Below are 380,301 nucleotides of genomic sequence, written 5' to 3'. Positions count from 1 at the left end.
CGGCCATGCGCAAGCTGCTGTGCATTGCTTACGGAGTGCTTAAATCAGGTAATCCCTTCGACCCTAAATTGGCTGTTGCGAAGTGAGATTCAAGACGGTATCTACGTCATGAAGCCCACCAAATCGACCGTCCGCTTGCGCCACATTGCCGCCGATCTATAGGGATACGGGTTCCTGTTTGCCAAGTGCACAAAGATCGTGAACAGGCTCTAAGAGCCTGTTCAGCCTTTGCGGCGCGTCGGTCATTCAGTCTGAACGAAGCCAGCCATGCCGGTTCTGAAACGTCAACAGACCCTGGAACCGGCGGACGGCGCGGCCGTTCGCGATCCTTTCTCTCGAACCACTGGATCGCTATGGCAGATGAACAACAGATCAACTGGTTGGTCGAGCAGTCCATGCTGCATGCGGCCCGCCAGCGTACGCATCTCTATTCGGGGCAGGCGCGGCTGTGGCAGCAGCCTTATGCATTGGCCCGCCCACGCAGCGTTACTGCGGTCGCCTCGGTGTGGCTGGCGGTGTACCCGGCGGCGATCATCACTGCGCCAGGTGGCTCGGTGCTCCAAGCTCTGGGGGACGAACGTCTCTGGACAGCGCTTTCGGAGCTGGGTGTACAGGGTATCCACAACGGGCCGCTGCGGCGTGCGGGCGGTTTGCAGGGGCGCGAGTACACACCGACCGTCGATGGCAACTTCGACCGCATCAGCCTGGAGATCGACCCGCGTTTCGGTAGCGAGGAGCAGCTGGTTCATCTGAGCCGGGTGGCGGCTGCGCACAATGCGGTCACCATCGATGACTCCATCCCTTCACATACTGGCAAGGGCGCGGACTTTCGCCTGGCGGAAATGGCCTACGGCGATTACCCCGGGCTCTATCACATGGTGGAGATTGCCGAGGCGGACTGGGCATTGTTGCCGCCGCTGGCCGAGGGCCGTGATTCGGTGAACCTGTCACCGGCAGTGGTCGATGCCCTGCGTGACAAGCATTACATCGTCGGCCAGTTGCAGCGGGTGATCTTCTTCGAGCCGGGCGTCAAGGAAACCGACTGGAGCGCCACCGGCGAGATCACCGGTGTGGATGGCAAGGTGCGGCGCTGGGTGTACCTGCACTATTTCAAAGAGGGTCAGCCATCGCTGAACTGGCTGGATCCGAGCTTTGCCGCCCAGCAACTGGTCACCGGTGAGTCCCTGCATGCCATCGACGTGATTGGCTCACGGGTGTTGCGCCTGGACGCCAACGGCTTTCTCGGCGTCGAGCGACGTAGCCACGGCAATGCCTGGTCGGAGAGCCATCCGCTGTCGTTGACCGGTAACCAATTGCTCGCCGGCATGATCCGCAAGGCGGGGGCGTTCAGCTTCCAGGAGCTGAACCTGACCCTGGACGATATCGCTGCGATGTCCCAGGGCGGGGCGGATCTATCTTACGACTTCATCACCCGCCCGGCCTACCAGCACGCGCTGTTGACGGGGGAGGTGGAGTTCCTGCGCCTGATGATGCAGCAGATGCACGATTTCGGCATCGATCCCGCCTCGCTGATTCACGCGCTGCAGAACCACGATGAACTGACGCTGGAACTGGTGCATTTCTGGACGCTGCACGCCAACGATACCTACATGTTCCGTGGTCAGCACTTGCCTGGCAGCATCCTGCGCGAACATATTCGCGGCGAGATGTACGAGCGCCTGACCGGCGAGCATGCGCCCTACAACCTGAAATTCGTCACCAACGGCGTGGCTTGCACCACGGTGAGTATCATCACCGCGGCGCTGGGCATCCGTGATCTGGATACCATCGACGAAACCGACATCGAGCAGATTCGCCGCGTGCACCTGCTGTTGCTGATGTTCAATGCCATGCAACCCGGTGTGGTGGCGCTTTCCGGCTGGGATCTGGTCGGCGCACTGCCGCTCGATGCACAGCAGGTGGCAGAGCTGATCGCCGACGGCGACACGCGTTGGATCAACCGTGGCGGTTACGACCTGGTCGATCTCGATCCCGAGTCACTGCTCTCCGCCGAAGGCCTGCCGCGTGCACGTCAGTTGTACGGCAGCCTTGGCGAGCAGTTGCAGGATCCGCAGTCGTTCGCCTCCCAGGCACGGCGCATGTTCGCGGCACGGCGCTCCCATGGTGTGGCGTCCAGCCGGCAGATCGCGGTGCCGGTGACCCGTCACCCGGCGTTGCTGATCATGGTGCATGAGTTGCCGGCCGGACGTGGCATCCAGGTGACGGCGCTGAATTTCGCTGCAGAGGCGCTGAGTGAGGTGATCACCCTGGAGCATGTCGAGCCCGGGCCGGTCGTGGATATCATCCATGAGCGGCTGCTGGGGGATCTGTCTGCCAACGGCGAATTGCATATTCAGCTCGAGCCTTATGAGGGCCTGGCGCTGCGTATCGCGAGCATGGCGCCGGGGCTCGCGCCGCAGGATAACTGATCCATATGCCTTTTGAGACTAAGCAAATAATCATTGGATATTTGAGGGCGTGCGCGGGAGCGCCGTATCGTCCATGTCCATAGGGGCTGGCCATGGGTGCCGGTCGCAGCGTGAGTTGAGGTTTCAATGAACAGCGAGTTTGCCACCAGCAATGTTGGTGGCACCGAGGCAGAGGGTTCGTCCCATTCGATCAACTGGCAGTTGGAGCAGACCGTCGCCGGCTTGCGTGCGGCCCGCGCCGAGTGGCGTAACCGTTCTGGGCGCGATCCCGAGCTCGGCGGTCGTGAGCTGCCGTCGCGCCAGGCAGTGGCGACAATTCTCAGTGGGCTGTGTGGCGCACTGTTCCCGATGCGTTTGGGGCCGGCCGAGCTGCGTGAGGAAAGCGAGGACTACTACGTCGGCCACACACTGGATCGGGCACTGAACGGCCTGGTGGCGCAAGTGCGTCTGGAGCTGCGTTATGCGGCGCGGCAGCGCGGTGAGGGTTCTGATCAGGTGGATCAGCAGGCGGTTGCCGTCGTCCGTGACTTTGCTGCCGCATTACCGGCATTGCGTCGCCTGCTCGATCAGGACGTGGTGGCGGCTTACAACGGCGACCCGGCGGCGCGCAGTGTCGACGAAGTGCTGCTGTGCTACCCCGGCGTGCTGGCGGTGATTTACCACCGATTGGCTCATCATCTGTATCGCGCCGGCTTGCCGCTGCTGGCACGTATTGCTGCAGAAACTGCTCATGGTGCCACTGGTATCGATATCCATCCGGGCGCGCAGATCGGCCACAGCTTCTTTATCGACCATGGTACCGGCGTGGTGATCGGCGAGACCGCGATCATCGGCAACCATGTGCGCATCTATCAGGCCGTTACCCTGGGTGCCAAGCGCTTCACCAGTGACGAAAGCGGCCAGTTGCACAAGGGCCAGCCGCGTCACCCGATCGTCGAGGACGATGTGGTGATTTATGCCGGCGCCACCATTCTCGGCCGCATCACCATCGGCAAAGGCTCGGTAATCGGCGGTAACGTCTGGCTCACCCGCAGCGTCGAGCCTGGTAGTAACGTATCCCAGGCCAGTGCCCAGCAACGTGAATGCTGAACTGCGATGGCTTGATCTGTGTCACAGGATAGTCACCGAAATTTCTTAGACTCGGTGCGAGACCAAAGAGAAAAAAGGAGAAGAGAGATGGACGATTATCAGGAAGAACTGCTCGAGTCCCGCGCCCTGGAACAGGACGTGCCCGAGTTCGCTGAAGACGCAACCGAGCTGTAAATGCTCGCCTGAGGCCAGATGGGGACTTGAACGACAATCCGTACAGCCCATTTGCCAGAATCAAAAGAAAAGGCCCGATGCATGCGCATCGGGCCTTTTCGTTGCTAGTGCGTCAGGGCTTTTACCAGGCTGTCGACGTTGCCTTCCAGCTCGGCCAGCGGGTCATCGTTTTCGGTTTCCAGCACCAGCAGTGCAATGCCTGCGGCTTTGACCGCGTCCGCCACCGGCTGAGATGGCTTGCGATGATGCAGCACCAATGCCACGTCGTCTTCCTTCAGCGCGGTGGTCAGCGCGTTCAGGGACTCGGTATCCCAGTCGCGGTCGTCACGACTGTCGCTGCTGACCAGATCCAGGTTGAGGCCGCTGACCAGATAATCCAGACGGTTGCTGAGGCTGTAGACGGACAGGTTGTCGGCCTTGGCCAGTTCGGCTTCGCTGCGGGCATTGAGCTTGAGCAGACGCTGCTTGAGCGTGGCCAGGTTCTGCTCGACCTTGCCTTTGGCATCCGGCGCCAGGCGTACCAGGTCGGCGGCCATCACGTCGGCCATGCGGCCCATGTTATTGATCGCCAGCCATGGATAGCTGGCCAGGTCGTTTTCGCCTGCACTCTCGGCCTGGGTGGCGATGCCCGGCAGGGCGCCATCCACCGGCCGTGCGGCGTCGATTTCGACGATACGGATATTACTGCGTCGAGCCATGGGGTAGAGCGGGTCTTCCGGCCATAGCGAGCGCAGGGCGATGGCGGCGTCGGCGTCGGCCGCGACCTTGTGCAGCGCGCTAGCGCCACGGCCGGCGAAGTACGACACCTGGCGGCTGGCCGGCAGGTTGGCGGGGGCGGCACGCTCGATGCGCACCGGGGTGCCTTCCAGCAGATCACTGGCAAGGCCAAAGGTGATGGGTTGCGAGACCAGAACGCTGACGTCCTTGGCCAGGGCGAGGCCGGGCAGGCTGAGGAGCAGGGCGAGGCCCAGGTGGTGAAGTCTATGGGTCATCCCAGGTTCCCTTTCAGGCTTGGTACGACGCCGCGCGCGATGGCGGCGAGGGCGAAGGTGAAACCGGCGACCAGAATGATCGCGGCACCGGAGGGGATCGGCAGATCCAGCACGATGGGCATGAGAATGCCGAGCAGTGTGCTGACGGTGGCGATCAGCACCGACAGCCAGAAGAAGCCTTTCAGCGATTGGCTGAGCAGCCGCGCCGCTGCGGCCGGAATCACCAGCAGGGCGCCGACCAGAATGGCGCCGATGACCTTGACTGCGGCCACGGTGATCAGCGTCACCAGGATCACGAACAGATAATCCAGGCTCTTCACGGCCACGCCGCGCACGGCCGCCAGTTGCGGATTGAAACTGGCGAGCATGATGCGGTTGTACAGCGGCAGTGCCAGGCCCATCACCAGAGCGCCGACTACCAGCAAGACCAGCAGATCCGTGCCGTTGACCGTCAGCACCGAGCCGAACAGGACGTTCTCCAGGATGTGCACGTTGATGCGCCCAGCGAGAATCAGCAGCAGGCTGGCGCCCATGGCCAGGGACACCGAGAGGAACACACCGATCAGCGTATCCGGGGCCAGGCCGGTGCGGTTGCGCAGGTAGTTGAGCAGGATGCCGAACAGCAGGGCGTAGCCGAACAGGGCGCCGTAAGGACCGGTGTAGGGCTCGCCGAGCAGGATGCCGATGGCCACGCCGGTCAGCGCTGCGTGGCCGACCGCTTCGGAGAAGAAGGCGAAGCGCTTGACCACCACCAGGGTGCCGAGGCCGCCCAGTACCGGGCCGATCAGCAGGCCGGCGAGCAGTGCGTTGATGACGAAACCGTAGGCCAGCGCTTCAGGCAGATAGCCGGAGGACGCCCAGCCCTGAATCATCAGGCGGAACTGTTCGTAGTCGATCATGGCAGCGAGGTCTCCGCGGCGCGTGCGTGGGTGGAGAACAGGCTGAGCAGGCGCTCCGGGGTCAGGGCTTCGGCTGGCGGTGCGTCGAACAGCACGCGGCGGCTGAGGCCGGTGACACGATCGGCCAGACGCTTGACCGCCTCCAGATCGTGCTCGATCCACAGCACGCTGATGCCGGCGCGGCGCCAGTCGCCGAGCAGGCGTTCGAAGACCTGGATGCCGGCTTCGTCCAATGCAGACATCGGTTCGTCGAGTACCAGCAACTGCGGTGCGGGGATCAGTCCCTGGGCCAACAGTACGCGCTGACGCTCACCACCGGACAGCGCGCCCATGCGCCGCTTGCGCTTCTCCTGCATGCCGACGCGCATCAGGGCATCATCGATGGCCTCTGCGTAGTGCTTGGACAGGCCGAGAAAGGCCGGACGACGCTGGCACATGGCAGCCATGAAATCGTCCACGGTCATTGGCAGGCCGCGGTCGAATTCCAGAGCCTGGGGCACGTAGCCGATGGTGCCGACGGCACCGGGCCACTGCAGGCTGAGCTTGCCCTGATGGGGCATCTGGCCTAGCAGGGTCTTGATCAACGAGCTCTTGCCGCCGCCGTTGGGGCCGACCAGCGCATGCACGCTGCCCGGCTGCACCTGAAAGGTGACGTTTTCGAGGATCCGGGTGCGGCCCAGCACCAGGTTGACCTGCTGAAAATCGATGGTCGGGCCCACGGCGGTGACCGTATTCAGGTTTTCGGCTGCAGTCATTTGCCGGCTTCCTGGATGGCGCGCACCACGGTGTTCATGTTGTTGATCATTTCCTTCTCGTACTTGTCCGCGGTGTATTCGCCGTAGGAAATGTGCGACAGCGGGTAGAGCTTGACGCCCGACTCACGCTGGATGGTGTCGACATAGGTGGACGGGAAATCCAGCTCGGAGAAGATCACTTTCACGTCCAGTTCACGCAACTGGTCGATGGTCTTCTTCAACTGGCTGGGGCTTGGCTCGATGCCGTGGGCCGGTTCCACCACCGCGGTGACTTCCAGGCCGAATTCGCGCAGCAGGTAGTCGTAGGCCGCGTGTACGGTGGCCACACGCAGGTCGGCATTCGGTGCTTCGGTCAGTTGAGCGAGGGCGTCGGCGCGCAGTTTGCGCAGGCGTTTGCCGTAGGTGCGGGCATTCTGCGTGTAGGTCTTGGCGTTGGCCGGATCGAGCTTGCCCAGTTCCCGGGCGATGTTGTTGATCTGCGCGATGGAGGCGCTGATCGACAGGAAGGTGTGCGGGTTGACCACCTTGCCGGCGCCACGGGCGGCAATCCCGGTAGCGGCCAGCAGCGGTACGTTGGCGTTGGCTTCGATGACCTCGATATCCGGCTTTTCGCTGGCGGCGATCATGCGGTCGGCGAAATCGTCGTGACCGACGCCGTTGAGCACCACCACATCCAGCGAGCCAATGCGCTTGATGTCTTCCGAGCGCGGCTCGTAGGCGTGCGGGTTGAAGCCGGCCGGAATCAGCGGCACCACTTCGGCCTTGTCGCCGACGATGTTGCTCACGTAGCTGTAATAGGGGTGCAAGGTGATGCCGATACGCAGGCGCTTGGCGTCGGCGGCGCTGGCGGCGCCGATGAACAGCAGGGCGCACAGGCCGATGGCCAGGCGTGACAGCAGGGGACGTGCACGGAACGGGCGAGAAATGGGCATTGGCGAGCGGTCTTCTGTCGGGGGAGTCGGAGGCGATCAGTGGCGATGTTGCCGGGTCACACCTGCGTCGTACTGGGAGGCGATCTGCTGCCAGCCGGCAGCGATCAGGCTTTGCGCGTCCAGGCTGGAAGGCGCGCTGGCGCTGGTGCGGTTGAGCCAGACATCGGCCTGGGCATGTTCCGCGTCAGCCGCCAGCATGAGCAACGAGCCGGCAACCTCCAGCGCCTGGCTGGCACCGAAATAGGCAGGCTCATCACCAGGCAGCAACTGCCACTGGTGGCTACCACGACTGGTCGCGCTGGCATCGGCGGTGAAGGGCGGGAAGCCTTCTTCGGCCAGCTCTTCGGGGCCCAGCAGCGTCTGTTCTTCATCACGGCGGATCTGGATCTCGTCGAAGGCCACGCGCAGGTCGGCGTAGATGCCCTGTTCGGCGGCCGTGAGGTCACGACGGGCATCGATCTGATGGCTCTCGATACTGGTTTCGCTTTCCGTCACGCCATGCCAGGCCACGACCGAGCCGGCTGCCAGCAGAATGGCCAGGCACAGCAACAGCACGTAGAGGGTTTCATGACCGGCACCGGCGGGGCGTACGACCTGAACCGTCATGGGGCCTCGATTTCCGTGTGATCGATTTCCACCACGTGGCCGGGGCCGGCATCGAACAGCACGTAGAACTCGCCTTCAGGACGTTTGAAGGTCATGGTCGAGTCTTCGGCCAGCTTGCCGGGAACCAGGATGCTCTCGTCATAGCCGATCACGTCGAGAGTCACGCCGGCCGCACCGCTGCCATCGGAAAAACCACCGGTGCAGCGGATGTGCTCGGCGTCGATGTCTTCGCACTGGCACATCGGGTTGTGAGCCAGAGCCGCGCTGCTGAGCGCCAGCAGCGCGGTGCCAGCGGTCAGGCGCAGAGTGTGTTTGATCATGGTTTGCCTCCTTGTTGTTTCTTCAGCCAGGCGACGGTGGACGGGGATGCCTGCTCGAGGGGAACGGCGGCCTGGTGCATGGAACCATCCCAGCCCTCCATGGTGATCCACAGTTCGGCATCGGGTTTGGTGCGGGCTGGCAGCGGTACGGTGGCCCCCATGCGGTGAGCGCTACCGAAGAATATGCCACCGGCGGCGCGCAGGCTGCGTGGTTTGCCGATGCGCAGATAGGTGGCCTTGACCTGGTTGGCGCATTCGGCGCACAGCGCGCCATTGAAGGATTTCATGTAGCCCGCGGGGCCATCCAGCTCCGGTGGTGCGGCGCGAAACTCGGCCAGGCGGATCGACCAGGGGCCGACCGCCACCTCGCCGATCATCCGTTCGCCCAGGCCACTGGTGCCGCGGAACAGGGCGACATCGGCGAAATACTTGGGCATGAACGCCAGCGGAATGATCACCAGCAGGATGTTGATGTGGAAGCGCCACTTGTACCAGAGGCGGCTCAGGGTCGAGGCGGGTTGTGCTGCAACGGCCTTGCTCATGCCTTGGCCTCCGCGTTGTCGGTGACGGTTTCACGTACTCGTGCCGGGCGCTTGATTACCTTGGCGGTGGCCTGGGCGGTGCGTTTTGTCCAGATCAGCAGGCCGCTGAGCACCATCATGCTGAGCACCAGGCCGAAGAAGAACCAGATCATCTTGATCCACAGACCGCCGAAATCGCCGGTGTGCAGTGGTCGCATGGATTCGGTGACGAACTCCAGCTTGGAGCGATCCTCCAGCAGGCGCTGGTGCTCGAGTTCACCGGTATAGGGGTTGATCGAGGCGCTCTGGAACATCAGCGGATACCAGCCACGGCCACCGACCGAAATGTGGTCGTAGGCATTGCTCGGCAGGCTGGCGAAGCTCACGTCCAGGCTCGGCACCTTGTCGATGGCAATGCTGGCCGCCTTGTCCAGGCTGATCATCGGGATCGGCTCGCCCGGCTTGACGATTGGCACGTCTTCACGGGCCACCACGGCCGGCACACCGGCAGTGGAGATGGAAATCTGGTTGTCGAACAGGATCGCCTGGATCAGGAACCAGATGCCGGTGATCGAGACCACCGCGATGAACCAGATCGACCAGATGCCGCTCAGGCGGTGGAAGTCGCCCCAGAAAATCCGCGCACCCTGGTTGAAGCGCAGCCTGGGTTTGAAGAAGCCTTTCCAGAACTTCTTGTAGACCACCAGCCCGGTGATCAACGAGAGCAGCATGGGAATGCCCATGATCGACACCAGGTACCAGCCCCAACTGAAACCATTGGTGAACGGCACCAGCCACCAGCCATGCAGGGCACGGGTGAACTGGCGGAAATCGAACTGCGGGCTGACGCCCTGGATGTCCCCGGTATACGGGTTGACGTACAGCGTCGGCGTGCTGCCGTCCGGGTAGGCGACCCGGGCGGTGAGGGCGAAGTGGGATTCATCCGGGCGACTGATGGATTGCACGATGATCTGCGGTTCGGCCTTGTTGATCGCCTCCAGCACTTCGCCGAAGGTCAGCAGCTCGGCATCGCCCGAAGGTTTGCTGGCACGCACGTCCGGGTTGGCCAGCCAGACGATTTCCTGGCTGACCACTGCCAGGGTGCCTGTGACGCAGACGATCAGCACGAAGAACCAGATGGGCAGAGCGAGCCAACTGTGGACGAGAAACCAGATTTTGGAGCGCGACTTCTTGGACATTGAGTATCAGTCTTGTTGAGAGGCCTCGATCGCTGGGCGGCACAGCGAGAAGGGACTCTTTATTAACGAACGAAACCCCGCCTGCCTTGCGGCCTGCGAGGGTGGAAATCCACTGCCGAGCGTAAGTATCGCGCTCTTGTGTGTCGGTTACCTATTAAGACGGATGAGAAGCGTAAAACCCGCAGGCGCAAATGAAAATAATTATTTCAAAGATTCAGATGTATTGGCGGTCTGTTGCCGATAAGCGCGACGCAGCTCTCCCGGTGTCTGCTGCAACCAGCGTTTGAAGGCGCGCTGGAAGGCTTCCGCCGAGGCGAAACCGAGCAGGTAGGCGATCTCACCGAACGACAGTTCGGTGTCCCGTACATAGGCGATGGCCAGATCGCGGCGGGTTTCGTTGACGATGGTGCTGAAGCGTGTGCCTTCCTCGGCCAGGCGCCTGCGCAGCGTCCAGTTCGGTAGCTGCAGGTGTCGGGCGATGTCGTCCATGTCCGGCTCACGGCCATGCAGGCGCGGGCCGAGCAATTGGCTGACCCGCTCGCGCAAGCTGTAGGTGCGGGTCAGGCGCTGCAGCTCCTGCTCACAGAGTTGCAGCAGTTCCTGCCAGGTGCCGGGGCAGTGCTGCGGGTTGCGCAGGTTCAGCGTCTGCTGGCCGAGCCGCAAGCCGTTGAATGCCGCATCGAAGGTGGGTGGGCAGCCGAACTCGGGCTCATAGCGTTCTGCGTAGGTGGGGGCCGCAAACTCCATCTGGACTGCTTCGGCGGTCAGCATTTTGCTGGCGAGCGTAGCCAATTGCTGCAGCCAGCCCGCGAGCACCGAGTCGACCACGAAACGGTTGTAAGCGTTGTAGGGGCCGATCGAATGAAAGCGCAGCCAGGCGCCGCTGCTGTCTTCCAGCAGGCTCGAGCGGCCACGGTAATTGGACGCATACAGCAGTTCGAAGCGGATCAGCGTGCGCGCCGCTTCACGCACCGTTGGCGCCTGGGCGGCGGTAATGCCGGCCAGCCCCAATTGATGCAGGCGGCCGAAGCGACCCATCAGCAAGCCCAGTGCCGGCTCGCCGGTAAGCCGGATGGCGCTGTGGCCCAGGTGCATGTAACGCGGGATGGAGAGCCGGGCACGCGGCTCGGCCAGGCGCGCGGCATCGAAGCCGTAATGTTCCAGCAAGGGCTGCGGTGTGTGGCCCAGGTGATGCACGGCGTCGGCCAGGCTGTAGAGAAAACCTACCGAAAGATCACCCAGGCGAATGCGTGCGGGGTTCATGGGCTGGGTCGAAGCTCGTGGTCGGGCCTGCAGAATATCCCGGCCAGCGATGCCTCGCCAGCTGTCGTGTCATCCATGATCAGTAAGTTGTTATTTAAGGTCATTGAGCGAGGCGCCTGGCTTCACTATCGTCTGTCGCATATCGACCGCTGCCCACGAAGGCTGCGGCATTCCGTGATCAACGCCGATGGATGCATGACCATGACCGCTTACCCGCATTTGCTCGCTCCGCTGGATCTGGGTTTCGTCACCCTGAAAAATCGCACCCTGATGGGCTCCATGCACACAGGGCTGGAGGAGAAGCCCGGCGGTTTCGAGCGCATGGCGGCCTATTTCGCCGAGCGGGCTCGTGGGGGCGTCGGCCTGATGGTCACCGGCGGTATCGCGCCGAACGAGGAGGGTGGTGTATACGCTGGCGCGGCCAAGCTGAACACCCCTGAAGAGGCCGAGAAACATCGCATCGTCACGGCGGCGGTGCATGCGGCCGATGGCCGAATCTGCATGCAGATCCTGCACGCCGGCCGTTACGCCTATAGCCCCAAACAGGTCGCGCCGAGCGCCATTCAGGCGCCGATCAACCCGTTCAGGCCGCGGGAGCTGGATGAAGAGGGCATCGAGAAGCAGATAGCCGATTTCGTCAACTGCGCCGTGCTGGCGCGCCAGGCCGGTTACGACGGCGTGGAAATCATGGGTTCCGAAGGCTACTTCATCAATCAGTTCCTCGCCGCTCACACCAACCATCGCACCGATCGCTGGGGCGGCAGTTATGAAAATCGCATGCGCCTGCCGGTGGAGATCGTGCGCCGCGTGCGCGAGGCGGTTGGCAGCGACTTCATCATCATCTACCGGCTGTCGATGCTCGATCTGGTCGAGGGCGGCAGCGACTGGGACGAGATCGTGTTGCTGGCCAAGGCCATCGAGGCGGCGGGTGCGACCCTGATCAACACCGGCATCGGCTGGCATGAAGCACGCATCCCGACCATCGCCACAAAAGTGCCGCGGGCGGCATTCACCAAGGTCACCGCCAAGCTGCGCGGCGAGGTGAAGATTCCGCTGATCACCACCAACCGCATCAATACCCCGGAGGTGGCCGAGCGCGTGCTGGCCGAGGGCGATGCCAACATGGTGTCCATGGCCCGGCCCTTTCTCGCCGACCCGGAGTTCGTCAACAAGGCGGCAGCTGGCCGTGGCGATGAAATCAATACCTGCATCGGCTGCAACCAGGCGTGCCTCGACCACACCTTTGGCGGCAAGTTGACCAGTTGCCTGGTCAACCCGCGCGCCTGCCACGAAACCGAACTGAACTACACGCCGACCGCCACGGTGAAGTCGATTGCCGTGGTCGGTGCCGGCCCCGCCGGCCTGGCTGCTGCCACGGTGGCGGCCGAGCGCGGGCATCGCGTCACCCTGTTCGATGCTGCGGGAGAAATTGGCGGTCAGTTCAACGTCGCCAAGCGAGTGCCCGGCAAGGAGGAGTTCTTCGAAACGCTGCGTTATTTCAGGCGCAAGCTGGAAACCACTGGCGTCGACCTGCGCCTGAACACCCGGGTGAGTGCGGACGACCTGCTCGCAGCCGGTTTCGATGACGTCATCCTGGCTACCGGTATCGTGCCGCGTACCCCGGCGATTCCTGGGGTGGAGCATGCCAAGGTGATCAGCTACCTGGACGCCATCCTGCAGCGCCAGCCGGTTGGGCAGACGGTTGCGGTGATCGGTGCCGGCGGTATCGGTTTCGATGTCAGCGAATTCATCACCCATGCGGGCGCGGCCACCAGCCTGGATCGTCAGGCGTTCTGGAAGCAGTGGGGTATCGACCCGGCACTGGAGGCCCGTGGCGGGGTCGCCGGTATCCAGGCCGAGATCGAGCCTGCGGCACGTCGGGTATTTCTGCTGCAGCGCAAGAAGAGCAAGGTCGGCGATGGCCTGGGCAAGACCACCGGCTGGATCCATCGTGCCGGCCTGAAGAACAAGCAGGTACAGATGCTCAATAGCGTCGAGTACCTGAACATCGACGACGACGGCCTGCATATTCGGATTGCCGAAGGTGAGCCGCAGGTGTTGCCGGTGGATACGGTGATCCTCTGTGCGGGGCAGGATCCGCTGCGTGAGCTGCAGGACGATCTGCTGGCTGCCGGGCAGGCCGTGCACCTGATCGGAGGTGCCGATGTGGCCGCCGAGCTGGACGCCAAGCGTGCTATCGATCAGGGCTCCCGTCTGGCCGCGGTTCTCTAGGTACCCAGCGTTGCAGACGGCTCTAGCGAGCAGGTCACAGTTCGGCGTTGCCGTTCGTCCCGCGGCTGAATGACTGCCAACCGGGTCACACAGTCGGTGGCGCATTCTCGCCTAGACTTGTCGCGCTGCCGCCTTGTCGCTGCAGCCGACATGCAACCGAGAACCGTCATTCGTCTGGAGAACATCAATGAGCAAGCCGCAACTGGTCGAGGCCGTGATGTTTTTCGCCGAGGACGGCAGCATCGGTAAGCAGATGTTCTACACCGAATTCGAAACGCTGCTCGATGGTCTGGTGAAGATGCCGGTTTTCGCTGACCAGCAGGTTCGTGCCACCTACGTGATGATCAATGCACGCCTGCAGATTCGCTCTGCCGTGTTTTTCTACCTGGATTTCGACGAAAGCGGCGCGCCTGACAGCGGTTGGAACATTCCGCTGCAGCAGATGGCCGAGCGTGCTGGCCGTGGCCCTGATCTGGGTGGCGGGCCGATTCGCCTTGCCTGCCGCAGCCAGTGCCCGGTGTCCTGGCACCAGATGCACCTGTGGGATCCAAGCCTGGTTGCTGGCAAGAATGACCTGGCCCTGCTGCGCGACACCGTCAAGCACAACAGCCTGGGCATCCTGATTCGGGAAGAAGAGGCCAAGACCGTAGCGCCCGAGCGTTTGCAGGTGGCCTCCGAGGAACAGTGGTACGCCGCTGCTCCGTCCCGAGAACTGGCCGAGAAACTTGCCGATAGGTTGTCTCGCGATTACCGGCAGAAGGCCGCGCAGTTGGTCAAGCAGCAGCGTGAGCGTCTTGCCAGCCTGAACCAGGAACATCAGGCCGAACTCGCCCGTGTCGCTGCACACGGCGAAGCGCAAATTGCCGAGATGCAGGGGCAGATCCAGGCGCTGCGGCAGCAGGAAACGCTGAACCAGACCCTCAAGACGCAACTAACCGAGCAACTTGCCGTTCAGCAGCGCGAACATGACGAGATGGCCGTTCGCTTGCGCGAAACAGAGCGGCATGCGCGCACCGAGCGTGAAGCCCTCCGTGAACAGTTCGATGAAGAACTGCGTGCGCGGATCATCGCCACTCAGGCCGCAGCCGAAGAGCAGACTCGGCGTCGTGAAGCGGAGGCCTCGCAACGCGGCGCCTATCAGGTGCTCGAACGTCTGGCTGGGCAGGGCGTGGTGTTCGTGGTGTTCCATCCGGGCGCGGGTCATCTCACCGTGCCGCTGCAGGATGTCGATCGCTACCTGGCCAGCCCGCTGACCTATGCGGCGAGCAAGTGCTTCGTGCCCGAAACCCAATATCGCCAGTGGCTGGAGCACTACCAGCGTCCGCGTTGTGACGGCCTGCAGGCTGACGGCCAACGCTGCGACGTGGCCGTGGAGCGGATCGAAACACCGGGGCGCTTCGTGTTGGGCGACTCCAACTGCTGCATGGTGCACAAGGCGACGGCCCGCCTGCGCACCGTGGGCTGAACTCCGACGCTGCGGTACACTTGCGGGCCATTTCGCCAGGCCTGGTCATGGATTCACTTTCCCTCGCTGCCGTCAGTGACTGGCGCCCCCATGCGCCGTTGCAGCACCTGTCGTTCGATTGGCTGGCGGGCGTCGAGCTGGCGGTATTGCGGCTGGATCTGATCGATCCGCTGATCAGCGGCAACAAGTGGTTCAAGCTCGCGCCGCACCTGCGAATCGCCGCGCAACAGGGTGCTCCCGGCATCATCAGCCTGGGTGGCGCCCATTCCAATCACCTGCACGCATTGGCCGCCGCCGGCCAGCGTTTCTCGTTCGCCACCGTCGGCCTGCTGCGTGGTCAGCCTCAGCGCACGCCAACCGTAGTCGATCTGCAACGCTTCGGCATGGCTGGGCTATGGCGGCTATCGCGAGCGTCATCGGGCGGATTTCTGGGCGCCCTGGCATGAGCGCTATCCCGGGTTTTGCGCAGTGCCCGAGGGCGGTGGTGGTTTGCCGGGTGCCCGGGGCTGTGCGGATCTGCTCGCGCTGGTGGCTGAGCAACTGCCGGCGCTGGGCTGGACGGATTATCACGGTTGGTGGCTGGCAGCCGGTACTGGCACCACCCTGGCCGGGCTGGTGATCGGGGAGGGCGGGCAGCGGGTCGTTCATGGCGCGATGGCAGTGCCGCTCGATCATGGCGTACCGGAGCAGGTGCAGACGTTGCTGGCACAGGCGGGTCTCGCTGATGCGGGGTATCGGCTGTTCGACGCCTGTCGCGGCGGCTTCGCGCGGCAGGATGCCGAGCTACTGGATTTCATGACGCAGTGCGAGATCCAGAGCGGCGTGCCGCTTGAGCCGCTGTATACCGCCAAGGCGCTCATGGCCTTGCGTGAAGCCATTGCTGGTGGCGTGATCGAGGCCGGTACGCGGCTGATATTCGTGCATACCGGTGGATTGCAAGGGCGGCGCGCGGCAGGTTGCTAACGCTGGGCCGGCCAATCGTCGGCGACCAGAAACAGGCGCTGGCGCTCATGCAGATAGCCCGTGGCGTCGGGGCGCAGGTCGACCAGCAGCTGTGCTCCGGCGTGCTCGGGTAACTCGTCCAGCCAAGCCTGCAGGCGAGCGCTCGACCAGCCATCCTCTGGCGGCAGTCTTGCCAGAGCCAGCCATGCGTGGCGCGGCAACGGCTGCCAGCGTGCCTCTGCATTCTCTGCCCGGAACGCTGGCCAATCGCACCGATGCAGCCACTTGCCGCGCAGGTGTTGCGGGTGGGCGTCTTCTGGCAGTGGGCATGCCCGGGCATGGGGATAGTACAGGTAGCCACCGATCCACATGGCCGCCTGGATGGGCTCGCTCGTCAGCGCGTCCAAGGCCAGGCGCGCTTCAGGTTGAGCCGACAAAGGCAACTGGTGAGTGGCGAGATGGTCGAGCTTGATATCCAGGCGGTCATGGCTGCCTGGGCCGATCCATTGTGTCGGGGCGTCTCGGTCAGGCGACGGCTCGCCCAGGTAGAACTTGACGGCCAGTTCCAGGTGATGCACGCCGCCGGCATCACGCAGTAGCAGATCCAGCTCGCCAAGTGTATGACCGCCCTGGCGGATCGGCAGGTTGGCGGCCAGGATCTCGACCCCGGGCGCAGCCTGTAGGGCGAACTGCCAGAGGCGTTCATAGTAGAGCCCCAGGCGGCGTACCGAGCTGCGCGACAGCCAGGCTTGCAGGGACGCGGGCTCCTTGTCCTGGCGCAGCAGCCAGTCCGCCAGCAGACCCGGATCGGCAGCCCATGGGCTGTCTGACAGCGGATGACGCTGCTGCCAGGGCGTACGGGCGAGCAGGGGCGGCGACAGCAGCGTCCAGGCCAGATCCCGCACCGCTGGCTGGGTGAGGCGCTGAGGCAGATCGGCGAGGCTGTCAAAAGGGTTCATCGTTGCAGGATAGGGGCTTTTGTTCGATTGGCGCGAGGATTGCGCGAAGGTTTGCTGCTGCGGCGGGCTTTCACCCATAATCGGGCCATTAGAGCCAGAGCGTCGCGGGAGCCCCATGGAGCATTTTCGTAATATCGGCATCATCGGTCGCCTGGGCAGTACCCAGGTGCTCGACACCATCCGCCGGCTGAAGAAGTTTTTGCTCGAACGCCAGCTGCACGTGATTCTCGAGGACACCATCGCCGAAGTTCTACCCGGCCACGGCCTGCAGACGTCTGCCCGCAAGCACCTGGGCGAGTTCTGCGATCTGGTGATCGTGGTTGGCGGCGACGGCAGCATGCTTGGCGCCGGCCGCGCCCTGGCCCGGCACAAGGTGCCGGTGCTCGGTATCAACCGCGGCAACCTGGGCTTTCTCACCGATATTCGCCCGGACGAGCTGGAATCCAAGGTCGCCGAGGTACTGGAAGGCAACTACCTCACCGAGAACCGTTTTCTGCTCGAGACCGAAGTGCGCCGCCATTCCGAGGCGATCGGCCAGGGCGATGCGCTCAACGACGTGGTGCTGCACCCGGGCAAGTCCAACCGGATGATCGAGTTCGAGCTGTATATCGACGGCCAGTTCGTCTGTAGCCAGAAGGCCGATGGGCTGATCGTCGCCACGCCGACCGGCTCCACGGCTTATGCGCTGTCGGCGGGCGGGCCGATCATGCACCCCAAGCTGGATGCCATCGTCATCGTGCCGATGTACCCGCACACGCTGTCCAGCCGGCCCATCGTGGTGGACGGCAACAGTGAACTGAAGATCGTCGTATCCAAGGATCTGCAGCTCTATCCGCAGGTGTCGTGCGACGGCCAGAACCACTTCACCTGCGCCCCTGGCGACACCATCACGGTGCGCAAGAAATCGCAGAAGCTGTGCCTGATTCACCCACTGAATCACAACTACTACGAGATCTGCCGAACCAAGCTGGGATGGGGTAGCCGACTCGGCGGCGGGGGCGACTGATGCAGCTCGACCCGTCTCGCGGTTACGACCTGATCGGTGACATCCATGGCTGCGCCAATACCCTGGTGCATCTGCTCGAGCGCCTGGGGTATCGCCGTCAGAACGGAGTCTGGCGCCACCCGCAGCGTATGGCGATCTTCCTTGGCGACCTGATCGATCGCGGCCCGCGTATTCGCGAGTCGGTGCACCTGGTGCACGACATGGTGCGGGCTGGCGAAGCGCTGTGCATCATGGGCAATCACGAGTTCAACGCGCTCGGCTGGATGACCCCGGCGCCTCCGGGCTGCGGCCGCCAGCACGTGCGTGAGCACAGCCCGCGGCACGGGCGGCTGATCGGCGAAACCCTGAGGCAGTTCGAGCCGTACCCTGACGAGTGGCGCGACTTCCTGGCCTGGTTCTACGAGTTGCCGCTGTTTCTCGACGCTGGCCATTTCCGCGTGGTGCACGCCTGCTGGGACGAGGGGATGATCGCACCGCTGCGCCAGCAGTTCCCGGACGGCTGCATCGACGAGCACTTTCTGCAGGCTTCGGCAGTACCCGGCAGTTACGCCTGTACCGTGCTCGACCGCTTGCTGCGCGGCACCGATATGCGCTTGCCCGATGGCCTGACCATGACCAGTGGCGATGGCTTCACTCGGTCGTTCTTCCGCACCAAATTCTGGGAAGACAACCCGCAGACCTACGGCGACATACAGTTCCAGCCCGACCCCTTGCCCGCTCCGGTGGCGCAGATGCCACTCAATGAAATGCAGAAGACCGAATTGTTGAAGTACGGGCCGGAACAGCCGCTGTTGTTCGTGGGCCACTATTGGCGCAGAGGCATCCCGGCACCGATCCGTCCGAACCTGGCCTGCCTCGATTACAGCGCAGTGATGTACGGCAAGCTGGTGGCCTACCGCCTGGATCAGGAAACCCGCCTGGATCCTCGCAAGTTCGTCTGGGTCGACGTAGATAAACCAGAGGCTCCGCGATGAGCGCGGTGATCGCCTTGCGCGTGCCGCTCGATGAGGATCTGGCGCCTTTCATCGCGCTGCTGCGCAACCTGGGTGTCGCTCATCGTGTGGCGGAACAGGCCAACGAGCAGGTGCTCTGGGTGCCTGATGAACAGGTCGCTGGTCAGGTACGCGAACTGTATGTCCGCGTCCCCCAGGGTGATTCAAATTTACAGCCGATGCGCGTTCAAACAGCGCGCGAGCGCCCTGGTTTTCTCTCCCAGGCGAAACGCAGCCCGCTGACGCTGATCGTGCTGGCGCTGACCCTGCTGGTTGCGCTGCTGACCTGGGGCGGTGAAAACTACGATACGGTGCGCTGGCTGAGCTTCGTCGACTTCCATATCGATGGCCAGTACATCTATTTCGGCTCCTTCGCCCAGGTCGTCGACAGTGGTCAGTGGTGGCGTGTGCTCACCCCGATGCTGCTGCATTTCGGCTTGTTGCACCTGGCCATGAACAGCCTGTGGTACTGGGAGCTGGGGCGGCGCATCGAGGCGCGCCAGGGGGCTTTGATGTTGCTGCTCCTGACCCTGTGGTTCGGTCTGGCGGCCAACGTGGCTCAATATGTCTATGGCGGGCCGGCCTTGTTCGGCGGTTTGTCCGGCGTGCTCTACGGCTTGCTCGGGCATTGCTGGCTGTTCCAGTGGCTGGCGCCGAATACCGCTTACCGGCTGCCGCGCGGCGTACTGGTGAGCATGCTGATCTGGCTGTTGATCTGCATGACCGGTGTTTTCGAGCTGCTGCAGTTCGGCGCCATCGCCAATGCCGCCCATGTCGGCGGGCTGGTTGCGGGGTGCGTCACGGGAGCTATTGGCGGTCTGCTGGCGCGGCGTTTACAACACAGCTGATCCACCGCTGCCGCCTCGGCTTGGCGGTCGAGATAGGGTAGAATCAGGGCTTTCCCAGCCCTGGAGCCAGCCATGTCCTCCTTCGTCGAACTGATCCGCAACATCACCCCGGACGTGTATGAAAGCCTCAAGCTGGCCGTGGAGATCGGCAAGTGGCCGGACGGCCGCAAGCTGACCCAGGAACAGAAGGAGCTGAGCCTGCAGGCGATGATCGCCTGGGAGGTGCAGAACCTGCCCGAGGATCAGCGTACCGGCTACATGGGCGCCTCCGAGTGTGCCTCGAAATCCGAGCCGATCCCCAACATCCTCTACAAGTCTTCGGAAACCCTGCACTGATGCTTGAAGTAGCCCGTGGCGCCCTGAGCAAGATGGCCACCCAGCTCGATGCGCCAGTGCAGTATGCGTTTCGCCTGGGCGACGAGCAGGTCGCCGTCAACCCGATGATTGGCAAGACCGTGCGCCTGGAATACCTGGGCGCGATTCATTGCAGCCATTGCGGGCGCAAGACCAAGACCAGTTTCAGCCAGGGTTATTGCTACCCCTGCATGCAGAAGCTCGCCCAGTGCGACCTGTGCATCATGAGCCCGGAGCGCTGCCACTACGACGCCGGCACCTGCCGCGACCCTGCTTGGGGCGAGCAGTTCTGCATGACCGATCATGTGGTCTACCTGGCCAACTCCTCGGGTATCAAGGTGGGCATCACCCGCGCCACGCAGATACCCACGCGCTGGATCGACCAGGGCGCAACCCAGGCGCTGCCGATCATGCGTGTCGCGACTCGCCAGCAATCCGGTTTCGTCGAAGACCTGCTGCGTACCCAGGTGGCGGACAAGACCAACTGGCGCGCATTGCTCAAAGGCGACGCGACGCCGGTCGATCTGCTCAGCGTACGCGAACGGATTTTCGACGCCTGCGCCGAAGGCATGACGGCGTTGCAGCAGCGTTTCGGCCTGCAGGCCGTGCAGCCGCTGAATGACCAGCCGGTGGTTGAGATCCGTTACCCGATCGAGGGCTACCCGGCCAAGATCACCAGCTTCAACCTGGACAAGAATCCTGTCGCGGAAGGTACGCTGCTTGGCATCAAGGGGCAGTACCTGATGTTCGATACCGGCGTGATCAACATCCGCAAGTACACCGCTTACCAATTAGCCATAAGCTGCAAGCTTCAAGCTGCAAGCTGATGGAAACCCGACTTGCAGCTTGAAGCTTGAGGCTTGAGGCTGCCTCGAAGAGGCTCTCCCATGCGCACCGAGCAATCGAAGACCATCTACCTGAAGGACTATCAGGCTCCGGATTACCTGATCGACGAAACCCATCTGACCTTCGAACTGTTCGAGGATCACACCCTGGTGCACGCCCAGTTGGTGATGCGCCGTAATCCGGCGCTATCTGCGGATCTGCCAGCGCTGACCCTCGACGGTCAGCAACTGGAGCTGCTCGAACTAAAGCTGGATGATCGTGAGCTGACCGCTGCCGATTACACGCTCACCGACTGCCACCTGACCCTGCAGCCGACCCAGGCCAGCTTCGTCATCGACAGCAGCGTGCGTATCCACCCGGAAAGCAATACCGCGCTGGAAGGCCTGTACAAATCCAGCGGCATGTTCTGCACCCAGTGCGAGGCCGAGGGCTTTCGCAAGATCACCTACTACCTCGACCGCCCGGATGTGATGAGCAAGTTCACCACCACCCTGAGCGCCGAGCAGCACAGCTACCCGGTGCTGCTCTCCAACGGCAACCCGATTGCCAGCGGCAGCGAGGAGGGCGGCCGCCACTGGGCGACCTGGGAAGATCCGTTCATGAAGCCGGCCTACCTGTTCGCGCTGGTTGCAGGTGATCTGTGGTGCGTGGAAGACAAGTTCACCACCCTGAGCAGCCGCGACGTGACCCTGCGCATCTACGTCGAGCCGGAGAACATCGACAAGGTGCAGCACGCCATGGACAGCCTGAAGAAGTCCATGAAATGGGACGAGGAGGTCTATGGGCGTGAGTACGACCTGGACATCTTCATGATCGTCGCGGTCAACGATTTCAACATGGGCGCCATGGAGAACAAGGGCCTCAACATCTTCAATTCCAGCTGCGTGCTGGCCCGTGCCGAAACCGCTACCGATGCGGCGCACCAGCGCGTCGAGGCGGTGGTCGCCCACGAGTATTTCCACAACTGGTCCGGTAACCGGGTGACCTGCCGCGACTGGTTCCAGCTGTCGCTCAAGGAAGGCTTCACCGTGTTCCGCGATGCCGAGTTCAGCGCCGACATGAACTCGCGCACGGTCAAGCGCATCGAGGACGTGGCCTACCTGCGTACCCACCAGTTCGCCGAAGACGCCGGCCCCATGGCCCACCCGGTGCGCCCGGATGCGTACATGGAAATCTCCAACTTCTACACCCTGACCATCTACGAGAAGGGTTCCGAAGTGCTGCGCATGATCCACACCCTGCTCGGCAATGAAGCCTTCCGCAAGGGCTCGGATCTGTACTTCGAGCGCCACGACGGCCAGGCCGTGACCTGCGACGATTTCGTCAAGGCCATGGAAGACGCCAGCGGCATCGACCTGACCCAGTTCAAGCGCTGGTACACCCAGGCCGGCACGCCGCGCCTGGCGGTCAGCGAGGCCTTCGATGCCGTCGCCAAGACCTATACCCTGAACTTTACCCAGAGCTGCCCGGTGACGCCGGGGCAGAGCGACAAGCTGCCCTTCGTGATTCCGGTGGAGCTGGGGCTGCTGGATGCCCGGGGCAACGACCTGCCGTTGCGCCTGCAGGGCGAGGCCGCTGCCAGTGGTACCAGCCGCGTGCTGTCGGTGACCGAGGCGCAGCAGTCGTTCACCTTCGTCGATATCGCCGAGCAGCCGCTGCCGTCGCTGCTGCGTGGCTTCAGCGCGCCGGTCAAGCTGAGCTTTCCCTATGACCGCGACCAGTTGATGTTCCTCATGCAGCACGACAGCGACGGCTTCAACCGCTGGGAAGCGGGGCAGCAGTTGTCCGTGCAGGTGCTGCAGGAACTGATCGGCCAGCACCAGCGCGGTGAACAGTTGGTGCTCGATCAACGCCTGGTCACCGCGCTGCGTACCCTGCTGCAGGATGAATCGCTGGATCAGGCGATGGTCGCCGAGATGCTGTCGCTGCCGGGCGAGGCCTATCTCACCGAGATCAGCGAGGTGGCCGATGTCGACGCTATCCACAACGCCCGAGAATTTGCCCGCCAGCAACTGGCCGAGGCGCTGTTCGAGCCGCTGTGGCAGCGTTATCAGGCCAACCGCGAGCTGTCGCGCAACACTGCCTACGTCGCCGAGGCCGAGCATTTCGCGCGCCGTAGTCTGCAGAACATTGCGTTGTCCTACCTGATGCTGACCGGCAAACCGCAGGTACTGGCGGCGACCCTGGAGCAGTACGAGGCGTGCGACAACATGACCGAGCGCCTGACCGCCCTGGCGGTACTGGTCGGATCAAAGTTCGAGGTCGAGCGCGGCAAGGCCCTGGAAGCTTTCGCCGAGCACTTCAAGGATAACGCCCTGGTCATGGATCAGTGGTTCAGCGTGCAGGCGGCCAGCACCTTGCCGGGTGGCCTCGCACGTGTACGGGGGCTGATGGAGCACCCGGCGTTCACCCTGAAGAACCCGAACAAGGTGCGTGCACTGATCGGCGCATTCGCTGGGCAGAACCTGGTGAACTTCCACGCGGCCGATGGCAGCGGCTATCGCTTCCTGGCCGATCAGGTGATCGTGCTCAACGCCCTCAACCCGCAGATCGCCTCGCGCCTGCTGGCGCCGCTGACCCGCTGGCGCAAATACGGCAGCGAGCGTCAGGCACTGATGAAGGCGGAGCTGGAGCGGATTCTCGCTTCCGGAGAGCTGTCGGCCGATGTTTACGAGGTGGTGAGCAAGAGTCTGGCTTGAGCAATCGGGCAGCATCCCGGTAGGAGCGTCGCCCTCGGCGCGAAGCGATAGCGGCCTTGACGCGTTACTGCGTTGCCCGCGCGATTCGCCCCGGGGCGGGGCTCCTACAAGATCGATGTGTCCGCAGGATGCGATGTCTGGCTCCAGTCGGGTAGGAGCGTCGTCCCGGCGCGAAGCGATAGCGGCCTTGCCGCGCCTGCTCGAATCACCGCAGTGGCGGGATTCATCCGACTGCTGGCCCTCGATCCCTATGAATGTGGATTCTACGCAACCTGCGGAAACTTCCTCAAAGCTTGAAAAGTCCGCTCTAGAGCGGTTTGACTTGATTTCACCCGCATCATCGGGCCGAATGTTACCGTTCGTTCCCGCAGTAACGTTTTTTCGTTACCTGTTGGAATCAAAAGTTACTTCCTTATCAGTCGACACACTTAATATCGCGCGCTGCCGGTTGACGAGTGCGTGCGGCTGTGTGCGCTTTGCACCGTTCTCTGGGGAGGGAGCCGGTTTAATGGGCAGTAATCGACAACTATTGATCAGTGGACGATCAGTCATAAAAGGACGGTACGGAGCTGCTCTGGAAAAGCGCTTTCGGCTAATACGATCGTTTGAATTGGCACCAAGGTTGCACTGCAAAAGGTAGTGATGCCAGCCAGTTCAGCGTAATGACAGGGCACCCCGCAGGGGTGTCCGCCAGGCCCTCCGAAAAATGGGCCGGATAATAACGACTGTCTGTCAGCGGAGTAGAGATTCAATGCGTATCAAGTCCTTTGAGCCGGCCTTGCGCCTGATGCCGGCGAAGGCGGGCTATGCCCTGGCCAGTGTGTTACCGCTGCTGGTCGCCGTACCCGTGCAAGCGGTGGAGTTCAGCTTCGCCGACAACGAAATCAGTGGCTCGCTCGACACCACGCTGTCTTACGGGCAATTGTGGCGCGTGCAGGGGCAGAGCAAGAACAACGATGACGTCAACGTCAATGACGGCAATCGTAATTTCGACACCGGGCTGGTTTCCGAAGTATTGAAGATCACCTCTGATCTGGAAATGAATTACCAGAACTACGGCTTCTTCGTGCGTGGCACGGCGTTCTACGACACGCAGATCATGGACAGGCGCAACGACTTCAACAGCGGCGACAGGCCCGCTCAGCCGAGCCAGAACTTCCCCCGTGATGACAGCTTCACCCGCGACACTCGGCACTCGGCCGGGCGTAATGCGCAGATTCTCGACGCCTATGTGTACGGCAACTGGGATGTCGCCGAGCGACCGCTCAGCGCGCGCCTGGGGCGGCAGGTGTTCAACTGGGGCGAGGGGGTGTTCTACCGCGGTGGTGTGAACACCAGTAATCCGGTGGACGGCGCGCGCTTCCGTCTGCCAGGTTCGGAAATCAAGGAAGTGCTGATCCCCGTCGAGGCGGTCAGTTTCAATATCGGCCTGACCGACAACCTGTCGATGGAAGCCTTCTACCAGTTCAACTGGAAAGAAACCGCCATCGATCCGGTGGGCAGCTACTTCTCCGAGACCGATCTGTTCGCCGAAGGTGGGAGTACGGCTTACTCCAGGATGCCGGCTTTGGGGAGTCCCGCTTTTCGGGGTAATTACGCCGGGTTGAGTGCCCTGGGTGTTGGTGGATTACAGGGCAACAGTTATCTCGATAACAATGGTTATTTCAAGGTCGCCACTATCGGCTCCGACCTGAACGCCAAGGACGATGGCCAGTTTGGCGTAGCGTTCCGCTATATCGCCGAGCAACTGAACTCCACGGAGTTCGGCTTCTATTTCGTCAATTACCACGCCAAAGAGCCAACGGTTCATGCCGATCTGGAAGGGTTCACCGGACTGGATCTGGACGCCATTACGAATGTCGCCAGCAGTAGCGGCTTCGCCGATTACGCTTCTCTGGTAAATGCGGCAGGTTCTGGCAGCGTGGCCGCGCAGACACTCTTGGGACTCGTCAACGGCGTCGCGACCGTCGATACCGCCAACCGGGTCAATGCCCGCCGCGAGTACGTCGAAGATATCCGCATGTATGGCTTCAGCTTCAATACCACCCTGGGCAATGCCTCGGTATTCGGTGAGCTGTCGTATCGGCCGAACCTGCCGATCGGCATCGCCGCGACCAACGATCTGCTCGGCGATCTGCTGCGTCAGGCACCCCAGCTGGTGCAGGGGCAGCTGGTGAACATCGGTGGCAGCAACCTGCAGCTTGGCGATGAAATTCATAACTACGAGCGCGTCGAGGCCTACAACGCGTCGCTGGGGACGATCTACAACTTCGGCCCGTCGCTGGGCTTCGATGCCTTGACCGGCGTGGCCGAGCTGGCCTCCGAGCATTTGCGCGGCAGCGACCTGAAGTACACCGCTTACGACGGTTCGACCCGCTACTACGCCGGGCGTGGTGATTCGTCCTACGCCTTTGGCTATGGCCGCAGCTACCAGGTCAACAAGAATGCCTATGGATACACCCTGGTGTTGTCCGGCACCTGGAACGATGTGATTGCCGGAGTCAACCTGTCGCCCTTCGTCGTCTACAAGGACGACTTCGAGGGCAACTCCTATCAGACCGGCAATTTCATCGAAGGCCGCAAGGCGTACACCCTGGGCATGCGAGCCAGCTACATGAACAGCCTGGAAGCCGAACTGCAGTACACCGAGTTTTCCGGTGGCGGTAACAACAACGCCGTGCGCGACCGCGACAATATCGGCGCCAACGTCAAATACTCCTTCTGATCACGGAGAAACAGGATGCTGAACATCAAAGGCGTTGCAGTCGCGCTGGTTCTGCTGGCCGGCAACAGTCTGGCGGCGGTCTCGCCTCAGGAAGCGGCCAGGCTGGGTACCAGCCTGACACCGCTTGGCGGCGAAAAGGCCGGCAACGCAGCGGGCAGCATTCCGGCGTGGACAGGCGGCCTCACCCAGGCGCCGGCCGGTTACCAGGGCTCGGGCAAGCACCATGTCGATCCTTTCGCTGACGACAAGCCGCTGTTCACCATCACCAAGGCCAACCTGCAGCAGTACCGGGACAACCTGACCCCTGGGCAGATCGCGCTGTTCGAGGCCTACCCGGACAGCTACCAGATGCCGGTGTACGCCAGCCGCCGCACCGGTTCGGCGCCGCAGTGGGTCTACGACAACACCGCGAAGAACGCCGTCAGCGCCAAGCTGCTCGACGGAGGCAACGGTTTTGCCGATGCCTATGGCGGCATTCCGTTCCCGATCCCGCAGAGCGGGGTCGAGGCGTTGTGGAACCATATCGCCCGTTACCGCGGTACCTACATCGTGCGACGCGCCTCGGAAGTGGCGGTACAGCGCAACGGTTCCTACTCGTTGGTCACCTCGCAGCAGGAGGCGATGTTCAAGTTCTACGACCCCAAGGGCAGCTACGCCAACCTGAACAACATCCTGTTCTACTACCTGTCCTTCACCCGCAGCCCGGCACGCCTGGCCGGTGGCGCGGTGCTGGTTCACGAGACCCTGGATCAGGTCAAGGAGGCGCGTCAGGCCTGGGGTTACAACGCCGGCCAGCGTCGGGTGCGCCGTGCGCCGAACCTCGCCTACGACACGCCGATCTCCGCAGCCGATGGCCTGCGTACCGCCGACGACACCGACATGTTCAACGGCGCCCCGGATCGTTACGACTGGAAGCTGGTCGGCAAGAAGGAAATCTACATTCCCTACAACAACTACAAGGTCACCAGCCCGCAGGTCAAATACAGGGATCTGCTGCAGGTCGGTCACCTCAATCCCGCCTTCACCCGCAACGAGTTGCACCGGGTGTGGGTCGTGGAGGGCACGCTCAAACCCGGCGCCCGGCATATCTACTCCAAACGCACCCTGTACCTCGACGAGGACAGCTGGCAAGCCGCCGTGGTCGATCAGTACGATGGCCGCGGTGAATTGTGGCGCGTGTCTCTGGCGTATCTGAAGAACTACTACGAACTGCCGACTACCTGGTCTGCGCTGGACGTATTCCACGATCTCCAGGCCCGCCGTTACCACGTGCAGAATCTGGACAACGAGGAAGCCAATACCATCGACTTCAGCCAGCCGATCGCCGGCGACGGCTATTTCACGCCGGCTGCGCTGCGTCGCCGAGGGACTCGCTGAACCGATGGCGCACAAGCCGCGTGGCTGTCATTCGCGCGGTCGATAACACGGGCTTTTTCTTACAAAACAACGGATCGTGGTGGCTACCAAGATCCACAAAGGCCGATAGCATAAGTGGCGCTCTGCAGGCGCTGGCAATAACAAGAAGAAGGGGGAGTTTTGTATGAGTGAGCCCATTTTGCGGCGCACCAGGAGCGGGAAAACCGTGCGGCCCGTGCTGCAGGTGTTATCGCTATGCGCGCTGCTGGTGGCCGCCGCGCCGCTCGTGCAGGCGCAAGCCCCCGACGAGGCCGCCACCTATTCGGTGTCGTCGACAAAGGCCGTTTCCAGCCTCCTGCTCGATATCGCCCATGCCGGCAAGCGTCTGGTCGCTGTCGGTGAGCGCGGCCACATTCTCTACTCCGATAACGACGGTGCGAACTGGGAGCAGGCCAAGGTGCCGACCCGGCAAATGCTCACCGCGGTGTTCTTCGTCGATGACAAGCACGGCTGGGCGGTCGGTCATGACGCACTGGTGCTCGTTACCCGCGACGGTGGTACGACCTGGGTCAAGCAGTTCGAGGATCTGCAGCGCGAGGCGCCGCTGCTCGACCTGTGGTTCACGGATCTGCAGCACGGCTTCGCCATTGGCGCCTACGGTGCGCTGCTGGAAACTACCGACGGTGGTACCACCTGGGAAGACGTCAGCGACCGTCTCGACAACGAGGACGCCTATCACCTCAACGCCATCACCGAGGTGAAGGACACGGGCCTGTTCATCGTCGGCGAGATGGGCAGCCTGTTCCGTTCCGTCGATGGCGGCGAAACCTGGGAAACCCTGGAAGGCCCTTACCAGGGCTCGCTGTTCGGCGTGCTGGCCACTGGCGAGCCACAGAGCCTGCTGGTGTATGGCTTGCGCGGTCACCTGTTCCATTCCGCCGACGGCGGCGACGGCTGGCAGCAGATCCCACTCGCCACTGCCAGTGGCGGCACCCTGGAGTTCGGCCTGGCCAACGCAGCCTTGCTCGACGACGGCAGCATCGTGGTGGTCGGGCATGGCGGCAGCGTGCTCAAGAGCAGCGATCACGGCCACAGCTTCAGCGTATTCAATCGCCCGGATCGGGTGTCTCTGGCGGGCGTGACCGCAGGTGCCGATGGCAAGCTGATTCTGGTGGGGCAGGGCGGCGTACGCCTGACCTCGTCGACCGGTGCCAATCCAGGCCAACAATAACAAGCTGGGGTAGTGTTCGATGAGTAACCATCACCAAGACAAGGCTAGCCTGCTCGAGCGCCTGATCTTCAACAACCGGCCGGCGGTGATTCTGATCTGCCTGCTGGTCAGCATCTTTCTGTTCTTCCAGGCTACTCAGGTTCGGCCCTCCACCAGCTTCGAGAAGATGATTCCGCTGAGCCATCCGTTCATCCAGAACATGATGGAGCACCGCAACGACCTGGCCAACCTCGGCAATACCGTGCGCATTTCCGTGGAAGCCAAGAATGGCGACATCTTCAGCAAGGAGTATATGGAGACGCTGCGTCTGATCAACGACGAAGTCTTCTACATTCCGGGCGTCGACCGCTCGGGGCTGAAATCGCTGTGGAGCCCCAGCGTGCGCTGGACCGAAGTGACCGAGGAAGGCTTCGCCGGTGGCGAAGTGATTCCGCAGACCTACGACGGCAGCCCGCAGAGCCTGGAAGAGCTGCGCAGCAACGTGCTCAAGTCCGGGCAGATCGGCCGCCTGGTAGCGAACAACTTCCAGTCGAGCATCATCGACGTGCCGCTGCTCGAGTCCTATCCGGATCCCGAGGATCAGGGGCGCCTGGTCACCCTCGACTACCAGGCCTTTTCCCATCAGCTGGAAGAGAAGATCCGCAGCAAGTACCAGGCGCAGAATCCGGACGTGCAGGTGCACATCATCGGTTTCGCCAAGAAGGTCGGCGACCTGATCGATGGCCTGGTCATGGTGGCGCTGTTCTTCGGCGTGGCACTGCTGATCACCTTCGTGCTGCTGTACTGGTTCACCTGGTGCATCCGCAGCACCATCGCCGTGCTGATCACCACCCTGGTGGCGGTCGGCTGGCAACTGGGGCTGATGCATTCGGTCGGCTTCGGGCTCGACCCGTATTCGATGCTGGTGCCGTTCCTGATCTTCGCCATCGGCATCTCCCATGGCGTGCAGAAGATCAACGGCATCGCCCTGCAATCCGGTGGTTGCGACAACGCGCTGACCGCAGCGCGGCTGACCTTCCGGCAGCTGTTCCTGCCGGGGATGATCGCCATCCTCGCCGACGCCGTCGGCTTCATCACCCTGTTGTTGATCGATATCGGCGTGATCCGCGAACTGGCCATCGGCGCGTCCATCGGTGTCGCGGTCATCGTCTTCACCAACCTGATCCTGCTGCCGGTGGCGATCTCCTATATCGGTATCAGCAACAAAGCGGTGGAGCGCAGCAAGCGCGATGCGGTGAGCGAACACCCGTTCTGGCGCCTGTTGTCGAACTTCGCCAGCTCCAGGGTCGCGCCGGTTTCCGTGGCGCTGGCCTTGGTCGCCGGTATTGGCGGCTTCTGGTACCAGCAGCAGAACCTGCAGATCGGCGACCTCGACCAGGGCGCGCCGGAGTTGCGCCCGGATTCGCGCTACAACCTCGACAACGATTTCGTCATTCGCAACTACTCGACCAGTTCCGACGTGCTGGTGGTGATGGTCAAGACCGCGGCGGAAGGGTGCTCGACCTACGAAGCCATGGCGGCCATGGACGAGCTGATGTGGACGATGGACAACACGCCCGGCGTGCAGTCGGCGATTTCCATGGTCAGCGTGTCACGGCAACTGATCAAGGGCATGAACGAGGGCAACCTGAAATGGGAAACCCTGTCGCGTAACCAGGATGTACTCAACAACTCCATCGCCCGTGCCGACGGCCTGTACAACGCCGACTGCTCGGTCGCGCCGGTGCTGGTGTTCCTCGAAGATCACAAGGCCGAGACGCTGAAGCGCGCGGTGTCGGCGGTCGAGGGTTTCGTCGCCGAGCATGAATCGGAGAACGTGCACTTCCTGCTCGCTGCGGGCAACGCCGGCATCGAAGCGGCCACCAACGAGGTGATCAGTACGTCCGAACTGCTGATCCTGGTTCTGGTGTACCTGTGCGTGGGCGCCATGTGCATGATCACTTTCCGTTCCTTCGCCGCGACCATCTGTATCGTGCTGCCGCTGATCCTCACCTCGATCCTCGGCAATGCCCTGATGGCCTTCCTCGGTATCGGCGTGAAGGTCGCGACCCTGCCGGTAATCGCCCTGGGCGTGGGCATCGGCGTCGACTACGGCATCTATATCTACAGCCGCCTGGAAACCTTCCTGCGCGCTGGCCTGCCGCTGCAGGAGGCCTACTACCAGACCCTGCGCTCCACCGGTAAGGCGGTATTGTTCACCGGTCTGTGCCTGGCCATCGGCGTAGCGACCTGGATGTTCTCGGCGATCAAGTTTCAGGCCGACATGGGGTTGATGCTGACCTTCATGTTTATCGTCAACATGTTCGGTGCCCTGTGGCTGCTGCCGGCTCTGGCGCATTTCCTGATCAAGCCGGAGAAGCTGGCCGGCAAGAAAGGTGGTTCGCTGCTGGCTCATTGAGGCCGTCGATGGGGTGAAGAAACCGCGGCCAGGCCGCGGTTTTCTCATTTAAGGCTGTGCGTGTTTTCTTCAATACGCCTGGGTGGCTGCCGGGTAATTTGCCTCACTCCAATCAGTGTGGGGCGTGTGTGATGAGTCTGTTCCTGTCCATGGCGGCTTTTGCGCTGGCCGCTTCGATTTCTCCCGGGCCGGTCAATCTGGTTTCGTTGAGCGCCGGTGCGCGGCATGGCTTGCGGGTTGCGCTGCGACATGTCGCAGGCGCGACGCTGGGATTCACGCTGCTGCTGGTGCTGATCGGCATGGGGCTGCACGAACTGTTGTCGCTATTGCCCCGGCTGACCCTGGGGATCCAGTGGGCGGGGGTAGCGTTTCTGCTGTACCTGGCCTGGCGATTGACGGCCGACGATGGTTCGCTGTAGGCACGCGAGGGCGCGCCGGTGGCTTCGTTCATGCACGGTGCGCTCATGCAGTGGCTCAATCCCAAGGCCTGGCTGGCCGCGATCGCTGGCATGGGAGCCTTCGTCGCCGATGGCGACGTGTTGCTGGTCTGGCAGTTCGCGGCGATCTATTGCGTGGTGTGCTACCTGTCGTTGGCCTGCTGGGCGTATGTCGGCACATGTTTGCAGCCCTACCTGCAGGAGCCGCGCAGGGTAAGAATTTTCAACCGGATTCTGGCTGGCTTGCTGGTCGCTAGCGCGGTGTATCTGTTGCAGGCTTGAGATCGCATGCGTTGGTGGAAGAGAAAAGCGTCTTCCACCCTACGGGACGTTGTTATAACCGCGGTATTGGCCGGGGGTGGCGGCAAGAAACTGTTTGAAGGTGCGCTGGAAATGCGCCTGATCGGCGAAGCCGGCTTCCAGGGCGACTTCGGCGAGCGGAGCTCCGCTCTTCAGGCGCGAGTGGGCGAACTGGATGCGGCGGTTGAGCAGGTAGGCGTGGGGCGTCATGCCGTAGCGCTGCTTGAAACCACGGATCAGTTGTGAGGGTGACAGCTGTGCGGCTTCGCACAGGGTATCGAGCTTGACTGTTTCGCCGCAGTGCTGATGGATCAGGCGAGCGGCCTGTTCCAGCCGGGGGTTGATGCTGTCGTCACTGTCGCCCTCCAGCGTCAGCCGCTCCAGCGCAAGGCTGAAGAAGGCCGTCGCCTGGGCTGCCTTGTCGCTTGAACCAAGCGCGAAATCGAGCAGCGTTTCGCGAAGCTGCAGCAAACCCTGGTACAGCTCGGCATCTTCGCTGGCGATGCAGGCGAAACGCTGGAAAGCCGAAGTGTCGGCAAGCCCCTGATCGTGCTGCAGGCGGCCCAGCCACTGTGGGTCGATATACAGCATCAGGTACGACCAGGGTTGGCCGTCGATGGGATTGCAGGCGTGCACGTCGCCCGGGTTCATCAGCACCACGGTGCCCTGGCAGACGTGCCGATCCACATCGCGGTTGCTGTAGGTGCTCTGGCCGCGGGTGATCGCGCCGATGGAGAAAATCTCGTGGCTGTGCCTGCCGTAGCAGACCTGGCGACCATCCTCGATCGAACGCAGCTCTATAAAGGGCAGGGCGGCATCACGCCAGAAACTGGGAACCGGTGAGGTGGGTCGCTCGTCCATCAGTCTCTCCTGCTCAGCGCGGATACAGGGGCGGCAGCTGGGTGGTTTCCTGGCCGTTTTCCTGCGTTTTCTCGGCCGCCGGCAACTCGCCGATGGCTTGCCATAATTGGGCGCCCTGCCAGTGCTGGCCGCTTTCGCTGTAGAGCGCACCGTTGAGACCGTCGAGGGCTTCCGATAGCGGCGCGAAGCGGGCTGCCATATCGGCCAGGGTTTCCGGTTGCTGGCGTGCCCAGGCGTCGAGGGCCTGGCGGGTAGCCTGGGTGTCGTTGGCCAGGCAGGCGCGCTTGAGGTCGTCGAGCAGGGTGCGCGGGCTCGGACCGCTCTGTACCGCGCGCTGGATGGCTGGCTGGCGCCGGGCGTGCCACCACAGGCCGAAGCCGAGCACGCTGGTCAGGGCGAACAGCACGCTGCTCAGTTGCCAGGGCCACAACAGCACGTCCTCGGCAGCGGAGCTACGTGGGCGGGGTTCCACCGGTTGCTCCACGCTCATGGCCGGATCGGCCGCAACTTCCAGGCTGCGCCCAGGCAGGCTGGTACGCTCCAGGCGATCCTCATGGGTGTTCCACCACACCACCTCGACTGCCGGCAGCTCCAGCGTGCCGGCCTTGCTGGCGACCAGGGCTTCACGTTCTTCACGGCTGCCGAGCAGGCCGCGTTCGCTGCTTTCGTTGTTCAACTGCGGCTGATCCGGGTAGCGGCGCAGGCCATCCACCGTGGTCGCGGGTAGCGGCGGCAGTTGCGCGCTGGACAGACCATCGGCCTTGAGCATCATGCTGCGGGTCAGCGAGTCGCCGACCTTGACCTTGACCTTGACCTGGCCTGGCTCCGGGCTCCAGGCCTCGGCCAGGCTGAGGGCACGGGCTGGCAACCAGGGCACGTCAGCGGGGTAGTCGGCGGGCTTGGCCTTGACCGTCAGGGGGATTTCCGGTGATTCGACCCGCGTGACCTTGCCGGGGCGCGGCCCGAAGGGCAGGTAATCGTTGCGGCTGGAGCGGTCGACCAGGGTGGCGCTAAACGTCTGACCGGGAATGGTCAGCTGGCCACTCTTCTGCGGGAAGATGGCGTAGCGCAGTTCGATCACACCATGGCGAACTCCGCCGATGTCCTGCTCGTAGGTGCGCGGCTCGCCGAGGGACTCGACGCGGGCATCGGCGATTTCCAGCGGTGTCAGGCTGCTGTCGTCATACAGCGATACGGAGTGATAGATGCGCAGCGTCAGCACGCTCTGCGCCTGCACGTAGACGCTCTCGTGATCCAGACTGGCGTCGATGAATACCGGCGCCATTTGCTCATCCGTGCTCTGGGTGGCCGACTCCAGCACGTGCAGGCTGATCGGCTGGCTTTGCGAGTCGCCAAGACGAAGCGGTGGCACGATGACGTAGCCGTTGTGGCGTGGCCGCAGGGTGACGATCCAGCGGGCGGTGGCGCGGGTTTCGCCATTCTGGGTAGTGAGGCGATTGACCTGGCGGGTGCCGAGTACCTCGAACAGTTCGTTGAGCGGCGCCAGATCGGGTTTGCCGAACTGGGTCGGATCCGTGGACTCCAGGATCAGCTCGACGCTTTCGCCCAGGCTCAGTCGGCTGCGGTCGACGCTGGCGATAAAATCCTGCGCGCTGGCCTGAAACGCCAGCAGGCAAAAGAGCAGGGTGCAGAGCAGGCGGGTCATCGTGGCTGTTCCTGACGCTGTTGCTGTTCATACCAGAATTTGCGGCGCAGCAATTCGCCCGGATCATCGGGAATCTGCCGCAGCCATTGTTCCAGGGCCTGGCGGCGCTCGCTATCGAGCGGCGCATCGGCTTCGGAAGTGCCCGTATCGGGTGCTGGCGGCGCTGGCGATTCAGCGCTCTCGTCCGCCTCGGACGGCTGCTCCTGCGACGTTTGCGGGTCGCTCGGCGGCTGCTCATCCTGCGGGGTGCCGGGCTGGCCCTGGCTGTCCTTTCGTTCGTCCAGGGTGGGCGCCGAAGACTGGCCAGGTTGCTGCCTTTCGCCGTTTTCGTCGCGTTCGGGCTGCTCGTCTGGCTGGTCTTTCTGCTGTTGTTCCTGTTGCTGCTCACGCTGGCGCAGCAGTTCTTCCACCAGTGCCTTGTTCTTTTCCGCCTGGAGCAACTGCGGATCGATTTCCAGGGCTCGTTCATAGGCATCCACCGCGGCCTCCAGCTCGTTGCTGTGCGCCAGGGCATTGCCGCGGTTGTAGAAGGAGACCGCGCTGTCGCTCAGCGCGAATTGCTCGGCCGCGGCAGAATAATCACCCGCCTCGTAGAGTGCCAGACCGCGCCATTGCGGATCGTTGAAACGCTCGGCGGCTTCCTTGGGACGCTGTGCTTCGAGCAGGCGCTGACCCTGTTGATCCGCGCGCAGCCAGAGGTCGTCGAAGCTGAAGGCCATGCCCGTCTGTGGCGTACCGAGCAACAGCAGCGGCAGACACAGCAGCCAGCCGCGGCGCCCGGCGCAGGCAGCCAGCAACAACAAGGGTAGCAACAGCCAATAACCCTGATCGGCCCAACTGCGCAGTTGGGTCTTGTGGCCGTTGTCGCGCAACTGCTGCGGGCTATCGAGCAGGCCGAGGGTGCGCAGGTCGCGCTCGTCGAGGCTGATTGCCCGGTACTGACCAGCAAGCTCCCGGGCGAATTGGCTCAACCCTGCGGCGTCCAGGCGGGGCATGAGGATGGCGCCCAGGTCGTCCTTCATGAAGGTGCCGTCTTCCTGAATGATCGGTGCGCCCTCGCTGCTGCCGACGCCAAGGATGCGCAGGCGCTCGCCGCGGCTGCCGAGCAGGTTCCTGATGGCGCTGCGTTCGCTTTCGTCGAGGCTGCTGGTGATCAGCAGCAGGCGGCCCAGGCCCTGGGCGCCACCCTTGAGCAGTTCGAGGGCCTTGGCCACTGCGAGATCGGCGCGCTTGCCCGGTTCCGGCATGATCGATGGCTTGAGCGCTTCGAGGAGGTTGTGGCTGGTGCCCAGGTCATCCGATAGCGGTACGACGGTGTGAGCGCTGCCGGCATACACGACGATGGCGGTCTGCGCATCGCCGCGTGCCTGCAGCAGATCGAGCAGCTTGCGACGTGCCTGGGCCAGGCGGTTCGGCGAGGCGTCGCTGGCCAGCATCTGCGGGGTCAGTTCGAGCATGACCACCAGTGGGTCTGCCGGCTTCAGATCATTCTGTTCCACGCGCTGCCAGCTAGGGCCGAGCAGCGCCAGAGTAGCCAGCAGCCAGGCCAGACCGAGAGCGATCCATGGCAGGCGACTGCTGCGCCCCTGGCCACCGCGCAGCAGCACGGCATGGAAGGCTGGCGGCAGCAGCGTTTGCCAACGGCCGCTGCGTTTTTCCCGGTGCGCCAGCAGCCACAGCAGCCAGGCCATCAGCGGCAGCAGCAACAGCCAGAAGGGGCGTAGCCAATGGGGCCACAGGCCGGAGAATTCGATCATGGTGCCTTGCGCCTCACCCGCTGCATCAGGGTGAGCCACTGTTGGCGCAGTTGTGGCAACAGGTTACGCATCACCAGAGCCAGGCTGAGCAGCACAGCCGCTGCCAGGGGCCAGGCATAAAGCGCCAGGGCAGGGCGCGCCAGCGTGGGTTGCTGGGCCACGGGCTCAAGGTGATCGAGGGTCGTTTCGATGGCTTGCAACTCACTCTGATCGCGAGCCCGGAAGTATTCGCCACCGCTGAGTTCGGCGATGGCGCGCAAGGTCGGCTCGTCCAGATCCAGGCTCGGATTGAAACCGAACGCGGCGAAGTTGCCGCCTTGCTGCGGGTCGGCACCGATGCCGATGGGATAAATGGTCACGCCTTCTTCGGCAGCCAGGCGTGCAGCGGTCATCGGCTCGATTTCGCCGCCATTGTTGGCGCCGTCGGTGATCAGCACCAGTACGCGGCTGTGGGCGGGTCGCTGGCGCAGACGCTTGACGGCCAGGCCAATGGCATCGCCGATGGCGGTGTTATTACCGGCGATGCCGATTACCGCTTCGTCGAGCCAGGTACGCACGGTCTGACGATCGAAGGTCAGCGGCGCCTGCAGATAGGCCTGGCTGCCGAACAGGATCAGCCCGACCCGATCGCCGGTGCGGCCTTCGATGAAATCACCGATCAGGTGTTTGACCAGCGTCAGGCGGCTGACTTCCTCGTCCTCCCAGCGCATATCGGCGTAATCCATGGAGCCGGATACGTCCACCGCGATCAGCAGATCACGCCCGCTGGCGGGCAGCGGCAAGGGTTCGCCGACCCATTCAGGGCGTGCGGCGGCGCCGAGCAGCAACAGCCAGAGCAGGGCGAAATGCACCTGTTTCTTCCAGGGTGGCAAGCGCAGGCGGGCGCGGCGACCGGAGAGGTTTTCCAGCTCACCGAGAAAGCTCACCTGCAATGCCGCTTCGCCGCTGTCGGCTGGTGGCAACCACAGGCGCAGCAGCCAGGGCAGCGGCGCGAGCAGGAAGATCCACGGCCAGGCGAACTCAAACATGCTTGCGGATCCAGATGGCGACGGCCTGGTTGAGGTCTTCGATGGCCTTGTCATCCAGGTTGCACTGCGGTTTGTAGGCGCCTTCGACCAGAATCATCCAGCGTGTCAGGCCGGCCGCCGGGCAGCGGTTATCGAGAAACGCCAGCCAGGCACGGCTGCTCAGGGTATGGCTGTGGCTGTCCGGATAACGTTCGCGACACAGGCGTTTGAGTAGCCCGTTGATTTGTTGCAGCCAGGGCCCGGCAGGGGCGCCGTCGTAGGGTTTGCTGAGGTGTTGCAGCTCTTGCAGCGCGGCTTCACGCAGCGGATCCAGGGGCTGTTCGCTGGTTTGTTTGCGCCGCAGCTTGGGCAGCCGCTCGAGCAGGCGCCGGGCGCCCCACAGCAGAGCTGGTAGTAGCAAGGCGAGCAGCCACCAGCCGGGTGCGGGCGGCCACCAGCCGACGGCGGCTGGTGCGAGCAGCGGTTCGAGTTGATCCAGCGGATTCATGCCGATTTACCGGAGCGCAGGTTGTTCAGGTGCTCGCGCAACTGCTCGACCAGCTCAAAAGCGGTGGACAGCGACAGCAGCGGTACGCCGAGCTTCTGCGCCAGGCGCTGCCAGCGCGCCTGACGGGCCTGCGCCTGGGCGCGATAGCTGTGCTGCAGGTCGGTGTCTTCGGTGTCCACTTCCAGTTGTGCATCGCCATCGGCGAAACGCAGTAAACCGGAAATGGGCAGGGCGTGATCCAGAGGGTCGGACACTGGCAGCAGCAACAGATCGGTGTGCCGGGCGAGCAGAACCAACTGTTGCTCGCTGCTATCGCTCAGGGTGCGCTCGTCACACAGGATTACCACCAGGCTACCGGGGCGCAGCACCTCGCGAGCACGGCGCAGGGCCTGACCGAAGCTGTCCCGATAGACCGGTGCCTCGCCAGACAGCGCCTGGTTGGCGCGGGTCAGGCGGCTGAGCAGTTGCAGCAGGCTCTGCTTGCTGCGCCGCGGTTTGATTTCGTGATGATCCTGGCCACCGAATACCAGGCCGCCGATGCGGTCGTTATGACCCAGTGCGGCCCAGCCGATCAGGCTGGCAGCGCGGGCGGCGAGCACCGACTTGAACAGTAATCCGGAGCCGAAGAACAACTGGCGGCTCTGCTCCACGAGGATGTAGATTGGCCGCTCGCGCTCTTCGTGGAACAGCTTGGTATGCGGCTCCTGGGTGCGCGCGGTAACGCGCCAGTCGATGGTGCGCACGTCATCGCCGGGCTGATAGACCCGCACCTGGTCGAAATCCACACCGCGCCCGCGCAGTTTCGAATGGTGCAGGCCGATCAGCGGGCTGTGCTGACCGGGCGTGGAGAACAGATGAACTTCGCGCACGCGGTGACGCATGTCGATCAGTTGCTTGAGATCGGTACGGATGCCCGCCTGCAGTTCAGGGTTATCCGCGTGCGGTTGCATCAGGCCACCGCGACCACGTCGAGAATGCGCTGGATCACGCGATCCTGATCGATACCCGAGGCTTCCGCTTCGAACGACAGGATGATGCGGTGGCGCAGCACGTCGAACAGCACCGCCTGAATGTCTTCCGGGCTGACGAATTCTCGGCCAGCCAGCCAGGCGTGGGCGCGTGCGCAGCGATCCAGGGAAATGGAGCCGCGTGGGCTGGAACCGTGGGCGATCCACTCGGCCAGTTCGGCGTCGAACTTGCCCGGCGTACGTGAGGCCATCACCAGCTGCACCAGGTACTCTTCCACCGCGTCGGCCATGTACAGACCGAGGATTTCCTTGCGGGCAGCAAAGATCGCCTGCTGGCTCAGGCGGTGATCGGGTTTGGTTTCACCGTGCAGCGCCTCGCCACGCGCCTGGGCGAGGATCTTGCGCTCCACGCTGGCGTCGGGGAAGCCGATCTTCACATGCATCAGGAAACGGTCGAGCTGCGCCTCGGGAAGGGGATAGGTGCCTTCCTGTTCGATGGGGTTCTGGGTCGCCATGACCAGGAACAGCGGCGACAGGTCGTAGGTGCTGCGGCCTACCGATACCTGGCGTTCGGCCATGGCTTCGAGCAGTGCCGACTGCACCTTGGCCGGTGCGCGGTTGATCTCGTCGGCGAGCACCAGGTTGTGGAAAATCGGCCCCTGCTGGAACACGAAGCTGCCGGTTTCCGGGCGATAGATTTCCGTGCCGGTGATATCGGCGGGCAGCAGATCCGGAGTGAACTGGATGCGGTGGAACTCCGCCTCGATGCCTTCGGCCAGTTCCTTGATCGCTTTGGTCTTGGCCAGGCCGGGAGCGCCCTCGACCAGCATGTGACCGTCGGCCAGCAGGGCGATCAGCAGGCGATCGATGAGTTTTTCCTGACCGAGGATCTGGCTGGCGAGAAAGTGGCGAAGGGCGAGCAGCGCGTCTCTGTGTTCCATAGGTTTTCCAAGATGGAAATCGCGAGCGACGACCACCGCTCGTCAGGGCCGACCATGATAATCGAAGGAGAGGGGGTTAAGCCATCGACGCCCATGGCTTATGCCACGGGCGTCACGACTTCACTGCCACTGCGTCAACAGTTGGCGATGGCGCTGCTGGGCGCTGGTTTGCTGGCTGGGTACGAGTTGCAACGTTTCGCCGGGCAGGCACTGGGCCAGGCGGGCGACGGCCTGTGGGGTGAGGGCGCCGAGGCGCGGGTAGCCGCCGATGGTCTGGCGGTCGTTGAGCAGAATGATCGGCTGGCCATCGGCAGGCACCTGTACGGCACCGAGGGGGATACCTTCGGAGACCATCGCCGAATGCTGACACTGCAACTGCGGGCCGTTCAGGCGTACGCCCATGCGGTCGGCGCGGGCGTCGATGATCCAGGTCGTGTTGAAGGCATCGAACAGGCTCTGGCCGCTGAAGTCGCCGATCTGTGCGCCCAGTATCAGTTCCAGGCGCGGCGAGGGCGTGAAACGTGGGATTCGCCCGGTGGGGATCTGCCGTGGCGTGCCGGCCTGGCCCTGCCAGTCAAGCTGATCATCCTGCGCCAGTGCCTGGCCATCGCCATGCAGGCCGCCGAGGGCTTCGCGGGCCACCGTGGCACGGCTACCGAGCACCGGCTCGGCAAGAAAACCACCAGGCGCTGCCAGGTAGGCCCGCGCGCCATTCACCGGTTGGACGAAATCCAGGCGCTGGCCCTTGCTCACCCTGAAGCTGCGCCAGGGCGCCAGGGGCTGGCCGTCCAGGGTGGCGCCCAGGTCGGCACCGGCCAGGGCCAGCTCACCATCCCGTTCGCAGCACAGGCTGAGATTGCCCAGGGTGATTTCCACCACTGCCGCATTGAGATCGTTGCCCAGCAGCCAGTTGGCCCAGCGCAGGGAGATCCAGTCCAGGGCGCCACCCTGGGTCACGCCGAGGTGACGCACGCCGAAGCGGCCGGCGTCCTGCAGCAGGGCGAAGGGGTTGCTACGCAGTACACGCAGGCCGCCGCGATCATGTTGAGGGTTCATGGCGCGTGCTCCAGAGGGGTGTCGTCGCCGCCGAGGCGAATGAATTCGGCATGTTCGATGGCCACGAAGCGCACGCGATCACCTGGGCGCATCAGGCTGTAGCCGTCGATCCCCCGGTCGAACAGTGTTGCCGGGGTACGCCCCAGCAGGTTCCAGCCACCGGGCGAGACCACTGGGTAGACCGCGGTCTGGCGGTCGGCGATGCCGACGCTGCCCGGTGCGATGCGCTTGCGCGGGGTGCTCAGGCGTGGCGTGGCCAAGGCATCCTCCACCAAACCCATGAAGGCGAAGCCCGGCGCGAAGCCGAGGGCGAACACCTGGTACTCGCGCGCCGTGTGACGCTGGATCACTTCGGCCTCGCTGAGCCCGCTGCGTTTGGCCAGCAAGGGCAGTTCCGGGCCAACGCTGGCGTCGTACCAGGTGGCCAGGGTGTGGCAGCGCCCGGCGCCGGTAGTGGCTGGTTGCAGGTCACTGAAGGCTTCGGCGATCAGCGCTTTGGCCTGCATCGGATCGAGGGCTTCGAGGTCGTATTGCAGCAGCAGGGTGGTGTAGGAGGGCACCAGATCGATCAGCGCGTCGCCGAAGCACTGGCGCAGGCGTTCGCTGGCAGCCAGCAGCCAGGGCATGTTGCTTTCATCGATCTGCTCGAACAGTCGCAGGATCAGGGCATCGATCCCGGCGATCTCGATCTTCGGTGTCGGTACGCTCACTGTCATGCCCGCCCCAGGGCGTCGAAGGCCTCGCGAATACGCTGCACCGCGGCCACCGAACCGGCGTTGTCACCGTGCACGCAGAGCGTATGGGCCTGCAGGTTCAGCGCGCTGCCATCGCTGGCTACCAGGGCTTCGCCGCGCGCCAGGGTGGTGGCCTGGTTGACGATGGTCTCGGCGTCATGGTGCACGGCGCCGGGCAGGGCACGCGAAACCAGGAAGCCGGCGGGATCATAGGCGCGGTCGGCAAAGGCCTCGAACCACAGGGTGATGCCGAACTCGTCGCCGATGGCCTGGGCCTGGGTGTTGTCGCGGGTGGTCATGAGCATTACCGGCAGGCTGCTGTCATAGGCCGCCACGGCGCGCATCACCGCCCGCAGGATTTCAGGTTTGCGCATCATGTCCTGGTACAGGGCACCGTGGGGTTTGACGTAGCTGACACGGGTACCCTGGCTGCGGCAGATACCCTCCAGAGCGCCGACCTGATAGAGCAGCAGGTCTTCGACCTCCTTGGGCGAGCAGTCCATGGAACGGCGGCCGAAACCGACCAGATCCGGGTAGGCCGGATGGGCGCCGATCCGCACGTCATGGGCCACGGCCAGGGCGACGGTCTTGGCCATGGTGCTGGGGTCCGAGGCGTGGAAACCGCAGGCGATATTGGCGCAGTCGATGAAGGGCATGACCTCGGCATCCAGGCCCATTTTCCAGGCACCGAAGCTTTCACCGATATCGCAATTCAGGAGCAGGCTGTTCAAGGTGATGTCCTCTGTGCGTTCTACGTTCACATGTAGAGTCGGCGTAGGCGGATACGTCTTATGACCCTGATTGGCATTTTTCAGTGCCACGGGCGAGGCGTCCAACTAATTAAAGCGGCCGCTGGAGATAGGAAAAGTCGATGGAGGGGCTGCCGCGACGCGTCGGCTGACGGTCGCGGCGAGCAGGTGACGGGGTTCAGGCGATGCGGAACTGATTGGCGCTGGTGGTCAGCGCCTCGACCTGGTGCGACAGGCTCTGGGTGTGTTCGTCCAGGCTCAGGCGCAGGGTCTTGGTCTTGCCGGTGTGCAGGTTGATGTCCTCGACCTTGGCGGCGATCTCCTCGGTGGTGCTGGAGATCTGTTCGATGGCCACCACCACCTGGCTCATTTCCGCGCTCAGGTGCTCCATGGAACCGGTGATGCCATCGATGGCCCGAGCCACCTCGCCGGAGCTGCGTTCGCCTTCACTGGCCAGTCTCAGGCCGCTGACCATCAGGTCGTCCATACGCTGGGTCTGCTGGCGCAGGTCGTTGACGATCACCGCGATGTCGGTGGTCGCCGCCACGGTCTTCTGCGCCAGTGAGCGCACCTCATCGGCCACCACCGAGAAGCCCCGGCCGGCCTCGCCCGCGCGGGCGGCCTCGATGGCGGCATTGAGCGCCAGCAGGTTGGTCTGGTCGGCCAGGCCGTTGATCACGTCGATGATGCTGGTGACCTTGCCGCTCGACTGGGTCAGGGCACTGACCTGGGTGTGGGTGTCCTGGATCAACTGCGACAGGCGGCGCATGTTGTCGGCGCTGGCGACTATCACCGCGGCGCCGTTGCGCGCCGATTGATAGGCCGCCTGGGTGGCGTTGCCGACATCGTTGGTGCGCTGGGCCATTTCGTTGACCGTGGCGGATATCTGCTGCGAAGCGGACGCCGCCTGTTCGGTCTGCATCTCCACCTGGGTGCTGTTCTCCTCGAGACGGCGCATGGCGTCATTGAGGTAGTTGTGCAACTGGTTGAGCTGCTGATTGCCATCGACCACCTGGCGAATGACGCCGGCGATACCCACTGTCATCTGGTTGGAGGCGCTGCCCAGCAGGTTGAATTCATCCTTGGGGTTCTGGCCAACCTCGATGCGTGCGGTGAGATTGCCGGCGGCAACCTGGGACAGCAGACGGATCACCTTGTCCAACTGAGCCATCAGCAGACGCGAGGCCTGACTGAGGGTGATCAGCATGAACAGCGAGACCAGTACGAAGGTCAGGCCCATGGCCCAATTGGCGGTGCTGCGCGCCTGTTCGGCCTGTTGTGTGGTGCGCGCGAGCACGCCTTGCTGCAGACGAGTGTTTTGCTCGTCGATGGCCGCGTCGATCTGGCGGCCCTGATCGAGCAGCTGTTTCTCGGTGTCGCTGATACGCAGGATCAGTGCGTCCGCCGCGGCGAAGGCCTGGGTGAAGGCGTTGACCGACTGGCCGATCTGGGTGTCCTGCCAGTCCAGGTCGACTACCTTGGCCTGCAGTTCGCTCACGGCCGCATGCACGCGCTGGGCGTAGGTGGGGTTGAAGGTGGCCAGGTAGTCGCGCTGATTGTTCAGGGCCTCGACGACGAAGGGCTGGATCAGGCTGATGGTTATTTGCTCCAGCTCCTTGGCACTCTCGGCCAGGTGCGCGCGCTTGCCGTCGAAGGGCGTCAGGCCAAGATCGCGAGACAAGCCCAGCCAGGTTTCCTGGAGGCGTACATCGTCCTGCAGCAGTTGCTCGATCGACTGGGCCTCCTGGGTGATGCTCGGGTCGTCCAGACTGGTGGCGCGTTCGGCGTACTGGCGTGACATATCCGCGAGGGCGGTCAGGCTGGCCTGGAAGTCGGCTTCTCCTTCCGGGGTCAGGGCGCGCCGCTCGGCACCGAGCTTCAGCCACTGATTCATCAGCGTGGCAGAAGCCCCTGCATAGGCGGTGGCGTTCTCGCGGGCTTGCAGGGCGTGGTCGAGTCGCTGGCTGGCCCAGAACGAGGAGGCCGTCATCAATGCCAGACTGGAGAGGGTAATGAGGATGAGCAGACGGAACTTCTGCTTCCAGGAAAGGAAGAACGGCATGGTGATTCCCTTGTTGGCTTTATTGTTTTGCGTGGACTCTACCCTAGGTTGTCTGATGACTGTAGAACTTTAAAGCCGATCAATGATTTGTTCGTGGCGCGGGGGCCAATGGCTGAGCATTGGCCCCCGCGGCTACTCACCACAGAGGCATGCTGTAGCTCAGGATCAGGCGGTTTTCGTCCAGATCGTTGCCGAAGTTGGAACGAACCGTGGCGTTGCGCCATTTCAGGTTGAGGTTCTTCAGCGCACCGGACTGGATGGTGTAGGCGATATCCATGTTGCGTTCCCATTCCTTGCCATCGTTGCCAGCGGCTACGGCGACGTTGTCGCCGGAGATGTAGCGGGTCATGAAGGTCAGGCCGGGAATGCCGATGGCGGCGAAGTTGTAGTCGTAGCGTGCCTGCCAGGAACGCTCTTCGGCGTTGGCGAAGTCGCCGATCTGCACGAAGTTGACCAGGAACGGGTCGCTGCTGGCGATATAGGGAAACGGATCGTCGCCGCTCATGCGCTGGTAGCCGGCACCGATGGCGTGGCCGCCCAGGGTGTAGGTGAGCATGGCGCCGAAGGCCTTGTTGTCGATGTCGCGGAAGTTGCCGTCTTCACGGCTCTGCGAGTAGCGCAGGTCGGTTTTCAGCGACTGGCCTTCGCCCAGCGGCAGCACGTGCACCAGGGTGCCGTAGTACTGCTGGTAGACGTCTTCGAGGGTGCCGTAGTGCAGACCTGCGGTCAGTTCGGGGGTGATCTTGTAATCACCGCCGCCGAATACGAACGAGTCGCTGCTGCCACCGATGCGGTTGGCGGTCATCTCGGTGTAGTCGGTGGAGCTGTTGGCCTTGATGCGGTTGATCTTGCCGCCTTGCAGGGTCAGTTTGTCGATTTCCTGCACATTCAGCAGCGCGCCCTGGAAGGTTTGCGGCAGCAGGCGCGAGTCGTTGGCCGATACGATCGGGCTGCGGAAGTGCAGGGCGCCGACCTTGAGGGTGCTGTTGGAAATCTTCGCCTTGGCGGTGAGTGCCAGCTTGGAGTACTCGTCCTGCGAGCCGCCGGAGCCATCGGCCGGCAGCAGACCGCTGCCTGCGGTGCCGTCGCCGGAGTCGAGTTTCAGGCCGAGCATGCCCAGGGCATCGATGCCTACGCCAACGGTGCCCTCGGTATAACCGGACTCGGCACGCAGCAGGAAGCCCTGGGCCCATTCCTCGGCCTTTTCACGGGCGCCTTCCTGGCGGAAGTCACGGTTGAAGTAGAAATTGCGCAGCTCCAGGCTGCCCTTGCTGTCGCCGATGAAGTCGGCGTTGGCCAGGCCGGGTACGCTGCTGGCGAGCAGCAGGGCGGCCATGCGGGTGGACGGTGTCATGCGGAGTCTCTCCTGATGGTTGAGCGCGCAGCGGTATGTTCCGTCTGCTTGGCAGTGCGCGATTTATCGTTCTTGTTAGGGGGACGGTACGGCGCTGCATTCTTGGTAGCCGCGGCCGAGAGCGTCCAACGAGAAAAACCGGTGGCGGCCCATAAGAAAAGTCGATGCGCTAAAACAGGGCGATGGCGGGGTGGCTGGCATGCAAACTGCTTCCACTGCCGCCGTTGCAGGCTTCTTATCGCCCGCATTACTTTCATCGCCGGGGCTAGTCGCCATGAACCTGAGATTTCTCGAGACCTTCGTATGGGTCGCTCGCCTGAAGAGTTTTCGCCTGACCGCGGAGAAGCTGTTCAGCACCCAGGCGTCCATTTCCAGCCGCATCGCCGCGCTTGAAGACGAGTTGGGTACACGCCTGTTCCTGCGTGATTCCAAAGGTGTGTCGCTGACCCCCGAGGGGCAGAAGGTGCTCGAGTACGCCGAGCAGATGATCGACACCATGCAGGCCATGAAACAGTCGATCAACGATGCCAGCAGCATCCAGGGGCGCATCCGCGTGGGCGCGATGGATACCGTCATTCACACCTGGCTGAGTTCGTTCGTAGCAAAGATCATGGAGTGTTACCCGGCGGTGGAGATCGAGCTGACTGCCGACACCTCGCGCAACCTCTGCGAGCAACTGCAGAAAGGCTATCTGGACATCATCTTCCAGACCGATGTGATGCGCGGCGACAGCGTGCGCAACCTGGAGCTGGCGCGCTATCCGGTGCAATGGATCGTGCCCACCGGCTCGCTCTATCACCGGCCATTCACCTCCATGGACGAGCTCGCTCGCGAGCGCATCATCACCTTTTCGAAGAACTCGCGGCCGCACCAGGACATCCTCAACCTGCTGCATGCCGGCAACGTGGTTTCCCCACGCATCAGCTGCGTCAACTCGGTCGCGGCGATGACCCGGCTGATCCGCGATGGCTTCGGTATCGGTGCCTTGCCGGCCTCGCTGGTCAGCAAGGAGCTGGAGCTTGGCGTGCTGAGCATCCTCGCGGACGTGCCGCAGCCGCCACCGCTGGATATCGTCGCCACCTGGCGCAGCGGCGTGGGGCTGGAACTGATCGAGGATATCGTCGCCCTGACCCCGGAGGTGCTGGCGCAGTACAGCGAGGAAATGGGCGATGAGCGGGTGACGCTGGTCAGTCACTGCCTGGAACGCAAGACTGCCTGAAGGGTTCGTAACTGCGTCGGGAGCGCTTTCCTTTTAATAGGGGGATGCTCTCTGCCTGTGCGGGGGCGTCGTGAAGATGGATGTGTCGATTATTTGTTTTTTGCCCTTTAACGGGGCGCAGGGGCTCTGCTGCGCCTCGTTTTATCCCATAACGATTTCTGATCATGCACCCCCGTTTTTTCTAGTTGGACAGCCTTTGGCGATCTGACGAGACTCGAAAACGGCTTCCGATACGTCCCGCGCATCTCGAGGGTCTCTGACGCTGAACACCGGGCCAGCCCTTGCTGGGGTGGTGTCCGGGTCGCGCCATCGAGTGGTTGAAGGCCGTTCGCCACGTACCCCTTTCTGATCTGGAGAAACACATGAAGACAACTTCGTTTCGCTTCGGCCTGACGGTTCTTGCCTGCATCATGGGCACGATGAGCATCTCCGCCCAGGCCGCTGAGCGTTGGAACATGTCGGTCGAACAGCCGGATGGCAACTCCATTACCAAAGTCGCCAAGGACTTCGCCAAGGAGGTTTCCACTGCCACCGCGGGCGAGCTGGAAATCCGCGTGCACGCCAACTCCTCGCTGTTCAAGCGTCCCGAGGTCAAGCGGGCGGTGCAGACCGGCCAGGTTCAACTCGGTGATGTACTGATGTCGGTACTGGGCAACGAAGACGCGATCTACGAGATCGACAGCGTACCGTTCCTGGCGCGCAACTACACCGATGCGCAGAAGCTCTGGGAAGTCAGCAGGCCAGCCGTCGAGGCCCGCCTGGAGAAGCAAGGCATCAAGCTGTTGTACGCCATGCCCTGGTCGCCGCAGAGCATCTTCACCAAGACGCCGATCAGCAGTATGGCCGACTTCAAGGGCATGAAGTTCCGCGCCTACAACCCGGCCACCTCGCGCATGACCGAGCTGATGGGCGCGGTGCCGACCGTGATCAACACCGGTGAAGTGCCCCAGGCTTTCAGCACCGGCATGATCAACGGCATGCTCACCTCGCCGACCACTGGCGTCGACACCCAGGCCTGGGATTTCTCCAAGTACTACTACGACGTCAAGGCATTCATTCCGAAGAACTTCGTGATCGTCAACGCCCGTGCCTTCGCCCGCCTGCCGGAAGCCTCGCAGCAGGCTGTCCTGGCCGCGGCGGAGCGTGCCGAGCAGCAAGGCTGGGCAGCAGCCGAGGCGGAGACCGGCAAGCTGGTCGCGACCCTGGCCGAGAAGGGCATGCAGGTCAGCCAAAACGCTCCGGCCGAAGTAGAAACCGGTTTCGAAACCATCGGCGCGACCATGGCCACCGAGTGGCTGCAGCGCACCGGTGATGAGGGCAAGGCGATCATCGACGCCTATCGCAAGTGATGAAGCGGCAGCGGGCGTGGCACACGCTCGCTGCCATCATGGTGAAAGCCCACAGGCGTTTTCATCCCCCGAACCGCGCAAGGTGGCGACGCCTTGCCAATCGCTCCCTTCGCGTGCGAGGCGTTTGCGCCATGAGTTGGTTACGTAAGTTGTACACCCTGTCCGGCATGCTTGCCGGTGTGTTCCTGATGCTGATCTGCCTGCTGATCGTGGCGCAGATCCTGGCGCGTCAGTTCGGCAGCATGATTCCGTCGGCCGACGAATTCGCCGCCTATTGCATGGCCGCGTCGGGCTTCCTGGCGTTGCCCTATGCACTGATGCGTGGCGCCCACATCCGTGTCGAGTTGCTGTTTCGCATCCTGCCGCGCCGCTGCCTGTTCGCCGTCGAGGTGCTCGGCAATATCGTCGGGCTGGTGATCGCCGCTTACCTCGCCTGGTACTGCGCACTGTTCGTGCTCGAGTCCTACGAATTCAAGGAAGTGTCCTCCGGCTTGCTGCCGATCCCGATGTGGCTGCCGCAACTGCCGATGGTGCTGGGCACCGCGATCCTGGTGATCGCCATGACCGATCGTCTGGTGCTGGTGTGCATGGGCCGCCGTTTCGAAGACGAAACCCCTGGCGTGATGAGCGAGTAAGCAGCTCGCCTGACGAATAGACCCGGTGGCCAAGGCCGCCTGATAAAAGTGAGTTCGCCGTGGAATACACAATCATTGCAATCACCCTGCTGGTGGCGCTGTTCGCGCTGCTCGGCGGCGGGGTCTGGGTGGCCTTGTCGCTGCTCGGGGTCGGCATCATCGGCATGGAGTTGTTCGGTGGCGCACCTGCCGGCTCGATCCTCGCCTCCAGCAGCTGGACGGCCAGTGCCAGTTGGACGCTGACGGCGCTGCCGCTGTTCATCTGGATGGGCGAGATTCTCTATCGCACCAAGCTTTCGGAAGACATGTTCAAAGGGCTTTCGCCCTGGGTTCGCGGGCTGCCGGGCCGGCTGCTGCACGTCAACGTGCTGGGCTGCGGCATCTTCGCCGCGGTCAGCGGCTCGTCCGCCGCCACGGCGGCGACCATTGGTCGTATCTCCCTGCCCGAGCTCAAGTCGCGCGGCTACCCGCAAGGCATCTCCATGGGCTCGTTGGCGGGTGCTGGCACCCTGGGCCTGCTGATCCCGCCGTCGATCATGATGATCGTCTACGCGGTAGGCGCTCAGGTTTCGGTTTCGCGCTTGTTCATCGCCGGCATCCTGCCCGGCCTGCTGCTACTGGCGATCTTCTCCGGCTACCTGATGATCTGGTCGAAGATCAACGCCGACCAGTTGCCTGCGCAAGAGCCGGCCCTGCCGCTGCGGGAAAAACTGCGCCGCGCACGCCTGCTGATTCCCGTGGTGGTGCTGATCGTCTCGGTGATCGGCTCGATCTACAGCGGTATCGCCACCGCCACCGAGGCCGCCGCGCTGGGCGTGGTCGGCGCGTTGCTCATCGCCCTGTACTCGCGCTCGCTGACGCTGGATACCTTCATGTCGAGCCTGCTCGGCGCGGTCAGCACCTCGTGCATGATCTTCTTCATCCTGCTGGGCGCAGCCTACCTGACCGCGGCGATGAGTTTCACCGGGCTACCGACGGCGCTGGCCGACTGGATCATCGCCAAGCAGATGTCGCCTTATGTGTTGCTGCTGGCGCTGATGGTGTTCTTCGTCATCCTCGGCAGTTGCCTGGACGGGATTTCGATCATCCTGCTGGCCACCGCGGTGATTCTGCCGGCCGTTCAGGCGGCGGGTATCGATCTGCTGTGGTTCGGCATCTTCATCATCCTCACCGTGGAGATGGCGCAGATCACCCCGCCGGTGGGTTTCAACCTGTTCGTCATCCAGAACCTCACCGGCAAGGACATGTGGACGGTGGCCAAGGCCAGTTTCCCGTTCTTCCTGCTGCTGGTGTTCATGGCCATCATCATCACCCTCTTTCCTGAGATCGTCCTGGTGCTGCCGCAGGCCATGACCGCCGCTTGACGGGATAGCGCTGCCGTTCTCTCCATCAAGGCCCCACACAGCATGCTGTGTGGGGCCTTGTTACATTCACAGGGCCCTGGTGAACGAAAATGTCGCCGCGTCGCAAGCGCTGGCGCATGCACTGTCGTTAAGCTCAGGCGGCACTTATGACCAGCGAGTCATCGTTATGGCGTTTAGGTAAGCCCGGTCTAAGGTTGAACTAGGACATGGAACACGAATCGCACATACCAAGCCCATAGACGGAGCATAAACATGGCGTTCTTCACCGCGGCCAGCAAAGCCGACTTTCAGCATCAACTGCAAGCGGCCCTGGCGCAGCATGTCAGTGAGCAGGATCTGCCACGAGTGGCCCTGTTCGCTGAACAGTTCTTTGGCATCATCGCCCTCGAGGAACTGACCCAACGGCGTCTTTCCGATCTGGTCGGTTGCACCCTTTCTGCCTGGCGCCTGCTGGCCAATTTCGATCCCGCCCAGCCCCAGGTTCGTGTGTTCAACCCCGATTACGAAAAGCATGGCTGGCAAAGCACTCACACCGGCATTGAAGTGCTGCACCCGGACATTCCGTTTCTCGTCGATTCCGTACGCATCGAGCTCAAGCGCCGCGGTTACAGCATCCATACCCTGCAGAACAGCGTGCTCAGCGTGCGCCGCGATCCCCAGGGCGCATTGATCGATCTGCTGCCCAAGGGCAGCACCGGCGAAGATGTCAGCCGGGAATCGTTGATGTTCCTGGAAATCAACCGTTGTGCCAGCAACGCCGAGATCAAGTCGCTGCAGAAGACCCTGCTCGAAGTACTGGAAGAAGTCCGCCTGAGCGTTGCCGATTTCCAGCCGATGAAGGCCAAGGCCCAGGAACTGCTGAGCAAACTGGGAGAGGGCACCCTTGGCCGCGGTCAGACCGAAGCCGCCGAGCTGGACGAGATCAAGGTGTTTCTCGACTGGCTGCAGGACGACCACTTCACCTTCCTCGGTTACGAGGAGTTCACGGTTCACGACGATGCCACTGGCGGTTATCTGCAGTACGACGAAAGCTCGCTGCTGGGCCTTTCCAAACGCCTGCGCAGCGGCCTAAGCAAGGACGATCTGCACATCGAACCCTACGCGCTGGCCTACCTGCGTGAGCCGAGCCTGCTGTCGTTCGCCAAGGCGGCGCAACCAAGCCGCGTGCACCGCCCGGCCTACCCGGATTTCGTCTCCATCCGTGAAATCGACGGCGAAGGCAAGGTGGTCAAGGAGTACCGTTTCCTCGGCATCTACACGTCCACTGCCTACAGCGAAAGCGTGCGCGAAATTCCCTACATCCGGCGCAAGGTCGCCGAGGTGGAGAAACGCTCCGGCTTCATTTCCCAGGGCCACCTGAGCAAGGAGCTGGTCAAGGTTCTCGAGGTGCTGCCGCGCGACGATCTGTTCCAGACCCCGGTAGACGAACTGGCCAGCACGGCGCTGTCGATCGTGCAGATTCAGGAGCGCAACAAGGTGCGCCTGTTCCTGCGTTTCGACCCCTACGGCCGTTTCGTCTACGCCCTGGCGTACGTACCGCGCGACATCTATTCCACCGAGACTCGCCTGCGCATTCAGCAAGTGCTGGTCGATCGTCTGCAAGCCAGCGATTGCGAGTTCTGGACCTACTTCTCAGAGTCGGTGCTGGCCCGTGTGCAGTTCATCCTGCGCGTCGATCCGAAGACCAAGCTGGATATCGATCCGCAGCAACTCGAGCGCGAAGTCATCCAGGCCTGCCGCTCCTGGACGGACGATTACGCTGCCCTGATGGTGGAGAGTTTCGGCGAGGCCAAAGGCACTCGCGTGCTCACCGACTTCCCCAAGCATTTCCCGGCCGGTTACCGCGAGCGCTTCCCGGCGCACTCGGCCGTTGTCGACATGCAGCACCTGCGCAGCCTCTCCGAGGAGCGCCCGCTGGTCATGAGCTTCTACCAGCCGCTGGTACCGGGTGAGCGTCAACTGCACTGCAAGCTGTATCACGCCGATACGCCGCTGGCGCTGTCCGACGTGCTGCCGATCCTGGAAAACCTCGGCCTGCGTGTGCTCGGCGAATTCCCCTATCGCCTGCAGCACCAGAGTGGCCGCGAGTTCTGGATTCATGATTTCGCCTTCACTTACGGCGAAGGCCTCAAGCTCGATATCCAGCAGCTCAACGACACGCTGCAGGACGCCTTCGTGCACATCGTACGTGGCGATGCCGAGAACGATGCCTTCAACCGACTGGTGCTGACGGCCGGTCTGCCGTGGCGCGATGTCGCGCTACTGCGTGCCTATGCCCGTTACCTGAAGCAGATCCGCCTGGGCTTCGACCTTGGCTATATCGCCAACACGCTGCTCAACCACGCCGATATCGCTCGCGAGCTGGTGCGTCTGTTCAAGACGCGCTTCTATCTCGCCCGCAAACTCAGCGACGATGATCTGCACGACAAGCAGAACAAGTTGGAACAGGCCATCCTCGGGGCGTTGGACAACGTCGCGGTGCTCAACGAAGACCGCATCCTGCGTCGCTACCTGGATCTGATCAAGGCGACTCTGCGTACCAACTTCTATCAGCCGGACGCCCAGGGCGAGGCGAAGCACTACTTCAGTTTCAAGTTCAATCCGAGCGCGATTCCCGAGCTGCCACGACCAGTGCCGAAGTTCGAGATCTTCGTCTACTCGCCGCGGGTCGAGGGCGTGCATCTGCGCTTCGGCACCGTCGCCCGTGGTGGTCTGCGCTGGTCCGACCGTGAGGAGGATTTCCGCACCGAAGTGCTTGGCCTGGTCAAGGCGCAGCAGGTCAAGAACGCGGTGATCGTGCCGGTCGGTGCCAAGGGCGGTTTCGTGCCGCGTCGTCTGCCGGTGGGTGGCGGTCGCGACGAAATCCAGGCCGAGGCCATCGCCTGCTACCGCATCTTCATCAGCGGGCTGCTCGACATCACCGACAACCTCAAAGAAGGCGAGGTGGCGCCACCGGCCAACGTGGTACGCCACGATGCCGATGACCCCTATCTGGTCGTCGCTGCCGACAAGGGCACCGCGACCTTCTCCGACATCGCCAACGGCATTGCCGGCGAATACGGCTTCTGGCTGGGCGATGCATTCGCCTCCGGCGGTTCGGCCGGTTACGACCACAAGGGCATGGGCATCACCGCCAAGGGCGCCTGGGTTTCCGTGCAGCGGCATTTCCGCGAGCGCGGCATCGATGTACAGAAAGACCTGACTACAGTAATCGGTATCGGCGACATGGCCGGCGACGTATTCGGCAATGGCCTGCTGCTGTCCGAATCGCTGCAGATGGTCGCCGCGTTCAACCACCTGCATATCTTCATCGACCCCAACCCGGATGCGGCGCGCAGTTTCGTCGAGCGCAAGCGTCTGTTCGACCTGCCACGTTCGAGCTGGGCCGATTACGATACCTCGCTGATTTCCCAGGGCGGCGGCATCTTCCTGCGTAGCGCCAAGAGCATCGCCATCAGCCCGGAAATGAAGGCCCGCTTCGATATCCAGGCCGACAAGCTGGCGCCCACCGAGCTGCTCAACGCGCTGCTAAAGGCGCCGGTGGATCTGATCTGGAACGGCGGCATCGGTACCTACGTCAAGTCGAGTCGCGAGAGCCATGCCGACGTCGGCGACAAGGCCAACGACCTGCTGCGTGTCGACGGCCGCGAACTGCGCGCCAAGGTGGTGGGCGAGGGCGGTAACCTGGGCATGACGCAACTGGGTCGTGTCGAGTTCGGCCTCAATGGCGGTGCCAGCAACACCGACTTCATCGACAACGCCGCTGGCGTGGACTGCTCCGACCACGAGGTGAACATCAAGATCCTGCTCAACGAGATCGTCACCGCCGGCGACATGACCGGCAAGCAGCGCAACACGCTGCTCGCCGAGATGACCGAAGACGTGAGCAATCTGGTGCTGGGCAACAACTACAAGCAGACCCAGGCACTGTCGCTGGCCGAGCGCCGTGCGCGCGAACGTCAGGGTGAATACAAGCGTCTGATGGCGGCAATGGAGGCCTCCGGCAAGCTCGACCGCGCACTGGAGTTCCTGCCCACCGAAGAGGAGCTCAATGAGCGCGCCATCAAGGGCCAGGGCCTGACCCGCCCGGAGCTCTCGGTGCTGATTTCCTACAGCAAGATCGAGCTGCAGGAGTCGCTGATCAAGTCCGGTATCGCGGATGACGATTACCTGGCCCGCGAGATGGAAACCGCCTTCCCGCCACGGCTGGCTCAGCAGTACGGCGAGGCCATGCGTCGTCACCGCCTCAAGCGCGAGATCGTCAGCACGCAGATCGCCAACGATCTGGTCAACCACATGGGCATCACTTTCGTGCAGCGCCTCAAGGAGTCCACCGGGGTGGGTTCGGCCCAGGTGGCCGCTGCCTACGTAGTGGTGCGTGACGTGTTCCATCTGCCGTTCTGGTGGCGGCAGATCGAGGCCCTGGACAACCAGGTGCCTGCCGATCTGCAACTGACCATGATGGACGAGTTGATGCGCCTCGGTCGTCGTGCCACCCGCTGGTACCTGCGCAGCCGCCGCAATGACCTGGATGCTGCCCGCGACGTCGCCCACCTCGGCCCACGGGTCAAGGCCCTGGCCATGCGCCTGGACGAGTTGCTCGAAGGGCCGGCTCGCGATCAGTGGATGGCCCGCTACCAGACCTACGTCGAAGCCGGTGTGCCGGAGCTGCTGTCCCGGGTGGTCGCGGGAACCGGCCACCTGTACACGCTGCTGCCGATCATCGAATCGGCGGATCTCACCGGCCGCGAGCCGACCGAGGTGGCCTCGGCATACTTCGCCGTGGCCGATGCCCTGGATCTGTCGTGGTACCTGCAGCAGATCAGCAGCCTGAGCGTGGAAAGCAACTGGCAGGCCCTGGCCCGCGAGGCATTCCGCGATGACCTGGATGCCCAGCAACGGGCGATCACGGTATCCGTGCTGCAACTGGCAGGCGGGCCGGAGTCGATCGAGGAGCGGGTCGAGGCGTGGCTGGAGCAGAACCGCCGTCTGGTCGAGCGCTGGAAAGCCATGCTCGCCGAGCTGCGTGCAGCGTCGGGTAGCGATTACGCCATGTACGCCGTGGCCAATCGCGAGCTGAGCGATATGGCGCAGAGCCAGCTACCGGTATTGCCGGCTTGATCGGCTAGGTTGCAGTGAGAAAGGAAAACGCCCCGACTGGTTCGGGGCGTTTTTTTATCTCCGATTCCTAAGATCGCATCGCCCGCAAACAGGCTCCTACACGCGGGTGGAGGGTTCACATGATCCCGTAGGAGCCGGGGGCGCCTAGCCCTTGCCGGCGATTGGTGGCCACGCCTCGGATTCGGCCGAATACCTGCAATCGCATCGCCCCGAGGTCGGGGCTCCTGCTCTGGTCGGGGAGAGCCACAATCAGCGACGTTTCATGGCTTCAACTGCAGGCCTTCGAGCAGCGCCTTGTGGAAGCGCTCGGGTTCCTGAATCTGTGGCGAGTGGCCAAGATCCGGGAAGGTCACCAGTGTCGCGTCGGGGATACGTTTCGCTGTCGCCGGGCCCAGCGCCTTGTAGTCGCCCAGCCTGCTGCGCATCGCTTCGGGGGCTGCGTCCTTGCCGATGGCGGTATTGTCCTTCTCGCCGATCAGCAACAGCACGGGCATCTTCAGGTTGGCGAATTCATAGACCACCGGCTGGGTGTAGACCATGTCGTAGGTCAGGGCCGAATTCCAGGCGACGATTTCCTTGCCGTCGCCTTTGAACATGCCTGCCTGCATATCCACCCAGCGGTCGAACTCGGGGCGCCACTGGCCGGCGTAATAGGTGTTCTTCTGGTAGTTGCGGCTGGCTTCGGCGGTGGTCTTCAGCTCGCGCTGGTACCACTGATCCACGCTCAGGTAGGGCACGCCGAGGGTCTTCCAGTCTTCCAGGCCGATTGGGTTGACCATCGCCAACTGCTCGACCTGTTCGGGGTAGAGCAGGGCATAACGCGTGGCAAGCATGCCGCCCATGGAGTGGCCCATGACCGTCACGCGCTCGATACCCAGTTGCTCCAGTAGCGCATGGGTGTTGCCCGCCAATTGCTGGAAGCTGTACTGGTAATGATCGGGTTTGCTGGATTTGCAGAAACCGACCTGATCAGGCACCACGACGCGGTAACCGGCTTCGCTCAATGCCGCGATGCTGCCTTCCCAGGTCGCGCCGCAGAAATTCTTGCCGTGCATCAGCAGCATGGTTCGGCCGTTGGCTTTTTTCGGCTGCACGTCCATGTAGGCCATCTGCAGCGAGCTGCCTTGGGAGTCGAAGGTGAAGCGCTTGATCTCGTATGGGTAATCGAAGCCTTGCAGTTCCGGGCCGTAGCTGGGCGTTCCGGCAGCCAGGGCTGGCAGGCTGCCAGCGATCAATAACGTGGCGAGGGCTATGCGCACAGGGGATGCTCCAGACGATAGGGGGAATAAAGACTGACAGCAATGCGGCGGTGACATTGCTGGCAAGTCTTTACAAAAGCTGTCTGGTTGGCGCTTTTCAGTCTAATTCGCGGATATAACGCAGCATGTCCGGGGCGCCGGCCTGACACAACCCTTCCCCCAGGGCTGAGGCTTGCGGCGAATGCTTGGGCAGCAGCAGAAACTCGGGAGAGTCAGGCGTGCGCAGCAAGCTCAAGCGGGCGTAGGGAATATCGTGATCCATCAGCAACTGCATGAAGCCGGCGTCGCTCCAGGCCGCGCAGGGCATGGCCAGGGCGTGGTAGTGCTGCTCCAGCTCGCGCAGGCCGTTTGCACTGACGCGGTAGTGGGTAATGTCCGCCGGTAGGCTGATTTCCAGCCCGCGCAGTCGTGCATAAGCCACGGCGCTGGCGAATGCTTCAGGATGCTGCTCTCCAGCCCAGAACAGGCGCTCGCCACGCCACTGCGCCTGATAAAGCTCGAGGTGCTGGTCAGGGAAATCGGGCAACGCCTGACTCAGGACTTTCACGAAGTCTCTGTAGCTGATGATGCGGATCTGCCGGCAGGCTTCACTGGTGGCGTAATCCTCGAAGCTGGCGTGGCGGTCATCGCAATGAACCAGGCTGTCGACCTCGCGCAGGTCGAGCTTTTCCACTTGCCGGTGCTCGACCTCGATCAGGCCGGTCAGCGCCGCGTGAGCCTCGGCCTTGTCTTCCTGTACCGGGCCGGACAGGGCACTACGGGGCAGATCCTTGAGGCGTTGCAGCGGCGGGCCGTCGAGCCAGCAAAGGTTGTCGGCGAAAGTCGGGATGGCGGCGAAGGGCAGGCGCAATTGGCTGGCGCGTTCGAAGATCGGTTTGCAGCCACGGCCAAGCAGACCCACGCGCTGGGCCAGGGCGGTCAAGCGTGAGGTAAGTGGGCTGGGCTGTTCAGGCAGGCTCATGGTAACTCGCGGACGTCGGTATGCCCGCTGCAGTGTGGCAGAGCTGACAGCGTCTTGCACGGATCGTATCGAGGGAGCGTCGAGCCTGGTGCTGCAATGCCAAGTGGCAGTGCGCCTCTCTGGTGGCACTGTGGCAGAATCCGTTCATTCATTTGCAAGGGAGCCTCCATGGCCAGCCTGGTTCTGGATATCGCGTTATCGGCAGAGCGCCTGCGGGTGGTCTATTCGGGGCGGGCAAATCGCATTCAGGCACTCAGTCGCGATGGTCGGCGGGTAAGCATTCCGGCCCATCATTTTCGGCCGTTTCTGACTCATGAAGGTATCTATGGTTCCTTCGAGCTGCAATTCAACGGCGAAGGTGAGTTGCTCTCCCTGCGTCGCCTGCCTTAGGGTCTGTTGACGCGGCAACGCGGCTTGTGCTGAAACGTCAACAGACCCTAGGCCTCGCTAGGTGGACGTCTGGGCGGCTATAATTCGCGCCTTTCGATTTCGCCACTGACGAGCTGAGCCTGCCCATGTACAACCTGGCCCGCGAGCTGTTGTTCAAACTGTCCCCGGAAACCTCCCACGAGTTGTCCATCGACCTGATCGGCGCGGCCGGCCGGCTGGGCCTTGCCGGGTATCTGAGCAAGGCGCCGAACAGTCTGCCGGTGACGGTGATGGGCCTGCAATTCCCCAACCCGGTTGGTCTGGCCGCAGGCCTCGACAAGAACGGCGATGCCATCGACGGTTTCGCAGGGCTGGGTTTCGGTTTCGTCGAGATCGGCACGGTCACGCCGCGTCCGCAGCCAGGCAACCCCAAGCCACGTCTGTTCCGTCTGCCCGAAGCCGAGGCGATCATCAACCGCATGGGGTTCAACAACCATGGCGTCGATCATCTGCTGGCTCGGGTGCAGGCCGCCAGGTTTCGCGGTGTGCTGGGCATCAACATCGGCAAGAACTTCGATACGCCGGTCGAGCGGGCGGTAGACGATTACCTGATCTGCCTGGACAAGGTCTACGCCCACGCCAGCTACGTCACGGTCAACGTCAGTTCGCCGAATACGCCGGGGCTGCGCAGCCTGCAGTTCGGCGATTCGCTCAAACAGTTGCTCGATGCTCTGCACGAGCGTCAGAGCGCGTTGACCCTGAGCCATGGCCGCCGAGTGCCCCTGGCGATCAAGATCGCGCCGGACATGACCGACGAGGAAACCGTTCAGGTCGCGGCTGCGCTGCTGGAAAGCGGTATGGATGCGGTCATCGCCACCAATACCACCCTGAGCCGTGAGGGGGTCGAGAACCTGGCGTTCGCCAACGAGGCCGGTGGTCTGTCGGGGGCGCCGGTGCGTGACAAGAGCACCCATACGGTCAGTGTGCTGGCTGGCGAGCTGGGCGGGCGTCTGCCGATCATCGCCGCTGGCGGTATCACCGAAGGGCGCCATGCCGCGGACAAGATTGCCGCGGGTGCGAGCCTGGTGCAGATCTATTCCGGTTTCATCTACAAGGGGCCGGTGCTGATTCGCGAGGCAGTGGATGCGATTGCCGCGGCGCGGCGCTGAGAAGGGGAAATAAAAAGGGCTCCCTTAGGGAGCCCCTGGGCTTGCGCCCGCCGCTCGGATGGAGCGTGCTTGGTGAAGTCGGTAGGTCCCTGGTTTAGCCGACAGCTCGAAGTTCGTTGAGTCGATGGATACCGGCGGTGCCGGTCAAGCCGTCCCAGTTGTCACCGCGGCCTTCACGCCAGCCATTGAGCCAGGCCTGACGCACGGACGGAAGGGTGAAAGGACACAGCTCGCGGGATTTGCCACTAATACCGTACTGATAGCCGCGCAAAAAAGCTTTTTCTAACGGATCACGCTTAAGTCTTCTCATAGGGTGTTGCCCTCACTTGTTGACTGTTATGTCCCGTAGACCTCTGGGAGGTCAGGCAGAAGGTTCTGCCGCGGAGTCCGCTGCCGGCGTCGCGAGCCTCCTGTGCCATCGTCGTTGCGACGAAAGCCTGGGTAGATTTCTATCGAATGCATGAACCTGTGTGAATGATCGATTTGTCATAAGGACGTAACGCTTTTGCGGGTGAGGCCATAAGCTCGGTGTGATTTTTTATCGAGCTTGGGCAGAAGTCGCGCTAACAGGGGCTTTGCGCGTCGCTTGCTGGTGTTTCGCCATGTGAATGGCTATCGATTACACCCGCTATTTATTCCGACGAAGGGTCGCTTTGCGACTTTTTGTCACTTATTTTGGTTGTGCCTTCTGCTGCGGCCAACCCATTACTGCCTTTTGGCACTGGATCTCTGATGTCGGACGATAACGAACTCTTCCTCACTTGCCCCAAGGGGCTCGAAGGCCTGCTACTCGAGGAAGCCAAAGCGTTGGGCCTGCAACAGGCCCGTGAGCACACCTCGGCAATCCGCGGTGTGGCCAGCATGGAGACGGCTTATCGCCTGTGCCTGTGGTCGCGTCTGGCCAACCGGGTGCTGCTGGTGCTGGCGCGTTTTCCGGTGCGTGATGCGGAGACCCTGTATCAGGGCGTGCTCGACGTCGACTGGTTCGAGCATCTGCAGCCGAGCGGCAGCCTGGCCGTGGAGTTCAGCGGTAATGGTTCGGGCATCGACAACACCCATTTCGGTGCGCTGAAGGTCAAGGACGCCATCGTCGACAAGCTGCGCCAGGCCGACGGCACCCGCCCATCGGTGGACAAGATCAATCCGGATATGCGCGTGCATCTGCGCCTGGATCGCGGTGAGGCGATACTGTCGCTGGATCTGTCCGGCCACAGCCTGCATCAACGCGGTTATCGTCTGCAGCAGGGCGCCGCTCCACTGAAGGAGAACCTGGCCGCCGCGGTGCTGATCCGCGCCGGTTGGCCACGCATCGCCGCTGAAGGTGGCGCGCTGGCTGATCCCATGTGCGGTGTGGGTACCTTCCTGGTGGAGGCGGCGATGATCGCTGCCGACATCGCGCCGAACCTGACTCGCGAGCAGTGGGGCTTCAGCAACTGGCTCGGGCATGTGCCGGCCACCTGGAATCGTTTGCGCGCCGAGGCCGAGGAGCGTGCTGCTGCCGGTCTGGCCAAACCGCCGCTGTGGATCCGCGGTTACGAAGCCGACCCGCGGCTGATCCAGCCTGCCCGCAACAACATCGATCGGGCCGGGCTGAGCGACTGGATCAAGGTCTACCAGGGCGAAGTGGCGACCTTCGAGCCGCGGCCTGACCAGAACCAGAAAGGTCTGGTGATCAGCAACCCACCCTACGGCGAGCGCCTGGGCGATGAGGCGAGCCTGTTGTACCTCTACCAGAACCTTGGCGAACGCCTGCGTCAGGCCTGCATGGGCTGGGAAGCCGCGGTATTCACCGGTGCGCCCGACCTGGGCAAGCGCATGGGTATCCGCAGCCACAAACAGTACGCGTTCTGGAACGGCGCCTTGCCGTGCAAGCTGCTGTTGATCAAGGTGCAACCCGAGCAGTTCGTCACCGGTGAACGTCGCACGCCCGAGCAGCGTGAGCGGGAGCGCGAGCAGAACGAACTGCAGGCCGAAGAGCCGAAGCTCAACCGCAACGGCAATCCGATCAAGCCGGCAGCGGCTCCAATCGAGCAGGCACGTTTGAGCGAAGGCGGGCAGATGTTCGCCAACCGTCTGCAGAAGAACCTCAAGCTGCTGGGCAAGTGGGCGCGCCGCGAAGGCATTGACTGCTATCGCCTGTACGATGCCGATATGCCCGAGTACGCCCTGGCCGTCGATCTGTATCACGATTGGGTGCACGTGCAGGAATATGCTGCGCCGCGTTCGATCGACCCGGAAAAGGCCCAGGCTCGCCTGTTCGATGCGTTGGCAGCCATTCCCCAGGCGCTGGGCATCGACAAGAGCAAGGTGGTGATCAAGCGCCGCGAGCGGCAGAGCGGCACCAAGCAATATGAAAGGCAGGCCGCGCAAGGTCAGTTCATGGAAGTGAAGGAGGGCGGCATCAAGCTGCTGGTCAACCTGACCGACTATCTGGATACCGGGCTGTTTCTCGACCATCGTCCGTTGCGCCTGCGCATTCAGAAGGAAGCGGCGGGCAAGCGTTTCCTCAACCTGTTCTGCTACACCGCCACGGCCAGTGTGCATGCAGCCAAGGGCGGTGCGCGCAGCACCACCAGCGTCGACCTGTCGAAGACCTATCTGGACTGGGCGCGGCGCAACCTGTCGCTCAACGGGTTTTCCGACAAGAACCGCCTGGAACAGGGCGATGTGATGAGCTGGCTGGCTGATGATCGTGGCGAGTACGAGCTGATCTTCATCGACCCGCCGACCTTCTCGAACTCCAAGCGCATGGAAGGTGTGTTCGACGTCCAGCGTGACCACGTGCAACTGCTGGATCTGGCCATGGCGCGTCTGGCGCCGGGTGGCGTGTTGTACTTCTCCAACAACTTCCGCAAGTTCCTGCTCGACGAGCAGTTGCCGTCGCGTTACCAGGTGGAAGAGATCACGGCGGCGACCCTCGATCCGGACTTCGCACGCAACGCCAAGATCCATCGCGCCTGGAAGTTGATGGCCAAATAACCGGCAGCCGAGCCGTCGCGTCACCCATCTGCGGCATTAAGGCGGTAGCGGACGTAGGCTGGGCTTCAGCCCAGCAAATCAACTGTCCACTACCGCCTTTGACCAGCTCTACAGCCAGGTTCAGGGCTTGGCCGCGATCCTGGGCTGCTTGTATAGGTCGAGCAGCACCTGATCGAGGATCGCCGAGGCGCCCCAGGGTTTCGGGTCGTTGAGGATCGCCACCACGGCCCAGCTGTTGCCATTGCTGTCGCGGCTGAAGCCGGCGATGGCGCGCACGTTGTTCAGGGTGCCGGTCTTGATGTGCGCCTGGCCGGCCATCGGTGTGTTGCGCAGGCGTTTGCGCATGGTGCCGTCCAGCGCGACGATCGGCATGGAACTGATGAACTCGGCGGCGTAGGGACTCTTCCAGGCGGCTTCCAGGATGCGGCCCATTTCTCGAGCGCTCAGGCGTTCCGCACGGGACAGCCCGGAGCCGTTTTCCATCACCAGTTGCGGCGCGGTAATGCCCTTGCGTGCCAGCCAGGCGCGGATCACCCGCTGCGCGGCGTGCGCATCGTCGACATCCGCTTCGTTGCGGTTCTGCGCGCCGATGCTCAGGAATAGTTGCCGGGCCATGGTGTTGTTGCTGTACTTGTTGATGTCGCGGATGACTTCCACCAGATCGGGCGAAAAGGCACGCGCCAGCAGGCTTGCGCTCTTGGGCACATCGGCCTGGCGGTTCTTGCCCATGATGCTGCCGCCCAGCTCCTGGAAGATGGCGCGCACGGCACCTGCGGCATAACCGGGATGGTCGAGCAGCGACAGATAGGTCTGGGCACTGCAGCCATCCATCAACTGGCCGGTGACGATCACCCGCGTACCGTCGAACTCTTTCACGGGGTTGTAGCGTACGTCCGGCCAGGCCGGGCATTTACCGGCCTTGAGTACCTTGACCTGGTTGTCCATGGTCAGGCCGGTCAGGGGTGGTTCGGCGGCAACGGTGACCTTGCCGCTCTCGGCGCGGGCGATGAAGCGCAGGGCCTTGAGGTTGACCAGCAGCGAGTCGGGCGTGACCAGATAAGGCTTGTTGGCATCGCCGCCATCGTCGTCGAAGGCCGGCAGATCCGGTTGCACGAAATAGCTGCGATCGAGCACCAGGTCGCCGGTTATCTGGCGTACGCCGTTGGTTCGCAGGTCACGTAGCAGCAGCCAGAGTTTTTCCATGTTCAGCTTGGGATCACCGCCGCCCTTGAGGTACAGATTGCCGTTGAGCACACCGTCCTTGAGTTGGCCGTCGGTATAGAACTCGGTTTTCCACTGATAGGTCGGGCCAAGCAGCTCCAGCGCGGCGAAAGTGGTCAACAGCTTCATGGTCGAAGCCGGATTCACCGAGACGTCGGCATTGAATAAGGTGCCATTGCCCGGGCCGGTCAACGGCAGAGTGACCACCGACAATGACTGCTGGCCGATCTTGTTGGCGTTGAGACTCTTGACCACGCTTTCGGGGAGATTGGCGTTGATTGCCGCATGAGTGGGCAGGGCGGCGGGCAGTACGAGGCAGGCGAGGGCCAAAGGGCGGAGGATGCGTAGCCTCCGTACGGCGGGTACAACGGAAAATCGCATTACGAGCTCCCAGGGTGGTTTGGGACAATGCTGCGCATTATGCCCGATGGCCGAGCCGCCAGGGCCGCGATTGCGGGTTTTTGTGCCCCGCCATCCCTGGCGGGCACCCTGCGGGCCGTCGCAAGCGACGTCAAAAATCACTCCCGGCGATTTTTTGTGCCTCGCCATCCCTGCGGGTCGTCTTGGGCGACGCCAAACCTCGCTCCCGGCGATTTTTCGTCGGCTGACGGGCATCGCGGCCGCTAAGCTGGTAGAGTGCCGCGCGTTATCACTCTGCAAGGATTTTTACCCATGGCTACCAATCGTTCCCGTCGTCTGCGCAAGAAACTCTGTGTGGACGAATTCCAGGAGCTGGGTTTCGAGCTGAACCTGAACTTCAAGGAAGACCTGAGCGACGAAGCCGTCGACGCCTTCCTCGATGCATTCCTGAGCGACGCCATGACCGCCAATGGTCTGGGCTATGTCGGCGGTGACGACTACGGTCTGGTATGCCTGTCCAAGCGCGGTTCGGTCAGCGAAGAGCAGCGCGCCGCGGTCGAAGCCTGGCTCAAGGGCCGTTCGGAACTGGTCGATTTCAGCGTCAGCCCACTGCTCGACGTCTGGTATCCGGAAAACGAGATCAACTCGGCTTCCTGATTCCTGTAAGGGCCTCGTTCGAGGCCCTTTTCATTCTCGGGCTCTGTCCTGACGACTCTCCAGATGCCGCGCGGTAATCGCTGCCACGGCCTCGCTGAATGCCACGCACTGTTCGCTACGGATGCCTGAATGGCCGTCCAGCAGCTCTTCGCCCTGGAGCAACACGAACATGCCGAGCAATTCGCCTTGCCGATCACGCAGGGCAATGGCCACCAGGTTCACCCGGGGTGTACCGAGCGTGTTGAGCAGTGGCTGAAAATCGCCGGCCTTGTCGAAGCCCAATGACAGTACCGCGGTGTCTTGATCCAGCGCCTGGCGCAACCATGCCGTCGAGTCGCTGCCATCCAGCGGCTGGTCGTGCAGGTCGCTGGCGCGCAGTGTGCCGCCGATGCTTTCGAATTCCACCGTATGCGCTCGCAGGCGGTTGTCTTCGACCAGGTAGACGAGGCTGGCCTGGGCATGAACGACCTGCAGGGTTTGCCGCGTTATCCACTTCAGCAGCGCCTGAACGCTCGGTTGGTGCCCCAACTCGGCGATGATGTTCTGGTAGTGGGTCAGGGCCCGATTCATCCGTGCCATGGCCTGGGCCAGGCAATCCACTTCCAGCACCGAGGAACGTACGCCGCCCGCCGCGACGAAGTCGAAACGCGCCATCGCTTCGGTCTGTTCCTGCAGTGCAGAGAGCGGGCGGGTGATGCAGCGCGACACCAGCCAGCCGATGGGCAGGCACAGCAGCAAGGTGGTCAGGGCGAGCAGCGCGCCCTGCCAGCGAATGCGATAGGCGTCGGCGAGCAGTTCGTCTTCGGGCACCAGCAGCGCCAGGTACAGGCCATCGGGCCCGCCTTCGCTGACGTGGCTGCGCGAGACCACCCAGCGGCGCTTGTTCAGTGCTTCGATGCCCTGTTGATTGTGCCCGGGCGTCAGCTCGTGCAGCGCGCCGGCCAGCTCCGGCAGCAGTTCGGTCACCGGTTTCAGCCTGGGTTCGGGCGCATGGCTGAGCAGGCGTTGGCTGTCGGGGTAGGCCACGGCCAATCCTCTGGCATCGAATAGCACCACCTCGCTGCTGGGTGTGATCTTGTGCTTTATCAGCGTGGCGGAGAGGTCTTCCAGGGTGAGGTCTGCCGCTATCACCGCTTGCTCGCCGACTGCGTTGGCCAGTGTGGTGCCGATCACTCCGGAGGAAAAGAACACATAGGGCGTGGTGACTACGGTGCCATTCTGGCTGAGGGCACGGCTGTACCATTCGCGCATCCGCGGATCGTAATCCTGATTGCCTAGCGAGCGCTGTTCCAGCAGATTCAGAGTGTCGTCGAAGAACAGGTATTCACCTGTCCGGTAGGCGCCTCGCTGCTCGATCGACCAGATCTGCAAGGCGGCGCCTTCCGGGGCCTGAAACTGTCGCTGGATGGTTCGGTTGCGCAGGGCGCGCACCATGAAGAAGTCACCATCCCGATAGCCGAGAAACAACGAGGCCAGCTTGGGGTTATCGCGCAGGGCCTGGGCGAAGGGCGCAAGAAGCGCCAGACGCGCCTGCAGATCATCGCTGCGGGTGCCTTCGGCGAAGGCCAGCACACCGAGCAGATGATGAATGGGTTGGTAGGTGGCGCTGATGTCGCGCTGCACATCCTGCTGGATGTGGTCGAACAGGGTGGCACTGCTGGAGAAGATGATCGCCGTGGTCTGGCGATAGTTGAAGATGCCCAGCGCACCGCCGGCGAGTAGCAGCATCAGCATGAACAGCACACTGATATGAACGTGCAGGGGGAGCCTGCGTTCTCCGCGGCGAAAGCTGCTGGGCATCGCGCGTCGCTCCATGGTTGCGCTATTCACGGGCCAGCATAGTCAAGCGTTTACGGCTCTGTCGACTCTTATGAAGGCACTTTGTCATTATTGCTGGGTGGTCGCCGTTCTGCCGCCATGCGATTGTCCAGCCATTGTTGTAGACCGTGCATCAGCAGGGCGATGAACAGGGTCAGCAAAATGCCGAGGGTGACGTTGAACAGGCGTACCTGTGGTAAATGCCAGTCTCTGGCCAGGCTCTCTGCCAACAGCACGAAGCACACCGTGGTCTGCAGCACGAACAGGCCGTAGTTGTTGGCCTGCAGCGCGCGGCTGATGGTAATCAGCGGCAGCATGATGGCCACCATCAGTGGCGGACTCTGCAGGCTGTTGCCAAACAGGATCAGCAGCCCGGCGGCGCTCAGGCTGGCCATGCTCGCTTGCAGGGCGCGCACCAGGCTGCCCCTGAATTCCAGCTGAAGCGTGGTGACTACCGCAAGCGTCAGCCAGTAGCCACGTTGCAGATGCGCCAGGTTGACGATCAGGCCGGCGAGCGATACCGCCATGGTGCAACCCAGGGCGTACAGCCACCATTGCTGGCTTGACTGGCGACGAGCATGGCGGCGCAGTACCTTGAGCAGGCTCACCAGGCGTGGCATGTACGGCCACATGCGCAGGCCGTGAACGCCACGCAGGCCGAAGGCCAGGAGCATCACCCACAGCCCGCCGAGAATGAACAGCATGGCGATGGCGCAGGGATTGTTCAGGTTGCTGCTGCCGTATTGACCTTGCCCCAGACACAGGCACACGGTGAGGCCGATACCCAGCTTGCCTGCCTCGGTGCCGTAACGCTGCAACCAGGCCAGCAGCAGACCGAAGCATGCGAACAGCGACAGGCTGATGAGTGGGTGCGTCGCCGACCAGAAGCCCAGGCCGGCGCTGCAGGCGCCCAGCCCGGTGAGCAGCAGCATGCGCAACATGCCGAAGCGGTGCAGGGGGTTGGCCTGGGCGGCCTGAAAGGCGCCGACCGAGGCCCAGAGAAAGCCCGGATGCGCGCTGAACAACCCCAGCAGCAATGGCAGGGCACAACCCAGACCCGCCACTACGGCCGGGCCCCAGGCGGGTGGCCCGGCATGCCAACTGAACAACTGTCTGAAAACCTGGCGCATGGTCAGACCGGGCTCGAGCGACCGGTCATTTCGCGGGCCATTTCGGTGGCGTAGCTATCGGTCATGCCGGCGATGAAATCGATCATCCGCAGGAAGGAACGGTACAGCGGCCAGTTCGGGTCGGGCGCGTTGGGGCCAAGCAGGTCGAGAATACGGCGGTTCTTGAACGAAGGCGTGCGTCCGCCATGCTGTTCCAGCGCCGCACCGCAGAAAGCATTCAGCAGGATTTCCAGAGTGGTGTAGGCGCCGATCTCGTGGAGGGTCTTGCGCTTGTCCTGGAAGATCTTTTCCCGGGCCATCGCCTTGGCGGCCTGTACGCAGTCCTTGGCCGGGCCGTGCATGTGCTCGACCAGATCGCCTTCCAGGGTGCCCGCCAGCAGTGCGGACTGCTGCTCGACGAAGGCGTGAGCGGCGGAGTTGGTCAGGTGCTCGATGGCCTTGCCGCGCAGGATCGCCAGTTTGCGTCGGCGCGAATCGTTGGGGCCCAGTTGACGGTAGGTTTCCGGCAGATCATCGCCGACCAGATCGAGTAGCAGCGACTCCACTTCGGCGTAGTCGAGCAACTCCATTTCCAGGCCGTCTTCCAGATCGATCAGCCCGTAGCAGATGTCGTCTGCCGCCTCCATCAGGTAAACCAGCGGATGACGCGCCCAGCGCTGTTCTTCGAGTTGCGGCAGGCCGAGCTTGCTGGCGATCTGTTCGAGCAGTGGCAGCTCGCTCTGGTAGCAACCGAACTTGTGCTTCTTGTAGCCCAGGGCTTCCGCATGGCGGGAAGTCCAGGGGTACTTGAGGTAGGCGCCGAGGGTCGCGTAGGTCAGCCGCGTGCCGCCATCGAACTGGTGGTACTCCAGTTGGGTGAGCACACGAAAACCCTGGGCGTTGCCCTCGAAGCTGAGGAAGTCGCCGCGTTCGGCATCGCTCATGGCGTCCAGCCAACCACGCCCGGCCGCTTGCTGAAACCAGTGGCGAATGGCGTCTTCACCGGAATGGCCGAATGGCGGATTGCCAATGTCGTGAGCCAGGCAGGACGACTGCACCACCATGCCCAGGTCGCTCGGCTCGCACCAGGCCGGCAGTTCGCCGCGCAGCATCTCGCCGACGCGCATGCCCAGGGAGCGGCCGACGCAGCTGACTTCCAGCGAGTGGGTCAGGCGCGTGTGGATATGATCGTTGCTGGATACCGGGTGCACCTGGGTCTTGCGGCCCAGGCGGCGGAAGGCACCGGAGAAGATGATCCGGTCATGATCCTTGTGGAACGGGCTGCGGCCCAGCTCATCGGCGCTGGACGACGGTTTGCCGAGACGTTCACGGGTGAGCAGGGTTTGCCAGTCCAAGCGGGGTTCCTTTGCCGGCGACGGCGATGCGTCTCGTTGGGCGGGCCTGCGCGGGCGCTCATCGGCGACCGGCACGCGTTTCAATCGCTAGCTTCCCTGTTCGACGCGGCAACTGCAAGGCTGTTATTGCTGCAGATCCCGCAGGCGCTGCTGCAGGCGATTGAGATAGCCCATTTCGAAGGCCTGGCGGGCACCGTCAGGGTCGTACAGGGCTCTGGAGTAGGCCAACTGGCGCCATAGCTGGCGGGAATGGGGATCGTTGCACCAGTCGTCGGCATCGCGCATGCCCTCATCGACGATCGGCTGCAACGCCAGCGGGCAGTCCAGGACGATCGCCGATTGGCTACCGAACGATGGGATACTGGCCAGGCGGTTGTTCATGGGCGCTCCTTGCCTGCGAGTGATCTGAGTTTCTGCAGGTCGACGAGCACATGACCGGCGAGCCGTATCACTGGCAGCGTCCCGTCGTCTATCCAGGCCTGCACGCGCTCCGGGTATTCAGCCAGGCCGATCAGTTCGGCAAGGCGGCCGGGGGTGACGTAGCGAGGCGAGTCGAGCAGGGGAGAGAGGTCGAGTTCTTCCACTTTGATTCTGCTTCCTGCAACATGGACGGCTCCGTAGAATCATCCGCTGGACGATCAAGGCTGCGGGTAGTGTTAATCACTAAATATTAGTATGTCAATGCGTTTGAGCGCGTGACGCTTGATGAGAGTTGAGCCATGTCCAATAAGCGCTTTCTGTTCACGGCTGGCGAGCGCATGCGCGGGCTGCGTGAATTGATGGGGTTGAGTCGCAAGGCTTTCGCCGAAATCGTCGGTATGCCGCCCAAGCGTGTCGAAAATATCGAGAACGGCTGGCAGCGCATGCATGACGAGGACTTCCAGCGGGTCTGTAGTCAGTTCGAGGACTTCAGTCGCTGGATCTCATATGAAGGGCCGATCGACTCCGTCTCGCTGAAATTCAAGGTGGCGGATTCCGCGCAGAAGGCCGCTGTCTACCTCGTGCAGCACAATCCCGAACTCCTGGAAGGCAGTGGCATGGACTTGCAGCAATGGCAACAACGTCACCGTGATGTTCTGCTGGAGATCGACCGGCAGGCCAATGCGGCAGCCTCGGATCCCGACCCGCAGTGACTAGGCCGCATCCTGCTGGAGTGGCTGGTTACAGCCAGTGAGCGTCGATATCGACCAGTAGCAGGCGCGTGCCATTGTCGATGAATTGCCCGGCGGTCAGGCAGTACTGGTTACTGGTGGCGTCGCGGTAGGTGCTGGAAAGGATCAGGCGGCGCTCTTCCCAGCCTTCGGCCAGCAACTGATAGAAATACGGGCGCCATGACCAGTTATGACCGAGGTAACGGGGATCGGCCTGCCACGCGCCGTCACGCCATTCCAGATTGGGGGTGATCTGCGTGCCGTGTTGGTCGCACTGGTACAGGCGTAGCAACCAGGGGTAGGCAGTGGGTGCCGCAAGCGCTGCCAAGCCGCTTTCCAGGTTGTCTTTAAATTGTGCGAACAGCTCGGCGAGTTGTCGGCGCAAGCCCATCAGGCGGGCTCGCTCGGTCAGTTTCTGCTGCACATACTGGTCGCGCAGGCTGGCGAAGCGTTTGACGAAGGCATCGTTCTGGAAGAACTCGAGTTCCGGCTGCGCAAACAGGTAGCCTTGCACATAGCGGGCTCCGCACTCGAGGGCGAAATTCAGTTCGGCATTGGTTTCCACGCCCTCGGCGATGATCCAGCAGCCGGTCTTCTCAGCCATCATTGCCAGGGCCTTGACCACTTCACCGCTGGGGCCGCCACGGGCGGCTTCCTGGAACAGGCGCATATCCAGTTTGAGGATGTCGGGTTGCAGGGCCAGCACGCGATCGAGTTGTGAATAGCCGGCGCCGAAGTCATCGATGGCGATGCGTGCGCCAGCTTCCCGGTAGCGGGCTACCACGCCGGGCAGGCGCAGGCTTGCCCCGCCCAGTTCGGTGATCTCGAAAACCACCCGCCTGGGATCGATACCGCTACGCTCGAGTTGCCTGAGGCTTGGCAGCGCCTGCTCGGGGCGCAAGCGACTGATCCAGCGTGGCGAGATATTCAGGCTCAGGAACCATTGCGGTGGGGCGTCATGAAAACGCATCAGTGCCTGTTCGCGGACTTCCCGATCAAGTCGGCGCAGCGCAGTTGGCGGGGTTTTCGGATCAGCGAACAGCGGCCCTGCCGAGTGCAGGCGACCTTGCGCATCGCGCAGACGAGCCAGTGCCTCGACACCGGCGATCTGGCCGGTGGCCGTATCGATAAAAGGTTGGAAGACGGCGAGCGGTTGACCGTCGAGCACCGAACACATCCTTAGTAAGAGAACGGTAATGCCGGGGAGATATCCGGCTTGTAGTCGTTCCGTCTAGCAAGAATGTAGCCAGTATCAGGTCTCGCCTGGCTCGGATGATGGCGTTTCGCCTTTAGTGCGTGAGTTGCGTTTTCTGAGGATCGGAAAGGCGACCAATGCCATGCGCAGCCAGCGACGCCACTGGCCGCCGCGCATACCCAGCACCGTCAGCACGAAGGCACCGCCTGTGATCCAGATGGGTGCGTTGCTGTCTTTCAGTTCCTGGCGCCAGTGGCGGCCGAAATCCTTGGCTTTGTGCAGCGGCTGCAGCATGACCATGGTTTCGTGGCGAATTTCCTGGCGGTGCATTTCCAGGCGCAGGCGCAGCATGGTTTTACGCAATTCCTGCGTGGAGGTCTTCGAGGTGGGACGGCTCATGGCAGCAGTTGCTCCCGGTCGCGGGCCAGCTCTTCGAGGCTGGCGCTGAAAGGTGCGGGAGCGTTACGCATGCGCTGTATCAGGGTGGCAGCGCAGACCAGCAATCCCGCCCCGTAAACCAGGCAGAGCAGGGAGATGACCAGAAAGCGATGGTTGTCCCAGAAGGCGATCAACAGGGCGGCGGAGAGGCCGATGATCAGCAGCAGTCCGAACAATACACTCAAGCCAGTCAGGATCAGCAGGGTTATGGTGCGCGCCTGCTGTTCCCGAATCTCTTCACTGAACAACGCCACATGGCCATGAACCAGCCCGAGCAGGGCGCCGGCCAGGCGCCGCGGCGAAGGGCCGCGGCTGGGAGGTGGTGCTGTCTGGCTGTCATCCATGTGCTGTCCTGATCAACGTCGGCTAATGAGCATGCCGATCAGTATACCAATGCCGGCAGCGATGCCGATGGTCTGCCACGGGTGCGTCTGCACGTAGTCTTCGGTAGCGCCGACTGCAGCCTTGCCACGCAGAACAACGGACTCTTCGGTGTTCTTCAGGGTGGAGCGCGCGCGGCCGAGGCTGTCACGAATCTGTGCGCGCAACTCTTCGGCCTGGTCGCCGACCAGGCTGGCCGAATGCTGCAGCAGGGTTTCGGTATCGCGTACCAGGGCTTGGAACTCTTCAAGTAGCTCTTCTTTATTGGCGGGTGTAGCAGGACGCGAGGGAAGGGGGCGGGCCATGGATCGTTCTCCTGTAGATGGATGCGGTGTAAGGGTTCGAGTAGCAGCTGATTGGCCTGGTTCACTCTATCTGCGAATCGGTCGGAGCGGTGGCGTCGAGAGAGGCATAACGGTTGCGCTGGCGTGATAGGTTCGTACGGAAATGCGTGTTTATGATGCCTGTCGCGCAGGGGAGGAATTGTCTGGTGCGTTATTAACCTATTGATAATTAAAAATAAGTACTGATTAAGCGATATTTAAAAGCACCACTGTGGCGCCAGGGTCGGGATAAGGCCGAGTTGAAGTGGTTATTTATGCACCTTAATGGTTCATTTTGGTATGGTCATGTTCTTTTGTGGTGCCTTTTGCTGTGGGTCTCTGCTTCGATGCTAACCTTGACAGTGCCCGTGCAGGCGCCGATTCACGGCTCCAACCAACACGCTGTTCATCCTGATTACCGGCTTCGGCTTTCTCGAAATGGGCACGGTACGCCGGTTCGTTAGTGCTGCATGGCGACCCTAAACTTTTATCGGAAGCTGCCGTTAACTCTGGACATGCTCCGTTTCGGTGACTTGCCATGACTGTTTCCCATCCGCTGTCGACTTCGACGACAGGCCGCTCGCCACAAATCGCTGGCCAGACCACCATTCGCAATGCGGCCGACGCCCAGGTCGCGCTGTCCAACCGGCTCGCCGAGCGCCTGGGGCTGCCCGCTGGTTCGCTGACCGCCAAGCAGGATGACTTTTCTCCGGAGAAGGTGGCGGAGCGGGTACTCGGCTTTATCGAGCAGCGCCTGAAGCGCGAAGCGGCCTCCGGCGCCGATCCGGAAAAATTGCAGAACCTGCTGCAGCAGGCGCGTTCGGGTGTGGAGAAGGGCTTCGGCGAGGCCCGCAAGATTCTCGACGGCATGGGCCTGCTCAAGGACAAGGTCGCCAGTGACATAGACGACACCTTCCAGCGCATCCAGCAAGGCTTCGCTGGCCTCGACAAACAGTACGCCACCACGCCTGCCGCTGGCGGCAGCGCAGGTGCTGTCGCTACCTCGAGTGACCGTTTTGTGGCGGTAGCAGAAAGCTTCGAACTGGATATCACCACGCGTGACGGTGACCGCTTGCGCGTGTCGATCGCTCAGGCGTCGGCCGCCTGGTCGCGTACCGAAGGCTCGGGCAGCCAGTCCGGTAGCCTGTTGATCGCTGGCTGGCAGGTTGAAGTTCAGGGTGACCTGGACGATGCCGAGAAGGCCGCGCTGGAGAAGCTCTTCACCCAGGTGCAGGATCTCTCCAGTGCCTTCTACTCCGGGGACACGGCAGGTGCGTTCGATCGGGCCATGTCGCTCGAGATGGATGGCTCGCAACTGGCTTCCATGTCCTTGCGCCTCACCCAGACCAGTGTGCGCCAGGCCACTGACACCTATGGTTCGGTTGCCAGTCAGGGGGGGCAGCCGGCCAGCGCGGTCAATGGCGCGCTGACCGAGTACGCCCAGGGCCTGCTCGATGCCCTGCGCAATGCCAATGAATGGGTCAGCGACGGCAAGGGTCTGCTGCAGGATCTGCTCAAGGGCGGTTTCTCGCTGGACGAGCGTTTCGATAGCGCACGGCTGGACAAGGCCGAACAACTCAACGCTCGTCTGCTCGATGGCCTGCAGGGGCTGCTGGCTTCCACGCTTACCTCGAAAGCGGATGAGGGGGCGGCGAGCGCCTGAGTGCGTGGGCCGAGGTGCTAGACTGCTGCCTTTATCGACTGTGGAGGCTGACGCATGCTCCCTGAATGCCAACTGCTGGGAACCCTCGGCTGTCATCTGTGTGAATACGCCGAGGCGGTGTTGATGCCTTTCGTCGAGCACGGGCTGTTGGTGGAACTGGTGGATATCGCTGAACGTGAGGAGAGCCTGGAGCGTTATGCGCTGCTGATTCCCGTGTTATTGCGCACCGATACGGGGGCAGAGCTGCCATGGCCGTTCGATGCGCAGCAAGTCGCCACCTTTCTCGGCTGATCGATTGCCTGAACAACGATGAGCCCGGCGCCTTAGAGCCTGTTCACGATCTCTCGAGCAATGACAGCAGAAAAGCGGGAGCGGACGTAGGGTGGATGACGCTCTTTTCATCCACCATTGCGATCGTTAGGTTGGTGGACGGATGAAGCGTCGTCCACCCTACGAACGACCGCTTGCGCCACATTGCCGCCGATCTATAGGGGTACGGGTTCCTGTTTGCCAAGTGCACAAAGATCGTGAACAGGCTCTTAGAGCCGGGCCAGGTTTTACTTATTAAATTGCAGGGGAGTGATGTCCATGAGTGTGGTGCTGGGCGATGCGTTATCGCTGCTGTTGTTTCGTTTGCACAGTGGCCGTTTGCTGGGCATCAATCTGCTCAAGGTCAACGAGATCATTCCCTGCCCACCGCTGACCAAGATGCCCAGCCGACATCCCCATGTGCGCGGCGTGGCGACCTTGCGTGGCTCGGCGCTGACGGTCATCGACCTGGCTCGGGCGATTGGTGAGCGCGGCGGTGGTGATAGTCAGGACGGCTGCCTGATCGTTACCGAGCTCAGCCGTTCGCGCCAGGGGCTGCACGTACAAAACGTCGAGCGCATCGTGCAGTGCTCGACTCGCGATGTGCGTCCGCCGCCTGCAGGTGCTGGTGCGCGCGCGTTCATCACTGGAGTGACGCAGATCGACGGCACTATCGTGCAGATTCTCGATATCGAAAAAGTGCTGCATGAGATCGCGCCAGCTCCCGTCGAGGATGTGGACGAGCAGTTGCTCACCCCCGCCGAACGACAACTCTTGCAAGGGCGCCGAGTGCTGGTCGTCGACGATTCTCAGGTAGCCCTGCAGCAAACCCTGATCACCCTGCGCAAGCTCGACCTGGACTGCAAGGCGGTGCGCAGCGCGGCTAGCGCGTTGGCGTTGTTGCAGACTGCACAGCAGGAGGGGCAGCCAATCGAGGTGCTGGTCTCGGATATCGAGATGCCGGAAATGGATGGCTATACCCTGGTGCAACAGATTCGCAAGGATGCCGTGCTCGGAGAGACCTACGTGCTGCTGCACACCTCCCTGGACAGCACCATGAACACGGAAAAGGCCCGCGCAGTCGGTGCCAACGACGTACTCACCAAGTTCTCCACCGTGGATCTGAGCAAGGCCATGGTGCGGGCGTTTCAGCGTCTTGGTGAGTGAATGGGGCGTTACCTGGCAGGCGTTGAAGAGCAGAATCATGGTTCTGCTGCGGTCTTTTCGCTCGGTATCGCTTCGCTCCAATCTGCGCGGCCCGCCCCATCCTCATCTACGAGCGTCCGCTTCGCTTGAGTGTGTAAAAACACTCATCATGGAGCGGGCATCTAGATCGCTCAGCGGGATCTGCTTGTCCGGCGACTTGTTGAGCTGGACTGCGGTTGCTTGAAGCGATTTGCTCGAAACTCAGGTATTGGCGAAAGGTCGGTTGAGGTGAGCCGGCCCATGAGTCTATGGTTGACGTCCTGGCTGACACCAGGAAGGTGTCAGCCAGGACGCAGATCAAGTTACGACGGTCGGTTACCCTCCCAGGCATTTTGAAGTAGCTCTCGAATTGCCTTTTGCTCAATCGGACGAGGATTCCAGTAGGGGTTGGAAAGAGCGATATCTGTCGCCCGATCCAGATCCGCTTCGGTAAGCCCCAGCTCGCGCAGCGTCAGCGGTGCACCGAGGGACTTGGCCAGGTCGTAGAGGGCGCCACCTGCAGAGTCATGGCCGCCTCCGAGAGCTCGGATAATACGGGCTGCTGCGTCGGGCACCGCGCCGGCGTTGTATGCAATGGCGTGCGGCAAGACGACGGTATGTGTTTGGGCATGGGGCAAATTGAAGCTGCCGCCTAGGGTATGGCAAAGCTTGTGATGAAGCGCCATCCCGACGTTCCCCAATACGGTGCTGCAGAGCCAGGCGCCATAAAGACAGTCGGAACGAGCATCCAGGTCATCGGCTTTCTGAGTTACTCGGCCCAGACCTTCGGCCATCGCTCGGATCCCTTCTTCAGCGATCAAAGCCATGACAGGGTTGCCATCCTGGGCATAGAGACCTTCTGCCGCGTGTGCGATGGCATTCATGCCGCTGGTAACTGACATTCCAACGGGCAGGGTTTTGGAGAGCTCTGGATCGTAGATGACCGTTTTGGGCAGAACGCGGGGATCCTTGCCTGTTTTTTTCAGGCCATTCTCAGTCAGTCCATAAACGGGTGTCATTTCGGAGCCAGCATAGGTGGTAGGGATCGCCAGGATCGGCAGGCCCGAATCCAGTGCGATGGCCTTACCTAAGCCAGTCGTGGAGCCGCCACCAATCGCGACGGCGCAATCAGCCCCAAGCTTATTGGCTACTTCGCGCGCTTCACGCGCGGTTTCGATGGGTACGTGCATGACGGCTTTATCGAAGATGCCGGCCGCGCGCTCACCCAAAATCGAAGCGATCTGCTCTGCCTGATCCCGCTGCTCCGGCGTCGACAATACGAGTGCGCGGCGAGAGCCAAGTCGATCGATCTCGGCCTCCAGTTGCGAGAGGGAGCCTTTGCCGAAAATAACGCGCGAAGGGAGGCCGGTGTAGGTGAAGTTTGAAATAGTCACGGTGCATTCCTGTTGGTCTAGGTAGCCAGTGGCAACGGTTGCTAAGAGCTGGCGCCCGCTCGAAGGGGGCGCCGCTAAGGATTATTTGACGGGTGTGGGCTGGTAGGCGATCAGTCGCCATCCCCCGTTATGAAGGCACCAGACCGCCAGCGTGTTATTACGCAGTGTCTTGTGCACGCCACCCGAAGTGATCTCACCATTCATTTCGCCGAAGACCAGTGCCGTCTCTCCAAGAATCTGAACAGAGTGGATGGGGCTCTCAATGTGGTGATAGATGTAGTACCCCTCGCGGCATTTATTCAGGTAGCTGTCACGCGTATCGATCAAGCCGTTCGAGTGGGTATAGGTCAGCCCGGGATGGGCAAGTCTGAAAAATGTGTCGAAGTCGCCGAGCACCATAGAGGAGTAGCGTTGCTCCTCTAATGACCGAATCAGCGTCTCCGTTTCATTGATGCTATTCATCAGGCGCCTCTTGTTCTTATCGAAGGAGAGGCCTGAATGGGGGGGAGGCCACACTTGAATGGGTTAGGTGCACCTAACCCATGAAGCTGAGCCTATAGTTACGTTTGCGGATATAAAATATCGTTTCTGGAAAACTTTATTTCTATTGTGAAAAAATGCTTTGCCACCCAGGCAATTTCGCTACCTCTGCCACACCTACTGAGTGACAGCTACTGCGTCCAGAGTTTTTCGTAGTTGTTGTCACGGAAGCGCTTCACTAGCGCATCGATGAAGAGCCGAACCTTTGCCGGCATATGGCGCCGCGTTTGGAAGGCTATGTTCATGGTGAGGCGTGGCAGATCCCAATCATCTAGCACTGGCACCAGTTCTCCGCGAAGGATGCTGTCATGCACGATGTATTTGGGCTGTACAAGGATGCCCATGTCGTCGAGAGCCGACCTCACGAGAATCTGCCCATCATTCGTTGAAATGAGCGGGGGAACTCGGACGACGACAGATTCGTTTTTGCGAGTGAAGGGCAATTCGGTAGGGTTTACCGCGTAGTCGTAGATCAGCATCTTGTGCTTGGTGAGATCCATCGGTACCGAGGGTGTTCCGTACCGCTTCAAGTAGGAAGGGGATGCGGCCAGAACGCGGCGGGTCTCGGCCAGTCGGCGGATCGTCAGGCTGTTATCGGCTTCGAATTGCCGTGTGCGAATCGCCACATCGACATTGTTTTCCATCACGTCCAGGTATCTGTTGGCTGCGACGATGTCGAGGCTTATCTCCGGGTGTTGGCGGGTAAACTCAGGAAGCAGCGGTTCAATATGAAGTAGGCAGAATGACAGCGAGGCGGTGACTCGGAGTACGCCACTCGGTTTCACCACTGCGTCGCGAGCTACGTCCTCGGCTTCACGCATATCGGCAAGTACCGACTTACTGCGCCTGTAAAACTCAGCGCCGATTTCGGTCAACGACAGCTGCCTCGTTGTCCGCTGTACCAGCCGTACCCCGAGCCGCGTTTCCAGAGCTATCAGGTAGCGGCTTGCAGCTGATACCGACAGGCCCAACTGTTCGGCGGCTTTGCTGATGCTGCCGGAATCCGCAACCTGTACAAACAGCTCCATCTCCCGAAACGGATCCATTGTCATTTTCCTGAAAAATGGGAAGGTGTATCCCGAATATACGTGTTTTTTCGTGAAAGAAGAGAAACTAGACTCGGCTCACTCCACAAATAAAAACAAATGCGGAGGGAGTCATGACTCCTTGCTCAAAAGTTGAACAGTCCAACTCCCATGCTTCCCATGCGTGGCAATACGGCTTTTGCCTTCGTGGCTTCGCCCGAAACACGCTTGCGCTGTTTCAGAAGGCCGTACCGCAGTCATTCCCACCTTATCTGTACCAGACGCCCGTTTCTGCTGAAGGAGCAGGGCCTGCAGATCATCTAGTCCCGTCCCTTTTGCACGAAATTCTCCGCCACGAGCGCTGATCGAGCCTGGCTCATGGCTGTAAATCGTGCTCGTTGAGGCGCCGAATTTTCAAGCTGGACTACGTAAATCGCGGTTCGGCTACAAACAAAACCTGAAGTGAAATAGGAGATCGACATGGTTGGTATCGCGGTTCTCGGTGCAGGTCGCATCGGTAAAATCCATGCCACTAACGTAGCTGGTAACAAGCACGCGAAATTGATCGCGGTTGCTGATCCGTACGCATCTGCCGCTCAGAGCCTTGCAGGGGCGCTGGGCGCTGACGCCATGACCGATTGCGAAGCGGCGATCGACCGCAACGATGTTCAGGCTGTCGTTATCGGCACGCCTACCCACACGCATATCGGGCTGATGCTGCGCGCTGTTCGTCAGGGCAAAGCGGTTCTTTGTGAAAAGCCAATCGATCTCGATATGGCCAAGAGCCTGGCTGCCGTTGAAGAAGTGAAGCGCCTGAAAGGTCGCGTCATGCTGGCGTTCAACCGCCGCTTTGAAAGCACCTTCGCGGCAATGCGTGAGGCGATTGTTGCCGGAGAAATTGGTGACGTTCGCCAAGTCATCATCACTAGCCGTGATCCAGGGCTTGCTCCTGAAGACTACATAGAACACTCGGGCGGCATCTTTCGCGATATGACCATCCACGACCTGGATATCGGTCGCTGGTTGCTCGGCGAAGAGCCAGTGGAGCTGAGCGCTGTCGGCAGCCGCCTGGTCGATCCGAAGTTGATGGAAAAGTATGACGACTACGACACCGTCATGCTGCAGATGAAAACGGCGACCGGGAAGCAGTGCCACATCAATAACTGCCGGGCAACCGTCTACGGTTACGATCAGCGTGTCGAGGTTTTTGGTTCCAAAGGCATGCTCCTTCAGGACAACCTGCGCCCCACGACGATTCGTCGTTGGACTGAAGCCTCTACCGATGCACGCGAGCCGCTGCTGAATTTCTTTCTTGAGCGCTACCAGCAAGCGTACAAGTCCGAACTCGACGCATTCGTCGACGCGTTGGTCGAGAGCAAACCACTGCCGACAGGTGTTCAGGATGGCTTGAAGGCATTGCGCCTGGCCGAATGCGCTGTTGAGTCGGCCCGTACCGGCCGTGCGGTAATCGTCGAGTAATCTCTGCTCGCCTGAGATGACAAGAGAAGGAGATAAGCATGTCCCATCAAGTTACCGAGACCGTATTGGGTGTCGCTTGCCTAGGTATTACACACCCGCATACATCTGGGCGCGTGAAAGCCTTTCAGCGCATGGAGAATGTCCGTTTCCATGGCGCCTATGACGATAGCCCGTTGCTGCAGCCCTTTGTTAATGCGCTTGGTCTAGAGGCTCGTACGAAAGAAGAGATCCTTGCTGATCCGAACGTTCACATCGTTCTGGTACACCCGAAAAGCTATCTGATGGCTGACTGGGCGATCGAAGCCCTTGAGGCAGGGAAGGCGGTGCTTTGTGAAAAGCCGGCTGGCCGTGGCATCGCGGATACTCAGCGGATTGTTGAAGCGGTTGAGCGCACGGGTGGACTCTTCCAGGTTGGTTATTGCTGGCGATTCGCACCTTCTGTAGAGAAGATGCAGCAGGTGCTGCAGAGCGGTGAAATTGGCAAGGTGCTTCAGGTACGCGCCCATGCTGGATGCTCTCATGATGAGGCCGATACCAACCATATGAAGCAGCCTGGTGACCTGGGCGGGGCCTTCTATGTGATCGGCTGTCATACCATCGATCGCATTCTGCTGCATTTCGGTATACCCAATTCCGTCAACGCACGTATCAGCAAATTCGCAGGGCAGATGAGCGAGAGTGCTCGTGAAGATGCCGCCGCCGCAGTGCTCAATTACGACGACAAGATGGTCACCATCGATTTCATGTCGTGGGATCCCATGCCATGGACAGAGAGCTGGGACATCACCGCGTATGGCACCCACGGTGTAATGCATTCCACTCCGATGCCGGCCTCCTACAAGCTCTACCACGACGGTAAAAATGGTCACGCTCAAGGTTGGACGCACTGGAACGAAACCAGTTTTCCAGAAATTTGGGCAGTGAGGAAAACGGTTTATTCCCCAGAAATTGCCGAAATCGGGAACCCGATCTATTTCGATCGTGAGGCGTTCGCTTTCGTCAACGCGCTGCGTACTGGGGCGCCATCTCAAGTTCCAGCTACTCAAGCTCACAACATCAATATCCTGCTGAAGGCTCTGTTCGAGTCTGCCGGTAATGATGGTCAGGAAGTGAAGTTAGGCTAACTAAGCCTGGTAACCAAAGTGCGATGTACTGCCCCTTGAAATAGGGGGGTAGTGCATGCGCTCAACAAAAATAAGACACCTCCTAAAGGGTGAAAATAATGCGTAAATTGATAAGTGTTGCGGCGTCTCTGTTGTTTGCAGTTGCTGTTACCGGTTGCTCTGAAGAAACATCGGATTCCAAAGGCATTATTGGCATTTCTCTCCCCTCTAAAACGGAGGCTCGATGGGTGACCGACGGTGGCAGCATGGTCGCGGCCCTGAAAGAGCTCGGTTACGAAGCCGATGTGCAGTATGCCCAGTATGAAGTGCCTACCCAGTTGTCTCAGATCGAGAACTTGCTGGTGAAAGGGGTAAAAGGGCTCATCATTGCTCCCATCGACGGCACCACCATGTCTGATGTTCTGAAACAGGCGAAGTCTCAGGGTATCGAGGTCATCTCCTATGACCGTTTCATTCGCAACTCGAAGGACTTTAGCTATTACGTCACTTTCGACAACTACAAGGTTGGTCAACTCCAGGCGCAGTCGATTGTAGACACGTTGGAACTGGCCCAGGAGAAGGGGCCATTCAATCTTGAGATTTTCGCAGGCTCTACCGACGACAATAATGCCCATGTCTTCTACGCAGGCGGCATGTCTGTGCTGCAGCCCTACATCGACGCCGGAAAACTGGTTGTTCGAAGTGGCCAGGTTACTCTGGATAAAGTCGCTACGCCAAACTGGGAAGGTTCGCAAGCACAAGCTCGCATGGATAACCTGCTGAGCGCGTTCTATGGCAACAATCATCTGGATGCCGTGTTGACCGCCAACGATCAACTAGCGATCGGTGTCATCTCTTCTCTCCGCGGTGTGGGGTATGGCTCGGGCAACAGCAAAATGCCTATTGTCACTGGGCAGGATGCTGAAATTCCTGCGATCAAAGCGATTATTCGCGGCGACCAGAGTTCTACCGTATTTAAAGACACCCGCGCCCTCGCCAAAGCGGCAGCCGAGATGATGGATGCCACGTTGAATGGCACCCAGGTGAGCGTCAACGATACCCAGTCCTACGACAATGGCGTGATGGTCGTTCCGACGCAGCTGTTGCCTCCCATCCTGGTTAATCAGCAAAACTGGAAGCAAGTACTCATAGATCAAAGCAAGTATTACAGCGAAGACCAGCTGCGCTAGTTAATCCTGTTCCGAAGGGGTTCCAGCGACCGTTGGCTGCTGGAGCTAGCGTCCCGGTGCGATGAGAGAAACACAATGACAACTACGATTCTCGACATGCTGGGTATCCAGAAGTGCTTTGGGCCTGTCAAGGCGCTGAGTAATGTCAATTTGCAGGTTTCCCAAGGCGAAATTCACGCAATCTGCGGTGAAAACGGTGCCGGTAAGTCCACGCTGATGAAGATTCTCAGTGGGGTTTATCCGTATGGGAGCTACAGCGGAACGATTAACTATGATGGCCAGGATCGCCGGTTCAACGGCCTCCGGGATAGTGAAGCTGTAGGAATTTGCATCATTCATCAGGAACTCGCCTTGGTACCGATGCTCTCCATTACCGAAAATCTCTTTCTCGGCAATGAGATGTCGAGCTTCGGTGTCATCAATTGGGACGAGGCCCATCGCAGGGCGAAAGAGTTGATTGCGCGCGTGGGCCTCAACGCTGAGCCGCGCGCACTGGTGAACAGTCTGGGTATAGGTCAACAGCAACTAGTAGAGATTGCCAAGGCGCTGGCGAAGGATGTGAAGCTACTTATCCTGGATGAGCCAACTGCGAGCTTGAATGAAAAGGACAGCGACACACTGCTGGCGTTAATGCTTGAGCTGAAAGCCAAGGGCATCACTTCGATCATCATCTCGCACAAGCTGAACGAAATATCGCGGGTAGCTGATTCCATTACCGTGATTCGTGATGGCAATACGGTAGATGTCATGGACTGCCGGGGTGGAGCGGTCAGTGAAGACCGTGTCGTACACGCGATGGTTGGGCGGGAGCTTTCCGACCGCTATCCACCACGCGTACCGGATATTGGCGGGAAGATGTTCGAGGTCGAAGGGTGGTCTGTGGCTGACCCCGAACATCCTGAAGTCGACCGGCTGCAGAACATCGATTTCCATATCCGTCGCGGTGAGGTGGTAGGTATCGCCGGCCTGATGGGGGCGGGTAGAACCGAACTCGCAATGAGTTTATTTGGTCGCGCGTACGGCACCAAAATTCGAGGAAAGGCACGCCTTAATGGGCAGGAAATCGATGTCAGCACGGTAAAAAAAGCCATCGACCATGGCATCGCTTACGCGACTGAAGATCGGAAGGGATCTGGGCTGGTTCTGGGAGATGGAAGCGCCCGAAACATCAGCTTGGCCAATCTGCCAGCGGTCTCCAGTGCGGGAGTTATCGATGAGCATGAAGAGGCTTCGGTAGCTACCAGCTACCGACAGAAGCTTCGAATCCGTTGCGCTGATGTACAGCAATCGGTCGAGAGACTCTCTGGCGGCAATCAGCAGAAGGTGGTGCTGGGGAAGTGGCTGTTCTCCGACCCGCAAGTGCTGATCCTGGATGAGCCCACTCGTGGGATCGACGTAGGGGCCAAGTACGAAATCTACAGTGTGGTCAACGAGATCGTAGCCGAAGGCAAGTGCGTGCTGATGATCTCCTCCGAGATGCCTGAGCTGTTGGGTACTTGTGACCGAATTTACGTGATGAACGAGGGGCGTCTCGTCGGAGAGTTTCCGATTGAAGACGCATCCCAAGAGCGAATCATGCACGCCATTATGAAAAACGAGGTACTCCTGTGACTGACGTTATCGCACCCTCGGCAACAAAGAGTTCTCTATTGCCAACGCTCAAGCGCGGCGCTCGGGAGTATGGCCTTCTGGCCTCTTTGCTGGTCATTGTTGTGTTCTTTCAGGTGGCTACAAACGGGGCTTTGCTACAGCCTCTCAATCTGACGAATCTGGTTTTGCAGAACAGCTACATCGTCGTCATGGCACTTGGCATGCTCATGGTGATTGTCTGTGGTCATATTGATCTTTCCGTCGGCTCCATTGTCGGCGTCATCGGTGCCCTTGCTGCTGTCCTGATGGTGCATTACCAGATGGACTTCTGGATCGCCTCTGCACTGTGCATTCTTGCTGGAGCGGCGATTGGCGCTGCGCAAGGGTACTGGGTGGCGTTCTGGGGCATGCCGTCCTTCATCGTTACTCTGGCCGGTATGCTCGTGTTTCGGGGCGCGACGATCGCCATCACCGATGGGCAGTCCATCGGGCCGTTCCCAGAGACATTTGGCTTGATCAGCTCTGGCTTCATTCCGGACGTTTTCAATGGTCAGGGGTTGCGCATTACTTCGCTGGTCTTGGGGATCGCAGTCGCAGTTACCTTCTGTGTCATTGAGCTACGTAGCCGAAAGCGTGCTGCCAAGAGCGGAGCCGTGGTTGGGTCTTGGCTGGTATTTGCCTTGCGCAATGCAATCGTTGCGGGGTTGATCATATTCTTCTGCTACAAACTTGCAACCTACCGTGGTTTGCCAACGGTACTGGTGATCATGTGTGTACTGATCGGTATTTATACCTTCATCATGAACCGTACTGTTCTTGGCCGCTGGGTATATGCCGTTGGTGGCAACCTGAAGGCGGCAAAACTTTCTGGTATCAACACTACCCGTGTAACGTTCTTCGCCTTCGTAAATATGGGGGTACTGGCGGCAGTGGCAGGGTTGATCTTTGCGGCCCGACTTAACAGCGCAACGCCCCGTGCGGGGACGGGGTTTGAACTTGATGTGATCGCAGCCGTTTTTATCGGCGGTGCTTCCGCTTCCGGTGGTGTTGGAAAGGTAGTGGGTGTAGTGATTGGTGCTTTCATCATGGGCGTACTCAATAACGGTATGTCGATCATGGGCGTTGGTGTGGATTATCAACAGGTCATTAAAGGGGCGGTACTACTCGCCGCTGTATTCGTGGACGTGTACCAGAAAAACAAACATAGCTAACGCCCTGTGATATTTCTGATGTGTGTTGGATGTGCGACGTGAACTGAGGGTCTTCCTCAAAGTCCTGTTGAGTTAACACTTGCAGGGCTTTTTTTTGCCTGTTTTTCTTAGGTGTTGCTGCGGTGCTTTTGATTCTTTCGTGTGGAGAAAAGTGTTTTTTATTTTCTGACATATATTGTTTTCAGGGTGCCTGCTAGATTAAGTCCCGTCCTGTGATGCGTTCTGCTTAACAGTCTTGCGTTCAAGGCGTCTCGTCGATCATTTTATGAATTCTTCTTGCTGCTCTTGTGTGGGCAACTTTCGTGGATTTGAAATGATTGATCAATGCGTCGCTTGAAATTATGGATTGAAGAGAGGTTGGATCCAGGTAAGCCAATAACAACAAGAAGGTGGTTTAAATGAAGAAATTCAATCTGGGTTTGTCGGCCGCCACGGTGCTGGCGGTTTCGATATTGCCCATGACTGCAAATGCCTTGGAATTCACCGGCTACTTTAGGACTGGGGTAGGGGAGGCAAAGAACGGGCCTGGCCAATCGTGTTTTCAGCTGCCCGGGGCACCCTCTAAATACCGCCTTGGTAACGAGTGTGAGCAATACGGGGAACTGGATCTGCGTCAAGATGTTTTGAAGCTGGACGACGGATCGGTTGTCAGCCTCGAGGGCATGCTTTCCCTTTACAATGAATATGGGCATACGCCCAGGTTCACCGGCGAACATGGCGAGACGCGGCTGCCACAGATGTATGCCGAGTGGAGCAACATGCCGGCGCTCAATGGCGGTTCATTGTGGGCAGGTCGACGCTATTACAATCGTAATGATATTCATATTTCTGACTTTTTCTATTGGAACCAGAGTGCTACCGGATTTGGCTTGGATGAGGTCTTGATCGGTGGCCTCAAATACAGCTACGTGTTTTCGCGCAAGGATGGTTACACCCAGAAAGACTATATCAATCGACACGACTTTACGGTGGGAGGCTTTACCCCTAACCCAGGCGGTGAGTTGAAAGTGGGTGTCAGCTATATCGATAAACCTGATGCCAATGAGGCCCACAGCGGCTGGGCGGTGACTGCTCAGCACAAGCAAAAGGACTTCCTCGGTGGCGTTAACACTTTCGCACTTCAGTATGGAGAGGGCTCTGGCACGGGCCTTGGCTATACAGGTGACCCCACGCTCAGCAGTGGCAACAAGAGTTGGCGTGTGGTGGAGTTCGTAACATGGGATATGACGGCGAAGCTGAGTGGCCAGGTTCAGGCGGTGTATCAGAAAGATTCACGCACCGACGGTGCCGATCAGAACTGGATCTCGGTGGGGGCTCGCCCGGTATATGCATTCACTCATCAGTTCAAGCTCGCCGCGGAGATCGGTCGCGACCAGATTGAGGCTCCGGGAGGCACCCGCAAGCTTGATAAGTTTACAATTGCACCGATCTGGTCACCCTCTGGCCCCGGTTTCCGAGACCGCCCTGAATTCCGCCTTTACTACACCTATGCCCGCTGGAACGAAGCGGCACAAAGGGCGGCGAGTGAGCTGGCTGCAGGATCTGCATTGTCTGACACGGGGGCCTTCGGTAATGTGTTGCATGGCTCGAACATTGGCGTCCAACTGGAATATGGCTGGTAAGCAGCCGCCCTCTCATTAGCGGCAATGCTTTAATTCCTGAGGGCTTCTGATTGGTGTGGAGCGACCTGCTGCTGAGAGACAGGTCGCCTCCACATAATATGCACTGAAGTATTTTGAGGCGAGAATTCTTAAGTTTCATATCTGTTCAACCAGAAACTTCACTGTTTCATTTACTTGGAGTCAGCTGAGAAACGGGAAGCGTTGAAGGCCCATACGCAGGCAGCGCTTCCAAGAGATTGCAAGTAACTTGTAAAAAACATCGCAATATATAATTCAAGAAGAATATCCCTGGATCTATACAGCGTTATTGGCTTGGCGTAATGGCGGGTGTCGTTCTCGGACACCGATTTAGGGCGAGAATGCTCCCCGCAGTGAGCGTCTAATGACCAAGCAACGTCGTTCCTTTTCCACTGAGAAGCGCGAAGCTGCCAGCCTGGTGCTCGATCAGGGCTACAGCCATATCGAAGCAGCCCGTTCGCTTGGATTGGTTGAGTCGGCACTGCCTCGGTGGATCAACCCGCTTTAGGAAGAGCGAAACGGTGTCACTCCTACGAGCTGACATCCGAGCAGCAAAAGATCTAGGAGCTGGAAGCCCGATTCCGATCTGGTAATCAAGGCTTTGGACATGGCCTACGAGCAGCTTGGCCGGCCTCAGAACGTGCTGTTTCACTCAGACCAAGACAACCGAAGCTTCCGTCAGCGACTGTGGCGCTATCGTTTCAAGCAGAGCATGAGCCGCCGCGGAAACTGCCGTGACTAAAACGGTTGTTTCGCAGCCTAAAGATCGAGTGGATACCCGATTGTGGGTTACATGAACGCTGCGCTGGCACAGCAGAATATCGGTCGATTTCGGAGAAGAAGCGCAACGCAGTATCCGAGTTTAGTAGACCACCACAGGGCAGCTAGATACTGGGGTTTTGGCATGTCGCAGCCAGGTAATGATGCATGAAGCAAGCCGCACTCCGGGCTTGCTTCATCAAAGATTTTCTCAGGATTTAGGGAAGCGAATCTGCTCGAATTGAGCAATGGTCGTGTCAAAGGCACGCTTGGCTGCGACTTCCAACGGCAGTTTGCGTAGTTCAGCGGAAATCACTTCGACCCCCCATGGGCCTTGGTAGCCTGCGTCGACGACATTCTGAATGAAGCCTGTGACATCGAGATCGCCCTCTCCGCAGAGCTTGCGATAGTGAGTCGAGTCGTTGAACAGGGTGCCATTGACTTCCTTGGCCGCGTCATTGAGTTCGATAGACTTGATCAGGTCTGTCGGGATTTTTTGAATTTCGTCGTTGCTCATACCGCCACGTGCGACGTGCCAGGTGTCAATCAGAATGCCGCCATTCGGACGCACATCTTTAGTTAATGCCAGAGCACGGTCGATAGTATTGATGCTTGAGAAGGGCAAAAACTCGACGACAACATTCACTCCGAACGGCTTCGCCTTATCGCAGAGGACAGCGAAGTGCTCCCTCATCGCCTCGATGTCTGGTGCGTCTTCATCAAATAGACCACCAGCGACTTTGATGTTTCGCGCATTGAGTTCGCCGGCAGCTTCCAGCAGCTCCATGCAGATCCTGTCCGATGCCGTGCGACGCTCACCGCTCAAATGCCAGTCGATCAGGAATTCGACCTCAAGGTGTTTGATGCCATTGTCTTTGAAGATATTGCGGACGGTCGAAATGCCGTGCCTTTCTACAGTGTGAAGGATATCGGCATGAACGAGCCCCATGCCTCGCCAGCCCGCCTTGGATGCGGCCTCGGCACGCGCCTGCAATGAGTGAGGGCTGAACTCGGTTGCTGCACCAGGGTAGGTATCGCCGGCGATGGTCCAGTAGGCGGCCAGAAGCTCGATATTATTGATCGACATAGGGTGTGCTCTTATTTAACTACGGTTAAGTGTTTCAAACGTGCTGCTGGTCAAGGCAGCGCCGCTCAGCCAGTTGCCGCCAAATAATGGGCATGTCCATAACGGCTGGGAGTGAGGAGGGCCACGTCACTAACCCTCGCATTCTCCTCAACTGATTGCTTCGGACTTGTGCCATTCCCGACGGGGGCGGCTTAGGCGCTGCTCCATCAACTGCTCGATCTCCTCCAATGACAAGCCCTTCGTTTCTGGCAGGCACAGTGAGCAGAAAATGATGGAGCCTATGTTGATCACTGCGAACAGGAAGAACGTCATGCCACCGAAATACGTGAGGGCGACCGGAAAGACGAAGGCAACGATTGCATTGAAGATCCAGAACATCCCAACTGAAATGCCATTCATCAAACCGCGAGCGTGGGTTGGAAAAAGCTCCGACATCAGCAACCAGTAGACCGGACCGATGCACATCTGCATGAAGAACAGGAAAAGCAGGATTCCGGAGAGTGCCAGATAGCTCTGGGCAAGTGAATTCGGCATGAAGTTCATCACAATGCCCAGGAAAATCTGAGCGATGACAACGACGCTCAAGCCGAGCAGAAGCATCGGGCGCCGCCCCATCCGACCGATCAACCACATTCCGATCAGCGTCGCGATAACAGAGATCACACCATTGCCGATAGTCGCTACCAGGGCTCCATTAGTGTCCATGCCCGTGGATTTGAGGATGCTCGGGGTGTAGTACATGAACGCGTTCACGCCGGTGGCCTGAATCATGAACCCCAGACCGATCCCGATCAGCAGAAGTTTGACCAACCACGGCTCGCTCAGCTTGCTCATCATGCTTTGATGAGTACGGTCATGGTCACACTGTTCGGTAATCTCTTTTAGCTCGTGGTCTGCTTCTTCCCTGGTATCGCGAATGTCATGCAGGATCGCTTTAGCCTCGGCGACTCGTCCTTTGCTAACGAGCCAACGTGGTGACGTAGGGACGAAGTAGGTGCCTATAAACAGCAGGGCTGCCGGAACCATCGAGATCGACAGCATGTAGCGCCAAACAGAGGGACTCTCCAAGATGTGTGCGAATAGAGCACTGGAGATGTAAGCCAGACATTGTCCTGAAACGATCATGAGTTCGCTCTGACAAACCAGACGTCCCCGGTGTTTGGGCCCCGCGAGCTCGGCAATGAAGACGGGTACGGTAGCTGAGGCGCCACCTACTGCGATACCCAAGGCAAAGCGCGTGGCAACCATTACCCACATGTCTGGTGATAGAGCGCTACCGATTGCGCCCATGGCGAATAGCAAAGCCAGCATCTTGAGTACTTCAAGACGGCCGAATCGATCCGACATATGGCCTGCGAACAATGCTCCGAATGCGCCGCCGAAAATAAGAGAGGAGGCCACCAGTCCTTCGGTCAAGGGCGTCAGCCCCAGTCCTCCTTGCGATGCTTCGAGTGTCATGAAGGGGAGGGCACCCGAGATCACACCGGTGTCGTAACCGAATGCAAGCGACCCCATGGTAGCGATGGCTGCGATGCGCCAAAGAAGGCCAGTTTTGGAGGGGGCACCAGAGGTGGCGTAATCACTAGTACGCATGACTATCTACCTTTTATTGGATTTATTTGTATGTGTGATGGATCAAGGCTACAGATGATGAAAGCGAAAAAAAATCCGCAATAAGTAAATGTGTTTTCCTCTGCGTGAAAAACTGACAGGGCTTTGGTGCAGTAAATGAAAATCAGAATTTCGATTCTGTAGCTGACAAATGGGGCCGTGAAACCTACCGTCTGGCACCTCTTACGACGGAAAATGGTACGACCCAATGCCGAATGCAGCGAGTAGCTTGAGGCGAGACCTCACTTTCACAATGCCTTTTTCCAACGTTCTGCATCTAGGCTATGCAGACAAGATCAAGGCCACACGGCTCGCTGGTTACAGTGAGCTCACGCTGCAGCCTCAAGAGATCAAGCGTCTAGTTCAACAGGGCTTTTCGATCCAGGATATGCTTGCAATCGCAGCAGATAGCGGGGTTGCTATCAATCGACTTGATCCCTTGTGTACATGGAATCCCGCGTGGCAACCTAAAAACATGGATGAGGCATTTGTCGCCGATCACGCCATGAGTGCGGAGGCGTTCTTCGAAATCTGCAGCGCGCTTGGCTGTCGGTTCATGAGTCTGAACGCTACCTTTGCACACGACGCCTATTCAGTTCAGCAACAGGTCGATTACTACGCCGGTATCTGCCAGCGAGCAGCCGAACATGGATTGGTCTGCGACCTCGAACCTATTCCGATGTGGGGCGTTCGTACTCTGCAAAACGGTTGGGATATCGTGCGCCTGGCTAACCAGGCCAATGGCGGCCTGGTGTTTGACACGCTGCATTTCACTCGCAGCAATTCGACGCTGGAGACCTTGGCAAACATCCCGGGGGAGAGGATTCATTGCGTACAGATCTGTGACGGTGTCCTCGCGCTTCCTCAGGGCTTCACGCTTGAGGAAGACTGCTTTCAGCGTAGGTGGCCTGGGCAAGGCGACTTTGCCTTAAAACCGATCGTTGCTCTGCTGGACGAAATTGGAGGGCTTAATCAAGTCGGCCCTGAAGTTTTCTCAATTGCCAATGCTTCGATGTCTGCAGAGGACATCGCCGCCGCCTGCAGGACGTCACTCGAACACTTCGTCGAGCTTCACGAAACCCCCCAGATCCTGAGTCAGTGATGGTTTCAGCGTGTCCAGTAGCGCTCGTACTCGTTGCGCTTGAAATGCTCTAGGAGAAAATCGATGAACAGTCTTGTCTTCGCAGGCATGTAGCGTCGATCCTGGAAGGCCAGGTTGATGGTAAGTCGTGGTAGATCCCAGTCATCCAGGACGGGCAATAGCCTTCCTGAGATCAGGTCGTCGTGAATGATGTACTTGGGTTGCACCAGAATCCCTGCACCCGCTAACGCAGCAGCCCTCACTATTTGCCCATCGTTGGCTTCCAGAGAGGGCTGTACCTTCACTACCGCTTTCTCATCCCCGCGAGTGAACTCCATTGTGTTTGGATGGTTTGCGAGGCTATAGATGAGCATGTCGTGATCGGCGAGCGCCTCGACCGTGCGAGGAACACCACGCCGTTTGAGATAGCTCGGAGAGGCCGCCAGCACTCTACGGGTAATAGCCAGTTTCCTGACTGCAATGTTCGAGTCTGCTTCGAACTCTCTCGTGCGCACGGCCAAGTCAATCTCACTGTCCATGATGTCGTAATAACGATTGGCACCCAGGATCTTTACCTTGATTCTCGGATACAGCTTTTGAAATTCAGGAACCACAGGGGCTAGGTGCAGCATGGAAAATGAAACGGTTGCCGTAATGGTTAACGTGCCTGTGGGCTCAACCAAAGATGCATTTACGGAGGCTTCGGCTTCGCTCCACTCTGCAAGGAGGGTCTTGCAGCGTGCATAAAAGTCATGGCCGGCGTTAGTCAGGGCAAGTCTTCTGGTATTGCGCTCGATCAGGCGCACCTTCAGCCGGGCTTCAAGTGCGGCAAGGTGACGGCTCGCGGCTGCGTTGGAAATCTCCAGCTTCTCAGCAGCTTTGCTCAGTGTCCCTAGTTCGGCAGTGTGAACAAACAGTTCGAGTTCAGTGAAGCGATCCATTCCTACTCCTGCTAGCTATCGGTGGACTTTTTCATGAGAGAAATAAAGATTTTCATTTTTAGTATTTTATTCCGTCCATCGGCACTTTAGCGTACACGACAGAACTCTGAACAGTCCGGTGCATCGGTGTTTGAGCCGTAATTTCAGCCGACAGCTATCTGCTTGCCACAGCCACAATAACAACTCGATCCAAAGGCCCCTCCATGAGAAACCTAGATGAACAGACCATTACACAGGCAGTCCTGACCCGAAACTCAGGCACTGATGATCGGCGGTTGCATGAGATTCTGACTTCGCTGGTGCAGCACCTTCACGCTTTCGCGCGCGAGACGAAGCTGACGGAGGCTGAGTGGGAGAAAGGCATCGAGTTCCTGACTGCGGTTGGCCAGATCTGCTCGCCCACGAGACAAGAGTTTATTCTGCTATCTGACACCTTGGGCCTGTCGACGCTGGTGATCGCGCAGAATCACAAGAAGCCTGAAGGCTGCACCGAAGCCACCGTGTTCGGTCCTTTCCATGTACAGAATGCACCTCGCTATGACCTCGGTGAGGACATTACTGGTGGCCTTGCCGGGACGCCTTGGTTCGTTAACGGGCGGATTCGCAACATCGATGGTGAGCCGATTCCGCACGCGGAAATCGAAGTCTGGCAGGCCGATGATGCCGGTTTCTATGACGTTCAAAAAGAGGGGCTCGAGGCCTATCACGGGCGCGCAATTCTTCAGGGTGATAGCGAAGGGCGTTATTACTTCAAGACGATCGTTCCCGAGTGCTATCCCATTCCACATGACGGTCCGGTGGGCAAAATGCTGCATGCGCTCAACCGCCATCCCTGGCGCCCGGCGCACCTCCATTTCATGATTTCTGCGACTGGTTACGAGCGATTGGTAACCCATGTATTCCGCGAGGGTGGGGAGTACCTCGATTCAGATGCAGTCTTTGGCGTGCGTTCTTCATTGATTGCTGATTGGGTGCGCCATGATCCCGGGATTGCTCCGGATGGTAGCCAGCAGGAAAAGCCTTTCTACACGCTTGAGTTCGATTTCGTTCTTAATCGCTCCGCATTCTGACCCTATTACCTGGCAGTTATTGACGGTGCCGCGTGCACCTACACCCTGGAGCATCTATGCAACCCGTAAAACACATCGTCATGTGGAATCTGAGTGGCGATACAGAACAAGAACGCACAACAAATATTCAAAAATTGAAAAATGCTTTCGAGGAAATTCGCAGCGAGATTCCAGGCCTTCGCTTGCTCGAAATCGGTGTGGATTTCAGTAAGGTCGACTATGCATGTGATGTTGTTTTGTATTCGGAATTCGACTCAGTGGAAGCGCTGGAAGGTTACGCATCGCATCCGGCACATCTACGTGTCAGGGAAGAGCTGGGAACAGTACGGATCGCACGGCACCAAGTGGACTATCTGTACTGAAGCGCCTACTCCATCTGGCCAGTTGCTGCTGATGGGAGTGGCTTGCTTTCAGGAGTGAAAGAGTCGCCTCCAACTCATCTAACCCGTATGTGGCTGCAGTCCTGGCAGTCAATTTGGAAATGATTATGAGCAAAGACCGACCGAGTTCTTATACGGCCGTCGCAAAGTGGCTGCATTGGATAATGGCGATTTTATGGATCGTGGGCTGGCTGCTTGGGATGGTCGCTGTTTACCTGCGGGATCAAGTAAATAGCGATCATGGGATCACCATTCTGCACAAAGCTGTGGCCAGTAGTTTGTTGTTCTTCATTGTTATCCGCATCCTTTGGCGCCTGTTAAATCCGCCGCCAAAATTTCCGGATAGCATGAGCCCAGCCCTACAGCGAGCAGCTCACGTCGGGCACGTTCTTCTTTACACGGTGGCGCTGGTTGCATTACCCGTTTCTGGATGGTACTGGAGCTCAGTTGCGGATAAGCCTGTTCTGGTGCTGGGGCTGTTTTTGTTGCCTCCCTTGGTGGAGGCGAACCAGGATTTGTACAGCCTGGCCAAATGGATTCACACACTGTCCGCCTGGGGCTGTGGCGTTCTCGTCGGCGGGCATGTACTTATCGCTTTGAAGCATCATTTTGTAGATAAAGACGATGTCTTGAAGGGGATGCTTCTGGGCGGGCGTTCACGAGGGCGTCGGGAAGAGGTCGGTTGACTATTGGAGCTGACGGGTAGCAATGCTCGAACACTCTCGGCGCTTCGCTCGCCATCGGCTTGGGCACATAAGCGATGATACCGGCGTTGTGACAGGCCAGGTTTCTTCTGCGGTCAGCTACTGCTGCGAAGTTCTCGAAAATCAAAGGGATGAGGGCGCGTTTTTACACACGCACACTGACCTTTCAGAGATCCTGACTGCGCATTGCCGTAGTCCGCTTACGCGAGTCGCTGTTCACCGGTGAACTGCAAGGTGATCTTGCAGCGCCGGCAGAAGTAGCGGCGGCCCTTGGCGACCAGTGCGTGGCGTTGGGCGGAGAAGGGGAATTCGCCTTGCGGGCACTGACAGCGGTAGATGAAACGGCTGACCTGGCGTCGTTTCACGTCATAGCTGTGGCAACGATGCGGCGGCAGCTCGTAGACCCCACGCATGATCAGTTGCCATTCCTCACCATGTGGCTGGATGCGCGGGCCGAACAGTTGGTGGGCGATCAGATGAGCCACTTCGTGAGCGACCGTCTGCAGCAGGAAGTCTTCCTGGTTCTCGCGGTACAGCTGCGGGTTGAAGCGCAGTTTGTTTTCCGTGAGATGAGCCACCCCGGCCTTCTGGCCGCGCAGCTTGAAACTCACCTCGGGGCGTTTGAAGGATTGTTTGAAGAAGCTTTCCGCCTGCTGATAGCAGGCTTCGACGCGGGCGTGGATCTGGTCTGGCATGGCGGCATCGGAGGCAGGTGACTGTTGCCGATTATGCCGCAGATCAACTCTTCACGCAGTGATTGCGGGCTGAACGGTGTCTGCCTTCAGCGGTAATAACGCTGTAGCGTTTCCATGGCGTGGTTGATGCTCTGCAGCTGTTGCGTGCTACCGCCGCGATCGGGATGGTGGCGGCTGACCAGTTGTCGGTAGCGCTGCCTGATGATCGACAGGTCGAGCTCGCCGGTATGTGTGTCCAGCTCAAGTACGGCGAGGGCGGATTGTTTTTCCTCGCCGCCCTGCAAGCGTATCCAGAAGGCTTCAAGCAGTTTCCGTACATCCTCCGCACCCGTATCGCGCAGGTGATCGAGGTCGAGGTAATACTCGCGCAGCGGATCGTTCTCGCTCAAGGCGCTTTCACCCGCCTGGTAAGGCAAGAGGCGAATGCACAGTGGGCTGATCTGCAGCAGTGCCATCTGTTCGGCATGCAGCTGATCACGCAGCCTGTAGAGCGTGTGAAACAGCAGGAAGTGGGTGCGAAACAGTTCCAGCGTATCGCTGGGCAGGCGCTCTGCAGTGCCTTGCCTGCGGCTCAGTCGCAGCAGCAGCTGGTATTCCGAGAGGCCTTCGGGAGCTGCATGCAGTAATTCGAGCAGCTGCGCGGCGGGGGTGGTTTCTTCGTTCATCGGCTCACCTTAATCGAAGGTCGGCTGCCTTGCATGACGAAGCGCATGGACCACTCGGCGACGGTTAGCAGGCCGTTGAAAAACGTTGACGAGGCAGCCAGCGCAAGGCAGAAACAGGCGAAAAAGCGGAGTTTACGCATTGTAAATGAGCATGACTCGCTGCGCTCGCCCTTCGGGCCGCACTGAAGTGCGTTAGCCGCAAGCGGCTTGCTAAGCCTGTTTTTAACGCCGCGATGGCAACGCAGGTAGTTTTTCAACAGCCTGTTAGCCGTTTTGTGGCTGGGGTACGCATTATTTTCTGGGTAAAATGCGCGGCTTCAGTACTTCTAGCGGATTTTTGCGCGCCATGGGCACCCTCTCGGTCAATCAGAACAAGCTGCAGAAACGCCTGCGTCGGCAGGCCGGCGAAGCCATTGCCGACTTCAATATGATCGAGGAGGGCGACAAGGTCATGGTCTGCCTGTCCGGTGGCAAGGACAGCTACACCATGCTCGATATCCTGCTGTATCTGCAGAAGGTCGCGCCCATTCACTTCGAGATCGTCGCGGTGAACATGGATCAGAAGCAACCGGGCTTTCCCGAGCACGTGCTGCCGGCCTACCTGAAATCCATCGGCGTGGCGTACCACATCGTCGAGAAGGACACCTATTCGGTGGTCAAGGAGAAGATCCCGGAAGGCAAGACCACCTGCTCGCTGTGTTCGCGCCTGCGTCGCGGCACCCTGTACACCTTTGCCGACGAAATCGGTGCGACCAAGATGGCCCTCGGTCACCACCGTGACGATATCCTCGAGACCTTCTTCCTCAATATGTTCTACGGCGGCACCCTCAAGGCCATGCCGCCGAAGCTGCGCGCCGATGACGGGCGCAACGTGGTGATTCGCCCGTTGGCCTATTGCAACGAGGCCGATATCGAGGCCTACAGCAAGCTCAAGGAATTCCCCATCATTCCGTGCAACCTCTGTGGCTCCCAGGAAAACCTGCAGCGCCAGGTGGTCAAGGACATGCTCCAGGAGTGGGAGCGCAAGTCACCGGGGCGTACCGAAATCATGTTCCGTGCCTTGCAGAACGTGGTGCCGTCACAACTGGCTGACCGCAACCTGTTCGACTTCACCAACCTGAAGATCGATGACCAGGCCACGCCGCGCTTTCTGAATGTGATGAACCTGTAATTTCGAGGGCTGGCCGCAACGATGCACGATTACCGATGGCTGCACGAGTACTGCGTAAACCGCTTCGGTTCGGTCGAGGCGCTCGAAGCGCGCCTGCCGCAGCCGGCCTCTGACAAGAAGCTGCGGGCCCTGAGCGATGATCGCTATCTGTCGATCATGAGCCTGCGCATCTTTCGTGCCGGCCTCAAGCACAGCCTGGTGGACGCCAAGTGGCCGGCCTTCGAGGAAGTGTTCTTCGGCTTCGACCCGGAAAAGGTCGTGTTGATGGGCGGCGAGCGCCTCGAGCGGCTGATGCAGGACACACGCCTGATCCGTCACCTGGGCAAGCTCAAGAGCGTGCCGCGCAACGCGCAGTTCATTCTCGATGTGGAGCGTGGCGCACTGACCGGCCCGGCTGCTGCCGTGAAGACAACCAGCCCTGAGCCCGGTTTCGCCTTTGGCGCGCTGATCGCCGATTGGCCGGTGACCGATATCGTCGGACTCTGGCACTGGCTGGCGAAGCAGGGCAGCCAGCTTGGCGGCCTCTCGGCACCACGCTTTCTGCGCATGGTCGGCAAGGACACCTTCATTCCCAGCGACGACATGGTCGCTGCGCTCAAAGCACAGAAAATCATCGACAAGGCGCCGAACAGCCAGCGTGATCGTGCGGCGGTACAGGCTGCTTTCAATCAGTGGCACGAGCAGAGCGGTCGACCGCTGTGTCAGCTGTCGGTGATGTTGGCGCACACGGTCAATCACTGATGCACCCGCATCTGTCGCGCATCGCCTCGGCCATCGCCGCTGCGCAGCGGATCCTGATCATCACTGGCGCCGGTTTGTCGGCCGACTCCGGGCTGCCTACTTACCGCGGTCTAGGCGGGTTGTACAACGGCCATACCGAAGAGGGCTTGCCGATCGAGGTGGCGCTGTCGGGCGACATGCTGCGCCGCGACCCGGCGCTGTGCTGGAAATACCTGGCCCAGCTCGGCGCCGCCTGCCTGGCGGCTCGGCCGAACGCCGGGCATGTGACGATTGCCGACTTGCAGGCCTTGAAGCCCGAATGCTGGGTGCTCACCCAGAATATCGACGGCTATCACCGTTTGGCAGGCAGTCCGGCGGATCGCCTGATCGAAATCCATGGTGAGTTGGCGCCACTTCACTGCCAGCGGTGTGGCGGCGTGGATGAGCGGCTCGCCGAGCATCTGCAGCGACCGCTACCGCCTTTGTGCGCGCATTGCGGTGGAGTGCTGCGCCCGCCCGTGACGCTGTTTGGCGAGATGCTGCCGGAGGCGGCCGTCGAGCGTCTTTGTGCGCAGTTGGAGAAGGGCTTCGATCTGGTGATCAGCGTCGGCACCAGTGCCAGCTTTCCTTATATAGTCGAGCCGCTGCTGCGCGCATGCCAGTCTGGCGGAGTGACGGTGGAGGTCAATTTGTCGCAGAGCGAGGTCAGCGATCTGGTTGACTTCAGGATGGAAGAAAGGGCCTTAGATGTTTTCCCGGAACTACTGAGTCACATAAAGCATCATAGAATTTGCAAATGGCCCTGTTAGTAGGCATAGTCGCGGCTGTTAATTTTTCACGCCACGGTCGTGCCCATGCGCAAACGCTTCGCACCCCTCGTGCCTCTCGCACTTACGATGGTTCTCGCCGCCTGCGCTAACCATGCTCCACAACCCCAGATCGACGCCCCTGTCCAGGCTTCTCTGCCTGCCAGACCGGTGGTCGCAGCGCCTGTTCTGGACAGGAACGATGCTGTCGAAGACGACGCAGTCGCCGACTTTGCCGATCACGCGCCCTATGAGCTTCCGGTTCTGGCGGATAGTGTCCTCGAGAAAGGGCTTTCCCTGGTCGGTACCCGCTACCGCTTCGGTGGTAGCTCGGTGAAAACCGGTTTCGATTGCAGTGGCTTCATCGGTTATCTGTTCCGTGAGGAACTGGGCATGGAACTGCCGCGTTCGACTCGCGAAATGATCAAGATCGACGCACCGCTGGTCGAGCGCAAAGAGCTGGAGCCCGGTGATCTGGTGTTCTTCAGCACCAATGGGCGCGGTCGTGTCAGCCATGCCGGCATCTATCTGGGGGATGATCAGTTCATCCATTCTTCCAGCAGCCGCAGTGGTGGTGTGCGGGTCGATAGCCTGGATGATCGCTACTGGAAGCGCACCTTCATCGAAGCCAAGCGTGTCCTGGCTCTCGCGCCGACCGAGCATCTGGCCTCCCAGCATTGAGGTACTGCTGTCCGGTCTTGTAGAGATCGGGCAACATCTTGATGGTTTTCAACGAACTGCAGCGTAAAGCTAAAGCTTGCACTGCAGTTGTGAACGCGGCAGAGTAGGACGCATCCAGGCTCCAGGATCGTCCGTCCATGACTGCTACCGTCCGCATCGCCTTCCTGCTTCTCGTCGCACTGCTCAGTGCCTGCTCCAGTCGAGCGCCGGTACCCGTTCCGCAACCAGTCGTTGTAGCGCCCGTTCCTGGCGGTTATCAGGGCGGTGCCGACGATGTGCTGTTTCGTGCCCTGGGTCTTGTCGGCACGCCTTATCGCTACGGCGGCAATACGCCGGCCAGTGGCTTCGATTGCAGCGGCTTGATCGGTTATGTCTACCGCGATGCAGCCGGCATCCAGTTGCCTCGTTCGACGCGCGAGCTGATCAGCATGCGAGCGCCGACCATCGGGCGTGAAGCCCTGCGCAGCGGTGATCTGGTGTTCTTCGCCACCAATGGCGGCCGTCAGGTCAGCCACGCCGGCATCTATGTCGGTGAAGGTCGCTTCGTGCATGCGCCGTCCTCGGGCGGCACCGTGCGCCTCGACAGCCTCGGCAACAGCTACTGGCAGCGCACCTACATCGAAGCCAAGCGCGTCTTTCCGGTCGAGCTGGCCAGCCATCCCTGAGTCTTCGATTGACGCTGGCGCAGCCAATCCTTACCCTTCGTCGCTTGCTTCAGGTGTCCCCGCTTTCGACCGGGGGTGAAACTGGGAAGTCGGTGCGCCACTGCTCTATTAAGCAGGCAATGCCGACGCTGCCCCCGCAACGGTAAACGAGTCAAACCGCGTTTTTTGCCACTGTATCGCTGATACGGGAAGGCGGCGCTGGTGGCTGCGTCTGGATCAGACGCGGCGCTCGCAAGCCCGGAGACCGGCCTGTCGCTTTCCTGAGTTGCGCGGTGGGCGCGGCCGATGCGCGATCGATCCGGTCAGCGCCCGCCTTCCCTCTGTGTGAGCCTTTTATTGTTCGGCATGAGCCTGGTTCCTGCCCGACCGTTTCACCTGCGTGCGCCTGGCAGCCCGGCGCTGAGGAGATCCCATGAGCCCATCCCCAAGCCGCGAATCGACAGAGCGCGATGCGCGACACAACGCCCGCATGGCGCGCAAGAAAGCCCTGATGGACGAGAAGATCGCTCAAGCTCAGGACGAGTACGGGCTGTTGCTGGTACACAGCGGCAATGGCAAGGGCAAGAGCAGTTCTGCCTTCGGCATGGTCGCCCGCGCGCTGGGTCATGGGCTGAAAGTTGGCGTGGTGCAATTCATCAAGGGCGGCATGGCCACCGGCGAAGAGCATTTCTTCCGCCGTTTTCCCGATGAGGTCAGCTATCACGTGATGGGCGAGGGCTACACCTGGGACACCCAGGATCGCCAGCGCGACATCGAGAAAGCCCATCGGGCCTGGGAGGTCGCTCGGCAACTGCTGAGCGACCCGCAGATCGCCCTGGTGGTGCTGGACGAGCTGAACATCGCCCTCAAGCATGGTTATCTGGATGTGGATGTGGTGCTGCGTGATATCGAATCGCGCCCCGAGCTGCAGCATGTGGTGGTCACCGGCCGTGGCGCGCCACCAGCGATGATCGAGGCGGCGGATACCGTTACCGAGATGACGCTCGTGAAGCATGCCTTCAAGTCCGGCGTCAAAGCGCAGAAAGGCGTCGAATTCTGATGAGTATGGTTTCCAGTCCCGATGCTGGCGAACGCGCGCCGCGTCACTGCCCGGCACTGTTGATCGCGGCCCCGGCGTCGGGGCAGGGCAAAACGACCGTTACGGCTGCCTTGGCACGCCTGCACTCCCGCCAGGGCAAGCGCGTGCGGGTATTCAAATGCGGGCCGGACTTTCTCGACCCGATGATCCTGTCCCGCGCCAGTGGCAACCCGGTGTATCAGCTGGATCTGTGGATGGTCGGTGAGGCCGAGAGCCGCCGCCTGTTGTGGGAGGCCGCTGGCGAGGCTGACCTGATTCTCATCGAGGGGGTGATGGGCCTGTTCGACGGCTCGCCGTCCGCCGCCGACCTGGCTCGCCGCTTCGGTGTGCCGGTGTTGGGCGTGATCGATGGCTCGGCCATGGCCCAGACCTTCGGTGCGCTTGCCGTCGGCCTGGCCAGCTATCAGCCTGATCTGCCGTTCTCCGGCGTGCTCGGTAATCGCGTCAACCCCGGGCGGCACAATGACCTGATCCGTGACAGCCTGCCGGAATCCATTCGCTGGTACGGCTCACTGCCGCGCAGCGCCGCCATCGAATTGCCGAGCCGGCACCTGGGGCTGGTGCAGGCAGGTGAACTTGCCGACCTCGATGTACGTCTGGATACCGCTGCCGACGCTCTCGCGCAGACGGCGACCGTAACTCTGCCGCCGCCCGTGACTTTCGCGGCTCCGCCGATGTCGCCCGTACAGCCACTGCTGGATGGTGTGCGTATCGGCGTGGCCCGTGACTCATCCTTTGCTTTCACCTATCAGGCCAATCTCGATCTGCTGGAGCAGATGGGCGCGACCCTGGTGTTCTTCAGTCCGCTGGCCGATGAGCAGCTACCCGAGGTGGATAGCCTTTATCTGCCCGGCGGTTACCCCGAACTGCATCTGCAGGCGTTGGCGGCTAATCGCTCGATGATCGAGGCCATCTCGGCTCATCAGCATGCCGGCAAACCGATCCTCGCCGAGTGCGGTGGCATGCTCTACCTGCTCGATGCGCTGAGCGATGTGGCCGGTGAGCGAGCCGAACTGGCCGGGCTGGTGCCCGGCCACGCACAGATGCAGAAGCGCCTGGTCGCCCTGGCGCTGCAGGCGGTGACGCTGCCCGAAGGGTTGCTGCGTGGGCACAGCTATCACCATTCACGCCTCGAGTCCGATCTGCAGCCGCTGGCCCTCGGCGAGTGCCCCAACGACAAGCCGGTGAGCGAGGCGGTGTTCCGTCTCGGTCGACTTACCGCGTCCTATATTCACTTTTACTTGCCGTCCAATCCGGCCACTGCAGCGGCATTGTTGCGGCCATGAACGATCACGCCTTCAGCGCTGACGAGCGCGCCGCGGTCTATCGGGCCATCGCCGAGCGCCGCGATATGCGTCATTTCAGTGGCGGCGAGGTGGCGCCCGAGCTGCTGGCGAAGTTGCTCGAAGCGGCCCACCAGGCGCCCAGTGTGGGCCTGATGCAACCGTGGCGCTTCATCCGCATCACCCGGCCGGTGCTGCGTGAAGACATCTATCAGTTGGTCGAGGCCGAACGCCGGTTGACCGCCGAGGCTTTGGGCGAGCGTTCCGATGCGTTCATGCGGCTCAAGGTCGAGGGCGTTCGCGAGTGCGCCGAAGTGCTGGTTGCAGCGCTGATGGACGGGCGCGAGGCCCATGTATTCGGGCGACGCACCCTGCCGGAAATGGACATGGCGTCACTGTCCTGCGCCATTCAGAATCTCTGGCTGGCTGCTCGAGCCGAAGGGCTGGGCATGGGCTGGGTATCGCTGTTCGATCCTGCGGCGCTGGCCGAGTTGCTGGGCATGCCGCCTGGCAGCAAGCCCGTGGCGGTGTTGTGTCTCGGCCCGGTTGAAGCGTTCTATCCAGCGCCGATGCTGGCCCAGGAAGGTTGGGCCGAGGTGCAGCCATTGAGTGAATTGCTGTTTCAGGATCGCTGGGGAACCCATGAATAGCAGCGTGCGCTTATGAGCCTGATCCTCAGTGCGGTCGCTGGCGTTGCGCTGGACGCTGCTCTCGGTGAACCCAGACGCTGGCATCCATTGGTGGGCTTTGGCAAGTTGGCCAGTCGTCTGGAGCAGCGTTTCAACCCGTCCGGTGGTGGCTGGCGCAGCCATGGCGTCAGCGCCTGGTGCCTGGCGGTATTGCCGTGGACGCTGCTGACCATCCTGCTCGTGCAGTTACCCTGGATCGGCTGGCTGGTGCAGATCGTCGCCCTGTACGCGGCCCTTGGCCTGCGCAGCCTCGATCAGCACGCCCAGCCAGTGGCCCAGGCGCTACGCCTTGGCGATCTGCCGTTGGCCCGCCAGCGGGTCGGCTATATGGTCAGCCGCCGCACCGAGGATCTTGATGCCACCGGCGTCGCCCGTGCCGGTACCGAGTCGGTACTGGAGAATGGCAGCGACGCGGTATTCGCCGCGCTGTTCTGGTTTCTCGTCGCAGGCGCGCCAGGGGTGGTGCTGTATCGCCTGAGCAATACCCTGGACGCCATGTGGGGCTACCGCAACGAGCGCTTCGAGCGCTTTGGCTGGGCCGCCGCGAAGATCGACGATCTGCTCAACTACGTACCGGCGCGCCTGGTGGCGCTGACCTATGCGTTGCTCGGGCGAACCGCCACGGCGCTGCGTTGCTGGGAGCGGCAGGCGCCGCAGTGGGATAGCCCCAACGCCGGGCCGGTGATGGCCGCCGGTGCCGGTGCGCTGGGCGTCAGCCTCGGCGGTGCAGCCATCTATCATGGCGAGGTGCACCAGCGCCCCGAACTCGGCGAAGGCCCGAAGCCCCAGGCGCGGGATATCGAACGGGCGATGAACCTGGTCTGGGGCGGCGTGCTGTTGTGGCTGTCGCTGATGCTGATCGTGGGGGTGTGCGTTGCTTGAGCATGGCGGGCGATTGCGCCGGGCGGCCCTTCAATACGCTATCGAGCTGGCCGACTGGCTGGACGTTTCGACTGGCGTGGCGCCGTATGGTCTGCCGCTGCCTGCGATTCCAGAGCAGGCCTGGGTGCGTTTACCTGAGCTGGATGATGGCTTGGAAGCGGCTGCCTGCGCCTATTACGGCGTCGGGCGGTTATTGCCGGTGGCCGGTTCCCAGGCGGCCATCCAGTGCCTGCCGCGGCTGCGACGTGAGGCGCGGGTGGGCATCGTCTCGCCAGCTTACGCCGAACATGCGGCGGCCTGGCAGCGCGAAGGGCACCGGGTGCTGGAAATCAGCGAGGCGAGCGTCAACCGAGCATTGGAGCGGCTCGACGTGCTGTTGCTGGTCAACCCCAACAACCCCACCGGGCGACGTTTTTCCCCGCAGCAGTTGTATGCCTGGCATGCGCGTCTGGTCGCACGTGGTGGCTGGCTGATCGTCGACGAAGCCTTCATCGATTGCACGCCGGAGCAGAGCCTGGCCGCCCACAGCCATTTGCCGGGGCTGATCGTGTTGCGTTCGTTCGGCAAATTCTTCGGCATGGCTGGCGCGCGGCTGGGCTTCGTGCTGGCCGATACCAGGCTGCTCGCCGAGCTGGAAGAAATGCTCGGCCCCTGGACTGTCAGCGGGCCGACCCGCTGGATGGCGACCCATCTGCTGGAAGATCGCGCCAGCCAGCAGGCTCAGCGGCAGCGCCTTGTCAGGGACGGTCAACGCCTGGCCGACCTGTTGCGTGAGCATGACCTGCCACCCACCGGCGGTTGCGCGCTGTTCCAGTGGATTGCCTGCGAGCGTGCTGCCTTGCTACACGAGTTTCTTGCCTGTAATGGCATTCTCACCCGGCTGTTCGAGCGGCCGGCAAGCATTCGTTTCGGCCTGCCGCCGGACGAAGAAGGCTGGCAGCGCCTGGATCGGGCGCTGACCGTATTCGCCGAGGAGTCGCGATGAGCCTGCCTGAACCGGGCGCCACCCTGATGGTGCAGGGCACCACCTCGGATGCCGGTAAAAGTACCCTGGTGACCGCGCTGTGCCGCTGGCTGCGCCGCCAGGGTGTCAGCGTGGTGCCGTTCAAGCCACAGAACATGGCGCTCAACAGTGCGGTGACCGCCGACGGCGGCGAGATCGGTCGCGCCCAGGCGGTGCAGGCCCAGGCGTGCGGTCTGCCGCCCCATACCGACATGAACCCGGTGTTGCTCAAACCCAACAGCGACACCGGCGCTCAGGTGATCATCCACGGCCAGGCCATCGGCAACATGAATGCCGTGGCCTATCACGACTATAAACAGGTCGCCCGCGAGGCGGTGCTGGCTTCCCACCAGCGCCTGCAGGCAACACATCAGGTGGTGATGGTGGAAGGCGCAGGCTCTCCCGCGGAGATCAACCTGCGTGCCAACGATATTGCCAACATGGGCTTTGCCGAGGCGGTCGACTGCCCGGTGATTCTGATCGCCGATATCGACAAGGGCGGTGTGTTCGCCCATCTGGTCGGTACTCTGCAACTGTTGTCGCCCAGTGAGCAGGCGCGTCTCAAGGGTTTCGTGATCAATCGCTTTCGCGGTGATATCGCCTTGCTGCAACCGGGCCTGGACTGGCTCGAGCAGCGCACCGGCAAGCCGGTGCTTGGCGTGCTGCCCTACCTGATGGATTTCCATCTGGAGGCCGAGGACGCCATCGACCGTCGCCAGGTGGGCAAGGCCGAGCAGGTGCTCAAGGTGGTGGTGCCGGTGCTGCCGCGCATCAGCAACCACACCGATTTCGATCCGCTGCGCCTGCACCCTCAGGTCGAACTGACCTTCGTCGGCCCCGGCGAAGCGATTCCGCCCGCCGACCTGATCATCTTGCCTGGCTCCAAGAGCGTGCGTGCTGACCTGGCCTTCTTGCGCAGCCAGGGCTGGGCCGAAGCCATCGACCGGCACCTGCGCTACGGCGGCAAGCTGCTCGGTATCTGCGGCGGGCTGCAAATGCTCGGGCGCCGGGTCGAGGATCCAAGCGGGTTGGAGGGGCCCGTCGGCGGTAGCGATGGTTTCGCCTTGCTGCAGATCGACACGGTGCTGGAATCCCACAAGCAGTTGCGTAATGTCAGTGGGCGGCTGTGCCTGGAAGATGCGTTGATCTGCGGTTACGAGATTCATGCCGGGGTGACTTCGGGTGCCGATCTGCAACGCGCCGTGGTTCGGCTCGATGACGGCCGCGCGGATGGCGCGCTGAGTGCGGATGGCCAGGTCATGGGTACCTACCTGCACGGTCTGTTCGAATCCTCGGCAGCCTGTTCGGCGCTGCTGCGCTGGGCCGGTCTTCAGGATGTGCAGGTGGTGGATTACCACGCCTTGCGCGAGCGCGATATCGAGCGCCTGGCCGATCTGGTCGAGGCGCATCTGGATCAGGCGGCACTGCGAGCGCTCTGCGGCCTGGCTGTCCACACGGAGATCGAATAGATGCAGGAGTTGATTCTCGGCGGCGCACGCTCCGGCAAGAGCCGATTGGCCGAGCGGCTGGCCGATGAGTCGGGCCTGGAGGTGATCTATATCGCCACCAGCCAGGCGCTCGACGGCGAGATGAGCAGCCGTATCCGGCAGCATCGCGATCGCCGCCCGGCACACTGGGGCCTGGTCGAGGAACCGCTGGCGCTGGCCCGGGTACTCGGCGAGCAGGCATCCGCGCAGCGCTGCCTGCTGGTCGATTGCCTGACCCTGTGGCTGACCAACCTGCTATTGCTGGAGGACGACGCGCGCCTGGTGCGCGAGCGCGACGCGCTGCTGGCTTGTCTGCAGGCGTTGCCGGGCCGGCTGATTCTGGTCAGCAACGAAACCGGTCTCGGTGTGGTGCCGATGGGCGAGTTGACCCGTCGCTATGTCGATGAAGCCGGCTTGCTGCACCAGGCCATCGCCGAACGCTGCCAGCGCGTGGTGTTCACGGTGGCTGGCCTGCCCATGATTCTCAAGGGAGATGCGCTATGAATCTCGATTGGTGGCTAAATCCCTGTCAGCCCCTCGATCAGGTTGCGCGCGACAAGGCCGAGGCGCGGCAGCAGCAACTGACCAAACCAGCTGGCTCGCTCGGCGAACTGGAGCGCCTGGCGATTCACCTTGCTGCGCTGCAGGGGCGTGAGCGCCCAAGTATCGACAAGGTATGGATCGCCATTTTCGCGGGCGATCACGGTGTGGTCGCCGAAGGCGTATCGGCATACCCGCAGGCGGTGACGGGGCAGATGCTGCGCAATTTCGTCGGCGGTGGCGCGGCGATCAGTGTGCTGGCTCGGCAGTTGGGCGCGTCGCTGGAGGTGACCGATCTGGGAACGGCGCTGCCGCTCGAGCCGCTGCCAGGCGTGCGTCATCTGCATGTCGGCGCCGGTACCGCCAATTTCATGCGTGAGGCGGCGATGACCCCGGCCCAGGCCCTGATCGCCCTGCAGGCAGGGCGCAACAGTGTTGTCCGTGCCGCACAGGATGGTCGTGAGCTGTTCATCGGTGGTGAGATGGGCATTGGCAACACCACCTCGGCGACGGCGTTGGCTTGTCTGCTGCTGGATTGCCCGGTGGCTGATCTGGTGGGACCGGGCACCGGGCTTGCCGCTGCCGGCGTAGCTCACAAGACACAGGTTATCGAGACGGCGCTGGCGCTGCACCGTGGGGCCGCCAGCGAACCGATAGAAGCCTTGCGTTGCCTGGGCGGTTTCGAGATCGCGGCGCTGACCGGCGCCTACCTGGCCTGCGCACAGCAGGGGGTGGTGGCGCTGGTCGACGGTTTCATCTGCAGCGTCGCCGCCATGCTGGCGGTGCGCCTGAACCCGGCGTGCCGCGACTGGCTGCTGTTTTCCCATCAGAGCGCCGAGCCCGGCCATCAGCGCCTGCTCGCCGCCTTGCAGGCCACGCCGATAGTGAGTCTGGGCTTGCGCCTGGGCGAGGGCAGCGGTGCTGCACTGGTGGTTCCGATGCTGCGTCTGGCCTGTGCGCTGCACAATGAAATGGCCACCTTCGCCGAGGCGGCGGTGGCGGATCGCGCACCGTGATTCTGCACTTGCTGCGCCACGGTGAAACGGAGCAGGGCGGCGGTCTGCGTGGCAGCCTGGACGACGCGCTGACCGACGCTGGTTGGGCGCAACTACGGGCTGCGGTACAGGCGGATGAGCACTGGGATGCGCTGATCAGTTCGCCGCTGCAACGTTGTGCGCGCTTTGCCGAGGAGCTGGCCGGCGCCCGCGATCTGTCGCTGCAGTTCGAGGCCGGTTTGCAGGAGCTGCATTTCGGCGATTGGGAAGGACGCAGCGCTGCACAACTGATGGAAACCGATGCCGAGGATCTTGGCCGTTTCTGGGCCGATCCCTATGCTTTCACGCCACCTGGCGGTGAACCGTTGCTCGCCTTCGAGGCGCGGGTGCTGGAGGCGATACAGCGCCTGCAGGTCGAGTACCGCGGTCAGCAATTGCTGGTGGTCACCCATGGTGGGGTGATGCGCCTGTTGTTGGCGCGAGCGCGGGGCCTGCCCCGTGGGCAGTTGTTGCAGGTCAGTGTCGCCCATGGTCAACGGGTGCATCTGAAGCTCGATGCCCAGGGCCTGCGGGAAATTCCATGACACCTTTCTGGATCGCGCTGCAATTCCTCACCCGCCTGCCGGTGCGCCTGGTCGGCATGCCCACGCCGGAGCAGGTGGGGCGCTCGCTGCTTTGCTATCCCCTGGTTGGCGTGGTGATCGGCCTGCTTCTGCTGGCCGCCGGGTATCTGCTCGAAGCGGCGCCCGTTCCCCTGCAGGCGGCATTGCTGTTGAGCCTGTGGGTCGCACTGACTGGTGCTTTGCATCTGGACGGCCTGGCCGACAGCGCCGATGCCTGGATGGGTGGTTTCGGCGATCGCGATCGTACCCTGGCGATCATGAAGGATCCACGCAGTGGGCCGATCGCCGTGGTGGTGCTGGTGCTGTTGCTGCTCCTCAAGTTCGCCGCGTTGCTGGCCTTGCTCGAACAGGGCGATCACCTCGCGTTGCTGCTGGTTCCGGTGCTCGGGCGTGGCGCTCTGCTGGCCTTGTTTCTCTGTACGCCATACGTTCGCGCGGGCGGTCTGGGCGAGGCGCTGGCAGGTCACCTGCCACGCTCGGCCGCCATCGCCGTGCTGGTGGCGACATCGCTGGTCTGCCTGGTGTTCGGTGGCGTCTGGGTGATGCTGACGGCAGCGGGCATTTTCCTCTGCCTGCGGCGCATGATGCTGCAGCGCCTCGGCGGCACGACGGGCGACACCGCCGGGGCGCTGCTGGAAGTGCTGGAGTGCGTTGTGCTGCTGTTGATGGCGTTGCAAATCGCCAACTGATCAAGCCGCCAGCGCCTGGCATTCGTCCGCACAATGCTGGCAGGCTTGAGCGCATTGCTGGCAGTGATCGTGTCCGTGCTTGATGCATTCTTCCGCGCAAGCCTGGCAGGCAACGGCGCAGAGTCGGCAGAACTCATCGACCAAGGCACTATCACGCAGCATCAGCACTTCGGCCAACCGACACATATCCGCGCAATCGCGATCCAGTTGAATGCAGGTGCGCATCATCTGCAGGTCTTGCTCTTCAAGGCAGGCTGCCGCGCAGGTTTCGCAGGCAATGGCACAAGCGCTACACGCCTGGATGCATGAGGCATATCGTGTGGAAAGCATTCTCAGTTCTCCTAAGGGTCGTGTGTGGTTGACTGGAATCGCCTGGCAATGTTCGGGGTTTCTGACGTGAGTCGATTTTCAGGTTGCGCAAACAATAATGCGGGTATATACATGTATTCCATGTTGCCTACCGAATGCCTCTGCACTCGTTTGCGTCGTGCCAGCCGCGGCGTCAGCAAACTCTATGACGACGCCTTGAGCGATGTCGGGCTCAACGTTGCTCAGTATTCTCTGCTCAAGCATCTGCAGCACCTCGACAAACCGAGCATCACCGATCTGGCCGATGCCATGGGGCTCGAGCGCAGCACATTGGGCCGTAACCTTCGGGTGCTCGAAGGCAGGGGAGTGGTGGTGCTGCAGGAAGGTGCCGATCAGCGCAACCGACTGGTAGAGCTGACAGCGTCAGGGCAGCAGCTCCTCGCTGAGGCTCTGGGCGCCTGGCAGACCGTGCAGGTGCAATTGAAGCAACGCCTGCAACCGCGACACCTGGAAGCGCTCGACGAGCTGCTCGCCAGCCTGGATTGCCAGGGCTCGGATCACCTTCCCCCCACTTAGCGTTTCGACCTGACAACAGAAGGATATGCAATGAGTTCGGTATGGCGCACGAGTTTCTGGCTGATGCTGGGAGCCTCTCTGATCCTCGCCCTGTCTCTTGGCACCCGTCACGGCTTCGGTCTGTTCCTGTCGCCGATGAGCGACGACTTTGGCTGGGGGCGTGGTGTCTTCGCTTTCGCCATCGCCTTGCAGAATCTGATCTGGGGTATCGCTCAGCCATTTACCGGCGCCCTGGCGGATCGTTTCGGTGCGCAGCGGGCGATCATCGTTGGCGGCCTGTTGTACGCAGCTGGGCTGGTGTTGATGGGCCTGTCGGACTCGCCGCTATCGCTGTCGCTCAGTGCCGGCCTGCTGATCGGCATCGGTCTGTCGGGTACCTCGTTCTCGGTGATTCTCGGTGTCGTCGGCCGTGCGGTGCCGGTGGAGAAGCGCAGCATGGCCATGGGCATCGCCGCAGCAGCGGGATCTTTCGGTCAGTTCGCGATGCTGCCGGGCACGCTCGGGCTGATTGGCTGGCTGGGCTGGTCGGCAGCACTGGTCGCGCTGGGCATCATGGTGGCGCTGATCGTACCGCTCGCAGCCATGGTCAAGGATCGCCCGCAAGTCTCCCAGGGCCCACAGCAAACGCTTGGCGAAGCGCTACGCGAAGCGTGCAGCCATTCCGGTTTCTGGCTTTTGGCGCTGGGTTTCTTCGTGTGTGGTTTCCAGGTGGTATTCATCGGCGTTCACCTGCCGGCCTATCTGGTTGACCAGCACTTGCCGGCTATGGTTGGTACCACCGTGCTGGCCCTGGTCGGGCTGTTCAACGTATTCGGTACTTATATCGCCGGTTGGCTCGGCGGGCGGCGCTCCAAGCCACGGCTGCTCAGTGCCTTGTACCTGGCGCGTGGGGTGGTCATTGCGTTATTCATCACGGTGCCACTGAGCGTCTGGACGGCCTATGCGTTTGGCATCATCATGGGCCTGCTGTGGCTGTCCACGGTGCCGCTTACCAATGGCACCGTGGCGACCATGTTCGGCGTGCGCAACCTGTCCATGCTCGGTGGCATCGTCTTCCTGTTCCACCAGTTGGGGTCTTTCCTCGGCGGCTGGCTCGGCGGTTATCTCTACGACCACACGGGCAGCTATGATCTGGTATGGCAGATTTCCATCCTGCTCAGCGTACTGGCCGCTGCCTTGAACTGGCCGGTTCGCGAGCAGCCCGTCGCGCGCTTGCAAGGAGCCCAGGCATGACACTCAGACCCTGGCTTGCAACAGCTATCGGCGCAGTTGCGCTGTTGGCACTGGCAGCGGTCTTCTGGGGCTGGCATCAGGGTGGGCTGGCGATAATGCAGCTGGGGATGAGCCTCTGCTGAACGGAAGGAAAATACCTGATGCGCATGCGACTGTTTGCCCTGCCGCTGGTTTTGCTGGCGTTCAATGTCTCCGTACAGGCCGCCGAGTGCCCGGCGCTGTTGCAGGGTGAGCTGCCCAAGTTGCGCTCCAAGGAGACGATCGATCTGTGCGAGCAGTTCGCCGGCAAACCGCTGGTGGTGGTGAATACCGCCAGCTTCTGCGGCTTCACCTCCCAGTTCGAGGGGCTGGAGGCGCTCAATCAGCGCTATCGCGAGCAAGGCCTGGAAATCCTCGGCGTACCTTCCGATTCGTTCAAGCAGGAGTCCGACGACGCCGAGGAGACTGCCAGGGTCTGTTACGTGAATTACGGCGTGACCTTCACCATGAGCGAAACCCAGCCCGTCACCGGCGACAAGGCCATTCCACTGTTCAAGGAACTGGCCGCGCAAACTGCCGCGCCGCGCTGGAATTTCTTCAAGTATGTGGTCGACCGGAAGGGGCAGGTGATCGCGCGGTTTTCCAGCATGACCAAACCGGATGATGCGGATCTGATCGCAGCCGTGGAAAAGGCGATCGCTTCCACGCCATGAGCCCCGATGCTATTGAGGCTGGTGGGCTTGAATAAGAAAAATCGCGGCAAGCGCCGCGATTTTTTATGGGTACCGATTTGCACGGTCACCCTGACGGTGACCGTGCTCGGGGCCAGCTTAGAAACGATAGGTCATGGACGCACCCAGGCCGTGGGCGCTGTTCTTGTAGGTCGCCTGGTAAGTGTCCTGGTTGATGTGAACCTTTTCCTCCTTGAGGTAGGAGTAGGCCAGGTCGATGGTCATATCGTCGCTGGGGCTCCAGCCTGCACCGAAACTGAGGATGGTACGATCACCCGACGGAATGCGTGGCGAGCGATCGGTGTTGTTGACGGGTGACTGGTCGTAGGCAAGACCGGTACGCAGCACCCACTGCGGGTTGAGCTTGTAAGAGACGCCGACGGCATGGGCCCAGGTGTCGTGCCAGTTCTGTTCCTCGACGATGCTGGAAAGGGCTGGTTCCAGAGGCCCAGCGACGCCTTCATTGTCCACGCGAATTTCCTTGAGGCGGCTCCAGCGTGTCCAGGTGCTGCCTGCATACAACGTCCAGTTGTCGTCGATTTCGTGGGTGAAGGACATATCGACGGATTCAGGCGTCGTGAGATCCAGAGACGCATCGTATTTACCCGCCGCCGTTTCAAGGACAGGGCCTGCTCCCGAGACGCGAGTGTCTCCTTCCAGCTCGTACTTGACGCGTGAATGGTAGGTCAGGCCGACGCGGGTTTGCGGTGTGAACTCGTAGAGCACCCCGACATTGAAACCGACTGCTACGTCGTCACCCTTGATCTTCACCTTGCCGTCGCCGGCACCGGGAACAGGGTTGTTGATAGCTGAAGTCAGTTCACCATCAATGCGGTTGAAGGTCGGCCCGAAACCTACGGAGAGCTGATCATTGAAGCGATAGCTGAGCGTCGGTTGTATGGTGACGACACGAACGAAGCTCTTGTCTGCTTCGTAACGACCCATGAAGCCGCTTTCATAATCGGTGGCCAGACCGAAGGGCGCATAGACGCCGATACCAAACGCAACTTTCTCGTCCAGCGGCTTCACGTAGTAGCCCATGGGGACGCCAGTTGTCGGCACCATATCGCCGTCATTGCTGCCGCCTCCGATGCCGCTGGCATGGCTGATATCACTCTTGGCATGAATAGCGGCAGCACCAATATTGATCTGCTCACGCTTGATGCGAGCCATACCAGCCGGGTTGCCGAACACCGTGCTGGCATCTTCAGCGGAGGACGAGCGTCCAGCGAAGGACATGCCCATGCCCGCGACACTTTGCTCGTTGAGTGCAAAGCCGCTGGCCAGGCTATAGCTGGAGGTGGATGCGATGGCGATTGCCAGACCGGTTCTTAGGATTCTTGTATTCACGGGGTGCTCCATGGCAGGTTCGGGGAACTCTCGCTTTGCTGACTCAAAGCCAATCCGGAAAGTTCAGGGTTAAACACGATCCGTCGAAGTGAAGCTGTCCGTCGAGTCAGGATATAGAGCCTCGCAGCACTTGGCACCTATGACTCGGTAGTCAGTTTTTTCAGGCTGCAATTGCCCGCCCGAGGATGCAGCGCTGCCAGGCGGAAATGAATTCGTCCGGTTTACGATAGGGCGCGAATACCTGTTGCCAGATCAATGCCTGAGCGGCGAGATCATCGGCTGCCGGTAGCGCCAGGCGCTGATTCTCGATAAGCATCCAGGCAATCGCGGTTGCATAGCGCAGATTGACGGTCAGTTCGAGGTGCGGTGCGCCGAGAAACGCATGCTGGCTGGCCAGGCCACGTATACGGCTGGCCAGTTCGGGGTCGGCGGCGAGGTGATCGTCCCAGATATGCTGATGATGGGCGTCGGAAATTCGGTACAGACCGTGCCCGCTCTGGTTGTCCAGGGCTGCGCCAAGCGACGATTGGCAGGCGGCGATGCCCAGCAACAGCGCTTCGGCAGCGATGGACTGTCTATTCAGGTACAGCAGCGTCGGGCGGATCACGTGCTGGTTCAGATCACTGGCGGCGATTCCCATACGAACCTCGTCGGGGAGGTGACCGGTGGGGGAGGGCGTTGGCAGCATCGTCTTGAATGTGGTGTGGCGGTTGGAAGAAGCCCGCTACCACATAATCCCACCGGGAGCAGGGGTTAGCTGCTCAAGTTGAAGCTTAGTGGGATATTCATGCTGTAAAGGGCTGTTTTTAAATCGATTAAAGATGTAACTCAGTGTGCATATGCCGAATAGGAACTTGGAGCGGTCGCTTTAGCGTGATTCCATGAAACGACGTTGACAGCGCAGCGATGGTTTCGGCAGTATCGATGCATAGTCGTCTTGCCCGAGCATTCAATGTTCTCCATCTCCCAGCCCATGTTTTCTGTTCGTAGCCTTGCTGCTGCGCTGCAGTGCGTTTGCCTGGAAGTCGGTAAGTCGAAGAAACAGTCGCTCATTTGACCGGGGCGTGCTGTCCCGTCAGATGGGCTGACAGGACAGAGGCGCAAGGTCGAAGCATCCATTCGCCATACCCCCTTCCCGCACTCCATCGACGGTGACCAGACGGTCTACACCGAGGAGTTGCAAGCATGTCTACATTTTCTGGAGTCTGGGTCGCCCTGGTGACGCCATTTCGCGACGGGCAGGTGGATCTGCCTGGGTTACGCTCTCTGGCCGTACACCTGCTGGACAATGGTGCGGCCGGGCTGGTGGTCTGCGGCACCAGTGGAGAGGCGGCTGCGCTGGATGAAAGCGAGCAGTTGGCGGTGCTCGACAGCGTGCTCGAAGTGGTGCCCGCTTGCCGTGTCGTGATGGGGTTGAGTGGTAATAACCAGGCAGAGGTGCTGGCCCGATTGCAGCGCATCCAGAGCCGTCCTCTGGCAGGTATCCTGGTGCCCGCGCCCTATTACATCAGGCCGTCGCAGCAGGGGCTGTTGAGGTTCTTCGAGGCTATCGCCGATGCCTCGCAGTTGCCGATCGTTCTCTACGACATTCCCTACCGCAGCGCCGTCAGCCTGGACTTGGAGACGATCCGCCAGCTTGCCGGGCACCCACGGATTGTGGCGATCAAGGATTGTGGCGGCGACGCGCGCAAAACCCAGACGTTGATTCAGGATGGAGCGCTCGAGGTGCTCGCCGGTGAGGACGAGCAGATATTCGCCACGCTCTGTCTCGGCGGCAGCGGCGCCATCTCCGCCGCGGCACATATCCGTACCGCCGATTTCGTGCAGGTGGTGGCACATCTGCAACAGGGCGATCTGCAGGCCGGCCGTGTGCTGTTCCGCGAATTGCTGCCATTGATCCGTCTGGCCTTCGTCGAGCCCAATCCGGCGCCGGTAAAAAGCCTGTTGGCCATGCAGGGGCTGATCGCCGATGAGTTGCGCGAGCCCATGTTGCGCTGTTCCGACGGGTTGCGTGAGCGCATGCGCAGCGAACTGCTGTGAGCTTGCAACACGGCAGAGGCTCACGGGATATACTGCGCGGCAATCTTTACGGGAGAGCCGCGTGAGCATCGAAATTGTCTGGATTCGAGACAACGCCAGCCTGGCGGAGCACTGCTCTGCCTGGCGCAAACAGCCATTTCTGGCGCTGGACACCGAGTTCATGCGTGTCGACACCTTTTACCCGATTGCCGGGCTTTTGCAGGTCAGCGAGGGCGAGCGTGCCTACCTGATCGACCCGCTGCTGATCGACGACTGGTCGCCATTCGCTGCGCTGCTCGAGGATCAGCAGGTGATCAAGGTGGTGCACGCCTGCAGCGAAGATCTGGAAGTGCTTCTGCGCCTGACCGGCAGCCTGCCAGTGCCGCTGTTCGATTCGCAACTGGCGGCCGGTTACCTCAACCTCGGTTTTTCCATGGGCTATTCGCGGCTGGTGCAGGCGGTGCTGGACATCGAACTGCCCAAAGGCGAGACCCGCTCGGACTGGTTGCAACGCCCGCTGTCCGATACCCAGGTCAGTTATGCCGCCGAAGACGTGGTGCATCTGGCCGAGCTCTACCGGCGCCTGCAGGACAAGCTCTCGGCAGAAAAGAACGCCTGGATACTCGAGGATGGCGCCGAGCTGGTCGCCGGCCTCGGTCGCGAGATTCCTGCCGAAGAGGCTTATCGCGAGGCCAAGCTGGCGTGGAAGTTGTCCCGTGCCCAATTGGCGGTACTGCGTGAGCTGTGCATCTGGCGCGAGCGTCAGGCACGAGTGCGTAACCAGCCGCGCAACCGCATCCTGCGTGAGCACTCGCTGTGGCCGCTGGCCCGCCAGCAACCTGGCGATCTGGTCAGCCTGGGGCGCATCGAAGACATGCATCCGAAAACCGTACGCCAGGACGGTGCGACCATCCTGCAGATGATCCGCGATGCCGCCGCACTGCCGCCGAGCGAGTGGCCGCCCGCCATGCCGGAACCCTTGCCGCTGGAGTCCACGGCGCTGCTCAAGAAGCTGCGTGCCATTGGCCAGCGTGAAGGCGAGCGCCTGGATATCGCCCCCGAGTTGATGCTGCGCAAGAAGACCCTGGAAGCGCTGCTCAAGAGCGGTTACCCGAACGGGCCTTACCGCCTGCCTGATAGCCTGCGCGGCTGGCGGCGTGAGCTGATGGGGCAGGCGCTGCTCGATTGTCTGGCCGCTCAAGGAGAATCCGCTTGAAACGCATCTGCTCCATCTACAAAAGCCCGCGCAAGGATGGGATGTACCTCTACGTGCTGCGTGCCGATGCCCTCAAGCAGATACCCGAAAGCCTGCTGAGCGCCTTCGGCCCGCCTATTCATTCGTTCGACATGGTGCTTACGCCGGAGCGCGCCCTGGCGCGCGAAGACATCCATAAGGTGCTGGAGAACCTGGACAACCAGGGCTATCACCTGCAGATGCCGCCACCGGAAGAGGATTACATCGAGCATCTGCCGGAAGAACTGTTGCGTCGCAACGATCCAGTCTGAGGAGCGGCCATGCGTGTACTGATTGCCGAAAATGATTACGCCGTGTACCGCGAGTTGCTGCAGCGGGCCTTGCCGGAGCTCGAGCTGATCGCTGGTGATGGGCCCGAGCTGGCGCAGCAGGCGGCTAGTTGCCCGGTGTGGCTGGGCGAGCCTCATCTGTTCGCCGAGCTGATGCGTGCTGGCCACAAGCCGGCCTGGGTGCAATCGACCTGGGCCGGTATCACGCCGCTGCTGGCGGAGGATTTGCCACGGGATTATCAGCTGACTCGCGCGGTCGGGGTTTTCGGCCAGGTCATGGCCGAGTATGTGCTCTGCCATATGCTTGCCCACGAGCGCGAACTCTTCACCCGCCTGCAGGCGCAGCGCGAGCAGCGCTGGGACGGTCGCCTGCCGCACAGCCTGGCCGGGCGCAAGGTGCTGATCGTCGGTACCGGCGAGATCGGCCTGGCGGTTGCGCGCTTCCTGCAGCCGTTCAACGTCGAACTGACCGGCATTGCCAGTAGCGCGCGAACGCTGGCGCCATTCAGCGAAGTGGCTGCTCTAGAAGACCTGCCGCGCCTGGTGGCGCAGGCCGATTACGTGATCAATCTGCTGCCCAATACGCCGGCCACTCGCGATATCTACGATGCTGCGTTGTTGGCGCGCTTCAAGCCGTCAGCCGTATTGATCAATGCCGGGCGCGGTATGGCAGTAGTCGATGAGGATCTGGTCACGGCGCTGGCCAAGGGGCAATTGGCCGCTGCGGTTATCGATGTCTGCCGTGAAGAGCCGCTGCCTGCCGGGCATCCGTTCTGGACGGTCGACAATCTGCTGCTGACCGGCCACAGCGCGGCGCCGAGCCTGCCGCATCTGCTGGTCGAGTTGTTCGTCAGCAATCTGCAGTGTTATCAGGACGGTACCGCGCTGCAGGGGCTGGTGGATTTCTCTCGGGGTTATTGAGCCGCGCCGTCGGGCGTGGCTTGTACTGCGCGGCCGGCAGACCTAGACTGCCGGCCTTTTCACCTGTTACCTCCAGTTCTGATCATGGCCGCCCCCGTACAACCTTTCTGGAAACAAAAGACCCTCGACCAGCTCGACGCTCAGGAATGGGAATCGCTGTGCGATGGTTGCGGTCTATGCTGCCTGCAGAAGCTTGAAGACGAGGACGACGGAACGGTCTATTACACGCGCATCGCCTGCAAGCTGCTCGATCTGAATACGTGCCGCTGCACCGACTACCCGAATCGCAAGACCTTCGTGCCGGACTGCATTCAACTCACCCCTGCGCAGGCGGATCAGTTCCAGTGGCTACCGCCTACCTGCGGTTACCGGCTGGTCAGCGAGGGCAAGGATCTGCCGCTCTGGCATCACCTGGTGTCCGGCGACCCGGATGCGGTGCATCGCGAACGCATTTCCCAGGCGGGGCGTATGCTCAGTGAGAACAGCGTGGCCGAGGATGATTGGGAAGAACACCTGATCTTTCGCGCTGGCTGAGTGTCTGTGATATGCCGTTAAGGCTCGCTTAAGCGGGCTGGTGTCTTATGGCGCTATTGCGCCATGCGGTTGTTGTGCTGTGATCCCATGGAACGATCCGATTCGTCTGTTCTGGAGTTGCCTGTATGTCGATTCGCTGCCTGCTGCTTTCCGCTGTTCTGTTGAGTACCGGCACTCCCTTGTGGGCAGCCGGCAAGGTCGATCTGGACTACAAGGTAAAATTCCTTCCGCAAAGCGATCAGGCCGAAGTCAGCATCAGCCTGGAGAAGGGCGAGCGCGTGCGCAGCCTCAACTTCAATCTGGGCGATAACGGTTACTACAGCGATTTCAAGGCCGATGGCGAATGGAAACAGGACGATCCGCAACGCGGTCTGTGGGTGCCAGGCAAAGGCAAGGCCACCCTGACTTACAAGGTGCGTATCAGCCATCCGCGTGGCGAAGGCCGCTTCGACGCGCGGATGACCGAAGATTGGGCTCTGCTGCGCGGCGACGACCTGATCCCCAGTGCGCTGCTCAATCAGGTCGATGGCACGAATCTGGTGGCGCGCCTGGAGTTCGATCTGCCCAAAGGCTGGCGTAGCGTCGAGACCGGCTGGCCGCGAGTGGGCAAGAACAAATTCCGTATCGACAACCCGCAGCGCAAGTTCGATCGCCCGACCGGCTGGATAGTCGCCGGCAAGATCGGCACGCGTCGCGCCAAGCTCGGTGAAACCCAGGTGACCATCGCCGCGCCGGTGGGTGAGGGCATGCGCCGTATGGACGCCCTGACCCTGCTGACGTTCGTCTGGCCGGAGATGCAGGCGGTGTTCCCGCGTGACCCTGGCAAACTGCTGGTGGTCGGCGCCGGTGACCCGATGTGGCGCGGCGGCCTGTCGGCACCCAACTCCTATTTCATGCATGCCGACCGTCCGCTGGTCAGCGAAAACGGCACCAGCTCCCTGGTGCACGAACTGGTGCATGTGTTCAGCCGCATCAGCGACACCGACAAGAGTGACTGGATCAGCGAAGGGTTGGCCGAGTATTACGCCATCGAAGTGATGCGCCGCGCTGGCGGGCTGAGCGAGGATCGCTACCAGAAGGTACGCGAGCATCTGATCAAGTGGAGCAAGCCGGTCAAATCTCTGCGCACCGAGAACTCCACCGGGCCGATCACCGCCCGGGCGGTTCTGCTGCTGCAGGAGCTCGACCGGGAGATCCGCCAGGCCACCAAGGACGGTCAGCAGCGCTCGCTGGATGATGTGACTCGCGGCCTGATGCGCCTGGACAAGGCCAGCACCAAGGATTTCATCGAGATCACCGAAAACGTCATGGGCCGCAGTTCCAAGGTGCTGGATACCCGGCTGCTGCGCTGAGTGGGAGACTGCGATGATCTTGCGTGCAGGCTCGCGGCGATCCTAAGCTCTGGGAAATCGTCGAGAGCATTCCCATGTTTGGTATCGAGCATTTCGCGTTGTTCCTGGCTGCCACCCTGGCGCTCAAACTCACCCCAGGTCCGGACATGCTGTACATCGCCTCGCGTTCCAGCGCCCAGGGGACGACAGCGGGTCTGGTATCCAGCCTCGGTATCGGAGCTGGTTGTCTGGTGCACATCGTCGCCGCGGCGTTTGGCCTGTCCGCTCTGTTGATGATGTCGGCGGTAGCGTTCAGCGTGGTCAAGTGGGTAGGGGTCGTCTACCTGATCTGGCTCGGCATTCAGCTGATCCGCTCCGGCTGGCGCATCGAGCAACGGACGAGCCTGCAGGAAGCCGGGTTGCGACAAATCTTCTTGCAGGGTGTGTTGGTCAACGTTTTCAACCCGAAAGTGGCGCTGTTCTTCATCGCCTTTCTACCGCAGTTCGCTCATCCGGCGTCTCCTGCCTTCATCTGGGAAATCCTGTTCCTGGGGCTGCTGTTCACCTTCTGCGGCACGCTGATCAATGCCGGTGTGGCGGTGTTGGGCGGGTATTTCGGTAATCGAGTTGGGCAGAACCCCACTTGGCGGCGCTGGCAGCAAAGCGTAGCTGGCGCGGTAATCATGGCGATGGGCGTCGGCTTGGCCCTCAGCGAGCGGAAATCCTAGCCAACCTGGGTTTCAGCCCCCTGAGTTGGAATGCCATTTCTCTCGATCTGCCCACTTTTAATGCGATTACGCCCAATCCGGTGCAGGTGCCGGATTGGGCGTTTTGCTTTGGGGCCCCGTCATTGCTGACTTTGGTCGAGCTATCAATGAAGTCGATCTTTACTATTCCTGGGATCAAGTTTTTGATCAAATTTTCTTGAGTAACATGAGCTCCATACCCACTTACGTCCTCCCAAGGAGCTCAACATGAAAACTGAATTTATCGCCAGCCTGTTTATCGCCACCCTCGCCAGCTCTGCTTTCGCACTGCCGCAAGCGTCTGTCGATGCCACTACTTCGCACTCGATTGGTGCGCAGAAAGTCGCTGAAGATGGCTTCGACCGTACGCCTGCTGGCCAGACCGTTGCCGAAGATGGCTTCGACCGTACGCCTGCTGGCCGAACCGTTGCCGAAGATGGTTTCGACCGTACGCCTGCTGGCCAGACCGTTGCCGAAGATGGCTTCGACCGTACGCCTGCCGGCCGAACCGTTGCCGAAGATGGCTTCGACCGTACGCCTGCCGGTCAGACCGTTGCCGAAGATGGCTATGACCGCACACCCGCCGGTTTGATGGTTGCCGAAGACGGTTATGACAACACTCCGGCAGGAAAAAACCAGCATTCCTGAGTAGTCGTCTCAAGCATAAGCCTGGCATAGCCCAGGCTTTACTTTTTCTAGTACTTGGCGCCAGTCTTGGTGTTGTTGCCCTTGGCCAGGCGGTCATAGAGCACCACGTTGACCGTCGCTGCCAGGTTCATACAGCCCTGAGTCGGGATGTACACCACCTCTTCGCACCAATCGCGCACGGCTTTGTCCAGCGAGCCGTCTTCCGGGCCGAAGATATAGAAGGCGCGATCCGGATGGGTGTAGGTCGGCAATGGTCGGGCGCCGTCCACCAACTCCACGGCCACGGGGGTGCAGCCCAGCGGAATGACTTTCTGCAGATCATCGATGCCGATCAGGGGAATGTCCAGATGCACGCGCTTGGTATCGGTGACGAAGTCCCGGGCGCGCTCGTAGCGCTTGCCGGTATAGAACACCGAGGCTACGCCGTAGCAACCGGCGGCGCGCATCACGGCACCGACGTTTTCCGGTGACTTGGGATTGTAGAGACCGATGCAGCTGTATCGTTTGTTACCCACGGACGACAGGCCTTGCGCAAAAGGAGCGGCATTATACGGCCTGTTTGGTGCCTAGGATTTTTTCTGAAGCAGATCGGCCAGGTTGGCAAAGGCCTTGTGGGTCGTTTTCGGCCCCGTCTGGCTGCTGGTGGAGCCTTCGCTGAAATACTGCTGGTCGGTGTAGCGGGCGTGTTCGTTGTCGTGACAGAACAGGCAGAGCAGTTCCCAGTTGGAGCCGTCCTGGGGATTGTTGTCGTGATTATGGTCACGGTGGTGCACGGTCAGTTCGCTGAGGCGCTTGCCGGAGAACTCCCGGGCGCAACGGCCACAGACGTGCGGATACATGCGCAGGGCCTTGTCCCGATAGCCCTCTTCGCGGCTGCGCTGGGCATCGGCGAGGATGCGGTCGAGTTTGGACGTGGGCGTGTTCATGATTTATGTCTCATCGGCTGATGCACCAAGTCTAGGGCCGGAGATCGGTCGCTACAACTGTCGTGCACCGACCGTCGGCCTTGGATGATTTCACCCGCACTTACTCGCAAGCAGTCATACAAACGCAGTACATCCATCCTTTGGGAGAAAATGTAATGCGCCTATTCACTGTAACGCTGATGAGCCTGCTGCTGTTGAGTGCTGGAGTCCAGGCCCAGCAAACCGATCCTCAGCCTGCGGGCGAACCTGCAGGTACGCCAACCCAGCCAGCGCCACCCGTGACGCTTCCCCAGGCGCCGAACGTCGAACCGGACTCGCCACCGCTGATCCGTGACGGGCGCGAGAATCGCGATACGGATGAGCAACGCCGTGAGCACGATGAGCCACTGACCGATGAGCCGGCAGACTCTGATGGTGAGGAGTAGCCGGGCGTTTCAGGGTTGCCGTGGCCTTGCGACCAGCAGTTAACGCAAGCCGAGTACCTTGAAGAGGAACGCATATTCCAGGGCGACATCGCGTAGCGCCTGGTAGCGGCCACTCATGCCGCCGTGGCCGGCTTCCAGGTCGGTCTTGAGCAGCAGCAGATTGTCATCGGTCTTCAACTCACGCAGGCGTGCCACCCACTTGGCGGCTTCCCAGTACTGCACGCGGCTGTCGTTATAGCCGGCCACCGCGAGGATCGCTGGGTAACGCTGTGCGCGCACGTTCTCGTAAGGGGCGTAGCCCTTGATGCGCTCATGTACCTCGGGCTGGTTGGGGTCACCCCATTCGTCGTACTCGGTAACGGTCAGTGGCAGCTCCGGATTGAGCATGGTGTTGAGCACATCGACGAAGGGCACTTCGGCGATAGCCGCTGCGAACAGATCCGGCCGCTGGTTGAGCGTTGCGCCGATCAGCAGACCGCCCGCGCTGCCACCGCTGATGGCCAGCCGCGATGGGCTGGTGAAGCCCTGTGCGATCAGGTGCTCGGCACAGGCGATGAAGTCGCCGAAGCTGTTCTGCTTGTGCTCCAGCTTGCCGGCACGGTACCAGGCCTCACCCAGCTCGCCGCCACCGCGTACGTGGGCGATGGCGAATACCACGCCGCGGTCGAGCAGGCTCAGGCGGGCGTGGGAAAACCAGGGGTCGAGGCTTTCGCCATAGGCACCGTAGCCGTACAGATACAATGGCGCTGCCTGGCCCAGGGCATCGCGGCGGGCGACCAGGCTGATCGGCACCTGCGTGCCATCTGGGGCTGTCGCCCACAGGCGCTGGCTGAGATAGGCATCGGCATCGAACTCGCCGAGTACCGGGGTTTCCTTGAGGATCTGCTGGGCGCCGTCTGCCAGATTCAACTGACGAATCTGTGCGGGGCGATTGAGCGCTTCGTAGCGCAGGCGAATCACCGGGCTGGCGAATTCCAGGCTGTCCTGCACGTACAGACTATAGGCGGCATCCGGCAGGCTGACGCGATAACCGGCCAGCCCTTGAGGGCGCACGTCGATGATCGGCAGGCCACCTTCGCGCAGGCTGAGCACCAAGGCCGACTCGGCCAGGCTGACGCCTTCGAGCATGATCTGTTCGTCGTGCGCCACCAGTTCCTGCCAGTGGGCGCGTGTCGGCTTTTCTGGCGTAGCGCTGTACAGTGCGAAGTTGATGCCAGTCTGGTTGCTGCGAATCAGCCAGGCCCATTGGCCGTCGAGCTTGCCATGGTCGGCGTAGTACTCATGACCTTCTTCCCGCGGCGCCAGGCACTGGAAGGGTTGTCGCGGGGTATCCGCATCCAGCACCCAGCATTCGCTGGTGGTTTTGCTACCCAGCAGCAACACCAGTTGGCGCTCCGAACTGCTGCGGTAGCAGGTGAGGAAGAAACGACCGTCGGGTTCATGGAAGACCTGTGCGCTCTTCGCTTCGCCAAGCCGATAGCGATGCAGCGTGCTGGGGCGATGGGCTTCATCCAGCTCGCCATAGAACAGGGTCTGGCTGTCGTTGGCCCAGGTCATGCTGCCGTCGCAGTCGTCGAACGGCAGCTCTTCGATCACACCGCTGGCCAGCTCCTTGACGAACAGGCGGTAGATCTCGTCGCCACTGGTGTCCAGGCTGTAGGCCAGACGCTGTTGGTCGGGGCTGATACTGAAGGCGCCCAGTGACAGGAAACCGCCGGCCGCGATTTCGTTGGGGTCGAGGAGCAGTTGTTCGGCGCTCTCATCGAGGCTCAGGCCGCCATCGGCAGGACGAGGGCAGCGATAGTGACGCGGATACTCGTCGCCCGCCGTGGTGCGCTGGTAATAGAGATAGTCGCCCCAGGGCGTGGGCAGCGACAGATCGGTTTCACGGATACGTGCTTTTATTTCCTGAAACAGTTGTTCGCGCAATTCGCCCTGATCGCTCAGTTGGCTTTCCAGGTAGGCGTTCTCGGCACGCAGGTGAGCCAGCACCTCGTCGCTGTCGCGGGCTTCGAGCCAGTGGTAAGGATCGGCGCCAGTGTCCTTGCGGGCGATAGGGGCGGTGGTCATAAGGGTCTCCAGAGCGCGGGGCGACGCCAAAGGGCACCTCTAAAAACTACCTGCGTTTTTAGAGGTGCCCTAAAGGCGCCGAACCAGGGAAAAGCCGTTATCATAAGCGTCTTTGTCGTCAGGCAACCGCCGAAAAGTGCGGATTGGCCCGTTCGAGCCCTGTCAAGCAAGGGAACCTTCCCCCTCATGATCGAAAACGACTATCTCCTCGCCTGGGGCGCCTATGCCATTGCTGCACTGGGCTGCCTGCTGGTGTGGTTTCGCATGACCAGCTGGATGTGGCGCTACCTGCGTGAGCCCCTGCGCGTGCTGGCGGCGATTCTGCTGTTCTGCCCGACCATCGTCGATCCTGCCAAGGAGTTGTTTGCGCCTGCGGTAGCGATCGTTACCCTCGATCTGCTCTTCAAGATAGGCAGCAACGCCTGGCGCGCCGTGGCGGATCTGGCCATGTACGGGCTAATCGTGTTCGTCATCTACCTGGTGTTCGTGGCCATTCGCTGGCCGCTGGAGCGCAGCTGGAAGGCACGCAAGGCTGCACGCGAAGAGGAGCGGGGCGAAGACAGTGACCTGACCCTGCGCGAGCGCCTGCAGCGCAAGCCCGAACCCGAGCACTCGTCACATAGCCCCCGCAACGCTCGCGTCGAGCCGCGTTTGTAAGCCCGATCAATCGAGAACCAGATCATGTGTGAACTGCTCGGCATGAGCGCCAACGTCCCCACCGATATCGTGTTCAGCTTTACCGGGCTGATGCAGCGTGGCGGGCGTACGGGGCCACATCGCGATGGTTGGGGCATCGGTTTCTACGAAGGGCGCGGCCTGCGCCTGTTTCAGGATCCGCGGGCGAGCAGCGAGTCGGAAGTGGCGCAACTGGTGCAGCGCTACCCGATCAAGAGCGAGGTGGTGATCGGCCATATCCGTCAGGCCAATGTCGGGCGTGTGTGTCTGGCCAATACCCACCCGTTCGTGCGTGAGCTGTGGGGGCGCAACTGGTGCTTCGCTCACAACGGCCAACTGACCGATTTCCGCCCGGCCCTGAGCTTCTACAGGGCAGTTGGCGATACCGACAGCGAATCGGCCTTCTGCGATCTGCTCAACCGCATCAGAACGGCGTTTCCGGAAGCAGTGCCGATCGAGGTGTTGTTGCCTGAACTTGTCGCAGCCTGCGTGGCCTATCGACAGCACGGCGTGTTCAATTGTCTGCTCAGCGACGGTGACTGGTTGTTCAGTTTCTGTTCCAGCAAGCTGGCGCATATCACCCGACGTGCGCCCTTCGGCCCGGCGCACCTGCGCGATGCCGACATGAGCGTGGATTTTCATGCCGAGACCACGCCCAATGACGTGGTCTCGGTACTGGCCACCGAGCCGTTGACCGACAACGAGCAATGGTCGCTGTACCAGCCTGGCGAATGGCGCCTGTGGCGCGCGGGCGAATGCATCGCCCAAGGCCTGAGCAACTGACGAGCGTCCCGCGTGGCGGGGCCGCGGGGGAAGGATGGTAAGAAGTTATCTGCGTCTGGCGTTGTTCGCTCTGGGCCTGTTGATGGGCGTTCAGGTGCCGGGTTTCATCGACGACTACGCCAAACGCGTCGAAGCCCATCGCCTGGAGTCCGAGCAGAGTCTGAGCGGCTTTCGTGAAACGGCGCGACGCTTCTTCGAGGGCGATCTGCAGCGGCTGGTCGGCCATTATCGCGGCAGCAGCGACCCGGTGATGCAGAGCGACGCGCGCAGCGTGGGCCTGCTGGTCGAGCGTTCCGAACTGCTCCAGCGTGAGTCGCTTGCCATGCAAGGGCCCTGGTATAGCCAGGTCTGGCACCTGGCGACCGGCGCGGACGAGCAACTGCTGCAGGAAACCCACGCCGCCTACCGTTATCAGGTGCTACTGGCGCCCGAGGCAATCGCCTGGGGTATCGCCTGTGCGCTGTTCCTCGCCTGGGTAGTGGAAAGCATCGTGCTATTGCTGGCCTTGCCGTTCCGTCGCCGTAATCGTCGCGAAGTACCCGAGCGTCAGCAGCCGCGCATGCGTTAACGCGGATGTGGGTCGGGTGGATCGGGGCGCATAGCTGACGCTCTTTTCGTCCACCAGCGTCGGTGGCTACGCTTGTGAAGCCCTGACGAGGCGATCAGGGCCCGGCGGGACAACGGTCAATCCCTATTTGGCCAGAAAGCGCATCCCATCCTCCAACCCCTGCAGGGTCAGCGGAAACATCTGATCGTTGATCAGCTCGCGGATGATGCCGGTCGAGGCGGTGTAGTCCCAGGCCTGGCGTGGGTAGGGGTTGATCCAGATAAGCTTCTTGTAGGTTTCCATGAAGCGCCGTATCCACAGGTGGCCGGCTTCCTCGTTCCAGTGTTCGACGCTGCCGCCCGCCTGGGTGATCTCGTAGGGCGCCATGGCGGCGTCGCCGATGAATACGACTTTGTAGTCGGCACCGTACTTGTGCAGCAGGTCATGGGTGGAAAAGCGCTCGGCGTTGCGCCGCAGGTTGTTCTTCCACACCGATTCGTACACACAGTTATGGAAGTAGAAATATTCCATATGCTTGAACTCGGTGCGGCAGGCGGAGAACAGTTCCTCGCAAACTTTGACGTGGGCATCCATGGAGCCGCCGATATCGAACAGCAGGAGTAGCTTGACCGTATTGCGGCGCTCCGGGCGCATCTGGATGTTCAACAAGCCGCCGTCCCGGGCTGTATGGTCGATGGTGCCATCGAGATCCAGTTCGTCCTGTGCGCCCTGGCGGGCGAACTTGCGCAGGCGGCGCAGGGCCACCTTGATATTGCGGGTGCCCAGCTCGACAGAGTCGTCGAGGTTCTTGTACTCGCGCTGATCCCAGACCTTGACCGCTTTGCCCTGACGCTTGCCCGCGTCGCCAACGCGGATGCCCTCGGGGTTGTAGCCGCCTGAGCCGAACGGGCTGGTGCCGCCGGTGCCGATCCACTTGTTGCCGCCAGCGTGGCGTTCCTTCTGTTCCTCCAGGCGCTTCTTGAACTCTTCGATCAACTGGTCGAGGCCGCCGAGAGACTGGATCTGCGCACGTTCTTCGTCGCTCAGGGAACGCTCGAACTCCTTGCGCAGCCATTCTTCGGGAATCAGGGCCTCCAGATGCTGATCGAGATTCTGCAAACCGTCGAAATAGGCCGAGAAGGCACGGTCGAACTTGTCGAAGTGGCGCTCGTCCTTCACCAGGATTGCGCGCGACAGGTAGTAGAACGCGTCCATGTCGGCGAACACGACGTTGTGCTTGAGTGCGTCGATCAGGTCGAGTAGCTCGCGCAGGGAGACCGGAACCTTGGCGGCGCGCATCTCATTGAACAGGTTGAGCAGCATGGTTGCTATCTCCCGATTACCCGTAGGGTGGATAACGCTCTTTTTATCCACCGTGCCCTTAGGGTCTGTTGACGTTTCACGCACGGCCGTGCCGGAGCCCGTTTTACCGCGAGGCAAGGCACGAGCCGCGAAGTTTAGCTGGCTAAATGAGCCGGCGAGAAACGCAGCATCGCGGTAAAACGGGCCCGGCCCTTCGGGTTGCGCGGGAAATCTCGCCATGCGTTGTTGGAGGACTTGGCAAGGGAGCGACCATTACCGGCGTCCTCCGCCTAGCCTGGCGAGATTTCTCGCGGCAACGCGGCTCGCGCTGAAACGTCAACAGACCCTACGGCAGGGGTGACGGTGGAAAACGCTTCGCGGTTCTCCATGGGATGACTATCCACTCGTCTTCAGCGATTGCCGCGTCGCGCCATAAATGCCAGGCGCTCCAGCAACTGCACATCCTGCTCGTTCTTCACCAGGGCGCCGGCCAGTGGTGGGATGGCCTTGGTCGGGTCGCGTTCGCGCAGCACCGCTTCGCCGATGTTGTCGGCCATCAGCAGTTTGAGCCAGTCCACCAGTTCGCTGGTCGATGGTTTCTTCTTCAGGCCCGGTACCTTGCGCACATCGAAGAACACATCGAGGGCTTCGGCCACCAGGCTGTTGCTGATGTTGGGGTAGTGTACATCGACGATCTTCTGCAGGGTCTGGCGATCCGGGAAGGCGATGTAGTGGAAGAAGCAGCGGCGCAGGAAGGCGTCCGGCAGTTCCTTTTCATTGTTCGAGGTGATGATGATGATTGGCCGTTGTTTGGCCTTGATCGTCTCGTCGGTCTCGTAAACGTAGAACTCCATCTTGTCGAGTTCCTGCAACAGGTCGTTGGGAAACTCGATGTCGGCCTTGTCGATCTCGTCGATCAGCAGCACCACCCGCTCTTCGGCCTCGAAGGCCTCCCATAGCTTGCCTTTCTTGATGTAGTTGCGAACGTCGTGAACCTTCTCTGAGCTCAATTGTGAATCGCGCAGGCGGCTGACCGCATCGTATTCATACAGGCCCTGATGAGCCTTGGTGGTGGACTTGATGTGCCAGGTGATCAGCCGTGTGCCTAAGGATTCGGCTAGTTGCTCGGCGAGCAGGGTCTTGCCGGTGCCGGGTTCGCCCTTGACCAGCAGCGGCCGCTGTAGGGTGATGGCCGCATTGACCGCCAGTTTGAGGTCGTCGGTGGCGACATAGGACGGTGTGCCTTCGAACTTCATCGGGTAATCCTCGTGCAGCAAGGGGCAGGGCGGTTGCGAAAATGGCGACTATAACGTGCCGGGGTCGTGGGTGTGAACGCGGGGCACTTATTCAGTCACTGAATGGACGCACTCATTGTTCTTCCGCGGCGCCACGTTCGAATCGACTGTTGAAGGCTTCGACGAAGCCATTGCGCAGGATGCCGATGAACGCCTGGAAGGCGCTGATATCCTGCTGACGGGTGCTGCCGCGCAACTCCACGCGGGTGGCGATCTGATCCTGGCGCTGGTTTTTCAGCACTTTCTCGCCGCCGCCAACCACGGCTTCCCAGATGGAACGGAAGAAGCCTTTGTCTTCGTTTTCCACGTCCTGCTGCCAGTCGAACACTTCGACGTTGCGCAGCAGCGGCTTGATGTAGCCGCTGAGCTGGGAATCCTCGGCGAAGGCCTCGACCACCAGATCGCCATTGCCGCTCTTGAAGTCGAACTTGCCATAGGCGTTGGCCAGGTCATTGAGGCGCGGCAGCTCGAGGCCGGTGGCGCGCACGCGGAACTCGAAATCCTGGAAGTTATGGAAGGGGTCGAATACCGCGCTGGCTTCCAGTGGCGCATGGTCGAGCAACTGCGCCTTGCCTTCGAAACGGGCGACTCGATCGCCCTGTTCGTCGGCCACGTTGGTCAGGTTGTACAGGCTGGCCTGGATGGCGTTGGCCTGGATCTTCACTGGCGGTGATGTGCCGAAATTGTAGAAGCCCAATGTGCCGTCGTTTACCCGCACTTCGTTGAGGGTTATCGGCAGCAGCTTGTTCAGTTGTTCGCGCCAGTCGGTGCCTTCACCGGTCTGCGAGTCATCGCTGTTTTTGCCGTCGACGAAGTTCACCTCGGGCTGCTCGAATACTACGCGGGCGACGATGGCGCGCTCGCGCCACAGTGCGTTCCAGCTCACGGAAATGTCGATCAGCGGTGCATCGACGAAGGGTACCGGCAGATCCTGGTCGGCCTTGATGATTTGCAGGCCATTGATCTGGTAACCACCGCGCCACAGGGCCAGATCGACATCGTCGACATGACCGCGGTAGTCACCCATGTCGGCGAGCTTGTCGTTCAGGTAGTTGCGCACCACGTAGGGCAGGGCGACGTGGGCGACCAGCACCAGTGCGAGCAGACCCAGGCTGATCCAGAGCGGCAGGCTGTAACGGCGTTTCATCGGATGCATCCGTTTAGGCGTTGTCTGGGTGGACTGCAATCGCGCCCGCAGAGTTCGACCTTCCGGACGCTGGACGCCCTGGCACATCGGGCATAGTCTGATCGACTCAGTCATGACAAGGAACCGATACACCATGAGCCGCATTTACGCAGACAACGCACAGGCTATCGGCAACACTCCTCTGGTGATGGTCAACCGCCTCGGGCCCAAGGGCGTGACCATCCTGGCCAAGATCGAGGGGCGCAATCCTGCCTACTCCGTGAAATGTCGGATCGGCGCCAACATGGTCTGGGATGCCGAGTCCCGTGGTGTGCTCAAGCCGGGTATGACGCTGGTCGAGCCGACTTCGGGCAATACCGGTATCGGCCTGGCCTTCGTCGCCGCCGCACGCGGTTACAAACTGGTGCTGACCATGCCGGCCTCCATGAGCCTGGAACGCCGCAAGGTACTCAAGGCCCTGGGCGCCGAGCTGGTGCTGACCGAACCGGCCAAGGGCATGAAGGGCGCCATCGAGAAGGCTGCGGAGATCGCCGCTTCCGATACTGCCAAGTACTACATGCCGCAGCAGTTCGATAACCCGGCCAACCCGGCGATTCACGAGAAAACCACTGGCCCGGAAATCTGGAACGACACCGAAGGCGCGGTGGATGTGCTGGTTTCCGGCGTCGGCACCGGCGGTACCATTACCGGTGTTTCGCGCTATATCAAGCAGACCCAGGGCAAGGCCATCCTTTCGGTGGCGGTCGAGCCGGTTTCTTCGCCGGTGATCAGCCAGACCCTGGCTGGTGACGAGGTCAAACCCAGTCCGCACAAGATCCAGGGTATCGGCGCCGGCTTCGTGCCGAAGAATCTCGATCTGTCGATGGTTGACCGTGTCGAGCAGGTTACCGACGAAGACGCCAAGGTCATGGCCCTGCGCCTGATGCGCGAGGAAGGCATTCTCTGCGGTATTTCCTGCGGTGCGGCAATGGCCGTGGCCGTGCGCCTGGCGGAGAAGCCGGAGATGCAGGGCAAGACCATCGTGGTGATCCTGCCGGACTCCGGTGAGCGCTACCTGTCGAGCATGCTGTTCAGTGATATGTTCACCGAGCAGGAGTTGCAGCAGTAGCGCCAGCAAGCAGCCATAAGCCCGTAGGATGGGTGAAACCCATCAATTGCCGATGGGTTGCACCCATCCTACGACTAGCTGCTCTCTCCGGCCCCTTCAAGCCGCCAATCGATACGCTGTCCCTATGGCGATACTTTTGCCGTAGGGCGCACCACCAGCCACAAGGCAATGGCGATCAGTATGCCGCCGTACAGGTGTGCCCAGGATAATGGCTCGTCGAGCAGCAGCGCTCCCCAGAGCACCCCGAAGATCGGAATCAGAAAGGTGGTGGTCGAGGCTTTGATCGGGCCGATGTCGTTGAGCAGGCGAAAATACAGCACGTAGGCGAAGGCCGTGCAGCCCAGCCCCAGGGCCAGCAGTGACGACCACTCCAGCCAGCCGCCCCAGCTGGCCGGTGTTTGTATCGCCAGCGAGGCGCCAAACAGTGGCAGCAGGAACAGGCTGGCGCCGCACAAGCTGCCGAAGGCGGTGAGGCGATTGTCCAGATTGCCGGCGATCCAGCGGCGGGTGAGAAATCCGGCCAGACCATAGCAGGCGGTAGCCACCAGGCAGGCGAGGGCACCAAGCAGCAGGTTGATATCCAGTTCTACCGGCCCGCTGCGGGTCAGCACGGCGACGCCGAACAAACCAAGCGCCACGCCGGCGGCGCGCATCAGCGTCATCGCCTCGGCAAAGAACAATGCGCCGATCAGCACGCCCATCATCGGCGTGGTGGCGTTGATGATCGCCGAGTAACCGGCCGGCAGCACCAGCGCCGCCAGGCTGTACATGGCCGACGGCAGACCCGCGTTGATCATCCCCAGCAGCAGGCACAGGCCGAGCTTGCCGCGGAAGTCCCACTTCACCCGCATCAGCAGCAGGATCGCCAGCAAACCAAGCGTACCGATTGTGGCGCGGAAAAAGGCTGTCGGCATGCTGCCTATGACGGGCGCTACCAGACGCAAGAATAGAAAGCTGGCGCCCCAGATCGCGGCGAGTAGCAAAAGGCGCAGCATATCGGCAGGGCGCAAGGCAGGCTCCAGTCTCTGGCAGAAGGCCGGCAGTTTTGCCGGACAACGCCCGTAAGGCAAGCCCGGAATTGGCTTTCAATACCGGCGAGTGGCTCCTTTCTACGGATAAGGAAGCTACGACCTTTTCCGGCTATTGCTGGCTGCGCCCGTTGGCTGGTCTGGCACGGCGAATAGTGCTGGGGAGGCGATTTGCCGAGTCGGCCATCCGTTTACGGCCAAATATTGTTTGAACAAGCGCTCTGGGCCGCGGGTCGCACGTCAGGCCGGAAAGACCGACAATGGCGTCGCTAAGGTATCCTTGCAGGCTTTGTCAGAAAGCGTCGGGTTGCCTCCAGAGTCATCCCGATCCGGATGATCGCGGCAAAACGCTGTACACCGAAGAATGAAAGGATCACGCCCATGAGCTGTAACTCACCTGCGCAACTGCCCGAATTGTCCCGACTGGCCAAGGCCATCCTGCTGTGCAGCTGCGCGGTTGCTGGCACGTCACACGCGGCGGAGCCTGCCGGCAAGGTCGTGCTCGACCCCAGTGTGGTGACTGGCTCGCGCAGCGCGACCCAGAGCTTCGACCTGCCATTCTCGGTGGACAGCTTGGGCCAAGAGCAGATCAGCGACGGGCAGTTGGGTATCAATGCCTCGGAAGTACTGACGCGAGTGCCGGGACTGGTGGTGCAGAATCGCCAGAACTACGCCCAGGATCTGCAGATATCTTCCCGCGGCTTCGGTGCTCGCTCGGCTTTCGGCGTGCGCGGGCTGAAGCTGATCACCGATGGAATCCCGGCCAGCACGCCGGACGGCCAGGGCCAGGCTGCGACCTTCAATCTGGATACCGCCGAACGCATCGAAGTGCTGCGTGGCCCGGCTTCGACCTTGTATGGCAGCAATGCCGGCGGGGTGATCCAGATGTTCTCCCGTGACGGTGTCGGGCGGCCGCGTATCGGTGCGGAAACGCTGATCGGCAGCGACGGCCTGACCCGCAACCACCTCACCGCCGAAGGCGAAGCGGACGGTGTCGGTTTCGTGCTCGATGCTTCGCGGATGGACACCGACGGTTACCGCGACCATAGCTCGGCCCGCCGCGACCAGACCTTCGCCAAGCTCAACTTCAGGCCGGATGAAGACAGCAAGCTGGCGCTGATCTACAGCAGCCTGGAGCAGAACGGCACGCAAGATCCGCTGGGGCAGGAATGGGAGGCTTACAAGGCCGATCCGCGTTCTGTTACCACTAATGCCACGAGATACAACACCCGCAAAAGCATTGATCACCAGCAGTTAGGGGCCAACTACGAGCGTTACTTCGGTGATGCGACTTTACAATTGACCGCATATGCGGGAAAGCGGCATGTGGTTCAGTACCAGGCTATTCCAGTTGAGGAAAATCCAGGTAGTTCTCCTACCGACCCACAGGCTAATCCGGGTCATAGTGGCGGTGTAATCGATTTTGAAAGGGAGTTCCACGGCGGAAGCGTACGCTGGTTGCAGCCGGTGGAGGGAGTTGCAGGCGATCTGCAACTGGTAGTTGGACTTGACTATGATCAGAGTCGTGATGACCGGCGGGGGTATAAGAACTACGTCGGTGCGCTACCGGATGTGACACGAGGTGTTAAAGGTGAATTACGCCGTGATGAGATCGATACGGTAACTAGCCTCGACCCCTATGTTCAGGCTACCTGGATATTGGACAACTGGACACTGCAAGGTGGGTTGCGTTACAGCACTGTTGAGGTGGACGTCGATGACAAGTACATCGCTGTTGGCAATGGTGATGACAGTGGTACTAAACGCTATGAAAAGGCCACGCCTTCGGTCAGCCTGGGGTATGCCTTTACACCTGATCTCAATGGTTATATCAGCGTAGGTAAGGGTTTCGAGACGCCTAGTCAGGGCGAGCTGGCCTATTCGCTTAACAATACAGGGTTTAATTTTGGCCTGGAGCCATCTGAAAGCACTCAGTATGAAATCGGCCTGAAAGCGCGTGTTACCGCAGGCACTCGCATCAACGCCGCGATATTCCAGATCAATACCGATGACGAAATCGTCGTGCTGGAAAACAGCGGCGGGCGTACCAGCTACCAGAATGCCGGCAAGACCCTGCGTCGCGGTTTCGAACTGGGTGTCGAGAGCCAGTTCAGCGAGCAATGGTCGGCAGCCCTGGCTTATACCTATCTGGCCGCTACCTATGATTCACGCTTCGCCGCCGGCAGCGATACCATCGACAAGGGCAACAATCTACCCGGCGTGCCCCGCACCACGCTGTTCGGCGAACTCGCATGGAAACCCGTAGATGGCATCAGTACGGCGCTGGAAGGCCTCTACCGCAGCAAGGTGTACGTCGAGGACACCAACGCCGAAAAAGCTGCGCCGAGTTACGCGGTATTCAACTGGCGTACCCGTTTCGAGCAAAACCTCGGCTCCTGGACGACCCACCAGACCCTGCGCCTGGATAACCTGCTGGATAAACAGTATGTCGGCTCGGTAATCGTTGGCGATGGCAACAATCGCTACTACGAGGCCGCGCCGGGGCGTTCCTGGTATGCGGGGGCGGGCGTGGAGTACCAGTTCTGAGGGAGCAAGTTGCGGTCTCGCGCTGGAAACGGATTCCCCGCTGGTTCGCCATGCGGATGAGCCATGCGACGGTCGGTAGCGCCTTGCAATGGTTAGAGACCAGTTGCCTCTCCACGAACGTGTTGGTTTCGGCTACTCTCAAGGTAAGCGGTCACCATAGCCGCGCGTAGTTCGAGGATAACTCTTATGAAAGCCTGGTTCGAAAAACTTGCCGCACAGTTCAATGCCCTGTTTGCCCCACGCATGCAGCCGGTTCCCATCCGCAGTGACGAGCAGCGCCGCCTGGCCGCAGAGCGCCGTCGCCGCCGCTAAACGCCGCGACCGTCACTGATTCGAAAGCGCCGCCAGCGGCGCTTCGATATCCACGCCCGTATCACCGCCCAGCGACTGGTACAGGGTGGCGGCATTGAGCAACTGATTCAGGCGGTTCTCCGCCAGGGTGATCTGCGCTGAACGGCGTGTATCCTGCGCACTTAGCCAGGATTGCAGATCCACTGCCCCTGACTCGTAGCGAATACGATAGATACGCTCGGCCTCGCTGGCCGCATCCAGCGCTCGGCTGCGCATGCCCTCCTGCTCGGCGTAATGACGCCGACCCGCCAGCCCGTTCTCCACGTCGGCCAGTGCCTGATACAAGCTCTGTCGGAAGTCCGTCACCGCCAGTTCGTAATCCGTTCTTGACACGGCGACGTTGAGTTTCATCTGATTCCACTGCAGGAAGGGCATGGCCAGGCTCGCGCCCAGTGCGCCAACCGGGTTCTGCAGCAGGTTGCTCAGCGCCGAGCTGGAATAGCCCAGGGTGCCGGTCAGACTCAGATCCGGGTAGTAGCTCGCACGCGTCGCATCCACGGATTTCAGGCTGCTTCGCAGGCGCAGTTCGGCGGCGCGCAGATCCGGTCGTCGAGCCAGCAGGCTGGCCGGTAGGTCGGCCTGCACGGCGGGCAATACGCTGCTTTCCAGGCTTTGCAGCTCGTTCAGATTCACGGGCGTAGCACCGTCGAACAGCACTGCCAGGGCATTGCGCTGCTCGACCCGCTGCTGGCGCAGATCCACTTCACTGGCCAACTGGGTTTCCAGGCTCTGCCGCGCTTCGGCGAGCTCCAGGGCTGAAGCCTGGCCGGCATCGTATTGCACCTGAACCAACTGCAACGTTTGCCGGGCGTAGGCGATGCTCGCGGCGCTGGAGGCCAGGCGTTCGTTGAGATAACCGATCTGCCAGTACAGGCTCGCCAGCGTGCCCGCCAGGGACAGTCGGGTGGCGGCGTAATCCTGTTCGGTCGCCAGGGCTTCGAGTTCCGCCGCGTCAGTGGCACTACCCAGGCGGTTCCACAAATCGGCTTCCCAGCTTACCGAGCCGGTCAGCGAATAGCTGTGGGCTGCGCTGCCTTCACCGCGCAGGGCGCGGGTGCGGTCGGCGCTCAGGCCGCTGCTGAGCTGAGGAAATTGACCGTCACGGGCCAGGCCAGCCTGCAACTGCGCGCGACGTACGTTGAGCAACGCCGTACCGATGTCGTTGTTGCGTGCCAGCGCTGCGTCGATCAGCCGATCCAGTTCGGGGTCGCCGAAGGCTTTCCACCAGGCTTGGCCAGTGCTGGCCTGCTGCTCGCCCGGCTGTTGCCAACTGGCGGGAACGTTCAGCGCCGGCCGCTCGTAAGGTGTGGAGAGCAGCGAACTGCAGCCGCCCAGGGCAAGGGCGATAACCAGTGACAGGGGTTTCAGGTAATGGCTACGCATGATCGGGTCTACTCGCGAGACAGGGCGTCGACGGGGTCGAGGCGGGCGGCGTTGCGTGCTGGCAGGAAACCGAACACCAGGCCGATGACCGTGGAACACAGGAAAGCGGCGACGATGGAGGTGCTGGAAAACACCAGGCTGAATTCGCTGGTGAAATGGCTGAACACGGCGCCGAAGGCCAACGCCGACATCACGCCGAGTGCGCCACCGATCAGGCACACCAGCACCGCCTCGATCAGGAACTGCCGGAGGATATCGTTCTGCCGTGCCCCCACCGCCATGCGCACGCCGATCTCGCGGGTGCGCTCGGTGACCGACACCAGCATGATGTTCATCACCCCGATACCGCCGACCAGCAGGGAAATCAGGGCGATGGCCGAGATCAGCAGGGTCATGGTCTGGCTGGTCTTTTCGATGGTCTGGCGGATGGTGTCGGTGTTCATCACGAAGAAGTCCTGCACCCCGTGGCGACGCGTGAGCAGGCGGATGATGCCTTGCTCGGCGGCATCGCTGGATACGCTGTCGTCGACCCGTACGGTGATGCTTTCCAGGTACGACTGGCCGAGCATGCGGTTCATCACCGCGGTGTAGGGCAGGTAGACGCGTAGCGAGTCGCTGCCGCCGAAGTTGCTCTGGATCGGGTCGAGCACGCCGATGACGCGCACCGGTACATTGCCCAGCAGGATCACCTGGCCGAGCGCCTGCTTGCCGGCGAACAGCTTCTTGTAGGTGTTGTCATCGATCACCGCATTCTGCGCCGACTCGCGCACCGCCTTGGTATCGAACGCGCGGCCCTGGGCGAAGGTATAACCCTTGGCGCGGAAGAACTGCTCGCCCACGCCGCTCATGGACACGCTCAGCGCCTGCTCGCGGTAGCGCAAGGTACCGGAGCTGGAAACCGATGGCGTGACGCTGTCGACGAAGGCCTGACCAGCCAGGGCATCGGCATCGGCCGGCACCAGCGTCTGGATGCGTGCCGAGCGACGATCACCGAAACCGCTGCCGGGATAGATGTCGATGGTATTGGTACCGATCGCGCTGATGTTCTCCATGATCTTCTGTTGCGAACCCTGGCCCAGCGCCACCACCGACACCACCGAGGCGATGCCGATGATGATGCCGAGCATGGTCAGGAAGGTGCGCAGCTTGTGCGAGAGCATCGCCAGTAGAGCCATGCGGAACGCTTCGCGAAACTGCCCGACCCCGGCGCGCAAGGTATTGGCATCACGTGCCTGGGCTGGCTCTTCCAGCGCGTCCGAGTCCGCGTCGCCGTCGCGCAGGCGGCGGTCGGCAATGATGCAGCCATCGCTGATCTCGATGATGCGGTCGGCGGTTTCCGCGACCTTCATGTCGTGGGTGACGATGATCACCGTGTGCCCAGCGGCATGCAGCTCACGCAGCAGCTTGAGCATCTCTTCGCCGCTGTGGCTGTCCAGCGCGCCGGTGGGTTCATCGGCGAGAATCACCTGGCCGCCGTTCATCAGCGCCCGGGCAATGGAAACGCGTTGCTGCTGGCCGCCGGAAAGCTGGCTTGGTTTGTGGCTCAGGCGCTCGCCCAGACCGAGGCGCTGCAGCAATGCCTCGGCGCGCTGGTGACGGCTGGCGGCGTCCTTGCCGGCATAGATGGCTGGGATCTCGACATTGCCCACGGCATCCAGGTCGCCCAGCAGGTGGTAACGCTGGAAGATGAAGCCGAAATATTCGCGGCGCAGTTCGGCCAACTCGTCCGGGGACAGCCTGCCGGTTTCCCGGCCGGCGATGCGGTAAGTGCCGGCGCTGGCTCGATCCAGGCAGCCAAGGATGTTCATCAGGGTCGATTTGCCCGAGCCGGAAGTACCGATGATGGCAACCATTTCGCCCTGTTCGATGCTCAGGTCGATATCCTTGAGCACGGCGATGGTCTGATCCCCGGCCGGGAATTCGCGGCGCAGGCCTCTCAGTTCGAGGAGTGCCATGTCAGAGTCTCATCGGCCCGCGCATGCGCAGGGTGGTGCTGGAGCCGGCAGCGGCATCGCCGAGTACCACCTTGTCGCCGGTCTCCAGGCCTTCCAGCACCTGTGCGTTGATGGAGTCTTCCAGGCCGGTACGGATCTGCCGCGCCTCGACCTTGCCGCCTTTACCCAGCACCTGCACGGTGTAGCTGTCGTCACGGTTGGCGCGGCCCAGCGCCGACACTGGAATGCTTGTCGCGTCCTTGACGCTGTTAAGGACGATGTTCACCTCGGTGGTCATGGAAATACGCAGCTTGCCATCGGGGTTGGGCACATCGAACACGGCGATGTAATAGACGGCCGTGTCGGTCGAGGTGGTGGACGATGAACTGGAGGTGCTGTCGCTGGTGTTTATCGAATCCGGCGCCGGTTCGATCATGCGCAGCGTCGCTTCATAGCGCTTGCCGGGCTCGCCAAGAATGGTGAAGTACACGGGTAGGCCGGGCTGCAGGTTGACCACATCGGCTTCGGAGATCTCCGCACGCACGGTCATCTTGTCGAGCTGGGCGACCTTGACGATGGTCGGCGCCGATTGCGCCGAGTTCACCGTCTGGCCTTCCTTGACCACCACGCCGACCACGGTGCCGTCGATGGGGGCAGTGATCTTGGTGTAGCCCAGGTCGACTTCGGCGGTGGAAACCTGAATCTGCGCCTGTTCGATCTGCGCATCCAGCGCGGCGACCTGAGCCTTGGCGGTATTCAGGTCGGCCTCGGCAGTCTCGTAGCTTTCCCGCGAACTGGCGTTCTGAGCGAGCATGGATTTCTGCCGGTTGAAGGCGAGCTGCGCCTTTTTGAGCGTCGCGGCCTGCACCGCGCGCTGGGCCTTGACGTTGGCCAGGGAGGCTTTGGTATTGGCCAGATCGTTCTGTTGGGTCAGGGAATCAATCTCGGCGATCGGCTCACCCTGTTTGACCAGGTCGCCAAAATCGACGTGCAGCTTGGTGACCTGCCCCGATACCTGGGCACCGACACTGACCTGCTTGAAGGCCTCCAGCGTACCGGTGGCGATGACCGTCTGCTCGATATCGGCCTGGCGCACCTCGGCGGTCAGCAGGCCGCTGCCAGGTGCTGGCGATAACCAGCTCTTGAGTGCGTAGCCACCCAGCGCCAGGGCGGCGATGGCGGGAATCAGGAACAGCAACTTGGGTTTCGGCATGTCTATTGGCACACGGCGGATTCGGATGAACGCCACTATAGAGAGGCGTTCGCCAGCGTTGGGTAAGAGCGGAGTAAGGTTCTGTCAGGAATAGGTAAAGTTCGGCGCTGACCGGAATTTTTGACGCGTGAAACGCTGCGACGCTCTCAAGTCACCGAAGAGCGTGCCGACAATATGGAAAGCCCATTCGGACGAGCAGGGAACAGGCGTGGCCAGGAACTGCATGCGATGGATCCGATACGCCATTTTTGCGCTTGATCGTTTGAAAAACAAACGCCTAGCTGTGCTGGCGTGACAGCTTTGCTGTGCTAGACATAGTGGAGTGGCAGGGATGTACACCTTCACGAACTAAAGGATTGCGAGCATGCGTCAGAATCTTCCGGTGACTCAGCGGGAAAGGACTTTTCCCGGGCATGAGCGGTTGATCTCCACCACCGATCTGAACAGCAAGATCACCTATTGCAACGACGCATTCGTTGCCATCAGCGGCTTCACTCGTGAGGAACTGATCGGCCAGCCCCACAACCTGGTGCGTCACCCGGACATGCCACCTGCTGTATTCGGTCACATGTGGGAGACCATCAAACAGGGCAAACCCTGGATGGGCATCGTCAAGAATCGCTCGAAGAATGGCGATTACTACTGGGTCAGCGCCTATGTCACACCGATCTACCAGAGCGGTCAGGTAGCGGGCTACGAGTCGGTGCGTTCGCTGCCGACGGAAGATCAGAAGCGCCGGGCCGAGGCGCTGTACGCCAGGTTACGGGCCGGTAAGCCGCCCGTGCCGAAGATCGAATACCTGACCTATGACCTGATTCGTTCCTGGCCGCTGATTCTCGCTGCGCTGGTGATCCTCGCTGCCCACTCGGTACTCACCGGACTGTGGCTGGCGCTGTTCATCGTGGCGGTGATGTTCGCCCTGGGTTCCTATCAGTTGCACGGCAAGCGTGCGCTGATCCGTCGAACCCTTGCTGACCACCCGAAGGCATTCACCAGCAGCCTGGTGGCACTGACCTACAGTGAGAGTCGCGGCGCTCAGGCGTTGCTCGACATGGCCATGATCAGCGAAGAGGCGCGACTGCAGACGGCGCTGACGCGCCTCGAAGATGCCGGTGTCAACGTCAAGAGGCAGGCCGCTCAGTCTGCCGGCTTTTCCCGAGCGGGCGCCGAGATGCTCGACCAGCAGCGCAGCGAGACCGATCAGTCGGCCACGGCGATCAATCAGATGGCCGCGACCATCCAGGAGGTCACGCAAAACGTGCAGAGCACCAGCCATGCCGCCGAAGAGGCGGATCGCCTGGCCAAAGAGGGTCGGCAACTGGCCGGTGGCAGCCTGGAATCCATGCAGCACATGGCCAAGGCCGTCTCGGATATCGGCCAGGCAGTGAGCGATCTGGCCAATTCCACCCAGTCGATCGGCAGCGTCGCCGATGTGATCACCTCGATTGCCGAGCAGACCAACCTGCTGGCGCTCAATGCGGCGATCGAGGCGGCGCGGGCGGGCGAGCAGGGGCGTGGGTTCGCCGTGGTTGCCGATGAGGTGCGTTCGCTGGCTTCGCGCACTCGCGAGTCGACCCAGCAGATTCACCAGATCATCGCTTCGCTGCGTGCCGGTGCCGAGCGCGCTGTCGTCACGGCCGAACGTGGCGAGGAAATCTCCCGGGAGAGCGTACAGAGCGTGGAGGCGGTACGTATCGCGCTGGACGGCATCAGCGAGTCGGTCAGCCGCATCACCGGCATGAGCCAGCAGATTGCAGCCGCCTCCGAAGAGCAGGGGCAGGTGGCCGATGACATCAGCCGACAGATCACCCGGATCGCCCAGCTTTCCGAACAGGGCGCCGAGCAGGCTCATCAGGGCGTCGCCATCGGCGAGGAGCTGGAAACCATGGCCGACTACCTGCACAGCCTGGCCGAACGCTTCAACCGCTAAACCGCTTCCTCGGCTGCGCATTCGTGCTATGGCAAACTGCGCGGCCGAGGAGAGCCATCTAATGCCACGCCCCCGCTGTTCCCGCTGCAAACGCCCCGCAAGCCATTGCCTCTGCGCGCTGATTCCCGATCTGCCCAGCCGTACCGAGATTCTGGTGCTGCAGCACCCTGATGAAGTCGACCACGCTCTGAATACGGCGAACCTGGCCGTGCTCGGCTTGCGCAATGCAACACTGTGGGTGGGCGAGGTGTTCGAGGATCTGCCGCTGTGGCTGGCGCAACCGGGTTACCGGACGCATTTGCTGTTTCCGGGGAACGATGCGCAGCCACTGGCCTGCGTTGTCGATGAGCACGACGAACGGCCGATCCGGCTGGTGGTGCCGGACGGTACCTGGCGCAAGGCGCGCAAGTTGCTGCACCTCAATTCTGCGTTGGCAGCGTTACCGCGGGTGACCCTGACGGACGTACCACCCTCGCGCTATCGCCTGCGCAAGGCGCCGATGGAGGGATCGTTATCGACCCTCGAGGCGATAGTCGCGGCGCTGAACGTGCTGGAGGAGCCCGCTGATTATCAGGCCCTGCTCAAACCCTTCGATGCCTTGATCGAAGGGCAGATCGCGGCCATGGGGGAGGAGACGTTCAGGCGCAACCATCAGCGTTGAGCGGGGCGTTGGATGGCAGCCAACCCTACAATGTTTAGGTCTGTAGGGTGGGCTTCAGCCCACCAATAGCGATGTGGGAATCATGCTGCTGCCTGAGTCAGGCGAACGTACCGTCACGGAAATCCGTACTGCTCGATGGGTTCGTTCAGCGGTTTGCCGGCGATCCGCAGTACACGGATGCCGCCATCCGCGTCACTCGGCGATCTGCAGCTTGCGAGATTCAGTGTAGAAGAAACGCAGTTTCTCGTATTCGAACGGTGAGTTGATCTGGCCATAGCGGAAGCTGGTGGTCGATCGTTGATCGACCACCCTGAGTATGGTGACTTCCGGGTGACTGTTGCTGACCTCGGCCACGTTGAGGTAGTTGATCTGTTGTTCGGCGACGAAGTCCGCCACCAGGCCACCGGTATCACGCAGGTTCGACGGGCCGAGGATCGGCAGCATCAGGTAGGGGCCGGCAGGGGTTCCATAGAAGCCCAGGGTCTGGCCGAAATCTTCACGCTGCTTGGGCAGGCCCATGTGGGTTGCCGGATCCCACAGCCCGGCGACCCCGAGCGTGGTGTTGAACAGCAGGCGCGCCGTGGTGTTCAACGCCCGCTGGCCCTTGAGCTGAAGCACGCTGTTGACCAGGTTGGACACATCGCCGAGATTGCCGAAGAAGTTGCTCACGCCCTGTTGCACCAGGCTCGGCGTGATAGTGCGGTAACCGTCGACCACGGGCAGGAATACCCATTCGTCGAAGCGATAGTTGAAGTGGTAGACGCGGCGGTTCCACGACTCCAGTGGATCGAAAACTTCCAGCGCGGACAGGGTCGAGCGTTCGAATTCACGCTGATCCAGGCCCGGGTTGAACTTGAGCTTGCTCAGCGGTTGCTTGAATCCGTCGTCTTCGATGGTGGTCTGGGCTGTGGCGGCACCGCAGCTCAGCAAGGCAGCGAACAGCGCGAAAGCAGGAAAGGTCTTAGCCACGGAAGAACTCCAACATGTCGTTGCTGTTGACGCGGTAATTGAGGTTGCCGCAGTGGCCGCCGAGTGGGTATACGGTCAGGCGGTCGCCCATCGTGCGGCGCAGGAAGCCAAGGTCGCCTGGGCCGAGGATCACGTCGTCGGCGTTATGCATCACCGCGATCTTCGGGCTGTTCTTCAGGTAATCCTCGATGCCGTACAGGCTGACCTGGTTGATCAGCTGGGCCATGCTGCCGCCGTCATAGCGCGCCCGCCACATGGGAATCAACTGTTCGGCCATGTAGCAGTCGAAATCGCACTGCAGCGCTCGACGGAAGAAAGGCGTCAGGCTGGTGCCCTCGCCAATCGGGTATTCCACCGGCGTGATCAGGCCGCGACGGTTGATCAGATCCGAGGTGAACGCGATATCGGCAGCCGAGAAGCGGAACGAGGTGCCGATCAGCATGGCCATCTGTTCGTCGGACAGATGTTCCCTGGACTGCTGGAAGTCATACAGCAGCGCATCGTTGATATCGATATAACCCTTCTCCTGGAAGTAACGGGTCAGCTTGCCCAGTACCAATTCGTAGAAGGTGGTGCGGCTGTCGATGCCCTTGACCTGAGTTTGCACCAGGCTATCGAGGTTGGTGATCGAGGTGTACAGGTTGACGGGCGGGTTGAGCATCAGCACGCGCTTGAAGTTGAAGCTGCGCCGGGTTTCGTCCAGTTGGCTGACGAACGCAGCGTGCAGGGCGCCGAGGCTGTAACCGGTCAGGTAGAAGTCGGTGACCTGCAGGCGTGGATGCTGGGCGCGCACGGCCTGCATGGCGCGATACAGGTCTTCGGCATCGTCACGGCTGATGCCCGGCGTGGCGAAGCGCGAGGCGGAGGTCATGAAGTCGTAGCTGGTCGGCGAAGACAGCTGCACGACGTGATAGCCCGCGCCATAGAACAGTTTCTTCAGGTATTCGGGGGTACTGCTCGAATAGTGCGCGCCAGTGCCAGCGATGATAAAGATCAGCGGCGCCGGGCCTTTCTGCTCGGCCAGCCGGTAGCGCATCTTGGTCACGGCCCAGAAGTTGTCCGGCAGCTGGAATTCGCGTTCCGGACGCAGGCGAATCTGGTAGTCCTTCTGATTGATATCGGCGTCATCTGGCAGCTCCGGTCGCAGTTCTGGCGGCGTGGTGGCGATGGTCGCTTCGAACGGATTGGTGAGCGGATAACCGTAAGTCTGCGCGTCGATATCGGCTGCCCAGAGTGGGGCACTGAGCAGCAGGCCGCTAAGCAGGGCAGCAAGGCGGGGAATGAAAGACATACAAGATCCCTTTGCAAGAGAACGTTCTTTTCAGAGGTGGGCGGGGCAGCCCGTGCTTTTCGGCATCAGCCGCGATCCCTAAGACAACTGCCGGTGTGTCAAAGTGCCATGGGAAATTATCGTTGCGCTGCAACTTAATGCAGTAGATACCGGATTTACCACGAAAGGTCGAGCTGGCGCGGTTTCAGAGCTCCCAGGCTTGCCACTATTTGTAACTTGCATCCGCCTGGCGGGAGCTTATGCTGAGCGCCGTTTCCAAGCCCTCTGGAGTGGCCGGATGCCCCGTCGTTTATCTGTCGTTGTGCTGGTGATCGCCGCCGTTCTGTGCGTGATCGCCAGTTATGGCTTGCGTTACCTGCTTATGGAGGGCGATCAGTGGGTAGGCCGTTGTGTCGAGGATCCGGAGAATTTGGCCTGCCAGGTTCGCGCCACCCTGGGGTGGATGATTCATCTGCGAATCATCGCCTGGATCGCACTTGGCTGCGCCATGCTGGCATTCGTGCTGCCCGGTGTCTGGGGTTGGCGCCTGGCGGTGCCAGGACTGCTGCTCGGTTTACCGGCTCTCGCGCTCTACACCGCCAGTCTGGCGGTGTTTGCAGTGGTGCTGGCTCTGCTGCGCCTGGTACGTGCGCCTACTCCGGCAGCTGGCTGATTCAGCCTGGTGGTGTGTATTGAGCACAGCGCCGAGAAAAATGCTTACCGCCCCTTCGAGCGTTTCAAGCTGCGCCAGAGCGCAGTCGCCAGCAACGTGCTGGTGATGGCCCAGGGTCGTAGGATGGGTGCAACCCATCGGCATATTGATGGGTTTCACCCATCCTACGGGCTATGAGTCGACGGCAATAAGGCGAGAGCGGCCGGTCGGTGACCCGCGTTGAACCATGGATCACGGCCTTCGGCCCCGGATTACGCCTGCGGCTAATCCAGGCTACGTTCTACGGTCTTGAAGGCGCAAACGGCCATTCGTAGGGTGGACGACGCTTGCCTACGCGGCCCGATCCGTCCACCGCTCTGCAATCGCAATGGTGGATGAAAAGAGCGTCATCCACCCTACGGAGTGAGCGTTCGCTACCGCCACTTTGCTGTCATTGCACGTGAAAGATCGTGAGCAGGTTCTTCGCGCCCCTTCGAGTGTTTCAGGCTGCGCCACAGTGCGGCCGCCAGTAACGTGCTGGTGATGGCCCAGCCGATGGCTTGCAGGTTATCCAGCGTCTCTTCATACAGTTGCGGCACCACGCCTGCGGCGATCAGCAGTGCCAGCAGGGCGATTTCCCGGCGTGGCGCGGCAACCGGGCGCAGCAGGTAGACCAGGGACGGGAGCAATAGCGCTGCACTGGGGAAGCTGCGGTAGCGTGCGTCGGTCACCATGGCCAGCATCATCACTGCACCGGCGAAGCCTGCCGCCGCCAACCACCAGCCTGCACGTCGCTCCAGCCAGGAGAACGCCCGGGCACGCCAACCATTAGCCGTCGACAGTGCCAGCGTTGCATGAGCCAGAACCAGCATGTTGAGGGCGAGCAGGGCACTGGCCCACAGCCATTCGCCGATGTAGCGGCTGGTCACCCACGACAATTCCGCCCATAGCCCGATGCAGGCGGCACCCAGCGCTGCCACGAGCGGCAGCAGCACGGCGTTGCGGGGCGAACTTGGCCGACCGCCGACCAGCAGGCCAAGCGCCAGGATGCCAGTGCTGATTGTCAGCCAAAGCGGCCAGTACGGAAGGTTGGAAACCGGGCCGGCGAGGATCGACTTGTCCTGGCGGTCGGCGTCGTACAGGCCCCAGAAGCCGCCCACAGCGCCTTCGCTGGCGCGTTTCCACGGTTGGTCGAAGGCTTCGATCAGGTTGTAGCGCCAGCCGTGCTGCTCGGCCAGTGCTACGAAACCGCGAATGAAGGTGGCCTGGTTGACGCGGCTGGGCAACGCGGTTTCACGCTGGCGGCCTTCGCTGGGCCAGCCGGTTTCGCCGATCATGATGTCCTTGGGCGCGAATTTTTTGCCGAACAGCTCGCGCACCTCGGTGACTTCGTGCAGCGCCGCGTCGATGCCTGCCGGGTCATCTTCCCAGTAAGGCAGCAGGTGAATGGTGATGAAATCCACTGCCGGAGCGACTTCCGGATGCTTGAGCCAGAACTCCCAGACATCGGCATAAGTCACTGGCTGGGTGATTTCTGCCTTGACCTGATTGATCAGCTCGACCAGTTGCTCGCCCGTGACTTCCTTGCGCAGCAGCGCTTCGTTGCCGACGATCACGGCCTCGACTACATCCGGGTTTTCCTTGGCCAGCTTGATCAGGCCCTGGATTTCGATGGCCGTGTCATGCGGGTTGCGGCTAACCCAGGCGCCGGCGATCAGCTTCAGGCCATGTTTGCGCGCCAGATCCGGCAGCGACTCGAGGCCGGTGACCGAATAGGTGCGGATGCACTGGAAGCGCTCCGCAAGCAGCGCCAGGTCGGCATCCATGCGTTCGGGGCGGATTTGCAGCGGTAGATCGAAGGGGGACTGATCCTTGTCGAATGGTGTGTAAGACGCACACTGCAGCTTGTGAGTGGGCGTCGCCGCATCGGCCAGAACGACCGGTTTTCCGATGGTCTGCCACAGGCTGCCAAGCGCGAGGAAAGCGATGACGCAGGCACAGACATAGGGGAGCAAAGGAAAGCGGGCGGTGGCGGGCATGATCGAACACGAGGGTAAGGGAGACGCGCATCTTAGCGGCGAGCAGGGGCTTTTAGATAGCAGCGGAAAGTACGCTGACAAACGAGTGATTTGACAAGCGTTGCATGCTGACTAGTTTTGAATGTGCGGCGTTAGGAAAACCCGCGTCGCTCAACTGGAGTGGACTTTAAAAGGATGTTGAACATGCAAAAATCCATGCTGCAAAGCCTGCTGTTCGCTGCACTGGCCAGTGCCTCGCTACTGGTCAGCGCCAACGAAACTGCCAGAGCGCCCGCCATCGAACCCGTCGCCCAGCAACTCGCCGAACTCAACCCGATCAACCTCAATAGTGCCGATGCTGAAACCCTGCAGCGTGAGCTCAGTGGTGTCGGCTCGGTCAAGGCGCAGGCCATCGTCAGCTATCGAGAGACCCATGGCGAGTTCGCCTCGGTCGACGAGTTGCTCGAGGTCAAGGGAATCGGTGAGTCCTTGCTTGAGCGCAATCGTGGCAAGTTGACCATCAGCCAATAACGCTTATTGCCGCAATACACCCGAGCCGCTCGACCCCTCAGGATCGAGCGGCTTTTTCATGGATGGCGGTAATCCTTCGTACGGGCGGTTTTCTGACGTCGCGCTGGCGATTCATCCTGTGTAACCCCGCTCTGCCTGCCTCTCCGAGGGTTGGCTCGTTTCATGCTCTTGCCAATCTGTGACACCTTACCGCGCCGATAAATCGGTGCTCTTGGAAGAGAGCGTACAGTTGGCACCCTTGTTGCAAATACCCCTGCAAAGCACATGCGGCGTCAAAAAACCGCGCTCAGTTGAGGAAGGGTTATGAGTCAGGGTGTCGCGTTCAATCGTCTAATGCTGGAAATGCGCTCCATGCAGGCCGAGGCCATGGCACGCAAGCCGGCAGTCTCCGAAGCCCAGGAAGTCGGCGCGCCGAGTTTCTCGGACATGCTCGGGCAGGCGGTGAACAAGGTCAGCGAAACCCAGCAGGCTTCTAACCAGCTGGCCACAGCCTTCGAGATGGGCCAGAGCGGCGTTGACCTGACCGACGTGATGATCGCCTCGCAGAAGGCCAGCGTTTCCTTCCAGGCCATGACCCAGGTACGCAACAAGCTGGTTCAGGCTTATCAAGACATCATGCAAATGCCGGTTTAAGAGGTAGATTCCGATCATGGCCGAAGCACTTGCCGCAAACGTACCCGCCACCACCGCTGGCAGCGAGCCGAAAAAGCCGCTGTTCGGGCTGACGTTCCTGGAGAATCTTTCCGACATGCCGGTATTGCGTCAGGCCGGTCTGCTGGTCGGCCTGGCCGCCAGTGTGGCGATCGGTTTCGCCGTGGTGCTGTGGTCGCAACAACCGGATTACAAACCGTTGTACGGTAGCCTCAACGGCATGGACGCGAGCCAGGTGATGGAAACCCTGGCGAGCGCGGACATCAATTACACCATCGAGCCGAATTCCGGCGCGCTGCTGGTCAAATCCGAAGACCTGGCGCGTGCACGCATTCGCCTGGCTTCTGCCGGCGTAGCGCCGACCGACACCAGCATCGGTTTCGAGATTCTCGACAAGGAACAGGGCCTCGGCACCAGCCAGTTCATGGAAGCGACCCGCTATCGTCGCGGACTGGAAGGCGAGTTGGCGCGCACCGTCTCCAGCCTGAACAACGTCAAGGCCGCGCGCGTGCACCTGGCAATCCCGAAGAGTTCGGTGTTCGTGCGTGATGAGCGCAAGCCCAGCGCTTCGGTGCTGGTCGAGCTGTATGCGGGGCGTAACCTGGAGCCAAGCCAGGTGATGGCCATCGTCAATCTGGTCGCCAGCAGCGTGCCGGAAATGGACAAGGGGCAGGTCACCGTGGTCGACCAGAAGGGCAACCTGCTGTCCGACCAGCAGGAAATGTCCGAGCTGAGCATGGCTGGCAAGCAGTTCGACTACAGCCGCCGCATGGAAAGCCTGTTCACCCAGCGCGTGCACAACATCCTGCAGCCGGTGCTCGGCATGGGCCGCTACAAGGCTGAAGTCTCGGCCGACGTGGATTTCAGTGCCGTCGAGTCGACCTCGGAAACCTTCAATCCGGATCAGCCGGCGCTGCGCAGCGAGCAGCAGGTCAACGAACAACGTAGCAGTAGCAGTGGCCCGCAAGGCGTACCCGGAGCCCTCAGCAACCAGCCGCCTGGCCCGGCTGACGCACCGCAGCAGACCGGTGGTGCAGCCGCCCCTGGCGGCCCGGTCGCACCGGGTCAGCCGCTGGTCGACGCCAATGGTCAGCAGATCATGGATCCGGCTACCGGCCAGCCCATGCTGGCGCCATACCCGGCCGACAAGCGGGATCAGTCGACGCGCAACTTCGAGCTCGATCGCTCTGTCAGCTATACCAAGCAGCAACAGGGTCGCCTGCGTCGGCTTTCCGTCGCCGTGGTGGTGGATGACCAGATGCGTGTCGACCCGGCTACCGGGGAAGCCACCCGTGTGCCGTGGAGCAGTGATGACCTGGCGCGCTTCACCCGCCTGGTGCAGGACTCGGTAGGCTTCGATGCCAGCCGTGGCGACAGCGTCAGTGTGATCAACACCGCCTTCAGCAGTGAAATCACCGAAGTGATCGAGGTGCCGTGGTACCAGAGCGAGCTGTTCCTGATGGCCATGGGCGGCCTCAAATCGCTGTTCCCGGCACTGTTGATCTTCCTGTTGGTGTGGTTCGTGCTGCGCCCGGTGTTGAACAACATTACCGGTGGCGGTAAAGGCAAGGAGTTGGCCATGGTTGGCGGTGGTCGCGATGGCGACGTGGATCTGGGCGAAATGGGTGGCCTGGATGGCTTAGCGTCCGACCGAGTGAGCCTGAGTGGCCCGCAAAGCATTCTCCTTCCGAGTCCGAGCGAGGGGTATGATGCGCAACTGAATGCGATCAAGAGTTTGGTCGCCGAAGATCCGGGCCGTGTCGCCCAGGTAGTCAAAGATTGGATCAATGCCGATGAATGAGAACCGTATCGCTGCCAAGATGAGCAAGGTCGAGAAGGCCGCCATCCTGCTTCTGTCGCTCGGTGAAACCGATGCGGCCCAGGTGCTTCGTCATCTGGGGCCCAAGGAGGTGCAGCGCGTGGGTGTGGCCATGGCCGGCATGCGCAACATTCATCGTGAGCAGGTCGAGCAGGTGATGGGCGAGTTCGTCGAAACCGTCGGCGACCAGACCAGCCTGGGCGTGGGTGCCGACGGCTATATCCGCAAGATGCTCACCCAGGCACTGGGCGAGGACAAGGCCGGTAACCTGATCGACCGCATCCTGCTCGGCGGCAGTACCAGTGGTCTGGACAGCCTGAAATGGATGGAGCCACGCGCCGTGGCCGACGTGATCCGCTACGAACACCCGCAGATCCAGGCGATTGTCGTTGCCTATCTGGATCCCGACCAGGCGGGTGAAGTGCTTTCGCATTTCGACCACAAGGTTCGCCTGGACATCGTGCTGCGCGTGTCGTCGTTGAACACCGTGCAGCCGGCGGCGCTCAAGGAGCTCAACCTGATTCTCGAGAAGCAGTTCTCCGGCAGTTCCAACACCACCCGCGCTACCATGGGTGGCGTGAAGCGCGCCGCGGACATCATGAACTACCTCGACAGTTCGGTCGAAGGACAGCTGATGGACTCGATCCGCGAGATCGACGAAGACCTATCGTCGCAGATCGAAGACCTGATGTTCGTCTTCGACAACCTGGCCGATGTCGATGATCGCGGTATCCAGGCGCTGCTGCGCGAGGTGTCTTCCGATGTGCTGGTGCTGGCGCTCAAGGGCGCGGACGAGGCGATCAAGGAGAAGGTGTTCAAGAACATGTCCAAGCGCGCCGCCGAATTGTTGCGTGATGACCTCGAAGCGAAAGGGCCGGTGCGTGTCAGCGACGTCGAGGCCGCTCAGAAGGAAATCCTCACCATCGCCCGGCGCATGGCCGAGGCCGGCGAAATCGTATTGGGTGGCAAGGGCGGCGAGGAGATGGTTTAACCCATGGCCGGCAAGGAACCCGTCAGCGAACTGATTCGCGCCAAGGATCTGGGCAGCGTCGATCGCTGGTCGCTGCCAAGTTTCGACGAGCATGTGGAGGTGCCGGAAGACGCCCAGCCTGAGATCGAGCAGGCTGCCGAGGCCCCGCCGCCCCAGGAAAGCGAAGAAGTCGCGCTGGAGGATGTCAAACCCTTGACGCTCGACGAGCTCGAGGCCATTCGCCAGGACGCCTACAACGAAGGCTTCGCCACCGGTGAAAAGGACGGTTTTCGTGCTGGTCAGCTCAAGGCCAAGCAGGAAGCCGACGCCGCGCTGGCTAGTAAGGTCGATGCGCTCGAACAGGTCATGAGCCATTTGTTCGAACCTATCGCCGAGCAGGATCAGCAACTCGAAGTGGCACTGGTGACCCTGGTCGGGCAGATCACCCGCGAGGTCATTCAGCGTGAATTGAGCCGCGACTCCAGCCAGATCCGCCAGGTGTTGCGCGAAGTGCTCAAGCTGCTGCCCATGGGCGCGGAAAATATCCGTATCCACCTCAATCCGCAGGACTTCGAGCTGGTCAAGTCGCTGCGTGATCGCCATGAAGAAAGTTGGCGGATTCTCGAGGACGATTCCCTGCTGCCCGGGGGCTGCCGGGTAGAGACCGAGCACAGCCGCATCGACGCCAGTGTCGAAACCCGCCTCAGCCAAGCGCTCAAGCAACTGTTCGAACAGCAGCGCGAGCATGCGACCACGCCCCGTTCCGCCGATATGCACATCGACCTGGATGACGCCAATGCGCCTTGAGCGCATCAGCTTCGCTCGCCGCATGGAGGGTTATGGCGACGCGGTGAAGCTGCCGTCCCAGCCCGTAGTCGAAGGCCGCCTGCTGCGCATGGTCGGCTTGACCCTCGAAGCCGAAGGCCTGCGAGCCGCCCTGGGCAGCCGCTGCCTGGTCATCAACGACGACAGTTATCACCCGGTACAGGTGGAAGCCGAGGTCATGGGCTTTTCCGCCGGCAAGATCTATCTGATGCCGGTCGGCAGCCTGGCTGGTATTGCGCCCGGTGCGCGCGTGGTGCCGCTGCCGGATACCGGACGCCTGCCCATGGGCAGATCCATGCTTGGCCGCGTGCTCGATGGCGCCGGCCGTGCCCTGGATGGCAAGGGCGGAATGAAAGCCGAAGATTGGGTGCCGATGGACGGCCCGACCATCAACCCGCTCAAGCGCCACCCAATCAGCGAACCTCTGGATGTCGGTATCCGCAGCATCAATGGCCTGCTCACCGTTGGCCGCGGCCAGCGCCTCGGGCTGTTTGCCGGCACCGGTGTCGGTAAGTCGGTGTTGCTGGGCATGATGACCCGTTTCACCGAGGCCGAAATCATCGTGGTCGGCCTGATCGGCGAGCGGGGCCGCGAGGTCAAGGAGTTCATCGACGAGATTCTCGGTGAAGAAGGTATCAAGCGTTCGGTGGTCGTCGCGTCGCCTGCCGATGATGCGCCACTGATGCGTCTGCGCGCCGCCATGTATTGCACGCGTATCGCCGAGTACTTTCGCGACAAGGGCAAGAATGTCCTGCTGCTGATGGATTCCCTGACCCGTTTCGCCCAGGCGCAACGGGAAATCGCGCTGGCCATCGGCGAACCGCCGGCGACCAAGGGCTATCCGCCGTCGGTATTCGCCAAACTGCCGCGCCTGGTCGAACGAGCCGGTAATGCCGAGGAGGGCGGTGGTTCGATCACTGCGTTCTATACCGTGCTGTCGGAAGGCGATGACCAGCAGGATCCCATCGCTGATGCCGCCCGTGGGGTGCTCGACGGCCACTTCGTGCTGTCCCGACGTCTGGCCGAAGAGGGGCATTACCCGGCAATCGACATCGAAGCGTCCATCAGCCGGGTCATGCCCCAAGTGGTCAGCCCCGAGCACATGCGTAACGCCCAGCGTTTCAAGCAGCTGTGGTCGCGCTACCAACAGAGCCGCGATTTGATCAGCGTTGGCGCCTATGTGCCGGGTGGCGATGCCGATACCGATCTGGCCATCGCCCGCCAGCCGGCGATGGTGCGCTACCTGCGCCAGAGTCTGGGCGAAAGCGAAAGCCTGGAAAACAGTCGTGACCTGCTGGCCGCCGTTCTGAACCCCACTGCGGCGTCCTAACCGGTGGCAACCAGTCGCGCCGCGCGGTTGGCGCCCGTCGTCGAAATGGCCGAAAAGGCCGAGCGTGAGGCGGCTCTGCAACTGGGTCGTGCTCAAGGCATGCTGGGGCAGGCTCAAGGCAAATTGGCTGATCTCGAAAATTACCTGCAGGGCTATCAGCAGCAGTGGATCAGCGAGGGGCAGCGGGGCGTGTCCGGTCAGTGGCTGATGAACTATCAGCGCTTTCTTTCCCAGCTCGATGTGGCGATCGCTCAACAGCAGCAGGCCGTGACCTGGCACCGCAGCAATCTGGACAAGATGCGCGAGGTCTGGCAACAGCGCTACGCACGCCTCGAAGGACTGCGAAAACTGGTGCAGCGCTACCTGGACGAAGCGCGTCTGGCCGAGGACAAACGCGAGCAGAAACTGCTCGACGAGCTTTCTCAGCGTATGCCTCGACGCGATTCCCAGGAATGAATGATGGTTGCCGCTGACGCAGGCTAATGCTAAATCTTCATATGCCGGCATTCAGGTCGCTGTAGGGAGACCTGGGCAGGGTCAGGAAAAACAGGTGAGACACCGCGCCACGGCTCTGGTCAACAAGATGTCGCCTGCTTCTCAGGACAGGCTCGGCCAGTTGTTCCGCATACGGCGGTCTGGCGGATTTCCCGGATCTCAAGGAGTGCTTCATGCCCATCACCTCACTGCCTTCGGAAGACGGGCAAGAGCTGACCATCACGATTCAGGGGCGCTTCGATTTCGGCGCCCATCAGGAATTTCGTCGTGCTTACGAGCGCGTCGATATCCGTCCTGAACGCTATTCGGTAGACCTCAAGGGGACGACCTATCTCGATAGCTCGGCGCTCGGCATGTTGTTGCTGCTGCGCGATCATGCCGGTGGCGACCGTGCGCAGATTCGTCTGCTCAACTGCAATGCCGATGTGCGCAAGATTCTGTCCATTTCCAATTTCGAACAGCTTTTCCAGATCGTCTGAGGCGCGATGAACGCCTCGCGCCTTACCATCCTGATCGCCGAGGACAGCGCCACTGACCGCATGCTGCTGTCGACCATCGTCGGTCGCCAGGGGCATCGGGTGCTGGCCGCCAGCGATGGTCTGGAGGCGGTTGCGCTGTTCGAGTCGCAGCGCCCGCAACTGGTGTTGATGGACGCGCTGATGCCGGTGATGGATGGTTTCGAGGCTGCGCGGCGGATCAAGGCCATGGCTGGCGATGCCATGGTGCCGATCATCTTTCTGACCTCCCTGAGCGAAGACGAGGCGCTGGTTCGCTGCCTGGAAGCGGGTGGCGACGATTTTCTCGCCAAGCCCTACAGTCGGGTAATCCTCGAAGCCAAGATAAATGCCATGGATCGGTTGCGACGCCTGCACCAGGAGGTGCTGCGACAACGCGACCAGATTGCCCGGCATAACGAGCACCTGCTCAATGAACAGCTGGTGGCCAAGGCGGTATTCGACAAGGTGGCGCACTCCGGTTGCCTGAGCGCCGGCAATATTCGCTACCTGCAATCGCCGTATGCGCTGTTCAATGGCGATCTGCTGCTGGCCGCGTTTCACCCCAGCGGTGACATGCACGTGCTGCTCGGTGATTTCACCGGTCATGGTCTGCCTGCGGCGATCGGCGCGATGCCGCTGGCCGATGTCTTCTACCGCATGACGGGCAGAGGCCATTCACTGGCCGAGATTCTCCATGAGAGCAATGCCAAGCTGCGGCGTATTCTGCCTCGCGGCGTGTTCTGCTGTGCGACGCTGCTGAATATCAGCTTCCGGCGGCAGATGGTCGAATTCTGGGGCGGCGGTCTGCCGGATGGCTACGTGCTGCGCAAGGACGGTGGAGCGCGGGTACCGCTGGTATCGCGGCACCTGCCGCTTGGGGTGCTGGATCCAGACAGCTTTCGCGACGATTACGAGGCGTATCCGCTAGCGCCGGGGGATCGGGTTTTCCTGCTTTCCGATGGAGTGCTCGAGGCGCGTGACGAGCATGAAGAGCTGTTTGGCGAGCAGCGTCTGCTCGACGTGCTTGACAACGGCCATCCACCGTTAGCGCTGTTCGACGACATTCAGCAGGCGTTGCAGCGCTTCAACGGCGAAGCACGTGACGATGTCAGCCTGGTCGAGGTGACCATGGTCGAGGAGGGCGCCGTGAGTCGACCTCCGCTGCCGGACGGGGAATGGCGTAGAGGGCCTGAACAGTGGTCGGCGCGCTTTGATTTTCAAAGTTCCACGTTGCGTGACTTCTATCCCTTGCCCTATCTGTTGCAGTTGCTGCTCGAAGTGCCTGGCTTGCGTGGGCACGGCGGCAGCCTCTACAGCGTGCTGTGCGAGCTGTATACCAACGCTCTGGAGCACGGGGTATTGGGCCTGGATTCAGCCCTCAAGCGTGATGCTGCCGGGTTCTCCGAGTATTACCGGCAGCGTGCCGAACGTTTGGATGCCTTGCGTGATGGCTGCGTCAGCATCGCCTTCGACGTTTGTCGCGAAGAAGGCGGCGGTCGTTTGACGCTGACGGTGGAAGACAGCGGCGCCGGCTTCGATCCCCAGACGGTATTGACGCGCCAGTGCCCTGCTAGAGGCCTCAGTGGGCGTGGCATGAGCTTGGTTCGCGATCTTAGCGAGCGCTGTAACTGGTCGTCCGACGGCCGTCGGGTCAGTGTAGAGTTTTCCTGGCCTGCAGAGGCATAATCCATCGATTCGGTGCTTTCCTCGGCCGCTCGGCGCGAGGCGTGTTATCAGCAATGGCGAACTGCCGCTCAAGGCGGGCCTGGAGTAAAGGATGTCCGACAATCATCTAGACCGCGCCGTACTGATTGCCTTGCAGGACATCATGGAAGACGAGTATCCCGTGCTGTTGGATACCTTCGTCGCTGACTCCGAAGAACGCCTGCGCCTCTTGCAAGGGGCCGAGCGGGCGCAAGACGCTCAAGCCATGCGCCGCGCCGCGCACAGCTTCAAGGGTAGCTGCAGCAACATGGGGGCCAAGGTGCTGGCTGAGTCCTGCCGCGAGCTTGAAGAGCTGGCGCGTCGTGGCGACCTGACCGATTCGGCTGAGCTGATCGGGCGCATCGAGCGTGAATTCGCCATCGTCCGTATCCTGCTCAAATCCGAACACCAGCGTTTTTCTACTGAGTAATCCTTTTGTCTGACATGTTGGCCCGGCCCTTGCTTGCTCTGTGCTCACTACATCATTCAAGCGGAGAGCATTCATGCCCGTTGCCCCCGATCTGCTGCTGACGCCTACCACCGTGGCCAAGCCCAAGGCCCCTGCGGCGAACAATGCGCAGAGTACGGCCGAACCGCGCAAGCAAGAGGCTTCCAGCTTCTCGCAGGTGTATGCCAAAGAGCGCCAGGCCAAGGCCGTTGAACGCCAGGACAGCGCCGCCAGAAACGCACGCGACAGCAAAGCCGAGCCGCAGCGAAACGTCAGTAGTTCGACGCCGACGTCGGATCAGGCGCCAGCCGTTGCCGAAAGCGGCAAGGATTTGCCTGCCGATCCGGCAAGCGAGGACGGCGCTGTCGATCCACTGCTGATGCTCGGCCTTTTCGAGCCGCAACCGGTAGTGGTGGAGGTCGATCCTGAGCTGCAAGCGCAGGCTGCCGCCGTGTCGACCAGCCTGATCGGTTCCGCGCCTGCCAGCATGACCGAAGCCAGTTTCGATCCCGAGATCGATGCGCTCAATCAATTACCCGCGGTGCGCTTGGCGCTTGATATCGGCGCGCAGGAAAAGGTGGCAGAGCAGGGCGCGACGAGCGCCCAGGTATTTGCCAGCGCCATGGCGGCGATGGGTATGAAATCTACGGCTGTCGATGTAGAGGGCGAATCCGCCGAGCTGCCGCTGTTCGAGCTCAGCACCGAAGCTCTGGAGGCGCTCAAGGAAAGTTCGGCGGACACAGCCCCCGAGCAGTTCGTCAGTAAACTCAGTGCGCTGAGCCAGGTGATTGGTCAGCAGACCTCGCAAGCCGCGCGGGTACCCATGGTGCCCGGGCAGCCGGTAGCCATGCAGCAGACCGGCTGGGGCGAGGGCGTGGTGGACAAGGTGATGTGGATGTCCAGCCAGAACCTCAAGTCCGCCGAAATTCAGCTCGACCCCGCTGAGCTTGGTCGCCTGGACGTGCGCATCAGCCTGAACCAGGATCAGACCCAGATCAGCTTCGCCAGCGCCCATCCAGGTGTGCGCGAAGCGCTGGAAAGCCAGATGCACCGCCTGCGTGAGATGTTCACCCAGCAAGGCATGAACCTCGCTGACGTGAACGTTTCCGACCAATCCCAGGGGCGTGCATGGCAGGGCCAGGAGAACGATGGTCGCGGCCGCGGCGATCGGCCCGCGGATGATGGCACTGCCGGTACTGGCGAAGAAGAGCGGGTGATCGGCAGTGTCGAACTGCGTGATCCTGGCCAGGGAGCTGGCCGCGGTATGGTCGACTACTACGCCTGACGTCGTTCGTCGGCGATGCGGCTGAACTGCCGGGCCGCCGCTCATCCCGATCGCCAGACTCTGTTCTAGACTTAACCCTGCCCCGAACCACTGGGTCAGGGTTATTTCATTTATGAGCCGATGCTCGGCTTTCGCGTAACATGGCGCGCGCAGCAATTGCACCCAAGCTTATGAGCTGGCATAACACTTGCTCTTAACCCTTTGAAAGCGGAAGGATCTCCACTCCGTGACGGATTTTTGGCATGGCTAAGAAGAACGCCCCACTCGCTGTTGCTACCGAGGCTGGAAGCAAGCCGGCCGGTAAGCTGAAGCTCATCATCGTGATCGTCCTGGCGCTGCTGCTCGCCGTGGGGCTGTCGATTGGTGGCACCTGGTTCTTTCTCAGCAAGGGTGCGGCCAAGGAAGATACGGCCCATGAGTCGGCCCAGAACGCCGCTCCGGTCAAGAAACCGGCCATTTACGAAGAATTGGCGCCGGCGTTCGTGGTCAATTTCACCCAGAACGGCCGGGCCCGCTACATGCAGGTCAGCGTTGCCCTGATGACCCGTGACCAGGCCGGGCTCGATGCACTGAAGGTGCATATGCCGGTACTGCGCAACAACCTGGTGATGCTGTTCTCCAGCCAGGATTTCGCCACGCTGGTCACCCCGGTGGGCAAAGAGATGCTGCGCCAGCAGGCCACGGCCAGCGTGCAGCAACTGGCTGAGAAGGAGACGGGTAAAGTGACCGTCGAGCAGGTGCTGTTCACCAACCTTGTGTTGCAATAGGGCGGGAGTCCGATAATGGCTGTGCAAGACCTGCTGTCCCAGGACGAGATCGACGCGCTGTTGCACGGTGTCGACGACGGCTTGGTGGAAACCGAGGAATTCGTCGAGCCGGGCAGCGTCAAGCAATACGACCTGACCAGTCAGGATCGGATCGTGCGCGGTCGCATGCCGACCCTGGAAATGATCAACGAGCGCTTTGCGCGCTACACCCGCATCAGCATGTTCAATCTGCTGCGACGCTCCGCCGATGTGGCCGTAGGTGGTGTGCAGGTGATGAAGTTCGGCGAGTACGTTCACTCGCTGTACGTACCGACCAGCCTCAACCTGGTGAAGATGAAGCCGCTGCGTGGCACCGGCCTGTTCATTCTCGATGCCAAGCTGGTGTTCAAGTTGGTCGACAATTTCTTTGGTGGTGATGGCCGCCACGCCAAGATCGAGGGTCGTGAGTTCACGCCTACCGAGTTGCGCGTGGTGCGTATGGTGCTGGATCAGGCGTTCGTCGACCTGCGTGAAGCCTGGGCCGCGGTAATGGATATCAACTTCGAGTACGTCGGCTCGGAGGTCAACCCGGCGCTGGCCAACATCGTCAGCCCGAGCGAAGTCATCGTGGTGTCGACCTTTCACATCGAACTCGATGGCGGTGGTGGCGACCTGCACATCACCATGCCCTACGCCATGGTCGAGCCGATCCGCGAGATGCTCGATGCCGGTTTTCAGTCCGATGTCGACGACCAGGACGAACGCTGGGTCAAGGCTCTGCGCGAGGACATCCTCGAAGTCAGCGTGCCGCTCAGTGCCACGGTGGCGCGTCGTCAACTGAAGGTACGCGACATCCTGCACATGCAGCCGGGCGACGTAATTCCCGTGGAGCTGCCGGAACACATGATCCTGCGTGCCAATGGCGTACCGTCCTTCAAGGTCAAGCTAGGCTCGCACAAGGGCAACCTGTCGCTTCAGGTGCTCGACCCGATCGAGCGTCACCGTTAGGCACTGCCATGTGGCCCGTGAAGCCTTACCCATTTCGCCGTGCGCCCGAGCGTGTGGCCCAACCGATAAACGCCAGCCGAGGTTGAACGATGGCAGACGAGAACGAAAACACCACGCCTGAGGAGCAGGCACTGGCCGATGAGTGGGCAGCAGCCCTGTCCGAATCCGGCGACGCCGCCGGGCAGGACGACATCGATGCCATGCTGGCCGCCAGCGCGCCAAGCCAGCCGGCCGCACCGCGGGTACCGATGGAAGAATTCGGCAGCATGCCCAAGGCCAACAATCCGGTCAGCCTGGACGGCCCGAATCTCGACGTGATCCTCGACATTCCCGTCTCCATCTCCATGGAGGTGGGTAATGCCGACATCACCATCCGCAACCTGCTGCAGCTCAACCAGGGCTCGGTGATCGAACTCGACCGCCTTGCCGGCGAGCCACTCGACGTGCTGGTCAACGGTACCCTGATCGCCCATGGCGAAGTGGTGGTGGTCAACGAGAAGTTCGGCATTCGCCTGACCGACGTGATCAGCCCTAGCGAACGCATCAAGAAGCTGCGCTGAAGACGATGAACAGAATTCTGCTCGCTTTACTGGCGCTGCCGCTCTCTGTGCTGGCTGCCGAGCCCGCGGCTCAGGCGCCTGCGGCCGGTAGCGGTATTGGTGGCCAACTGGTGCAACTGGTCATTGGCCTGTTGCTGGTCATCGGCCTGATTTTCCTGCTCGCCTGGATGATGCGTCGTGTACAGCGCATGGGGCCGAGTGGCGGCAAGGTGATCAAGATCGTCGCCACCCAGGCCTTGAGCCCGCGTGATCGGCTGGTGCTGGTGCAGGTGGGTAACGAGCAGATACTGCTGGGTTTGACCCCGGGGCGGATCAATCCGCTGCACGTGATGGGCGAGCCGGTTCATCTGCCTGATGCCGAGCCAGCCTCCACGGAGTTCGCCCAGCGCCTGATGGAGCTGTTGGGCAAGGATCAGAAGGACAAGTCCTGATGCTGCGCCTTCTGCTTGTATTGGTGTTCACACTGGGCGCCTCGCTGACCTTTGCCCAGGAGCCGCCTGCAGGCAGTTCGCTGATCCAGCAGGGCAGCAATCCGCTGTCGATTCCGGCTATCACCCTGAGCACCGACGCCGACGGCCAGCAGGAATATTCGGTCAGCCTGCAGATCCTGCTGATCATGACCGCGCTGAGCTTCATCCCGGCGTTCGTCATGCTGATGACCAGCTTCACGCGTATCATCATCGTGTTTTCCATCCTGCGTCAGGCCTTGGGCTTGCAGCAAACGCCGTCCAACCAGATTCTCGTCGGCCTGGCGTTATTCCTGACGATGTTCATCATGGCGCCGGTGTTCGACCAGATAAACCGCGAGGCGCTGCAGCCTTACCTGAACGAGCAGTTGCCGGCGCAGCAGGCGATCGAGCGGGCGGAAGGGCCGATCAAGAACTTCATGCTGGCGCAGACCCGTGAGAGCGATCTGGAGCTGTTCGTACGCCTGTCCAAGCGCACCGACATTGCCAGCCCGGATGAGGCGCCGCTGACCATTCTGGTGCCGGCCTTCGTCACGTCGGAACTGAAGACCGCCTTCCAGATCGGTTTCATGATCTTCATCCCGTTCCTGATCATCGACATGGTGGTGGCGAGCATCCTCATGGCCATGGGTATGATGATGTTGTCGCCGCTGATCATTTCGCTGCCGTTCAAGATCATGCTGTTCGTGCTGGTCGATGGCTGGGCCCTGATCATGGGCACCCTGGCCAGTAGTTTCGGCACCTTATAGCGAGGTTCACATGACCCCTGAAGTCGCCGTCGACCTGTTCCGTGAAGGGCTCTGGCTGATCTGCCTCATGGTCGGTTTGCTGGTCACTCCCAGCCTGTTGGTGGGCCTGATGGTGGCGATGTTCCAGGCCGCCACGCAGATCAACGAACAGACCCTGAGCTTTCTGCCGCGTTTGCTGGTGATGCTGCTGACCCTGATCGTTGCCGGGCCCTGGATGGTGCGTGAGCTGATGGAATACACGCAGAATCTGATCATGAACATCCCGCAGCTGATCGGCTGAGTGCGATGTTCGAGCTGAGCGATGCGCAGATCGGCGGCTGGGTCAGCAGTTTTTTGCTGCCGCTGTTCCGCATCGCGGCCTTGCTGATGGTGATGCCGATCATCGGTACGCAGCTGGTGCCGACCCGGGTGCGCCTGTATCTGGCGCTGGCCATCAGTGTGGTGCTGGTGCCGACGTTGCCGCCTATGCCGCAGGTCGATGCCATCAGCCTGCAAGCCTTCGTGCTCATCGCTCAGGAAATTCTCATCGGCGTCATGCTCGGCTTCGTGTTGCAGCTGTTCTTCCATGTCTTCGTGGTCGCCGGGCAGATCCTGGCGATGCAGATGGGCCTGGGTTTCGCATCCATGGTCGACCCTGCCAACGGTATTTCGGTGCCGGTGATCGGCCAGTATTTCACCATGCTGGTGACCTTGCTGTTTCTGGCCATGAACGGCCATCTGGTGGTGTTCGAGGTGCTGGCCGAGAGTTTCGTGACGCTGCCGCCTGGCTCCGGGCTGCAGGTTGAGCACTACTGGGAAGTGGCGACCAAGCTCGGCTGGGTGATGGGGGCGGCGCTTATTCTGGTGTTGCCGGCGGTTACCGCGTTGCTGGTGGTCAATATCGCCTTTGGCGTGATGACCCGTGCTGCACCGCAGCTGAACATCTTTTCCATCGGCTTCCCGCTGACCCTGGTGCTGGGGATGGTGATCGTGTGGATTTCCCTGGCCGATATCCTCGCGCATTACCAGGTAATGGCTGCCGAAGCCCTGACGATGCTGCGTGAACTGGTGAGGGCGAGCTGAGTGGCCGAATCCGAAAGTGGTGCCGAAAAAAGCGAGGAACCCACGGAGAAGCGTCTCCGTGAATCCCGCGAGAAAGGGCAGATCGCGCGTTCGCGCGAGCTGAACACCTTCGCCATCATGCTCGCTGGCACCGGCGGCCTGCTGGCCACAGGGGGCGGTCTGGGCATCGCGCTGCTGGACGTCATGCGCGGCAATTTCGTGTTGTCACGCGAGGATCTGTTCGATGAGCGCAACATGGGCCTGTTGCTGGCCGCCTCCGGACAGGTGGCGATGGAGGCGTTGGTTCCACTGTTCGTGACCCTGCTGATCGCTTCCATCGTCGGCCCCATCGCCCTGGGTGGCTGGTTGTTCTCGGCCAAGGCCATGGCTCCCAAGTTCAGCCGCATGAACCCGCTGGCCGGGCTCAAGCGCATGTTCTCGGTGAAGGCACTGGTCGAGCTGCTCAAGGCGCTGGCCAAGTTCATCCTGATCCTCGTGGTGGCACTGGTGGTGCTGTCGATGGATCGTGACGATCTGATGGCGATCGCCAACGAACCGATCGAATCGGCGATCATGCATGCCGCTCAAGTGGTCGGCTGGAGTGCGCTGTGGATGTCCCTCGGGCTGATCCTGATCGCCGCCGTGGATGTGCCGTTCCAGCTCTGGGACAACAAGAAGAAGCTGAAGATGACCAAGCAGGAGGTCAGGGACGAGTACAAGGACAGTGAGGGCAAGCCCGAGGTCAAACAGCGGATTCGCCAGTTGCAGCGCGAAATGGCCGAGCGGCGCATGATGCAGGCGGTACCTCAGGCCGATGTGGTAATCACCAACCCGACCCACTTTGCGGTGGCACTGAAATACGACCCGGCAAAGGGCCAGGCACCGGTACTACTGGCCAAAGGGGGGGATTTCACGGCGCTGAAGATCCGCGAGATCGCTCAGGAGCACAACGTGATGCTGCTGGAGTCGCCAGCCCTGGCTCGCTCGATCTATCACACCACCGAACTGGATCAGGAGATCCCGGCCGGTCTTTATCTGGCGGTGGCCCAGGTATTGGCGTACGTCTATCAGATTCGTCAGTACCAGGCTGGTAAGGGCAAGCGGCCAACACCGTTGAAGGATCTGCCCATTCCGCCGGATCTGCGTCGCGACGAATAGCGTCATGCCACGGATTCTGCGGGGTGGCCACGATCGCATCGCGCCGGGGGCGACGCTCCTACAGGGTCGGTAGCTTGCCGCGATCCTGTAGGCACAGCGCCCTCGCGGCGATTGGCGGCCGCGACGCGGTTTGGCGTGAGGCAACGTAATTCGGAGCGGCCAGCGGTCATGACCATTAGCGCCGACTGGCGTGCTGCATCAGCCTTGCGCGCGCCTCACGCGTCGGTGAAGGTCTGGCCCCGGGCATGTCCTTTGGCCAGTGGCGGCGGGGCGGTCGGTTGCTCGAAATCATCCGTCCAGTGCCAGTTGCGGATTTCCGGCAAGTCCTCGAAGTGCTCGCGGATGTAGCTGTGGTGCTCGCGCAGTTTGCGCTGGAACAGATCGACCGCCTGGCTGGCCTGGGCGCGCAGGCGGGGGACGTACTTGAGCGCTTCGCTGGCCAACTGGTAGCGGCTGAGGTCGTTCAGCACCACCATGTCGAACGGAGTGGTGGTGGTGCCTTGATCGGAAAAACCGCGGACATGGAAGCGGGCCTCGTTGGCCCGGCCATGCACCATGGAGTGGATGACCCAGGTCGAGCCATGGAAGGCGAAGATCACCGGCACATCCCGGGTGAACAGGGCCTCGAAGCTGGCGTCGTCCAGGCCGTGGGGGCGATCCCGCGGCGAGGCGAGGATGCCCAGGTCGACCACGTTGACCAGGCGCACCTTGATACCCGGCACATGCTTCTGCAGCAGCCATGAGGCGGCCACCGCTTCCGTGGTGGGCACGTCGCCGGCGCAGGCCAGCACGATGTCCGGCTCGCCGCCGCCGTCGCTGCTGGCGAAGCTCCAGATCGACGCGCCGCGCGAGCAGTGTTCCAGGGCCGCCTCGAAGTCCAGCCACTGGAAGTCCGGCTGCTTACCGCAGGTCACCACGTTGATGTAGTTGCGGCTGCGCAGGCAGTGGTCGAACACGTTGACCAGGCAGTTGGAGTCCGGCGGGTAGTAGATGCGCACCACCTCCGAGCGGCGTTGCAGGACGTTGTCGACGAAGCCGGTGGATTGATGGCTGAAGCCATTGTGGTCATTGCGCCAGGCGTGGCTGGTGATCAGGATGTTCAGCGACGCCAGCGGCTTGCGCCAGGGAAACTCGCGGCATTGCTGCAACCATTTGGCATGCTGGGTGACCATCGAATCGACGACCTGGGCGAAGGCCTCGTAGGTCGACCACATGCCATGCCGCCCGGTGAGCAGATAGCCTTCCAGCCAGCCTTCGCACAGGTGTTCGCTGAGCACTTCCATGACCCGGCCGTCCATCGCCAGTTGATCGTCCAGTTCTAGCAGCGGGCCGGACGCGGTGCGGGAAGAGGCTTCGAACACCGCGTTGAGGCGGTTGGAATTGGTTTCGTCGGGACTGAACATCCGGAAGTTGCGCGGGTTGCGGCGGATCACGTCGCGCAGGAACTCGCCCAGCTTGCGCGGCGCCTCGGCGATCACCTGGCCGGGGGCCGGTACCGCCAGCGAGTATTCGCCGAAGGCGGGCAGATCCAGGGCGGTCAGTAGCCGTCCGCCGTTGACGTGGGGCACCGCGCCGAGGCGCAGGTGGGCGGGCGGGTTGAGCTCGTCGAGATCGGCCGCCGGCACGCCGTTGTGGTCGAACAGGCTGTGGGGTTCGTAGCTGCGCAGCCAGGCCTCCAGCAAGGCCAGGTGCTGCGGGTCTTCCCGTACCCCCGCCAGGGGCACCTGGTGGGCGCGGAAGGTGCCGGACACCGGCAGGCCGTCGACCTCGATCGGCCCGGTCCAGCCTTTGGGGGAGCGCAGGATGATCATCGGCCAGCGGCCGACCCGCGGCAGATCCTGGTCGCGGGCCTGGGCCTGCAACTGGCGAATCCGCTGGTAGCTGTCGGACAGGGCGGCGGCGAAGCGTTGGTGCATGCCGGGCAGGTCGTCGCCGGCGACGATGATCGGCTCGTAGCCGCGGCCCTGGTAGAGCTGGATCAGGTCGGCGTCATCGGTACGCGCCTCGACGGTCGGGCCGGAGATCTTGTAGCCGTTGAGGTGCAGGATCGGCAGCACCGCGCCGTCCTTGCGCGGATCGAGGAAGCGAATGCTTTTCCAGCTGCCTTCCAGCGGGCAGGTTTCCGCTTCGCCGTCGCCGATCACGCAGACCGCCACCAGCTCGGGGTTGTCGAACACGGTGCCGAAGGCATGCATCAGCGAGTAGCCCAGTTCGCCCCCCTCGTGCAGCGAGTTCGGTGTGTGCGGCCCACAGTGGCTGGGCACGCCGCCGGGGGTCGAGAACGAACGGAAAAAGCGGCGCATGCCGTCGGCGTCACGGCTGATCTGCGGGTGGACTTCGCTGTAGGTGCCTTCCAGCCAGGCGCAGGCGTTGAGGGTCGGGCCGCCGTGGCCGGGGCCGGAGAGGAACAGCATTTCCACGCCTTCGCGGCCGATCAGGTGGTTGAGGTGGGCATAGATGAAGTTCTGTCCGGCCGAGGTGCCCCAGTGGCCGAGCAGGCGTGGCTTGATGTGCTCGGCCTTCAGCGGCTCCTGCAGCAGCGCGTTGTCCTGCAGGTAGATCTGCCCCACGCAGAGGTAATTGGCCGCCTGCCAGTAGCGCTGGATGACCGCCAGTTGCCGATCGTCGAGCACCGGCTTGGCGGCGGCAGGCGGTACGGGGGGAGGCGTGGTATCGGCACTGGAAAGGTCGGGATTGAAATGGAACACGGGCAACTCCTGTCGGGCTGTGGTGGTTCGTTCGAGGCGTTGAGCGTCAGGTCGTGTCCGGCGTCCGCTGTCACGACCTGTCCGCCATCGCCTGGCGGCGCACCGGTACGACTGGATCCGGCGAGGATGGTGTGTCACCAGTGTAGGCACGAACGCGGCATCCGGGTTCGATTGACCGCCGCACGGCAAGCGGAGCGCATGGGCTCGCCTGGGCGGCTCGGGCACCAACGCCCCCGGCATGACGGGCGCGCCGCTGGAGCCGCATCAGTAGCGCACGGACGTTACAGTTGCTTGATGCTTTGCACCTGATCCTTGTTGATGCGGTTCGACTTGCCGTCCAGTTGCCGGAATTCGTAGAAGCCGGTCTTTTTATCGAACTTGGGCTTGTCCAGCGTCTGCAGTTCCTGGCCGTCGTTGAGAATGATCAGCGAAGGCGTGGAGCAGCCGCTCAACAGGGCGGCGAGGGCAACGGCAGAGAGGATGATGGCGAATTGTTTCATGGTGAGACTCCGGTATGGCTCAGGTGGGGTGTCGGCTGTGCGTGGCGCTTCGGCATCGATCGATCCTCAATGCAATGACTTGCGCAGCCGCGACAAGGCGCCGACGAAGAACAGGCTGCCGATGATGGCCAGCGCCACCAACTGTGGCCATACGATCGCGCTTCCCGCGCCACGGAAGAGGATGGCCTGGGCCAGTTCGACGAAGTGCGTGGTAGGGGCCAGCAGCATGATGTACTGCACCGCCTCCGGCATGCTTTCCCGGGGCGTCATGCCGCCCGAGAGGATCTGCAGCGGCATCAGCACGAGGATGATCAGCAGGCCCAGTTGCGGCATCGAACGGGCCAGGGTGCCGAAGAAGATGCCCATCGAGGTGGTGGCGAACAGGTGCAGGGCCGCACCGCACAGGAACAGCGCGATGGAGCCCGGTATGGGCACCTCCAGCCAGCCCTCGACCACCAGGGTCAGGGCGATGGCCGAAGCCGTCAGCACCACCAGGCCCATCGACCAGACCTTGGCGCACATGATCTCGAACGGCGTGACCGGCATCACCAGCAGATGCTCGATGGTGCCGTGCTCGCGTTCGCGGATCAGCGCGGCGCCGGTGAGGATGATCGACAGCATGGTGATCTGGTTGATCACCTCGTTCACCGAGCCGAACCAGGCACGTACCAGGTTGGGGTTGTAGTTCATGTGCACCACCGCCTCGACCGACTGGGTCGCCGCGCCGCGCGTGCGCTGGAGGAATTCGCCGGCTTCGGCAGCGATGATCTGCTGGATGTGCCCGGCCCCGGTGAAAGCCTGGCTGACCTGGGTAGCGTCGACGTTGAGCTGGATGCTCGGCTGGCGCCCGGCGAGCAGATCCTGCTGGAAGTTCGGCGGGATGTTCAGGGTGAAGGTGTAGAGGCCCGCATCCATGCCGCTGTCCATTTCCTCCAGGGTGATCGGCTTCGGGACGAGGAAGTAGGGCATCTGGAAGGCCGCGATGATGCGCTGGGACAGCTGCGAGCGATCCTCGTCTATCACCCCGATGGTGGCGCGGTGCGGGGCTTCCGGCACCCCGGTGGCGCTGGAGTAGATGCCGAGGGTGAAGGCGTAGACGATCAGCAGCAACAACGCCGGATCGCGATACAGGCTGCGCAGTTCCTTGATCCCCAACTGCAGGATATTGCTCAGTTTGCGCATCTCAATGCTCCTGCTTCTTCAGGCCGGCGACGCTGAGCAGGGTCAGCACGGGAATGGTCAGCAGCAGGGGAAAGAAATAGAGGTACAGGTCGTGCAAACCCAGGGCCTTGGAAAACACGCCACGGCTGATGGTCAGGAAGTGGCTGGTCGGGTAGATATTGCCGATGAAGGCGCCGGCGCCTTCCATGGCCGATACCGGGTGGATCAGGCCGGAGAACTGCGTCGCCGGCAGCAGGGTGGCGATGGCGGTGCCGAAGATGGCGGCGATCTGGCTGTTGAGGATCGACGACATCAGCAGGCCGAGGCCGGTGGCGCAGATCACGTAGAGCAGGGCACCGATGGTCAGGGTCAGCATGCTGCCCTTGACCTGGACGTCGAACACCAGCACCGACAGGGCCACCAGCATGAAGAAGTTGATCATGCCCAGGCCGATGTAGGGCAACTGCTTGCCGAGCAGGAACTCCAGGCGGGTCACCGGGGTGACGTAGAAGTTGGTGATCGAGCCCAGTTCCTTCTCGCGCACCACGCCGAGGGCGGTGAGCATGGCCGGGATCAGCATCAGCAGGATCGGGATCACCGCCGGCACCATGGCCGGCAGGCTCTGCACGTCGGGGTTGTAGCGGTAGCGCAGGGTGATGTCGAACGGACTGGCCGCCACCCCCTGGGTCGAGCCACGGGCGAGTTCCTCCAGGTAGCTCTGGTGGATGCCTTGCACGTAGCCCTTGACGGTGTCGGCGCGGGTCGGCATGGCGCCATCCACCCAGAAGCCCACCTGCGGCACCTCGCCGCGCTTGAGGTCGCGGCCGAAGCCGGGCGGAATCTCCAGCGCCAGGCTGATCTCGCCCTTGCGCATGCGCTGGTCGAGATCGGCATAGTCGCGCAACGGCGCTTGTTCCACGAAGTAGCGCGAGCCGGCGATGTTCAGGGCGTAGGCGGCGCTGGTGGTGGTCTGGTCGCGGTCGAGCACCGCGTAGTTCAGATCCTCCACGTCCATGCTGATGCCGTAGCCCATGATGAACATCAGCAGCACCGTGCCGAGCAGGGCCAGGGTGGCGCGGATCGGGTCGCGGCGCAGTTCCATGGCTTCGCGCTGGCTGTAGCTGTACAGGCGGCGCAGGCTGAAGCGTGACGTCGACGCGTCGGCGGTGCCGTTCGAGGCTTCTGGCGCTACGTCCGGCGTGGCCTCCGGGGCGCTCTCGTCGCTGCCGGCGGCATCGCGCAGGTAGGCGATGAAGGTCTCTTCCAGGGTGGCCAGGCCGCGCTTGTCCATCAGCGCCTGCGGCGTATCGCTGTCCAGCACCCGGCCGGCGTGCATCATCGACATGCGATCGCAGCGCAGCGCCTCGTTCATGAAGTGGGTGGAAATGAAGATGGTCACGCCGTCCTTGCGCGACAGGTCGATCAGCAGTTCCCAGAAGCCGTCCCGGGCGATCGGGTCGACCCCCGAGGTGGGCTCGTCGAGGATCAGGATTTCCGGCTTGTGGATCACCGCCACTGCCAGCGACAGGCGTTGGCGCACGCCCAGGGGCAGGTCGGCCGGCAGTTGCTCGGCGACGCCTTGCAGGCTGAATCTGTCGAGCATTTCCTGGATACGCCCAGTCCGCTGCTGCACCGGAATGTGGAACAGCCGGGCGTGCAGGTCGAGGTTCTGCAGCACGCTCAGCTCGCTGTACAGCGAAAAGGCCTGGGACATGTAGCCGACCCGCCGACGGGTTTCGATGTCCCTGGGGTCGACCGGCTGGCCGAACAGAAAGGCTTCGCCTTCGCTGGCCGGCTGCAGGCCGGTGAGCATCTTCATGGTGGTCGACTTGCCGCAGCCATTGGAGCCGAGGAAGCCGAAGATCTCCCCGCGTTCGATGCGGAAATCCACGTGGTCGACGGCGACGAAATCGCCGAAGCGGCAGGTCAAGCCATGGGCCTCGATGGCCACCGCGTCGTCGCCGCTGGCCGCCGGACGCGGTGGAATCACCAGGGCATGGTGGCCGCTGCGCTTGGCTTCGGGCAACAGGGCGATGAAGGCTTCTTCCAGGTTGTCGGTTGCGGTGCGCTCGAGCAGTTCGCCGGGGGTGCCGGTATCCAGCACCTTGCCGTCGTCCATGGCCACCAGCCAGTCGAACCGCTGGGCTTCGTCCATGTAGGCGGTGGCGACCAGCACGCTCATGCCGGGACGGCGCGTGCGGATGCGCTCGATCAGCTCCCAGAACTGGTTGCGCGCCAGCGGATCGACGCCGGTGGTGGGTTCGTCGAGGATCAGCAGATCCGGGTCATGGATCAGCGCACAGCACAGCCCGAGCTTCTGCTTCATGCCGCCGGACAGCTTGCCGGCCGGGCGTTCGGTGAAGGGTGCGAGGCCGGTGCTCTGTACCAGGTCGGCGATGCGCGCCTTGCGTTCCGCTGCGTCCTGGCCGAACAGCCGGCCGAAGAAGTCGAGGTTCTCGAACACGGTCAGGGTCGGGTAGAGGTTCTTGCCCAGGCCCTGGGGCATGTAGGCGATGCGCGGGCAGATGGCGCGGCGGTGGCCGGCGTCGGCCATGTCGCCATCGAGCACCCGCACCGTGCCGTCCTGCAGCTTGCGCGCCCCGGCGATCAGCGCCAGCAGGCTGGACTTGCCGACCCCGTCCGGGCCGATCAGGCCGATCATGCGCCTGGCGGGAATCTCCAGGCTGACGTGATCCACCGCGCAGGTCTTGCCGTAGCGCAGGCTGACGTCGAGCAGCTGCGCCACGACGGAGGGGCTCTGCGTCATTGGGGAATCCGGATCTGCAGGTCTTGCGGCCATTCGGCGGCAGCGTCGAGTTTCAGGTAGGCCATGCCGGGGATGCCGGTCTTGACCTGCTCCAGATGCGCCTTGAGCAAGTTGGGGTCGATCCGCGCCTTGATCCGGAACATCAGCTTCTCGCGTTCGCTGGCGGTTTCCACGGTCTTCGGCGTGAACTGCGCGACGCTGGCGACGAAGGTCACCTTGGCCGGGATCACATACTGCGGCGCCGCATCCAGCACCAGGTGCACATCGGAACCGAGGGCGACCCGGCCGGCCTGCTGCGAAGGCAGAAAGATGTTCATGTAGACATCGTTGAGGTCGACCAGGTTGAGCACCTTGCCGCCCGCAGCCAGCACTTCGCCGGGCTGGCTGATACGGTACTGCACGCGGCCGCTGCGCGGTGCCTTGAGCTGGCTGTCCTCGATATCGGCCTGCAGCCGTTCGACGCTGGCCTGGGCGGCTTGCACCGCCGATTCGGCCTCGATCACCTGGGATTGCGCGGCCTCGATGCCGGCCTGGGCCGAGACCACTTGGGATTGTGCGGCGGCGAGGGCGGCCTGGCCGCTCTGCAGGGCGGCCAGGTCGTCATCCAGTTGCTGGCGTGGCAGGGCATTGCGCTTGACCAGGATCGCGGTGCGCTCATGGCGTTTCTGCGTGGCGCTGAGTTCGGCGCGGCGCTGGCGCACCACGGCTTCGGCGGTGACCTTCTCGCTTTGCCGCAGGGAGACCTGGGAATGGGCCGTACGGGTGGCGTTCTGCGCCTGGCGTACCTGGGCCCGGGCCTGGTTCAACTGCGCCACGAGCACCTGGGTATCCATGCGCGCCAGGATCTGTCCGACCTGGACGAAGTCGCCTTCCTCGACCTCGATTTCCAGGAGCCGGCCGGCCAGCTTGCTGGCCACGTCCACTTCGGTGGCTTCGATACGGCCGTTGGCGCTGGCGAAACCCTCACCCAGTCCGCTTGGGCGCACCTTCATCCATACCAGGGCGGCAACGGCGACCAGGGCGGCCACGACCACCACACGGGTGAGGTTTTTCCTGTGCTGCTGCTTCATCGATCGATTTCCCAAGGTCAGACATTCACTGCTTCACGTAGCGGCCAGGCGCGGGTGCCACAAGCGGATACTCGGCATTGCCAGTATGCATGACGGCGGGGAGCGATGGGATGACCCAGGGCAATGGAAGCGCCATTGACTTTGCCGGTATCCCGGCGCAGCGCCTGGGCGACCGCCAGGGATTGCGCAGTGAAAGCTGCGTTGGTCTCGAGCGGGACGAGTTCGTCCAGTGTTCAGCCGAGGCGGGATGGTTCATCGCTGGTGAGGATGAGTGGTTCGCCCTTGCGCTGGGGAATCAGGATAGACGTGATTTCATCGCTGCAGTGACCCGCTTCGATGGCGTACGAGCCCAGCGCAGCATCGTGATGCCAGCGCTGGGCTCGTACGTCAGAGGCTTGTCACTGGCTGTGGCGTGGCAAGCGTATTGGCAGGCTAACGCGCCGTGGCGTTACTCGATTACGCCGCAGGCCACGCGGGCACCGCCGCCACCCAGCGGTTCGGGGTGGTCGGCATGGTTATCGCCGCCGGCATGAACCATCAGCGCCAGGTTCTTCAGCTCATCCACGCTTTTGATGCGCGGCGCCAGTACGGGCTGATTGGCTTTGCCGTCCGCCGTGACCAGCAGGGCGGGGAGGTCACCCAGGTGGCCATCGCCCCAGGGCAGGCCGTGTTTGCCGGTGTTCTGCGGATCCCAGTGACCACCCGCGGACTCGGCTGCTGAAGGCTGGCCATCCTTCGGTGCGGGGTCGCAACTGGGTTTGCCGTGCACGTGGAAGCCGTGCACGCCTGGCTCCAAGTCATGCAGTTCAGGGGTGAAAACCACGCCGTAAGGGCTCTGGCTGATCACCACCTTGCCAACCGAGGTGCCAACGCCTTTAGCGTCCACGGCATTGAGTTCGACCGCCAGGTCGGCGGCCTGCAGGCTAGCGGCACAGCAACTGGCCAATGCGGCCATCATCCAGCGTTTCATACGTGACTCCTCGTAGATGGAAAATCCGTGGGCAAAACCATCGCTCACAGGTTGTGGACTTGAGTTTCCTGGCGGGGTTCGTGTTTTCGTCTCGCTTTCGTGTCAGCTGTCGCCGGCCCGATCAGCCTTACCGTTCAGTGATTTCAGGTTTTTTGCAGAGTTGGAAAGGTTCTTGCAAACACCGGCAGCGAAGGCGCTAAGGCGTCAAAAGATTGAATCAGCCGGGGTAACCACGTGGCAGTAGATCGCGCACAAATGATTGGCAACGTTCGCAGCAACCTGTCCGGGTTGCGCGACGGCAATCTCGGTATCCCGCTGTTGCTGCTGGTCATGCTCGGCATGGTCATGCTGCCGGTTCCGCCGTTCCTGCTCGACGTGCTGTTCACCTTCAATATCGCCTTGTCCATCGTCGTCCTGCTGGTGGCGATCTATGCGCTGCGGCCGCTGGATTTCGCCGTCTTCCCGACCATCCTGCTGGCGGCTACCTTGCTGCGTCTGGCGCTGAACGTGGCCTCCACGCGGGTGGTGCTGCTGCACGGGCAGGACGGCGCGGGAGCGGCCGGGCAAGTGATCAAGGCGTTCGGCGAGGTGGTGGTCGGCGGTAACTACGTCGTCGGTATCGTGGTGTTCGCCATCCTCATCATCATCAACTTCGTGGTGGTGACCAAGGGCGCCGGACGGATTTCCGAGGTCAGTGCGCGTTTCACTCTGGATGCCATGCCCGGCAAGCAGATGGCCATCGATGCCGATCTCAATTCCGGCCTGATCGACCAGGTGGAAGCCAAGAAGCGCCGTGTCGAGGTAGCCCAGGAAGCGGATTTCTACGGTTCGATGGACGGTGCCAGCAAGTTCGTGCGCGGCGATGCCATCGCCGGTCTGCTGATCATGTTCGTCACCCTGCTCGGCGGCATCGGCATCGGCATGCTGCAGCACGGCCTGCCGTTCAGCGAGGCGGGGCGCATCTACTCGTTGCTGACCATCGGTGACGGTCTGGTGGCACAGATCCCGTCGCTGCTGCTGTCCACGGCCGCGGCGATCATGGTCACCCGGGTTTCCAGCTCCGAAGACATGGGCGCTCAGGTCAACCGGCAGATGTTCGCTTCGCCGCGCGCGCTGGCCGTTGCGGCGGCGATCATGATCGCCATGGGCCTGGTGCCTGGCATGCCGCATATGCCTTTCGTTGGCCTGGGCCTGATCGCCGCGGGCGCGGCGTACTGGATCGCCAACAAGCAGCGCAAGGTCAAGGAAGTCGAGATTCAGGAGGTTCAGCGCCAGCAGGAACTACTCCCGGCGCAGCGCGCTCAGGAGATCAAGGAGCTTGGCTGGGACGACGTGATGCCGGTGGACATGGTCGGTCTGGAAGTCGGCTATCGGCTGATTCCGCTGGTCGATCGCAACCAGGGCGGGCAACTGCTGGCGCGGATCAAGGGCGTACGCAAGAAGCTGTCGCAGGAGATGGGCTTCCTGATGCCATCCGTGCATATCCGCGACAACCTGGATCTGCAACCCAATGCTTATCGACTGACTCTGATGGGCGTCAGCGTCGCCGAGGCCGAGGTTTACCCGGATCGCGAACTGGCGATCAACCCGGGTCAGGTATTCGGCACCCTCAACGGCGTAGCCGCCAAAGATCCGGCGTTCGGTCTCGATGCCGTGTGGATCGACCCCGGTCAGCGCGACCAGGCGCAATCCCTCGGTTACACCGTGGTGGACGCCAGTACCGTGGTCGCCACCCACCTCAATCAGATCCTGCACAAGCATGCTCATGAGCTGCTGGGCCACGAAGAAGTCCAGCAACTGATGCAATTGTTGGCGAAAAGCTCGCCAAAGCTGGCGGAAGAGCTGGTTCCTGGCCTTATCTCGCTGTCGACCCTGCTCAAGGTGCTGCAAGCGCTGTTACAGGAGCAGGTGCCGGTACGTGACATCCGTACCATTGCCGAAGCCATCGCCAACGTCGCACCGCGGAGTCAAGATCCCGCCGCGATGGTTGCTGCGGTACGCGTCGCGTTGGCTCGCGCAATCGTGCAAAACATCGTGGGACTAGAGCCGGAGCTGCCTGTGATCACCCTTGAGCCAAGGTTGGAACAGATATTGCTAAATAGTCTTCAGAAGGCCGGTCAAGGCTCCGAGGATGGCATCCTCCTGGAACCTGGCATGGCCGAGAAGCTGCAACGTTCCCTGGTGGAAGCAGCGCAGCGTCAGGAGATGCTTGGCAAGCCGGTGATTCTGCTGGCGGCCGGGCCGGTTCGGGGAATGCTCTCGCGTTTCGCCCGGTTGGCCGTCCCGAGCATGCATGTTCTGGCGTACCAGGAAATTCCGGACAACAAGCAGGTCACCATCGTTGCGACGGTGGGGCAGAATTAATCGAGGGTACGGGCCATGCAGGTCAAACGCTTTTTTGCCGCCGATATGCGCCAAGCCATGAAGCTGGTTCGCGATGAGCTGGGCGCTGATGCGACCATCATCGGTAACCGCCGTGTGGCGGGTGGCGTGGAATTGACGGCCGCGCTCGATTATCAGGTCGCGCCCGCACCGGCGCGGCAACCGAACCCGGCCCTGGAGGCCGAACTGCGCAAGACTCAATCGCGCATCGCCTCCGCCCAGGCCGAACTGACTACCCGTGCGCAGCTGGATGCCGGCAAGGATCGTCAGCTGTTCGCCGATGCGCCAGGTGCGTCGCCTGCCGACAGCCTGGACGCCGTGCTCGAGCGTCAGCAGAAGAAGCCGGCCTCGGCTTCGGTCGATCAGGCCGCGCTGGATTCGATGCGTTCCGAACTGCACGGCCTGCGTGAACTGATCGAAATGCAACTGGGTTCCATCGCCTGGGGGCAGATGCAGAGCCGTCGCCCGCAACAGGCCACTCTGTGGCGTCGTTTGCAGCGCATGGGGCTGCCCGCCGAACTGGCCCGTACGCTGCTCGAACGTGTGGCCTCGCTCGGTGACCAGCGTCAGGCCTGGCGTATGGTGCTGGCGCATCTGGCACACTCGATTCAGACGCCCAAGCAGGAGCCGATGGAAGAGGGCGGCGTGATCGCTCTGGTCGGCCCGGCGGGCATGGGCAAGACCACCACGCTGGCCAAGCTCGCAGCACGCTACGTACTCAAGTACGGCGCCGCGAATATCGCCCTGGTGAGCATGGACAGCTACCGCATCGGTGCCCAGGAACAGCTAAAGACCCTGGGCCGTATTCTTGGCGTATCCGTGACCCACGTCGATCCCGGTCAGTCTTTGACTCAGGCGCTGGCGCCGTTGGCGCGCAAGCGTGTGGTGCTTATCGATACAGCCGGTCTGCCGGCCAGCGACCCGGCGCTGCGTATGCAACTGGAAACCCTGGCAAGCCGCGGCGTCAACGCCCGAAATTACCTTGTGCTGGCTGCTACCAGCCAGGCGCAAGTGCTGAAGGCCGCCTATCACAGCTACAAGCGCTGTGGGCTGGCCGGCTGCATTCTGAGTAAACTGGACGAAGCGACCAGCATGGGTGAGGTATTGGGTCTGGCTATTAGCCACCGTCTACCAGTAGCCTATCTGGCAGATGGCCCGCGGATTCCGGACGATGTACAGGTGCCGCGTAGTCATCAACTGGTCAGCCGTGCCGTCGGTCTGCAGGCTCCGGATGAGCCCAGTGAGGATACGATGGCCGATATGTTTGCAGGCTTGTATCAGGATCCGGCACGACGCGCGGGATGATCATGCTGTGTGGCGAAGCGCTGGTTGCGGTCGTCCCGGCAGCGCACAATGGCCCTATGGCTTAAAGCGAAGATAGATAAGGTGTGTAGATAACATGGGTATGCATCCCGTACAGGTGATCGCGGTGACCGGCGGCAAAGGCGGCGTTGGCAAGACCAATGTGTCGGTGAATTTGTCGTTGGCGCTGGCGGATCTCGGTCGGCGCGTCATGCTCATGGATGCCGATCTGGGGCTGGCCAACGTCGACGTGCTGCTCGGTCTGACGGCCAAGCGCACCCTGGCTGACGTGATCGAGGGTGAGTGCGAACTGCGCGATGTCATCCTGCAGGGGCCTGGCGGCATTCGTATCGTGCCTGCGGCCTCCGGCACCCAGAGCATGGTGCAGCTCACGCCCATGCAGCACGCTGGCCTCATCCAGGCATTCAGCGATATCAGCGACAACCTCGACGTACTGATCGTGGACACCGCCGCCGGTATCGGCGACTCGGTGGTGAGCTTCGTGCGCGCCGCCCAGGAAGTACTGGTGGTGGTGTGCGACGAGCCGACCTCGATCACCGATGCCTACGCGCTGATCAAGCTGCTCAATCGTGACCACGGCATGAATCGTTTCCGGGTGCTCGCCAATATGGCGCACAGCCCGCAGGAGGGCCGCAACCTGTTTGCTAAGCTGACCAAGGTCACCGACCGTTTCCTGGATGTCGCGCTGCAGTATGTGGGTGCGGTGCCTTACGACGAGTCGGTACGCAAAGCCGTACAGAAACAGCGTGCGGTGTATGAGGCGTTCCCTCGTTCGAAGTGCGCGCTGGCGTTCAAGGCGATTGCCCAGAAGGTTGACGCATGGCCGTTGCCGGCCAATCCGCGAGGCCATCTGGAGTTCTTCGTCGAGCGCTTGGTGCAACAACCGACTGCAGACACGGCTGTATGACGACAGCCTCTGGACTCCGCATGTATAGCAAGACACAGGCACGGGATTCACAGCATCAATTGATTGAGCGTTACGCGCCGTTGGTCAAGCGCATTGCCTATCACCTGCTGGCGCGTCTGCCCGCCAACGTGCAGGTGGATGATCTGATCCAGGCCGGAATGATTGGCCTGCTCGAGGCATCCCGCAACTATGACGCTGGCAAGGGCGCCAGTTTCGAGACCTTTGCCGGGATTCGCATTCGTGGCTCCATGCTCGATGAGGTGCGCAAGGGCGATTGGGCACCACGTTCGGTACACCGCAACAGCCGGATGGTCAGCGACGCAATTCGAAAAATCGAAGCGAGAACCGGAAGAGACGCTAAAGATCAGGAGGTTGCTGCCGAACTCCAATTGAGTCTCGGGGATTACTACGGCATTCTTGGCGACACTTTGGGCAGCCGCTTATTCAGTTTCGACGACCTGTTGCAGGAAGGCGAGAGTGGTGGGCTGCAGGAAGACACGAGTTCCCTGCACCACGGGCCTTCGCATGAACTGGAAGATGATCGTTTCCAGGCGGCTCTGGTCGATGCCATCAGCAATCTGCCGGAGCGTGAGCGGTTGGTGTTGTCGCTGTATTACGATGAGGAATTGAACCTCAAGGAAATCGGCGAGGTACTGGGAGTTAGTGAGTCGCGAGTCAGCCAATTGCACAGTCAGTGTGCCGCGCGTTTACGCGCGCGGTTAGTGGATTGGCGCGCATAAGAGTTTTTTCAAGGGTAGAGCTCAGCAAGGGTTAGGCGCCCCCGCGAAAGCAGGTGGGGAAGCGGTCGGAGTCGCGGGCGACTTACTGTTGGTAAAAATGAGCACTACTCGCTTCTGGCCCGCACTGACGTGCGTTAGCCGCAAGCGGCTTGTCGACTGGGCTGGCAACCCAGGGTGTTTTCAACGCAGCAGGGCCGACACGCAGCAGGCCTTGCGCATATTTTTGAGAATTGGCAGGGCGCTGGAAAACACAGTGAACGCAGCAAAGCAGGGCGCAATGGTTTTGTGGCGTTCCGCCAGGCCGGTTTCACGATTTATAAGCGCTTCGGAATGCTGAAGGCGTTTTAGGACTGTACGGAGGTCGACTTGGACAAGAACATGAAAATCCTCATCGTCGATGATTTCTCGACGATGCGACGGATCATCAAGAACCTCTTGCGTGATCTGGGGTTCACCAACACGGCGGAAGCCGACGACGGCACCACCGCATTGCCGATGCTGCAAAGCGGTAGCTTCGACTTTCTGGTGACCGACTGGAACATGCCGGGCATGAGCGGTATCGACTTGCTGCGTGCAGTGCGTGCGGATGAGCGCTTGAAGCAGATGCCGGTGCTGATGGTTACGGCAGAGGCCAAGCGCGATCAGATCATCGAGGCCGCCCAAGCCGGTGTGAACGGCTATGTGGTCAAGCCATTCACCGCTCAGGTGCTCAAAGAAAAGATTGAGAAAATATTCGAGCGGGTCAACGGCTGATGTCTGCCGCGAGGTTGTTATGGAACACGATGATTCTCAAGAGGCCGGCCTCGAGTCGACCCTGAAAAGCAATGCCCGCCAACTGGTAAACAGCCTTGAACAAGGCAACTTTGGTGAAGCGATACAGCTGATCAATGAACTGAACAAGGCGCGCGACCGGGGTCTTTACCACGAAGTCGGCAAGCTCACGCGTGAGCTGCATAACGCCATCGTCAATTTTCAGCTCGATCCCCGGGTGCCTCACGCCCAGGAAGTCTCGCAGATATCCGACGCCACCGAGCGGCTCAATTACGTCGTGACCATGACCGAGCGCGCAGCCAATCGCACCATGGATCTGGTCGAGCAGAGCGCGCCACTGGTCAATGACCTGAGCAGCGAAGCCGATGCCCTGAGCGAGGATTGGGGGCGTTTCATGCGCCGTGAAATGGGGGCTGAGGCTTTCCGTGAGCTGGCCAAGCGCATCGAGCTGTTTCTTGCGCGCAGCCAACGCGACAGCAGCAAGCTGTCCGGGCATCTCAACGACATTTTACTGGCGCAGGACTATCAGGATCTGACCGGGCAAGTGATCAAGCGTGTCACGCAACTGGTGACCGAGGTAGAGAGCAACCTGCTGAAGCTCATGTTGATGGCCAGCCAGGTCGATCGCTTCGCCGGCATCGAACACAATCACGACGAGTTGCGTGTCGAGCAGAACAAACAAAAAGATGCGTCCCACGGTGAAGGTCCGCAGATTCATGCCGATAAGCGTGATGATGTCGCATCCTCCCAGGACGACGTCGACGATTTGCTGTCCAGCCTGGGATTTTAGGAGCACGTCATATGAGCTTCGGCGCCGATGAAGAAATCCTCCAGGATTTCCTGGTAGAGGCCGGCGAGATTCTCGAGCAGTTGTCCGAGCAATTGGTGGAGCTGGAAAGCCGCCCGGACGATATGAACCTGCTCAATGCGATTTTTCGGGGATTTCACACGGTAAAAGGCGGGGCCGGTTTCTTGCAGCTCAATGAGCTGGTGGAGTGCTGCCATATCGCCGAGAACGTGTTCGACATCCTGCGCAAGGGTGCGCGTCGTGTCGACTCGGAATTGATGGACGTGGTGCTCGAAGCACTGGATGCCGTCAATGGCATGTTCACCGAAGTGCGCGAGCGCACCAAGCCGACACCGGCCTCTCCCGAGCTGCTGGCAGCTCTGGCGCGCCTGGCCGAACCCGCTCCTGCCGCAGCGCCTGCCCCGGTCACGGTCGTTGCACCAGTCGAGCCGGCCGCAGAGGCATCGACGGACATTACGGACAGCGAATTCGAACAATTGCTCGATGCCCTGGGCGATGAGCCGCAACCGCAGGCGAGCGGCTCGGACGACGAAATCAGCGATGATGAATTCGAATCGCTGCTTGACCAACTGCATGGCAAGGGACAGTTCGCGACCTCCGCAACGCCCGCTGTCGAGGTGCCTGCGCCGGTCAGTGCCGCGAGCGGTGGTAACGGCGACGATATAACCGACGACGAATTCGAAGCCTTGCTCGATCAGTTGCACGGTAAAGGACAATTCGCCAGCACGCCGGCTGAGGCGCCTGTATCGGCTGCTCCTGCCGCACCCGCCAGTTCTGCGGCGCAGGGCGATGAAATCACCGACGACGAGTTCGAGGCTCTGCTCGATCAGTTGCACGGCAAAGGCAAGTTCGTCGAGCCGACCGCCATTGCGCCCATTGCACCTGCTCCGAAGCCCGAAGCCAAGCCCGTTGCACCCGCCGCCAGCAAGGCAGCTCCTGCGCCGGCGGCCAAGGTCGAGCCAGCCAAGGCAAAAACAGCAGCCGCACCGGCCGCCGCCGCTGCGCCAGCGAGTGAGGCGGAAACCACGGTACGGGTCGACACCGCACGCCTGGACGAGATCATGAACATGGTCGGCGAACTGGTGCTGGTGCGTAACCGCCTGGTGCGCCTGGGGCTCAACAGCGGCGACGAGACCATGTCCAAGGCCGTCTCCAACCTCGACGTGGTCACCGCCGATCTGCAGACGGCAGTCATGAAGACCCGCATGCAGCCGATCAAGAAGGTCTTCGGGCGCTTCCCGCGGCTGGTTCGCGACCTGGCTCGTCAGTTGAAGAAGGAAATCAACCTGGAGCTGGTTGGCGAAGAGACCGATCTGGACAAGAACCTGGTCGAAGCGCTGGCCGATCCACTGGTGCACTTGGTGCGCAACGCCGTCGACCATGGCGTGGAAAGCCCGGAAGAGCGCGAAGCCACCGGTAAGTCGCGCACCGGGCGAGTGGTGTTGTCTGCCGAGCAGGAAGGCGACCACATCCTGCTGATGATTACCGATGACGGCAAGGGGATGGACGCCGACGTGTTGCGCAGCAAGGCCGTGGAAAAAGGCCTGCTGGACAAGGATGCGGCCGACCGCCTGACCGATCTGGAATGCTACAACCTGATCTTCGCCCCCGGTTTCTCGACCAAGACCGAGATTTCCGACGTGTCCGGCCGCGGCGTCGGCATGGACGTGGTGAAGACCAAGATTTCCCAGCTCAACGGCACGGTCAACGTGTTCTCGCAGAAGGGCCAGGGCTCGAAGATCGTCATCAAGGTACCGTTGACCCTGGCGATCATGCCGACGCTGATGGTGATGCTCGGCAATCAGGCATTCGCTTTCCCGCTGGTCAACGTCAACGAGATCTTCCACCTCGATCTGTCGCGCACCAACGTGGTCGACGGGCAGGAAGTGGTGATCGTCCGCGACAAGGCGCTGCCGCTGTTCTATCTCAAGCGCTGGCTGGTGAGCAAGGCTGCCCACGAAGAGCAGGTCGAAGGCCATGTGGTGATTCTCAGCATCGGCAACCAGCGGATCGGCTTCGTCGTCGATCAGCTGGTCGGCCAGGAAGAGGTGGTGATCAAGCCGCTGGGCAAAATGCTGCAAGGCACGCCTGGCATCTCCGGTGCGACCATCACCGGCGACGGGCGGATCGCCCTGATTCTCGACGTCCCGAGCATGCTCAAGCGCTACGCACGGCGTATCTGATCGTCCGCGGCGCGGCCTCTGCTGCGCCGCTTAGGAGTGTTTATGGTTGTCAAGGTACTGGTGGTCGACGACTCCGGCTTTTTTCGGCGCAGAGTCTCGGAGATTCTCTCGTCCGATCCCAACATCACCGTGGTCGGCACCGCCACCAACGGACGTGAGGCCATCGATCAGGCGCTGGCACTCAAGCCGGACGTGATCACCATGGATTACGAGATGCCGTTGATGGACGGTATCACCGCTGTGCGTAGCATCATGCAGCGCTGCCCTACACCGGTATTGATGTTCTCTTCGCTCACCCACGAAGGCGCCCGGGTCACCCTGGATGCGCTGGATGCCGGTGCGGTGGATTTCCTGCCGAAGAATTTCGAGGACATCTCGCGCAACCCGGAAAAGGTCAAGCAGCTGCTGTGCGAGAAGGTGCACAGCATTTCGCGCAGCAACCGCCGGGGGATCGGCGCGGCGTCCCTGACGCCGCCTGCCGGCGGTAGCCTGAGCCGACCTGCCAGCACTTCTGTACCTGCGCGGCCACAGCCGAGTGTCGGCCATCCGCCGGCCGAGCGTCAGCCATCGACCGGCAGCGCCGCACCCAAGCGCAAAGCCTACAAGCTGGTGGCGATCGGTACCTCGACCGGTGGCCCGGTTGCCTTGCAGCGGGTCTTGACCCAGTTGCCGGCGAATTTCCCGACGCCTATCGTGCTGATTCAACACATGCCGGCGGCCTTCACCAAGGCCTTTGCCGAGCGTCTGGACAAGCTCTGCAAGATCAACGTCAAGGAAGCTGAAGACGGCGACATCCTGCGCCCCGGGCTGGCCATTCTGGCGCCAGGTGGCAAGCAGATGATGATCGACGGGCGCGGCACCATCCGCATCCTGCCCGGCGACGAGCGCCTGAATTACAAGCCTTGCGTGGATATCACCTTCGGCTCGGCATCCAAGTCCTACCACGACAAGGTACTGGCCGTGGTGCTTACCGGCATGGGCGCTGACGGCCGTGAGGGTGCGCGTCTGCTCAAACAGGGCGGCAGCCAGGTATGGGCGCAGGACGAGGCCAGTTGTGTGATCTACGGCATGCCCATGGCGATCGTGAAGGCCAACCTGGCCGATGCTGTCTATCCGCTGGAAGATATCGGTCGCCATCTGGTCGAGGCCTGCCTCTGATGGATGTGCTGAGCCTGATCGGCGTCATACTGGCATTCGTCGCCATTCTTGGCGGCAATTATCTGGAAGGGGGGCATGTCTCGGCACTGCTCAACGGCCCGGCGGCGCTGATCGTGTTCGGCGGCACCCTCGGTGCTGCGTTCCTGCAAACGCCGGTCACGGTGTTCAAGCGCGCCATGAACATCCTGCGCTGGATTTTCTTTCCACCGCAGATCGACCTGCCCGGCGGCATTGACCGGGTGGTGAACTGGAGCATGACCGCACGCAAGGAAGGCTTGCTCGGTCTTGAGGCCGTAGCCGATGGCGAAGCCGACCCCTATGCGCGCAAGGGTTTGCAGCTGTTGGTCGACGGCGCAGAGCCGGAAGCCATTCGCAGTATTCTCGAAGTCGATCTCTACACCCAGGAAAGCCGCGATATACAGGCAGCCAAGTTCTTCGAGTGCATGGGCGGCTATGCGCCGACCATCGGCATCATCGGGGCGGTGATGGGGCTGATCCACGTGATGGGCAATCTGGCTGATCCAAGTCTGCTCGGTGGTGGGATCGCTGTTGCATTCGTCGCCACCATCTATGGTGTAGCGCTCGCCAACCTGCTGCTGCTGCCCGTTGGCGCCAAGCTCAAATCCGTGGCCATGCGTCAGTCGGCTTACCGGGAAATGCTCCTCGAAGGCATCCTGTCCATCGGCGAGGGTGAAAATCCGCGCTCCATCGAGTTGAAGCTGCAAGGCTTCATGAACTGACCATGGCTCGCCGACGTCGCCTTGAGGAGCATGAGAATCACGAACGCTGGCTGGTGTCCTACGCGGACTTCATCACGCTGCTGTTCGCCTTCTTCGTGGTGATGTATTCGATTTCGTCGATCAACGAAGGCAAATACAAGATCCTCTCGGAAACCCTGACCGGCGTGTTCAACCAGCCGGATCGCGCCATCAAACCTATTCCCGTGGGGGATGAGCGGCCACGTACCAGCGAACCGGATCGTTCGATGGTGGACGAGGAATCTGCGCAGCAGATCGCCGCCTCGACCTTGCAGAGTATCGCCGACAACGTGCGTGATGCCTTCGGCGGCCTGCTGCAGAGCGATCAGCTCAAGGTGCGTGGCAACGAGCTGTGGATCGAGATCGAACTGAGCTCCGGCCTGCTGTTCCCCAGTGGCGATGCACTGCCGAATGATGCGGCCTTCGAGATCATCGAGAAAATTGCCAAGATTCTGGCTCCTTACGATAACCCCGTGCATGTGGAAGGCTTTACCGATAATCAGCCGATCAATACTGCGCAGTTCCCGACCAACTGGGAGCTGTCGACAGCACGTGCTGCCAGCATCGTGCGGATGCTGGCCATGGATGGCGTCGACCCGTCGCGGATGGCAGCCGTGGGGTATGGCGAATTTCAGCCGGTGGCCGACAACGCTACGGCAGAGGGCAGGGCGCATAACCGCCGCGTAGTGCTGGTGGTCTCGCGCAATCTCGATGTGCGGCGTAGTGTGAGTGGCGTGGGTAGTGCCAATGCCCAGCCCGATGCGGTGATGCAACGTGCTGGCACGCAACCTGCTTCAGCGCCTGCAGCACAGGCTCCAGCCAATGGTGCCGTCAATTCCCCGTCGCCTGCCCCATGAAGCGGGCACTCAGTCTCGGCCAGGCGCAGCCTGTTCCGGGAGGATGAAGAGTATGAGAGTTTGGGCTGTAGCCAATCAGAAAGGCGGTGTGGGTAAGACCACCTCGTCCATCGCCCTTGCAGGTCTGCTGGCCGATGCTGGCAAACGTGTGGTGGTGGTCGATCTCGACCCGCACGGATCGATGACCAGCTATTTCGGTCATGACCCCGATAGCCTCGAACACAGCGTCTTCGATCTGTTCCTGCATCAGGGCGGCGTGCCTCAGGGCCTGCCACAGCAGTTGTTGCTGCCGACCAGCCACGAACGTATTTCCCTGCTGCCGTCGAGCACTGCACTGGCCACGCTGGAGCGCCAGTCTCCGGGGAAGAATGGCCTCGGCCTGGTGGTCGCCAAGAGCCTGGCGCAGTTGTGGCAGGACTTCGACCATGCGGTGATCGACAGCCCACCGCTGCTCGGTGTGCTGATGGTCAACGCCCTGGCCGCCAGCCAGCAGTTGGTGATCCCGGTGCAGACCGAGTTTCTCGCCGTGAAAGGCCTGGAGCGCATGGTCAGCACCTTGGCGATGATCAACCGTTCGCGCAAGCAGGCCTTGCCTTACACCATCGTGCCGACCCTGTTCGACCGCCGTACCCAGGCCTCGATGTCCACGTTGCGGCTGCTCAAGAGCAGCTATCCCGAGCACCTCTGGCAAGCCTACATTCCAGTGGATACCCGGTTGCGTGACGCCAGCCGGGCAGGGCTGACGCCTTCGCGGTTCGATGGCAATAGCCGCGGCACCATCGCCTATCGCGCGTTGCTCAAGCATTTGCTGGCGCAGCACCCTGCCTCCCAGGTGGCCTGATCGGTAATGGCTGGTTATTCTGCGCAAACTCGCTCAAGTCTGCCGCCACTGCGGCCGATAGCTCATACAGGTCTCCATTTCGGGTTGCATTCATGAGTCGTTCCATCGGCACTGCCACACGGCCCCAACTGGCGCTGCAGTCCTACCTTGACGGGTTGCTGCAGGACGCCGCGGTCGAGCTCGAACAGGAGTTGGCCGAAAGCAGCCTCGATGAGTTCGAGTCTGCCGTGCTCGAGGAGCAGATCCGTGATGCCCAGTTGGCGCCGCGTGCCGAGCCCGCGCCGCTGACGTTGGTGCAGCCCGTGGCTGAGGTGGTCATCGAGCCGGTCGTGGAGGCCTTGTCTGCGCTGATCGTCGAACCGATTGCCATGCCGCCGGTAGTCGAATCTGTGGCCGAGGTGCATCGTCCGGCGCCACAGATCGCCTCCGTACTGGCCGACGGTCGTCCCGAGTGGGCGCAGGAGCCTTTCGAGTGCCTGCTGTTCGATGTCGCCGGTCTGACGCTGGCCGTGCCGCTGGTGTGCCTGGGCTCGATCTATCCGCTGGCCGGGCAGGAACTGACCCCTTTGTTTGGCCAGCCGGATTGGTTTCTCGGCATACTGCCATCACAATCCGGCAACCTGAAGGTGCTCGACACCGCGCGCTGGGTCATGCCGGACCGTTACCGGGACGATTTCCGCCAGGGGCTGCAGTACGTGATTTCCGTTCAGGGCTACGAATGGGGGCTGGCCGTTCACCAAGTCAGTCGCTCGATTCGTCTGCATCCGGACGAGATCAAGTGGCGTAGCCAGCGTGCTCAGCGGCCTTGGCTGGCGGGTACGGTGATCGAGCACATGTGCGCGCTGCTGGACGTCGCCGCACTGGCGGAGTTGATCGCCAGCGGCGCGACCAGGCGCATGGGTAACGGACAGGTACACTGATTACTGGGCGCACGGTCGCACGTGCGCCCAATTGAATAGCGGGACTCCCGCACACCGCCACGCGCGGTCAATGATGAGGCTAGGCCATGAAGAAAAGCTCTGCACAAGGCGCTGAAGATCCGATCCTGCAGTGGGTCACGTTCCGTCTCGACAACGAAAGCTACGGCATCAACGTGATGCAGGTGCAGGAAGTCCTGCGCTACACGGAAATCGCCCCGGTACCGGGTGCGCCGAGCTATGTGCTGGGTATCATCAACCTGCGCGGGAACGTGGTCACCGTGATCGATACGCGCCAGCGTTTCGGCCTGGATTATTCCGACGTGACCGACAACACCCGCATCGTCATCATCGAGGCGGACAAGCAGGTGGTGGGCATTCTGGTCGACAGCGTTGCCGAAGTGGTTTATCTGCGGCAGTCCGAAGTGGAAACCGCGCCGAATGTCGGTAACGACGAATCGGCCAAGTTCATCCAGGGCGTGTGCAACAAGAATGGCGAGCTGCTGATCCTGGTCGAGCTGGACAAGATGATGACCGAAGAAGAATGGTCGGAGCTGGAGAGCATCTGAGGTGCTTGAAGCCGCACTCATCGTTCTTGCCCTGGTCTGCGTCGGGCTGGTGACCACCTGCGTCTGGCTCGCAGGGCGCTTGCGCCTGGCCAGTCAGCTGCAGGCCGAGCGCGATGCTCAACGTGACCAGCGCATTCGGGAGCTGGGCAAGCGTCTGGATACCTACCTGACCGGCAGTATCCGCATGGGCGAGGAGCTCCACGAGCTACGCCGCACCGTTGCGCCACTGCCGGATAAAGTGATGCAGATCGAGCAGCGTGACCCCTCCAGCCTGTCCTTCACCCAGGCCGCTCGGCTGGTGGGCATGGGCGCCAGCGCCGAGGATCTGACCCATTCCTGTGGCCTGAGCAAGGCCGAGGCAGAGCTGGTCGCCAAGCTGCACCAGAAGAGCAAGCTATAAGCTTCAAGCTTCAAGCCAAAAGCCAAAAGCCAAAAGCCAAAAGCCAAAAGCCAAAAGCCAAAAGCCAATTCCCTCTGTATACGACCGTTTGCTTGCCGCTTGAGGCTTGCAGCTTGCAGCTAATTCAGCAGCAGCGGCCCGTCCTTCGGCTTGCCGCGTGGATCGAATCCTGGCGGGTATTTGCCCTTGAGGTACCAGGCGAAGGCGATGATTTCAGCGATGCAGCGATACAGTTGCTCGGGAATCGCTTCGCCCAGTTCCAGGCGCGCCAGCAAACGTACCAGCTCGGCGTTCTCGTAGATCGGCACATCGTGGGCGCGGGCAATGGCGAGTATCGTCTCGGCCAGTTCGTCATCGCCTTTGGCACTGAGGTTGGGGGCGTTCTGGCCATCGTAGGTGAGGGCAATGGCCTGGCGTGGGGTTTTATGGCTCATGCGGTTTCGTCGACCCAGCGCTGTTCCAGTGAAGTTTTCGGCCCTTGTGGCGGGATACCCTGGCTACAGGCCAGATCGCCGACGGTAAGACCCGCCGCCACCAGGCGTTCACGCAGGTTGCCCAGCTCCCGGTCGATCAGCCCTGCGGTGCTGGCACGTTCGGCCCAGAGTTGGCTGGACAGGGTGCCCTGCGCCAGTTGTGCCTGCACCTGCAGCGGCCCCAGGGGATCCAGATCGAAAGCCAGGTCGATACGCCAGAGCGCTTCCTTGCCGTCCTGCTTGGCGGACGGTGCGGGTTCTTCGTGCTGGATTTTCACCTGCAGAGGCACCAGCTCATGCTGATTGCGCATGGGCACTTCCATCTGCCAGGTCGTCAGCAGGGCACCGTCCGGCCCGGTCTGGCTCTGAGCCAGGCTGGACAACTGGTGAGTCTGCAAGCGAGAGATGGCGGCGGCGGCGAGCTTGAGTAGCGTTTCCAGATCGGCCTCCCCATCCATGGCTTGCAGCAGGCGGCTGGGCAGGGGAAAGCTCATGGCCTGTTGGCGACCGCTGCTCTGGCCGATATTGCCGAGAATGTTGCGGGCGAAGGCGGGTAACGCCTGAGTCATTGCGCTGGCAGTCGCGGCGGCCAGGGGCGCGGCACCGGGCAGCAACGGCAGCAGTTGGCTGACCAGGCGCAGCAGGTTGGCCTTCATGTCGGTACTCAGTGCGCCGGTTTGGCCACCCAGCAATTTGCTCTCGAGAAACAGGCCGCTGTTTTCCAGCGCTTGCATCAGCCCTTTGCCGCTACTCATCTGCTCGCCGCTAGGCAGGCCGCCGAGCAGTTTGTCGATGCTGCCGCGCAGGCCGTCGGGCAGATTGCCCATTCCCTGCAGCGCTGACAGCAAGCCTTCCAGTGAGCCCTGGCGGCTCTGCTGTGTGCCAAGTTGCTGGAGCAGCGCCAACTGATCGAGCCGCCCGCTGAGCGGCAGGAAGGCGAGCGATTGATCGCCCTGTACGCGCGCGCTGAGCAGGCTGCCGAGAGGCAGGTCGAGGTTGGTTTCCAGGCTCAACTTGCTGCCGGCCAGAGAGGTGTTGAGCAGGTTCACCAGAACCTTGTAGACGGTCTGCGACGCCTGAGCGGGTAACGCCTCGCGGGAGATGACCTTGCCCTGCAGCAGGGTGCCGACGGGTAATTGTTCGAGGTCGATACTGGTCAGCGGTTTGTTGCCGCCAGCCAGAACCGCCAGGGAGAGGCGCGATTCCGACAGCGCCGTGACCGCCAGCGCCGTGCCCTGGGCGATGGCTTGCGGGCTGCTGGCCTGGAGCGTAGCCTGGCGACCGTTTTCCAGGGTCACGCGCAGCAGCAGCTGAAAGTTCTGCGCGACCTCCTTGAGAGCCAGCACTTCTGCCTTGGCGCTCTCGCCGCTGGCCATCAGGCCATCGAGGGGCTGCAGAAGCTTCACCGCCAGATCGGCGGCATTGGCTTGTGGCCTGCTGGTGGGGGGCGGTGCGGCAATAGGACGCGAACCACTGATCTCGGTCATTAAGTCACATACTCTGTAGCCATAAGCACACTGCTGGTGGGCTTATTGGGCATGTATAATTCCGGCCACTCCGAACGTCCGCATCATTATAGCGGCCACAATCGTCTCGACTTGAACCAGGTGTCCGCGCTGTGAGCAGTCCTTTTCTCGAAGCCATGGCTCTCTCCTGCGAACGGGATTGGCGTCTGCTGTTCGAGAACCTCGATATCCATCTGGACGTGGGGCAGATGCTGCAGGTATCCGGCCCCAACGGCAGCGGCAAGACCAGCCTGCTGCGCGTGCTCGCCGGATTGAGACAACCCACTTCCGGGCAAATTCGCCTCAAGGGCCAGCCGCTGGCCAGCCGCAGCGGCGATCTGGCCAGTGATCTGCTGTGGATCGGCCATGCCGCTGGCATCAAGAGTTTGCTGAGTGCCGAGGAAAATCTCGCCTGGTTGTGCGCCCTGCATCGGCCGGCGAACCGCGAGCAAATCTGGCAGGCCCTGGAGGCTGTGGGGTTGCGCGGTTTCGAGGATGTACCCTGTCACACCCTCTCGGCCGGCCAGCAACGCCGCGTGGCACTGGCTCGGCTCTACCTGGACAGCCCGCCCTTGTGGATTCTCGACGAGCCTTTCACCGCCCTGGACAAGCATGCCGTCAGCCAACTGGAAGACCATCTGGCCACGCACTGCAGCCAGGGTGGCCTGGTGATCCTGACCACGCACCATACGTTGAGGCGCCTGCCGGATGGTTACCGCGATCTTGATCTGGGACAGCATGCCGGATGAATAGCGTATTTATGCTGCTGGTCGTGCGCGAGGCGCGCCTGTTGTGTCGGCGCCCTGCAGAACTGGCCAACCCACTGGTGTTTTTCGCTATCGTCATCGCCCTGTTTCCGCTGGCCGTCGGGCCGCAAACGCAACTGCTGCAAAGCCTCTCGCCTGGCCTGGTGTGGGTAGCGGCCTTGCTGGCGGTGCTGCTGTCCCTCGACGGGCTGTTTCGCAGCGACTTCGAAGATGGCTCTCTCGAACAGTGGGTGCTTTCCTCGCACCCTCTGCCACTTCTGGTATTGGCCAAGGTGTCGGCACACTGGCTGTTTTCCGGCCTGGCCCTGGTGCTGCTGTCGCCTTTGCTGGCATTGATGCTCGGGCTACCGGGGCGTTGTCTGCCGGTGCTGCTCGCGTCCTTGCTGCTCGGTACGCCCATCCTCAGTCTGCTTGGCGCTGTCGGCGCCGCCCTTACCGTGGGGCTCAAGCGCGGCGGGCTGTTGCTGGCACTGCTTATTTTGCCGTTGTATATCCCGGTGCTGATTCTGGGTAGCGGGGCCTTGCAGGCGAGTCTGCAAGGGCTGCCGGTAGTTGGCCATCTGCTGTGGCTGGCCAGTCTCACCGCACTGGCGGTAACCCTGACGCCATTCGCCATTGCCGCCGGCCTGACCATCAGTGTCGGCGAATGATTCAACCGTGCTCCCGAGGACGGCCGCCGATTCCGGCTCTGGCCCTTGCCTCGAAGAATGATGAGTGACCTGATGAATTGGACATGGTTTCACAAGTTGGGCTCGCCCAAATGGTTCTATGAAATCAGTGGTCGCTGGCTGCCCGGGCTGGCGATCGCCGCCGTCGTGTTGCTGGTCGTTGGCACGCTCTGGGGGCTGGCGTTCGCGCCGCCGGACTACCAGCAGGGTAACAGTTTCCGGATCATCTACATCCACGTGCCGGCCGCCTTCCTGGCTCAGTCGATCTACGTGATGCTCGCCGTGGCCGGTGTGGTCGGCCTGGTGTGGAAGATGAAACTGGCCGATGTCGCCCTGCAACAGGCCGCGCCCGTCGGCGCCTGGATGACCGCCATCGCACTGATCAGCGGAGCGATATGGGGCAAACCGACCTGGGGTACTTACTGGATCTGGGATGCGCGTCTGACTTCGATGCTGATCCTGCTGTTCCTGTATTTCGGTGTGATCGCCCTCGGCCAGGCGATCAGCAATCGCGACAGCGCCGCCAAGGCCTGCGCGGTGCTGGCGGTAGTCGGGGTGATCAATATCCCGATCATCAAATATTCGGTGGAGTGGTGGAACACCCTGCACCAGCCCGCCACCTTCAGCGTCATCGACAAACCGGCGATGCCCATGCAGATGTGGCTGCCGCTGCTGATCATGGTGCTGGGCTTCTACTGCTTCTTCGCCGCCGTGCTGCTGATGCGCATGCGCCTCGAAGTGCTGCGCCGGGAAGCGCGCAGTAGCTGGGTGAAGGCCGAGATTCGCGCTCAGGTGGAGGGCAAACGATGAGTTTCGCGTCATTCGCCGACTTTCTCGCCATGGGCACCCACGGCCCCTATGTCTGGTCGGCCTATGCCATTTGCCTGGCTGTACTGGTGCTGAACGTGGTGTTGCCGCTGCGTGCACGGCGCCGCCATCTGCAGGATGAGGCGCGTCGTATGCGCCGGGAGGAATCACGTTGAACGCTGTTCGCAAGAAGCGCCTGTTCATCGTTCTGGCGATTGTTGTCGGGGTCGGTATCGCTGTGGCACTGGCCTTGAGTGCACTGCAGCAGAACATCAATCTGTTCTATACCCCAACCCAGATCGCCAATGGCGAAGCGCCGGTGGATACCCGTATTCGCGCCGGCGGCCTGGTGGAGAAGGGCTCGGTGAAACGCTCCAGCGATTCCCTGCAGACCGACTTCGTGGTCACCGACGGCGTGGCGAGGGTGACCATTCGCTTTCACGGCATCCTGCCGGATCTGTTTCGCGAGGGGCAGGGCATCGTCGCCATGGGCAAGGTCGAGGGCAGCGGCATCCTGCTCGCCGACGAAGTCCTGGCCAAGCACGATGAAAACTACATGCCGCCAGAGGTCAAGCAGGCCCTGGAACAGAGTGGCATGAACAAGCACTACGAGAAGGCCGGGGAGGCCGCGCAATGATTCCCGAACTCGGCCATCTGGCGATGATCCTGGCCCTGTGCCTGGCCCTGGTGCAGGCGACCCTGCCATTGATCGGCGCCTGGCGCGGCGACCGGCAGTGGATGAGCCTGGCACAACCCGCGGCGTGGGGGCAGTTCGCTTTTCTGTCGTTCGCTTTCGCTTGCCTCACCTATGCCTTTATGACTGACGATTTTTCCGTGGCCTATGTGGCGCAGAACTCCAACACGGCGCTGCCCTGGTATTACAAGTTCAGCGCCGTATGGGGCGCCCACGAGGGCTCGCTGCTGCTCTGGGCGCTGATCCTGGGCGGCTGGACGTTCGCCGTGGCGATCTTCTCCCGGCAGTTGCCCGAAGAGATGCTCGCCCGGGTGCTGGGCGTGATGGGCATCATCAGCGTCGGTTTTCTGCTGTTCCTGATCATCACCTCCAACCCATTCGCCCGCCTGCTGCCGAACGTGCCGGCCGACGGGCGCGACCTCAACCCGTTGCTGCAGGATTTCGGCCTGATCATCCATCCGCCGATGCTGTACATGGGGTATGTGGGCTTCTCCGTGGCCTTCGCTTTCGCCATTGCCGCACTGCTCGGCGGCAAGCTGGACGCTGCCTGGGCACGCTGGTCGCGGCCCTGGACCATCATCGCCTGGGCGTTTCTCGGCATCGGTATCGCCCTGGGCTCCTGGTGGGCCTACTACGAACTGGGCTGGGGAGGCTGGTGGTTCTGGGATCCGGTGGAAAACGCCTCGTTCATGCCCTGGCTGGTCGGCACGGCGCTGATCCATTCCCTCGCCGTGACCGAGAAGCGCGGGGTATTCAAGAGCTGGACGGTATTGCTCGCCATCGCCGCGTTCTCCCTGAGCCTGCTGGGTACCTTCCTGGTTCGTTCCGGGGTGCTGACCTCGGTGCACGCGTTCGCCAGCGACCCGGAGCGCGGGGTGTTCATCCTGGCCTTCCTGCTGCTGGTGGTCGGCGGCTCGCTGACCCTGTTCGCCCTGCGTGCGCCGGTGGTGCGCAGCCAGGTCGGCTTCGGCTTGTGGTCGCGGGAAACCCTGCTGCTGACCAATAACCTGATTCTGGTGGTGGCGGCCTCGATGATTCTGCTCGGCACCCTCTATCCGCTGGTACTGGATGCCTTGAGCGGCGCCAAACTGTCGGTCGGTCCGCCTTATTTCAATGCGTTGTTCGTCCCGCTGATGGGCTTGTTGATGGCGGTGCTCGCCGTTGGCGTGCTAGTGCGCTGGAAGGACACACCGCTGCGCTGGCTGCTCGGCATGCTCGCACCGGTGCTGGTCGCCAGTGTGGTACTGGCGTTGCTGGCCAGTTGGTTGTGGGGCGATTTCCACTGGGCGGTACTGGGCGTTTGCCTGTTGGCCGCATGGGTGACCCTGGCCGGGCTGCGCGACATCCAGGACAAGACCCGTCACAAGGGCTTGTTCAAAGGAATGGCCAGCCTCGGCCGCAGTTACTGGGGCATGCAGCTGGCTCACCTGGGCCTGGCGGTCTGTGCGCTGGGGGTGATCCTGACCAGCCTCGGCAGCTTCGAGCGCGACATGCGCATGGCACCGGGCGATGCCGTGGAGCTGGGCGGCTACCGATTCGTGTTCGAAGGCGCGGCGCATCATGAAGGGCCGAACTTCATTTCCGACCGCGGTACGGTGCGCGTCTTCGAAGGGGAGCGGCAGATTGCCGTGCTGCACCCGGAAAAACGCCTGTACACCGTGCAGCAATCGGTGATGACCGAAGCGGGCATCGACGCCGGGCTGACCCGCGACCTGTTCGTCGCCCTCGGCGAGCCGCTGGAGCAGGGCGCCTGGGCCGTGCGTGTGCATATCAAGCCCTTCGTCCGCTGGATCTGGCTGGGCGCACTGATGATGGGCTTCGGCGGCTTTCTCGCCGCTGCCGACAAGCGCTATCGGATGAAGGTCAAGACCCGCGTGCGTGACGCGCTGGGCATGCAGGAGGCACGCGCATGAGACGGCTGATCCTGCTGCTACCGCTGCTGATCTTTCTGGGTGTGGCGGTATTCCTCTATCGCGGTCTGTTTCTCGACCCCGCCGAACTGCCGTCGGCGCTGATCGATAAACCCTTTCCGGCATTCTCGCTGCCGGCAGTGGAGGGCGACCAATTGATCACCCAGGAAAACCTGCTGGGCAAGCCCTCGCTGGTCAACGTCTGGGCCACCTGGTGCGTCGCCTGTCGTGTCGAGCATCCGGTGTTGAACAAGCTGGCCTCCATGGGTGTGAACATCCATGGCGTCAACTACAAGGACGACAACGCTGCCGCGCAGAAATGGCTGAACGATTTCCACGATCCTTATCAGCTCAATATCAGCGACCCCAAGGGCACGCTGGGCCTTGATCTGGGCGTGTATGGAGCGCCGGAAACCTTCTTCGTCGATGCCAAGGGCATCATCCGCCACAAGTTCGTCGGGGTGATCGACGAGGCGATCTGGCGTGAGAAGCTCGCCCCGCTGTACCAGCAAATGGTCGACGAGGCGGGGCAATGAATCGTCTGATTACGGGGTTGATTTTGCTGCTGGCCCTGGGCGGTGTGGCCCAGGCGGCCATCGACACCTACGAATTCGCCAGCGAGGCCGAGCGTGCTCGCTACCGCCAGCTCACCGAAGAACTGCGCTGCCCGAAATGCCAGAACCAGAACATCGCCGACTCCGATGCGCCGATTGCCATGGATCTGCGCGCCGAGATCTACCGCATGCTCGAGGCGGGCGACAGCAATGCGGAGATCATCGATTACCTGGTCGCTCGTTATGGCGATTTCGTGCTCTACAAGCCGCCGGTCACACACCGTACCCTGTTGCTCTGGTATGGCCCGGCGGCCCTTCTGGTCGGCGGTTTCGTGCTGCTCGGAGTGATCGTCCTGCGTCGCTGCAAGGCTGGTGTGGAGGTCTCCACGGGATTGTCGAGCGATGAACAGCAACGTCTGGCGCAACTGCTGAAGCAGGCGCCTCTGGATAAGAAAGACCCATGATCGAATTCTGGTTGTCCGCCGGCCTGCTGTGTCTGGTCGCCGTGAGTTTTCTGCTGATTCCGCTGCTACGCGGGCGCAAGGTTCAGGCCGAAGAGGATCGCACCGCCCTGAACGTCACCCTTTACCAAGAACGCCTGCATGAGCTGGAACACCAGCATCAGGCCGGCACGCTGGACGGCGCCCAACTGCAGGCGGCGCGTGACGAAGCTGCACGTGAGCTGCTCGCCGATACCGAAGGCAGCGGTGAGGCGAAAGCTGGCCGCCGGTTGGGGCGCACGGTGCCACTGATCGTGGTGTTATCGATTCCGCTGGTCAGCGTGCTGCTTTATTCGCAATGGGGCGCTATTGAGGACGTTCAGCGCGCCCGCACCTTCACGGGCGAGCCGCGTAGCATCGAGGAAATGACCGCGCGCCTGGAGCAGGCCGTGCAAGGCAACCCGGAATCACCCGAAGGGTGGTATTTCCTGGGTCGCAGCTACATGGCTCAGGAGCGCCCGGCAGACGCAGCGAGAGCCTTCGAACAGGCGGTGAAGGTAGCCGGCCGCGAGCCTGAACTGCTCGGCCAGTGGGCCCAGGCCCTGTATTTTGCCGGTGACAAACAGTGGACGGCGCAACTGGATACCCTGACGGGCGAAGCCCTGCAGGCCGACCCGGAAGAAGTCACCAGCCTTGGCCTGCTGGGTATCGCCGCCTATGAGGAACAGCGTTTTCAGGATGCCATCGGCTACTGGGAGCGCCTCGTCGCCGTGTTGCCCGAGGGTGATCCCTCCCGCCAGGCAATCGCTGGAGGCATCGCCCGGGCCCGTCAGGAAATCGACCCGCAAGCCGGTGGCGCTGCCGCTGCGCAGACGCCGGAAATCGGCAGCCTGCAGGTGCGTGTCGAGTTGGCGGATGCGCTGCGTGACAAGGTGCAGCCGGGCGACACCGTGTTCGTCTTCGCCCGCGCCGCGTCCGGGCCGCCCATGCCGCTGGCGGTCAAGCGCCTCACTGTGGCTGACCTGCCTGCGCAGGTCAGCCTGTCGGACAGTGACGCGATGATGCCGGAACTGAAACTTTCCGCGTTCGAGCAGGTTCAACTGGTGGCGCGCATTTCGCGTGCCGGCGATGCGAAAAGCGGCGAGTGGATCGGCCAGGGGCAACCGTTGGCCAATACCACCCAAACCGTGCAACGCCTGATCATCGATAGCGCTGACGGCAAACAACCATGAATAGACTGATGTCGGCTGCCCTGACAGCTACCCTGTTGAGCCTCGCCGGCTGTACCTTGCACAGCCCCGCGCCAGGCACCGATGGCCCCGCTGCACCCCCCGGCTCGCCGCCGGTGAGCAAATCCCACCCACGCTTCGCGCCGCCACCGGGCGTTTCCAGCCACTGGGATGGCGGCCTGGGGGTCTATGTCGTCGATGCCGAGCAGGATACCTATTACCGCGAACGCACCTTCTACCGCTGGAGCGACGGTTGGCGCTGGGCGGGAACCCTGCAAGGCCCATGGCAACCCGTGGACAGCAGCGGCGTACCGCCAGCGCTGTATCGCCATCACGCGCAGTGAGTGTCGTGCCACCGAGGTTGGGCTCTTGTGGAACCGTGGGTTGGATCGGGGCGCGTAGCCTGGCGAAGCGTAATACGACGCCTCGCAGACATACCTGATACTGGGCACACCACGCATGTTCGATGGGAGCATTCGGCGTATTACGCCTTCGGCTACGCCCTACGAACTTTGAACATTCAGCTACCATTGGCGTTGAATGGCTTGGTGGGTCGGTGAAGCGTGACCCACCCTACATCCAGGATTTTCGCCTCACGTAGGGGGGGCGGAGCGCGTAGCTGACGCCTTTTTCATCCATCCTGGGCGTGGTGGCCGTCCGGGCTGACAAGCTTCGCGTTGCCCACTGTTCGTATCAGATATGTAGGATGGATTAGCGGAGCGTAATCCGTCTTTTACCGCGAATCTGCTGTATCCGCTGAGATGCCTGAACGCCTCGCCTCGTGCGGGCGTTTTGCGTTTGGGCGCGCAATGATGCGCACTTTCTTGCGGCGGATTACGCCTTCGGTTAATACGCCCTACGAACGTTGAACATCCAGCTACCATCGGCGTTGAATGGCTTGGTGGGTCGGTGAAGCGTGACCCACCCTACATCCAGGATTTTCGCCTCACGTAGGGGGGGCGGGGCGCGTAGCTGACGCCTTTTTCATCCACCCTGGGCGCGGTGGCCGTTCGGGCTGACAAGCTTCGCGTTGTCCACGGTTCGTATCAGTCATCATCTCGCCGCCAGTAGCCCGCTGCCTTGATGCGCTCCTCATCGATACCATGCCGTTCGATCAGCACGCGGCGTACCTTGCGGGATTGATTGGCTTCGCAGGCGACCCAGGCATACAGCTCACCTTCCGGCTTCGCCAGATCGCTCGTGACATCGACCAGGCTGCGGTCGCCGCGAATCAGCCAGTGCAGATCGACACTGGCCGCGCTCGACAGCTGCTGCTTCTCGGCCTCGTTGTCGATCTCTATCAGCACCGTCGCCGTGCGCCCCGGTGCCAGCTCTTCCAGCCAGCGGCCGATGGCGGGCAGGGCGGTTTCGTCGCCGATCAGCAGGTAGGCATCGAAAATATCCGGCACCACCAGGGAGCTGCGTGGGCCAGCGATGTACAACTGCTGCCCCTGTTGCGCCTGGCTCGCCCAGGTCGCCGCCGGGCCGTCGCCATGCAGCACGAAGTCCACGTCCAGTTCACCGCGCTGCGCGTCATGGCGGCGTGGGGTGTAGTCGCGCATCACCGGGCGTTCGCCTTCGCGGCCCGCCAGGAAGTCGTCGAGGCGGCGTTGTTCTTCTTCGTTGCGGGCGAACAGCAGCTTGATATGGTCATCGGCGGCCGCGGAAACAAAGCCCTGTAGCGCCTCGCCGGTAAAGGTCACCCGGCGCATGCGCGGCGTGATGTCAGCCACCCGAGCGACCGTCAGGCAGCGCCGGACGATGTGGTGCATGACGCGTTCCACGGTGGTTTTGGGCGTTGAACTCATGGGGTTACTCCTGTTCGTGACCGGTACTGATGGCCGTAGCGGCTGCATTGAGCACGGCGCACACGCGGGCGATCTCGCTGTCGCTCCAGCGTCCGTGATGCATCTTCAAGGCGTGGCGCAGGTTGGCCACGGCCTCGTGCACAGCCGGCGGCCTTTCGTGCCCGCGCAAGGCGTGTTTGCTCAGCTCGATGCGGGTTTTCACGCCATCGAGCGCCACCTGCTGATCTTGTAGCCACTGTGTGCCAGCGGCGCTGATGCAATAGGACTTCTTGCCACCGTCAGGGCTGCTGGAGATCAACTCGCTTTCTTCAAGAAAGGTGAGGGTGGGGTAAATCACGCCTGGGCTCGGGCTATAACTGCCGTCGAATAGCGCTTCGATGCGGCGAATCAGGTCGTAACCATGGCTCGGTGTTTCGGCGATCAGGGCCAGCAGCAGGAGCTTCAGGTCGCCTGGGGCGAAGATGCGCGGGCCGCGTTCACGGCCGCGGTGACGATGGCCATCAAGATCGGCTGACGGGTGACGGGTGTCTCGGAGGGGATCTGTATTTTTCATAAGCACCGTAAGTAGGTATTTAAGAATAGATCGTAAGATATATCTTTTTTCCGCAAATGCAAGTCCCTATCGGAGATCGCCGCATGCTATCTTGCGATTATCGAACTGTGGTTCGATAATCGCTCACATTGCCTGGACGAGTTGATAGCCCCATGACCGAATCCCGCTCTCTGCCAAGCCCAATGGCACCGCCGATCATCGCTTCGCCGGCGAAGCGTATCGAAGCCTTTACCGGTGACCCGAACTTCATGACATCCCTGGCGCGCGGGCTGGCGGTCATTCATGCCTTCCAGGAGCGCAAGCGCCACCTGACCATCGCGCAGATCAGCCACCGTACTGAGATTCCCCGCGCCGCCGTGCGGCGTTGTCTGCACACGCTGATGAAGCTGGGCTACGTGACCACCGACGGGCGCGTCTATTCATTGCTACCCAAGGTGCTGACGCTGGGCCATGCGTACCTGTCCTCGACACCCATGGCGGTCACGGCCCAACCGATCCTCGATCGCCTCAGCGAACAACTGCACGAGGCCTGTTCCATGGCCACGCTGGAGGGTGATGAGATTCTCTATATCGCCCGTTCAGCTACGCCGCAGCGGCTGATCTCCGTTGACCTGAGCGTGGGTAGCCGTTTGCCGGCCTACTGCACCTCCATGGGCCGCATCCTTCTCGCGGCGCTGGACGATGCGGCGCTCGATGACTACCTGAGCCACGCCGACCTGCAGGTAAAGACCAGCCGCACGTTGCATACGCCTGAAGACTTGCGCGCCAACATCGAGGAGATTCGCCGTCAGGGCTGGGTCATCATCGATCAGGAGCTGGAAGTCAGCCTGCGTTCCATCGCGGTACCGCTCAAGGATTCCGCCGGCCAGGTGCTGGCGGCGCTCAACGTTGGCACCCACGTGGGGCGCGTCTCACGACAGGAACTGGAAAATCGCTTCCTGCCGATCCTGCTGGAAGCCAGCCATGAATTGAGCACGCGATTGTTCCAGTAGGCTTTTGATCCTCACCCGCAGGATGGGTCGAGGAGCGCAGCGACGATACCCATCAGGGGCTGACACTCACCCAGGTTCTGTGGCATTGGCTCCCCAACCCCCCCAACCCCCCAACCCATGGCTGACAGGCCGTAGCCTGGGTGGCGCGAAGCGATACCCGAGAGATAACCGCTGAACCAGCCATTGCTCCGCCATACCCAGCCCGCGGTTTGCCCATTCAACAAGCTGATGATGGCTGGGCCAGGCCCGCTGCTTCGCTACACTCGGCCTGTCTTTCATTGGCCAGCAAGGGCGGGTTGCGTATGCACAATCGCATGATGATCACCGGTGCCGGATCCGGCTTGGGGCGTGAGATCGCGCTGCGCTGGGCACGTGAGGGCTGGCACCTGGCGCTGTCGGACGTCAACGATGCGGGGCTTGCCGAAACCCTGCGCCTGGTGCGCGAAGCGGGTGGGGAAGGGTTCACCCTGCGCTGCGACGTGCGCGATTACAGCCAACTGACGGCTTTCGCGCAGGCCTGCGAAGAGAAGCTGGGCGGCATCGACGTTATCGTCAATAACGCTGGCGTTGCCTCTGGCGGTTTTTTCTCGGAGTTGTCGCTGGAGGATTGGGACTGGCAACTGGCGATCAATCTCATGGGTGTGGTCAAGGGCTGCAAGGCTTTTCTGCCGCTGCTCGAGCGCAGCCAGGGGCGCATCGTCAACATCGCTTCGATGGCGGCGTTGATGCAGGGGCCAGGCATGAGCAACTACAACGTCGCCAAGGCGGGTGTGGTGGCGCTGTCGGAGAGCCTGCTGGTCGAGCTCAAGCCGCTGCAGGTCGGTGTGCACGTGGTTTGCCCGTCGTTCTTCCAGACCAATCTGCTCGATTCCTTCCGCGGCCCCACGCCAGCGATGAAGGCCCAGGTCGGCAAGTTACTGGAGAGTTCACCTATCAGTGCCGAATTCATCGCCGACTACATCTTCCAGGCGGTGGCCGAAGGGCAATTCATGATTCTGCCCCACGAGCAGGGCCGCCAGGCCTGGGCGCTCAAGCAGAAGAGTCCACAGCTGCTCTATGACGAAATGACGGTCATGTGCGAGAAGATGCGCGCCAAGGCAGCCAATCACCGCGAGCCGTGAAGGCACCACGCACCGCGTAGGAGCGTCGCCCCGGCGTGAATAGATTGCCGTCTCGCCGCGATACCGGTGTCGTTCATCCCATTCGCCGCGAGGGCGCGGCTCCCACACGTAAGAACCTGTTCACGACCTTTCGAGCAATGACAGCAGAAAGGCGGAAGCAGCCGGTCGGTGACCCGCGTTGAACCATGGATCACGGCTACGTTCTACGGTCTTAAAGGCGTAAGAGGCCATTTGTGGGTGGACGACGCTTCATCCGTCCACCGCTCTGCAATCGCGATGCTGGATGAAAAGAGCGTCAGCTACGCGCCCCGATCCACCCTACGTCTGCTTGCGCCACATTGCCGCCGATCTATAGGGATACGGCTTCCTGTTTGCCAAGTGCACAAAGATCGTGAACAGGTTCTAAGCACCAGCCACCTCGTAGGGGCGTCGCCCCGGCGCGAACAGATGAAGCCCACCTACCAGGCTTGCTCTGAGCAAGGTCTGCCGGTAGGGTTGCCTCCTTGGCTAACCTGGCCACCTGATCAGGATCTCTCGTGAAACCCGTCTCTCGCGCTTTGTTGCTGTTGGCTCTAGTGGCTGCAGCGGTGAATCTGCGCCCTGGCATTACCTCGCTGGCGCCCCTTATCGATCGTATCGCTCAGGAGCTGTCCCTGAGCCGCGGCTTTATCAGCCTCACCACCGCGCTGCCGGTGCTGTGCATGGGCTTGCTGGCGCCGCTGGCCCCACGTCTGGCGGTCAAGCTCGGGCTGGAGCGCACCATTACCCTGTGCCTGGGCACCATTACCCTGGCGCTGGCATTGCGCCTGATCGGCCACTCCAGCGTGATACTGGTTGGCAGCGCTGTGCTGCTGGGCGCCGCGATTGCTATCGCCGGGCCGCTGCTGTCGGGGTTCATCAAGCGCCATTTCATTGGGCGCATGGGGCAGGTGCTCGCCTGGTATTCGCTGAGCATGGCCATAGGCGGAGCAGTCGGGGTGGTGCTGACCATGCCGGTTGCGCAATTGTTCGCTGGTGACTGGAGCTACGGCTTGGCCATCTGGGCGTTGCCTGCTGCGCTGGCGGTGGCGATCTGGTGTTACCTGCCCAAGCAGCGGGTCGAGCCGCTGAGCAGCGAAGATGCCTCCGCCGGCTTGCCCTGGCGCGAACCGAGGGCCTGGTTGATCAGCATCTACTTCGCCCTGCAGGCCGGTTTGTTCTACGCGATTGCGACCTGGACAGTGGCGCGCTACCAGGAAGCCGGCCTGTCGGCCATCCACAGCAACACGCTATTCAGCCTGGCGATGTTGATGGGCCTGCCGAGTTCTTTCCTGTTGCCGTGGCTGGTACAGCGCGTCAGCAATCATTACCTGCTGATGGTCGCTTGCGGCTCCATGACGCTCATCAGCCTGAGCATGATCACCTTCCTGCCCACCTTCGTGCCCGAGCTCTGGGCGCTGACATTGGGGTTCGGCATGAGTGGCTCATTCGCCCTGTCGCTGCTGCTGCCGATCTACGAAGCGGGCTCGCCCATGGCCGTAAGCCGCTGGACGGCGATGATGCTGGGCACTGGTTACAGCGTGGCTTGCCTGACGCCAGTGCTCAGCGGCCTGGCCCGGGACGTGGCTGGTACCTACCAGGTGCCTTTCATGGTGCTGACCAGCATGGCGGCGGTAATGGTGCTGCTGGCCTGGTCGATGCGCAAAGGCCCACGCCGCCCCAACACCTAGGATGGGTGCAGGAGCGCAGCGACTATTCCATCGCAAGTATCTCGAAAATTTGATGGGTATCGCTTTGTTCAATCGCATCCTGCGTAACACTCCGGCTCAGTAGGATGGAGCGGGTCGCGTAGGTTGAGGAGCGAAGCGACGACACCCATCACAGCCAGCTCACGGGGCCTCAGAGTTCCCCTGAATCACCCGGTATGATAGAAGGCAGCCAGTTTTTTGCGGAGTGACCCCGTGGAATCGGAATCCATCGTCTATGGCAGCATTCGTGACTGGCCATCGGACAGCCCATCGGAGAGCCGCTTGCGCCGCCTGCTCAACCAGCAGGTGCTCGAAGCCTTGCCGGCTGGCGATGCCTGGCCGTTCCTCGGGCGCGAGATGTTTTCCTGCTGCCAGCGGCCGGGCGGCGGTTTGTACCAGACCCAGGTCATCCACTTCGGCGCGAGTTACCAGACCATCGAATACGAATGGAAGCTCTGGGTCGCCGAGTTCGAAGGCCTGCTCAAACGCCTTTACTGGGCCAGTGCCGTGGTGCACCTGGAGACTGAATTGAACGGCACCCATACCTTCCGCTGGGAATCGGACAACGGTCTGCACAGCCCCCATGACGGCGCCTTGCGCGTGCGTTGTGCCTGGGAAAGAGAAGGCAGCCTGCGCGGTTAGCCATCCCGTAGGCGCTGCCCTCGGCGCGAACGGGATTGCAGCCATTCCACACATGCCCAGCGCTGCCACCATTCGCTGCGGGGCGCGCCTCCTACATACGTGAAAATCCTCACCTGTAGGAGCCCGCTTGCGGGCGATGCGACAGTGGCCTTACCGCATAATCTGTGTCAGCCGCACGATTCGCCCGCAAGGCTAGGCGCCCCCGCGGCTACACTATCGAGGTGCCTGCGAGGTGGCGCCCGATGCAAATCGTGGAGGAGCGCCGCCCCAGCGCGAAGCGATTGCAACATGACCGCTATATCGCGACGTTCGCGCTATTCGCGCGGGGCGCGGCTTGCACATAGCGGGCGCAGCAGTTATTCATCCTCCACCAGCCACTCTTTCGGCACATCGCGCTTGAGCGCCAACTGGCATTGCTGGCTCTCCGGGTCGAATACGATCACCGCTTCGCCCTTATCCAGCGCACGGCGCACGCGGATGACCCGAGTTTCCAGCGGTGTTTCGTCGCCATTGTCGGTGCCGTCACGGGTGACGAAATCCTCGATCAGGCGGGTAAGGGTCTCTGCTTCAAGCAGATGGGCGGGAATCAGCACGGTTTTCTCCTGAGGCGCTCGCGGCCTCTGACCATCAAATGCGTTAGCCCTGTTGGACGGCGCTTGTGCGGTTTTGATCACCTCTTTCGCACATCAGTAAGTCGGGCAGGGCGCGTATAACCCGCGCAAACCACCCGAGAAAGCAACATGCCTGCCCATACAACGACTTACGTTCATCCGTTGGAATCTGCCATGGCCGTTTCAGGAACCGAACCACATTTTCCGGGTTGGTGGTTTTTTAGGCTGTTCAAAAGCTGATCAGCGTGCTACAACCATTCCATCGAGTGACATAGCCGCTTGAAAACGAAGGGAAAAGTATGACCAAGTCGGAGTTGATCGAAAGAATCGTCACCCATCAAGGACAGCTTTCAAACAAAGATGTCGAGCTGGCCATCAAGACCATGCTGGAACAGATGTCCCAGGCGCTGGCGACTGGCGATCGCATCGAGATCCGTGGTTTCGGTAGTTTTTCCCTTCACTACCGTGCGCCTCGCGTTGGTCGCAACCCCAAGACCGGCCAGTCCGTACGCCTGGATGGCAAGTTCGTCCCGCACTTCAAGCCCGGCAAGGAACTACGCGACCGGGTGAATGAAGACGAAGAGCTACCTACTATCTAAGCTCCTGAGCTTGGGCTTTGCAGCAAGCCTCACTTTGATTAGCGGTTGCATTGGTAGCGAAGCGCAGGAGAATCCTATAATTGTTGCGTGTTGCGCAGCATGCTAGGATCTCGCAATGATCAAGTCTTTCCAGCACAAAGGGTTGCGCAGACTCTTCGAAACGGGCAGCACGGTAGGCGTACAGCCGGCCCATGCCAAGCGGCTACGGATGCAGCTTGCAGCTCTGGATACGGCCATGACGATTGACGACATGGATATTCCTGGCTTTCGGCTGCACCCGCTCAAGGGGGAAATGCGTGGGCGCTGGTCGATCATGGTGAACGGCAACTGGCGCCTGACGTTCGAGTTTCGCGACGGAAATGCTTATGTTCTAGGCTATGAGGATTACCACTAATGAGCATGCATAACCCTCCCCATCCTGGTGAGTTCATCACCGATATCTATCTGGAGCCGAATGGCTTCAGCGGTCGCGAGTTGGCAGAAAAACTAGGTGTAGCCCCCTCGACTCTAAGCCGTGTCTTGAAGGGCAGCAGCCGGGTTACTCCAGAAATGGCTCTACGCCTGTCGGTAGCACTTGGCCGTTCGCCTGAGAGTTGGCTGGCTATGCAGGATGCTTACGATCTCTGGAACGCTCGACAGCGTGTGAATTTGCAGGCGATAGGTAAGCTGGCTTTCGTCTGAGGCAGCACGTTATAGCCACTTTTCACCCAGGAATACCTAGTTAGACCGTAGCCTGGACTAGCCGAAGGCGTAATCCGGGAGCTGTGTCAGCCACGACCTATTCTGCCGCACGTTTTATTTAGTATGTGCTTTCTAAGACGCTGTTCACGATCTGCTGCGTTCCGCCAGCAGACGTAACATGTTCGACTGCAAGAAGGCGAAAACAGCCGCTCGTAGGATGGGTGAAACCCATCGGAAATTGATGGGTTTCACCCATCCTACGGGCTCGATGATCCGCGTTAAACGAAGGATCAGGCCTTCGGCCCCGGATTACGCCTGCGGCTAATCCAGGCTACGTTCGGGCCACGACCTGCAGGTTGGGTCGGGGCGCGTAGCCTAGCCGCAGGCGTAATCCGACATTTGGCCGGCACATCCAATACAGTTTTTTGAGCGGCCGCTAATGCCTTGTAACGTTCTCTTGATTTCGGCTCGCGAGATCGTGAACAGGTTCTAATCCTTTACGCGGACAGGAGCCATGATGACTGCCATTGCCCACAATGCGATACCCTCGCCAACAGCCGCCCACGCTCCCAAGCCATTTCTCAAACGAATGCTGGCCCACTGGGGGGCACTGGTCTGGCTGCTTGGCTTCCTAGGGCTGTTAGCGGGCTTCGCTAGCCTTTTCTGCTATACCCAGGCCATTGGTCGTACTGATCTCTTTCAAGCTGCCGCGGCGCATCAGTCCATGCTGTTTGTATGGCTGGGCTCTGTAGGGCTGATGACGATATTTTTCATACTTGTTATGGGAACTGCATCGGTGCTCTTTGGCTTGGCTGTTTCGATGCTGAACGGTCACCACAGCTGGCAAAGACGGGCGATTAACCCACTCTTGTTCATTGTCGCTGCCGGGTACGTCTGTTTCGGTGGTCTGATTCTTTGGGCAGCCGATTGGGGCGTCGAATGGGTTGCGGTTGTCGTTAGCCTGATGACTGGCCTGGCCACGTGGCTGTTCTTCCTCATGAGTCGCAATTTGAACGTGCCGATCGTCCGTAGTGCTCGCAGTCCGAAAAAGGGTAAAGCGGTATCGCCTTGGGGGTTACTCTTTTTCATGTACTTGGCATTGCTGGGCGCGGTAGTGGCTGGTGTTTTCCCCGCGCAAATGGTGCTCATGGCTTATCGGGGGGAGGATACCCCCGATGCCGTGGGACAATTGATGCTGATCGCCGTGTTTTCGATGATTCTTGCTCTGCTTCCCGTGTGTGTGTTCTACAAGGCACGAGGGCATTTGGCGCGCCGTATGCGGCTTTGCGTACTCAGTGTGATAGGTGCGCTGCTGGTATATGTGGTGCTGTCACCGGCCACGTTAGGGATGATCACCTATGCCGCTGCCAGCTCCATGGGGGTACGTGACAACACCGTGCGGGCCTATATGCTCACCGACAAAGATGTACTCAGTGAGCTGGATACTGATCAATGGGCTATCCAGCCCAGGCATGAAGGCGCCGCGAGGATCGAGGCTTTCAAACTATTCGGCTTTGGCAGCGTACTGTTACTGTGCCCAGCGAAACTGGTGAAAACCGGACTCAAGGATTGGCCGGACTACTCCGAGCAATGCCTGCTAACCAAAACGCCTCTGGCGCGACTCCTACCCAAGCAAGCAGAACCAGGTTCGTAGGTGGGACAAGGAGCGTAGCGACGATAGCCATCAAAAAGCCCTGCGCGATGGTTCGCTTTGCCCGCTATCGTTCCATGCGCTCCATCTTGCAAAACGAACCCTCTGAAATACCCGTTGTTAAACGGCGGTCGAATCCGCAGCCGCTGTGGCGATTCCCGAGGCCCTAACTGGCATCATCCTCGCCCTCACCGCGGGAGTCGTTTGTATCTCGTTGCTCTATGACCAAAGTTAAAGGATTAACTGATGAACTATCCGCACATCACCCATCACGGTGCCCAGGACGGCGTAACCGGTTCCTGCCACCAACTGGATATCGCGGCGAACAGCAGCGTTCTCATTGACTGTGGCCTTTTCCAGGGCGCCGACGCATCCAGCCATGGTGCTCGAGCCAACCACCAGATCATCGATTTTCCTCTGGATGGTATCCGCGCACTGATCGTCACCCACGTGCATATCGATCACGTGGGCCGCATTCCTTACCTGCTCGCCGCTGGCTTCAAGGGCCCGATCCTGTGCAGCGAGCCCTCCGCCAAGCTGCTGCCCATTGTGCTCGAAGACGCCTTCAAGCTGACCTTCAGCCGCGACCAGAAACAGGTCGAGCGCTATATAAAGGAAGTGCAGCAGCGAATCATCGCGCTGCCATACAACCACTGGTTCACCCTGCACGACAGCGACGGCCTGGTCAGCAAGGTACGTCTGCAGCGCGCCGCCCATATGCTCGGCTCCGCCTATGTCGAGGTGGATCTGCAGTACCACCCCGGTGAGGCCAGCAAACGCATCGTCTTCTCCGGTGACCTCGGTGCGCCCAATGCACCCATCCTCAAACCCTGCATACCGCCACGCCGCGCCGACATCCTGGTGCTGGAAAGCACCTACGGCGACCGCCTGCACGAAGACCGCAGCACCCGCGGCCAGCGCCTGGAGCAGGTCATCGAGCATGCCTTGGCCAACAATGGCACTGTGCTGATTCCCGCGTTCAGTGTCGGCCGCACGCAAGAGCTGCTCTACGAGCTGGAAGACATCATCCACAGCAAGAAGCTCGATGCACGCGCTTCAGGCACCGCCGCAAATACCGAAGCCACCACCGACCAGTCTCCCTCGCCCTCCGGGAAAGGGGCTAGGGGAGAGGGTTGCGATCCAGAGAACCCTCAGGCAGTAGCCCCGGAAACCAACTGGCCCCAGCTCCCCATCATTCTCGACTCACCGCTGGCCAGCCGCTTCACCCAGGCCTACCGCGAGCTGAAAGACTTCTGGAACGACGAAGCCCAGGCCCGCGTGCAATCCGGCAGAAGGCCGCTGGCGTTCGATCAACTGATTACCGTCGACAGCCACGCCGAACACCAGAAGATCCTCAACCACTTGGTGAGCAGCGCCCGGCCAGCCATCGTCATCGCCGGCAACGGCATGTGCTCCAGTGGCCGCATCGTCAACTATCTCAAGGCCATGCTGGGCGACCCCAGGCACGACGTGCTGTTCGTCGGCTACCAGGCCAGAGGTACGCCGGGCCACGCTATTCAACGCTTTGGGCCCGAGAATGGGTATGTGGAGTTCGATGGCCAGCGCTATGACATTCGCGCAGGTGTGGCCAGCATCGGTGGATATTCGGCCCATGCCGATCAGGCGGGGTTGGTCAGTTTTGTGACCGAGATGGAGGAGTGGCCGCAAGAAATACGACTGGTGCATGGAGAGGCGCGGGCGAAAGCCGCCCTGCGACAAGCGTTGCTGAGGCAATACGGCTACGAAGGGGTGAACCTCATCGTTGATGACGCACAACACCCGTAGCCTGGATTAGCCACAGGTGTAATCCGGGGGCTGCATAAAACGCCCAATTGACCAGTCAAAAAAATGGGCGCATTGATGGGTTACACCCATCCTACGACTGCGTTTTATGGGGTAAGGGGATTACTGCTGCTCGATACGCTTTTGAGCGGCCACGTATGCCTCGAAACGCTCCCGCTTACCTGCTGCAATCACCGTTATCAACAATTTGTTATCGATCACCTGATAGACAAGCCGGTAGCCGGCCAAGCGGAGCTTGATCTTGTGGCAGTCGGCCATGCCAGCAAGCTTGTCGGCCACGATGCGGGGCGAGGTCAGGCTTCACACAGCAGGGCCTACGTTTTATGAAGTAGATCAGTGCTGTGCGCGTTGACCCACGCATTGGTCAGTCAAGAACCGCCAGAAGCAAAGTTCGCGGTGTACACAGCCAGTATTGCGTGAGGCCAAATGTTCTCGCCTACGGTCAGATGTTATAATTCGCAAGCAAATGGAGGAGTGGAGATGACTGAAACCGTTGCTATTCGAGTCCGTAAGCTGGCTAGGGAGCATAAGATCACCGCAGAACGCGACGCCGTCAGCCTCATGGCCGTAAATATTACGCGCCTTGCCGGCGACAAGGTCGAACTCGACGGTATTGAGCGGCTGCTGGTCAACCTGAAAAAGAAAGGCGTACTGAGCAAGGCAGAAACACTTGCACTCCAGGGGCGTCACCTTCAGGAAAAAAGACGCTCGAAGAAGAAACTCATTGCATGAGTTTCGACCCGTTCGGCGATTTCGAAACTGCCGGGTATTTGCGAAACCTTCAGGGCTTCAAAGATCCCGTTGAAGTCAAAGAGACTGAACACTTCACCTTCGAACTGAGTATCGAAGAGGCGCTGGCTTACCTGGCCCACAAGAATCTTCTCGATTACAGCGCTGTCCAAGAAACTCATAGGATCCTATTCAATGGGTTCTATCCATGGGCGGGTAAGGATCGAAACGAGCTGGTTCCTGGCCTGGCCGTGTTCAAAGGGCCTCACGATGATCCTCGCAGCACCGTCTTTGAACGGCCTGACTTGATCAAGAGGGCTATCGATTATGCGTTCGAGCTCGCCGCTAACAAGGAAAGGTTCAAGCAAAAGCCCGGCGAAGTCATGGGCCAGTTTGCGTTCGCACATCCTTTTCTGGATGGCAACGGGCGTACCCTCCTGCTGGTTTTCATGGAGCTTTCTTATCGAGCAGGGTTTGCAGTCGATTGGTCTAGAACGAAAAAGGACGACTACCTGCGGGCGTTAAGCGATGAGATTCGAGAACCCGCCAGAGGTCATCTCGATCACTACCTGAAGCCTTTCGTGGTCGGCATCACTAGCCGTGACCAATGGCCAGAGATCATCGGCGGGATTCGTGGTCTTGACGGGCTCGACAAGGATGGCATTACCTACGAAAGCCTGGATAAGCCCGAAATTCAGCAGATCTACACGACATATCGTGGTCGGGTATGAGTCACCAGGCCAAGATTACGCCGGGCTATGCCATGCAGCGAAACCGGGTAAGGATTATGCGGCCGAGTGAATGACGAAGGCGAGTAAGGTCGACACCTACCGCTTGTGCTTGGTCGGCCTGAGCCACGCGAGCCTCTTCGCAGTAATTGATCTCCCCGCAAGTCGTAGCCTGGATTAGCCGAAGGCGTAATCCGGGGAGCGATTTCGACCTCGCCTCCGTCGCCCCCGGCGCGATAACGATGCCGGCCAGCCCGCGAAATCCATGCCGCGCCCGCAATTGCCGCAGGGGTGGTGCCCATTCAGCGCTACCGCGACTCTCCTTGATCTACCAGGGGGCAGCCTCGACACCTTCATCGCTCCCGCCGATTGTCACATAACGTCACGCGGCTCGAGCCAGCTCACTTCCCTGCGATAGAATAAAGCCAGCTACTGTGCAACAGCAGAGCCACCGGCGCGGCGACGCCTCGCACAGCCAAAGCACTCTGCCGTGACCCAACAGGCTGACCATGCGATGTGCCTTCAACTGACTGTCAAAATCCCTTAAGGCCGGAATAAAAGCCTGGCTCAGCCATTTGGAGGACAAGGCGACAAACAATGTGAGATTTACATCACATATCTAGCCCTTTACTCGTCAAGAATGGTTAAAATGCCCAACTTTTAAAGAGGGACATGGTCGAACGAGATTCCTAAGGGCTCATGCCCGGGTTAGCGAACCGACCATGCCGATGCGATCTCAACCATTCCCCTGCAATGGCTGCGATCCTCCGGGAGATAGCACTGCCTGCGCCAAAGCGCGGGCTCAATAGGACTGAAGTGACGGCGATGGTAGTGCCGGATCCCGCGATAACGATGCCCAATCAAGTTATTTCCGCAGCGAATCTTCATTTGCTTACCTGCGTAAGCAGCATGGCATGCCTGTTACCCCATTCATTGGCCCTTGGCCAGTATCCGCGTGATTTTACGATCACCACGGCGCGAATGGAGCATGCCCCCGCCTATGTGCACGCAAGGCTGGATTCCCTTTTTTATGCCTTGTGATTGCCAGCCGTTCTCGGCTGTGGCACTGCACCCATGGTTCCGCGCTTGCCCTGACGCTGACCCCAGTGCAGACCTTTTCCCTCCCGCTTTGAAACAGGATGACTGAGCCCATGTCGCAATCCCCCAACATCCGCCAGCAGAACGATGAAATCGATCTCGGCGAACTCATTCGTGCGCTATGGGCACGCAAGTGGCTCATCGTCGGGGTAACGGCCATTGTCACCTTAATTGCCATCGCCTATGCATCACTGGCGACCAAGTACTACAAGACCCAGAGCGTATTGCGGCCAGTGGCCATGAATGTGCTGGATGAGTTGAATGCTTCCAAAGTTTATAAGCTCACTCCGGATGAAGCCCTGCAGCGCGTAGGTTCCGGCATCAGCTCTTATGAATACCGCCTAGCCTACTACCGTGCCCACCAGGATCTGTTCGGGCCAGACGCCGTCAGCGACGACCAGACCTTCGAACAGGGGCTGAACCAGATCAACGAGAGTTTCGACATTCTGCGGCCCGACCCGAAGAAAAACGACGGTGGCTTTCCTTTTGTCGGTTTGGCGTATACCTATCCTTGGGGAGTGCGTGGCGCAGAGGTGGTTAATGGCTTAATCGAATACGTAGTTCAACAAGAGCGTATCGCCATTGCCAAGGACGTCGAAGTCATCATCCAGAACCGCCTCGCTAAGCTAGAGCAGCGCATCGCAGCAGAGAGGGCTGCTTACCAAGCGGGTAAGAAGACCCAGATCGCCGGATTGGAAGAGGCGGACGAACTCAAGCGTGCGGAGTTGAACGATGAACTTAACGCCCTGCGCAAGCAGCTACGTACTCGCCGTGACAACCGCATCGAACAGTTGAATGAGGCCATTATGATTGCCAAGTCCTTGGGGATCGAAAAGCCCAGTACACCATCCACTTTGGGTGAAACGGCCCAAGCTCCGACATCGGGAAATGTCATTCGTACCGAGGTGAATAATCAACAGTTTCCACTCTACTTTATGGGCAGCGAAGCGCTAGAGGCCGAGCGTGCTGCTTTACAGAAACGCCGCTCCGACGACTTTACCGAGCCACGTATTGCCAAGATTCAGACTGAGCTGCGTTTGTTAGAGCAAAATCGCCAGATCGAGATGCTCAAACACCGCGATGAAGAGGATTTGTTTATTGGCGATTACGCTAAATGGAACAAGGAGGCCGCCGGATTGCGAGCTCTGAATCTTGATCTTTCGAGTTTGCAACTCGTTAATGTTGACCAGCAAGCTGTGTACCCCCGAACTCATATTAAACCAAATGCATTTTTCATTGTGATTTTAGGATTAGCTCTTGGGGCTGCTCTAGGGGGATTAGTAGCCTTGGGTATGATGGTTATCAGCAGAAGGGTGAGTTGAGCAAATGTTTAAAATTAAGTATGAAGGGGGGGATGCACGCATGCGATTTTTAAAGGTGCTAACCGTCTCGCTGATGGCTGCATTGATTTTGGGGTGCGAAGATGAACGTAATGCATCTATAGAAAAGTCAGGCTCAATAGAAACCGAAACTGTAAACAATCGCGTGGTAAGCACCGGAATTTATCTTCCTGGTGGAACCGGATTGGATTTTGGTCGCTACCCGATATCTGATAAAACAAGAAAGAAAAAAGATCAAGGTAAATATAGAGTTGTGATTTATGAGATAGATGAGCGCTACGAGGATGTCGATTCCGCGCTTTCAGAAATTATGCTTGGTGATGGATACCGCAGACGTGTTTCAGAAGATGAAGAGTATGATCTGAAGGTGACCTTTTCTAAGGATAATTCAAATCCTATCTTGGTTAGGTATAAAAGCGTAGTTAAAGATGGGCTTAAAAAGAAGACCCAGATTGTTTTTTGGTGGCTTCTAGATTGATTTAATTTATAAGGCTTTAGTATGAATGTTCTCAGTGAAATAAAAATTGCAGTTATAGGTTTGGGTTATGTAGGGCTGCCTCTGGCAGTGGAGTTTGGCCGTAAGACTAAGGTGGTGGGTTTCGATATAAATCCACAGCGTATCGCGTCACTCAAAGTAGGTTGTGACTCGACACTTGAGGTAAGTCAAGAAGAGTTATCTCAAGCAGACGGTCTGACCTTTACATCAGATGCGGCAGAAATTGCAGGCTGTAATTTCTACATTGTTACAGTTCCTACGCCGATTGATGAGCATAAGAAGCCTGATCTCACACCGCTAATAAAAGCTTCGGAAACGATTGGCAAAGTTCTCAAGGCGCGCGATATAGTGGTATATGAATCGACGGTATATCCTGGCGCAACTGAAGAAGTATGTGTACCTGTCTTGGAAAGAGTTTCACAGCTTAAATTCAATAAGGACTTCTTTGCTGGATATAGCCCGGAGCGGATTAATCCTGGGGATAAAGAACATCGCGTTACAACTATTAAGAAAGTAACGTCAGGGTCAACTTTGGCTGTTGCAAAGTTGGTTGATGCTGTATACAGGGAAATTATTGTTGCAGGTACTCATCTGGCAAGCAGTATCAAGGTAGCAGAGGCTGCAAAAGTTATCGAAAATACCCAGCGTGATCTCAATATTGCGCTGATTAATGAATTGGCACTCATATTTAATAAGCTTGGCATCGATACTGAGGCGGTTCTCGACGCAGCTGGTACTAAATGGAACTTTCTACCATTTCGGCCTGGTCTCGTTGGTGGGCATTGTATTGGCGTAGATCCATATTATCTAACCCATAAGGCCCAAAGTATTGGGTACCATCCCGAAATTATATTGGCTGGGCGCCGTCTCAATGACAGTATGGGAGAGTATGTTGTTTCTCAACTAGTCAAGGCAATGTTGAAAAAGCGTATCCATGTTGAGGGTGCAAGGGTTTTAATAATGGGCTTGACGTTCAAAGAGAACTGCCCCGATCTCAGAAATACAAGAATTGTTGATATAGTTTCTGAGTTAAAAGATTTTAACATTGAGGTAGATGTATACGATCCTTGGGTAAACAAGGAAGAAGCCAAGCATGAGTACGGATTAATTCCTATCGATGAACCTAAAGAAGGTTGCTACGACGGAATAATTTTGGCGGTAGCGCATGAGCAATTTAAGAATCTTGACGCCTCTAAAATTCGAAGTTTCGGGAAGGCTTCGAATATAATTTATGATTTAAAATATATCTTAACAGCTGCTGACTCCGATCTTCGTCTGTGACATAGGTGCGTTATGCGTATAGAAAAAATTCTTAATGACTTAAATGTTGCACCAAAAGTTTGGTTAGTCACAGGTGTCGCGGGATTCATTGGTTCCAATTTGCTTGAGGCTCTGCTTAAGCAGGATCAATATGTTGTAGGGTTGGATAATTTCTCAACAGGCCACAGGAAAAATATAGAAGAAGTAAAGGCAGCAGTAAGCGATGTGCAGTGGAAGCGATTTTCTTTTATTGAAGGAGATATACGTGACAAAGACATTTGCGCCGCGGCTATGAAATTTACAGATGAAGGGATTCATTTATCTGTGGATTTTGTACTTCACCAAGCTGCCTTGGGGTCTGTACCACGTTCAATAAAAGATCCCATTACTACAAATGCTGTGAATATAGATGGCTTTTTAAATATTTTAGATGCTGCAAAAACTGCTGGTATTAAAAGCTTCGTTTACGCTGCCAGTAGCTCTACATATGGTGATCACCCCGCGCTGCCCAAAGTTGAAGATTCGATTGGTAAACCATTATCGCCCTATGCTGTTACGAAGTATGTCAATGAACTCTATGCTGATGTATATTCTAGAGTCTATGGCTTTAAATCAGTAGGGCTACGTTATTTTAACGTCTTTGGTAAACGGCAAGATCCAGACGGCGCTTACGCAGCTGTTATTCCAAAGTGGACTTCCTCCCTGATACAAAACGAAACTGTTTTTGTAAATGGGGACGGTGAGACGAGTAGGGATTTTTGTTTTATCGAGAACGTGATACAGGCAAATATTTTAGCAGCGACAGCCACAGAGTCCTCTGGAGCAAGCCAGGTATATAATGTCGCGGTAGGAGGGCGGACTACTTTAAATAGCCTGTTCGAAATTCTAAAGAACGAACTTTCTTCGTTAGGCGTTCATTCTAAGACTCAATTGACATATCGGGACTTTCGAGAGGGTGACGTTAGACATTCACAGGCTGATATAACTAAGGCAAAAAGAGAGCTTGGCTATGAACCTGAGTTTACTTTGCAAATGGGTATTAAACGCGCTATGCCTTGGTATGTTGCGCAAAATTAATTAACAACTAGAAGGCTACATAGGTGTTGCTCGGTGCATTCTAATAGCAAACATAAAATACTGGGTGCTTTTGTCTGGATGTTTTCAACAGCCATTGGGCAATACTTTTGTCAATTTCTAACACTTGTTATATTGGCTAGGTTATTAACGCCAAGTGATTTTGGAGTAGTTAGCGCAGCGGCAGTATTACTGAGTTTTCTAAAGATATTCTCGGAGATCGGTGTAGGCCCCGCTATAGTACAGCGGGAGGTGTTGAGCAATAGGGATATTCGCACTGCTAAGACGCTTTCGTTCATCCTAGCCCTTCTGCTTTGTGGGCTAATGATGTTTCTTGCGCAGCCTGTTTCAGCTTTCTTCTCGATGCCTGAGTTGAAGGATGTTTTGCAATGTATGGCTTTTCTATTACCGATCGGGAGCCTTTCTGTAGTAGGTATGTCGTTGATGCAAAGGGAAATGGATTTTAAAAAAATCTCTTTAATAAATCTTTTTTCCTATATGCTGGGATATTTCGTTGTTGCAACCCCAATGGCCTTTATGGGTTTTGGTATTTGGTCGTTGGTTTGTGCCTATCTTATACAGTCTCTAAGCCAAACTCTATTCGTGCTTTTAATTGTCAGGCGTGCTCCTGGCTATTCTTTCGACTTGGCATCTTCCAAAAGTATGCTCCACTATGGCGTTGGAATATCACTATCCCGGACTGGGAATTTTTTTGCGAATCAGATCGATAACATCATTGTAGGCCGATACATGGGAGCTGAAGCGCTAGGGCTTTATGGACGTGCCTATCAACTGATGATAATGCCTGCCATGTTGGTGGGAGGTATTGTGGAGAAAATATTATTCCCTGTGATGTCTGAAGCGCAGAATAGAAGTAATGAGTTGTCTGACATTTTTGTAAGGTCATTGGGACTTGTAATTATGTTAGTTCTACCAGTTAGCGTGCTTATTTCAGTATTGGCTGAAGAGATTGTCTGGGTGCTATTGGGAGAACAATGGGTAGCAATTTCATATGCGCTTAGAATTCTAGCGATATCTCTGGTATTCAGAATTTCTTATAAAATATGCGAGCCTCTAGTTCACGCTAAGAGTGCCGTTTATGGAAGGGCCTGGCGTGAGTTTCTATACGCCGCTTTCGTGTTAGTAGGCTGTTGGTTAGGACATTATTGGGGCATCACTGGAGTAGCTTTTGGTGTAGCTGCAGCCGTGTTTTTTCACTTTATTCTTATGATGAATTTAAGCTGCAAAGTTCTTGACTTCTCTATGCGCTGTCTTGTGGGAAAACTTTTGAGGTTTTCCTGTCTGAGCCTTGTTGTAGGAGTATTACTATATTTGATTAAGTATACATTTTTGATATTGGGGTTCTCTCATATAGTTATATTGACTGCCTGTGTACTGTTTTTTATTCTTGTGGTTTTGGTTCTATTCTTTTGGACTCCAGATCTGCTCGGAGATGAAGGGCGACTCATAAAAAGTACTATTGGCTCACGTTTTAAAAAGAAGACAGCTATATGAGTATTGCAAGCGTAGAAGTGCCATCTAAGTTTATTGCTAGATTTTTTTTAAATGCTTCCTTTGTGGTGGTTTCTATATTTTTATTTTGCCTTGCATTTTTTAGTGAGAATTTAGGGCTAACACTTTGGCTTTTTTCGTTGTTCTGTCTTTTTATTGTTCTTAAATATAATGATCGGAGCTTTACCAATCCGCTAGCAATCTTTACGTTATTTTTCTACCCCTACTCTACGTGGTTTGTTTACTACAGCGCTCTAGATGGTGGGGTAAATATACAGGTTCTTAATGAGTCGGTGCTTTTATCATACTTCGGACTTTTAGTTTTTTATCTGGTGGGATGTTTGTTTAGCCTTGATAAGGCTCCCACTGCGGAAGAGGTTGATGCAAGTTTAATCAACTCAAAAGCCGAGTTGTCTGTGAAGTTACTTATATTAATGTCCTCTTCGATCGTGCTTTTGGCAGTCTTTGAAGCCGCTATGTCAGGTGCCTCTAGTAAGAGAGAAGTGATAGAAAGTGCTAGGTCTTTAGGTTCTGTCGCAGACTTTTCTGCAATGATGCTAACTTGCGGTGCGCTGTTGCTCTTTAATTCAAGGGTTAGAATAGAGTTCAGTGATGCAATAAGGAATGGTTTCTTTTTGTTGGCATCTGCCGCTTTGACGGCGGGTTTCCTACTTATGGGAGAGCGTGACTATATTTTTCGTTTGGCTTTTTGTTTAGTTGTGCTTTCTTTCTCGCGGTTTCCTATCGCGAATTTTTTTGTTCTTGCACTAATACTTATTTGCTTGGTTCTCTTGTTGCCTGTGACCCAGGCGGCTAAAGGACTTTTGCTTCCCGGTGCTGATTTTGAGCTGACTTATGACCTGAAATTGATTTTTTATGGTGAGTTTATTTCCGCTTCACGCAATATATACATGCTAATAGAGAATGGGGTCGAGCACGCTTACAGCTTCTTTTGGAGTGATATCGCTCGTGCTTTTGTTCCTTTCGGGGCTAATTACGGTTTTGAATCTACGGGCTCATGGTATAACAACACTTATAGAGTCGAAAATGGATTTTCCGGTACTGCAGGATGGGGGTTCTCATTAATTGCTCAGGGATATTTGATAGATGGTTATGTAGGTGTGGCATTGGTGATGGGTATTGTGTCAAGTGTTCTTCATTACTTTTATGCAAGGAGGGGGTTGTCTAGTTTATGGATGATTTTTTATGTAATGACCTTGTCAACAGCTATCTATTGCATTAGATCTGACTTGGCAAATTTTTTATCGCAAACTTTTAAAGTGGGTGGGCTGTGCATAGTTGTATACTGGTTCTCGTCTTTCATCTTAAGAAAAAAGAGTTCTTCAGAAGGTGTTAGTGATGCGAGGTCGTGATTTGTTTAACATGTCTTATCCCGTAATGAGAGCACTGTCTTTCATTCTTTTTCTTTTCCCTCGTGGGGTTTTAAAACATGCTTGGAGCATGCTGGATATATTTCCTGGGTTTTTAGGTTTAGGTTTGCGATATGTCTTTGCGCTGAGGCTTTGTAAGAGCATTGGGCGTAATGTGTTTTGGGGGCGGTGTGTTGAAATTGTATCGTGGGATAGTCTAGAGCTTGGTAATAATGTGAGCATTCATAAAGATTGCTACATAGATGCAACTGGTGGTGTCAGTATAGGAAGTGATGTATCAATCGCACACTCGAGCTCCATACTAAGTTTTGAACATACGTGGTCTCTGATAGATGTCCCCATTAGATCTAATCCCTGCTCTTATAGTCCTGTAGTTATATGTGAAGACGTTTGGGTTGGATGTGGTTGCAGAATCCTGGCTGGTGTGACGATAAACTCTAGATCGGTGATTGCTGCTGGGGCTGTTGTGACGAAAGATGTTGAGTCCAATACCATAGTAGGCGGCACGCCTGCTAGATTAATTAAGCGGATATAATATGAAGCTGCTTTTTGTGCATGATCATCGATTTTTCACTGATTCAGTTTCAATATATTCGGACAAGCTCAGCTATAAAGTATGGTTGAGATATCTCGCAGTGTTTGATTCAGTTACCGTATTTGCAAGAAGAGCTATAACCCCATTTAATAATAAGGCAGTCCCTGTGTCGTCAGGTGAAAATGTTTCATTTATTTTGGGTTCAGGTGTAGGATCCGTTAGATCTCTCTTTCGCAAGAGGTCTGATGAGCGAAAGCGACTAACTAAAATAATTAAAAACCATGATTTTGTGGTGGCAAGACTGCCTAGTGAATATGGTTTGATGGCAGTTGGGATAGCAAAAAAACTTAATAAGCCATGCTGCGTTGAATTGGTCGGTTGTGCGTGGGATGCATATTATAATTATGGGAATTTGATTTCTAAATTATATGCGCCTGTAGCATATTTTCGTCTAAGAAAGGCTGTGAGAAGTGTAGACTCTGTTTTGTATGTTTCTGAAAAATTTTTACAGCGTCGATATCCTGTTAAAAATAACTGTATTGTTGTTTCGGCTTCTAATGTTGAATTGCCGTCTGTTTCTGAAAGTGTGCTTGCTTTGAAGCAAAAAAGATATGCCGTTATGGATAAAAATATCACCCTTGGCCTTATCGGCTCTCTTAAGACTAAATATAAAGGTGTGCATACGGCAATTGAAGCCTTATCGCATGTTAGCAATAAGGGTGTGACTCTCAGAGTTGTCGGAGATGGTAATAAAGAACCCTATGAAGCACTAGCCACTAAATTGGGCGTGGCCGATAGAGTTATGTTTGACGGTACACTAGGTAGTGGTGTGCCAATATTTAATTGGCTTGATGATATTGACATATACTTACAACCCTCCTTTGCTGAGGGCGTTCCACGTGCTCTTATCGAAGCTATGAGCCGTGGCTGCGTTTCTTTTGCGAGCTCCGTAGGGGGGATTCCTGAACTACTGCCGGATGAGTGTATATTTGGGCCTGGAAAAGCTGATTCTTTAGCACGGTTAATAAATACACGTGTAGCCGACAGGGATTGGTTGAAAAAGCAGTCTAAATCCAATTTTGAAAGAGCTGCTTTGTATTATAAGAGCTCATTGGATACTCGCCGTGAGAACTTTTTTAAGAACTTCATTTCTCTAGCTGGACACGATAATGGCTCTAAGTCTATTAATAATTGTTAACGATCCGTACTACTTTCTTTCTCATCGGTTGCCCATTGCTCAAGAAGCGAAAGAAAAAGGTTACGAAGTAAGTGTTGCAGGCGTTAATGGAGCATCAGTTCAAAAGATTCTCGATCTGGGGTTCAAATATTATCCACTTCCACTTTCGCGTGGCGGGAAGAATCCCTTTGTTGAGCTATGGGCATTTTTAAGAATCTATGGTTTGCTTAGAAATGTACGTCCAGATATCTTGCATCTTGTCACCACTAAGCCTGTTTTGTATGGGGGGATAGCTTCTCGTCTTGCATCAATAAGTGGGGTGGTTTCTGCAGTTGCAGGGTTGGGTTCGATTTTTATAGCACAAGGTTTTAAAGCAAAGTTAATTCGTTTTCTGGTGACTCAGCTATATCGACTAGCTTTAGGTCATCCGAACTCAGTTGTGATTTTCCAAAATCCCGATGATCGAGCAGTTCTGATTGGATCTAAAGCCACTGGAATTGATAAATGTATTTTGATCCGGGGGTCAGGAGTCACTCTAGATAATTATCAGGTTTTTCCTGAACCTGAAGGTCGTCTTGTTGTGACTTTTGCTGGTCGTTTAATTCGCGATAAAGGAGTTTTTGAGTTTATCGAGGCAGCAGAGTCCTTACGTGCGAAAGGCCTGGACGCTAAATTTCAACTTGTTGGAGATATTGATCCTGCAAACCCTTCTAGCCTCTCTGCGCGTGAGGTTGAGCGACTTCGGTATGAAGGGAACATTGATGTTTTGGGTTATTGTGAGAATTTGGCGGCAGTTTTTAAGTCTTCTAATTTAGTTGTATTACCATCATATAGAGAAGGCTTGCCTAAGGTTTTAATTGAGGCGGCTGCTTGCGGTCGCGCTGTAATTACAACAAACGTCCCTGGGTGCAGAGATGCTATTGAGGATGGTGTTACGGGAGTTTTAGTTGCTGTAAAGGATTCCTTTTCACTTGCTCAGGCTATTGAAATGCTTGCTGCACAGCCTGACGTAAGAAAACGCATGGGGCGTAGTGGGCGGCAGTTGGCAGAAAAAGCTTTTGCAATTAAAAGTGTTGTAGATATTCATATGTCAATATATGAGCGGCTTGCAGGAGGGCGTAATTTTGGCTAGTCACCTACTCGTTACTGGGGCCACAGGTTTCATTGGCCGGCATCTAGTTATAGCGCTGGCTAACTCTGGAAAATATAAGGTCAGCGCTACAGTAAGGGCGGATGTTTCTGATCTTCCTGAGTCAGTTAGCATAGTTAAACTTCAACTAGGAAGCGCGTTTGACGAATTGTCTCTTGATGGTGTAGATACGGTTATCCATTTGGCAGCGTTGGCCCATGAGCCTAGCCGAAATAAAAAACTTGATGAATACAGACTTATTAATGTTTTAGCCGCTGCTCATTTAGCTCGACGTGCTGGTGCTGCAGGAGTTAAACGATTTATTTTCTTAAGCTCTATAGGTGTCAATGGAAGTTCTTCAATCTCTCCTTTTACTGCTAACGATGTTCCCTCTCCAGAAGATCATTACTCTGTCTCAAAATATGAGGCGGAGTTAGAGTTGAGAAGTATAGCAAGCGCAGCAAATATGGAGCTTGTTGTTATTAGACCGCCTTTGGTTTATGGTCCTAATGCACCGGGGAACTTTTCCAAGCTTGTGGCCGCTATCCAGAGAGGTTTTTTACTTCCGTTTGGGGGGATCCATAATAAGCGGACACTAGTTTCAGTTTATAATCTTGTTGATTTTATTTCTGTATGTATTGAACATCCGTTAGCAGCTAATGAGACCTTTGTGATAGGTGATGCTGAGGATATTTCAACCTGTGAACTGTTGGCGAAGATTGGTAGGTTTTCAGGCAGGCCGGCACGGCTAGTATTTATTCCTGTTTCGTTATTATATGCTGTGGCAACAGCTATAGGTAAGCGAAGGGTAGCTCAAAAAATTTGTGGCGATTTGCAAGTTGATACTTCTAAGGCGCGTGATTTATTAGGGTGGAAACCGCCTCTATCTCTTGATGATGGACTTCGCCGTTGTTTCATAAAATAGGAATCAGTTTGTGATACGTATTCTAGATGTGGTTCTTTCCCTAGTCGGCCTATTGCTTGGGTTGCCAGTATTCGTAATTATTTATTTTCTTGGTATTCTTGATACTGGCTCACCGCTGTTCAGGCAGGAGCGGATCGGGCGTTATCAAAAGCCATTCACATTGGTGAAGTTTCGAACTATGGCCGTGAACACTGCTTCTGTGGCTAGCCATCTCGCCTCTTCTTCTTCGATCACTCGTCTGGGGGGATTCTTGCGTAAAACGAAGCTGGATGAACTGCCTCAGCTCTGGAATGTACTCAAGGGGGAAATGAGCTTGGTGGGACCTCGCCCTGGTTTATTTAATCAGGAGGAGCTGACTCACGAGCGCAGCATTCGTGGTGTATTTAATGTTCGACCAGGTATTACTGGATTAGCCCAAGTGAGTGATATCGATATGTCGACGCCAAAGTTGTTGGCGGAAACGGATCAGAAAATGATCCAGACCCTGACGGTGGGCAATTACTTCAAGTACATATTTATGACTGTGAGTGGCAGTGGTCGAGGAGATCGCGTCCGAGGATCTTAGGGTTGAAGTTCAGGTAATGGATCCGCTAGTAGCGCTTCTCGGCAGTTATCACCGTTGGCTTAAGTGATGGAGTGATACATGAAAAGGTTGGTGACAACAGCATTAGCCAGCGTCTTGCTGCTGGTAGGATGTGAGCAGGTAGGAGAGACCAAGCGACCAATCGTTTGGCGGGCCCCACCCTTGGTCAGTGTTGGAACTACGGCTATTTCGCAGCAGCTAGCGCCAGAGCGCGTTGGCAAAGCTCCGCTGAACGGTAAGATTCTTGAAGAGAAGATCGTCCAGAATGGTAATACTGCTTTCCAGCATTACACCGTGCAATCGCGCAGCAGTGCCATGCTGGTGGAGGCCGATGTCTACGCCGGGTTGGTGAGAAAGGGCTACGCTCGGCAGGTGAAGAAGGACGCGGGAGATGTCTTCGCCGTTGATTACGTGAAGCAGGGTGATGTCACCATCTCGGCGCAGTATTCACCGATGAAAAAGGCTGATTCGACTGAAGATCAGTCTCAGTCGAAAATTGTGTTTACCTGGAAAGTTTCTGGTTGAAACCCATGATGGGTTGGCTTTGGCCACTCAAGGGATGTGAGGTGTTGTGGTGTTGAGGGTTGCTGAAAACGTGCGCTCGCGCCTGGTTGCCATGCCGCGTAGGTACAAGCGGCTGCTGCAGGTGTCGGTGGATGTGGTACTGGTATGGATCGCCCTGTGGCTGGCCTTTGTGGTGCGACTGGGGGATTTTGACAATGTCCATCCCTTCAAGGGGCATATGTGGCTGTTTGTCCTGGCTCCGATAATTTCCATCCCGCTGTTCGTGCGTTTTGGTATGTACCGGGCGGTGATGCGTTACTTTGGTAACGATGCACTGATTGCTATCACCAAAGCGGTGAGTCTGTCGGCACTGATCCTCGCCTTGGCAGTGTATTGGTATCGCGAAGCGCCTGCGGTCGTCCCTCGCTCCATGGTGTTCAACTATTGGTGGTTGAGCATCATGTTGATTGGCGGGTTGCGGTTGTGCATGCGCCAATATTTCATGGGGGATTGGTTCTCTTCGGATCGGCCCTTCACGCTGACCAGCCGCGATGCCGGGTTACCCAAGGTGGCCATCTATGGTGCGGGGGCTTCGGGTAACCAGTTGGCGGCGGCGCTGCGCATGGGCCGGGTGATGCGCCCGGTTGCGTTCATTGATGACGACCCCAACATTGCCAATCGGACAATCGCTGGGTTACGGGTGTATTCGGCCAAGCATATCCAGCAGATGATCGATGAAACGGGCGCAGGAGAAATTCTCCTGGCGATGCCTTCGGCATCCCGTACGCGTCGGCGTGAGGTGTTGGAGAACTTGCAGCAATACGCTCTGCACGTGCGCACAGTGCCTGGGTTCATGGATCTGGCCAGTGGTCGCGTGAAGGTTGAAGACGTTCAGGAGGTCGAGATCGCCGACCTGCTGGGCCGTGATGCGGTGCCGCCGCAAAAGGATTTGTTCGAGCGCTGTATTCGTGGGCAGGTGGTAATGGTCACCGGCGCTGGCGGTTCGATCGGTTCGGAACTGTGCCGGCAGATAATCGCTACAGGCCCGAAGGTGCTATTGCTGTTCGAGCACAGTGAATTCAATCTCTACGAAATTCATAGCGAGCTGGAGCAACGTATTCGTCGCGATTCGCTGGCGGTGCGCCTGGTGCCTATTCTGGGCTCGGTGCGTAACCAGAATCGCCAGGTTGAGCTGATGCGCGCCTGGGACGTAAATACCGTTTACCACGCTGCCGCCTATAAGCACGTGCCGATGGTCGAGCACAACATTGCCGAGGGCGTGCTGAACAATGTGCTGGGTTCGTTGTGCACGGCCCAGGCGGCGCTGCGGGCTGGCGTCGAGCACTTCGTATTGATTTCCACTGACAAAGCGGTACGCCCGACCAATGTAATGGGCAGCACCAAGCGCTTGGCCGAAATGGTGCTGCAGGCGTTGAGTCAGGAAACCGCGCCGGTATTGTTCGGTGATAAAGAGGGGCTCCATCAGGTTAACAAGACCCGCTTCACCATGGTGCGTTTCGGTAATGTGCTGGGCTCATCCGGCTCGGTCATTCCGCGCTTCTATCAGCAGATCCGCAAGGGGGGCCCGGTAACGGTTACCCACCCGAATATCACTCGCTATTTCATGACCATTCCCGAGGCCGCGCAGTTGGTTATCCAGGCTGGCTCCATGGGGCAGGGCGGCGACGTGTTCGTGCTGGATATGGGGCAGCCGGTGAAGATCGCTGAGCTGGCCGAAAAGATGATTCACCTCACCGGCCTCAGTGTGGCCTCGGACGAGAATCCCGGTGGCGATATCGCCATCGAGTTCACTGGTCTGCGTCCTGGCGAGAAGCTGTATGAGGAACTGTTGATCGGCGACAACGTGAGCCCCACCGATCACTCGATGATCATGCGCGCCAACGAAGAGCACCTGCCCTGGGAAACCTTCAAGGTTGTCATGGCGGATCTGATCAAGGCTGTGGAGCAGGACGATTACGACCGCGTGCGTCAGTTGTTGCGTGACACCGTCTGCGGTTACGCGCCTGAGGGCGAGATCGTCGACTGGATGCACTTGCGCCGCGCGGCGAAGAAGCCATCGGCGTAGGCCATCCGAATCGCAGATGGATCGGGGCGCGCAGCCTGGCGAAGCGTAATCCATCGTTTACCGCGAACCGGCTGCATCCATTGATAGGCCAGAATGCCTCGCCTCGTGCGGGGCGTTCTGCTGTTTGGGGGGAGCGGGCGCGGTGATGCCGTTTTCTTGCGGCGGATTACGCCTTCGGCTAATACGCCCTACGGGTTACTGCCCATAAAATCAGTTCGAGTTCGGATGGCCATCTTTGTCAGGCAGTCATGTAGGGTGGATGACGCTGTTTTCATCCACCACCCCGGTTACGGATCGGTGGACGGATCGGGCCGCGTAGGCAGGCGTCAGCTACGCGTCCCGGTTCACCCTACTCAATGAAATCGGGAATGCCTTTTGATGCCGAATAGGCGCTTGCGAGGTAACGAGCAAGACGGTATCTACGAACGTCCGCGCGCGCCGAGGCGGCGCTTCCACGGAGCGACGTCCCGCTTCAGGCTTGCGCCAGCTCGCAACGATTTCGCCCATTGTGCTTGGCGCGGTAGAGCGCTTCGTCGGCGCGCGCTATCAGTGCATCGGCGTTGGCTGCCTGTGTCGCCGGGGCCTGGGCGATGCCGAAGCTGGCAGTGATCTGCAGGGGCTGTTCCAGGCCTAGCTCGAACGGTGTCTCGTGAATCGACCTGCGCAACCGTTCGGCGAACAGCAGGGCGGTGTGTGCGCTATTGAGCCAGAGGTGAATGGCGAATTCTTCGCCGCCGATGCGGGCGATGTGCTCGCTGCCTCGCATTTGGGCCTGGCAACGTTCAGCCAGGGCCTGCAGCAGCCTATCGCCGACGAGATGGCCGTAGCTGTCGTTTACCTGTTTGAAGTGATCCACGTCGAATATGATCACGGTGAGCAAGCCGGCGTCGGCCCGATCCGGAGGGGGCTTCTTGAACAGCCGGTCGAAGGCGCGTCGGTTGGCCAGCCCGGTGAGGTGATCGGTCTCTGCGTGAGCTTTGAGTTCGGTGATCAGGGCATCTCGTTCAAGGCGCACCGCCTGGGCCTGGCGCAGTTGCTGTTCGAGCTCGAGCAGGGTGTCGGAGATGCTGTAGCGGTCGCTCTGGCTGGTTGCATAAGTCGTGGTATCCGGATGCACCAGCGCCATCATCCTGCGCGTTCCGAGCAGCAGGGGGGCAAGCACCTGCCGTTTCAACCACAGCAGCCCGGCGCCCAGCAGCAGGAGTACGGCCAGGGCCGTTCCGGCGACGAGCGACAGGCGGATCAGTGCTGTTTGGGTGGCGCGCTGCAGTTCTATTTCAGTGAGCCGTAGCGCGGTGTCGCGTAATGTCAGGATGCTGGCCATGGTTGGCACGTAACGTTCCGCGAAAGTCGCCGGACTTGGTGCGGTATCGGTATTCAGGGCGCTCACTACGGCGCGCTGGTAGTCCATGCCTTGTTGGAAATAGTCATGTTGCATGCGGGCGTAGGCAACTTGCATGTCACGCTGGTTCTCGCCCTCGAACTGCTTCGGCAGGTGGTCTACGCCTAGACTCAGTTGCATCTGCAATTGGTCGATGCGACCTTGCACGATTTGCAAACGCTCGGTCTCGATTGAGTCGATGGGCCGCTGTTCTGCGAGCGCGACGGTGAGATACGAGCCGAGCAGCCCTGCGGACTCGCGTAGTTGTGCTGCCCAGTAGGCATTGTAGAGCGGAGCGCCGGCTTGCGGGGTGCGTCGCAGCATGTCGCGGGACAGCCAGTCGATCAGCGGCAGTATCCGTGTGGCCACGTCGATCATGGCCAATAGTGCCTCGGATCGTGATTGCGACGTGCGTTCGTCCAGGGGTTGGCCAAGCACGCTGTCTACGCGCTCCCTTGCGACGATGAGCGAGCGCCTGACCTCGTCGATGTCACGGGGCATTGCCTCGCAGGGCAGGCAGGTGGCAAGGGCGGCGGCGAACTCGTCAAGTCTCTGGTCGCTGAGCAAACGGCTCTGTTCGAGCTTCTGCAGGCTGCCATCCAGCCCTCCGAGCATGCCATTGGTAGGGCCGCGCTCGATGCTTACCGCCTCCATGGCGCTAAGGCCGCTGCGCAGCACGGCCAACTGGTCGCGAGTTTGCGAATGCGCCCGATAAGTCTGGTAGGCATCGGTGACGATCAGCAGGAAGCTGAGGGAAATGCCCAGGCTGATGCCGATCAACACCACGTTTATCCAGCGATCCAGGCGGGAGGCGACGCGGAGAGAACCTTGCGCTGGCATCGAATGACCACTGCGGTTTCAGGTGAGTGAAGTGAGCGTCCTGATCAGATGCCTGCCGCGATTGTAGTGTCATCTGGCCATAGGGTAAACGCCGTATGCTAGTCGGTCGCAGCCAACCCGTGTCAGCAGGTTGCATGGGCTGCGTGCCAGGTGCCCACATGAGCGAGTCGAGGAGCCCCGCTGCAGGGGATACAGCCAGATCTGCGGTATGGCCGCTACCTACGGGAGCGTGACTAGGGGCGTCGGGCTAGGTGTTCGATGTGCTTGAGGCGGTGAACGGAACACGCGTGATGGGCGATGGTAGCCATAATGCGATGTGGCCGTCTGCTGATTCGCGGCATGGCCGCCATTCGCCGGCAAGCCGGCTCCTACATGGGGGCAGGCCGGCGATTTCCTAGAGGAAAACGTCTGCGGGTACGTTGAAGCGTGCGGCCAGGGCTCGGATGTGGCGCACGTTGAGTTGACGCTTGCCGTTCAGGATTTCGGATACCACGGATTGCGCGCCGATTTCAGGTAGGTCGCTCTGATTGAGGCCGTGCTCTTGCATCAGGTAGCGCAGTACCTCGTGAGCTGGAGCCTCTGGGGTCGCGTAATGCTTGGCGTCGTAGCTGGCGATCAAATCGCCCATCTGTGAGGCGAGGCTGGCGAGCGGGTGATGCTCGGCACCAGCTATTTCATCGAGCAGCGTGTCCAGTTCCTCGACCAGGGTGTCGTAGTCGGCTTCGGACTGCGGAGGAGTAAGCAAGGGCGCTACGTAGCACCAGTGCTCGGTGGCTTGTTTCAGGAGCGCACTCACGGGGCACCTCACTTCCATTGGTTGCGGTCGTACTCTTTATGGTCGAGCACATCGCGAATGAAGACTTTCTTGAATGGGTAATCCACTACTGCGATCAGCCGTAGCTTGTTGCCGCCAATATCGAACACATGCTTGTTGGCCACGTTGTCTACGCTGGGGAAGAGTTGTTTCAGCTCGGTGAAATCCTTGGGCTCTACTTTACTGATCAGCCGGTACCAGGCATCGAGCGCGTTGGCGGGATTAGGCCATTTGTTCTTCGCTTCCCAAATCCGTTTCTGGGTGATGACGTGCATAGCCTGTCCATATAGCAATCTGCGATACAGGTGTTAGCAGGGCTTGGGGCTTGTGGATTATCGCAAGATGCTATTGGCCTCGTCTTTCCCGTCGACGGGTGAGGCTGGCGTTCGTAGAAGCGTGGTCTCTGGGCGAAATGATCGTGGTCGCGCTGCGGTATTGGCGTTGACCCACCTTATCCTCACCTGTAGGAGCTGGCTTGCCGGCGATATGATCGCAGCCATCGCGAAGATCCGTGGCGTATCCACCAATCGCCCGCAAGCGGGCTTACATGGGGGTAGGCCGCGGTCGTGTAGGAGCTGCGGGGGCGCCTAGTATCGCGTCACAGATCAGCTGTCAGTCGAACGACTTATCGTGGATACCGTCTTGACCCCAGCCTTTCGTAGGGTGGACGACGCTTCACCTACGCGGCCCGACCCATCCACCGCTCTGCGATCGCAATGGTGGATGAAAAGAGCGTCAGCTACGCGCCCCGATCCACCCTACGGAGTGAGCGGCTGCTTCCGCCACATGGCTGCCATCCGACATTACGATACCCCGTTCGCCGCCTCGGGCACATCGACTATCCTGGCCGACATATGACCGTTGTCGCGATACTAGCCTTGCGGGCGATATGGACGCCCGGGCCGTTAGCTTTCTTTGTCCCGATTACCGACCAGGCTATCGACCGTGGGCACCCGGGTGTCGGGTTCCATTTGTGCGTCGTGTTCCAGTTGGTGGCTGAAGCGTTCCAGGGAGCCGTTTTCCGGCTGTGCGTCGCTTGCGAATACCGGCGGGCTGAGCAGGTAGGCGCTGAGTAGGCGGGAGAGGGCAGCGAGGCTGTCGATGTGGGTGCGCTCGTAGCCGTGGGTGGCATCGCAGCCGAAGGCGATCAGTGCGGTGCGGATGTCATGGCCGGCGGTGACCGCCGACTGGGCGTCGCTGTGGTAGTAGCGGAACAGGTCGCGGCGTACGGGGATCTCGTTTTCGCTCGCCAGGCGCAGCAGTTGCCGCGACAGGTGATAGTCGTAGGGGCCACCCGAGTCGTGCATGGCCACGCTGACGGTGTGCTCGGTAGAGCGCTGGCCGGGGGCTACCGGGGCAATGTCGATACCGACGAATTCGCTGACGTCCCACGGCAGGGCCGCGGCGGCGCCTGAGCCGACTTCTTCGGTGATGGTGAACAGTGGGTGGCAGTCGATGTACGGTTCCTGGCCGCTTTCAACCACTGCCTTGAGTGCGGCGAGCAGCGCGGCGACGCCGGCCTTGTCGTCCAGATGGCGGGCGCTGATGTGGCCGCTTTCGGTGAACTCCGGTAGCGGGTCGAAGGCCACGAAATCGCCGACCGATACGCCCAGGCTCTCGCAGTCGGCGCGGCTGGCGACCAGGGCGTCCAGGCGCAGTTCGACGTGATCCCACGAGATCGGCATTTGGTCGACTTCGGTGTTGAAGGCATGCCCAGAGGCCATCAAGGGCAACACGCTGCCGCGCAATACACCGTGATCGCTGAATACGCTGACGCGGCTGCCTTCGGCGAAGCGGCTCGACCAGCAGCCAATGGCGGTCAGGCACAAACGGCCGTTGTCCTTGATCTCGCGCACCATGGCGCCAATGGTGTCGAGGTGAACGGAGACCGCACGATCCGGGCTATAGCGGCGGCCCTTGAGTGTGCCGCGGATGGTGCCGCGACGGGTCATTTCGAAGGGAATACCGATTTCTGTCAGTCGCTCGGCAACGTAGCGCACGATGGTGTCGGTAAAACCGGTGGGGCTGGGAATGGCGAGCATTTCCAGCAGCACTTTCTGCATGTATTCGAGATCGGGTTCGGGAAGCTGCGACATGGGATCTCCATCTATGACGGGGATGGGCCGCCGAGCGGCGTCAGTCTTGGGTGAATGCATGACGCCCTGTCGACGGACGGTAAATCAGGTCTGAGTTATATGCTGACCTGCGATAAGGGTGAGGGTTTCCTGCCGGGCTAGCGTTGGGTCGATTGATGGGTATCGTCGCTTCGCTCCTCGACCCATCCTACGTCCGTGTGATCCACGGTGCAGCTCCGTAGGATGGGGCGGGCCGCGCAGGTGAAACCTATCAATCCGTATAATGAGAAGACTCAATCGCCCACGCCATGGCTGAGCGGGAACAGCAGATCGATGAAGCGCTCTGCGGTCGGCTGCGGTTCGTGGTTGGCGAGGCCGGCGCGTTCGTTGGCTTCGATGAACACATACTCGGGCTGATCCGCCGCAGGCACCAGCAGGTCGAGGCCGACCACCGGGATATCCAACGCACGGGCGGCTTTCACCGCTGCTTCGGCGAGCGTCGGGTGAAGGATGGCGGTGACGTCCTCGAGGATCCCGCCGGTATGCAGGTTGGCGGTCTTGCGCACGGCCATGCGTTTGCCCTGGGGCAGTATGCTGTCGTAGTCGTAACCGGCGGCGTGGAGGGTGCGCAGGGTTTCGGCGTCCTTTGGGATACGGCTTTCGCCATCCGTGGCAGCTTGGCGCCGCCGGCTTTGCGCGTCGATCAGCTCGCCAATGGTGTGGCGACCGTCGCCGAGCACCTCGGCTGGACGGCGGATCGCGGCGGCAACCACTTCGAAACCGATCACCACGATGCGCAGGTCGAAACCTTCGTGGTAGCTCTCCAGCAATACGCGTTCATCGAAGGGGCGGGCGCGCTCGATGGCCGCCTGTACATCGGCCGGCGTGCGCAGGTCGACTGCCACGCCCTGGCCTTGTTCGCCGTCCACGGGTTTGACCACCAGGCTGCCATGCTCAGCGAGAAATGCCGCGTTCTCTTCGGCACTGCCCGCCAGGCGCTGCGCCGGAAGGCTCAGGCCGGCGCGGCTGAGGGTGCGATGGGTCAGGCGCTTGTCCTGGCACAGGGTCATGGTCACGGCGCTGGTCAGGTCGGTCAGCGACTCGCGGCAGCGGATGCGGCGGCCGCCCTGGCTGAGGGTGAACAGGCCGGCCTCTGCATCATCGATATGGGCTTCGATACCGCGACGACGGGCTTCGTCGACGATGATGCGCGCATAAGGGTTGAGGTTGTCGTCCGGGCCAGGGCCGAGAAACAGCGGCTGGTTGATGCCGTTCTTGCGCTTGATGCTGAAGGTCTGCAGCTCACGAAAGCCTAGTTTGGCGTAGAGCTTCTTGGCCTGGCCGTTGTCATGCAGTACCGACAGGTCGAGGTGGCTCAGGCCGCGGCTCATGAAGTGTTCGATCAGGTGGCGCACCAGGACTTCGCCAACGCCGGGGCGGCTACAGGCTGGGTCGACCGCCAGGCACCATAGGCTGCTGCCGTTTTCAGGGTCGTGATAGGCCTTCTGGTGGTTGAGGCCCATCACGCTGCCGATCACCGCGCCGCTGTCTTCATCCTCGGCCAGCCAGTAGACCGGGCCGCCCTGATGACGCGGGGTCAGTTTTTCCGTGTCGATGGGCAGCATGCCGCGGGTCTGGTACAGGCAGTTGATCGCCTGCCAGTCTTCCGGCGTCTGCGCACGGCGTACGCGGAAACCACGGAAGCCTCGGCGAGCCTGGCGATAGTCGCTGAACCACAGGCGCAGGGTGTCCGACGGGTCGAGAAACAACTGTTGCGGCGCCTGGGCCAGTACCTGCTGTGGCGCGGCGACGTAGAGGGCGATGTCGCGCTCGCCGGGCTCTTCGCTGAGTAGCTCTTCAGCCAGCATGGCAGCATCAGGAAACGTATGTCCGATCAGCAGCCGTCCCCAGCCGCAATGCACGAGCTGTGGTTGGCTGATGCCGTCGCCGTGCTCTTCGGCGAAACGGGCCTGCAGGCGTTCATAGGAGGGGGATTGGCCCCGGAGGAGGCGTTGATTGTGGGCAGTGGCTCGCATTGGAGAATGTTCCTTTGCTTTCGCATATCCGGCTTTCGCCGGCTATCGGTTGACCTGTCTGCTAATCCGCGGCGAGGCGAATGCGGTCATTCCTGTTGAGTTGCGGGGGAGCAGTGGCTCCCCCGGTTCGTCATTACAGCCCCTGTTCACTCAGCCACAGGTTCAGTGCCGCCAACTGCCACAGTTTGGAGCCACGCAGTGGCGTCAATTGGCCTTGTGGGTCGGTCAGCAGGCGGTCGAGCATCTGCGGATTGAAGATGCCGCGATCATGGGCCGGATCGACCAGCAGATCGCGTACCCAACCGAGCGTCGCGCCTTCCAGATGCTTGAGACCCGGCACCGGGAAGTAACCCTTCTTGCGGTCGATGACCTCGGAAGGGATGACCTTGCGCGCCGCTTCCTTGAGCACGTACTTGCCGCCTTCCGGCAGTTTGAACTGCCCGGGGATGCGCGCGGACAATTCGGCCAGGCGGTAGTCCAGGAACGGCGTGCGCGCTTCCAGGCCCCAGGCCATGGTCATGTTGTCCACGCGCTTGACCGGGTCGTCGACCAGCATCACCGTGCTGTCCAGACGCAGGGCCTTGTCCACGGCGGCGTCGGCGCCAGGCTGGGCGAAGTGCTGGCGGACGAATTCGCCGGCCATGTCATCGGTCAACCAGGCAGGCTGCACGCAGGCAGCGTACTCGTCGTGCTCGCGGTCGAAGAAGGCCTTGCGGTAAGCGCTGAAGGCATCCTCGGCACCATCGACCAGCGGATACCAGTGGTAGCCGGCGAACAGCTCATCGGCACCCTGGCCGCTCTGCACCACTTTGCAGTGCTTGGCCACTTCCCGCGATAGCAGGTAGAAGGCGATGCAGTCGTGGCTGACCATCGGCTCGCTCATGGCGCGGAAGGCGGCTGGCAGTTGATCGAGAATCTCGTTCTCGCCGATGCGCAACTGGTGATGCTGGGTGCCGAAGCGTTTGGCGATCAGATCCGAGTACTGGAACTCGTCGCCACGCTCGCCGCCGGCATCCTGGAAGCCGATGGAAAAGGTCAGCAGGTTGTCGACGCCCGCTTCACGCAACAGGCCGACCAGCATGCTGGAGTCCACTCCGCCGGAGAGCAGCACGCCGACATCGACCGCCGCGCGCTGACGGATCGAAACCGCCTCGCGCATGCCGTCGAGCACCGCATCGCGCCACTCTTCGAAGCCGTAGTTGGCTTCTTCTGCTTTCGGGCCGTAGTTCAGCGTCCACCAGACCTTCTGCTCGACCTTGCCGTTGATGTCGATACGCATCCAGGTGGCTGGCGGCAGCTTCTCGACACCGGCAAGAATGGTGCGCGGCGCCGGTACCACGGCATGGAAGTTCAGGTAGTGGTTGAGCGCGACAGGGTCGAGGGTCTTGGCGATATCGCCGCCCTGCAGCAAGGCTGGCAGGCTGGAGGCGAAACGCAGGCGATCCCTGGTCTTGGAAAGATACAGCGGCTTCACGCCAAGCCGGTCGCGGGCGATGAACAGCTGTTGGCTGTCGCGCTCCCAGATGGCGAAGGCGAACATGCCGTTGAGCTTGGGCAGCAGGTCTGTGCCCCAGGCGTGATAGCCCTTGAGCAGCACCTCGGTATCGCCGCCCGAGAAGAAGCGATAGCCAAGCTGTTCCAGCTCGCCGCGCAGTTCCGGGTAGTTGTAGATGGCGCCGTTGAAGACCATCGACAGGCCGAGATCGTTATCGATCATCGGCTGGCCCGAGGCTTCGGCGAGATCCATGATCTTCAGTCGACGGTGGCCGAAGGCGACAGGGCCGCGGCTGTGGAAGCCATGGGCGTCGGGGCCACGTGGGGCGAGGTGGTGGGTGATGCGTTCGACGGCAGCCAGGTCGGCCGGTCGGTTATCGAAGCGTAATTCGCCTGCTATTCCGCACATAGTCTATAAAGCCCGCATATGTCCTGGGCTCTGTTCCTCCTTAACTTCAGTCCGTACCAGTTGTGTACCGGTTCTGAGTTCCAGCGCGCTCCAGAGCGCGCCGGAGACGATCAAACATTGTGTATGGAACCGATGCGCGGCAGCGGCAGCACATCAGTTCCGAGCTTTTTGAGTCGCCTCGGTACGCGAATGTTCAATAAACTGACGGGCCGCCCGATCAGACCCATCGAGCAATAGCGTCCCCTGTGCATGAATGACGGTCAACCCCGCGATGGCTATCGTCGCTGTTCCTGACCCATCTACAGGCTCAGAACCTGTTCAAGATCTTTCGAGCAATGACAGCAGAAAGGCGGGAGCGGACAGTCGTAGGATGGGTGAAACCCATCGGAAATTGATGGGTTTCACCCATCCTACGGGCTAATCCAACCTACAGGTCGTGGCCGAACGTAGCCTGGATTAGCCGCAGGCGTAATCCGGGGCCGAAGGCCGTGATCCATGGTTCAACGCGGGTCACCGACCGTCCGCTTACGCCACATTGCCGCCGATCTATAGGGATACGGGTTCCTGTTTGCCAAGTGCACAAAGATCGTGAACAGGCTCTCAGGCAATTGGCAGTAAGTAGGGGAGATCGGGGCGCGTAGCTGACGCTTTTTTTGTTGTATCGGTGATCGATGAAGCGTGATCCACCCTACGGCGCTTGCAGTGCTCCTGCAGTCATTTCGCGCCGGGACGACGCTCCTAACGCGGTGGGCTGGCGATATGCTTACAGCCAGATTGCGTCCCAGTGCGGGTAGTCGCCTACTCGTGTGACCAATCCAGCGCGTACTGGATTTGCCACGATGTAGCGGGCTATGCCAAGCACATCGTCTTCACTACGCAAGGCATGATCGTGGAAGCCTTTCTGCCAGATTGACCCGCCAAAACGCTTGGCTGACAGCGATTTCACTCTCCCAACGAGTTGTGACAGTGTTCCTTGCTGCAGTTGTAGGAGCCAATGCAGAGATCGGCCACTCGATCTTTCAATCCCTGGGTATTTTCCTTTGGGCAAACTAAGCAGGGAGGCCCTCGAAGGCTTGCGGATATCGCTTTTATGCCAAGATGGCCGGCTTGGCTTTAACAGCAGCTCTGCAGGCGCTGGGCGCACACCTGCAGGACTTCGGCTTCGGGGCGCCGCCACCAGTTGTCTCGGGAGAAGATCTCTACCTCCATGAGCCCTGTATAGCCAGCCTGTTCGGTGGTATGGCGCAGGCTCGGTAAATCGATGACCCCGTCGCCCATCATTCCGCGATCCAGCAGCAGGTCGCGGGTCGGTACCAGCCAGTCGCACAGGTGCAGGCCGAGAATGCGCCGGTTCGCGCCGGCCCGCCGGATCTGCGTGTGCAGTTCGGGATCCCACCAGCAATGGTAGGCGTCTATGGCAACGCCCAGGTACTGGTATTCGGGCTCCAGCAGTTCGCACAGATCCAGTGCCTGCTGCAGCGTCGACAGGCATGAGCGGTCGGCCGCATACATGGGATGCAGGGGCTCGAGGGCGAGGGGAATGGCGTACTGCCTGGCGTATTCGAGTAGCCGGGCGACGCCCTCGAGCACTTGTCGGCGGGCGTCGGGCAGGTTTTTGGAGTGTTCCGGCAGGCCGCCGACCACCATCACGAAGCACTCCGCTCCCAGTAGCGCCGCTTGCTCCAGGGCACGGCGGTTGTCTTCGATGTTGGCGGCCAGGCCCGCCGCGTCGTTGGCCGGCAGATAGGTGGAACGGCAGTAGCTGCTGACCTTGAGGCCGGCAGCGCGAATCTGCCGAGCGATCCTGGCGACGTCGCAGCCGTCGAGGTCGCGGCGCCAGGGGGCGATGGCGCCGAAACCGGCGTGGGCGACCCGCTCCACCACCTGCTCGATGGGCAGGCGGTGGCCGAGGGTGGCAGTGTTGATCGAGCATAGATCCAGTCGATCTTGCAGAGGGCGTAGTGGCATGGTTCTCTCCTGGGCTGGATGGGGAGGGAAAGCGCTGCCGTGTACGCAGCGCTGGTTGGAGCGCCCGTCAGCCGGCGACGCCGTAAAGAGCCAGGAACGCCTTCATGCGGGCGACCGCCCGCTCGGGGTCGGCGAGCAGGCCGGCCTGGTCGGCCAGGCGGAAGATCTCGCTGAAATAGGGCAGCGGGCGCAGGGCCTGGTGGCCGGCGAGCATGACGAAGTGATCCTGATGGCCATTGAGGTAGGCGAGGAACACCACCCCGGTCTTGTAGTACTGGGTCGGGCTGCTGAAGATCAGCCGCGCCAGCGGCAGCGTGGGGGCCAGCAACTGGTGGAAGCGGGCGTCGTCGCCGACGGCCAGGGCGGCCAGGGCATGGGAAGCGGCCGGGGCGATGGCGTCGAAGATCCCGAGCAGGGCGTGGGAGTAACCCTGCTCGTCGCCGGCGATAAGCTCCGGATAGTTGAAGTCGTCGCCGGTGTACATCTTCACTCCGGCGGGCAGCAGGCGGCGCAGGCGGATCTCCTTGTCCTTGTCGAGCAGGGAGATCTTGATGCCGTCGACCTTGTCGGCGTGCTGGTGAATGATCTCCAGGCAGGTCTGCAGGGAGGCCTCGAAGTCATCGCTGCCCCAGTAGCCCTTGAGGGACGGGTCGAACATGTCCCCCAGCCAGTGCAGGATCACCGGCTCCTGGGCGTTGCCCAGCACCTCGCCGTATACCCGCCGGTAATCCTCGGCACCACGGGCCACGCGCGCCAGGGCGCGGCTGGCCATCAGGATGATGCGGCCATCGAGGCGCTGGATGGCGCTCAGCTGTTCGTCGTAGGCGCGCAGCACGTCGTCGAGGCTACCGGCCTGAGCCGCCTCCAACTGGTCGGTGCCGCATCCGGAGAAAATCAGGGCCTCCGGGATATCGCGGGTCTCCGCCAGGGTGCGCTTGATCAGTTCCAGCGCCGTCGGCCAGTCCAGTCCCATGCCGCGCTGCGCGGTATCCATGGCTTCGGCGATACCCAGGCCCTGGCCGAGCAGGTAGCGGCGATAGGCGATGGTGGCCTGCCAGTCGATCGCCGCCGTCTGCCCCGGTTGGGCGGGGCTCATGGGGTCGGCGACCACGTGGGCGGCGGAAAGGGCCAGGCGGTTGAAGGGTTGCGGCTGCCCGGGAATGGCCAGCGGCTGGCCGCTCAGGTTGTAGGTCTGCAGGAGCCGTTCGGTCGTGGGAGTCGGGAGCTTGAGGGCAAGGGAGGTCATGGTGTGGTCTCGGGCAGTCTTCAGAATTTGGGCATCAGCAGGCCGCCATCCACGGGGATGGCCTGGCCGACGGTGTAGGGCAGGGCGCCGCTGGCCATGGTAGTGACCACGCGGGCGACGTCCTCGGGTTGGCCCCAGCGCTTGATGGCGGTCAGGCCGCGTTCGATCTCGATGTCGTAGCGGGCCTTGGACGGCGCCGTCATTTCCGTGGCGATCAGCCCGGGCTGCACCTCGTAGACGCCGATGCCGTGTTCGGCCAGACGTACCGCGAACAGGCGGGAGGCCATGGACAGCCCGGCCTTGGAGACGCAGTACTCGCCACGCTGGATCGACACCGCCTGGGCATTGGAGGAGGTGATGGTGACGATGCTGCGATGCCGGTCGCCCGGCTCCCTGGCCAGCAGGTAGCGGGCGAAGGCCTGGGTGAGGAAGAAGGTGCCGCGCAGGTTGATCTGCTGGCAGCGATCGAAACTCTCCGTGCTGACTTCCAGCAGGTCGCCACGTGACAGCACCGAGACGCCGGCATTGTTGACCAGGCAGGACAGCCGTCCCAGGGCCTGTTCGGCCCTGTGCAGCAAGCCTTCATGGGCTTCGATGGCGGCGATGTCGGCGGCCAGCGCGATGGCCCTGGCGCCATGGGCCTGGGCCAGCTCCACGCTGTGTTGCAGCTCGTCGCTGATTTCGAGATCCACCAGGGCCAGGTCGTAGCCGGCCTGGGCCAGGCCGACCGCGATGGCGCGGCCGATGCCGCGGCGGGCACCGGTGATCAGGGCTACCGGGCGCGCGCTCATGGCCGCGCTCCATGGGCCAGCAGCTCGCGGGCGATGATGCTGCGCTGGATCTGGTTGGTGCCTTCGTAGATCTGGGTGATCTTGGCGTCGCGGTACAGGCGCTCGACCTCGAAGCCGCGAATGAAGCCGCTGCCGCCGAACATCTGCACCGCATTGGCGGTCTGCGCCACGGCCACGTCGGCGGCGAAGCACTTGGCCATGGAACAGGCGATGGTGGCGTTGTCCTGGCGGTCGAGGCGGCTGGCGGCATCCTGCACCAGCAGGCGCGCGGCGCGGATGTCCTTGGCCATGTCCGCGAGCATCCATTGCAGGCCCTGGTTGTCGGCGATCGGGCGGCCGAACTGCTTGCGCTGGGGCACGTATTCCAGCGCCGCCTCGAGCCCTGCCTGGGCGATGCCCACCGCCAGCGAGGCGATGCCGACGCGGCCCTTGTCCAGTGCGCTCATCATCATGTGGAAGCCTCGGCCTTCCTGACCGAGCAGGGCGTCTTCGGCGAGTTCGACGTTATCGAAGTTGAGGCCGCCGACCTGGGAGGCGCGCTGCCCCATCTTGTGTTCCTTGGGCCCTTTGGACACGCCGGGCAGGTGGCAGTCGACGATGAAGATGCTCATGCCGCGCTTGCCCGCGGCCGGGTCGGTGCGCGCCAGGACGAACGCCAGGTCGGCCACCGGCGCGTTGTGGATCCACAGTTTCGAGCCGTTGAGGCGCCAGCCGTTGTCGGTGCGCACCGCGGTGGTACGGATGCCGGAGACGTCCGAGCCGGCCTCGGCCTCGGTGATGCAGTAGGCCGGGCGTTTTTCCGCGCGCAGCAGCGGCAGCAGGTGGCGCTCGCGCTGGGCCTCGCTGCCGTGTACCGAGAGCAGGGTGCCCACCAGTTCGAGCAGGCCGCACTGATCGGCGATCGAGCTGTAGCCGCGCGACAGCTCTTCCATGACCAGAGCATAGGCGAGGGTGTCGAGGCCGGCTCCGCCGTAGGCCTCGGGCACGGTGATGCCGAACAGGCCCAGTTCGCCCAGCTGGCGGTAGATGTCGGCGGGGAAGCTTTCTTCATGGTCGAGCTTTTCGGCGACGGGGCGGATCACTTCATCGGCGAAGCGACGGGTCAGGTCGCGGATCTGCATGTGGGTTTCGGACAGCTGCATGGTCTTTTCCTTTTTTGTTGGTCGGTGACGGTGCGGGTCGCGGGGGTGGTTGTGTTCTTTCCGGTGCTTCTCTAATCTATGATATGTAACCAACTAGTTATTTATTTAAAGCGAGCCGTGCGCCTCCGTCAAGCGGAATGGAAGAGGCCAGGCGACGATTGACTCGGCAGGGCCGATGAGGTGAAAACAATGAAAAGAAGCTGTGTTTCGGCGTATGAGATGGCCGGCCGGATTGCGGATGGCGCGACCATTGCGGTGTGTGGCTCGGGCAGCCTGCTGGAGCCCGATGCGCTACTGGCGGCGGTCGAGGCGAGATTTCTCGAGACGGGGCACCCGCGCGACCTGACCCTGGTGCATGCCCTGGGCATCGGTAACGGCCAGGGCAGCGGGCTGGAGCGCCTGGCGCACAAGGGCCTGGTCAAGCGCGTGATCGGTGGGCACTGGAGCTGGTCGTCGAAGATGCAGGCGCTGGCCCGCAACGAGGAGATCGAGGCCTACAGCCTGCCCGCCGGGGTGATCATGGCGCTGATGCGCGAGATCGGCGCCGCCCGTCCGGGACTGATCACCCATATCGGCCTGGGCACCTTCGCCGATCCCCTGGTGGCGGGCGGCAAGTGCAACGGACGGGCGACCGAGGCGCTGGTCGAGAGCCTGGAACTCGATGGCAAGCGCTACCTGCGCTACAAGCCGTTGCGGATCGATGTCGCCCTGCTGCGCGGCAGCCTGGCCGACCCGAGCGGCAATATCAGCCTGTGCCACGAGGCCGCCGACCTGGATGCCTATGCCCTGGCGCTGGCGGCCCACAGCTGTGGCGGACAGGTGTTCGTGCAGGTGCGTGGGCTCAGCGCGCAGCCATTGGTGCCGGCGCGCCTGGTGCGTATCCCGGGGGTGCTGGTCGATGCGCTGGTGGCGGTGCCCGAGCAGCGCCAGTCCATCGCCAGCGAATACGATCCGGCCATCAGCGGCGAGTGCCTGCCGGGTGGCGAGGTGCAGGCAGCGGAGGCGCCCGAAGGCATACGCCGTCTCATCGCCCGGCGGGCCGCGCGCGAGATCACCCCGGGGCTGTCGCTGAATTTCGGTTTCGGTATTCCGGGGGGCATTCCGGCCCTGCTGGCCGAGCGGGAGCCGCCCGTGCCCTATTGGGGCAGCATCGAGCAGGGTATCCACAACGGCCGCATGATGGATGGCGCCATGTTCGGCTCGGCCCGCTACCCACAGGCGATAGTCACCTCCCTCGACCAGTTCGATTTCTACAGCGGCGGTGGCGTGGACATGGCCTTCCTGGGCATGGGCGAAATGGACGGGCTGGGCAATGTCAATGTGTCGCACCTGGGCGGGACGCTGGTGGGGCCTGGCGGTTTCATCGATATCACCCAGGGCGCCAGGAAGGTGGTGTTCTGCGGCGCCTTCGAGGCCAAGGGGCTGCAGGTCGTGGCCGATGGCGCCGCCTTGCGGCTGACCAGCCTCGGGCAGGTGCCCAAGCTGGTCGAGCGGGTGAGCCATATCACCTTCAGTGGCCCGCAGGCCCTGGCGGCCGGGCAGGAGGTTCTGTATGTGACCGAGCGCGCCGTGTTCCGTCTGGTCGGCGATGGCATCGAGCTGATCGAGGTGGTCGAGGGGGTGGATATCCAGCGCGACGTCATCGAGCGCATGGCGTTCACGCCGATCGTGCGCGAGGTGCGGGTAGTGCCGTTGGCGTAATCCGGCCGGTTTCCCAGGTGGTGTATCGGGGGCTGACGCTGCTGTTCTGCGCAGCCCGTCAGGGCGCCAGCGCCCTACGGCCAAGGCCCTTCCGCATCCGTATCCGTGCAGTCGCCGCGGCGAGCTTCTGGGGAACGTCTGCTGGCAGGCTGTGGATCAGTCCGGGCGCAGGGAGGCGAGGATGGTCTGGATATTGAATTCCAGGCGTTCCTTCAGCGCTTCGGGCGAGGTGAAGTCGAAGCCGTAGATGACTTCGCCGGTGAAGCGGTTGTTCAGGTAGTAGTAGCTGATGGCGGCGATGCTGATATTGAGCTGGATGGGGTCGATGCCGGGCCTGAACACGCCTTGTGCCACGCCTCGCTCGAGGATGTCGCCGACCAGTTGCACCAGCGGCCTGTGCATTTCGCCGATCTTTACCGACGCTTTCAGGTGGGTGGCGCGGTACAGGTTCTCGCTGTTGACCAAGGTGAGGAACTGCGGATTCTTCAGGTAGTAGTTCCAGGTGAAGGTGATCAGTTTGCTGATCGCCTCCCGTGGCTCCAGTTCCTCGAGCCTGAGTTTGCGCTCGGCGCTGCGGATGTTGGTGTAGGCCTCCTCGAGGACAGCCTGGAACAGTCCGTCCTTGTTGCCGTAGTACTCATAGATCATGCGTTTGTTCGACTTGGCGCGTCGGGCTATGCCATCGATGCGGGCGCCAGCCAGGCCAAGCTTGGCGAATTCGACTTTTGCCGCCTTGAGAATACGACCGCGTGTGGCTACGGCATCACGCGTGGGTCTTTCCTTGTCCGTGCCAGTCGATTTGCTTGCCATTAGAGGCGGGTCTCCAGAGCTTGAGTATTGCCAAGAATTGATGGTCTGCGGGCGGGTTCGCAGGCCAAGAGCTTATCCGGAAGGCCTTGGGTTGGACAAACAAAGCTTGTCATGGGACTTGTATGTAAACAACTGGTTAGTTATATATTGCTTGTGGAAAAGCCGCTGGATGGCCTCCTTGGGGCGTGTTCGGCATAGCTAGGGCGGAGGCCGTCAGAGGCTGAGTGCCCATACAGAGGATGAAGGTAATGAGTGACAAGCAATGCTTAGAGAAGCTGCCGGCGCAACCCAAGGTCTACGCCATGTTCATCGACGGGCAGTGGACCGGCGGCGTGGGCTCGGCCCAGGTCGTGCGCAGCAGCCCCGCCCACGATGTCCCGGTCAGTATCTATCCGTCCGCCCAGCGCGAGGATGTCGAGCAGGCGGTCGCCGCGGCCCGCCAGGCCTTCGACGATGGGCGCTGGTCGCAGGTGGGCGGGGAGGTCAGGGCCGAAGTGCTGCTCAAGGTGGCGCGGCTCATCCGCGAGCGGTCCGACGCGCTGGCGCTGCGCGAAACCCTCGAGACCGGCAAGCCGATCAGCCAGGCGCGGGGCGAGATCCAGGCCGCCGCCGGGATCTGGGAATATGCCGCGGGCCAGGCCTGCGCGCTGCACGGCGACAGCTTCAACAACCTGGGCGGCGGCCTGCTCGGCCTGGTGACCCGTGAGCCGATTGGTGTGGTGGGCTTGATCACGCCCTGGAACTTTCCATTCTTCATCCTCGCCGAGCGCCTGCCGTTCATCCTGGCGTCGGGCTGTACCCTGGTGGTCAAGCCCAGCGAGCTGACTTCCGGCAGCACGCTCGAACTGGCGGCCATCCTCGAGGAGGCCGGCTTGCCGGCCGGCGTGGTGAACGTGGTGACCGGCAGCGGTTCCAGGGTGGGCCAGGCCATCTCCGAGCACATGGACGTGGACATGGTGTCGTTCACCGGCTCGACGGAGGTCGGCCGCCTCACGCTGGCGGCGGCCGCCGGCAACATGAAGAAGGTCGGCCTGGAGCTGGGCGGCAAGAATCCACAGGTGGTCTTCGCCGATGCCGACCTGGACGCGGCGGCCGATGCCATCGTCTTCGGCATATGTTTCAACGCCGGGCAGTGCTGCGTGAGCGGCAGCCGCCTGCTGGTGCAGCGCTCGGTCGCCGACGCGCTGGTCGACAGGCTGCTCGCGCTGATCGGCAAGGTGCGCATCGGCGATCCCCTGGATGAGTCCACCCAGGTCGGTTCGATCACCGAGGCCCGTCATCTCGAGCGTATCCTTGCCTATATCGAGCAGGGCAAGGGCGAGGGCGCGCGCCTGCTCCACGGCGGCAAGCGCATCGCTAGCCCGGCCGGCCTGTATGTCGAGCCGACGCTGTTCGCCGATGTCGCGCCGGAGATGGTCATCGCCCGCGAGGAAATCTTCGGGCCGGTGCTGACGATCACTGTCTTCGACGATTTCGAGCAGGCCATGCAACTGGCCAACGACACGCCTTTCGGCCTGGCCGCCAGCATCTGGACTCGCGACCTGGACACCTCGCTGCGGGCCGTGCGCGCGATCAAGGCTGGGCGGGTCTGGGTCAATACCACCATCACTGGCGGCCCCGAGCTGCCATCCGGTGGTTTCAAGCAGTCGGGCATCGGCCGGGAGACCGGGCGCTATGGTGTGGAGGAGTACACCGAGCTCAAGTCCGTGCATGTCCAGATCGGGGATCGTCCCCGCTGGGTCGAAGCCTGAGTCGTCCGGGCTGGGTTTTAGGAGAACAATAATATGTACGATTACGTCATCGTCGGCGGCGGCTCGTCCGGCTGCGTCCTGGCCTCGCGTCTCAGCGAGTCGCCGGACATCCGCGTGCTGCTGCTCGAGGCCGGTCCTGCCGATACCAACCCTTACATCCACATGCCGGTGGGTTTCTTCAAGATGACCGGCGGCCCGCTGACCTGGGGCTATGGCACGGCTTCGCAGGGTAACAGCCACAACCGTTCGATGCTGTATCCCCAGGGCCGGGTGCTGGGCGGTGGCGGCTCGATCAATGCCATGGTCTACACCCGTGGCAGCGCCCGTGACTACGATATGTGGGAGCAGGAGGAGGGCTGCCGGGGCTGGGCCTACCGCGATGTGCTGCCCTATTTCCGCCGCGCCGAGGATAACGAACGCTTCGCCAACGAATACCATGGCAGCGGCGGGCCGCTCGGGGTTTGCGACCTGATCAGCGTCAACGAGCTGACCAAGGCCTTCGTGCGCTCTGCCCAGGAGGCCGGTATACCCTTCAATCCGGACTTCAACGGCGCGCGCCAGGAAGGCTGCGGCACCTATCAGGTCACCCAGCGCGGCGGGCGTCGTTGCAGTGCGGCGCAGGGCTATCTCAAGGATGCCCGCGAGCGCGCCAACCTGACGGTGCTGACCGAATGCCTGGTGACCAGGGTGCGGATCGAGAACGGACGCGCCGTCGGTGTCGAATACGTCCAGGGGCGGACGTCCAGGGAGATCCGCTTCGCCCGGGCCGAGCGGGAGGTCGTGGTGGCGGCTGGCGCCATCGGTTCGCCGAAGATCCTGATGCTGTCCGGTGTCGGTCCCGCCGACGCGCTTCGGGCTCAGGGCATCGAGGTGATGCAGGATCTGCCGGGCGTCGGGCAGAACCTGCAGGATCATTTCGACATCGATATCGTCTACGAGCTCAACGGCGCCTGCAGCCTGGACAAGTACGCCAAGCCGCACATGATGCTGCTGGCCGGGCTCGAGTACAAGCTGTTCAACAAGGGCCCGGTGACCTCCAATATCGCCGAAGGCGGCGCCTTCTGGTACGGCGATTCGCAGTCGCCGACCCCGGATCTGCAGTTTCACTTCCTGCCGGGCGCGGGGGTCGAGGCGGGTGTCCCGCCAGTGCCGTCCGGATCGGGCTGTACCCTGAATTCGTATTTTCTGCGTCCGCTCAGCCGGGGCAGCGTGACCTTGCAGAGTGCCGACCCATTGGCCGCGCCCTGCATCGATCCGAACTACATCGACGATCCATACGATTTGAAAATGTCGGTCGAGGGCATCAGGCTGAGCCGGGAAATCATGTCCCAGCAAGCGCTGCGCCGTTACATCAAGGCGGAGCATTTTCCCGGGTCGAGCATGCGCACCCAGGCGGACTACGAGGACTACGCCAGGCGCTGCGGCAGAACCGGCTATCATCCCGTGGGTACCTGCAAGATGGGCATCGACGCTCTGGCGGTGGTCGATCCGGCGCTGCGGGTTCGGGGTGTCCGGGGGTTGCGGGTCGTCGATTCGTCGATCATGCCGCGTCTGGTCAGCGCCAATACCAATGCGCCGAGCATCATGATCGGCGAAAAGGGCGCGGATCTCCTGCTGGGCCGCAGCCTCGATCCCGTGGTGGTGACCGAGCGCCTCGGTCGTCAGGGCGAGAAGCAGCACATCTGAGTCCGTGCCTGCCGCTTGCGGGCAGGCCCAGAACCTCGCCTGGGGCCACCCTGTTTCCCGTGCGCGCTGCTCGGCCTCGAGGCGTGCTGCGCGCCGACGCTCCGGCCGCAGGCGCGGCATCCGTCCGGATGCCGCGCCTTTCCCGAATTTTCCGATCTTGCATTTCGTCGTGTCGCGGGGCTCGGGCGCCGAGGCGTTCGTTGCCTTTTGGCGGTGTGCGCGTAATCGGGGCTTGCGCCCGGAATGCGAGTGGAATATAAATAACTAGTTGGTTACTTAGAATTCCAAGAAAACACCATGACCGGCACCGCAAGGTGCTCGGAGGCAACGATGAACAACAACAAGCAAGCATCCAGCGGACTCCAGTCGAGCCGTTTCTCATCTGTTGGTTCGGCACCTGCCGCCGCTGTGGCGGTTCGCTCGCGGCTATTCAACGGTCTTCGCCGGGCCTGGTCGTGCCTGGTGCCCGCACCGTGCGAGCGCGCTGACCAGCCCCCGCTCCTCGACCACTGGTCTTTCCTCGCTCCCGCCGCGTGCATCCTGAGCATGCCGCCAAGCACTCCAGTACAGGCTGTCATGCCCGCCGCCGCAGCGGCGTCGGGCCGCTCTCCGTTGCGTGCCTGGCTCGGCCGGGGCTCCGCCCGGGCTCGTGCCTGACCGCCCCGCATCCCGTTGGAGTCCTGCTATGAAAACGACTGGAAAAATGCTGGTGGGCGAGCGCGCCTTCTGTCTGGCGCTGCTGCTTGCCAGCCTGTTCATCCTGGTTCAGGCCTATGCGATCGCCGGCTTGTCGTCGATCAGCTCGCCGGGCGCCTTTCCGCTGGGCATCAGCCTGATCCTGGTGGTGTCGGCGACCCGGGTGCTCTTCGCCCTGCGCCACAAGCAACCCGCAGCCTGCGGGGGCTGGCTCGACACCCTCAGGCAGTTCTGCCACCTGCATTTTCCCCGGCGCGTGCTGGTCTTCATTCTGCTGGCCACGGTCTATCTGGCGGCGATTCAGTGGGCCAGTTTTTATGTCAGCACCTTCGTGTTCCTGCTGCTTTCCATCGCCTACCTGCGCAATGGCCGGCTCATGGGTGCGCTGCTCACCAGCGTGCTGTCCGTGCTGCTGATCTACCTGCTGTTCACCCTGGCGTTCAGCGTCTACCTCCCCTAAGGAGATCCTCATGAGCGAAGCGCTCTCATACCTGTTCATGGCCTGGACCCATCCGAACCTGCTGATGCTGACCGCGCTGGGTACCTTCGCCGGTATCTACATCGGCGCCATCCCCGGCCTGTCGGTGACCATGGCGGTGTCCATCCTGGTGTCCTTCACCTTTGCCTGGGACGTCAACAACGCCCTGGCGCTGATCGTCGGCATCTTCATTGGTGGGGTCTACGGCGGTGCGCGCAGCGCCATCCTGCTGAACATTCCCGGCGGCCCGGCGCAGGTGGCCACCGCTTTCGACGGCTACCCCCTGGCCAAGCGCGGGGAGGCCGGGCAGGCCATTGGTCTGAGCACGGTGATGTCGGTGATCGGCGGCCTGGTCGGCACCCTGGTGCTGGCCGCTGCGGCCCCGGTGATCGGCGATCTGGCCCTGCAGTTCGCCCCGCGCGATTACTTCATGGTCGCCGCCATCGGCCTGCTGCTGGTCGGCAGTCTGGCCGACGGCTCGTTGGCCAAGGGTATCTTCGCCGCGGCGCTGGGTGCGGTGATCGGCTTGATCGGCATGGATCCGGTGACCGCCGAGGGCCGTTTCACCCTCGGCCAGGTCGAGCTGATGGGAGGCATCCACTACGTGGTGGTGATGATCGGCCTGTTCGGCGTCGCCGAGGCGCTCTATCAGTTGCACAACCTGGATGCCGCCGTGGTGCGGCAGAAGGTCGACAAGATCATCCCTTCCATCGCCATGGTGCTGAAGTTCCTGCCGCTGTCGCTGCGCACCTCGATCATCGGCGTGCTGGTCGGCGCGCTGCCAGGTGTTGGCGGCGATATAGCCGCGTTGCTGGCTTATGACCATGCCAAGCGTACGGTGAAGAATCCTACTGCGCCCTTCGGCCAGGGTGCCTATGAAGGTCTGGTGGCGCCGGAAACCGCCAACAGCTCGGCGGTAGGCAGCGCCTATATCCCCATGCTGACCCTGGGCATCCCGGGCGATGCAGTGACCGCGGTGATCATTGGTGCTCTGGTGATTCACGGCCTCAACCCTGGCCCGATGCTGATGGTGGATAACCCGCACATCTTCTGGTTCACCGTCGGCAACCTGGCCCTGGCCAATGTCTTCCTGCTGATCTTCGGCCTGATGGGCATCAAGCTGTTCGCCAGGCTGGTGGAATTGCCCAAGGCCATACTGATCCCGCTGATCCTGGTGCTCTGCGTGGTCGGCACATACTCGATCAACAGCAGTATGACCGAAGTGTACTGGATGCTCGGCTTCGGTCTGCTCGGCTACTTCCTCAAGGCCTTTGGCTTCCAGATGGGCCCGATCATCCTCGGCGTGATCCTTGGCCCGATGATGGACAACGCCTACCGCCAGGCCATGGCTTCGGTCGGCGACAGCCCGTTCGAGCTGATGGCGGAACTGGTCAGCAACCCCGTATCGCTGGTTTTGACCATCGGCATGCTGCTGATCCTGTTGAGCAACACGCCTCTGTTCGGTTGGCTGAAGCGCAAGGCCTCCCTGTCCCATTCCTGAATCGATTGCGTCAAGGCGTGCCCCGGCCGGCAGGGGTCAACAAAAATAACCAGATGGAGAACCTCCACATGCTCAAAGCTCTATGCGCCAGTGCCGCCATTGCACTCGGCACCCTGACCCTATCCGTTCACGCCGATTATCCCGAGCGCAGCATCCAGGCCGTGATCCCCTGGGGTGCTGGTGGCGGCACCGACAGTGTGATGCGTAGCCTGGCGCCCCATGTGGAGAAAGAATTGGGTGGCAAGCTGATCCTCAACAACCGTCCGGGCGGTACGGGGGTTGTAGGCAGTACCTACGTACTGCAGCAAAGACCGAACGGCTACACTCTGCTGCTCGGTGCGGAAAACCCGCAGCTGTATCCGGTGCTGGGCCTGGCCAAGTTCGACTATAGCGACTTCTATCCGGTCAATATCATTGGCCAGAACGTAGCGGTGATCGTCACCCATGCCGATGCGCCGTGGAACTCCATGGCCGAGCTGCTGGCCGAGGCCAAGACCAATCCGGGCACCCTGCGCATGGGTGGTACCGGCGCCGGCGGGATCCCGAGCACGGTGCATGCGATGATCAACGCGGTGGGCGAGCTCAAGGTGCGCGAAGTGACCTTCGCCGGAGACGGCCCCAGCGTCACCGCGCTGCTGGGCAAACATATCGACTTCACCCCACTGAGCCTGGCGGCATCCAAGGAAATGATCCGCACCGGCAAGCTCAAGGGGCTGGCGGTGATTGCCACGCAAGAGGTGCCGGATCTGCCAGGCGTCGAGCCGATCACCGAGTCTCTGCCGGAGATCGCCGAGTACCTGCCGTGGGGCTCGTTCTGGGGCGCCTTCGTGCACAAGGATACACCGGACGAGATCAAGCAGAAGCTGACCGACGCCTACGCCAAGGCGGTGGCCAGCGAGGAGTTTCAGCAATTTCTGAAGAACTTCGGCGGGCATTCGCTGAACCTCAGCGGTGTCGAGGCCGAGTCCTACCTCAAGCGCTGGCAGTCGGTCACTGCCTGGTCCATGTACAAGGCCGAGGCCATCAGCATCGCCCCGGACTCGGTAGGCATTGCCCGGCCCTGAGCCTGGTGGCGATTCGAACCTGATGCCCTGAGCATCGGCGGCAATCAACTGCTCGCCGATGTCGCCTTGTGTCAGTCACCTTGGCCCGTCCTCGTGGCGGGTTCTTTTTCGCGTTTCTGTTTGCCGGTATATCCGCGGCTATCGATCCGTCGCGGTTCGGCTCCCGTGTGCGGCGATGGCTATCGTTGGCCGCAAATAAGGGTTGCTCCTGGCTGGCTGGTGAAATATAAATAACTAGTTGGTTACTTAGAATTCCAAGAAAACATCATGACCGGTGCCGCGCGTACCCGGAGGCAACGATGAACGACAAGCAAACATCCACCGGGCTCGATCTGAGCCGTCGCCAACTGATCAAGGGCGCTGCCGGCCTGGCGGGTGTCGGGGCAGTGGCAGGGCTCTTCCCCTCGCTGTTGTGGGCTCAGGACACGTTGAGCCTGTCCAACTCCTTCCGATCCCTCACCAATCCTTACCATGCCTTGTTCAATCGCGGTGGCGAAGCCTATGCGGCCAGCCTGAAGATGCCTTATCTGCCGCAGGTCACCGAAGGCAACAGCCAGAAAGGCATCGCCGATGTCCGTGCCCTGATCGCGAAGACCGGCGGCAACCTGATCCTCAACATCGAGCCAAACGATTCCGCCGATGCCCGGGTAATCATCGAGCAGTGCGTGAAAGCGGGCGTGTATGTAACCACCATCTGGAACAAGCCCGACGACATGCACCCCTGGGACTACGACCCCTACTGGGTCGCACATATCTCCGAGGACGGTGAGGCGGTCGGCGAGGCCATTGCCACCGAGCTGTTCGAGTCCATGGGTGGTAAAGGCGGTGTGGTTGCGCTGGGCGGCATCTATAGCAACGTCGCGGCTATTGGCCGACGGGCCGGCCTGGAGGCGGCGCTGAAGAAGTTTCCCGACATCGAGCTGCTGGATTTCCAGCCTGCCGACTGGAGCGCCAACCGCGCCTTTCCCATCGTGCAGTCCTGGCTGACCCGATTTGGCTCTAGCGTCAAGGGTATCTGGTGCGCCAATGACGACATGGGGATGGGGGCGCTCGAAGCGTTGCGCGGGGAGGGGTTGGCCGGAATGATCCCGGTAGTGGGTATCGATGGCATTCCGCAGGCGGTCGAGGCGGTGCAGAGTGGCGAATACGTAGCGACCGCCAGCCTCGATCCCTTCTGGCTGGGCACCATGGGCCTGGCCCTGGGGCATGCGGCGAAAACCGGGCGTATCGACCCGCGGCAGGAGCCGAGGGAGCACCGCGAGTTCTACGTCACGCCGCAACTGATTACCCGTGACAACGCCGAGGCTTTCTACCAGGCCAATTTCAAGGCGACACCGCAAGTGGACGCCAACGACTTCTGGGGGCGCGTGGCCGGGCCGATCCGTTATTGAGCCCCCGCGCACCAATGTTTCCGAAGCCCGTCCCGGGCTGTCTTGAAGTCTGTTCTGGAGTAGCTGTCATGGCCTACTTGCGGCGGTTCTCATCCCTGCTGGTGCTGGTCCTTATCGGCCTGTCGATCGGTCTGATAAACCCGAATTTCTTCGACCCCCTGAACATGTCGCGCATCGCGACGACGTCCGCCATTCCGTTGTTGATGGCCCTGGGGGGCATGTTCGTGATCCAGATGGGCAGCATCGATCTGTCCATCGAGGGCGTCGTGGCGATTTCCGCGGTGTGCTTCGCCCTGCTCGTCGGCAACACCCTCAACGGCAACGACCTGGGGCTGTGGGTTCTGCCCCTGGTGGTGCTGATCGGCGCCTGCGCGGGGCTGGTCAACGGCCTGGTTCAGGTCAAGCTGCGCATCCCTTCCTTCATGGCGACCCTGGGCATCGGTTTCGTCGGCGTGGGCCTGGCCACGGCGCTGCTGGCGGGCAATACGGTCAGGGTGACGGACATGGAGATCCGCGCCATCGCCCTGCAGCGCTGGCTGGGCTTGCCCCTGTCGGTGTGGATCGCGCTGCTGGGGCTTGGCGTGGCGCACTTCATCTCCCGTCACACCGTGCTGGGGCGGCATACCCTGGCCATCGGTGGCGGGGAGGATCTGGCCAGGCTCAACGGGGTCGATATCAACCGGGTGCGCATCCTGGTGTTCGCGCTGGCCGGGGCCTTCTATGGCGCGGCGTCGATCCTGGCGGTCGCCCAGTTCGGCCAGGGCCATGCCTTGATCGCCCAGGGACAGCTGTTCACCGCCATCACCGCCATCGTCGTGGGTGGCGCGTCGCTGGCGGGGGGCAATGGCAGCCCCTTCGGCACCCTGATCGGCATCCTCATCGTGGTCGTGGTGAGTAACGGCATGGTGCTCATGGGGATCCCTCCCTACGTGCAGCAAGGGGTGCAAGGGGCGCTGATCATCGCGGCGGTGGCCTTGGCCCATGACCGGGCCAAGGCCCGCGTGGTGAAGTGAGGAGATCGTCATGCTCAAGCTGATTCAGGTATCCAAGAGTTTCCCCGGGGTCAGGGTGTTGAAGAACATCTCCCTGGAAGTGCGCAAGAACGAAGTGGTCGGCCTGATCGGCGAGAACGGCGCCGGCAAGTCGACCCTGATGAAGATCCTTACCGGCGTGTACCAGCCCGATGAAGGGCATCTGCAACTCGATGGCCGCGCCATCGTGCTCGACGGCCCCCGTGGCGCAACCGCGCAGGGCATCGCCATGGTTCACCAGGAGCAGTCGATACTGCCTAACCTGTCGGTGGCGGAAAACCTGTTCATGGGCCGCGAGGACGAGTTTTCCCGTTTCGGCCGCCTGGACTGGAAGCGGCTGTGCGGCGCGGCCCGCCATCAGTTGGCCAAGGTGCACCTGGACATCGATCCGCTGACCCAGTGCAGCGAGTTGAGCTTCGGCCAGCGGCAGATGATCGAGCTGGCCAAGGCTCTGGCCCTCGAAGAACGCACGGACGGGCATCTGGTGATCATGCTGGACGAACCCACTTCCGTGCTCGAACAACGGGAAATCGACATTCTGTTCCGCCTGGTCAGGGAGCTGAGGTCGCGCGCCTCGTTCATCTTCGTCTCGCATCGACTGGACGAGCTGCTGGAGCTGAGCGACCGGCTGTACGTCATGAAGGACGGCGAGGTGGTCGCCGAGATGGCCGCTGCCGAGGCTTCCAAGGAGCGCCTGCACAGCCTGATGGTGGGGCGCTCCCTGCATGCCGAGTATTACCGGGAGTCGCTGCAGGCGCCCTGTTCCTCGGAGGTCGCGCTGGCGGTGGACGGGCTGTCGCTGGATCGGCATTTCCGCGACGTGTCCTTCGCCCTGCATCGCGGCGAAGTGCTGGGGATCGCCGGGGTGATCGGCTCCGGGCGGGAAGAGTTGTGCCGGGTGATCGCCGGCTTGCTGGCGCCGACCTGCGGAACGATCGAGGTCGCAGGTCGGCGCCTCAAGGGCAGGGGGCCGGGCGAGGCCATCGCTGCCGGCATCGGCTATATCCCGCGTGAGCGCAAGGTCGAGGGGATAGTGCTGATGATGAGCGTCGCCGAGAACATGACCCTGGCGCGCATCGGCCAGGTGACCACCCTCGGCCTGCTGGACGAGGGGCGGGAGGCCCGGCTCGCCGAGGGCTGGATCAAGCGCCTGAGCATCAAGACGCCGGGGCCCGGTGCGCTGTGCCAGAACCTCAGTGGCGGCAACCAGCAGAAGGTGGTGCTGGCCAAATGGCGCAACGCGGGCTCGACCATCCTGGTGCTGGATCACCCGACCCGGGGGCTGGATGTCGGCGCCAAGGAGGACGTCTACCAGCTGATCCGCGAGATCACCGCCGAGGGGGTGTCGGTGCTGCTGACCGCGGACACCCTGGAGGAAATGATCGGCCTGAGCCACCGCATCCTGGTGATGCGCGACGGGGAAGTCGCCCAATCCTTCGGTTGCATGCCCGGCGCCAAGCCGGAGCAAGTCGACCTGATCCAGTACATGGTCTGAGAGAGCGCCAACATGCCCATCACCCTATCCGGCCTGCGCAACCAGGCCCCGTTGTTCGCCCTGGTCGTGCTGTTCGCCTTGATTGCCGGCTATGACCCCAGGTTCATCCAGCCGGCTTCCATCCTGGCCTTGCTGGCCGATACCGCGACCCTGTTCATCATGGCGGCCGGGATCACCTTCGTGCTGCTGATCGGCGGCATCGACCTGTCGTCCCAGGCCGTGGCCTCCATGGCCAGCGTCATAGTGGCGCTGTTGCTGCCGGAGCTGGGCTACCTGGCCTTGCCGCTGGGCCTGGCCATCGGCATTGCCGCGGGCGCCCTGTCCGGTGTGCTGCATACCTGGCTGCGCCTGCCGTCGTTCATCGTCACCCTGGCGGTCGGCGGGGTGGTCACCACCATCACCATGCTGGCGTCGCAGACCCGCACCATCAATATCAGCGGGGCCGATCGCGATGCCTACTTCGCCTGGGTCACCGGCCAGACCTGGGGGATTCCCCATGAGGTGCTGGTCGCCCTGGTGGTGCTGCTGGCCTGCGTGTTCCTGCAACGCAAGACCGCGTTCGGGCGTTTCTGCAATGCCGTCGGCGCCGGCGAACCGGCGGCCTGGGCCTCGGGCATCGCGGTCAAGCGCATCAAGCTCTGGGTCTTCGTGATCTCCGCCGGGCTCGCCGCGCTTTCCGGCATCGTCATGGCCGGTCGGCTGTCCAGCGGTTCGCCGACCCTGGCCAATGAATTCCTGCTGCCCGCCATTGCCGCGGTGCTCGTCGGCGGTACCGCCCTGACCGGCGGCGTGGGCGGCATCTGGCGCACCCTGATCGGTGCGCTGCTGGTCTCGGTGGTACGCGTGGGGATGACCTTCGTCGGGGTCAGCGTATTCGCCCAACAGATCGTCTTCGGCGTGATCCTGGTGCTGGCCGTGGCCCTGACCATCGACCGCTCGAAGATTCCCGTGGTCAAGTGATTCGTTATCGGATGGAAACCCTATGAAAACCCTCGTAGCTGTCAAACGTGTGGTCGATTACAACGTCAAGGTTCGCGTCAAGGCGGACAACAGCGGCGTCGACCTCGCCAACGTCAAGATGTCGATGAACCCCTTCTGCGAAATTGCCGTGGAAGAGGCCGTGCGCCTGAAAGAGCAGGGCGTGGCCAGTGAAATCGTCGTGGTCTCCGTCGGCCCGAGCGCTGCCCAGGAGCAACTGCGCACCGCCCTGGCGCTGGGCGCCGACCGCGCCGTGCTGGTCGAGTCGAATGACGAACTGAACTCCCTGGCCGTGGCCAAGCTGCTCAAGGCCGTGGTCGACAAGGAGCAGCCGCAGCTGGTGATCCTCGGCAAGCAGGCCATTGACAGTGACAACAACCAGACCGGGCAGATGCTCGCCGCGCTGAGCGGCTACGCCCAGGGCACCTTCGCCTCCAAGGTCGAGCTGGCCGGCGACAAGGTCAAGGTCACTCGCGAGATCGATGGCGGCCTGCAGACCGTCGCGCTGAACCTGCCGGCGATCGTCACCACCGACCTGCGCCTGAACGAGCCGCGCTACGCGTCGCTGCCGAACATCATGAAGGCCAAGAAGAAGCCGCTGGAAACCCTCACCCCGGACGCCCTGGGCGTGTCCACCGCTTCCAGCGTCAAGACCCTGAAAGTCGAGGCGCCGGCTGCCCGCCAGGCCGGCATCAAGGTGGGGTCGGTAGCTGAACTGGTCGAGAAACTGAAGAACGAGGCGAAGGTAATCTAAATGGCTATCCTGGTTATCGCTGAACACTCCAATGCCGCGCTGGCGCCCGCCACGCTGAACACCGTTGCCGCCGCGCAGCAGATTGGCGGCGACATTCACGTACTGGTTGCCGGCGCCAACGCTGGCGCCGCTGCCGAAGCCGCCGCCAAGATCGCTGGCGTGGCCAAGGTTCTGCTGGCCGACAACGCTGCCTACGCCAACCAGCTGCCGGAAAACGTCGCACCGCTGATCGCTGAGCTGGGCAAGGGTTACAGTCACATCCTGGCCGCCGCCACCAGCAACGGCAAGAACAGCCTGCCGCGCGTCGCCGCGCTGCTGGACGTCGACCAGATCTCCGAGATCATCGCCGTCGAAAGCCCGGACACCTTCAAGCGTCCGATCTATGCCGGTAACGCCATTGCCACCGTGCAATCCGATGCCGCGGTGAAGGTGATCACCGTGCGTGCCACCGGTTTCGATGCGGCGGCCGCCAGCGGTGGTTCCGCCGCCGTGGAAGCGGTTGGCGCGGGTAGCGACGCCGGCATCTCCGCCTTCGTCGGCGAGGAATTGGCCAAGTCCGACCGGCCGGAACTGACCGCCGCCAGGATCGTGGTGTCCGGTGGCCGTGGCATGGGCAACGGCGACAACTTCAAGCACCTGTACGCGCTGGCCGACAAGCTCGGTGCCGCCGTCGGCGCCTCGCGCGCCGCCGTGGATGCCGGTTTCGTGCCGAACGACATGCAGGTCGGCCAGACCGGCAAGATCGTCGCGCCGCAGCTGTATATCGCCGTGGGTATCAGCGGCGCAATCCAGCACCTGGCCGGTATGAAGGACTCCAAGGTGATCGTGGCGATCAACAAGGACGAGGAGGCGCCGATCTTCCAGGTCGCCGACTACGGCCTGGTCGCCGATTTGTTCGAGGCCGTACCGGAGTTGGACGCCGCGTTATAGCGGCAAGCGATGGTGGCCGGTGAGCCTTCACCGGCTGCTTCGTTCCGTTTCCTGCCCAGAGCGTCTGGGCCGCCCTAATCACGGGTCATCACGAGTAGCCAACGGCCAGCTTGGAGGCCGGAGGCGTGCCCGGATTTTCATTAAATAAAAACAAGAGGTGTGCTTATGCCGGTGGTCAAGAAAGCCTACGTGCTGGGAGCCGGGCTGTTCATGGTTTTTCCTATGAGCGTGCAGGCGTTGGAGTTCAGTGGTTACTTGCGCGCTGGCATGGGGGGCAGCAGTCAGGGCACGACGCAAAGCTGTTTCCAATTGCCCGGCAGCCAGACCAAGTATCGCCTGGGCAACGAATGCGAACAGTACGGCGAGTTCGCCCTGGGCCACGACCTGGCGACCTTCGCCGATGGTTCGGCGGTCAAGGCCTTCGGCATGCTGGCGCTGTACAACCCCTACGATGAGTCGCTGACCTTCAGCGACGATAACGGTTATGCGCGCCTGGCCCAGGCTTATCTCGAGTGGCGCGATATCCCCGCTTTGAATGGGGGCTCGCTATGGGCGGGACGGCGTTTCTACAAACGCAATGACATCCACATATCCGACTTTTTCTACTGGAACCAGAGTGCCACCGGGGCCGGGATTGAAGATGTCCTGATCGGGGGGCTCAAATACAGTTACGCCTTTTCGAGAAAGGACAGTGTGTTTCAGGATGACTATATCAACCGCCATGATTTCAACGTGGCCGGCTTCGCCAGCAACCCGGGCGGAGAACTGGAGCTAGGCCTCAGTTATATCGATGAGCCGCAAGGGCGCGACGCTGTGCATAGCGGCTGGTCCGCCACCGTGCAGCATGTGCAGAGCGATTTTTTCGGCGGGCGCAACACGCTCGCCCTGCAGTATGGCGAAGGCGCCGGTACGGGGCTGGGCTATACCGGGGACGTGAGGCTCGATGAGCGGGCCAGAAGCTGGCGCCTGGTCGAATTCTTCGACTGGCAACTGACCCCGCGCTTCGGCGGTCAATTCCAGGTCGTCTATCAGCAGGACAAGCGTGCAGGCGGCTACGAGCAGGACTGGCTATCGCTCGGCGTGCGTCCCAGCTATGCGCTGACGGAGCAGTTCAAGCTGGTCGCCGAACTGGGGTACGACCAGGTCGACGCGTCCGAAGGCTTGCGCAAGCTGAGCAAGTTCACCCTTGCGCCCACCTGGTCGCCCAAGGGGCCCGGATTCTGGGCGCGTCCCGAAGTACGCCTGTACTACACCTATGCCCGCTGGAATGCCGAGGCGCAGGCCGCGGCCGATCGACTGGCCGCGGGCTCGGCCCTGTCGCGAAGCGGTGCTTTTGGCGACGCCCGGCACGGCTCCAACTTCGGTGCGCAGATCGAATACTGGTGGTAGTGACCAGCCAAGCGGATCAATCGGGCGAGTCACGGGCATCTGCCGGCGGCTCACCCGCTCTGCCTGACGAAACCGGGCCGGAAAGTCGAATCTCGCGAACTACCGGCTACCTGTACCGGGAAAGGGCTTTCTGCACCTGGCTGTGCCTCTCGCGGTTCAGCAGGCTCGGGGCAACGCCAAATCTTTTGGGTTATTTGACGGCAACTGGCTTCGGCGCGACGAACCGGCTCAGTATCTTCCCGCTTGAATTCGGAACTGTACTTCTTGCGCTTCGTGAACACTCCTTAAACTCGCTGTGAGCTTACTCGAAAGCATCCGCGTTAACGGGGTAGAATCCCGATGGACTGGCGATCGAATGGCTTACGGCTCAACCCTTGCGAATCAGCTGCCGCAGCATGAAGCGGTTGGGGTGGCAGGCTTCGGCTACGTCCTGCGGCACCGGCAGCGGTTCGCCTTCCAGCCAGGCGGCGATCAGTTCGCCGGACAGTGGCGCGGTGATCAGCCCGCGGGAGCCGTGCCCACTGTTGATGTACAAACCTTCCTGCCACGGGCAGGGGATTTGCGGCACCTGACGGGCGTCGCGAGCCAGCACGGCGTACGCTTCGGCAAACGCGTCGGTGTCGGCGAGTGGGCCGACGATCGGCAGGTAATCCGGGCTGGTGCAGCGAAAGGCCGCGCGACCTTGCAGCGTATCCGGGGCGAGCGTGTCGACCTGCAGGCGCTCAGCCAGATCGGTGGAGATTTCTCTGAGCAGATCCAGATTGCTGGCGTGTTCGGCGCCACTTGGCGTCAGGTCGTCGCTGTCGAAGTTGAAGCTGGCCCCCAGGGTGTGTTCGCCGTCGCGCACCGGCGCCACATAACCTTCAGCGCAAACCACCGTGCGCAACGCAGCGCTTTCCCTCGATGCGGGCAGTCGACTGATCTGCCCGCGAATACGCTTGAGCGGCAGTTTCGCGCTCTGTTCGAAGCGGGTGATATCCGCCGCGCCACAGAGGACGACCACCGCTGCGCTGGCTATCAGTTGTTCGCCGCTCCATGCCTGCCAGTCACCGTCCATGCGTTTGAGCTGCAAGGCGTGCTGGCAGCCATGCAGATGCACGTTGGGATGAGCGATCAGATGTTGGCAGAGCGCAGGCGGGTGCACCCAGCCTGCGTCGGGATAGAACAACCCGCCGCTCGTCAGGGCGATGCCTGCCTCGAACTCGGCCTGCTGGCGATCCACCTGGGTCAGCAGTGTTTCGGGAAAGGCGGCGGCGAGTTTGGCCTGGCGCTGCGCTTCGCGATCATCGAAAGCCAGTTGCAGCACGCCGCAGTTGTCCCAGTCCTGGCCCTTCTGCAGACGCTCGAGCAGCCGGCGGGTGTAACCGAAACCATCGACGATCAGCCGCGACAGCGCCGTGCCGTGGGCGGAAAGCTTGAGATAGAGCACGCCCTGCGGATTGCCCGAGGCTTCCATGGCAATGGCCGCGTGCCGCTCAAGCAAATCCACCAGCCAGCCACGCGCGGCGAGGCTGGCTGCGGTGGCGCAGCCGGCCAGCCCCGCACCGATGACCAGCGCCCGGCGCTCGGCGGGGCGATACGCAGGGCGAGCGAACCAGGGCTTGCTCGAGGTGTTCGCCGCTGCGCCGAAGGTGCCGCGCATGACTTCCCATTTTTTGCCGAGGCCGGGCACGCGCTTCATCTGGAAGCCAGCCTCGTTGAGCGCACGGCGAACGTAGCCGGTAGCGGTGAAGGTGCCGAGGGTGGTTTGCGGCGTGCTTAGCCGGGCCAGTTGGGCGAACAGTTCGGGCGTCCACATCTCGGGGTTCTTCGAGGGCGCGAAGCCGTCGAGAAACCAGGCGTCGATACGAGCGTCGAGCTGCGGCAGCATGGCTTGGGCATCGCCGATCAGCAGCGTCAGCACCACCCGGCCGGCATCGAATACCTGGCGCTGAAAGCCTGGGTTGAGACCGACATAGCCATCGAGCAACTGCTCGCTGTAGCGCTGCAACGATGGCCAGAGGGCGAGGGCGCGCTGCAGATCGGCACGGGTGAGGGGGTGTTTTTCAACGCTGACGAAATGCAACCGTGCTCCGGCTGGCGCCTGCTGCTCGAACAGCTCCCAGGCACACAGGAAATTCATGCCGGTGCCGAATCCCGTTTCGCCGATCACCAACTGCTCGCCAGGCCCCAGGGCGGCGAAGCGCTGCGGCAGATCATTGTTGCTCAGGAACACATAGCGGGTCTCTTCCAGGCCGTTGTCCCGGGAGAAATAGACGTCGGCGTATTGGCGCGAGGTGGGCTGGCCCTGTTCGTCCCAGTCGAGTTGTGCGTGTTGATCGGCCATGGTGGTGTTCCGGAGCAGGCAGGGCGGCGATTCTAGCAGGCCGGTGGCGGCGTTGTGGCCGTGGGCGCGGAGGATTCGGTGCCTGATGCCTAAGATTCACGGGTGCAGCTCCACTGCGTCGCCTGGGTTGAGCGAAGCGATACCCGGGGACAGGCCAGTAATGCTGGCTTGCGCTGAAACGTCAACGGCACCTAGGCTGGGCACACATTTCAGGAAGAGGTGCTTATGTTCGAATCCGCCGAGATCGACCACATCATCGACAAGGCCACCTTCGATGCCGAGGAGCAACTGCTGCGCGAGGCACTGCTGGAAGTGCAGTACGCACTGCGTGAGCAGGGGCGGTTCGCGGTGATCATCCTGATCAACGGCATCGAGGGAGCGGGCAAGGGCGAGACGGTGAAGCTGCTCAACGAGTGGATGGATCCGCGCCTCATCCAGGTCAGCACCTTCGATCAGCAGACCGACGAGGAGCTGGCCCGGCCCGTCGCCTGGCGTTACTGGCGGCAGCTGCCACCCAAGGGGCGAATCGGTATCTTCTTCGGCAACTGGTACAGCCAGATGCTGCAGGGCCGTGTGCACGGCGATCTTAAGAAGAATGAGCTGGGCAGGGCCATCGACGGCGCTCTCGGCCTGGAGCAGATGCTCTGTAACGAAGGCACGCTGATCTTCAAGTTCTGGTTTCACCTCTCCAAGAAGCAGATGCACGCGCGCCTGAAGACGCTGCAGGACGACCCCCTGCACAGCTGGCGCCTGAGCCCGCTGGACTGGCAGCAGTCGAAAACCTACGACAAATTCGTGCGCGTCGGCGAGGATGTGTTGCGTCGCACCAGTCGCGACTATTCGCCCTGGTACATCGTCGCCGGGGCGGATGCCAATTACCGTAGCCTGACCGTCGGGCGCATTCTTCTGGACGGTATGCAGGCCGCACTGCGCGGCAGCGGTGAGCGCGCGCCGTTGCCCCATGCCACGCCGCTGATGACTCGCACCGATCAGCACAGCCTGCTCGACAGCCTGGACATGAGCGTGCGCCTGAACAAGGCCGACTACCGTGAGCAACTGACCCGCGAACAGGCGCGCCTGTCGCAGTTGATGCGCGACAAGCGCATGCGTCGCCATGCCTTGATCGCTGTATTCGAAGGTAACGATGCGGCGGGCAAGGGCGGGGCGATCCGTCGGGTCGCCGCCGCGCTGGATCCACGTCAGTACCGTATCGTGCCGGTGGCGGCGCCGACCGAGGAGGAGCGTGCTCAGCCTTATCTGTGGCGCTTCTGGCGGCATATTCCGGCGCGTGGCAAGTTCACCGTGTTCGACCGCTCCTGGTACGGCCGGGTATTGGTGGAACGGGTCGAAGGCTTTTGTGAGCCGGCGGACTGGCTGCGCGCCTACGGTGAAATCAACGATTTCGAGGAGCAGCTCAGCAATGCCGGCGTGGTGCTGGTGAAGTTCTGGCTGGCCATCGATGAGAACACCCAACTGATGCGTTTTCGCGAGCGCGAGGCCAACCCCGTGAAGCGCTTCAAGATCACCGAAGAAGACTGGCGCAACCGCGAGAAATGGTCGCAGTACCGCGAAGCCGTAGGCGATATGGTCGACCGCACCAGTACCCGCCTGGCACCCTGGACGCTGGTCGAGGCCAATGACAAACAGTTCGCCCGGGTAAAAGTGCTGCGCACCATCAACGACGCGTTGGAGGCGGCGTTCGAGAGGGATGAGCGATAGGAGCGTTTTCTGGAGCTGGAGCGCGTTGCTGACGCCCGGCCAGGGGCGCCTGGTGTCGCGATGTGACCGAGGCGGCGAACGGGGTATCGTAATGTGGGATGGCAGCCAGGTGGCGGTAGCGGCCTGTCGTAGGGTGGACGACGCTTTATCCGTCCACCGCTCTGCAATCGCAATGGTGGATGAAAAGAGCGTCATCCACCCTACGGGGTGAACGGCCGCTTCCGCCTTTGAGCGACCACTCAGCCCAATCGATCGAATACGACATCTGATGTGTGACACTCGCCTTGCGGGCGAAGCGCTAGTGGCCATTCAGCGCCGATCCGGCAGCGTCTTCTGCCTGAGGATATACAGGCTCACCAGTACGGCGCTGGTCAGCATGAACGCTCGCGCCCATATCAACGGAACCAGCCAGCAGGAAATGCCGATGCTCAGCCACATCAGGCCGATGGCGTAGACCTTGGCTTTGCGCGGAATGCCTTCACCATTCAGGTAGTCACGAATCCACGGGCCGAGGCGTGGATGTTCGACCAACCATAGATAGAAGCGCCGCGAGCTGCGCATGAAACAGGCGGCGGCCAGCAGCAGGAAGGGTGTGGTGGGCAGCACCGGCAGGAAGATGCCCAGCACACCCAGCGCTACGCTCAGCCAGCCGAGGGTCAGCAGGCTGTAGCGCAGCAGGGGGTTGCGGGTTTCGTAGGGTTCGCGCGCCATATCGATGGCGTCGCCATCAATGATGGCGAGGTTTGAGCAGCGCCGGTTTTTCGTCCGGGGCATTGCACAGCAGGAACAGCGCGGTGAGCAGCTCGGGGATCTGCTCGATCATGCTGTCGACCAGGTCGCGGTCACGGGCAATCTCGGCGAACTCCGGTTGCTCGTCGAACAGGCCCGAGCCGACCATGATCGGCAGCAGCAGCTCGCTGACCTCGTCTTCGGCGTCGTCGAACCACACGGCTTCGCGCAGGAACACGCCTTCCATGAAACCGATGCACCAGCCGCGCAGGTCGGAATCGTCCGGCTCGTCGCCCAGATCCAGGTCGCACGGTACTTCCGGCTCGTCGTCGCTGGCCAGTTGGCGGGCGATATGCGCCTGCAACTGGATCAGGGTGGCTTCGATGTCATCGCGCTCGGCATCGCTGCGGTAATGCGGCGGCTCGGAGAACAGGGCGTCGATCCACTCGCGCGCCTCGACCTTGTCCGGGCAGATGGAAAGGGCGGTCAGGTAACCGTGTGCAGCGACATAGTCCAGCGCTTCTTCGTGCAGATCATCGGCATCGAGGAAGGCTTGCAGACGGGACAGTTGCTCGGCGAAGGACATCGGTGGCTACCTTGAAGAAGTAAACGAGGCTGGATTCTAGCAGGCTGTTGAAAAACTATCTGCGTTGCCGTTGCTTCGTTGAAAGCAGATTCGAAATGCTCATTTACAACTCGTAAACTCCGCTTTCTCATCTGCTTTCGCCTCGCACCGCCTGCCTCGCCTACGTTTTTCAACGGCCTTCTAGTGCAGACCCACCAGCCCGGCCAGAGTTGCAGGCAAAACGGCGTGCTAAACGCTAAAAAACACATCGGTTCCCCGTCGCCGGGAGACACTTGCGTATAATGCCCCGCTTGATTCGGAGACCCTACATGCTCGAGCAGGCGCAACGCATCCTCAAAGACGTATTCGGCTATGACAGCTTCCGTGGCCGCCAGGGTGCGATCATCGAGCGTGTGGCCAGCGGCGGCGATGCGCTGGTGCTGATGCCGACCGGCGGCGGCAAGTCGCTGTGCTTCCAGGTGCCAGCGTTGCTGCGTGATGGGCTGGCCGTGGTGGTGTCACCGCTGATCGCGCTGATGGACGACCAGGTGGCGACCCTGGAAGAACTGGGCGTGGCCGCCGTGGCGTTGAACTCTACCCTGGAGGCCGATCAGCAGCGCGATATCGCCGAGCGTATTCGTCGCGGCGAGATCAAGATGCTCTACCTCGCCCCGGAAAGGCTGGTGCAGCCGCGCATGCTGGCCTTCCTGCAGCAGCTGCAGATCGCTCTGTTCGCCATCGACGAGGCCCACTGCGTGTCCCAGTGGGGGCATGATTTCCGTCCCGAGTACCTGCAACTGGGGCAGTTGGCCGAGCTGTTCCCCGATGTGCCGCGCATCGCCCTGACCGCGACCGCCGACATGCGTACCCGCGAGGAAATCGTCAATCGCCTGCATCTGCAGGACGCAGAGCGCTTCCTGTCCAGTTTCGACCGACCCAACATCTTCTACCGCATCGTGCCCAAGGAGCAGCCGCGCAAGCAGTTGCTGGCGTTCCTGGCCGCCCGCAAGGGGGATGCCGGCATTGTCTATTGCCTGTCGCGCAAGAAGGTCGAAGAGGTGGCGGCTTTTCTGTCCGAACAAGGCTTTCCGGCGTTGCCCTACCACGCCGGCTTGCCGTCGGAGCTGCGTGCTTACAACCAGAAGCGCTTCCTCAATGAGGAAGGCCTTATCATGGTGGCGACCATTGCATTCGGCATGGGCATCGACAAGCCCAACGTGCGCTTCGTCGCTCACCTGGATCTGCCCAAGTCACTGGAAGCCTATTACCAGGAAACCGGACGTGCCGGCCGCGACGGTCTGCCTGCCGATGCCTGGATGGCCTACGGGCTGCAGGACATGATCTTCCTCAAGCAGATGCTGGCGAACTCCGAGGGTGACGAGCGCCACAAGCGCGTGGAGCAGCACAAGCTCGACGCCATGCTGGCGCTCTGCGAGGAAACCCGTTGCCGCCGCCAGGTGTTGTTGGCTTATTTCGACGAAGACATGCCACAGCCTTGCGGGCACTGCGACAACTGCACCGACGGCGTGCAGACCTGGGATGCCACAGAGTCGGCGCGTCAGGCGCTGTCGGCGATCTACCGTAGCGGCCAGCGTTATGGCGTCGGTCACCTGGTGGACATTCTGCTCGGTCGCGACAACGAGAAAATGCGTGGGCTTGGCCACCAGCATCTATCCGTGTTCGGCGTTGGCAGCGCGCTCAGCGAAGGTGAGTGGCGTTCGCTGTTCCGTCAATTGGTGGCGCGTGGTCTGGCGGATGTCGATCTGGAAGGCTATGGCGGGCTGCGCCTGTCCGACAGCTGCCGGCCGTTGTTGCGAGGCGAGGTGACGTTGCAGCTGCGCCGCGACCTCAAGCCGCAGCAGAGTGCCAAGGCTTCGGGCAGCCCGGCACGTCAGTTGGTGCGCGGCGACGAGCGCGAGCAGTGGGAAGCGCTACGTGCCTTGCGCAAGCGCTTGGCCGAAGAGCATGCGGTGCCACCTTACGTCATCTTCCCTGATGCCACGCTGCTGGAAATGCTACGCAGCAAACCCACCACGCTGGCGGAAATGGCCCGCGTCAGCGGCGTGGGAGCGCGTAAGCTGGAGCGTTATGGCGATGCCTTCCTCGAAGTGCTGGCCGGTAACGAGACGCCGCAGCCGGTCGTGGACTTGCGCCATGAACTGGTCAGCCTGGCACGCGCCGGCATGACGCCCGCGCAGATCGCCAATCAGCTCGGCTGTAGCCCGAAGAGCGCTTACTCACTGCTCGCCGAAGCAATCGCTGAGCAGCAGATTTCCCTCGAACAGGCCCTCGATCTGCCCGAAGAGCTGCTCGGTGAGCTTCAGGATGCGTTTCTCGATGGCGAAGGTGAATTGCCGCCTGTGGCGCAAATCAGTCCGCTGTTCGTTGGGCGTGTGGAAGAGGGCGTGCTGCATTGTGTGCGTGCTGCCCTGCAAGCCGAATTCGAAGCCTGATCGGCGATTAGGGTCGCGCAACGGTCATGTGTCGGCCAGGGTGGCAGATGTGCCCGAGACGGCGAACGGGGTAATCGTAATGGGGTATGGCAGCCAAGTGGCGGTAGCGGCCGTAGGGTGGATGACGCTCTTTTCATCCACCATTGCGATCGCTAGGTTGGTGGACGGATCGGGCCGCGCAGGTGAAGCGTCGTCCACCCTACGAATGGCCGTTTGCGCCTTTAAGACCGTAGAATGTAGCCTGGATTAGCCGCAGGCGTAATCCGGGGCCGAAGGCCGTGATCCATGGTTCAACGCGGGTCGCCGACCGGCCGCTACCGCCTTTGAGCAACCACTCATTTGATCTATGAATGTGGCACTAGCGCCACGACAGACACTTATCTCGCAACGACTGCAATCTTGCTCTCTGCCAAAAGCTATGGTTAGCTCGCTAATAATTAGTTTTTGACAATTCCAAGAGTGCCTACATGTCTCATTCCGATCAACACCGTTTTGCCATGCAGTTGGCCCAGCTGTCCCGCTCCTGGCGCGCCGAGCTGGATCGGCGGCTCGCCGGCCTGGGGCTGTCCCAGGCGCGCTGGCTGGTGCTGCTGCACATCGGCCGTTTCGCCGAATTGCCGACCCAGCGTGAGCTGGCCCAGAGCGTTGGCGTCGAAGGGCCGACCCTGGCGCGTCTGCTCGATAGCCTGGAGGCACAGGGGTTGGTCAGCCGTCAGGCGGTGCCCGAGGATCGCCGAGCCAAGAAAATCGCCTTGTGTCCGCCGGCCCTGCCGTTGATCGAGCAGATCGAAGCCATCTCCACGCAGGTTCGCGAGGAGCTTTTCGCCGGCATCGACGAGGACGATCTGCGCCTCTGCCAGCAGGTGCACGCGCGTATTCTGGGTAATCTGGAACGGCGCTGATGCAGGATCTGTCTCTTCTGCAGAGACGCTTTGGGCCACGCTATCCTCAGTATCTGCTGGGTGTGCTGATGCTCGGTAGCATGGCGATGATTCTGGCGTCGACCAGTATCAACGTGGCCCTGCCGGCGATCATGGCCGATTTCCGCATTGGTCGACCTCTCGCCCAGTGGCTGTCCACCGGGTTTCTCGCCGCAATGACCGCTGGCCTGCTGCTGTCGGCCTGGGCTCAGGCACGACTTGGCGCCCGCGCGACGGCGCAAGCCGGCCTCAGTCTGTTTATCGTGACTTCATTGCTCGCGCTGGTGGCAGATGCCGCCTGGCAATTGATTGCCCTGCGCATCATCCAGGGGCTGTGTGCCGGTATCGTCCAGCCGCTGGCGATGGTGCTGATCTTCCAGGTGTTCGCGGGTGGTGGCCGTGGTACCGCGCTGGGTGCCTACGGCCTGGGCGTGATGATCGCGCCGACGCTGGGGCCGACGATTGGCGGCTATCTGGTCGATGGTTTTGGCTGGTACGCGGTGTTCTGGCTGCCTCTGCCGATGTGCGTGCTGGCCATGTTCGCCGGGCAGTTTCTGATGCCCAGCGAGCGGCAACGGGATACACCGTTTCTCGACCTCTGGGCCTTTTGCCTGCTGTGCGTCGGGTTGTTCGCCTGGCTCGGTGCCCTGGCTGAGGCACAGCGCTTCGCCTGGAGTGAGCCGCGGGTCTGGCTGACTGGCCTGATCGGCACCTTGGCGGTAGTCGGCTTTCTGTTGCGCAGTCACTACAGCGCTCGTTCGTTGCTGCCGCTGGGGCTCTGGCGGCATGTCGGCTTTCGCAAGGCCAGTTGGGTAGCGCTCGCCCTGGGCATGGGCTTGTACGGCACCACCTACTTGATTCCCCTGCATGTGCAAACCATCGAAGGCTACAGCGCCGGTTGGGCTGGTTTGCTGTTGCTGCCCACGGGCGTTCTGATGGGCGTGGCGTCCTTTCTTGGCGGGTGGTTGAGCGACCGCTTGTCCACCGCCGTGCTGCTGGTCAGTGGGCTGCTTCTGCTGGCGTTCTCGTCATTCGGGCTCGGCTGGCTGGAGCCAGGCGCATCGTTCCTGGTGCTTTGTTGCTGGGCCTGCGTCGGCCGTATCGGGCTGGGTATCCTGCTGCCCGCGCTGAGCACCGGCGCGCTGGACATCCTGGATCGGGAGCAACTGGCTCACGGAGCGGGCGCCATTACCTTCGTACGTCAATTGGGTGGGGCATTCGGGGTCAATCTGCTGACCTTTTTCCTGGAGTGGCGTCATCGCCAGGAGGGTGGTGATTTCGCTGCCGAGGTAGTGGCCTTCCAGCAGAGTTTTCTGCTTATGGGCGTGCTGTTCGCATTGACCGTGATTGCCGCTTGGAACATTCGGCCGTCACGACGTTGACGTTCTTCGCATGGCTAGCCAAATTTCTGGCTTTTGCGTATGATGGCTAATTGATGGCCTTCAAATAGATCAAACGGGCTGAACGCTCGCAACCCCTTGAATTATTACCACACTCACTACTCGGTGGGGCAAAGCGCGCTTGCCAATCAGCGCTGTGCCACGTCGCATTTTGCAGGACACCCGGCCCGGCTCCGGTTGCTGCAGCTACTTTTCGAGCGGAGTTATCGGGAGCTTTTATGACTCGTGTTCGTCACTTGCTGATCGGTCTGGCATCGGGTTCGGCATTATATTCGGGGCTGGCAGCAGCGCTGGGGCTGGGTGAGATAACCCTGAATTCGGCGCTCAATCAGCCGCTGAACGCCGAGATCGAGCTGCTGGCGGTCGGCGACGACATGGGTGCCTCGGATATCAAGATCGCTCTGGCTCCGGCCGATGCCTTCAATCTCGCTGGCGTCGATCGGCTTCACTTTCTCAATGACCTGCGTTTCAGCCCGGTTCTGCGCGGCGCCAACAGTGTCGTGCGGGTGATCTCCAACCAGCCTGTGCGCGAGCCCTACCTGAACTTCATCGTCGAGCTGAAGCGGCCGGGTGGGCAGTTGTTGCGCGAATATACGGTGCTGCTCGACCCACCGCCGTCCCCTTCCTACAACAGCCAGGCCACAGCGGTCGGCAATGAGCAGTTCACTTCCTACGTGCCACCGCGCCGTACGCCTATCGCCAGCCGTGGGGAGCGTTATCAGGTCGCCAGCGGTGAGAGCCTGTGGACGATCGCTTCCAAGCTGCGTGTCGAGGGTAATCGGATCTCCCTGCAGGATCTGATGCTGGATATCCACGCGCTCAATCCGCAGGCTTTCAGCAACGGCGACATCCACCGCCTGCGCGCCGGGAGTTCGCTGCTGTTGCCGGATCATGCACGGATGCCGGAGGCTGCACCGAGTCAGCCTGTGGAGGCTGGCGCTGCACCACGTCCTGAAGCGCCTGCGGAAATCATCCCGGATACCGCGCCTCAACAGCCTGCCGAGCCGCAGGTGGAAGTCATCGCGCAGATCCGCCGTGTGGAAGATGAAGTGGCCAACCGCGCTGCCGAGAACCTGCAACTGCAGCGGGATCTGCTGGTGATGCAGAGCCAACTGCACGATCTGATGACGCGTATGGAAGCGCGTGACCAGCAGATTGCCCAGTTGCTGGAGCAGCTCGCCCAGCGCCCGGCTCCTGCCGCGTCTCCCGCAGAAAGTGCTGCGCCGGCAGCCGTTCAGGAGCCCGTTGCAGCAGCCGCACAGCAGGCTGTCGCTGAAGGTTTCTGGAGCCTGTGGACTGTGCTGCTGTCATCGGTGCTGGCGCTGTTGGCTCTTGTACTGCTGCTGTTCAAGCGTAAGCGCAAGCCTGAACCCGACGCTGTTGCCGAGCCTCTGGTTGTCGCGCCGTCGCCGATACGCTCACCGGTTGTCGCGCGAACCGAGCCGAACACCACCGACCCGTTGGAAGGCGCCAATATCTACATCGCCTATGGTCGTCTGGGGGAGGCCGTAACCGCATTGCGTCAGGCTTCCCTGGCCAACCCGCAACGACTGGATATTCGTTTCCGTCTGCTCGAAGTGCTGGCTCAACAGGGCAGCATCGCCGCCTTCGCCGAAGAAGAAACGAAGCTGCGTCAGGCCGGTTTCGATGGCGTGCGCATCGATCAGCTCAAGGGCCGTTACTCGGCGCTGTTCGCGCTGCCGCTGGAAACGCCGGAGTCCTTCGATTCGCTGGTACCTCTGGAAGGCCTGGATGAACTGACACTCGAGTTGGACGATGTTCCTGCGCCGGAGCAGAAGAGTCAGGGCGACGATTCCCAACTGAACCTGGACAACCTGTCTCTGGACGCCGACTGGGATCTGCTCAGTCCTTTCGTGCCTGGGCGCAAGAAACGTGATGTCGAAGTCGAAAGCGCTCCTGCGCCGAGTGCCGAGCAGTCGACCGATATTCTCGGTCACGACGCCCGCAGCCCGTTCGCCAGCTCGATGCTGGTCGAGGAAGAAGGCCCCGAGGATGAATGGCTGGAGCTGGATCCGTTACCTGCGGATGCAGCCGATGGGCTCGACCGTTTCGTCGCCAACCACGAGAACCTGACCAGGCTCAATCTGGCGATGGCCTACATCGAACAGGACGATCTGGAGGCCGCCTGCGACGTCCTCAACGAAGTGCTCAGCGAAGGCGACGAGGAGGAGAAGCAGGAAGCTCGCGAGTTGCTTGCACGCATCGCCTGATCCTTCTTGCCCTCGAATGGTCTGGCGCTAATATGGTCGCCTCAGCCGTGGAGCCGTTTCATGACCCAGACCAAAGCCGAAGTGACCATCACCTATTGCACCCAGTGTCAGTGGCTGCTGCGCGCCGCCTGGTTGGCTCAGGAGCTGCTGTCCACCTTTGCCGACGATCTCGCCAGGGTGAGCCTGGAGCCGGCTACCGGCGGTACGTTCCGCATCCTGTGCAACGGCGTGCAGATCTGGGAACGCAAGACCGATGGCGGCTTTCCCGAAGCCAAGGTGCTCAAGCAGCGGGTGCGCGATCAGATCGACCCGGCCCGGGATCTGGGCCACAGCGATCGGCCCGCGGCAGGCTAGTGTCGTCACACATCAAATGTCGTATCCGAGCGACCGGCGAAAGGGGTGAAAGCCGCCGTAGGATGGGTGAAACCCATCATTGGCCTAGGCGGCGTTCAATGCACTACGTGTGGTCATGCCAGGCGGGCGCCATTGGCTAGCGGCTTGTCGAAGCTGGCCAGCACGACCTTGCCGTCGCGGTCATAAGCGCCGGTGACCAGTACTTCGGAGCGTACGCCGGCGATGCGTTTGGCGGCGAAGTTGCAAACGCATAGCACTTGGCGCCCCAGCAGATCGTCGATGCTGTAATGGGCCGTGAGCTGTGCGCTGGAGGTTCGTGTGCCCAGCTCGCCGAGATCCACCTGCAGCACATAGGCAGGCTTCAGCGCTTTCTCGTTGGGGGCCGCGCTGATGATGGTGCCGACGCGCAGCTCGACGCGTTCGAAGTCCTGCCACTCGATGATTTGCATGCTATGCCTCCTGTTTTGGCCGCACTTTAACGGGGCCAAACAGGATGGGCTGTCGCAGGACTGGCGTTATTTGTCGCGAGGCTGGCGCTCGCGCAAAACCTTGGGCGTTTCGCCGAAATGCCGGGAGAGGGCAGCGGTAAAGGCGCTCTGCGAGGTGTAGCCGACCCGCGCGGCGATCTCGCCGACACTGAGGCGGCTGTTGTGCAGCAGTTGGCGGCCCAGACGCAGGCGTTTGTCGCGCACGTAGGCCATGGGCGTGAGCCCTGTCTCGTCGAGAAAGCGGTTGTGAAAACGCGCGGTGGAAAGCCCGGCAAGGCTGGCCAGGTCAGCCACCTGAATGGGATGGGCCGCGTGTCGCTCGATGTAGGCATTGAGCGCCGTCAGCGGCAGGCCGGCGCAAGGGCGTACATGCGTTTCTGCATTGAGGCTGGCGAGTAGCAGAATCGCGCCCTGGCGGGCGATTAGCGGATCGTTGATCGAGCTGGCGGCAAGCCAGTTGACCAGGCCGTTTTGCGTCACCGACAGCTCGATTTTTTGCGGAGCTTCCAGCAGGCGGCGGCTGGCATCGGCATGGTTGCCCAGATGATGTTCCAGCCAATTGCCAGCGGGCACGTCGAGCACCAGGCATTCGCTGCCGTTGCGACTGTCGCAGGCGTGGCGTGCACCCGCAGGCACTACGGCGAGGATCTGCCGGCTGATGCGGCTACCCAGACCCGCAACCTCGAACTGCAGATGGCCGCTCAGGCCGAAAACCAACTGGGCATGGTCGTGCTCGTGGCAGACGATGTCCTGGTGATAATGGCGCACTGACAAGAGCGATGACATGGCGGAACTCCTCGACGGATAGCGCCAGTTTACTCCTCGAAGCGGGTTCCTGGATGCCGGTAGTTGGAGAGGGGGCTGCGAAAACAGCGGTGTCAGTACCGCCCTGGCATCGCCGCTGTCATCGAATCGCCATGCCACGTTCACATTCATTTCACCGCTTTCGCGCAAGCTCGGCCGAAAATCTGCCGGAGATCGCCCGATGAGCATCGCACAACTGGTAAGGCCGAGCCGCAAGCAACGTGTCCGTACGCTGTGGATTTCCGATGTGCACCTGGGCACACGCGATAGCCAGGCCGAGCACCTGGCGGCTTTTCTCAAGCGTTACCAGGCCGAGCGCATCTACCTGGTGGGCGACATCATCGACGGCTGGAAGCTGCGCGGCGGTATCTACTGGCCACAGGCGCATACCAATGTGATCAGGCGCCTGCTGACCATGAGCAAGCGCGGCACTCAGGTGATCTACGTCACCGGCAATCACGACGAGTTCCTGCGCCGCTATTCGCAGCTGTTGCTGGGCAACATCCAGCTGGTCGACGAGGCCGAGCATGTCACCGCGGATGGTCGGCGTCTGCTGGTGATCCACGGCGACCAGTTCGACGTGATCACCCGCTATCACCGCTGGCTGGCCTTTCTCGGCGACTCGGCCTACACCTTCACCCTGGTACTCAATCGCTGGCTCAACCACTGGCGGCGCCGCTACGGTTACGGCTACTGGTCGCTGTCCGCCTACCTCAAGCACAAGGTCAAGACGGCGGTGAACTTCATCAGTGATTTCGAGGAAGCCATCACCCACGAATGCGCTCGTCGCGGCTTCAACGGCGTGGTGTGCGGGCATATTCACCATGCCGAGATTCGTAAGCTGGGCGATGTCGAGTACCTCAACTGTGGCGATTGGGTCGAATCCTGCACCGCGTTGATCGAGCATCCGGACGGCCGCATCGAGTTGTACCGCCTGGCCGACGAGCAAGAGCGGCTGGCGAAACTGCAGGCGGACAAGGTCGCGGTCATCGAGCCGGCAGCATGAGGCTGCTGATCGTCACCGACGCCTGGGCGCCGCAGGTCAATGGCGTGGTCACCAGTCTGCAGGCACTGGTCAGCGAATTGCGGGACATGGGGCACCATGTCGAAGTCCTCTCGCCTGGAGCGTTTCGCTGCGTGCCCTGTCCGAGCTACCCGGAGATTCCCCTGGCGTGGAACCTCTGGCGGGTCGGCGCGGCCATCGAGGCGTTTGCTCCGGATTGCGTGCACCTGGCGACCGAAGGGCCGTTGGGCTGGGCCGCCCGGCGCTGGTTGCTGCGCCGAGGGCTGGCCTTCTCCAGCGCCGTGCACACCCGCTTTCCCGAATACCTGAAGACCCGTTGTCCGTGGCTTCCGCTGGGCTTGGGCTATGCCTACCTGCGTCTGTTTCATCGCCCTAGCCAGGCGGTGCTGGTGACTACCGAGCGATTGCGTACGGGACTCGCCGATCGGGGGCTTGAGCGCCTGGTGCTATGGCGCAAGGGCGTGAACACACGCTTGTTCGCACCCGAGACTCAGGCTTCGACGCCAGTGACGGCAGTGTTTCTGTACGTGGGCCGTATTGCGCCGGAGAAGAACCTGCAGGCGTTTCTCGATCTGGATCTGCCGGGCGAGAAATGGGTGGTCGGCGACGGGCCGCAGCGTCAGGCGCTGCAGCAAACCCATGGGCAAGTGAAGTTCTTTGGCTACCGGCATGGAGAGGAACTGGCCGAATTCTATCGCCGCGCCAGTGTGCTGGTGTTTCCCTCGCAGACCGATACCTATGGTTTGGTGATGCTGGAAGCCCAGGCCTGCGGAACGCCAGTGGCGGCCTTTGCCGTACCGGGGCCGCTGGATGTGGTGGTGCCGGGGGTGACCGGCGTGCTTGGTGACGATCTGCGCCAAGCCTGCCTGGCGGCGCTGGAGCTGGATCGGGCGCAGTGTGCGGAGGAGGCGGGACGGCAGTCCTGGCGCGCATCGGCCATCGAATTTCTGGCCCGTCAGCCACTGCTTAGCGGCGAACCGATGACCGCTGATTTACCGGGACGAGTCGCCCGCAGTTACTGAATGCCGAGCGAGGAGCGTCACATGATGATCTTGTCGCGCAGCTTCTCGGCAGCCTGCTGCAGGGCCTGGATGACCCGCTCCTTGTCGAAGTTCTGAATGCCATTGGTATCCAGGTACATGGAAAAGCCGGGCAGTTCATGCTCGAGGAAGGTGGAGCTGGCGCCCAGGTCACGGCGGAAGTCCACCACCTGGTAGATCTGCACCGGCCGGGTGAAGCCCTTGACGTTGATCTGGCCCTTGTCGCGGCACATGATCACGTCCTTGATCAGCGAGTAGGTCTCGTGGGAGATCAGGATCTCGCCGGACTCGGCGGCGCTTTCCAGTCGACTGGCGAGGTTCACGTCGCGACCGATGATGGTGTAGTCCATCCGCGTATCGGCACCGAAGTTGCCGACGGTGCAGTAACCGGTGTTGAGACCCATGCGGATCTCCAGGGGCTTGGTGATGCCCTGGGCACGCCAGTGCTGGCGCAGTACCTTCATGTGCTTGCGCATGGCGATGGCCATCGAGACGGCGGCCATGGCGTCCTTCTTGGCACCCTGGCTGCTTGGGTCGCCGAAGAACACCATCACGCTGTCGCCGATGAACTTGTCGATGGTGCCGCCGAACTTCATGCAGATCTTCGACATCTCGTTGAGATAGGTATTGAGCAGATCGGTAAGGGCTTCGGCTTCCAGCTCTTCGGACAGCTCGGTGAAACCGCGGATGTCGGAGAAGAACACCGTGAGCTTCTTGCGCTGGGTTTCCAGACGCACGTGTTTCTTGCCGCTGAAGATCGACTCCCACACCTGGGGCGACAGGTATTTGGCCAGGTTACGGGCCAGGCGTGCGGCCTTTTCCTGCTCACGCTTGATCTCGATACGCACCTGAGTCAGGCGTATGCCCTGCTGATGGACGAAGTAGGCGTTGATGCAGATATACAGCATGGTGAATACGCTGCTGACCAAGGCCACCAGAGCCGGAGTTTCCGGCACCACGCGCAGATCGGTGAGCGAGGAGGTGAGCAGGGAGCCGCTGAAGGCCACCAGCAGCGCCAGGCCCATGTCGCGCAGGCCGCCCACGATCAGGGCGCTGAAGGTCAGGGTGAGCAGGCACATCAGGCTGGGGACTACCGAGAACCCCAACAGCACCGCGACGGCACCACAGTGCAGGGCATCGATGAACATCAGGGACATGACGGTACGGTGTGGCTGTTCATCCCTGAAGCGTTTGCTCAGCCAGTACGCCAGGTGCGGGTAGAGCAGGGCGTACGGCACCATCCACAGAATGTCCTGGCTGAACACCTGGATATAGGTGCCGGCGGCGACGCTGGCGGCCACGGCAATGTAGGCCAGCACGCGCGAGTAATACTCGCGTGTGGGCAACGTTGGCAGTCCGCTTGGTGCGGATGAAAGAGTTGCATTCATTCGTTGCTGATGATCCCTGCCGAGAGTCCGACTGCATTACCGGACGCCAGGCTGGAAGCGGCGTGCGGGCGGAGCCAGCGGAAAAGCGGGATCATATACGCTGGGGCCAAGACCGGCAAAGCCGGAGTGCCATAAGACACCGAACGGTCATATTGACCCGCCTGCCGGTCTTTTCCGTTGAGGATGCTTAAAAGCGGATTCGGCCGGTGAGGGCATCCTTGAACATCACCCAATCGCCCATCAGCGAATAGAGCGGATACTGGAACGTGGCCGGGCGGTTGCGCTCGAAGACGAAGTGGCCCACCCAGGCGAAACCATAGCCGATGACCGGCAACGCCAGCAGCCAGACCCATTGCTGGCTGATCAATGTATAGCCCAGCACCACGAGTATCAGGAGGCTGCCAAGGTAATGCAGGCGCCGGCAGATCGGGTTGCTGTGTTCCTGCAGGTAGTAGGGATAGAACTCGGCGAAGGAGTGGAATCGCTCGTGGGGCTGGCTGTTCATCGACGGCTTCCTGTTGTTATGTGAGGAAAGTTTAGGTCGATTCCGGGCGCTCGTGACGCCCGGTCGTCCTGTCAATGCCGCCAGAAAGCAGGCATCAGCAAGACCAGCACGGTGAGGATTTCCAGGCGCCCCAGCAGCATGCCCAGGGTCAGCAGCCACTTGGCCATATCCGGCAGGCTGGCGTAGGTGCCGGCCGGGCCGATTATCGGGCCCATGCCTGGGCCGACGCCGGCGACCGTGCTGGCAGCGCCGCTCAGCGCGGTGATCCAGTCCAGGCCGCACAAGGTCAGCGCCAGGGCCAGCAAGGCGATAGTGATGGTGAAGAAGAAGGAGAAGGTGAGAATCGAGCGGACGATGTCTTCATCCAGGCGGTGGCGGTTGTACTGCTGCTTGATCACCGCGCGGGGGTGCACCAGTTGCATCAGGTTGGCCTTGAGCAGGATGTAGGCGACCTGGAAACGGAAGATCTTCAAGCCACCGGCGGTGGAGCCGGAGCAGCCACCGATAAAGCCCAGGTAAAAGAACAGCATCCCGGCGAAACCGCCCCACAGCGAGTAATCGCCGAGCGCGAAACCGGTGGTGGTCATGATCGAGGTGGTGTTCACCGCCACGTGGCGCAGGGCATCGAGCCAGTGCAGATCGGTGGTCAGGTAGTACCAGGTGCCGAGAATCAGCCAGGTGCCCATGAGAATGGCGAGAAAACCGCGTACCTGCTGGTCGCCAAGCACCGCGCCGAAGTTGCCGCGCAGGGTCGAGACGTAGAGTACGAACGGCAGGCTGCCGAGGATCATCAACACCACGGCCATCCAGTGCACGGCCGGTTGCGTCCACTTGGCCAGGGACAGATCCGAGGTGGAGAAGCCGCCCGTGGAGATGGCCGACATGCTGTGATTGATGGCATCGAAGAGGCTCATGCCGGCCAGCCAGAAGCCCAGGCAGCCGAGCAGGCTGATGCCCAGGTAAGCCACCACCATGTACTTGGCCACCATGTGCGAGCGCGGCATGACCTTGTCGGAACGATCCGAGGACTCGGTCTGGAACAGGCGCATACCGCCGATGCGCAGCATCGGCAGAATGGCCACGGCCATGGCGATGAAGCCGATACCGCCCAGCCAGTGCAGCATGGAGCGCCAGATCAGGATGCCCGGTGACATGTTGTCCAGGCCGATCAGTACGGTAGCCCCGGTGGCGGTGATGCCCGACATGCTCTCGAAGAAGGAGTCGGTGTAACTCATGTGCTGGGTGAACATGAATGGCAGGGCGGCGAAGATGCACACCATCAGCCAGCTCGAGACCGTCAGCAGGTACATGTCGCGGGGGCGCAGATGAGCGTCCTTGGGGCGCCCGCGGACGATCATCGACAGCCCGGCGACAAAGGTGATCAGGCTCGACCAGATGAAGGGGTTCAGTTCAGATGCCCGATCGAAGGCTATCAGGGTCAGCATGGGGCCGGTCATGCCGATGGCCAGGGTGATCAGGAAGATGCCGTTGATGAACGCGATGAGTCTTAGGGTTGGCCAGGCCATCGGGTTTGTTCCGCGAAAAAGTGGCGCCATTCTACCTTTGCCACCGGTGCTGTAAACCTGCCAGCCAGCCTGCTTTCATCGCCTTTCAGTGGGGCCTTTCAACGCTATGGCGGCGAATGGATTACGCCCTCAGGTAGTGGCCCTTGCCGCAATCGCATCGCTCCGAGGCGAACTGGTCGCTGCACGCGATCCCGTAGGAACCGGCTTGCTGGCGATTGGCGGCCGTGACGCAAATTTGCAGAACGGCCAACGCCGCATCGCCCGCAAGGCTAGTGTCGCGACAACGGTCATATGTCGGCCAGGATGGTCGATGTGCCCGAGGCGGCGAACGGGGTATCGTAATGTCGGATGGCAGCCATGTGGCGCAAGCGGACGGTCGTAGGATGGGTCGGGCCGCGCAGGTGAAACCCATCGGAAATTGATGGGTTTCACCCATCCTACGGGCTGTAGAACGTAGCCTGGATTAGCCGCAGGCGTAATCCGGGGCCGAAGGCCGTGATCCATGGTTCAACGCGAGTCACCGACCGGCTGCTTCCGCCTTTGAGCGACCACTCAGCCCAATCGCTCGGATACGACATTTGATGTGTGAGCCCCCCGCAGCTCCCGGTGCGGCGGATTCAGGTAGTACCGTAGCGTCGCGCTTTCGCGGCGATCGGAAGCCTTGGCTCATGCTTCGGTAGCTTGGCTGTTAGAATTCCGTTCTTTTTCCTGGAGGTGAGCCGATGGATGCCCTCGATGCGCTGATCAACCGTGTCTCCGTTCCCCGCCTGGTCGAGCCAGCGCCGACCGCCGCTCAGCGTGAACAGCTGTTTCGCGCCGCGTTGCGGGCGCCGGATCACGGGCAACTGCGCCCTTGGCGTTTCCTGACCATCGAAGGGGAAGCCCGGCATGCGTTGGGCAAGCTGTATGCCGAAGCGCTGGCTGCCAAGTCGGCCGAGGTGAGTGAGGAGGCCCTGGCCAAGGCGCGCAATATGCCATTGCGGGCTCCCTTGCTGGTGGTGGTCATCGCCCGCGTGCAGGAGCACCCGAAGGTGCCGGCTCAGGAGCAGGTGTTGGCTGCTGGTTGTGCCGCTCACGGCATTCTGCTCGCCGCCCATGCGCAGGGCATCGGTGCGGTGTGGCGCACGGGTGAGCTGTCCCACGATCGCCATGTCGATGCCGGTTTGGGGCTCGCTGCGAACGAGCGGATCGTTGGCTACCTCTATCTGGGTACGCCGGAGCGGGAGCTGCGTACGCCACCGCAGTTGGCCGTCGAGGATTATGTCAGCGCTTGGCCGGGCAACGCATAAAGTCCTGATTGGTCAATAAAAAACAGCAGTGGAAGCGAGAACCGTATGCCGCTCCCAACTGCCTGCGTTAAACAGGTATCTCCAGTGGCAGCACCAGTTTGGCGCTGAAGCCGCCGTCCGGGTGATTCTCCAGTTGCAGGCGGCCGCCATGGCGTTCTGCGGCTCGGCGGGCGATGGCCAGGCCCAGGCCGTGGCCCGCTGCGCTCTGCCCGGGGGCGCGGAAGAATGGCTCGCCGAGTTGCGCCAGATGCTGCTCGGCCACGCCAGGGCCGTGGTCGCGAACTTCCAGATACACCTCATCGGCGCGGCGTACGAAGTTCAGCTCGATGGGCTGCCCCTCGGGGTTGAAACGCAGTGCATTGCGCAGCAGGTTATCCAGCGCACGTTCGAGCATGGCCGGCCAGCCGTGCAGATGCATGCCCGGCTGTAGACTGACGTCCAGTTGCTGCGCGGGGTAGCTGAGCTTCACGTCCTCGCGCAGCTTGCCGGCCAATTGCGCCAGGTCGATGGGTTGCGCCGAGCCAGGTTCTGCGTCGAGGCGGGCGAGGGCGAGGATTTCGCTGATCAGGTCTTCCAGGCGGTCGCATTCACGGATCAGGCGTGGCCAGAGCTTCTCGCGTTCTGCGGGTTCGGCGCGCTCTGCCAGCGCCAGAGCGATGCGCAGCCGCGCGAGGGGCGAACGCAGCTCGTGGGAAACGTCGCGCAATAGCTGGCGCTGGCTACCGATCAGATCCTGCAAGCGCGCGCCCATGCGGTTGAAGTCGTTGGCCAGCACTCCCAGTTCGTCACGGCGATTGGCCAGGCGCGCCAGGCTGTTCTGCTGGTAGGCGGTCTGGCCGAGGTCATGTACGGCGCCGCGCAAACGATCAAGCGGGCGAGTGATGGACAGGGTCAACAGCAGGCTGAATAGGGTCAGTACCACCAGGGCGATGCCCAGGGCGCTCAACGGCCAGAGCAGGCTGCCGCGGTGCCAGGCATCCAGTTCCGGATGCGGAATGCGGTAGATGAACAGGTAGGTTTCGCCGCTCGATGGGCTGGTGTAGTCGGTGCTCAGGCGCCGCCAGGGCAAGCGTCGATCGCCCTCGTTGCGCTCTTCGAAGGCGGCTGCTCGTGCGGGAAAGGTGCCGCGCACCAGGGGCTGGCCATTTTCGGAAAGTACTTGGGTATCGATGCGAAAGCGTCGCTTGCGCATATCCAGTACATCCTGGGCTGCACGCACGCCTTGGCTTTCATAGGCCTGAACCCACTGTTCCGGCAGGCTTTGCAGCGCCGGGTGCTGGTTGAGAATCCAGGCGTCCTGATTAAGGGCGCGGCCGAGCAGCATGGACAAACCGGCTACCACGGCTATCGCCAGCCAGAAGCTGGCAAGGATACGCCAGAACAATGAGCGCACGAGAGCTCCTTGAGAAAGGGGCGGCCTCGTGCAGTCGCACGCGGCAGCTGGTTTGGACGGGTGAAACGGCGACACCCACGCAAGGGTGGGTGTCGGTTTTGGCGCTGGGTTCAGCTGGCTTTCTTCTGCTGGGATTTCCAGGTTTCAAAGGCTTCGCGGTCGGCCTTGCGCTCTTTCATCTTGGCGGCTTTTTCGTCGAAAGTCTTCTGCTGCTCCGGTGTCAGCAGGGCGCGGATGGCAGCCTGTTGCTTGTCACGGGACGCCTTGCGTTCGGTTTCCAGTGCGGTCTTTTCTGCGGCTGGCAGTTTGTCCAGGTAGCGCAGGGTCAGCTCGCGATCGTTCTTCATCTGCTCGCCCAGCAGTTTGCGTACCTGGCGCTGTTGATCCTTGCTCAGATCCAGTTCATGGAAGAACCGTGGGCCGTGATCACTGCCCGGGCGATGGTCGCCACCAGGGGCAGCCATTGCCAGCGTCGGCAGGGTCATGGCGAGGAGCAGGGCGGTCATGGTCTTGCGCATGGTGTATCTCCTTGTCTCGAAACCGGCCAGTTGCCGGATGTGCCCAGATTAGGGGTTTCAAGGTAAGGCGCAGTCAGCCAAGGTAAAGGCAGGGTAAAGAGAAACCGGGCTGTGTAAATCGCTCAGAACCTGTTCACGATCTGCTGCGTGTCGCCTGCAGACGTAACAGGTGCGACTGCAACAAGGCGGGAGCGGACGTAGGATGGGTGAAACCCATCGGCATATTGATGGGTTTCACCCATCCTACGAGCTGTTCATGATCTGTTGCGTGTCGCCTTCGTAGGGTGGACGACGCTTCATCCGTCCACCACCACGCGATCGCAATGGTGGATGAAAAAAGCGTCGGCTACGCGCCCCGATCCACCCTACGTCTGCTTTCGCCTTGTAGCGTCCTGTCAGGCTTCTGGCTCGGGAGACGTTGAACAGGCTCTCAGATTGCGTAGTAATAGCCGCGGCTGCGCAGGGCGATGATGCGTTGGCGGCCGTCCGGGTGCGGGCCGATCTTCTTGCGCAGGTTGCTGACGTGCATGTCCAGGCTGCGGTCATAGAGGGTCAGCTTGCGGCCAAGAGCCAACTGCGCCAGCACCTGCTTGTCCACCGGCTCGCCGGGCTGCTTGAGCAGGGCTTCCAGCACACGGCTTTCGGACAGCGTGAGGACGATTTCCTGGCCATCCTCGCCAAGCGCAACCACGCCGCGTGCCGAACTGAAGCGCAGGTCGCCCAGTTCCAGCTGGCTCGAGGTTGCCGGTGGCAGGCTGCGGCGCAGCACGGCGCGCAGGCGGGCGGTCAGCTCGCGAGGGTCGCAGGGTTTGGCCAGGTAATCGTCGGCGCCCAGTTCCAGGCCGAGAATCCGATCCAGCGGCTCGCCGCGGGCGGACAGCATCAGCACCGGTAGCTCCGGGTGCTCGCTGCGCAGCTGTTTGAGCACCTCCAGGCCACTGCCGTCGGGCAGCATCACGTCCAGCACCACGGCATCGGGGGCATTTTGCGCGAGCGCCTGGCGGGCGCTCTGGCCATCGTGGCAGGCGGTGACCTGAAAACCTTCCTGGGTCAGCCAGCTGGCCAACAGATCACAGAGTTCGACATCGTCGTCGATCAGCAGCAGATTGCTCATGGTAAGAGGTGAAGATTCCCAATCAGACTGCCTTTCAAGGCAGCACGTGTTTGAACGGCTTGACCACCACTTCGGCGTAAACGCCGGCATCGCGGTAAGGATCGGCATCGGCCCAGGTCTTCGCTGCATCCAGCGACTCGAACTCGGCGACGATCAGGCTGCCGCTGAAACCTGCCGGGCCTGGATCGTTGCTGTCGACGGCCGGGTTCGGGCCGGCGAGAATCAGCCGTCCTTCGGTTTTCAGTTTTTCCAGGCGTGCCAGATGGGCTGGGCGTACGGAGAGACGACGTTCCAGGGAGTTTTCCACGTCGGTGGCGATGATGGCGTAGAGCATGTCGATCCTTGTGTTCGGAAACATCGGGAGGGAAGGCTGTGCAGTGCCAGCAAGAATCCGCGAGCCGGGGCATAATAACAAACATGAATCATCGGGAAAGCGCCCCTTATGCAGGTTGATCTTCACTGTCACAGCACCGCCTCGGATGGCGCCTTGCCGCCTGCCGAGGTGGTCGCGCGCGCGCACGGGCGTGGTGTTCACATGCTGGCGCTGACCGACCACGACACCCTCGAAGGTCTCGACGAGGCCAGCGCTGCGGCTAAAACGCTGGGGGTGCGGCTGGTCAATGGCATCGAGCTGTCCTGCACCTGGGGCGGTGCGACCATCCATGTGCTCGGCTATGCCTTCGATAGTGATGCGCCAGCATTGCGCCAGGCGATCGCCGACCTGCACCAGGGCCGCTGGTTGCGCGCCGAGGAGATATCCCGGCGCCTGGCGCTCAAGGGCATGGACGGTGCACTGGAAGGCGCGCGTGCCATTCAGCAGGCCCAGGGCGAGAGCGGTAACGCGCCGGCGCGACCGCATTTCGCCGAGTTCCTGGTGCGCGGCGGCTACGTCAAGGATCGCGCCGATGCGTTTCGCAAGTGGCTGGGTTCCGGCAAACTGGGCGACGTCAAGCAGCACTGGCCAACGTTAGATGAAACGCTCGAGACCCTGCGCCAGTCCAACGCGTGGATCAGCCTGGCTCATCCGTGGCAGTACGATTTCACCCGCAGCAAGCGGCGCAAGCTGGTGACAGCCTTTGCGGCGGCTGGGGGCCATGCGTTGGAAGTGGTCAACGGTATGCAGCCTGCGGAGCAGGTCGGTGGCCTGGCGATCCTCGCGCGCGAGTTCGGTCTGCTGGCCAGCGTCGGCAGCGATTTTCACGCGCCGGGCGATTGGTCGGAACTGGGACTGTACCGACCGTTGCCTGATGATCTGTCACCCATCTGGACGCGGTTCGCCTGTTCCCCGTCTGCCGATGCCGTTTGAGAGCCCCTAGCCATGAGCCAGTTTTTCCAGATCCATCCGGAGAGTCCTCAGGCCCGCCTGATCAAGCAGGCGGTCGAAATCATCCGCAATGGCGGAGTGGTGGTCTATCCCACCGACTCGTCCTACGCGGTGGGTTGCGTGATGGGCGCCAAGAGCGCTCTGGAGCGCATTCGCCGTCTGCGCCAGCTCGATGACAAGCACAACTTCACCCTGGTGTGCCGCGACCTGTCGCAGCTCAGCACCTTCGCCAAGGTCGACACCGCGGCCTTTCGCCTGCTGAAGAACCACACCCCGGGCCCCTACACCTTCATCCTCAACGCCACTCGGGAAGTGCCGCGCATGCTGCTGCATCCCAAGCGCCGCACCATCGGCCTGCGTGTGCCCAATCATCCGATTGCATCGGCGCTGCTGGAGGAGCTGGGCGAAACGATGATGAGCGTCAGCCTGATCCTGCCTGGCGAGGAACTGCCGATGAGCGATCCCTACGAGATGCGCCAGATGCTCGAGCATCAGGTGGATCTGATCATCGATGGCGGTTTCGGTGGGCTAGAGGCTTCCACGGTGATCAGCCTGGTGAACGACGAGCCCGAGGTGATCCGCGTCGGCTGTGGCGATCCGTCGCCGTTTACCGAACAGCGCTGAGCCGATGTCGAACCCTGCCGAACACGTCGACAGTCAGGCTGGCACCCAGCAGGAGCTGCCCTTCGCGCTGGTCTACGGCCAGGCGCTGACCGAACTGCCGGTGGATCTGTACATTCCGCCGGACGCCCTGGAGGTGTTTCTCGAAGCCTTCGAAGGGCCGCTGGATCTGCTGCTCTACCTGATCCGCAAGCAGAACATCGACGTACTCGACATCCCCGTGGCGGAGATCACCCGCCAGTACATGGGCTATGTCGAGCTGATGCACAGCGTGCGTCTGGAACTGGCCGCCGAGTATCTGGTGATGGCCGCCATGCTCGCCGAGATCAAGTCACGCATGCTCCTGCCGCGCTCGGCCGAAGCCGAGGCGGAGGAAGACGATCCGCGTGCCGAACTGATCCGCCGGCTGCTGGAGTACGAACGCTACAAGGCGGCCGCCGAAGGTATCGACACCCTGCCCAGGGTTGGCCGCGACCTCATCGTGCCGCGGGTCGAGGCGCCCGAAGCGCGAGCGCGCAAGCTGCTGCCCGAGGTCAGCCTGCAGGAGTTGCTGGTGTCCATGGCCGAAGTGCTGCGCCGCGCCGACATGTTCGAGAGCCATCAGGTCAGCCGCGAGGCGCTGTCGACCCGCGAGCGCATGAGTGAAGTGCTGGAGCGCCTGAAGGGCGGCGCATTCGTGCCCTTCGTCGAGCTGTTCGGCGCCGAGGAAGGGCGCCTCGGTGTGGTGGTGACCTTCATGGCAATTCTCGAACTGGTCAAGGAGTCGCTGGTCGAGCTGGTGCAGAATGAAGCTTTTGCCGCCGTGCATGTGCGCTTGCGTATCGACGCTGGCGAGCAAGAGCAGGAGGAGCCTGTCTAAATGCTAGACTCGCGTGCTCTCGTTTCCCTTGCCTACGGCTGGTAGCCCTCGACGATGAATCTGTCCGACCCTCGCCAACTTTCCACCCTGCTCGAAGGCCTGCTGCTGGCAGCCGGCAAGCCGCAGTCCCTGGAACGGCTGATGGAGCTGTTCGAAGAAGCCGAGCGACCCGAAGCGGATGTGTTCAGAAAGGCCCTGGCGATTCTGGGGGGCAGCTGCAAGGGGCGGGCATTCGAACTCAAGGAAGTGGCCTCCGGCTACCGGCTGCAGATTCGTGAGAGTTTCTCCCCCTGGGTTGGCCGTTTATGGGAAGAGCGCCCACAGCGCTACTCCCGCGCCATGCTCGAAACCCTGGCGCTGATCGCCTACCGTCAGCCGATCACCCGCGGCGAGATCGAAGAGATTCGCGGCGTGGCGGTCAACAGTCAGATCGTCAAAACCCTGCAGGAGCGCGAGTGGATTCGCGTGGTGGGCTATCGGGATGTTCCCGGTCGCCCGGCAATGTTCGCCACCACCAAGGGCTTTCTCGATCATTTCAACCTGAAGAATCTTGACGAACTGCCGCCCCTGGCCGCGCTGCGCGAGCTGGAGCCCGAACCGATTCTGGCCCAGGACGATGACCCGGAGGTGCCACAGAGTCTGCAGGCTCGCGCCGACCTCGCCCTGGGCGACGAGCCCGAAGCGGATGCCGGATCCGAAACCAGCTTCGGTTCGCTGCTGGCCGAGCTGGATGCCATGGAGCAGGGCCTGAAAACCGATTTCGACGACCTGGCGCGTGGTGAGGATGAGCCGGACGACGAGGAGCAGGGTGCGCGCTCTACGCTCGTGGATGATGAGCCCGCCAGCCGTGAAGAGAGCCCATGAAAGACCCCTGCATTGGTGTCTGTAAGTTCAGTGACAGCATCTGCCTCGGCTGTGGGCGCAGCAAGGCCGAGATAAAAGCCTGGAAGAAGCTCGACAAGGGCGAACAGCGCCTGGTCATGGCCGAGGCCGATATGCGTCTGCTGGCTTTGGGCTCCAAGGCGCGGCGCAAGCGCTGAGTCCGACGCTGGACGCCTTCGTCTGGTCAGCTATGCTCTTGCGCCAGGTGCGTCACGTGCCTTATCCGCGTATGATGCGCGCCCCTTCGACGACATGATCGTCCCATCACCAGAAAACACCGGGAGGTGCCCAGATGAGTGAAACCGAAGAATACAGCCCCGCTGGCGAGAAACTGCAGAAAGTCCTGGCTCGCATGGGCCTGGCCTCGCGCCGCGAAATCGAATCCTGGATCAGTGCCGGCCGCGTCAAGGTCAACGGCAAAGATGCCACCCTGGGCCAGCGCGTCGACCTGCATGACGCCATTGCCATCGACGGCCGTGTGCTGCGCCGCGAAGAGGCCGCGGAAAATCTGCGTCGCGTGCTGATCTACAACAAACCCGACGGCGAAATCTGTACCCGCGACGATCCGGAAGGTCGGCCGACGGTGTTCGACCGCCTGCCGCGCCCGAAGGAAGGCCGCTGGATCAATATCGGCCGCCTCGACATCAACACCACTGGCTTGCTGATGTTCACCACTGACGGTGAGCTGGCCAACCGGTTGATGCACCCGTCCTACCAGATGGATCGCGAGTACGCCGTGCGTGTGCGTGGCGAAGTCGACGAGGAAATGATCGAACGCCTCAAGGCTGGCGTGATGCTCGAAGACGGCCCGGCGAAGTTCACCGACATCAAGGAAGCACCTGGCGGTGTCGGCTTCAACCACTGGTACCACTGTGTGGTCATGGAAGGCCGTAACCGTGAGGTGCGTCGCCTGTGGGAATCCCAGGGGCTGGTGGTCAGCCGTCTGAAGCGCGTGCGCTTCGGCCCGGTGTTCATGACCTCCGATCTGCCCATGGGCCGCTGGCGCGAAATGGGCCAGCGCGAAGTCGACATCCTCAGCGAAGAAGTCGGCCTCAAGCCGGTAGCATTGCCGGAAATGAAGGAAAAAGCCCGCGAGAAGCTTGAGCGCCTGCAGCGCAAGGCGGCGAAGCCGATTGGCCGTGGTGAGCGTCCAGCGCGCACCTTGCGTCCGGCCAGTGGCGGCCCTGCTCAGGGTTCCAGCAACGGTCGTGGTTCCCGTGACGAGCAGGGCGAGCGTCCGACCCGTGCGCCTCGCGCTCCGCGTGGTGAGGGTCGTAGCGAGCCATCGCGCGGCACGCCAGTGGCCGAGCGCCCACGTGATGTCGGCAAGAAGCCTGGCAAGCCCCGCGGCGAGCGTCCTGAATCGAACGCGCCGCGCAAGCCTGCTGGCGCCGACAACCGTCGTAGCCGCCCGGCAGGCGAAGGCCAGCGCCCGGGTTTCGGGCGTGGTAGCCGCAAGCCGCAGTAACTGATCTCACGGCAGCTCGCAGGAGCTGCCCGTGATAATGAAAAAGGGCCCCATCCATGAGGAATGGGGCCCTTTTCATTTGCCAGGCAGACGTGCCTCTGCCGTTTGTCGTGGATCAGCTCGCCATGGTCATACAGTTGCGGCCACTGCGTTTGGCGCTGTACAGCGCCTTGTCCGCGCGGGTGAGCAGGCTTTCGATCGGCTCACCGGCTTCGAGGGTGGCGCAACCGAGACTGATCGACATCTCGATGGGCTTGCCCTGCGTCACGTACTGCAGCTCCATCACCGACTGACGCAGGCGCTCGCCGACCAGTGCGGCACCTTCGGATGACGTGTCGGAGAGCAGCACCAGAAATTCTTCGCCGCCGTAGCGGAATACCATGTCGATATTGCGCAGCTGATCCTTCAGGGTCGTGGCGACGGCTTTCAGCATCTCGTCGCCGGCACTGTGACCATGCTCGTCGTTGATGCGTTTGAAATGGTCGATGTCCAGCATCAGCAGTGACAGCGGTTGAGCGTTGCGGCGTGCCAGTTCGATTTCCCGGCCCAGTACCTGATCCATGGCGATGCGGTTGCCGGTGTTGGTCAAAGGATCGCGCAGCGCACTCTGGATGGCGACGCGGTAGAGCAGGGAGTTGCGCAGGGGGAAGAGCAGGCTGGCCAGCAACGCCTCCAGTTGCGCCAGTTCCTGTTCGGAGAAGCGCTGACAACGACGAAAGGTCAGCTCGCCCAGGTACTCGCTCTCGTGGCTGAGGCGGTAGCTGGCCGAATGATTGGCCTGCTGGCCCATCTGCAGACGCAGGTCGCTGCTCGGGTGTTGGTAATCCAGTGCGTCGACTGGTACCAGATGTTGCAGCTCGCGAAAGAACATACCGAGAATGCGCTCTGTATCCAGGCTGGTCTGCAATTGCAGGCCGAGGCGCTGGCGCAACTGGGCGAGGCTGATCGGGCGGGCCTGATCCTTACGATTCGAGAAGCCGAGGCGCTGCAGCTTGGCAGCGTCGAAATCGATCGTGTTTTTCTGGCTGGGTGGAACCATTTTGCTGAACCTTTGGCGCTTCGTTACGGCTTGCGAGCAATAGAGCGAATTTCGTGCCAGTCGTTATGGGCCGTATAAAAGCCTTAAGGTTCAACAGGTTGGCTAAATTGGAGGGTGGCGTATGGCCGTTAGTGGCAATCCGCCGTCAGAAGAACGGCAATCATTTGCCGGTTCGAGCACTGCCGCGACAATTTAATGTCACGGCATATCGGTTCGCGATGGAGGGCGTCTAGGACGGGCAATCCGCTATATCGCCAGATCACCCACAGCGGCTATTGCGCGTCGAAAGCCTGGCCATTGATGCCCTGGCTGTCGGGGCCCATCAGGTACAGATAGACCGGCATGATGGCTTCGGGCTGCGGATTGTTGTCCGGGTTTTCGCCTGGGTAAGCCTGGGCGCGCATATCGGTACGGGTGGCGCCCGGGTTGACGCTGTTGGCGCGAATCGCCGTGATGCCATCGACTTCGTCAGCCATCACCTGCATCAGCCCTTCGGTGGCGAATTTGGACACCGCGTAGGCGCCCCAGTAGGCCCGGCCCTTGCGGCCAACGCTGCTGGAAGTGAAGATCACCGAAGCGTCTGCGGAGAGCTTGAGCAGTGGTAGCAGCGTACTGGTGAGCATGAACGTCGCGTTGACGTTGATCTGCATGACGCGCATGAAATTGTCGCCGGACAACTGCTCGAGCGGTGTGCGCGGGCCGATGATCGAGGCGTTGTGCAGCAGGCCATCGAGCTTGCCGAATTCCTTCTCGATCATGGCCGCCAGTTCGTCGTACTGGTGCGGCAGGGCGCTTTCCAGGTCGAAGGGAATCACTGCCGGCTGCGGGTGGCCGGCCTGTTCGATGGCGTCATAGGTACGCGTCAGGTTGTCTTCGCTCTTGCCGAGCAGCAGTACGGTAGCGCCGTGGGCCGCATAGGTGCGGGCGGCTGCCGCGCCTATCCCGCGTCCGGCTCCGGTGACGAGGATTACACGATCCTTGAGCAAGTCGGGGCGGGCGCTGTAATCGAACATGGGAAAGCTCCTTCGCAGAGCTACAAGCTTCAAGCCATAAGCTTCAAGCAAAAGCTCGCATTCTGAAAATTTCTAGCTGTGCGCCGTCGCGCGGCGTGCCGCTGTCGCCTTAGCAACTGCACAGTGCCTGATCGAGCACGGCACGCAGCTCCAGTGGATGATCGACCACCACGTCCGCGCCCCAGTGACGGGGGTTGTCGTCGGGGTGGATATAGCCGTAGGTCACCGCGGCAGTCTTGGTGCCCGCGTCGCGACCGGATTCGATGTCGCGCAGGTCGTCGCCGACGAACAGCACGCTGGCCGGATCCAGCTTGAGGGTCGAGCAGGCAAGGATCATCGGTTCCGGATCCGGCTTGCTGCGGGTCACGTGGTCAGGGCAGATGAGTATGGAGGAGCGCTCGGCCAGCCCCAGGCGCTGCATGATCGGCTCGGCGAAGCGCAGCGGCTTGTTGGTCACCACCCCCCAGGTCAGTTTGGCGCGCTCGATATCCTCGAGCAGGGCCTCGATGCCGTCGAAGGGGCGCGTCAGTACCGCGCAGTGATCCTGATAGCGCTCGAGGAACTCCAGGCGCAGCGCTTCGAAGCCATCGCTCATCGGGTCGATGTCGAAGGAATTGAGGATCATGGCGCGTGCGCCACCCGAGACGTGGTCGCGGATCAGTTGCTCGTCCACCGGCGGCAGGCCGCGCTCGGCACGCATGGCCTGGCAGATGGCGATGAAATCCGGTGCACTGTCGAGCAGCGTACCGTCCATGTCGAAAAGAACTGCGCGCAGGCGCATCAGGCCTCCTTGGGTATCTGAACCATGTCGTTGACGTGTTGGCCCGCAGGCTGGCGTGTCGCAACGGGCTAGAGACTCATGTTGCCAGTTTCCAGGGCCTGATTGTGCTGCGGTGTGTGTCTCACTGTATGTCACTTTGTCGCAGTGTGCAGCTAGGATGGGCGCAGCTCAGCCCATCAAACTGACCTGTGCGGCCACGATGCGCCAGTTGCCGGCCAGTTTCACCCAGCTCTGTTGCTGGCGCCCGATCCTGTCGCTGCCCTCACGGGTGAATTCGGTACTGCACACCGCGAAGCTGTCACCGTAGGTGGTGATGACGGTATTGCTCAGCTTGCGATCCAGCCCCGCAGCCGGCCGCGAGGCGCGGAATTCACGAATCTCGCCGATGCCGTAGAGGTTTTCTCCAGCACCCAGGCGTACCGTGCGTTCGTCGTGCCAGAACAGCTCGTCCAGCACCTCGATATCGTTGCCGACCAGTGCTTTTTCGTAGCGCTGGAAGGCGGTTGTGACTTCGGCCAGTACGTCAGGGCGATCTATCTGTTCAGGGCTCATCGATTCACTCCAGTTTGGCAGGCGCGGCGTGCGCGATGCCCATGCGCTCGAGCGCGCTGGCTGCACGCAGGCAAGCCTCTTCCTTGAACGGGGCGGCGATCAGTTGCACGCCAATCGGCAAGCCACTGGCGCTGCGCAACGGCACGCTGACGACTGGCAGGCCAAGGAAGGAGATCGGCTGAGCCAGCATGCCCATGCTGGCGCGAGTCGGCAGGTCGGTACCGTTGATACGCATCGTCTCCTGGCCGATGGGTGTCGCACTGGTCGGTGTCGCCGGTGCGATCAACACGTCGACACCGGCGAACAGGGGCAATACCTGTCTCTGGAAGTGGCGCCGGAAGCGTTGTGCCTGCACATACCAGGCGGCGGGGATCATCGCGCCGGCCAGCAGGCGTTCACGTGACAGCGGCTCGAAGGATTCCGGCGAGCTGCGCAGCGCCGGCAGGTAGCTGTTGCCGCCTTCCGACGCGCTGATGATGAACGCCGAGGTACGCGCCAGCTCGGCATCCGCCAGGATGACCTCTTCGCTGGCGTTCAGGGCCTTGGCCACCTGGGCCACGGCCTCGCGGGCGGTGTCGTCGCACCACTGCTGAAAGTAACCGCCAAGTACGCCGAAGCGCAGGCCGTCCAGGTCGCGATCCAGCAGTGCTGCTACTGGTTGATGATCCTGCGTGGCCTGAAACCCGTCTTCAGGGTCATGCCCTTGCAGCGTGTCGTAGACCTCGGCGAGATCGCGGGTTCTGCGCGCCAGTGGGCCGATGTGGTCGAGGCTACCCACGAACGGGTGAGAGCCACTGCGCGACAACCGGCCAAAGGTGGGTTTGAGACCGAAGACGCCGCATAGCGAGGCAGGCACGCGGATGGAGCCGTTGGTGTCACTGCCCAGGGAGAAATTCACCAGCCCGGCCGCGACGGCGGCTGCCGAGCCTCCGGAGGAGCCACCGGCGATACGGGAAAGATCGTGGGGGTTGCGGGTTGCACCGAAATGGGTGTTTTCCGTGGTGAAGCCGTAGGCGTAGGCATCCATGTTCAGCATGCCCGATAGCAGCCCGCCGCTGGCCGCCAACTGGCGTACTGCCCAGGCGTCGATACCTGCCGCGGGGCGGTTCTGAAAGAGACGGGCGCCGGCCAGGGTCGGGAAACCGGCGACATCGAACAGGTTCTTCACCGCATAAGGCACTGCCGCCAGAGCGGGCAGGGGCGAGCCCTGGCGACGCAAGCGATCCAGGCCATCGGCCTCATCCTTCATCCGCTGGTGGGTGATCTGCGTCCAGGCGTTGATCGCTGGATTGTGCTGCTCGATCGCTGCGAGGCTGTGCTCGGCAATTTCGCGTGCGCTGAGGTCGCCCGATGCCAGGGCATTCCTCAATTGGCTGATCGACAGGAGGGCTGGATTCATGCCTTGTACACCCCCGCGACTTCCAGTCTGTCGTCGAGCGGGTACTCCATCAGCGGCTTGGCCATCGCCGCGATGCGGCTGAACTGGGTGAGCAATTCGTGGCGGCGCGCGTCGTCCAGCTCCAGGGCCAGAACCTGTTCCATCTGTGCGACGTACGCTGCCCAGTCGGGCGTGATCTGTGTCATGGTGAACTCCTCTCGGAGGCAGCGGCATAGCCGCCTGGCGCGGGTTGACGAATTCCTGCATTGCGACTTCAAGCAGGCACGTGACTTCCTATATCATCGGCTGAATGAAACGAAAGTTACAAGGCGCCGCCATGAATCAACTCGATGAACGTCTGCGTAGCCACTATTCGCAACTCGCTCCCCAGGAGCAGCGAATCGCCGATTTCGTACTCGATCATTACGACGACCTGGTCAGCTACAACAGCGCCGAGCTGGCGCGTCTGACCGGGGTTTCCAAGGCTACCGTCAGCCGCCTGTTCAAGCGCCTGGGCTACGAAAAATACAAGGACATGCGCGAGGAACTGCGCACGCTGCGCCAGAGCGGCATGCCCGTCGCCGACAGCCGCGACGTGGTGCAGGGCAACACCTTGCTGGCCCGCCATTACAAGCAGGAGATGGCCAATCTCAGCCAATGGGTGAATGGTATCGATGCCAGGCAGTTCACCGAAGTGGTGCAGGCGCTGGGCAACAGCAAGCGCGTTTTCGTCGTCGGCATGCGCAACGCCTTTCCCGCGGCCTTGCACCTGCGTCAGCAACTGCTGCAGATTCGTACCGGCGTTCAGGTGCTGCCCCAGCCTGGCCAGACGCTGGCGGAAGAGCTGGTGGATCTGACTGCCGAGGACATGGTGGTGGTGCTGGCGTTCCGGCGTCGGCCACGAATCATTCGCCCCCTTCTGCAGGCCTTGCAGGTGCAGCAGATCCCGACGCTGGTCATCTGCGAGCCGCAGGCACAGGCGATCATCGAACTGGCCAGGTGGCGGCTCTGCACGCCGCTGGACAGCGTGTCGGCCTTCGACAGTTATGCCGGTGTCAACAGCCTGATCAATCTGCTGGTCAACGCCGTGCTGCACGAGCATTTGAGTGAGGGGCGGCAGAGGATTCATCAGATCGCCGCGCTCTATGGGCAACTCGACGAGCTGGAACCGCGATAGAGCACCTTGATGGTGCGTTAAGGATGAAGTTGGCGCCGTTTTGGCGCCTTTTTTTGTGTGTTTTTACCGAGCGATGAGCCTTCAGCTGCAGTTTTCCCGCTCAGGTCGAGCTCCGTGTAAAGCCATGGAGAGCCCGTCATTCGGCGCTTCCATTCTCTGCAGGCTGATGGCGACGGGAAAAAATGGCGGCATGAAACGCCATGGCACGTTGGTTGCAAAATTGTCGTTAACAAATCTTTTGTTTCATGGCTAACGTTAACGGGGTGTCGAAAATGAAAAAGGGATTGATCGCGATACTGGCTGCCGGTCTTCTGCTGACCCAGGCCGCCGCTGCACTGGCGGATCAGTTGCAAGAGATCGAAAAGCGCGGCGTGATTCGTATCGCCGTGCCTCAGGACTTTCCACCCTTCGGCTCGGTGGGCACCGATCTGCAGGTTCAGGGTTACGACATCGATATGGCCAGGTATCTGGCCAAGGAAATGGGGCTCAAGTTGCAACTTGTCCCGGTCACCAGCGCCAACCGTGTTCCGTACCTGCAGACCAACAAGGTCGACCTGGTTATCTCGAGTCTCGGCAAGAATGCCGAGCGTGAGCAGGTGATCGATTTCAGCGATGCCTACGCACCGTTCTTTCTCGGTGTATTCGGCAGCAAGGACAGCGCTCTACAGAACGCCGAGGAGCTGACGGGCAAATCGATCGGTGTTACCCGAGGGGCGGTCGAGGACATGGTGCTCACCGAGGTGGCGCCGAGCGGCGCGCAGGTGAAGCGCTACGAAGATAACAACACCACCTTGTCGGCGTACCTGTCCGGGCAGGTCGAGTATGTGGCCACCGGCAATCTGGTGGTAGCGGCCATCGAGCGCCAGAGCGCTGATCGGGCACCTGTCGCCAAGTTCATGCTCAAGGACTCGCCGTGCTTTATCGGCCTGCGCAAAGACGAGGCCGCGTTGAAGGCCAAAGTGAATGCGCTGATCCAGCAGGCCAAGGCCGATGGCACCCTCAACGGTCTGTCCGAAGACTGGCTGAAGGCGCCGCTGCCGGCGAACCTGGGCGCATAAGGACTTTGCGATGATGGCGCAGCTGAATTTTTCCGCCCTGTGGCCCTACTGGCCGGAGCTGCTTTCCGGCCTCTGGGTGACCATCCAGCTCACGGTGATGGCCACCGTGGGCGGTGTGGCTCTGGGCATTCTGGGCGCTGCACTGCGCAGCGGCCGCCCGACCATCCCCAGTCGCCTGTGGGGCCTCTACGTCGAGCTGATCCGCAATACGCCGTTCGTGGTGCAGTTGTTCTTCATCGTCTTCGGTTTGCCCAGTCTGGGTCTGAAACTGACGGCGGGCGAGGCGGCACTGCTGGCCATGCTGATCAACCTGGGGGCCTACAGCACCGAGATCATCCGCGCCGGCATCCAGGTGACGCCTCGTGGGCAATGGGAGGCCGGACGCGTGCTGGGCCTGAGCCGTACGCAAACCTTCATTCAGGTGGTATTGCCGCCGTCCCTGAAGCGCATTTATCCGGCGCTGGTCAGCCAGTGCATCATCGTGATGCTCGGTTCGTCGGTGGTTTCGCAGGTATCCCATGAGGAGCTGACCTTTGCCGCCAACCTGATCCAGTCGCGCACCTTTCTGAGCTTCGAGGTCTACCTGGTGACCACACTGATGTACCTGGCCCTGTCCATCTGCATGCGTCAGCTATTGCTGGCCGCCGGCCGCAAATGGTTTGGAGAACAGCCATGATGACCACCTTCACCGACTGGGACATCCTGCGCAACCTGCTCCTGGCCGCTCGCTGGACGGTACTGCTGTCTCTGACCGCGTTCATTGGCGGTACGCTGGTGGCCATTCCGCTGGTCATGGCACGGCTTTCCAAGCGTGTCTGGCCGCATTGGCTGATTCGTGGCTACACCGAGTTGTTCCAGGGCACGCCGCTGCTGATGCAGCTGTTCCTGGCGTTTTTCGGCGTGGCGCTGCTGGGTATCGACGTGTCGCCCTGGACGGCTGCCTCGCTGGCGCTGACTTTCTATACCAGTGCGTTTCTGGTGGACATCTGGCACGGCAGCATCCGTGCGTTGCCCAAAGGCCAGTGGGAAGCCTGTCGCTGCCTGGGGCTGGGTTTCGGCCAGACCCTGTTTCGCGTCGTCCTGCCCCAGGCATTGCGCATCGGTATCGCGCCGACCGTGGGTTTTGCCGTGCAGGTGGTGAAGGGCACGGCCCTGGCGTCGATCATCGGTTTCGTCGAGCTGACCAAGGCCGGCACCATCCTCAACAATGTCACCTACGAGCCCTTCAAGGTGTTCGGCCTGGTGGCGCTTGGCTACTTCCTCATGTGTTATCCACTGTCGCGTTACAGCCAGTATCTGGAGAAGAAATTCAATGCCGCTCATCACCATTGATCAGGTACAGAAGTACTACGGCGACAACCATGTGCTCAAAGGCGTCGATCTCGATATCGAGGTGGGCGAGGTGGTTTCGATCATCGGCCGCAGCGGCTCGGGGAAAAGCACCTTGCTGCGCTGCATCAACGGCCTCGAAGGCTATCAGGACGGCAGCATCAAGCTGGGCGGCATGACCGTTACCGACCGCGATTCCCAGGCGCGGGAAATCAGCCGCTCGATCGGCATGGTGTTCCAGAACTTCAACCTGTTCCCGCACATGACCGCCCGTGAGAACGTCATGCTGGCGCCGCGCCGCGTGCTGAAGAAGAGCGACGCCGAGTGCCGCGAGCTGGCGGCGCAGATGCTGGAAAAGGTCGGCCTCGGCGATCGCATGGACTATTACCCGGCCAACCTCTCTGGCGGCCAGCAGCAGCGGGTCGCCATTGCCCGTGCCCTGGCCATGTCGCCCAAGGTATTGCTGTGCGACGAGATCACCTCGGCCCTCGACCCCGAGCTGGTCGGCGAAGTGCTCAAGGTGCTGGAGCAACTGGCGAAGGAGGGCATGACGCTGATTCTGGTCACCCACGAAATGAACTTCGCCCAGGAGGTTGGCGACCGCGTGGTGTTCATGCACCAGGGCCGTGTGTGGGAGCAGGGCGCCAGCCGTGAGCTGTTCGCCAACCCGCAGACCGCCGAACTCAAGCAATTCATCTCGTCCGTACGCGGACTGAACTGAGCCTCTCATGAGTGTCAACGAGATATCCCAGATGACCACAAGTTACTCGCCGGTGAACCCGCCCCAGCGTCTGCTGATGGGGCCGGGCCCGATCAATGCCGACCCCCGCGTGCTGCGCGCCATGTCCAGCCAGCTGATTGGCCAGTACGACCCGGCCATGACCCGCTACATGAACGAGGTGATGGCACTGTACCGCGGCGTCTTCCGCACCGAAAACGCCGCCACATTGCTGATCGACGGTACCTCGCGGGCCGGTATCGAGGCCATTCTGGTCTCGGCGATTCGCCCAGGCGACAAGGTGCTGGTGCCGGTGTTCGGCCGTTTCGGCCATCTGCTCTGTGAAATCGCCCGGCGTTGCCGCGCCGATGTTCACAGCATCGAAGTGCCCTGGGGCGAGGTGTTCACCCCGCAGCAGATCGAGGATGCGATCAAGCAGGTGAAGCCGCGTCTGCTGCTGACCGTGCAGGGCGACACCTCGACCACCATGCTGCAGCCGCTGGCCGAGCTGGGCGACATCTGCCGCCGCCATGACGTGCTGTTCTATACCGATGCCACTGCCTCGCTGGGCGGCAACCTGCTGGAAGCCGATGCCTGGGGCCTGGATGCGGTGTCGGCCGGCCTGCAGAAATGTCTCGGTGGCCCGTCCGGCACCGCGCCGATCACCCTCAGTGCGCGCATGGAGGAGGTGATTCGTCGCCGCGCCTGCGTGGAGGCCGGCATCCGTACCGCTGCCCATCAGGACGGCGACGACGAGATGATCTACTCCAACTATTTCGACCTCGGCATGATCCTCGATTACTGGGGCCCCGAGCGGCTCAACCATCACACCGAAGCCACCTCGGCACTGTTCGCGGCCCGTGAGTGCGCGCGGGTGATTGGCGAGGAAGGTCTGGATGCGGGTATCGCCCGCCACAAGCTGCACGGTGATGCCCTGCTCAAGGGCATCCAGGGCATGGGCCTGGAGACCTTCGGCAACCTCGAATACAAGATGAACAACGTGCTTGGCGTGGTGATTCCCGAAGCGGTCAATGGCGACCAGGTACGCAAGTTGATGCTCGAGGACTTCGGCATCGAAATCGGCACCTCGTTCGGGCCGCTGGCCGGCAAGATCTGGCGTATCGGCACCATGGGCTACAACGCCCGCAAGGATTGCGTCATGCAGACCCTCTGCGCCCTGGAAGCGGTATTGAACCACCTCGGTCTGCGCACCACTCAGGGCGCTGCGATGCAAGCGGCCTGGGATCACTACAGCGAGCGTTGCTGATGAGTGCCATGGAAAACCTCGCAGCAGGTAGCGCTGGCGCTCGGGTGATGGCGCGCTGCGACGAGCTGGCCGCGATCAGCGAATCCGCCGATGGCCTGACCCGCGTGTACCTGTCGCCAGAGCACCTGCGCGCCAACGCGCTGGTGGGCGAGTGGATGCAGGCGGCCGGTATGCGCGTCTGGCAGGACGCCGTCGGCAACATCTGCGGTCGTTACGAGGGCCAGAGCGCCGGAGCGCAGGCGCTGTTGCTGGGCTCGCACCTCGATACCGTGCGCAATGCCGGCCGCTATGACGGCATGCTCGGCGTGGTCGCCGCCATCGAAACCGTGCAGCATTTTCATGACCGCGGCATACGTTTGCCGCTGGCCATCGAGATCGTCGGGTTCGCCGATGAGGAGGGCACGCGTTTTGGCATCACCCTGCTGGGTAGCCGCGGCCTGACCGGCAGTTGGCCGGAGGGCTGGGTCGATCAGGCTGATGCCAACGGCGTCAGCGTCGCCCAGGCGATGGCTGCGGTCGGTCTGGACGCGGCTGACATTCCCGGCGCCGCACGGAAAAACAGTGATTTCGCCGCCTATCTGGAGCTGCATATCGAGCAGGGGCCGTGCCTGGAGCGTGATCAACTGGCGCTGGGCGTAGTGACGGCCATCAATGGTGCGCGCCGCCTGAATTGCCGGTTCGTCGGCCTGGCGGGGCATGCCGGTACTGTGCCGATGAGCCATCGCAAGGATGCCCTGGCCGCTGCGGCGCAGTGGATGGTCTACATCGAAGCGCAGACTGCGCAGCGCGATCCGCAGTTGGTGGCCACAGTGGGCAGCCTCCAGTGCCACCCCGGTGCGGTCAACGTCATCCCGGGTGAAGTCGCCCTGACCCTGGATGTACGAGGCCCGCAGGATCAGGCGTTGGCGGATCTGCTGGACGACCTGCTGAGCCAGGGCGAGGCGATTGCCCGGCAGCGTGGTCTGGAGTTCCACGCCAGCCAGTACTACGGTATTCCGGCGACCCGTTGCGATGATGCGATGCAGGCGTCGCTGGCACATGTGTTGACCCGGGTGCAGGGGCGCAGCCTGTCGCTACCCAGCGGCGCCGGGCATGACGCGATCGCCATGGCCGAGCGCTGGCCGGTCGGCATGCTGTTCGTACGCTGCGAAGGAGGGGTCAGCCACCATCCGGCCGAGGCCGTGGAGGTTGACGATGTGGCGCTGGCGATTCAGGCATGCGTGGATTGGGTCGAGGCGTTGGCCCTGGAGCCGCCGCAGGCAAAGCCAGCGGCATGAGCGGCGAGTGCGCGAAGGTGCACTCGCCCGGCTGTCTCAGTCTGCCTTTTGGGTGTGCACCATGTAATTGACGTCGACATCGCTGGCCAGCTTGTAGTGCTTGGTCAGCGGATTGTAGGTCAGGCCGATGATGTCCTTGACCTGCAGACCGGCGTCGCGGCTCCAGGCACCCAGTTCCGATGGGCGGATGAATTTCTTGAAATCGTGGGTGCCGCGCGGCAGCAGGCGCAGGATGTATTCGGCACCGATCACCGCGAACAGGTAGGCCTTGGGATTGCGGTTGATGGTGGAGAAGAACACCTGGCCGCCGGGCTTGACCAGCTTGTGGCAGGCACGAATCACCGAGGATGGGTCGGGCACGTGCTCGAGCATCTCCAGGCAGGTGACCACGTCGAACTGGCCGGGCATCTCCTCGGCCATGGCTTCGGCGGTGATCTGCCGGTAATCCACTTCCACGCCCGACTCCAGCTGGTGCAGGCGGGCCACGGCCAGTGGCGCTTCACCCATGTCGATACCGGTCACCGTGGCGCCACGTTGAGCCATGGCTTCGCTGAGGATGCCGCCACCACAGCCGACGTCGAGCACCTTCTTGCCAGCCAGGCCAGCGCGCTCGTCGATCCAGTTGACCCGCAACGGGTTGATCTCGTGCAAAGGCTTGAACTCGCTCTCCCGATCCCACCAGCGGTGGGCGAGGGCTTCGAATTTGGCGATTTCAGCGTGGTCGACGTTGCTCATGGTATTCCCTGAATAAAGCGGGTGCGTGGGGCATGGCGCGTGTGGCGCCCATGTTGCCAGTTCTGCTCGGCGTGATGGCCTTGGGTGTATGACAGTTTGCCGTAGTTTAGGCTCAATGCGTCGGACGCCCGGCTATTTTCGCCGCCCACTGTCGCGTGGTGGCGATGATGCGTTCCTCGTCCAGTCGGGTCAGCTTGCCGTCTTCGAGCAACGGCTTGCCGGCGACCCAGAGATGCTCGACGCAGTCTCGGGAGGTGGCATAGATCAGTTGCGAAACAGGGTCGTAGACCGGCTGTTGGGCCAGGCCGCGCAGGTCGAAGGCGACGATATCGGCGGATTTGCCGAGTTCCAGGGAGCCGATCTCGTTATCGAGACCCAGGGCGCGGGCACCATTGAGGGTCGCCATGCGCAGTGCGCGATGGGCGTCCAGGGCGCTGGCCGAGCCGGCTACCGCCTTGGCCAGCAGGGCGGCGGTGCGGGTTTCACCGAGCAGGTCGAGATCGTTGTTGCTGGCTGCGCCGTCGGTGCCGATGGCGACGTTGACGCCGGCCTGCCAGAGCTTCTCGACCGGGCAGAAACCACTGGCCAGCTTGAGGTTGGATTCCGGGCAGTGGATCACGCTGCTGTTGGTGGCGACCAGCAGGGCGATATCGTCGTCATCGACCTGGGTCATGTGCACTGCCTGGAAGCGCGGGCCGAGCAAGCCCAGGCGGTGCAGGCGTGCCAGTGGCCGCTCGCCGTAGTGTTCGAGGCTCTGCTGCACTTCGAAGGCGGTTTCCTGCACGTGCATATGAATGCCGGCATCCAGCTCTTCGGCGAGGATGAGCAGTTTCTCGAGGTTCGCGTCGCTGACGGTATAGGGCGCGTGAGGGCCGAAGGAGACGCTCAGGCGTGAATGGTGCCTGAGCTCGTCGAACAGCGTCATGCCCTTGCGCAGCGCCTCGTCGGCGTCACGGGCACCAGGGATGGCGAAGTCCAGCACCGGGATGCTGATTTGCGCGCGCATGCCGCTGGCATGCACCCGTTCGCAGGCCATCTCCGGGAAGAAGTACATGTCGGCGAAACAGCTGATGCCGCTTTTTATCTGCTCGGCGATGGCCAGTTCGGTGCCGTCCTGAACGAACTGCTCATCGACCCACTTGGCTTCCGCCGGCCAGATGTGCTTCTCCAGCCAGGTCATCAGTGGCAGATCATCGGCCAGGCCGCGAAACAGTGTCATGGCTGCATGGCCGTGAGCATTGACCAGGCCCGGTGTCAGCAGGCGCCCGGGCAGCTCGCGGATTTGCGTCGCGCCACGACGCAAGGCTTCACTGCGTGGTGCGATCAGGGCGATCTTTCCATCGCGGATGCCCAGGCCATGATCATGCAGCACCACGCCTGCCGGTTCGACCGGCACCAGCCAGGTGGGCAGCAGCAAAAGGTCGAGCGGGGCGTCGGCCATGGGCGGGTTCCGTCATCCAAAACGCTGAGTCTATAGAGGAATGCCGCGGTCTTGAAGGTGCATAGTGTTGCGTGGGGCAGTGCACGGGTGCGGCTGCCCGTTGGGGCGGCGTATACTGGCCGGCTTTTGAGGATGGAGTGGGTGATGCGCGAGCGTTTGCTGGCTGCCGAGCAGGTCGTGGGCTTTGTGTGGCGCGAGGGTGCCCTGCATGTGCTCGATCAGCGCCGCCTGCCGGGTGAGCAGGTCTGGCACGCCTGTCATTCGGTATCTGCCGTAGTGGCGCTGCTTGCAGGCGGCGCGGTGCTCGGTGCCGCTGCCAAGACCATCTGCAGTGCCTACGCCCTGGTGCTGGGCGCCCGCCAGCGTATGGATGAAGGCGGCGACTGGTATGCCGGGTTGCAGGTGGATGGCGAGGCGCTCGAAGCGGCTGGCCTTCTTGCCGGCGACCGCGAGTGGTTGCTGCAGCAGATGCACGAGCGTCTGGCACGGTTGCGGCCTGGTGCCCAGCCTCTGGCGGTGCTGGAAGATGAAGCCCATGGCATCCATCAACGTGATCGCGAAGCCAGCCTCGCCATGGCGCAGCTGGGCGTGGAGCTGATCCGCGGTTTTCAGGGCAACTCGCAAAATCTGCTCAGCATCGGCTGCGCCGGGGCGATGGCCAGCGGTGGTTTTGGCACGGCCCTGGCGGTGATCCGCGGCGCTCAGCTCGAAGGTTTGCTGGAGCGCTGTTACCTGGGCGAAAGCCGGCCATTGCTGCAGGGCGCCCGGCTGGCGGCCTGGGAGCTGAGCGAAGAGGGGATCGCCGTGGCGCTGAGCGCGGACGCTGCTCTGGCCCATCTGATGAAAGTGCGTGGCATCACCTGGGCCATCGTCGGCGCCGAGCGAATCGCCGCCAACGGTGACGTGCTTGGCGTGATTGGCACCTACCAATTGGCGGTGGCCGCCATGCACCATGGCGTCAGGCTGATGGTGGTGGCGCCGAGCGCCGTCATCGAGCTGCAGGCCGAGAGTGGCGAAGAATGTTTTCACGAACTCGGCCATGCGTCGTTGGCTTACCCCGAAAACGAACGGGTGGCGGGCGTGGACGAGGTCGAGCCGCAATTCGATGTGACACCCGCTGACCTGGTGGATTTTCTGGTCACCGAGAAGGGCGTGATCGAACGGCCGGATACCACCAAGATCGCCCAATTGATGTCACGCAAGCGCCTGCACTGAGCCCCTGACCTCGTCAGGCTTCAGGGTTAGGTGCGGGGCATGCTTTGTGGTAAACTCCGGCAGTTTTCAGGGGCACCGTCAGCGGTTGCCGTCACTGCTCGAATAGATGCCATAACGTATTGATTTGTTGTGAGTCGTCGTTGGCCTGATGCCATCGCGACGCGCTTCGCCAGGTTCCCTGTGAACGGGGCGGAGTTTCACCAGAAAAAAGGAATCAGGCTACTCATGGGCGAACTGGCCAAAGAAATCCTCCCGGTCAACATCGAAGACGAACTGAAACAGTCCTACCTCGACTACGCCATGAGCGTGATCGTCGGGCGTGCCTTGCCGGATGCGCGCGATGGTCTCAAGCCCGTGCATCGTCGGGTGCTGTTCGCCATGAGCGAGCTGGGCAACGACTGGAACAAGGCGTACAAGAAATCCGCCCGTGTGGTCGGTGACGTGATCGGTAAATATCACCCCCACGGTGATACCGCCGTATACGACACCATCGTACGTATGGCTCAGCCGTTCTCGTTGCGTTACCTGCTGGTCGATGGCCAGGGCAACTTCGGTTCGGTGGACGGCGACAACGCCGCGGCCATGCGTTACACCGAAGTGCGCATGACCAAGCTGGCCCACGAGCTGCTGGCCGACCTGCACAAGGAAACCGTGGACTGGGTGCCCAACTACGACGGCACCGAGCAGATCCCGGCGGTCATGCCGACCAAGATCCCCAACCTGCTGGTCAACGGTTCCAGCGGTATCGCCGTGGGCATGGCGACCAACATTCCGCCGCACAACCTCGGTGAAGTCATCGACGGCTGCCTGGCGCTGATCGACAACCCGGAGCTGACGGTCGACGACCTGATGCAATACATTCCGGGCCCGGATTTCCCCACCGCGGCGATCATCAACGGCCGCGCCGGCATCATCGAGGCCTACCGCACCGGCCGCGGGCGCATCTATATCCGTGCCCGTGCCGAGGTCGAAGACATCGACAAGGTCGGCGGCCGCCAGCAGATCGTCATCACCGAGCTGCCGTACCAGCTGAACAAGGCCCGGCTGATCGAGAAGATCGCCGAGCTGGTCAAGGAGAAGAAGCTCGAAGGCATCACCGAGCTGCGCGACGAGTCCGACAAGGACGGCATGCGCGTGGTCATCGAGCTGCGCCGCGGCGAAGTGCCGGAGGTGATCCTCAACAACCTCTACGCCCAGACCCAGATGCAGAGCGTGTTCGGCATCAACGTGGTGGCGCTGATCGACGGCCAGCCGAAGATCCTCAACCTCAAGGACATGCTCGAGGCCTTTATCCTGCACCGCCGCGAGGTGGTGACCCGGCGCACCGTGTTCGAACTGCGCAAGGCGCGCGAGCGTGGCCATATCCTCGAAGGCCAGGCCGTCGCACTGTCCAACATCGACCCGGTGATCGCCCTGATCAAGGCCTCGCCGACGCCGTCCGAGGCCAAGGAAGCGCTGATCTCCACACCGTGGGAATCCAGCGCCGTGGAGGCCATGGTCGAACGCGCCGGCGCCGATTCCTGCCGCCCGGAGAACCTCGATCCGCAATACGGCCTGCGCGAAGGCAAGTACTACCTGTCGCCGGAACAGGCCCAGGCCATCCTCGACCTGCGCCTGCACCGCCTGACCGGCCTGGAGCACGAGAAGCTGCTGGCCGAGTACCAGGAAATCCTGGCCCAGATCGGCGAGCTGATCCGCATCCTCACCAGCGCCGTGCGCCTGATGGAAGTGATCCGCGAAGAGCTGGAAGCGGTCAAGGCCGAGTTCGGCGACAAGCGCCGTACCGAAATCCTCGACTCGCGCCTGGATCTGACCCTCGGCGACATGATCCCCGAAGAAGAGCGCGTGGTGACCATCTCCCACAGTGGCTACGCCAAGACCCAGCCCCTGGCCGCCTACCAGGCCCAGCGCCGTGGCGGCAAGGGCAAGTCGGCGACCGGCATCAAGGACGAGGACTACATCGCTCACCTGCTGGTCGCCAACAGCCATGCCACGCTGCTGCTGTTCTCCAGCAAGGGCAAGGTGTACTGGCTCAAGACCTATGAAATCCCCGAGGCGTCCCGCGCCGCCCGCGGCCGGCCGCTGGTCAACCTGCTGCCGCTGGACGAGGGCGAGTACATCACCACCATGCTGCAGATCGACCTGGAAGCCCTGCAGCAGCAGAATGGTGGCGCCGACGACGATCTGGACGATGCCGACGACGCGGTGATCGAGGGCGAAGTGGTCGAGGCCGATGAGGCTGCTGAAGTGGCCGAGGTCGAGGAAGTCGACGGCGAGACCGCCGAGTTGGTGGCCGAGCCGACCGGTGCCTACATCTTCATGGCCACCGCCTTCGGTACCGTGAAGAAGACCCCGCTGTCGCAGTTCAGCCGTCCGCGCTCCAGTGGCCTGATCGCCCTGAAGCTGAAGGAAGGCGACACCCTGATCGCCGCGGCCATCACCGACGGCGCCAAGGAAGTCATGCTGTTCTCCGATGCCGGCAAGGTGATCCGTTTCGCCGAAGGCGTGGTGCGCGTGATGGGCCGTGGCGCCCGCGGTATCCGCGGCATGCGCATCGGCAAGGAACAACGCCTGATCTCCATGCTGATTCCCGAGTCGGGCGCGCAGATTCTCACTGCTTCCGAGCGCGGTTTCGGCAAGCGCACGGCGCTGAGCAAGTTCCCGCGTCGCGGTCGTGGCGGTCAGGGCGTGATCGGCATGATCACCAAAGAGCGTAACGGTGCGCTGATCGGTGCCATCCAGGTGCAGGACGGCGAGGAAATCATGCTGATTTCCGACCAGGGCACCCTGGTGCGTACCCGTGTCGACGAAGTTTCCAGTTCCGGCCGTAACACCCAGGGCGTGACCCTGATCAAGCTGGCCAAGGACGAGAAACTGGTCGGCCTGGAGCGCGTGCAGGAGCCGTCCGAGGAAGACATCGAAGAAGCATTGGACGAGGAGGGCAATCCGATCGTCGTCGCCGAAGTCGATGAAAACGCTGTTGGCGAAGAGCCGGCAGCAGAGGGCGGCGAGCAGGCCGAGGAAGAACGCGACGCATAATCGCGCCGCTTTGCCTGTAGCACCAGGGTGCTGCAGGCAGCATTTCGCCAGGTAGATGTAGCGCTGTAACCAGACAGTCAAGCGAGAGTGAATTGTGAGCAAGCGAGCCTTTAACTTCTGCGCCGGCCCAGCCGCGCTTCCCGAAGCCGTTCTGCAGCGTGCCCAGGCCGAGCTTCTCGACTGGCAGGGCAAAGGCCTGTCCGTCATGGAAATGAGCCATCGCAGTGATGAGTACACCGCCATCGCCGAAAAGGCCGAGCAGGATCTGCGCGATCTGCTGACCATTCCCTCCGACTACAAGGTGCTGTTCCTGCAAGGCGGGGCCAGTCAGCAATTCGCTGAAATTCCGCTCAACCTGCTGCCTGAAGACGGTACGGCCGATTACATCGATACCGGCATCTGGTCGAAGAAGAGCATCGAGGAGGCGCGTCGCTACGGCAACGTCAACGTCGCCGCCAGTGCAAAGGCCTACGACTACTTCGCCATTCCCGGGCAGAACGAGTGGCAGCTGTCCAAAGGTGCCGCCTACCTGCATTACGCCAGCAACGAAACCATCGGCGGTTTGCAGTTCGACTGGACTCCGGAGGTCGGCGATGTACCGCTGGTGGTCGACATGTCGTCCGATATCCTTTCGCGTGAAATCGACATATCCAGGTTCGGCCTGATCTATGCCGGCGCCCAGAAGAATATCGGGCCGAGCGGCCTGGTGGTCGCGATCATCCGTGAAGACCTGCTCGGTCGTGCGCGTAGCGCCTGCCCGACCATGCTCAACTACAAGATCGCCGCCGATAATGGCTCGATGTACAACACCCCGGCGACCTTCTCGTGGTACCTGTCCGGCCTGGTCTTCGAATGGCTGAAAGAGCAGGGCGGTGTCGCGGTAATGGAGCAACGCAACAAGGCCAAGAAGGATCTGCTGTACGGCGTGATCGACGCCAGCGACTTCTACAGTAACCCGATTGCCGGCAATGCCCGTTCGTGGATGAACGTGCCGTTCCGCCTGGCTGACGAGCGCCTGGACAAGCCGTTCCTGGCCGGCGCCGATGCCCGTGGCCTGCTCAATCTCAAGGGCCATCGCTCGGTTGGCGGCATGCGCGCTTCCATTTACAACGCCGTGGGTCTGGATGCAGTGCAGGCCCTGGTCGCTTACATGGCGGAGTTCGAGAAGGAGCACGGCTGATGACGGATGTAGCCTCGGATCAGGCACTGCAGGCTCTGCGGGTACGCATCGACAATCTCGATGAACGAATCCTCGAGCTGATCAGCGACCGCGCGCGCTGCGCCGAAGAAGTGGCGCGGGTCAAGATGGCCACCCTGGCAGAAGGAGAGGTGCCGGTATTCTACCGTCCCGAGCGTGAAGCCCAGGTACTCAAACGGGTGATGGAGCGTAATCGCGGCCCGCTCGGCAACGAGGAAATGGCGCGGCTGTTCCGCGAGATCATGTCCTCCTGCCTGGCCCTGGAGAATCCCCTGAAGGTCGCTTATCTGGGCCCGGAAGGCACCTTCTCCCAGGCGGCGGCGATGAAGCATTTCGGTCACGCGGTGATCAGCCAGCCCATGGCTGCGATCGATGAAGTGTTCCGCGAAGTGGTGGCCGGTGCTGTCAACTTCGGTGTGGTGCCGGTCGAGAACTCGACCGAAGGTGCGGTCAACCACACCCTCGACAGCTTCCTCGAGCACGACCTGGTGATCTGCGGCGAGGTGGAGTTGCGTATCCACCACCATCTGCTGGTCGGCGACGCCACCAAGACCGATCGGATTACCCGCATCTACTCCCACGCCCAGTCCCTGGCCCAGTGCCGCAAGTGGCTGGACGCCCATTACCCGAACGTCGAGCGCGTGGCGGTTTCCAGCAACGCCGATGCCGCCCGCCGGGTGAAGAGCGAATGGAATTCGGCTGCCATTGCCGGTGACATGGCGGCGAACCTGTACGACCTGACCCGTCTTGCCGAAAAGATCGAGGATCGTCCGGACAACTCCACGCGTTTCCTGATCATCGGCAACCAGGAAGTCCCGCCGACTGGCGATGACAAGACTTCGGTGATCGTCTCCATGCGCAACAAGCCGGGCGCGCTGCATGAGTTGCTGGTGCCGTTCCACCAGAACGGCATCGACCTGACTCGCATCGAAACCCGGCCGTCGCGCAGCGGCAAGTGGACGTACGCCTTTTTCATCGACTTCGTCGGCCACCACCGCGACCCGCTGATCAAGGACGTACTGGAAAAAATCAACCAGGAAGCCGTGGCGCTCAAGGTGCTGGGTTCCTATCCCAAAGCGGTACTTTAAACAGCAGCTGCAAGCTGCAAGCCACAAGCTGCAAGTGAGCGGCGTTCTGGCTGCTAGCTTGTGGCTTATAGCTTGAGGCTTGTCGCTATGTCTTGTGATTTCATCGCCCTGGCCCAGCCGGGCGTGCAAAAGCTGTCGCCCTATGTGCCGGGCAAGCCAGTGGATGAGTTGGCCCGCGAACTGAATATGGATCCGGCCCATATCGTCAAACTGGCCAGTAACGAGAACCCGCTTGGCCCCAGCCCGAAAGCACTGGAGGCCATCCGCGCCGAGCTGGATGAGCTGACCCGCTATCCGGATGGCAACGGCTTCACTCTGAAGACCCTGCTGGCCGAGCGTTGTGGCGTCTCCACCGCTCAGGTGACCCTGGGTAACGGCTCCAACGACATCCTCGAGCTGGTCGCTCGCGCGTACCTGGCCTCTGGTCTGAATGCCGTGTTCAGCGAGCATGCGTTCGCCGTATACCCGATCGCCACCCAGGCCGTTGGTGCCCAGAGCAAGGTGGTGCCGGCCAAGGCGTTCGGCCATGACCTGCCGGCCATGCTGGCGGCCATCGATGCCAATACCCGCGTGGTATTCATTGCCAACCCCAACAACCCGACCGGCACCTGGTTCGACACCCAGGCGCTGCGCGACTTCCTCGCCGGTGTGCCGGAAAACGTGCTGGTGGTGCTGGACGAGGCCTACATCGAATACGCCGATGGCGACGAACTGCCGAACGGCCTGGATTTCCTGGCCGGTCATGCCAATCTGCTGGTCTCGCGTACCTTCTCCAAGGCTTATGGCCTGGCGTCGCTACGCGTCGGCTACGGCCTCAGCTCGACTCAGGTCGCCGATGTACTGAATCGCGTACGTCAGCCGTTCAACGTCAACAGCTTCGCCCTGGCCGCGGCCTGCGCAGCGTTCGACGATGTCGACTACCTGGCGCGTAGCCGTGAAATCAACGCCGCCGGCATGCTGCAGTTGCAGGAAGGTTGCCGCGAACTGGGCCTGGGCTGGATTCCGTCCAAGGCCAACTTCCTGGCCATCGACTTCGGTCGTGATACCGCTGCGATCAATCAGGGACTGTTGCGTGAAGGCGTGATCGTGCGGCCGGTTGCCGGCTACGGCATGCCCAACCACCTGCGCGTTTCCATTGGCCTGCCGGCCGAGAACGCCCGCTTCCTGGAAGCGCTGCGCAAGGTGCTGAACGCGTGACGGAACGCAAGACACCGGCAATCAAGCCGCTGGTCGAACGTCTGGTCGTGGTTGGTCTGGGGCTGATCGGCGGCTCCTTCGCCAAGGGCCTGCGCGCCCGCGGGGTGTGTCGCGAGGTGGTTGGCGTCGACCTGGATCCGCAGTCACGGCGTCTGGCCGTCGAACTGGGTGTGGTCGACCGTTGTGAGGAACAGTTGGCTGCCGCTTGTCAGGGCGCCGATGTGATCATGCTGGCCGTACCTATCCTGGCCATGGAGCGCTTGCTCGGCGAGCTCGCGAAGCTGGATCTGGGCGACGCCGTGCTGACCGATGCCGGCAGCGCCAAGGGCAATGTGGTGCGTGCTGCCGAGGCTGCATTCGGCGGTGTACCGGCGCGGTTCGTGCCGGGCCACCCGATTGCCGGCTCCGAGCAGAGCGGTGTCGAAGCGGCCAATGGCGAGCTGTTCAAGCGCCACAAGGTGATTCTTACACCGCTGGCGCATACCGATGCCGTGGCCCTGCAGCGAGTCGATCAGTTGTGGCGCGAACTGGGTGCGGACGTCGAGCACATGCAGGTCGAGCACCATGACCAGGTACTCGCTGCCACCAGCCATCTGCCGCATCTGCTGGCCTTTGGTCTGGTCGACTCGTTGGCCAAGCGCAACGAAAATCTGGAAATCTTCCGCTACGCCGCCGGCGGCTTCCGCGATTTCACGAGAATCGCCGGCAGCGACCCGGTCATGTGGCACGACATCTTTCTTGCCAACCGCGAGGCCGTGCTGCGCACTCTGGATGTATTTCGCGATGATCTCGACGCCTTGCGCGACGCGGTCGACGCAGGGGACGGGCATCATCTGCTGGGCGTATTCACACGCGCCCGCGTGGCCCGCGAACATTTCAGCAAAATACTGGCCCGTCGGGCCTATGTGGACGCTATGCACTCGAACGATCTGGTTTTCCTGGCTAATCCTGGTGGCAATGTCCGTGGGCGTATCCGCGTTCCAGGCGACAAGTCCATCTCCCACCGCTCGATCATGCTCGGCTCGCTGGCCGAAGGCACTACCGAGGTCGAAGGCTTCCTCGAGGGTGAAGATGCCCTGGCGACCCTGCAGGCCTTCCGCGATATGGGTGTGGTCATCGAAGGCCCGCACCATGGCCGCGTGACCATTCATGGCGTTGGCCTGCACGGTCTGAAGCCGCCACCCGGCCCGATCTACGTGGGCAACTCGGGTACGTCGATGCGTCTGTTGTCCGGCCTGCTGGCTGGTCAGCCGTTCGACGTGACCATGACCGGCGACGCTTCGCTGTCCAAGCGCCCCATGAACCGTGTAGCCAATCCGCTGCGCGAAATGGGCGCCGTGGTCGAGACTGGCCCGGACGGGCGTCCGCCGCTGACCATCCGTGGTGGCCAGAAGCTCAAGGCGCTGACCTACACCTTGCCGATGGCCAGTGCCCAGGTGAAGTCCTGCCTGCTGCTGGCTGGCCTGTACGCCGAAGGCGTCACCACCGTTACCGAGCCAGCCCCGACCCGTGATCACACCGAGCGCATGCTTCGCGGCTTCGGCTACGCCGTGGAGTCCAAAGGGCCGGTGGCTTCCCTGCAGGCCGGTGGCAAGCTGACGGCAACCCGTATCGAAGTGCCTGCGGACATTTCCTCGGCCGCGTTCTTCCTGGTGGCAGCCTCCATTGCCCAGGATGCCGAACTGCTGCTCGAGCACGTTGGCATCAACCCGACCCGTACTGGCGTCATCGACATCCTGCGCCTGATGGGCGGTGACATCACCCTGGAAAACCAGCGTGAAGTCGGCGGCGAGCCAGTTGCAGACCTGCGTGTGCGTGGCGCCAGGCTCAAGGGCATCGAGATTCCCGAAGATCTGGTGCCACTGGCCATCGACGAGTTCCCGGTACTGTTCGTGGCTGCGGCCTGCGCCGAAGGCCGCACCATCCTGCGTGGCGCCGAAGAGCTGCGAGTCAAGGAGTCCGACCGCATTCAGGTCATGGCCGATGGCCTGATCAGCCTGGGTGTGAAGTGCGAGCCAACCCCGGATGGCATCATCATCGATGGTGGTCAGATCGGTGGTGGCGAAGTGTACAGCCATGGCGATCACCGTATCGCCATGGCCTTCAGTGTCGCCTCCTTGCGCGCTACGGCGCCGATCCGTATCCATGACTGCGCCAACGTCGCGACCTCGTTCCCCAACTTCCTCGCACTGGCCGAACAGGTTGGCATTCGCGTGGCTGTGGAGGGGCAGCAATGAGCCTCAACGCGCCGGTGATCACCATCGATGGGCCGAGCGGCTCGGGTAAAGGCACGGTTGCCGGCCTGCTGGCCAAGCAGCTCGGCTGGAGCCTGCTGGACTCCGGTGCGTTGTATCGCCTGCTGGCGTTCTCCGCACGCAACCACGGTGTGGATCTGACCAACGAAGAGTCGCTGAAACTGCTGGCCGCTCACCTCGATGTGCAGTTTCTCGCCGCTGGTGACGGCAAGCCGCAGCGCATCATCCTCGAAGGCGAGGAGGTGACCGATGCCATCCGCAACGAGCAGGTCGGCGCCGGTGCTTCGCAGGTCGCTGCACTGCCGGCGGTGCGCGACGCATTGCTGCAACGTCAGCGTGCTTTCCGTGAAGCGCCCGGCCTGGTGGCTGACGGTCGCGACATGGGTACCGTGGTATTCGTCGATGCGCCGTTGAAGGTTTTCCTGACCGCCAGTGCCGAGGAACGGGCCAATCGACGTTACCTGCAGTTGAAGGCCAAGGGCGATGATGTTAATCTCGCGAGTCTTCTCGATGAGATTCGGGCGCGCGACGAGCGCGATACCCAGCGCGCGGTGGCTCCGCTCAAGCCGGCAGCCGACGCAATCCAGCTGGATTCCACTGAATTATCCATCGAGCAGGTGCTTGAAAGAATCCTGAGCGAAGTCGCCAATCGCGACCTCGCCGGTTGAAAAGAGCCACTTTCGGCTCGCAAGGGAGGCATACGGGGAACCAGTCCCAGTCCCGTAGGCCTCTTTTTATATGAACGAACCCGCATTGTCTGGAATGCGGAGCAGGGCGAATCCCCGCCCGATCCAACAGGAATCAACATGAGCGAAAGCTTTGCAGAACTTTTTGAAGAAAGCCTGAAAACCCTGGACATGCAGCCGGGTGCCATCATCACTGGCATCGTGGTAGACATCGACGGCGACTGGGTTACCGTTCACGCTGGCCTGAAATCCGAGGGCGTCATCCCTCTGGAGCAGTTCTTCAACGAACAAGGCGAGCTGACCATCAAGGTCGGTGACGAAGTCCACGTTGCGCTGGACGCGGTTGAAGATGGCTTCGGTGAAACCAAGCTGTCCCGCGAAAAAGCCAAGCGCGCCGAGTGCTGGATCGTCCTGGAAGCAGCTTTCGCCGCTGAGGAAGTGGTCAAGGGCGTTATCAACGGTAAGGTTAAAGGCGGCTTCACTGTCGACGTTAACGGCATCCGTGCGTTCCTGCCAGGTTCCTTGGTCGATGTCCGTCCGGTGCGTGATACCACTCACCTGGAAGGCAAAGAGCTCGAGTTCAAGGTCATCAAACTTGACCAGAAGCGCAACAACGTTGTCGTTTCCCGTCGTAGCGTCCTGGAAGCCGAAAACTCCGCAGAGCGCGAAGCACTGCTGGAATCGCTGCAGGAAGGCCAACAGGTCAAGGGTATCGTCAAGAACCTCACCGACTACGGCGCATTCGTGGATCTGGGTGGCGTCGACGGCCTGCTGCACATCACCGACATGGCCTGGAAGCGTATCAAGCACCCGTCCGAGATCGTCAACGTTGGCGACGAGATCGACGTCAAGGTTCTGAAGTACGATCGCGAGCGTAACCGTGTTTCCCTGGGCCTGAAGCAACTGGGCGAAGACCCATGGGTTGCCATCAAGGCTCGTTACCCGGAAAGCACCCGCGTTGTTGCGCGCGTGACCAACCTGACCGACTACGGCTGCTTCGCAGAGCTGGAAGAAGGCGTGGAAGGCCTGGTACACGTTTCCGAAATGGACTGGACCAACAAGAACATCCACCCGTCGAAAGTCGTTCAGGTTGGCGACGAAGTGGAAGTCATGGTTCTGGACATCGACGAAGAGCGTCGTCGTATTTCCCTGGGTATCAAGCAGTGCAAGACCAACCCATGGGAAGACTTCTCCGGCCAGTTCAACAAGGGTGACAAGATCTCCGGCACCATCAAGTCGATCACCGATTTCGGTATCTTCATTGGTCTGGACGGCGGCATCGACGGCCTGGTTCACCTGTCCGACATCTCCTGGAACGAAGTCGGCGAAGAAGCCGTACGTCGTTTCAAGAAGGGCGACGAGCTGGAAACCGTCATCCTGTCGGTCGACCCGGAGCGCGAGCGCATCTCCCTGGGCATCAAGCAACTGGAAGAAGATCCGTTCTCCGACTACGTTGCAGTCAACGACAAAGGCACTATCGTTCGCGGTACTGTGAAAGAAGTTGACGCCAAGGGCGCGATCATCACCCTGGCCGAGGGCATCGAAGCCACTCTGAAAGCCTCCGAAATCAGCCGTGACCGCGTTGAAGACGCGCGTAACGTTCTGAAAGAAGGCGAAGAAGTCGAGGCCAAGATCATCAGCGTGGATCGCAAGAGCCGCGTGATCAGCCTGTCCGTCAAGTCGAAAGACGTTGAAGACGAAAAAGAAGCAATCAAGGAAATGCGTAAGCAGGAAGTTGAAACTTCCGGTCCGACCACCATCGGTGATCTGATCCGCGCGCAAATGGAAAACCAGAACTAAGTTCGGGTAATCCAGCGAAAAAGGGCGACTTCGGTCGCCCTTTTTTGTGGGCGCCATTCCTGGCGGCCACCCTGCGGGCCGTTGCAGGCGCCGTCAGAATCGCTCTCGGCGTTTTGCAGCCTTATCTGCCTGAAGTGTTCCGGACACCGCATCTTGTAGGGGCTGCGAGGGCGCCTGGCCTTGCGGGCGATCCCAGCGGACAACAGGCCTCACCCGCAAGCCTCTGATCGAGGCTAATGCCTCCCGCTGCTCGAGCACCCTTGCCACGTGCAGGATTCGGATAGCGATCTGCAGTAAACGGCTATTGCCCTGTGATACCCCCGCCTAATCTGGCCCTGCCTGATACAAGAACAACGGAGAAGACGCTTCACCTGCGCGGCCCGATCCGTTCACCAGCCTTGCGATCGCAATGGTGGATGAAAGAGCGTCAGCTACGCGCCCCGATCCACCCTACGGCCGCTATCGCCATTTTGCTGTCATTGCGTGTGAAATCTCGTCGAAAGATCGTGAACAGCTTCTAAGGGAGAAGCTCGCTTCAGGGGAGCTCGGCACGCAAACCAGGTCGTAGGATGGGTGAAACCCATCAATTGCCGATGGGTTGCACCCATCCTACGGGCTGCCTGATACAAGAACAACGGAGAAGACGCTTCACCTGCGCGGCCCGATCCACCCTACGTCCTGGATGTTCGTCACCGCGACTCTGCCGTGGCGAACACTCAGTAGGGGGATCACTCGAGGTCGAGATTCTTGACCAGGTTCAGGCAACGCCTGAGCAGCGGCGAATCATCATCCTTGCGATAGCTGATCACGATCGGCGAGGTGGCGCTGATGTCGAGCAGTGGCGTGTAGCCGATGTCGTCGCGGTGCAGACGTTGTACCGAGGCGGGCACCAGGGTGATGCCGATACCGGCTGCCACCAGGCCGATGGCGGTCTGCAGTTCATTGGTCATCTGTGCCACGCGAATCTTCAAGCCGTTGCGAGCGAACAGCCCGAGCACATGATCGGCATAGCTGGGTCGCGGGGTGCCGGGGTAGAGCACGAAGGGTTCGCGCGCCAGGTCTTCCAGCGATGCAGGTTCGGCCAACAGTCGATGGCCAGCGGGCAGGGCGGCCACCAGTGGGTCTTCACGAATCACTTCCTGGACGATGGCCGGGTCGTCGATATGGATGCGCCCGAAACCGATATCGATACGCCCACGCTTGAGCGCTTCCACCTGCTGCAGGGTAATCAGCTCGGACAGCCCCAGTTCGATGGCGGCTTCGCTACGCAACTGGCGGATCAACTCCGGTAGGGCGCCGTACAGGGTGGAAGGTGCGAAGCCGATGCCCAGCCAACGTCGCTGACCCTCGGAGATCCGTCGGGTGTCTTCGCTGACGCGGCCGAGTTGCTCGAGCAATTGCACGGAGTGTTCGTAAAAGAAGCGCCCGGCTTCGGTGAGGCGTAGCGGTCGAGCGCGTTCGATCAAGGCTACTCCCAACTCATCCTCCAGTTGCTGGATCTGCCGACTCAGCGGCGGCTGGGCGATGTGCAGACGTTCGGCTGCACGGGTGAAATTGAGGGTTTCCGCCAGCACGCGGAAGTAGCGCAAGTGGCGCAGCTCCATGATACCTCCAGGGTATGAAACCAGACCGATTCAATATTGGACTGGCTTGTTTGCTGAGGTCAATCTGTGCCCGAACAAAAATAAAACCTGAAGGATATGCTCGTGATGACACGCATCTTCTCTTCTTCCGCTGAATTTCCGCGCCTGGCTGGCCTTGTGAACGAGGCGCAGCCGCGCTCTGGTTCGCTGCCTTGTGCCCAGTCGCTCTGACCTGCACACGGATCACGTTCATGAGCCTTCCCCTGATCGAAAGCCTCGACACCCTGATTGTCGATTTGCCGACCATTCGCCCCCACAAGCTGGCGATGCATACCATGCAGCAGCAGACGTTGGTGATCCTGCGCCTGCGTTGTAGCGACGGTATCGAAGGCGTCGGCGAGGCGACCACCATTGGTGGTCTGGCCTATGCCGGGGAAAGCCCGGAAAGCATCAAAACCAACCTGGACACCTATTTTTCGCCGCTGCTGATTGGCCAGCCGGCCGGCAATATCAATGCGGCGATGCAGCGTATCGACCGCGCCGTGCGCGGCAACACCTTCGCCAGGTCGGCGGTGGAAACCGCGCTGCTCGATGCTCAAGGCAAACGCCTGGGGCTGCCGGTCGCCGAGTTGCTGGGTGGCCGTGTGCGTGACGGCCTGGAGGTCGCCTGGACACTGGCCAGTGGCGATACCGCCAAAGACATCGAAGAGGCCGAGCGTATGCTCGATCTGCGTCGCCATCGGATCTTCAAGTTGAAGATCGGTAGCCGCGATGCCGCCCTGGATATCGCCCACGTGGCGGCGATCAAGCGAGCGCTGGGGGATCGCGCCAGCGTGCGGGTGGACGTCAACCAGGCGTGGAGCGAAGCGGTAGCCCTGCGTGCCTGCCAGGCGCTGGGTGATGCCGGTGTGGATCTGATCGAACAGCCGATCCCGCGCCAGGACGTACAGGCCCAGGCCCGCGTCAGCGCACGCAGCCCGGTGCCGGTAATGGCTGACGAAGCCATCGAAAGCGTGGAAGACAGCTTCGCTTTGGCCCGCGCGGGCGCGGCACCGGTATTTGCCCTGAAGATCGCCAAGAACGGCGGCCCGCGTGCAGTGCTGCGCAGTGCCTATATCGCCGAAGCCGCAGGCATCGGTCTATACGGCGGCACCATGCTCGAAGGCAGCGTCGGCACCCTGGCCTCCGCTCACGCCTTCGCCACCCTGGCCAAGCTGGAGTGGCACACCGAACTGTTCGGCCCCTTGCTGCTGACCGAGGACATCCTCGTCGAGGTGCCGGTGTATCGCGATTTCGAACTGAAGATTCCGACCACGCCCGGCCTGGGTGTGACGCTCGATGAAGAGCGCCTGCAGCACTTCCGCCGTCGTTAACTCAATATCGAAAGGACATTGCCATGCTGTTCCATGTGCGCATGACCGTAAAACTGCCCACCGACATGCCCGTCGAGCAGGCGACACGCCTGAAGGCGGATGAAAAAGAATTGGCTCAGCGTCTGCAGCGTGAGGGCACCTGGCGTCACCTGTGGCGCATCGCCGGGCTGTACGCCAACGTCAGCGTGTTCGATGTGCCGGACGCTCAGGCCCTGCATGACACCCTGATGCAGTTGCCGCTGTACCCCTACATGGAGATCGAGGTCATGGCGCTGTGTCGTCATCCGTCTTCGATCCGTGATGACGATCGCTGATTCGCACCCTTTGCTCGCATAATCCGTTCAAGACAAAAACAAGATGAGGAGATGACCATGACCGTACGTATCGCTCAGACCGTGGACGTGCAGAAGTTCTTCGAAGAGGCCAGTGGGTTCAGCAATGACCAGGGTAACGCCCGCATGAAAACGGTGATCCACCGGGTGCTCAACGACACGGCGAGAATTATCGAAGACCTGCAGATCACCCCGGAAGAGTTCTGGAAAGCGGTGAACTATCTCAACGAGCTCGGCAGCCGCCAGGAAGCCGGCCTGGTAGTCGCCGGCCTGGGTATCGAGCATTACCTCGATATGCTGATGGATGCCGAAGACGAAGAGGCCGGCCGTACTGGCGGCACGCCGCGTACCATCGAAGGTCCGCTGTATGTCGCTGGAGCGCCGCTGAGCAAGGGCGAAGCGCGCCTGGACGATGGCCAGGATGCCGGTACGCCTTTGTTCATGCAGGGGCGGGTGTTCGACACCGACGGCAAACCGCTGGCTGGCGCTATTGTCGATGTCTGGCACGCCAACACGGGCGGCACCTATTCCTACTTCGACCCCGCGCAGTCGGAGTTCAACCTGCGCCGCCGTATCGAGACCGACGCCGAAGGCCGCTATCGTTTCCGCAGCATCGTACCGTCCGGCTATGGCTGCCCGCCCGATGGCCCGACCCAGCAACTGCTCGACCAGCTCGGTCGCCATGGCCAGCGCCCGGCGCACGTGCACTTCTTCATTTCGGCGCCGGGCCATCGTCACCTCACCACCCAGATCAACCTGGATGGCGACAAGTACCTGCACGACGACTTCGCCTACGCCACCCGTGATGAGCTGATCGCCCGAATCGACTTCTTCGATGACGCCGCGCGTGCCAAGGCCCATGGTGTGGAAGGGCGCTTTGCCGAAATCGAATTCGATTTCACCCTGCAATCCACCGCCGAGCCCAAGGCCCAGCAACGCCATGAGCGAGTGCGGGCGCTGGAGGTTTGAAGTAGCTCATCAGGCCCAGCCTGAAGCCTGGCGAGCCAGCGTTACCCCCTGCTACAGGGGGTAATCGCGTTTGGCTGACACGCTTGGGTGAGCCGTTTCACCCAGCCTGGCCTGCAAGATGTAACCCTTTGTCTCGCCGTTGTATCGCGGCGCCGGGGGATGGTTAGAATCGCCGAGTGATTAGCGGATTGCCGGTCGCCGGCGGTCAGCCCCTCTAAGAAAAATAAAGAGAAACAAGAGGCCTGATGATGAGCAACTCATTGCTGAGCGAGCGCAGCAGCGTGTTCGAACGCGCCGACCCCTATTCGGTGTCGGATTACGTCAATCAGCATGTGGGTGCCCATTGCATACGCCTGCCCACCAGCGGATTTCCCGAGGCGAGCCTCAGCCATCGCAAGTTTTCCAGCCTCGACCTGTGCCGCATCAGCTATGGCGGCAGTGTGCGGGTCACCTCGCCAGCGCTGGAGACCATCTACCACCTGCAAATCCTGCTCAAGGGACACTGCCGCTCGCAGTGTCGCGATCAGGAGCATTTCTATGTGCCGGGCGAACTGCTGCTGATCAACCCGGACGATCCGGTGGATCTCACCTATTCGGCGGACTGCGAAAAATTCATCGTCAAACTGCCGGTCAGCCTGTTCGAAAATACCTGTCTGGAGCAACGCTGGATGTTGCCGGAAAGTGGTATCCGCTTTAGTGCGGCACGGCATGACATGCGTGAGCTGGAGGGCTTTGCCAGCCTGCTGATGCTGATCTGCGAGGAGGCCGAAGCGGCTGCCAGCATGCCTCAGGTGCAGGAGCATTACGTGCGTATCGTCGCCAGCAAGCTGCTGGCCCTGTTGGACAATAACGTGCAGCGGGTTCAGCCACAGACCCAGGCCACTTCGTTCGAACAGGTCGTGGATTACATCGAGCATCATCTGACTCAGGACATTGGCGTCGATCAGTTGCTGGCCGTCGCTCGAGTCAGCGAGCGCTCACTGTATGCACTGTTCGAACGCCACGCCGGCATCACGCCCAAGGACTACATTCGCCAGCGCAAGCTGGAACGCATTCATGCTCAACTGCTCGATCCCGCGTGCAAGGTGCGCAGCGTGACTGAAATCGCCCTGGATCATGGTTTCCTGCACCTGGGACGGTTTGCCGAATCCTATCGTCGCTGCTTTGGCGAACTGCCTTCCGAGACCTACAGGCGCAACCGCTGAGGGAACCGCCTGGTACGCCATGGGTGCTCATGGATAGCCGGGCGACGCATCTGGCAGCCGGGTCGTATGAGCGATTGAAAACCCATACAAGTATCGTTCGATTATCGAACGTCTAATCGATTATCGGATTGTTAGCTGCCTATGGGGTGGGTACCTTGTGACTACACGGCGTAACAGCCGCCCACGGTATCCAGAGCAATAAGACGAGAACGACCATGGCTGAAATTCTCTCCCTGCGCGAGGCGGTCGAGCGCTTCGTCAACGACGGCGACACCGTCGCCCTCGAAGGCTTCACCCACCTGATCCCGACCGCTGCGTCTCATGAACTGATCCGTCAGGGCAAGAAAGACCTGACCCTGGTGCGCATGACGCCGGATCTGGTCTATGACCTGCTGATCGGTGCCGGCTGTGCCAAACGGCTGATCTTCTCCTGGGGTGGCAACCCTGGCGTCGGTTCGCTGCACCGCCTGCGCGATGCGGTGGAGAAACACTGGCCGCACAAGCTGGAAATCAGCGAACACAGCCATGCCGCCATGGCCAACGCCTATGTCGCCGGCGCATCCAACCTGCCGTTCGCCGTGCTGCGCGGTTATCAGGGCTCGGATCTGGTCAAGGTCAACCCCGAGATCAAGTTCATCGAGTGCCCGTATACCGGCGAGAGCCTGGCAACCGTACCGAGCGTACGCCCTGACGTCACCGTGATCCATGCGCAGAAGGCCGACCGCAAGGGCAACGTGCTGATCCAGGGCATTCTCGGTGTGCAGAAGGAAGCCGCCCTGGCTGCCAAGCGCTGCATCGTCACCGTCGAGGAAATCGTCGACGACCTGCAGGCACCGATGAACGCCTGTGTACTGCCGACCTGGGCACTGACCGCGGTCTGCGTGGTGCCCGGTGGCGCCCATCCGTCCTACGCCCACGGTTACTACGAGCGCGACAACCGCTTCTACCAGGCCTGGGACCCGATTTCCCGTGACCGCGAGACCTTCACCGCCTGGATCGACGAATACATCCGTGGCACCGAGGATTTTGCGCAGTACCAGGCGAAAATTAACGGGGAGGCCAAGTGATGAGCGACTTCAACACCAATGAAATGATGACCGTGGCCGCCGCTCGCCGCCTCGGTAATGGCAGCGTGTGCTTCGTCGGCATCGGCCTGCCCTCCAAGGCGGCCAACCTGGCGCGCCTGACCCATGCCCCGGAAGTGGTACTGATCTATGAATCCGGCCCGATTGGCGCCAAGCCGACCGTGCTGCCACTGTCCATCGGTGATGGCGAGCTGGCCGAGACCGCCGACACCGTAGTGCCCACTGGCGAGATCTTCCGCTACTGGCTGCAGGGCGGGCGCATCGATGTCGGCTTCCTCGGCGCGGCCCAGGTCGACAAGTTCGGCAACATCAACACCACGGTGATCGGCGACTACCACCAGCCCAAGGTGCGCCTGCCGGGTGCCGGCGGCGCGCCGGAAATCGCCGGTAGCGCGAAGAAGGTGCTGATCATCCTCAAGCAGGGCCATCGCACCTTCGTCGACAAGCTGGCGTTCATCACCTCGGTCGGTCATGGCGAAGGCGGTGACCATCGCAAGCGTCTCGGCCTGCCCGGCGAAGGGCCGGTGGCGATCATCACCGACCTGTGCATCATGGAGCCGGAAGCCGGCAGCAACGAATTCATCGTCACCTCGCTGCACCCAGGCGTGACCCGCGAGCAGGTGATCGAGAACACCGGCTGGCAAATCCGTTTCGCCGAGGAGGTCACCACCACCGAGGCGCCGACAGCCGAGGAACTGGCCGCCCTGCGCGACCTCGAAGCGCGTACCGCCGCCGCCCATGGGCAGAAGGGGAGTGACGAATGAGCCGCGAGGTTTTCATCTGCGACGCCGTGCGCACACCGATCGGCCGGCTCAATGGCGGCCTGTCCGCCGTGCGTGCCGACGACCTGGCGGCGATCCCGCTCAAGGCCCTGATCGAGCGTAATCCGCAGGTCGACTGGAGTGCGGTGGACGAAGTCTTCATGGGCTGCGCCAACCAGTCCGGCGAGGACAACCGCAACGTCGCCCGCATGGCGCTGCTGCTCGCCGGCCTGCCGGAAACGGTGCCGGGGGTGACCCTCAACCGTCTCTGTGCCTCGGGGATGGAGGCGGTGGGGGCGGCCTTCCGCGCCATCGCCACGGGCGAGATGGAACTGGCCATCGCCGCCGGCGTCGAGTCCATGACCCGCGCGCCCTACGTGATGGGCAAGGCCGACAGCGCCTTCGGTCGTGGCCAGAAGCTGGAAGACACCACCCTGGGCTGGCGCTTCGTCAACCCGGCGATGAAGGAGCGCTACGGCGTCGATCCGATGCCGGTCACCGGCGACAACGTCGCCGAGGACTACGGCGTCAGCCGCGCCGACCAGGATGCCTTCGCCCTGCGCAGCCAGCAGCGGGCCGCGGCGGCCCGGGAAAGCGGCTACTACGCCGAGGAAATCGTCCCGGTGGTGATCAAGGGCAAGAAGGGCGAGACCGTCGTCGACACCGACGAACACCCCCGTGCGGACACCAGCGCCGAGGGCCTGGCCAGGCTCAAGCCGGTCAATGGTGCGGACAAGACGGTGACCGCCGGCAATGCCTCGGGCCTCAACGACGGTGCCTCGGCGATGATCCTAGCCTCCGCCGACGCGGTGCAGAAGTACGGCCTCAAGGCCCGCGCCAAGGTGCTCGGCATGGCCAGCGGCGGCGTGGCACCCCGGGTCATGGGCGTCGGCCCGGTGCCGGCGGTGCGCAAGCTGCTGGCGCGCCTGAACCTCGATATCGATGCCTTCGACGTGATTGAACTCAACGAAGCCTTCGCCGCTCAGGGCCTGGCGGTCACCCGTGATCTCGGCCTGGCGGACGACAGTCCCAAGGTCAATCCGAATGGCGGTGCCATTGCCCTGGGCCATCCGTTGGGCATGAGCGGCAATCGCCTGGTGCTGACCGCTGTTCATCACCTGGAGAAAACCGGTGGCAAGCTCGGTCTGGCGACCATGTGCGTAGGCGTCGGCCAAGGCCTGGCCCTGGCCATCGAGCGCGTCTAGAAGCCTGTATATACGGCCGCAAAAAGGCGGAAGCGGACGGTCGGTGACCCGCGTTGAACCATGGATCACGGCCTTCGGCCCCGGATTACGCCTGCGGCTAATCCAGGCTACGTTCTACAGTCTTAAAGGCACAAACGGCCATTCGTAGGGTGGACGACGCTTCACCTACGCGGCCCGACCCGTCCACCGTTCCACAATCGCAATGGTGGATGAAAAGAGCGTCATCCACCCTACGTCTGCTTACGCCGGCCTAGCCGGCGAGATGGTCGACAGGTACCAGAAGTTTGCTTGCTTCGGTATCGGACAGGGTTCCGCGCAACCATGTTCGCTACTGTTGCAAGCGATCAAGCAGGGCAATAATGCTCGAATCATTTGGTTACATATGAGTCGGAGTAAGGGATGATTTCCTCCCCTTACCAGTGAGTACCCATGATGAGTTCTGATGCCAGCGCGGTGTATGAAGCACCCAACTACAGCGCCGAAGAACGGCGCAAGCGTATCTTCGCCATCGTCGGCGCATCGTCCGGCAACCTGGTCGAGTGGTTCGACTTTTACGTCTACGCCTTCTGCGCGATCTATTTCGCGCCGGCCTTCTTTCCCTCCGACGACCCCACCGTGCAACTGCTCAATACCGCAGGCGTATTCGCTGCCGGCTTCCTGATGCGGCCGATCGGTGGCTGGGTGTTCGGTCGCATCGCCGACAAGTACGGGCGCAAGGTGTCGATGATGATCTCGGTGCTGATGATGTGCCTGGGCTCGCTGGCCATCGCCTTCATGCCGACCTACGACAGCATCGGCACCCTGGCGCCGCTGCTGCTGTTGCTGGCCCGTCTGTTCCAGGGCCTGTCGGTGGGCGGCGAGTACGGCACCACGGCCACCTACATGAGCGAAGTGGCGCTCAAGGGGCAGCGCGGCTTTTTCGCCTCCTTCCAGTACGTCACCCTGATCGGCGGCCAGTTGCTGGCGGTGTTGGTGGTGGTGATTCTGCAGCAACTGCTCACTGAAGATGAGCTGCGTGCCTGGGGCTGGCGCATCCCATTCGTGATCGGTGCCCTGGCCGCGGTGGTGGCCTTCTACCTGCGCCGTTCCCTGGACGAGACTGCCAAGAAAGACCAGATCGGCAACAAGGAGTCAGGCAGCATCGCCTACCTGTTCAAGCACCATAAGGCGGCGTTCTTCACCGTGCTCGGCTATACAGCCGGCGGCTCGCTGATCTTCTATACCTTCACCACGTACATGCAGAAGTACCTGGTCAATTCGGTAGGCATGACAGCCAAGACCGCCAGCGGCATCATGACTGGCGCGCTGTTCCTGTTCATGATCATGCAGCCACTGTTCGGTGCCTTGTCCGACCGTATCGGTCGGCGCACCTCGATGCTCTGGTTCGGCGCCTTGGGCGCGATCTTCACCTGGCCCATCCTGGCGCTGCTGCAAACGGTACATAGCCCGGTGATTGCCTTCCTGCTGATCATTGTGGCCCTGGCCATCGTCAGCCTGTATACCTCGATCAGTGGCCTGGTAAAGGCCGAGATGTTCCCGCCGGAAGTACGCGCCCTGGGCGTCGGTCTGGCCTACGCGGTGGCCAATGCGCTGTTCGGTGGATCCGCCGAATACGTGGCACTGGGGCTGAAGTCCATTGGCCTGGAGCAGACCTTCTATTGGTACGTGTCGGGCATGATGGTGTTGGCCTTCCTGGTCAGCTTGCGTCTGCCGCGACAGGCCAGTTATCTACACCACGATCATTGACCACGGAGTTATCGCAGTATGAGTTCAAGGCCCTGCAGCCAACTGTTCGATGCCTATTTCACCAGTGCGCCGATGCGCGAGGTGTTCAGCGACCATGGCCGCGTGCAGGGCATGCTCGACTTCGAGGCGGCGCTGGCCAGGGCCGAGGCTGCGGTTGGTGTGATTCCTGCGACGGTGGTCGCGGATATCGAAGCCGCCTGCCGGGCTGAACTCTATGATTTCGATGCCCTGGCGGTAGCCATCGGTAGCGCCGGCAACTCGGCGATTCCGCTGGTCAAGGCCCTGGGCAAACGCATCGCGGCGCAGAGCGAAGAGGCCGAGCGCTACGTGCACCTGGGTGCTACCAGCCAGGACGCCATGGACACCGGCCTGGTGCTGCAATTGCGCGCCGCCATCGCGCTGCTGGAGAGGGATCTGGCCGCATTGAGCGAATCGTTGGCCGAGCAGGCCGAGCGACATGCCGCCACCCCCATGGCTGGGCGCACCTGGCTGCAGCACGCCACACCGGTGACCCTGGGCATGAAGATCGCCGGATGGCTGGGTGCGGTCGACCGTCATCGTCAGCGTTTGCAGGAAATCAAACCACGACTGCTTTGCCTGCAGTTCGGTGGCGCATCCGGCAGCCTGGCGGCGCTGGGCGACCAGGCCTGGCCAGTGGCCGAAGCCCTGGCCGCTGCGCTGGATCTGCAACTGCCGGAGCAGCCCTGGCACACCCAGCGCGATCGCCTGGTCGAGTTCGCCAGCCTGCTTGGCCTGATCGCCGGCAGCCTGGGCAAGCTGGGCCGTGACCTCAGTCTGCTGATGCAGACCGAGGCCGGTGAGTTGTTCGAACCTTCCGCGCCGGGCAAGGGTGGCTCCTCGACCATGCCGCACAAGCGCAACCCGGTCAGTGCTGCGGTGCTGATCGGTGCCGCCACCCGCGCGCCCGGTCTGGTTGCCACCATGTTCACGGCCATGCCTCAGGAGCACGAGCGCAGCCTCGGCTTGTGGCATGCCGAGTGGGAAACCCTGCCGGAGCTCTGCTGCCTGGTGTCCGGTGCGCTGCAGCAGGCGCTGCTGGTGGTGCCGGGGCTGGAAGTGGATGCCGAGCGTATGGCTCGCAACCTCGATCTGACCCGTGGCCTGGTGCTGGCCGAGGCGGTCAGCATCGCCCTGGCGCAACGAATCGGTCGCGACGCGGCTCACCATCTCGTCGAGCAATGCTGCAAACAGGCGGTGAAGGAGGGTGCTCATCTGCGTGAGGTACTGGGCGCCAATGCCGAGGTCACTGCCCAGCTATCCGCAGAAGAGCTGGATCGCCTGCTCGATCCCGCCCATTACCTGGGCCAGGCTCGCCGCTGGGTCGAGCGTGCCGTGGCGCAGAGCCGTCAACTGGAACAAAAAAACGCTTCTCGTTAGGAGATTGTCATGCCTGTGGTATCCCTCGCCGATGGCGACCTGAACTACCAACTCGAAGGCCCGGCGGATGCGCCGGTACTGGTGCTGTCCAATTCCCTGGGCACCAACCTGCATATGTGGGACGCGCAGATTCCGGCGTTCACCGAGCATTTTCGCGTGTTGCGTTACGACACGCGTGGCCATGGCCAGTCACTGGTCAGCCCGGGCTTTTACAGCATCGAGCAGAACGGTCACGACGTATTGGCACTGCTCGATGCACTGGATATCGACAAGGTGCATTTCTGCGGCCTGTCCATGGGCGGTTTGATCGGCCAGTGGTTCGGTATCAACGCGGCCGAGCGCCTGGAGCGCCTGGTGCTGTGCAACACCGGCTCCAAGATCGGCACGGACGAGGTGTGGAACACGCGCATCGACACCGTGCTAAAGGGCGGCGAGAAGGCCATGCGCGACCTGCGCGATGCCTCGATCGAGCGCTGGTTCACCCCGTCGTTCGCCGCTGGGCATCCGCAGCAGGTCGAGGCCATCGTCAGCATGCTGGCGCAGACCTCGCCCCAGGGTTATGCGGCCAACTGCGCCGCGGTGCGCGATGCCGATTTCCGCGAGCAGATCGCCGCGATCAGCGCGCCGACCCTGATCGTCTGCGGCACTGGCGACGCGGTGACCACGCCGGAACACGGTCGCTTCATGCAGGCGCGTATCGCCGATGCAGAGCTGGTCGAGTTCGACGCCGCGCACCTGTCCAATGTGCAGGCTGGCGAGCTGTTCACTCAGCGCGTGCTGGGTTTCCTGCAAGGCAAATGACCCGCAGGGTGGATCGAGGCGTGTAATTGCGCTTCTTCATCGGTGCCAATGGTGGATCGATGAAGCGCGATCCACCCTACGGCCGTGCAAGCTCAACCCCTAGGGTGGATCGGGGCGCGTAGCTGACGCTTTTTTCATCCACCTTTGCCTGGCGGTGCCCACGTTGCGTCGATAAAACCGCGATGCCCGGCCCGCAAACGTCTCACTATAATGGATCCGAAAAGATGGACGAGAAACAACGTTACGAAGCCGGCATGCAGGTACGCCGTGCGGTGCTGGGCGATGCCCATGTCGATCGCAGCCTGCAGAACATCACGCCGTTCAACCAAGAGTTTCAGGAAATGATCACCCGTCATGCCTGGGGTGATATCTGGACGCGTCCGGGCTTGCCGCGCCACACCCGCAGCCTGATCACCATCGCCATGCTGATCGGAATGAACCGCGAAGGCGAGTTGAAGCTGCACCTCAAGGCTGCCAAGAACAATGGCGTGACCCGTGAGGAACTCAAGGAAGTGATCATGCAGAGCGCGATCTACTGCGGTATCCCAGCGGCGAATGCCACCTTCCACCTTGCCGAAGAGCTGTGGGACGAAGTCGGCGTCGAGTCCCTCGACAAGTAGTGAGCGTGCATCGGTGCATTCCCGGGTATCGCTGCGCTTGACCCGGGCTACGGGTGGGTGTTCGGCGTTGGTGTTGCGGGTTGCCTTAATCGCATCGCCCCGTGGGCGGGGCTCCTACGCGGGCGTTGCTATCCCGTAGGGTGGAAGACGCTGTTTTCTTCCACCAACCGCTCCCGGGTATCGCTGTGCTTCACCCAGGCTACGGTTTGAGCCCCGCTTCAGGCGGGGCTCTTCATTTTCCGCTTACCATTTCGGCGCGAAATCCGGGCTGACCAGGCGCCGATCCTTCGGCAGGCTGGCGATCAGGGCGCGGTCTTCGTCGTCGAGGCGGATATCCAGGGCGGCCAGGTTGGCCCGCTGATTTTCCACGCCGCTGGCCTTGGGAATCGCTGCCACATTGTCCTGGGCGAGCAGCCACTGCAGCACCACCTGGCTGGGGAACACGCCGTGCTTGGCGGCGATCTGGCGGATTTCCGGCAATTGCGCGGCTTCGCCGCGGGCCAGCGGGCAATAGGCGGTGAACGCCAGGTTGTGTTCGCGGGCGTAATCGAGCATCGGCTGCTGGTCGAGCAGCACGTGGTACTCCACCTGGATCGCGGCGATGGGTGCCTGGAACTCCTCGATACTCTGGCGCAGCAGCGGCAGCGGGAAGTTGGCGACGCCGATGTTCAGCGTTTTCCCTTCGTCGCGCAGAGCCGCCAGGGTTTCCAGGGCGCGGCGCAGGTCATCACCGGCCAGGCTGCCGGCGTTTCCCGGCCAGTGGATCAGGAACAGGTCGACATACTCGGTGCGCAGCGCCTGCAGGCTGGCGGCGAGCGAAGCGCGGATGGCGTCGGGTTGCAGCTTGTCCCACCAGACCTTGGTGGTCAGGTGAATCTTCTCGCGCTCGACGTCGGTCTCGGCCAGCGCCTTGCCCACTGCCGCCTCGTTCTCATAGGCGGTGGCGGTATCGATATGCCGGTAGCCGATCTGCAGAGCCTGGTGCACCGCTCGGGTACATTCGTCGTCCTTCATGGGCCAGGTGCCCAGGCCGAGTTTCGGCATGTTCAGTTGGTAACGATTGCGGATGGCCTGCATGTGAATCCTCCTGATGACAACGGATGGCTATTCGTAGGCGCTGATGCCGGCGGCATGGCGCGCGGCGACGTAGCCGAAGGTGAGGGCGGGGCCCAGGTTGATGCCGCCCGACGGGTAATGACCGCCGAACACGCTGGCCATGTCCGCACCAGCGGCATACAGGCCGGTGATCGGCTGACCTTCGGCGTCGAGTACGCGGGCCGCCGCATCGGTCTTCAAGCCGGCGAAAGTGCCGAAGCAGCCAGGTTGTACTTTGACTGCATAGAAGGGCCCCTGTTCGATTGGCGCGACACAGGGATTCGGCCCCGGATGCAACGGATCGCCCTGTTTGCGGTTGAAGGCGGTGCTGCCGCGGCCGAACTCGGGATCCTCGCCAGCCCGCGCGTGCTGATTGAATGTAGCTACCGTGGTCGCGAGCGCAACCGGATCGATACCGCACTGCAGTGCCAGTTGCTCCACAGTGGCGGCGCGTTGCAGGTAGCCGTTGCGCAACGCCGGCCAGAGCGGCACGGGAGCGGGGCGGGCGAAGCCCAGGCCGTAGCGGCGCTGGAAACGGTGATCGCAGATCAGCCAGGAGCACACTGCCTGGCCTTCCGGCACCTGCTCGACCATTGCCGATACGTAGTCGTAGTAACCATGGGCCTCGTTGACGAAACGTTTGCCGTTGGCCAGCACACCGATGATGCCTGGCTTGCCGCGCTCGATGATATGCGGGAAGTGGCCGACGCTGCCGTCCGCATGGGGTACCTTGGAAACGGGTGCCCAGGCGACGGGTGACTTCAGCGCGGTGTCGACCTGGGCACCCAGCGCTTCGCCCAGACGCAGCCCATCGCCGGAGCAGGATGCTGGCGGCAGCGCCAGGTTGTCCTGGCCGCTGGCCTCGCGGGGAAACAGCTGCTGGCGTCGCAGTGGGTCGTTCGGGAAACCACCGGCCGCGAGGATCACTGCGCGGGCGCTGATGAAATGCTCGCCATCCTGGCGGAGCAGCGTGGCGCCGTTCACCCGGCCATCCTGCTGATGCAGGCGAACAACCGGAGTGGACTCGATCAGTTCGACACCGAGATCGGCAGCCGTACGTGCCAGCCGCGCCACCAGTGCGACGCCGTTGACCAGGTGCATGGCGCGGCCATAGCGGGCCAGGTGATAGAGGTGAGTGCTGAAGCGGCGGATCACGTGCCACAGCGATTTCGGCGAGCGGGTCATACTGAGAAACGCCGCCAGATCGGCACCCGCCATGATCGGCATGCCCATGAAAGAGGTTTCCCGCATGGTCTTGCGCAGGCGAGGTAACAGATCCAGTACCTCGTGGGCATCATAGGGCGCGGCAATCACCTGATGGCCGCCCGTGGCGGCACCGGGCGTATCGCCGTGCATATCGGGAATGGCGTTGCCGTCGGCGAACTGCAGAGCGGTGTGCCGTTCGAAGAACGCCACCATATGCGGACAGGCCTCGAGAAAAGCGTCGACGCGAGCGCTATCGTAGTGTTCGCCGAGTTCGTGGCGCAGGTAGGTGCGCGGCTGTTCGATGTCTTCCTCGATGCCGGCGCGACGCGCCAACGGATTGCGCGGTACCCAGGCCCAGCCACCCGACCAGGCGGTGGCGCCACCGAATACGGCGTCCTTTTCCACCAGCACGACCTTCTGGCCGTGCCAGGCGGCGGTCACCGCTGCAGCCAACCCGGCAGCGCCGGAGCCGACCACCAGCAGGTCGCATTCTTGAGGGAGCGGGGTGGAAGCTGTGGTGGGCATCTTGGGTTCCTGGTGGGGTTATGATTGTTTTTGGAATCGTGTTCCATATATTAATTTGAACGATACGCTGCCGCCAACATAGGCTCCTGCGCTTGATGTTTACCGCTCGCGGCCCCATCTGATGTGCTAGAGCCCTTCTGTCATCAGCCTTCGAGCCCACCATGACCTTGTTTTTGTCTTCCCGCCAGCGCGCGGCCTTGCGCATGTCGTGGGCGTTTATCGCCCCTTATCGTGGCCGTGTGGTCGGCGCGCTGCTGGCGTTGCTGTTTACCGCAGCGATCACCCTGTCCATGGGGCAGGGCATCAAACTGCTGGTGGATCAGGGCCTGGCCACCCAGTCGCCTGAAGCGCTGCGCCATTCGATCCTGCTGTTCTTCGTGCTGGTGCTCGCCCTGGCGGTGGGTACCTACACGCGTTTCTATCTGGTGTCCTGGCTTGGCGAACGGGTGGTGGCGGACATCCGCAAGCGCGTGTTCGATCACCTGGTCGGTCTGCACCCCGGGTTCTATGCGCACAACCGCAGCTCGGAGATCCAGTCGCGGCTGACCGCCGATACCACCTTGTTGCAGTCGGTGATCGGTTCGTCCCTGTCGATGGCGCTGCGCAACCTGATCATGCTGGTCGGCGGCATGATTCTGCTGGTGGTCACCAACCTCAAGCTGAGCGCTATCGTGCTGGCGGCGTTGCCGCTGGTGGTGGCGCCGATCCTGCTGTTTGGCCGACGGGTACGTGAACTGTCGCGACTCAGCCAGGATCGCATCGCCGACGTGGGCAGCTACGTCAGCGAGGTACTGGGGCAGATCAAGACGGTACAGGCCTATAATCACCAGGCCGAAGACCGCCGCCGTTTCGCCCTGTCCGCCGAAGCGGCGTTCGACACGGCGCGCAAGCGCGTCGCCCAGCGCGCCTGGCTGATTACCGTGGTCATCGTTCTGGTACTGGGCGCCGTGGGTGTGATGCTCTGGGTCGGTGGCATGGACGTGATCGCCGGGCGCATCAGCGGTGGCGAGCTGGCCGCGTTCGTGTTCTACAGCCTGATCGTCGGCTCCTCGTTCGGCACCCTCAGCGAAGTTATCGGCGAGCTGCAGCGTGCGGCCGGCGCCGCCGAGCGCATTACCGAATTGCTGCGCGCGCGCAACGAGATTCATGCCCCGCTCGAGGGTGCGCTGATTCCCACGCAGCCGGTGCAGGGCCGCATCGAGGTACAGGGTCTATCCTTCGCTTACCCGACACGTCCGCAAAGTCTCGCACTGGAGGGCATCGATCTGACTGTCGTACCCGGTGAAACCCTGGCCATCGTCGGGCCATCCGGGGCGGGCAAGTCGACCCTGTTCGATCTGCTGCTGCGTTTCTACGATCCTCAGCAGGGGCGCATCATGATCGACGGGCTGCCGATCGAGCGCCTCGACCCCCAGATCCTGCGCGAGAGCTTCGCTCTGGTTTCCCAGCACCCGGCGTTGTTCTTCGGCAGCGTGGAAGACAACATCCGCTACGGGCGCCTGGACGCCAGCAGCGCCGAAGTGGAAGCCGCGGCTCGTGCGGCGCATGCCCATGAATTCATCGAGAGACTGCCGCAGGGCTATCAGACTCATCTGGGCGATGCCGGGCTGGGCTTGTCCGGCGGTCAACGTCAGCGCCTGGCGATTGCCCGTGCCCTGCTGGTGGATGCGCCGATCCTGTTGCTCGACGAGGCCACCAGTGCCCTGGATGCCGAGAGCGAGCACCTGATCCAGCAGGCACTGCCGGAACTGATGCGCGGCCGTACCACCCTGGTGATCGCCCACCGTCTGGCCACGGTGAAGAGCGCCGATCGTATCGCCGTCTTCGATCAGGGACGGTTGGTTGCCTTGGGCACGCATGCCGAACTGGTCGCCAGCAACCTGCTATACGCGCGGCTGGCCGAGTTGCAGTTCGTGGAGAAAATCTGAGGCGGATTATCAGGGGCGGCACGAGCCGGCTTACCGACGACTGGTGGTCAGGCCGCAATAGCGCGCAATGACCACCATCGTTTCGCGCCGAGGGCGACGCTCCTACGGGTAGAGGGGCGTTCACACCATTTGTAGGAGCCGCGACCCCGCGGCGAATGGTGCAGGCGGCGCCGATATTGCGGTGACGCTGCCATCGTTTCGCGCCGAGGGCGATGCTCCTACGAGTAAGCGCTGAAGTGCTCGGTCTCAGCTATTGACCAAGCTGAGGAACTCGCTGCGGGTCGCGGCATTTTCGCGGAATTCGCCGAGCATCACCGAGGTGACCATGGAGGAGTTCTGCTTCTCCACGCCGCGCATCATCATGCACATGTGCTTCGCTTCGATGACCACCGCCACGCCGAGTGCGCCGGTGACCTGCTGAACGGCTTCGGCGATCTGCCGGCTCAGACTTTCCTGAATCTGCAGGCGGCGGGCATACATGTCGACGATGCGCGCTACCTTGGACAGCCCCAGTACCTTGCCGTTGGGGATATAGGCGACATGGGCCTTGCCGATAAAGGGCAGCAGGTGATGCTCGCACAGGGAATACAGCTCGATGTTCTTGACCAGCACCATCTCGCTGGCGTCGGAGCTGAAGAGCGCACCGTTGGTGACTTCTTCCAGGGTCTTCTCATAGCCGTTGCAGAGGTATTGCATGGCCTTGGCGGCGCGCTTGGGCGTGTCGAGCAGGCCTTCGCGGGAGACGTCTTCGCCGAGTTGGCCGAGGATCGCGGTGTAATGCTGTTCGAGAGTGTTACGGCTAGAGTCCATGCGGCTTCCAGTGATGTTCGGATGACAATGTACCTGCTGCCTGCCGACGCGGCTGGCGATGCCGACCAGAGCGTTCTGGCGTCAGTGGACGGCATTGAGGTTCAAGCGGGCGGCAATTGTAATCCGCTCACGGCGATTTACCGAGCGTAATCCGCGTCGATGCCTCGCCGCACTGGTGAGCGCTGCCTTATTTGGCCGCGTGGGCAGCCAGGCAGGTGTCGAGCATGCGGTTTGAAAAGCCCCACTCGTTGTCGTACCAGGCCAGTACCTTGACCAGCCGGCCGTTCACCTTGGTGTGGTTGGCGTCGAAGATCGACGACAGCGGGTTGTGGTTGAAGTCGCAGGACACCAGCGGCAGTTCGTTGTAGCCCAGTACCGGCGATTGCTGGCTGGCTGCGCGCAGCAGCGCATTGATTTCCTCGGCGCTGGTGTTGCGTTGTACCTGCACCGTCAGGTCGACCAGCGAGACATTGATCACCGGCACCCGCACCGCCATGCCGGTCAGGCGACCCGCTAGCTCCGGCAGCACCAGGCCGACGGCTTCGGCCGCACCGGTCTTGGTGGGAATCATCGACTGCGTGGCCGAGCGCGCGCGGAACGGGTCGCTGTGGTAAACGTCGGACAGGTTCTGGTCGTTGGTGTAGGCGTGGATGGTGGTCATCAGCCCGCTCTCGATGCCCAGCTCGCGCTGCAGCACCTGGGCGACCGGCGCCAGGCAGTTGGTGGTGCAGGAAGCGTTGGAGATGATCTGATGGCTGGCGCGCAGGCTGTCGTGATTGACGCCGTAGACCACCGTGGCGTCAGCGCCTTTGGCGGGTGCGGAGATGATCACCTTGCGCGCGCCGGCAGTCAGGTGTGCGGCGGCCTTGTCGCGGTCGGTGAACAGGCCGGTGCACTCGAACACCACGTCGACGTCGAGATCCTTCCAGGGCAGATCCGCCGGGTTGCGGATCGCGCTGACGGCAATGCGATCGCCATTGATGATCAGGTTCTGCCCGTCGACCTCGACGGACGCATCGAAAATGCCGTGTACGCTGTCGTATTTGAGAAGGTGCGCATTGATTGCACTGTCACCCAGATCGTTGATCGCGACGACTTGCAGGTTTTCGCGGTAGCTCTGGGTATAGAGTGCACGGAGGACGTTACGGCCGATGCGACCGAAACCATTGATGGCAATTCGCAATGTCATGAGCGCTGATCCTTATATGTTGTTTTAAAAACAAGATTATTCTCATGAAAGTAGAAATCAAGCGTTTTAGCTGTCAGTATTTTGATAAAAATACAATTCGAATTGCTACCTGTTAGCCTGGAGTCGACACCATGCATCCCCGCATTCTCGAGGTAACCGACCGCCTGATCGCCCGCAGCCGCGCGACTCGCGAACGCTACCTGGCGCAAATGGCCGCCGCCGATAGTGAAGGCCCACACCGCGGTGCGCTGCAATGCGCCAACTTCGCCCACGGCGTTGCCGGCTGTGGTTCCAGTGAAGACAAGCAGCGGTTGCGGCTGATGAACGAGGCCAACGTCGGCATCGTTACTGCCTACAACGACATGCTGTCCGCCCATCAGCCCTACGAACACTATCCCGAACTGATCAAGCAGGCGCTGCGCGCCGTGGGCTCGGTCGGCCAGGTCGCGGGCGGCGTGCCAGCGATGTGCGACGGTGTGACCCAAGGCGAACCGGGTATGGAATTAAGCCTGGCGAGCCGCGAGGTGATCGCCATGTCTACCGCGGTGGCGCTGTCGCACAACATGTTCGACGCGGCGATGCTGCTGGGCATCTGCGACAAGATCATCCCGGGGCTGATGATCGGCGCCCTGCGTTTCGGCCACCTACCGATGATCTTCGTGCCGGGCGGGCCGATGCCGTCGGGCATTCCCAACAAGCAAAAGGCCGAAGTCCGCCAGCTTTACGCCGAAGGCAAGGCGACTCGCGACGAGCTGCTGGAATCGGAGATGAAGTCCTACCACAGCCCCGGCACCTGCACCTTTTACGGCACCGCCAACACCAATCAGGTGGTGATGGAAATCATGGGCCTGCACCTGCCGGGCTCATCCTTCGTCAACCCATACACGCCGCTGCGTGACGCGTTGACTGCAGAGGCCGCGCATCAGGTAGTGCGCCTGACCCGTCAGGGCGGCGAGTACACGCCGCTGTGCCGGATCATCGACGAGAAGGCCATCGTCAACTCGGTGGTGGCGCTCAACGCCACGGGCGGCTCGACCAATCACACGCTGCACATTCCAGCCTTCGCCCGCGCCGCCGGTATTCAATTGACCTGGCAGGACATGGCCGACCTGTCCGCCGTTACCCCGACGCTGGCCAAGGTCTATCCCAATGGGCAGGCCGACGTGAACCACTTCCATGCCTGCGGCGGCGTGCCGTTCATGGTGCGTACGCTGCTCGAAGCCGGCCTGCTGCACGAGGACGTCTATACCGTCGCCGGGCATGGCCTGTCGCGCTACACCCAGGAGCCTTTCCTCGGCGACAACGGCCTGGTGTGGCGTCAGGGCCCGGAGCAGAGTCTGGATCGCAATATCCTGCGTAGCGTGCCGGAAGCCTTCTCTCCGGAAGGCGGGCTGCGCGTGCTCAAGGGTAACCTCGGCAACGGCGTGGCCAAGGTCTCGGCGGTGGCACCGGAGCATCAGGTGGTCGAAGCCCCGGCGCGGGTATTCGAGACCCAGGTCGACCTGGCCGAAGCCTTCAAGGCCGGCGAGCTGGAGCGCGATTTCATCGCCGTGGTGCGCTTCCAGGGCCCCAAGGCCAATGGCATGCCCGAGCTGCACAAACTCACGCCGTATCTGGGCATCCTTCAGGATCGCGGCTTCAAGGTGGCGCTGGTCACCGACGGGCGCATGTCCGGCGCCTCGGGCAAGGTGCCGGCAGCCATTCACGTTAGCCCGGAAGCCTGGGATGGCGGGCCGTTGGCTCGGGTGCGTGACGGTGACGTAATTCGCGTCGATGGCGTGGAGGGGCGCTTGCAGATTCTGGTCGACGAGATCGAATGGGCGGCCCGCGATTCTGCGCCGCGCCCGCAAGGCACTGGTGTTGGTTGCGGCCGCGAGCTGTTCGCGTTCATGCGTGCCGCGTTCAGCCCGGCGGAAGAGGGCGCCAGTGCCTTCACCGCCGAACTGGATTCGCTACGATGAGTCTGGCGCTGGTTGGCGACATTGGTGGTACCAACGCGCGCTTCGCTCTTTGGCGCGACGAGCGTCTGGAGTCGGTGCGCGTATCGGCCACCGCCGATCACGCCACCGTCGAGCAGGCCATCCAGGCCTATATGGCGGCCGAAGGCTTGGCGCTCGGCGAGGTGGAAACTATCTGCCTGGCCTGTGCTGGCCCGGTCGAGGTCGACCCGTTTCGTTTCACCAACAACCCATGGCGCATCAGTCGCGCGGCGTTCTGCGCCGAGTTGCAGGTGCGCGAGCTGCTGCTGATCAACGATTTTTCGGCCATGGCCCTGGGCATGACCCGTCTGCAGAATGATGAATACATCACCGTCTGCCCAGGCGTGGCGCAGCCGCAGCGACCGGCCGTGGTGATTGGCGCTGGCACCGGCCTGGGTGTCGGCACGCTGCTGGCATTGCCGGATGGCAGCTGGCACGCGCTGCCGGGCGAGGGCGGGCATGTCGATCTGCCGGTTGGCAGTGCCCGCGAGGCACAGATCTGGCAGGCCCTGCATCGCCAGCTCGGGCACGTCAGCGCCGAGGCTGGCGCGCTGAGTGGCAATGGGCTGCTGGCGCTGTACCGCGCGACTTGCGCGGTAGACGGTCAACCCGCAGCGCTGCAGAGCGCGGCACAGGTGACTCGCGCCGCGCTGGAGGGCGAGCCGCTGGCGGTCAACGTGCTGGAGCTTTTCTGCTGCCTGCTCGGTCGCGTCGCCGGGAACAACGTGCTGACCCTGGGTGCCCGTGGCGGTGTGTATATCGCCGGAGGCATGGTGCCGCGTTTTGCCGATTTCTTCCTGGCCAGCGGCTTCTCCCGCAGCCTGCGGGACAAGGGCTGCATGAGCGACTATTTCGATGATTTGCCGGTGTGGCTGGTGACTGCCGAGTATCCTGGTCTGATGGGCGCGGGGGTTGCAGCACAACAGCATCTGTTACGGAGTTAGAGACTCGATTCGCTTGTCCAAGCATCGCTGATAACAAAAACAAGGATTATCGATGTGAGCCCAACTGGAAAATCCATCCTGCTGGTCGACGACGACCAGGATATTCGTGAGCTGCTGCAAACCTACCTCGGTCGTGCCGGCCTGCAGGTGCGCACCGTGGCCGATGGCGCCGGCTTTCGCCAGGCGTTGTGCGAAGGCGGTGCGGATCTGGTGATTCTCGATGTGATGCTGCCCGACGAAGACGGCTTCAGCCTGTGCCGATGGACGCGCGAGCACCAGCGTTTCGCCCAGGTGCCGATCATCATGCTCACCGCCAGTTCCGACGAGACCGATCGGGTGATCGGTCTGGAGCTGGGCGCTGACGATTACCTCGGCAAACCCTTTAGCCCTCGCGAATTGCTGGCGCGCATCAAGGCGTTGCTGCGCCGTGTGCACTTTTCCCAGGAGCGCGCTGCAGACGTGCTGACCTTCGATGAGTGGCGCCTGGATATGGTCAGCCATCGGTTGTTCCATCTCGACGGCGAGGAGGTGCTGCTATCCGGTGCCGACTTCGCGCTGCTCAAGCTGTTTCTCGATCATCCGCAGCAGATCCTCGACCGCGACACCATCGGCAATGCCACCCGCGGACGCGAGGTGATGCCGCTGGAACGGATCGTCGACATGGCCGTGAGCCGCCTGCGTCAACGCCTGCGCGATACCGACAAACCTCCACGCCTGATCCGTACCGTGCGCGGTAGCGGTTACCAACTGGCCGCTGTCGTTACCGCCCAGGCTGGCAATGCGCGCTGAGTGGCGTCGGCTGCTGCCGATTCCGCGTTCGTTGCTGGGGCGCATGTTGTTGCTGACACTGCTCTCGGTGCTGGTCGCCCAGGCGCTGTCCAGCGCCATCTGGCTGTCCCAGCTGCGAGCGACGCAACTCGAGGGGCTGGTGACCACGGCGCGCAGCCTGGCTCATTCGATGTCGGCCAGCGTGCGTTATTTCCGCTCGCTGCCGGTGGCCTACCGCCCCCTGGTGCTCGACCAGCTGCGCAGCATGGGCGGCACGCGTTTCGTCGTCAGCCTCAATGACCGGCCCTTGTCGATGCATCTGCTGCCGGTCACGCCGCGCAAGCAGGCGGTGACCCAGGCGGTGAGCGAGGTGTTGCGCGAGTCCCTGGGCAATAGCGCGGACATTTCCGTGACCTTCGTCAGCCCGGACGACCTGCGTATCTTCAATGGCGGCCTGAAGCTCGACGAATTGCCGCGCTCCTGGGCGCATTACGCGCTGACCCTGGAGCCGGTCAATCCACCGGTGCTGGTCACGCAGATCCAGCTGGCGCCCGGCGAGTGGCTGTATATCGCCTCGCTGTTGCCCGAACCCTATACCAGCCTGGAGGAACCGGTGCTGCCGACCCAGCAGCTGTGGTTCATCCTGCTCAGCAGTGGTTTCCTGCTGTTGTTCATCGGCATCCTGGTGCATTGGCAGAGCCGCCCGCTCAAGCGTCTGGCGCGGGCGGCGCGGCATATGTCGCTGGGTGCCGACGTCGAGCCGGTGGTCGAAGGCGGCGGGCGTGAGGTCGTCGAAGTAGGGCGCGCCTTCAATGCCATGCGTGAGCGCATCAGCCGTTACCTGACCGAGCGTGCCCAACTGTTCAGCGCCATTTCCCACGACCTGCGCACGCCGATCACGCGCCTGCGTCTGCGCGTGGAACTGCTCGACGACGAGGGGCTGCAGACCAAGTTCGGCCGGGATCTGGATGAGCTGGAACTGCTGGTCAAGGGCGCTCTGCAGTGCGTGAAAGACACCGACATCCACGAAAATATCGAGCCTGTGGATCTCAACCAGTTGCTGCATTGCCTGGTCGAGCCCTACCTGGCGCCCGGCGGCAATGGCCGGGTGACCTTGCATGGCGAGGCCAGCATCGCCTACCCGGGCAAGCCCCTGGCGTTGCGCCGCTGCATTGGCAACTTGATCGATAACGCCCTCAAGTACGGCCACAACGCTCATCTGCACGTTGAAGATGACGGCGGTGCTTATGTGCTGCACGTCGACGATGAAGGGCCGGGCGTTCCCGAGCAGCGCCTGGAGCAGGTGTTCGAGCCGCACTTCCGCCTGGCCGGGCAGCAACAGGGCTACGGCCTGGGGCTGGGCATCGCCCGCAATATCGCTCATAGCCATGGCGGCGAAGTGAGCCTGCAGAACCTGCGTGAGGGAGGATTGCGGGTGACGCTTCAACTGCCACGCTCGCCCGAGTGAATGTCACCGGATGGTGACAAAGCAACCAGCCTTCGTTACTCGAATGATGCGGAGTCGCCATTAGACTCTTGTCATGGAGCCCTGAGGGAGTGGGTTGGTGGGTGAATGAAGCGTCACCCACCCTACGGTTCACGCATTACGGAATAACAACAATGAAAACACCTGCATTGCCCTCCGACAGCTGGTTGGTGAAACCGGCGCACCGGGCCTGGCTGAACGCCGAAGGTATGCGACTCCTGCCGTTCGCCAGGGCCTCGGCTGTCGAGCAGGGCTTCGCCGCCCTCGACTCCCATGGCCGACTGCCGTCAGGCGCCATCGCCGAGTTGATCCATACCACCCGCATGACCCACTGTTTCGCTCTGGCCCATGTCCAGGGTATTCCCGGCTATGCCCATCTGATCGATCACGGTATCGCCGCGCTGCAGGGCACCTTGCGTGATGAGGTGACGGGCGGCTGGTTCGCCGATGCCAGCCGTAGCGGTGACAAATCGGCCTACCTGCATGCCTTCGTGGCCCTGGCCGCCAGCTCCGCGCAAGCCGCCGACAGGCCTGGAGCCGAGGTGCTGCTGGATGAGGCGATCACCATCCTCGAGAGACATTTCTGGAGCGAGGAGGAGGGGGCGCTGCGTGAGAGTTTCAGTAGCGACTGGGCGCAGGAAGAAGCCTACCGCGGTGCCAACAGCAACATGCACGCCACCGAAGCCTTTCTCGCTCTGGCCGACGTCACCGGGGACACCCTCTGGCTGCAGCGTGCGCTGCGTATCGTCGAGCGTCTGATCCACGACCATGCCGCCTCCCGTGGTTATGTGGTGGTCGAGCATTTCGATCGGCAGTGGCAGGCCTTGCCGGAATACAACGCCGATAACCGCGCCGATCCGTTTCGGCCCTATGGCAGCACGCCAGGTCACAGCTTCGAATGGGCGCGCTTGCTGCTGCATCTCGAGGCAGCGCTGGCACAGGCCGGGCTCATCGCGCCCGACTGGTTGCTGGAGGATGCCCGCGGGCTGTTCGCCAGTGCCTGTCGGGACGCCTGGCATGCCGATGGTGAGCCGGGGCTGGTCTACAACCTCGACTGGTTGGGGCGGCCGGTGGTGCGGGCGCGGCTGCACTGGGTGCAGGCCGAAGCCAGTGCGGCTGCCGCCGCGCTGCTGCGGCGCACTGGCGAGGCCATCTACGAGCAGTGGTATCGACGGTTCTGGGAATTCACATCCAGTTATTTCATCGACCTGCAGGGCGGCAGCTGGCATCACGAACTCGACAACGACAACCACCCGGCTGCCAGCATCTGGCCCGGAAAGCCCGATCTCTATCACGCTTACCAGGCGGTTCTACTGCCGCGCCTGGCGCTGGCACCGAGCCTGGCCACGGCATTGGCGGCCATGTAACGGGGCGGTGACATTCGCGCATCCCTTCGTTACCTGGCTGCCAGCAAAGCCTGATTAAACTCCATGCAACGCAAGCACCACGACTTGCCCGATAACAACAAGAAAGGTACTCCGATGAACGCGATCACCCGTCTCGCTACTGCCGTTTCTCTCGCCTCGTTGTTCCCACTCACTGCCCTGGCAGCCGACTCCAAAGGTACTGTCGAAGTCGTGCACTGGTGGACGTCCGGCGGCGAGGCTGCGGCCGTGAAGGTTCTGCGTGAGCTGGTCGAGAAGGACGGCTTCACCTGGAAGGACAGCGCCGTGGCCGGTGGCGCAGGCTCTGCCGCGATGACCGTGCTGAAGACCCGTGTGGTTTCCGGCAATCCGCCCGGCGCCGCGCAGATCAAGGGGCCGGATCTGCAGGAGTGGGGTGCGCTGGATCTGCTCAGCCCGCTGGATGATGTCGCCAAGGCCAACAACTGGGACGGGCTGCTCTCCAAGACCGTCTCCAGCACCATGCAATACGACGGTCATTACGTGGCCGTGCCGGTGAACATCCACCGCGTCAACTGGCTGTGGATCAACCCCGAAGTATTCAAGAAGGCCGGTATCGAGAAGCCTCCAACCACCCTCGACGAGCTCTATGCCGCTGGCGACAAACTCAAGGCCGCTGGTTTCGTGCCTCTGGCCCATGGTGGCCAGCCGTGGCAGGACAGCACCGTATTCGAAGGGCTGGTGCTCGGCATCATGGGGGCCGATGGCTATCACAAGGCGTTCGTCGAGAACGACGAGGCGACCCTCACCAGTGCGCAGATGACCGAAGTGTTCACCGCCCTGAAAAAACTCTCGACCTACATGGACGACAACCGCGCTGGCCGTGACTGGAACCTGGCCACAGCCGAGGTCATCGATGGCAAGGCCGGTATGCAGATCATGGGCGACTGGGCCAAGAGCGAGTGGACGGCCGCCGGCAAGGTCGCGGGCAAGGACTACCAGTGCGTACCGATGCCCGGTACTGCCGGCAGCTACACCTACAACATCGACTCCATGGCCATGTTCAAGCTCAAGAACGAAGGTGACGTCGCCGCCCAGCACGCACTGGCGCGTATCGCGCTGGAGCCCGAGTTCCAGTACGTTTTCAACGAGAACAAGGGCTCGATTCCGGTACGTTCCGATCTGGACATGAGCAAGTTCGACAGCTGCGCCCAGGCCTCCATGAAGGATTTCCAGGAAGCCGACGAGAACGGCAAGCTGGAGCCGAGCATGGCCCACAGCATGGCCACCAACCTGGCGGTGCAGGGTGCGATCTTCGATGTGGTGACCAACTTCATGAGCGAGAAGAACGCCGACCCGAGCAAGGCCGGCGCGCAGATCTACGCCGCGATCAAGTCCGCTCAATAGGCGTGATGCGGGCCGCCATCGACGGCCCGCGCATCTTTCCCAAGCCCACCTGCGACAGGCGTTCAGCGCTGTCGTAGGCGGCGTTCGACCCGAATTTCATCTTCACACTGGTAATGCCCGATGAGTGTCACGACGGTAATCGGCAAGGCTTCACCCTTCGACGCGCTGCAGCGCTGGCTGCCCAAGCTGGTGTTGGCGCCGAGCATGCTGGTGGTGCTGGTCGGCTTCTACGGCTACATCCTCTGGACGCTGGTGCTGTCGTTCACCAACTCCAGCTTCATGCCCAGCTACAAGTGGGTTGGCCTGCAGCAGTACGTGCGGCTGATGGACAACGACCGCTGGTGGGTGGCGAGCAAGAACCTGATGGTGTTCGGCGGCATGTTCATCGGCATCAGCCTGGTCATCGGCGTGTTGCTCGCGGTGTTGCTGGATCAGCGCATTCGCCGCGAAGGCTTCATCCGCACCATCTATCTGTATCCCATGGCGCTGTCGATGATCGTCACCGGTACCGCCTGGAAATGGCTGCTCAACCCCGGCCTCGGGCTGGACAAGATGCTGCGCGACTGGGGCTGGGAAGGCTTTCGCCTGGACTGGCTGGTGGATCAGGATCGGGTCATCTACTGCCTGGTGATCGCTGCCGTGTGGCAGGCCTCGGGCTTCGTCATGGCGCTGTTCCTGGCGGGGCTGCGCAGTGTCGATCAATCGATCATCCGGGCGGCCCAGGTGGACGGCGCCAGCCTGCCGACCATCTACCTGCGCATCGTGCTGCCGAGTCTGCGGCCGGTGTTCTTCAGCGCGGTGATGATCCTCGCCCATATCGCCATCAAGAGCTTCGACCTGGTGGCGGCGATGACTGCGGGCGGCCCCGGCTACGCCTCCGATCTGCCGGCGATGTTCATGTACAACTTCACCTTCAGCCGCGGCCAGATGGGCATCGGCTCGGCCAGCGCGATGATGATGCTCGGCGCGATCCTGGCGATTCTGGTGCCCTATCTCTACTCGGAACTGCGGGGCAAACGCCATGACTAGAGCCTTCAGCCCAAGCCGTGTGGCGATCTACGCCACCCTGCTGTTCGCCGCGGCGCTGTACCTGGTGCCGCTGGTGGTGATGCTGCTGACCAGCTTCAAGACCCCCGAGGATGTGCGTGCCGGTAACCTGCTGTCCTGGCCCGAGGCATTCACCCTGATCGGCTGGGTCAAGGCCTGGGATGTGGTCGGTGGCTACTTCTGGAACTCGGTGAAGATCGCCGTGCCGGCCGTGCTGATTTCCACGGCTGTCGGCGCTCTGAATGGCTACGTGCTGTCGATGTGGCGCTTCCGCGGCTCGCAGCTGTTCTTCGGCCTGTTGCTGTTCGGCTGCTTCCTGCCGTTCCAGACGGTACTGCTGCCAGCCTCGTTCACCCTCGGCAAGTTCGGCCTGGCGAATACCACCACGGGCCTGGTGCTGATTCACGTGGTCTATGGCATCGCCTTCACCACGCTGTTCTTCCGCAACTTCTACGTCAGCGTGCCGGATGCCCTGGTCAAGGCGGCGCGCCTAGACGGTGCCGGCTTCTTCACCATCTTCGGGCGCATTCTGCTGCCCATGTCGCTGCCGATCATCATGGTCTGCCTGATCTGGCAGTTCACCCAGATCTGGAACGATTTCCTGTTCGGTGTGGTGTTCGCCAGTGGCGACGCGCAGCCGATCACCGTGGCCCTCAACAATCTGGTGAACACCAGCACCGGGGCCAAGGAATACAACGTGGACATGGCCGCGGCGATGATCGCCGGGCTGCCGACCCTGCTGGTGTACATCGTGGCGGGCAAGTATTTCCTGCGCGGCCTCACGGCCGGCGCGGTCAAGGGTTGAAAGCTGCGCTTTCAACGTGGAGAGAAGTAAATGGCAACGCTTGAACTGCGCAACGTCAACAAGTCCTACGGCAGTGGCCTGACGGACACCCTCAAGAGCATCGACCTGAAGATCGATGCCGGGGAATTCCTGATCCTGGTCGGCCCCTCGGGCTGCGGCAAATCCACCCTGATGAACTGCATCGCCGGGCTGGAGAGCATCAGCAACGGCGCGATCCTGGTCGACGACGCCGACATCAGCGGCATGAGCCCCAAGGATCGTGACATCGCCATGGTGTTCCAGTCCTACGCGCTGTACCCGACCATGAGCGTGCGCGACAACATTGCCTTCGGTTTGAAGATGCGCAAGATGGCGCCAGCTGCCATAGACGAAGAAGTGGCACGGGTGGCCAAGCTGCTGCAGATCGAGCACTTGCTGGGGCGCAAGCCCGGTCAGCTTTCCGGTGGCCAGCAGCAGCGCGTGGCCATGGGCCGGGCGCTGGCGCGGCGGCCGAAGATCTACCTGTTCGACGAGCCTCTTTCCAACCTCGACGCCAAGTTGCGGGTGGAGATGCGCACCGAAATCAAGCTGATGCATCAGCGCCTGAAGACCACCACGGTGTACGTCACCCACGACCAGATCGAGGCCATGACCCTCGGCGACAAGGTGGCGGTGATGAAGGAGGGCGTGATCCAGCAATTCGGCACGCCGCAACAGATCTACAACGACCCGTCCAACCTGTTCGTGGCCAGTTTCATCGGCTCGCCACCGATGAACTTCGTGCCCGTGCAATTGCAGCGGCGTGCTGGCCAGGTATGGGCCAGCCTGACCTCATCGGGCGGCAGCTGCGAACTGCCGCTCGGCTATCTGCCCGAAGGCGCCGAGCAACGCACGTTGCTGCTCGGTATTCGCCCTGAACAGATCCAGCCGGCCAGCGCCTCCGGCCAGGAGGCTTCACTACCGGCCGTGGTCGAGGTCACCGAACCCACCGGCCCGGACACCCTGGTCTTCGTCAGCGTCAATGACAGCAAGCTGTGCTGCCGCCTGGCGCCGGATCAGGCACCAGAGGTCGGGCAGAGCGTCGAGCTGCATATCGATGCATCGCGGGTACTGCTGTTCGATGCCGACAGTGGCGAGCGCGTGCGTCCCGAAGCCCATGTCACCCCACAGAGCAATGTCACTCAGCTCAAGAATCATTGAAAAGGAGTCGGTCTCGCGAGCGCCGTCCTGGCCTCGGTTGTCCTGATGCCGGCATGCAAAGCGGTAACAACAATAAAAACAGCAGGAGAGGGTATGAAACGATCAACGGGTATCGGTCTGGCCATGGCGTTGGGTTCCCTGACGTTACCGGCCACGGGAATGGCGCTGGAGTTCAGCGGCTATGTGCGCAGCGGTGTCGGCAGTGCCGACGGCAACGGCCGACAGTCATGCTTCCAACTGCCGGGGGCGCAGTCCAAGTATCGTCTGGGTAACGAGTGCGAGCACTACGCCGAGCTGGATCTGCGCCAGGATCTGTTCACGCTCGACGATGGCTCGGTGCTGAGCATCGAGGGTATGGCGCAGCTCTTCAACGAGTATGGCCACACGCCGAAATTCACCGGTGATCATGGTACCGCCAGGATGAACCAGATGTACGCCGAGTGGAGCAACATGCCGGCGCTCAATGGTGGTTCATTGTGGGCCGGGCGACGTTTCTACAAACGAAACGACATCCATATCTCCGACTTCTACTACTGGAACCAGAGCGCTACCGGTTTCGGTATCGACGAGATGAAGATCGGCGATTACAAGTACAGCTACGTGTTCTCGCGCAAGGACAGCTACGACCAGAAGCAGTACATCAACCGCCATGACTTCAACGTCGGTGGCTTCACGCCCAATCCGGGCGGTGAGATCGAGGTCGGCGTCAGCTACATCGACAAGCCCGACAGCGATGATGCGCACAGCGGCTGGGCGGTGACGGGTCAGCATGTGCAGAAGAACTTCCTCGGGCTCGGTGGTGACAACAAGCTTGCGCTGCAATATGGCGAGGGGCCGGGAACCGGTCTGGGCTACACCGGCGATCCGACCCTTGATGGCAGCGCCAAGAGCTGGCGTGTCGTCGAGTTCTTCGACTTCCAGGTGACGCCGCGTCTAGGTGGGCAGGTTCAGGCTGTTTACCAGAAGGACAAGCGTGATGACGGTGCGGATCAGGACTGGTGGTCGGTGGGTGGGCGTACCAGCTACGCCTTCACGCAGCAGTTCAAGCTGGTTGGCGAGATCGGCCATGATCAGGTGGACGCTACCGGCGGTACGCGCAAACTGACCAAGTTCACCGTCGCCCCGACCTGGTCGCCAGCCGGCCCTGGTTTCTGGGAACGCCCGGAAATCCGTCTCTACTACACCTACGCCAGCTGGAACCGCGCCGCGCAGGAAGCGGCGAACCTGCTTGCAGAAGGTTCTGCACTGTCCGACACCGGCGCCTTCGGCAGCTCGCGCAATGGCTCCAACTTCGGTGTGCAGGTGGAGTATTGGTGGAAATAAAGCCTCGAGCTGCAAGCGACAAGCCGCAAGTAAAAGCTGACTACGATTTCGCAGTCGCGCAACACTAGCTTGCAGCTTGCAGCTTGCAGCTTGCAGCTTGCAGCTTGCAGCTTGCAGCTTGCAGCTGCTAAAGCGGCTCTTCGCTGGCCGGATAGCGGCTGGCGTTGAGGCTTTCCTTGATCTTGCGCAGATGGGGTTGGAAATCCACTCCGCGGCGCAGGGTCATGCCCGTGGCGAGCACGTCGAGCACGGTGAGCTGGATGATCCGCGAGGTCATCGGCATGTAGATGTCGGTGTCCTCGGGCAGTGGGATGTCCAGGCTCAGGGTGCTGGTCTGCGCCAGGGGCGAGCCGGCGGCGGTCAGGCCGAGTACCGAAGCACCGTTTTCCCGTGCCAGGCGCGCCACTTCGACCAGTTCGCGAGTGCGTCCGGTGTAGGAAATGATCACGAACAGGTCGCCGGTGTGGGCCACCGAGGCCAGCATGCGCTGCATCAGCACGTCGGCGTGGGCGGACACCGCGAGGTTGAAGCGGAAGAACTTGTGCTGGGCATCCAGCGCCACCGGCGCCGAAGCGCCGAGGCCGAAGAAGTGGATCTGCCGTGCCTGGATCAGCAGATCGACGGCGCGGCTGATCAGTTGCGGATCGAGGCTCTGGCAGGCGCTGTCCAGCGAGGCGATGGCACTGCCGAAGATCTTGCGGGTATAGGCTTCGGGGCCATCATCCGCTTCCACCGCACGGCTGACATACGCCGCGCCGCTGGCCAGGCTCTGTGCCAGCTGCATTTTCAGCTCGGGATAGCCGTTGACGCCGAAGGAACGGCAGAAGCGATTCACCGTCGGTTCGCTGACCTGCGCAGCCTGGGCGAGGGCGGCGATACTCAGGCGGGTGGCCTGCTGCGGATTGTGCAGTATCACTTCGGCGACCTTGCGTTCGGCCTTGTTCAGGCTGTCGAGGCGGCCCTGGATCTGCTCGAGAAGATTGCGCACGCGATCCATTATTGTCCTTGTCCGATGAAATGCCGGGTTAATCCTAGGGTCTGTTGCCGTTTCAGCACAAGCCGCGTTGCTGCGCAAAATCCCGCCAGGCTAGGCGGAGGACGCAGGGAATGGCATTCCCTTTTCAAGTCCTCCAACAACGCATGGCGGGATTTTGCGCGCAACCCGAAGGGCCGGGCCCGTTTTGCCGCGACGCTGCGTTTCTCGCCGGCTCATTTAGCCAGCTAAACTTCGCGGCTCGTGCCTTGCCTCGCGGCAAAACGGGCTCCGGCGCGGTCGCGCTGAAACGGCAACAGACCCTCAACCTGTTCTTGTCTACTGGTGGCTATCGTTAACCGCAGTCTATAAAAATGTTGTTTTTATTACTACATTTCCGGTTGCAGAATTGGCGGTTAACCGCTATCAATAGGGTAACTTGTTAGAAGAACAAAGATCATGTCCGTGACTCCCGTTGAGCCTTGTACCTTCGCTTTGTTCGGCGCCCTGGGCGACCTGGCACTGCGCAAGCTGTTCCCAGCACTCTATCAGCTCGATCGCGCCGGGCTGCTGCACGAGGATACCCATCTCCTCGCTCTGGCACGCGAAGGCGGTGATCCCGCCACGCACCTGAGCGCCATCGACAATCACCTGCGCCGCTACCTGCCGGCCAACGAGCTGGACGAGGCGGTGATGCAACGCTTCCAGGCGCGCTTGCGTTACCTGAGCATGGAATTCCTGCCGCCCGACGGCTACCCGCAACTGGCCGAAGCGGTTGGCAGCGGACGTCAGTTGATCGCCTATTTCGCCACGCCAGCCTCGGTGTATGGCGGCATCTGCACCAACCTGGCAGCGGTCGGCCTGGCCGAAGGTACGCGGGTCGTTCTGGAAAAGCCCATCGGTCATGATCTGGAATCCTCCCGAGCGGTCAACGACGCAGTGGCGGAGTTCTTTCCAGAGACCCAGGTCTATCGGATCGACCACTATCTGGGCAAGGAAACGGTGCAGAACCTGATCGCCCTGCGTTTCGCCAACAGCTTGTTCGAGACCCAATGGAACCAGAACCACATCACCCATGTGGAAATCACCGTGGCGGAGAAGGTCGGCATCGAAGGCCGCTGGGGTTACTTCGACAAGGCCGGGCAACTGCGCGACATGATCCAGAACCACCTGCTGCAGTTGCTCTGCCTGATCGCCATGGATCCGCCAGGCGATCTCTCCGCGGATGCCATCCGCGACGAGAAAGTCAAGGTGCTCAAGGCGCTGGAGCCGATGACTGCCGAGCAGCTCTCTCGCCATGTAGTGCGTGGCCAGTACGTAGGCGGCACCAGTGACGGCAAACCGGTTCCCGGCTACCTGGAGGAAGAGAATTCCAACGCCCGCAGCGACACCGAAACCTTCGTCGCGCTGCGTGCCGATATCCGCAACTGGCGCTGGGCCGGCGTGCCGTTCTACCTGCGTACCGGCAAGCGCATGGCGCAGAAGCTGTCGCAGATCGTCATCCACTTCAAAGAGCCGCCGCACTACATCTTCGCCCCCGAACAGCGCCAGTTGATCGGCAACAAGCTGATCATCCGCCTGCAGCCGGACGAGAGCATTTCCCTGCAGGTGATGACCAAGGATCAGGGGCTGGACAAAGGCATGCAGTTGCGTAGCGGCCCGTTGCAACTGAATTTCTCGGCGACGTACGGCAGCTCGCGCATTCCCGATGCCTACGAGCGGTTGCTACTGGAGGTCATGCGTGGCAATCAGAACCTGTTCGTGCGCAAGGATGAAATCGAGCATGCCTGGCAATGGTGCGATCAACTGATCGCCGGCTGGAAGAAACTCGGCGACCCACCCAAACCGTACGTCGCCGGCACCTGGGGGCCGATGAACTCCATCGCCCTGATCACTCGCGACGGGAGGGCCTGGTATGGCGATCTCTGACCTCGAATTCCCTGTGGGTGTGGTCGCTCGTAGCCACAGCGACTCACAGCATCTGGCCACATCTCTGGCGCAGGCCGTTGCCGATGCATTACGCGATGCCATCGATAGCCATGACCACGCCACGCTGGTGGTGTCTGGCGGACGTAGCCCGATCGCCTTCTTCAAGGCGTTGGCCCAGCAGCCATTGCCCTGGGCGAAGGTGCTGGTGAGCCTGGCCGATGAGCGCTGGGTGCCGGTTAGCCACGCCGACAGCAACGAGGCGCTGGTGCGTCAGCACCTGTTGCAGGGGCCGGCAGCCGAAGCGCGACTGCTTGGCCTGTACCATAGTGCCGGCAGCCTCGAGGAGGCGGCCAGACTGACCGAACAAACGCTGAGCGACCTGCCTCCCATCGATGTACTGGTGCTGGGCATGGGCAATGACGGGCATACCGCTTCGCTGTTTCCCGACAGCCCGAATCTGCATGAAGCGCTGCAGGACGATTGCCCGCGCCGTTGCCTGCCGATGCTGGCACCCTCGGTACCGCATCAGCGCCTGACCCTGACTCTGCCGCTGCTCAAGGCCGCACGTCTGCCGCTGCTGGCGATCGAGGGGCAGGGCAAATTGAACGTGCTGGAGCAGGCGCTACAACACCGTGACCACAAAAAAATGCCGATCAGCGCGTTTCTTGGCGCGCCTTTAGAAATTTACTGGTGCCCTTAGGCCAAAAGGATCAAAAGACATGACACACGCCATCAGCCGCCCAAACCCAACCATGGCTGAGAAGATCGCCAGCATCGACGCGCTCTGCGCTCGGGCGCGCATCATGCCGGTGATCACCATCGCCCGCGAGGAAGACATTCTGCCGCTGGCCGATGCCCTGGATGCCGGCGGCCTGCAGGTGCTGGAAATAACCCTGCGTTCGGCGCACGGGCTGACCGCCATTCGCCGCCTGCGCGAAGAGCGTCCGCACCTGTGTGTCGGTGCCGGCACGGTACTCGATCGACACATGCTCGATGCGGTGGAGAAGGCCGGCGCACAGTTCATCGTCAGCCCTGGCTCCACCGATGAACTGCTGCGCGCCGCCCTCGACAGCCCGGTACCGATGCTGCCCGGCGTGTCCAGCGCCTCGGATCTCATGATCGGTTATGCCCTGGGCTATCGCCGCTTCAAGTTGTTCCCTGCCGAGATCTGTGGCGGCACTGCCGCGCTCAAGGCTCTTGGCGGCCCATTCGGGGATGTGCGTTTCTGCCCCACTGGCGGGGTCAATCCGGACAACCTGCAGCGTTACATGGCCCTCGCCAACGTGATGTGCGTAGGCGGCAGCTGGATGCTGGACAGCTCCGCTGGCTGGGACAACGTTCGTCGTACCAGCGCCGAGGCACTGGCGCTGCTGAATTGAGCGAACATACCTCGTCATAGCCCGCGCCGTGGGGCCGGGCCTCTTTGCGTTCAGGAATTCTCATGTCCCGTCCATTCGACCCCGCTGCGCTGTTTCCCCGTCTGCACGATATCCCCGAAGCCTACCGTCCCGATGCCCCGCTCGAGCAACGCGAATACCTGGTCGGTGGCGAGCTACGCCACTGGCAAGGGCCGCTGGCTCAGGTACACAGCCCGATCTACCTCGTCGAAGATGACGGCGAGCGTCAGGTGGTGCTCGGTAGTACGCCGCTGCTGGACGCCGACGCCGCCCTGGCCGCGTTGGATGCCGCCGTCGCGGCTTATGATCACGGCCAGGGGCTGTGGCCGAAGCTGCGCGTAGCCGAGCGCATCGCTCATGTGGAAGCCTTCCTGACGCGCATGCGCGAACAGCGTACGGCAATGGTCAAGCTGCTGATGTGGGAGATCGGCAAGAACCTCAAGGACTCCGAAAAGGAGTTCGACCGTACCTGCGATTACATCGTCGACACCATCGGTGCGCTCAAGGAGCTGGATCGTCGCTCCAGCCGTTTCGAACTGGAGCAGGGCACCCTGGGGCAGATCCGCCGCGTGCCACTGGGTGTGGCGCTGTGCATGGGGCCGTACAACTACCCGCTGAATGAAACCTTCACCACGCTGATCCCGGCACTGATCATGGGCAATACGGTGGTGTTCAAGCCGGCCAAGTTCGGCGTGCTGCTGATGCGCCCGCTGCTGGAAGCGTTTCGCGACAGCTTCCCGCCGGGCGTGATCAACATCATCTACGGCCGTGGACGCGAAACGGTCAGTGCCTTGATGGAAAGCGGCAAGGTCGATGTGTTCGCCTTCATCGGTACCCACAAGGGCGCCAGCGACCTGAAGAAACTGCACCCCAAACCGCACCGCCTGCGCGCGGCGCTGGGCCTGGATGCCAAGAACCCGGGCATCGTGCTGCCCGATGTGGATCTCGACAACGCGGTGAGCGAGGCACTGACCGGCACGCTGTCGTTCAATGGCCAGCGCTGCACGGCGCTGAAGATTCTTTTCGTCCATGAGGACGTATTGCAGCCGTTCCTCGACAAATTCAGTGCCGGCCTTGCCACGCTCAAGCCGGGCATGCCCTGGGAGCCCGGTGTCGCCCTGACGCCTCTGCCCGAGCCGGGCAAAGTGGATTACCTGAAAACGGTCATGGCCGATGCCATCGACAAGGGGGCGAAGATCATCAATCCGGGTGGCGGCGAACACCGCGAGAGTTTCTTCTACCCGGCGTTGCTGTGCCCGGTGACTCCGCAGATGCGCCTGTATGGTGAAGAACAGTTCGGCCCCTTGGTGCCGGTGGTGCCGTATCGCGATGTGAAAGAGGTGATCGACTACGTGCTGCAGTCGGATTTCGGCCAGCAGCTCAGCCTGTTCGGCAACGACCCGCAGCAGATCGGTCGCCTGGTCGACGCCTTCGCCAACCAGGTTGGGCGCATCAATATCAACGTTCAGTGCCAGCGCGGGCCGGATACCTTCCCGTTCAACGGGCGCAAGGATTCCGCCGAAGGCACGCTGTCGGTGCACGACGCCCTGCGTACCTTCTCCATCCGCACCCTGGTAGCGACCCGTTTCACGGAGGACAACAAGGCGCTGGTGAGTGAGGTGATCCGCCAGCGCTCGTCGAATTTCCTGACCACCGATTACATTTTCTGAGAGCCTGTTCGACGTCTCGCGAGCTGGAGCAATGCAAATGCGCAGCAGACTTTGAGCAGCTTCTGAGGTTCTCTGCATGACACTCAACATCAGCAAAGACACGCGCCTGTGCATGTCACTGTCCGGCCGCCCCGGAAATTTCGGTACGCGTTTCCAGAATTACCTGTATCAGGCGTTGGAGCTGGACTACCTCTACAAGGCGTTCACCACCACGGATCTGCCGGCTGCCATCGCTGGTATCCGCGCACTGGGCGTTCGCGGCTGTGCGGTGTCGATGCCGTTCAAGGAAGCCTGCATCGAGCACCTCGACGCCCTGCACGAATCGGCGGCGACGCTGCAGTCGGTCAACACCATCGTCGCGGATGATGGCCACCTGACCGGCTACAACACCGACTACAGCGCGGTGGTGCATCTGCTCGAACAGCACGGCGTGCCCAGCGACATCCGCTACGCCCTGCGCGGTAGCGGCGGCATGGCCAAGGCGGTGGCTTGTGCGTTGCGCGACAGCGGCTTCGGCAACGGCAGCATCGTCGCCCGTAACGAGGTGGCGGGCAGGGCATTGGCACAGCAGTGCGGCGTTGATTGGCGCCCGGCACTGGATGGACAGGGCGCCGATCTGCTGGTCAATGTCACGCCGCTGGGCATGCGCGGCCCGGAGGCCGAGCAACTGGCTTTCGACGAACGCGCCGTCGCTTCTGCGCAGTGGGTTTTCGACGTGGTTGCCGTGCCGGTGGAAACCCCGCTGATCCGGCTGGCCCGTTCCCTGGACAAGCCTGTGATCACCGGTGGCGAAGTGATCGTGTTGCAGGCCGTGGAGCAGTTCGCCCTGTACACCGGCGTGCGGCCCGATGCCGAGTTGATCGCGCGCGCCGCACGCTTTGCCCTGGCCGAATAGCGCGTCTGTGGGGCGATACGTGTAGGCGCGTCGACCTCGGCGCGAACGATGCTGGCCGTACCGCGAGTTTTGCGTGGGTCAGACAGACGATTCGCCGCGGGGGCGCGGCTACAGGGGTGTCGTAAGAATCAGAGCTGCCCCAGGCCGCCAGTCTGTCGTTCACCTTCACGGCCTGACTTGGCACCGCCGATTTAAAGTTTGCACTTTCCGTTTCCTTGCTCAGTCGTAAAAGAGGTAGGGCATGGCGCTGCGACGAACGCTCTGCCAGACGCTGGCTTCGCCGCAGCGCCATGCCCTGCATCCGAACGGATGCCTGCACAGGCTTCTGATGCCTGGCGCGCCACTTCGAGTGGCTCGCCGACAGATACGCAAGGAGATAGCCATGGGCTTGGGAACCATACTGCTGATCATTTTGATCCTCATGCTGATTGGTGCCATCCCGGCATGGCCGCACAGCCGCAGCTGGGGCTACGGGCCCACTGGTGGGCTTGGACTGGTGCTGGTCATCGTGCTGGTGCTGTTGCTACTCGGCTACCTATGAGCCAGCGCCTGCATCTTTGATGTAGGTAGTCACCGTCGGCGGCGCTCGCCGCTGACGGCTGAGCTGGCCAAGGCCAGTTTCCGATTGTCCTTTCTCTCCCCTGTTTTCATTTCCGGAGGTCGCCTGCTTGGATCTGGTGATTGCACGGCCTGAAGGTCTGTACTGTCCTCCCGGAGATTTCTATATTGACCCCTGGCGCCCCGTTGAGCGGGCCGTCATCACCCATGGGCACGGTGACCATGCCCGCGCAGGCAGCGCCCATTATCTGGCCGCCGCGCCGGGTGAGGGCATCCTGCGAACCCGCCTGGGTCGCGATATCAACTTGCAAACCCTGGCCTATGGCGAGCCCATCGATCACCACGGCGTCACCCTGAGATTTCATCCCGCCGGCCATGTGCTGGGCTCGGCCCAGGTACGCCTCGAGTATCGCGGCGAAGTCTGGGTGGCGTCTGGCGACTACAAGGTGGAGCCGGACGGTACCTGCGATCCCTTCGAACCGGTGCGCTGCCACACCTTCATCACCGAATCCACCTTTGGCTTGCCGATCTATCGCTGGCAGCCCCAGGCGCAGATCTTCGCTGGCATCAATGATTGGTGGCGACTGAATCAGCAAGCCGGGCGGGCCAGCGTGCTGTTCTGCTACGCCTTCGGTAAGGCCCAGCGAATCCTGCACGGTATCGATGCGAACATCGGGCCGATTCTCGGTCACGGCTCCATGGAACCCTTGCATCAGGTCTATCGTGATGCTGGCGTTTACCTGCCCGAAACGCGCTATGCCGGTGGGGTGGCAAAGGGCGACCCGCTGCTGCGTCAGGCCCTGATTCTGGCGCCGCCTTCGGCAGGCGGTAGCACCTGGATGCGACGCTTCGGGGACTACAGCGATGCGTTCGCCAGCGGCTGGATGCTGCTGCGTGGCACGCGTCGGCGGCGCGGTGTCGACCGCGGCTTCGTGCTCTCCGACCACGCCGACTGGCCCGGCCTGCTATGGGCTATCGAGCAGACCGGTGCCGAGCGGGTCATGGTTACCCATGGTTCGGTGAACATTCTGGTGCGTCACCTGCGCGAGCAGGGCCTCGATGCTCAGGCCTTCGAAACCGAGTACGGCGAGGAAGACGATGCGGCTGCGGAGCCAGCGGCATGATCGCCTTCGCGCAGCTCTACGCGCGCCTCGATGCCACCACTTCGAGCAATGCCAAGCTCGCGGCGCTGCAGGATTATCTGCGCGGCGCCGAACCGGCCGACGCGGCCTGGGCGGTGTACTTTCTCGCCGGTGGCCGCCCGCGGCAACTGGTGCCTTCGCGTCAACTGCGCGAACTGGCCATGCAGCGGGCCGGCCTTTCTCCCTGGCTGTTCGAAGAAAGCTACTCGGCGGTCGGCGACCTGGCCGAAACCATTGCACTGTTGCTGCCGGAGGCGACCAGCACCTCCCGGGATGGGCTGGCGGTGTGGGTCGAAGACAAACTGTTGCCGCTGCGTGGCCTGCCGCCGGACGAGCTCGCGCTGCGCCTCGATACGCTCTGGGCGCAGCTCGATCCGCAGTCGTTGATGGTCAGCATCAAGTTGATCACCGGGGCTTTTCGGGTCGGTGTTTCCAGGCTGCTGGTAACCCGCGCCCTGGCGAGTATTGCCGAGGTCGACGCCAAGCGCGTCGCTCAGCGTCTGGTGGGCTATACCGACCTGTCGTACCGGCCCACGGCTGCATCCTACAAGCGCCTGATCGCCGCCGAGTCGGATGACGAACACGCCCAGCGCGGTGGTCAGCCCTATCCGTTCTTTCTCGCCCATCCGCTGCAGCGCCCACTGGAGGAGTTCGAAACCAGCCTGGGGTCGCCCGCCGACTGGCTGATCGAATGGAAGTGGGATGGAATCCGCGCGCAACTGGTCAAGCGCGACGGCCAGTTATGGGTCTGGTCACGGGGTGAAGAGTTGATCAGCGAGCGTTTTCCCGAATTGCAGGAGTTGGCGCCATCGCTGCCGGACGGCACGGTGATCGATGGTGAACTGGTGGTCTGGCGCCACGCACCAGAGGCCACCGCTCAGCAGGGCGAGTTGATGGCCCATGCTGCCGAGGAATCTCCCGAGCGGCTGAACGACCAGGTCGAAGCGCAGCTCGAGCAATACGGTATTCAACCCTTCGCGCTGTTGCAGCAGCGCATCGGCCGCAAGACCCTGAGCCGCAAGCTGCTCGACGAGGTGCCAGTCGCCGTGCTGGCCTACGACCTGCTGGAGTGGCGGGGGGATGATTGGCGCATGCGCCCGCAGCACGAACGACGCGCTCAGTTGGAACATGTGGTGGCCATGTGCGCCAGCCCGCGTCTGATGCCATCGCCACTGCTGCACGGGGATAGCTGGCAGGCGCTGGCCGAACAGCGCGAGGCCTCACGCGCTCTGGGCGTGGAAGGCATGATGCTCAAGGCGCGTGAGTCCGCTTACGGAGTGGGGCGTAGCAAGGATGTCGGCGTCTGGTGGAAATGGAAGATCGATCCGCTGAGCGTCGATGCCGTGCTGATCTACGCCCAGCGAGGGCATGGCCGGCGCGCCAGCCTGTACAGCGACTACACCTTCGCCGTATGGGACGGTGCGCCAGGCGATCCCGAGCGGCGCCTGGTGCCCTTCGCCAAGGCCTATTCCGGGTTGACCGACGAGGAAATGCGCAAGGTCGACGCCATCGTGCGCAAGACCACGGTGGAGAAATTCGGCCCGGTGCGCAGCGTGACGCCAAGCCTGGTGTTCGAACTGGGCTTCGAAGGGATCGCCCGTTCCCCGCGTCACAAGAGTGGCATCGCCGTGCGCTTTCCGCGCATGTTGCGCTGGCGCCATGACAAGACGGTGGAGGAGGCCGACACCCTGGCGCTGCTGCAGGAGTTGCTGCAATGAGCCTGGCGAGTACCTGGCTGCGCCGCAACGGCTGGAAGGCTTTCGAGTTTCAGAAGGAGGTGTGGCAGGCGGTCGCCGAGGGGCGTAGCGGCCTGCTGCATGCGTCGACCGGAGCGGGCAAGACTTATGCCGTATGGCTGGCGGCGCTCAATCGCTTCGCCGGTAAAGGCGCGCCGAAGAAGGCGGTAAGCGGCAAGCGTGCGCCGCCGGTCGTGCCACTCACCGTACTCTGGATCACGCCGATGCGTGCCCTGGCCGCCGACACCCAGCGTGCCCTGCAGACGCCGCTGGATGGCCTGGAGATTCCCTGGAGCCTGGGCATGCGCACTGGCGATACCGGCAGCGCAGAGCGTCAGCGCCAGGCACGCCGGCTGCCGTCCGCCTTGGTCACCACTCCCGAAAGCCTGACCCTGCTGCTGACCGGCAGTGATGCGAAAGCGCAGTTCGCCCATGTGGGTATGCTGGTGGTGGATGAGTGGCATGAACTGCTCGGCAACAAGCGCGGCGTGCAGTTGCAATTGGCTCTCGCGCGGCTGCGGCAGTGGAACCCGCAACTGATCGTCTGGGGGCTGTCGGCCACGCTCGGCAATCAGCCGCATGCCATGGAGGTTCTGCTACCGGACGGCGGCGGTTGCCTGGTGCGCGGCGAGCTGGGCGCTGCGCCACAAATCGATACGCTGCTGCCGGCGGCGATGGAGCGCTTTCCCTGGGCTGGCCACCTGGGCTTGCGGCTATTGCCCCAGGTCGTCGAGGAGCTGGAAAGCAGCAGCGTCACCCTGGTCTTCACCAACACCCGCTCGCAGTCCGAGCTCTGGTACCAGGCGCTGCTCGAAGCGCGACCGGACTGGGCCGGGTTGATCGCACTGCACCATGGTTCGCTGGCGCGCGAAGTCCGCGACTGGGTCGAGACAGGGCTCAAACAGGGCATGTTGAAAGCTGTGGTCTGCACCTCCAGCCTGGATCTGGGGGTCGACTTCCTGCCCGTCGAGCGGGTCTTGCAGATCGGCTCGGCCAAGGGCGTAGCCCGCCTGCTGCAACGCGCCGGGCGTTCCGGCCATGCGCCGGGGCGTACGTCGCGTATCACACTGGTGCCGACACATGCCCTTGAGTTGATCGAAGCCATAGCCGTGCAGGATGCCGTGGCGGCTGGGCGCATCGAGGCTCGCGAGTCGCCGTATCAGCCGCTGGACGTGCTGGTTCAGCATCTGGTCAGCGTGGCCCTGGGCGGCGGCTTTCGCCCCGATGAACTGCTGCGCGAAGTGCGCAGTACCTGGGCGTATCGTGATCTCGATGACGCGCAGTGGCGCTGGGCGCTGGCGTTCGTGCGTCAGGGTGGTGAGTCGCTCAGTGCCTATCCCGATTATCAGCGCGTGGAGCCGGACGAGGAGGGCGTCTGGCGCGTGCCCAGCCCTCGCCTGGCACGGCGCCACCGGATGAGCGTGGGCACCATCGTCAGCGACGCCAGCCTGGCTGTGAAGTGGTGGAGCAAGGGCGGCAGCGGTGGATCTCTGGGCAGCATCGAGGAGGGCTTCATCGCTCGCCTGCGCCCAGGCGACGTGTTTCTGTTCGGCGGGCGACCCCTGGAGCTGGTGCGTGTGGAGAACATGACGGCCTATGTGCGCCGCAGCAACGCGAGCAAAGCCAGTGTGCCGCGCTGGAACGGTGGGCGCATGCCGCTCTCCAGCGCGCTGGCTGAGGCCGTGGTGGCGCGTTTCGGTGAAGCGGCTCAGGGACGCTTCGATGGGCCGGAAATGCGCATGCTGCAGCCGCTGCTGGAGGTACAGGCGCAGTGGTCGGCACTGCCGGCGCCAGGCACCTTGCTGGCTGAAACCCTGCATTCGCGCGAAGGCTGGCACTTGTTCCTGTATCCCTTCGCCGGGCGCAATGTGCACCTGGGGCTGGCCAGTCTGCTGGCCTGGCGACTGGGCCAGCGGCAGCCGCTGAGCTTTTCCATCGCCGTCAACGACTACGGCCTGGAGTTGCTGTGTGCCAGCGAGGTGGATTGGACGGGCCTGCTCGGCGGCGATCTGTTCGGCGATCACGATCTGCTGCATGACGTGCTTGCCAGCCTGAACGCTGGCGAACTGGCTCAGCGGCGTTTTCGCGAGATCGCCCGTATCGCCGGCCTGGTGTTCGGCGGTTACCCCGGTGCGGGCAAGAGCCTGCGTCAGGTGCAGGCCTCCAGCGGGCTGTTCTTCGACGTGTTCCGCCAGTACGACCCGGACAACCTGCTGCTCACCCAGGCGCACGATGAAGTGCTCAGCCAGGAACTGGATGTCAGTCAGTTGCAGCGCACCCTGGCCGATATGCGCGCGGCACGTCTGAACCTGCATGCATTGCGCCGGGCGACGCCGCTGGCCTTTCCGCTGATGGTCGAGCGCTTCCGTGAGCGGCTCAGTTCGGAAAAGCTCGCCGACCGCATTGCCCGCATGCTTGGCGAACTGGAACGTGCCGCAGGGCCGGGCGGGCAGGCCATCACCGAACCGCTGATCGAAGTCGAACCGGCGATTCGCCGTGGCGAACGCAAGCGCAAGGACGGCCGCCCTCGGAGCAAGGCCAGGGGCAATGAGGCATGAGTGGTACGCCTTACCTGACCGTGGAGATTGCTGGTGAAACGCTCTGGTTGTTGGCGGGCAAGGCGCTGTACTGGCCCGCCGAGCAGGCCCTGCTGATTGCCGACGCGCATTTCGGCAAGGCCGCCACCTATCGCACCCTGGGCCAGCCAGTACCGCAGGGCACCACGGCTCGTAATCTGCAACGGCTGGATGACATGCTGGCGAGCTACCCGACTCGCCGCCTGATCCTGCTGGGTGATTTTCTCCATGCGCGTCCTGCGCGCGTCGGTAGCACTCTGGCGGCATTGCAGTCGTGGCGTAAGCGGCATGCCGAGCTGAAGATCCTGCTGGTACGTGGCAACCATGACCGTAGTGCCGGCGATCCACCGGCTGATCTGGGCGTCGAGGTGGTGAGCGAGCCCTGGCGTGTGGGCCCCTTCGCGCTGTGTCATGAACCTTTGGAGTGTCCGGGCCTGCACGTGCTGGCCGGGCATCTGCATCCGGTATTCGTGCTGCGCGGCCGGGGTCGCGATCGTGTGCGCATGCCGTGCTTCCGCGTGGAAGAAAACATCACGCTGTTGCCGGCCTTCGGTGAGTTCACCGGTGGTATGGCCATCGAGGCGGCGCCAGGGCGAGCGATCTATGGCGCGCTGGATGACGGCGTCTGGCTGCTTAGCCCGGGCTGATGCGGTTTTATGTCGCAGTGCGAAATCTGACGCCTCGCAAAACCTATCCTTGTAGTGATCGTATGTATTTGAAAATTAATATTTTATGTCTCGTTTATCTATCCTTTTGCGGATGCTTTCCGCTACCCGACTGAACAATCGACACGGGTCGTTCTAGTTATTTGTTTTCCTGCCGATAGAATGCCTGCCGCTTAAATCCGCTGGGTCATAAAAACAATTCTCCAGCTACATGCAATCCCTTCAAAAAAGGTCGGAGAACACTATGAACAGCTGGTTCGCCAATATCAGCGTCACCTTGAAACTTGCCTTGGGCTTCGGCCTCGTGCTGGTTCTCACCTGCGTACTCGCGCTGGCTGGTTGGACCAGCCTGGGCAGCCTGATTCAGCGGAGCGACTGGATGACGGAAATCTCCCGTCTCAACGACACGCTGACCGATTTGCGCATTACCCGTTTGCAATACATGTTGACGAACGGTGACGAGAAAGCCGCCGAACCCGTGCAGAAAGCGTTGGATGGCTTCAAGGCGCAACATGCCGAAGTATTGGCGATGTTCAAGAGCCCTGAAAACGTTCGCCGACTGCAGGCGCAGGGTACGCAGATCGATGCGTATCAGCTATCGCTGAACAAGATGCGCAGCGGTTATCGCGCCGCCGATGAGGCGCGTCAGGAAATGACCCGCAATGCGGTGACCGCCGGCCAGTTGGTCGATGAGATCAACAGCGCCGTGGTGAGTCTGCCGCTGTATGACGAAAGCCGCGCTGCCCAGTTCGAGGCGGTCACCAAGGTGAAGGAAGGGTGGCAGATGGTGCGCTATCAGGTGCGTGGCTACACTGCCAACCCCGGCACCGAATCCGAGCGCCTGGCAATCACCCAGATCGATTCGACCATCGCCGATCTCGGTCAACTTCGCCAGGCGTTCGCTGCCGAGCATTCGCAGCGAGTCAGCCAGGTCAGCACAGCGCTGGAAAACTACCGTACAGCGGTCATGACGTTCAAGGCGACCATCGAAACCATCGCCGCGGCGCGCAAGGAGCTGACCGAGCAAGGCTACGAGATCGTCAAGTTGAGCAAGGAGCTCACCGCCATCCAGCTGGAGCGCCGTGACAGCGAAAGTGCTGCCGCCCGCACCCTGCAGCTCGGCGCTACGCTGCTGGCGCTGCTGGTCGGCATCCTGGCCGCCTGGTTGATTACCCGGCAGATCACCCGTCCGTTACAGGACACGCTGCTAGCGGTCGAGCGTATTGCCGGTGGCGATCTGAGCCAGACCCTGCAAGTGTCTCGTCGCGACGAAATCGGCGTGCTGCAGCAGGGCATTCAGCGCATGGGTACCACCTTGCGCGAACTGATCGGTGGCATCCGTGATGGTGTCACGCAGATCGCCAGCGCTGCCGAAGAACTGTCGGCGGTAACCGAGCAGACCAGTGCCGGGGTCAACAGTCAGAAGGTGGAAACCGATCAGGTGGCCACGGCCATGCATGAAATGTCCGCCACCGTGCAGGAGGTCGCACGCAATGCTGCCGATGCGTCCCAGGCTGCTTCCGATGCAGATCGTGAAGCTACCCAGGGAGATCGCGTGGTCGCTGAGGCTATCGCACAGATCGAACGCCTGGCCGCCGAGGTCAGCCGTTCCACCGAGGCGATGACCCACCTGCAGAGCGAGAGCAACAAAATCGGCAGCGTGATGGATGTGATCAAGGCGGTGGCCGAGCAGACCAATCTGCTAGCGCTGAACGCCGCCATCGAAGCCGCCCGTGCCGGCGAGGCGGGTCGTGGTTTCGCGGTGGTTGCCGACGAAGTCCGTGGTCTGGCGCAACGCACCCAGAAATCCACTGAAGAGATCGAGGGTCTGGTTGCCGGTCTGCAGCAGGGCACCCAGCAGGTGGCCAACATCATGCAGAGCAGCCGTGGCCTGACCGACAGCAGCGTTGAGCTGACCCGCAAGGCTGGTGGTTCACTGGAAAGCATCACCCGTACGGTGTCGAACATCCAGTCGATGAACCAGCAGATAGCCGCCGCGGCCGAGCAGCAGAGCGCCGTGGCCGAGGAAATCAGCCGCAGTATCCTCAACGTACGCGATGTGTCGGAACAGACCGCCGCCGCGAGCGAGGAAACCGCCAAGTCCAGCGTCGAGCTGGCCCGCCTGGGTAACCAGCTGCAGATGATGGTCAGCCATTTCCGCGTCTGATCAACCGGCGTCTGTTGAAATGAGAAAGGCCGTTGCCCCGGGGCAACGGCCTTTTTTCGTTATGGGCACTGGCTGTCGCATGAGCCACGCCCTTCTAGTGGGTCGCGATCCAGATCAGCAGGCCGGCCTGAAACAGACTGAATGCCACCAGGCAGGCGATGGTGAAGCGCAGGCCGCCGTCTTCGCGCTTGAGCTGTTCGAGGCGTTCATGCTGCTTGCGCAGTTGCAGATCCTGCTCGTGCAGGTTCTGATCCGCCTGCTGCAGCATCTGCGCGGCGTCCAACTGCTCGATGAACATGACCTTTTCGCCGTTCCAGTCGCTGTGCAGGGCGCTGAGACGCGGCGCGCTGTAGTGCGCCTTGAGTTGACCGTCCTGATAGTCGACGGCGAAACCCTGGGCTTTCAGGCAATGATCGCGACGTGCGCGGGCTTCTTCGTTCAAGGCATCGCGGCTCGGCAGCGGGCCGGTTTCGACGGTGTAATGGGCGCAATGCTGTTTGGCCCATGCGGCTGCCTGGGCCAGCAGAAAGCGGCCGAGACCACGGTTCTGCGGCTCCAGGCTCAGGCCGCTGTCCGGGCCGAAGCGGGCTTCCTTGTTGCGGTGGTCGAGCCAGAGCTCCAGCACGTTCTGTTCTTTGCGGACTTTCTGCCCCGGCAATTGCAGGCTCAGGCGCAGCAGGCTCTGTTCTTTGCTATGCCGCTCGACCCGCCCGAACTGCACGAAACGCAGCGGCCGCACGCCGGTGTGGCGGTCGATGGGCAAAGGCGCCAGGCGCAGCAGGCGAAAGTGCTCGGGGCCAAGCGTCGCCCACGGATGGGACGGCTCGGCCTGTTCGGTTTCTGGCGCGGCGACGGCTGGCGTTTCGCTGTCGGTCATGGTGCATTCCTCGAAAAGCCACCGCGAAGTTGAGCGCTGGCGTAGGGCCTGTTGCGCTGAAACGGCAGCAGACCCTAATGGCTATCGGCAGCAATATCGGTTTCTACAGGCGGTAATGCCTGAATGAAACTGACGATACGGCTGGTGAGGCCACGAGCCAAGGGCAAGTCCGGATTATCGTAGGAAGCCAGTTGCGCCTCGAAATCCATCGGCACGATGCGCATCACATGGTTCATGCCCGTGACGATCTGCAACTGAGCGTCCGGATTGGCCGCATGCAGCACCTCGGCATCCTGCACGCTGACCTGGATATCGTGGCTGCCCTGGACGATCAGCGCCGGTACGCGCACTCGGGCAAAAGCAGCGGCCGGATCCTGGCGGAACAGCGAAATCAGGTAGGGCTGCACGCTGGTGCGGTACAGCACGGTCAGTTCGTCCGACACCTCGGCAACCTGACGGCCCTCGCGCAGGGCTTCGAGCAAAGCGTCGCTCTCGGCGCGCAGACGCGGCGGCAGGCGGTTGCGCAGTTGCTCCTGGAGCAACTGATCGATGGGGCGGGCGCTGCCGGCGATGGACACCAACGCATCGGCGTCGGCTTCGGGGGCTGCAAGGCTGGCGATCAACGCGCCTTCGCTATGGCCGATCAGGATGACGTGGCTGAAGCGTTTGTCCTGATGCAGCTTGCGGCTCCAGGCCACCACATCGGCGACGTAGCGTTCGACACTCAGGTCGCGCTCATGGGGCGTGGCGGCATGGCTGGCAGCGATGCCGCGCTTGTCGTAACGGACACTGGCGATGCCTTGCTGGGCCAGCGCCTGGGCCAGTTTGCGATGGGCATCGTTATGCCCGCCGCCCGGGTTGTTGCCGTTGCGGTCGGTTGGCCCTGAGCCGGCCACCAGCAGCACCACCGGTACGGCCTCGGTACGTTGCGGCAGCACCAGAGAGCCATGCAGCACGCCCTGGCCGGTATCCAGGCTGACCTGCTCGCGCAGGATGGGGGTTGCCTGAACCAGGCCGGTGAAGAGGGATAGGGTCAAGAGCAGGGCTCGCAGCATGATAGGAACAGGTCTGTGATGGGGTTCGTTGGACGCTGGCGATTGGCCAAAGGTTCGCTCGCGGGTGATCTCCGCAGTTGCGACGGAGTATACTCAGCGGCTTTCCTCTTGGGCCTGCCTTTTCGCCGCAGGCTGCTGATCGAACTTACGTGGAGCCTCGCGCAATGTCCGGCAATACCTTCGGCAAGCTGTTCACCGTCACCACGGCCGGCGAGAGTCACGGCCCGGCGCTGGTCGCCATCGTCGACGGCTGCCCGCCTGGGCTGGACATTTCCCTGGATGACCTGCAGCGTGACCTCGACCGCCGCAAGCCCGGCACCAGCCGCCACACCACCCAGCGTCAGGAAGCCGACGAGGTGGAAATCCTCTCCGGGGTGTTCGAAGGCAAGACCACGGGGTGCGCCATCGGCCTGCTGATCCGCAATACCGACCAGAAGTCCAAGGACTATTCGGCGATCAAGGATCTGTTCCGCCCAGCGCATGCCGACTACACCTACCACCACAAGTACGGTATCCGCGACTACCGTGGCGGTGGCCGCAGCTCGGCGCGGGAAACCGCGATGCGCGTGGCCGCTGGCGCCATCGCCAAGAAGTACCTGGCCAGCCAGGGCATCGTCATCCGTGGCTACATGAGCCAGCTCGGGCCCATCGAAATTCCGTTCAAGACCTGGGACTCGGTAGAGGAAAACGCCTTCTTCAGCCCCGACCCGGACAAGGTGCCGGAGCTGGAGGCCTACATGGATCAGTTGCGCCGCGATCAGGATTCTGTCGGCGCGAAGATCACCGTGGTCGCCGAAGGCGTGATGCCGGGTCTCGGCGAGCCGATCTTCGACCGTTTGGACGCCGAGCTGGCCCACGCGTTGATGAGCATCAACGCGGTCAAGGGGGTGGAGATCGGCGCCGGTTTCGCCTCGGTGGCGCAGCGCGGTACAGAACACCGTGACGAGCTGACCCCGCAAGGTTTCCTGTCCAATCATGCCGGCGGCATTCTCGGCGGTATTTCCAGTGGCCAACCGATCGTCGCTCACCTGGCGCTCAAGCCGACCTCCAGCATCACCACGCCGGGTCGCTCCATCGACGTCGACGGCAACCCGGTGGACGTGATCACCAAGGGCCGTCACGATCCGTGTGTAGGCATCCGCGCCACGCCGATCGCCGAGGCGATGATGGCGATCGTGCTGATGGATCACCTGTTGCGCCAGCGTGCCCAGAATGCCGATGTGCGCGTGAGTACGCCGGTGCTGAAGCAGCTTTGAAACTCATGCGGCAAGTCATGAGCAGGGCTGTTGCTCTGCTTTTACTCGTGGCTTGAAGCTTGCGGCTTATGGCTGACTCCCTGCCTTACTGGCGCCTGTCCGGCTTCTACCTGTTCTACTTCGCGCTGCTCGGTGCCACCGCGCCGTTCCTGGGTTTGTATTTCGCGCATCTGGGATTCTCGCCGGCGCGCATCGGCGAGCTGGTGGCCATCCCGATGCTGATGCGCTGCATCGCGCCGAATCTGTGGGGCTGGCTGGGCGATTACAGCGGCAGGCGCTTGTTGATCGTGCGCCTCGGCGCCTTGTGCACGCTGCTCAGCCTGAGCCTGATCTTCGTCAGCCAGAGTTACGCCTGGCTGGCCCTGGTGATGGCCTTGCACGCGTTCTTCTGGCATGCGGTGCTGCCGCAGTTCGAGGTGATCACCCTGGCGCATCTGCGCGAGCAGTCGGCCCGTTATGCGCAGATCCGCCTGTGGGGCTCCATCGGCTTCATTCTCAGTGTGGTCGGCCTGGGCAAGGCCTTCGACTGGTTCAGCCTGGATATCTATCCCTGGGCGCTGTTGCTGATCATCGCCGGCATCGCCCTGAGCAGCTTCTGGGTGCCGGACGCCCAGCCGCTGGCGTCTTCGCAATCGGTAAACCGCGGCGGCTTCGTGCAGCAACTGAAACAACCCGGCGTGCTGGCCTTTTACCTATGCGTGGCGCTGATGCAGCTGTCCCACGGGCCGTACTACACCTTCCTCAGCATCCACCTGGAACAGCTCGGCTACAGTCGCGGGCTGATCGGCATGCTCTGGGCCCTGGGAGTGGTGGCCGAGGTGCTGATGTTCATGGGCATGGCACGCCTGCTCAGGCATTTCAGCGTGCGCCAGGTGCTGGTGGTCAGCTTCTTCATCGCCGCGCTGCGTTGGGTACTGATGGGCTTTCTGGCCGACCACCTGCTGGTACTGCTGTTCGCGCAATTGTTGCATGCGGCGACGTTCGGCAGCTTTCACGCCGCCTCGATCAGCTTCGTGCAACGCAGTTTCGGTGCTCGCCAGCAAGGGCAGGGACAGGCGCTGTATGCCTCTCTGGCCGGTATTGGCGGCGCCCTGGGCGCTCTGTATGCGGGTTACAGTTGGAAAGGGCTTGGCCCGGAGTGGACATTCGCCCTGGCGGGGCTGGCCGCACTGGCTGCAGCCGTTATCATGGCCAGACGCACAGCCGATCCGGCGCGACCATGATGGCTGCCTGAGTTACGGGTCAAATCAAGCTGCCCGCGGGGCGGCGAGCACTTAATAAGGAATTTCTTCCATGAGCCGCCTGAGCGTTCATCATCAGTCCAGCCCCGATATCCCCAACAAGGTGTTGGGGCACGCCGAGGACATCACCAGTACGCTGGCTGCGGCCGGTATCGATTTCAGCGTTCTGGATCTCGACCTCAGGTTGCAGGCCGGCGCGGCGCAAGAGGATATCCTTGCCGCGATTGGCGGGCCGCTGGAACAGCTGAAGCGTGATCACGATCTGGGTCACGTGGAGGTGATCAGCATCGACCAGCGCCGCTGGCCAAGGGAAGACGACAAGCCCGTCAGTCCACCGCAGGAAGTCGTTGTGGATAGCACGCAGCTCTATCTGTTTCTGGCCGGGCAGGGGCTGTTGAGCCTGCATGTCGGCGAATATGTGTATGCGCTACTGGGTGAGCGCAATGCCCTGGTCTCGGTACCGGCTGGCACCCGCCACTGGTTCGATCTGGGCGAGTTCCCTCATTGTGCGATGGTTCGCTTGTCGGCTGGGATCGCGGCAGAGGGAACGCCGAGCGGCGACGGGATCGCCGCTTCCTTCCCACGGCTGGAAGACTGAGCCGGAGCTTCAGTCGAACAGCGAAGCCTGCGGCCTGGGTACGGCACCTTCCAGTTCCAGCAGCAGTTGCTTGCGCGGCAGGCCGCCGGCAAAACCGGTCAGACTGCCGTCGCGGCCGATGACGCGGTGGCAGGGGATGATGATGCAGATCGGGTTGGCGCCATTGGCTGCGCCGACGGCGCGTACCGCCTTGGGTCTGTCTATACGCTGTGCCAGGGCGCTGTAGCTGTCGAGGCGACCGAAAGGAATCTCCAGCAAGGCACGCCAGACGGCCTGCTGGAACGGCGTGCCCTGAGGATTGAGTCGCAACTCGAAGCGCTGACGGCGGCCGCTGAAGTATTCGTCGAGCTGGCGGCTGGCAGCATCCAGTGCGGAACCTGTATCACGCCAGTTTTCACCGATCTGCCAGGGCGTGCGCTCCACGTCCATGAGCAACTGTTGCAGCCCCTGCTCGTCACCAGCCATGAACAGGCGGCCGATAGGGCTGTCGTGGTAACGGTAGAACATCTCAACCTCCTGAGTAGTTGTGCCAGAGATGGGCCGCCGCATAGGCGCGCCATGGCCGCCAGGCTTCAGCGTGGGCCTGTAGTTGCCGAACATCGATGCCCCCGGCGCCCCAGATCGGCGCTTTCAGCAAACCCAGGTCGCTGGTGGGAAAGGCGTCTGCGTCACCGAAGGCCCGCAGGGCGATGTATTGCGCTGTCCAGGGGCCGATGCCGGGCAGGGCGCACAAGCGTGCGATCAGCTCGCTCGCTCCCTGGCTGATGTCCAGGCGCAAAGCGCCGCTTGCGACCTGAGCGGCGAAGTGCTGCAGGGTCTGCACACGTTTGCCGGGCATGCCGATGCCATCGAGGTTGGCGGCTGCGATGGCGGCAGGTGTCGGGAATAAACGGTCGATGCCGACTGGTGCGTCCGCCAGGGATTCACCGAGGCGATCGACCAGGCGGCCGGTGATGGTCACCGCTGCCTTGACCGTGACCTGCTGACCGACGATGGCCCGCACGGCCTGTTCGAAGGCATCGAAAGCCGTAGGCAGACGCAAACCGGGATTGCGCGCGAGCATCGGCGCGAGGCGTTCATCTGCCGCGAAGTGGGCGGCGATGATGGCCGGGTCGGCATCCAGATCGAACATGCGGCGTACGCGCTGAGTCAACTGTGGCAAGCAGGCTCTGGCCGAGGCGCTGTAATCGAGCTCCAGCGCATCCTGGTCGGGCAGGGCACTGACGCGGAACCAGCCGGTAATGCCATCCAGACGAAAGCTGCGGCAATAATCCCGTTCGCTCAGGCATTCCTGCCCGATGATGGCGCGTAATTTGAAATGATCGTGAAACTGTTGCCAGCTCCAGGGCGCCTGGTAGGGCAGCAGGATGGTTTTGTTCTGTGTCATGGCGCTGACGATAACCGCAGGACGCTGTCTTGTCAGCGTGGAAAATGACTTTCAAACAGGGCGCCCAGGGCTGCCGGGAAGCTGGCCTTCAGCACGCTGAGAATCCTTATCGACAAAATTTTCACATCCACACGAACACACTCGCGCGCCACCAGTCGCCGTTATTCGAGGTGAGCTGGGCGGTATAAGTCTTTTGTGGATGATCAAGCATGACCCCTACTGCAGTTCAGGGCACACCTTCCAGCACCTCGCATTCCTTCCAGCCGTTACGCAGCCAGTTGCTATTCACTCTGTTCAGCGCCCTGACGTTGTTGGTGATGTACACCGTGCTGCGCGCCACGTTACTGGCCTACAACCGCGACCTGATCGGCGACACGCCGGTTACGGTGTTCGCTGAAGCCTTCTTCAACGGTTTGCGTTTCGACCTGCGCGTGGTGGTGTACGCCTGCGCGCCCTTACTGATCGCCTTGCTCAGCACCCGCGCCATGCTCGCGCGCGGCTGGCAGCGTGTCTGGCTGACCTTCTTCGCCAGCGTGACGCTGTTTCTCGGCCTGGCCGAGCTGGATTTCTACAAGGAATTTCACCAGCGCCTGAACAGCCTGGTGTTCCAGTACCTGCAGGAAGACCAGGCCACCGTGATGGGTATGCTCTGGAACGGTTTTCCGGTGGTGCGCTACCTGATCGTCTGGTTCGTCATCACCGGCCTGTTGTGGTGGATGTTCACGTTGCTGGATCGTGCCAGCCGCGCCAGGACGCCAGTTGGCGCTACCACCGTACGTCCAAGGGTAGCCTGGTACTGGCGCGTTTCGGTGTTCTTCCTCTGCCTGCTGATCGCGGTGATCGCCGCTCGTGGCCACTTGCGCCAAGGCCCGCCGCTGCGCTGGGGCGATGCCTACACCACCGAGTCGATGTTCGCCAACCAGTTGGGCCTGAACGGTACGCTGACGCTGTTCACAGCCGCCCAGGCCAGCTTCGGCCCGCATCGCGACAACACCTGGCAGTCGACCATGGAAGACGACCAGGCCCGGCAGATCACCCGTGACATGCTGCTGACCCAGGATGACGAGCTGGTCGATGCCGACAGTGCCGCAATCCGCCGCGTCTACACGCCACCCGCCGACGGCACGCTGCCGATCCGCAACGTGGTAGTCATCCTGATGGAGAGCTTCGCCGGGCATTCCGTCGGAGCCCTCGGCGCGCCGGGCAATATCACCCCTTATTTCGACAAGCTGAGCCAGGAAGGACTGTTGTTCGAGCGCTTCTTCTCCAATGGCACCCATACCCATCAGGGCATGTTCGCCACCATGGCCTGTTTTCCCAATCTGCCGGGCTTCGAGTACCTCATGCGTACGCCGGAAGGCGCCCACAAGTTCTCCGGGCTGCCGCAGCTGCTTGGCGGCCGTGGTTTCGACAACCTGTACGTCTATAACGGCAATTTCCAGTGGGACAACCAGTCCGGCTTCTTCAGTAACCAGGGCATGACCAACTTCATTGGTCGTGAAGATTTCGTCGACCCGGTGTTCATGGATCCCACCTGGGGCGTTTCCGATCAGGACATGTTCGACCGTGGCGCGCTGGAGCTGAAGACCCATTACGGCGACAAGCCGTTCTATGCACTGTTGCAGACGCTGTCCAACCACACGCCTTACGCCTTGCCCAGGGATCTGCCGGTAGAGCCGGTGCTGATCGATGGCCGGGAAAACCTGCACCGCACTGCGATGCGCTATTCGGATTGGGCGCTTGGGCAGTTCTTCGAGAAGGCGCGCACGGAGCCTTACTTCAAGGAGACCCTGTTCGTGGTGGTAGGTGACCATGGTTTTGGTGGCTTCGATCAGGTCACCGAGATGGATCTGCAGCGTTTCAACGTGCCGTTGCTGTTGATCGCGCCCGGTATCCAGGAGAAGTTCGGCAAGGTCAGCCATACCGTTGGTACTCAGGTCGACATCGTACCGACCATCATGGGGCGCCTCGGCGGCGAGGTACGCCACCAGTGCTGGGGGCGTGATCTGCTCAACCTGCCTGAAGGCGATGGCGGCATCGGGGTGATCAAGCCATCGGGCGGCGACCAGACGGTGGCTATCGTCACGCCCGATCAGGTGTTGGTGCAGCCCAAGGGCTTCGAACCGCGCCTGTATCGCTACAGTCTGGGTGCCAAGCCGATTGCCGAGCGCATCGAAGGGCCGGTCGATGAAGCGTTGAAGAAGCGTCTCGAAGGTTTCCTGCAAACAGCTACCAAGAGCCTGCTGGATAACACTGCTGGCGTGGTGGCTGGCATGCCCGATAAGCCATAGTGGATGGGGCTCCTACATACGATCGCGTAGGAGCCGGCTTGCCGGCGATTGGCGGCCATGCCGCCCAGCAATCGAATCGCCCCGGGGCAGGGCTCCTATGCGCGGGGCGAGACGAATCAGCGTCTCGCCTTATCGTCACTTCAACTGCAGCCTTCCACATAGAAAACTGCTGGCGGCATGCCGATTCGCCAGCGGGTTACCAGGCCATTGGGATCGGTCTCGAAAACCAGGCGGGCTTCGCTGTCGATGAAGGGCTTGACGATAAAATCGCTGGCACCTTCGACGTACTTGTGCGGTTGTTCTTCGAAGTGGCCGGGGAAGGTGGCGCGAATCTGCTGGGCGCTGCTGCCGACCTGCAAACCTCGTGGTGCCTTACGTTCGCGCGTATCGATGTCGTAACGTACGAAAACTCCGCTTTCCAGCATGAACGAGATACCGAAGCCATCGGCTGGCCGCGGATCCTGGAACAGCTGACGACAGGTGTCGGAGGTGCCACCCCCGTCGCGCAGAGAACCCTTCCAGGCCGCACGTACCGCGGTTTCATCACTGCCGAAGCGAGCGCTGGCGAAACCGCTGAACGGGCTGAGATCCTCTTTTTCCTGCAGTTTTGGCGGGCTGCTCTGGGTGGCGGAGGCGGTCTTGGCGGGGATCTTGTCGGCGTCACTGCAGGCGCTGAGCGCCAGGATGCCGGTCATCAGAACTGTGGAAATGAAAAGCGTGCGTTTCGCCATGAAATCCAACCTTCGTCTCGAATGGGAACGGCCGCATACGGCTGCGACCGGATCTGTCTGGGCATGAGACCGGCTGGAGTGGGCGCTTGCGCGCTTTGGCTTTGAAATGGAGTGGCCCGCTGCGGATGCGGGCCACTCGTTACGGCCTCATGCTGCGTGGTGTTTGGCCGCGTTATCGGGGAAAAGATCCCGCCCGTTATCGAGATATTGATCGACCAGCCATTTGCCATGGGCAATGGAGGCGTGCTGGGCCTTGTCCAGGTCTTCGAGAAAGGCTCCGTTCATCGGCAGAGCCATACGTCGGGTGGTACGTCCGTCCGGCGCGGTAATCCGGCAGCCGCCGGCCCATGGAGTCGGAATACCTGGATGTTCCATGACCTCGGCACTGATGCGGTGGTCGCGGTGGGTGCACTGTAGCGTACTCATAAGTGATACCTCGTGTAGTCTGGCCCGCAGAGGCTGCACGACGATCCCTGATCGAAACACACCGGCAAGCGGGCGTTGCTTTCATGAATGGGTATAGCATGGCAATGCGACAGGAACGACGCAAGCCGCTGGGCGGTCTATCCTGAGTGGCAGGGCCGACTTCTACGGCCTGCACCGACCATCCAGACCAGGCAAATGGGGAGCCGTTGGTTCGGCGATCCAACCTTTCACCTGATGGAGATCAACGTTATGAGCACAGTCTTGCACGATGATGTCAGTGGTGGCGTTTTAGGTCGGATGAAAAAAGGAGGGTTCGATTTCGCCAGTGTCCATCCCATCGAGTTCTACGCGATCTTCCCTGATGAAGATGGCGCTTTGAAGGCGACACGCAATTTTCGTGGCGAATCGCTGCATGCCCTGGTGACCGAACGCGATGAGGGTGGGTGGCACCTGCAGGTGAGCAAAGTGATGCATGTCACCTATGCGGGGATAGATGATTTCGAGCAGGACATGGAGGCGGTGGTAGCACCGCTAGGCGGCAAGCTGGATGGCTGGGGTGTCACTCAGGAAGTATCGCTGCCGCATCGCTGATACCCCCATCACCAACAGACCAGCCTCGTGCTGGTCTTTTTTATGGCCTGCCATCCCTGGCGGCCACCCTGCGGGCCGTCGCAAGCGACGTTAAAAATGGCTCCCGGCCATTTTTTATGGTCTGCCATCTTTAGAAGGCTGCCTCCCAGACCATGGTCACGGGCGTTAGCCGTAGCCTCCTGTTACTTTTTTATTGCGCGTATCGCGCTGCATGCAGGTCGAACTGAACAGGGTGATTCGTGGCTGCGCCACGGTTTGGGGCATGGTGCCTGTCTGTCGATTACTGCTCGCCCCTGTTTGGTGCGTTGTCTGCTTTTGTTTGTTTGAAGTGATTGATTTTAAAGGATTAATTTTGATGGCTCGGGCTTTGCTACGGATCATGTAGTCCCGGGTGGCAATGGAGTTCGGCATGGCCCGCACCTTTTATGACGAAATGCACCTGACGGATGGCGCGTGTCGTCCGCATTACCAGGCCTTTGCCCGCTGGCTGGCGGACACGCCACAGGAGTTGCTGGCGCAACGGCGTCGCGAGGCGGATCTTCTCTTTCATCGCGCTGGCATCACTTTCACGCTCTATGGGGACGATCAGGGCACCGAGCGGCTGATTCCTTTCGACATCATTCCACGCAGTATTCCTGCCAGCGAATGGCGCATCGTCGAACGTGGCTGCATCCAGCGGGTGCAGGCATTGAACATGTTTCTCGCCGATCTGTATCACGATCAACGCATCATCAAGGCCGGGCTGATTCCCGCCGAACAGGTGCTGGCCAACGACGGCTATCAGATGGCGATGCAGGGGCTGAACCTGCACCGCGACCTGTATGCCCATATCGCCGGTGTCGATTTGGTGCGCGATGGCGACGGCACCTATTACGTGCTCGAAGACAACCTGCGTACGCCCAGCGGTGTCAGCTACATGCTCGAAGACCGCAAGATGATGATGCGTCTGTTCCCCGAGCTGTTCGCCAACCAGCGCATCGCGCCGATCGACCACTACCCGAGCCTGCTCCTCGATACTCTGAAGAGCTCCAGCCCATTGGATAATCCGACCGTGGTGGTGCTGACGCCGGGCCGTTTCAACAGCGCCTACTTCGAGCATGCCTTTCTGGCCCGGGAGATGGGCGTGGAACTGGTCGAAGGCGCAGACATGTTCGTGCGCGACGACAAACTGTTCATGCGTACTACCTCCGGCGCCAGGCAGGTCGATGTGGTCTATCGCCGTCTCGACGACGACTTCCTCGATCCGCTGGCCTTCAATCCCGATTCGATGCTCGGCGTGCCCGGGCTGCTGTCCACCTACCGTTCCGGCAACGTGGTGCTGGCCAATGCCATTGGCACCGGTGTGGCTGACGACAAGTCGATCTATCCCTATGTCGACGAGATGATCCGCTTCTACCTCGACGAGGAGCCGATCCTCAAGAACGTGCCGACCTGGCAATGCCGCAAGCCCAGCGAACTGTCCCACGTGCTGGCCAACCTCAAGGATCTGGTGGTCAAGGAAACCCAGGGCTCCGGCGGTTACGGCATGCTGGTCGGGCCGGCCGCCAGCAAGGCGGAGATCGAAGCGTTTCGCCTGCGTCTGATCGCCCGGCCGGAAGCGTACATCGCGCAACCGACCCTGTGCCTGTCGACCTGCCCGACCTTCGTCGAAAACGGCATCGCGCCGCGGCATATCGATTTGCGACCCTTCGTGCTGTCCGGGAAGGAAACCCGCCTGGTACCCGGCGGGCTCACACGTGTAGCCCTGCGTGAGGGCTCACTGGTGGTCAACTCGTCGCAAGGCGGCGGTACCAAGGACACCTGGGTGGTGGAGGACTAACAGGGCGCCCTCACGCTAAATGACGGCCGCGCCGCTGCCCCGCAAGGCGCAAGACAAGGAATGAGGAGAGAGATTTGGTTATTCCAAATGAACGACGAATGACGCCGGATTGCGCCTTGCGAGGCGTGGCCCTTCGGGTTGGCGCTGTGAGCCCGCCATGCTGCGTTGCGGGACTTGACGAGGGAGTGGCCATCGCCTGCGTCCCGCGCCTTGCCTGGCAGGCTCACAGCGCCAACGCGGCTCGCCATTTAGCATGAGGGCGCCCTGATTATGCTATCGAGAACTGCCTCCGATCTGTACTGGATGTCCCGCTATCTGGAGCGTGCGGAAAACCTCGCGCGCATGCTGGATGTCAGCTATTCGCTGTCGTTGATGCCGCAGGACGGTCGCCGCGACGGCCTCGATGAGCTGGCGATGCCACTGCTCATCACCGGCACCCTGGAGGAATACCAGGAGCGCCATGGCCCGCTGCATGCCGAGCGCATGCTGCATTTCTTCGCGCTGGATGCGCAAAACCCGGCGAGCATCTACAGTTGCCTGGGTGCTGCACGCAGCAACGCCCATGCGGTACGTGGACGCATCACCGCGGATATGTGGGAGAACATCAACGCCACCTGGCTGGAGATTCGCGGCATCGCCGAGCAGGGCCTGGGCCGTTACGGCATCAGTCGTTTCTGCGAGTGGGTCAAGGAACGCTCGCACCTGTTTCGCGGCGCCACCTTCGGCACCATCGTGCGTGGCGAGGCTTATCGGTTCATTCGCCTTGGCACCTTCATCGAGCGAGCCGACAACACCCTGCGCCTGCTCGATTCGCGCTACGAGCTGCTGGGCGAGGACATCGACGAGATCGATGGCCGCCCGGCCCACAGCTACTACCAGTGGAGCGCGTTGCTGCGCGCGCTGTCGTCGTTCGAGGCGTTCGCCGAGGTCTACCGCGGCTCTCCAGGCGCGCGCAAGGTATCCGAATTACTGTTGTTGCGTCCTGAAGTGCCGCGTTCGCTGCGTGCCTGCATGGACGAGTTGTACCTGATGCTCGACAACCTGCCCGGTGAAAACGGCCGCCCGGCACAGCGCCTGGCTGCCGAACTCGACGCGCGGTTGCGTTACACCAGCATCGATGAGGTGCTGGAGGAGGGCCTGCACGCCTGGCTGACTGACTTCATCGGGCAGGTGCACGAACTGGGTCGCGCCATTCACACGTCCTATCTGGAGGTCGCATGAGACTGTCCATCCGCCACAACACCACCTATCACTACGAAGATCAGGTACGTGCCAGCATCCAGTATCTGCGTCTCACACCCCACGACAGCGAGCGCCAGCAGGTACTCAGCTGGCAGCTGGATCTGCCGCGTCCGGTGCGGGCGCAGCGTGACCCGTACGGCAACATCCTGCATGTGCTGACCCTGGACGAGCCGCACGAGTCGATCGTCATTGGCGCCCGTGGCCAGGTGGAGATCGACGAGTCCAGCGACGCCGAGCACGAAAGCCAGTCGGCGCTGCCATTCCTGCGCTTCACGCGCCTGACCGAAGCGGACGAGGCGCTGCGTGATTTTGCCGCCGTGCAATGCGCGCGTCGCCGTGACCGCAACGCTTTGATCGATCTGATGCACGGCCTGAATGGCCATATCAGTTACCTGCCGGGCGTCACCGAGGTGGAAACCAGCGCCGCGCAGGCTTTTGCCGGCCGCCAGGGTGTTTGCCAGGATCATGCGCATGCCTTCATCGCCTGCGCCCGCAGCCTGGGCATTCCGGCGCGCTATGTATCGGGCTACCTGTTCACCGATAGCCGTGATCACCTGGCCAGCCATGCCTGGGCCGAAGCATGGCTGGAGGGCGCCTGGTACAGCTTCGATGTGACCAACTGCCTGGCCAGACCCGAGCGACATCTGAAACTGGCGGTAGGGCTGGATTACCTGGATGCCTGCCCGGTACGCGGCATGCGCCGTGGCGGTGGTGGCGAACGAATGATGGCGCGGGTCGATGTGGAACCGCTGATCGTCGCGCAGGAGCAGTAATCGGGGGAGGGCAGGGATCTGATGCTCTGCTCGCGATCGTGACCTTCGTGCGCTTCTGCGTCGGGCTCCAGGCCCGATAGCGGCATCAAGGATTGGTCAATTGCACTTGTACGACTTGCGACAAGTTGCCTATCCCTCCTAGGATGGGCGTTTTGCCCCGAGGGGAATGGCCATGTTGGCCGAGTTGTTCGCTGTATTGGCGCCGGTGGTCATCGTCGCCGGCATCGGTTATGTCTGGGCCCGCAGCGGCCAGAGCTACCCCACGGATTTCATCGCCCGCCTGGTGCTGTCCATCGGCACGCCAAGCCTGGTGCTGGCGACCCTGAGTCGTACCAACCTCGACCCGCAGGCGTTCACCAGCATGGCTGTGGGGTGTGTGCTGGCTACTGGTTGCATGGGGCTGTTCGGTTGGCTGTTCAGCCGGCTGTTTCGCCAGCAGTGGAAGGTCTTGGTGCCGGCCTTCCTGTTTCCCAACACCGGCAACATGGGGCTGCCAATCAGCCTGTATGCCTTTGGTGAACACGGTCTGGCGCTGGCTGTAGCGTTCTTTCTGACCCTGTCGATTTTCCAGTTCAGCGTAGGTATCGCGCTGTCGGGCAATGCAGCATCGTTTCGGGATCTGCTGCGTAACCCCATCATGATCAGCCTGCTGCTGGCACTGCCAATGATTTTCTTCGACCTGCAACTGCCACGCTGGCTGGGCAATACCGTGAGCCTGCTGGGCGGTATGACGATTCCCTTGATGTTGCTGACCCTGGGTGTCTCGCTCGCCAGCATTCGCCTGCATCACCTCGGTTCCGGGCTGCTGCTTGGCGCGCTGCGCATTCTGCTGGGGGCAGGGGTCGGCTGGGGAGTCGGTGCGGCACTCGCACTGGAGCCGCTGACTCACGCGGTGCTGGTGGTGCAGTCAGCCATGCCGGTCGCGGTGTTCAACTATCTGTTTGCCGTGCGCGCCAATCGTTCGCCCGAACAGGTTGCCAGCCTGGTGCTGTGCTCAACCGTGTTGGCGGTTGGTTTGCTACCGCTGATTCTGGCCTGGTGGATGCCACTGGTGAACTGACAGCGCGCTCAGCCGATCATCCGACTCAGGTTGGGCAGGATCAAAAGCACTGCAGTCGCAAAGAGGATCAGTCCCGCCTGACGGAATTTGGGCTTCTTGAACATGGCCGTTACCTTTTGATTGTTGTCGTGTGGGCCGGTGAGTGCCGTATCCCCCGGCGATCGCCCCAGCAAGACCCGGCGGCGCATGTATTCACTGTAGAGCGGATGTTCTGTTTTTTTATATCAGTTGGTTCCTAGCATAGTGCCTGAGAGTGCCGCACAGTTATGGAACCCTTGGCCGCTTTCGCATACCCCTGCGCCAGACGCCGCGCGGCTTGGTTCATGCCTTGCAATGCTCGTTTACCGTTCGTCAGGATCGGCAAGATCCAAGGGGAAACCCACAAAAAATTGCCGGGAGCAATTTTTGACGTCGCTCCGCGACGGCCCGTAGGGTTGCCGCCAGGGATGGCAGGCAACAAAAAACCGGCCTGAGACGGCCGGTTTTTCGGATTACCTCAGCTCAGTCATCCAACTGCTCGCGGATGACCTTGCCCGACTTGCCGTCGATACGGAATTCATACAGGCGGTTGTCCTGTTTGATGCCTTTGCCTTCCCAGTAACCGTCGTCGTCGGCCTCGATCTTGTGAACCTGGGTAAAGCCAGCCTGCTTGGCGCTGCTCAGGGCTTGCTCGATGCTGATCCAGTCAGCACCAGGACGATCGGCCATGGCGAAACCGGCACTCAGGGCGGCGGCAGCGGTGAGGGCAGTCAGGGTCTTCTTGAGCATCGTAAAACTCCTTTTTCTTCGGGAAGATACGCCCGCTTTCAGGCGTTGAAGCTTCGAGTACGCCTCTTCGCTGCAGGTTCAGGAAAACTGCTTCGTTCAATGGCTCGCCTGGATCGCTGTTGCGGATCCTGGCTGCGCGGTGGTCGACGTGCCTGGTATCGACGCATAACGCCCGGCACTCGAGCCGCTGTGCATGCTCAGGCCAAGCAGCGGTACGGCGATCAGCAGGTAGAGGGCGATAGCGCCAAAGGCGCCGTTGCGTGCATATCTGACGGTCTGGCTGTGCATGATGCGGCGCTCGCTTCGAGGGGGCCGGTGGCCGATGAGCGAATCATCTTCTTCGGGCGTACCCGACAGAAGTAAATGTTCTTCATGGCAGCTATCGAAACGACTGATGACTGCCTTTGGCAGTTGGCCTCTTGCCTTGCTTGGCGGGCACAGGCACGCTTTAGCGGCGTCATCATTCTTTTCAGGTACCGTCCATGTCGTTGCAGATCTGCATTCTGGAAACCGATATTCTGCGTCCCGAGCTGGTCGACCAGTACCAGGGGTACGGCAGGATGTTCGAACGTCTTTTTGCCGGGCAGGCCATTGCTGCCACCTTCAGTGTGTTCAACGTGATGAACGGCGACTACCCGCCGGCCGATGTGCGCTTCGATGCCTACCTGGTCACCGGTAGCAAAGCCGATTCGTTCGCCACTGATCCGTGGATCGAGACCCTCAGGGCTTATCTGCTCGAGCGTTATCAGGCCGGTGACAAGCTGCTCGGCATCTGTTTCGGACACCAATTGCTGGCGCTGCTGCTGGGCGGCAAGGCCGAGCGTGCGAGCGGTGGCTGGGGTGTGGGTATCCACCGTTACCAGTTGGCCGAAAAACCGGACTGGATGACGCCGTCGCTCGAAGAGCTGACGCTACTGATCAGCCACCAGGATCAGGTCACTCGCCTGCCGGAAAATGCCACGCTGCTGGCCTCCAGCCCATTCTGCGCGCATGCAGCCTACCGTATCGGTGATCAGGTGCTGTGCTTCCAGGGGCATCCGGAGTTCGTGCCCGAGTACTCGCGCGCCTTGCTCGATATCCGTCAGCAGCATATCGGCGAGTCGGTGTACCGCGTCGCCGTGGACAGCCTGCACGAGATCCACCACGGGCGCACGGTCGGTGAGTGGATGCTGCGTTTCATCGCCAACGGGCGCAACGCCGAGCCGGCGTAAGCCTATAGCCGAGCCCCCCTGGTTTGGATGCCAGAAACGACAACGGCCCTGACGGGCCGTTGTTGTAGGTGCAGGGCGCCTTGCGTGGAGGCACCCGTTCAAGCGGTATTACAGGGCTTCAGCCTCGACCTCTACGGGTTCTTCAGCTTGCTCCTGCTCAGGCTTGACCTCGACGAAGGTCAACTGCAGGCGCTCGCTGCTCCAGGCGCGGGTCTTGTTGGTCAGCTCCAGGTTATTGTTCAGGGTCTGGCCGTAGGAGGGGATGATCTCCTTCAGCTTGGCCTGCCACTCTGGGGTCTTGATCTTGTCCTTGAAGGTTCTTTCCATCAGGTGAAGCATGATCGGCGCGGCAGTGGAAGCACCTGGCGAAGCGCCGAGCAGCGCAGCGATGGAGCCATCTTCGGCACTGACCACTTCGGTACCGAACTGCAGGACGCCGCCCAGCTCAGGGTCTTTCTTGATGATCTGTACGCGCTGGCCAGCCTGCACCAGTTCCCAGTCCTTGTCCTGAGCTTCCGGGAAGTAGTCACGCAGCGAGTGCATGCGGTCTTCCTGGCTGAGCATCAGTTGGCCGATCAGGTAGGTGCTGAGCGACATGTTGTCGAGACCGGCGTGGGTCATCGGCATGATGTTATGGGTGGTCAGTGTGCTGAACAGATCCAGCAGCGAGCCGTTTTTCAGGAACTTGGTGGAGAAGGTCGCGAATGGCCCGAACAGGATGACTTTCTGGCCATCGATCACACGGGTATCCAGGTGCGGAACCGACATGGGCGGCGAGCCGACCGAGGCCAGACCGTAGACCTTGGCCTGGTGCTTGGCGACCACTTCCGGGTTACGGGTAACCAGGAACGAACCACCGACCGGGAAACCGGCATAGCCGTCAGCTTCCGGAATGCCGGATTTCTGCAGCAACTTGAGGGCACCACCACCGGCACCGATGAACACGAACTTGGCGTTGATGGTGCTCAGCTTGTCGCCATTGGCCAGGTCGGCCACGGTGACGTTCCAGCTGCCGTCGTCGGCGCGGGTAATGTCACGTACTTCATGCTGTACGTGCACATTGAACTCGTCTTTCTGCGACAGCGAGTCGAGCAACTGGTTGGTGATTTCGCCGAAGTTGACGTCGGTGCCGATTTCCACACGAGTGGCAGCCAGCTTCTCGCCCGGCTCACGGCCTTCCATCACCAGCGGGATCCACTGCTTGATCTGCCCCGGATCATCGGAGAACTGCATATCGCGGAACAACGAGCTGTGTTGCAGAGCCGCGTGGCGCTTCTTCAGGAACTCGGTGTTCTTGTCACCCCACACGAAGCTCATGTGCGGCACGTTGTTGATGAACGATTTCGGGTTGTTGAGGATCCCTTTCTCGACCTGATAGCCCCAGAACTGCTTGGAGATCTCAAAGGATTCGTTGATCGCCACGGCCTTGCTGATATCGATGCTGCCGTCGGCCTTTTCCGGGGTGTAGTTCAGTTCGGCGAAAGCCGAGTGACCGGTACCGGCGTTGTTCCACGGGTTGGAGCTTTCGTCGGCAACGTGCGGCAGGCGTTCGTACAGGTCGATTTTCCAGGTCGGCTCCAGCTCGTTGAGGTAGGTGCCGAGGCTTGCGCTCATGATGCCCCCGCCGATCAGCAGGACGTCCACGGATTTTTCCGGTTCGGGCTGCTTGGCGCAGCCGAGCGCGCTCAAGCACAGTAGGGACAGCAGGAGTTTTTTCATTAGACAGACCATTTCATTAATGTAATTGCATGACGGCACGACCGGCTCTGTACAACCCTGGGTAGCGAAGCTGCATCGCCTGTTGCGTGCTGCCAGGTTCCGTTCTGCGAAACCGGTCAGCCCCGGTGATTTTTTTGAAACACCGGGTGATTTACCTTCAAGTGCGCGCATTCGTCGCAGGCGGCCGGCAGCAAGCAAAACCGATGCCGAAACGAGCGCAGGTCAATGAACTGGTGATCTGTATCAATATGTTTGTCATGTTTTCGTGAGGCAGATGGCGAAAATCCGCCTCTTGCTCACAAGAACAGCGCTCGGCTTGGCGGATTCCCGCCTCAATTGCTCGCGCCACCTGTCGCCGAACCGCCCGTGCTACCAGCGGCTCCCGGTGCGCTCGGCGCGGTAGGCGTATCTGTCGAACCACCCTGAATGGTCGGTGAACGCTGTCCATTATCAGCGGGTGCCCCTGGCGTCAGATTCGAGGGCTGTCGCTCGACGGCCGGGTTGCCCGCCGGTTCGGCAGAGCGATTCTGCCGGGCAGGGGAGTTGACCGTGCTGCGCGGTGCTTGCTGGTCAGGCACCTGGTTGGGCTGTTGCTGCTGATTCTGATCCGTTGCCGGTTGGCCGACACCGCCTCCGTCAGCGGGAGGCGCCCCGGTGCGATCGCGAACCATGTCATCGCCGATCTTTTCGCGTTGCTGCTGCAACGACAGGCCGTCATCGTCGGCCTGCACACCGATGATGAACAGGGCAGCAAGCAAAACCACCGATCCAGTGAGTGTTTTCATCGTCGTCTCCCAGGCTTCGTACTGTGATCAGGTGACCGGCTGGCGTGGCGCAATGTTCACTGAATCTTCCCGAAGGTGCGCCGCCTCAAGGCCACATGCAGCGAGCAGGGTGTCAGCGGCGAAAGCGCTGGCGAGCGTCTACCCTGATAGCAGGCTGGCACCCATGCGCTCTGCCATGCCTCTCTGCGGCTACTGCCAATGCCCGGGCGATCTCTGCCAGGGCTCATTGCGGTCAGGCGCTATTCGGAATCGAACCAAGACTTGTCTCTCTCCTCAGAGGACAGGCTTCCATAAAAAGTAGAGGTCACTCACATGATTTATGCCAAACCAGGTACCGCAGGCGCCGTCGTCACCCTCAAACCGCGCTACGGCAACTACATCGGTGGCGAGTTCGTCGCGCCGGTAGGCGGCCAGTACTTCACCAACACCAGTCCGGTGGATGCCTCGGTGATCGGCGAATTCCCCCGTTCCGACGCCAAGGACATCGACAAGGCCCTGGACGCCGCCCATGCCGCCGCCGATGCCTGGGGCAAGACGTCGGTACAGGATCGCGCGCTGATCCTGCTGAAGATCGCCGACCGCATCGAAGCCAACCTCGAACTGCTCGCCGTGGCGGAAACCTGGGACAACGGCAAGGCCGTGCGCGAGACGCTCAATGCCGACGTGCCGCTGGCCGCCGACCACTTCCGTTATTTCGCCGGCTGCATCCGCGCCCAGGAAGGCAGTGCTGCGGAGATCAACGAACACACCGCCTCCTATCACTTCCACGAACCGCTGGGCGTGGTCGGGCAGATCATTCCCTGGAACTTCCCGCTGCTGATGGCCGCCTGGAAGCTGGCCCCGGCCCTGGCGGCCGGCAACTGCGTGGTGCTCAAGCCCGCCGAGCAGACACCGCTGTCGATCACTC

The 380,301-nt window shown here is 61.5% G+C and carries 349 protein-coding genes, 4 pseudogenes and 1 riboswitch; of the genes and pseudogenes, 232 read left to right on the top strand and 121 right to left on the bottom strand.

The window, feature by feature from the left end; all coding sequences use genetic code 11:
* Positions 1 to 347 precede the first annotated feature (347 nt).
* Positions 348 to 2,429, top strand: a complete 2,082-nt coding sequence (gene treS / locus DNK10_RS15160) for a maltose alpha-D-glucosyltransferase (protein WP_131192140.1) — start codon at positions 348 to 350, stop codon at positions 2,427 to 2,429.
* Between the two features lie 126 nt (positions 2,430 to 2,555).
* Positions 2,556 to 3,518, top strand: a complete 963-nt coding sequence (gene epsC / locus DNK10_RS15155; protein ID WP_131192131.1) for a serine O-acetyltransferase EpsC — start codon at positions 2,556 to 2,558, stop codon at positions 3,516 to 3,518.
* Positions 3,519 to 3,796: 278 nt separating this feature from the next.
* On the opposite strand, the gene DNK10_RS15150 is transcribed toward epsC, so the two are convergent.
* The 9 genes from DNK10_RS15150 to DNK10_RS15110 form a co-directional block, all read right to left on the bottom strand.
* A complete protein-coding gene (locus DNK10_RS15150; protein ID WP_131192130.1) occupies positions 3,797 to 4,684 on the bottom strand; it encodes a metal ABC transporter solute-binding protein, Zn/Mn family in 888 nt (295 codons plus the stop codon).
* Positions 4,681 to 5,580, bottom strand: a complete 900-nt coding sequence (locus DNK10_RS15145) for a metal ABC transporter permease (RefSeq protein ID WP_131192139.1) — start codon at positions 5,578 to 5,580, stop codon at positions 4,681 to 4,683. The genes DNK10_RS15150 and DNK10_RS15145 overlap by 4 nt, the downstream gene beginning before the upstream one ends.
* Positions 5,580 to 6,338, bottom strand: a complete 759-nt coding sequence (locus DNK10_RS15140; protein WP_131179173.1) for a metal ABC transporter ATP-binding protein — start codon at positions 6,336 to 6,338, stop codon at positions 5,580 to 5,582. The genes DNK10_RS15145 and DNK10_RS15140 overlap by 1 nt, the downstream gene beginning before the upstream one ends.
* A complete protein-coding gene (locus DNK10_RS15135) occupies positions 6,335 to 7,270 on the bottom strand; it encodes a metal ABC transporter substrate-binding protein (protein ID WP_131192129.1) in 936 nt (311 codons plus the stop codon). Before DNK10_RS15135 ends, DNK10_RS15140 begins: the two co-directional genes overlap by 4 nt.
* 36 nt (positions 7,271 to 7,306) lie before the next feature.
* Positions 7,307 to 7,876, bottom strand: coding sequence for a DUF6162 family protein (locus DNK10_RS15130; protein WP_131192128.1), 570 nt, complete (start codon positions 7,874 to 7,876; stop codon positions 7,307 to 7,309).
* Entirely contained in the window at positions 7,873 to 8,196 is a 324-nt protein-coding gene (locus tag DNK10_RS15125; RefSeq protein WP_131179170.1) for a hypothetical protein, read from the bottom strand. Before DNK10_RS15125 ends, DNK10_RS15130 begins: the two co-directional genes overlap by 4 nt.
* Positions 8,193 to 8,738: a thiamine pyrophosphate-binding protein gene (locus DNK10_RS15120; protein ID WP_131192127.1), complete on the bottom strand. Its 546-nt coding sequence runs from the start codon at positions 8,736 to 8,738 to the stop codon at positions 8,193 to 8,195. The genes DNK10_RS15125 and DNK10_RS15120 overlap by 4 nt, the downstream gene beginning before the upstream one ends.
* Complete coding sequence (locus DNK10_RS15115) at positions 8,735 to 9,916, bottom strand: PepSY-associated TM helix domain-containing protein (protein ID WP_131179168.1); 1,182 nt, start codon at positions 9,914 to 9,916, stop codon at positions 8,735 to 8,737. Before DNK10_RS15115 ends, DNK10_RS15120 begins: the two co-directional genes overlap by 4 nt.
* 201 nt (positions 9,917 to 10,117) lie before the next feature.
* Positions 10,118 to 11,179 carry an AraC family transcriptional regulator gene (locus DNK10_RS15110; RefSeq protein ID WP_131192126.1) on the bottom strand — a complete coding sequence of 354 codons (1,062 nt, stop codon included), beginning with the start codon at positions 11,177 to 11,179 and terminating at the stop codon, positions 10,118 to 10,120.
* Between the two features lie 195 nt (positions 11,180 to 11,374).
* On the opposite strand from DNK10_RS15110, the gene DNK10_RS15105 reads away from it, so the two are divergent.
* From DNK10_RS15105 to DNK10_RS15095, 3 genes and pseudogenes are all read left to right on the top strand, one after another.
* Positions 11,375 to 13,411, top strand: a complete 2,037-nt coding sequence (locus DNK10_RS15105) for an oxidoreductase (protein WP_425273856.1) — start codon at positions 11,375 to 11,377, stop codon at positions 13,409 to 13,411.
* A 187-nt stretch (positions 13,412 to 13,598) separates the two neighbouring features.
* A complete protein-coding gene (locus DNK10_RS15100; protein ID WP_131192124.1) occupies positions 13,599 to 14,876 on the top strand; it encodes a chromosome partitioning protein ParA in 1,278 nt (425 codons plus the stop codon).
* A 47-nt stretch (positions 14,877 to 14,923) separates the two neighbouring features.
* Positions 14,924 to 15,839, top strand: a pseudogene (locus DNK10_RS15095) (1-aminocyclopropane-1-carboxylate deaminase/D-cysteine desulfhydrase).
* Here DNK10_RS15095 and DNK10_RS15090 read toward each other — a convergent pair.
* Positions 15,836 to 16,777 (bottom strand): DUF1853 family protein, encoded by a 942-nt coding sequence (locus DNK10_RS15090; protein ID WP_131192123.1) that lies wholly within the window; start codon positions 16,775 to 16,777, stop codon positions 15,836 to 15,838. The pseudogene DNK10_RS15095 and the gene DNK10_RS15090 sit on opposite strands and share 4 nt — an antisense overlap.
* A 115-nt stretch (positions 16,778 to 16,892) precedes the next feature.
* On the opposite strand from DNK10_RS15090, the gene DNK10_RS15085 reads away from it, so the two are divergent.
* From DNK10_RS15085 to DNK10_RS15035, 11 genes and pseudogenes are all read left to right on the top strand, one after another.
* The gene (locus DNK10_RS15085) at positions 16,893 to 17,783 is read left to right on the top strand and encodes an NAD(+) kinase (protein WP_131179161.1); all 891 of its coding nucleotides are present in this window, start codon (positions 16,893 to 16,895) and stop codon (positions 17,781 to 17,783) included.
* A complete protein-coding gene (locus DNK10_RS15080) occupies positions 17,783 to 18,757 on the top strand; it encodes a metallophosphoesterase (RefSeq protein ID WP_131192122.1) in 975 nt (324 codons plus the stop codon). Before DNK10_RS15085 ends, DNK10_RS15080 begins: the two co-directional genes overlap by 1 nt.
* On the top strand, positions 18,754 to 19,623 hold the full coding sequence (locus DNK10_RS15075; RefSeq protein WP_131192121.1) for a rhomboid family intramembrane serine protease: 870 nt from the start codon (positions 18,754 to 18,756) through the stop codon (positions 19,621 to 19,623). The genes DNK10_RS15080 and DNK10_RS15075 overlap by 4 nt, the downstream gene beginning before the upstream one ends.
* A gap of 72 nt (positions 19,624 to 19,695) precedes the next feature.
* Positions 19,696 to 19,959 carry a YeaC family protein gene (locus tag DNK10_RS15070; RefSeq protein WP_131192120.1) on the top strand — a complete coding sequence of 88 codons (264 nt, stop codon included), beginning with the start codon at positions 19,696 to 19,698 and terminating at the stop codon, positions 19,957 to 19,959.
* Entirely contained in the window at positions 19,959 to 20,804 is an 846-nt protein-coding gene (locus DNK10_RS15065) for a DUF2797 domain-containing protein (protein ID WP_131192119.1), read from the top strand. Before DNK10_RS15070 ends, DNK10_RS15065 begins: the two co-directional genes overlap by 1 nt.
* A 60-nt stretch (positions 20,805 to 20,864) precedes the next feature.
* Entirely contained in the window at positions 20,865 to 23,522 is a 2,658-nt protein-coding gene (gene pepN / locus DNK10_RS15060; RefSeq protein WP_131192118.1) for an aminopeptidase N, read from the top strand.
* A 751-nt stretch (positions 23,523 to 24,273) separates the two neighbouring features.
* Entirely contained in the window at positions 24,274 to 26,247 is a 1,974-nt protein-coding gene (locus DNK10_RS15055) for a DUF1302 domain-containing protein (RefSeq protein ID WP_131192117.1), read from the top strand.
* Positions 26,248 to 26,262: 15 nt separating this feature from the next.
* Positions 26,263 to 27,624: a DUF1329 domain-containing protein gene (locus DNK10_RS15050; protein ID WP_131192116.1), complete on the top strand. Its 1,362-nt coding sequence runs from the start codon at positions 26,263 to 26,265 to the stop codon at positions 27,622 to 27,624.
* A gap of 163 nt (positions 27,625 to 27,787) precedes the next feature.
* Positions 27,788 to 28,834: a WD40/YVTN/BNR-like repeat-containing protein gene (locus DNK10_RS15045; RefSeq protein ID WP_131192115.1), complete on the top strand. Its 1,047-nt coding sequence runs from the start codon at positions 27,788 to 27,790 to the stop codon at positions 28,832 to 28,834.
* Between the two features lie 19 nt (positions 28,835 to 28,853).
* Positions 28,854 to 31,232: an efflux RND transporter permease subunit gene (locus DNK10_RS15040; RefSeq protein ID WP_131179152.1), complete on the top strand. Its 2,379-nt coding sequence runs from the start codon at positions 28,854 to 28,856 to the stop codon at positions 31,230 to 31,232.
* Positions 31,233 to 31,363: 131 nt separating this feature from the next.
* Positions 31,364 to 31,951 (top strand): annotated as a pseudogene (locus DNK10_RS15035) (LysE family translocator).
* Positions 31,952 to 31,990: 39 nt separating this feature from the next.
* On the opposite strand, the gene DNK10_RS15030 reads toward DNK10_RS15035, so the two are convergent.
* The 12 genes from DNK10_RS15030 to DNK10_RS14975 all read right to left on the bottom strand — a co-directional run bounded on the left by DNK10_RS15030 (position 31,991) and on the right by DNK10_RS14975 (position 45,632).
* On the bottom strand, positions 31,991 to 32,830 hold the full coding sequence (locus DNK10_RS15030; RefSeq protein ID WP_131192114.1) for an AraC family transcriptional regulator: 840 nt from the start codon (positions 32,828 to 32,830) through the stop codon (positions 31,991 to 31,993).
* A 13-nt stretch (positions 32,831 to 32,843) separates the two neighbouring features.
* A complete protein-coding gene (locus DNK10_RS15025; RefSeq protein ID WP_131192113.1) occupies positions 32,844 to 34,496 on the bottom strand; it encodes a BatD family protein in 1,653 nt (550 codons plus the stop codon).
* Entirely contained in the window at positions 34,493 to 36,253 is a 1,761-nt protein-coding gene (locus DNK10_RS15020; protein ID WP_131192112.1) for a VWA domain-containing protein, read from the bottom strand. The genes DNK10_RS15025 and DNK10_RS15020 overlap by 4 nt, the downstream gene beginning before the upstream one ends.
* On the bottom strand, positions 36,250 to 37,281 hold the full coding sequence (locus tag DNK10_RS15015) for a vWA domain-containing protein (protein WP_131192111.1): 1,032 nt from the start codon (positions 37,279 to 37,281) through the stop codon (positions 36,250 to 36,252). The genes DNK10_RS15020 and DNK10_RS15015 overlap by 4 nt, the downstream gene beginning before the upstream one ends.
* Entirely contained in the window at positions 37,274 to 37,768 is a 495-nt protein-coding gene (locus DNK10_RS15010; RefSeq protein ID WP_131179147.1) for a DUF4381 domain-containing protein, read from the bottom strand. The genes DNK10_RS15015 and DNK10_RS15010 overlap by 8 nt, the downstream gene beginning before the upstream one ends.
* Positions 37,765 to 38,718 carry a DUF58 domain-containing protein gene (locus DNK10_RS15005; RefSeq protein WP_131192110.1) on the bottom strand — a complete coding sequence of 318 codons (954 nt, stop codon included), beginning with the start codon at positions 38,716 to 38,718 and terminating at the stop codon, positions 37,765 to 37,767. The genes DNK10_RS15010 and DNK10_RS15005 overlap by 4 nt, the downstream gene beginning before the upstream one ends.
* On the bottom strand, positions 38,718 to 39,677 hold the full coding sequence (locus DNK10_RS15000; protein WP_131179145.1) for an AAA family ATPase: 960 nt from the start codon (positions 39,675 to 39,677) through the stop codon (positions 38,718 to 38,720). The genes DNK10_RS15005 and DNK10_RS15000 overlap by 1 nt, the downstream gene beginning before the upstream one ends.
* A gap of 120 nt (positions 39,678 to 39,797) precedes the next feature.
* Entirely contained in the window at positions 39,798 to 40,733 is a 936-nt protein-coding gene (locus DNK10_RS14995; RefSeq protein WP_131192109.1) for a 5-oxoprolinase subunit C family protein, read from the bottom strand.
* On the bottom strand, positions 40,730 to 41,449 hold the full coding sequence (locus tag DNK10_RS14990) for a 5-oxoprolinase subunit B family protein (protein ID WP_131192108.1): 720 nt from the start codon (positions 41,447 to 41,449) through the stop codon (positions 40,730 to 40,732). The genes DNK10_RS14995 and DNK10_RS14990 overlap by 4 nt, the downstream gene beginning before the upstream one ends.
* Complete coding sequence (locus DNK10_RS14985) at positions 41,446 to 42,198, bottom strand: 5-oxoprolinase subunit PxpA (RefSeq protein WP_131179142.1); 753 nt, start codon at positions 42,196 to 42,198, stop codon at positions 41,446 to 41,448. Before DNK10_RS14985 ends, DNK10_RS14990 begins: the two co-directional genes overlap by 4 nt.
* Positions 42,199 to 42,394: 196 nt before the next feature.
* Positions 42,395 to 44,278 carry a methyl-accepting chemotaxis protein gene (locus DNK10_RS14980; RefSeq protein ID WP_131192107.1) on the bottom strand — a complete coding sequence of 628 codons (1,884 nt, stop codon included), beginning with the start codon at positions 44,276 to 44,278 and terminating at the stop codon, positions 42,395 to 42,397.
* Positions 44,279 to 44,414: 136 nt separating this feature from the next.
* Complete coding sequence (locus tag DNK10_RS14975) at positions 44,415 to 45,632, bottom strand: OprD family porin (RefSeq protein WP_131192106.1); 1,218 nt, start codon at positions 45,630 to 45,632, stop codon at positions 44,415 to 44,417.
* A gap of 274 nt (positions 45,633 to 45,906) precedes the next feature.
* Here DNK10_RS14975 and DNK10_RS14970 point away from each other — a divergent pair, with 274 nt between their 5' ends.
* The 5 genes from DNK10_RS14970 (at position 45,907) to DNK10_RS14950 (ending at position 55,320) form a co-directional block, all read left to right on the top strand.
* Entirely contained in the window at positions 45,907 to 46,851 is a 945-nt protein-coding gene (locus DNK10_RS14970; RefSeq protein ID WP_131192105.1) for a LysR family transcriptional regulator, read from the top strand.
* Positions 46,852 to 47,213: 362 nt separating this feature from the next.
* Positions 47,214 to 48,200 (top strand): TRAP transporter substrate-binding protein, encoded by a 987-nt coding sequence (locus DNK10_RS14965; protein WP_131192104.1) that lies wholly within the window; start codon positions 47,214 to 47,216, stop codon positions 48,198 to 48,200.
* A 131-nt stretch (positions 48,201 to 48,331) separates the two neighbouring features.
* Entirely contained in the window at positions 48,332 to 48,835 is a 504-nt protein-coding gene (locus DNK10_RS14960) for a TRAP transporter small permease (protein WP_131192103.1), read from the top strand.
* A 59-nt stretch (positions 48,836 to 48,894) separates the two neighbouring features.
* Complete coding sequence (locus DNK10_RS14955; protein WP_131192102.1) at positions 48,895 to 50,199, top strand: TRAP transporter large permease; 1,305 nt, start codon at positions 48,895 to 48,897, stop codon at positions 50,197 to 50,199.
* Positions 50,200 to 50,451: 252 nt separating this feature from the next.
* On the top strand, positions 50,452 to 55,320 hold the full coding sequence (locus DNK10_RS14950) for an NAD-glutamate dehydrogenase (protein WP_131192101.1): 4,869 nt from the start codon (positions 50,452 to 50,454) through the stop codon (positions 55,318 to 55,320).
* 260 nt (positions 55,321 to 55,580) lie between these two features.
* Here the strand turns inward: DNK10_RS14950 and DNK10_RS14945 are convergent, their stop codons facing one another.
* A complete protein-coding gene (locus DNK10_RS14945; protein ID WP_425273855.1) occupies positions 55,581 to 56,579 on the bottom strand; it encodes an alpha/beta fold hydrolase in 999 nt (332 codons plus the stop codon).
* A 97-nt stretch (positions 56,580 to 56,676) separates the two neighbouring features.
* A complete protein-coding gene (locus tag DNK10_RS14940) occupies positions 56,677 to 57,540 on the bottom strand; it encodes a DUF6685 family protein (protein ID WP_131192099.1) in 864 nt (287 codons plus the stop codon).
* A gap of 168 nt (positions 57,541 to 57,708) precedes the next feature.
* On the opposite strand from DNK10_RS14940, the gene DNK10_RS14935 reads away from it, so the two are divergent.
* Together DNK10_RS14935 and DNK10_RS14930 are read left to right on the top strand one after the other, a co-directional pair.
* Complete coding sequence (locus DNK10_RS14935; RefSeq protein ID WP_131179133.1) at positions 57,709 to 57,930, top strand: DUF2835 domain-containing protein; 222 nt, start codon at positions 57,709 to 57,711, stop codon at positions 57,928 to 57,930.
* Between the two features lie 125 nt (positions 57,931 to 58,055).
* Entirely contained in the window at positions 58,056 to 59,078 is a 1,023-nt protein-coding gene (locus tag DNK10_RS14930) for a quinone-dependent dihydroorotate dehydrogenase (RefSeq protein ID WP_131192098.1), read from the top strand.
* Positions 59,079 to 59,172: 94 nt separating this feature from the next.
* On the opposite strand, the gene rmf is transcribed toward DNK10_RS14930, so the two are convergent.
* Positions 59,173 to 59,388, bottom strand: a complete 216-nt coding sequence (gene rmf / locus DNK10_RS14925) for a ribosome modulation factor (protein WP_073268316.1) — start codon at positions 59,386 to 59,388, stop codon at positions 59,173 to 59,175.
* A 422-nt stretch (positions 59,389 to 59,810) separates the two neighbouring features.
* Here rmf and rlmKL point away from each other — a divergent pair, with 422 nt between their 5' ends.
* Complete coding sequence (gene rlmKL / locus DNK10_RS14920) at positions 59,811 to 62,057, top strand: bifunctional 23S rRNA (guanine(2069)-N(7))-methyltransferase RlmK/23S rRNA (guanine(2445)-N(2))-methyltransferase RlmL (RefSeq protein WP_131192097.1); 2,247 nt, start codon at positions 59,811 to 59,813, stop codon at positions 62,055 to 62,057.
* A gap of 120 nt (positions 62,058 to 62,177) precedes the next feature.
* Here rlmKL and dacB read toward each other — a convergent pair whose 3' ends face one another.
* Positions 62,178 to 63,659, bottom strand: a complete 1,482-nt coding sequence (dacB, locus tag DNK10_RS14915) for a D-alanyl-D-alanine carboxypeptidase/D-alanyl-D-alanine endopeptidase (RefSeq protein ID WP_131192096.1) — start codon at positions 63,657 to 63,659, stop codon at positions 62,178 to 62,180.
* A 291-nt stretch (positions 63,660 to 63,950) separates the two neighbouring features.
* On the opposite strand from dacB, the gene DNK10_RS14910 reads away from it, so the two are divergent.
* Complete coding sequence (locus tag DNK10_RS14910) at positions 63,951 to 64,295, top strand: YggL family protein (RefSeq protein ID WP_042555721.1); 345 nt, start codon at positions 63,951 to 63,953, stop codon at positions 64,293 to 64,295.
* Positions 64,296 to 64,325: 30 nt separating this feature from the next.
* Here DNK10_RS14910 and DNK10_RS14905 read toward each other — a convergent pair whose 3' ends face one another.
* The 5 genes from DNK10_RS14905 to DNK10_RS14885 all read right to left on the bottom strand — a co-directional run bounded on the left by DNK10_RS14905 (position 64,326) and on the right by DNK10_RS14885 (position 69,161).
* Entirely contained in the window at positions 64,326 to 66,095 is a 1,770-nt protein-coding gene (locus DNK10_RS14905; protein WP_165495991.1) for a PDC sensor domain-containing protein, read from the bottom strand.
* Between the two features lie 68 nt (positions 66,096 to 66,163).
* Complete coding sequence (locus DNK10_RS14900; protein WP_131192094.1) at positions 66,164 to 67,243, bottom strand: FUSC family protein; 1,080 nt, start codon at positions 67,241 to 67,243, stop codon at positions 66,164 to 66,166.
* 2 nt (positions 67,244 to 67,245) lie between these two features.
* The gene (locus tag DNK10_RS14895) at positions 67,246 to 68,577 is read right to left on the bottom strand and encodes a deoxyguanosinetriphosphate triphosphohydrolase (RefSeq protein ID WP_131179126.1); all 1,332 of its coding nucleotides are present in this window, start codon (positions 68,575 to 68,577) and stop codon (positions 67,246 to 67,248) included.
* 123 nt (positions 68,578 to 68,700) lie between these two features.
* Positions 68,701 to 68,958, bottom strand: a complete 258-nt coding sequence (locus tag DNK10_RS14890; protein WP_131179125.1) for a LasR-specific antiactivator QslA — start codon at positions 68,956 to 68,958, stop codon at positions 68,701 to 68,703.
* Positions 68,955 to 69,161, bottom strand: coding sequence for a DNA-binding protein (locus DNK10_RS14885; RefSeq protein ID WP_242674652.1), 207 nt, complete (start codon positions 69,159 to 69,161; stop codon positions 68,955 to 68,957). The genes DNK10_RS14890 and DNK10_RS14885 overlap by 4 nt, the downstream gene beginning before the upstream one ends.
* 135 nt (positions 69,162 to 69,296) lie before the next feature.
* Between DNK10_RS14885 and DNK10_RS14880 the strand changes: the two genes are divergently transcribed.
* Complete coding sequence (locus tag DNK10_RS14880; protein ID WP_131179124.1) at positions 69,297 to 69,710, top strand: helix-turn-helix domain-containing protein; 414 nt, start codon at positions 69,297 to 69,299, stop codon at positions 69,708 to 69,710.
* Positions 69,711 to 69,738: 28 nt separating this feature from the next.
* Here DNK10_RS14880 and DNK10_RS14875 read toward each other — a convergent pair whose 3' ends face one another.
* The 4 genes from DNK10_RS14875 to DNK10_RS14860 all read right to left on the bottom strand — a co-directional run bounded on the left by DNK10_RS14875 (position 69,739) and on the right by DNK10_RS14860 (position 72,047).
* Positions 69,739 to 70,896 carry an EAL domain-containing protein gene (locus DNK10_RS14875; protein ID WP_131192093.1) on the bottom strand — a complete coding sequence of 386 codons (1,158 nt, stop codon included), beginning with the start codon at positions 70,894 to 70,896 and terminating at the stop codon, positions 69,739 to 69,741.
* A gap of 84 nt (positions 70,897 to 70,980) precedes the next feature.
* Positions 70,981 to 71,322 (bottom strand): hypothetical protein, encoded by a 342-nt coding sequence (locus tag DNK10_RS14870; protein WP_131192092.1) that lies wholly within the window; start codon positions 71,320 to 71,322, stop codon positions 70,981 to 70,983.
* The gene (locus DNK10_RS14865; RefSeq protein ID WP_131192091.1) at positions 71,319 to 71,705 is read right to left on the bottom strand and encodes a phage holin family protein; all 387 of its coding nucleotides are present in this window, start codon (positions 71,703 to 71,705) and stop codon (positions 71,319 to 71,321) included. The genes DNK10_RS14870 and DNK10_RS14865 overlap by 4 nt, the downstream gene beginning before the upstream one ends.
* A 12-nt stretch (positions 71,706 to 71,717) precedes the next feature.
* Positions 71,718 to 72,047: an ElaB/YgaM/YqjD family protein gene (locus DNK10_RS14860; protein ID WP_131179119.1), complete on the bottom strand. Its 330-nt coding sequence runs from the start codon at positions 72,045 to 72,047 to the stop codon at positions 71,718 to 71,720.
* A gap of 556 nt (positions 72,048 to 72,603) precedes the next feature.
* On the opposite strand from DNK10_RS14860, the gene DNK10_RS14855 reads away from it, so the two are divergent.
* The 3 genes from DNK10_RS14855 to DNK10_RS14845 all read left to right on the top strand — a co-directional run bounded on the left by DNK10_RS14855 (position 72,604) and on the right by DNK10_RS14845 (position 75,204).
* On the top strand, positions 72,604 to 73,728 hold the full coding sequence (locus tag DNK10_RS14855) for a DUF5610 domain-containing protein (protein WP_131179118.1): 1,125 nt from the start codon (positions 72,604 to 72,606) through the stop codon (positions 73,726 to 73,728).
* Positions 73,729 to 73,782: 54 nt separating this feature from the next.
* Positions 73,783 to 74,019, top strand: a complete 237-nt coding sequence (locus DNK10_RS14850; protein WP_131179117.1) for a glutaredoxin family protein — start codon at positions 73,783 to 73,785, stop codon at positions 74,017 to 74,019.
* Between the two features lie 297 nt (positions 74,020 to 74,316).
* Positions 74,317 to 75,204 carry a chemotaxis protein CheV gene (locus DNK10_RS14845; RefSeq protein ID WP_131179116.1) on the top strand — a complete coding sequence of 296 codons (888 nt, stop codon included), beginning with the start codon at positions 74,317 to 74,319 and terminating at the stop codon, positions 75,202 to 75,204.
* A 341-nt stretch (positions 75,205 to 75,545) separates the two neighbouring features.
* Here DNK10_RS14845 and DNK10_RS14840 read toward each other — a convergent pair whose 3' ends face one another.
* From DNK10_RS14840 to DNK10_RS14830, 3 genes are all read right to left on the bottom strand, one after another.
* Positions 75,546 to 76,610, bottom strand: a complete 1,065-nt coding sequence (locus DNK10_RS14840) for a maleylacetate reductase (RefSeq protein ID WP_425273858.1) — start codon at positions 76,608 to 76,610, stop codon at positions 75,546 to 75,548.
* Between the two features lie 87 nt (positions 76,611 to 76,697).
* Positions 76,698 to 77,078: a nuclear transport factor 2 family protein gene (locus DNK10_RS14835; RefSeq protein ID WP_131192089.1), complete on the bottom strand. Its 381-nt coding sequence runs from the start codon at positions 77,076 to 77,078 to the stop codon at positions 76,698 to 76,700.
* 209 nt (positions 77,079 to 77,287) lie between these two features.
* Positions 77,288 to 78,202 (bottom strand): LysR family transcriptional regulator, encoded by a 915-nt coding sequence (locus DNK10_RS14830; RefSeq protein ID WP_131179113.1) that lies wholly within the window; start codon positions 78,200 to 78,202, stop codon positions 77,288 to 77,290.
* Positions 78,203 to 78,661: 459 nt separating this feature from the next.
* Between DNK10_RS14830 and iolG the strand changes: the two genes are divergently transcribed.
* From iolG to DNK10_RS26175, 8 genes and pseudogenes are all read left to right on the top strand, one after another.
* Complete coding sequence (gene iolG / locus DNK10_RS14825; protein WP_131192088.1) at positions 78,662 to 79,660, top strand: inositol 2-dehydrogenase; 999 nt, start codon at positions 78,662 to 78,664, stop codon at positions 79,658 to 79,660.
* Between the two features lie 38 nt (positions 79,661 to 79,698).
* On the top strand, positions 79,699 to 80,784 hold the full coding sequence (locus DNK10_RS14820; RefSeq protein ID WP_131179111.1) for a Gfo/Idh/MocA family protein: 1,086 nt from the start codon (positions 79,699 to 79,701) through the stop codon (positions 80,782 to 80,784).
* 98 nt (positions 80,785 to 80,882) lie between these two features.
* Positions 80,883 to 81,953, top strand: a complete 1,071-nt coding sequence (chvE, locus tag DNK10_RS14815; protein WP_131179110.1) for a multiple monosaccharide ABC transporter substrate-binding protein — start codon at positions 80,883 to 80,885, stop codon at positions 81,951 to 81,953.
* 75 nt (positions 81,954 to 82,028) lie between these two features.
* Positions 82,029 to 83,564, top strand: coding sequence for a multiple monosaccharide ABC transporter ATP-binding protein (gene mmsA / locus DNK10_RS14810; protein WP_131179109.1), 1,536 nt, complete (start codon positions 82,029 to 82,031; stop codon positions 83,562 to 83,564).
* On the top strand, positions 83,561 to 84,754 hold the full coding sequence (mmsB, locus tag DNK10_RS14805; RefSeq protein WP_131179108.1) for a multiple monosaccharide ABC transporter permease: 1,194 nt from the start codon (positions 83,561 to 83,563) through the stop codon (positions 84,752 to 84,754). The genes mmsA and mmsB overlap by 4 nt, the downstream gene beginning before the upstream one ends.
* A 398-nt stretch (positions 84,755 to 85,152) precedes the next feature.
* Positions 85,153 to 86,376: a maltoporin gene (locus tag DNK10_RS14800; protein ID WP_131179107.1), complete on the top strand. Its 1,224-nt coding sequence runs from the start codon at positions 85,153 to 85,155 to the stop codon at positions 86,374 to 86,376.
* A 382-nt stretch (positions 86,377 to 86,758) separates the two neighbouring features.
* Entirely contained in the window at positions 86,759 to 86,902 is a 144-nt protein-coding gene (locus DNK10_RS26180; protein ID WP_242674651.1) for a transposase, read from the top strand.
* 63 nt (positions 86,903 to 86,965) lie between these two features.
* Positions 86,966 to 87,282 (top strand): annotated as a pseudogene (locus tag DNK10_RS26175) (hypothetical protein); the annotation flags it as partial.
* Positions 87,283 to 87,364: 82 nt separating this feature from the next.
* Here DNK10_RS26175 and DNK10_RS14790 read toward each other — a convergent pair.
* Positions 87,365 to 88,240 (bottom strand): sugar phosphate isomerase/epimerase family protein, encoded by an 876-nt coding sequence (locus DNK10_RS14790; protein WP_131179106.1) that lies wholly within the window; start codon positions 88,238 to 88,240, stop codon positions 87,365 to 87,367.
* A gap of 147 nt (positions 88,241 to 88,387) precedes the next feature.
* Positions 88,388 to 89,833, bottom strand: a complete 1,446-nt coding sequence (locus DNK10_RS14785; protein ID WP_131179105.1) for a sugar porter family MFS transporter — start codon at positions 89,831 to 89,833, stop codon at positions 88,388 to 88,390.
* 271 nt (positions 89,834 to 90,104) lie between these two features.
* Between DNK10_RS14785 and DNK10_RS14780 the strand changes: the two genes are divergently transcribed.
* Positions 90,105 to 90,953, top strand: a complete 849-nt coding sequence (locus DNK10_RS14780; protein WP_207389957.1) for a sugar phosphate isomerase/epimerase family protein — start codon at positions 90,105 to 90,107, stop codon at positions 90,951 to 90,953.
* 5 nt (positions 90,954 to 90,958) lie between these two features.
* Here the strand turns inward: DNK10_RS14780 and DNK10_RS14775 are convergent, their stop codons facing one another.
* Positions 90,959 to 91,873 (bottom strand): LysR family transcriptional regulator, encoded by a 915-nt coding sequence (locus tag DNK10_RS14775; RefSeq protein WP_131179103.1) that lies wholly within the window; start codon positions 91,871 to 91,873, stop codon positions 90,959 to 90,961.
* 203 nt (positions 91,874 to 92,076) lie between these two features.
* Between DNK10_RS14775 and DNK10_RS14770 the strand changes: the two genes are divergently transcribed.
* The 3 genes from DNK10_RS14770 (at position 92,077) to DNK10_RS14760 (ending at position 94,009) form a co-directional block, all read left to right on the top strand.
* A complete protein-coding gene (locus tag DNK10_RS14770; RefSeq protein WP_131179102.1) occupies positions 92,077 to 92,943 on the top strand; it encodes an intradiol ring-cleavage dioxygenase in 867 nt (288 codons plus the stop codon).
* 56 nt (positions 92,944 to 92,999) lie between these two features.
* On the top strand, positions 93,000 to 93,305 hold the full coding sequence (locus tag DNK10_RS14765; RefSeq protein ID WP_131179101.1) for a Dabb family protein: 306 nt from the start codon (positions 93,000 to 93,002) through the stop codon (positions 93,303 to 93,305).
* Positions 93,306 to 93,430: 125 nt separating this feature from the next.
* Complete coding sequence (locus DNK10_RS14760; RefSeq protein WP_131179100.1) at positions 93,431 to 94,009, top strand: cytochrome b; 579 nt, start codon at positions 93,431 to 93,433, stop codon at positions 94,007 to 94,009.
* 218 nt (positions 94,010 to 94,227) lie between these two features.
* Here DNK10_RS14760 and DNK10_RS14755 read toward each other — a convergent pair whose 3' ends face one another.
* On the bottom strand, positions 94,228 to 94,764 hold the full coding sequence (locus DNK10_RS14755; RefSeq protein ID WP_278248832.1) for a SprT family zinc-dependent metalloprotease: 537 nt from the start codon (positions 94,762 to 94,764) through the stop codon (positions 94,228 to 94,230).
* 44 nt (positions 94,765 to 94,808) lie between these two features.
* Complete coding sequence (locus DNK10_RS14750; RefSeq protein ID WP_131192087.1) at positions 94,809 to 95,387, bottom strand: DNA-J related domain-containing protein; 579 nt, start codon at positions 95,385 to 95,387, stop codon at positions 94,809 to 94,811.
* Positions 95,388 to 95,733: 346 nt separating this feature from the next.
* Between DNK10_RS14750 and ttcA the strand changes: the two genes are divergently transcribed.
* The 15 genes from ttcA to DNK10_RS14675 all read left to right on the top strand — a co-directional run bounded on the left by ttcA (position 95,734) and on the right by DNK10_RS14675 (position 108,699).
* Positions 95,734 to 96,558: a tRNA 2-thiocytidine(32) synthetase TtcA gene (gene ttcA, locus DNK10_RS14745; protein WP_131179097.1), complete on the top strand. Its 825-nt coding sequence runs from the start codon at positions 95,734 to 95,736 to the stop codon at positions 96,556 to 96,558.
* A 21-nt stretch (positions 96,559 to 96,579) separates the two neighbouring features.
* Positions 96,580 to 97,299 carry a DNA-3-methyladenine glycosylase I gene (locus DNK10_RS14740; RefSeq protein WP_131179096.1) on the top strand — a complete coding sequence of 240 codons (720 nt, stop codon included), beginning with the start codon at positions 96,580 to 96,582 and terminating at the stop codon, positions 97,297 to 97,299.
* Entirely contained in the window at positions 97,299 to 98,087 is a 789-nt protein-coding gene (locus DNK10_RS14735) for an NAD-dependent protein deacylase (protein ID WP_131179095.1), read from the top strand. Before DNK10_RS14740 ends, DNK10_RS14735 begins: the two co-directional genes overlap by 1 nt.
* A gap of 45 nt (positions 98,088 to 98,132) precedes the next feature.
* Positions 98,133 to 98,765: a C40 family peptidase gene (locus DNK10_RS14730; RefSeq protein WP_131179094.1), complete on the top strand. Its 633-nt coding sequence runs from the start codon at positions 98,133 to 98,135 to the stop codon at positions 98,763 to 98,765.
* Positions 98,766 to 98,902: 137 nt separating this feature from the next.
* Positions 98,903 to 99,430, top strand: a complete 528-nt coding sequence (locus tag DNK10_RS14725) for a C40 family peptidase (RefSeq protein ID WP_131192086.1) — start codon at positions 98,903 to 98,905, stop codon at positions 99,428 to 99,430.
* Between the two features lie 34 nt (positions 99,431 to 99,464).
* Positions 99,465 to 99,697, top strand: a riboswitch (cobalamin riboswitch).
* Positions 99,698 to 99,842: 145 nt separating this feature from the next.
* The gene (cobO, locus tag DNK10_RS14720; protein WP_131192085.1) at positions 99,843 to 100,469 is read left to right on the top strand and encodes a cob(I)yrinic acid a,c-diamide adenosyltransferase; all 627 of its coding nucleotides are present in this window, start codon (positions 99,843 to 99,845) and stop codon (positions 100,467 to 100,469) included.
* Between the two features lie 5 nt (positions 100,470 to 100,474).
* Positions 100,475 to 101,794 carry a cobyrinic acid a,c-diamide synthase CobB gene (locus DNK10_RS14715; protein WP_131192138.1) on the top strand — a complete coding sequence of 440 codons (1,320 nt, stop codon included), beginning with the start codon at positions 100,475 to 100,477 and terminating at the stop codon, positions 101,792 to 101,794.
* On the top strand, positions 101,791 to 102,441 hold the full coding sequence (gene bluB, locus DNK10_RS14710; protein WP_131192084.1) for a 5,6-dimethylbenzimidazole synthase: 651 nt from the start codon (positions 101,791 to 101,793) through the stop codon (positions 102,439 to 102,441). Before DNK10_RS14715 ends, bluB begins: the two co-directional genes overlap by 4 nt.
* A gap of 12 nt (positions 102,442 to 102,453) precedes the next feature.
* Positions 102,454 to 103,362 (top strand): adenosylcobinamide-phosphate synthase CbiB, encoded by a 909-nt coding sequence (gene cbiB / locus DNK10_RS14705; protein WP_131192083.1) that lies wholly within the window; start codon positions 102,454 to 102,456, stop codon positions 103,360 to 103,362.
* Positions 103,355 to 104,347 (top strand): threonine-phosphate decarboxylase CobD, encoded by a 993-nt coding sequence (cobD, locus tag DNK10_RS14700; protein ID WP_131192082.1) that lies wholly within the window; start codon positions 103,355 to 103,357, stop codon positions 104,345 to 104,347. The genes cbiB and cobD overlap by 8 nt, the downstream gene beginning before the upstream one ends.
* Complete coding sequence (locus DNK10_RS14695) at positions 104,344 to 105,834, top strand: cobyric acid synthase (RefSeq protein WP_131192081.1); 1,491 nt, start codon at positions 104,344 to 104,346, stop codon at positions 105,832 to 105,834. The genes cobD and DNK10_RS14695 overlap by 4 nt, the downstream gene beginning before the upstream one ends.
* Positions 105,835 to 106,356: a bifunctional adenosylcobinamide kinase/adenosylcobinamide-phosphate guanylyltransferase gene (gene cobU / locus DNK10_RS14690; protein WP_131179087.1), complete on the top strand. Its 522-nt coding sequence runs from the start codon at positions 105,835 to 105,837 to the stop codon at positions 106,354 to 106,356.
* Complete coding sequence (gene cobT / locus DNK10_RS14685) at positions 106,353 to 107,408, top strand: nicotinate-nucleotide--dimethylbenzimidazole phosphoribosyltransferase (RefSeq protein ID WP_131192080.1); 1,056 nt, start codon at positions 106,353 to 106,355, stop codon at positions 107,406 to 107,408. The genes cobU and cobT overlap by 4 nt, the downstream gene beginning before the upstream one ends.
* The gene (gene cobC, locus DNK10_RS14680) at positions 107,405 to 107,971 is read left to right on the top strand and encodes an alpha-ribazole phosphatase family protein (RefSeq protein WP_131192079.1); all 567 of its coding nucleotides are present in this window, start codon (positions 107,405 to 107,407) and stop codon (positions 107,969 to 107,971) included. Before cobT ends, cobC begins: the two co-directional genes overlap by 4 nt.
* The gene (locus DNK10_RS14675) at positions 107,968 to 108,699 is read left to right on the top strand and encodes an adenosylcobinamide-GDP ribazoletransferase (RefSeq protein ID WP_131192078.1); all 732 of its coding nucleotides are present in this window, start codon (positions 107,968 to 107,970) and stop codon (positions 108,697 to 108,699) included. Before cobC ends, DNK10_RS14675 begins: the two co-directional genes overlap by 4 nt.
* Here the strand turns inward: DNK10_RS14675 and DNK10_RS14670 are convergent, their stop codons facing one another.
* A complete protein-coding gene (locus DNK10_RS14670; RefSeq protein ID WP_131179083.1) occupies positions 108,700 to 109,029 on the bottom strand; it encodes a four-helix bundle copper-binding protein in 330 nt (109 codons plus the stop codon).
* A 120-nt stretch (positions 109,030 to 109,149) separates the two neighbouring features.
* Between DNK10_RS14670 and DNK10_RS14665 the strand changes: the two genes are divergently transcribed.
* The 4 genes from DNK10_RS14665 to DNK10_RS14655 are packed head-to-tail and all read left to right on the top strand — an operon-like array spanning position 109,150 to position 111,509.
* Complete coding sequence (locus tag DNK10_RS14665; RefSeq protein WP_131192137.1) at positions 109,150 to 109,584, top strand: MarR family winged helix-turn-helix transcriptional regulator; 435 nt, start codon at positions 109,150 to 109,152, stop codon at positions 109,582 to 109,584.
* Positions 109,585 to 109,614: 30 nt separating this feature from the next.
* Positions 109,615 to 110,817 (top strand): MFS transporter, encoded by a 1,203-nt coding sequence (locus DNK10_RS14660; RefSeq protein WP_131192077.1) that lies wholly within the window; start codon positions 109,615 to 109,617, stop codon positions 110,815 to 110,817.
* Entirely contained in the window at positions 110,814 to 110,939 is a 126-nt protein-coding gene (locus DNK10_RS26325) for a hypothetical protein (protein WP_278248831.1), read from the top strand. The genes DNK10_RS14660 and DNK10_RS26325 overlap by 4 nt, the downstream gene beginning before the upstream one ends.
* A gap of 18 nt (positions 110,940 to 110,957) precedes the next feature.
* Positions 110,958 to 111,509, top strand: coding sequence for a glutathione peroxidase (locus DNK10_RS14655; protein ID WP_131192076.1), 552 nt, complete (start codon positions 110,958 to 110,960; stop codon positions 111,507 to 111,509).
* Between the two features lie 117 nt (positions 111,510 to 111,626).
* Here the strand turns inward: DNK10_RS14655 and DNK10_RS14650 are convergent, their stop codons facing one another.
* Positions 111,627 to 112,889, bottom strand: coding sequence for an OmpP1/FadL family transporter (locus DNK10_RS14650; protein WP_425273854.1), 1,263 nt, complete (start codon positions 112,887 to 112,889; stop codon positions 111,627 to 111,629).
* A 148-nt stretch (positions 112,890 to 113,037) separates the two neighbouring features.
* Positions 113,038 to 113,517, bottom strand: coding sequence for a hypothetical protein (locus DNK10_RS14645; RefSeq protein WP_131179078.1), 480 nt, complete (start codon positions 113,515 to 113,517; stop codon positions 113,038 to 113,040).
* A 545-nt stretch (positions 113,518 to 114,062) separates the two neighbouring features.
* Here DNK10_RS14645 and dapA point away from each other — a divergent pair.
* The 8 genes from dapA to DNK10_RS14605 all read left to right on the top strand — a co-directional run bounded on the left by dapA (position 114,063) and on the right by DNK10_RS14605 (position 120,600).
* Positions 114,063 to 114,917 carry a 4-hydroxy-tetrahydrodipicolinate synthase gene (gene dapA / locus DNK10_RS14640; protein ID WP_131192074.1) on the top strand — a complete coding sequence of 285 codons (855 nt, stop codon included), beginning with the start codon at positions 114,063 to 114,065 and terminating at the stop codon, positions 114,915 to 114,917.
* Between the two features lie 61 nt (positions 114,918 to 114,978).
* Positions 114,979 to 116,112: a ribonuclease D gene (gene rnd, locus DNK10_RS14635; protein ID WP_131192073.1), complete on the top strand. Its 1,134-nt coding sequence runs from the start codon at positions 114,979 to 114,981 to the stop codon at positions 116,110 to 116,112.
* On the top strand, positions 116,109 to 116,402 hold the full coding sequence (locus DNK10_RS14630) for a YcgL domain-containing protein (protein ID WP_131192072.1): 294 nt from the start codon (positions 116,109 to 116,111) through the stop codon (positions 116,400 to 116,402). Before rnd ends, DNK10_RS14630 begins: the two co-directional genes overlap by 4 nt.
* Positions 116,403 to 116,411: 9 nt before the next feature.
* On the top strand, positions 116,412 to 117,341 hold the full coding sequence (locus tag DNK10_RS14625) for a D-2-hydroxyacid dehydrogenase (RefSeq protein ID WP_131192071.1): 930 nt from the start codon (positions 116,412 to 116,414) through the stop codon (positions 117,339 to 117,341).
* Between the two features lie 84 nt (positions 117,342 to 117,425).
* On the top strand, positions 117,426 to 117,875 hold the full coding sequence (locus DNK10_RS14620) for a YcgN family cysteine cluster protein (protein WP_131192070.1): 450 nt from the start codon (positions 117,426 to 117,428) through the stop codon (positions 117,873 to 117,875).
* A 125-nt stretch (positions 117,876 to 118,000) separates the two neighbouring features.
* The gene (locus DNK10_RS14615; RefSeq protein WP_131192069.1) at positions 118,001 to 119,227 is read left to right on the top strand and encodes a hypothetical protein; all 1,227 of its coding nucleotides are present in this window, start codon (positions 118,001 to 118,003) and stop codon (positions 119,225 to 119,227) included.
* A gap of 74 nt (positions 119,228 to 119,301) precedes the next feature.
* Entirely contained in the window at positions 119,302 to 119,934 is a 633-nt protein-coding gene (locus DNK10_RS14610; RefSeq protein ID WP_131192068.1) for a LysE family translocator, read from the top strand.
* A 246-nt stretch (positions 119,935 to 120,180) separates the two neighbouring features.
* Entirely contained in the window at positions 120,181 to 120,600 is a 420-nt protein-coding gene (locus tag DNK10_RS14605) for a hypothetical protein (RefSeq protein WP_131192067.1), read from the top strand.
* Positions 120,601 to 120,647: 47 nt separating this feature from the next.
* Here the strand turns inward: DNK10_RS14605 and DNK10_RS14600 are convergent, their stop codons facing one another.
* Both DNK10_RS14600 and DNK10_RS14595 read right to left on the bottom strand, forming a co-directional pair.
* Entirely contained in the window at positions 120,648 to 121,115 is a 468-nt protein-coding gene (locus DNK10_RS14600) for an RNA methyltransferase (protein ID WP_131179069.1), read from the bottom strand.
* A 51-nt stretch (positions 121,116 to 121,166) separates the two neighbouring features.
* Positions 121,167 to 121,526 (bottom strand): YajD family HNH nuclease, encoded by a 360-nt coding sequence (locus DNK10_RS14595; RefSeq protein ID WP_131192066.1) that lies wholly within the window; start codon positions 121,524 to 121,526, stop codon positions 121,167 to 121,169.
* A gap of 155 nt (positions 121,527 to 121,681) precedes the next feature.
* On the opposite strand from DNK10_RS14595, the gene DNK10_RS14590 reads away from it, so the two are divergent.
* Positions 121,682 to 121,951, top strand: a complete 270-nt coding sequence (locus DNK10_RS14590) for a hypothetical protein (protein ID WP_131179067.1) — start codon at positions 121,682 to 121,684, stop codon at positions 121,949 to 121,951.
* 39 nt (positions 121,952 to 121,990) lie between these two features.
* Here DNK10_RS14590 and DNK10_RS14585 read toward each other — a convergent pair whose 3' ends face one another.
* Positions 121,991 to 124,021 (bottom strand): S9 family peptidase, encoded by a 2,031-nt coding sequence (locus DNK10_RS14585; protein WP_131192065.1) that lies wholly within the window; start codon positions 124,019 to 124,021, stop codon positions 121,991 to 121,993.
* 186 nt (positions 124,022 to 124,207) lie between these two features.
* On the opposite strand from DNK10_RS14585, the gene DNK10_RS14580 reads away from it, so the two are divergent.
* Genes DNK10_RS14580 through DNK10_RS14570 form a run of 3 tightly spaced genes read left to right on the top strand, consistent with a single transcriptional unit; the run spans position 124,208 to position 126,047 of the window.
* Complete coding sequence (locus tag DNK10_RS14580) at positions 124,208 to 124,678, top strand: MFS transporter (protein WP_131192064.1); 471 nt, start codon at positions 124,208 to 124,210, stop codon at positions 124,676 to 124,678.
* Positions 124,679 to 124,702: 24 nt separating this feature from the next.
* Positions 124,703 to 125,479 carry a class II glutamine amidotransferase gene (locus DNK10_RS14575; RefSeq protein WP_131179064.1) on the top strand — a complete coding sequence of 259 codons (777 nt, stop codon included), beginning with the start codon at positions 124,703 to 124,705 and terminating at the stop codon, positions 125,477 to 125,479.
* A gap of 34 nt (positions 125,480 to 125,513) precedes the next feature.
* Positions 125,514 to 126,047 (top strand): DUF2937 family protein, encoded by a 534-nt coding sequence (locus DNK10_RS14570; RefSeq protein ID WP_131192063.1) that lies wholly within the window; start codon positions 125,514 to 125,516, stop codon positions 126,045 to 126,047.
* Between the two features lie 123 nt (positions 126,048 to 126,170).
* On the opposite strand, the gene DNK10_RS14565 is transcribed toward DNK10_RS14570, so the two are convergent.
* From DNK10_RS14565 to DNK10_RS14555, 3 genes are all read right to left on the bottom strand, one after another.
* Entirely contained in the window at positions 126,171 to 127,349 is a 1,179-nt protein-coding gene (locus DNK10_RS14565; protein WP_131192062.1) for a vWA domain-containing protein, read from the bottom strand.
* Between the two features lie 389 nt (positions 127,350 to 127,738).
* Positions 127,739 to 128,584, bottom strand: a complete 846-nt coding sequence (locus DNK10_RS14560; RefSeq protein WP_131192061.1) for an AAA family ATPase — start codon at positions 128,582 to 128,584, stop codon at positions 127,739 to 127,741.
* 112 nt (positions 128,585 to 128,696) lie between these two features.
* The gene (locus tag DNK10_RS14555; protein WP_482811954.1) at positions 128,697 to 129,779 is read right to left on the bottom strand and encodes an AsmA family protein; all 1,083 of its coding nucleotides are present in this window, start codon (positions 129,777 to 129,779) and stop codon (positions 128,697 to 128,699) included.
* A 124-nt stretch (positions 129,780 to 129,903) separates the two neighbouring features.
* Between DNK10_RS14555 and cysK the strand changes: the two genes are divergently transcribed.
* Positions 129,904 to 130,878 (top strand): cysteine synthase A, encoded by a 975-nt coding sequence (gene cysK / locus DNK10_RS14550; RefSeq protein WP_131192059.1) that lies wholly within the window; start codon positions 129,904 to 129,906, stop codon positions 130,876 to 130,878.
* Between the two features lie 122 nt (positions 130,879 to 131,000).
* Here cysK and DNK10_RS14545 read toward each other — a convergent pair whose 3' ends face one another.
* Positions 131,001 to 131,888, bottom strand: coding sequence for a DMT family transporter (locus tag DNK10_RS14545; RefSeq protein ID WP_131179058.1), 888 nt, complete (start codon positions 131,886 to 131,888; stop codon positions 131,001 to 131,003).
* A 399-nt stretch (positions 131,889 to 132,287) separates the two neighbouring features.
* Between DNK10_RS14545 and DNK10_RS14540 the strand changes: the two genes are divergently transcribed.
* Both DNK10_RS14540 and DNK10_RS26320 read left to right on the top strand, forming a co-directional pair.
* The gene (locus DNK10_RS14540; protein ID WP_131192058.1) at positions 132,288 to 134,453 is read left to right on the top strand and encodes a TonB-dependent receptor family protein; all 2,166 of its coding nucleotides are present in this window, start codon (positions 132,288 to 132,290) and stop codon (positions 134,451 to 134,453) included.
* 186 nt (positions 134,454 to 134,639) lie between these two features.
* Entirely contained in the window at positions 134,640 to 134,765 is a 126-nt protein-coding gene (locus DNK10_RS26320) for a PA1414 family protein (RefSeq protein WP_278248830.1), read from the top strand.
* 12 nt (positions 134,766 to 134,777) lie between these two features.
* On the opposite strand, the gene DNK10_RS14535 is transcribed toward DNK10_RS26320, so the two are convergent.
* Genes DNK10_RS14535 through DNK10_RS14525 form a run of 3 tightly spaced genes read right to left on the bottom strand, consistent with a single transcriptional unit; the run spans position 134,778 to position 139,334 of the window.
* The gene (locus DNK10_RS14535) at positions 134,778 to 136,187 is read right to left on the bottom strand and encodes an efflux transporter outer membrane subunit (RefSeq protein ID WP_208738825.1); all 1,410 of its coding nucleotides are present in this window, start codon (positions 136,185 to 136,187) and stop codon (positions 134,778 to 134,780) included.
* An 8-nt stretch (positions 136,188 to 136,195) separates the two neighbouring features.
* Entirely contained in the window at positions 136,196 to 138,142 is a 1,947-nt protein-coding gene (locus DNK10_RS14530; protein ID WP_131192057.1) for a MacB family efflux pump subunit, read from the bottom strand.
* 1 nt (position 138,143) lies between these two features.
* Positions 138,144 to 139,334, bottom strand: coding sequence for an efflux RND transporter periplasmic adaptor subunit (locus DNK10_RS14525; protein ID WP_131192056.1), 1,191 nt, complete (start codon positions 139,332 to 139,334; stop codon positions 138,144 to 138,146).
* Positions 139,335 to 139,698: 364 nt separating this feature from the next.
* On the opposite strand from DNK10_RS14525, the gene DNK10_RS14520 reads away from it, so the two are divergent.
* Both DNK10_RS14520 and DNK10_RS14515 read left to right on the top strand, forming a co-directional pair.
* The gene (locus DNK10_RS14520) at positions 139,699 to 141,264 is read left to right on the top strand and encodes a methyl-accepting chemotaxis protein (protein WP_131192055.1); all 1,566 of its coding nucleotides are present in this window, start codon (positions 139,699 to 139,701) and stop codon (positions 141,262 to 141,264) included.
* Between the two features lie 61 nt (positions 141,265 to 141,325).
* Entirely contained in the window at positions 141,326 to 141,925 is a 600-nt protein-coding gene (locus DNK10_RS14515; RefSeq protein ID WP_131192054.1) for a tRNA-uridine aminocarboxypropyltransferase, read from the top strand.
* A 192-nt stretch (positions 141,926 to 142,117) separates the two neighbouring features.
* On the opposite strand, the gene DNK10_RS14510 is transcribed toward DNK10_RS14515, so the two are convergent.
* Together DNK10_RS14510 and DNK10_RS14505 are read right to left on the bottom strand one after the other, a co-directional pair.
* Positions 142,118 to 142,867 (bottom strand): MlaA family lipoprotein, encoded by a 750-nt coding sequence (locus DNK10_RS14510; RefSeq protein ID WP_244216262.1) that lies wholly within the window; start codon positions 142,865 to 142,867, stop codon positions 142,118 to 142,120.
* 19 nt (positions 142,868 to 142,886) lie between these two features.
* Positions 142,887 to 144,185: a serine/threonine protein kinase gene (locus DNK10_RS14505; RefSeq protein ID WP_131192052.1), complete on the bottom strand. Its 1,299-nt coding sequence runs from the start codon at positions 144,183 to 144,185 to the stop codon at positions 142,887 to 142,889.
* 277 nt (positions 144,186 to 144,462) lie between these two features.
* Here DNK10_RS14505 and DNK10_RS14500 point away from each other — a divergent pair, with 277 nt between their 5' ends.
* The gene (locus DNK10_RS14500; protein WP_131179050.1) at positions 144,463 to 144,837 is read left to right on the top strand and encodes a hypothetical protein; all 375 of its coding nucleotides are present in this window, start codon (positions 144,463 to 144,465) and stop codon (positions 144,835 to 144,837) included.
* A 413-nt stretch (positions 144,838 to 145,250) separates the two neighbouring features.
* On the opposite strand, the gene DNK10_RS14495 is transcribed toward DNK10_RS14500, so the two are convergent.
* Positions 145,251 to 146,855 (bottom strand): glycoside hydrolase family 17 protein, encoded by a 1,605-nt coding sequence (locus DNK10_RS14495; protein ID WP_131192051.1) that lies wholly within the window; start codon positions 146,853 to 146,855, stop codon positions 145,251 to 145,253.
* Positions 146,856 to 147,038: 183 nt separating this feature from the next.
* Here DNK10_RS14495 and DNK10_RS14490 point away from each other — a divergent pair, with 183 nt between their 5' ends.
* From DNK10_RS14490 to flhB, 19 genes are all read left to right on the top strand, one after another.
* Positions 147,039 to 147,365: a ComEA family DNA-binding protein gene (locus DNK10_RS14490; protein ID WP_131192050.1), complete on the top strand. Its 327-nt coding sequence runs from the start codon at positions 147,039 to 147,041 to the stop codon at positions 147,363 to 147,365.
* A 303-nt stretch (positions 147,366 to 147,668) separates the two neighbouring features.
* Positions 147,669 to 147,998, top strand: coding sequence for a flagellar hook-basal body complex protein FliE (fliE, locus tag DNK10_RS14485; protein ID WP_131179047.1), 330 nt, complete (start codon positions 147,669 to 147,671; stop codon positions 147,996 to 147,998).
* A gap of 16 nt (positions 147,999 to 148,014) precedes the next feature.
* On the top strand, positions 148,015 to 149,817 hold the full coding sequence (gene fliF / locus DNK10_RS14480) for a flagellar basal-body MS-ring/collar protein FliF (protein ID WP_131192049.1): 1,803 nt from the start codon (positions 148,015 to 148,017) through the stop codon (positions 149,815 to 149,817).
* Entirely contained in the window at positions 149,810 to 150,826 is a 1,017-nt protein-coding gene (gene fliG / locus DNK10_RS14475) for a flagellar motor switch protein FliG (protein WP_131192048.1), read from the top strand. Before fliF ends, fliG begins: the two co-directional genes overlap by 8 nt.
* A 3-nt stretch (positions 150,827 to 150,829) precedes the next feature.
* Complete coding sequence (gene fliH / locus DNK10_RS14470) at positions 150,830 to 151,612, top strand: flagellar assembly protein FliH (RefSeq protein WP_131192047.1); 783 nt, start codon at positions 150,830 to 150,832, stop codon at positions 151,610 to 151,612.
* On the top strand, positions 151,602 to 152,960 hold the full coding sequence (gene fliI, locus DNK10_RS14465) for a flagellar protein export ATPase FliI (protein WP_131179042.1): 1,359 nt from the start codon (positions 151,602 to 151,604) through the stop codon (positions 152,958 to 152,960). The genes fliH and fliI overlap by 11 nt, the downstream gene beginning before the upstream one ends.
* Positions 152,961 to 152,963: 3 nt before the next feature.
* Positions 152,964 to 153,416 carry a flagellar export protein FliJ gene (gene fliJ, locus DNK10_RS14460; protein ID WP_131179041.1) on the top strand — a complete coding sequence of 151 codons (453 nt, stop codon included), beginning with the start codon at positions 152,964 to 152,966 and terminating at the stop codon, positions 153,414 to 153,416.
* A 212-nt stretch (positions 153,417 to 153,628) separates the two neighbouring features.
* Positions 153,629 to 153,934, top strand: coding sequence for an STAS domain-containing protein (locus DNK10_RS14455; RefSeq protein ID WP_131179040.1), 306 nt, complete (start codon positions 153,629 to 153,631; stop codon positions 153,932 to 153,934).
* 6 nt (positions 153,935 to 153,940) lie between these two features.
* Positions 153,941 to 155,638, top strand: coding sequence for a fused response regulator/phosphatase (locus tag DNK10_RS14450; RefSeq protein WP_131192046.1), 1,698 nt, complete (start codon positions 153,941 to 153,943; stop codon positions 155,636 to 155,638).
* Between the two features lie 91 nt (positions 155,639 to 155,729).
* Positions 155,730 to 156,086 (top strand): Hpt domain-containing protein, encoded by a 357-nt coding sequence (locus DNK10_RS14445; protein WP_131179038.1) that lies wholly within the window; start codon positions 155,730 to 155,732, stop codon positions 156,084 to 156,086.
* Positions 156,087 to 156,159: 73 nt separating this feature from the next.
* Positions 156,160 to 157,389: a flagellar hook-length control protein FliK gene (locus DNK10_RS14440; protein ID WP_131192045.1), complete on the top strand. Its 1,230-nt coding sequence runs from the start codon at positions 156,160 to 156,162 to the stop codon at positions 157,387 to 157,389.
* Between the two features lie 242 nt (positions 157,390 to 157,631).
* Positions 157,632 to 158,156: a flagellar basal body-associated protein FliL gene (fliL, locus tag DNK10_RS14435; RefSeq protein ID WP_131179036.1), complete on the top strand. Its 525-nt coding sequence runs from the start codon at positions 157,632 to 157,634 to the stop codon at positions 158,154 to 158,156.
* 15 nt (positions 158,157 to 158,171) lie between these two features.
* Positions 158,172 to 159,143 (top strand): flagellar motor switch protein FliM, encoded by a 972-nt coding sequence (gene fliM, locus DNK10_RS14430; protein WP_131179035.1) that lies wholly within the window; start codon positions 158,172 to 158,174, stop codon positions 159,141 to 159,143.
* Positions 159,144 to 159,232: 89 nt separating this feature from the next.
* Positions 159,233 to 159,703, top strand: a complete 471-nt coding sequence (gene fliN, locus DNK10_RS14425; protein WP_131179034.1) for a flagellar motor switch protein FliN — start codon at positions 159,233 to 159,235, stop codon at positions 159,701 to 159,703.
* Between the two features lie 5 nt (positions 159,704 to 159,708).
* The gene (fliO, locus tag DNK10_RS14420; RefSeq protein ID WP_131179033.1) at positions 159,709 to 160,134 is read left to right on the top strand and encodes a flagellar biosynthetic protein FliO; all 426 of its coding nucleotides are present in this window, start codon (positions 159,709 to 159,711) and stop codon (positions 160,132 to 160,134) included.
* A complete protein-coding gene (gene fliP / locus DNK10_RS14415) occupies positions 160,134 to 160,919 on the top strand; it encodes a flagellar type III secretion system pore protein FliP (RefSeq protein ID WP_131179032.1) in 786 nt (261 codons plus the stop codon). The genes fliO and fliP overlap by 1 nt, the downstream gene beginning before the upstream one ends.
* Positions 160,920 to 160,929: 10 nt before the next feature.
* On the top strand, positions 160,930 to 161,199 hold the full coding sequence (fliQ, locus tag DNK10_RS14410) for a flagellar biosynthesis protein FliQ (protein WP_131179031.1): 270 nt from the start codon (positions 160,930 to 160,932) through the stop codon (positions 161,197 to 161,199).
* 5 nt (positions 161,200 to 161,204) lie between these two features.
* Entirely contained in the window at positions 161,205 to 161,981 is a 777-nt protein-coding gene (gene fliR / locus DNK10_RS14405) for a flagellar biosynthetic protein FliR (protein WP_131192044.1), read from the top strand.
* A complete protein-coding gene (flhB, locus tag DNK10_RS14400) occupies positions 161,982 to 163,118 on the top strand; it encodes a flagellar biosynthesis protein FlhB (RefSeq protein WP_131179029.1) in 1,137 nt (378 codons plus the stop codon).
* Positions 163,119 to 163,333: 215 nt separating this feature from the next.
* Here flhB and DNK10_RS14395 read toward each other — a convergent pair whose 3' ends face one another.
* From DNK10_RS14395 to sodC, 7 genes are all read right to left on the bottom strand, one after another.
* Positions 163,334 to 165,826, bottom strand: a complete 2,493-nt coding sequence (locus DNK10_RS14395; RefSeq protein WP_131192043.1) for a phosphoketolase family protein — start codon at positions 165,824 to 165,826, stop codon at positions 163,334 to 163,336.
* A gap of 281 nt (positions 165,827 to 166,107) precedes the next feature.
* Positions 166,108 to 166,326 (bottom strand): YgdI/YgdR family lipoprotein, encoded by a 219-nt coding sequence (locus DNK10_RS14390; protein ID WP_131173593.1) that lies wholly within the window; start codon positions 166,324 to 166,326, stop codon positions 166,108 to 166,110.
* A gap of 66 nt (positions 166,327 to 166,392) precedes the next feature.
* Entirely contained in the window at positions 166,393 to 167,508 is a 1,116-nt protein-coding gene (locus DNK10_RS14385) for an ABC transporter permease (protein ID WP_131192042.1), read from the bottom strand.
* A 1-nt stretch (position 167,509) separates the two neighbouring features.
* A complete protein-coding gene (gene rbbA / locus DNK10_RS14380; protein ID WP_131192041.1) occupies positions 167,510 to 170,254 on the bottom strand; it encodes a ribosome-associated ATPase/putative transporter RbbA in 2,745 nt (914 codons plus the stop codon).
* Positions 170,251 to 171,324 (bottom strand): HlyD family secretion protein, encoded by a 1,074-nt coding sequence (locus tag DNK10_RS14375; RefSeq protein WP_131192040.1) that lies wholly within the window; start codon positions 171,322 to 171,324, stop codon positions 170,251 to 170,253. The genes rbbA and DNK10_RS14375 overlap by 4 nt, the downstream gene beginning before the upstream one ends.
* A 17-nt stretch (positions 171,325 to 171,341) precedes the next feature.
* Positions 171,342 to 171,554: a hypothetical protein gene (locus DNK10_RS26410; protein ID WP_131192136.1), complete on the bottom strand. Its 213-nt coding sequence runs from the start codon at positions 171,552 to 171,554 to the stop codon at positions 171,342 to 171,344.
* Positions 171,555 to 171,772: 218 nt separating this feature from the next.
* Complete coding sequence (sodC, locus tag DNK10_RS14365) at positions 171,773 to 172,294, bottom strand: superoxide dismutase family protein (RefSeq protein ID WP_131179025.1); 522 nt, start codon at positions 172,292 to 172,294, stop codon at positions 171,773 to 171,775.
* 255 nt (positions 172,295 to 172,549) lie between these two features.
* Between sodC and flhA the strand changes: the two genes are divergently transcribed.
* The 14 genes from flhA to DNK10_RS14295 all read left to right on the top strand — a co-directional run bounded on the left by flhA (position 172,550) and on the right by DNK10_RS14295 (position 186,908).
* Positions 172,550 to 174,658: a flagellar biosynthesis protein FlhA gene (flhA, locus tag DNK10_RS14360; RefSeq protein ID WP_131179024.1), complete on the top strand. Its 2,109-nt coding sequence runs from the start codon at positions 172,550 to 172,552 to the stop codon at positions 174,656 to 174,658.
* A 15-nt stretch (positions 174,659 to 174,673) separates the two neighbouring features.
* Positions 174,674 to 175,981 carry a flagellar biosynthesis GTPase FlhF gene (gene flhF / locus DNK10_RS14355; protein ID WP_131179023.1) on the top strand — a complete coding sequence of 436 codons (1,308 nt, stop codon included), beginning with the start codon at positions 174,674 to 174,676 and terminating at the stop codon, positions 175,979 to 175,981.
* Between the two features lie 94 nt (positions 175,982 to 176,075).
* Positions 176,076 to 176,906, top strand: coding sequence for a MinD/ParA family protein (fleN, locus tag DNK10_RS14350; protein ID WP_207389959.1), 831 nt, complete (start codon positions 176,076 to 176,078; stop codon positions 176,904 to 176,906).
* Positions 176,903 to 177,646: an RNA polymerase sigma factor FliA gene (fliA, locus tag DNK10_RS14345; protein ID WP_131179022.1), complete on the top strand. Its 744-nt coding sequence runs from the start codon at positions 176,903 to 176,905 to the stop codon at positions 177,644 to 177,646. Before fleN ends, fliA begins: the two co-directional genes overlap by 4 nt.
* Positions 177,647 to 178,024: 378 nt before the next feature.
* On the top strand, positions 178,025 to 178,399 hold the full coding sequence (locus DNK10_RS14340; RefSeq protein ID WP_175154250.1) for a chemotaxis response regulator CheY: 375 nt from the start codon (positions 178,025 to 178,027) through the stop codon (positions 178,397 to 178,399).
* Positions 178,400 to 178,418: 19 nt separating this feature from the next.
* Positions 178,419 to 179,207, top strand: a complete 789-nt coding sequence (locus tag DNK10_RS14335; protein ID WP_131179021.1) for a protein phosphatase CheZ — start codon at positions 178,419 to 178,421, stop codon at positions 179,205 to 179,207.
* Between the two features lie 11 nt (positions 179,208 to 179,218).
* Positions 179,219 to 181,408: a chemotaxis protein CheA gene (locus tag DNK10_RS14330; RefSeq protein ID WP_131192039.1), complete on the top strand. Its 2,190-nt coding sequence runs from the start codon at positions 179,219 to 179,221 to the stop codon at positions 181,406 to 181,408.
* A 42-nt stretch (positions 181,409 to 181,450) separates the two neighbouring features.
* The gene (locus tag DNK10_RS14325) at positions 181,451 to 182,566 is read left to right on the top strand and encodes a protein-glutamate methylesterase/protein-glutamine glutaminase (RefSeq protein WP_131179019.1); all 1,116 of its coding nucleotides are present in this window, start codon (positions 181,451 to 181,453) and stop codon (positions 182,564 to 182,566) included.
* Entirely contained in the window at positions 182,566 to 183,306 is a 741-nt protein-coding gene (locus DNK10_RS14320) for a flagellar motor protein (RefSeq protein WP_131179018.1), read from the top strand. Before DNK10_RS14325 ends, DNK10_RS14320 begins: the two co-directional genes overlap by 1 nt.
* A 2-nt stretch (positions 183,307 to 183,308) precedes the next feature.
* Positions 183,309 to 184,181, top strand: coding sequence for a flagellar motor protein MotD (gene motD / locus DNK10_RS14315; RefSeq protein ID WP_131192038.1), 873 nt, complete (start codon positions 183,309 to 183,311; stop codon positions 184,179 to 184,181).
* 52 nt (positions 184,182 to 184,233) lie between these two features.
* Positions 184,234 to 185,022 (top strand): ParA family protein, encoded by a 789-nt coding sequence (locus DNK10_RS14310; protein ID WP_131192037.1) that lies wholly within the window; start codon positions 184,234 to 184,236, stop codon positions 185,020 to 185,022.
* Positions 185,023 to 185,114: 92 nt separating this feature from the next.
* A complete protein-coding gene (locus tag DNK10_RS14305) occupies positions 185,115 to 185,942 on the top strand; it encodes a CheW domain-containing protein (RefSeq protein WP_131192036.1) in 828 nt (275 codons plus the stop codon).
* Positions 185,943 to 186,028: 86 nt separating this feature from the next.
* Positions 186,029 to 186,508, top strand: coding sequence for a chemotaxis protein CheW (locus DNK10_RS14300; protein WP_131192035.1), 480 nt, complete (start codon positions 186,029 to 186,031; stop codon positions 186,506 to 186,508).
* Between the two features lies 1 nt (position 186,509).
* Positions 186,510 to 186,908 (top strand): DUF2802 domain-containing protein, encoded by a 399-nt coding sequence (locus DNK10_RS14295; RefSeq protein WP_131192034.1) that lies wholly within the window; start codon positions 186,510 to 186,512, stop codon positions 186,906 to 186,908.
* Positions 186,909 to 187,027: 119 nt separating this feature from the next.
* Here DNK10_RS14295 and DNK10_RS14290 read toward each other — a convergent pair whose 3' ends face one another.
* The gene (locus DNK10_RS14290; protein WP_131192033.1) at positions 187,028 to 187,342 is read right to left on the bottom strand and encodes an EscU/YscU/HrcU family type III secretion system export apparatus switch protein; all 315 of its coding nucleotides are present in this window, start codon (positions 187,340 to 187,342) and stop codon (positions 187,028 to 187,030) included.
* A complete protein-coding gene (gene fliK / locus DNK10_RS14285; protein ID WP_131192032.1) occupies positions 187,339 to 188,868 on the bottom strand; it encodes a flagellar hook-length control protein FliK in 1,530 nt (509 codons plus the stop codon). The genes DNK10_RS14290 and fliK overlap by 4 nt, the downstream gene beginning before the upstream one ends.
* Before the next feature lie 131 nt (positions 188,869 to 188,999).
* Here fliK and ccmA point away from each other — a divergent pair, with 131 nt between their 5' ends.
* The 10 genes from ccmA (at position 189,000) to DNK10_RS14235 (ending at position 196,299) form a co-directional block, all read left to right on the top strand.
* On the top strand, positions 189,000 to 189,635 hold the full coding sequence (gene ccmA, locus DNK10_RS14280; RefSeq protein WP_131192031.1) for a cytochrome c biogenesis heme-transporting ATPase CcmA: 636 nt from the start codon (positions 189,000 to 189,002) through the stop codon (positions 189,633 to 189,635).
* Positions 189,632 to 190,303 (top strand): heme exporter protein CcmB, encoded by a 672-nt coding sequence (ccmB, locus tag DNK10_RS14275; protein WP_131179009.1) that lies wholly within the window; start codon positions 189,632 to 189,634, stop codon positions 190,301 to 190,303. Before ccmA ends, ccmB begins: the two co-directional genes overlap by 4 nt.
* Positions 190,304 to 190,372: 69 nt before the next feature.
* Positions 190,373 to 191,131, top strand: coding sequence for a heme ABC transporter permease (locus tag DNK10_RS14270; protein WP_208738828.1), 759 nt, complete (start codon positions 190,373 to 190,375; stop codon positions 191,129 to 191,131).
* Entirely contained in the window at positions 191,128 to 191,304 is a 177-nt protein-coding gene (gene ccmD, locus DNK10_RS14265) for a heme exporter protein CcmD (RefSeq protein ID WP_131192029.1), read from the top strand. The genes DNK10_RS14270 and ccmD overlap by 4 nt, the downstream gene beginning before the upstream one ends.
* Positions 191,301 to 191,765, top strand: a complete 465-nt coding sequence (gene ccmE / locus DNK10_RS14260; RefSeq protein ID WP_131179006.1) for a cytochrome c maturation protein CcmE — start codon at positions 191,301 to 191,303, stop codon at positions 191,763 to 191,765. The genes ccmD and ccmE overlap by 4 nt, the downstream gene beginning before the upstream one ends.
* A complete protein-coding gene (locus DNK10_RS14255) occupies positions 191,762 to 193,735 on the top strand; it encodes a heme lyase CcmF/NrfE family subunit (protein ID WP_131192028.1) in 1,974 nt (657 codons plus the stop codon). Before ccmE ends, DNK10_RS14255 begins: the two co-directional genes overlap by 4 nt.
* Positions 193,732 to 194,268 (top strand): DsbE family thiol:disulfide interchange protein, encoded by a 537-nt coding sequence (locus tag DNK10_RS14250; RefSeq protein ID WP_131192027.1) that lies wholly within the window; start codon positions 193,732 to 193,734, stop codon positions 194,266 to 194,268. Before DNK10_RS14255 ends, DNK10_RS14250 begins: the two co-directional genes overlap by 4 nt.
* Positions 194,265 to 194,750, top strand: coding sequence for a cytochrome c-type biogenesis protein (locus DNK10_RS14245; protein WP_131192026.1), 486 nt, complete (start codon positions 194,265 to 194,267; stop codon positions 194,748 to 194,750). The genes DNK10_RS14250 and DNK10_RS14245 overlap by 4 nt, the downstream gene beginning before the upstream one ends.
* The gene (gene ccmI / locus DNK10_RS14240) at positions 194,747 to 195,958 is read left to right on the top strand and encodes a c-type cytochrome biogenesis protein CcmI (protein WP_131192025.1); all 1,212 of its coding nucleotides are present in this window, start codon (positions 194,747 to 194,749) and stop codon (positions 195,956 to 195,958) included. The genes DNK10_RS14245 and ccmI overlap by 4 nt, the downstream gene beginning before the upstream one ends.
* The gene (locus DNK10_RS14235) at positions 195,955 to 196,299 is read left to right on the top strand and encodes a hypothetical protein (protein WP_131179001.1); all 345 of its coding nucleotides are present in this window, start codon (positions 195,955 to 195,957) and stop codon (positions 196,297 to 196,299) included. Before ccmI ends, DNK10_RS14235 begins: the two co-directional genes overlap by 4 nt.
* Before the next feature lie 702 nt (positions 196,300 to 197,001).
* Here DNK10_RS14235 and DNK10_RS14230 read toward each other — a convergent pair.
* A complete protein-coding gene (locus DNK10_RS14230; protein WP_131192024.1) occupies positions 197,002 to 197,763 on the bottom strand; it encodes a siderophore-interacting protein in 762 nt (253 codons plus the stop codon).
* Between the two features lie 4 nt (positions 197,764 to 197,767).
* Positions 197,768 to 198,316, bottom strand: a complete 549-nt coding sequence (locus DNK10_RS14225; protein WP_131178999.1) for a PadR family transcriptional regulator — start codon at positions 198,314 to 198,316, stop codon at positions 197,768 to 197,770.
* Between the two features lie 152 nt (positions 198,317 to 198,468).
* Between DNK10_RS14225 and DNK10_RS14220 the strand changes: the two genes are divergently transcribed.
* The 4 genes from DNK10_RS14220 (at position 198,469) to DNK10_RS14205 (ending at position 202,798) form a co-directional block, all read left to right on the top strand.
* Positions 198,469 to 199,308, top strand: coding sequence for an IclR family transcriptional regulator domain-containing protein (locus DNK10_RS14220; RefSeq protein WP_131178998.1), 840 nt, complete (start codon positions 198,469 to 198,471; stop codon positions 199,306 to 199,308).
* Between the two features lie 302 nt (positions 199,309 to 199,610).
* Entirely contained in the window at positions 199,611 to 200,429 is an 819-nt protein-coding gene (locus DNK10_RS14215) for an SDR family oxidoreductase (RefSeq protein ID WP_131192023.1), read from the top strand.
* 536 nt (positions 200,430 to 200,965) lie between these two features.
* On the top strand, positions 200,966 to 202,138 hold the full coding sequence (locus tag DNK10_RS14210; protein WP_131192022.1) for an MFS transporter: 1,173 nt from the start codon (positions 200,966 to 200,968) through the stop codon (positions 202,136 to 202,138).
* Between the two features lie 231 nt (positions 202,139 to 202,369).
* Entirely contained in the window at positions 202,370 to 202,798 is a 429-nt protein-coding gene (locus DNK10_RS14205) for a hypothetical protein (protein WP_131192021.1), read from the top strand.
* 356 nt (positions 202,799 to 203,154) lie between these two features.
* Here DNK10_RS14205 and DNK10_RS14200 read toward each other — a convergent pair whose 3' ends face one another.
* On the bottom strand, positions 203,155 to 203,391 hold the full coding sequence (locus DNK10_RS14200) for a YheU family protein (protein ID WP_131178994.1): 237 nt from the start codon (positions 203,389 to 203,391) through the stop codon (positions 203,155 to 203,157).
* Between the two features lie 317 nt (positions 203,392 to 203,708).
* Here DNK10_RS14200 and ihfB point away from each other — a divergent pair, with 317 nt between their 5' ends.
* The 5 genes from ihfB to DNK10_RS14175 all read left to right on the top strand — a co-directional run bounded on the left by ihfB (position 203,709) and on the right by DNK10_RS14175 (position 208,125).
* On the top strand, positions 203,709 to 204,008 hold the full coding sequence (gene ihfB / locus DNK10_RS14195; RefSeq protein WP_131178993.1) for an integration host factor subunit beta: 300 nt from the start codon (positions 203,709 to 203,711) through the stop codon (positions 204,006 to 204,008).
* 115 nt (positions 204,009 to 204,123) lie between these two features.
* The gene (locus DNK10_RS14190; protein WP_131192020.1) at positions 204,124 to 204,402 is read left to right on the top strand and encodes a type II toxin-antitoxin system RelE/ParE family toxin; all 279 of its coding nucleotides are present in this window, start codon (positions 204,124 to 204,126) and stop codon (positions 204,400 to 204,402) included.
* Positions 204,402 to 204,689, top strand: coding sequence for a HigA family addiction module antitoxin (locus DNK10_RS14185; protein ID WP_131192019.1), 288 nt, complete (start codon positions 204,402 to 204,404; stop codon positions 204,687 to 204,689). Before DNK10_RS14190 ends, DNK10_RS14185 begins: the two co-directional genes overlap by 1 nt.
* A 517-nt stretch (positions 204,690 to 205,206) precedes the next feature.
* Complete coding sequence (locus tag DNK10_RS14180; protein WP_131192018.1) at positions 205,207 to 206,343, top strand: hypothetical protein; 1,137 nt, start codon at positions 205,207 to 205,209, stop codon at positions 206,341 to 206,343.
* 243 nt (positions 206,344 to 206,586) lie between these two features.
* Positions 206,587 to 208,125, top strand: coding sequence for an MBL fold metallo-hydrolase RNA specificity domain-containing protein (locus DNK10_RS14175; protein ID WP_131192017.1), 1,539 nt, complete (start codon positions 206,587 to 206,589; stop codon positions 208,123 to 208,125).
* A 120-nt stretch (positions 208,126 to 208,245) separates the two neighbouring features.
* Here DNK10_RS14175 and DNK10_RS25895 read toward each other — a convergent pair whose 3' ends face one another.
* Positions 208,246 to 208,422 (bottom strand): type II toxin-antitoxin system RelE family toxin, encoded by a 177-nt coding sequence (locus tag DNK10_RS25895; protein WP_165495990.1) that lies wholly within the window; start codon positions 208,420 to 208,422, stop codon positions 208,246 to 208,248.
* Positions 208,423 to 208,623: 201 nt separating this feature from the next.
* Between DNK10_RS25895 and DNK10_RS14170 the strand changes: the two genes are divergently transcribed.
* From DNK10_RS14170 to DNK10_RS14100, 15 genes are all read left to right on the top strand, one after another.
* Entirely contained in the window at positions 208,624 to 208,875 is a 252-nt protein-coding gene (locus DNK10_RS14170) for a hypothetical protein (RefSeq protein WP_131192016.1), read from the top strand.
* On the top strand, positions 208,872 to 209,603 hold the full coding sequence (locus DNK10_RS14165; RefSeq protein ID WP_131192015.1) for a Fic/DOC family protein: 732 nt from the start codon (positions 208,872 to 208,874) through the stop codon (positions 209,601 to 209,603). The genes DNK10_RS14170 and DNK10_RS14165 overlap by 4 nt, the downstream gene beginning before the upstream one ends.
* A 1,148-nt stretch (positions 209,604 to 210,751) precedes the next feature.
* Positions 210,752 to 212,020: a Wzz/FepE/Etk N-terminal domain-containing protein gene (locus DNK10_RS14160; RefSeq protein ID WP_131192014.1), complete on the top strand. Its 1,269-nt coding sequence runs from the start codon at positions 210,752 to 210,754 to the stop codon at positions 212,018 to 212,020.
* Between the two features lie 4 nt (positions 212,021 to 212,024).
* Positions 212,025 to 212,516, top strand: coding sequence for a hypothetical protein (locus tag DNK10_RS14155; RefSeq protein WP_131192013.1), 492 nt, complete (start codon positions 212,025 to 212,027; stop codon positions 212,514 to 212,516).
* Between the two features lie 21 nt (positions 212,517 to 212,537).
* On the top strand, positions 212,538 to 213,815 hold the full coding sequence (gene tviB / locus DNK10_RS14150) for a Vi polysaccharide biosynthesis UDP-N-acetylglucosamine C-6 dehydrogenase TviB (protein ID WP_131192012.1): 1,278 nt from the start codon (positions 212,538 to 212,540) through the stop codon (positions 213,813 to 213,815).
* A gap of 12 nt (positions 213,816 to 213,827) precedes the next feature.
* Positions 213,828 to 214,871 carry an SDR family oxidoreductase gene (locus tag DNK10_RS14145; RefSeq protein WP_131192011.1) on the top strand — a complete coding sequence of 348 codons (1,044 nt, stop codon included), beginning with the start codon at positions 213,828 to 213,830 and terminating at the stop codon, positions 214,869 to 214,871.
* Positions 214,872 to 214,904: 33 nt separating this feature from the next.
* Positions 214,905 to 216,383: a lipopolysaccharide biosynthesis protein gene (locus DNK10_RS14140; RefSeq protein ID WP_131192010.1), complete on the top strand. Its 1,479-nt coding sequence runs from the start codon at positions 214,905 to 214,907 to the stop codon at positions 216,381 to 216,383.
* Entirely contained in the window at positions 216,380 to 217,753 is a 1,374-nt protein-coding gene (gene wzy, locus DNK10_RS14135) for an O-antigen polysaccharide polymerase Wzy (protein ID WP_131192009.1), read from the top strand. Before DNK10_RS14140 ends, wzy begins: the two co-directional genes overlap by 4 nt.
* Positions 217,740 to 218,306, top strand: coding sequence for an acyltransferase (locus tag DNK10_RS26405; RefSeq protein WP_131192008.1), 567 nt, complete (start codon positions 217,740 to 217,742; stop codon positions 218,304 to 218,306). The genes wzy and DNK10_RS26405 overlap by 14 nt, the downstream gene beginning before the upstream one ends.
* A gap of 1 nt (position 218,307) precedes the next feature.
* Entirely contained in the window at positions 218,308 to 219,504 is a 1,197-nt protein-coding gene (locus tag DNK10_RS14125; RefSeq protein ID WP_131192007.1) for a glycosyltransferase family 4 protein, read from the top strand.
* Positions 219,476 to 220,615 (top strand): glycosyltransferase family 4 protein, encoded by a 1,140-nt coding sequence (locus DNK10_RS14120; protein WP_131192006.1) that lies wholly within the window; start codon positions 219,476 to 219,478, stop codon positions 220,613 to 220,615. Before DNK10_RS14125 ends, DNK10_RS14120 begins: the two co-directional genes overlap by 29 nt.
* On the top strand, positions 220,581 to 221,537 hold the full coding sequence (locus DNK10_RS14115) for an NAD-dependent epimerase/dehydratase family protein (protein ID WP_131192005.1): 957 nt from the start codon (positions 220,581 to 220,583) through the stop codon (positions 221,535 to 221,537). Before DNK10_RS14120 ends, DNK10_RS14115 begins: the two co-directional genes overlap by 35 nt.
* Before the next feature lie 10 nt (positions 221,538 to 221,547).
* Positions 221,548 to 222,102 (top strand): sugar transferase, encoded by a 555-nt coding sequence (locus DNK10_RS14110; protein ID WP_131192004.1) that lies wholly within the window; start codon positions 221,548 to 221,550, stop codon positions 222,100 to 222,102.
* A gap of 78 nt (positions 222,103 to 222,180) precedes the next feature.
* Positions 222,181 to 222,645 (top strand): hypothetical protein, encoded by a 465-nt coding sequence (locus tag DNK10_RS14105; RefSeq protein ID WP_131192003.1) that lies wholly within the window; start codon positions 222,181 to 222,183, stop codon positions 222,643 to 222,645.
* Positions 222,646 to 222,736: 91 nt separating this feature from the next.
* Positions 222,737 to 224,710, top strand: a complete 1,974-nt coding sequence (locus tag DNK10_RS14100; RefSeq protein WP_131192135.1) for a polysaccharide biosynthesis protein — start codon at positions 222,737 to 222,739, stop codon at positions 224,708 to 224,710.
* 472 nt (positions 224,711 to 225,182) lie between these two features.
* Here the strand turns inward: DNK10_RS14100 and DNK10_RS14095 are convergent, their stop codons facing one another.
* The 11 genes and pseudogenes from DNK10_RS14095 to DNK10_RS14045 all read right to left on the bottom strand — a co-directional run bounded on the left by DNK10_RS14095 (position 225,183) and on the right by DNK10_RS14045 (position 238,906).
* On the bottom strand, positions 225,183 to 226,931 hold the full coding sequence (locus DNK10_RS14095) for a GGDEF domain-containing protein (RefSeq protein WP_131192002.1): 1,749 nt from the start codon (positions 226,929 to 226,931) through the stop codon (positions 225,183 to 225,185).
* Between the two features lie 394 nt (positions 226,932 to 227,325).
* A complete protein-coding gene (locus DNK10_RS14090; protein ID WP_131192001.1) occupies positions 227,326 to 227,727 on the bottom strand; it encodes a helix-turn-helix domain-containing protein in 402 nt (133 codons plus the stop codon).
* An 8-nt stretch (positions 227,728 to 227,735) separates the two neighbouring features.
* Entirely contained in the window at positions 227,736 to 228,020 is a 285-nt protein-coding gene (locus DNK10_RS14085; RefSeq protein WP_131192000.1) for a type II toxin-antitoxin system HigB family toxin, read from the bottom strand.
* A 630-nt stretch (positions 228,021 to 228,650) separates the two neighbouring features.
* Positions 228,651 to 229,841 carry an osmoprotectant NAGGN system M42 family peptidase gene (locus DNK10_RS14080; RefSeq protein ID WP_131181848.1) on the bottom strand — a complete coding sequence of 397 codons (1,191 nt, stop codon included), beginning with the start codon at positions 229,839 to 229,841 and terminating at the stop codon, positions 228,651 to 228,653.
* Between the two features lie 272 nt (positions 229,842 to 230,113).
* Positions 230,114 to 231,856, bottom strand: coding sequence for an N-acetylglutaminylglutamine synthetase (gene ngg, locus DNK10_RS14075; protein WP_131181849.1), 1,743 nt, complete (start codon positions 231,854 to 231,856; stop codon positions 230,114 to 230,116).
* A 133-nt stretch (positions 231,857 to 231,989) separates the two neighbouring features.
* On the bottom strand, positions 231,990 to 233,759 hold the full coding sequence (locus DNK10_RS14070; RefSeq protein WP_131191999.1) for an N-acetylglutaminylglutamine amidotransferase: 1,770 nt from the start codon (positions 233,757 to 233,759) through the stop codon (positions 231,990 to 231,992).
* A 763-nt stretch (positions 233,760 to 234,522) separates the two neighbouring features.
* A pseudogene (locus DNK10_RS26170) lies at positions 234,523 to 234,759 on the bottom strand (REP-associated tyrosine transposase); the annotation flags it as partial.
* A gap of 113 nt (positions 234,760 to 234,872) precedes the next feature.
* The gene (locus tag DNK10_RS14060) at positions 234,873 to 235,727 is read right to left on the bottom strand and encodes a sugar phosphate isomerase/epimerase family protein (RefSeq protein ID WP_131191998.1); all 855 of its coding nucleotides are present in this window, start codon (positions 235,725 to 235,727) and stop codon (positions 234,873 to 234,875) included.
* Positions 235,728 to 235,794: 67 nt separating this feature from the next.
* The gene (locus tag DNK10_RS14055; protein ID WP_131191997.1) at positions 235,795 to 236,973 is read right to left on the bottom strand and encodes a dihydrodipicolinate synthase family protein; all 1,179 of its coding nucleotides are present in this window, start codon (positions 236,971 to 236,973) and stop codon (positions 235,795 to 235,797) included.
* Positions 236,974 to 236,993: 20 nt separating this feature from the next.
* The gene (locus DNK10_RS14050) at positions 236,994 to 237,764 is read right to left on the bottom strand and encodes a 3-ketoacyl-ACP reductase (RefSeq protein WP_131191996.1); all 771 of its coding nucleotides are present in this window, start codon (positions 237,762 to 237,764) and stop codon (positions 236,994 to 236,996) included.
* The gene (locus DNK10_RS14045; protein ID WP_131191995.1) at positions 237,761 to 238,906 is read right to left on the bottom strand and encodes an acyl-CoA dehydrogenase family protein; all 1,146 of its coding nucleotides are present in this window, start codon (positions 238,904 to 238,906) and stop codon (positions 237,761 to 237,763) included. Before DNK10_RS14045 ends, DNK10_RS14050 begins: the two co-directional genes overlap by 4 nt.
* A 219-nt stretch (positions 238,907 to 239,125) precedes the next feature.
* On the opposite strand from DNK10_RS14045, the gene DNK10_RS14040 reads away from it, so the two are divergent.
* A complete protein-coding gene (locus DNK10_RS14040) occupies positions 239,126 to 240,607 on the top strand; it encodes a CoA-transferase (protein ID WP_244216260.1) in 1,482 nt (493 codons plus the stop codon).
* Positions 240,608 to 240,763: 156 nt separating this feature from the next.
* Here the strand turns inward: DNK10_RS14040 and DNK10_RS14035 are convergent, their stop codons facing one another.
* On the bottom strand, positions 240,764 to 241,417 hold the full coding sequence (locus tag DNK10_RS14035; protein ID WP_131191993.1) for a TetR/AcrR family transcriptional regulator: 654 nt from the start codon (positions 241,415 to 241,417) through the stop codon (positions 240,764 to 240,766).
* A gap of 248 nt (positions 241,418 to 241,665) precedes the next feature.
* Here DNK10_RS14035 and DNK10_RS14030 point away from each other — a divergent pair, with 248 nt between their 5' ends.
* From DNK10_RS14030 to DNK10_RS13975, 12 genes are all read left to right on the top strand, one after another.
* A complete protein-coding gene (locus DNK10_RS14030) occupies positions 241,666 to 243,168 on the top strand; it encodes an aldehyde dehydrogenase family protein (RefSeq protein ID WP_131191992.1) in 1,503 nt (500 codons plus the stop codon).
* A 33-nt stretch (positions 243,169 to 243,201) separates the two neighbouring features.
* Positions 243,202 to 244,854, top strand: coding sequence for a GMC family oxidoreductase (locus DNK10_RS14025; protein WP_131191991.1), 1,653 nt, complete (start codon positions 243,202 to 243,204; stop codon positions 244,852 to 244,854).
* A gap of 685 nt (positions 244,855 to 245,539) precedes the next feature.
* Positions 245,540 to 246,010 (top strand): tripartite tricarboxylate transporter TctB family protein, encoded by a 471-nt coding sequence (locus DNK10_RS14020; protein WP_131191990.1) that lies wholly within the window; start codon positions 245,540 to 245,542, stop codon positions 246,008 to 246,010.
* Between the two features lie 10 nt (positions 246,011 to 246,020).
* Entirely contained in the window at positions 246,021 to 247,529 is a 1,509-nt protein-coding gene (locus DNK10_RS14015) for a tripartite tricarboxylate transporter permease (RefSeq protein ID WP_131191989.1), read from the top strand.
* A 68-nt stretch (positions 247,530 to 247,597) separates the two neighbouring features.
* Positions 247,598 to 248,593 (top strand): tripartite tricarboxylate transporter substrate binding protein, encoded by a 996-nt coding sequence (locus tag DNK10_RS14010; protein ID WP_131181861.1) that lies wholly within the window; start codon positions 247,598 to 247,600, stop codon positions 248,591 to 248,593.
* Positions 248,594 to 248,892: 299 nt separating this feature from the next.
* A complete protein-coding gene (locus DNK10_RS14005) occupies positions 248,893 to 249,984 on the top strand; it encodes a sugar ABC transporter substrate-binding protein (RefSeq protein WP_131181862.1) in 1,092 nt (363 codons plus the stop codon).
* Between the two features lie 68 nt (positions 249,985 to 250,052).
* Positions 250,053 to 250,997 (top strand): ABC transporter permease, encoded by a 945-nt coding sequence (locus DNK10_RS14000; RefSeq protein WP_131191988.1) that lies wholly within the window; start codon positions 250,053 to 250,055, stop codon positions 250,995 to 250,997.
* A 10-nt stretch (positions 250,998 to 251,007) separates the two neighbouring features.
* Complete coding sequence (locus DNK10_RS13995) at positions 251,008 to 252,510, top strand: sugar ABC transporter ATP-binding protein (RefSeq protein ID WP_131191987.1); 1,503 nt, start codon at positions 251,008 to 251,010, stop codon at positions 252,508 to 252,510.
* Positions 252,511 to 252,522: 12 nt separating this feature from the next.
* Positions 252,523 to 253,470, top strand: coding sequence for an ABC transporter permease (locus DNK10_RS13990; RefSeq protein ID WP_131191986.1), 948 nt, complete (start codon positions 252,523 to 252,525; stop codon positions 253,468 to 253,470).
* A gap of 22 nt (positions 253,471 to 253,492) precedes the next feature.
* Positions 253,493 to 254,242 carry an electron transfer flavoprotein subunit beta/FixA family protein gene (locus DNK10_RS13985; RefSeq protein WP_131191985.1) on the top strand — a complete coding sequence of 250 codons (750 nt, stop codon included), beginning with the start codon at positions 253,493 to 253,495 and terminating at the stop codon, positions 254,240 to 254,242.
* Complete coding sequence (locus DNK10_RS13980) at positions 254,243 to 255,172, top strand: electron transfer flavoprotein subunit alpha/FixB family protein (RefSeq protein WP_131191984.1); 930 nt, start codon at positions 254,243 to 254,245, stop codon at positions 255,170 to 255,172. It abuts the gene before it with no gap.
* A gap of 165 nt (positions 255,173 to 255,337) precedes the next feature.
* Positions 255,338 to 256,561, top strand: coding sequence for a maltoporin (locus tag DNK10_RS13975; RefSeq protein WP_131191983.1), 1,224 nt, complete (start codon positions 255,338 to 255,340; stop codon positions 256,559 to 256,561).
* Between the two features lie 367 nt (positions 256,562 to 256,928).
* Here DNK10_RS13975 and mnmC read toward each other — a convergent pair whose 3' ends face one another.
* A complete protein-coding gene (gene mnmC, locus DNK10_RS13970; RefSeq protein WP_131191982.1) occupies positions 256,929 to 258,887 on the bottom strand; it encodes a bifunctional tRNA (5-methylaminomethyl-2-thiouridine)(34)-methyltransferase MnmC2/FAD-dependent 5-carboxymethylaminomethyl-2-thiouridine(34) oxidoreductase MnmC1 in 1,959 nt (652 codons plus the stop codon).
* A 225-nt stretch (positions 258,888 to 259,112) separates the two neighbouring features.
* Between mnmC and pap the strand changes: the two genes are divergently transcribed.
* On the top strand, positions 259,113 to 260,606 hold the full coding sequence (gene pap / locus DNK10_RS13965) for a polyphosphate:AMP phosphotransferase (RefSeq protein ID WP_131191981.1): 1,494 nt from the start codon (positions 259,113 to 259,115) through the stop codon (positions 260,604 to 260,606).
* 309 nt (positions 260,607 to 260,915) lie between these two features.
* Here the strand turns inward: pap and DNK10_RS13960 are convergent, their stop codons facing one another.
* Both DNK10_RS13960 and DNK10_RS13955 read right to left on the bottom strand, forming a co-directional pair.
* A complete protein-coding gene (locus DNK10_RS13960) occupies positions 260,916 to 261,317 on the bottom strand; it encodes a YbaN family protein (RefSeq protein ID WP_131191980.1) in 402 nt (133 codons plus the stop codon).
* 16 nt (positions 261,318 to 261,333) lie between these two features.
* The gene (locus DNK10_RS13955) at positions 261,334 to 261,921 is read right to left on the bottom strand and encodes a UPF0149 family protein (protein WP_131181872.1); all 588 of its coding nucleotides are present in this window, start codon (positions 261,919 to 261,921) and stop codon (positions 261,334 to 261,336) included.
* A gap of 308 nt (positions 261,922 to 262,229) precedes the next feature.
* Between DNK10_RS13955 and recQ the strand changes: the two genes are divergently transcribed.
* The 5 genes from recQ (at position 262,230) to DNK10_RS13930 (ending at position 269,258) form a co-directional block, all read left to right on the top strand.
* On the top strand, positions 262,230 to 264,353 hold the full coding sequence (gene recQ, locus DNK10_RS13950) for a DNA helicase RecQ (protein WP_131191979.1): 2,124 nt from the start codon (positions 262,230 to 262,232) through the stop codon (positions 264,351 to 264,353).
* 467 nt (positions 264,354 to 264,820) lie between these two features.
* Positions 264,821 to 265,255 carry a MarR family transcriptional regulator gene (locus DNK10_RS13945; protein WP_131181874.1) on the top strand — a complete coding sequence of 145 codons (435 nt, stop codon included), beginning with the start codon at positions 264,821 to 264,823 and terminating at the stop codon, positions 265,253 to 265,255.
* A complete protein-coding gene (locus tag DNK10_RS13940; protein WP_131191978.1) occupies positions 265,255 to 266,655 on the top strand; it encodes a DHA2 family efflux MFS transporter permease subunit in 1,401 nt (466 codons plus the stop codon). The genes DNK10_RS13945 and DNK10_RS13940 overlap by 1 nt, the downstream gene beginning before the upstream one ends.
* 236 nt (positions 266,656 to 266,891) lie before the next feature.
* Positions 266,892 to 268,904: a motility hub landmark protein FimV gene (locus DNK10_RS13935; protein WP_208738823.1), complete on the top strand. Its 2,013-nt coding sequence runs from the start codon at positions 266,892 to 266,894 to the stop codon at positions 268,902 to 268,904.
* A 60-nt stretch (positions 268,905 to 268,964) separates the two neighbouring features.
* Positions 268,965 to 269,258, top strand: coding sequence for an Rdx family protein (locus DNK10_RS13930; protein ID WP_131181876.1), 294 nt, complete (start codon positions 268,965 to 268,967; stop codon positions 269,256 to 269,258).
* A 113-nt stretch (positions 269,259 to 269,371) separates the two neighbouring features.
* Here DNK10_RS13930 and DNK10_RS13925 read toward each other — a convergent pair whose 3' ends face one another.
* Positions 269,372 to 269,707 carry a tRNA-binding protein gene (locus DNK10_RS13925; protein WP_131191977.1) on the bottom strand — a complete coding sequence of 112 codons (336 nt, stop codon included), beginning with the start codon at positions 269,705 to 269,707 and terminating at the stop codon, positions 269,372 to 269,374.
* A 66-nt stretch (positions 269,708 to 269,773) separates the two neighbouring features.
* The gene (locus tag DNK10_RS13920; RefSeq protein ID WP_131191976.1) at positions 269,774 to 270,532 is read right to left on the bottom strand and encodes a helix-turn-helix transcriptional regulator; all 759 of its coding nucleotides are present in this window, start codon (positions 270,530 to 270,532) and stop codon (positions 269,774 to 269,776) included.
* Positions 270,533 to 270,731: 199 nt separating this feature from the next.
* Here DNK10_RS13920 and DNK10_RS13915 point away from each other — a divergent pair, with 199 nt between their 5' ends.
* Both DNK10_RS13915 and DNK10_RS13910 read left to right on the top strand, forming a co-directional pair.
* Complete coding sequence (locus DNK10_RS13915; RefSeq protein ID WP_131191975.1) at positions 270,732 to 271,556, top strand: UDP-2,3-diacylglucosamine diphosphatase; 825 nt, start codon at positions 270,732 to 270,734, stop codon at positions 271,554 to 271,556.
* Positions 271,553 to 272,596 carry a glycosyltransferase family 4 protein gene (locus DNK10_RS13910; RefSeq protein ID WP_131191974.1) on the top strand — a complete coding sequence of 348 codons (1,044 nt, stop codon included), beginning with the start codon at positions 271,553 to 271,555 and terminating at the stop codon, positions 272,594 to 272,596. The genes DNK10_RS13915 and DNK10_RS13910 overlap by 4 nt, the downstream gene beginning before the upstream one ends.
* Before the next feature lie 17 nt (positions 272,597 to 272,613).
* On the opposite strand, the gene DNK10_RS13905 is transcribed toward DNK10_RS13910, so the two are convergent.
* The 3 genes from DNK10_RS13905 to DNK10_RS13895 form a co-directional block, all read right to left on the bottom strand.
* Positions 272,614 to 274,002, bottom strand: a complete 1,389-nt coding sequence (locus tag DNK10_RS13905; protein ID WP_131181882.1) for an adenylate/guanylate cyclase domain-containing protein — start codon at positions 274,000 to 274,002, stop codon at positions 272,614 to 272,616.
* Between the two features lie 187 nt (positions 274,003 to 274,189).
* On the bottom strand, positions 274,190 to 274,507 hold the full coding sequence (locus tag DNK10_RS13900) for an Mpo1-like protein (protein ID WP_131191973.1): 318 nt from the start codon (positions 274,505 to 274,507) through the stop codon (positions 274,190 to 274,192).
* A 71-nt stretch (positions 274,508 to 274,578) separates the two neighbouring features.
* The gene (locus DNK10_RS13895; protein ID WP_131191972.1) at positions 274,579 to 276,033 is read right to left on the bottom strand and encodes a TrkH family potassium uptake protein; all 1,455 of its coding nucleotides are present in this window, start codon (positions 276,031 to 276,033) and stop codon (positions 274,579 to 274,581) included.
* 722 nt (positions 276,034 to 276,755) lie between these two features.
* On the opposite strand from DNK10_RS13895, the gene DNK10_RS13890 reads away from it, so the two are divergent.
* Entirely contained in the window at positions 276,756 to 277,322 is a 567-nt protein-coding gene (locus tag DNK10_RS13890) for an NAD(P)H nitroreductase (protein ID WP_131181885.1), read from the top strand.
* Between the two features lie 67 nt (positions 277,323 to 277,389).
* Here DNK10_RS13890 and DNK10_RS13885 read toward each other — a convergent pair whose 3' ends face one another.
* From DNK10_RS13885 to DNK10_RS13870, 4 genes are all read right to left on the bottom strand, one after another.
* A complete protein-coding gene (locus DNK10_RS13885) occupies positions 277,390 to 278,715 on the bottom strand; it encodes a sensor histidine kinase (RefSeq protein WP_131181886.1) in 1,326 nt (441 codons plus the stop codon).
* Between the two features lie 110 nt (positions 278,716 to 278,825).
* The gene (locus DNK10_RS13880; RefSeq protein ID WP_131181887.1) at positions 278,826 to 279,233 is read right to left on the bottom strand and encodes a Spy/CpxP family protein refolding chaperone; all 408 of its coding nucleotides are present in this window, start codon (positions 279,231 to 279,233) and stop codon (positions 278,826 to 278,828) included.
* Between the two features lie 430 nt (positions 279,234 to 279,663).
* Positions 279,664 to 280,347, bottom strand: coding sequence for a response regulator transcription factor (locus tag DNK10_RS13875; protein ID WP_131181888.1), 684 nt, complete (start codon positions 280,345 to 280,347; stop codon positions 279,664 to 279,666).
* A 34-nt stretch (positions 280,348 to 280,381) separates the two neighbouring features.
* Complete coding sequence (locus DNK10_RS13870) at positions 280,382 to 280,681, bottom strand: YciI family protein (protein WP_131181889.1); 300 nt, start codon at positions 280,679 to 280,681, stop codon at positions 280,382 to 280,384.
* Positions 280,682 to 280,789: 108 nt separating this feature from the next.
* Between DNK10_RS13870 and DNK10_RS13865 the strand changes: the two genes are divergently transcribed.
* From DNK10_RS13865 to rluB, 6 genes are all read left to right on the top strand, one after another.
* A complete protein-coding gene (locus DNK10_RS13865; protein WP_131191971.1) occupies positions 280,790 to 281,653 on the top strand; it encodes a PHP domain-containing protein in 864 nt (287 codons plus the stop codon).
* Between the two features lie 12 nt (positions 281,654 to 281,665).
* On the top strand, positions 281,666 to 282,295 hold the full coding sequence (locus tag DNK10_RS13860) for an L-threonylcarbamoyladenylate synthase (protein WP_131181891.1): 630 nt from the start codon (positions 281,666 to 281,668) through the stop codon (positions 282,293 to 282,295).
* 4 nt (positions 282,296 to 282,299) lie between these two features.
* A complete protein-coding gene (locus DNK10_RS13855) occupies positions 282,300 to 283,151 on the top strand; it encodes a segregation and condensation protein A (protein ID WP_131191970.1) in 852 nt (283 codons plus the stop codon).
* Positions 283,152 to 283,205: 54 nt separating this feature from the next.
* The gene (gene scpB / locus DNK10_RS13850; protein ID WP_131191969.1) at positions 283,206 to 284,015 is read left to right on the top strand and encodes an SMC-Scp complex subunit ScpB; all 810 of its coding nucleotides are present in this window, start codon (positions 283,206 to 283,208) and stop codon (positions 284,013 to 284,015) included.
* The gene (locus tag DNK10_RS13845; protein ID WP_131181894.1) at positions 284,012 to 284,191 is read left to right on the top strand and encodes a DUF1289 domain-containing protein; all 180 of its coding nucleotides are present in this window, start codon (positions 284,012 to 284,014) and stop codon (positions 284,189 to 284,191) included. The genes scpB and DNK10_RS13845 overlap by 4 nt, the downstream gene beginning before the upstream one ends.
* A gap of 134 nt (positions 284,192 to 284,325) precedes the next feature.
* Positions 284,326 to 285,501, top strand: a complete 1,176-nt coding sequence (gene rluB, locus DNK10_RS13840) for a 23S rRNA pseudouridine(2605) synthase RluB (RefSeq protein ID WP_131181895.1) — start codon at positions 284,326 to 284,328, stop codon at positions 285,499 to 285,501.
* A 115-nt stretch (positions 285,502 to 285,616) separates the two neighbouring features.
* Here rluB and DNK10_RS13835 read toward each other — a convergent pair whose 3' ends face one another.
* The 6 genes from DNK10_RS13835 to hpxX form a co-directional block, all read right to left on the bottom strand.
* Entirely contained in the window at positions 285,617 to 286,540 is a 924-nt protein-coding gene (locus DNK10_RS13835) for a GGDEF domain-containing protein (protein WP_131191968.1), read from the bottom strand.
* Between the two features lie 272 nt (positions 286,541 to 286,812).
* Entirely contained in the window at positions 286,813 to 287,553 is a 741-nt protein-coding gene (locus tag DNK10_RS13830; RefSeq protein ID WP_131181897.1) for a YciK family oxidoreductase, read from the bottom strand.
* A gap of 109 nt (positions 287,554 to 287,662) precedes the next feature.
* The gene (gene mupP, locus DNK10_RS13825) at positions 287,663 to 288,334 is read right to left on the bottom strand and encodes an N-acetylmuramic acid 6-phosphate phosphatase MupP (protein WP_131191967.1); all 672 of its coding nucleotides are present in this window, start codon (positions 288,332 to 288,334) and stop codon (positions 287,663 to 287,665) included.
* 168 nt (positions 288,335 to 288,502) lie between these two features.
* Positions 288,503 to 288,886 (bottom strand): oxalurate catabolism protein HpxZ, encoded by a 384-nt coding sequence (gene hpxZ, locus DNK10_RS13820; protein WP_131191966.1) that lies wholly within the window; start codon positions 288,884 to 288,886, stop codon positions 288,503 to 288,505.
* Positions 288,887 to 288,890: 4 nt separating this feature from the next.
* Positions 288,891 to 290,285, bottom strand: coding sequence for an AtzE family amidohydrolase (locus DNK10_RS13815; protein ID WP_131191965.1), 1,395 nt, complete (start codon positions 290,283 to 290,285; stop codon positions 288,891 to 288,893).
* On the bottom strand, positions 290,282 to 290,470 hold the full coding sequence (hpxX, locus tag DNK10_RS13810) for an oxalurate catabolism protein HpxX (RefSeq protein WP_131181901.1): 189 nt from the start codon (positions 290,468 to 290,470) through the stop codon (positions 290,282 to 290,284). The genes DNK10_RS13815 and hpxX overlap by 4 nt, the downstream gene beginning before the upstream one ends.
* A 131-nt stretch (positions 290,471 to 290,601) precedes the next feature.
* Between hpxX and DNK10_RS13805 the strand changes: the two genes are divergently transcribed.
* The 7 genes from DNK10_RS13805 to hpxK all read left to right on the top strand — a co-directional run bounded on the left by DNK10_RS13805 (position 290,602) and on the right by hpxK (position 297,090).
* Positions 290,602 to 291,441, top strand: a complete 840-nt coding sequence (locus tag DNK10_RS13805) for a MurR/RpiR family transcriptional regulator (RefSeq protein ID WP_131191964.1) — start codon at positions 290,602 to 290,604, stop codon at positions 291,439 to 291,441.
* 263 nt (positions 291,442 to 291,704) lie between these two features.
* Entirely contained in the window at positions 291,705 to 292,499 is a 795-nt protein-coding gene (locus DNK10_RS13800) for a transporter substrate-binding domain-containing protein (protein ID WP_425273853.1), read from the top strand.
* 10 nt (positions 292,500 to 292,509) lie between these two features.
* Positions 292,510 to 293,175: an amino acid ABC transporter permease gene (locus DNK10_RS13795; protein WP_131181904.1), complete on the top strand. Its 666-nt coding sequence runs from the start codon at positions 292,510 to 292,512 to the stop codon at positions 293,173 to 293,175.
* Positions 293,175 to 293,831: an amino acid ABC transporter permease gene (locus DNK10_RS13790; protein WP_165493682.1), complete on the top strand. Its 657-nt coding sequence runs from the start codon at positions 293,175 to 293,177 to the stop codon at positions 293,829 to 293,831. Before DNK10_RS13795 ends, DNK10_RS13790 begins: the two co-directional genes overlap by 1 nt.
* Positions 293,812 to 294,549 (top strand): amino acid ABC transporter ATP-binding protein, encoded by a 738-nt coding sequence (locus DNK10_RS13785; RefSeq protein ID WP_131181906.1) that lies wholly within the window; start codon positions 293,812 to 293,814, stop codon positions 294,547 to 294,549. The genes DNK10_RS13790 and DNK10_RS13785 overlap by 20 nt, the downstream gene beginning before the upstream one ends.
* A 31-nt stretch (positions 294,550 to 294,580) precedes the next feature.
* Entirely contained in the window at positions 294,581 to 295,813 is a 1,233-nt protein-coding gene (locus DNK10_RS13780) for a pyridoxal-phosphate-dependent aminotransferase family protein (protein WP_165495989.1), read from the top strand.
* Positions 295,813 to 297,090 (top strand): allantoate amidohydrolase, encoded by a 1,278-nt coding sequence (gene hpxK, locus DNK10_RS13775; protein ID WP_131191961.1) that lies wholly within the window; start codon positions 295,813 to 295,815, stop codon positions 297,088 to 297,090. The genes DNK10_RS13780 and hpxK overlap by 1 nt, the downstream gene beginning before the upstream one ends.
* Before the next feature lie 36 nt (positions 297,091 to 297,126).
* On the opposite strand, the gene ubiG is transcribed toward hpxK, so the two are convergent.
* Both ubiG and DNK10_RS13765 read right to left on the bottom strand, forming a co-directional pair.
* Positions 297,127 to 297,825, bottom strand: a complete 699-nt coding sequence (ubiG, locus tag DNK10_RS13770) for a bifunctional 2-polyprenyl-6-hydroxyphenol methylase/3-demethylubiquinol 3-O-methyltransferase UbiG (RefSeq protein ID WP_131181909.1) — start codon at positions 297,823 to 297,825, stop codon at positions 297,127 to 297,129.
* Between the two features lie 112 nt (positions 297,826 to 297,937).
* Entirely contained in the window at positions 297,938 to 299,266 is a 1,329-nt protein-coding gene (locus tag DNK10_RS13765; RefSeq protein WP_131191960.1) for a TRZ/ATZ family hydrolase, read from the bottom strand.
* Positions 299,267 to 299,410: 144 nt separating this feature from the next.
* On the opposite strand from DNK10_RS13765, the gene DNK10_RS13760 reads away from it, so the two are divergent.
* The 8 genes from DNK10_RS13760 (at position 299,411) to rpsA (ending at position 311,744) form a co-directional block, all read left to right on the top strand.
* On the top strand, positions 299,411 to 300,481 hold the full coding sequence (locus DNK10_RS13760) for a s-methyl-5-thioribose-1-phosphate isomerase (RefSeq protein WP_131191959.1): 1,071 nt from the start codon (positions 299,411 to 299,413) through the stop codon (positions 300,479 to 300,481).
* Positions 300,482 to 300,706: 225 nt separating this feature from the next.
* Positions 300,707 to 303,520, top strand: a complete 2,814-nt coding sequence (gene gyrA, locus DNK10_RS13755) for a DNA gyrase subunit A (RefSeq protein ID WP_131191958.1) — start codon at positions 300,707 to 300,709, stop codon at positions 303,518 to 303,520.
* 94 nt (positions 303,521 to 303,614) lie between these two features.
* The gene (gene serC / locus DNK10_RS13750; protein ID WP_131181913.1) at positions 303,615 to 304,700 is read left to right on the top strand and encodes a 3-phosphoserine/phosphohydroxythreonine transaminase; all 1,086 of its coding nucleotides are present in this window, start codon (positions 303,615 to 303,617) and stop codon (positions 304,698 to 304,700) included.
* Positions 304,700 to 305,806 carry a prephenate dehydratase gene (gene pheA, locus DNK10_RS13745; protein ID WP_131181914.1) on the top strand — a complete coding sequence of 369 codons (1,107 nt, stop codon included), beginning with the start codon at positions 304,700 to 304,702 and terminating at the stop codon, positions 305,804 to 305,806. The genes serC and pheA overlap by 1 nt, the downstream gene beginning before the upstream one ends.
* A gap of 87 nt (positions 305,807 to 305,893) precedes the next feature.
* A complete protein-coding gene (hisC, locus tag DNK10_RS13740) occupies positions 305,894 to 307,003 on the top strand; it encodes a histidinol-phosphate transaminase (RefSeq protein ID WP_131191957.1) in 1,110 nt (369 codons plus the stop codon).
* Positions 307,000 to 309,240, top strand: coding sequence for a bifunctional prephenate dehydrogenase/3-phosphoshikimate 1-carboxyvinyltransferase (locus tag DNK10_RS13735; protein WP_131191956.1), 2,241 nt, complete (start codon positions 307,000 to 307,002; stop codon positions 309,238 to 309,240). The genes hisC and DNK10_RS13735 overlap by 4 nt, the downstream gene beginning before the upstream one ends.
* Positions 309,237 to 309,926, top strand: coding sequence for a (d)CMP kinase (gene cmk / locus DNK10_RS13730; protein WP_131181917.1), 690 nt, complete (start codon positions 309,237 to 309,239; stop codon positions 309,924 to 309,926). The genes DNK10_RS13735 and cmk overlap by 4 nt, the downstream gene beginning before the upstream one ends.
* A 138-nt stretch (positions 309,927 to 310,064) precedes the next feature.
* Entirely contained in the window at positions 310,065 to 311,744 is a 1,680-nt protein-coding gene (gene rpsA / locus DNK10_RS13725; protein WP_131181918.1) for a 30S ribosomal protein S1, read from the top strand.
* 728 nt (positions 311,745 to 312,472) lie between these two features.
* Here rpsA and DNK10_RS13720 read toward each other — a convergent pair.
* A complete protein-coding gene (locus DNK10_RS13720) occupies positions 312,473 to 313,348 on the bottom strand; it encodes a LysR family transcriptional regulator (protein WP_131191955.1) in 876 nt (291 codons plus the stop codon).
* 230 nt (positions 313,349 to 313,578) lie between these two features.
* On the opposite strand from DNK10_RS13720, the gene DNK10_RS13715 reads away from it, so the two are divergent.
* The 11 genes from DNK10_RS13715 (at position 313,579) to pcaC (ending at position 324,822) form a co-directional block, all read left to right on the top strand.
* Positions 313,579 to 314,700: a muconate cycloisomerase family protein gene (locus DNK10_RS13715; RefSeq protein WP_131191954.1), complete on the top strand. Its 1,122-nt coding sequence runs from the start codon at positions 313,579 to 313,581 to the stop codon at positions 314,698 to 314,700.
* Between the two features lie 23 nt (positions 314,701 to 314,723).
* Positions 314,724 to 315,014, top strand: coding sequence for a muconolactone Delta-isomerase (gene catC, locus DNK10_RS13710; protein WP_131181579.1), 291 nt, complete (start codon positions 314,724 to 314,726; stop codon positions 315,012 to 315,014).
* Positions 315,015 to 315,071: 57 nt separating this feature from the next.
* Complete coding sequence (gene catA / locus DNK10_RS13705; protein ID WP_131191953.1) at positions 315,072 to 316,001, top strand: catechol 1,2-dioxygenase; 930 nt, start codon at positions 315,072 to 315,074, stop codon at positions 315,999 to 316,001.
* A 248-nt stretch (positions 316,002 to 316,249) separates the two neighbouring features.
* The gene (locus tag DNK10_RS13700; RefSeq protein WP_131191952.1) at positions 316,250 to 317,206 is read left to right on the top strand and encodes an AraC family transcriptional regulator; all 957 of its coding nucleotides are present in this window, start codon (positions 316,250 to 316,252) and stop codon (positions 317,204 to 317,206) included.
* A gap of 215 nt (positions 317,207 to 317,421) precedes the next feature.
* Complete coding sequence (locus DNK10_RS13695; RefSeq protein ID WP_131181576.1) at positions 317,422 to 318,273, top strand: CoA transferase subunit A; 852 nt, start codon at positions 317,422 to 317,424, stop codon at positions 318,271 to 318,273.
* Positions 318,273 to 319,055, top strand: coding sequence for a CoA-transferase subunit beta (locus DNK10_RS13690; RefSeq protein WP_131191951.1), 783 nt, complete (start codon positions 318,273 to 318,275; stop codon positions 319,053 to 319,055). The genes DNK10_RS13695 and DNK10_RS13690 overlap by 1 nt, the downstream gene beginning before the upstream one ends.
* Positions 319,052 to 320,257, top strand: a complete 1,206-nt coding sequence (gene pcaF / locus DNK10_RS13685) for a 3-oxoadipyl-CoA thiolase (protein WP_131191950.1) — start codon at positions 319,052 to 319,054, stop codon at positions 320,255 to 320,257. The genes DNK10_RS13690 and pcaF overlap by 4 nt, the downstream gene beginning before the upstream one ends.
* A 432-nt stretch (positions 320,258 to 320,689) precedes the next feature.
* Positions 320,690 to 322,003 carry an MFS family transporter gene (locus tag DNK10_RS13680; protein ID WP_131192133.1) on the top strand — a complete coding sequence of 438 codons (1,314 nt, stop codon included), beginning with the start codon at positions 320,690 to 320,692 and terminating at the stop codon, positions 322,001 to 322,003.
* Positions 322,004 to 322,021: 18 nt separating this feature from the next.
* Complete coding sequence (locus DNK10_RS13675) at positions 322,022 to 323,401, top strand: 3-carboxy-cis,cis-muconate cycloisomerase (RefSeq protein WP_131191949.1); 1,380 nt, start codon at positions 322,022 to 322,024, stop codon at positions 323,399 to 323,401.
* A 9-nt stretch (positions 323,402 to 323,410) separates the two neighbouring features.
* Positions 323,411 to 324,202, top strand: a complete 792-nt coding sequence (gene pcaD / locus DNK10_RS13670) for a 3-oxoadipate enol-lactonase (RefSeq protein WP_131191948.1) — start codon at positions 323,411 to 323,413, stop codon at positions 324,200 to 324,202.
* Positions 324,203 to 324,426: 224 nt separating this feature from the next.
* The gene (gene pcaC / locus DNK10_RS13665) at positions 324,427 to 324,822 is read left to right on the top strand and encodes a 4-carboxymuconolactone decarboxylase (RefSeq protein WP_131181571.1); all 396 of its coding nucleotides are present in this window, start codon (positions 324,427 to 324,429) and stop codon (positions 324,820 to 324,822) included.
* Positions 324,823 to 325,065: 243 nt separating this feature from the next.
* On the opposite strand, the gene DNK10_RS13660 is transcribed toward pcaC, so the two are convergent.
* Positions 325,066 to 325,899 carry an aldo/keto reductase gene (locus tag DNK10_RS13660; protein ID WP_131191947.1) on the bottom strand — a complete coding sequence of 278 codons (834 nt, stop codon included), beginning with the start codon at positions 325,897 to 325,899 and terminating at the stop codon, positions 325,066 to 325,068.
* A 27-nt stretch (positions 325,900 to 325,926) separates the two neighbouring features.
* Positions 325,927 to 327,648 carry an FAD-dependent oxidoreductase gene (locus tag DNK10_RS13655; protein WP_131191946.1) on the bottom strand — a complete coding sequence of 574 codons (1,722 nt, stop codon included), beginning with the start codon at positions 327,646 to 327,648 and terminating at the stop codon, positions 325,927 to 325,929.
* A 161-nt stretch (positions 327,649 to 327,809) separates the two neighbouring features.
* Between DNK10_RS13655 and DNK10_RS13650 the strand changes: the two genes are divergently transcribed.
* Positions 327,810 to 329,576, top strand: coding sequence for an ABC transporter transmembrane domain-containing protein (locus DNK10_RS13650; protein WP_131191945.1), 1,767 nt, complete (start codon positions 327,810 to 327,812; stop codon positions 329,574 to 329,576).
* Between the two features lie 246 nt (positions 329,577 to 329,822).
* Here DNK10_RS13650 and folE read toward each other — a convergent pair whose 3' ends face one another.
* Positions 329,823 to 330,386 (bottom strand): GTP cyclohydrolase I FolE, encoded by a 564-nt coding sequence (gene folE, locus DNK10_RS13645; RefSeq protein WP_131191944.1) that lies wholly within the window; start codon positions 330,384 to 330,386, stop codon positions 329,823 to 329,825.
* A 187-nt stretch (positions 330,387 to 330,573) separates the two neighbouring features.
* Positions 330,574 to 331,575, bottom strand: a complete 1,002-nt coding sequence (gene gap / locus DNK10_RS13640) for a type I glyceraldehyde-3-phosphate dehydrogenase (RefSeq protein WP_131191943.1) — start codon at positions 331,573 to 331,575, stop codon at positions 330,574 to 330,576.
* Between the two features lie 131 nt (positions 331,576 to 331,706).
* Between gap and edd the strand changes: the two genes are divergently transcribed.
* From edd to DNK10_RS13590, 10 genes are all read left to right on the top strand, one after another.
* Complete coding sequence (edd, locus tag DNK10_RS13635; protein ID WP_131191942.1) at positions 331,707 to 333,536, top strand: phosphogluconate dehydratase; 1,830 nt, start codon at positions 331,707 to 331,709, stop codon at positions 333,534 to 333,536.
* Complete coding sequence (locus tag DNK10_RS13630; RefSeq protein WP_131191941.1) at positions 333,533 to 334,498, top strand: glucokinase; 966 nt, start codon at positions 333,533 to 333,535, stop codon at positions 334,496 to 334,498. Before edd ends, DNK10_RS13630 begins: the two co-directional genes overlap by 4 nt.
* A 54-nt stretch (positions 334,499 to 334,552) precedes the next feature.
* Positions 334,553 to 335,287, top strand: coding sequence for a response regulator (locus tag DNK10_RS13625; RefSeq protein ID WP_131191940.1), 735 nt, complete (start codon positions 334,553 to 334,555; stop codon positions 335,285 to 335,287).
* Positions 335,277 to 336,734, top strand: a complete 1,458-nt coding sequence (locus tag DNK10_RS13620; protein WP_131191939.1) for an ATP-binding protein — start codon at positions 335,277 to 335,279, stop codon at positions 336,732 to 336,734. Before DNK10_RS13625 ends, DNK10_RS13620 begins: the two co-directional genes overlap by 11 nt.
* Before the next feature lie 152 nt (positions 336,735 to 336,886).
* Positions 336,887 to 338,119 (top strand): D-mannose isomerase, encoded by a 1,233-nt coding sequence (locus tag DNK10_RS13615; protein ID WP_131191938.1) that lies wholly within the window; start codon positions 336,887 to 336,889, stop codon positions 338,117 to 338,119.
* A gap of 114 nt (positions 338,120 to 338,233) precedes the next feature.
* Positions 338,234 to 339,502, top strand: a complete 1,269-nt coding sequence (locus DNK10_RS13610; protein WP_131192132.1) for an ABC transporter substrate-binding protein — start codon at positions 338,234 to 338,236, stop codon at positions 339,500 to 339,502.
* A 120-nt stretch (positions 339,503 to 339,622) separates the two neighbouring features.
* The gene (locus tag DNK10_RS13605; protein WP_131191937.1) at positions 339,623 to 340,531 is read left to right on the top strand and encodes a carbohydrate ABC transporter permease; all 909 of its coding nucleotides are present in this window, start codon (positions 339,623 to 339,625) and stop codon (positions 340,529 to 340,531) included.
* Positions 340,524 to 341,354 (top strand): carbohydrate ABC transporter permease, encoded by an 831-nt coding sequence (locus DNK10_RS13600; RefSeq protein WP_131191936.1) that lies wholly within the window; start codon positions 340,524 to 340,526, stop codon positions 341,352 to 341,354. The genes DNK10_RS13605 and DNK10_RS13600 overlap by 8 nt, the downstream gene beginning before the upstream one ends.
* A gap of 30 nt (positions 341,355 to 341,384) precedes the next feature.
* Positions 341,385 to 342,533 (top strand): ABC transporter ATP-binding protein, encoded by a 1,149-nt coding sequence (locus DNK10_RS13595; protein ID WP_131191935.1) that lies wholly within the window; start codon positions 341,385 to 341,387, stop codon positions 342,531 to 342,533.
* Positions 342,534 to 342,656: 123 nt separating this feature from the next.
* Positions 342,657 to 343,856 (top strand): maltoporin, encoded by a 1,200-nt coding sequence (locus tag DNK10_RS13590; RefSeq protein ID WP_425273857.1) that lies wholly within the window; start codon positions 342,657 to 342,659, stop codon positions 343,854 to 343,856.
* A 127-nt stretch (positions 343,857 to 343,983) separates the two neighbouring features.
* Here DNK10_RS13590 and DNK10_RS13585 read toward each other — a convergent pair whose 3' ends face one another.
* Complete coding sequence (locus DNK10_RS13585; protein ID WP_131191933.1) at positions 343,984 to 344,853, bottom strand: MurR/RpiR family transcriptional regulator; 870 nt, start codon at positions 344,851 to 344,853, stop codon at positions 343,984 to 343,986.
* Positions 344,854 to 345,288: 435 nt separating this feature from the next.
* Between DNK10_RS13585 and zwf the strand changes: the two genes are divergently transcribed.
* The 11 genes from zwf to DNK10_RS13525 all read left to right on the top strand — a co-directional run bounded on the left by zwf (position 345,289) and on the right by DNK10_RS13525 (position 359,564).
* Positions 345,289 to 346,758: a glucose-6-phosphate dehydrogenase gene (gene zwf / locus DNK10_RS13575; protein WP_131181554.1), complete on the top strand. Its 1,470-nt coding sequence runs from the start codon at positions 345,289 to 345,291 to the stop codon at positions 346,756 to 346,758.
* Complete coding sequence (gene pgl / locus DNK10_RS13570) at positions 346,745 to 347,458, top strand: 6-phosphogluconolactonase (RefSeq protein ID WP_131191931.1); 714 nt, start codon at positions 346,745 to 346,747, stop codon at positions 347,456 to 347,458. Before zwf ends, pgl begins: the two co-directional genes overlap by 14 nt.
* A gap of 19 nt (positions 347,459 to 347,477) precedes the next feature.
* Positions 347,478 to 348,137 carry a bifunctional 4-hydroxy-2-oxoglutarate aldolase/2-dehydro-3-deoxy-phosphogluconate aldolase gene (locus tag DNK10_RS13565; protein ID WP_131191930.1) on the top strand — a complete coding sequence of 220 codons (660 nt, stop codon included), beginning with the start codon at positions 347,478 to 347,480 and terminating at the stop codon, positions 348,135 to 348,137.
* A 62-nt stretch (positions 348,138 to 348,199) separates the two neighbouring features.
* Positions 348,200 to 349,825 (top strand): NADP-dependent glyceraldehyde-3-phosphate dehydrogenase, encoded by a 1,626-nt coding sequence (locus DNK10_RS13560; protein ID WP_131191929.1) that lies wholly within the window; start codon positions 348,200 to 348,202, stop codon positions 349,823 to 349,825.
* A gap of 76 nt (positions 349,826 to 349,901) precedes the next feature.
* Complete coding sequence (locus DNK10_RS13555; RefSeq protein ID WP_131181550.1) at positions 349,902 to 350,720, top strand: shikimate 5-dehydrogenase; 819 nt, start codon at positions 349,902 to 349,904, stop codon at positions 350,718 to 350,720.
* Positions 350,721 to 351,102: 382 nt separating this feature from the next.
* Entirely contained in the window at positions 351,103 to 351,261 is a 159-nt protein-coding gene (locus DNK10_RS13550; protein WP_131173629.1) for a DUF3309 family protein, read from the top strand.
* Positions 351,262 to 351,388: 127 nt separating this feature from the next.
* On the top strand, positions 351,389 to 352,402 hold the full coding sequence (locus DNK10_RS13545) for a ligase-associated DNA damage response exonuclease (RefSeq protein ID WP_131191928.1): 1,014 nt from the start codon (positions 351,389 to 351,391) through the stop codon (positions 352,400 to 352,402).
* Positions 352,399 to 354,138 carry an ATP-dependent DNA ligase gene (locus DNK10_RS13540; protein WP_131191927.1) on the top strand — a complete coding sequence of 580 codons (1,740 nt, stop codon included), beginning with the start codon at positions 352,399 to 352,401 and terminating at the stop codon, positions 354,136 to 354,138. Before DNK10_RS13545 ends, DNK10_RS13540 begins: the two co-directional genes overlap by 4 nt.
* Positions 354,135 to 356,714 (top strand): ligase-associated DNA damage response DEXH box helicase, encoded by a 2,580-nt coding sequence (locus tag DNK10_RS13535; RefSeq protein ID WP_131191926.1) that lies wholly within the window; start codon positions 354,135 to 354,137, stop codon positions 356,712 to 356,714. The genes DNK10_RS13540 and DNK10_RS13535 overlap by 4 nt, the downstream gene beginning before the upstream one ends.
* Positions 356,711 to 357,379: a ligase-associated DNA damage response endonuclease PdeM gene (gene pdeM, locus DNK10_RS13530; RefSeq protein WP_131191925.1), complete on the top strand. Its 669-nt coding sequence runs from the start codon at positions 356,711 to 356,713 to the stop codon at positions 357,377 to 357,379. Before DNK10_RS13535 ends, pdeM begins: the two co-directional genes overlap by 4 nt.
* A 262-nt stretch (positions 357,380 to 357,641) precedes the next feature.
* On the top strand, positions 357,642 to 359,564 hold the full coding sequence (locus DNK10_RS13525) for a HAMP domain-containing methyl-accepting chemotaxis protein (protein WP_131181545.1): 1,923 nt from the start codon (positions 357,642 to 357,644) through the stop codon (positions 359,562 to 359,564).
* A 94-nt stretch (positions 359,565 to 359,658) separates the two neighbouring features.
* Here the strand turns inward: DNK10_RS13525 and DNK10_RS13520 are convergent, their stop codons facing one another.
* Both DNK10_RS13520 and DNK10_RS13515 read right to left on the bottom strand, forming a co-directional pair.
* A complete protein-coding gene (locus DNK10_RS13520; RefSeq protein WP_131181544.1) occupies positions 359,659 to 360,441 on the bottom strand; it encodes a hypothetical protein in 783 nt (260 codons plus the stop codon).
* Positions 360,442 to 360,515: 74 nt separating this feature from the next.
* Positions 360,516 to 361,496 carry an alpha/beta hydrolase gene (locus DNK10_RS13515; protein WP_131181543.1) on the bottom strand — a complete coding sequence of 327 codons (981 nt, stop codon included), beginning with the start codon at positions 361,494 to 361,496 and terminating at the stop codon, positions 360,516 to 360,518.
* 164 nt (positions 361,497 to 361,660) lie between these two features.
* On the opposite strand from DNK10_RS13515, the gene aroC reads away from it, so the two are divergent.
* From aroC to DNK10_RS13500, 3 genes are all read left to right on the top strand, one after another.
* Positions 361,661 to 362,752 (top strand): chorismate synthase, encoded by a 1,092-nt coding sequence (gene aroC, locus DNK10_RS13510; protein WP_131191924.1) that lies wholly within the window; start codon positions 361,661 to 361,663, stop codon positions 362,750 to 362,752.
* 68 nt (positions 362,753 to 362,820) lie between these two features.
* A complete protein-coding gene (locus DNK10_RS13505; RefSeq protein ID WP_131191923.1) occupies positions 362,821 to 363,975 on the top strand; it encodes an MFS transporter in 1,155 nt (384 codons plus the stop codon).
* 70 nt (positions 363,976 to 364,045) lie between these two features.
* A complete protein-coding gene (locus DNK10_RS13500) occupies positions 364,046 to 364,591 on the top strand; it encodes an acireductone dioxygenase (protein WP_131191922.1) in 546 nt (181 codons plus the stop codon).
* 9 nt (positions 364,592 to 364,600) lie between these two features.
* Here DNK10_RS13500 and DNK10_RS13495 read toward each other — a convergent pair whose 3' ends face one another.
* A complete protein-coding gene (locus DNK10_RS13495; protein ID WP_131181539.1) occupies positions 364,601 to 365,098 on the bottom strand; it encodes a methylated-DNA--[protein]-cysteine S-methyltransferase in 498 nt (165 codons plus the stop codon).
* A gap of 1 nt (position 365,099) precedes the next feature.
* Complete coding sequence (locus DNK10_RS13490; protein ID WP_131191921.1) at positions 365,100 to 365,978, bottom strand: DNA-3-methyladenine glycosylase family protein; 879 nt, start codon at positions 365,976 to 365,978, stop codon at positions 365,100 to 365,102.
* A gap of 209 nt (positions 365,979 to 366,187) precedes the next feature.
* Here DNK10_RS13490 and DNK10_RS13485 point away from each other — a divergent pair, with 209 nt between their 5' ends.
* Positions 366,188 to 368,269, top strand: coding sequence for an LTA synthase family protein (locus DNK10_RS13485; protein ID WP_131191920.1), 2,082 nt, complete (start codon positions 366,188 to 366,190; stop codon positions 368,267 to 368,269).
* 140 nt (positions 368,270 to 368,409) lie between these two features.
* Here the strand turns inward: DNK10_RS13485 and DNK10_RS13480 are convergent, their stop codons facing one another.
* Positions 368,410 to 369,000: a lectin gene (locus DNK10_RS13480; protein WP_131191919.1), complete on the bottom strand. Its 591-nt coding sequence runs from the start codon at positions 368,998 to 369,000 to the stop codon at positions 368,410 to 368,412.
* 147 nt (positions 369,001 to 369,147) lie between these two features.
* Positions 369,148 to 369,426, bottom strand: a complete 279-nt coding sequence (locus DNK10_RS13475; RefSeq protein WP_131181535.1) for a hypothetical protein — start codon at positions 369,424 to 369,426, stop codon at positions 369,148 to 369,150.
* A 249-nt stretch (positions 369,427 to 369,675) separates the two neighbouring features.
* On the opposite strand from DNK10_RS13475, the gene DNK10_RS13470 reads away from it, so the two are divergent.
* Entirely contained in the window at positions 369,676 to 370,017 is a 342-nt protein-coding gene (locus DNK10_RS13470; RefSeq protein WP_131181534.1) for a ribonuclease E inhibitor RraB, read from the top strand.
* A gap of 165 nt (positions 370,018 to 370,182) precedes the next feature.
* Here the strand turns inward: DNK10_RS13470 and DNK10_RS13465 are convergent, their stop codons facing one another.
* Positions 370,183 to 370,428, bottom strand: coding sequence for a hypothetical protein (locus DNK10_RS13465; RefSeq protein WP_131191918.1), 246 nt, complete (start codon positions 370,426 to 370,428; stop codon positions 370,183 to 370,185).
* Between DNK10_RS13465 and DNK10_RS13460 the strand changes: the two genes are divergently transcribed.
* From DNK10_RS13460 to DNK10_RS13445, 4 genes are all read left to right on the top strand, one after another.
* Positions 370,427 to 371,836: a circularly permuted type 2 ATP-grasp protein gene (locus DNK10_RS13460; RefSeq protein WP_131181533.1), complete on the top strand. Its 1,410-nt coding sequence runs from the start codon at positions 370,427 to 370,429 to the stop codon at positions 371,834 to 371,836. The genes DNK10_RS13465 and DNK10_RS13460 overlap by 2 nt on opposite strands.
* Positions 371,837 to 372,106: 270 nt before the next feature.
* Positions 372,107 to 373,057 carry an alpha-E domain-containing protein gene (locus DNK10_RS13455; protein WP_131181532.1) on the top strand — a complete coding sequence of 317 codons (951 nt, stop codon included), beginning with the start codon at positions 372,107 to 372,109 and terminating at the stop codon, positions 373,055 to 373,057.
* Complete coding sequence (locus DNK10_RS13450) at positions 373,054 to 373,851, top strand: transglutaminase family protein (RefSeq protein WP_131181531.1); 798 nt, start codon at positions 373,054 to 373,056, stop codon at positions 373,849 to 373,851. The genes DNK10_RS13455 and DNK10_RS13450 overlap by 4 nt, the downstream gene beginning before the upstream one ends.
* Positions 373,852 to 374,023: 172 nt before the next feature.
* Positions 374,024 to 374,911, top strand: coding sequence for an AEC family transporter (locus DNK10_RS13445; protein WP_131191917.1), 888 nt, complete (start codon positions 374,024 to 374,026; stop codon positions 374,909 to 374,911).
* Between the two features lie 501 nt (positions 374,912 to 375,412).
* On the opposite strand, the gene DNK10_RS13440 is transcribed toward DNK10_RS13445, so the two are convergent.
* Together DNK10_RS13440 and DNK10_RS13435 are read right to left on the bottom strand one after the other, a co-directional pair.
* Positions 375,413 to 375,679: a PepSY domain-containing protein gene (locus DNK10_RS13440; protein WP_131181529.1), complete on the bottom strand. Its 267-nt coding sequence runs from the start codon at positions 375,677 to 375,679 to the stop codon at positions 375,413 to 375,415.
* Between the two features lie 96 nt (positions 375,680 to 375,775).
* On the bottom strand, positions 375,776 to 375,967 hold the full coding sequence (locus tag DNK10_RS13435; RefSeq protein ID WP_131191916.1) for a hypothetical protein: 192 nt from the start codon (positions 375,965 to 375,967) through the stop codon (positions 375,776 to 375,778).
* A gap of 194 nt (positions 375,968 to 376,161) precedes the next feature.
* Here DNK10_RS13435 and DNK10_RS13430 point away from each other — a divergent pair, with 194 nt between their 5' ends.
* Positions 376,162 to 376,890 (top strand): amidotransferase, encoded by a 729-nt coding sequence (locus DNK10_RS13430; protein WP_131191915.1) that lies wholly within the window; start codon positions 376,162 to 376,164, stop codon positions 376,888 to 376,890.
* A gap of 108 nt (positions 376,891 to 376,998) precedes the next feature.
* Here DNK10_RS13430 and mqo read toward each other — a convergent pair whose 3' ends face one another.
* The gene (gene mqo / locus DNK10_RS13425) at positions 376,999 to 378,609 is read right to left on the bottom strand and encodes a malate dehydrogenase (quinone) (protein WP_131191914.1); all 1,611 of its coding nucleotides are present in this window, start codon (positions 378,607 to 378,609) and stop codon (positions 376,999 to 377,001) included.
* Positions 378,610 to 378,941: 332 nt separating this feature from the next.
* Positions 378,942 to 379,394 (bottom strand): hypothetical protein, encoded by a 453-nt coding sequence (locus tag DNK10_RS13420; protein ID WP_131191913.1) that lies wholly within the window; start codon positions 379,392 to 379,394, stop codon positions 378,942 to 378,944.
* A gap of 312 nt (positions 379,395 to 379,706) precedes the next feature.
* Here DNK10_RS13420 and DNK10_RS13415 point away from each other — a divergent pair.
* The coding region (locus DNK10_RS13415) for an aldehyde dehydrogenase family protein (protein WP_131191912.1) at positions 379,707 to 380,301 on the top strand (595 nt) is incomplete at its 3' end.

The organism is Phytopseudomonas daroniae (genome assembly GCF_004327275.1).
In the GTDB taxonomy this organism is placed as follows: domain Bacteria; phylum Pseudomonadota; class Gammaproteobacteria; order Pseudomonadales; family Pseudomonadaceae; genus Aquipseudomonas; species Aquipseudomonas daroniae.
The sequence above is the reverse complement of the archived record's forward strand: the minus strand, read 5'-3'. Positions and strand labels throughout refer to the sequence as shown.

Coding starts and splice junctions, on each gene's coding strand:
- epsC (WP_131192131.1), top strand. CDS start 2,556: ATGAACAGCGAGTTTGCCACCAGCAATGTTGGTGGCACCGAGGCAGAG.
- DNK10_RS15150 (WP_131192130.1), bottom strand. CDS start 4,684: ATGACCCATAGACTTCACCACCTGGGCCTCGCCCTGCTCCTCAGCCTG.
- DNK10_RS15140 (WP_131179173.1), bottom strand. CDS start 6,338: ATGACTGCAGCCGAAAACCTGAATACGGTCACCGCCGTGGGCCCGACC.
- DNK10_RS15135 (WP_131192129.1), bottom strand. CDS start 7,270: ATGCCCATTTCTCGCCCGTTCCGTGCACGTCCCCTGCTGTCACGCCTG.
- DNK10_RS15130 (WP_131192128.1), bottom strand. CDS start 7,876: ATGACGGTTCAGGTCGTACGCCCCGCCGGTGCCGGTCATGAAACCCTC.
- DNK10_RS15125 (WP_131179170.1), bottom strand. CDS start 8,196: ATGATCAAACACACTCTGCGCCTGACCGCTGGCACCGCGCTGCTGGCG.
- DNK10_RS15120 (WP_131192127.1), bottom strand. CDS start 8,738: ATGAGCAAGGCCGTTGCAGCACAACCCGCCTCGACCCTGAGCCGCCTC.
- DNK10_RS15115 (WP_131179168.1), bottom strand. CDS start 9,916: ATGTCCAAGAAGTCGCGCTCCAAAATCTGGTTTCTCGTCCACAGTTGG.
- DNK10_RS15110 (WP_131192126.1), bottom strand. CDS start 11,179: ATGAACCCCGCACGCATTCGCCTGGGTGATCTTTCGGTAGGTTTTCTC.
- DNK10_RS15105 (WP_425273856.1), top strand. CDS start 11,375: ATGACCATGACCGCTTACCCGCATTTGCTCGCTCCGCTGGATCTGGGT.
- DNK10_RS15100 (WP_131192124.1), top strand. CDS start 13,599: ATGAGCAAGCCGCAACTGGTCGAGGCCGTGATGTTTTTCGCCGAGGAC.
- DNK10_RS15090 (WP_131192123.1), bottom strand. CDS start 16,777: ATGAACCCTTTTGACAGCCTCGCCGATCTGCCTCAGCGCCTCACCCAG.
- DNK10_RS15085 (WP_131179161.1), top strand. CDS start 16,893: ATGGAGCATTTTCGTAATATCGGCATCATCGGTCGCCTGGGCAGTACC.
- DNK10_RS15080 (WP_131192122.1), top strand. CDS start 17,783: ATGCAGCTCGACCCGTCTCGCGGTTACGACCTGATCGGTGACATCCAT.
- DNK10_RS15075 (WP_131192121.1), top strand. CDS start 18,754: ATGAGCGCGGTGATCGCCTTGCGCGTGCCGCTCGATGAGGATCTGGCG.
- DNK10_RS15070 (WP_131192120.1), top strand. CDS start 19,696: ATGTCCTCCTTCGTCGAACTGATCCGCAACATCACCCCGGACGTGTAT.
- DNK10_RS15065 (WP_131192119.1), top strand. CDS start 19,959: ATGCTTGAAGTAGCCCGTGGCGCCCTGAGCAAGATGGCCACCCAGCTC.
- pepN (WP_131192118.1), top strand. CDS start 20,865: ATGCGCACCGAGCAATCGAAGACCATCTACCTGAAGGACTATCAGGCT.
- DNK10_RS15055 (WP_131192117.1), top strand. CDS start 24,274: ATGCGTATCAAGTCCTTTGAGCCGGCCTTGCGCCTGATGCCGGCGAAG.
- DNK10_RS15050 (WP_131192116.1), top strand. CDS start 26,263: ATGCTGAACATCAAAGGCGTTGCAGTCGCGCTGGTTCTGCTGGCCGGC.
- DNK10_RS15045 (WP_131192115.1), top strand. CDS start 27,788: ATGAGTGAGCCCATTTTGCGGCGCACCAGGAGCGGGAAAACCGTGCGG.
- DNK10_RS15040 (WP_131179152.1), top strand. CDS start 28,854: ATGAGTAACCATCACCAAGACAAGGCTAGCCTGCTCGAGCGCCTGATC.
- DNK10_RS15030 (WP_131192114.1), bottom strand. CDS start 32,830: ATGGACGAGCGACCCACCTCACCGGTTCCCAGTTTCTGGCGTGATGCC.
- DNK10_RS15025 (WP_131192113.1), bottom strand. CDS start 34,496: ATGACCCGCCTGCTCTGCACCCTGCTCTTTTGCCTGCTGGCGTTTCAG.
- DNK10_RS15020 (WP_131192112.1), bottom strand. CDS start 36,253: ATGATCGAATTCTCCGGCCTGTGGCCCCATTGGCTACGCCCCTTCTGG.
- DNK10_RS15015 (WP_131192111.1), bottom strand. CDS start 37,281: ATGTTTGAGTTCGCCTGGCCGTGGATCTTCCTGCTCGCGCCGCTGCCC.
- DNK10_RS15010 (WP_131179147.1), bottom strand. CDS start 37,768: ATGAATCCGCTGGATCAACTCGAACCGCTGCTCGCACCAGCCGCCGTC.
- DNK10_RS15005 (WP_131192110.1), bottom strand. CDS start 38,718: ATGCAACCGCACGCGGATAACCCTGAACTGCAGGCGGGCATCCGTACC.
- DNK10_RS15000 (WP_131179145.1), bottom strand. CDS start 39,677: ATGGAACACAGAGACGCGCTGCTCGCCCTTCGCCACTTTCTCGCCAGC.
- DNK10_RS14995 (WP_131192109.1), bottom strand. CDS start 40,733: ATGAACCCTCAACATGATCGCGGCGGCCTGCGTGTACTGCGTAGCAAC.
- DNK10_RS14990 (WP_131192108.1), bottom strand. CDS start 41,449: ATGACAGTGAGCGTACCGACACCGAAGATCGAGATCGCCGGGATCGAT.
- DNK10_RS14980 (WP_131192107.1), bottom strand. CDS start 44,278: ATGCCGTTCTTCCTTTCCTGGAAGCAGAAGTTCCGTCTGCTCATCCTC.
- DNK10_RS14975 (WP_131192106.1), bottom strand. CDS start 45,632: ATGACACCGTCCACCCGCATGGCCGCCCTGCTGCTCGCCAGCAGCGTA.
- DNK10_RS14970 (WP_131192105.1), top strand. CDS start 45,907: ATGAACCTGAGATTTCTCGAGACCTTCGTATGGGTCGCTCGCCTGAAG.
- DNK10_RS14965 (WP_131192104.1), top strand. CDS start 47,214: ATGAAGACAACTTCGTTTCGCTTCGGCCTGACGGTTCTTGCCTGCATC.
- DNK10_RS14960 (WP_131192103.1), top strand. CDS start 48,332: ATGAGTTGGTTACGTAAGTTGTACACCCTGTCCGGCATGCTTGCCGGT.
- DNK10_RS14950 (WP_131192101.1), top strand. CDS start 50,452: ATGGCGTTCTTCACCGCGGCCAGCAAAGCCGACTTTCAGCATCAACTG.
- DNK10_RS14940 (WP_131192099.1), bottom strand. CDS start 57,540: ATGAGCCTGCCTGAACAGCCCAGCCCACTTACCTCACGCTTGACCGCC.
- DNK10_RS14935 (WP_131179133.1), top strand. CDS start 57,709: ATGGCCAGCCTGGTTCTGGATATCGCGTTATCGGCAGAGCGCCTGCGG.
- DNK10_RS14930 (WP_131192098.1), top strand. CDS start 58,056: ATGTACAACCTGGCCCGCGAGCTGTTGTTCAAACTGTCCCCGGAAACC.
- rmf (WP_073268316.1), bottom strand. CDS start 59,388: ATGAGAAGACTTAAGCGTGATCCGTTAGAAAAAGCTTTTTTGCGCGGC.
- rlmKL (WP_131192097.1), top strand. CDS start 59,811: ATGTCGGACGATAACGAACTCTTCCTCACTTGCCCCAAGGGGCTCGAA.
- dacB (WP_131192096.1), bottom strand. CDS start 63,659: ATGCGATTTTCCGTTGTACCCGCCGTACGGAGGCTACGCATCCTCCGC.
- DNK10_RS14910 (WP_042555721.1), top strand. CDS start 63,951: ATGGCTACCAATCGTTCCCGTCGTCTGCGCAAGAAACTCTGTGTGGAC.
- DNK10_RS14905 (WP_165495991.1), bottom strand. CDS start 66,095: ATGCCCAGCAGCTTTCGCCGCGGAGAACGCAGGCTCCCCCTGCACGTT.
- DNK10_RS14900 (WP_131192094.1), bottom strand. CDS start 67,243: ATGCGCCAGGTTTTCAGACAGTTGTTCAGTTGGCATGCCGGGCCACCC.
- DNK10_RS14890 (WP_131179125.1), bottom strand. CDS start 68,958: ATGAACAACCGCCTGGCCAGTATCCCATCGTTCGGTAGCCAATCGGCG.
- DNK10_RS14880 (WP_131179124.1), top strand. CDS start 69,297: ATGTCCAATAAGCGCTTTCTGTTCACGGCTGGCGAGCGCATGCGCGGG.
- DNK10_RS14870 (WP_131192092.1), bottom strand. CDS start 71,322: ATGAGCCGTCCCACCTCGAAGACCTCCACGCAGGAATTGCGTAAAACC.
- DNK10_RS14865 (WP_131192091.1), bottom strand. CDS start 71,705: ATGGATGACAGCCAGACAGCACCACCTCCCAGCCGCGGCCCTTCGCCG.
- DNK10_RS14860 (WP_131179119.1), bottom strand. CDS start 72,047: ATGGCCCGCCCCCTTCCCTCGCGTCCTGCTACACCCGCCAATAAAGAA.
- DNK10_RS14855 (WP_131179118.1), top strand. CDS start 72,604: ATGACTGTTTCCCATCCGCTGTCGACTTCGACGACAGGCCGCTCGCCA.
- DNK10_RS14850 (WP_131179117.1), top strand. CDS start 73,783: ATGCTCCCTGAATGCCAACTGCTGGGAACCCTCGGCTGTCATCTGTGT.
- DNK10_RS14845 (WP_131179116.1), top strand. CDS start 74,317: ATGAGTGTGGTGCTGGGCGATGCGTTATCGCTGCTGTTGTTTCGTTTG.
- DNK10_RS14835 (WP_131192089.1), bottom strand. CDS start 77,078: ATGAATAGCATCAATGAAACGGAGACGCTGATTCGGTCATTAGAGGAG.
- DNK10_RS14830 (WP_131179113.1), bottom strand. CDS start 78,202: ATGGATCCGTTTCGGGAGATGGAGCTGTTTGTACAGGTTGCGGATTCC.
- iolG (WP_131192088.1), top strand. CDS start 78,662: ATGGTTGGTATCGCGGTTCTCGGTGCAGGTCGCATCGGTAAAATCCAT.
- DNK10_RS14820 (WP_131179111.1), top strand. CDS start 79,699: ATGTCCCATCAAGTTACCGAGACCGTATTGGGTGTCGCTTGCCTAGGT.
- chvE (WP_131179110.1), top strand. CDS start 80,883: ATGCGTAAATTGATAAGTGTTGCGGCGTCTCTGTTGTTTGCAGTTGCT.
- mmsA (WP_131179109.1), top strand. CDS start 82,029: ATGACAACTACGATTCTCGACATGCTGGGTATCCAGAAGTGCTTTGGG.
- DNK10_RS14800 (WP_131179107.1), top strand. CDS start 85,153: ATGAAGAAATTCAATCTGGGTTTGTCGGCCGCCACGGTGCTGGCGGTT.
- DNK10_RS26180 (WP_242674651.1), top strand. CDS start 86,759: ATGACCAAGCAACGTCGTTCCTTTTCCACTGAGAAGCGCGAAGCTGCC.
- DNK10_RS14790 (WP_131179106.1), bottom strand. CDS start 88,240: ATGTCGATCAATAATATCGAGCTTCTGGCCGCCTACTGGACCATCGCC.
- DNK10_RS14785 (WP_131179105.1), bottom strand. CDS start 89,833: ATGCGTACTAGTGATTACGCCACCTCTGGTGCCCCCTCCAAAACTGGC.
- DNK10_RS14780 (WP_207389957.1), top strand. CDS start 90,105: ATGCCTTTTTCCAACGTTCTGCATCTAGGCTATGCAGACAAGATCAAG.
- DNK10_RS14775 (WP_131179103.1), bottom strand. CDS start 91,873: ATGGATCGCTTCACTGAACTCGAACTGTTTGTTCACACTGCCGAACTA.
- DNK10_RS14770 (WP_131179102.1), top strand. CDS start 92,077: ATGAGAAACCTAGATGAACAGACCATTACACAGGCAGTCCTGACCCGA.
- DNK10_RS14765 (WP_131179101.1), top strand. CDS start 93,000: ATGCAACCCGTAAAACACATCGTCATGTGGAATCTGAGTGGCGATACA.
- DNK10_RS14760 (WP_131179100.1), top strand. CDS start 93,431: ATGAGCAAAGACCGACCGAGTTCTTATACGGCCGTCGCAAAGTGGCTG.
- DNK10_RS14750 (WP_131192087.1), bottom strand. CDS start 95,387: ATGAACGAAGAAACCACCCCCGCCGCGCAGCTGCTCGAATTACTGCAT.
- ttcA (WP_131179097.1), top strand. CDS start 95,734: ATGGGCACCCTCTCGGTCAATCAGAACAAGCTGCAGAAACGCCTGCGT.
- DNK10_RS14740 (WP_131179096.1), top strand. CDS start 96,580: ATGCACGATTACCGATGGCTGCACGAGTACTGCGTAAACCGCTTCGGT.
- DNK10_RS14735 (WP_131179095.1), top strand. CDS start 97,299: ATGCACCCGCATCTGTCGCGCATCGCCTCGGCCATCGCCGCTGCGCAG.
- DNK10_RS14730 (WP_131179094.1), top strand. CDS start 98,133: ATGCGCAAACGCTTCGCACCCCTCGTGCCTCTCGCACTTACGATGGTT.
- DNK10_RS14725 (WP_131192086.1), top strand. CDS start 98,903: ATGACTGCTACCGTCCGCATCGCCTTCCTGCTTCTCGTCGCACTGCTC.
- cobO (WP_131192085.1), top strand. CDS start 99,843: ATGAGCCCATCCCCAAGCCGCGAATCGACAGAGCGCGATGCGCGACAC.
- DNK10_RS14715 (WP_131192138.1), top strand. CDS start 100,475: ATGGTTTCCAGTCCCGATGCTGGCGAACGCGCGCCGCGTCACTGCCCG.
- bluB (WP_131192084.1), top strand. CDS start 101,791: ATGAACGATCACGCCTTCAGCGCTGACGAGCGCGCCGCGGTCTATCGG.
- cbiB (WP_131192083.1), top strand. CDS start 102,454: ATGAGCCTGATCCTCAGTGCGGTCGCTGGCGTTGCGCTGGACGCTGCT.
- DNK10_RS14695 (WP_131192081.1), top strand. CDS start 104,344: ATGAGCCTGCCTGAACCGGGCGCCACCCTGATGGTGCAGGGCACCACC.
- cobU (WP_131179087.1), top strand. CDS start 105,835: ATGCAGGAGTTGATTCTCGGCGGCGCACGCTCCGGCAAGAGCCGATTG.
- cobT (WP_131192080.1), top strand. CDS start 106,353: ATGAATCTCGATTGGTGGCTAAATCCCTGTCAGCCCCTCGATCAGGTT.
- DNK10_RS14675 (WP_131192078.1), top strand. CDS start 107,968: ATGACACCTTTCTGGATCGCGCTGCAATTCCTCACCCGCCTGCCGGTG.
- DNK10_RS14670 (WP_131179083.1), bottom strand. CDS start 109,029: ATGCTTTCCACACGATATGCCTCATGCATCCAGGCGTGTAGCGCTTGT.
- DNK10_RS14665 (WP_131192137.1), top strand. CDS start 109,150: ATGTTGCCTACCGAATGCCTCTGCACTCGTTTGCGTCGTGCCAGCCGC.
- DNK10_RS14660 (WP_131192077.1), top strand. CDS start 109,615: ATGAGTTCGGTATGGCGCACGAGTTTCTGGCTGATGCTGGGAGCCTCT.
- DNK10_RS26325 (WP_278248831.1), top strand. CDS start 110,814: ATGACACTCAGACCCTGGCTTGCAACAGCTATCGGCGCAGTTGCGCTG.
- DNK10_RS14655 (WP_131192076.1), top strand. CDS start 110,958: ATGCGCATGCGACTGTTTGCCCTGCCGCTGGTTTTGCTGGCGTTCAAT.
- DNK10_RS14650 (WP_425273854.1), bottom strand. CDS start 112,889: ATGGAGCACCCCGTGAATACAAGAATCCTAAGAACCGGTCTGGCAATC.
- DNK10_RS14645 (WP_131179078.1), bottom strand. CDS start 113,517: ATGGGAATCGCCGCCAGTGATCTGAACCAGCACGTGATCCGCCCGACG.
- dapA (WP_131192074.1), top strand. CDS start 114,063: ATGTCTACATTTTCTGGAGTCTGGGTCGCCCTGGTGACGCCATTTCGC.
- DNK10_RS14625 (WP_131192071.1), top strand. CDS start 116,412: ATGCGTGTACTGATTGCCGAAAATGATTACGCCGTGTACCGCGAGTTG.
- DNK10_RS14620 (WP_131192070.1), top strand. CDS start 117,426: ATGGCCGCCCCCGTACAACCTTTCTGGAAACAAAAGACCCTCGACCAG.
- DNK10_RS14615 (WP_131192069.1), top strand. CDS start 118,001: ATGTCGATTCGCTGCCTGCTGCTTTCCGCTGTTCTGTTGAGTACCGGC.
- DNK10_RS14610 (WP_131192068.1), top strand. CDS start 119,302: ATGTTTGGTATCGAGCATTTCGCGTTGTTCCTGGCTGCCACCCTGGCG.
- DNK10_RS14605 (WP_131192067.1), top strand. CDS start 120,181: ATGAAAACTGAATTTATCGCCAGCCTGTTTATCGCCACCCTCGCCAGC.
- DNK10_RS14595 (WP_131192066.1), bottom strand. CDS start 121,526: ATGAACACGCCCACGTCCAAACTCGACCGCATCCTCGCCGATGCCCAG.
- DNK10_RS14590 (WP_131179067.1), top strand. CDS start 121,682: ATGCGCCTATTCACTGTAACGCTGATGAGCCTGCTGCTGTTGAGTGCT.
- DNK10_RS14585 (WP_131192065.1), bottom strand. CDS start 124,021: ATGACCACCGCCCCTATCGCCCGCAAGGACACTGGCGCCGATCCTTAC.
- DNK10_RS14580 (WP_131192064.1), top strand. CDS start 124,208: ATGATCGAAAACGACTATCTCCTCGCCTGGGGCGCCTATGCCATTGCT.
- DNK10_RS14575 (WP_131179064.1), top strand. CDS start 124,703: ATGTGTGAACTGCTCGGCATGAGCGCCAACGTCCCCACCGATATCGTG.
- DNK10_RS14570 (WP_131192063.1), top strand. CDS start 125,514: ATGGTAAGAAGTTATCTGCGTCTGGCGTTGTTCGCTCTGGGCCTGTTG.
- DNK10_RS14565 (WP_131192062.1), bottom strand. CDS start 127,349: ATGCTGCTCAACCTGTTCAATGAGATGCGCGCCGCCAAGGTTCCGGTC.
- DNK10_RS14560 (WP_131192061.1), bottom strand. CDS start 128,584: ATGAAGTTCGAAGGCACACCGTCCTATGTCGCCACCGACGACCTCAAA.
- DNK10_RS14555 (WP_482811954.1), bottom strand. CDS start 129,779: ATGCATCCGATGAAACGCCGTTACAGCCTGCCGCTCTGGATCAGCCTG.
- cysK (WP_131192059.1), top strand. CDS start 129,904: ATGAGCCGCATTTACGCAGACAACGCACAGGCTATCGGCAACACTCCT.
- DNK10_RS14540 (WP_131192058.1), top strand. CDS start 132,288: ATGAGCTGTAACTCACCTGCGCAACTGCCCGAATTGTCCCGACTGGCC.
- DNK10_RS26320 (WP_278248830.1), top strand. CDS start 134,640: ATGAAAGCCTGGTTCGAAAAACTTGCCGCACAGTTCAATGCCCTGTTT.
- DNK10_RS14535 (WP_208738825.1), bottom strand. CDS start 136,187: ATGCGTAGCCATTACCTGAAACCCCTGTCACTGGTTATCGCCCTTGCC.
- DNK10_RS14530 (WP_131192057.1), bottom strand. CDS start 138,142: ATGGCACTCCTCGAACTGAGAGGCCTGCGCCGCGAATTCCCGGCCGGG.
- DNK10_RS14525 (WP_131192056.1), bottom strand. CDS start 139,334: ATGCCGAAACCCAAGTTGCTGTTCCTGATTCCCGCCATCGCCGCCCTG.
- DNK10_RS14520 (WP_131192055.1), top strand. CDS start 139,699: ATGCGTCAGAATCTTCCGGTGACTCAGCGGGAAAGGACTTTTCCCGGG.
- DNK10_RS14515 (WP_131192054.1), top strand. CDS start 141,326: ATGCCACGCCCCCGCTGTTCCCGCTGCAAACGCCCCGCAAGCCATTGC.
- DNK10_RS14505 (WP_131192052.1), bottom strand. CDS start 144,185: ATGTCTTTCATTCCCCGCCTTGCTGCCCTGCTTAGCGGCCTGCTGCTC.
- DNK10_RS14500 (WP_131179050.1), top strand. CDS start 144,463: ATGCCCCGTCGTTTATCTGTCGTTGTGCTGGTGATCGCCGCCGTTCTG.
- DNK10_RS14495 (WP_131192051.1), bottom strand. CDS start 146,855: ATGCCCGCCACCGCCCGCTTTCCTTTGCTCCCCTATGTCTGTGCCTGC.
- DNK10_RS14490 (WP_131192050.1), top strand. CDS start 147,039: ATGCAAAAATCCATGCTGCAAAGCCTGCTGTTCGCTGCACTGGCCAGT.
- fliE (WP_131179047.1), top strand. CDS start 147,669: ATGAGTCAGGGTGTCGCGTTCAATCGTCTAATGCTGGAAATGCGCTCC.
- fliF (WP_131192049.1), top strand. CDS start 148,015: ATGGCCGAAGCACTTGCCGCAAACGTACCCGCCACCACCGCTGGCAGC.
- fliG (WP_131192048.1), top strand. CDS start 149,810: ATGAATGAGAACCGTATCGCTGCCAAGATGAGCAAGGTCGAGAAGGCC.
- fliH (WP_131192047.1), top strand. CDS start 150,830: ATGGCCGGCAAGGAACCCGTCAGCGAACTGATTCGCGCCAAGGATCTG.
- fliI (WP_131179042.1), top strand. CDS start 151,602: ATGCGCCTTGAGCGCATCAGCTTCGCTCGCCGCATGGAGGGTTATGGC.
- DNK10_RS14455 (WP_131179040.1), top strand. CDS start 153,629: ATGCCCATCACCTCACTGCCTTCGGAAGACGGGCAAGAGCTGACCATC.
- DNK10_RS14450 (WP_131192046.1), top strand. CDS start 153,941: ATGAACGCCTCGCGCCTTACCATCCTGATCGCCGAGGACAGCGCCACT.
- DNK10_RS14445 (WP_131179038.1), top strand. CDS start 155,730: ATGTCCGACAATCATCTAGACCGCGCCGTACTGATTGCCTTGCAGGAC.
- DNK10_RS14440 (WP_131192045.1), top strand. CDS start 156,160: ATGCCCGTTGCCCCCGATCTGCTGCTGACGCCTACCACCGTGGCCAAG.
- fliL (WP_131179036.1), top strand. CDS start 157,632: ATGGCTAAGAAGAACGCCCCACTCGCTGTTGCTACCGAGGCTGGAAGC.
- fliM (WP_131179035.1), top strand. CDS start 158,172: ATGGCTGTGCAAGACCTGCTGTCCCAGGACGAGATCGACGCGCTGTTG.
- fliN (WP_131179034.1), top strand. CDS start 159,233: ATGGCAGACGAGAACGAAAACACCACGCCTGAGGAGCAGGCACTGGCC.
- fliO (WP_131179033.1), top strand. CDS start 159,709: ATGAACAGAATTCTGCTCGCTTTACTGGCGCTGCCGCTCTCTGTGCTG.
- fliP (WP_131179032.1), top strand. CDS start 160,134: ATGCTGCGCCTTCTGCTTGTATTGGTGTTCACACTGGGCGCCTCGCTG.
- fliQ (WP_131179031.1), top strand. CDS start 160,930: ATGACCCCTGAAGTCGCCGTCGACCTGTTCCGTGAAGGGCTCTGGCTG.
- fliR (WP_131192044.1), top strand. CDS start 161,205: ATGTTCGAGCTGAGCGATGCGCAGATCGGCGGCTGGGTCAGCAGTTTT.
- DNK10_RS14390 (WP_131173593.1), bottom strand. CDS start 166,326: ATGAAACAATTCGCCATCATCCTCTCTGCCGTTGCCCTCGCCGCCCTG.
- DNK10_RS14385 (WP_131192042.1), bottom strand. CDS start 167,508: ATGCGCAAACTGAGCAATATCCTGCAGTTGGGGATCAAGGAACTGCGC.
- rbbA (WP_131192041.1), bottom strand. CDS start 170,254: ATGACGCAGAGCCCCTCCGTCGTGGCGCAGCTGCTCGACGTCAGCCTG.
- DNK10_RS14375 (WP_131192040.1), bottom strand. CDS start 171,324: ATGAAGCAGCAGCACAGGAAAAACCTCACCCGTGTGGTGGTCGTGGCC.
- sodC (WP_131179025.1), bottom strand. CDS start 172,294: ATGAAACGCTGGATGATGGCCGCATTGGCCAGTTGCTGTGCCGCTAGC.
- flhA (WP_131179024.1), top strand. CDS start 172,550: ATGATTGGCAACGTTCGCAGCAACCTGTCCGGGTTGCGCGACGGCAAT.
- flhF (WP_131179023.1), top strand. CDS start 174,674: ATGCAGGTCAAACGCTTTTTTGCCGCCGATATGCGCCAAGCCATGAAG.
- fleN (WP_207389959.1), top strand. CDS start 176,076: ATGGGTATGCATCCCGTACAGGTGATCGCGGTGACCGGCGGCAAAGGC.
- fliA (WP_131179022.1), top strand. CDS start 176,903: ATGACGACAGCCTCTGGACTCCGCATGTATAGCAAGACACAGGCACGG.
- DNK10_RS14340 (WP_175154250.1), top strand. CDS start 178,025: ATGAAAATCCTCATCGTCGATGATTTCTCGACGATGCGACGGATCATC.
- DNK10_RS14335 (WP_131179021.1), top strand. CDS start 178,419: ATGGAACACGATGATTCTCAAGAGGCCGGCCTCGAGTCGACCCTGAAA.
- DNK10_RS14330 (WP_131192039.1), top strand. CDS start 179,219: ATGAGCTTCGGCGCCGATGAAGAAATCCTCCAGGATTTCCTGGTAGAG.
- DNK10_RS14325 (WP_131179019.1), top strand. CDS start 181,451: ATGGTTGTCAAGGTACTGGTGGTCGACGACTCCGGCTTTTTTCGGCGC.
- DNK10_RS14320 (WP_131179018.1), top strand. CDS start 182,566: ATGGATGTGCTGAGCCTGATCGGCGTCATACTGGCATTCGTCGCCATT.
- motD (WP_131192038.1), top strand. CDS start 183,309: ATGGCTCGCCGACGTCGCCTTGAGGAGCATGAGAATCACGAACGCTGG.
- DNK10_RS14310 (WP_131192037.1), top strand. CDS start 184,234: ATGAGAGTTTGGGCTGTAGCCAATCAGAAAGGCGGTGTGGGTAAGACC.
- DNK10_RS14305 (WP_131192036.1), top strand. CDS start 185,115: ATGAGTCGTTCCATCGGCACTGCCACACGGCCCCAACTGGCGCTGCAG.
- DNK10_RS14300 (WP_131192035.1), top strand. CDS start 186,029: ATGAAGAAAAGCTCTGCACAAGGCGCTGAAGATCCGATCCTGCAGTGG.
- DNK10_RS14290 (WP_131192033.1), bottom strand. CDS start 187,342: ATGAGCCATAAAACCCCACGCCAGGCCATTGCCCTCACCTACGATGGC.
- fliK (WP_131192032.1), bottom strand. CDS start 188,868: ATGACCGAGATCAGTGGTTCGCGTCCTATTGCCGCACCGCCCCCCACC.
- ccmB (WP_131179009.1), top strand. CDS start 189,632: ATGAATAGCGTATTTATGCTGCTGGTCGTGCGCGAGGCGCGCCTGTTG.
- ccmD (WP_131192029.1), top strand. CDS start 191,128: ATGAGTTTCGCGTCATTCGCCGACTTTCTCGCCATGGGCACCCACGGC.
- DNK10_RS14255 (WP_131192028.1), top strand. CDS start 191,762: ATGATTCCCGAACTCGGCCATCTGGCGATGATCCTGGCCCTGTGCCTG.
- DNK10_RS14250 (WP_131192027.1), top strand. CDS start 193,732: ATGAGACGGCTGATCCTGCTGCTACCGCTGCTGATCTTTCTGGGTGTG.
- DNK10_RS14245 (WP_131192026.1), top strand. CDS start 194,265: ATGAATCGTCTGATTACGGGGTTGATTTTGCTGCTGGCCCTGGGCGGT.
- ccmI (WP_131192025.1), top strand. CDS start 194,747: ATGATCGAATTCTGGTTGTCCGCCGGCCTGCTGTGTCTGGTCGCCGTG.
- DNK10_RS14235 (WP_131179001.1), top strand. CDS start 195,955: ATGAATAGACTGATGTCGGCTGCCCTGACAGCTACCCTGTTGAGCCTC.
- DNK10_RS14230 (WP_131192024.1), bottom strand. CDS start 197,763: ATGAGTTCAACGCCCAAAACCACCGTGGAACGCGTCATGCACCACATC.
- DNK10_RS14225 (WP_131178999.1), bottom strand. CDS start 198,316: ATGAAAAATACAGATCCCCTCCGAGACACCCGTCACCCGTCAGCCGAT.
- DNK10_RS14220 (WP_131178998.1), top strand. CDS start 198,469: ATGACCGAATCCCGCTCTCTGCCAAGCCCAATGGCACCGCCGATCATC.
- DNK10_RS14215 (WP_131192023.1), top strand. CDS start 199,611: ATGCACAATCGCATGATGATCACCGGTGCCGGATCCGGCTTGGGGCGT.
- ihfB (WP_131178993.1), top strand. CDS start 203,709: ATGACCAAGTCGGAGTTGATCGAAAGAATCGTCACCCATCAAGGACAG.
- DNK10_RS14190 (WP_131192020.1), top strand. CDS start 204,124: ATGATCAAGTCTTTCCAGCACAAAGGGTTGCGCAGACTCTTCGAAACG.
- DNK10_RS14185 (WP_131192019.1), top strand. CDS start 204,402: ATGAGCATGCATAACCCTCCCCATCCTGGTGAGTTCATCACCGATATC.
- DNK10_RS14180 (WP_131192018.1), top strand. CDS start 205,207: ATGACTGCCATTGCCCACAATGCGATACCCTCGCCAACAGCCGCCCAC.
- DNK10_RS14175 (WP_131192017.1), top strand. CDS start 206,587: ATGAACTATCCGCACATCACCCATCACGGTGCCCAGGACGGCGTAACC.
- DNK10_RS14170 (WP_131192016.1), top strand. CDS start 208,624: ATGACTGAAACCGTTGCTATTCGAGTCCGTAAGCTGGCTAGGGAGCAT.
- DNK10_RS14165 (WP_131192015.1), top strand. CDS start 208,872: ATGAGTTTCGACCCGTTCGGCGATTTCGAAACTGCCGGGTATTTGCGA.
- DNK10_RS14160 (WP_131192014.1), top strand. CDS start 210,752: ATGTCGCAATCCCCCAACATCCGCCAGCAGAACGATGAAATCGATCTC.
- DNK10_RS14155 (WP_131192013.1), top strand. CDS start 212,025: ATGTTTAAAATTAAGTATGAAGGGGGGGATGCACGCATGCGATTTTTA.
- tviB (WP_131192012.1), top strand. CDS start 212,538: ATGAATGTTCTCAGTGAAATAAAAATTGCAGTTATAGGTTTGGGTTAT.
- DNK10_RS14145 (WP_131192011.1), top strand. CDS start 213,828: ATGCGTATAGAAAAAATTCTTAATGACTTAAATGTTGCACCAAAAGTT.
- wzy (WP_131192009.1), top strand. CDS start 216,380: ATGAGTATTGCAAGCGTAGAAGTGCCATCTAAGTTTATTGCTAGATTT.
- DNK10_RS26405 (WP_131192008.1), top strand. CDS start 217,740: ATGCGAGGTCGTGATTTGTTTAACATGTCTTATCCCGTAATGAGAGCA.
- DNK10_RS14125 (WP_131192007.1), top strand. CDS start 218,308: ATGAAGCTGCTTTTTGTGCATGATCATCGATTTTTCACTGATTCAGTT.
- DNK10_RS14120 (WP_131192006.1), top strand. CDS start 219,476: ATGGCTCTAAGTCTATTAATAATTGTTAACGATCCGTACTACTTTCTT.
- DNK10_RS14115 (WP_131192005.1), top strand. CDS start 220,581: ATGAGCGGCTTGCAGGAGGGCGTAATTTTGGCTAGTCACCTACTCGTT.
- DNK10_RS14105 (WP_131192003.1), top strand. CDS start 222,181: ATGAAAAGGTTGGTGACAACAGCATTAGCCAGCGTCTTGCTGCTGGTA.
- DNK10_RS14100 (WP_131192135.1), top strand. CDS start 222,737: ATGCCGCGTAGGTACAAGCGGCTGCTGCAGGTGTCGGTGGATGTGGTA.
- DNK10_RS14095 (WP_131192002.1), bottom strand. CDS start 226,931: ATGCCAGCGCAAGGTTCTCTCCGCGTCGCCTCCCGCCTGGATCGCTGG.
- DNK10_RS14085 (WP_131192000.1), bottom strand. CDS start 228,020: ATGCACGTCATCACCCAGAAACGGATTTGGGAAGCGAAGAACAAATGG.
- DNK10_RS14080 (WP_131181848.1), bottom strand. CDS start 229,841: ATGTCGCAGCTTCCCGAACCCGATCTCGAATACATGCAGAAAGTGCTG.
- ngg (WP_131181849.1), bottom strand. CDS start 231,856: ATGCGAGCCACTGCCCACAATCAACGCCTCCTCCGGGGCCAATCCCCC.
- DNK10_RS14070 (WP_131191999.1), bottom strand. CDS start 233,759: ATGTGCGGAATAGCAGGCGAATTACGCTTCGATAACCGACCGGCCGAC.
- DNK10_RS14060 (WP_131191998.1), bottom strand. CDS start 235,727: ATGCCACTACGCCCTCTGCAAGATCGACTGGATCTATGCTCGATCAAC.
- DNK10_RS14055 (WP_131191997.1), bottom strand. CDS start 236,973: ATGACCTCCCTTGCCCTCAAGCTCCCGACTCCCACGACCGAACGGCTC.
- DNK10_RS14050 (WP_131191996.1), bottom strand. CDS start 237,764: ATGAGCGCGCGCCCGGTAGCCCTGATCACCGGTGCCCGCCGCGGCATC.
- DNK10_RS14045 (WP_131191995.1), bottom strand. CDS start 238,906: ATGCAGCTGTCCGAAACCCACATGCAGATCCGCGACCTGACCCGTCGC.
- DNK10_RS14040 (WP_244216260.1), top strand. CDS start 239,126: ATGGCCGGCCGGATTGCGGATGGCGCGACCATTGCGGTGTGTGGCTCG.
- DNK10_RS14035 (WP_131191993.1), bottom strand. CDS start 241,417: ATGGCAAGCAAATCGACTGGCACGGACAAGGAAAGACCCACGCGTGAT.
- DNK10_RS14030 (WP_131191992.1), top strand. CDS start 241,666: ATGAGTGACAAGCAATGCTTAGAGAAGCTGCCGGCGCAACCCAAGGTC.
- DNK10_RS14025 (WP_131191991.1), top strand. CDS start 243,202: ATGTACGATTACGTCATCGTCGGCGGCGGCTCGTCCGGCTGCGTCCTG.
- DNK10_RS14020 (WP_131191990.1), top strand. CDS start 245,540: ATGAAAACGACTGGAAAAATGCTGGTGGGCGAGCGCGCCTTCTGTCTG.
- DNK10_RS14015 (WP_131191989.1), top strand. CDS start 246,021: ATGAGCGAAGCGCTCTCATACCTGTTCATGGCCTGGACCCATCCGAAC.
- DNK10_RS14010 (WP_131181861.1), top strand. CDS start 247,598: ATGCTCAAAGCTCTATGCGCCAGTGCCGCCATTGCACTCGGCACCCTG.
- DNK10_RS14005 (WP_131181862.1), top strand. CDS start 248,893: ATGAACGACAAGCAAACATCCACCGGGCTCGATCTGAGCCGTCGCCAA.
- DNK10_RS14000 (WP_131191988.1), top strand. CDS start 250,053: ATGGCCTACTTGCGGCGGTTCTCATCCCTGCTGGTGCTGGTCCTTATC.
- DNK10_RS13995 (WP_131191987.1), top strand. CDS start 251,008: ATGCTCAAGCTGATTCAGGTATCCAAGAGTTTCCCCGGGGTCAGGGTG.
- DNK10_RS13990 (WP_131191986.1), top strand. CDS start 252,523: ATGCCCATCACCCTATCCGGCCTGCGCAACCAGGCCCCGTTGTTCGCC.
- DNK10_RS13985 (WP_131191985.1), top strand. CDS start 253,493: ATGAAAACCCTCGTAGCTGTCAAACGTGTGGTCGATTACAACGTCAAG.
- DNK10_RS13980 (WP_131191984.1), top strand. CDS start 254,243: ATGGCTATCCTGGTTATCGCTGAACACTCCAATGCCGCGCTGGCGCCC.
- DNK10_RS13975 (WP_131191983.1), top strand. CDS start 255,338: ATGCCGGTGGTCAAGAAAGCCTACGTGCTGGGAGCCGGGCTGTTCATG.
- mnmC (WP_131191982.1), bottom strand. CDS start 258,887: ATGGCCGATCAACACGCACAACTCGACTGGGACGAACAGGGCCAGCCC.
- pap (WP_131191981.1), top strand. CDS start 259,113: ATGTTCGAATCCGCCGAGATCGACCACATCATCGACAAGGCCACCTTC.
- DNK10_RS13960 (WP_131191980.1), bottom strand. CDS start 261,317: ATGGCGCGCGAACCCTACGAAACCCGCAACCCCCTGCTGCGCTACAGC.
- DNK10_RS13955 (WP_131181872.1), bottom strand. CDS start 261,921: ATGTCCTTCGCCGAGCAACTGTCCCGTCTGCAAGCCTTCCTCGATGCC.
- recQ (WP_131191979.1), top strand. CDS start 262,230: ATGCTCGAGCAGGCGCAACGCATCCTCAAAGACGTATTCGGCTATGAC.
- DNK10_RS13945 (WP_131181874.1), top strand. CDS start 264,821: ATGTCTCATTCCGATCAACACCGTTTTGCCATGCAGTTGGCCCAGCTG.
- DNK10_RS13940 (WP_131191978.1), top strand. CDS start 265,255: ATGCAGGATCTGTCTCTTCTGCAGAGACGCTTTGGGCCACGCTATCCT.
- DNK10_RS13935 (WP_208738823.1), top strand. CDS start 266,892: ATGACTCGTGTTCGTCACTTGCTGATCGGTCTGGCATCGGGTTCGGCA.
- DNK10_RS13930 (WP_131181876.1), top strand. CDS start 268,965: ATGACCCAGACCAAAGCCGAAGTGACCATCACCTATTGCACCCAGTGT.
- DNK10_RS13925 (WP_131191977.1), bottom strand. CDS start 269,707: ATGCAAATCATCGAGTGGCAGGACTTCGAACGCGTCGAGCTGCGCGTC.
- DNK10_RS13920 (WP_131191976.1), bottom strand. CDS start 270,532: ATGTCATCGCTCTTGTCAGTGCGCCATTATCACCAGGACATCGTCTGC.
- DNK10_RS13915 (WP_131191975.1), top strand. CDS start 270,732: ATGAGCATCGCACAACTGGTAAGGCCGAGCCGCAAGCAACGTGTCCGT.
- DNK10_RS13910 (WP_131191974.1), top strand. CDS start 271,553: ATGAGGCTGCTGATCGTCACCGACGCCTGGGCGCCGCAGGTCAATGGC.
- DNK10_RS13905 (WP_131181882.1), bottom strand. CDS start 274,002: ATGAATGCAACTCTTTCATCCGCACCAAGCGGACTGCCAACGTTGCCC.
- DNK10_RS13900 (WP_131191973.1), bottom strand. CDS start 274,507: ATGAACAGCCAGCCCCACGAGCGATTCCACTCCTTCGCCGAGTTCTAT.
- DNK10_RS13895 (WP_131191972.1), bottom strand. CDS start 276,033: ATGGCCTGGCCAACCCTAAGACTCATCGCGTTCATCAACGGCATCTTC.
- DNK10_RS13890 (WP_131181885.1), top strand. CDS start 276,756: ATGGATGCCCTCGATGCGCTGATCAACCGTGTCTCCGTTCCCCGCCTG.
- DNK10_RS13880 (WP_131181887.1), bottom strand. CDS start 279,233: ATGCGCAAGACCATGACCGCCCTGCTCCTCGCCATGACCCTGCCGACG.
- DNK10_RS13875 (WP_131181888.1), bottom strand. CDS start 280,347: ATGAGCAATCTGCTGCTGATCGACGACGATGTCGAACTCTGTGATCTG.
- DNK10_RS13870 (WP_131181889.1), bottom strand. CDS start 280,681: ATGCTCTACGCCATCATCGCCACCGACGTGGAAAACTCCCTGGAACGT.
- DNK10_RS13865 (WP_131191971.1), top strand. CDS start 280,790: ATGCAGGTTGATCTTCACTGTCACAGCACCGCCTCGGATGGCGCCTTG.
- DNK10_RS13860 (WP_131181891.1), top strand. CDS start 281,666: ATGAGCCAGTTTTTCCAGATCCATCCGGAGAGTCCTCAGGCCCGCCTG.
- DNK10_RS13855 (WP_131191970.1), top strand. CDS start 282,300: ATGTCGAACCCTGCCGAACACGTCGACAGTCAGGCTGGCACCCAGCAG.
- scpB (WP_131191969.1), top strand. CDS start 283,206: ATGAATCTGTCCGACCCTCGCCAACTTTCCACCCTGCTCGAAGGCCTG.
- DNK10_RS13845 (WP_131181894.1), top strand. CDS start 284,012: ATGAAAGACCCCTGCATTGGTGTCTGTAAGTTCAGTGACAGCATCTGC.
- rluB (WP_131181895.1), top strand. CDS start 284,326: ATGAGTGAAACCGAAGAATACAGCCCCGCTGGCGAGAAACTGCAGAAA.
- DNK10_RS13835 (WP_131191968.1), bottom strand. CDS start 286,540: ATGGTTCCACCCAGCCAGAAAAACACGATCGATTTCGACGCTGCCAAG.
- DNK10_RS13830 (WP_131181897.1), bottom strand. CDS start 287,553: ATGTTCGATTACAGCGCCCGCCCCGACTTGCTCAAGGATCGTGTAATC.
- mupP (WP_131191967.1), bottom strand. CDS start 288,334: ATGCGCCTGCGCGCAGTTCTTTTCGACATGGACGGTACGCTGCTCGAC.
- hpxZ (WP_131191966.1), bottom strand. CDS start 288,886: ATGAGCCCTGAACAGATAGATCGCCCTGACGTACTGGCCGAAGTCACA.
- DNK10_RS13815 (WP_131191965.1), bottom strand. CDS start 290,285: ATGAATCCAGCCCTCCTGTCGATCAGCCAATTGAGGAATGCCCTGGCA.
- hpxX (WP_131181901.1), bottom strand. CDS start 290,470: ATGACACAGATCACGCCCGACTGGGCAGCGTACGTCGCACAGATGGAA.
- DNK10_RS13805 (WP_131191964.1), top strand. CDS start 290,602: ATGAATCAACTCGATGAACGTCTGCGTAGCCACTATTCGCAACTCGCT.
- DNK10_RS13795 (WP_131181904.1), top strand. CDS start 292,510: ATGATGGCGCAGCTGAATTTTTCCGCCCTGTGGCCCTACTGGCCGGAG.
- DNK10_RS13790 (WP_165493682.1), top strand. CDS start 293,175: ATGACCACCTTCACCGACTGGGACATCCTGCGCAACCTGCTCCTGGCC.
- DNK10_RS13785 (WP_131181906.1), top strand. CDS start 293,812: ATGCCGCTCATCACCATTGATCAGGTACAGAAGTACTACGGCGACAAC.
- DNK10_RS13780 (WP_165495989.1), top strand. CDS start 294,581: ATGACCACAAGTTACTCGCCGGTGAACCCGCCCCAGCGTCTGCTGATG.
- hpxK (WP_131191961.1), top strand. CDS start 295,813: ATGAGTGCCATGGAAAACCTCGCAGCAGGTAGCGCTGGCGCTCGGGTG.
- ubiG (WP_131181909.1), bottom strand. CDS start 297,825: ATGAGCAACGTCGACCACGCTGAAATCGCCAAATTCGAAGCCCTCGCC.
- DNK10_RS13765 (WP_131191960.1), bottom strand. CDS start 299,266: ATGGCCGACGCCCCGCTCGACCTTTTGCTGCTGCCCACCTGGCTGGTG.
- DNK10_RS13760 (WP_131191959.1), top strand. CDS start 299,411: ATGCGCGAGCGTTTGCTGGCTGCCGAGCAGGTCGTGGGCTTTGTGTGG.
- gyrA (WP_131191958.1), top strand. CDS start 300,707: ATGGGCGAACTGGCCAAAGAAATCCTCCCGGTCAACATCGAAGACGAA.
- pheA (WP_131181914.1), top strand. CDS start 304,700: ATGACGGATGTAGCCTCGGATCAGGCACTGCAGGCTCTGCGGGTACGC.
- hisC (WP_131191957.1), top strand. CDS start 305,894: ATGTCTTGTGATTTCATCGCCCTGGCCCAGCCGGGCGTGCAAAAGCTG.
- cmk (WP_131181917.1), top strand. CDS start 309,237: ATGAGCCTCAACGCGCCGGTGATCACCATCGATGGGCCGAGCGGCTCG.
- rpsA (WP_131181918.1), top strand. CDS start 310,065: ATGAGCGAAAGCTTTGCAGAACTTTTTGAAGAAAGCCTGAAAACCCTG.
- DNK10_RS13720 (WP_131191955.1), bottom strand. CDS start 313,348: ATGGAGCTGCGCCACTTGCGCTACTTCCGCGTGCTGGCGGAAACCCTC.
- DNK10_RS13715 (WP_131191954.1), top strand. CDS start 313,579: ATGAGCCTTCCCCTGATCGAAAGCCTCGACACCCTGATTGTCGATTTG.
- catC (WP_131181579.1), top strand. CDS start 314,724: ATGCTGTTCCATGTGCGCATGACCGTAAAACTGCCCACCGACATGCCC.
- catA (WP_131191953.1), top strand. CDS start 315,072: ATGACCGTACGTATCGCTCAGACCGTGGACGTGCAGAAGTTCTTCGAA.
- DNK10_RS13700 (WP_131191952.1), top strand. CDS start 316,250: ATGAGCAACTCATTGCTGAGCGAGCGCAGCAGCGTGTTCGAACGCGCC.
- DNK10_RS13695 (WP_131181576.1), top strand. CDS start 317,422: ATGGCTGAAATTCTCTCCCTGCGCGAGGCGGTCGAGCGCTTCGTCAAC.
- DNK10_RS13690 (WP_131191951.1), top strand. CDS start 318,273: ATGAGCGACTTCAACACCAATGAAATGATGACCGTGGCCGCCGCTCGC.
- pcaF (WP_131191950.1), top strand. CDS start 319,052: ATGAGCCGCGAGGTTTTCATCTGCGACGCCGTGCGCACACCGATCGGC.
- DNK10_RS13680 (WP_131192133.1), top strand. CDS start 320,690: ATGAGTTCTGATGCCAGCGCGGTGTATGAAGCACCCAACTACAGCGCC.
- DNK10_RS13675 (WP_131191949.1), top strand. CDS start 322,022: ATGAGTTCAAGGCCCTGCAGCCAACTGTTCGATGCCTATTTCACCAGT.
- pcaD (WP_131191948.1), top strand. CDS start 323,411: ATGCCTGTGGTATCCCTCGCCGATGGCGACCTGAACTACCAACTCGAA.
- pcaC (WP_131181571.1), top strand. CDS start 324,427: ATGGACGAGAAACAACGTTACGAAGCCGGCATGCAGGTACGCCGTGCG.
- DNK10_RS13660 (WP_131191947.1), bottom strand. CDS start 325,899: ATGCAGGCCATCCGCAATCGTTACCAACTGAACATGCCGAAACTCGGC.
- DNK10_RS13655 (WP_131191946.1), bottom strand. CDS start 327,648: ATGCCCACCACAGCTTCCACCCCGCTCCCTCAAGAATGCGACCTGCTG.
- DNK10_RS13650 (WP_131191945.1), top strand. CDS start 327,810: ATGACCTTGTTTTTGTCTTCCCGCCAGCGCGCGGCCTTGCGCATGTCG.
- folE (WP_131191944.1), bottom strand. CDS start 330,386: ATGGACTCTAGCCGTAACACTCTCGAACAGCATTACACCGCGATCCTC.
- gap (WP_131191943.1), bottom strand. CDS start 331,575: ATGACATTGCGAATTGCCATCAATGGTTTCGGTCGCATCGGCCGTAAC.
- edd (WP_131191942.1), top strand. CDS start 331,707: ATGCATCCCCGCATTCTCGAGGTAACCGACCGCCTGATCGCCCGCAGC.
- DNK10_RS13630 (WP_131191941.1), top strand. CDS start 333,533: ATGAGTCTGGCGCTGGTTGGCGACATTGGTGGTACCAACGCGCGCTTC.
- DNK10_RS13620 (WP_131191939.1), top strand. CDS start 335,277: ATGCGCGCTGAGTGGCGTCGGCTGCTGCCGATTCCGCGTTCGTTGCTG.
- DNK10_RS13615 (WP_131191938.1), top strand. CDS start 336,887: ATGAAAACACCTGCATTGCCCTCCGACAGCTGGTTGGTGAAACCGGCG.
- DNK10_RS13610 (WP_131192132.1), top strand. CDS start 338,234: ATGAACGCGATCACCCGTCTCGCTACTGCCGTTTCTCTCGCCTCGTTG.
- DNK10_RS13605 (WP_131191937.1), top strand. CDS start 339,623: ATGAGTGTCACGACGGTAATCGGCAAGGCTTCACCCTTCGACGCGCTG.
- DNK10_RS13600 (WP_131191936.1), top strand. CDS start 340,524: ATGACTAGAGCCTTCAGCCCAAGCCGTGTGGCGATCTACGCCACCCTG.
- DNK10_RS13595 (WP_131191935.1), top strand. CDS start 341,385: ATGGCAACGCTTGAACTGCGCAACGTCAACAAGTCCTACGGCAGTGGC.
- DNK10_RS13590 (WP_425273857.1), top strand. CDS start 342,657: ATGGCGTTGGGTTCCCTGACGTTACCGGCCACGGGAATGGCGCTGGAG.
- DNK10_RS13585 (WP_131191933.1), bottom strand. CDS start 344,853: ATGGATCGCGTGCGCAATCTTCTCGAGCAGATCCAGGGCCGCCTCGAC.
- zwf (WP_131181554.1), top strand. CDS start 345,289: ATGTCCGTGACTCCCGTTGAGCCTTGTACCTTCGCTTTGTTCGGCGCC.
- pgl (WP_131191931.1), top strand. CDS start 346,745: ATGGCGATCTCTGACCTCGAATTCCCTGTGGGTGTGGTCGCTCGTAGC.
- DNK10_RS13565 (WP_131191930.1), top strand. CDS start 347,478: ATGACACACGCCATCAGCCGCCCAAACCCAACCATGGCTGAGAAGATC.
- DNK10_RS13560 (WP_131191929.1), top strand. CDS start 348,200: ATGTCCCGTCCATTCGACCCCGCTGCGCTGTTTCCCCGTCTGCACGAT.
- DNK10_RS13555 (WP_131181550.1), top strand. CDS start 349,902: ATGACACTCAACATCAGCAAAGACACGCGCCTGTGCATGTCACTGTCC.
- DNK10_RS13550 (WP_131173629.1), top strand. CDS start 351,103: ATGGGCTTGGGAACCATACTGCTGATCATTTTGATCCTCATGCTGATT.
- DNK10_RS13540 (WP_131191927.1), top strand. CDS start 352,399: ATGATCGCCTTCGCGCAGCTCTACGCGCGCCTCGATGCCACCACTTCG.
- DNK10_RS13535 (WP_131191926.1), top strand. CDS start 354,135: ATGAGCCTGGCGAGTACCTGGCTGCGCCGCAACGGCTGGAAGGCTTTC.
- pdeM (WP_131191925.1), top strand. CDS start 356,711: ATGAGTGGTACGCCTTACCTGACCGTGGAGATTGCTGGTGAAACGCTC.
- DNK10_RS13525 (WP_131181545.1), top strand. CDS start 357,642: ATGAACAGCTGGTTCGCCAATATCAGCGTCACCTTGAAACTTGCCTTG.
- DNK10_RS13520 (WP_131181544.1), bottom strand. CDS start 360,441: ATGACCGACAGCGAAACGCCAGCCGTCGCCGCGCCAGAAACCGAACAG.
- DNK10_RS13515 (WP_131181543.1), bottom strand. CDS start 361,496: ATGCTGCGAGCCCTGCTCTTGACCCTATCCCTCTTCACCGGCCTGGTT.
- aroC (WP_131191924.1), top strand. CDS start 361,661: ATGTCCGGCAATACCTTCGGCAAGCTGTTCACCGTCACCACGGCCGGC.
- DNK10_RS13505 (WP_131191923.1), top strand. CDS start 362,821: ATGGCTGACTCCCTGCCTTACTGGCGCCTGTCCGGCTTCTACCTGTTC.
- DNK10_RS13500 (WP_131191922.1), top strand. CDS start 364,046: ATGAGCCGCCTGAGCGTTCATCATCAGTCCAGCCCCGATATCCCCAAC.
- DNK10_RS13495 (WP_131181539.1), bottom strand. CDS start 365,098: ATGTTCTACCGTTACCACGACAGCCCTATCGGCCGCCTGTTCATGGCT.
- DNK10_RS13490 (WP_131191921.1), bottom strand. CDS start 365,978: ATGACACAGAACAAAACCATCCTGCTGCCCTACCAGGCGCCCTGGAGC.
- DNK10_RS13485 (WP_131191920.1), top strand. CDS start 366,188: ATGACCCCTACTGCAGTTCAGGGCACACCTTCCAGCACCTCGCATTCC.
- DNK10_RS13480 (WP_131191919.1), bottom strand. CDS start 369,000: ATGGCGAAACGCACGCTTTTCATTTCCACAGTTCTGATGACCGGCATC.
- DNK10_RS13475 (WP_131181535.1), bottom strand. CDS start 369,426: ATGAGTACGCTACAGTGCACCCACCGCGACCACCGCATCAGTGCCGAG.
- DNK10_RS13470 (WP_131181534.1), top strand. CDS start 369,676: ATGAGCACAGTCTTGCACGATGATGTCAGTGGTGGCGTTTTAGGTCGG.
- DNK10_RS13460 (WP_131181533.1), top strand. CDS start 370,427: ATGGCCCGCACCTTTTATGACGAAATGCACCTGACGGATGGCGCGTGT.
- DNK10_RS13465 (WP_131191918.1), bottom strand. CDS start 370,428: ATGCCGAACTCCATTGCCACCCGGGACTACATGATCCGTAGCAAAGCC.
- DNK10_RS13455 (WP_131181532.1), top strand. CDS start 372,107: ATGCTATCGAGAACTGCCTCCGATCTGTACTGGATGTCCCGCTATCTG.
- DNK10_RS13450 (WP_131181531.1), top strand. CDS start 373,054: ATGAGACTGTCCATCCGCCACAACACCACCTATCACTACGAAGATCAG.
- DNK10_RS13445 (WP_131191917.1), top strand. CDS start 374,024: ATGTTGGCCGAGTTGTTCGCTGTATTGGCGCCGGTGGTCATCGTCGCC.
- DNK10_RS13440 (WP_131181529.1), bottom strand. CDS start 375,679: ATGCTCAAGAAGACCCTGACTGCCCTCACCGCTGCCGCCGCCCTGAGT.
- DNK10_RS13435 (WP_131191916.1), bottom strand. CDS start 375,967: ATGCACAGCCAGACCGTCAGATATGCACGCAACGGCGCCTTTGGCGCT.
- DNK10_RS13430 (WP_131191915.1), top strand. CDS start 376,162: ATGTCGTTGCAGATCTGCATTCTGGAAACCGATATTCTGCGTCCCGAG.
- mqo (WP_131191914.1), bottom strand. CDS start 378,609: ATGAAAAAACTCCTGCTGTCCCTACTGTGCTTGAGCGCGCTCGGCTGC.
- DNK10_RS13420 (WP_131191913.1), bottom strand. CDS start 379,394: ATGAAAACACTCACTGGATCGGTGGTTTTGCTTGCTGCCCTGTTCATC.